Annotated in this window: 413 protein-coding genes, 12 tRNA genes, 7 rRNA genes, 2 other RNA genes, 2 pseudogenes and 1 riboswitch (2 of these 437 cut by a window edge); of the genes and pseudogenes, 153 read left to right on the forward strand and 283 right to left on the reverse strand. The window is 62.1% G+C overall.

The genetic code is table 11. From position 1 onward, the window contains the following. From IEC33019_RS22655 to IEC33019_RS22675, 5 genes are all read right to left on the reverse strand, one after another. Positions 1-910: the 5' portion of a putative 2-aminoethylphosphonate ABC transporter substrate-binding protein gene (locus IEC33019_RS22655; protein ID WP_099593935.1), read on the reverse strand. Its footprint begins 116 nt before the window's first position; 910 of the gene's 1026 nt are visible here — the first part of the coding sequence; it begins with the start codon at positions 908-910; its stop codon lies beyond the left edge, outside the window. 30 nt (positions 911-940) lie between these two features. Further along, positions 941-2665: a putative 2-aminoethylphosphonate ABC transporter permease subunit gene (locus IEC33019_RS22660; RefSeq protein WP_070092007.1), complete on the reverse strand. Its 1725-nt coding sequence runs from the start codon at positions 2663-2665 to the stop codon at positions 941-943. A 1-nt stretch (position 2666) separates the two neighbouring features. Beyond that, positions 2667-3731 carry a putative 2-aminoethylphosphonate ABC transporter ATP-binding protein gene (locus IEC33019_RS22665; RefSeq protein ID WP_070092008.1) on the reverse strand — a complete coding sequence of 355 codons (1065 nt, stop codon included), beginning with the start codon at positions 3729-3731 and terminating at the stop codon, positions 2667-2669. Between the two features lie 279 nt (positions 3732-4010). After that, complete coding sequence (locus IEC33019_RS22670) at positions 4011-4880, reverse strand: LysR family transcriptional regulator (RefSeq protein WP_070092009.1); 870 nt, start codon at positions 4878-4880, stop codon at positions 4011-4013. A gap of 10 nt (positions 4881-4890) precedes the next feature. Next, a complete protein-coding gene (locus tag IEC33019_RS22675) occupies positions 4891-7149 on the reverse strand; it encodes a heavy metal translocating P-type ATPase (RefSeq protein WP_070092010.1) in 2259 nt (752 codons plus the stop codon). Positions 7150-7261: 112 nt separating this feature from the next. On the opposite strand from IEC33019_RS22675, the gene cadR reads away from it, so the two are divergent. Next, positions 7262-7705, forward strand: a complete 444-nt coding sequence (gene cadR / locus IEC33019_RS22680) for a Cd(II)/Pb(II)-responsive transcriptional regulator (protein ID WP_070092011.1) — start codon at positions 7262-7264, stop codon at positions 7703-7705. A 109-nt stretch (positions 7706-7814) separates the two neighbouring features. Here cadR and IEC33019_RS22685 read toward each other — a convergent pair whose 3' ends face one another. Genes IEC33019_RS22685 through IEC33019_RS22695 form a run of 3 tightly spaced genes read right to left on the reverse strand, consistent with a single transcriptional unit; the run spans position 7815 to position 10443 of the window. After that, the gene (locus tag IEC33019_RS22685) at positions 7815-8786 is read right to left on the reverse strand and encodes a thymidylate synthase (protein ID WP_070092012.1); all 972 of its coding nucleotides are present in this window, start codon (positions 8784-8786) and stop codon (positions 7815-7817) included. A gap of 48 nt (positions 8787-8834) precedes the next feature. Beyond that, on the reverse strand, positions 8835-9644 hold the full coding sequence (gene lgt / locus IEC33019_RS22690) for a prolipoprotein diacylglyceryl transferase (protein ID WP_070092013.1): 810 nt from the start codon (positions 9642-9644) through the stop codon (positions 8835-8837). Between the two features lie 16 nt (positions 9645-9660). After that, entirely contained in the window at positions 9661-10443 is a 783-nt protein-coding gene (locus tag IEC33019_RS22695; RefSeq protein WP_070092014.1) for a sulfite exporter TauE/SafE family protein, read from the reverse strand. Positions 10444-10573: 130 nt separating this feature from the next. Here IEC33019_RS22695 and IEC33019_RS22700 point away from each other — a divergent pair, with 130 nt between their 5' ends. Further along, the gene (locus IEC33019_RS22700; RefSeq protein WP_070092015.1) at positions 10574-11320 is read left to right on the forward strand and encodes an NRDE family protein; all 747 of its coding nucleotides are present in this window, start codon (positions 10574-10576) and stop codon (positions 11318-11320) included. A gap of 52 nt (positions 11321-11372) precedes the next feature. Here IEC33019_RS22700 and ptsP read toward each other — a convergent pair whose 3' ends face one another. From ptsP to ilvA, 4 genes are all read right to left on the reverse strand, one after another. Then, positions 11373-13652, reverse strand: a complete 2280-nt coding sequence (gene ptsP / locus IEC33019_RS22705; RefSeq protein WP_070092016.1) for a phosphoenolpyruvate--protein phosphotransferase — start codon at positions 13650-13652, stop codon at positions 11373-11375. A gap of 22 nt (positions 13653-13674) precedes the next feature. Further along, positions 13675-14154, reverse strand: a complete 480-nt coding sequence (locus IEC33019_RS22710) for an RNA pyrophosphohydrolase (RefSeq protein WP_070092017.1) — start codon at positions 14152-14154, stop codon at positions 13675-13677. A 262-nt stretch (positions 14155-14416) separates the two neighbouring features. Continuing rightward, positions 14417-14842 carry a DUF2269 family protein gene (locus tag IEC33019_RS22715; protein ID WP_070092018.1) on the reverse strand — a complete coding sequence of 142 codons (426 nt, stop codon included), beginning with the start codon at positions 14840-14842 and terminating at the stop codon, positions 14417-14419. A gap of 38 nt (positions 14843-14880) precedes the next feature. After that, positions 14881-16395, reverse strand: a complete 1515-nt coding sequence (gene ilvA, locus IEC33019_RS22720) for a threonine ammonia-lyase, biosynthetic (protein ID WP_070092019.1) — start codon at positions 16393-16395, stop codon at positions 14881-14883. Between the two features lie 141 nt (positions 16396-16536). Between ilvA and rpiA the strand changes: the two genes are divergently transcribed. Continuing rightward, the gene (rpiA, locus tag IEC33019_RS22725) at positions 16537-17211 is read left to right on the forward strand and encodes a ribose-5-phosphate isomerase RpiA (protein WP_070092020.1); all 675 of its coding nucleotides are present in this window, start codon (positions 16537-16539) and stop codon (positions 17209-17211) included. Between the two features lie 57 nt (positions 17212-17268). Here the strand turns inward: rpiA and IEC33019_RS22730 are convergent, their stop codons facing one another. From IEC33019_RS22730 to IEC33019_RS22745, 4 genes are all read right to left on the reverse strand, one after another. Further along, positions 17269-18174 (reverse strand): SdiA-regulated domain-containing protein, encoded by a 906-nt coding sequence (locus IEC33019_RS22730; protein WP_070092021.1) that lies wholly within the window; start codon positions 18172-18174, stop codon positions 17269-17271. Positions 18175-18239: 65 nt separating this feature from the next. Beyond that, positions 18240-19163 carry an SdiA-regulated domain-containing protein gene (locus tag IEC33019_RS22735; RefSeq protein ID WP_070092022.1) on the reverse strand — a complete coding sequence of 308 codons (924 nt, stop codon included), beginning with the start codon at positions 19161-19163 and terminating at the stop codon, positions 18240-18242. A 146-nt stretch (positions 19164-19309) separates the two neighbouring features. Next, positions 19310-19975 (reverse strand): fumarylacetoacetate hydrolase family protein, encoded by a 666-nt coding sequence (locus IEC33019_RS22740; RefSeq protein WP_070092023.1) that lies wholly within the window; start codon positions 19973-19975, stop codon positions 19310-19312. 26 nt (positions 19976-20001) lie between these two features. Then, the gene (locus IEC33019_RS22745) at positions 20002-21399 is read right to left on the reverse strand and encodes an FAD-binding oxidoreductase (protein ID WP_070092024.1); all 1398 of its coding nucleotides are present in this window, start codon (positions 21397-21399) and stop codon (positions 20002-20004) included. 170 nt (positions 21400-21569) lie between these two features. On the opposite strand from IEC33019_RS22745, the gene serA reads away from it, so the two are divergent. After that, complete coding sequence (gene serA / locus IEC33019_RS22750; RefSeq protein WP_099593937.1) at positions 21570-22799, forward strand: phosphoglycerate dehydrogenase; 1230 nt, start codon at positions 21570-21572, stop codon at positions 22797-22799. Between the two features lie 170 nt (positions 22800-22969). Here serA and IEC33019_RS22755 read toward each other — a convergent pair whose 3' ends face one another. Continuing rightward, positions 22970-23446 (reverse strand): DUF4399 domain-containing protein, encoded by a 477-nt coding sequence (locus IEC33019_RS22755; RefSeq protein WP_070092031.1) that lies wholly within the window; start codon positions 23444-23446, stop codon positions 22970-22972. A gap of 225 nt (positions 23447-23671) precedes the next feature. Between IEC33019_RS22755 and IEC33019_RS22760 the strand changes: the two genes are divergently transcribed. Further along, positions 23672-24151, forward strand: a complete 480-nt coding sequence (locus IEC33019_RS22760; protein ID WP_070092032.1) for a transporter substrate-binding domain-containing protein — start codon at positions 23672-23674, stop codon at positions 24149-24151. Positions 24152-24286: 135 nt separating this feature from the next. Here the strand turns inward: IEC33019_RS22760 and IEC33019_RS22765 are convergent, their stop codons facing one another. After that, entirely contained in the window at positions 24287-24793 is a 507-nt protein-coding gene (locus tag IEC33019_RS22765) for a DUF523 domain-containing protein (RefSeq protein WP_099593939.1), read from the reverse strand. Next, on the reverse strand, positions 24780-25403 hold the full coding sequence (locus tag IEC33019_RS22770) for a 2OG-Fe(II) oxygenase (protein WP_070092034.1): 624 nt from the start codon (positions 25401-25403) through the stop codon (positions 24780-24782). The genes IEC33019_RS22765 and IEC33019_RS22770 overlap by 14 nt, the downstream gene beginning before the upstream one ends. A 121-nt stretch (positions 25404-25524) precedes the next feature. Here IEC33019_RS22770 and IEC33019_RS22775 point away from each other — a divergent pair, with 121 nt between their 5' ends. Then, the gene (locus IEC33019_RS22775; protein ID WP_070092035.1) at positions 25525-26277 is read left to right on the forward strand and encodes a DUF2059 domain-containing protein; all 753 of its coding nucleotides are present in this window, start codon (positions 25525-25527) and stop codon (positions 26275-26277) included. Here the strand turns inward: IEC33019_RS22775 and IEC33019_RS22780 are convergent, their stop codons facing one another. Then, entirely contained in the window at positions 26278-27207 is a 930-nt protein-coding gene (locus IEC33019_RS22780) for an alpha/beta hydrolase (protein WP_070092036.1), read from the reverse strand. It abuts the gene before it with no gap. A 139-nt stretch (positions 27208-27346) separates the two neighbouring features. On the opposite strand from IEC33019_RS22780, the gene IEC33019_RS22785 reads away from it, so the two are divergent. Beyond that, positions 27347-27910 (forward strand): DUF6436 domain-containing protein, encoded by a 564-nt coding sequence (locus IEC33019_RS22785; protein ID WP_070092037.1) that lies wholly within the window; start codon positions 27347-27349, stop codon positions 27908-27910. Here the strand turns inward: IEC33019_RS22785 and IEC33019_RS22790 are convergent. After that, a complete protein-coding gene (locus IEC33019_RS22790; protein WP_070092038.1) occupies positions 27889-28455 on the reverse strand; it encodes a sugar O-acetyltransferase in 567 nt (188 codons plus the stop codon). The genes IEC33019_RS22785 and IEC33019_RS22790 overlap by 22 nt on opposite strands. A gap of 87 nt (positions 28456-28542) precedes the next feature. Between IEC33019_RS22790 and IEC33019_RS22795 the strand changes: the two genes are divergently transcribed. After that, positions 28543-30906, forward strand: a complete 2364-nt coding sequence (locus IEC33019_RS22795; protein WP_099593941.1) for a penicillin acylase family protein — start codon at positions 28543-28545, stop codon at positions 30904-30906. A 28-nt stretch (positions 30907-30934) separates the two neighbouring features. After that, positions 30935-31753 (forward strand): alpha/beta fold hydrolase, encoded by an 819-nt coding sequence (locus IEC33019_RS22800; protein WP_070092040.1) that lies wholly within the window; start codon positions 30935-30937, stop codon positions 31751-31753. 329 nt (positions 31754-32082) lie between these two features. On the opposite strand, the gene IEC33019_RS22805 is transcribed toward IEC33019_RS22800, so the two are convergent. The 11 genes from IEC33019_RS22805 to IEC33019_RS22855 form a co-directional block, all read right to left on the reverse strand. Further along, the gene (locus tag IEC33019_RS22805; RefSeq protein WP_070092041.1) at positions 32083-32868 is read right to left on the reverse strand and encodes a MetQ/NlpA family ABC transporter substrate-binding protein; all 786 of its coding nucleotides are present in this window, start codon (positions 32866-32868) and stop codon (positions 32083-32085) included. A 194-nt stretch (positions 32869-33062) separates the two neighbouring features. Beyond that, positions 33063-33998, reverse strand: a complete 936-nt coding sequence (locus IEC33019_RS22810; protein WP_070092042.1) for a sigma 54-interacting transcriptional regulator — start codon at positions 33996-33998, stop codon at positions 33063-33065. Positions 33999-34061: 63 nt separating this feature from the next. Continuing rightward, a complete protein-coding gene (locus tag IEC33019_RS22815; protein WP_070092043.1) occupies positions 34062-34643 on the reverse strand; it encodes an alpha/beta hydrolase in 582 nt (193 codons plus the stop codon). 313 nt (positions 34644-34956) lie between these two features. Then, complete coding sequence (locus IEC33019_RS22820) at positions 34957-35946, reverse strand: sulfate/molybdate ABC transporter ATP-binding protein (protein WP_070092044.1); 990 nt, start codon at positions 35944-35946, stop codon at positions 34957-34959. A gap of 3 nt (positions 35947-35949) precedes the next feature. After that, on the reverse strand, positions 35950-36822 hold the full coding sequence (gene cysW, locus IEC33019_RS22825) for a sulfate ABC transporter permease subunit CysW (protein WP_070092045.1): 873 nt from the start codon (positions 36820-36822) through the stop codon (positions 35950-35952). A 13-nt stretch (positions 36823-36835) separates the two neighbouring features. Further along, the gene (cysT, locus tag IEC33019_RS22830; RefSeq protein ID WP_070092046.1) at positions 36836-37654 is read right to left on the reverse strand and encodes a sulfate ABC transporter permease subunit CysT; all 819 of its coding nucleotides are present in this window, start codon (positions 37652-37654) and stop codon (positions 36836-36838) included. Between the two features lie 100 nt (positions 37655-37754). Beyond that, positions 37755-38762 carry a sulfate ABC transporter substrate-binding protein gene (locus IEC33019_RS22835; RefSeq protein WP_070092047.1) on the reverse strand — a complete coding sequence of 336 codons (1008 nt, stop codon included), beginning with the start codon at positions 38760-38762 and terminating at the stop codon, positions 37755-37757. A 47-nt stretch (positions 38763-38809) separates the two neighbouring features. Further along, positions 38810-38992 (reverse strand): sulfur starvation response protein OscA, encoded by a 183-nt coding sequence (gene oscA, locus IEC33019_RS22840; protein WP_070092048.1) that lies wholly within the window; start codon positions 38990-38992, stop codon positions 38810-38812. Between the two features lie 239 nt (positions 38993-39231). Further along, on the reverse strand, positions 39232-42282 hold the full coding sequence (locus IEC33019_RS22845) for an efflux RND transporter permease subunit (protein ID WP_070092049.1): 3051 nt from the start codon (positions 42280-42282) through the stop codon (positions 39232-39234). Then, complete coding sequence (locus IEC33019_RS22850) at positions 42279-43346, reverse strand: efflux RND transporter periplasmic adaptor subunit (RefSeq protein WP_070092050.1); 1068 nt, start codon at positions 43344-43346, stop codon at positions 42279-42281. The genes IEC33019_RS22845 and IEC33019_RS22850 overlap by 4 nt, the downstream gene beginning before the upstream one ends. Further along, positions 43343-44431: an efflux RND transporter periplasmic adaptor subunit gene (locus IEC33019_RS22855; RefSeq protein ID WP_070092051.1), complete on the reverse strand. Its 1089-nt coding sequence runs from the start codon at positions 44429-44431 to the stop codon at positions 43343-43345. The genes IEC33019_RS22850 and IEC33019_RS22855 overlap by 4 nt, the downstream gene beginning before the upstream one ends. Positions 44432-44983: 552 nt before the next feature. Here IEC33019_RS22855 and IEC33019_RS22860 point away from each other — a divergent pair. Next, positions 44984-45946 (forward strand): IS110 family transposase, encoded by a 963-nt coding sequence (locus IEC33019_RS22860; RefSeq protein WP_099593050.1) that lies wholly within the window; start codon positions 44984-44986, stop codon positions 45944-45946. 99 nt (positions 45947-46045) lie between these two features. Here IEC33019_RS22860 and IEC33019_RS22865 read toward each other — a convergent pair whose 3' ends face one another. The 7 genes from IEC33019_RS22865 to IEC33019_RS22895 all read right to left on the reverse strand — a co-directional run bounded on the left by IEC33019_RS22865 (position 46046) and on the right by IEC33019_RS22895 (position 54356). Then, a complete protein-coding gene (locus IEC33019_RS22865; RefSeq protein ID WP_070093641.1) occupies positions 46046-46939 on the reverse strand; it encodes an ABC transporter permease subunit in 894 nt (297 codons plus the stop codon). Then, the gene (locus IEC33019_RS22870) at positions 46936-47856 is read right to left on the reverse strand and encodes an ABC transporter permease subunit (protein ID WP_099593943.1); all 921 of its coding nucleotides are present in this window, start codon (positions 47854-47856) and stop codon (positions 46936-46938) included. The genes IEC33019_RS22865 and IEC33019_RS22870 overlap by 4 nt, the downstream gene beginning before the upstream one ends. Continuing rightward, entirely contained in the window at positions 47853-48995 is a 1143-nt protein-coding gene (potA, locus tag IEC33019_RS22875; RefSeq protein ID WP_070093643.1) for a polyamine ABC transporter ATP-binding protein, read from the reverse strand. The genes IEC33019_RS22870 and potA overlap by 4 nt, the downstream gene beginning before the upstream one ends. A gap of 70 nt (positions 48996-49065) precedes the next feature. Next, positions 49066-50160, reverse strand: coding sequence for a polyamine ABC transporter substrate-binding protein (locus IEC33019_RS22880; RefSeq protein ID WP_070093644.1), 1095 nt, complete (start codon positions 50158-50160; stop codon positions 49066-49068). A 160-nt stretch (positions 50161-50320) separates the two neighbouring features. Further along, positions 50321-51418 (reverse strand): polyamine ABC transporter substrate-binding protein, encoded by a 1098-nt coding sequence (locus tag IEC33019_RS22885; protein ID WP_070093645.1) that lies wholly within the window; start codon positions 51416-51418, stop codon positions 50321-50323. Positions 51419-51587: 169 nt separating this feature from the next. Next, positions 51588-52949, reverse strand: coding sequence for an aspartate aminotransferase family protein (locus IEC33019_RS22890; RefSeq protein WP_070093646.1), 1362 nt, complete (start codon positions 52947-52949; stop codon positions 51588-51590). 48 nt (positions 52950-52997) lie between these two features. After that, positions 52998-54356, reverse strand: a complete 1359-nt coding sequence (locus tag IEC33019_RS22895; RefSeq protein WP_043211541.1) for a glutamine synthetase family protein — start codon at positions 54354-54356, stop codon at positions 52998-53000. 667 nt (positions 54357-55023) lie between these two features. Between IEC33019_RS22895 and IEC33019_RS22900 the strand changes: the two genes are divergently transcribed. Further along, positions 55024-56400 (forward strand): glutamine synthetase family protein, encoded by a 1377-nt coding sequence (locus IEC33019_RS22900; protein WP_070093647.1) that lies wholly within the window; start codon positions 55024-55026, stop codon positions 56398-56400. A gap of 140 nt (positions 56401-56540) precedes the next feature. Here the strand turns inward: IEC33019_RS22900 and argA are convergent, their stop codons facing one another. Together argA and argE are read right to left on the reverse strand one after the other, a co-directional pair. Next, positions 56541-57839 carry an amino-acid N-acetyltransferase gene (argA, locus tag IEC33019_RS22905; RefSeq protein ID WP_070093648.1) on the reverse strand — a complete coding sequence of 433 codons (1299 nt, stop codon included), beginning with the start codon at positions 57837-57839 and terminating at the stop codon, positions 56541-56543. A gap of 126 nt (positions 57840-57965) precedes the next feature. Then, positions 57966-59108, reverse strand: coding sequence for an acetylornithine deacetylase (argE, locus tag IEC33019_RS22910; RefSeq protein WP_070093649.1), 1143 nt, complete (start codon positions 59106-59108; stop codon positions 57966-57968). Positions 59109-59230: 122 nt separating this feature from the next. Here argE and IEC33019_RS22915 point away from each other — a divergent pair, with 122 nt between their 5' ends. Next, the gene (locus tag IEC33019_RS22915) at positions 59231-60598 is read left to right on the forward strand and encodes a CYTH domain-containing protein (RefSeq protein ID WP_070093650.1); all 1368 of its coding nucleotides are present in this window, start codon (positions 59231-59233) and stop codon (positions 60596-60598) included. Positions 60599-60697: 99 nt separating this feature from the next. On the opposite strand, the gene IEC33019_RS22920 is transcribed toward IEC33019_RS22915, so the two are convergent. Beyond that, complete coding sequence (locus tag IEC33019_RS22920) at positions 60698-61168, reverse strand: Lrp/AsnC family transcriptional regulator (protein WP_070093651.1); 471 nt, start codon at positions 61166-61168, stop codon at positions 60698-60700. Positions 61169-61294: 126 nt separating this feature from the next. On the opposite strand from IEC33019_RS22920, the gene IEC33019_RS22925 reads away from it, so the two are divergent. From IEC33019_RS22925 to IEC33019_RS22935, 3 genes are all read left to right on the forward strand, one after another. Then, positions 61295-61621 carry a hypothetical protein gene (locus IEC33019_RS22925; RefSeq protein WP_070093652.1) on the forward strand — a complete coding sequence of 109 codons (327 nt, stop codon included), beginning with the start codon at positions 61295-61297 and terminating at the stop codon, positions 61619-61621. Between the two features lie 129 nt (positions 61622-61750). Further along, positions 61751-63433 carry a GspE/PulE family protein gene (locus tag IEC33019_RS22930; protein WP_070093653.1) on the forward strand — a complete coding sequence of 561 codons (1683 nt, stop codon included), beginning with the start codon at positions 61751-61753 and terminating at the stop codon, positions 63431-63433. A gap of 92 nt (positions 63434-63525) precedes the next feature. Next, positions 63526-63840: a DUF2388 domain-containing protein gene (locus IEC33019_RS22935; protein WP_070093654.1), complete on the forward strand. Its 315-nt coding sequence runs from the start codon at positions 63526-63528 to the stop codon at positions 63838-63840. 167 nt (positions 63841-64007) lie between these two features. On the opposite strand, the gene gcvP is transcribed toward IEC33019_RS22935, so the two are convergent. The 10 genes from gcvP to IEC33019_RS22985 form a co-directional block, all read right to left on the reverse strand. Next, positions 64008-66881 (reverse strand): aminomethyl-transferring glycine dehydrogenase, encoded by a 2874-nt coding sequence (gene gcvP, locus IEC33019_RS22940; protein WP_070093655.1) that lies wholly within the window; start codon positions 66879-66881, stop codon positions 64008-64010. A 164-nt stretch (positions 66882-67045) separates the two neighbouring features. Next, a complete protein-coding gene (gene gcvH / locus IEC33019_RS22945) occupies positions 67046-67429 on the reverse strand; it encodes a glycine cleavage system protein GcvH (protein WP_070093656.1) in 384 nt (127 codons plus the stop codon). 47 nt (positions 67430-67476) lie between these two features. Continuing rightward, complete coding sequence (gene gcvT / locus IEC33019_RS22950) at positions 67477-68559, reverse strand: glycine cleavage system aminomethyltransferase GcvT (RefSeq protein WP_070093657.1); 1083 nt, start codon at positions 68557-68559, stop codon at positions 67477-67479. A 126-nt stretch (positions 68560-68685) separates the two neighbouring features. Further along, positions 68686-70308 carry an ABC transporter permease gene (locus tag IEC33019_RS22955; RefSeq protein ID WP_070093698.1) on the reverse strand — a complete coding sequence of 541 codons (1623 nt, stop codon included), beginning with the start codon at positions 70306-70308 and terminating at the stop codon, positions 68686-68688. Between the two features lie 143 nt (positions 70309-70451). Next, positions 70452-71453, reverse strand: a complete 1002-nt coding sequence (locus tag IEC33019_RS22960) for an extracellular solute-binding protein (protein ID WP_070093658.1) — start codon at positions 71451-71453, stop codon at positions 70452-70454. 104 nt (positions 71454-71557) lie between these two features. Continuing rightward, a complete protein-coding gene (locus IEC33019_RS22965; protein ID WP_172959816.1) occupies positions 71558-72775 on the reverse strand; it encodes a 2-octaprenyl-3-methyl-6-methoxy-1,4-benzoquinol hydroxylase in 1218 nt (405 codons plus the stop codon). 9 nt (positions 72776-72784) lie between these two features. Then, a complete protein-coding gene (locus tag IEC33019_RS22970; RefSeq protein ID WP_070093660.1) occupies positions 72785-73267 on the reverse strand; it encodes a DUF4442 domain-containing protein in 483 nt (160 codons plus the stop codon). Then, a complete protein-coding gene (gene ubiH / locus IEC33019_RS22975; protein WP_070093661.1) occupies positions 73264-74463 on the reverse strand; it encodes a 2-octaprenyl-6-methoxyphenyl hydroxylase in 1200 nt (399 codons plus the stop codon). Before ubiH ends, IEC33019_RS22970 begins: the two co-directional genes overlap by 4 nt. Beyond that, positions 74460-75794, reverse strand: a complete 1335-nt coding sequence (pepP, locus tag IEC33019_RS22980) for a Xaa-Pro aminopeptidase (RefSeq protein ID WP_070093662.1) — start codon at positions 75792-75794, stop codon at positions 74460-74462. Before pepP ends, ubiH begins: the two co-directional genes overlap by 4 nt. Positions 75795-75813: 19 nt before the next feature. Further along, positions 75814-76368 carry a YecA family protein gene (locus IEC33019_RS22985; protein WP_070093663.1) on the reverse strand — a complete coding sequence of 185 codons (555 nt, stop codon included), beginning with the start codon at positions 76366-76368 and terminating at the stop codon, positions 75814-75816. Between the two features lie 153 nt (positions 76369-76521). Here IEC33019_RS22985 and IEC33019_RS22990 point away from each other — a divergent pair, with 153 nt between their 5' ends. The 4 genes from IEC33019_RS22990 (at position 76522) to IEC33019_RS23005 (ending at position 77931) form a co-directional block, all read left to right on the forward strand. After that, a complete protein-coding gene (locus IEC33019_RS22990) occupies positions 76522-76731 on the forward strand; it encodes a TIGR02449 family protein (protein ID WP_043212148.1) in 210 nt (69 codons plus the stop codon). Further along, positions 76728-77045, forward strand: a complete 318-nt coding sequence (locus tag IEC33019_RS22995) for a cell division protein ZapA (RefSeq protein ID WP_043212146.1) — start codon at positions 76728-76730, stop codon at positions 77043-77045. The genes IEC33019_RS22990 and IEC33019_RS22995 overlap by 4 nt, the downstream gene beginning before the upstream one ends. A 17-nt stretch (positions 77046-77062) precedes the next feature. Continuing rightward, a non-coding RNA gene (gene ssrS / locus IEC33019_RS23000) (6S RNA) lies at positions 77063-77242 on the forward strand. A gap of 80 nt (positions 77243-77322) precedes the next feature. Continuing rightward, on the forward strand, positions 77323-77931 hold the full coding sequence (locus IEC33019_RS23005; RefSeq protein WP_070093664.1) for a 5-formyltetrahydrofolate cyclo-ligase: 609 nt from the start codon (positions 77323-77325) through the stop codon (positions 77929-77931). A gap of 18 nt (positions 77932-77949) precedes the next feature. Here the strand turns inward: IEC33019_RS23005 and IEC33019_RS27575 are convergent, their stop codons facing one another. Continuing rightward, positions 77950-78099 (reverse strand): hypothetical protein, encoded by a 150-nt coding sequence (locus IEC33019_RS27575; RefSeq protein ID WP_170831796.1) that lies wholly within the window; start codon positions 78097-78099, stop codon positions 77950-77952. A gap of 177 nt (positions 78100-78276) precedes the next feature. On the opposite strand from IEC33019_RS27575, the gene IEC33019_RS23010 reads away from it, so the two are divergent. Further along, the gene (locus IEC33019_RS23010) at positions 78277-78729 is read left to right on the forward strand and encodes an EVE domain-containing protein (RefSeq protein WP_070093665.1); all 453 of its coding nucleotides are present in this window, start codon (positions 78277-78279) and stop codon (positions 78727-78729) included. A gap of 67 nt (positions 78730-78796) precedes the next feature. On the opposite strand, the gene IEC33019_RS23015 is transcribed toward IEC33019_RS23010, so the two are convergent. Then, positions 78797-79201, reverse strand: coding sequence for a flagellar basal body-associated protein FliL (locus IEC33019_RS23015; RefSeq protein ID WP_070093666.1), 405 nt, complete (start codon positions 79199-79201; stop codon positions 78797-78799). A gap of 157 nt (positions 79202-79358) precedes the next feature. Between IEC33019_RS23015 and IEC33019_RS23020 the strand changes: the two genes are divergently transcribed. Then, positions 79359-80336: an NADPH:quinone oxidoreductase family protein gene (locus IEC33019_RS23020; protein WP_070093667.1), complete on the forward strand. Its 978-nt coding sequence runs from the start codon at positions 79359-79361 to the stop codon at positions 80334-80336. A gap of 22 nt (positions 80337-80358) precedes the next feature. Here the strand turns inward: IEC33019_RS23020 and IEC33019_RS23025 are convergent, their stop codons facing one another. The 5 genes from IEC33019_RS23025 to trxA (IEC33019_RS23045) all read right to left on the reverse strand — a co-directional run bounded on the left by IEC33019_RS23025 (position 80359) and on the right by trxA (IEC33019_RS23045) (position 85841). After that, complete coding sequence (locus tag IEC33019_RS23025; protein ID WP_070093699.1) at positions 80359-81009, reverse strand: gamma-glutamylcyclotransferase; 651 nt, start codon at positions 81007-81009, stop codon at positions 80359-80361. Positions 81010-81285: 276 nt separating this feature from the next. After that, entirely contained in the window at positions 81286-82254 is a 969-nt protein-coding gene (locus IEC33019_RS23030; RefSeq protein WP_070093668.1) for a CDP-6-deoxy-delta-3,4-glucoseen reductase, read from the reverse strand. Next, complete coding sequence (ubiD, locus tag IEC33019_RS23035; RefSeq protein ID WP_070093669.1) at positions 82254-83720, reverse strand: 4-hydroxy-3-polyprenylbenzoate decarboxylase; 1467 nt, start codon at positions 83718-83720, stop codon at positions 82254-82256. The genes IEC33019_RS23030 and ubiD overlap by 1 nt, the downstream gene beginning before the upstream one ends. Before the next feature lie 207 nt (positions 83721-83927). Next, entirely contained in the window at positions 83928-85187 is a 1260-nt protein-coding gene (gene rho / locus IEC33019_RS23040; protein WP_043212134.1) for a transcription termination factor Rho, read from the reverse strand. Between the two features lie 327 nt (positions 85188-85514). After that, positions 85515-85841: a thioredoxin TrxA gene (gene trxA, locus IEC33019_RS23045; RefSeq protein ID WP_070093670.1), complete on the reverse strand. Its 327-nt coding sequence runs from the start codon at positions 85839-85841 to the stop codon at positions 85515-85517. A 247-nt stretch (positions 85842-86088) separates the two neighbouring features. Here trxA (IEC33019_RS23045) and ppx point away from each other — a divergent pair, with 247 nt between their 5' ends. After that, on the forward strand, positions 86089-87591 hold the full coding sequence (gene ppx, locus IEC33019_RS23050; RefSeq protein WP_043212175.1) for an exopolyphosphatase: 1503 nt from the start codon (positions 86089-86091) through the stop codon (positions 87589-87591). Here the strand turns inward: ppx and ppk1 are convergent. Beyond that, on the reverse strand, positions 87578-89803 hold the full coding sequence (gene ppk1 / locus IEC33019_RS23055; protein ID WP_070093671.1) for a polyphosphate kinase 1: 2226 nt from the start codon (positions 89801-89803) through the stop codon (positions 87578-87580). The two genes, ppx and ppk1, sit on opposite strands and share 14 nt — an antisense overlap. A 429-nt stretch (positions 89804-90232) precedes the next feature. On the opposite strand from ppk1, the gene IEC33019_RS23065 reads away from it, so the two are divergent. Next, complete coding sequence (locus IEC33019_RS23065) at positions 90233-90877, forward strand: DedA family protein (RefSeq protein ID WP_170831797.1); 645 nt, start codon at positions 90233-90235, stop codon at positions 90875-90877. Between the two features lie 501 nt (positions 90878-91378). On the opposite strand, the pseudogene IEC33019_RS27915 reads toward IEC33019_RS23065, so the two are convergent. After that, positions 91379-92005, reverse strand: a pseudogene (locus tag IEC33019_RS27915) (sterol desaturase family protein); the annotation flags it as partial. A gap of 112 nt (positions 92006-92117) precedes the next feature. Between IEC33019_RS27915 and elbB the strand changes: the two are divergent. Continuing rightward, positions 92118-92783, forward strand: a complete 666-nt coding sequence (gene elbB, locus IEC33019_RS23075) for an isoprenoid biosynthesis glyoxalase ElbB (protein WP_070093674.1) — start codon at positions 92118-92120, stop codon at positions 92781-92783. Positions 92784-92836: 53 nt separating this feature from the next. Here elbB and IEC33019_RS23080 read toward each other — a convergent pair whose 3' ends face one another. The 4 genes from IEC33019_RS23080 to IEC33019_RS23095 all read right to left on the reverse strand — a co-directional run bounded on the left by IEC33019_RS23080 (position 92837) and on the right by IEC33019_RS23095 (position 96063). Next, positions 92837-93289 carry a YaiI/YqxD family protein gene (locus IEC33019_RS23080; protein WP_070093675.1) on the reverse strand — a complete coding sequence of 151 codons (453 nt, stop codon included), beginning with the start codon at positions 93287-93289 and terminating at the stop codon, positions 92837-92839. 98 nt (positions 93290-93387) lie between these two features. Further along, complete coding sequence (locus IEC33019_RS23085) at positions 93388-95331, reverse strand: FTR1 family protein (RefSeq protein ID WP_070093676.1); 1944 nt, start codon at positions 95329-95331, stop codon at positions 93388-93390. Between the two features lie 196 nt (positions 95332-95527). Next, the gene (locus tag IEC33019_RS23090) at positions 95528-95791 is read right to left on the reverse strand and encodes a DUF3077 domain-containing protein (RefSeq protein WP_070093677.1); all 264 of its coding nucleotides are present in this window, start codon (positions 95789-95791) and stop codon (positions 95528-95530) included. A gap of 17 nt (positions 95792-95808) precedes the next feature. Beyond that, on the reverse strand, positions 95809-96063 hold the full coding sequence (locus tag IEC33019_RS23095) for a hypothetical protein (RefSeq protein ID WP_070093678.1): 255 nt from the start codon (positions 96061-96063) through the stop codon (positions 95809-95811). Between the two features lie 621 nt (positions 96064-96684). Here IEC33019_RS23095 and IEC33019_RS23100 point away from each other — a divergent pair. The 3 genes from IEC33019_RS23100 to IEC33019_RS23110 are packed head-to-tail and all read left to right on the forward strand — an operon-like array spanning position 96685 to position 99558. Continuing rightward, positions 96685-97587, forward strand: coding sequence for a sce7726 family protein (locus IEC33019_RS23100; protein WP_099593947.1), 903 nt, complete (start codon positions 96685-96687; stop codon positions 97585-97587). A gap of 4 nt (positions 97588-97591) precedes the next feature. Beyond that, positions 97592-98530: a sce7725 family protein gene (locus IEC33019_RS23105; RefSeq protein ID WP_070093680.1), complete on the forward strand. Its 939-nt coding sequence runs from the start codon at positions 97592-97594 to the stop codon at positions 98528-98530. A gap of 5 nt (positions 98531-98535) precedes the next feature. Continuing rightward, on the forward strand, positions 98536-99558 hold the full coding sequence (locus IEC33019_RS23110) for an RES family NAD+ phosphorylase (RefSeq protein WP_081337494.1): 1023 nt from the start codon (positions 98536-98538) through the stop codon (positions 99556-99558). A 15-nt stretch (positions 99559-99573) separates the two neighbouring features. On the opposite strand, the gene IEC33019_RS23115 is transcribed toward IEC33019_RS23110, so the two are convergent. The 14 genes from IEC33019_RS23115 to bcsE form a co-directional block, all read right to left on the reverse strand. Beyond that, positions 99574-101004: an efflux transporter outer membrane subunit gene (locus IEC33019_RS23115; protein ID WP_070093681.1), complete on the reverse strand. Its 1431-nt coding sequence runs from the start codon at positions 101002-101004 to the stop codon at positions 99574-99576. Further along, the gene (locus IEC33019_RS23120) at positions 101001-101876 is read right to left on the reverse strand and encodes an efflux RND transporter periplasmic adaptor subunit (RefSeq protein ID WP_070093682.1); all 876 of its coding nucleotides are present in this window, start codon (positions 101874-101876) and stop codon (positions 101001-101003) included. The genes IEC33019_RS23115 and IEC33019_RS23120 overlap by 4 nt, the downstream gene beginning before the upstream one ends. Further along, complete coding sequence (locus IEC33019_RS23125) at positions 101873-102085, reverse strand: DUF1656 domain-containing protein (protein ID WP_070093683.1); 213 nt, start codon at positions 102083-102085, stop codon at positions 101873-101875. The genes IEC33019_RS23120 and IEC33019_RS23125 overlap by 4 nt, the downstream gene beginning before the upstream one ends. After that, positions 102082-104172 (reverse strand): FUSC family protein, encoded by a 2091-nt coding sequence (locus tag IEC33019_RS23130; protein ID WP_070093684.1) that lies wholly within the window; start codon positions 104170-104172, stop codon positions 102082-102084. Before IEC33019_RS23130 ends, IEC33019_RS23125 begins: the two co-directional genes overlap by 4 nt. Beyond that, positions 104169-104621, reverse strand: a complete 453-nt coding sequence (locus tag IEC33019_RS23135) for a MarR family winged helix-turn-helix transcriptional regulator (RefSeq protein ID WP_070093685.1) — start codon at positions 104619-104621, stop codon at positions 104169-104171. The genes IEC33019_RS23130 and IEC33019_RS23135 overlap by 4 nt, the downstream gene beginning before the upstream one ends. 170 nt (positions 104622-104791) lie before the next feature. Beyond that, positions 104792-108313: a cellulose synthase complex outer membrane protein BcsC gene (bcsC, locus tag IEC33019_RS23140; protein ID WP_070093686.1), complete on the reverse strand. Its 3522-nt coding sequence runs from the start codon at positions 108311-108313 to the stop codon at positions 104792-104794. After that, entirely contained in the window at positions 108301-109410 is a 1110-nt protein-coding gene (gene bcsZ, locus IEC33019_RS23145; RefSeq protein ID WP_070093687.1) for a cellulose synthase complex periplasmic endoglucanase BcsZ, read from the reverse strand. Before bcsZ ends, bcsC begins: the two co-directional genes overlap by 13 nt. Positions 109411-109412: 2 nt before the next feature. Further along, positions 109413-111692, reverse strand: a complete 2280-nt coding sequence (gene bcsB, locus IEC33019_RS23150) for a cellulose biosynthesis cyclic di-GMP-binding regulatory protein BcsB (RefSeq protein ID WP_081337495.1) — start codon at positions 111690-111692, stop codon at positions 109413-109415. Beyond that, positions 111689-114301 carry a UDP-forming cellulose synthase catalytic subunit gene (bcsA, locus tag IEC33019_RS23155; RefSeq protein WP_070093688.1) on the reverse strand — a complete coding sequence of 871 codons (2613 nt, stop codon included), beginning with the start codon at positions 114299-114301 and terminating at the stop codon, positions 111689-111691. The genes bcsB and bcsA overlap by 4 nt, the downstream gene beginning before the upstream one ends. Next, positions 114298-115005, reverse strand: a complete 708-nt coding sequence (gene bcsQ / locus IEC33019_RS23160; RefSeq protein ID WP_070093689.1) for a cellulose biosynthesis protein BcsQ — start codon at positions 115003-115005, stop codon at positions 114298-114300. The genes bcsA and bcsQ overlap by 4 nt, the downstream gene beginning before the upstream one ends. Next, a complete protein-coding gene (bcsR, locus tag IEC33019_RS23165) occupies positions 115002-115220 on the reverse strand; it encodes a cellulose biosynthesis protein BcsR (protein ID WP_070093690.1) in 219 nt (72 codons plus the stop codon). Before bcsR ends, bcsQ begins: the two co-directional genes overlap by 4 nt. Further along, positions 115217-116827, reverse strand: coding sequence for a cellulose biosynthesis protein BcsG (gene bcsG, locus IEC33019_RS23170; protein WP_099593950.1), 1611 nt, complete (start codon positions 116825-116827; stop codon positions 115217-115219). The genes bcsR and bcsG overlap by 4 nt, the downstream gene beginning before the upstream one ends. Further along, on the reverse strand, positions 116820-116993 hold the full coding sequence (bcsF, locus tag IEC33019_RS23175; RefSeq protein WP_070093692.1) for a cellulose biosynthesis protein BcsF: 174 nt from the start codon (positions 116991-116993) through the stop codon (positions 116820-116822). The genes bcsG and bcsF overlap by 8 nt, the downstream gene beginning before the upstream one ends. Continuing rightward, a complete protein-coding gene (gene bcsE / locus IEC33019_RS23180; RefSeq protein ID WP_070093701.1) occupies positions 116990-118480 on the reverse strand; it encodes a cellulose biosynthesis protein BcsE in 1491 nt (496 codons plus the stop codon). The genes bcsF and bcsE overlap by 4 nt, the downstream gene beginning before the upstream one ends. Positions 118481-119019: 539 nt before the next feature. On the opposite strand from bcsE, the gene IEC33019_RS23185 reads away from it, so the two are divergent. The 5 genes from IEC33019_RS23185 to IEC33019_RS23205 all read left to right on the forward strand — a co-directional run bounded on the left by IEC33019_RS23185 (position 119020) and on the right by IEC33019_RS23205 (position 125146). Continuing rightward, the gene (locus IEC33019_RS23185) at positions 119020-119712 is read left to right on the forward strand and encodes a GntR family transcriptional regulator (protein WP_070093693.1); all 693 of its coding nucleotides are present in this window, start codon (positions 119020-119022) and stop codon (positions 119710-119712) included. 116 nt (positions 119713-119828) lie between these two features. After that, entirely contained in the window at positions 119829-120329 is a 501-nt protein-coding gene (locus IEC33019_RS23190; protein ID WP_070093694.1) for a sigma-70 family RNA polymerase sigma factor, read from the forward strand. A gap of 4 nt (positions 120330-120333) precedes the next feature. Next, complete coding sequence (locus IEC33019_RS23195) at positions 120334-121293, forward strand: FecR domain-containing protein (protein ID WP_070093695.1); 960 nt, start codon at positions 120334-120336, stop codon at positions 121291-121293. A 100-nt stretch (positions 121294-121393) separates the two neighbouring features. Beyond that, on the forward strand, positions 121394-123880 hold the full coding sequence (locus tag IEC33019_RS23200; protein WP_081337497.1) for a TonB-dependent siderophore receptor: 2487 nt from the start codon (positions 121394-121396) through the stop codon (positions 123878-123880). An 84-nt stretch (positions 123881-123964) separates the two neighbouring features. Continuing rightward, positions 123965-125146 (forward strand): PepSY-associated TM helix domain-containing protein, encoded by a 1182-nt coding sequence (locus IEC33019_RS23205; protein WP_070093697.1) that lies wholly within the window; start codon positions 123965-123967, stop codon positions 125144-125146. Between the two features lie 56 nt (positions 125147-125202). Here the strand turns inward: IEC33019_RS23205 and rrf (IEC33019_RS23210) are convergent. The 15 genes from rrf (IEC33019_RS23210) to mrcB form a co-directional block, all read right to left on the reverse strand. Next, positions 125203-125318, reverse strand: a 5S ribosomal RNA gene (rrf, locus tag IEC33019_RS23210). A 109-nt stretch (positions 125319-125427) separates the two neighbouring features. Beyond that, a 5S ribosomal RNA gene (gene rrf / locus IEC33019_RS23215) occupies positions 125428-125543 on the reverse strand. Positions 125544-125671: 128 nt separating this feature from the next. Further along, a 23S ribosomal RNA gene (locus tag IEC33019_RS23220) occupies positions 125672-128562 on the reverse strand. Between the two features lie 234 nt (positions 128563-128796). Further along, positions 128797-128872 (reverse strand) — tRNA-Ala (locus IEC33019_RS23225). A 22-nt stretch (positions 128873-128894) separates the two neighbouring features. Beyond that, positions 128895-128971: transfer RNA gene (locus IEC33019_RS23230), tRNA-Ile, on the reverse strand. A gap of 85 nt (positions 128972-129056) precedes the next feature. Beyond that, positions 129057-130593 (reverse strand): 16S ribosomal RNA (locus IEC33019_RS23235). The 16S, 23S and 5S rRNA genes sit together here with 2 tRNA genes alongside, the layout of an rRNA operon. Positions 130594-131090: 497 nt before the next feature. Beyond that, positions 131091-131699: a protein-methionine-sulfoxide reductase heme-binding subunit MsrQ gene (gene msrQ / locus IEC33019_RS23240; protein ID WP_099593952.1), complete on the reverse strand. Its 609-nt coding sequence runs from the start codon at positions 131697-131699 to the stop codon at positions 131091-131093. Beyond that, positions 131699-132712, reverse strand: a complete 1014-nt coding sequence (msrP, locus tag IEC33019_RS23245; RefSeq protein WP_070092276.1) for a protein-methionine-sulfoxide reductase catalytic subunit MsrP — start codon at positions 132710-132712, stop codon at positions 131699-131701. Before msrP ends, msrQ begins: the two co-directional genes overlap by 1 nt. A gap of 77 nt (positions 132713-132789) precedes the next feature. Beyond that, a complete protein-coding gene (pssA, locus tag IEC33019_RS23250) occupies positions 132790-133641 on the reverse strand; it encodes a CDP-diacylglycerol--serine O-phosphatidyltransferase (protein ID WP_043215775.1) in 852 nt (283 codons plus the stop codon). A gap of 153 nt (positions 133642-133794) precedes the next feature. After that, the gene (gene ilvC, locus IEC33019_RS23255) at positions 133795-134811 is read right to left on the reverse strand and encodes a ketol-acid reductoisomerase (protein ID WP_043215774.1); all 1017 of its coding nucleotides are present in this window, start codon (positions 134809-134811) and stop codon (positions 133795-133797) included. Positions 134812-134869: 58 nt separating this feature from the next. Next, positions 134870-135361, reverse strand: coding sequence for an acetolactate synthase small subunit (gene ilvN / locus IEC33019_RS23260; RefSeq protein WP_003250040.1), 492 nt, complete (start codon positions 135359-135361; stop codon positions 134870-134872). 1 nt (position 135362) lies between these two features. Beyond that, positions 135363-137087 (reverse strand): acetolactate synthase 3 large subunit, encoded by a 1725-nt coding sequence (locus IEC33019_RS23265; RefSeq protein WP_070092287.1) that lies wholly within the window; start codon positions 137085-137087, stop codon positions 135363-135365. Positions 137088-137495: 408 nt separating this feature from the next. After that, positions 137496-137828, reverse strand: a complete 333-nt coding sequence (locus tag IEC33019_RS23270) for a YqcC family protein (protein ID WP_070092275.1) — start codon at positions 137826-137828, stop codon at positions 137496-137498. Further along, positions 137825-138601, reverse strand: a complete 777-nt coding sequence (locus IEC33019_RS23275; protein WP_070092274.1) for a tetratricopeptide repeat protein — start codon at positions 138599-138601, stop codon at positions 137825-137827. The genes IEC33019_RS23270 and IEC33019_RS23275 overlap by 4 nt, the downstream gene beginning before the upstream one ends. A 25-nt stretch (positions 138602-138626) precedes the next feature. Next, positions 138627-140948 (reverse strand): penicillin-binding protein 1B, encoded by a 2322-nt coding sequence (gene mrcB, locus IEC33019_RS23280; protein ID WP_070092273.1) that lies wholly within the window; start codon positions 140946-140948, stop codon positions 138627-138629. Positions 140949-141102: 154 nt separating this feature from the next. On the opposite strand from mrcB, the gene IEC33019_RS23285 reads away from it, so the two are divergent. Both IEC33019_RS23285 and IEC33019_RS23290 read left to right on the forward strand, forming a co-directional pair. Further along, the gene (locus IEC33019_RS23285; protein WP_070092272.1) at positions 141103-142665 is read left to right on the forward strand and encodes an AAA family ATPase; all 1563 of its coding nucleotides are present in this window, start codon (positions 141103-141105) and stop codon (positions 142663-142665) included. A gap of 235 nt (positions 142666-142900) precedes the next feature. After that, entirely contained in the window at positions 142901-143179 is a 279-nt protein-coding gene (locus IEC33019_RS23290; RefSeq protein ID WP_070092271.1) for a TfoX/Sxy family protein, read from the forward strand. 185 nt (positions 143180-143364) lie between these two features. On the opposite strand, the gene IEC33019_RS23295 is transcribed toward IEC33019_RS23290, so the two are convergent. The 4 genes from IEC33019_RS23295 to IEC33019_RS23310 are packed head-to-tail and all read right to left on the reverse strand — an operon-like array spanning position 143365 to position 146979. Further along, positions 143365-144252, reverse strand: a complete 888-nt coding sequence (locus tag IEC33019_RS23295) for a ChaN family lipoprotein (protein ID WP_070092270.1) — start codon at positions 144250-144252, stop codon at positions 143365-143367. A 50-nt stretch (positions 144253-144302) separates the two neighbouring features. Beyond that, positions 144303-145070, reverse strand: coding sequence for a heme ABC transporter ATP-binding protein (locus tag IEC33019_RS23300; protein ID WP_070092269.1), 768 nt, complete (start codon positions 145068-145070; stop codon positions 144303-144305). After that, entirely contained in the window at positions 145070-146053 is a 984-nt protein-coding gene (locus tag IEC33019_RS23305; RefSeq protein WP_170831765.1) for a FecCD family ABC transporter permease, read from the reverse strand. Before IEC33019_RS23305 ends, IEC33019_RS23300 begins: the two co-directional genes overlap by 1 nt. 50 nt (positions 146054-146103) lie before the next feature. Beyond that, positions 146104-146979, reverse strand: coding sequence for a heme/hemin ABC transporter substrate-binding protein (locus IEC33019_RS23310; RefSeq protein ID WP_070092267.1), 876 nt, complete (start codon positions 146977-146979; stop codon positions 146104-146106). A gap of 152 nt (positions 146980-147131) precedes the next feature. On the opposite strand from IEC33019_RS23310, the gene IEC33019_RS23315 reads away from it, so the two are divergent. Continuing rightward, a complete protein-coding gene (locus IEC33019_RS23315) occupies positions 147132-147449 on the forward strand; it encodes a Rieske (2Fe-2S) protein (protein WP_070092266.1) in 318 nt (105 codons plus the stop codon). Here IEC33019_RS23315 and sfsA read toward each other — a convergent pair. Then, positions 147439-148152 (reverse strand): DNA/RNA nuclease SfsA, encoded by a 714-nt coding sequence (sfsA, locus tag IEC33019_RS23320; protein ID WP_070092265.1) that lies wholly within the window; start codon positions 148150-148152, stop codon positions 147439-147441. The genes IEC33019_RS23315 and sfsA overlap by 11 nt on opposite strands. Continuing rightward, positions 148152-149324, reverse strand: coding sequence for a pyridoxal phosphate-dependent aminotransferase (locus IEC33019_RS23325; RefSeq protein ID WP_070092264.1), 1173 nt, complete (start codon positions 149322-149324; stop codon positions 148152-148154). The genes sfsA and IEC33019_RS23325 overlap by 1 nt, the downstream gene beginning before the upstream one ends. A 211-nt stretch (positions 149325-149535) precedes the next feature. Here IEC33019_RS23325 and dksA point away from each other — a divergent pair, with 211 nt between their 5' ends. The 13 genes from dksA to IEC33019_RS23390 all read left to right on the forward strand — a co-directional run bounded on the left by dksA (position 149536) and on the right by IEC33019_RS23390 (position 168203). Then, on the forward strand, positions 149536-149982 hold the full coding sequence (dksA, locus tag IEC33019_RS23330; protein WP_070092263.1) for an RNA polymerase-binding protein DksA: 447 nt from the start codon (positions 149536-149538) through the stop codon (positions 149980-149982). Between the two features lie 63 nt (positions 149983-150045). Then, positions 150046-150933 carry a tRNA glutamyl-Q(34) synthetase GluQRS gene (gluQRS, locus tag IEC33019_RS23335; protein WP_070092262.1) on the forward strand — a complete coding sequence of 296 codons (888 nt, stop codon included), beginning with the start codon at positions 150046-150048 and terminating at the stop codon, positions 150931-150933. 155 nt (positions 150934-151088) lie between these two features. Beyond that, positions 151089-151265 carry a hypothetical protein gene (locus IEC33019_RS23340; protein ID WP_003250005.1) on the forward strand — a complete coding sequence of 59 codons (177 nt, stop codon included), beginning with the start codon at positions 151089-151091 and terminating at the stop codon, positions 151263-151265. Next, entirely contained in the window at positions 151249-154224 is a 2976-nt protein-coding gene (locus IEC33019_RS23345) for a sensor histidine kinase (protein ID WP_170831763.1), read from the forward strand. The genes IEC33019_RS23340 and IEC33019_RS23345 overlap by 17 nt, the downstream gene beginning before the upstream one ends. 4 nt (positions 154225-154228) lie before the next feature. Beyond that, positions 154229-155680 carry a sigma-54-dependent transcriptional regulator gene (locus IEC33019_RS23350; protein ID WP_070092260.1) on the forward strand — a complete coding sequence of 484 codons (1452 nt, stop codon included), beginning with the start codon at positions 154229-154231 and terminating at the stop codon, positions 155678-155680. 857 nt (positions 155681-156537) lie between these two features. Continuing rightward, positions 156538-157926 carry a polynucleotide adenylyltransferase PcnB gene (locus IEC33019_RS23355; protein ID WP_070092259.1) on the forward strand — a complete coding sequence of 463 codons (1389 nt, stop codon included), beginning with the start codon at positions 156538-156540 and terminating at the stop codon, positions 157924-157926. A gap of 2 nt (positions 157927-157928) precedes the next feature. Beyond that, complete coding sequence (gene folK, locus IEC33019_RS23360) at positions 157929-158408, forward strand: 2-amino-4-hydroxy-6-hydroxymethyldihydropteridine diphosphokinase (RefSeq protein WP_070092258.1); 480 nt, start codon at positions 157929-157931, stop codon at positions 158406-158408. Positions 158409-158658: 250 nt separating this feature from the next. Beyond that, the gene (gene panB / locus IEC33019_RS23365) at positions 158659-159459 is read left to right on the forward strand and encodes a 3-methyl-2-oxobutanoate hydroxymethyltransferase (RefSeq protein ID WP_099593954.1); all 801 of its coding nucleotides are present in this window, start codon (positions 158659-158661) and stop codon (positions 159457-159459) included. Continuing rightward, a complete protein-coding gene (gene panC, locus IEC33019_RS23370) occupies positions 159456-160319 on the forward strand; it encodes a pantoate--beta-alanine ligase (protein ID WP_070092256.1) in 864 nt (287 codons plus the stop codon). Before panB ends, panC begins: the two co-directional genes overlap by 4 nt. A gap of 188 nt (positions 160320-160507) precedes the next feature. After that, positions 160508-162172: a glucose-6-phosphate isomerase gene (gene pgi, locus IEC33019_RS23375; RefSeq protein ID WP_070092255.1), complete on the forward strand. Its 1665-nt coding sequence runs from the start codon at positions 160508-160510 to the stop codon at positions 162170-162172. 180 nt (positions 162173-162352) lie between these two features. Then, positions 162353-164287 (forward strand): acetate--CoA ligase, encoded by a 1935-nt coding sequence (gene acs, locus IEC33019_RS23380; protein WP_070092254.1) that lies wholly within the window; start codon positions 162353-162355, stop codon positions 164285-164287. A gap of 31 nt (positions 164288-164318) precedes the next feature. Next, on the forward strand, positions 164319-165188 hold the full coding sequence (locus IEC33019_RS23385; protein ID WP_070092286.1) for an oxygenase MpaB family protein: 870 nt from the start codon (positions 164319-164321) through the stop codon (positions 165186-165188). Between the two features lie 78 nt (positions 165189-165266). After that, positions 165267-168203, forward strand: coding sequence for a DUF748 domain-containing protein (locus IEC33019_RS23390; protein ID WP_070092253.1), 2937 nt, complete (start codon positions 165267-165269; stop codon positions 168201-168203). A 108-nt stretch (positions 168204-168311) separates the two neighbouring features. Here IEC33019_RS23390 and IEC33019_RS23395 read toward each other — a convergent pair whose 3' ends face one another. Further along, positions 168312-168725: a VOC family protein gene (locus IEC33019_RS23395; RefSeq protein ID WP_043210077.1), complete on the reverse strand. Its 414-nt coding sequence runs from the start codon at positions 168723-168725 to the stop codon at positions 168312-168314. Between the two features lie 60 nt (positions 168726-168785). Here IEC33019_RS23395 and IEC33019_RS23400 point away from each other — a divergent pair, with 60 nt between their 5' ends. After that, the gene (locus IEC33019_RS23400; protein ID WP_070092252.1) at positions 168786-169100 is read left to right on the forward strand and encodes a putative quinol monooxygenase; all 315 of its coding nucleotides are present in this window, start codon (positions 168786-168788) and stop codon (positions 169098-169100) included. Between the two features lie 119 nt (positions 169101-169219). On the opposite strand, the gene IEC33019_RS23405 is transcribed toward IEC33019_RS23400, so the two are convergent. From IEC33019_RS23405 to rlmE, 17 genes and pseudogenes are all read right to left on the reverse strand, one after another. Continuing rightward, the gene (locus IEC33019_RS23405) at positions 169220-169573 is read right to left on the reverse strand and encodes a BON domain-containing protein (protein ID WP_043210081.1); all 354 of its coding nucleotides are present in this window, start codon (positions 169571-169573) and stop codon (positions 169220-169222) included. Positions 169574-169785: 212 nt separating this feature from the next. Then, positions 169786-170219 (reverse strand): annotated as a pseudogene (locus tag IEC33019_RS23410) (transposase); the annotation flags it as partial. 150 nt (positions 170220-170369) lie between these two features. Beyond that, the gene (pnp, locus tag IEC33019_RS23415; protein ID WP_070092249.1) at positions 170370-172475 is read right to left on the reverse strand and encodes a polyribonucleotide nucleotidyltransferase; all 2106 of its coding nucleotides are present in this window, start codon (positions 172473-172475) and stop codon (positions 170370-170372) included. A gap of 250 nt (positions 172476-172725) precedes the next feature. Further along, positions 172726-172995 carry a 30S ribosomal protein S15 gene (gene rpsO / locus IEC33019_RS23425; protein ID WP_011532144.1) on the reverse strand — a complete coding sequence of 90 codons (270 nt, stop codon included), beginning with the start codon at positions 172993-172995 and terminating at the stop codon, positions 172726-172728. A 149-nt stretch (positions 172996-173144) separates the two neighbouring features. Next, a complete protein-coding gene (truB, locus tag IEC33019_RS23430; protein WP_070092248.1) occupies positions 173145-174062 on the reverse strand; it encodes a tRNA pseudouridine(55) synthase TruB in 918 nt (305 codons plus the stop codon). A 3-nt stretch (positions 174063-174065) separates the two neighbouring features. Further along, a complete protein-coding gene (gene rbfA / locus IEC33019_RS23435; RefSeq protein WP_070092247.1) occupies positions 174066-174464 on the reverse strand; it encodes a 30S ribosome-binding factor RbfA in 399 nt (132 codons plus the stop codon). A 115-nt stretch (positions 174465-174579) separates the two neighbouring features. Continuing rightward, the gene (gene infB / locus IEC33019_RS23440; RefSeq protein WP_070092246.1) at positions 174580-177114 is read right to left on the reverse strand and encodes a translation initiation factor IF-2; all 2535 of its coding nucleotides are present in this window, start codon (positions 177112-177114) and stop codon (positions 174580-174582) included. Positions 177115-177141: 27 nt separating this feature from the next. Next, positions 177142-178623, reverse strand: coding sequence for a transcription termination factor NusA (gene nusA, locus IEC33019_RS23445; RefSeq protein ID WP_070092245.1), 1482 nt, complete (start codon positions 178621-178623; stop codon positions 177142-177144). Positions 178624-178682: 59 nt separating this feature from the next. Further along, positions 178683-179141 carry a ribosome maturation factor RimP gene (gene rimP, locus IEC33019_RS23450; RefSeq protein WP_043210161.1) on the reverse strand — a complete coding sequence of 153 codons (459 nt, stop codon included), beginning with the start codon at positions 179139-179141 and terminating at the stop codon, positions 178683-178685. A gap of 129 nt (positions 179142-179270) precedes the next feature. Beyond that, a tRNA-Met gene (locus tag IEC33019_RS23455) sits at positions 179271-179347 on the reverse strand. A gap of 98 nt (positions 179348-179445) precedes the next feature. After that, positions 179446-179531 (reverse strand) — tRNA-Leu (locus IEC33019_RS23460). A 21-nt stretch (positions 179532-179552) separates the two neighbouring features. After that, positions 179553-179945 carry a preprotein translocase subunit SecG gene (secG, locus tag IEC33019_RS23465; protein ID WP_070092244.1) on the reverse strand — a complete coding sequence of 131 codons (393 nt, stop codon included), beginning with the start codon at positions 179943-179945 and terminating at the stop codon, positions 179553-179555. 4 nt (positions 179946-179949) lie between these two features. Further along, on the reverse strand, positions 179950-180705 hold the full coding sequence (gene tpiA / locus IEC33019_RS23470) for a triose-phosphate isomerase (protein WP_070092243.1): 756 nt from the start codon (positions 180703-180705) through the stop codon (positions 179950-179952). Positions 180706-180771: 66 nt separating this feature from the next. Continuing rightward, positions 180772-182112, reverse strand: coding sequence for a phosphoglucosamine mutase (gene glmM, locus IEC33019_RS23475; RefSeq protein ID WP_070092242.1), 1341 nt, complete (start codon positions 182110-182112; stop codon positions 180772-180774). A gap of 16 nt (positions 182113-182128) precedes the next feature. Continuing rightward, complete coding sequence (gene folP / locus IEC33019_RS23480) at positions 182129-182980, reverse strand: dihydropteroate synthase (RefSeq protein ID WP_070092241.1); 852 nt, start codon at positions 182978-182980, stop codon at positions 182129-182131. 8 nt (positions 182981-182988) lie between these two features. Further along, complete coding sequence (gene ftsH / locus IEC33019_RS23485; protein ID WP_070092240.1) at positions 182989-184896, reverse strand: ATP-dependent zinc metalloprotease FtsH; 1908 nt, start codon at positions 184894-184896, stop codon at positions 182989-182991. A gap of 203 nt (positions 184897-185099) precedes the next feature. Next, positions 185100-185726, reverse strand: a complete 627-nt coding sequence (rlmE, locus tag IEC33019_RS23490; protein ID WP_070092239.1) for a 23S rRNA (uridine(2552)-2'-O)-methyltransferase RlmE — start codon at positions 185724-185726, stop codon at positions 185100-185102. A gap of 102 nt (positions 185727-185828) precedes the next feature. Here rlmE and yhbY point away from each other — a divergent pair, with 102 nt between their 5' ends. After that, positions 185829-186137, forward strand: coding sequence for a ribosome assembly RNA-binding protein YhbY (gene yhbY, locus IEC33019_RS23495; RefSeq protein ID WP_023378620.1), 309 nt, complete (start codon positions 185829-185831; stop codon positions 186135-186137). Between the two features lie 12 nt (positions 186138-186149). Here the strand turns inward: yhbY and IEC33019_RS23500 are convergent, their stop codons facing one another. The 8 genes from IEC33019_RS23500 to grpE all read right to left on the reverse strand — a co-directional run bounded on the left by IEC33019_RS23500 (position 186150) and on the right by grpE (position 196582). Then, positions 186150-186599: an MFS transporter gene (locus IEC33019_RS23500; RefSeq protein WP_081337442.1), complete on the reverse strand. Its 450-nt coding sequence runs from the start codon at positions 186597-186599 to the stop codon at positions 186150-186152. Further along, positions 186577-187059 (reverse strand): transcription elongation factor GreA, encoded by a 483-nt coding sequence (gene greA / locus IEC33019_RS23505; protein ID WP_170831762.1) that lies wholly within the window; start codon positions 187057-187059, stop codon positions 186577-186579. Before greA ends, IEC33019_RS23500 begins: the two co-directional genes overlap by 23 nt. Next, a complete protein-coding gene (gene carB / locus IEC33019_RS23510) occupies positions 187056-190277 on the reverse strand; it encodes a carbamoyl-phosphate synthase large subunit (RefSeq protein ID WP_070092238.1) in 3222 nt (1073 codons plus the stop codon). The genes greA and carB overlap by 4 nt, the downstream gene beginning before the upstream one ends. 106 nt (positions 190278-190383) lie before the next feature. Beyond that, positions 190384-191520, reverse strand: coding sequence for a glutamine-hydrolyzing carbamoyl-phosphate synthase small subunit (carA, locus tag IEC33019_RS23515; protein WP_025340706.1), 1137 nt, complete (start codon positions 191518-191520; stop codon positions 190384-190386). 328 nt (positions 191521-191848) lie between these two features. Continuing rightward, complete coding sequence (gene dapB / locus IEC33019_RS23520) at positions 191849-192655, reverse strand: 4-hydroxy-tetrahydrodipicolinate reductase (protein WP_070092237.1); 807 nt, start codon at positions 192653-192655, stop codon at positions 191849-191851. A gap of 13 nt (positions 192656-192668) precedes the next feature. Continuing rightward, the gene (gene dnaJ / locus IEC33019_RS23525; protein ID WP_070092236.1) at positions 192669-193793 is read right to left on the reverse strand and encodes a molecular chaperone DnaJ; all 1125 of its coding nucleotides are present in this window, start codon (positions 193791-193793) and stop codon (positions 192669-192671) included. A 207-nt stretch (positions 193794-194000) separates the two neighbouring features. Continuing rightward, complete coding sequence (dnaK, locus tag IEC33019_RS23530; RefSeq protein WP_070092235.1) at positions 194001-195926, reverse strand: molecular chaperone DnaK; 1926 nt, start codon at positions 195924-195926, stop codon at positions 194001-194003. A gap of 101 nt (positions 195927-196027) precedes the next feature. Then, positions 196028-196582: a nucleotide exchange factor GrpE gene (gene grpE, locus IEC33019_RS23535; protein WP_070092234.1), complete on the reverse strand. Its 555-nt coding sequence runs from the start codon at positions 196580-196582 to the stop codon at positions 196028-196030. Between the two features lie 194 nt (positions 196583-196776). Here grpE and recN point away from each other — a divergent pair, with 194 nt between their 5' ends. Beyond that, on the forward strand, positions 196777-198450 hold the full coding sequence (gene recN / locus IEC33019_RS23540) for a DNA repair protein RecN (protein WP_070092233.1): 1674 nt from the start codon (positions 196777-196779) through the stop codon (positions 198448-198450). Positions 198451-198617: 167 nt separating this feature from the next. Here recN and fur read toward each other — a convergent pair whose 3' ends face one another. Beyond that, the gene (gene fur / locus IEC33019_RS23545; protein WP_043210124.1) at positions 198618-199022 is read right to left on the reverse strand and encodes a ferric iron uptake transcriptional regulator; all 405 of its coding nucleotides are present in this window, start codon (positions 199020-199022) and stop codon (positions 198618-198620) included. 97 nt (positions 199023-199119) lie between these two features. Between fur and IEC33019_RS23550 the strand changes: the two genes are divergently transcribed. Beyond that, positions 199120-199650, forward strand: coding sequence for an outer membrane protein assembly factor BamE (locus IEC33019_RS23550; protein WP_070092232.1), 531 nt, complete (start codon positions 199120-199122; stop codon positions 199648-199650). A 92-nt stretch (positions 199651-199742) separates the two neighbouring features. On the opposite strand, the gene IEC33019_RS23555 is transcribed toward IEC33019_RS23550, so the two are convergent. Then, the gene (locus IEC33019_RS23555) at positions 199743-200051 is read right to left on the reverse strand and encodes an RnfH family protein (protein ID WP_070092231.1); all 309 of its coding nucleotides are present in this window, start codon (positions 200049-200051) and stop codon (positions 199743-199745) included. Beyond that, positions 200044-200478, reverse strand: a complete 435-nt coding sequence (locus tag IEC33019_RS23560) for a type II toxin-antitoxin system RatA family toxin (protein ID WP_070092230.1) — start codon at positions 200476-200478, stop codon at positions 200044-200046. Before IEC33019_RS23560 ends, IEC33019_RS23555 begins: the two co-directional genes overlap by 8 nt. 163 nt (positions 200479-200641) lie before the next feature. On the opposite strand from IEC33019_RS23560, the gene smpB reads away from it, so the two are divergent. Beyond that, on the forward strand, positions 200642-201124 hold the full coding sequence (gene smpB / locus IEC33019_RS23565; RefSeq protein WP_070092229.1) for an SsrA-binding protein SmpB: 483 nt from the start codon (positions 200642-200644) through the stop codon (positions 201122-201124). Between the two features lie 131 nt (positions 201125-201255). Here smpB and IEC33019_RS23570 read toward each other — a convergent pair whose 3' ends face one another. Continuing rightward, complete coding sequence (locus IEC33019_RS23570) at positions 201256-202023, reverse strand: FCD domain-containing protein (RefSeq protein WP_070092228.1); 768 nt, start codon at positions 202021-202023, stop codon at positions 201256-201258. 253 nt (positions 202024-202276) lie between these two features. On the opposite strand from IEC33019_RS23570, the gene IEC33019_RS23575 reads away from it, so the two are divergent. The 5 genes from IEC33019_RS23575 (at position 202277) to ssrA (ending at position 209000) form a co-directional block, all read left to right on the forward strand. Then, complete coding sequence (locus tag IEC33019_RS23575) at positions 202277-203947, forward strand: lactate permease LctP family transporter (RefSeq protein WP_070092227.1); 1671 nt, start codon at positions 202277-202279, stop codon at positions 203945-203947. Between the two features lie 62 nt (positions 203948-204009). After that, positions 204010-205155 carry an FMN-dependent L-lactate dehydrogenase LldD gene (gene lldD, locus IEC33019_RS23580; protein WP_070092226.1) on the forward strand — a complete coding sequence of 382 codons (1146 nt, stop codon included), beginning with the start codon at positions 204010-204012 and terminating at the stop codon, positions 205153-205155. 74 nt (positions 205156-205229) lie between these two features. Continuing rightward, positions 205230-208040 (forward strand): FAD-binding and (Fe-S)-binding domain-containing protein, encoded by a 2811-nt coding sequence (locus IEC33019_RS23585; protein WP_099593956.1) that lies wholly within the window; start codon positions 205230-205232, stop codon positions 208038-208040. 185 nt (positions 208041-208225) lie between these two features. Next, positions 208226-208519: a hypothetical protein gene (locus tag IEC33019_RS23590; RefSeq protein WP_099593959.1), complete on the forward strand. Its 294-nt coding sequence runs from the start codon at positions 208226-208228 to the stop codon at positions 208517-208519. Between the two features lie 89 nt (positions 208520-208608). After that, positions 208609-209000, forward strand: a transfer-messenger RNA (tmRNA) gene (gene ssrA, locus IEC33019_RS23595). Positions 209001-209059: 59 nt separating this feature from the next. Here ssrA and IEC33019_RS23600 read toward each other — a convergent pair. From IEC33019_RS23600 to IEC33019_RS23630, 7 genes are all read right to left on the reverse strand, one after another. Then, positions 209060-209512 (reverse strand): hypothetical protein, encoded by a 453-nt coding sequence (locus tag IEC33019_RS23600; RefSeq protein ID WP_244509739.1) that lies wholly within the window; start codon positions 209510-209512, stop codon positions 209060-209062. A 59-nt stretch (positions 209513-209571) separates the two neighbouring features. After that, positions 209572-209790 (reverse strand): hypothetical protein, encoded by a 219-nt coding sequence (locus IEC33019_RS23605; RefSeq protein WP_070092222.1) that lies wholly within the window; start codon positions 209788-209790, stop codon positions 209572-209574. A gap of 142 nt (positions 209791-209932) precedes the next feature. Then, positions 209933-211327 carry a GABA permease gene (gene gabP, locus IEC33019_RS23610; protein WP_070092221.1) on the reverse strand — a complete coding sequence of 465 codons (1395 nt, stop codon included), beginning with the start codon at positions 211325-211327 and terminating at the stop codon, positions 209933-209935. A gap of 346 nt (positions 211328-211673) precedes the next feature. Next, positions 211674-212684 carry a zinc-dependent alcohol dehydrogenase family protein gene (locus IEC33019_RS23615; protein ID WP_070092220.1) on the reverse strand — a complete coding sequence of 337 codons (1011 nt, stop codon included), beginning with the start codon at positions 212682-212684 and terminating at the stop codon, positions 211674-211676. Positions 212685-212745: 61 nt separating this feature from the next. After that, complete coding sequence (locus tag IEC33019_RS23620; RefSeq protein WP_070092219.1) at positions 212746-213336, reverse strand: HAD family hydrolase; 591 nt, start codon at positions 213334-213336, stop codon at positions 212746-212748. Next, a complete protein-coding gene (gene tesB, locus IEC33019_RS23625; RefSeq protein ID WP_070092218.1) occupies positions 213333-214202 on the reverse strand; it encodes an acyl-CoA thioesterase II in 870 nt (289 codons plus the stop codon). The genes IEC33019_RS23620 and tesB overlap by 4 nt, the downstream gene beginning before the upstream one ends. A gap of 95 nt (positions 214203-214297) precedes the next feature. Beyond that, positions 214298-214867 (reverse strand): GNAT family N-acetyltransferase, encoded by a 570-nt coding sequence (locus IEC33019_RS23630; protein WP_070092217.1) that lies wholly within the window; start codon positions 214865-214867, stop codon positions 214298-214300. Positions 214868-215036: 169 nt separating this feature from the next. Between IEC33019_RS23630 and IEC33019_RS23635 the strand changes: the two genes are divergently transcribed. The 3 genes from IEC33019_RS23635 to IEC33019_RS23645 all read left to right on the forward strand — a co-directional run bounded on the left by IEC33019_RS23635 (position 215037) and on the right by IEC33019_RS23645 (position 218280). Beyond that, positions 215037-215726: a histidine phosphatase family protein gene (locus IEC33019_RS23635; RefSeq protein WP_070092216.1), complete on the forward strand. Its 690-nt coding sequence runs from the start codon at positions 215037-215039 to the stop codon at positions 215724-215726. A gap of 248 nt (positions 215727-215974) precedes the next feature. Beyond that, positions 215975-216889, forward strand: a complete 915-nt coding sequence (locus IEC33019_RS23640; RefSeq protein ID WP_070092215.1) for a histone deacetylase family protein — start codon at positions 215975-215977, stop codon at positions 216887-216889. A gap of 149 nt (positions 216890-217038) precedes the next feature. Then, positions 217039-218280, forward strand: a complete 1242-nt coding sequence (locus IEC33019_RS23645; protein WP_070092283.1) for a TIGR03862 family flavoprotein — start codon at positions 217039-217041, stop codon at positions 218278-218280. Between the two features lie 100 nt (positions 218281-218380). Here IEC33019_RS23645 and IEC33019_RS23650 read toward each other — a convergent pair whose 3' ends face one another. Both IEC33019_RS23650 and yedA read right to left on the reverse strand, forming a co-directional pair. Next, on the reverse strand, positions 218381-219712 hold the full coding sequence (locus tag IEC33019_RS23650; protein WP_070092214.1) for a DEAD/DEAH box helicase: 1332 nt from the start codon (positions 219710-219712) through the stop codon (positions 218381-218383). 92 nt (positions 219713-219804) lie between these two features. Then, a complete protein-coding gene (yedA, locus tag IEC33019_RS23655; RefSeq protein WP_070092213.1) occupies positions 219805-220725 on the reverse strand; it encodes a drug/metabolite exporter YedA in 921 nt (306 codons plus the stop codon). 155 nt (positions 220726-220880) lie between these two features. Between yedA and IEC33019_RS23660 the strand changes: the two genes are divergently transcribed. Continuing rightward, positions 220881-221339: an Lrp/AsnC family transcriptional regulator gene (locus IEC33019_RS23660; protein WP_070092212.1), complete on the forward strand. Its 459-nt coding sequence runs from the start codon at positions 220881-220883 to the stop codon at positions 221337-221339. Positions 221340-221372: 33 nt separating this feature from the next. On the opposite strand, the gene IEC33019_RS23665 is transcribed toward IEC33019_RS23660, so the two are convergent. Both IEC33019_RS23665 and IEC33019_RS23670 read right to left on the reverse strand, forming a co-directional pair. Beyond that, entirely contained in the window at positions 221373-221855 is a 483-nt protein-coding gene (locus IEC33019_RS23665) for an NYN domain-containing protein (protein ID WP_170831761.1), read from the reverse strand. Positions 221856-221963: 108 nt separating this feature from the next. Then, positions 221964-222692, reverse strand: a complete 729-nt coding sequence (locus IEC33019_RS23670; RefSeq protein WP_070092211.1) for a DUF2076 domain-containing protein — start codon at positions 222690-222692, stop codon at positions 221964-221966. A 156-nt stretch (positions 222693-222848) separates the two neighbouring features. Here IEC33019_RS23670 and IEC33019_RS23675 point away from each other — a divergent pair, with 156 nt between their 5' ends. The 3 genes from IEC33019_RS23675 to IEC33019_RS23685 all read left to right on the forward strand — a co-directional run bounded on the left by IEC33019_RS23675 (position 222849) and on the right by IEC33019_RS23685 (position 225281). Continuing rightward, a complete protein-coding gene (locus IEC33019_RS23675) occupies positions 222849-223505 on the forward strand; it encodes a YciC family protein (RefSeq protein ID WP_070092210.1) in 657 nt (218 codons plus the stop codon). Between the two features lie 61 nt (positions 223506-223566). Then, the gene (locus IEC33019_RS23680) at positions 223567-224640 is read left to right on the forward strand and encodes an endonuclease/exonuclease/phosphatase family protein (RefSeq protein WP_070092209.1); all 1074 of its coding nucleotides are present in this window, start codon (positions 223567-223569) and stop codon (positions 224638-224640) included. A 116-nt stretch (positions 224641-224756) separates the two neighbouring features. Further along, positions 224757-225281: a hypothetical protein gene (locus IEC33019_RS23685; protein ID WP_070092208.1), complete on the forward strand. Its 525-nt coding sequence runs from the start codon at positions 224757-224759 to the stop codon at positions 225279-225281. Positions 225282-225338: 57 nt separating this feature from the next. Here IEC33019_RS23685 and hrpB read toward each other — a convergent pair whose 3' ends face one another. After that, the gene (hrpB, locus tag IEC33019_RS23690) at positions 225339-227867 is read right to left on the reverse strand and encodes an ATP-dependent helicase HrpB (protein ID WP_070092207.1); all 2529 of its coding nucleotides are present in this window, start codon (positions 227865-227867) and stop codon (positions 225339-225341) included. 118 nt (positions 227868-227985) lie between these two features. Between hrpB and IEC33019_RS23695 the strand changes: the two genes are divergently transcribed. Together IEC33019_RS23695 and IEC33019_RS23700 are read left to right on the forward strand one after the other, a co-directional pair. Beyond that, positions 227986-228405, forward strand: a complete 420-nt coding sequence (locus tag IEC33019_RS23695; RefSeq protein ID WP_070092281.1) for a polyribonucleotide nucleotidyltransferase — start codon at positions 227986-227988, stop codon at positions 228403-228405. 21 nt (positions 228406-228426) lie between these two features. Continuing rightward, a complete protein-coding gene (locus IEC33019_RS23700) occupies positions 228427-229296 on the forward strand; it encodes a cation diffusion facilitator family transporter (RefSeq protein WP_070092206.1) in 870 nt (289 codons plus the stop codon). A gap of 18 nt (positions 229297-229314) precedes the next feature. On the opposite strand, the gene IEC33019_RS23705 is transcribed toward IEC33019_RS23700, so the two are convergent. Beyond that, the gene (locus IEC33019_RS23705; protein ID WP_070092205.1) at positions 229315-230136 is read right to left on the reverse strand and encodes a DUF6515 family protein; all 822 of its coding nucleotides are present in this window, start codon (positions 230134-230136) and stop codon (positions 229315-229317) included. 399 nt (positions 230137-230535) lie between these two features. Between IEC33019_RS23705 and IEC33019_RS23710 the strand changes: the two genes are divergently transcribed. Together IEC33019_RS23710 and IEC33019_RS23715 are read left to right on the forward strand one after the other, a co-directional pair. Next, positions 230536-231012 (forward strand): Lrp/AsnC family transcriptional regulator, encoded by a 477-nt coding sequence (locus IEC33019_RS23710; protein ID WP_011535815.1) that lies wholly within the window; start codon positions 230536-230538, stop codon positions 231010-231012. A 54-nt stretch (positions 231013-231066) separates the two neighbouring features. Continuing rightward, on the forward strand, positions 231067-231270 hold the full coding sequence (locus tag IEC33019_RS23715; RefSeq protein WP_023378567.1) for a DUF2788 domain-containing protein: 204 nt from the start codon (positions 231067-231069) through the stop codon (positions 231268-231270). A 36-nt stretch (positions 231271-231306) separates the two neighbouring features. Here IEC33019_RS23715 and IEC33019_RS23720 read toward each other — a convergent pair whose 3' ends face one another. From IEC33019_RS23720 to IEC33019_RS23735, 4 genes are all read right to left on the reverse strand, one after another. Next, positions 231307-231942, reverse strand: coding sequence for a pseudouridine synthase (locus tag IEC33019_RS23720; RefSeq protein ID WP_070092204.1), 636 nt, complete (start codon positions 231940-231942; stop codon positions 231307-231309). 6 nt (positions 231943-231948) lie between these two features. Continuing rightward, positions 231949-233436: an AMP nucleosidase gene (gene amn, locus IEC33019_RS23725; RefSeq protein ID WP_170831760.1), complete on the reverse strand. Its 1488-nt coding sequence runs from the start codon at positions 233434-233436 to the stop codon at positions 231949-231951. 137 nt (positions 233437-233573) lie between these two features. Next, entirely contained in the window at positions 233574-235226 is a 1653-nt protein-coding gene (locus tag IEC33019_RS23730; protein ID WP_070092202.1) for an acyl-CoA dehydrogenase family protein, read from the reverse strand. Positions 235227-235320: 94 nt separating this feature from the next. Beyond that, the gene (locus IEC33019_RS23735) at positions 235321-237312 is read right to left on the reverse strand and encodes a sensor histidine kinase (protein WP_070092201.1); all 1992 of its coding nucleotides are present in this window, start codon (positions 237310-237312) and stop codon (positions 235321-235323) included. 265 nt (positions 237313-237577) lie between these two features. Here IEC33019_RS23735 and IEC33019_RS23740 point away from each other — a divergent pair, with 265 nt between their 5' ends. The 4 genes from IEC33019_RS23740 (at position 237578) to IEC33019_RS23755 (ending at position 241093) form a co-directional block, all read left to right on the forward strand. Next, positions 237578-238378 (forward strand): hydroxymethylpyrimidine/phosphomethylpyrimidine kinase, encoded by an 801-nt coding sequence (locus tag IEC33019_RS23740; protein WP_070092200.1) that lies wholly within the window; start codon positions 237578-237580, stop codon positions 238376-238378. A 17-nt stretch (positions 238379-238395) separates the two neighbouring features. Beyond that, on the forward strand, positions 238396-239019 hold the full coding sequence (thiE, locus tag IEC33019_RS23745) for a thiamine phosphate synthase (protein WP_070092199.1): 624 nt from the start codon (positions 238396-238398) through the stop codon (positions 239017-239019). A 15-nt stretch (positions 239020-239034) separates the two neighbouring features. Beyond that, positions 239035-240318, forward strand: coding sequence for a glutamate-1-semialdehyde 2,1-aminomutase (gene hemL / locus IEC33019_RS23750; protein ID WP_070092198.1), 1284 nt, complete (start codon positions 239035-239037; stop codon positions 240316-240318). Positions 240319-240541: 223 nt separating this feature from the next. Then, positions 240542-241093 carry a tetratricopeptide repeat protein gene (locus IEC33019_RS23755; protein WP_070092197.1) on the forward strand — a complete coding sequence of 184 codons (552 nt, stop codon included), beginning with the start codon at positions 240542-240544 and terminating at the stop codon, positions 241091-241093. A gap of 9 nt (positions 241094-241102) precedes the next feature. Here the strand turns inward: IEC33019_RS23755 and IEC33019_RS23760 are convergent, their stop codons facing one another. Next, on the reverse strand, positions 241103-241429 hold the full coding sequence (locus IEC33019_RS23760; protein WP_043211213.1) for a DUF1820 family protein: 327 nt from the start codon (positions 241427-241429) through the stop codon (positions 241103-241105). Between the two features lie 125 nt (positions 241430-241554). Between IEC33019_RS23760 and miaB the strand changes: the two genes are divergently transcribed. The 5 genes from miaB to lnt all read left to right on the forward strand — a co-directional run bounded on the left by miaB (position 241555) and on the right by lnt (position 246922). Beyond that, positions 241555-242883, forward strand: a complete 1329-nt coding sequence (gene miaB / locus IEC33019_RS23765; protein WP_070092196.1) for a tRNA (N6-isopentenyl adenosine(37)-C2)-methylthiotransferase MiaB — start codon at positions 241555-241557, stop codon at positions 242881-242883. A gap of 187 nt (positions 242884-243070) precedes the next feature. Further along, entirely contained in the window at positions 243071-244069 is a 999-nt protein-coding gene (locus tag IEC33019_RS23770; RefSeq protein WP_070092195.1) for a PhoH family protein, read from the forward strand. Beyond that, a complete protein-coding gene (gene ybeY / locus IEC33019_RS23775; RefSeq protein WP_070092194.1) occupies positions 244062-244535 on the forward strand; it encodes an rRNA maturation RNase YbeY in 474 nt (157 codons plus the stop codon). The genes IEC33019_RS23770 and ybeY overlap by 8 nt, the downstream gene beginning before the upstream one ends. Positions 244536-244556: 21 nt before the next feature. Continuing rightward, the gene (locus tag IEC33019_RS23780) at positions 244557-245396 is read left to right on the forward strand and encodes an HlyC/CorC family transporter (RefSeq protein ID WP_070092193.1); all 840 of its coding nucleotides are present in this window, start codon (positions 244557-244559) and stop codon (positions 245394-245396) included. A gap of 8 nt (positions 245397-245404) precedes the next feature. Continuing rightward, positions 245405-246922 (forward strand): apolipoprotein N-acyltransferase, encoded by a 1518-nt coding sequence (lnt, locus tag IEC33019_RS23785; RefSeq protein ID WP_070092192.1) that lies wholly within the window; start codon positions 245405-245407, stop codon positions 246920-246922. Positions 246923-246956: 34 nt separating this feature from the next. Here the strand turns inward: lnt and IEC33019_RS23790 are convergent, their stop codons facing one another. Then, positions 246957-247718: a YdcF family protein gene (locus IEC33019_RS23790; protein ID WP_099593961.1), complete on the reverse strand. Its 762-nt coding sequence runs from the start codon at positions 247716-247718 to the stop codon at positions 246957-246959. Between the two features lie 132 nt (positions 247719-247850). Further along, positions 247851-248162, reverse strand: a complete 312-nt coding sequence (locus IEC33019_RS23795; RefSeq protein WP_043211202.1) for a hypothetical protein — start codon at positions 248160-248162, stop codon at positions 247851-247853. 231 nt (positions 248163-248393) lie between these two features. Here IEC33019_RS23795 and leuS point away from each other — a divergent pair, with 231 nt between their 5' ends. The 5 genes from leuS to IEC33019_RS23820 all read left to right on the forward strand — a co-directional run bounded on the left by leuS (position 248394) and on the right by IEC33019_RS23820 (position 254452). After that, positions 248394-251000: a leucine--tRNA ligase gene (gene leuS, locus IEC33019_RS23800; protein WP_070092190.1), complete on the forward strand. Its 2607-nt coding sequence runs from the start codon at positions 248394-248396 to the stop codon at positions 250998-251000. A 61-nt stretch (positions 251001-251061) separates the two neighbouring features. Next, positions 251062-251667 (forward strand): LPS-assembly lipoprotein LptE, encoded by a 606-nt coding sequence (gene lptE / locus IEC33019_RS23805; protein WP_070092189.1) that lies wholly within the window; start codon positions 251062-251064, stop codon positions 251665-251667. A gap of 42 nt (positions 251668-251709) precedes the next feature. Further along, on the forward strand, positions 251710-252747 hold the full coding sequence (holA, locus tag IEC33019_RS23810) for a DNA polymerase III subunit delta (protein ID WP_070092188.1): 1038 nt from the start codon (positions 251710-251712) through the stop codon (positions 252745-252747). A gap of 163 nt (positions 252748-252910) precedes the next feature. Continuing rightward, the gene (gene arfA, locus IEC33019_RS23815; protein ID WP_043211193.1) at positions 252911-253075 is read left to right on the forward strand and encodes an alternative ribosome rescue factor ArfA; all 165 of its coding nucleotides are present in this window, start codon (positions 252911-252913) and stop codon (positions 253073-253075) included. A 60-nt stretch (positions 253076-253135) separates the two neighbouring features. Further along, positions 253136-254452, forward strand: a complete 1317-nt coding sequence (locus IEC33019_RS23820) for a lytic murein transglycosylase (protein ID WP_070092187.1) — start codon at positions 253136-253138, stop codon at positions 254450-254452. Between the two features lie 129 nt (positions 254453-254581). Here IEC33019_RS23820 and IEC33019_RS23825 read toward each other — a convergent pair whose 3' ends face one another. The 13 genes from IEC33019_RS23825 to IEC33019_RS23885 form a co-directional block, all read right to left on the reverse strand. Continuing rightward, positions 254582-255520, reverse strand: a complete 939-nt coding sequence (locus IEC33019_RS23825; RefSeq protein ID WP_070092186.1) for a S66 peptidase family protein — start codon at positions 255518-255520, stop codon at positions 254582-254584. A 93-nt stretch (positions 255521-255613) separates the two neighbouring features. Continuing rightward, positions 255614-256633, reverse strand: coding sequence for a lipoyl synthase (lipA, locus tag IEC33019_RS23830; protein WP_043211188.1), 1020 nt, complete (start codon positions 256631-256633; stop codon positions 255614-255616). A gap of 2 nt (positions 256634-256635) precedes the next feature. Further along, positions 256636-257283: a lipoyl(octanoyl) transferase LipB gene (gene lipB / locus IEC33019_RS23835; protein WP_070092185.1), complete on the reverse strand. Its 648-nt coding sequence runs from the start codon at positions 257281-257283 to the stop codon at positions 256636-256638. After that, positions 257283-257558, reverse strand: a complete 276-nt coding sequence (locus IEC33019_RS23840; RefSeq protein ID WP_043211184.1) for a DUF493 domain-containing protein — start codon at positions 257556-257558, stop codon at positions 257283-257285. The genes lipB and IEC33019_RS23840 overlap by 1 nt, the downstream gene beginning before the upstream one ends. 73 nt (positions 257559-257631) lie before the next feature. Further along, entirely contained in the window at positions 257632-258792 is a 1161-nt protein-coding gene (locus tag IEC33019_RS23845; RefSeq protein ID WP_070092184.1) for a D-alanyl-D-alanine carboxypeptidase family protein, read from the reverse strand. Between the two features lie 274 nt (positions 258793-259066). Continuing rightward, on the reverse strand, positions 259067-260065 hold the full coding sequence (locus tag IEC33019_RS23850) for a septal ring lytic transglycosylase RlpA family protein (protein WP_070092183.1): 999 nt from the start codon (positions 260063-260065) through the stop codon (positions 259067-259069). Next, positions 260065-261087: a lytic murein transglycosylase B gene (gene mltB / locus IEC33019_RS23855; RefSeq protein ID WP_170831759.1), complete on the reverse strand. Its 1023-nt coding sequence runs from the start codon at positions 261085-261087 to the stop codon at positions 260065-260067. Before mltB ends, IEC33019_RS23850 begins: the two co-directional genes overlap by 1 nt. 5 nt (positions 261088-261092) lie before the next feature. After that, a complete protein-coding gene (gene rodA, locus IEC33019_RS23860) occupies positions 261093-262196 on the reverse strand; it encodes a rod shape-determining protein RodA (RefSeq protein WP_070092279.1) in 1104 nt (367 codons plus the stop codon). A 38-nt stretch (positions 262197-262234) separates the two neighbouring features. Continuing rightward, positions 262235-264124 carry a penicillin-binding protein 2 gene (gene mrdA / locus IEC33019_RS23865; protein ID WP_070092182.1) on the reverse strand — a complete coding sequence of 630 codons (1890 nt, stop codon included), beginning with the start codon at positions 264122-264124 and terminating at the stop codon, positions 262235-262237. Between the two features lie 17 nt (positions 264125-264141). Beyond that, on the reverse strand, positions 264142-264609 hold the full coding sequence (gene rlmH / locus IEC33019_RS23870) for a 23S rRNA (pseudouridine(1915)-N(3))-methyltransferase RlmH (RefSeq protein ID WP_070092181.1): 468 nt from the start codon (positions 264607-264609) through the stop codon (positions 264142-264144). A gap of 9 nt (positions 264610-264618) precedes the next feature. Further along, a complete protein-coding gene (rsfS, locus tag IEC33019_RS23875; protein WP_070092180.1) occupies positions 264619-265038 on the reverse strand; it encodes a ribosome silencing factor in 420 nt (139 codons plus the stop codon). 43 nt (positions 265039-265081) lie between these two features. Beyond that, positions 265082-265741, reverse strand: coding sequence for a nicotinate-nucleotide adenylyltransferase (gene nadD, locus IEC33019_RS23880; protein WP_070092179.1), 660 nt, complete (start codon positions 265739-265741; stop codon positions 265082-265084). Between the two features lies 1 nt (position 265742). After that, a complete protein-coding gene (locus tag IEC33019_RS23885; RefSeq protein ID WP_070092178.1) occupies positions 265743-267014 on the reverse strand; it encodes a glutamate-5-semialdehyde dehydrogenase in 1272 nt (423 codons plus the stop codon). Positions 267015-267306: 292 nt separating this feature from the next. On the opposite strand from IEC33019_RS23885, the gene IEC33019_RS23890 reads away from it, so the two are divergent. Next, positions 267307-267999 carry a DNA-3-methyladenine glycosylase gene (locus IEC33019_RS23890; protein ID WP_070092177.1) on the forward strand — a complete coding sequence of 231 codons (693 nt, stop codon included), beginning with the start codon at positions 267307-267309 and terminating at the stop codon, positions 267997-267999. A 4-nt stretch (positions 268000-268003) separates the two neighbouring features. After that, the gene (locus IEC33019_RS23895) at positions 268004-269320 is read left to right on the forward strand and encodes a bifunctional DedA family/phosphatase PAP2 family protein (RefSeq protein WP_099593963.1); all 1317 of its coding nucleotides are present in this window, start codon (positions 268004-268006) and stop codon (positions 269318-269320) included. Between the two features lie 136 nt (positions 269321-269456). Here the strand turns inward: IEC33019_RS23895 and IEC33019_RS23900 are convergent, their stop codons facing one another. Genes IEC33019_RS23900 through IEC33019_RS23910 form a run of 3 tightly spaced genes read right to left on the reverse strand, consistent with a single transcriptional unit; the run spans position 269457 to position 271132 of the window. Further along, positions 269457-270047, reverse strand: a complete 591-nt coding sequence (locus IEC33019_RS23900) for an LON peptidase substrate-binding domain-containing protein (protein WP_070092278.1) — start codon at positions 270045-270047, stop codon at positions 269457-269459. Between the two features lie 9 nt (positions 270048-270056). Further along, entirely contained in the window at positions 270057-270773 is a 717-nt protein-coding gene (locus tag IEC33019_RS23905) for an LrgB family protein (protein WP_070092175.1), read from the reverse strand. Next, positions 270770-271132, reverse strand: a complete 363-nt coding sequence (locus IEC33019_RS23910) for a CidA/LrgA family protein (RefSeq protein WP_070092174.1) — start codon at positions 271130-271132, stop codon at positions 270770-270772. Before IEC33019_RS23910 ends, IEC33019_RS23905 begins: the two co-directional genes overlap by 4 nt. Positions 271133-271294: 162 nt before the next feature. On the opposite strand from IEC33019_RS23910, the gene IEC33019_RS23915 reads away from it, so the two are divergent. The 3 genes from IEC33019_RS23915 to IEC33019_RS23925 all read left to right on the forward strand — a co-directional run bounded on the left by IEC33019_RS23915 (position 271295) and on the right by IEC33019_RS23925 (position 274337). After that, complete coding sequence (locus IEC33019_RS23915; RefSeq protein ID WP_070092173.1) at positions 271295-271750, forward strand: MaoC family dehydratase; 456 nt, start codon at positions 271295-271297, stop codon at positions 271748-271750. A 180-nt stretch (positions 271751-271930) separates the two neighbouring features. Beyond that, complete coding sequence (locus IEC33019_RS23920) at positions 271931-273664, forward strand: C13 family peptidase (protein WP_070092172.1); 1734 nt, start codon at positions 271931-271933, stop codon at positions 273662-273664. Between the two features lie 28 nt (positions 273665-273692). Then, positions 273693-274337 carry an oxidoreductase gene (locus tag IEC33019_RS23925; protein ID WP_070092171.1) on the forward strand — a complete coding sequence of 215 codons (645 nt, stop codon included), beginning with the start codon at positions 273693-273695 and terminating at the stop codon, positions 274335-274337. A gap of 107 nt (positions 274338-274444) precedes the next feature. Here IEC33019_RS23925 and IEC33019_RS23930 read toward each other — a convergent pair whose 3' ends face one another. From IEC33019_RS23930 to IEC33019_RS23945, 4 genes are all read right to left on the reverse strand, one after another. Continuing rightward, a complete protein-coding gene (locus IEC33019_RS23930) occupies positions 274445-274732 on the reverse strand; it encodes a YceK/YidQ family lipoprotein (RefSeq protein ID WP_070092170.1) in 288 nt (95 codons plus the stop codon). Next, the gene (gene ubiX, locus IEC33019_RS23935) at positions 274729-275358 is read right to left on the reverse strand and encodes a flavin prenyltransferase UbiX (RefSeq protein WP_043211143.1); all 630 of its coding nucleotides are present in this window, start codon (positions 275356-275358) and stop codon (positions 274729-274731) included. The genes IEC33019_RS23930 and ubiX overlap by 4 nt, the downstream gene beginning before the upstream one ends. Continuing rightward, positions 275355-276704, reverse strand: a complete 1350-nt coding sequence (mpl, locus tag IEC33019_RS23940; RefSeq protein WP_070092169.1) for a UDP-N-acetylmuramate:L-alanyl-gamma-D-glutamyl-meso-diaminopimelate ligase — start codon at positions 276702-276704, stop codon at positions 275355-275357. The genes ubiX and mpl overlap by 4 nt, the downstream gene beginning before the upstream one ends. A 66-nt stretch (positions 276705-276770) precedes the next feature. Beyond that, positions 276771-278750, reverse strand: coding sequence for a sigma-54-dependent Fis family transcriptional regulator (locus IEC33019_RS23945; protein ID WP_070092168.1), 1980 nt, complete (start codon positions 278748-278750; stop codon positions 276771-276773). Positions 278751-279017: 267 nt separating this feature from the next. Between IEC33019_RS23945 and exaC the strand changes: the two genes are divergently transcribed. The 9 genes from exaC to IEC33019_RS23990 all read left to right on the forward strand — a co-directional run bounded on the left by exaC (position 279018) and on the right by IEC33019_RS23990 (position 288275). Next, on the forward strand, positions 279018-280538 hold the full coding sequence (gene exaC, locus IEC33019_RS23950; protein ID WP_070094726.1) for an acetaldehyde dehydrogenase ExaC: 1521 nt from the start codon (positions 279018-279020) through the stop codon (positions 280536-280538). 193 nt (positions 280539-280731) lie between these two features. Beyond that, a complete protein-coding gene (gene eat, locus IEC33019_RS23955) occupies positions 280732-282180 on the forward strand; it encodes an ethanolamine permease (RefSeq protein WP_070093949.1) in 1449 nt (482 codons plus the stop codon). A 48-nt stretch (positions 282181-282228) separates the two neighbouring features. After that, entirely contained in the window at positions 282229-283623 is a 1395-nt protein-coding gene (locus IEC33019_RS23960; RefSeq protein WP_070093948.1) for an ethanolamine ammonia-lyase subunit EutB, read from the forward strand. 8 nt (positions 283624-283631) lie between these two features. Next, positions 283632-284450: an ethanolamine ammonia-lyase subunit EutC gene (gene eutC, locus IEC33019_RS23965; protein ID WP_070093951.1), complete on the forward strand. Its 819-nt coding sequence runs from the start codon at positions 283632-283634 to the stop codon at positions 284448-284450. 108 nt (positions 284451-284558) lie between these two features. Continuing rightward, positions 284559-285017, forward strand: coding sequence for a GNAT family N-acetyltransferase (locus IEC33019_RS23970; RefSeq protein WP_043210178.1), 459 nt, complete (start codon positions 284559-284561; stop codon positions 285015-285017). A 304-nt stretch (positions 285018-285321) separates the two neighbouring features. Then, positions 285322-285969, forward strand: coding sequence for a DedA family protein (locus IEC33019_RS23975; protein ID WP_070093947.1), 648 nt, complete (start codon positions 285322-285324; stop codon positions 285967-285969). 6 nt (positions 285970-285975) lie between these two features. Beyond that, a complete protein-coding gene (locus IEC33019_RS23980; RefSeq protein ID WP_070093946.1) occupies positions 285976-286791 on the forward strand; it encodes a zinc-dependent peptidase in 816 nt (271 codons plus the stop codon). 92 nt (positions 286792-286883) lie between these two features. Next, positions 286884-287411 (forward strand): inorganic diphosphatase, encoded by a 528-nt coding sequence (gene ppa / locus IEC33019_RS23985; RefSeq protein ID WP_051097266.1) that lies wholly within the window; start codon positions 286884-286886, stop codon positions 287409-287411. Positions 287412-287597: 186 nt separating this feature from the next. Further along, positions 287598-288275: an XRE family transcriptional regulator gene (locus IEC33019_RS23990; RefSeq protein WP_070093945.1), complete on the forward strand. Its 678-nt coding sequence runs from the start codon at positions 287598-287600 to the stop codon at positions 288273-288275. A 267-nt stretch (positions 288276-288542) separates the two neighbouring features. Here the strand turns inward: IEC33019_RS23990 and IEC33019_RS23995 are convergent, their stop codons facing one another. Next, entirely contained in the window at positions 288543-289748 is a 1206-nt protein-coding gene (locus IEC33019_RS23995) for an RtcB family protein (protein WP_070093950.1), read from the reverse strand. Positions 289749-289843: 95 nt separating this feature from the next. Next, positions 289844-289985: riboswitch (FMN riboswitch) on the forward strand. Positions 289986-290064: 79 nt separating this feature from the next. Here IEC33019_RS23995 and ribB point away from each other — a divergent pair. Next, positions 290065-290715: a 3,4-dihydroxy-2-butanone-4-phosphate synthase gene (gene ribB, locus IEC33019_RS24000; protein ID WP_070093944.1), complete on the forward strand. Its 651-nt coding sequence runs from the start codon at positions 290065-290067 to the stop codon at positions 290713-290715. A gap of 116 nt (positions 290716-290831) precedes the next feature. Here the strand turns inward: ribB and IEC33019_RS24005 are convergent, their stop codons facing one another. Genes IEC33019_RS24005 through IEC33019_RS24015 form a run of 3 tightly spaced genes read right to left on the reverse strand, consistent with a single transcriptional unit; the run spans position 290832 to position 294514 of the window. Continuing rightward, positions 290832-292028: an SGNH/GDSL hydrolase family protein gene (locus IEC33019_RS24005; RefSeq protein ID WP_070093943.1), complete on the reverse strand. Its 1197-nt coding sequence runs from the start codon at positions 292026-292028 to the stop codon at positions 290832-290834. A gap of 1 nt (position 292029) precedes the next feature. Then, positions 292030-293124, reverse strand: a complete 1095-nt coding sequence (locus IEC33019_RS24010) for an SGNH/GDSL hydrolase family protein (protein WP_070093942.1) — start codon at positions 293122-293124, stop codon at positions 292030-292032. Continuing rightward, positions 293111-294514: an MBOAT family O-acyltransferase gene (locus IEC33019_RS24015; RefSeq protein WP_070093941.1), complete on the reverse strand. Its 1404-nt coding sequence runs from the start codon at positions 294512-294514 to the stop codon at positions 293111-293113. Before IEC33019_RS24015 ends, IEC33019_RS24010 begins: the two co-directional genes overlap by 14 nt. A 244-nt stretch (positions 294515-294758) precedes the next feature. Here IEC33019_RS24015 and IEC33019_RS24020 point away from each other — a divergent pair, with 244 nt between their 5' ends. The 4 genes from IEC33019_RS24020 (at position 294759) to IEC33019_RS24035 (ending at position 299871) form a co-directional block, all read left to right on the forward strand. Further along, the gene (locus IEC33019_RS24020) at positions 294759-295001 is read left to right on the forward strand and encodes an exodeoxyribonuclease VII small subunit (protein WP_011531978.1); all 243 of its coding nucleotides are present in this window, start codon (positions 294759-294761) and stop codon (positions 294999-295001) included. After that, on the forward strand, positions 294998-295885 hold the full coding sequence (gene ispA, locus IEC33019_RS24025; protein ID WP_070093940.1) for a (2E,6E)-farnesyl diphosphate synthase: 888 nt from the start codon (positions 294998-295000) through the stop codon (positions 295883-295885). The genes IEC33019_RS24020 and ispA overlap by 4 nt, the downstream gene beginning before the upstream one ends. Positions 295886-296017: 132 nt before the next feature. Next, positions 296018-297913 (forward strand): 1-deoxy-D-xylulose-5-phosphate synthase, encoded by a 1896-nt coding sequence (dxs, locus tag IEC33019_RS24030; RefSeq protein WP_070093939.1) that lies wholly within the window; start codon positions 296018-296020, stop codon positions 297911-297913. A gap of 107 nt (positions 297914-298020) precedes the next feature. Then, positions 298021-299871 carry a TonB-dependent receptor domain-containing protein gene (locus IEC33019_RS24035; protein ID WP_244509788.1) on the forward strand — a complete coding sequence of 617 codons (1851 nt, stop codon included), beginning with the start codon at positions 298021-298023 and terminating at the stop codon, positions 299869-299871. On the opposite strand, the gene IEC33019_RS24040 is transcribed toward IEC33019_RS24035, so the two are convergent. From IEC33019_RS24040 to nrdR, 12 genes are all read right to left on the reverse strand, one after another. Further along, positions 299849-300661, reverse strand: coding sequence for a cobalamin-binding protein (locus tag IEC33019_RS24040; RefSeq protein WP_070093937.1), 813 nt, complete (start codon positions 300659-300661; stop codon positions 299849-299851). The two genes, IEC33019_RS24035 and IEC33019_RS24040, sit on opposite strands and share 23 nt — an antisense overlap. After that, positions 300661-301080 (reverse strand): MFS transporter, encoded by a 420-nt coding sequence (locus tag IEC33019_RS24045; RefSeq protein ID WP_070093936.1) that lies wholly within the window; start codon positions 301078-301080, stop codon positions 300661-300663. Before IEC33019_RS24045 ends, IEC33019_RS24040 begins: the two co-directional genes overlap by 1 nt. Then, on the reverse strand, positions 301077-301691 hold the full coding sequence (ribA, locus tag IEC33019_RS24050) for a GTP cyclohydrolase II (protein WP_043210209.1): 615 nt from the start codon (positions 301689-301691) through the stop codon (positions 301077-301079). The genes IEC33019_RS24045 and ribA overlap by 4 nt, the downstream gene beginning before the upstream one ends. A gap of 143 nt (positions 301692-301834) precedes the next feature. Further along, complete coding sequence (locus tag IEC33019_RS24055) at positions 301835-302584, reverse strand: substrate-binding periplasmic protein (RefSeq protein ID WP_070093935.1); 750 nt, start codon at positions 302582-302584, stop codon at positions 301835-301837. Between the two features lie 15 nt (positions 302585-302599). After that, positions 302600-303103 carry a phosphatidylglycerophosphatase A family protein gene (locus tag IEC33019_RS24060; protein WP_070093934.1) on the reverse strand — a complete coding sequence of 168 codons (504 nt, stop codon included), beginning with the start codon at positions 303101-303103 and terminating at the stop codon, positions 302600-302602. Beyond that, positions 303100-304062 carry a thiamine-phosphate kinase gene (gene thiL, locus IEC33019_RS24065; protein WP_070093933.1) on the reverse strand — a complete coding sequence of 321 codons (963 nt, stop codon included), beginning with the start codon at positions 304060-304062 and terminating at the stop codon, positions 303100-303102. The genes IEC33019_RS24060 and thiL overlap by 4 nt, the downstream gene beginning before the upstream one ends. Before the next feature lie 18 nt (positions 304063-304080). Then, positions 304081-304581, reverse strand: coding sequence for a transcription antitermination factor NusB (gene nusB, locus IEC33019_RS24070; RefSeq protein WP_043210218.1), 501 nt, complete (start codon positions 304579-304581; stop codon positions 304081-304083). Further along, positions 304578-305054, reverse strand: coding sequence for a 6,7-dimethyl-8-ribityllumazine synthase (gene ribH / locus IEC33019_RS24075; protein ID WP_043210219.1), 477 nt, complete (start codon positions 305052-305054; stop codon positions 304578-304580). The genes nusB and ribH overlap by 4 nt, the downstream gene beginning before the upstream one ends. A gap of 91 nt (positions 305055-305145) precedes the next feature. Continuing rightward, positions 305146-306237, reverse strand: a complete 1092-nt coding sequence (ribBA, locus tag IEC33019_RS24080; RefSeq protein WP_070093932.1) for a bifunctional 3,4-dihydroxy-2-butanone-4-phosphate synthase/GTP cyclohydrolase II — start codon at positions 306235-306237, stop codon at positions 305146-305148. An 18-nt stretch (positions 306238-306255) separates the two neighbouring features. Continuing rightward, complete coding sequence (locus IEC33019_RS24085) at positions 306256-306921, reverse strand: riboflavin synthase (RefSeq protein WP_070093931.1); 666 nt, start codon at positions 306919-306921, stop codon at positions 306256-306258. Between the two features lie 43 nt (positions 306922-306964). After that, the gene (ribD, locus tag IEC33019_RS24090) at positions 306965-308095 is read right to left on the reverse strand and encodes a bifunctional diaminohydroxyphosphoribosylaminopyrimidine deaminase/5-amino-6-(5-phosphoribosylamino)uracil reductase RibD (RefSeq protein WP_070093930.1); all 1131 of its coding nucleotides are present in this window, start codon (positions 308093-308095) and stop codon (positions 306965-306967) included. Positions 308096-308097: 2 nt separating this feature from the next. Next, positions 308098-308562: a transcriptional regulator NrdR gene (nrdR, locus tag IEC33019_RS24095; protein ID WP_043210325.1), complete on the reverse strand. Its 465-nt coding sequence runs from the start codon at positions 308560-308562 to the stop codon at positions 308098-308100. A 105-nt stretch (positions 308563-308667) separates the two neighbouring features. On the opposite strand from nrdR, the gene IEC33019_RS24100 reads away from it, so the two are divergent. From IEC33019_RS24100 to trxA (IEC33019_RS24110), 3 genes are read left to right on the forward strand one after another with little or no spacing between them, the layout of a single operon-like run. Then, positions 308668-309123, forward strand: coding sequence for a hypothetical protein (locus tag IEC33019_RS24100; protein WP_070093929.1), 456 nt, complete (start codon positions 308668-308670; stop codon positions 309121-309123). Continuing rightward, entirely contained in the window at positions 309124-309783 is a 660-nt protein-coding gene (locus IEC33019_RS24105) for a class I SAM-dependent methyltransferase (RefSeq protein ID WP_070093928.1), read from the forward strand. Positions 309784-309814: 31 nt separating this feature from the next. Continuing rightward, entirely contained in the window at positions 309815-310687 is an 873-nt protein-coding gene (gene trxA, locus IEC33019_RS24110) for a thioredoxin (RefSeq protein WP_070093927.1), read from the forward strand. Between the two features lie 146 nt (positions 310688-310833). On the opposite strand, the gene IEC33019_RS24115 is transcribed toward trxA (IEC33019_RS24110), so the two are convergent. After that, the gene (locus IEC33019_RS24115; protein ID WP_070093926.1) at positions 310834-311178 is read right to left on the reverse strand and encodes a hypothetical protein; all 345 of its coding nucleotides are present in this window, start codon (positions 311176-311178) and stop codon (positions 310834-310836) included. 132 nt (positions 311179-311310) lie between these two features. On the opposite strand from IEC33019_RS24115, the gene IEC33019_RS24120 reads away from it, so the two are divergent. From IEC33019_RS24120 to IEC33019_RS24140, 5 genes are all read left to right on the forward strand, one after another. Then, positions 311311-311880: a DUF2796 domain-containing protein gene (locus IEC33019_RS24120; RefSeq protein WP_070093925.1), complete on the forward strand. Its 570-nt coding sequence runs from the start codon at positions 311311-311313 to the stop codon at positions 311878-311880. Beyond that, complete coding sequence (locus IEC33019_RS24125) at positions 311881-312591, forward strand: ABC transporter ATP-binding protein (RefSeq protein ID WP_099593965.1); 711 nt, start codon at positions 311881-311883, stop codon at positions 312589-312591. Continuing rightward, positions 312591-313856, forward strand: a complete 1266-nt coding sequence (locus tag IEC33019_RS24130) for an ABC transporter permease (RefSeq protein ID WP_099593967.1) — start codon at positions 312591-312593, stop codon at positions 313854-313856. Before IEC33019_RS24125 ends, IEC33019_RS24130 begins: the two co-directional genes overlap by 1 nt. Positions 313857-313865: 9 nt before the next feature. Continuing rightward, on the forward strand, positions 313866-314378 hold the full coding sequence (locus tag IEC33019_RS24135; RefSeq protein WP_070093922.1) for a DUF3299 domain-containing protein: 513 nt from the start codon (positions 313866-313868) through the stop codon (positions 314376-314378). 109 nt (positions 314379-314487) lie between these two features. After that, positions 314488-315171 (forward strand): OmpW/AlkL family protein, encoded by a 684-nt coding sequence (locus IEC33019_RS24140; protein WP_070093921.1) that lies wholly within the window; start codon positions 314488-314490, stop codon positions 315169-315171. A gap of 141 nt (positions 315172-315312) precedes the next feature. Here IEC33019_RS24140 and IEC33019_RS24145 read toward each other — a convergent pair whose 3' ends face one another. From IEC33019_RS24145 to IEC33019_RS24155, 3 genes are all read right to left on the reverse strand, one after another. After that, positions 315313-316245 carry an NAD-dependent epimerase/dehydratase family protein gene (locus tag IEC33019_RS24145; protein WP_070093920.1) on the reverse strand — a complete coding sequence of 311 codons (933 nt, stop codon included), beginning with the start codon at positions 316243-316245 and terminating at the stop codon, positions 315313-315315. Beyond that, positions 316238-317122 carry a sugar nucleotide-binding protein gene (locus IEC33019_RS24150; RefSeq protein WP_070093919.1) on the reverse strand — a complete coding sequence of 295 codons (885 nt, stop codon included), beginning with the start codon at positions 317120-317122 and terminating at the stop codon, positions 316238-316240. The genes IEC33019_RS24145 and IEC33019_RS24150 overlap by 8 nt, the downstream gene beginning before the upstream one ends. A gap of 157 nt (positions 317123-317279) precedes the next feature. Next, positions 317280-318092 (reverse strand): helix-turn-helix domain-containing protein, encoded by an 813-nt coding sequence (locus IEC33019_RS24155; RefSeq protein ID WP_070093918.1) that lies wholly within the window; start codon positions 318090-318092, stop codon positions 317280-317282. A 179-nt stretch (positions 318093-318271) separates the two neighbouring features. Between IEC33019_RS24155 and IEC33019_RS24160 the strand changes: the two genes are divergently transcribed. Further along, positions 318272-319714: an alanine/glycine:cation symporter family protein gene (locus IEC33019_RS24160; RefSeq protein ID WP_070093917.1), complete on the forward strand. Its 1443-nt coding sequence runs from the start codon at positions 318272-318274 to the stop codon at positions 319712-319714. A gap of 68 nt (positions 319715-319782) precedes the next feature. Continuing rightward, positions 319783-320772: an asparaginase gene (locus tag IEC33019_RS24165; protein ID WP_070093916.1), complete on the forward strand. Its 990-nt coding sequence runs from the start codon at positions 319783-319785 to the stop codon at positions 320770-320772. 128 nt (positions 320773-320900) lie between these two features. Here the strand turns inward: IEC33019_RS24165 and IEC33019_RS24170 are convergent. The 8 genes from IEC33019_RS24170 to IEC33019_RS24210 all read right to left on the reverse strand — a co-directional run bounded on the left by IEC33019_RS24170 (position 320901) and on the right by IEC33019_RS24210 (position 331023). After that, a tRNA-Sec gene (locus IEC33019_RS24170) sits at positions 320901-320996 on the reverse strand. Positions 320997-321002: 6 nt separating this feature from the next. Then, positions 321003-322925, reverse strand: a complete 1923-nt coding sequence (gene selB, locus IEC33019_RS24175; protein WP_070093915.1) for a selenocysteine-specific translation elongation factor — start codon at positions 322923-322925, stop codon at positions 321003-321005. After that, on the reverse strand, positions 322922-324349 hold the full coding sequence (selA, locus tag IEC33019_RS24180; RefSeq protein WP_099593968.1) for an L-seryl-tRNA(Sec) selenium transferase: 1428 nt from the start codon (positions 324347-324349) through the stop codon (positions 322922-322924). The genes selB and selA overlap by 4 nt, the downstream gene beginning before the upstream one ends. Before the next feature lie 141 nt (positions 324350-324490). Further along, entirely contained in the window at positions 324491-325411 is a 921-nt protein-coding gene (gene fdhE / locus IEC33019_RS24185) for a formate dehydrogenase accessory protein FdhE (RefSeq protein ID WP_070093913.1), read from the reverse strand. Between the two features lie 4 nt (positions 325412-325415). Next, positions 325416-326072 carry a formate dehydrogenase subunit gamma gene (locus IEC33019_RS24190; protein ID WP_070093912.1) on the reverse strand — a complete coding sequence of 219 codons (657 nt, stop codon included), beginning with the start codon at positions 326070-326072 and terminating at the stop codon, positions 325416-325418. Continuing rightward, positions 326069-327019: a formate dehydrogenase subunit beta gene (gene fdxH / locus IEC33019_RS24195; RefSeq protein ID WP_070093911.1), complete on the reverse strand. Its 951-nt coding sequence runs from the start codon at positions 327017-327019 to the stop codon at positions 326069-326071. The genes IEC33019_RS24190 and fdxH overlap by 4 nt, the downstream gene beginning before the upstream one ends. Beyond that, the gene (gene fdnG, locus IEC33019_RS24200) at positions 327019-330087 is read right to left on the reverse strand and encodes a formate dehydrogenase-N subunit alpha (RefSeq protein WP_139139904.1); all 3069 of its coding nucleotides are present in this window, start codon (positions 330085-330087) and stop codon (positions 327019-327021) included. The genes fdxH and fdnG overlap by 1 nt, the downstream gene beginning before the upstream one ends. 165 nt (positions 330088-330252) lie before the next feature. After that, on the reverse strand, positions 330253-331023 hold the full coding sequence (locus IEC33019_RS24210) for an SDR family NAD(P)-dependent oxidoreductase (RefSeq protein WP_070093908.1): 771 nt from the start codon (positions 331021-331023) through the stop codon (positions 330253-330255). 272 nt (positions 331024-331295) lie between these two features. Here IEC33019_RS24210 and IEC33019_RS24215 point away from each other — a divergent pair, with 272 nt between their 5' ends. Beyond that, a complete protein-coding gene (locus IEC33019_RS24215; RefSeq protein WP_070093907.1) occupies positions 331296-332678 on the forward strand; it encodes a PLP-dependent aminotransferase family protein in 1383 nt (460 codons plus the stop codon). 82 nt (positions 332679-332760) lie between these two features. Here the strand turns inward: IEC33019_RS24215 and IEC33019_RS24220 are convergent, their stop codons facing one another. Both IEC33019_RS24220 and IEC33019_RS24225 read right to left on the reverse strand, forming a co-directional pair. Then, positions 332761-333306, reverse strand: coding sequence for a single-stranded DNA-binding protein (locus tag IEC33019_RS24220; RefSeq protein ID WP_070093906.1), 546 nt, complete (start codon positions 333304-333306; stop codon positions 332761-332763). A 9-nt stretch (positions 333307-333315) separates the two neighbouring features. Next, positions 333316-334710, reverse strand: coding sequence for an MFS transporter (locus IEC33019_RS24225; RefSeq protein ID WP_070093905.1), 1395 nt, complete (start codon positions 334708-334710; stop codon positions 333316-333318). 129 nt (positions 334711-334839) lie between these two features. Between IEC33019_RS24225 and uvrA the strand changes: the two genes are divergently transcribed. Then, complete coding sequence (gene uvrA / locus IEC33019_RS24230) at positions 334840-337674, forward strand: excinuclease ABC subunit UvrA (RefSeq protein WP_070093904.1); 2835 nt, start codon at positions 334840-334842, stop codon at positions 337672-337674. A 72-nt stretch (positions 337675-337746) separates the two neighbouring features. Here uvrA and bfr read toward each other — a convergent pair whose 3' ends face one another. The 56 genes from bfr to tyrS form a co-directional block, all read right to left on the reverse strand. Continuing rightward, on the reverse strand, positions 337747-338211 hold the full coding sequence (gene bfr / locus IEC33019_RS24235; protein ID WP_012316512.1) for a bacterioferritin: 465 nt from the start codon (positions 338209-338211) through the stop codon (positions 337747-337749). Positions 338212-338375: 164 nt separating this feature from the next. Beyond that, complete coding sequence (locus IEC33019_RS24240; protein WP_070093903.1) at positions 338376-339815, reverse strand: catalase; 1440 nt, start codon at positions 339813-339815, stop codon at positions 338376-338378. A 169-nt stretch (positions 339816-339984) separates the two neighbouring features. Then, positions 339985-340371 (reverse strand): 50S ribosomal protein L17, encoded by a 387-nt coding sequence (rplQ, locus tag IEC33019_RS24245; RefSeq protein WP_043210290.1) that lies wholly within the window; start codon positions 340369-340371, stop codon positions 339985-339987. Between the two features lie 42 nt (positions 340372-340413). Beyond that, a complete protein-coding gene (locus tag IEC33019_RS24250; RefSeq protein WP_003255452.1) occupies positions 340414-341415 on the reverse strand; it encodes a DNA-directed RNA polymerase subunit alpha in 1002 nt (333 codons plus the stop codon). 22 nt (positions 341416-341437) lie between these two features. After that, on the reverse strand, positions 341438-342058 hold the full coding sequence (rpsD, locus tag IEC33019_RS24255) for a 30S ribosomal protein S4 (RefSeq protein ID WP_070093902.1): 621 nt from the start codon (positions 342056-342058) through the stop codon (positions 341438-341440). A 15-nt stretch (positions 342059-342073) separates the two neighbouring features. Further along, positions 342074-342463: a 30S ribosomal protein S11 gene (rpsK, locus tag IEC33019_RS24260; protein ID WP_003255454.1), complete on the reverse strand. Its 390-nt coding sequence runs from the start codon at positions 342461-342463 to the stop codon at positions 342074-342076. 18 nt (positions 342464-342481) lie between these two features. Next, positions 342482-342838 carry a 30S ribosomal protein S13 gene (rpsM, locus tag IEC33019_RS24265; RefSeq protein ID WP_003255457.1) on the reverse strand — a complete coding sequence of 119 codons (357 nt, stop codon included), beginning with the start codon at positions 342836-342838 and terminating at the stop codon, positions 342482-342484. 131 nt (positions 342839-342969) lie between these two features. Then, positions 342970-343086 (reverse strand): 50S ribosomal protein L36, encoded by a 117-nt coding sequence (rpmJ, locus tag IEC33019_RS24270; protein WP_011531897.1) that lies wholly within the window; start codon positions 343084-343086, stop codon positions 342970-342972. A gap of 28 nt (positions 343087-343114) precedes the next feature. After that, positions 343115-344446: a preprotein translocase subunit SecY gene (gene secY / locus IEC33019_RS24275; protein ID WP_070093901.1), complete on the reverse strand. Its 1332-nt coding sequence runs from the start codon at positions 344444-344446 to the stop codon at positions 343115-343117. Next, positions 344447-344881: a 50S ribosomal protein L15 gene (gene rplO / locus IEC33019_RS24280; protein ID WP_003257107.1), complete on the reverse strand. Its 435-nt coding sequence runs from the start codon at positions 344879-344881 to the stop codon at positions 344447-344449. Positions 344882-344884: 3 nt separating this feature from the next. Next, positions 344885-345061: a 50S ribosomal protein L30 gene (gene rpmD, locus IEC33019_RS24285; protein ID WP_009397493.1), complete on the reverse strand. Its 177-nt coding sequence runs from the start codon at positions 345059-345061 to the stop codon at positions 344885-344887. Positions 345062-345063: 2 nt separating this feature from the next. Then, the gene (gene rpsE, locus IEC33019_RS24290; protein WP_023382626.1) at positions 345064-345564 is read right to left on the reverse strand and encodes a 30S ribosomal protein S5; all 501 of its coding nucleotides are present in this window, start codon (positions 345562-345564) and stop codon (positions 345064-345066) included. Between the two features lie 3 nt (positions 345565-345567). Beyond that, entirely contained in the window at positions 345568-345918 is a 351-nt protein-coding gene (rplR, locus tag IEC33019_RS24295) for a 50S ribosomal protein L18 (RefSeq protein WP_011531893.1), read from the reverse strand. Between the two features lie 10 nt (positions 345919-345928). Further along, the gene (gene rplF, locus IEC33019_RS24300; RefSeq protein ID WP_070093900.1) at positions 345929-346462 is read right to left on the reverse strand and encodes a 50S ribosomal protein L6; all 534 of its coding nucleotides are present in this window, start codon (positions 346460-346462) and stop codon (positions 345929-345931) included. 12 nt (positions 346463-346474) lie between these two features. Then, positions 346475-346867, reverse strand: coding sequence for a 30S ribosomal protein S8 (gene rpsH, locus IEC33019_RS24305; protein WP_009681971.1), 393 nt, complete (start codon positions 346865-346867; stop codon positions 346475-346477). A 209-nt stretch (positions 346868-347076) separates the two neighbouring features. After that, the gene (gene rpsN, locus IEC33019_RS24310) at positions 347077-347382 is read right to left on the reverse strand and encodes a 30S ribosomal protein S14 (protein ID WP_013970638.1); all 306 of its coding nucleotides are present in this window, start codon (positions 347380-347382) and stop codon (positions 347077-347079) included. A gap of 13 nt (positions 347383-347395) precedes the next feature. Then, complete coding sequence (rplE, locus tag IEC33019_RS24315) at positions 347396-347935, reverse strand: 50S ribosomal protein L5 (protein ID WP_043210306.1); 540 nt, start codon at positions 347933-347935, stop codon at positions 347396-347398. A gap of 20 nt (positions 347936-347955) precedes the next feature. Next, a complete protein-coding gene (gene rplX, locus IEC33019_RS24320) occupies positions 347956-348270 on the reverse strand; it encodes a 50S ribosomal protein L24 (RefSeq protein WP_013970637.1) in 315 nt (104 codons plus the stop codon). A gap of 11 nt (positions 348271-348281) precedes the next feature. Then, positions 348282-348650 (reverse strand): 50S ribosomal protein L14, encoded by a 369-nt coding sequence (gene rplN, locus IEC33019_RS24325; RefSeq protein ID WP_008089810.1) that lies wholly within the window; start codon positions 348648-348650, stop codon positions 348282-348284. 23 nt (positions 348651-348673) lie between these two features. Continuing rightward, complete coding sequence (rpsQ, locus tag IEC33019_RS24330) at positions 348674-348940, reverse strand: 30S ribosomal protein S17 (RefSeq protein WP_043210310.1); 267 nt, start codon at positions 348938-348940, stop codon at positions 348674-348676. 2 nt (positions 348941-348942) lie between these two features. Next, positions 348943-349134, reverse strand: a complete 192-nt coding sequence (gene rpmC, locus IEC33019_RS24335; protein ID WP_002555481.1) for a 50S ribosomal protein L29 — start codon at positions 349132-349134, stop codon at positions 348943-348945. After that, positions 349134-349547, reverse strand: coding sequence for a 50S ribosomal protein L16 (gene rplP, locus IEC33019_RS24340; RefSeq protein WP_009397508.1), 414 nt, complete (start codon positions 349545-349547; stop codon positions 349134-349136). The genes rpmC and rplP overlap by 1 nt, the downstream gene beginning before the upstream one ends. A gap of 12 nt (positions 349548-349559) precedes the next feature. Further along, complete coding sequence (gene rpsC / locus IEC33019_RS24345) at positions 349560-350246, reverse strand: 30S ribosomal protein S3 (RefSeq protein WP_003255481.1); 687 nt, start codon at positions 350244-350246, stop codon at positions 349560-349562. Between the two features lie 13 nt (positions 350247-350259). Beyond that, the gene (rplV, locus tag IEC33019_RS24350; RefSeq protein WP_003103908.1) at positions 350260-350592 is read right to left on the reverse strand and encodes a 50S ribosomal protein L22; all 333 of its coding nucleotides are present in this window, start codon (positions 350590-350592) and stop codon (positions 350260-350262) included. A gap of 11 nt (positions 350593-350603) precedes the next feature. After that, entirely contained in the window at positions 350604-350879 is a 276-nt protein-coding gene (gene rpsS, locus IEC33019_RS24355) for a 30S ribosomal protein S19 (RefSeq protein ID WP_010486981.1), read from the reverse strand. A gap of 16 nt (positions 350880-350895) precedes the next feature. Continuing rightward, positions 350896-351720 (reverse strand): 50S ribosomal protein L2, encoded by an 825-nt coding sequence (gene rplB, locus IEC33019_RS24360; protein ID WP_070093899.1) that lies wholly within the window; start codon positions 351718-351720, stop codon positions 350896-350898. A 14-nt stretch (positions 351721-351734) separates the two neighbouring features. Continuing rightward, on the reverse strand, positions 351735-352034 hold the full coding sequence (gene rplW / locus IEC33019_RS24365; protein ID WP_003255484.1) for a 50S ribosomal protein L23: 300 nt from the start codon (positions 352032-352034) through the stop codon (positions 351735-351737). Next, positions 352031-352633: a 50S ribosomal protein L4 gene (rplD, locus tag IEC33019_RS24370; RefSeq protein WP_043210315.1), complete on the reverse strand. Its 603-nt coding sequence runs from the start codon at positions 352631-352633 to the stop codon at positions 352031-352033. The genes rplW and rplD overlap by 4 nt, the downstream gene beginning before the upstream one ends. Positions 352634-352645: 12 nt before the next feature. Then, positions 352646-353281 (reverse strand): 50S ribosomal protein L3, encoded by a 636-nt coding sequence (rplC, locus tag IEC33019_RS24375; RefSeq protein WP_054893562.1) that lies wholly within the window; start codon positions 353279-353281, stop codon positions 352646-352648. An 81-nt stretch (positions 353282-353362) separates the two neighbouring features. Beyond that, on the reverse strand, positions 353363-353674 hold the full coding sequence (gene rpsJ / locus IEC33019_RS24380) for a 30S ribosomal protein S10 (RefSeq protein ID WP_003186070.1): 312 nt from the start codon (positions 353672-353674) through the stop codon (positions 353363-353365). A 141-nt stretch (positions 353675-353815) separates the two neighbouring features. Then, entirely contained in the window at positions 353816-355009 is a 1194-nt protein-coding gene (gene tuf / locus IEC33019_RS24385; protein WP_099593972.1) for an elongation factor Tu, read from the reverse strand. A 27-nt stretch (positions 355010-355036) separates the two neighbouring features. Next, on the reverse strand, positions 355037-357184 hold the full coding sequence (gene fusA, locus IEC33019_RS24390; protein ID WP_070094630.1) for an elongation factor G: 2148 nt from the start codon (positions 357182-357184) through the stop codon (positions 355037-355039). A 30-nt stretch (positions 357185-357214) separates the two neighbouring features. Next, positions 357215-357685 carry a 30S ribosomal protein S7 gene (gene rpsG, locus IEC33019_RS24395; RefSeq protein WP_003246741.1) on the reverse strand — a complete coding sequence of 157 codons (471 nt, stop codon included), beginning with the start codon at positions 357683-357685 and terminating at the stop codon, positions 357215-357217. Positions 357686-357791: 106 nt separating this feature from the next. After that, positions 357792-358163 (reverse strand): 30S ribosomal protein S12, encoded by a 372-nt coding sequence (rpsL, locus tag IEC33019_RS24400; RefSeq protein WP_003257088.1) that lies wholly within the window; start codon positions 358161-358163, stop codon positions 357792-357794. A 211-nt stretch (positions 358164-358374) separates the two neighbouring features. Then, positions 358375-362574 (reverse strand): DNA-directed RNA polymerase subunit beta', encoded by a 4200-nt coding sequence (gene rpoC / locus IEC33019_RS24405; protein ID WP_070094631.1) that lies wholly within the window; start codon positions 362572-362574, stop codon positions 358375-358377. Positions 362575-362638: 64 nt separating this feature from the next. Further along, positions 362639-366712 (reverse strand): DNA-directed RNA polymerase subunit beta, encoded by a 4074-nt coding sequence (rpoB, locus tag IEC33019_RS24410; RefSeq protein WP_070094632.1) that lies wholly within the window; start codon positions 366710-366712, stop codon positions 362639-362641. A 219-nt stretch (positions 366713-366931) separates the two neighbouring features. Beyond that, the gene (gene rplL, locus IEC33019_RS24415; protein ID WP_070094633.1) at positions 366932-367303 is read right to left on the reverse strand and encodes a 50S ribosomal protein L7/L12; all 372 of its coding nucleotides are present in this window, start codon (positions 367301-367303) and stop codon (positions 366932-366934) included. Positions 367304-367383: 80 nt separating this feature from the next. Continuing rightward, on the reverse strand, positions 367384-367884 hold the full coding sequence (rplJ, locus tag IEC33019_RS24420) for a 50S ribosomal protein L10 (RefSeq protein ID WP_043215352.1): 501 nt from the start codon (positions 367882-367884) through the stop codon (positions 367384-367386). 200 nt (positions 367885-368084) lie between these two features. Beyond that, on the reverse strand, positions 368085-368780 hold the full coding sequence (gene rplA / locus IEC33019_RS24425; protein WP_070094634.1) for a 50S ribosomal protein L1: 696 nt from the start codon (positions 368778-368780) through the stop codon (positions 368085-368087). Beyond that, complete coding sequence (gene rplK, locus IEC33019_RS24430) at positions 368780-369211, reverse strand: 50S ribosomal protein L11 (protein ID WP_070094635.1); 432 nt, start codon at positions 369209-369211, stop codon at positions 368780-368782. Before rplK ends, rplA begins: the two co-directional genes overlap by 1 nt. A gap of 119 nt (positions 369212-369330) precedes the next feature. After that, complete coding sequence (gene nusG / locus IEC33019_RS24435; protein ID WP_070094636.1) at positions 369331-369864, reverse strand: transcription termination/antitermination protein NusG; 534 nt, start codon at positions 369862-369864, stop codon at positions 369331-369333. Positions 369865-369873: 9 nt separating this feature from the next. Then, positions 369874-370242, reverse strand: coding sequence for a preprotein translocase subunit SecE (gene secE / locus IEC33019_RS24440; RefSeq protein ID WP_070094637.1), 369 nt, complete (start codon positions 370240-370242; stop codon positions 369874-369876). A 43-nt stretch (positions 370243-370285) separates the two neighbouring features. Then, positions 370286-370361: transfer RNA gene (locus tag IEC33019_RS24445), tRNA-Trp, on the reverse strand. Positions 370362-370416: 55 nt separating this feature from the next. Beyond that, the gene (gene tuf / locus IEC33019_RS24450) at positions 370417-371610 is read right to left on the reverse strand and encodes an elongation factor Tu (protein WP_099593972.1); all 1194 of its coding nucleotides are present in this window, start codon (positions 371608-371610) and stop codon (positions 370417-370419) included. A gap of 80 nt (positions 371611-371690) precedes the next feature. Then, positions 371691-371766, reverse strand: a tRNA-Thr gene (locus IEC33019_RS24455). Between the two features lie 28 nt (positions 371767-371794). Further along, positions 371795-371868: transfer RNA gene (locus IEC33019_RS24460), tRNA-Gly, on the reverse strand. A gap of 23 nt (positions 371869-371891) precedes the next feature. Beyond that, positions 371892-371976, reverse strand: a tRNA-Tyr gene (locus IEC33019_RS24465). A 144-nt stretch (positions 371977-372120) separates the two neighbouring features. After that, the gene (locus IEC33019_RS24470; RefSeq protein ID WP_099593974.1) at positions 372121-372546 is read right to left on the reverse strand and encodes a hypothetical protein; all 426 of its coding nucleotides are present in this window, start codon (positions 372544-372546) and stop codon (positions 372121-372123) included. 7 nt (positions 372547-372553) lie between these two features. Next, on the reverse strand, positions 372554-373303 hold the full coding sequence (locus IEC33019_RS24475) for a pantothenate kinase (protein ID WP_070094640.1): 750 nt from the start codon (positions 373301-373303) through the stop codon (positions 372554-372556). Continuing rightward, complete coding sequence (gene birA, locus IEC33019_RS24480; RefSeq protein WP_070094641.1) at positions 373293-374252, reverse strand: bifunctional biotin--[acetyl-CoA-carboxylase] ligase/biotin operon repressor BirA; 960 nt, start codon at positions 374250-374252, stop codon at positions 373293-373295. Before birA ends, IEC33019_RS24475 begins: the two co-directional genes overlap by 11 nt. Before the next feature lie 168 nt (positions 374253-374420). After that, positions 374421-374536, reverse strand: a 5S ribosomal RNA gene (rrf, locus tag IEC33019_RS24485). Positions 374537-374664: 128 nt separating this feature from the next. Beyond that, positions 374665-377555 (reverse strand): 23S ribosomal RNA (locus IEC33019_RS24490). A gap of 234 nt (positions 377556-377789) precedes the next feature. After that, positions 377790-377865, reverse strand: a tRNA-Ala gene (locus tag IEC33019_RS24495). 22 nt (positions 377866-377887) lie between these two features. Then, positions 377888-377964 (reverse strand) — tRNA-Ile (locus IEC33019_RS24500). A gap of 85 nt (positions 377965-378049) precedes the next feature. Further along, positions 378050-379586: ribosomal RNA gene (locus IEC33019_RS24505) — 16S ribosomal RNA — on the reverse strand. A gap of 580 nt (positions 379587-380166) precedes the next feature. Continuing rightward, positions 380167-381366 carry a tyrosine--tRNA ligase gene (gene tyrS, locus IEC33019_RS24510; RefSeq protein WP_070090624.1) on the reverse strand — a complete coding sequence of 400 codons (1200 nt, stop codon included), beginning with the start codon at positions 381364-381366 and terminating at the stop codon, positions 380167-380169. A gap of 213 nt (positions 381367-381579) precedes the next feature. Here tyrS and IEC33019_RS24515 point away from each other — a divergent pair, with 213 nt between their 5' ends. Continuing rightward, positions 381580-383010, forward strand: coding sequence for a peptidoglycan DD-metalloendopeptidase family protein (locus tag IEC33019_RS24515; protein ID WP_070090625.1), 1431 nt, complete (start codon positions 381580-381582; stop codon positions 383008-383010). A 3-nt stretch (positions 383011-383013) separates the two neighbouring features. Next, positions 383014-384105, forward strand: coding sequence for an anhydro-N-acetylmuramic acid kinase (locus IEC33019_RS24520; protein WP_070090626.1), 1092 nt, complete (start codon positions 383014-383016; stop codon positions 384103-384105). 60 nt (positions 384106-384165) lie between these two features. Here the strand turns inward: IEC33019_RS24520 and erpA are convergent, their stop codons facing one another. Beyond that, positions 384166-384516 (reverse strand): iron-sulfur cluster insertion protein ErpA, encoded by a 351-nt coding sequence (gene erpA, locus IEC33019_RS24525; protein ID WP_070090627.1) that lies wholly within the window; start codon positions 384514-384516, stop codon positions 384166-384168. Between the two features lie 146 nt (positions 384517-384662). Then, positions 384663-385697: an N-acetyl-gamma-glutamyl-phosphate reductase gene (argC, locus tag IEC33019_RS24530; RefSeq protein ID WP_070090628.1), complete on the reverse strand. Its 1035-nt coding sequence runs from the start codon at positions 385695-385697 to the stop codon at positions 384663-384665. A gap of 140 nt (positions 385698-385837) precedes the next feature. Here argC and hemJ point away from each other — a divergent pair, with 140 nt between their 5' ends. The 5 genes from hemJ (at position 385838) to IEC33019_RS24555 (ending at position 389336) form a co-directional block, all read left to right on the forward strand. Next, the gene (gene hemJ / locus IEC33019_RS24535; protein WP_070090629.1) at positions 385838-386263 is read left to right on the forward strand and encodes a protoporphyrinogen oxidase HemJ; all 426 of its coding nucleotides are present in this window, start codon (positions 385838-385840) and stop codon (positions 386261-386263) included. A gap of 122 nt (positions 386264-386385) precedes the next feature. Next, positions 386386-387168, forward strand: a complete 783-nt coding sequence (locus IEC33019_RS24540; protein ID WP_070090630.1) for an SDR family NAD(P)-dependent oxidoreductase — start codon at positions 386386-386388, stop codon at positions 387166-387168. 64 nt (positions 387169-387232) lie between these two features. After that, positions 387233-387571 carry a histidine triad nucleotide-binding protein gene (locus tag IEC33019_RS24545; protein WP_070090631.1) on the forward strand — a complete coding sequence of 113 codons (339 nt, stop codon included), beginning with the start codon at positions 387233-387235 and terminating at the stop codon, positions 387569-387571. A 65-nt stretch (positions 387572-387636) separates the two neighbouring features. Continuing rightward, positions 387637-388284, forward strand: coding sequence for a 2-polyprenyl-3-methyl-6-methoxy-1,4-benzoquinone monooxygenase (gene coq7 / locus IEC33019_RS24550; RefSeq protein WP_070090632.1), 648 nt, complete (start codon positions 387637-387639; stop codon positions 388282-388284). 11 nt (positions 388285-388295) lie between these two features. After that, positions 388296-389336 carry a DUF2157 domain-containing protein gene (locus tag IEC33019_RS24555; RefSeq protein ID WP_099593976.1) on the forward strand — a complete coding sequence of 347 codons (1041 nt, stop codon included), beginning with the start codon at positions 388296-388298 and terminating at the stop codon, positions 389334-389336. 91 nt (positions 389337-389427) lie between these two features. Here the strand turns inward: IEC33019_RS24555 and IEC33019_RS24560 are convergent, their stop codons facing one another. Further along, positions 389428-389850 carry an OsmC family protein gene (locus IEC33019_RS24560; protein ID WP_028689009.1) on the reverse strand — a complete coding sequence of 141 codons (423 nt, stop codon included), beginning with the start codon at positions 389848-389850 and terminating at the stop codon, positions 389428-389430. Positions 389851-390041: 191 nt separating this feature from the next. Here IEC33019_RS24560 and crp point away from each other — a divergent pair, with 191 nt between their 5' ends. After that, positions 390042-390686 (forward strand): cAMP-activated global transcriptional regulator CRP, encoded by a 645-nt coding sequence (gene crp / locus IEC33019_RS24565; RefSeq protein WP_070090634.1) that lies wholly within the window; start codon positions 390042-390044, stop codon positions 390684-390686. On the opposite strand, the gene IEC33019_RS24570 is transcribed toward crp, so the two are convergent. The 4 genes from IEC33019_RS24570 to IEC33019_RS24585 all read right to left on the reverse strand — a co-directional run bounded on the left by IEC33019_RS24570 (position 390683) and on the right by IEC33019_RS24585 (position 393978). Beyond that, entirely contained in the window at positions 390683-391387 is a 705-nt protein-coding gene (locus tag IEC33019_RS24570; protein ID WP_070090635.1) for a lipoate--protein ligase family protein, read from the reverse strand. The genes crp and IEC33019_RS24570 overlap by 4 nt on opposite strands. 105 nt (positions 391388-391492) lie before the next feature. Beyond that, positions 391493-392329, reverse strand: a complete 837-nt coding sequence (gene trpC, locus IEC33019_RS24575; RefSeq protein ID WP_070090636.1) for an indole-3-glycerol phosphate synthase TrpC — start codon at positions 392327-392329, stop codon at positions 391493-391495. Continuing rightward, the gene (gene trpD, locus IEC33019_RS24580; RefSeq protein ID WP_070090637.1) at positions 392326-393375 is read right to left on the reverse strand and encodes an anthranilate phosphoribosyltransferase; all 1050 of its coding nucleotides are present in this window, start codon (positions 393373-393375) and stop codon (positions 392326-392328) included. The genes trpC and trpD overlap by 4 nt, the downstream gene beginning before the upstream one ends. A 9-nt stretch (positions 393376-393384) precedes the next feature. Then, positions 393385-393978: an aminodeoxychorismate/anthranilate synthase component II gene (locus IEC33019_RS24585; protein WP_070090638.1), complete on the reverse strand. Its 594-nt coding sequence runs from the start codon at positions 393976-393978 to the stop codon at positions 393385-393387. A gap of 373 nt (positions 393979-394351) precedes the next feature. On the opposite strand from IEC33019_RS24585, the gene estP reads away from it, so the two are divergent. Further along, positions 394352-396217 carry an esterase EstP gene (gene estP / locus IEC33019_RS24590; RefSeq protein WP_070090639.1) on the forward strand — a complete coding sequence of 622 codons (1866 nt, stop codon included), beginning with the start codon at positions 394352-394354 and terminating at the stop codon, positions 396215-396217. 178 nt (positions 396218-396395) lie between these two features. Here estP and trpE read toward each other — a convergent pair whose 3' ends face one another. From trpE to IEC33019_RS24635, 9 genes are all read right to left on the reverse strand, one after another. Further along, positions 396396-397877 carry an anthranilate synthase component I gene (gene trpE, locus IEC33019_RS24595; protein WP_099593978.1) on the reverse strand — a complete coding sequence of 494 codons (1482 nt, stop codon included), beginning with the start codon at positions 397875-397877 and terminating at the stop codon, positions 396396-396398. Positions 397878-397947: 70 nt separating this feature from the next. Beyond that, positions 397948-398766, reverse strand: a complete 819-nt coding sequence (locus IEC33019_RS24600) for a phosphoglycolate phosphatase (RefSeq protein WP_070090641.1) — start codon at positions 398764-398766, stop codon at positions 397948-397950. Further along, positions 398763-399437, reverse strand: a complete 675-nt coding sequence (gene rpe / locus IEC33019_RS24605; RefSeq protein ID WP_070090744.1) for a ribulose-phosphate 3-epimerase — start codon at positions 399435-399437, stop codon at positions 398763-398765. Before rpe ends, IEC33019_RS24600 begins: the two co-directional genes overlap by 4 nt. Before the next feature lie 188 nt (positions 399438-399625). Continuing rightward, positions 399626-400453 carry an ABC transporter permease gene (locus IEC33019_RS24610; RefSeq protein WP_070090642.1) on the reverse strand — a complete coding sequence of 276 codons (828 nt, stop codon included), beginning with the start codon at positions 400451-400453 and terminating at the stop codon, positions 399626-399628. An 11-nt stretch (positions 400454-400464) separates the two neighbouring features. Beyond that, complete coding sequence (locus IEC33019_RS24615) at positions 400465-401712, reverse strand: ABC transporter permease (protein ID WP_070090643.1); 1248 nt, start codon at positions 401710-401712, stop codon at positions 400465-400467. A gap of 66 nt (positions 401713-401778) precedes the next feature. After that, positions 401779-402813: an ABC transporter substrate-binding protein gene (locus tag IEC33019_RS24620; protein WP_070090644.1), complete on the reverse strand. Its 1035-nt coding sequence runs from the start codon at positions 402811-402813 to the stop codon at positions 401779-401781. A gap of 40 nt (positions 402814-402853) precedes the next feature. Continuing rightward, positions 402854-403978 carry an ABC transporter ATP-binding protein gene (locus IEC33019_RS24625; protein WP_070090645.1) on the reverse strand — a complete coding sequence of 375 codons (1125 nt, stop codon included), beginning with the start codon at positions 403976-403978 and terminating at the stop codon, positions 402854-402856. Positions 403979-404281: 303 nt separating this feature from the next. Further along, a complete protein-coding gene (locus IEC33019_RS24630) occupies positions 404282-404911 on the reverse strand; it encodes a response regulator (RefSeq protein ID WP_099593980.1) in 630 nt (209 codons plus the stop codon). A gap of 12 nt (positions 404912-404923) precedes the next feature. Continuing rightward, positions 404924-407311 (reverse strand): PAS domain-containing sensor histidine kinase, encoded by a 2388-nt coding sequence (locus IEC33019_RS24635; RefSeq protein WP_070090647.1) that lies wholly within the window; start codon positions 407309-407311, stop codon positions 404924-404926. A 95-nt stretch (positions 407312-407406) separates the two neighbouring features. On the opposite strand from IEC33019_RS24635, the gene IEC33019_RS24640 reads away from it, so the two are divergent. Beyond that, the gene (locus IEC33019_RS24640; RefSeq protein WP_070090648.1) at positions 407407-408405 is read left to right on the forward strand and encodes an alpha/beta hydrolase family protein; all 999 of its coding nucleotides are present in this window, start codon (positions 407407-407409) and stop codon (positions 408403-408405) included. A 37-nt stretch (positions 408406-408442) separates the two neighbouring features. Here the strand turns inward: IEC33019_RS24640 and IEC33019_RS24645 are convergent, their stop codons facing one another. Genes IEC33019_RS24645 through IEC33019_RS24655 form a run of 3 tightly spaced genes read right to left on the reverse strand, consistent with a single transcriptional unit; the run spans position 408443 to position 410896 of the window. Further along, a complete protein-coding gene (locus tag IEC33019_RS24645; RefSeq protein ID WP_070090649.1) occupies positions 408443-409207 on the reverse strand; it encodes a TerB family tellurite resistance protein in 765 nt (254 codons plus the stop codon). A gap of 1 nt (position 409208) precedes the next feature. After that, the gene (gene murU, locus IEC33019_RS24650) at positions 409209-409880 is read right to left on the reverse strand and encodes an N-acetylmuramate alpha-1-phosphate uridylyltransferase MurU (protein WP_070090650.1); all 672 of its coding nucleotides are present in this window, start codon (positions 409878-409880) and stop codon (positions 409209-409211) included. Continuing rightward, on the reverse strand, positions 409877-410896 hold the full coding sequence (locus IEC33019_RS24655; protein ID WP_070090651.1) for an aminoglycoside phosphotransferase family protein: 1020 nt from the start codon (positions 410894-410896) through the stop codon (positions 409877-409879). Before IEC33019_RS24655 ends, murU begins: the two co-directional genes overlap by 4 nt. A gap of 130 nt (positions 410897-411026) precedes the next feature. On the opposite strand from IEC33019_RS24655, the gene IEC33019_RS24660 reads away from it, so the two are divergent. From IEC33019_RS24660 to IEC33019_RS24710, 11 genes are all read left to right on the forward strand, one after another. Then, entirely contained in the window at positions 411027-413843 is a 2817-nt protein-coding gene (locus IEC33019_RS24660; RefSeq protein WP_070090652.1) for an LPS-assembly protein LptD, read from the forward strand. Further along, on the forward strand, positions 413824-415143 hold the full coding sequence (gene surA / locus IEC33019_RS24665) for a peptidylprolyl isomerase SurA (RefSeq protein ID WP_070090653.1): 1320 nt from the start codon (positions 413824-413826) through the stop codon (positions 415141-415143). The genes IEC33019_RS24660 and surA overlap by 20 nt, the downstream gene beginning before the upstream one ends. After that, positions 415140-416129 (forward strand): 4-hydroxythreonine-4-phosphate dehydrogenase PdxA, encoded by a 990-nt coding sequence (pdxA, locus tag IEC33019_RS24670; RefSeq protein WP_070090654.1) that lies wholly within the window; start codon positions 415140-415142, stop codon positions 416127-416129. The genes surA and pdxA overlap by 4 nt, the downstream gene beginning before the upstream one ends. Next, positions 416126-416932, forward strand: a complete 807-nt coding sequence (rsmA, locus tag IEC33019_RS24675) for a 16S rRNA (adenine(1518)-N(6)/adenine(1519)-N(6))-dimethyltransferase RsmA (protein ID WP_070090655.1) — start codon at positions 416126-416128, stop codon at positions 416930-416932. Before pdxA ends, rsmA begins: the two co-directional genes overlap by 4 nt. Before the next feature lie 155 nt (positions 416933-417087). After that, a complete protein-coding gene (gene apaG, locus IEC33019_RS24680; RefSeq protein ID WP_070090656.1) occupies positions 417088-417468 on the forward strand; it encodes a Co2+/Mg2+ efflux protein ApaG in 381 nt (126 codons plus the stop codon). Next, on the forward strand, positions 417468-418307 hold the full coding sequence (locus tag IEC33019_RS24685) for a symmetrical bis(5'-nucleosyl)-tetraphosphatase (RefSeq protein WP_070090657.1): 840 nt from the start codon (positions 417468-417470) through the stop codon (positions 418305-418307). The genes apaG and IEC33019_RS24685 overlap by 1 nt, the downstream gene beginning before the upstream one ends. A 40-nt stretch (positions 418308-418347) precedes the next feature. Then, entirely contained in the window at positions 418348-418677 is a 330-nt protein-coding gene (glpE, locus tag IEC33019_RS24690) for a thiosulfate sulfurtransferase GlpE (RefSeq protein ID WP_070090658.1), read from the forward strand. A 285-nt stretch (positions 418678-418962) separates the two neighbouring features. Beyond that, a complete protein-coding gene (locus IEC33019_RS24695; RefSeq protein ID WP_043210384.1) occupies positions 418963-420885 on the forward strand; it encodes a PrkA family serine protein kinase in 1923 nt (640 codons plus the stop codon). 140 nt (positions 420886-421025) lie between these two features. Beyond that, on the forward strand, positions 421026-422297 hold the full coding sequence (locus tag IEC33019_RS24700) for a YeaH/YhbH family protein (protein WP_070090659.1): 1272 nt from the start codon (positions 421026-421028) through the stop codon (positions 422295-422297). Beyond that, positions 422294-423862, forward strand: a complete 1569-nt coding sequence (locus IEC33019_RS24705) for a SpoVR family protein (RefSeq protein ID WP_070090660.1) — start codon at positions 422294-422296, stop codon at positions 423860-423862. Before IEC33019_RS24700 ends, IEC33019_RS24705 begins: the two co-directional genes overlap by 4 nt. 56 nt (positions 423863-423918) lie before the next feature. After that, complete coding sequence (locus IEC33019_RS24710; RefSeq protein ID WP_070090661.1) at positions 423919-425043, forward strand: multifunctional CCA addition/repair protein; 1125 nt, start codon at positions 423919-423921, stop codon at positions 425041-425043. A 52-nt stretch (positions 425044-425095) separates the two neighbouring features. On the opposite strand, the gene folK (IEC33019_RS24715) is transcribed toward IEC33019_RS24710, so the two are convergent. Both folK (IEC33019_RS24715) and folB read right to left on the reverse strand, forming a co-directional pair. Further along, positions 425096-425605: a 2-amino-4-hydroxy-6-hydroxymethyldihydropteridine diphosphokinase gene (folK, locus tag IEC33019_RS24715; protein WP_070090662.1), complete on the reverse strand. Its 510-nt coding sequence runs from the start codon at positions 425603-425605 to the stop codon at positions 425096-425098. After that, positions 425596-425952, reverse strand: a complete 357-nt coding sequence (gene folB / locus IEC33019_RS24720; protein WP_070090663.1) for a dihydroneopterin aldolase — start codon at positions 425950-425952, stop codon at positions 425596-425598. Before folB ends, folK (IEC33019_RS24715) begins: the two co-directional genes overlap by 10 nt. Positions 425953-426026: 74 nt before the next feature. Here folB and plsY point away from each other — a divergent pair, with 74 nt between their 5' ends. Then, positions 426027-426596 carry a glycerol-3-phosphate 1-O-acyltransferase PlsY gene (plsY, locus tag IEC33019_RS24725; protein WP_043210374.1) on the forward strand — a complete coding sequence of 190 codons (570 nt, stop codon included), beginning with the start codon at positions 426027-426029 and terminating at the stop codon, positions 426594-426596. A gap of 25 nt (positions 426597-426621) precedes the next feature. Here plsY and tsaD read toward each other — a convergent pair whose 3' ends face one another. Next, the gene (tsaD, locus tag IEC33019_RS24730) at positions 426622-427647 is read right to left on the reverse strand and encodes a tRNA (adenosine(37)-N6)-threonylcarbamoyltransferase complex transferase subunit TsaD (RefSeq protein ID WP_070090664.1); all 1026 of its coding nucleotides are present in this window, start codon (positions 427645-427647) and stop codon (positions 426622-426624) included. Positions 427648-427853: 206 nt separating this feature from the next. Between tsaD and rpsU the strand changes: the two genes are divergently transcribed. The 6 genes from rpsU (at position 427854) to IEC33019_RS24760 (ending at position 437102) form a co-directional block, all read left to right on the forward strand. Beyond that, positions 427854-428069: a 30S ribosomal protein S21 gene (gene rpsU / locus IEC33019_RS24735; protein WP_003255575.1), complete on the forward strand. Its 216-nt coding sequence runs from the start codon at positions 427854-427856 to the stop codon at positions 428067-428069. A 285-nt stretch (positions 428070-428354) separates the two neighbouring features. After that, a complete protein-coding gene (gene dnaG, locus IEC33019_RS24740) occupies positions 428355-430337 on the forward strand; it encodes a DNA primase (protein ID WP_070090665.1) in 1983 nt (660 codons plus the stop codon). A 67-nt stretch (positions 430338-430404) separates the two neighbouring features. Then, positions 430405-432258: an RNA polymerase sigma factor RpoD gene (rpoD, locus tag IEC33019_RS24745; protein WP_070090666.1), complete on the forward strand. Its 1854-nt coding sequence runs from the start codon at positions 430405-430407 to the stop codon at positions 432256-432258. 126 nt (positions 432259-432384) lie between these two features. Next, positions 432385-436128, forward strand: coding sequence for a bifunctional diguanylate cyclase/phosphodiesterase (locus tag IEC33019_RS24750; protein ID WP_070090667.1), 3744 nt, complete (start codon positions 432385-432387; stop codon positions 436126-436128). Positions 436129-436143: 15 nt separating this feature from the next. Beyond that, positions 436144-436220, forward strand: a tRNA-Ile gene (locus tag IEC33019_RS24755). A 105-nt stretch (positions 436221-436325) separates the two neighbouring features. After that, a complete protein-coding gene (locus IEC33019_RS24760; RefSeq protein ID WP_099593983.1) occupies positions 436326-437102 on the forward strand; it encodes a lipopolysaccharide biosynthesis protein in 777 nt (258 codons plus the stop codon). 18 nt (positions 437103-437120) lie between these two features. Here IEC33019_RS24760 and IEC33019_RS24765 read toward each other — a convergent pair whose 3' ends face one another. Further along, positions 437121-437669, reverse strand: coding sequence for a serine acetyltransferase (locus tag IEC33019_RS24765; protein WP_070090677.1), 549 nt, complete (start codon positions 437667-437669; stop codon positions 437121-437123). Positions 437670-437826: 157 nt separating this feature from the next. On the opposite strand from IEC33019_RS24765, the gene IEC33019_RS24770 reads away from it, so the two are divergent. The 10 genes from IEC33019_RS24770 to IEC33019_RS24815 all read left to right on the forward strand — a co-directional run bounded on the left by IEC33019_RS24770 (position 437827) and on the right by IEC33019_RS24815 (position 448666). Then, the gene (locus IEC33019_RS24770) at positions 437827-438288 is read left to right on the forward strand and encodes an Lrp/AsnC family transcriptional regulator (protein WP_070090678.1); all 462 of its coding nucleotides are present in this window, start codon (positions 437827-437829) and stop codon (positions 438286-438288) included. Between the two features lie 207 nt (positions 438289-438495). Beyond that, positions 438496-440178, forward strand: a complete 1683-nt coding sequence (locus IEC33019_RS24775) for a flavin monoamine oxidase family protein (RefSeq protein ID WP_070090679.1) — start codon at positions 438496-438498, stop codon at positions 440176-440178. A 14-nt stretch (positions 440179-440192) separates the two neighbouring features. Beyond that, positions 440193-440987, forward strand: coding sequence for a carbon-nitrogen hydrolase family protein (locus IEC33019_RS24780; protein WP_070090680.1), 795 nt, complete (start codon positions 440193-440195; stop codon positions 440985-440987). Positions 440988-441071: 84 nt separating this feature from the next. Beyond that, entirely contained in the window at positions 441072-443390 is a 2319-nt protein-coding gene (gene pqqF / locus IEC33019_RS24785; RefSeq protein ID WP_070090681.1) for a pyrroloquinoline quinone biosynthesis protein PqqF, read from the forward strand. Positions 443391-443557: 167 nt separating this feature from the next. Beyond that, positions 443558-443629, forward strand: a complete 72-nt coding sequence (gene pqqA / locus IEC33019_RS24790; protein WP_003243383.1) for a pyrroloquinoline quinone precursor peptide PqqA — start codon at positions 443558-443560, stop codon at positions 443627-443629. Positions 443630-443707: 78 nt separating this feature from the next. Next, positions 443708-444619: a pyrroloquinoline quinone biosynthesis protein PqqB gene (gene pqqB / locus IEC33019_RS24795; protein WP_070090682.1), complete on the forward strand. Its 912-nt coding sequence runs from the start codon at positions 443708-443710 to the stop codon at positions 444617-444619. Positions 444620-444708: 89 nt separating this feature from the next. Beyond that, positions 444709-445464, forward strand: a complete 756-nt coding sequence (gene pqqC / locus IEC33019_RS24800; protein WP_070090683.1) for a pyrroloquinoline-quinone synthase PqqC — start codon at positions 444709-444711, stop codon at positions 445462-445464. Then, complete coding sequence (gene pqqD, locus IEC33019_RS24805) at positions 445461-445736, forward strand: pyrroloquinoline quinone biosynthesis peptide chaperone PqqD (protein ID WP_070090684.1); 276 nt, start codon at positions 445461-445463, stop codon at positions 445734-445736. The genes pqqC and pqqD overlap by 4 nt, the downstream gene beginning before the upstream one ends. Next, the gene (pqqE, locus tag IEC33019_RS24810) at positions 445708-446868 is read left to right on the forward strand and encodes a pyrroloquinoline quinone biosynthesis protein PqqE (protein WP_070090685.1); all 1161 of its coding nucleotides are present in this window, start codon (positions 445708-445710) and stop codon (positions 446866-446868) included. Before pqqD ends, pqqE begins: the two co-directional genes overlap by 29 nt. Then, positions 446834-448666, forward strand: a complete 1833-nt coding sequence (locus IEC33019_RS24815; RefSeq protein WP_070090686.1) for an alpha/beta hydrolase family protein — start codon at positions 446834-446836, stop codon at positions 448664-448666. Before pqqE ends, IEC33019_RS24815 begins: the two co-directional genes overlap by 35 nt. Before the next feature lie 80 nt (positions 448667-448746). Here the strand turns inward: IEC33019_RS24815 and IEC33019_RS24820 are convergent, their stop codons facing one another. Both IEC33019_RS24820 and IEC33019_RS24825 read right to left on the reverse strand, forming a co-directional pair. Next, a complete protein-coding gene (locus IEC33019_RS24820) occupies positions 448747-448905 on the reverse strand; it encodes a YqaE/Pmp3 family membrane protein (protein WP_009681539.1) in 159 nt (52 codons plus the stop codon). Positions 448906-449069: 164 nt separating this feature from the next. Beyond that, positions 449070-450347 carry an aspartate aminotransferase family protein gene (locus tag IEC33019_RS24825; RefSeq protein WP_070090687.1) on the reverse strand — a complete coding sequence of 426 codons (1278 nt, stop codon included), beginning with the start codon at positions 450345-450347 and terminating at the stop codon, positions 449070-449072. A gap of 188 nt (positions 450348-450535) precedes the next feature. On the opposite strand from IEC33019_RS24825, the gene IEC33019_RS24830 reads away from it, so the two are divergent. Then, the gene (locus tag IEC33019_RS24830; protein WP_070090688.1) at positions 450536-451459 is read left to right on the forward strand and encodes a LysR family transcriptional regulator; all 924 of its coding nucleotides are present in this window, start codon (positions 450536-450538) and stop codon (positions 451457-451459) included. Between the two features lie 323 nt (positions 451460-451782). Here the strand turns inward: IEC33019_RS24830 and IEC33019_RS24835 are convergent, their stop codons facing one another. Continuing rightward, a complete protein-coding gene (locus IEC33019_RS24835) occupies positions 451783-453561 on the reverse strand; it encodes an acyl-CoA dehydrogenase C-terminal domain-containing protein (protein ID WP_099593985.1) in 1779 nt (592 codons plus the stop codon). A 131-nt stretch (positions 453562-453692) separates the two neighbouring features. Then, positions 453693-454892, reverse strand: partial view of a GGDEF domain-containing protein gene (locus IEC33019_RS24840; RefSeq protein ID WP_070090690.1) — the 3' portion only. The gene runs 87 nt beyond the window's last position; 1200 of the gene's 1287 nt are visible here — the last part of the coding sequence; the start codon falls outside the window, past its right edge — the gene reads right to left on this strand; its stop codon occupies positions 453693-453695.

The following is a 454892-nucleotide window of genomic DNA, read 5'->3' on the forward strand; positions in this document are numbered from 1 at the left end:
AGTCCGCCGGCAGTTCGGTTTGCGGCTTGGCGATGCCAGGGGCGGCGAGCACGGCGAAGTTCTCCTTGTACAGCTCCATGGCCGCTGGGCTTGCCGAGAAGTCGGCCAGGCGCTTGGCGGCATCGGCCTTCGGCGAACCCTTGATGACGGCGGTGGCTTCGATTTCCCAGCCCAGGCCTTCCTTGGGCAGGACGATGTCCAGTGGCGCGCCCTGGCGCTTGAGCTGCACGGCCGGGTACTCGAAGGAGATGCCGATCGGGAACTCACCGGCCGCCGCCAGCTTGCACGGCTTTGAGCCGGAGTGGACGTACTGTCCGATGTTCTGGTGCAACGCGTCCATGTAGGCCCAGCCCTGAGGCTCGCCGAAGGTCTGCAGCCAGGCACTGACATCCAGGAAGCCGGTGCCGGACGAAGCCGGGTTCGGCATGACGATCTTGCCCTTGTATTCAGGCTTGGTCAGGTCCTGCCAGCTCACCGGCTTGCTCAGCCCCTGCTTCTCGGCCTCGATGGTGTTGAAGCAGATGGTCGCGGCCCATACGTCCATGCCGACCCAAGCCGGCGGGTTGGCGGCATCGCGGTAGTTGGCGGAGATCTTGCCCAGGTCCTTTGGCGCATAGGCTTCGAGCATGCCGTTCTGGTCGAGAATGGCCAGGCTGGAGGCGGCCAGGCCCCACACCGCGTCCGCTTGTGGGCGGTCTTTTTCGGCCAGCAGCTTGGCAGTGATGATGCCGGTGGAGTCACGCACCCACTTGATCTCGATGTCCGGGTTGGCCTTCTCGAAGGCCTGTTTGTAGCTCTTGAGCTGCTCGGCTTCCAGGGCGGTGTACACCGTCAGTTGAGTCGCGGCGGCCGAAGCCTGCAGGCTGAACACGGCGGATACGGCAGCGACAAGTGCGAGGGGCTTGAACATGATGCGGTTCCTTACAGGGTTGGCAGTCGGTCAATGGCCAGGCGCGCGTTGGCGCCAGGCCTGGGAGCGGCGCAGCAAGCCGCGGGAAGCACCGGCCAGCAGCAGCGAAGCGGTCGCGCTGGTCAGCAGGATCAGGGTCGACATGGCGGCGGCGCCGCCCACATTGCCGGCGTCGTCCATGTTCAGCACAGCGACGGCAGCGAGGATGGTGTCTGGGCTGTACAGGAAGATCGCCGCCGACACAGTGGTCATCGCCGAGACGAACAGGTAGCGAATGATGTCCAGCAGCGCCGGCAGGCAGATCGGTACGGTGACCCGCACGAAGTGCTTGTACAGCGGCGCCTTGAGCGACAGCGCAGCAGCTTCGAACTCACCGTCGAGCTGGCGCAGGGCGGTGGTGGCGGTCATTTGCGCGGTGGTCAGGTAATGGGCGATGGTGCACACCACCAGCAGCGCCATGCCGCCGTAGAACACATGCAGCGGGTTGCCATTGAGGTTGAAGAAGAACACGTAGCCCAATCCCAGGACCAACCCCGGCACCGCCATGGGGATGAAACTCAACAGGCGCAGGGACTGGTTGAGCAGGCGCTGACCCTGGGTCTTCTCCATCAGGTAGGCCCCGGTGAAGATCACGAAGCTGCCGATCAGCGCCGTGGCCAGCGCCATGGTCACGCTGTTGCGGTAGGCCAGCCAGCCGCCACCGGCGGTGTCGTCGAACATATAGTGCTTGAACGACAGCGACAGGTTGTACGGCCAGAACTTGACCAGGGAGGAGTACACCGCCATGCCGACGACCAGCAGCAGCACTGCGCAGATCAGCAGCACGATCGCCAGGAAGCACGCATCACGACGGCGCGACGGCTGGGGCTGGAACACCTGGGCACGGCCGCTCATGGCATCCCCCTGGCGTCGGCGCAGCCAGGCATCGACGGTAAAGCTCAGCAACGCCGGCACCAGCAGCACCATGCCGATCAACGCCCCCCGCCCGAACTGCTGCTGGCCGACCACCGCCTTGTAGGCTTCCAGCGCCAGTACTTGATAGTCGCCACCCACCACGACCGGCACGCCGAAGTCGGTGATGGTCAGGGTGAAGACCAGGCAGAACGCGGCAAACACCGCCTGGCGCGTACCCGGCCAGGTGATGCTGCGAAACGCGCGCCAGGGCCCTGCCCCCATGCTCGATGCAGCGTCGAACAGACGCGCATCCGCCAGCGACAAGGCCGACAGCAGGATCATCAGTGCATGGGGGAAGGTGTAGATCGCCTCGCCCAGCACGATGCCCCAGAAGCCATAGACGTTGTCGGTCAGCAGCCCGCGCAGCAGGCCCTGGTTGCCGAACAGGTAGACCAGCGCGATCGCCGGCAGCATCGAGGGTGCCAGCAGCGGCAGCAGGGAGATACCCCGCCACAGCCCCTTGGCGGGAATCAGCGTCCGTTGCAGGGCATAGGCAAACAGATAGGCCAACGGCACGACGATCGCTGCCACACTGAACGCCACCTTGAGACTGTTACCCAGCAACCAGTGGAAATTCGCACTGGCGAACAGTTCGCGGGCCGCGATCAGGCCGCCACCCTGACCGGCTTCGCCACTGAAGCCACGCCAGAAGATCGCCAGCAGCGGCATCAGCACGGCGAGGATGAGCAGGACCAGCAGCAGGCTCTTGCCGCCGACCACGAAGAGTCGATCGCCCAGGGCGACACCACTGCGTGGCGCGGCCTTGCTCTGGGGGATCGCGACGGACATGGGCGCGGCCATCTCAGGCAAAGACCTGCAGGCTGCGCGGCGGCAAGGCCACCCAGATATCCTGGGAGCCCAGGCGCGGCATGGCCTCCGGTGCCAGCTCCGCCAGCAGTGAATGGCCTGGCAGGGCCTTGAGTTCGAAACTCATGCGGCAGCGGTTACCCAGGAAGGTGATCTCCTGGACCATGGCCGGGAACAGATTCTCCTCATGCACCACCGGATTGACGGTGATCGCCTCCGGACGGCAGAACAGCCGGCCGCTGCCGCTATGCATCGTCCCAGGGGCCAGACGCATGCTCATCCCCCCTACCTGGGCATGGCTGTCACCGCTGCGCTGGAACGGCAGCCAGTTGCCCTGGCCGACGAACTCGGCCACGAATGGGGTAGCGGGCTGGTCGTAGATTTCCTGCGGGGTGGCGTACTGCTCAACCTGGCCGTTGTTCATCACGGCGATGCGGTCGGCCATCAACATGGCTTCGTCCTGGTTGTGGGTCACCATCAGGGTGGTGATGCCCAACTGGCGCTGCAGTTGGCGCAACTCGGTGCACAGGTGCTCACGAACACGCGCATCGAGGGCCGACATGGGCTCATCGAGCAACAGCAGCGAAGGCGACGGCGCCAGGGCACGGGCCAGGGCCACACGCTGCTGCTGGCCGCCGGACAGCTGGCCGGGGTACTTCTTCTCGCTGCCGGAAAGCCCGACCAGTTGGAGCATTTCGGCCACGCGATGGCGGGCCTGCTCGCGACTGCTGCCGGTCAGGCCATAGGCGATGTTGGCTTCGACGGTGAGGTTGGGGAACAGCGCATAGGACTGGAACAAAATGCCGTAGTCACGGGCCTGGGGCGGCAAGACAGAGATGTCGCGCTCGCCGATGTACAGCTCGCCCCGGTCCTGGCGCTCCAGGCCAGCGATGCAGCGCAGCAGGGTGGTCTTGCCACAACCCGATGGGCCGAGCAGACAGACCAGCTCACCGGCGGCAATGTCCAGGGAGACATCGTTGAGCGCCGTGAAGGCGCCGAAACGCTTGTGGATATTGCGCACTTTCATTTGTGCGCCCGGGGTGGGGATGGCGTTGTTCATGACAGGGCCTCATCGAACAGATGGGGCCATGCTAGGAACTCAATGCGAAGGTTATGTGGCTGGGAAACAAAAGTTGCCGATAGTGCCATTCACAGATTTTTGTAGTGAGCTCAACGGCCCTTTCGCGGGTAAACCCGCACACAGGGTTCAGCGCAACACCTGGGAACCCCACGCCCACAGGGTTCAGCGCAATCTCCGGGAGGTTATGTGGCTGGCGTGTATAGGATTCAGCGCAATCCCTGTGGGAGCGGGTTTACCCGCGAAGAAGCCAACACCGATCTAGAATTGCGACCCCGCCACCTCTTGCGCCACACCGAGGAAGGCCGCCGGCAACCTGGCCTGGCGCCGCTCCTTGAGGCAGTACAGGTACTCGTGCATCACCGGTGCGTTTTCCAGCGTCAGCACCCGCAGCTCAGGGTTATGCGGTACTTCATGGCGGGCAATGATGCTGATGCCGATGTTGCGCAGCACCGCCTCGCGGATCGATTCACGGCTGCCGATCTCCAGCAGCGCCCCACCGTTGACCCCGGCCTCCTCGAGCATGCGCTCGGTCAGCTTGCGCGTGGTCGAACCGGGTTCGCGCATCAGCAGGCAATGCCCGGCCAGTGCGTCGATGGACACGGCCTCGCGGTGGGCCAGCGGGTGATTGCGGTGCACTGCCACCACCAGCGGGTCGCTACCCAGCACGCGACGCACCAGGCGGTTGTCCTCCACCAATTGCGACGAGGCGGCGATATCCACCCGGTAGTCCTCGAGCATCTCAAGCACCTGCTGGGAGTTGCCGATCTCCACAGTCAGCTCCACCTGGGGCAGGCGCTCGCGGAAGATCTTCACCAGATCGAGGATGTAATAGGGCGCGGTGGCGGCAATGCGCAAACCGCCCTGGGCCTGGCCACTGTTGCGCAGTTCGAACTCGATGTCGGCTTCCTGTTGCAGCAGCGCCTTGACCATCGGCAACAGCCGCGCACCCTCCTCGCTCAGCACCAGGCGCCGACCGCCCCGGTAGAACAGCTCCACCGCGTACTGGCTCTCCAGGTTACGGATCTGCGTGGTCACCGTGGGCTGGCTGAGCCCGAGCTTCTTCGCGGCCAAGGTGATACTGCCCAGGCGGGCCACCATGTAGAAGGCTTTGAGCTCGGCGCTCAGCATCGGATTACCTCTATTTGCGCAGCAGGCGCAAGCCGTTGAACACCACCAGCAGGCTCACGCCCATGTCGGCGAACACTGCCATCCACATGGTCGCCATTCCGGCAAAGGTGATCGCCAGGAAAATCGCCTTGATGCCCAGCGCCAGAACGATGTTCTGCGTCAGGATCGCCGCACTTTGGCGCGACAGCCTGACGAAGGCTGGGATTTTGCGCAAGTCGTCATCCATCAGCGCCACGTCGGCGGTCTCGATGGCCGTGTCGGTGCCGGCCGCCGCCATGGCGAAGCCGATCTCGGCGCGGGCCAGGGCTGGCGCATCGTTGATGCCATCGCCGACCATGCCGACACGATGACCTTGGCCATACAGCGCCTCGATGCTGCCGAGCTTGTCCGCCGGCAGCAGGTTGCCCTCTGCGCGGTCGATACCCACTTGGGCGGCGATGGCCTGGGCGGTGTGAGGATTATCACCGGTCAGCATGACAGTCTTGATACCCAGCGCATGCAACTCGGCAATAGCCTGGCGGCTGCTGTCCTTGACCGTGTCCGCCACGGCGAACAGCGCCAGCGGGCCGGAGCCGTCGAGCAGCAGCACCACGGTCTTGCCCTGGCGTTCGAGCTGGTCCAGTTCGGCTTCCAGTGCCGGCGAGCACAGGCCCAACTCTTCGACCAGGCGATGGTTGCCCAGGTGATACAGCGTGCCGTCGATCTCCCCCCGCACACCGCGACCGGCCAGGGCGGTGAACTCGCGCACGTCGCTCAGTTCCATGGCCTGCGCCTGGGCGTGCTTGGCGATGGCGCCCGACACCGGGTGGTCGGAGCGCGCCGCCAGGCTTGCCGCAAACGCCTGGGCACGGTCTTCGAACAGGGGGTCGAGCACCTTGCTGTCGGTTTGCACCGGTTTGCCGTGGGTGATGGTGCCGGTCTTGTCCAGGGCCAAGAAGTCCAACTTGCGCCCGCCTTCGAGGTACACGCCGCCCTTGATCAGGATGCCCTTGCGCGCCGCCGCTGCCAGACCACTGACAATGGTCACCGGCGTGGAGATCACCAGGGCGCACGGGCAGGCCACCACCAGCAGGACCAGCGCGCGGTAGATCCAATCGAACCAGGCGCCTGCCATGAACAACGGTGGGATGATCGCCACCGCCAGGGCCACCGCGAACACTGCCGGGGTGTAGATGCGCGAGAACTGATCGACGAAGCGCTGGGTCGGCGCCCGAGCGCCCTGGGCCTCTTCGACGGCTTTGATGATGCGCGCCAAGGTCGACTGGCCAGCCGCGGCAGTGACTCGGTACTCCAGGGCCCCGGCCTGGTTGATGGTGCCGGCGAACAGCTTGTCGCCAACGGTCTTCTCGACCGGCAGACTTTCGCCGGTGATCGGCGCCTGATCGACACTCGACTGCCCGCTGACGACCTCTCCATCCAGACCGATACGCTCACCCGGGCGCACACGCACCAAGGCGCCGATAGCCACGTCACGCACCTCGACCTCGCGCCACTGGCCGTCGGCCTGTTGCACCGTGGCCAGGTCAGGGCTCAGTTGCATCAGCCCACCGATAGCATTACGGGCGCGATCCAGTGAACGCGCCTCGATCAGCTCGGCGACGGTGAACAACACCATGACCATGGCCGCTTCCGGCCATTGGCCGATCAGCACGGCACCGGTCACGGCGATGCTCATCAGCGCATTGATGTTGAGATTGCGGTTCTTCAGGGCGATCCAGCCCTTTTTGTAGGTGCCCAGGCCGCAACCGAGGATGGCCGCCAGCGCCAGCACCGCCACCACCCACTCCGGCGCCTTGCCGGAGAAGTGCACCAACTCCGCGGCGATCGCCGCCACACCGGACAACGCCAGCGGCCACCAGCGGGTCTTGTGGGTCTGGGGGGCAGCCGGGGCGTCCTGGTCTTCACCGCTCAAGGGCTCGGCCTTCATCCCCAGGCAGTCGATGGCCTGCTCGATCTGGGCGGTGCCGTCCAGGGTGTGGCGAACGCCAAGCACGCGGTTGATCAAGTTGAATTCCAGCTGCTCGATGCCCGCCAGCTTGCCGAGCTTGTCCTGGATCAGGCTCTGCTCGGTCGGGCAGTCCATGGCCTGGATGCGGAAACGGCTGAGCCGCGCCTGGTCACTGGCCTTGTCGGTCAGTTGCACCATGGCTGGCGCGGCGCTGGCGCCGCAGCAGCTGTGGGCATGGGTGTCATGGCCATGTCCGTGGTCGCCATGATCGTGATTATGGGCGTGATCATGCTGGTGTTCGGGGCTGACAGGCTGGTTCATGGAATCATCCTTAACGTGAGCGCTGACCTCTGCAGGTATTCACAGAGTGGGTTGTTGCCAAGTGAACACCCTGTAGCCACTATAGGGTCAAGCCCCTTTTCTGGAGATTGCCATGAAGATCGGAGAACTGGCCAAGGCCACCGAGTGCGCCGTGGAGACCATCCGCTACTACGAGCGCGAGCAGCTACTGCCGGCGCCCGCCCGCAGCGAAGGCAACTATCGGCAATACACCCAGGCCCATGTGGAGCGCCTGACCTTCATCCGCAACTGCCGCACCCTGGACATGACACTGGACGAGATCCGCAGCCTGCTGCGCCTGCGCGACAGCCCCGACGATTCGTGCGGCAGCGTCAATGCGCTGATCGACGAACATATCGAGCATGTGCAGGCGAGAATCGACGGGTTGATGGCGCTGCAGGCGCAGCTGGTGGAGTTGCGCCAACAGTGCAATGCCAAAGGATCGGAGTGCGCGATCCTTCAGCAGTTGGAGACGAACGGGGCGGTAGCAGTACCCGAAGCTGAGCATTCCCACGTGGGCCGCAGCCACGGGCATTGAGGGGCCTGCTGCAATTGCATTCGCGAGTTTCCCGACGTGCTCAAGAACGCCGCTGCCCCTGCGGAAGAAGCCTGCAATGGGCTGCGAAGCAGCCCCAGCCATCCCAGGGTCAGACCGCCATCGGCGCGGTCATCGGCGCATGGTGCTCGTACCCTTCCAGCCAGAAGTCGCTTGGCTCGATCTTCTCCAGCCACTCGGGCTCGTACTTGCCGGTCTCGGCGAACGCCGGCACGCGATCGCTGATCACCAGCTTCGGCGCCGCCAGTGGCTCGCGCTTCATCTGCTCGTTCAGCATGTCCAGGTGGTTTTCATACACATGGGCGTCGCCGATGAAGTAGGTGAACCAGCGCGGGGTGTAGCCGGTCAGGCGGCCGAACAGCGACAGCAGCGCTGCACCTTCGGTGAGGTTGAACGGTGTGCCAAGGCCCAGGTCGTTGGAGCGGATGTAGAGCGTCAGGGAAATTTCCTTGGTCTCGACATTGGGGTGGAACTGATACAACAGGTGGCATGGCGGCAGGGCCATCTCATCGAGCTGGGCGCAGTTCCAGCCGTGGAACAGGATGCGGCGGCTGCCCGGGTCGTTGGCGATGGTGTCCAGGCACTGGCGCACCTGGTCGATGGCCTTGTACAGGATGACGAACGCCTGGCCGCCTTCCTCGTCTTGGGCGATCTTGCGAAAGCCCTGCTTCTCGGCCATCTCGATGGCCGCTGGGTTGCTCAGCGGGATGCGCTTGTAGCCCGGCCACTGGCGCCATTGCACGCCGTAGATCTCACCCAGGTCGTCATGGCCCTGGCGGAACGGGTTGGCCAGCCACTGAGCGTTCTCGTTGGCGTTCTGGTCCCAGACCTTGCAGCCCAGTTCACGGAACTGCCCGGCGTTCCTCACGCCGCGCAGAAAGCCCACCATCTCGCCGATCGCCGACTTGAACGCCAGCTTGCGTGTGGTGACGGCCGGGAAGCCCTTCTGCAGGTCGAAACGCAGCATGGCGCCCGGCAGGCTGATGGTGCGGATGCCGGTGCGGTTTTCCTGCAACGTACCGTTCTCGATGACGTCGCGGACCAGGTCTAGATACTGTTTCATGGCTTACCTGTAGCAAGAACGGCAGGGGGATCGCCCCTGCCGTGAGAGTCAAACGGTGGCCTTGGCCGTGGGTTTGCGGTTGTAGGCCCACCAAATCAGGAAGATGCCACCGACGATCATCGGCACGCAGAGCAACTGACCCATGGTCAACCAGCCGAAGGCGATGTAGCCCAGTTGGGCATCGGGTACCCGCACGAACTCCACGATGAAGCGGAAAATGCCGTAGAACAGCGCGAACATGCCGGAAACAGCCATGGTCGGACGCGGTTTACGCGAGTACAGCCAAAGGATGACGAATAATGCCACACCTTCGAGGGCGAACTGGTACAGCTGCGACGGGTGACGCGGCAACTGGGCCGGGTCGCTGAACGGCGGGAAGACCATTGCCCAGGGCAGGTCGGTGGCCTTGCCCCACAGCTCGGCGTTGATGAAGTTGCCGATACGCCCGGCGCCCAGGCCGATCGGCACCAGCGGTGCGACGAAATCCATCAGCTCGAAGAACGACTTGTTGTTGCGCTTGCCGAACCACAGCGCCGCCAGCATCACGCCGATGAAGCCGCCGTGGAACGACATGCCGCCCTTCCAGACTTCGAAGATCAACGTCGGATTGGCCAGGTACTGGTGCAGGTCATAGAACAACACGTAGCCCAGGCGCCCGCCGACGATCACCCCCATGGACAGCCAGAACACCAGGTCCGAGAGTTTCTCGCGGGTCCAGGTGGGGTCGAAGCGGTTCAACCGGCGTGAAGCCAGCAGCCAGGCGCCGCCGATGCCGATCAGGTACATCAGGCCGTACCAGTGGATTTTCAGCGGCCCGATGGCCACGGCCACGGGGTCGATCTGCGGGTAAGGCAGCATTGTCATTCCTCTCGGGTTAAATCAAAAAGCTCAGACCAACGCAGAACAGCAGCGCGGCGAACAGACGCTTGAGCAAACGCGGCGACAGCCTGTGCGCCAGGCGTGCACCGAATCGGGCGAAGAACATGCTGGTCACGGCGATGCCCACCAGCGCGGGGAGATAGACGTAACCGACGCTGTGGGCCGGCAGGTGCTGCTCGTTCCAGCCCAACCACATGAAGCTCAGGGCGCTGGCCACGGCAATCGGCAAACCACAGGCCGACGAAGTCGCCACGGCCTGCTGCATCGGCAGACTACGCCAGGTCAGGAACGGCACGGTCAGCGAACCACCACCGATACCGAAGATCGCCGACGCCCAGCCGATCACGCTGCCCGCAGCGGTCAGGCCAGGCTTGCCGGGAATGCCGCGGCTGGCCTTGGGCTTGAGGTCCAGAGCCATCTGCGCGGCGATCACCAGGGCAAACACGCCGATGATCTTCTGCAGTATCGGGCCTTGGATCAGCGAGGCGGTCTTGGCTCCGATCAGCGCGCCGAGCAGGATCCCCACGGTCATCCAGGCGAAGATCGGCCATTGCACCGCGCCCTTGCGCTGGTGCTCCAGCACCGCGTTGATCGAGGTGAAGACGATGGTCGCCAGCGACGTGCCGACCGCCAGGTGTGTCAGCACCGACGGGTCGAAGCCCTGCAGGGTGAAACTGAACACCAGAACCGGCACGATGATGATGCCACCGCCCACGCCGAACAGCCCGGCCAGCACACCCGCGCAGGCACCCAACAGCAGATAGAGTACGAATTCCATTCGTCGCCCCCATGGAAACAATCCGCCATGGTAGCGGAAGCCAGGCCCGCGGCTCTAGTGAACTCTCTGTAAGGTGATGGATAGACGCAGGCCGAGTGGGTAGAGTGGCCAAAACAACCGAGGCCCTGCTATGTGCCTGATCGTTTTCGCCTGGCGGCCGGGGCACGCCCTGCCGCTGATCGTCGCGGCCAACCGTGACGAATTCTACGCCCGCCCGACCCAGGCTCTGGCCGCCTGGGAGGACGCACCAGGCGTGCATGCCGGCCGCGACCTGGAGGCCGGCGGTACCTGGCTGGGCATCGGTCCTCAGGGGCGCTTTGCGGCGCTGACCAACATCCGTGACCCACAGCAGCCACTCGGGCCACGCTCGCGCGGCGAGCTGGTGGCGGCGTACCTGCGCGGGGACCTGGGCGTGGAGGCCTACCTGGATCAGGTGGCCAGCCGCAGCAGCCAGTACTCAGGTTTCAATCTGCTGATAGGCGATGCCGGGCAACTGGGCTACCTGCATGCACGCCAGGCCTCACCGCGCCTGCTAGAGCCTGGGGTATACGGGCTGTCCAATGCCGGGTTGGATACGCCGTGGCCCAAGCTGGTCAAGGCGCGCACTGGGCTGCAGGGCCTGCTTGAGGCGCCAGACCCTCATCGCTTGCTGGGGTTGTTGGCCGATGGCGAACCGGCGCTCGAAAGCGATCTGCCCGAAACAGGCGTTGGATTGGCGACCGAGAAGCTGCTGTCGAGCGTGTTCATAGCCAGCCAGAACTATGGAACACGGGCGAGTACGGTATTGATGGTCGATGACCAAGGGCGGCGGCGCATCATCGAGCGCAGCTTCGGGCCCTTTGGCGGGCACTTGGGAGAGGTTGAACTACTGGTCTGACAAATGTATCGGCCTCTTCGCGGGTAAACCCGCGAAGAGGCCAATACAGATTTCAGAGGGTCTTGTTCGCCCCAGGCCCGATCATCCGCGCCAGCCCCAGGTTCTTCAGGGCCAACTGCAGCGAGCTGTGGATAACCTGCGGGTTGTCATGGCTCATGGCATCGACCAGCAACTCCTTGGCCTTGCTCATGTTGATCTGGCGAAGCATCCACTTCACTTTGGGCAGGTTGGTGGCGTTCATCGACAGGCTGTCGAAGCCCATGGCCATCAACAGCACGGCGGCAGCCGGATCCCCGGCCATCTCACCGCAGATGCTCACCGGCTTGCCTTCCTCGTGAGCGACGCTGACCACGGTCTGCAAGGCCTGCAGCACCGCCGGGTGCAGGTAGTCGTAGAGGTCGGCGACGCGTGGGTTGTTGCGATCGACCGCCAGTAGATACTGGGTCAGGTCGTTGGAGCCGACCGACAGGAAGTCCACCTGCCGCGCAAGCTCGCGGGTCTGGTACACCGCGGCGGGGATCTCGACCATCACGCCAACCGGCGGCATCGGCACGTCGGTGCCTTCGTCCCTCACCTCGCCCCAGGCGCGGTGGATCAGGTGCAGCGCCTCTTCCAGCTCATGGATGCCGGAGATCATCGGCAGCAGGATACGCAGGTTGTTCAGGCCCTCGCTCGCCTTGAGCATGGCGCGGGTCTGTACCAGGAAGATTTCCGGGTGGTCGAGGGTCACGCGGATGCCACGCCAACCGAGGAAGGGGTTTTCTTCCTTGATCGGGAAATACGAAAGCGCCTTGTCGCCGCCGATATCGAGGCTGCGCATGGTCACCGGCAATGGATGGAACGCCTGCAACTGCTCGCGATAGATCGTCAGCTGTTCCTTTTCGCTGGGGAAGCGCTGGTTGATCATGAAGGGCACTTCGGTGCGGTACAGGCCCACCCCTTCGGCGCCACGCTGCTGGGCACGGGCGACGTCGGCCAGCAGCCCCGTGTTGACCCACAACGGCATGCGATGGCCATCCGGGGTCACGCACGGCAGCTCGCGCAGGGCATCCAGCCCCTGGGCCAGCTGGCGCTCCTCCTCGACCACGTCGCTGTACTGCTTACGCAGCACCTCGCCCGGGTTGGTGAACACCTCACCCTTGTAGCCATCGACGATCAGCTCGATGCCGTCGACCTTCGAGTACGGCAGGTCGACCAGGCCCATGACCGTCGGGATGCCCATGGCCCGGGCCAGGATCGCCACGTGGGAGTTGCCCGAGCCGAGCACCGACACCAGGCCGACCAGCTTGCCCTCAGGGACTTCTCCGAGCATCGCCGGGGTCAGCTCCTCGCTGACCAGGATGGTGTTGTCCGGGTAGACCAGCGTCTGCGAACGCGCCTCCTGGAGGTAGGCCAGCAGACGTCGACCCAGGTCTTTGACGTCCGAGGCCCGCTCACGCAGGTAATCGTCGTCCATCAGCTCGAAGCGGCTGACATGCTCGCCCACCACTTGGCGCAAAGCGCCCTGGGCCCACTGGCCGGTCTTGATGACCTCCGCCACCTCGCCGCCCAGGGCCGCGTCCTCGAGCATCATCAGGTAGACGTCGAACAGCGCGCGCTCTTCCGGGCGCAGTTGGGTGGCAAGTTTGGCCGACAGCTTGCGCATGTCGGCACGCACGCCTTCCAGGGCGTTGTTGAATAGCTTGAGTTCGGTGTCGATGTCTTCGACGGTCTTGTCCGGGACCACTTCCAGGTCGGCCGGCGGCAGCATCACCATGGCCTTGCCGACGGCGGCGCCCGGCGAGCCCGGCACACCGACGAAGCGCGCCTCCTGGATGCCCTTGCCCTGGCGGCCCAAGCCACGGATGGAGCCGGTGGCCTCGGCATGGGCGATAACGCCCGCGAGCTGGGCGCTCATGGTGACCAGGAAGGCTTCTTCACCTTCGTCGAACTGACGGCGCTCCTTCTGCTGGATGACCAACACCCCGACCACGCGGCGGTGGTGGATGATCGGCGCACCGAGGAAAGAGGCGAAGCGCTCCTCGCCGGTCTCGGCGAAGTAGCGGTAACGGGGGTGGGCAGCGGCGTCTTCGAGGTTCAGCGGCTCTTCCCGGGTACCGACCAGACCGACCAGACCTTCGTTGGGGGCCATGCTGACCTTGCCGATGGAGCGCTTGTTCAAGCCCTCGGTGGCCATGAGCACGAAGCGGTTGGTATCCGGGTCGAGCAGGTAGACCGAGCAGACCTGGCTGCCCATGGCCTCTTTGACGCGCAAGACAATGATCCCCAACGCCGTCTTGAGATCTTTGGCGGAGTTCACTTCCTGGACGATCTTGCGCAGCGTATTGAGCATGGCTTGGGGTCGGACTCCGTCGTCAGTCGCGCGTCAACAGGCGCGGGGCTAGCTCTTTCAAGGCGCGGCGATAGACCTCGCGCTTGAATGTCACCACCTGGCCCAAGGGATACCAGTAGCTGACCCAACGCCAGCCGTCGAATTCCGGCTTGCCGGTCAGGTCCATGCGCACCCGCTGCTCATTGCTCACAAGGCGCAGCAGGAACCACTTCTGTTTCTGGCCAATGCACAGGGGCTGGCTGTGGGTGCGCACCAGGCGCTGGGGTAAACGATAACGCAACCAGCCACGGGTGCAGGCAAGAATTTCCACATCCTCGCGTTCCAGGCCTACTTCTTCGTTCAGCTCGCGGTACAGGGCATCTTCCGGCGTCTCATCAGGGTTGATGCCACCCTGGGGGAACTGCCAGGCATCCTGGTTGATCCGCCGAGCCCATAGCACCTGCCCGGAATCATTCGTGAGAATGATCCCGACATTGGGGCGAAAACCATCCGGGTCGATCACGGCAGCAACCTCGCAAACGCATGTCAACGCATTGTTCCACAAAGCTCACAAGCGCAGCAACGCGCCCGCCAAGCTTATGTGCGGCGAGGTGAAAACTCTGTGTTCTGCGAGGTAGGCCCGGTGCCACCGGTATACCTGACTTAGGTGAACGGCAGGTGACATGCAGGGGTGATGTGCGCTGACCCTGTGGGAGCGGGCTTGTCCGGCGATGGGGCGCGCAGCGGCCCCTTGAACAGGCACAAGCCCTTCCCGGGCGCCGAGGTCAAACAGGCTTGGCGCCCATCAGCCCGGCGATGGAGAGAAAGCAAACGCCGCTGATCAGTGCCAGCGCCAGGGTAAAGCGCAACCCCGCGGGCTCGGCCTTGCGCAGCCGGTTCAGGCGCACCAGCAACCACCAGGCACTGAACGCGCCCACGGTGTAGATGACGCTGGAGGCCAGCAGCCAGGTCTGCCCCAGGGGCCAGCCGATCAGGTGCACCAGCCACCAACCGGTGAACGGCATGCTCACCAGGCACAGCCCCATCAACAACCAGACGAACACCAGCGGCCGGCGCAGCAATTTGCCATAAGCCTCGGTATCACCCCGACGGCGGGCAACGCCAGCCCAGATCGCCAGGCCCAGCGCGCCCAGCAGCAGCAACACGGTGGCACCGATGTGCAGGGCCTTGAGGGTGGTCAGGTATTCCATGTCTTCACGTCCTTGAGCGATAGACCAAGCGTAGTCGCTTAGCCCAGGAACAGCTTGTATGCCGGGTTGTCGGTCTCATCCCAATACGGGTAGCCAATCTTGGCCAGCGCCGCCGGCACCAGATGGCGCTCATCGTCCGGTACCTGCAAACCTGCGACCACTCGGCCGTCGGCTGCGCCATGGTTACGGTAGTGGAACATGGAGATATTCCAGCGCCCGCCCAGCTTGTTGAGGAAATTGAACAGCGCCCCCGGACGTTCGGGGAACTCGAAGCGCAGTACCATTTCGTCACTGGCACCCGCCGAATGGCCGCCGACCATATGGCGGATATGCAGCTTGGCCAGCTCGTTGTCGGTCAGGTCGGTGACCGGGAAGCCTTGCTCGGTCAACTGCTGAACCAGCACCGCCCGCGGGTCGGTTTCGGGATGAGTCTGCACACCAACGAAGATGTGGGCTTCCTTGTCGACGTGGTAACGGTAGTTGAACTCAGTGATCTGGCGCTTGCCGATGGCCTCGCAGAACGCCTTGAAGCTACCCGGACGCTCCGGAATGGTCACGGCGATGATCGCCTCGCGCTTCTCGCCCAGTTCGGCGCGCTCGGCCACATGGCGCAAGCGGTCGAAGTTGACGTTGGCGCCCGAATCGATGGCCACCAGGGTCTGGCCGGTCACGCCATGCAACTCGACGTATTTCTTGATGCCCGCCACGCCCAAGGCACCGGCAGGTTCGGTGATCGAGCGGGTATCGTCGTAGATATCCTTGATCGCCGCGCAGATCTCGTCAGTGCTGACCGTCACTACCTCGTCCACATGATGGCGGCAGATATCGAACGTGTGCTGGCCGATCTGCGCCACCGCCACGCCGTCGGCGAACAACCCCACCTGCGGCAACACCACGCGTTCACCTGCGGCCATGGCGGCTTGCAGGCAGTTGGAGTCGTCCGGCTCGACACCGATCACCTTGATCTCGGGACGCAGGTACTTCACGTAGGCCGCGATACCGGCAATCAGGCCACCGCCACCGACGGGCACGAAGATCGCGTCCAGACGCCCCGGGTGCTGGCGCAGGATTTCCATGGCCACAGTACCCTGACCGGCAATGGTGTGGGGGTCGTCATAGGGATGGATGTAGACGAAGCCTTTCTCGTCGACCAGCTTGAGCGAGTAGGCCAGCGCCTCGGGGAAGGAGTCGCCATGCAGCACCACCTTGCCGCCGCGCGAGCGCACGCCCTCGACCTTGATCTCCGGGGTGGTCTTGGGCATCACGATGGTTGCCTTGATGCCCAGCTCGCGCGCCGCCAGGGCCACACCCTGGGCATGGTTGCCGGCCGAAGCAGTGACCACGCCACGGGCCAGTTCTTCCGGGCTCAATTGCGCCAGCTTGTTGTACGCCCCGCGGATCTTGAAGGAGAACACCGGCTGCAGGTCCTCGCGCTTGAGCAGGACCTGGTTGCCCAGCCGCTTGCTCAACTGGCCAGCGCTCTGCAGCGGGGTTTCGACCGCGACGTCGTAGACGCGCGAGGTGAGGATCTTCTTGACGTACTGTTCGAGCATCGGGAAAGCATCACTGGCCGCGGGACAAGGCCTGGGAGTCTACCGCAGCGCTACGTCGGGCGACCACAGCGAAACCGAGGTTTTGCCGGCGCTTGCGTCTATAATACCTGGCTTTGAAATCCCGCCCCTCTCGGAGCCCGCATGACCCAGGACCAACTCAAACAGGCCGTCGCCCAGGCCGCTGTCGACTTCATTCTGCCCAAGCTGGATGAGAAAAGCGTCGTCGGCGTCGGCACCGGTTCGACCGCCAACTTCTTCATCGATGCCCTGGCCAAGCACAAGACCGCCTTCGACGGCGCCGTCGCCAGCTCCGAAGCCACTGCAGAACGCCTGCGCTCCCATGGCATCCCTGTGTACGAACTCAACAGCGTCAGTGAGCTGGAGTTCTACGTGGACGGCGCCGACGAGAGCGACGCGCACCTGAACCTGATCAAGGGCGGCGGCGCGGCCCTGACCCGCGAGAAGATCGTCGCGGCAGTCGCCAAGACCTTCATCTGCATCGCCGATGCCAGCAAGCTGGTACCGGTGCTGGGCGCCTTCCCGCTGCCGGTCGAAGTCATCCCCATGGCCCGCAGCCACGTGGCACGCCAGTTGGTCAAGCTTGGCGGCGACCCGGTGTACCGCGAAGGCGTGGTGACCGACAACGGCAACGTCATTCTCGATGTGCACAACCTGCAGATCACCGACCCAGTCGGCCTGGAAAGCCAGATCAACGCCATCGTCGGCGTGGTTACCAACGGCCTGTTCGCCGCGCGTCCGGCGGACCTGCTGCTGCTCGGCACCGCCGAAGGCGTCAAGACGCTCAAGGCCGAGTAACCCCTCTGGGGCTGCTTTGCAGCCCCTCGCAGGCTTCGATCTACTCGCGACCGGCGTTCAATCTGTTGCTTGTTTGAAGACGTAGAACAGGTTCGGCTCACTGACCAGGTAGATCGTCCCCTCCTCGTCCATGGCCAGGCCCTCGGCCTGCGGCACACTGCGCTTGAGTCCCTGAGAACCTTTGCTCAACGACAAGGTACTCAGCGGCCGGCCCTCTATATCCAGCTCCACCACCAACCGGGACTCATCCGACAATGCCAGCAGATGACCCGTACGCTCGTCGAACTGCAGGCTCGACAGGTCGCGCACAAACAGCCGCGAATCACGCTTGCGGTCCTGCACCACATGCACCGCATAGGGCTTTCCTGGCTTGTCGTGGGGGAAGCCATGGATCTCGTAGATCATCATCGGGTCACGCTCCTTGGCCACGAACAGGCGCTTCCCTGCCGAGTCGTAGGCCAGCCCTTCGAAGCCTTTGTTGCCATTGCGCCCAATGGCCAAGGTGAGCTGTTCGGCATCGTTGGCATCGAGAAACAGCGTGTCGTCGTCCAGGTGCACGCGGATCAGCCGCTGCTCACGCTCGTCGGTGATCACATAACGGTTGGTGCCCACGTATTCGACCGCCTCGGGATCCCCAAAGCCGATCAGGGGGATACGACGCAGGATGCGCCCCTCGAGCGAGAGCTCGATGAGCTCGGAGCGTTTGTTGGTGACCGTGAAGAGGGTCTTGCGGTCCGGGTCGAAGGTCAGCGCCGAGATATCGTCATCCAACCCTTCGATAGGCTGGGCTTCGAGCATCACGCGGTAGCGATCCAGCGTTATCCCTTGCTCGGCAGGCTGCCACCAGGCCTTAAGGTTGAACCAGCCACGCTCGAACAGGCGAAACTCATGCGCTGCCAATCCAGCCACCAGCAGCGCAAGGCATAGCACCAGGAAAAGGAACAGGCTTGAACGACGACGCATGAAGATAGACCCGAGCAGAAAGACACGAATCTAACCATGGTTGACTGAAGTAAAACTTAAAGCCGTCAGTTCTTTCTGAATCGATAGAAAAGGTCTGGCTCACTTACCATGTACAGGTTGCCCTGATCATCCGTCGCCACGCCTTCGGCACGTGGAATGGTATGTTTCAAGCCATTGAAACCGCCGAGCAGGGTCATGAAGCTGACCTGCTCGCCCTTTTCGTTCAGCTCCAGCAGCAGGTGGGAATCGGCCGACAAGACCAGCAAGTGACCGGTGCGGGGGTCGACCCACAAGGCCGAAAGGTTCCGCACGTCGAGCTGGTCGCTGGGGACGATCTGCTTTTCGCCCTTGAGCGGGCTTTTGCCATCGGTATTCCAGGCATACAGCGTGGGCGGACGCTCCTCACCCAACAGCAGGCGCTGGCGTAAAGGGTCCCAGGCGATCGCCTCGAAGCCCTTGTTGCTGTTCGCTGACTTGCCCAGGTCGTGGTGCGGATGATCAGCGTAGGTCAGGCTGGTGGTATTGGCATCCAGGGTCACCACGGTCATGTCATGCTTGCGCTCGTCGACGATCGCAATCTGGCCGTTGGCCAACACCGCAACCCCTTCGGGATTGTCCCAACCCTCCAGTGGGATCTTGCGCAACACATCGCCCTCGAGACTCAGCTCGACCAGGAACGGGTTGTTGCCCATGACCGCCAACAAGGTACGGGTAAACGGATTGAACGCCAGGTCCGACGGTTCGTCGTCCGACATGCCCGGCAATACCTTCGCATCTATGTCCGCCACGTAGTCTGGCAGCCAGACGCTTTCACTGCGCTCGACCTTGTTCTCGAAGCGCTCCTTGACCCACAGTACGGCCCGATCATCCCAGTGCATGATCACCGCCAGGATATAACCCAACACCGCGACCAACCCTACCCATACCTGCCAACGCCGGAAGACACCGCGCTTGCGGGGAGGGACGGGCGCACTGGTGGTAAATGCCATGAAGGGGGCTTCCTGGGGTAATTGCCGAGTTCTCCATCACATCGGCGAATGAGGGTCATCCGGGGCATTATCCGGATGATTTGTGAAAAAAACGGCAAACAATGGGGGATACGATGACAGCCGGGAGGGCTGTCATCGTTGACAGATCAAAGCACGCGGCTTTCGAAGCGGCTTGCGCCCGGGAGTTCCAGCACCAGCTCATCGCCCACATTCAGAGGGCCGACGCCAGCGGGTGTGCCAGTGAGGATCACATCGCCCGGCAGCAGGGAAAAGTGGGCGGCGATGTGCTGGATGATCGGCACGATGGGGTTGAGCATCATCGCGCTATTGCCATCCTGGCGCACTTCGCCATTGATCGACAGGCGAATGCCGATATCGGTCAGGTCCTCAAAGCTGTCGGCGACCACGAACGGCGGCAGCACGCAGGCGCCATCGAAGCTCTTGGCCAACTCCCACGGCAGGCCCTTCTCCTTGAGCTTGGCCTGCACGTCGCGCAAGGTTAAGTCCAGGGCTGGCGCAAAGCCGGAAATGGCATCGCGCACTTCTTCTTCGCTGGGGTGGGTCGACAGCGGCTTGCCCACCAGCACGGCGATCTCCGCTTCGTAATGCACCGCACCACGCTCGGTCGGGATCTTGAAACCACCCTCCAGTGGCACCACGCAACTGCCCGGCTTGATGAACAGCAAGGGCTCGCTGGGGATCGGGTTGTCCAATTCCTTGGCATGTTCGGCGTAGTTACGGCCTATGCAGACCACCTTGCCCAGGGGAAAGTGGATGCGCGTGCCGTCTAGGTACTGGTGCTGGTAACTCATGGCCGACTCCTCTGGATACTGCATGCTTATTCAGGAGCGAAGATCTTACCCGGATTCATGATGCCGTTCGGGTCGAACACTGCCTTTATCGCCTTCATGCAGGCGATTTCTTCCGGCGAGCGGCTGTAACCCAGGTAATCGCGCTTGGTCATGCCGACGCCATGCTCGGCGGAGATCGAGCCGTTGTAGCGCTGGACGATCTCGAACACCCATTTGTTGACCTTGGCGCAGGTGGCGAAGAACGCGTCCTTGGCCATACCGTCGGGTTTGAGGATGTTCAGATGCAGGTTGCCGTCGCCGATATGGCCGTACCAGACCACTTCGAAGTCCGGATAGTGCTGGCCGACGATGGCGTCGATATCACGCAGGAACGCCGGCACCTTGGAAACGGTGACGGATATGTCGTTCTTATAAGGCGTCCAGTGGGAAATGGTCTCGGAGATGTACTCGCGCAGCTTCCACAGGTTCTTGAGCTGGGTCTCGCTCTGGCTCATCACGCCGTCGAGCACCCAGCCTTGCTCGACACAGTGCTCGAAGGTGGCCAGCGCATCGTTGGCCACGTCCTCGGTGCTGGCTTCGAACTCCAGCAGGGCATAGAACGGGCAATCGGTCTCGAACGGTGGGGGCACGTCGCCACGGCCCATGACCTTGGCCAAGGCCTTGTCGGAGAAGAACTCGAATGCAGTGAGATCGAGCTGGCCCTGGAAGGCGTGCAGCACCGGCATGATCGAGTCGAAGTCCGGGGTGCCCAGCACCATGGCGGTCAGGTTGCGCGGCGCGCGATCCAGGCGCATGGTGGCCTCGACCACGAAGCCCAGGGTGCCTTCGGCGCCGATGAACAGCTGGCGCAGGTCGTAGCCGGTGGCGTTCTTGATCAGGTCCTTGTTCAGCTCGAGCAGCTCGCCCTTGCCGGTCACCACCTTCAGGCCCGCTACCCAGTTGCGGGTCATGCCGTAGCGAATGACCTTGATACCGCCGGCATTGGTGCCGATATTGCCACCGATCTGGCTGGAGCCCGAGGAGGCGAAGTCCACCGGGTAATAAAGGCCGTTGTCCTCGGCGAACTGCTGCAGCTGACGGGTGACCACGCCCGGCTGGCATACCACAGTGCGGTCGAAGGCATTGAAGTCGAGGATCCGGTTCATGTAGTCGAAGGCCACCACCACCTCGCCATTGGCGGCCACCGCGGCGCCGGACAAGCCGGTGCGCCCGCCCGACGGCACCAGCGCGACCTTGTGACGATTGGCCCAGGCGACAATGGCCTGCACCTGTTCGATAGACCGGGGGAAGACGATTGCCGAGGGTGCCGGTGGATAGTGCTTGGTCCAGTCCTTGCCGTAGGCCTCCAGCGAAGCCGGGTCGGTGAGGACCTTGCTCGGGTCGACCAGGGTCATCAGTTCATCAAGTACCGCTGTGTTGGTCATCGGCTGAACTCTCGAACTATTCATAGTCACCCTGAGCACTCTTCACCTGTCGGGATAAGCTCAGATTCTGTCGCGTATGCTAGCATAGCGCTCCCGCCGTTCGTGCTAAGGCCGACGCCGCGCCGCTTTACCCCCCTGCCATTTTTTCTCCGGGATACAGGTTTACGCAGATGAGCAAGACTTCTCTCGACAAGAGCAAGATCAAGTTCCTTCTTCTTGAAGGTGTGCACCAGAATGCGGTCGATACCCTCAAGGCTGCCGGGTACACCAATATCGAGTACCTCACTGGTTCCTTGCCGGAAGCCGAGCTGAAGGAAAAGATCGCTGATGCCCACTTCATCGGCATTCGCTCCCGCACCCAGCTGACCGAAGAGATCTTCGACTGCGCGAAGAAACTGGTCGCTGTTGGCTGCTTCTGCATCGGCACCAACCAGGTCGACCTGGGCGCGGCCCGCGAGCGCGGTATCGCCGTGTTCAACGCGCCGTTCTCCAACACCCGCTCGGTTGCCGAGCTGGTACTGGCCGAAGCCATCCTGCTGCTGCGCGGCATCCCCGAGAAGAACGCGTCCTGCCACCGTGGTGGCTGGATCAAGAGCGCGGCCAACTCCTTCGAGATCCGTGGCAAGAAACTGGGCATCGTCGGCTACGGCTCGATTGGCACCCAGCTGTCGGTCCTGGCCGAAAGCCTGGGGATGCAGGTTTACTTCTACGACCCGCTGACCAAGCTGCCGCTGGGCAATGCCACTCAGGTGACCAGCCTGCACGAGCTGCTGGGCCTGGCCGATATCGTCTCGCTGCACGTACCTGAGCTGCCGTCCACCCAGTGGATGATCGGCGAGAAGGAAATCCGCGCGATGAAGAAGGGCTCGATCCTGATCAACGCCGCCCGTGGCACCGTGGTCGAACTGGATCACCTGGCCGCCGCGATCAAGGACCAGCATCTGATCGGCGCCGCCATCGACGTGTTCCCGGTCGAGCCGCGCTCCAACGACGAGCAGTTCGAAAGCCCGCTGCGCGGCCTGGACAACGTGATCCTGACCCCGCACATCGGTGGCTCCACCGCCGAAGCCCAGGCCAACATCGGCCTGGAAGTGGCCGAGAAGCTGGTCAAGTACAGCGACAACGGTACGTCCGTATCGTCGGTCAACTTCCCGGAGGTTGCCCTGCCAGCGCACCCAGGCAAACACCGCCTGCTGCACATCCACGAAAACATCCCTGGCGTACTCAGCGAGATCAACAAAGTTTTCGCCGAAAACGGGATCAACATCTCCGGTCAGTTCCTGCAGACCGACGAGAAAGTGGGTTACGTGGTTATCGACGTGGATGCCGAGTACTCGGACCTGGCGCAGGAGAAACTCCAGCAGGTCAAGGGCACTATCCGCTCTCGCGTGCTGTTCTAAGTTTCTGCGCTGCATGAAAAAGGGAGGCCCTGGTGGCCTCCTTTTTTTTGCCTGTGTATCGGCGGTGTCTGTTTCACGGTTAAATCGGAGCGCCGAACCGCCGCTCCCACAGGTCGTGTGTCGCTCTCAAACATCTCGCTGTGCCTGAGGGCCCGCGAACAAGTCGAGATTTACTTCACGTTCACCGTGATCTTCTGCGACTCGACGCTCGGCTTGAACGGCACATGGAACCGATCACCCAGGATCAGTTGCAAGGTGTGCTCGCCTGGCGTCAGGGTGATGGTGGCTTCGGTCTGCGCCTTGCCGAAGTGCAGCACTTGCGGGCCGGCCGGCAGTGGCGCGTTGTTCTCCGGCATCAGGCTGGTCGGCAGCGGCAGGTCAGCCGCCGGTTCCTTGTCGACATCGACCAGCAGGTGATGGTGGCCCGTGTGCGGGGTCGCATCGCCCGCTGGCTTGAGCCCCATGCCCTCGATGCCGAACTTGACCGTGAAGGTCTTGTCGACGGTGGCACCGTCAGCGGGGGAAACGATGAAGACCTTGGCGCCCTGGGGCGCCTCCTGGCTCTTCAGTGCGTCAGCGGCGCCCGCGAACACCGACACCCCCATCAACAAGCCGACAACAGCAGCACGCGAAAATAGGCTGTTCATTCACATCTCCTGTGTTTCACTTTCATTGACTACTGTCCATTAACGAACCGCAGCGATAAATCAACATAGTTCAATTGCGCGCCAAGGTCTTGCCAGGCTGGGCCAGAAAAAATTTATCGTCGCTCAAAACATTGCAGCGCAGGTAAGGTCATAGCCTGCATTCGACCGTAACAAGTCAGAAAGTCGCGGCGAACCATATTCAACTGCCAAAAAATGGGGACATTCATGCGTTTGAGCATTGGCGTACTGCTGGCACTTTTGATCAGCCCATTGGCCCAGGCCGAGCTGATAGACGACGTCAACGACCGGGGCGAACTGCGCATTGCCGTGCAATCCGATACGCCCCCATACGCCTACAAGGAAAACGACCACCTGACCGGCTTTGAAGTCGAGCTGGGCCAGGCCATCGCCAAGGAATTGGACGTGCGCGCGCAGTTCGTCGAAGCCCCCGCGGACCAGTTACTGTCTGGCGTTCAGAGCGGCAAGTTCGACATCGCCCTCGACCAACTCGATGCCAAGCAAACACTTGAGGGGCAACTGGATGTCAGCCAGCCCTACGGCCCTGACGCACGGGTGATCCCGTTCCAGAAGGACAATCCAGCGTTCGAAAGTGCCGTGAACAATGCCCTGCAACGCATCAAGGACGATGGCCGACTGGCGGCGCTGGAAAAGAAGTGGCTCAAGGAGCAGGCCGCGAGCCAGTGATGTCATGGACACTGCTGTACTGCCTGTCCGGGCCCTTTCGCGGGTAAGCCCGCTCCCACTCTGTGCGGGTTTACCCGGGAATAGGCCGGCGCAGGCAGCACAGAACAGTTGCCCCACAGGCTTTGCGTCGCGTCTTCATTCAGGGCTCACGCCTTCCAATGCCCGTTGTGCGTCTTCAAGCTCCAGCTCGCTGAACACCTGTACCCCTTCACGCCGCAACAGCGCTGTGGTCACCCCTTCCCCAGGGACCTTCACGCCGCTGAAGGTCCCGTCGTAGGTCAAGCGGTTGCCGCATGAGGGGCTGCCTGCCTTGAGCACCGCCACCCGGATGCCATGCTGGCGCACCAGCGCCAAGGCCTCCCGGGCGCCGGCAAGAAAGGCCTCGCTGACGTCCATCCCGGTCACCGTCACTACCTGGGCGCGCCCATCCAGCACCGCCGCGCCTTGTCCGCCCGGAATTTCCGCCGGTGGGCGGGGTGTCGGCAGGCCGCCCGCCACCTCGGGGCACAGCGGCACCACACGGCCTTCGGCCTGCCAGCGCTGCAGAATATCCGGGTGCCCGCTGTCGCGTCCGTCGTAACGCACCGGCTGCCCCAGCAGACAGGCGCTGACCAGGACCTTGGGAACGTCAGAACGGTTCATTGCCACGACGGCGGAACCAGCCGGTCAGCGACAGACGATCGCGCCTGGCCGGCAAGACTTCATGAGGAATATCGCCGGATAGGAACACCACCAAGCTACCCGCCTGCGGCTGTACATCCAGCTCCATGTCCTCGGCGAGGAACATGCGCAACTGACCACCGTCCTGCGCTTGCCAGTTCTCATTGAGGTAGAGGATCGCCGAAACCGCACGCCGGTCGTCGTCGCGGAAGCGGTCCACGTGGCGACGATAGAACGCCCCTGGCGGATACAAGGCGAAATGGCATTCGAAGTCTTCAAGGCCCAGGTACAAACCCTGGTTCAGCGCCTGGCGCAGGCTATCCATGGCTGCCAGATAGTGGTCACAGGCCTGCGACTGGCCCGGCTCCAGCCACTGTATGCGGTCACCACGGATGGCTTCGCGCACCTCCTGCCCGGTACCACGCCCCACGCCGGCCGGGCTCAATTCGCCCTCGGCGGCACGTTGTCGGCACTCGGCCGCCAAGGCGCTGATCAATGCGTCGGGCAGGAAGAAAGGCTGGCGGGTCCAACCACGGTTGGCCAGGTCGTCGACGATGGTAGAAAGCATCGGATGTTCAGGAGAGATGGGCATGGCGCATAGTATCGACTCGCCGTGAAAACCGACAGCGCCACTTGGCCGCCAACCGTCATCGGCGTCTCGACAAAGCCACGCCGCGCCAAGGACAATAGCGGCCTGCCGACAGGAGTCCTGAATGCGCCGTTTGTTTTCCCTGCTGCTGATGATGATCTGCACCATGCCTGTCTGGGCAGACAGTCTCGATCAGCTGTACAAGGTCGCCGGCTGGCCCGACCAGCGCGCCCATTTCACCGATGCCGTAAGTGCTGCCCAACAGCGCTACAAGAACAGCCTGCCGCCTGCGGTCTACCAGGCGCTGGTCAACAACAGCAACCAGCGTTTCCAGGCCCAGGCCATGGACCGCCGGGCACAGGCGCAGCTGCGCGCCAACCTGCCCAACCCTTCGCCTGCGCTGGCATTCTTCCAGTCGCCGCTGGGGCGCAAGGTCGTGGCCGCTGAATTGCTGGCCACGCGCAAGGACCAACTGGCCAAGAACGCCAAGGGCCTGCCGAAGATCCAGGCCAGTGACGACCGCGTGCTGATCATCGGCCACCTGGCCCAGGCCCTGCCCGCTCGTGAGGCCGGTGCCGAGGTGAGCCTGGCGATCGCCGGCGTGGCCGCCGACAGCCTGAGCTCCATGATCCCCGGCCTGTTCGGCGCAGGTCAGGCCAGCGGCCTGCTCGATGGCCAGCGCCAGCGCCTGATGCAGCAGATCGGCGAGGACTTGAACAACACCCTGCTGTATGTCTACCGCGACCTGTCCGATGCTGAGTTGGAAGCGTTCGCCACCTTCGCGGAATCAACAGACGGCCAGGCCTATTACAAGGCCGCCTTGCAGGCCGTGCGGGCGGGCCTGGCGGTAGGCCAGAGCGCCGCCGACCTGCAGTGATCAGCCAAGGCGCTGGTCGATGAAGGCGAAGTAGCGCTGGCGAATGTCCGGCAGTTCGTTGGCCAGGTGATGACGGGCCTCGGGCAGCATGAGGATCTGCGGCTCGGCGAACTTGGCCTTGAGCACCTTGAGGTTGTAAGGCCAATCCACCGTGGCGTCCGCCTCTCCCTGCACGATCACCGGCCTGCGCATGCTGCGCGGTGCCGCCTCGATACGCTTGACCCAGGCCACCAGAGCACCGACCCAGGCGGTCGGCAGCCGGCGCGGTTGAAGCGGGTCGGCCTCGAGAAACGGCAGGAACGCAGGGTCGTTGCTGTTCTCGCTGAAGCGCCGCTCGATGCCGTTGACGAAGTGGCGCAGTACGCAATAGCTGAATTTCGACCAATACCACGCGCGTGGCCGCACCAAAGGCGCCAGTAGGATCACCTGGCCATCGGCCGGGCTTCGTGCCCCGTGGTGCAGCACGTGGTCCACCACGATCGCCCCGCCGGTGCTCTGCCCACAGAGGTGCCAGGGGCGTGGCAGGTCCAGCAGGCGGGCCTGCTCGAACAAGGCGTCGAGCACCTGCTGGTAGGCACCGAAGTCAGCGATGCTGGCCCGCTCACCACTGGACAGCCCGTGCCCCGGCAGGTCACAGCTGATGACCGCAAAGCCCTGGCTCAACGCCCATTCGATCACATGGCCGTACAGCCCCATGTGGTCGTAGTAGCCATGCAGCAGAAACAGCGTCGCCGTCGGCCGCTCCGGCAGCCACACCTGCCCCACCAGTTCGAAGCCCGCCGCGCTGAAGCCGCCCAGCCAGCTCTGTCGCACCGGCAGGTCCAGGCCATAGAAGCGCTGGTAGTCCTGGCCTTGGGCCGACAGGGGTTGGCGGGCCGCCAAGGGTAGGAGGCTGGCGCGCAAGAGGTCAGGGTGAAAGGAAGCGGGCATCGGGACGATCCACAGCGAAGCGAGTATTGACCTGTGATATTCAGCTCTCGGCGCCATCGTGGCAAGCTAGGCCACTTTGCCACGCACAGTATGGCCCGCTTCCACGGGTTATCGCTGCGCCAGGTTCCGCGGACACACCATGCCCAGTCGAAAATCCCTGCTCACCGCCCTCGCACTGCTGCTCTGCGCCGCCGTCCTCTGGTGGGCCTATGCCAGTTTCCAGGCGCGTTACCTGCGCGCGTTCGACGACCAGACCACGTTGTTCGAGGGCAGCCAGTTGCAGCTGCCCGCCGAGCTGGCAGGCCCGGGGCCAATTCGTGTGGTGCATTTCTGGGATCCGGCCTGCCCTTGCAACGTCGGCAACCAGCAGCATCTGGGCGAGCTGATCGAACATTTCGCGCCCCAGGGCGTGCGCTTTCATGTGGTGCAAAAGCCCGGCAGCCACGGCCAATTGCCAACCAACCTGGCAACCCTAGAGGCCCTGGACTCGCTACCCGGTAGCGAGCACCTGCCGGCCTCTCCTGCCGTGGCCATCTGGGACCGTGAGGGCCACCTGGCCTACTTCGGCCCCTATAGCGAAGGTGCGGTGTGCAATGCCAGCAACAGCTTCATCGAACCGGTGCTCAAGGCACTCGTTGAGGGTCGCAAGGTCAATGCCTCCAACACCCTGGCCCGGGGCTGCTACTGCCCTTGGGCCGGCTGACGCACCCGTGCCGGATTGCCCACCACGATCGCTCCGGCCGCCACATCGCGGGTGACCACGCTACCGGCGCCCACCACGGCGTTGTCGCCGATACTCACACCCGGCAGGATGATCGCCCCGCCACCGATCCACACATTGTTGCCGATGCGCACCGGCCTGCCGCTCTCCAACCCGCTGCGGCGCACCTGGGGGTCGAGCGGATGGTCGGCGGTATAGATCTGCACCGCAGGACCGATCTGGCAGTCCTCGCCGATATGCACCGGCGCCACGTCGAGGATCACACAGTTGAAGTTCATGAACGTGTTGGCGCCAATGCTGATGTTGTAGCCGTAGTCGCAATAGAACGGTGGGCGGATCACCGCACCGTCGCCGGCATGGCCGAAATGCTCGACCAACAGCGCATGTCGCGCCTCGTTGAGCAGCTCGACGCTGCTGTTGTAGCGGTGCATCCAGTGCTTGTTGGCGATCTGCTCGGCCTGCAGCTCTGGGCAGCCGGCATGGTAGAGCTGGCCGGTCAGCATTTTCTGTTTTTCGCTGAGGGACATGGAGACTCCTTCCAGGGGACTATGCTCAGTTCGCGAATCCGTCGATGATCGGACCACATTTTTCGCTCTAATGCACAAGGAGTCTCGATGAAGCGCAGCCTGACCCTGCTGGCGGTGGTGATCGCTGCGGCCGTAGGCGCCGGTTACTGGTACGTGGAGGGCAAGCAACCCCAGCGCGCGGGTGACCTGCCCCTTGCCGGCCTGCAAGCGCCGGTCAGCGTGCGCTACGACGCGCGCGGCGTCCCTCATCTGCAGGCACAGAACGAGCCTGACCTGTACCGCGCCCTGGGCTACGTACATGCCCAGGATCGGCTGTTCCAGATGGAGATCCTGCGGCGTCTGGCCCGGGGCGAGCTGGCCGAAGTGCTGGGCGCTGATCTGCTGCCCACCGACACCTTGTTCCGCAACCTGCGCATCCGCGAGCAGGCCGCACGCATGGCCCAGCGTCAGGATAAGCAATCTCCGGCCTGGCAAGCGTTGCAGGCCTACCTCGATGGCGTCAACCAATGGCAGGCCAGCCACCCCAAGCCCATTGAGTTCGACCTGCTGGGCATCCCCCCGCGGCCCTTCACCGCCGAGGACACGCTCAGCATCGCCGGCTACCTGGCCTACAGCTTCGCCGCCGCCTTTCGCACCGAGCCTGCGCTGACCTATGTACGCGATCAGCTCGGTCCCCAATACCTGAAGATCTTCGACCTCGACTGGCAACCGGACGGTGCTTTGACCGCGCCCCTGGCCGCCGCTGACTGGCGCAGCCTGGAACAACTGGCACGCTTGAGCCACGAGGCCCTGGGCGAGGCCGGCATTCCCCAGTTCGAAGGCAGCAACGCCTGGGCCGTGGCCGGCAGCCGTACGCGCAGCGGTCGTCCATTGCTGGCCGGCGACCCGCACATCGGCTTCGCCGTGCCCTCGGTGTGGTACGAGGCCGAGCTGTCGGCTCCGGGGTTCAACCTGTACGGCTATTTCCAGGCGCTCAACCCCTTCGCCCTGCTCGGCCACAACCTCGACTTCGGCTGGAGCCTGACCATGTTCCAGAACGACGACGTGGACCTGATCGCCGAACAGGTCAACCCGAGCAACACCGAGCAGGTCATGGTCGACGGCACGTGGCAGCCACTGGAAAAGCACGAGGAGCACATTGTCGTCAAAGGCCAGGCTCCCGCCACCATCACCTTGCGCCGCTCACCCCATGGCCCGATCGTCAACGACGTGCTGGGCGCCACCGCCGGGCCCAGGCCGATTGCCATGTGGTGGGCATTCCTTGAGACCGACAATCCCCTGCTCGATGGCTTCTACCAGGTAAACCGCGCCGACACCCTGGGCAAGATGCGCGAAGCGGCCGCGAAGATCCACGCTCCCGGCCTGAACCTGGTCTGGGCCAATGCCCGTGGCGATATCGGTTGGTGGGCCGCGGCGCAATTGCCGATCCGCCCGGATGGCGTCAATCCGTCGTTCATTCTCGATGGCAGCACGTCCCAGGCCGACAAACCCGGCTTCTACCCGTTCAGCGTGAACCCGCAGCAGGAGAACCCCGCCAGCGGCTACATCGTTTCGGCCAACTTCCAGCCGCCGGCCGTCGTGCCGGTCCCGGGCTACTACAACCTGGCCGACCGTGGCCGCCAGCTCGACCGACACCTGGCTGACCCAGACATCCAGTGGGACACCCAGAACAGCCAAGCGCTGCAGCTCGACACCGCCACCGACTACGGCCCGCGCACCTTGGCGCCTCTGCTGGGGGCGCTGCGCACCATTGCCCAAGGTGATGAAGAAAAGGAGTTGGTGGAGCAACTGGCCGCCTGGCGGGGCGACTACCCCCTGGATTCGACCAATGCGACCCTGTTCAACCAGTTCCTGTATGAACTGGCCTTCGCGGCCCTGCACGACGAACTGGGCGACACCTGGTTCCCGGTCTTGATCAGCACCCGTGTCATCGACGCAGCCCTGCCGCGCCTGGCAGCCGACCCCAGCTCCGTGTGGTGGAACCTGCGCGGCGCCAGCGAACGCACCGACCGCACGGCCATCGTGAAGCTGGCCTGGCAACGCAGCCTGGCGCACCTGCGCGAAACCTTTGGCCAAGACCCGGCCCGCCGGCAATGGGGCAAGGCGCACACGCTGACCCACAACCATCCGCTAGGGGCGAAGAAACCGCTGAACCTGCTGTTCAATGTCGGCCCCTTCGCCGCGCCCGGCACCCATGAAGTCCCCAACAACCTCTCGGCAAAGATCGGCCCGGCCCCCTGGGCGGTCAACTACGGCCCCTCCACACGGCGCCTGATCGACTTCGCCGACCCGGCTGCGGCGCTGACCATCAACCCTGTGGGCCAGAGCGGCGTGCTGTTCGACCGCCACTATGGCGATCAGGCCGAGGACTACATCAACGGGCGTTACCAAAAGGCGCAGATGGGGGTGATTCCGGCCCAGAGCACCTTGCGCCTGATGCCTGTACAGTGACCCGCCAACCACCTTCCAGAGGATCGCGATGCACAAGCACTTCGTTGAAATCGACGGCGCCCGCATGAGCTATGTCGACCAAGGCCAGGGGTTCCCTGTGCTGCTGGGCCACAGCTACCTGTGGACGGCGTCCATGTGGCAACCACAGGTCGACGCGCTGTCGAAACACTACCGGGTCATCGTGCCCGAGCTCTGGGGCCACGGCGACTCCGAGGCGCCACCGTCCAACACCACCGACATGAGCGCGGTGGCCCGCCAGCATCTGGCATTGCTCGATGCGCTGGATATCCCGAAATGTCACCTGATCGGCCTGTCGGTCGGCGGCATGTGGGGCGCGCAGCTGGCTATCGAGCATCCCCAACGCATTGATCGCCTGGTGTTGATGGACACCTACCTGGGCGCCGAGCCGGATGCCACTCGCCTCAAGTACTTCGCCCTGCTCGATGCCGCCAGCGCCGCTGGCACCTTCAGCGATGCCTTGCTCGATATCGTCGTGCCGATCTTCTTCCATGCCGGCGGCCAGACGGTACCTGAGATCCGTGAACAGTTCCGCGCCCAACTCAAGGCCAGCAGCGCTCAAACGATCCGGGAATGCCTCGACCCGATGGGCCGAGTGATCTTCGGCCGACCGGACCTGATGGCACGGCTGGGCGAACTGCCTGGGGAGCGCACCATCGTGCTGTGTGGTGACCAGGACATTCCGCGGCCACCGGCAGAGTCCAACGAAATGGCCCGGTCGATTGGCTGTCTGGCGGCGCAGATTCCCTGCGCGGGGCACATCTCGAGCCTCGAGAACCCGCAAGTGGTGAATGAGTTCCTGTTGAACTGGTTGCCGCGTAACAACTGAAATCGCCGGGGCTTTCGCGGGTGAACCCGCTCCCACTGGTACCGCGACATTCTCCAGCTTGGCGCGGTACCCTTGGGGGATGCTCTGGGGCTGAACACGTCGTGGGCTGACTCAAAAATTTCGTCCTGACCTGGGATCTTTCCTGTGGATGCCCTCTCAAAGAGCATTCAGACAGCCTTCAGGACACCCCAATGAACAGCGCCTGCCCACCCATTTCGAACGAGCAACTCCAATGGCTCCTGGCCTTGCGTCGGGCGCTGGCCAAATCGGCGGCATAAACGAAAACGCCGACGCAAATGCGTCGGCGTTTTGTCTTTCAGGCGTAGCGATCAGAACGCTGGCAGCACCGCACCGCTGTACTTCTTGGCGATGAATGCCTTCACCTCTGGGCTGGTCAGGGCCTTGGCCAGTTTCTGGATGGCCTCGCTGTCCTTGTTGTCCGGGCGGGCAACCAGGAAGTTCACGTAAGGCGAGTCGCTGCCTTCGATCACCAGGGCGTCCTTGGCGGGGTTCAGACCGGCTTCCAGGGCGTAGTTGGTGTTGATCATGTCCAGATCGACCTGGTCGAGCACGCGCGGCAGCATGGCCGATTCCAGCTCGCGGAACTTGAGGTTTTTAGGGTTCTCGGCGATGTCCTTGGGCGTGGCCAGGGCATTTTTGGGATCTTTCAGCGTGATCAGCCCAGCCTTCTGCAGCAGAAGCAGCGCACGGCCGCTGTTGCTGCCTTCGTTGGGGATGGCGACGGTGGCGCCGTCCTTGAGCTCAGCCAGGCTCTTGACCTTCTTGGAGTAGCCACCGAACGGCTCTACGTGCACGCCGATCACGGTTTCCAGGTGGGTGCCCTTGCCTTCGTTGAAATTCTTCAGGTACGGCAGGGTCTGGAAGTAGTTGGCATCCAGACGCTTCTGGTCGACCTGCACGTTGGGCTGGACGTAGTCGGTGAAGACTTTGATCTGCAGGTCCACGCCTTCCTTGGCCAGGGTTGGCTTGATCAGTTCGAGGATCTCGGCGTGGGGCACAGGGGTGGCGGCTACGACCAGTTTTTCGGCGGCGTTGGCGAAACCGGTAATCGACAGGGCGGCAGCCAGGGCAGCGGTCAGCAAAGTCTTTTTCATGGTGATCCTTGTTATCAAGCTGGAGCCATCGAGGATGGCGAAGTCGGTGCCCACCCATCTATCGGGGGCGTGAAGCGGACGATACCGGGAATTTTTATTCCGTAACAATATCTTTTACTTATCCGCTTATAACTAAACAAATTGCCATTACCCCGATTGCTTCTGACCCAGGATGCCCCGCTCTGGCGCAAGGTTCAGCCGAGGCTGGCCAAGGTCGACGCCAGCAACTGGCGCAGTGCCGCCTGGGTGTGAGGCTCACGGCTCTGGCCCAGTTGCGTCAGTTGACGCGCCAGGTTGGCCAGGGGCGTGGCATCGGGCAGGTCCAGATGTTGCGGAAGGATTTCTCCTGCATCGCTCACCAACAAGGCAAAGTGGATGACGTTTTCCAGCTCGCGAGTATTGCCGGGCCAGGCATGGGCCTCCAGGGCCTGCTGGGCAGCTTCGCTGATCAGCGGCACGGGGCGCCCCAGACGCCCGCTATAGATGCCGACGAAGTACTCGGCCAGCGGCAGGATGTCCCCGACCCGCTCGCGCAACGCCGGCAGCGCCAGCTGACCTTCGCGCAGGTAGAGGTAGAGTCGCTCGTCGAAACGCCCGGCCCGCACGGCCTGAGCCAGATCGATGCTGGACGCCGCCACCAGGCGCACATCCACCGCTTGCGGCCGCTGGGCGCCAACTCGGGTGACCTCGCGGTTCTCCAGTGCCGCCAGCAGTTTGCCCTGGATCGCCAACGGCAGGTCGGCGATCTCATCCAGGTACAACGTGCCGCCATTGGCCGAGCCGAACCACCCCGCTCGCCCGCCGGCGGTACCTCCCTGGGCACCGGCGCTGTAGCCGAACAGTTCGGCATCGGCATAGGTCGGGCTGATGGCCGCGCAACTCACCGAAACGAACAGTCCGCTGCGGTCACTGGCACGATGGACCTGACGGGCCAACAGCTCCTTGCCGGTGCCGGTCTCGCCGCGGATCAGCACCGGCACCGGTTGCGGCGCCAGGCGCTCCAAAGCATCGCGCAGCTGTTGCGAACGGGGGTCGATGAACACCAGCGCCTTGGCGCGGATGCTCAATGGGCTCTTGTCTTGCTCGGGAAAGGTCAGCAATGGCTGACCGAAGGTGGTGTGAATAGTCATGACGCGCTCCCGCCCGAGGCCGTCGCCGGCCGGGCGTCTAGGTGGACGTGAACGGTTCGCGGATCAGGCGCGGCGCAGGGCCCGCTGCTCGATCCGGCCTTGCAGGCGATAGAGGTAGGCGAAACCTTGCTCCCAACGCTCATGGCCGGACTTGACGTTGATGTGCCCGGCGTTGGCCAGCAGCCCCACCTCGGCGCCCCAGGCCCGTGCCAAGTGCAGGGCGCGCGGCACGCTCACGGCCGAGTCGTTGTCCGAGCTGACCACCTGACTGGGGAATGGCAACGGCTGCAACGGAATCGGCGCGAAATTGCGCAGCGCTGCCGAGCACGTGGGCCGCTCGACATCCGCCGGTGCCACCAGCAACGCCCCACGCACCTGGCGCAGCAAGGCCGGGCGGGCCTGGGCAGCCCAATGGGCGACGGTGATGCAACCCAGACTGTGGGCGATCAGGATCACCGGCGAACGTTCGGCGGCGACCGCCTGCTCCAGTGCCTGGACCCAGTCGCGCCGCTGCGGTGTGAGCCAGTCGCGCTGCTCGACCCGGACGCTGTTGGGCAGGCTGCGCTGCCAGTGACTTTGCCAATGATTGTCTGGCGATCCTTGCCAGCCCGGCACAATCAGGTAACGGATCGACTCATTGCGCATGGGGACGCCTCCTGGAAGTTTGCGTGCTTGGGGTGAAGTATCCGGGAGGCAGTTATATACGTAAAGGAATAAGAGGCTATTTACTTATAACCTGACCATCGATTTCTGTGGGGCGCAGCCTTGCTCTGTGAAGGGCCAAGCGCACCGCAGACGGGATTCGGGCCGCTGCGCGGCCCTTCGCGGGACAAGCCCGCCCCTACAAGGGAAGGTGATAGGCAAAAAAAGGGCCATCCCCTGCCAAGGAAAATGGCCCCTGAAGCACTTGCCTGAAGGTCAGCGCGCGGTCTGCACAATCGCTGCAGGCGCGCGAGGGTCAGATATCCGCCACCTTCTGCCAGACTTTCGGCCGGAAGAACAACGTCTCCCCGCGCGCCAGCCCCGACAGACTGTCATGGTCCTTGACCACCTCCGCCTCAATCAACTCGCTCTGCCCTGGCACCTTCAGGGTCACGCGCGTGGTCGCGCCCAATGGCCGGATATCACGAACCTCGGCCGCTTGGTGGCCTTCGGTCTCATGACGCGACAAGGACACTTCATGCGGGCGGAACAGCACATGCTGCCCCTCGCTCAGGCTCAGGCGGTTGGAGTCGCCCAGGAAGTGGTAGACGAAGTCGTTGGCGGGGTTTTCATACACTTCGCCCGGCGAGCCGATCTGCTCGATCACGCCCTTGTTCATCACCACGATGCGATCGGCCACTTCCATGGCCTCTTCCTGGTCGTGGGTCACGAACACCGAGGTCAGGTTGATGTCCTCGTGCAGGCGGGCCAGCCAGCGGCGCAGCTCCTTGCGCACCTTGGCGTCCAGCGCGCCGAAGGGCTCGTCGAGCAACAACACCTTGGGTTCCACCGCCAGGGCACGGGCCAGGGCGATACGCTGACGCTGGCCGCCTGACAGCTGTTCGGGGTAGCGGTCGGACAGCCAGTCGAGCTGCACCATGTTCAGCAACTCATGCACTTTTTCGGCGATCTTGCTCTCGCTCGGACGCTCCCCCTTGGGCTTCATGCGAAGGCCAAAGGCGACGTTGTCGAACACGCTCATGTGGCGGAACAGCGCGTAGTGCTGGAACACGAAACCGACGTTGCGATCACGCACGTCGTGGCCAGACACGTCCTCGCCGTGGAACACGATATTGCCCTGATCCGGGGTTTCCAGGCCAGCGATGATGCGCAGCAGGGTGGTCTTGCCGCAGCCGGACGGGCCCAGCAGGGCCACCAGCTCACCGCTGTTGATATCCAGGTTGATGTTGTCCAGGGCCTGGAAGGCGTTGAAACGCTTGCTGACGTTACGAACTTCGATCGACATGAATCATTCCTCCGCGGCGCTGTGGCGCAGGCGGTTAATACGGTTCTCGCTCCACTGCTTGAGCAGCAGGATGAAGAGCGCCAGGATCAGCAGCAGGCTGGCTACGCTGAAGGCCGCGACGTGGTTGTACTCGTTGTAGAGGATCTCCACGTGCAGCGGCAAGGTGTTGGTGACGCCGCGGATATGCCCGGACACCACCGACACGGCGCCGAACTCACCCATGGCCCGCGCGGTGCACAGCACCACGCCGTAGATCAGGCCCCATTTGATGTTCGGCAGGGTCACGTGCCAGAACATCTGCCAGCCGTTGGCGCCGAGCAGACGGGCGGCCTCCTCCTCCTGGGTGCCCTGCTCCTGCATCAGCGGGATCAGTTCACGGGCCACGAAGGGCACGGTGACGAAGATGGTCGCCAGCACGATGCCCGGCAGGGCGAATACGATCTGGATGTCGTGGTCCTGCAGCCAGGGGCCGAACAGGCCCTGGGCACCGAACATCAACACGTAGACCAGGCCCGCGATCACCGGCGAGACCGAGAACGGCAGGTCGATCAGGGTCACCAGCACGCTCTTGCCGCGGAAGGTGTACTTGCTCACGCACCAGGCGGCGCTGACGCCGAACACCAGGTTCAGCGGCACCGAGATGACCACGGCAAGCAGGGTGAGCTTAAGGGCCGACAAGGCGTCAGGCTCGAAGATGGCCTCGAAGAAAGTGCCGAAGCCGTTCTTCAGGGCCTGGGACACCACGATGAACAGCGGCAGCAACAGGAACAGCGCGAACACCAGCCAGGCCAGGCCGATCAGCACACGTCGCGAAGTCGCGCTGCCACGACGGGCGGCGTTGGCGGCAGCCGCTGCGCCAAGGGATGACGAAGACATTACCGGGCCTCCTTCAAGGGGTTTCGATGCGCCGCTGCAACAGGTTGATCAGCAGCAGCAGGATGAAGGAAACCACCAGCATCAGCACGCCAATGGCGGTGGCCCCGGTGTAGTCGTATTGGTCGAGCTTGACCATGATCAGCAGCGGCAGGATCTCGGTCTTCATCGGCATGTTACCGGCGATGAAGATCACCGAGCCGTACTCGCCCACGCCTCGGGCGAACGCCAGGGCGAAGCCGGTCAGCCAGGCCGGCAGCAACGCCGGCGCCAGCACGTGGCGGAACACCTGCAGCGGCTTGGCGCCCAGGCAGGCGGCGGCCTCTTCGACTTCACGCGGGATGTCGGCCAACACCGGCTGCACCGTGCGCACCACGAACGGCAGGGTGACGAAGGTAAGCGCCAGGGTGATGCCCAACGGGGTGTAGGCGATCTTCAGGCCCAGGTCGGTGGCGAACTGACCGACCCAGCCAGCCGGGGCGTACAGCGCGGTCAGGGCGATACCAGCCACGGCGGTGGGCAGGGCAAAGGGCAGGTCGATCATCGCGTCGATGATCTTGCGCCCAGGGAAGCTATAGCGCACCAGCACCCAGGCCAGCAGGGTGCCGATCACACCGTTGATGAGGGCGGCGAACAGGGCAGTGCCGAAACTCAGCTTCAGCGCAGCCAGAACCCGAGGCGCACTGACGATGCTCCAGAACTGCTCCCAGGTGAGCTGCGCCGCATGCACGAACATGGCGGCCAGTGGTATGAGCACAATCAAGCTGAGGTACACCAAGGTGTAGCCCAGAGTCAGCCCGAAGCCGGGTATGACGGGGGAAATACGACGCGACATAAAGGTCCCTGGTTGAACGCACGAAGCCCGAGAGCGCTCTCGGGCTGGTGCAGGCTTCTGAATCCTGGGGCCGCTGTGCGGCCCCGCTTCTCCCTACCGGTTACTGTGCCTGATAGATCTGGTCGAAGACACCGCCGTCGTTGAAGAACTTGGGCTGCGCAGTCTTCCAGCCACCGAAGTCCTTGTCGATGGTCACCAGCTCCAGTTTCGGGAACTGCTTGCCGAACTCGGCCGCGACCTTCTCGTCGCGCGGGCGGTAGAAGTTCTCGGCAGCGATCTTCTGGCCCGCCGGGCTGTACAGATGCTTCAAGTACTCGGTGGCAATGTCGACGTTGCCCTTTTTCTCGGCGTTCTTGTCGACCACGGCCACAGGAGGTTCGGCGAGGATCGACAGCGACGGCACGACGATCTCGAACTTGTCGCTGCCACCGTCTTCTTTCAGTGCCAGGAACGCTTCGTTCTCCCAGGCCAGCAACACGTCGCCCTGGCCGTTGTTGACGAAGGTGATGGTCGAGCCCCGGGCCCCGGTATCGAGGACCGGCACGTGCTTGAACAGCTCCTGCACGTAGGCCTTGGCCTTGTCCTCGCTACCACCGGCCTTCAAGCCATAGGCCCAGGCGGCGAGGAAGTTCCAGCGGGCACCGCCGGAGGTCTTGGGGTTGGGGGTGATGACCGAGACGTCCTTCTTGATCAGGTCGCCCCAATCCTTGATGCCCTTGGGATTACCCTTGCGCACCAGGAACACGATGGTGGAGGTATAGGGCGTGCTGGCCTCGGGCAGGCGTTTTTGCCAGTCCTGCGGCAGGCTCTTGCCGAGCTTGGCCACTTCATCGATGTCACCGGCCAGGGCCAGGGTCACGACATCGGCGCGCAGGCCGTCGATCACTGCGCGGGCCTGCTTGCCCGAGCCGCCATGGGATTGCTGGATCTTCACCTGATCGCCAGGGTGAGCGGCCTGCCAGTGCTTGATGAACTCGGCGTTGTACTGCTGGTACAGCTCGCGGGTCGGGTCGTAGGATACGTTCAGCAGTTCGTAGTCCTTGGCGATCGCGGAACCGGCAAAAACGGCACTGGCCAGAGCGGCAAGCGCATAACGGCGGATGGACATGGTGAAGCTCCCGATTGGCATTTTTTCTAATTTGTTGGGGGGCGATATCAGCCGGACTTGTTGCCTGGCTGCTGGAGGCGGAACTTCTCTTTGCGCTCGATCTGAACGACCTGGGCGTTGTGCACGGTGATCTCCACCGCACCGAAGCGCAGATCGCGCAGCGCGCTCTGGATCTCACGCAGAATGGTGGCTTCGTCCTGACCGTCGATGCTACGCACAGATGCACTCATGCTCGTTCTCCTTGGGTATGAAGTGCCGGGCAGAGGAAGGTGATTGCGCCTGGCTTGAGGGCAATCTTAGAGAGCAGTATTTATTCTGAAAAATACTGTTTAAGAATTTTTATATAACTAAAATCAAGAAGCGATTTCGACGACTGCACAGGGCCCTGTGGGAGCGGGTTTACCCGCGAAGGCGAGGGTGGAGTCACCGACGCATTCGCGGGTAAACCCGCACAAGGCCGTTGCGTGTCCTAACGTTGTTCCTGCGGCTCGCGGATCTTGTACCAAGCCACGTACAGCGCCGGCAGGAACAACAGCGTCAGCAGCGTTGCACTGATGATGCCGCCAATCATCGCGTAGGCCATCGGCCCCCAGAACACTTCCCGGGCGATCGGAATCATGCCAAGGCTCGCTGCCGCCGCCGTCAGCAGGATGGGCCGGCGACGATGGTTGGTCGCCTCCACGACAGCATCCCAAGGCGAGAACCCTTGCGCCTCGAACTCGTCGATCTGGGTCACCAGAATCACCGAGTTGCGGATGATGATGCCAGCCAGCGCCAGGATGCCGAGAATGGCCACGAAGCCCATCGGCGTGCCAGTGGGCACCAGCGCCAACACCACGCCGATCAACCCCAGCGGTGCCACGCTGACCACCAGGAACAGCTTCTGCACGCTGTGCAGCTGGATCATCAGGAAGGTCGCCATGAGGAACAGCATCAACGGAATGACCTTGCGAATCGGCCCCTGGGCCTTGGCGCTCTCTTCCACCGTGCCGCCGGTGGCCACTTCGTAGCCGACCGGCAGCTTGTCGATGAACTGGTCGATCTCAGGCTTGAGCTGGGCCACCAGATCGGTGGGCTGGATGTCGCCGTTGACCGAGGCCTTGATAGTGATGGTCGGCTTGCGATCGCGCCGCCATACCAGGGGCTGCTCCAGCTCGTAGCGCACGGTCGCGAATGCCAGCAGCGGGATCGAGGTGCCATTGGGGGTGAGGATTTGCAGGTTCTGCAGGGTATCGGGCGAGCCCCGCTCGCTGTCCTCGGCGCGGGCGACCACGTTGACCAGGTAGATGTTGTCGTTGACCTGGGTGATCGGCGTGCCGCTGACGATGCTGTTCATCACATTGGCCACGTCCTCGGAGGACAGTCCCAACTGGCGCGCCTTGTCCTGGGCGATCTCCACGCGCAGCACCTTACCGGGCTCGTTCCAGTCGTAGATCATCTCGCCGATGTGCTCGTTGGCGTCGAGCAGGGTGGCGAGCTCGATGGCATGCTTGCGTACCTGGTCAATGTCCTTGCCGCTGACCCGGTACTGGATCGGGCGCCCCACCGGCGGGCCCATCTCCAGCGACTGGACGTTGGTGCCGATGCCCACGAACTCGTCGCGCAGGATCTTTTCCAGGCGCTTCATCATGCCCTGACGCTCTTCGAAGCCCTTGCTGACGATCACCAACTGCGCGTAGTAGGCGTTTTGCAACTGCGCATCCAACGGCAGGTAGAAGCGAATCGCGCCCTGGCCGATATAGGTGCTCCAGCGCACCAGGTCCGGGTCATCCTTGATCCTGGCCTCGAACCGGTCGACGACCTTGCGGGTCTCCTCGATCGAGGCGTTCTGCGGCAGGTTCAGGTCGACCAGGATCTCGGGGCGGTCGGACGAGGGGAAGAACTGGTTCTGCACGAAACGCTCGCACACCAAGGCCAGGACGAACAGCGCCACGGTGCCGATGATGGTCAGCCAACGATGGCGCATGCACCACAACAGGCTGTGCTCGAAGGCTCGCCCCACGCGACCGGGCTCGGCCTCGTGGGCCTTGAGCTTGCTGTTCAGGATATGCACGCCCAGCACGGGCGCGAAGAACACCGCCACCACCCATGAAACCAACAGCGCCACCGCGATAACGGCGAACAAGGTGTAGGTGTATTCACCCGCGGAGCTGGCGTTGAGCCCGATCGGCACGAAGCCGGCCACGGTCACCAGGGTACCGGTGAGCATGGGGAAGGCCGTGGAGGTGTAGGCGAATGTCGCCGCCTGCTCCTTGCTTTCGCCCATCTCGAGCCTCGTGACCATCACCTCCACCGTGATCATCGCATCGTCCACCAGCAGGCCCAGGGCAATGATCAGCGCCCCGAGGGAAATCCGCTGCATGGTGATGCCGCTGTACTCCATGAACACGAACACCATGGCCAGCACCAGCGGAATCGAGCAGGCCACCACCAGACCTGCGCGCACGCCCAGGCTGACGAAGCTCACCCCCAGCACGATCACGACCGCCTCGAACAACGCGCTGGTGAAGCCACCCACGGCCTGCTTGACCACCACGGCCTGGTCGGACACGGTGTGCACGCCCACGCCCACCGGCAGGTCGGTGACGACGCTGTCCATCTTCTTCTTGAGCGCGGCGCCGAACACCTGGATGTTGCCGCCGGCTTTCATGCCGATCGCCAGGCCGATGGCGGGCTGGCCGTTGTAGCGGAACATCGGCGAAGGCGGGTCGACATAGCCACGTTCGATATCGGCGATATCCGCCAGGCGGAAGAAACGGTCGTTGATCCGCAGGTTGACGGTCTGAAGGTCTTTTTCCGAGGCGAACTGCCCGGTCGTGCGCACCGAGATGCGCTCGGGGCCCGCTTCGATCACGCCCGCCGGGGTGACTGCGTTCTGCGATTGCAGCGCCTGCATCACCTGGCGCTGGTCGATGCCCAGGGCCGCCAGCTTGCGGGTGGAGAAGTTCAGGTAGAGCACTTCGTCCTGGGTGCCGATCAATTCGATCTTGCCGATGTTGGGCACATCGCGCACTTCGGCCCGCGCCACTTCCACGTAGTCGCGCAACTGGCGCAAGGTCAGGCCATCGGCGGTGAAGGCGTAGATGGAGCCGAACACGTCGCCGAACTCGTCGTTGAAGGCCGGCCCCTGGATGCCCGAGGGGAACTGGCCGCGGATGTCCTGGATCTTCTTGCGCACCTGGTACCAGATTTCCGGGATGTCCTTGGCCTTGGTGGTGTCGCGCAGGTAGACATACACCGTGGATTCACCAGGGCGGGTGTAGCTCTTGGTGTAGTCGAGCGAGTCGAGCTCCTCGAGTTTCTTTTCGATGCGATCGGTGACCTGGTACAGCGTCTCGTCCTGGGTCGCACCGGGCCAGCGGGTCTGGATCACCATGGTCTTGATGGTGAAGGACGGGTCTTCCTCACGACCCAGATTGAAGTACGAGAAGATCCCCATCAGCAGCCCGACGAACATCAGGTACCAAACGAACGACTGATGCCTGAGCGCCCACTCGGACAGGTTGAAGCTTCCTTTCATTGCGCATCCTCGTCGAAGGTGACCTTCTGGCCAGGCTTGAGGCTGTTGACGCCGGCAGTGACCACCCGCTCGCCAGGCTGCACGCCCGAGGTCAGAACAATGCTGTCCTCGGTGCGCTCGATGAGCGCGACGTCACGCAGGGCCACGGTCTTCTGCTTCGTGTCGATTACCCACACCTGGGTCTTGCCATCGCGTTCGAGCAAGGCGCTCAGCGGCAACTGGCTGCGCGGCGAAACCGCGGAGGTCAGGGTCACGCTGATCGCGGTGCCCAGGTGAAAGGCATCCGGCGTGCTGGCCAGGGTCAGCCGGGCACGACGGGTACGGGTCGTGGCATCGGCCTGGGGTTCCAGCTCGCGTAGGGTCGCGGTGGTGTTGATGGTGGGGTCCAGTTGCGAGGCGACGGTGAACGTCAGGCCTTTGTTCAGTTGCTCGGCCAGTCCGATCGGCAGGTCGATCACCGCCTCCTTGACGTCAGGGCGAGCCAGGGTGACCACGGCCTGCCCGGCGGTGACGGTCTGCCCGGCTTCGGCCTGCCAGGCGGTGATGACCGCCGCGTGATCGGTGCGCAAGGTGCTGTAGTCGAGTTGATCGCGGGCCTGGCTCAAGGCCGAACGGGCTTGCTCGAGCGCCGCGCCGGTGGTCTTGAGGTTGGTCTGGGCGATATCCAGTTGCGCCTGGGCGCCGACGCCGCGATCGAACAGTTGCTGTTGCCGCCGTGCGTCGGCCTGGGCATTGATCCACTGAGCCTGCACCTTGGCCAAGTCACCTTCGGCGGCGCGCAGCTGGTTCTGCTGGTCGGTCGGGTCGAGGGTGGCCAACGTATCGCCAGGCTTGACCTGGGCGCCGACGTCCAGCCAACGCCGGGCGATACGCCCGGACACACGAAACCCCAGCGTGCTTTCGAAACGGGCCTGGATGCTGCCCGCAAAGCGCCCCAACTGCGACTGCACCTGAGGCTCGACCGTCATCGACAGCACCGGCCGGATCGGCTCGGGCGCTTGCTCCTCACTGGAGCAGGCGGCCAGCAACAGGCTGGCCGGCAGTAAAAGCAGCACGCGCTTCATGGCGCCCCTCCCCCGTCCTTGGCGTCGACTTTTTGCACCTGCATGTTCGGGTGCAGCAACTGCCCACCACTGACCACGACGGTTTCACCACTCCTCAGGCCGCTGGCGACGACGATTTTGCCGGTCAGGTAACGTGTGACCTCGACCTTGCGCAATTCGACCTTGTCCCCCTCGCCCACCACCCAGACCGCCGGCTCGTGCAACGCTTTGGTCAAGGCCGACCAGGGCAGTTCGACACTGGGTCGCCCCTGGGCATTGGTGGTGGCGGTGACCGGCGCTCCCAGTTGCATGCCCGCAGGTACGTTGCGCAGACCCACCTTGACCTGCACCGTGCCACTCTGCGCGGAGACGGTCGGAGTGATTTCCCGGACGAACCCTTGCGCCTTGATCTTGGGATCGTCCAGCAGGCTGACGGTGACGCCCGCATCGCTCGGCGGCGCCACCAACAGGGACTCATAAACGTTGAACACCGCATCGCGATCGCCATCGCGGGCCAGGCTGAAGATCGGCATAGTCGCCTGCACCACCTGGCCGACCTCGGCCTGACGTTCGGTGATCACCCCGTCGGCCTCGGACACCAACGCGGTATAGCTCAACTGCTCCTGAGCATCGGCCAACTGCGCCTGGGCAGCTTTGAGCGCACTCTGGTCGCTGCGCAGCGACGCCTGAGCGGAGTCGTACTCGCTCTGGCTGGTGTAGCCCTTGGGCAACAGTTTTTGCTGGCGTACGAAGGCCGCGCTGGTCTGGGTGACCCGCGCCTGGGCCGCGAACACTTCAGCCTTGGCCGAATCGACGTTGTTCTGCAGGTCCTTGGGGTCCAGGCGCGCCAGCACCTGATTGGCCTTGACGTGATCGCCCACATCCACGCTGCGGGAAATGATCTTGCCCCCGACCCGGAACGACAGGTCGGTCTGCACCCGCGCCTGGACATCGCCGGTCAGGGTCACCCTGGCGGCGAAGTCGGTAGGTTTGACCTGGATTACACCCACCCTGGGGAGTTCGACTTTGGACTCTTCCTTGCTACAGCCCGACAGCATGGACAGCAGCCCCAGGCAAACGACCATCAGCGGACGCGCTACTGTCATGCAGGCTCCTTGCTTGTGCCAAATGGATTGAGGGACGCGAGTGAAAGCGTAGATCAGGCGCAGGCAACTGGCACTGACTCAGGTCCATCAAACTATCAGCACATAGAATCAGGGATACTGCCTGCTCACAGGACAAGGAAATGGCCCATGCTCAGCACCCTAGATACGCCAGGGCGATGTGCCCGTGCGGGGCGTTCTGGGGCAGACGTTGATGGCGGGGCAGGGAATGCTCGATGAACCGGCCTGGAACTGGCCGGATTGACCGAGTCGCGCTCACAGCGCGCACTCGGACGCATGGCACCGGCTTCGCCGGTGTTCGCGGCGGTTCGGCGCCTCGATAAACCCGCTTGTATGGTGATACTCGAAGGGGTGGTGGGACGAACAAACCGATTCTGACTGTTAGGCGCAGTACAGACCGTGGGAGACATCGCCCCACCCCTTCACCAAAGCGCCGATAAAGAATGCATCGTTTGCAAACGACGATAGAAGCAAGCCAGCGCCTCTTGGTGAAACCCCTCCGAGTTCAAAAACCATACCGTGGGAGTTCAGGCGATGGCAATGCGAGTAGACAATTTCATCATCGGCATCGATGTCGCCAAGGCTGAGCTGGTCTGTTATTACGAAGACTCCGCCCAACAGCAGACCGTTAGAAACACCAAGCCTGAAATCCAAAAGTGGCTGGCACTTCAGCCGGCCAATACCGCTATCTGCGTTGAAGCTACCAATGTTTACCATCTGGACCTGGTTGAGATGGCATACGAAAAGGGCTTCGCCGTCTATGTCGTCGACGGGTTTCAACTCAGCAACTACCGCAAGGGCGTTGGCGGACGCGTTAAAACCGATGCGTCCGATGCCTGCCTGCTGGCTCGCTTCCTGGATCGCGAGGGCAGTGCTCTTCGTCCTTGGTCGCCCCCTCCAGCTGTCTACGGCAAGCTCCAGAGCCTGCTCCGGCGCAGAGCAGCGCTGGTTTCGGCGCGGACAAGTCTGACTCAGAGCTGGGGCAATGAAATGTCGCTCAAAGAGGCGTTCAACAGCTTTGCCAAGCACTTCGAGTCGCTTGATCTTCTGATCCAGAAACGCCTGAAGGTCTTGGTAAAAGAGGCTGGCCTAGCCGAACAAGTCGCCCGCTGTCAGAAAGTTGAAGGGATTGGCTTCCTGACCGCTGTTGCCCTCGTCACCGCATTTATTCGGGGCGAATTCAAGAACAGTGATTCATACATCGCTTTTCTAGGCATGGACCTGAAAGTTGCAGATTCCGGCCAAAAGGCCGGACGTCGACGGTTGACCAAGCGGGGTTGTTCAGAGATCCGTCGATTACTGCATAACGCCGCCATGGCGGCCAGTAGGTCTGCGGCCTGGAAAGACGTCTACGAGCACTATCGCCGGGCAGGTAAGGCAACGACTCAGGCCCTGGTTATCTTGTCACGCAAGCTCGCCAGAGTTGCATTCGCCTTGATGAAGACCCAAGGCGAATACGTCAGCAAAGGGGCAAAAAAGCTTTGCCCTCAACCATAGAATCTCCCACAGAGACCGCGTACCGCGATACAGGCGAACGACGCCATCCTGTGGGAGCGGGTTAACCCGCGAAGGGCCGCAAGGCGGCCCCCGGGTGGATCAGGCCGACGCGGTGGCCTGGGTTGGACGTTTGACCTGCGGCTGCGAAACGTTCGCCGCAGCGCCCTCTTCGATGGCCTGCTGGATGGCCTTGCGGCGACGCTCTTCGGCCTGGCGGCTGAAGTACCAGACCATGAAGGTCACCAACGACACCGACAGCAGGATCAAGCTGGCCACGGCGTTGATCTCAGGCTTCACGCCAAGGCGCACGGCGGAGAACACCTCCATCGGCAAGGTGGTCGAGCCGGGGCCGGACACGAAGCTGGCCAGGACCAGGTCGTCCAGCGACAGGGCGAAGGACATCATGCCCCCCGCCGCCAGCGATGGCGCGATCATCGGGATGGTGATCAGGAAGAACACCTTCCACGGCTTGGCACCCAGGTCCATGGCGGCCTCTTCGATGGACAGGTCCAGCTCACGCAGGCGCGCCGACACCACCACCGCCACATAGGCTGCGCAGAAGGTGGTGTGAGCGATCCAGATGGTGACGATGCCACGCTCCTGCGGCCAGCCGATCATCTGCGCCATGGCCACGAACAGCAGCAGCAGCGAGAGACCGGTGATCACCTCGGGCATCACCAGGGGCGCGGTGACCAGGCCACCGAACAGGGTGCGGCCCTTGAAGCGGGTCACCCGGGTCAGCACGAAGGCGGCCAGGGTACCCAGCGCCACTGCGGCGATCGCGGTGTAGCAGGCGATCTCCAGCGAGCGCATCACCGAGCCCATCAGCTGGCTGTTGTCGAGCAGGCCAACGTACCACTTCACCGACCAGCCGCCCCAGACCGTCACCAGCTTGGAGGCGTTGAACGAGTAGATCACCAGGATCAGCATCGGCAGGTAGATGAACAGCAAGCCGAGCACCAGCATCAGCTTGGAGAAACCGAAGCGCTTCATGCTCTGCCCTCCATTTCTTTGGCCTGGCTGCGGTTGAACAGCAGGATGGGCACGATCAGGATCGCCAGCATCACCACCGCCAGGGCGGATGCCACCGGCCAGTCACGGTTGTTGAAGAATTCCTGCCACAGCACCTTGCCGATCATCAGGGTTTCCGGGCCGCCGAGCAGTTCAGGGATCACGAACTCGCCCACCACCGGGATGAACACCAGCATGCAGCCGGCGATGATGCCGTTCTTCGACAGCGGCACGGTGATCTTCCAGAAGCTGTTGAAGGTGCTCGAACCCAGGTCGCTTGCGGCCTCGAGCAGGCTCGGGTCGTGCTTGACCAGGTTCGCGTACAGCGGAAGGATCATGAACGGCAGGTACGAATAGACCACGCCGATGTACACCGCCAGGTTGGTGTTGAGGATCTGCAGCGGCTGGTCGATCAAGCCGATCCACAGCAGGAAACTGTTGAGCAGGCCGTTGTTGCTGAGAATACCCATCCAGGCATAGACGCGGATCAGGATCGCGGTCCAGGTCGGCATCATGATCAGCAGCAGCAGGACCGTCTGGGTTTCCTTGCGTGCGTTGGCAATGGCGTAGGCCATCGGGTAGCCGATCAGCAGGCACAGCAGGGTGCTGAAGAAGGCCATCTTCAGCGAGCCCAAGTAGGCCGAGATGTACAGTTCATCCTCGGTCAACAGGCCGTAGTTGGCCAGGTTGAGCACCAGCTGGATCTTGTCCTCGACGTAGCTGTAGATCTCCGTGTAGGGCGGGATCGCCACGTCGGCTTCAGCGAAGCTGATCTTCAGGACGATGAAGAACGGCAGCATGAAGAACAGGAACAGCCAGATGAACGGCACGCCGATCACCAGATGGCGGCCCTCCGGGGTCACTTTGTTGAATGCTCGCTTGAGCTTGCGAAGGTTCATGAGCGCAGTACCACGCCGCTGTCGTCTTCCCACCACACATACACTTCGTCACCCCAGGTCGGACGGGTGCCCTGGCGCTCGGCGTTGGCGACGAAGGACTGGACCACTTTGCCGCTCGGCAGCTCCACGTAGAACACCGAGTGACCGCCCAGGTAGGCGATGTCGTGGACCTTGCCGCGCGACCAGTTGTACTGGCAGCTCGGCTGCTCGGAGGTCACCAGGAGTTTTTCTGGACGCAAGGCGTAGGTGATGTGCTTGTCTTCGACCGAGGTGGTGACCCCGTGCCCCACGAAGATGTTGCGTTCAAGCTCAGGGCTTGCGATCAGCGCATGGCCTTCGGCGTCCTCGACCACTTCACCGTCGAACAGGTTGACGTTGCCGATGAACTCGCAGACCAGGCGGCTGGTCGGGGTCTCGTACACGTCCACCGGGCTGCCGATCTGGGCGATCCAGCCCAGGTGCATGATGGCGATGCGCTGGGCCATGGTCATGGCCTCTTCCTGGTCGTGGGTCACCATCACGCAGGTCACGCCGACCCGCTCGATGATCTCCACCAGCTCCAGCTGCATCTGCGAGCGCAGTTTCTTGTCCAGGGCGCCCATCGGCTCGTCCAGCAGCAGCAGCTTCGGACGCTTGGCCAGGGAGCGGGCCAGGGCCACACGCTGACGCTGGCCACCGGAGAGCTGATGCGGCTTGCGCTTGGCGTACTGGGTCATGTGCACCAGCTTGAGCATCTCGGCCACGCGGGCGTCGATCTCGGCCTTGGGCATCTTGTCCTGCTGCAGGCCGAAGGCGATGTTCTGCGCCACGGTCATGTGCGGGAACAGCGCGTAGGACTGGAACATCATGTTGATCGGCCGCTCGTAGGGCGGCATGTCGGTGATGTCGACGCCATCGAGGAAGATCCGCCCTTCGGTCGGACGCTCGAAGCCGGCAAGCATACGCAGCAAGGTGGACTTGCCGGAACCGGAGCCACCCAGCAGGGCGAAGATCTCACCCTTGCGGATTTCCAGGGACACATCGTCCACGGCTACCGTTTCGTCGAACTTTTTTGTGACCCGGTCGATTTTGACCAGCACCTGCTTGGGTTGCTGGCCACCCTCGAGGGCTTTTTTATAGGCACCGGAGGCAACTGCCATGAGTGAAACTCCCAACAAGATTTTTATGCCCGCACGACCTGTTTTGGCAGGGCGTCGCGGGTCTGGATGATTACTTGCCCGACTTGACCTTGGTCCAGCTACGGGTCATCAGACGTTGCACCTTCGGTGGCAACTCAGCATTGACGAACATCTTGTCCAGCACTTCCTGCGGTGGGTAGACCGCAGCGTCAGTCCTCACGGCCTGATCCATCAGGTCGCCAGCCTTGGGGTTCGGGTTGGCGTAACCGACATAATCGCTGACCTGAGCAATGACCTCAGGTTTCAGCAGATAGTTGATGAAGGCGTGGGCTTCCTTGACGTTGCTGGCGTCCTTGGGGATCGCCAGCACATCGAACCAGAGGTTGCCGCCTTCCTTTGGAATGGCGTAGGCCAGTTTCACGCCCTTGCCGGCTTCTTCGGCACGGGCCTTGGCCTGGAACACATCACCGGAGAAACCAGCCGCGACGCAGATGTCGCCATTGGCCAGGTCAGTGATGTATTTCGAGGAATGGAAGTAGGTCACGTAGGGACGCACGGCCAGGAGTTTCTGTTCGGCCGCCTGGTAGTCCTTGGGGTTGCTGCTGTTGGGGTCCAGGCCCATGTAGTTGAGCACGGCCGGCAGCATTTCGTCAGCCGAGTCCAGGAAGGCCACGCCGCACTGGGAGAGCTTCTTCATGTTCTCGGGCTCGAAGAGCACGGCCCAGGAGTCGATCTTGTCGGTGCCCAGCACCGCCTTGACCTTCTCGACGTTGTAACCGATGCCGTTGGTGCCCCACAGGTAAGGCACGGCGTACTGGTTGCCCGGGTCATTGCGCTCGAGGCGCTTCATCAGGGCCGGGTCCAGATTGGAATAATTTGGCAGCAGGCTGCGGTCGAGCTTCTGGAAGGCGCCCGCCTTGATCTGCTTGCCCAGGAAATGGTTGGACGGCACGACCACGTCATAGCCGGTGCGACCGGCCAGCAGCTTGCCTTCCAAAGTTTCGTTTGAGTCGAAGACGTCGTACTTGGCCTCGATGCCGGTCGCCTTCTGGAAATCGGCGAGGGTCGTCGGGCCTATGTAGTCCGACCAGTTGTAGATATGCACCGTGGGCGCTGCTTGGACGCCGAATGCCAGCGTCAGACCCGCTCCAGCCATCATGGCCTTGCGAAATACGGAAATAGACAAGTGGATGGTCCTCACAATCAGTGCCTCTGGGTGACGGCGACGCTGCCGTACACACAAAACCGGCGCGCAACTTACCTTCGCTGCATCGATGCCGCAAACAAAATTGCCTTACACGCCTTCCAGGCCGGGAAACCCCGGCCCAGAGGGCTTCGAGACGGGCTTACTTGCCCGACTTGATCTTGGTCCAGCTGCGAGTGATCTCACGCTGGGCCTTGGCACCTGGGTCAGCGATCGCGTACAGCTTCTTCTTCACGTCAGCCGGCGGGTAGATGCTCGGGTCGCTGGTGATGTCCTTGTCGACCAGTGGAGTCGCCGCCTTGTTGCCGTTCGGGAAACGCACGGCGTTGGTGATGCCGGCCATGACTTCCGGTTGCATCAGGAAGTCCATGAACTTGTAGGCGGCTTCGACGTTTTCGGCATCCTTCGGAATGGCGACCATGTCGTAGAAGGTACCTGCGCCTTCCTTCGGAATGACGTAGCTCAGCTTGACCTTGTCGCCTGCCTCGTGGGCACGGGCCTTGGACTGCTCCAGGTCGCCCGAGTAGCCGACGGCCACGCAGATGTTGCCGTTGGCCAAGTCAGAGATGTACTTGGAGGAGTGGAAGTAGGTGATCGAAGGACGAATGCTCAGGAACAGCTCTTCGGCGGCCTTCAGGTCTTTCTTGTCGGTGCTGTTGGACGGTTTGCCCAGGTAGTGCAGTGCCGCCGGGATCATTTCGGTCGGCGCGTCCAGGAAGCTCACGCCGCAGCTCTTGAGCTTGGCGATGTTCTCAGGCTTGAACACGGCGTCCCAGGAATCGATCTTGTCCACGCCCAGCGCAGCCTTGACCTTCTCCGGGTTGTAGCCGATGCCGATCGAGCCCCACATGTACGGGAAGGCATGCTTGTTGCCCGGGTCGCTGGCATCGCCCACGGCCTTGAGCAGGTCTTCGTCCAGGTTCTTCCAGTTCGGCAGCTTGGAGCGGTCCAGCTCCTGGTAGACGCCAGCCTTGATCTGCTTGGCCAGGAAGTTGTTCGACGGCACGACCACGTCGTAACCGGACTTGCCGGCCAGCAGCTTGGCTTCCAAGGTCTCGTTGCTGTCGAAGACGTCGTAGACGACCTTGATGCCGGTTTGCTTCTCGAAGTTGGCGATGGTGTCCGGCGCGATGTAGTCGGACCAGTTGTAGACGTGCAGCGTCTTGTCGTCAGCCTGAACAGCGGTAGCCATGGCACCCATCAGGGCCGCGGCCAGCAATGTCTTGCCCATTTTCTTCATGCGTAATGCTCCAGAATTTATTATCAAGCCATCTGTTCAGCAGCCAAGATCCCACGGTACAGCGCTGGGCGACTGAAACAGCCGCTAGTCTGGCAAGTTACAAGGCGCTGTTTCAAGGAAAGCAGGGCCCTGTAACCGCTTAATGTCGCTTTGCCAGCCTAGCAGACCGTCACTTGATCGCTTCGTACGTCAAATCCAGGCACTTGCGCGCCTTTTCAACCAACTCGTCGATCTCCGCGTGGCTGATCACCAGGGGCGGCGCGATGATCATGGTGTCGCCCACCGCACGCATCACCAGTCCGTTTTCGAAGCAGTGCGTACGACAGATCATGCCGACGCCCTTGCCCTCGTGACGGGTGCGGGTCGCCTTGTCCTTGACCAGCTCGATCGCACCGAGCAGGCCCAGGCCGCGCACCTCGCCCACCAGCGGGTGGTCTTGCAGCTCACGCAAACGCTTTTGCAAATAAGGTGCCGTTTCGGTCCTGGCCCGCTCGACGATCTTCTCGTCGCGCAGGATGCGCAGGTTTTCCAGGCCCACGGCGGCAGCCACCGGGTGGCCGGAATAGGTGAAGCCGTGGTTGAAGTCGCCGCCTTCGCTCAGTACCTGGGCCACGGTGTCACGCACGATCACACCACCCATGGGGATGTAACCGGAGGTCAGGCCCTTGGCGATTGTCATCAAGTCAGGTTCCAGACCGTAGTAGTCCGATCCGAACCACTCGCCGGTACGGCCAAAGCCACAGATCACCTCGTCGGCGACGAACAGAATGTCGTACTTGGCGAGGATCTCCTTGATCTTCGGCCAGTAGGTGTCCGGCGGGATGATTACCCCGCCCGCACCCTGGATCGGCTCGGCGATGAACGCCGCGACGTTGTCTTCGCCCACTTCCAGGATTTTCTTTTCCAACTGCTCGGCGGCCCATACACCGAACTCATCCGGGGTCATGTCGCCGCCTTCACCGAACCAGTACGGCTGCGGGATGTGCACGATGCCCGGGATCGGCAGGCCGCCCTGTTCGTGCATGCCACTCATGCCGCCCAGGCTGGCGCCGGCGACGGTGGAGCCGTGGTAGCCGTTGATGCGGCCGATGATGGTCTGCTTGTTAGGCTTGCCCTTGAGCGCCCAGTAGTGGCGGACCATGCGCAGCACGGTGTCGTTGCCTTCGGAGCCGGAGCCGGTGAAGAACACATGGGTCATGCCCTTGGGCGCCACATCGGTGATCGCCTTGGCCAGCTCCAGGGCTGGCGGGTGAGCGGTCTGGAAGAACAGGTTGTAGTACGGCAGCTCACGCATCTGTTTTTCCGCCGCCTGCACCAGTTCTTCACGGCCATAGCCGACGGCCACGCACCACAGGCCCGCCATGCCGTCGAGGATCTTGTGACCCTCGCTGTCCCACAAATGCACGCCCTGGGCCTTGGTGATGATGCGCGGCCCTTTTTCCTTCAGCTGCTTGTAGTCGCTGAAAGGTGCCAGGTGGTGCTCACCGCTCAGGGTTTGCCATTCACGGGTTTGCGGGTTGTTGACGCTCATGTGCTTCTCCGTTATCCGACAGCCGCGCTCCAGCGGCCCCAAGTTTGATCAGACGGCAAACAGCAGGAACTCGCGTTCCCAGGAGCTGATTACCCGTTTGAAGTTCTCGTGCTCGGCCCGTTTGGTGGCCACGTAGCCGCTGATGAATTTCTTGCCCAGGTACTGCTCCAGTGCGCGGCAGTTCTCCATGCGCTCCAAGGCATCCTCGATGGTCAGCGGCAGGCGCAGGTTGCGCCGCTCGTAGCCACGGCCCTGGACCGGCGCGCTGGCGCCGATGCCCTCGACCATGCCGATGTAGCCGCACAGCAGGCTCGCGGCGATGGCCAGGTAGGGGTTGGCGTCGGCACCGGGCAGACGGTTTTCCACGCGGCGGTTCTGCGGGCCGGCATCGGGCACGCGCAGCCCGACGGTACGGTTCTCCTCGCCCCATTCGACGTTCACCGGTGCCGAGGTGTCCGGCAGGAAGCGGCGGAACGAGTTGACGTTGGGAGCGAACAGCGGCAGCGCCTCAGGGATGAACTTCTGCAGGCCGCCGATGTGGTTGAGGAACAGCTCGCTCATGCTGCCGTCCTCGTTGGAGAAGATGTTCTTGCCGGTGGCCACATCGACCACGCTCTGGTGCAGGTGCATGGCGCTGCCCGGCTCACCGGTCATGGGCTTGGCCATGAAGGTCGCCGCCACGTTGTGCTTGAGCGCCGCCTCACGCATGGTGCGCTTGAACACCAAAATCTGGTCGGCCAGGTGCAGGGCGTTGCCGTGACGGAAGTTGATTTCCATCTGCGCCGTGCCGTCTTCGTGGATGAGTGTGTCGAGGTCTAGCTGCTGCAGCTCGCACCAGTCGTAGACGTCCTCGAACAAAGGGTCGAACTCGTTGGCGGCCTCGATGGAGAACGACTGGCGGCCGGTCTCCGGACGGCCGGAGCGGCCCACCGGCGGCTGCAGCGGGAAGTCGGGGTCTTCGCTGCGCTTGGTCAGGTAGAACTCCATTTCAGGTGCCACGATCGGCTGCCAGCCTTTGTCGGCGTACAGCTTGAGGACCTTCTTGAGCACATTGCGCGGCGAAAGCTCGACCGGGTTGCCCTTCTTGTCGTAGGTGTCGTGGATGACCTGGGCGGTAGGCTCGATGGCCCACGGCACCAGGAACACAGCGCTCTCGTCGGGACGGCAGATCATGTCGATGTCGGCCGGGTCCAGCAGCTGGTAATAGATGTCGTCGTCGACGTAATCGCCGGTCACGGTCTGCAGCAAGACGCTCTCGGGCAGGCGCATGCCCTTTTCCGCGATGAATTTGTTGGTCGGCGAAATCTTGCCGCGGGTGATGCCGGTCAGGTCGCTGATCAGGCATTCCACTTCGGTGATCTTGTGCTCTTTCAACCAATCGGTGAGCTGGTCGAGGTTGGTACTCATAAATACCTCAGGAGGTAATGTGGCCCGGCTGACGATAGTCGGGCGCCGCTGACGCTTGGCGTCGATCAAGGCGGACGCTGCCTGGCCACAAATGCCATGGCAGACCCGCGCCTTGATTCTGGATGCAGTGCTTGGCTAAAGCAAAAACCCACGCGCAAGACGACAGCAGATACACTCGATACAAGCGTGTCCGCGATACAAATAAAGGGCAGAGAAGCGAAAAGACGTGCAGGAAACTGCTACGAACGGAGGATGGACCTGACCAGCCGTCAATTATTGCGAGCAGAGCGCGCGCGCAGGATTCGATGCGTGCGAAGCCATCGCGGCGAATGCTGGGAATACCTGTGTGCGCGGCCCAGGCAGCGCATTCAGGTCTCGGCAGGCGGACCATGTGACCCTCGTATTATTGTGTTCTGGGTTGAGTCCGAGCTTAGCCTTGTTCATTTTTTTACACAACCACTCCGTAAAAAATAAACCACGCTCAGGCCACGATAGCCCTTTGGGGCCAAAATAGCGGATAATGAGTTGCCCCCAGATGCAGCATTTCTGCCGTTGCTGTGCCATTTAGGGGCATCATGGGGTTGGCTTGACTTCGCCAGGTCTTTCGGATTGACTGGGCTTGCAAGCCCCCCTTGATTGATATTTTTAACAACAAAGGTGTTGCATCATGTCGGTACCCCCGCGTGCCGTTCAGCTTAACGAAGCGAACGCGTTCCTTAAGGAACATCCTGAGGTTCTCTACGTTGACCTTCTGATTGCAGATATGAATGGTGTGGTGCGCGGCAAGCGCATCGAACGCACCAGCCTCCACAAGGTTTACGAGAAAGGCATCAACCTGCCCGCCTCCCTCTTCGCCCTGGATATCAACGGTTCCACCGTCGAAAGCACCGGCCTTGGCCTGGACATCGGCGATGCCGACCGCATCTGCTACCCGATCCCTGACACACTCTCCAACGAACCTTGGCAGAAGCGCCCCACCGCCCAGCTGCTGATGACCATGCACGAACTGGAAGGCGAGCCGTTCTTCGCCGACCCGCGCGAGGTCCTGCGCCAGGTCGTGAACAAGTTCACCGAGATGGGCCTGACGATCTGCGCAGCCTTCGAGCTCGAGTTCTATCTGATCGACCAGGAGAACGTGAACGGCCGTCCGCAGCCGCCGCGCTCGCCGATCTCCGGCAAACGTCCACAGTCGACCCAGGTGTACCTGATCGACGACCTGGACGAATACGCCGATTGCCTGCAGGACATCCTCGAAGGCGCCAAGGAGCAAGGCATTCCCGCCGACGCCATCGTCAAGGAAAGCGCCCCGGCCCAGTTCGAAGTCAACCTGCACCACGTCGCCGACCCACTCAAGGCCTGTGACTACGCCGTACTGCTCAAGCGCCTGATCAAGAACATCGCCTACGACCATGAGATGGACACCACCTTCATGGCCAAGCCCTATCCGGGCCAGGCGGGCAATGGCCTGCATGTACACATCTCCGTGCTGGACAAAGATGGCAACAACATCTTCACCAGCGAGGATCCCGAGCAGAACGCCGCGCTACGTCACGCTGTCGGCGGTGTGCTCGAGACCCTGCCCGCGTCCATGGCGTTCCTGTGCCCGAACGTCAACTCGTACCGTCGCTTCGGCGCACAGTTCTATGTGCCGAATGCGCCGAGCTGGGGCCTGGACAACCGTACCGTGGCCCTGCGCGTGCCAACCGGCTCGCCGGACGCCGTGCGTATCGAACACCGCGTAGCCGGTGCCGATGCCAACCCGTACCTGATGATGGCTGCCGTGTTGGCCGGTGTGCACCATGGCCTGACTAACAAGGTCGAGCCGGGCGAACCGATCGAAGGCAACTCGTACGAGCAGTTGGAGCAGAGCCTGCCGAACAACCTGCGCGATGCCCTGCGCGAGCTGGACGACAGTGAAATCCTGAACAAGTACATCGATCCGAAGTACATCGACATTTTCGTCGCGTGCAAGGAGAGCGAGCTGGAGGAGTTCGAGCACTCGATCTCCGACCTCGAGTACAACTGGTATCTGCATACCGTGTGAACGAAAACGCCGCCCCCAGGGGCGGCGTTTTCATTCAAGGACCGTGTCGCCTGCTTCGCGGGTAAACCCACTCCCACCAAAGCCATGCAGCCCTCGAAGGCAGCGGTGTGCCTGTGAGGTGAATGCTTGTCAGCACGGACTCAAAGCGACTTCTCGAAAATCTTCGAGTTACGCTGGTAGTTGTACAGCGATGCCCGCGCTGCCGGCAGCCGCTCCACACCACTGGGCACAAAGCCGCGCTCACGGAACCAATGCGCGGTACGGGTGGTGAGCACGAACAGGGTGCTCAACCCCTGCTGCCGCGCCCGGCTCTCGATCCGCTCCAGCAACTCGTCACCGCGCCCGCCATGGCGATATTCAGGGTTCACCGCCAGGCACGCCAGCTCCCCGGCCTCGGAATCGGCGATTGGATACAACGCCGCGCAGGCGATGATCATGCCCTCTCGTTCGACGACGCTGAACTGCTCGATCTCACGCTCCAGCACCTCGCGCGAGCGCCGCACCAGAATGCCCTGCTCTTCCAGCGGGCTGATCAGCTCCAGCAAACCACCCACATCATCGATGGTCGCCTCACGCACCACTTCGAACTGCTCTTGGGACACCAGCGTGCCACCACCACCGCGGGTGAAGAGTTCGGTCAGCAGCGCGCCGTCTTCGGCATAGCTGACGATATGGCTGCGTGCTACGCCGCCCTTGCAGGCCTCGGCGGCGGCATCCAGCAGTTCACCCTGATAGTCGCTGCCCAGGCGCAGCAGATGCGCGGGCACCTGTTGCGGTCGCAGTTCACGCACCAGCTTGCCATGCTCGTCCAGCAAGCCAGGTTCGGCACCGAACAGCAGCAGCTTGTCGGCGCCAAGCTCGATGGCGGCGCGGGTGGCCACGTCTTCGCATGCCAGGTTGAAGATCTCCCCAGTGGGCGAGTAGCCCAAGGGCGACAGCAACACGATGGAGCGCTCATCGAGCAAGCGGTTGATGCCCTTGCGGTCGATTCGCCGTACCTCGCCGGTGTGGTGATAGTCGACCCCTTCGAGCACCCCGATCGGCCGGGCAGTGACCAGGTTGCCCGAAGCCACCCGCAGGCGCGAGCCCTGCATCGGTGAGGCGGCGATATCCATCGACAGGCGCGCCTCGATGGCCAGGCGCAAGGCGCCGACGGCATCGATCACGCAGTCCAGGGTCGCCGCGTCGGTGACACGCATGCCGCGATGGTAATGAGGGGTCAGACCGCGCTCGGCCAGGCGACTTTCGATCTGCGGGCGCGAGCCATGGACCAGCACCAGCCGCACGCCAAGGCTGTGCAGCAGCACCAGGTCATGGACGATGTTGCCGAAGTTGGGGTGATCCACGCCATCGCCAGGAAGCATGACCACGAAGGTGCAATCGCGATGGGCGTTGATGTAGGGAGAAGCATGGCGAAGCCAGTTGACGTAATCGGGCATGACAGGGCCTGTGGATAAGTGAACGGAGAACGGCGAACAAACGGCGGCGTTCAAAATCATCGTCGGAACAGGCTTACGGTCACGCGCGGTCTCCTCTAGACAGGGACGAATCAGGTCAATGGACGTTTAGCTCAAGCAATAATGCCGGATCAATTCACGTAATAGACGCACGGTAGGCTCGATACGTGACATTTCAAGGTATTCGCCCGGCTGGTGGGCGCAGGCAATGTCGCCAGGGCCCAAGACGATGGTCTGGCAACCCAGTTGCTGAAGATAAGGCGCTTCGGTGCCAAAGGCCACTGCCTCGGCGCGATGGCCGGTCAGACGTTCGGCCAATTGCACCAGTTCGGTGTCGGCGGCCTGCTCGAACGGCGGCACTTCCGGGAACAGCGGCGCATAGTCGATGCGCACTTCGTGGCGCTCGGCAACCGGCAGCAGTTTTTCCCGGATCGCCGCGCGCAGTTGCTCGACATCCATACCTGGCAGCGGGCGCAGGTCGAACTCCAGGGCACATTGGCCGCAGATACGATTGGGGTTGTCACCCCCATGGATGCAGCCGAGGTTCATCGTGGGGGTCGGCACGCTGAACTGCGGGTTGCGGTAGGCCTGTTGCCATTGCTGGCGCAGCCCCATCAGCTCGCCCATCACCGCGTGCATCGCCTCCAGAGCACTGTGCCCAAGGCTTGGGTCCGACGAGTGGCCGCTGCGGCCGAGGATATCGATGCGGTCCATGAGAATGCCCTTGTGCATGCGGATCGGCCGCAGGCCCGTGGGCTCGCCGATCACCGCCGCACGCCCCAGGGGCTGGCCGGCCTCGGCCAGGGCGCGGGCGCCGGACATGGAGCTTTCCTCGTCGCAGGTCGCGAGAACCAGCAGTGGCTGTTTGAAGTCGTGCTCCAACAACGGCAGCACGGCCTCGATGACCAAGGCGAAGAAGCCTTTCATGTCACAACTGCCCAGGCCGACCCAGCGGCCATCGACTTCGGTCAGCTTCAGCGGATCGCTCGCCCACAGTTGCGGATCGTAAGGCACGGTATCGCTGTGCCCGGCCAAGACCAAGCCCCCGGGGCCCGTGCCACGGCTGGCCAGCAGGTTGAACTTACCGGGCGTTACCTGGCGGATCTCGCAGGCAAAACCCAGGTCGCCCAGCCAGCCGGCCAGCAGCTCGATGACCTGTCGGTTTGACTGATCCAATGCAGGCTGGGTGCAACTGACCGACGGTGCGGCGATCAGGGCGGCGAACTGGTCTCTCAGCGACGGCAAGGGCATAGGCGCTCTCCTCGGGCTCGAAGCCCATCATAGCAATGCATCCAGCCCCTGGAACAACCCAACAGCCAAGAGCCGACTCCTGTAGACTGCACGGCAACGATGCCCCCTCCTTCGAGCCTGCGATGCACAAAGAAACCGAACTCAAGCTCCGCGCCAGCCGCGAGACCCTTGCCGCCCTGCGCGAGCACCCCCTGCTGAAAAAGCGCAACAAGTCCGGCTGGCAGACTCGCGAGCTGCTCAACCAGTACTTCGACACCCCGGACCGCGACCTCGCGGCCGCGCGCGTCGCCCTGCGCCTGCGTCGTGACGGCGAGGTCATCATCCAGACCCTCAAGTGCCGCGGCCAGAGCGTGGCAGGCCTGTCCGAGCGCAACGAGCACGAGTGGCACCTGGACAAGGTCAAGCTGGACCTCAAGAAGCTCGACGACACCTGCTGGCCGGAACAACTGGCGGGGCTGGACAAAAAGACCATCAAGCCGCTATTCACCACCGATTTCACCCGCGAGTTCGCGGAGATCGCCTGGGGCCGTGGCAAGGCCAAAGTGGTGATCGAGGCCGCCCTGGACCAGGGCTTCGTCATCGCCGGCAAGCGCAAGGAAGAAATCTGCGAGCTGGAGCTCGAACTGCGCGAAGGCGCCCCCGAGGCACTGCTGGAGCTCGCCGCCGAACTGGCTGCCAGTCTGCCGCTGATGCCCTGCGACATCAGCAAGGCCGAACGTGGCTACCGCCTGCTCGAGCCCGACAGCTACGAGCTGAGCCTGCCCAGCACCGAGCTTGAAGCCGAAACCTCAGTGGACGACGCCTTCACGGCGCTGGCCTGGCAACTGTTGGGCAGCAGCCAGCGCCTGGCCGAGCAATACCGTCACAGCGGCCACTGGCGCCTGCTGCAGGACTGGGTGCAGTGCCTGGCCGAGCTGCGCGCCCTGGTCAGCACCCTGGGGCAGGCCGCACCGCGTGCCACCACCCGAGACCTGCGCATGCGCCTGGATGCGCTGCTGGAAGACTGGCGTCCGCTGGTACAGGCTGGCAATGACGACGAAGACGTCCGCCGCGCCGCCCCCGAGCAGTTCGGCGATGAACTCGAAGACACCCGCTGGGGCCAGTTCTCCCTGGAAACCTCGCGCTGGCTGCTGGCCCGCACCTGGACCGTCGATCGCGCCGGCCGGGGCGAGCGCCAGGGCAAGGCGCACCTGGCCAGCTGGCTGGTGCACCTGCTGGGCGAGGAAGGCCGCTCGCTGAAGCTGCCGCTGTATGCCCAGCGTCCGGAAGACCTTGCCGAGCAACTGCCACGCATCGAGCAATTGCTGGCCTGGCTGCACCATGCCCGCCACGTGCTCGAGGCGCCGCAGATGGATCGCCTGTATGGCGACCTGAAGAAACTGCATGAGCTGGCGGAACTGCCGATCAGCGATGAACTGCTAGAAGCGCGGATCGAGCAGGCTCGCGCCATCGATCAGAGCCGGGGCTGGAAGCATCTGCTCAAAGTCTGATAGCGCATCGTCTGCTTCGTGGATGAACCCGCTCCTACAGGAACTGCCGCAAAGCCTGAGGCCCGCGCCGTACCTGGAGCGGGTGCACCCGCAAACGCTTCACCCCGATAACGGCAAGCTGGTCGTGGACTTGATTTCGGACAAGGCCACGATCGAGTTGACCTCCTGAATCCCCGGCACGTTGGACAACTGCTCGAAGAAGAACCGTTCGTAGGCTTCGATGTCCGACGTGACGATGCGCAGCAAAAAATCCACCGACCCCATCAGCACATAACACTCCAATACCTGTGGAAAACCGCGGATCGCCTCAGTGAATTCGGTGAAGTTCGAACGCCCATGGGCGTTGAGCTTTACCTCGGCGAAGATCTGCGTGTTCAGGCCAACCTTCTTGCGGTCGAGCAAGGTCACCTGACCACGAATGATCCCCTCTTCCTTCAACCGCTGTATGCGTCGCCAGCACGGCGATTGCGACAGGCCAATACGCTCGGCGATCTGCGCGCTGGACAGCGAAGCATCTTCCTGCAATAGCTCCAGAATGCGGCGGTCGTAAGCGTCGAGCTCGCACTGCATTAACAATTCTCCATTATTTGGATTTTCGAATAGTTCTATCTGTCTATCCGGCAATTCGCTGGAATCATAGCGAAAAAATGCCCACGCAGACGTGCCAGAATTTCTGCCTCGACAATGGAGACCGGCATGAACGCACTTGAACGCCCCGAGCCCCCACAACGCACCGACACCTGGGCCGCCAGCGCCGCGCATTGCACCGCCCGCTTTCGCCTGCAGGCCGAGGCCGAGCCGGACAGTCTGTGTCGGGTACTCAACCTCTTCGCGTTGCAGTTCCTCACACCGCACCGTGTTCATGTGGAACAGAGAGACGATCTGCTGAACATCGAAGTGAACGTGGGCGGATTGAGCTGGCACCGCGCCGAAGTCATTGCGCAAAAGCTGCGCAACCTGGTGTGTATCGATCAAGTGAGCCTGGAAAACCTGCCTCGGATGGCCGAGGTGGCCGCACGCTGAGGGTCGCGAGCGAGCGTTGGCCACGCTCGGCGCTTGCGGAGCAAGATCCAGACACGTTTTACCCCACCTGTTTCATCCGATGCCGGCTAGCCTTCCCCGGGACCGATCCACCCTGGCAAGGAAGCCACCATGTACACCGACGATACCCACGCCCTCGATCTGAGCCGGCTGCTCGACGCCCTGCTCGCCGAACAGCACCTGGATGCCAGCGATACCTTACGCGTCCTCGAACAGGCCCATCGCCGCCCAGACCAGCATCCGCTGGAGATCATCGCCGGTCTGGGCCTCCAAGACCGTCGCCATCCCGACCGAAGCCTGGACCTGGACACCCTCTGCCAATGGCTGGCTACCCGGGCCGGCCAGCCATTCATGCGTATCGATCCATTGCAAGTCGACCTGCAGCAGGTCAGTAGCCTGATGTCGCCAGCCTTCGCCCAGCGCCACGGCATCCTCGCCGTGGCCGTGGATGACAGCGGCGTCACGGTGGCCAGCGCCCAGCCCTTCCAGTGCGAGTGGGAAGCCGACCTTGCCCGCAGCCTGGGCAAGCCGATCCGCCGTGTGATGGCCAGCCCGGTGCAGATTCGCCAGTTGGCCCAGACCTTCGTTCGCCTGGCCCACTCGGTCAACGGCGCACAGCGCCAGCAGACCACGGGCCTGGGCGAGCTGGAGCATCTGCTGGAACTTGGCCAGCGCCAGACCGAAGCCAACGCCGATGACGCCCACATCGTGCACATCGTCGACTGGCTGCTGCAGTACGCAATCGAACAGCGCGCCAGCGATATCCATCTCGAGCCGCGCCGTGAGCAGGGCCAGTTGCGCTACCGCATCGACGGCTTGCTGCATACCGTCTATGCGTTTCCCGCCGGCGTCATCCTGGCATTGGTCAGCCGCCTCAAGCATCTGGGGCGTATGGATGTCGCGGAAAAACGCCGCCCCCAGGATGGTCGCCTGAAAAGCCGTCAGCCGGGGGGAGGCGAGGTGGAGCTGCGGCTATCCACGTTGCCCACGCCCTTTGGTGAAAAGCTGGTGCTACGGCTGTTCGACTCCCAGCAGTCACACCAGGACTTTCGCCACCTGGGCCTGGAGGGCGACTTGCTACGCCAGTGGCAAGGGTTGCTGAACCATCGCCAAGGCATTGTCCTGGTCACAGGCCCCACGGGCTCGGGCAAAACCAGCACGCTTTACGCCAGCCTTCGACAACTGGCCACACCCCAGGTCAACCTGTGCACCATCGAAGACCCTATCGAGCGCCTGGAGCCTGCGTTCAACCAGCTGCAGGTCCAACCAAGCCTGGACCTGGGTTTTGCCGATGGCGTGCGCGCCCTGCTGCGCCAGGACCCAGACATCATCATGATCGGCGAGATACGCGATCGCGAAACAGCCCAGGTCGCGGTCCAGGCGGCGCTGACGGGGCACCTGGTGCTTTCCACCCTGCACACCGACGACACCTGCAGCGCGATCACCCGCTTGCAGGAGCTGGGTGTGGCGGACTACCTGATCAAGGCCACGCTGCTCGGCGTAATGGCCCAGCGTCTGGTGCGTACTTTTTGCTGCGAATGCCGAGGTGCGGCGGCCCTCGACGACCTGGCTTGTCGTGCATGCCGAGGGACGGGGTTTCTTGGGCGCACGGGGCTGTTCGAGCTGCTGGTCCCAAGCGAAGGCCTGCGCGCCAGCATCGGCCCCAACAGTGATCTGGCCGCACTGCGCCGGATGGCCCTGGCGGAAGGTTTGCAGGATCTACGTCATTGCGGGGAGGTGAAAATCAGCGCGGGGCAGACCTGTCTGGCAGAGGTGCTCAGGGTCTGCTCGTGAGCAAAAAACCCTTGTATTCAGGGAACTTGCGCCACCCCGACACGATCCAAACGGCCACTCCCACCACCCTCACCATTCGAGGTGAATGCACCATGCGTCTCAAAACCGCCATCGCAGCTGCCGCCCTGCTTTCGCTGCCTGTTGGCTCCGCCATGGCCGATACGTTCTGGCGTAACATCATGACTTCCGGCGCGACCACTGCGTCGAGCTACCTGACCTCTCGTGACCACAAGATGGTCGTGGCAGCCCAAGACGATGCCGGTAGCTTCGTCGCCAGCGAAGGCGCCATTCGCGGGCCGTACCTGGAAGCGGCGATCCGTAAGGTACGCGCCGACAACCCCGGCATGACCGCCACCGACATGGACCTGGCCAACGCGATCCTGGCCAAGAACGCCGTCGCCGAATAAACCGCAGGGACACGCCTACGGATCCATCACCGGGCCTATCATGGGCAACGGACCTGCTCCGGGGCGTCTTCTTCGCGGGTGAATCCGCTCCCACAGGGTCCGCGCTGGCTCTTGGGAGCGGGTTTACCCGCCAAATGTGCGGCTCAGAGCCTCAGGTTATATCTCCGTCAGCGATACGCCTCCACCGGCACGCACGAGCAGAACAGGTTCCTGTCCCCATACACGTTGTCGACCCGATTCACCGCAGGCCAGTACTTGTGCAGCCGCACGTGAGCACTCGGGGCTACGCCCTGCTCCACGCTGTAGGCCCGCGTCCAGGGCCCCAACACATCGGCGAGGGTATGCGGCGCATGCTTGAGCGGGTTGTCGTCTGCCGGCCAGTTGCCCTCCTTCACTTCATCGATCTCCGCCCGGATTGCCAGCATGGCTTCGACGAAACGGTCCAGCTCAGCCTTGGACTCGCTCTCGGTCGGTTCGACCATCAACGTGCCCGGCACTGGGAAAGACATGGTCGGCGCATGGAAGCCATAGTCCATCAGACGCTTGGCCACATCCTCCTCGGTAATGCCAGTCAGCGCCTTGAGCGGGCGCAAGTCGAGGATGCATTCGTGGGCCACACGCTCGTTGCGCCCCCGGTACAGCACCGGGAAAGCGCCGTCGAGCTGATGAGCCAGGTAGTTGGCCGACAGGATCGCCACCTCGCTGGCATCGGCCAATTGCGGCCCCATCATGGCGATGTACATCCAGCTGATCGGCAGGATGCTTGCGCTGCCCCAGGGCGCGGCGCTGACTGCACTGTTGTTCGGGTCGAGCCCCGGCACCGGCACCACCGGGTGGCTGGCAACGAACGCCTTGAGATGAGCACGTACCCCGATCGGCCCCATCCCAGGGCCCCCGCCGCCATGGGGAATGCAGAAGGTCTTGTGCAAGTTCATGTGCGAGACATCGGCACCGATGTCGGCCGGCCGCGTCAGGCCGACCTGGGCATTGAGGTTGGCGCCATCCATGTACACCTGCCCCCCGTGCTGGTGGATGACGTCGCAAATCTCACGAATGCCTTCTTCGTACACCCCATGGGTCGAGGGGTAGGTAATCATCAGGCAGGACAGTCTGTCGCCGGCCGTGCGCGCCTTGGTCTTCAGGTCATCCAGGTCGACGTTGCCCTCATCGTCGCAATCGACGATCACCACTTCCATGCCGGCCATCTGCGCCGACGCAGGGTTGGTGCCGTGAGCCGATGACGGAATGAGGCACAGGGTTCGCTGCGGCTGTCGACGGCTCTGGTGATAGCGAGTGATCGCCATGAGCCCTGCATATTCGCCTTGGGCGCCCGAGTTGGGCTGCATGCAGATAGCATCGAAGCCGGTGATGGCGCACAACCAACGTTCCAGCTCGTCGATCATGACCTTGTAGCCCTGGGCCTGCGCGGCCGGTACGAAGGGGTGCAGCGAGGCGAAGCCCGGCCAGGTGATGGGGATCATCTCGCTGGTGGCATTGAGTTTCATGGTGCACGACCCCAGAGGGATCATCGACTGGTTCAGCGCCAGGTCCTTGTTCTCCAGTTGCTTGAGGTAGCGCAGCATCTCGGTTTCGCTATGGTGCAGGTTGAACACCGGATGGGTGAGCAACGGCGTGCGCCGGACCAGGGCGCCCGGTATGCCTTCGGGCAGCGCCTGGGCGTCAAGCTCGGCGATACGCAGCCCATGGTCGACGCCCAGGAAGACATCGAACAGGCGCATCACCGTCGCCTCAGTACAGGTCTCGTCCAAGCTCACACCCAAATGCCCGCGGCCGAGAATGCGCAGGTTGATCCGCGCCTTCTCGGCACTTTCGATGATCGCTGCCTGGGTACCGCCGACATCGAGGGTGAGGGTATCGAAGAAATGCTGGTTCACCCGCTTGATGCCCTTGGCCTCCAGGCCAGCGGCGAGGACGAACGTCAGCCGGTGGACCCGCTGGGCGATGCGCCTCAGCCCTTCGGGGCCGTGGTACACGGCGTAGAACCCGGCAATGTTGGCCAGCAGCACTTGGGCAGTACAGATGTTGGAGTTGGCCTTTTCACGGCGAATGTGCTGCTCGCGGGTCTGCAAGGCCATGCGCAGGGCGGTGTTGCCGCGCGCATCGCGTGACACGCCGATGATGCGCCCCGGCATCGCCCGCTTGAACTCGTCGCGACAAGCGAAATAAGCGGCATGGGGGCCGCCATAGCCCATAGGCACGCCAAAGCGTTGGGTCGAGCCCAGTACCACATCGGCCCCTAGTTCACCGGGCGGGGTGAGCACCACCAGGCTGAGGATGTCCGCTGCGACGCAGGCCAGCGCATGCTGGCCATGCAGTTGGTCGATCAGCGGCCGCAGGTCGCGAACTTCTCCATGGGTGTCGGGATACTGCAACAAGGCGCCGAACACCTGATGTTTGCCCAGGTTGTCCAGCGAATCGACGATCAGCTCGAAGCCGAAGCCCTCGGCGCGAGTGCGCAGTACCGAGAGTGTTTGCGGATGACAGTGCTCATCGGCGAAGAAGATATTGCTCTTGCTCTTGGCCATCCGCTTGGCCAGGGCCATGGCTTCCGCCGCTGCCGTGGCCTCATCGAGCAATGAGGCATTGGCCAGGGCCAGGCCGGTCAGGTCGATCACCATTTGCTGGAAGTTCAGCAGCGCTTCCAGGCGCCCTTGGGCGATTTCCGGCTGGTAGGGCGTATAGGCGGTGTACCAGCCTGGGTTTTCCAGCACATTGCGCAGGATGACGGTGGGCGTGAGGGTCCCGTGGTAACCCATGCCGATCAGGCTGGTCCAGATCTGGTTCTGCTGCGCGTAGCCGGCCAGCTTGGCCAAGGCAGCCTGCTCGTCCAGGGCGGGCGGCAAGTCGAGCGGGCGGGCCAGGCGAATGCCTGGGGGCACGGTCTGTTCGATCAGTTCGGTGCGACTGGCGATGCCGAGGGCATCGAGCATGGCCTTCTGCTCCGAGGCATCAGGCCCCAGGTGACGACGCAGGAAGGGGTTGAACTCTTGCAGTTGACTCAAGGATGGCGACTGGGACATGGCGATCGTCTCTTCCTGGTCCAGGTCTCATGGAGACTTACAAGTCTAGGAAGGGATTGCCGATGCTGCGTGAAAACTTGCTTTACCCAGGGGTTTCGTAGCGGGCAAACCCGCCCCACAGGGTTCGGCTGGATCCTGTGGGAGGCGGGATACCCGTAGAAGACTTATTCGCCGATGGCCGCCTGGTAGCCAGCAGCGTCGAGCAGCTTTTCCAGGTCGGCCGGGTTGCTTGGCTTGAGCTTGAAGATCCAGGCGTCGTAGGGTTCTTCATTGAGCTGCTCAGGGCTGTCGGCCAGCGCTTCGTTGACCGCGATGACTTCACCGGCCACAGGGGCGTAGATGTCCGAAGCGGCCTTGACCGACTCGACCACACCCGCGGCGTCGCCTGCGGCAAACACCTTGCCCACTTCTGCCAGTTCGACGAACACCACATCACCCAAGGCTTGCTGGGCATGATCGCTGATACCGACGGTCACGCTGCCGTCTGCTTCCAGGCGCGCCCACTCGTGGCTTTCGGCAAAACGCAGTTCGGCGGGGATATTGCTCATCTGTTGTATTCCTCGATTGGCTCAGCGGTCAGCCCGCCGGTAATTGTTCAGATCAGAATCTTTCCATGGCGCACGAAGGTCGGTTTGACCACCCGCACCGGATACCACTTGCCACGAATCTCCACCTCGGCACGCTCACCCGTGGCCATGGGCACACGCGCCAAGGCGATGGATTTGCTCAGCGTAGGCGAGAAACTACCACTGGTGATCTCCCCTTCGCCAATCCCGGCTACCCGCACCACCTGATGGGCACGCAGTACGCCACGCTCCTCCAGCACCAGGCCGACCAGTTTCTCCTGCACGCCCTGCTCGATTTCCGCGAGCAGGCCCGAACGGCCGATGAAGTCGCGCTCGGCCGGTTCCCAGGCAATGCTCCAGCCCAGGTTGGAGGTCAGCGGCGTATGGCTTTCGTCGATGTCCTGGCCGTAGAGGTTCATGCCGGCTTCCAGGCGCAACGTGTCGCGCGCACCGAGGCCGCTGGGGGCGATGCCAGCACCGACGAGGTCGTTGAAGAAAGCGGGGGCCTGCTGGCCGGGGAAGATGATCTCCAGGCCGTCCTCGCCGGTATAGCCAGTCCGGGCGATGAACCAGTCACCTTCGGCGACGCCTTCGAAGGGGCGCAGTTCGCGGACCAGCGCGGCGCGCGAGGCACTGAGCAGTTGGGCGACTTTTTCGCGGGCATGCGGGCCCTGGATGGCGAGGATGGCAAGCTCGGAGCGCTCGACGAAATTGATGGCAAAGCCGGCACTCTGCGCCTGAAGCCAGGTCAGGACCTTGTCGCGGGTGGCGGCGTTGGCCACCAGGCGATAGCCGATTTCGGTGCGGTAGGCGATCAGGTCGTCGAGGACGCCACCGTCAGCGGCAAGCAGTGGGCTGTAAAGCGCCTTGCCAGGACTGCCCAGACGGGCCACATCGTTGGCCAGCAAACGCTGCAGCCAGGGCGTGGCTTGGTCACCGGCAACGTCAATGACAGTCATGTGGGATACATCGAAGACGCCGCAGTCACTGCGCACCTGATGGTGCTCCTCGACTTGCGAACCGTAGTGCAGGGGCATGTCCCAACCACCGAAATCGACCATCTTGGCGCCGAGCGCCAGGTGCAGGTCATACAGAGGCGTACGCTGTCCCATGGGTTTCTCCTTCCGGGCGTGGCGAGGCAGCGGCGATCGGCGACGTTGATTCGTCACCTGATCTTGTTCAGGACCCGCCGCAGCGAATGCCGCGCATTGTAGCCGCAAGGGCGAAGCCTGGCACCCTCAGTGATGATGCCCAGGTCGCCGGGCTGAGCGGCGGATCAGCCCGATGACTGGCAACAGGCCGACCAGCACCAGCGTCAGCGCTGGCAGCGACGCACGTGCCCATTCCCCTTCGCTGGTCATCTCGAACACCCTGACGGCGAGGGTGTCCCAGCCGAACGGTCGCATCAGCAGCGTCGCCGGCATCTCCTTGAGCACATCGACGAATACCAGCAGCGCCGCACTCAGGGCCCCTGGCACCAGCAACGGGAGATACACCTTGAAAAACAATCTCACGCCTCCGACCCCAAGACTGCGCGAAGCCTCCGGCAGTGACGGCCTGATGCGCTCCAGGCTGCTTTCCAACGGGCCATAGGCCACGGCCATGAAGCGCACCAGATAGGCCAGCAGCAAAGCCGAGAGGCTGCCCAGCAACAAGGGTTTTCCGGCGCCACCCATCCACCGGGACAGGGGTACTACCCACTGGTTGTCCAGATAGCTGAAGGCAAGCATGATCGACACGGCCAGCACCGAACCCGGCAGGGCATAGCCCAGGTTGGCCAACCCCACCCCGGCGCGAATGGCGCCTGTGGGCGACTGGCGCCGCGCAAAGGCCAGCAGCAAGGCCACGCTGACCGTGATCAAGGCGGCCATGGCACCCAGGTAGAGGGTGTGCAGGACGAGGCCGATGTACCGCTCGTCCAAGTCATGCCGGCCCCGCTGCCAGAACCACACCAGCAATTGCAGCAACGGGATGACGAAGGCACAGGCGAACACCAGCAGGCACCACGCGGTAGCGGCCAGCGCCTTGACGCCGTGCAGGTGATAGAGCGCCTGCCCTCGCGGCCGCTCGTTGCCATGGCGGGTCGCGCCGCGGGCCCGGCGCTCGCCGTACAGCACCAGTATCACCACCAGCAGCAACAGGCTGGCCAGTTGCGCCGCACTGGAAAGGCTGAAGAAGCCATACCAGGTCTTGTAGATAGCCGTGGTGAAGGTATCGAAGTTGAACACCGCAACAGCGCCGAAATCCGCCAGGGTCTCCATGAGAGCCAAGGCGATGCCCGCACCGATGGCGGGCCGGGCCATGGGCAGCGCCACACGCCAGAACGCCTGCAGCGGCGACAGTCCAAGCACGCGCGCCGCCTCCATCAACCCCTTGCCCTGGGCCAGGAAGGCGCTACGCGCCAGCAGGTAGACATAGGGGTAGAACACCAGCACCAGCACGGTGATCACACCGCCAGTAGAACGTACCCGTGGTAGTCGCAGAGGACCGAACACCTCGCGCAGGGCCGTTTGCACGGGGCCGGCGAAATCGAGCAGGCCGACGAAGACGAATGCCAGCACGTAGGCCGGGATGGCGAAGGGCAGCATCAGCGCCCAGTCCAGCCAGCGCCTACCGGGAAACTGGCAAAGGCTGGTCAGCCAGGCCAGGCTCACGCCCAGTAACGTCACGCCCGCCCCCACCCCCAGCACCAGCGTGAGCGTGTTGCCCAGCAAGCGGCTCATCTGGGTGTCGAGCAGGTGCGACCAGATCTGCATGTCGACCGACTGCCAGGACAGCACCAGGACGCTCAGGGGCAACAGCACCAAGGCGGCGACAAGAAAGACCGGGAGGTACCAGCGGCGTTGGGGGGTGTGGGGCAAGGCGAACGTCTCTGTGCTGATGGCGACCGCTGCGCGGTCATTCGCGGGTAAACCCGCCCCCACAGGGTTCGCAGCGGTGTTCCTGTGGGAGCGGGTTCACCCGCGAAAGGGCCTTGCAGGCCCTGAAGGATAAAGTCTGGGGCTTAGTTCCAGCCAGCCCGGTCCATCAAGCGAATGGCTTCGGCCTGGCGCTTGCCGGCCACTTCCACCGGGATGCTGTCGGCCTTGAAACTACCCCAGGCCGCGACTTCGTCGGAAGGCTTGACCTTCGGGTTGGCCGGGAACTCCTGGTTGATATCGGCGAACAGCTTCTGCGCCTCGACGCCAGTCATCCATTCGACCAGCTTCTTCGCCGCCTCCGGGTGCGGCGCGTGCTTGGTCAGGCCGATGCCCGACAGGTTGACGTGCACGCCACGGTCACCCTGGTTGGGCCAGAACAGCTTGACCGGCAGGTTGGGCTTTTCCTTGTGCAGGCGACCGTAATAGTAAGTGTTGACGATGCCCACATCACACTGGCCGGCCTCGATGGCCTGGAGCACGGCAGTGTCGTCGGAGAACACATCGGTGGACAGGTTGTTGACCCAACCCTTGATGATCTCCTCGGTCTTGGCCTCACCGTGGTTCTCGATCAGGGTGGCAGTGAGCGACTGGTTGTAGACCTTCTTGGCCGTGCGCAGGCACAGACGGCCTTCCCATTGCTTCTCGGCCAGGGCTTCGTAGGTGGTCAGTTCGTGGGGTTTGACCCGTTCGGTGGAATAGGCAATGGTACGCGCGCGCAGGCTCAGGCCTGTCCAGTCGTGGGACGAGGCGCGGTACTGGGAAGGGATGTTCTGGTCGATGACGTCCGACTTGATCGGTTGCAGGATGCCCATCTGCTCAGCCTGCCAGAGGTTGCCGGCATCGACGGTGAGTAGCAGGTCCGCCACGCCGTTCTCACCCTCGGCCTTGATGCGCTGCATCAGCGGGGCTTCCTTGTCGGTGATGAACTTGATCTTGACGCCGGTCTTGGCGGTGTAGGCATCGAATACCGGCTTGATCAACTCGTCGATGCGCGAGGAGTACACCACCACTTCATCCGCCGCCTGGGCGGTACCGCCAAACAGGGTCAGGGCCAGGGCGGCCAATAGGGGCTTGCGTGGCAACATCGGGGTCTTCCTCGCTGAGTTGAAAGGTGCAAATGGTAGTGAATCCCATTTTCCACCTCACCTGTGCAGACGTTACCGAATGTTGCCAGGGTCGTGATGTGCCCTCAGGCCTTGGCCAACTCCGGTAGATCCCCGGACAACCCCAGCGCCTGACGCACGAACAACGCCTTGGCCTCAGGCATCTGCTCCACCAGCTTCAGCCCGCTGTTGCGCAACCAGCGCAACGGCAGTGGATTAGCCTGGAACAAGCGCTCGAAGCCCTCCATCGCCGCCATCAACGCCAGGTTATGCGGCATGCGTCGACGCTCGAAGCGGCTCAACACCTTCACATCGGCCAGCCGTTCACCACGCTCACAGGCACGCTCCAGCTCCTCGGCCAGCACGGCGGCATCCAGAAAGCCCAGATTCACGCCCTGCCCGGCGAGCGGGTGGATGGTGTGTGCGGCATCCCCGATCAGCGCCAGCCCCTCGTCCACATAACGCTTGGCATGGCGCTGGCGCAGCGGCACGCAAACCCGCGGGTCGGCACTCAACACTTCACCTAGGCGCCCCTCGAAGGCACGGCCGAGCGCCTCGCAGAAGGCTGGATCGTCCAGGGCCATGAGCTTCTCGGCCTGCTCAGGCGTGGTCGACCAGACGATCGAGCACCAGGCCTGCTCGTCATCCTGCGACAGCGGCAGGAATGCCAGCGGCCCTTCGTCGGTGAAGCGCTGCCAGGCCGTGGCCCGGTGCGCCTCGCTGCAGCGCACGCTGGTGACGATGGCGTGGTGCAGGTAATCCCACTCACGGGTCGCACAACCGGTCAGCTTGCGTACCGCGGAGTTGGCGCCATCGGCGGCCACCACCAGCGGCGCACGCAGGGTCCGGCCATCGGCCAGAGTCAGTAGCCATTCATCGCCGGAGCGGCGCATCTGCTCCAGGCGAGCATTGGGCAGCAGGCCGACGTCACTGTCGTGCAGGCGCTCCAGCAGACCATCCTGCACTACCCGGTTTTCGACGATATGGCCGAGCACCTGGGCATGCACGCTGGCTGCCGAGAAGTGGATCTGCCCCGTACCGCTGCCATCCCAGACGTGCACGTCCGAGTATGGCGAAACACGCCGCGCGGCGATGCCCTCCCAGGCGCCCAGGCGCTCGAGGATGCGCTGGCTGGCCGCCGACAGGGCACTGACCCTGGGCTCGAACGCCCCCTGGGCATCGAAGGGTCTGACCGACAGCGGGCTGCCATCGAGCAGAAGAATTTCCAGGCCGCTGTGGCGCAAGGCCAACGCCAGGGCGCTGCCGACCATACCGGCACCGACAATCAATAGATCTGCGCGCATTTCCATGCCTTACGCCTGCCTCGCTTGCGGCTTGAGCCGCACATAAAGGGTTTTATCGACCCGCGCCACCAGCTCGCCGGCACCGTCGCGGATATCGACCTGCAAACGAGGCAGGTACTTCTTGCCGCTGGCGGTCTGCTGGCGAATGTCCTCCAACAACGCGTCATCGACATGGAACTCGGCGAACACCGGGCCTTTGCCGGGTGCGATGAAGTCGATGCTGGCGGCCTTGTCCCAGACGATGTACTCACGCCCGAGGCGCTCGATCAGCAACAACATGTAGAAAGGATCGACCATCGAATAGAGACTGCCGCCGAACTGGGTGCCGACATAGTTGCGGTTCCAGCGGGTGAGCTTCATGCGCACCCGGATGCTGCGCATGTCCGGGCTGATGTGCTGCACGCGGATACCGGCGCCCACGTAGGGCGGGTAAAGGTTGAGCAACCACCGCAGCATGCGGGCCTTGCGGGCGAGCCTGCGCGAATCGCTCATGCGCGGCCTCGCGGATCGGGACGTGTGCCCAGCCCCATGGCCTGACGGGCAAACCAGCGCTTGGCCGGCGGCAGCAGGTCCAGGCCGAGCAGCCCGAGGTTACGACTGGCCGCCAGCAAGGGCTGGCTGCTGCCGAACAAACGGGTGACCTGATCGGAGAAGCCAATGGTCATGGCCTGGTCCAACTGCTGGCGCTGATGGTAGGCCTGCAACGTGGCCAGATCACCAAGCGGCTGCGGCCCGGCCAGCAAGGCCTCGGCCAGCGACTGCACGTCACGCAGCGACAGGTTGAAGCCCTGCCCTGCGATCGGATGCAGGCTGTGGGCCGCGTTACCCAACACCACCAGATGCGGGCGCACCTGCTCCTGGGCTTCGATCAACGCAAGCGGATACAGATGGCGCCCCCCCACCTGGCGCAGGGCGCCCAGGCGGTAGCCGAACACGCCCTGCAGTTCACGCAGGAAGCTGCGCTCGTCGATCTCGGCCAGACGCTGGGCGTCCATCCCCTGCCGGGTCCAGACCAGCGCACAACGGTTCTCCGGCAGCGGCAGCAAGGCCATCGGTCCCTGCTCGGTGAAACGCTCGAAGGCCTGGCCGCGGTGGGCTTCACCCGGGGTGATGTTGGCGATCAGTGCGCTTTGCTCATAAGGGGTACGGCGGACATGAATGCCCAACTGTTCGCGCAAGCCCGAGCGGCCACCGTCGGCGAGCACCGCAAGGTCGCACTCAAGGCTGGTGTCGTCGTCCAACAGCAGGCGGTAGCCGCCGCCGATGGCCTGCATGGTCTTGACCTCGGCCGGGCAGCGCCAGCTCACCACATCGGCATCCAGGCTCTGCCACAGGCACTGGCCAAGCCAGGCGTTCTCCACGACATAGCCGAGCGCCGGCACGCCCTCCTCGATCGCATCCAGGCGGGTCGCGCCGAAGCGGCCTCGGTCGGAGACCTGGATCTGACTGATCGGCTCAGCGCGTTGGCTGATCACCTGCCACAGGCCTAGGTGCTCATAAATTTGCCGCGTGCCATAGGACAATGCCGAGGAGCGGGCATCATAGCTGGGCTGGAAGCTGTGTCCCGGGGCAAAGGGTTCGATCAGCATGATCTTCCAGCCCCGCGCCTTGGCACCGGCCTGCAGCGCCAAAGCCAGGCTGGCGCCAACCAGTCCACCCCCGATGATCGCCAGATTGACCCGGTTCATGCCGCGTCCTTGCGAGCATCAGCCATCAATGCCTCGATCTCGGAGACCGTACGCGGTACATCGGAGGTCAGAATCTCACAGCCTTGCTTGGTCACCACCACGTCGTCCTCGATCCTTACACCGATGCCGCGCCATTTCTTCGCGACGTTCTGGTTGTCGGCAGCAATGTAGATGCCCGGCTCGACGGTCAGCGCCATGCCCGGCTCGAGCACGCGCCACTGCCCCCCCACCTTGTAGTCACCCACATCGTGCACATCCATGCCCAGCCAGTGTCCGGCGCGGTGCATGTAGAACGCGCGGTGGGCCTCGCTGTCGATCAGCGCCTGCACATCACCCTTGAGCAGCCCCAGCTCCACCAGCCCTTCGGTGATGACCCGCACGGTCGCCTCATGGGCGTGGTTCCAGTGCTTGCCCGGGGCGATCTCGGCGAAAGCGGCGGCCTGGGCCTTGAGCACCAGCTCGTAGATGGCCTTCTGCTCCGGCGAGAAACGCCCGCTGACCGGGAAGGTACGGGTGATGTCGCTGGCGTAGCAGTCGATTTCGCAGCCGGCGTCGATCAGCACCAGGTCGCCATCCTTGAGCGGGGCGTCGTTCTGCTGGTAGTGCAGGATGCAGGCATTGCGCCCTGCCGCGACGATCGAGCCATAGGCAGGCATCTTCGCGCCGCCCTTGCGGAACACGTAGTCCAGCTCGGCTTCCAGGCTGTATTCGTGCAACCCGGCCCGGCACGCCTGCATGGCCCGTACATGAGCCTGCGCGGAAATCTTCGCAGCGGTGCGCATTACCTTCACTTCCGCCGCCGATTTATACAGACGCATGTCGTGCAGCAGGTGATCCAGGGCAACGAATTCGTTCGGAGGCTGGGCGCCAAGCCGCGCCTTGGAGCGGATCACGTTGATCCACTCCATCAGCCGGCGATCGAACTCAGGATTGCTGCCCATGGCGGTATAGACCCGGTCGCGACCTTCGATCAGGCCGGGCAGGATTTCGTCGATATCGGTGATGGGGAAGGCGTCGTCGGCGCCATAGTCGCGGATTGCCCCTTCCTGACCGGCACGTAGGCCATCCCACAGCTCGCGTTCAGGATTGCGCTCGCGGCAGAACAGCACGTACTCGCCATGCTCACGGCCGGGGATCAGGGCGATGACCGCCTCAGGCTCGGGGAAGCCGCTCAGGTACTGGAAGTCGCTGTCCTGGCGGTACACGTGCTCGACGTCGCGGTTGCGGATGGCAACCGCGGCCGCCGGCAGGATGGCGATGCTGTTGGGGACCATCTGCGCCATCAGCGCCTTGCGCCGACGGGCATATTCGGCCTTCGGAATATGGCTCATGGGCAGGACCCCCGGGGTATCAGTGCAGCGATGGCTTGGGTGCGGGCGCGGCGGGTTTGGCCAGCTCGGTGTACAGCAGCAGCGGGGCGACGCGCAGGTACTCCATGACCTCCATGTAGTCGCTCTCGCCGTCCTCGGACTCTTCGAGTGCGTCCTGGACCTGGGAAATGGCCACCAGGTCCTGCAGGACTTCCTTGGCTTCCTCGGAAAGCTCCTTGCCACCGGCATTGAGGCCGAAACCTGTGATGAAGCCCTGGCACCATTGGCCCAGGGCGGTGGCGCGTTCGGTCAGCGGGGCGTCGTCGCCCGGCAGCAGCAGGACGATGGCGATGTCCTCGCCAGTGAGTTCGGCCTTGACCATTTCCTGCAGGCCGAGCAATGCGGCGCGCACGGCGTCCACAGGCTCGTTCTCCAGCGCACCGGCGGCGTCGGCCAGCCAGGAATCGGCGTCGAAGCCCGCACCGGCGCAGCTGCGACCGATCAGCAGGCCGTGCAGTTCGGCCGGGGAGACAGGATGGCCATTGCTGGAAAGCAGCGTGGCGAAGGCGGTGTAGGGCGATTGGGTATTGGGCATGGGCAGCTAGGCGCCAGGCGGCGCAATGACTAGAATGAAGACCTTGTATCCTAGCACCGGCAGGCGCGCCAAGACCATCCGCACTGGCTGTACCGCCCCCGGAAGAGGCATGATCGCCAGGCAGTCAACGAGGGAGCGAATCGAGTGCAACCCATGCCAGAGAACGACCTGCAAGCACTGATGAGCCGATTCGAGTTGCTGATCGAGCGTGTCGAGCAACTAAAACGGCAAAATGCACTCCTACTAGCGCAGGAAAAATCCTGGCGCGAGGAGCGCGCCCACCTCATCGAAAAGAACGAGATCGCAAGGCGCAAGGTCGAGTCGATGATTTTACGCCTCAAGGCCCTGGAGCAAGACTCATGAGTTCAAGCAATAGCGTCACCGTCCAGATCCTCGACAAGGAATATTCGATCATCTGCCCGCCGGAAGAACGCAACAACCTGGTCAGCGCCGCACGCTACCTGGATGGCAAGATGCGCGAGATCCGCAGCAGCGGCAAGGTGATCGGCGCGGATCGCATCGCGGTCATGGCAGCCCTGAACATCACCCACGAGCTGCTGCACCGCCAGGAGCGTCCGGATGTCGCCGCAAGCGGCACCACACGTGAGCAAGTGCGAGACCTGCTGGAGCGGGTCGACCAAGCGTTGTCCGACGACGCGGATACCAAAATCGGCTGAGATTGGTATACTGGCGCCACTCCCTGGGGGATGCGCCAGTCGGTTATGTCCCTGAGCCGATACGCACAACCACGGGGGTTGCACGCTGGGGCCGGTGTGCATGTCCGCCCGACGGAAAGCCTTAACGCCCCCTGCAATCTCCACCTTGAACTTTCGGGTTCAAGGGCTACACCGATAGCGGTCTTATCGGGGAGCCTGAATTCTTTCTTGTCCGCCAGCCCTGGTGGGCAAATCTCCGGTCGCTAAGGCGGCCGGCACATCTGGGAACGCCTGTGCCATGACCGACACCGCGCCGCTCACCCGCCCTCAACTACGCCGCCTGCTGCGCAATGCCCGTCGCGCACTGACACCCGCCCAACAACGTCAAGCCTCCCTCGGCCTATACCGCCAGTTGGCCCAGCATCCGTTGTTCCGCCGTGCCCGGCACATTGCCTTGTACCTACCCAATGATGGCGAGATCGATCCGCGCCTGTTGCTGCGCGAGGCCCAGCGACGCGGCAAGCGCATCTATCTGCCGGTGCTGCATGCCTGGCCGCGTACGCGCATGGTGTTCCAGCGTTTCGAGCGCGGCGAGAAGCTACGCCCCAACCGCTTCCGCATCCCTGAACCTGTGGTCGAACGCAAACGCCAGCGGCCGATCTGGTCATTGGACCTGATCCTGCTGCCCCTGGTGGGGTTCGACGAAGTGGGGGGGCGCCTGGGCATGGGTGGCGGTTTCTATGACCGCAGCCTGGCCTACCAGGCACGCCGCAAGGCATGGAAAAAACCGCTGCTGCTGGGATTGGCCCATGAGTGCCAGAAGGTGGAGCGGTTGGCTCAGGCCAGTTGGGATGTTCCGCTCAAGGGGACGGTCTCGGACCGTGCCTGGTACCTGGCGCCGGCTTGAGCGGCGCCTGAGGCCAGATCAGCGCTGCGGCTGGGCGGGATCGACCGGCATCTGGTAGGCAGCGTCCACCTTGCGCTCAAGGAAATTCTGCGCATAACCGGTGGTGACGACACCCAGGCCAAAGATAAAGACCAGGATCCAGAGCAGGTCCGGTTTGCGTTGGTTCATTGATGATTGCCCCCCTAGGCAAACAGTCAGGCTCGGCAACCTTCTTGGTGCTGCCGGAGCGTCAAGCTTAAAATCGGCGCATTTTCCGACAACCTGAGTCGACACGCAAACGTTGACGCCAACCGACTGTCGGTTAAATGCGTCATGTTATTTCAAACTTTTTCAGGAGCCTCACCCATGGCCTATTGGCTGATGAAATCCGAGCCCGACGAACTCTCCATCGAAGCCCTGGCAGGCCTCGGACAGGCACGCTGGGATGGGGTGCGCAACTATCAGGCGCGTAATTTCCTGCGGGCCATGAGCGTGGGCGACGAGTTCTTCTTCTATCACTCCAGTTGCCCGCAGCCGGGCATTGCCGGCATCGCCCGCATTACCGCCGCAGCCTATCCCGACCCGACCGCATTAGACCCCGAGAGCCCCTATTACGACGCGAAGGCCAATGCCGAGAAAAACCCCTGGAGCGCCGTGGACGTGGCTCATGTGACGACCTTCCGCCAGGTGCTGGGCCTCGGGATGCTCAAACAGCAGGCCACGCTCGATGAGCTGGCGCTGGTGCAAAAAGGCAGTCGGTTGTCGGTGATGCCGGTCACTGCCGAGCAATGGGCAGCGATTTTAGCGCTGGCTGCCTGACAACCATCCAGAGGGCCGCGCGGCGGCCCTTCGGGGGTCTACCGGCGAAACATCACCTTTTGCAAAGTCACTGCACGATCAGGTTATTGAACAGCAAATCCTCGACGATGGGCTTGCCTTCCTCGGCCTCCATCACCTGCTGAACCTGCTTGAGCGCTTCTTGGCGCAGTTTTTCCTTGGCCTCGACATTGCTCATGTTTTCCACGCCCTGCTGGGTGAACAGTGCCACCAGCTGGTTGCGAATCAGCGGCTCATGGTGCTTGACCGCAGCGGCGGCGGCATCACCGGTGACGCGCAAGGCCACGTCGGCCTTGTACACCCGCAACTTAGGGCTGCCGTCGAGGGCATAGTTGCCGACGAAAGGTGGGCTAAGGCTGATGTAGGACACCTTGGGCTCTCCTTCCTTGGATTCTTCGGCCAGGGCCGCCGCCGGCAACAGCAAGGCCAGCATCATCAAGATCCACGCTTTCACGAATTCGCTCCTCAATACAGTTGGCGCCAGCTTACCCAGCACATCGCTCAAACCCAAGCCCGGGCTTATGCCGCCCCATAAGGGTGAGGCATGCTCGTTGACCCGACCTGCGCCGCTCCTACACTTATCGGCCAACGCACGCAAAGGAATAGCCCTGATGAAAGCAGTGTTGTGCAAAACCCTTGGCCCTGCGCAAAACCTGGTGCTGGAGGAAGTCGCAAGCCCGGTACCGAAAAAGAACGAGATCCTGCTGGACGTTCAGGCCGCGGGGGTCAATTTTCCCGACACCTTGATCATCGAAGGCAAGTACCAGTTCCAGCCACCGCTACCGTTCTCACCTGGTGGCGAAGCGGCGGGGGTGGTGGCAGCGGTCGGCGAGAAGGCCGGCGCCTTCACAGTCGGCGACCGGGTCATGGCGCTGACCGGCTGGGGCGCCTTCGCCGAGCAGGTCGCCGTGCCCTTCTACAACGTACTGCCGATTCCCGCATCGATGGACTTCGCCACCGCCGCAGCGTTCGGCATGACCTATGGCACCTCGATGCATGCCCTGCGCCAGCGGGGCCAGCTCAAGGCCGGCGAAACCCTGTTGGTGCTCGGCGCGTCCGGCGGTGTGGGGTTGGCCGCAGTGGAGATCGGCAAGGCCATGGGCGCCCGGGTGATCGCCGCGGCCAGCAGCGCCGAGAAGCTCGCCGTCGCCAGGGCCGCCGGCGCCGACGAGCTGATCGACTACGGCCAGGACAGTTTGAAGGATGAAATCAAGCGCCTGACCGGCGGCCAGGGCGTGGATGTGGTCTACGACCCGGTGGGTGGCGAACTGTTCGAGCAGGCCGTACGCGGTTTGGCCTGGAACGGCCGACTGCTGGTGGTGGGCTTTGCCAGCGGGACCATCCCGCAGTTGTCCGTGAACCTGGCACTGCTCAAGGGCGCCGCGGTGCTGGGCGTGTTCTGGGGTGCTTTCGCTCAGCGCCAGCCCGAGGACAACGCTGCCAACTTCCGCCAGCTGTTTGCCTGGCATGCCGAGGGCACGCTCAAGCCACTGGTGTCGCAGACCTACGCGCTGGCAGAGGCTGGAGTGGCCATCGAGCAGTTGGCGCAGCGAAAAGCCGTGGGCAAGTTGGTGGTGCTAACCCGATAAAAGATTACACCACCGGCTTTCCCTACACCTCACACAGGTTATGGCACCTGCGGAACCGTGCTTCCAGATTGCGATCAGGCATCTGATGACTGCGCAAGGCGTTAAGTGTCTGCTCGACGTAGTCCCGCGTACTGCCATAACGCCCCCTGGCACTGGCCAGGATCTGGCTGAGCAAGGAATCCGGCAGGTTGCCGGCATAGCACGGCAGATGCCGCTCCAGCACAAAGCCCAGGGCCTGCACCTTATTGCCGTCGCTCAACCGGCAATTGAGCCAGTGCGGCCGATAGGCCGGGTATGGCATCTCGCGTTGCCACAGGGCCATCAGCGAGTCATCCAGGTTGCGCTCGTCCAGGCGGTAGGCAAAACCACTGCACGAGCCTCCCCGGTCCAAGCCGAACACAAGCCCCGGGCAATCGGGCGTCCCACGGTGCTCGTGGGACCACAGATACAGGCCCCTGTGGTATCCGTGCACCCGCGCCCGCTGGCGCTCCACCGAATTGCATTCTGGTCGCCAGATCAGTGAGCCATAGGCGAACAGCCACACCGGCCCACCTTCATGGCGCGACATGGTCAATTTCATGGAGTGATGCAACTGCTCATCGGTCAACTGCTGACCGAAATCCAGCGAAGGAGGATATGTCACCTGCCACGACGAACTTTCAAGTGTCGACATCATGCTGCCGCCATTATTCCCCGTAAACTACCGAAGGCTGTCACTGTAAAAGTCGTGACGCCTCGCTGGAATTACCGTACGGCAGAAAGTGTCTTGAGTTCAAGCCAAAATTCTTGCGTGAGCCCAGTATTCATCTGCCTTTGCAGATAACCGACAGGTATTGTTCCGAGTATAGTGAAAGTTATTAACCACGGAGGCAACAATGTGCGCCTTATAATACGGGCGACACACTTCTGTTATTAAAAACGGCCCACCCTTGCGGTGAGCCGTGCTGTTTCAGGCCCGCGGTGCGTAGGCGAAAACATCGGCACGCATGCGATGCGCGTCCATGCCAGCCTCGACCAGCGCATCCAGGGTGGCATAAACCATGTTGGGCGAGCCGCTGGCGTAGACGTGGACTTGATTCAGGTCTGCGATGTCTTCGCAAACCGCTTCATGCAACAACCCGCAGCGCCCTTCCCAACCGCACAGATCACTCACCACCTTGTGCAGGAACAGGTTCGGCAAATGCGCCCACTCGGACCAGTGCTCTATCTGGTAGAAGTCCTCAGGCCGACGCACGCCCCAATACAGGTGAACCGGGTGCTTGAAGCCCTGGGCACGGCAATGCTCGATCAGGCTGTGCATCTGGCCCATGCCGGTACCAGCAGCGATCAGCACCAGCGGCCCGTCCGGCAATTCGGCCAGGTGCGCGTCACCGAACGGCAACTCGATACGGGCCACGCCATCGCGCTGCAGTTGGCTGATCAGTTGTCGCGCGCTGTTCTCCCGTACCAGCACATGCAGCTCCAGGTCACGTCCGCCATGGGGGGCCGATGCCAAGGAGAAAGCCGCCTTGTCGGCCCCTTCCCGCTCGATCATCAGGTACTGCCCGGCGTGATAGCGCGGCGGCTTGCCCGCAGGCGCGCGCAGGCGCACGCGCCAGACGTCGCCACCGACCTCGACGCACTCACTCAAGGTGCAAGCCAGCTTGCGCACCGGCAATTCACCCAGGGCCAGCACACCATCCCAGAGCACCACGCAGTCCTCCAGCGGCTCGGCGATGCAGGTGAACAGCTCGCCATGATCGCGAACCTCACCCTCCTGACGCACCCGCCCTTCCACCAGCAGCGCGGCGCAGACGTGGCAATTGCCGTTGCGACAGCTGTTGGGGCAGTCATAACCCAGACGTCGGGCCGCATCCAGAATCCGTTCTCCGGGCTCGACGGCCAGTACCGCTCCGGACGGCTGCAACGTTACCTGCATCAATCTATTCCCAACTGATCCCACAGCTCATCGATACGGCGGGTGACGGCCTCGTCCTTGACGATGGCACGTCCCCATTCGCGTGTAGTCTCGCCCGGCCACTTGTGCGTGGCGTCCAGGCCCATCTTCGACCCCAGGCCCGATACCGGCGACGCGAAGTCGAGGTAGTCGATCGGCGTGTTGTCGATCATCACCGTATCACGCTTGGGGTCCATGCGCGTGGTGATGGCCCAGATCACGTCGTTCCAGTCGCGGGCGTTGATGTCGTCGTCGGTGACAATAACGAACTTGGTGTACATGAACTGTCGCAGGAACGACCACACACCCAGCATCACGCGCTTGGCGTGCCCCGGATACTGCTTTTTCATGGTCACCACCGCCATGCGGTACGAGCAGCCTTCCGGCGGCAGATAGAAATCGACGATCTCGGGGAACTGCTTCTGCAGGATCGGCACGAACACTTCATTCAGCGCCACGCCCAGGATCGCCGGCTCATCCGGCGGACGACCGGTGTAGGTGCTGTGGTAGATCGGTTTTTGCCGATGGGTGATGCGCTCGACGGTGAAGACCGGGAAGCTGTCCACCTCGTTGTAGTAGCCAGTGTGATCGCCGTATGGCCCTTCCGGCGCCATTTCGCCTGGGTGGATGACCCCTTCGAGAATGATCTCGGCGGTGGCCGGCACCTGAAGGTCGCTGCCACGGCATTTGACCAGCTCGGTACGGTTGCCGCGCAGAAGTCCTGCGAAGGCGTATTCGGAAAGGGTGTCCGGCACGGGCGTCACGGCGCCGAGGATGGTCGCCGGATCCGCGCCCAGGGCGACAGCCACGGGGAATGGCTGACCGGGGTGCTTCTCGCACCATTCACGGTAGTCCAGGGCGCCGCCACGGTGGCTCAGCCAACGCATGATGACCTTGTTGCGGCCGATCAGCTGTTGACGGTAGATGCCGAGGTTCTGGCGATCCTTGTTGGGGCCGCGAGTGACGGTCAGGCCCCAGGTGATCAGCGGGGCCACATCGCCCGGCCAGCAATGCTGGATCGGCAGTTGGGTGAGGTCGACATCTTCGCCTTCGACCACGACCTCTTGGCACACCGCGTCCTTGACCACCTTGGGCGCCATGGACACGACTTTCTTGAAGATCGGCAGCTTGGACCAAGCGTCCTTGAGGCCTTTCGGCGGTTCGGGCTCCTTGAGGAAGGCCAGCAGCTTGCCGATTTCACGCAGCTCATCGACCGATTCGGCGCCCATGCCCATGGCCACGCGCTCCGGCGTCCCGAACAAGTTGCCCAGCACAGGCATGTCGAAGCCGGTGGGCTTTTCGAACAGCAGCGCCGGGCCCTTGGCGCGCAGGGTGCGGTCGCAGACTTCGGTCATTTCCAGGATGGGGGAGATCGGAACCTGGATGCGCTTGAGTTCACCGCGCTGTTCCAGGCCGCGGATGAAGTCGCGCAAGTCGCGATACTGCATGCAGGAGCCTCGTGTTGGCCGTATCGGTCGGGGTTGCAGAGTGTAGCGCCGTTCAAGGCTTTGTTGGGGGCAAAAATGACTTGGGGCCGCTTCGCGTCCCATCGCGGGACAAGCCCGCGCCTACAAGGATCACGTTGACCTCTGTAGGCGCGGGCTTGTCCCGCGATGGGCTGCGCAGCAGCCCCATTCACTACCCGTCGCGAAGACTTACTTACGCTTCATCGACAGGAAGAACTCATCGTTGGTCTTGGTTTGCTTGAGCTTGTCGACCAGGAACTCGATGGCGGCGACTTCGTCCATCGGGTGCAGCAGCTTGCGCAGGATCCACATGCGCTGCAGCTCGTCATCGGCGGTCAGCAGCTCTTCGCGACGGGTACCGGACTTGTTGATGTTGATGGCCGGGAACACACGCTTCTCGGCGATGCGGCGGTCCAGCGGCAGCTCCATGTTGCCGGTGCCCTTGAACTCTTCGTAGATCACTTCATCCATCTTCGAGCCGGTTTCGACCAGCGCGGTGGCGATGATGGTCAGCGAGCCGCCTTCCTCGATGTTACGGGCAGCACCGAAGAAACGCTTTGGCTTTTCCAGGGCGTGGGCGTCGACACCACCGGTCAGGACCTTGCCGGAGCTCGGGATCACGGTGTTGTAGGCACGCGCCAGACGGGTGATGGAGTCGAGCAGGATGACCACGTCCTTCTTGTGCTCGACCAGGCGCTTGGCCTTTTCGATGACCATCTCGGCGACCTGCACGTGACGGGTCGGCGGTTCGTCGAAAGTCGAGGCGACCACTTCGCCGCGCACGGTGCGCTGCATTTCGGTCACTTCTTCCGGGCGCTCGTCGATCAGCAGGACGATCAGGTGGCACTCGGGGTTGTTACGGGTGATGTTGGCCGCGATGTTCTGCAGCATGATGGTCTTGCCCGCTTTCGGCGGAGCGACGATCAGGCCGCGCTGGCCTTTACCGATCGGAGCGCACAGGTCGATGACTCGACCGGTAAGGTCTTCGGTGGAGCCGTTACCGGCTTCCATCTTGAGGCGCTCGTTCGGGAACAGCGGCGTCAGGTTCTCGAACAGGATCTTGTTCTTCGCGTTTTCCGGACGGTCGAAGTTGATGGTGTCGACTTTCAGCAGGGCGAAGTAACGCTCCCCTTCCTTCGGCGGACGGATCTTGCCGACGATGGTGTCACCGGTGCGCAGGTTGAAGCGACGGATCTGGCTGGGCGAGACGTAGATATCGTCAGGGCCGGCCAGGTAGGAGGCATCCGCCGAACGCAGGAAACCGAAACCATCCTGGAGAATCTCCAGCACGCCGTCACCCGAGATCTCTTCGCCGCTTTTCGCATGCTTCTTCAGCAGGGCGAAAATCACGTCCTGTTTGCGCGAACGGGCCATGTTTTCGATGCCCATCTGTTCGGCCATTTCCAAAAGATCGGTAATCGGCTTTTGCTTGAGTTCAGTCAGGTTCATAAGGGGAGTGACGTAATCATGTAAGAAGGGAGAATTAAGCGTTGGCTTAATGAGGCCGCGCCGCTAGATGGCGACAGGATCGCGTACTGATTCGAATTAGGGATGCTTCGGCGACGGCGTGCAGAGGGCACTGGAGAACAGTGCGAGGCCGAATGTAACACTTGCTTTTTTCGACGTCTAGGGGTTTTGACTCGGTAAATCGTGCCCTGCGCACGCAGGTTTCCCCCCGAAGGCGGCCGTAGGATCACCCGTAGATTCGCAGGTGAACCCGTTCCCGCAAGTCCTTGGGGACAAAAAAAAGCCCCGCATCAGCGGGGCCTTTTCGCATCACAGGTTGGCGTCGAGGAACGCGGCCAGCTGGGACTTGGACAGGGCGCCGACCTTGGTCGCCTCGACGTTGCCGTTCTTGAACAGCATCAGGGTCGGGATACCACGCACGCCGTGCTTGGCAGGGGTTTCCTGGTTTTCGTCGATGTTCAGCTTGGCGACGGTCAGCTTGCCTTCGTAGGTAGCCGCGATGTCGTCCAGGACCGGAGCGATCATCTTGCATGGGCCGCACCATTCAGCCCAGTAGTCGACCAGCACCGGGCCTTGAGCCTGCAGTACGTCGGCATCGAAGCTGGCGTCGGTGACGTGTTTGATTTTGTCGCTCATGGAAATCTCCAAGGTCGTAAGCAATAAAAAACGTTGCCCATCATAGCCGCACCTACGTCCTACAGGAAGTCGCGCACGATTGAGTGTAACTATAGTTGTGCAAGACGCCACGAATCGAAACTGTCACATAACTGTCATAGCATCGAGTGGCACATTGCCCTGCATCAATCCCGACTATTGTCATGCGTTGGCGCAAGCCAAGGATCATGGCAGGATTGCCGGGTTATCGACCGAGAACATCGAGATCATGCCGCATACCACCGCGAAGAACCTGTCTCTGATCGCCGCCATCGACCTTGGCTCCAACAGTTTTCACATGGTCGTGGCCAAAGCCCACCACAGTGAAATCCGCATTCTCGAGCGGCTCGGGGAAAAGGTGCAATTGGCCGCCGGCATCAGCGAGGAACGTCAGCTGAGCGAGGAAGCCATGCAGCGGGGCCTCGAATGCCTCAAGCGCTTCTCCCAACTGATCAACGGCATGCCCCAGGGCGCCGTGCGCATCGTCGGCACCAACGCCCTGCGTGAAGCACGCAACCGCAACGAATTCATCCTACGCGCCGAAGCCATCCTCGGCCATCCGGTCGAGGTCATCTCCGGCCGCGAGGAAGCGCGCCTGATCTACCTGGGTGTTTCCCACACGCTGGCCGACACCCCGGGTAAGCGCCTGGTCGCCGACATTGGCGGCGGCAGCACCGAATTCATCATCGGCCAGCGCTTCGAGCCGTTGCTGCGCGAGAGTCTGCAGATGGGCTGCGTCAGCTTCACCCAGCGCTATTTCCGCGATGGCAAGATCACCCCGGCACGCTATGCCCAGGCTTATACCGCCGCGCGTCTGGAGCTGATGAGCATCGAAAACGCCCTGCACCGTCTGACCTGGGATGAAGCCATCGGCTCGTCCGGCACCATCCGTGCCATCGGTGCGGCAATCAAAGCCAACGGCATGGGCAGCGGCGAAGTCAACGCCGAAGGCCTCGCGGCGCTCAAACGCAAGCTGTTCAAGCTCGGCGAGGTCGACAAGATCGACTTCGAAGGCGTCAAGCCGGACCGTCGGGCGATCTTCCCGGCAGGCCTGGCGATTCTCGAAGCGATCTTCGACGCCCTGGAGCTGCAACGCATGGACCACTGTGACGGTGCCTTGCGCGAGGGCGTGCTGTACGACCTGCTGGGCCGTCACCACCACGAGGACGTGCGCGAGCGCACCCTCAACTCGCTGATGGAGCGCTACCACGTCGACCAGGGCCAGGCGGCTCGGGTCGAACGCAAGGCGCTGCACGCCTTCGACCAAGTGGCCAAGGCCTGGGGCCTGGAAGAGGGCAACTGGCGGGATCTGCTGAGCTGGGCGGCGAAAGTGCACGAAGTGGGGTTGGACATCGCCCACTACCACTACCACAAGCACGGCGCCTACCTGATCGAACACTCCGACCTGGCCGGCTTCTCCCGCGAGGACCAGCAGATGCTGGCCCTGCTGGTTCGCGGCCACCGCCGCAATATTCCCAAGGACAAGTTCGCGGAGTTCGGCGACGAAGGCGTGCAGTTGATTCGTCTGTGCGTGCTGCTGCGCTTCGCCATCCTGTTCCACCACATTCGTGGCACTCAGCAGATGCCGAAGGTGGAGCTCAAGGCGGGCGAGGACAACCTGGAGGTGGTGTTCCCTCAGGGCTGGCTGGAAGAAAACCAGCTGACCCAGGCCGACTTCGCCAACGAGGCGCAGTGGCTGGCCCGGGTCAACTTCATCCTCAGCGTACGTTGAGGACCGGATTGCTCAGGCGCTCGAGCAGGGCAGCCTGGGCATTGCGCGGGTTCTGGTTGCCAGTCGGCGTGCTGCGCACGTAGCGGCCGTCCGATTGCAGGATCCACGCGTGGGTGTTGTCGGTGAGGTAGCCCTCGAGTTCCTTCTTGACCCGCAGCACCAGTTTCTTGCCCTCCACCGGGAAGCACGTCTCAACGCGCTTGTCGAGGTTGCGCTCCATCCAGTCGGCGCTAGACAGGAACATCTGCTCCTCGCCGCCATTGAGGAAGTAGAACACCCGCGTGTGCTCCAGGAAGCGGCCGATGATCGAGCGCACCTGGATATTGTGCGAAACCCCCGGAATACCTGGGCGCAGGCAGCACATGCCACGCACAACCAGGTCAATCCGCACGCCCGACTGGCTGGCTTTGTACAAGGCCTTGATGACCTTGGCGTCGGTCAGCGAGTTGAACTTGGCGATGATGTGCGCGGGTTTGCCTTCCAGGGCGAACTGGGTCTCCCGGGCAATCATGTCGAGCATGCCCTTCTTCAGGGTGAACGGCGCGTGCAGCAGCTTCTTCATGCGCAGCGTCTTGCCCATGCCAATCAGCTGGCTGAACAGCTTGCCGACGTCCTCGGTGAGCGCATCGTCGGACGTCAGCAGGCTGTAGTCGGTGTACAGGCGCGCGTTACCGGCGTGGTAGTTGCCTGTGCCCAGGTGGGCGTAGCGCACGATCTCGCCCTGCTCGCGACGCAGAATCAACATCATCTTGGCGTGGGTCTTGAAGCCGACCACACCATAGATCACCACTGCGCCCGCCGCCTGCAGGCGGCTGGCCATCTGCAAGTTGGACTCTTCGTCGAAGCGCGCACGCAACTCGATCACCGCCGTGACCTCCTTGCCGTTACGCGCCGCGTCCACCAGTGCGTCGACGATTTCGGAGTTGGCGCCGCTGCGGTAGAGGGTCTGGCGCACGGCGAGCACGTGCGGGTCCTTGGCGGCCTGGCGCAGCAGATCGACCACCGGCGTGAAGGACTCGAACGGGTGCATCAGCAGCACGTCCTGCTTGCCGATCACACTGAAGATGTTGTCGGCGTTCTGCAGGATCTTCGGAATCGCCGGGGTGAACGGGGTGTATTGCAGCTCAGGGTGGCTGTCCAGACCGGTGATGCTGAACAACCGGGTCAGGTTGACCGGGCCATTGACCTGATACAGCTCGCTCTCGCTCAGGCTGAACTGCTTGAGCAGGTAGTCCGACAGGTGTTTGGGGCAATTGTCGGCCACTTCCAGGCGCACGGCGTCACCGTAGCGGCGCGAGAACAGCTCGCCGCGCAGGGCCCGCGCCAGGTCTTCGACATCCTCGGAGTCCAGCGCCAGATCAGCGTTACGGGTCAGGCGGAACTGGTAGCAGCCCTTGACCTTCATGCCCTGGAACAGGTCATCGGCATGCGCATGGATCATCGAGGACAGGAATACGAAGTTATCCCCCGGGCCACCGACGTCTTCCGGCACACGGATCACCCGCGGCAACAGGCGCGGCGCCGGGATGATGGCCAGGCCTGAATCGCGGCCGAAGGCATCGACACCCTCGAGTTCGACGATGAAGTTCAGGCTCTTGTTGACCAGCAGAGGGAATGGGTGGGTCGGGTCCAGGCCGATCGGGGTGATGATCGGGGCGATTTCGTCGCGGAAGTAGCGACGCACCCAGGTCTTGAGCTTGGTCGTCCAGTGGCGGCGGCGAATGAAGCGGATCTGGTGTTTTTCCAGCTCCGGCAAAAGCACGTCGTTGAGGATCGCGTACTGGCGTTCTACCTCGCCGTGAACCAGCTCGCTGATGCGCGCCAGCGCCTGGTGCGGCTGCAGGCCGTCCGCACCGGCTTGCTCGCGGGCGAAGGTGATCTGCTTCTTCAGGCCCGCCACACGGATCTCGAAGAACTCGTCCAGGTTGCTGGAGAAGATCAGCAGGAACTTCAGGCGCTCGAGCAGTGGGTAGGATTCGTCCAGCGCCTGCTCCAGCACGCGGATATTGAATTGCAGCTGCGACAGCTCGCGATGAATGTACAGGCTGCTGTCGTCCAGGCTCGGAATGCTGATCGCCGGGGCTGGCGCGGGTGCGACGACTTCGACCACAGGCTCGGCTGCAGGCGCCAGGTCCGGTGGGGTCTGCACCATTTCTTCGGGAACCGCCTGGGCATCCTTGATCGCGACAGGTGTTAGCACTTCATTGTTCATCTGACGTTCCTGGAGGGCGTGACTGCCCTCTCGACAATTGAGCGGCGCGGGCAGCTAAAAGAGGTCAGGATGCCATCGGCGCCTGTCCGTTTGAAGCGGCGCCGGTCTTGCGCGGCTTCCAGCGGTACATCGAGGGTGAGGCTCCTGGTGGAAAACACATCCCGACGGTCGCTGCGCAGCCTGGCGAAAAGAGGGAGGAGGATGGGCGGGGCAACGCTCACGGCAGACTCCTGGGCCCGCGCACGCGGGCTGGCGCGACAGTTATAAACTGCCATTATGACGCGGGGATGACAGCATTGGGCAAGCCTTTGACCAGAGGCCAAAGCTACTCCCCCTGTAGGAAATGTTCACGTCGAGACACATTTGGACACTTTCCCGAATGCGCGCGAAGGGGTAGGCTGCGCGTTCATTTCGCCAGCACCCCAGAAAATGCTTCAACAATTCCTGCAGGATTTCGGCTACTTTGCCCTTTTTCTCGGCACGTTTTTTGAAGGCGAGACCATCCTGGTTCTTGCGGGCTTCCTTGCGTTCCGCGGATACATGGACATCAATCTGGTGGTGCTCACGGCCTTCTTCGGCAGTTATGCCGGCGACCAGCTGTGGTACTTCATGGGCCGCCGTCACGGTCGGGCCATCCTGGCGCGCAAACCGCGCTGGCAGGCGATGGGCGACCGGGCGCTAGATCACATCCGCCGCCACCCCGACATCTGGGTCTTGAGTTTTCGCTTCGTCTACGGCCTGCGCACGGTCATGCCCGTGGCTATCGGCCTGTCCGGCTACCCACCTCGGCGCTACCTGCTGCTCAACGGCATCGGCGCAGCGGTCTGGGCCCTGGCCCTCGGGGCGGCCGCCTACCATTTCGGCGCCATCCTCGAAGGCATGCTGGGCAACGTGAAGAAGTACGAACTATGGGTGCTCGGCGGTCTGCTGACGCTCGGCGGCCTGCTCTGGCTGCGTCGCCGCTTCCGTACCCTGCGTGCCGAGCGCAAGGCCGCTGCAGCGGGTCAGGCCCCAGAGGCTGACAACGCTGTATCCCAAGAGCAGGATCCAGACCAAGGGCGTGACCGCCCCTAAACCCACAGCACCGGCCAGGTACAGTGCCGGTGCATTCGATGCCAGTCGCGCCAGCTCCAGGCGCCTGGCCCAGGGTCGATTCTCAAGCGCGGCCCCCAGCACGAACAAACCAAACGCCATGACCGTCCAGCCCAGTACCAGCGCGGCAGCCGACACCTGTCCAGCCACTTGCATCAGGTAGCTGCCCAGGGCGACGTACACCGCGAACTGCGCCACGACGTATACCTGTAGCCCTCGGCCCAACGGAATCTCGAACTTGCTAAACCGCGCCAGGTCCGGCTTGGCCTGTGGATAACGTGCCGCGACGTCCGCCGGACGCCAGCCCGTAGGCATGAACCAGATGCGCAGCTTGTCCCACAGCGAATGGGTATGCCGGGCATCGTCCCAGAGCTGGGCGTAGAACTGCAGATTGGCCCACAGCGGGTTCCAGCTGGCCAGGGGTGTGGTCACGCCGAACACCACCGGCTCACGCGCGTCCTCTTCCTGGAACGTGCCGAACAGACGATCCCAGAGAATGAACACGCCCCCATAGTTGCGATCCAAATACAGAGGGTTTTGCGCATGGTGGACGCGATGGTTGGACGGCGTGATAAACACCCATTCGAGCCAGCCCAGCTTGGGAATGTGCCGGGTGTGCACCCAGAACTGGTAGAGCAGGTTGAGCGATGCCACGGTGATGAACACCAGCGGTGGCACACCGATCAGCGCCAGCGGCAGGTAGAAGATCCAGGAAAAGATAAAACCGCTGCTGGTCTGGCGCAGCGCGGTGGTGAGGTTGTACTCCTCGCTCTGGTGATGCACCGAATGGGCCGCCCACAGAATGTTGCGCTCATGCCCGAGGCGGTGCAGCCAGTAGTAGCACAGGTCGTACAGCACAAAGGCCAGCAGCCAGGTCCACCAGACGTCCCCCGGCAGGCGCGAGAATGCCAGGTATTCCCAGGCCAGGGCATAGCTCACCAGCCCTACCCCTTTGGTCAGCAGCCCTGTGCTGGTCGACAGCACGCCCGTGCTCAGGCTGTTGATCGCATCGGCCAACCGATAGTTGCGCTGACCCCGCACGCGGTCGGCGACCAGCTCCACGGCAATCAGTACGAAAAAGAACGGCACGGCCAGCAGAATCAGGTCCATGGACAAGCATCTCCGGGGTTATCCCAAAGATTAGGCCCCGTGTGTGGGAAACCCTATGGCGACATCTGCCAAACTAGAGGACATTTAGCGCCTCGACACTGGAGTAATGAGCATGACGAAAAAAGTTGCGGTGATTCTTTCCGGCTGTGGCGTCTACGACGGCGCCGAGATCCACGAAAGCGTGATCACGCTGCTGCGCCTCGACCAGCGCGGCGCCCAGGTGCAGTGCTTCGCGCCGAACATCGCCCAGATGCACGTGATCGATCACCTCACCGGCCAGCCCATGCCTGAGTCGCGCAACGTGCTGGTGGAGTCCGCACGCATCGCTCGCGGCCAGATCAAGGACATCCGCGAGGCCAAGGCCGAAGACTTCGATGCGCTGATCGTCCCGGGTGGCTTCGGTGCAGCGAAGAACCTGTCCAACTTTGCCGTCGAAGGCGCCAATTGCACCGTCAATCCAGATGTGCTGGCACTGGCCGAAGCCTTCGCCGAGGCCGGCAAGCCGGTGGGGCTGATCTGCATCTCCCCGGCACTGGCGGCGAAAATCTATGGCCCAGGCGTGGTCTGCACCATTGGTACCGACGCCGACACCAGTGCGGCGGTGGTGAAGATGGGTGGCACCCATGAAGAGTGCGATGTGCACGACATCGTCGAGGACACCCAACGCAAGTTGGTGACCACGCCAGCCTACATGCTGGCCACGTCCATCAGCGAGGCGGCCAGCGGTATCTACAAGCTGGTAGACCGAGTGCTGGAACTGACTCACGAGAACGACTGACCAATACAACCCCTGTGGGAGCTACTGTCTTCGCTCCCACAGAGTGGCCTTCGTCACACCTTCGACAGCCGGGTCAGAATCCGGTCCAGGGCATTGGCGAACGCCTGCTTCTCCCGCTCGCCATAAGGCGCCTGCCCTCCCCCGACCTGCCCTTGCTCGCGCAGCTCGGTGAACAGGTTGCGCACCGCCAGGCGCTCGCCCATGTTGCGCTCGTCGAACTCACGCCCACGGGGGTCGAGAGCGGCCACGCCCTTCTTGATCAGGCGGTCGGCCAACGGTACATCGCTGCAGATCACCAGCTCCCCCGGCACGGCGTTTTCCACCAGGTAGTCATCGGCCGCGTCCATGCCGCTGGGGACCACGATCAGCCGCACACAGGCGAACGCCGGCTTGATCTGGGCCTGGCCGGCCACCAGCACCACCTCGAACTTGCGCTTGAGGGCGAACTTGACGATCAGGTCCTTGGCCGCCTTGGGGCAGGCGTCGGCATCGATCCATACACGCATTGCAGGTGTTTCCTCGAAATCGTTGGGGAGGGCTTGGCCCTCCAATCGCGGCACAAGGCCGTTCCCACAGGTTCACAGTATGCCTGCAGGAGCGGTTTTCAGCTCGCCGCGGTCCGACGCTTCTCGGCCAGGCGCGAGCGCCCGTAGAGGAACATGATCGCCAGCAACGCCACGGCTTGCGCCCCCAGCGAGTAGGCATCGGCATGGATCCCCAGCCAGTCGAACTCGAAGAACGCCACTGGCCGCGTGCCCAGCACGCCCGCCTCCTGCAGCGCCTTGACGCCATGCCCGGCGAACACCACCGACAGGGCGCACAGCAAGGCAGCATTGATGCTGAAGAACAACGACAGCGGAAGCTTGGCCGAGCCGCGCAAGATCACCCAGGCCAATCCCACCAGCAGCACCAGCGCGGTTGCCCCGCCGGCCAGCACGGCGTTGTGGCCCGCGGGGCCGGCCTGCAGCCAGAGGGTTTCATAGAACAGAATCACTTCGAACAGCTCGCGGTACACCGAGAAAAATGCGAGCACCGCAAATCCGAATCGCCCGCCGCCGCTGACCAGGCTGCTCTTGATGTAGTCCTGCCAGGCCGCAGCGTGGCGGCGGTCGTGCATCCACACCCCCAGCCACAGCACCATGACCGCGGCGAACAACGCCGTGGAGCCTTCGAGCAGCTCGCGCTGGGCACCGCCCACATCGATCACGTAGGCGGCCAGCGCCCAGGTAGCGAAACCTGCGACCAGCGCCAGGCCCCAGCCAAGGTTGACGCTGCGCATTACCGACTGCTGGCCGGTATTACGCAAGAAGGCCAGGATCGCCGCCAGCACCAGGATTGCCTCGAGCCCTTCACGCAGCAGGATCAACAGGCCGGAAACGAAACTCAGCGACCAGCTCAACCCATCGCCGCCCAACAGTTTGGCGGCGCTGTCGAGCTTGGCCTTGGCCTCGGCCAGGCGCTGCGCGGCCTGGGCGACCGGCAGCCCGTCCTGCAGCGATTGGCGGTAGGCCATCAACGCTTTCTCGGTGTCCTTGCGCGCCAGTGTATCGATGTTGTCCAAGGAGCTTTCGACCAGCTCGAAGCCTTCCAGATAGGCTGCCACCGAGAGGTCATAGGCTTGGTCGTGGTCGCCTTCACGGTAGGCGGCCAGGCTCTTGTCCAGAGTGCTGGCGGTGTATTCGAGCAGTTGCGCAGGACCGCGCTTGACCTGCGGCGGCTGTGCCCGTTGGGCGCGGAAGGCGGACACAGCATCGGCGCCTTCGCTGGCAGCGACCTCGGCCGGGGTCTGGCGCGCCAGGTCGGCCAGGTTCCAGGTCTTGTCACCCTTGGCGGCCTGCGGATCGGCAGTGAGACTCGCCACGTAGGCGGCCACGTCCCAGCGCTGGCGTTCGTCGAGCTGGTCGGCGAACGACGGCATCTCGGTGCCTTCGATGCCCAGGCCCAGGGTGTTGTAAAGGTCGAACAGGCTCAGCTGATCGAGGCGTGCGACACTGCGCAGGTTGGCCGGTGGCGGTTCCAGCCCAAGGCCCGCCGGGCCATCGCCGGCACCGGTGTCACCGTGGCAGATGGCGCAGTTCTGTGCGTACAGCGCGGCGCCGCGAGCCGGATCTGGGGTGATGATCGGTGCCTGGGTGACCTCATAGGCCACTGCCAGCCGAGCCCCCAGTTGGCGGGCCTGCTTGGCGACGAGCGCCCCCTCCTGGCGTTGGTCGATAGCCTGGCGCAGCGCCTGCACCCCCTGCAGGAGGCCGTTGCGCTCTGGGTTGTCCGGCAGGGTCTTGAGCACCTCGGCCAGGACCGCGCTGAACTCCTGCTGCTCGCGGTATTCACCCGCATCCACTACCTTGCCGTCGCGCACGGTCGGCGGGTAATCGGCCCCGATGTAGTCGAGCAGGTGCAACGCCTTGGCAGCCTCGGCGGGAGATTCGGCCAGCGCCGGGGTGCTGCACAGGGCCAGTATCGGGCCGAGCAACAAGGCGGGCAGCCAGGCGAGCAGACGGGAAGGGGAAATCATGGCCACTCTCGCGGTAAATACGAAAGAGAACATTGTTCACTTCCAATCCCTTTCGCTCAAGGCTCGCGGGCGGATTTCATGAAAAATCTTGTGACAAAGTAGCGAGACGCAGGCTTCCGTCGGCCCTCAGGATCTTTGCGACGAATGGCCTGTCACGTGGGGATATTTGAAACCCCGTGAGGACGCCTTTCCTACCTGTAGCGGGCATTGACCCGCTACAGGCGTTGGCTCAGCTATCCACCGAATTCCTGAACCTGTTCATTCCGGTTTCCATGTCATTGATGATCGCTTTGGCGAAGGTACTGAGGATTCGCGCAGCACTGCCGGCAATGCGATCATTTTCCATTTCCGCCTCCACGGTCAGATGGCGGATACAACCCAGCAATACAGACAGCTCTTCGAACGCTCTATCGAAGGGAACATCAGGTTGCATGCGGAACAGGTCGAAGGTTTCGACGCCTGCCGTTGAAGGGGCTTTGCGATCGTAACTCATTTCATCACTCCTCACTGTCAGGCAGCGGTTTTCACATGCGTGTTCAGGGCCGTCATCATCTGGCAGAGCAGGCTGATGTTGACGCCCATGGCGTCATGCAACAGGCCGGATGGGTTGTTAGCGAAGAGGGTAGTTGTCTGGTCCAGGGTGATAAGCAGTTCGCGGAGCAGAGCGTGGCATTCGTCGATGCAGGGAGGGTCTGGGAGAATGATGGCGGGTGGTTCAAGCGAGAGCTGGAATGGGGGTGGCGGGTCGGGGACGATCTTTTTCATGGCGAAGCTCCTAATGTACTCAAGGAACTGCCGTCCGCCTCGTCTCACGGATTTGGGTGGCAGTCGTGCGCAGGGTGAGACCCGGGACATTAGGCAAACCCGGCCAGGCGAAGCCCGCCCGCGCACGACCGCCATAAAGCGATGCTGGCTAATGTCTCCTGGGTGTCTCACGCCCAATCACCCGAACAGGTGACTCGAAAACGTTATCCTTGAGGCATTTCCCTCACAACACTGAAGCGTCTGCAACGCGTGTAGGATAGGTCCGAAGCGAGACTAAATTGTAGCGACTGGCCACAGAATCAGAAATTTCCGACAGGTCATCATCTTGATCCTTTGCGCCTAAGCCCTTGGAGACATTTCCGTTTACTCAACGGACGATTCGTACCGAGAGTAACCTCATGCCACCTGTCACCTAATCTCTATCATGGATGTGGTAACAAACCCTACGGATCATAGGAGCCAGCTGGAAGCAACAAACGCTGAGCACTAGCTGCCCAGGATCGATTTCCATGATGCATAATACGGCTTTCAACTGGCTTGCTCTCATCGTCCCTAGGGCCCTTGAAGCCCCACTTTTCCGAAGAATCATTGCTTGCAAGGTCATCCAGGAAAGAAATCAAAATGAGTACTGGTCAAAAAAAACTAGACCTCTGTCAGCATTCCGCCGTCGCGCGCCTTTTCTCTCCAACGATAATTCGTGAGCTAGCGACCAAGGGACGGTCTCCGCTTTTCTCCAAGCTCCTACTAGAGAGCCGGCTGCTAGACAGCCTTGACAGCAGAATTTCTGTCGGAGCAGCTTTCGACATGGCTTTTTCTTACTTAAAGAAGAAAGCCTACCGAACTGAGTATACATACAAAGCAGCGATAGCCAATAAGCTTTTACTTGGACGCCACTCACTGAACACAGCCTCACTTATATCTGAGTTCCGCATCGAGAACTGCAAGGCTGACATCGCCATATTCAACGGCACCTCCACGGCTTATGAAATAAAATCCGAAAGAGATAAATTGCAACGACTTAACAGACAGTTAAGCTCTTACGAGAAAATGTTTGCAAAGATTTATGTGGTTATAGGGCAAAACCACATAGACGAAATTCTAAAAATCACCCCCCAGAACACAGGAATCCTAGTACTGAACGACAGGCACTCAATATCAACTATCAGGGAAGCCAGCGAGTGCCCAGAGAAAATTTGCCCTATAACCATTTGCAGTGCTTTACAAGCAAAAGAACGGATTCAGCTTCTTGAAGATTTCGGTATAAAACCGCCAGATGTCCCAAATACAGAAATGTACAGGGCTACAGCAAACCTCTTTAGCCAACTCGACCCGAAAGATGTTCACGACAGGATGGTCAAAGTAATCAGAGAGTCCAGAAAGTCTAGTGAATTAATAGATTTCATCCCTAAGGTACCGAAATCTCTCACCGCCGCAGTTCTAGCAGCCCCACCGAAAGAAAAGGACCGCCCACAATTCATGGGGGCAATTAATACACCAGTCATGGAGGCCCTATACTGGGCTTGATAGAATGTATCACCCATATTTCCGAGGAAAACAGTTTGATCTATTAGCCGTTCGCGAATGCGCAAAAATTTTCGCAGACAGTAAATTCACTCCGATAATAGAGCCTGTTAGAGAGTCTCTCAGCGGACTTATGCGCGCGATCGGAGAACTCAGCGAGTATGAGGCATCAGCGGTATTAATAGCCAATCCACGCTATGGTGACCATACAGAAAAAACCGACGCACTCCAGGAGCTCATCGAGGAAGACCTTAAGAGCCATGACAACATTTCAATTGGGATCTTACTAACAGAAAGCATTAACACCTGGAATGCCATTTCACTTGCGGAAAAATATAAAAACAGAAAATTAGTTTTTATACATGCCGACTTCCAAGAAGCAAAGGACCTTTCTGCGGCAATATCGACTGAACAAATTGAGGCCAGTCACATATTTTTTGAAAGCCACTGTGGAAAGCTCTATCGACGCTATTTCGATAGCCCGGATAGAGTTCTTCTTCGAGATGGCTTTAAGCGGCAAGCTAATAGCAAATACCCTGACACTGAGCCTTTCTCCGACCTTCATGTGACTTTCTTAGAGGAAGGCATGAGTGGGTTTGGTGACTTCCTAATTGTAGGTGATGAGTACTCAGAGGGTGGCGGCCCTGCCTACGCCGTAGCGATCCATCTGACCTATATTGATGACTCCATGGACGACACCATGTACGTACATCACTTTAAGTCAGATAGGCAAAACACACCCACAGACCCAGCCGGAAAATTTTATGAGGCCGTTACAAAATTAGCAGCCGCCGTGGAAGCAAAAGACTCGAAAATATATCGAAGCACTGCCGTCGAAGAATTCCTTAAACTTCACAAAAGCGGACACTTCCCTGGCTTAGGGTATGTAAAAAAACTCTCAATGAAGCACCACATAGAAACTTTGGCAGAGTATTTTCGAGGCTAAACCATATGCCAATGTGCTGCGCATCTTGCTTCCAAGACAAACAACTCACCAGCGAAATCAAAGCAAGATCAAAAGAAACAGGCAACTGTTATTTTTGCAACACTCAAAATACCAAACTCATAGACCCTATCGAGCTCCGCGAATTTTTCGAACTACTACAGGGGCTATATATAAACACAGAAACCAATGGCCGAAGCCTCGCCGACTGGTTCAAAACCGACTGGAAAATATTTGACAACCTTACATCACTACAAGCAAAAGAGCTTCTTGGCGAAATATATGACGATGCCAACTTGCTGCGAAAATCCTTTACACCGATAACTAATTCCACCCCACAAAATCTTGATATTTGGACGCGCCTGAGAGCGGAGCTTATGGAAGAAAACAGATTCTTCCCCAAGGATACCATCAGCCGCGATCGCATAAGATACCTAGCCGAACAGTTAATTCTTGAAAATGAAAGCCTTCCTCCTATCTGGTATCGCGCAAGGATCCAGGATAGCGACATACCTTATCCCATCGAAAAAATGGGAGCGCCACCAAAAGATAAAGCGAGCCACGGTCGAGCCAATCCTGTAGGCATATCCTATCTTTATATGGCCTCGGAATTGAATACTGCAATATCAGAAATAAGACCTCATACAGGCGAACGGATAACCATTGCAGAATTCGAAATCACAGAAAGAGTCAAGTTGGCCGACCTTCGAGACCCCAGAAAACTTGTAACTCCATTTATATGCGACAGCGAGTCTCAGCTTATTGAGTTACGTGGAGACATAGCTTTTTTAGAAAGGCTCGGTGAAGAGCTAGCAAGACCCGTACTCCCAAGGTCAGCCGCGATAGATTACATCCCCAGCCAATACTTATGCGAACTAATTAAAAACATAGGCTTCGACGGAGTTATCTACAAGAGCTCCATTGGAAGTGAAATAAACGTTGCTTTATTTTATCCACAGAAGGCTCAGGCAAAAAAAACGTCCATGCATTATGTTTCTCGCGTTAAAGTTGAAGCCAATATCGTTGAGTGACTTTGGAAGCAATGTCTATGGATATCGGGACCCTGTGTCGCTCTCCTTCCAACCACCACCCAGCGCCAGGAATACCCCGATCTGCCCCATGGCCACCTGGGTATTGGCAGCCGCCAGCTGTGCGCGCACATCGGTATAGGTGCGGGTTGCCTGCAAATCCGCCAGGAACGACTCGCGTCCCACCTGGTAGCGCAGGTGCGTCTGGTCCGCCGACTCCTTCGCAGAGCGCTCGGCATCGGCCAGGGCATCGCGGCGGTCCAGCAGGGCGCTGTATTGGGCCAGGCGGGTCTGGGTCTCACGGATGGCATTGAGCACCACACCGTCGAAATGCGCCAACGCCGCCTGGGTCGAGGCTTCGGCCATGCGGATGCGTGCTCGCGTGCCGTTGGTGGGGATGCTCCAGCTGATCTGCGGGCCGAAGCCCCAGCGGTTGGTCGAGGGCTCGCCGAGGTTTTCCAGGATACCGATGGTGCCGACCTGAGCCCCGATGCTGATGTCCGGGTACAGCGCCCCGGTGGCCACGCCAATGGTGGCAGTAGCGGCAGCCAGCTGGCGTTCGGCCTGGCGTACATCGGGGCGGCGCTTGAGCAACGCCGCACCATCGCCCACCGGAATCAGCTGGGCAATGTGCGGAAGCTCCGCGCAGTCGGCGGTGCCCGCCGGGAGTTGCTCGACCGGCTTGGCCAGCAAGGCCGCCAGGGTGTACAGGCCGGTCTCACGTTCGGCCTTGAAGCGTGGCAGCTCGGCGCGCAAGGACTTGAACTGGGTCTGCGAACGGGTGACCTGGGTTTCATCCCCGCGGCCTGCATCGCGCAGGCGCTGGTTCAGTTGCACGCTCTGCTCCTGCAGGTCGAGAGACTCGCGGGCGATGTGGTATTCCTCGTTGGCCGAGCACACCTGGGTGTAGGCCTTGACCACATCAGCCACCAGGGTGATGCGCGCGGTATCCGCAGCAGCCTGCACCGCGTCAGCATTGGCTTTGGCGGCCTCGGTGCCGCGCTTGAAGGTACCCCACAGGTCGAACTGGTAGCTCGCGCTGATGATCGCCTCGCCGATGTTGGCCACCGGCACTTTCTCCGGCAACAGGAAGGCTTCGCCGGACTCCTGCAACCGCTGGGCGCCGAGCTTGATCCCACCGTTGAAGCCCCCCTGGGACTCGGCCACCTCCACCTGGGCCCGCGCCTTGGCGATGTTGGCCGCCGCGACGCGCAGCTCGGTGTTGGCCGCCAGGGCCTGGCGCACCAGTTCGTTCAAGCGCTGATCCTGGTACAGCTGCCACCAGTCGTCTGGTACCGGCGCCGATACCACGCTGTCGGCATCCTGGCGCAACGGGCCGTTGAGGTCGCTGCGCTGCACGGCGGCGTCCTTGGGGACTTCGTAGTCCGGGCCGACCATCATGCAGGCGCCCAGGGAGAGGCAAAGCCCTGCCAGGATCAGCGGTTTCATGGCCGTTGCCCCTCGATGATCGACACCGTGGCAGTGCGCCCGGCGATCATGCGGAAGTCCTCAGGCACATCATCGAAGGCGATCCGCACCGGGATCCGCTGGGCCAGCCGCACCCAGCTGAAGGCCGGGTTGACGTTGGGCAACAGGTTGGCGCCGCTGCTGCGGTCCCGGTCTTCGATACCTGCGGCCAGGCTCTGCACATGGCCACGCAGGCGGGTGCTGTCGCCCATCACGCGGATGTCGACAGCATCACCGATATGGATACCGCTAAGCTTGGTTTCCTCGAAATAGCCATCGACGTGGTACGAGGCGCTGTCGACCACCGACAGCACGGGGCGGCCGGCGGTGACGAATTCGTGGGCGCGCGGCGCGCGGTCATTGAGGTAGCCGTCCACCGGGCTGCGCACCACCGAACGGTCGAGATTGAGCTGGGCGGTGTCCACCGCCACCTGGGCCTCGCTGACCGCCGAACGGGCGCGTGCCTCGCGGGACTGGCTCTCTTCCAACTGTTCGGCCGCCACCAGGTTGCCCAACTTACGGTTGCGCTGCGCCTCACGGGAGGCCTGGGCCAGGGTTTCCTGACGCTCGGCCAGGGTCGCCTTGGCCTGGCGCAAGGCCAGGGTGAAGCGGTCCTGGTCGATGGTGAACAGCACGTCGCCGCGCTTGATCATCTGGTTGTCGCGCACTTCGACCTTTTGGATCAGCCCGGAGACATCCGGGGCGATCTGGATCACGTCGGCACGAATGTGGCCATCGCGCGTCCAGGGGGCGAACATGTAGTACACGACCATCTGCCAGACCAGCACGGCCGCGAAGGTCACCACCAGCAATGTCAGGACCACTCGGCCCAAGGTCAACAACGGTTTTTTCATGGCAGCATCAGGTTTCGGCAAAAGTGGTCCACCGTGCCAAGCAGCACGGCGTAAAGGGCAACGTTGAACAACGCCCGGTGCCAGACCAGGCGGTAGAACCCAAGGCGTACCAGCACGGTATGCACGCCCAGGAACAACAGATAGGTGAAGACCATCATCACCAACAGCGTGGGCAGGAACACCCCGCTGATATCCAGATCACCGATCACAGGGGCGCTCCATCGATGCCCGGGGGCAATTGCGGTTGGTCGGCAGGTTCGAGCATCACTTCGACGCCAGGCAATAGCGCCAGACGCAAGCCGCTCAGGGCGTGCAGCAGGTGCAGCCGGGCGTCGCCACGGTCGTTGTCGTGGGCGTCCAGGGCCAGCGCCTGGCGGGCGCGCTCCATGTTGCGCAGCAATGCCGCCGGGGCGTGCAGGCGCTCTTTGGCGCGCAGGCACTGGGCGTAGTGAGCACCCACCTCTTCCACCACGGTCTGCAGACGCTCACGCGGCGCCTGGCCGACCCGCGGCATGTAGGCCAGCAAGTCCAGCAGGTTGAGGCCCACGCGCAGGTCGCGCAGCGCCACGCCACTGTCCTGACCGGTCTGGGCCAGGCGTGGCAGGTGCTGCATCAGGCGGTCGAGCATCTGCACGCCGACATGGCGATGCTCGGCCAGGGTCGCGGGCTGGGTCATCTCGACAATATCCTGCCAGCTGAAGCGGGTCAGGCGCTTGGCCGCGAGCTCCACTCCAAAGGGGCGCAGCAGCAAGGTCCAGATGAAGGCGAACAGCAGGCCAACAGGGCCTGCCATGTTGGCGTTGATGAAGGTCAGGAAGTCGGCGTCGTAAGCGCCCTGGATGCTGATGAAGGTGGCGGTGTTGACGATGGTCAGCAAGGTGCCTAGGTAGAAGCGCGGCTGCACGGTCAAGGTGCCCACACAGATGAACGGCACGGCGAAGGCCAGCACCAGCATCGGGAAGTCGTGCAGGTTGGGCAGTACCAGGAACAAATAGACGCTGGAGAAGATCACCGACATCAGCGTCCAGAAGAAGAATCGGTAGATCTGTGGTGCCGGATCGTCCATGGCGGCAAAGAAACTGCAAGCCACCGCGGCGAGGATTACCGCGCTGCCACCATCGTTCCAGCCGAGCAAAATCCAAAGGCCACTGGCAACGATGATCGCGGTGACCGTGGAAAACACCGAGTAGAGCATCAGGCCACGGTCGAAGAACGGCGTCAGCCGGCCCAGACGCCAGTGACGGTACACCGCGCGCCAGGGCATGGCGTCATCCTTGCGCAGGGCATGCTGCAGGGCGCAGCAGTCCTGCCAGAGGTCGATCCATTCGCTCAGTCGGTAAAGTGCGTTGGAGAGCAGCAATGCCTGGCGTTGGTCCAGTGCGGCAGCGCTGGGTTGCAGGCGCTCAAGCTGTTCGTGCAGGGCTGTCCAGCGCGCCAACGAGGCGTCCTTGGCGGTGCCTTCAAGCCAGGCGCGAGCCTCGGCCAGCAGCGGCTGGAGTTGGGCGAACTGGGTCGGGGCGCGATTTTCCAACGCGATCAACGCATCGTCCAAGGCATCTATCACCGGCAATAGGTGGATCATCCGTCCGCGCAGTTCTCGGGCGTTCTTCAGGGTGTGAGGCCCGGTGCCTTCATGGCCGAGCTGGCCGATCATCATCTCCAGACCATTGAAGGTGGCGACCATCGAAGCACGCATGCCAGCGACCTTGTCGGCGGCGACTTCACGGGCCAGGTAGGTGTCGCTGTAGTGAATCGCCTCGTTGAACCAGTTGTTGGCCGAGCCGAGCACCACCGGTGCCAGACGGCGCGGCCAGAAAATCGCGCCGACCACCGCTGCGCAGACGATGCCCAGGCAGATCTCCTGGGCCCGTGACGAGGCCACATCGAACACCGCCAGCGGGTTGTCGACCACCGCCAGGGCGATCATCGGCAGGGTATAGCCGGCGAGCATCAGCACATAGTTGTTGGCCGTGCGCAGGTTCAGCGACAGGAACAACAGCGTGCCGGTCCACAAGGCGATGGCGACAGCCAGCAGCGCAGGCGATTGCACCAGCGGCGGCACCAGCAACACCGCCCCCCCGGCGCCCAACAGCGTGCCCAGGGCGCGATACAGCGCCTTGGAGCTGGTTGGCCCGACGAAAGGGCTGGAGACGATGTACACCGTGGCCATGGCCCAGTAGGGGCGTGGCAGTTGCATGAGCAAGGCGATGTAGAGGGCGATCATGGAGGCGGCGAAAGTGCGCACGCCATAGAACCAATCGCGGGCCGGCGGGACCGAACTGAAGAAACCGTTCATGCAAGCCCGCCCGGCGCAATCTGGCCTACGTCTTCGAAGGCCTGGATCACGCGCAAGGTGGCCTCGAGGTCTGCCTGGTCGATACCGCGCAGTACCTGGCGGCGTAGGCGCACCAGCTCTCCTTCGATCGACTCGGCCAGCCGACGGCCCTCCGCGGTCAGGCTCAAGGCCTTGGCGCGGCGGTCCAGGGGATCTTCGCTGCGACACACCAGCCCCGCCTTGCACAGCTGGTCGAGCAGTCGCACCAGCGACGGGCTTTCCAGGCCGGCGGCCTGAGCCACCGCCACCTGACGCACTCCATCACCCAGGCGCACGATCATCAGCAAGGGCACGGCGCAGGCTTCGGAGATGCCGTAGCCGGTCAGGGCCGCCTGGCAGATGCGTCGCCAATGGCGGGCAGCCACGACCATGCCGCTGCTGATTTTCATGTGCAGTGCATCAAGCGTCATGAGAGGAACCGAGGATATTCATAGTTTGCTAACTATCAATATTACGCCTAGCCCTCCCCCTGTCGTCAACCGGGGGCGACGGATCGCCTGGATGAATTGTTGTTCATCTTGGGTGCGACCTGGCCGCGTCCAGCAGGATCACGTGATCCTGCAGAAGCGGCTGCAAGGCCTCAACGCCACTCGCTGTAGGGCTCCAGCGGCTCCACCGGCAACAACAGGTTGCCGCGCCAGGGCTCGAACAGATACCGAACGTAGAGCATGGCACTGCTCGGCGCATAGTCATCGCTGTGCTGCCAGTCGAAACCTCCGCCCAGGGCCCAGTGGTCGCTCAGGCGGCGCTCGAACAAGCCTCTGAGGTGATAACCCACGCCGTTGCTGGTACTGCTCTCACTGATATCGCCGAGGTTCGAGCTTTCGAGATCATAGCGATTGAGCAACTTGTCGTTCAGCGACTGGTTGGGATAGCGCGGACGGCTGCCACTCTTGGCCTGGGACCAACTGACCGAGGTTTCCAGCAGTACCGACCAATCGTAGTTGCGCCAGGCATAGCTGAACGGCACGCCGATGGAGTTGTAGCGCTCCGGGCTGTAGTAGCCGCCCTGGCCCAGGTAGTAATCGCCCAAATCCTTGTCATGCCGCCAGTGCATCACGGTCAGGCCGATACGCATGCGCTCGTCGGCCCTCTCCAGCAGACGGTAGTAGTAACCTGCCATGGCTCGGGTACGTTGGTTGTCGGTGACATTCTCACCATACAGCCAATGATGACCGAGGCTTGCCCATACACCATCGTCGCCGCCTTGGTCCCAGCTCAGCCCGAGCGTTGCGCCGTTAGCGGTAACACCTCCCCAGCGCACACCCGTGCGCGGGTCCTTGGCACCACCAAACGAAAGCAGCGAATTGCTCATCGGCCGCCGTGAGGCGGTCAGTGACCAGCCAAGCTCTCCCAGGTCGCCATTGACCGTGGCACCGCCTAGCCAGTTGTTGACCTCGAAGCCATCAGTAGTGCCGAGGTCGGCAGCCCAGCGCTCCCCTTCCCAGCCCAGCGCCATGATCCGGCCATTGGCCGTCTGCGACCCGCCAGGACAACCGGCCGGCAACGGATTACCCGAACGGGTGGTACCGCTGACTTGGCATGTCCCGAACGCCTCGGTGTGCTGGCCATCTTCAAGGTCGAAACTACCAGCATCCAGACCAATCCTTTCCAAACGCACGAACGCCTTGCCGTCCTGCAGCGGCATGTCCGCATGCAACAGGGTCGTCTGCCTCTTGAGCTCGGAGATCCCTGGGGTCCCGTCGTCATTGCGCCAGCCATAGTCATGCATCAACGTGATGCTGGGGTTCTGCTGACGGTACAACTCATCAACGTCGCTGCGCAGGCTGCGCGCCAGCCAGTCGTCCTCGTCCTTGGCACGGCTCGCATAGGTCAGCGCCCGATCATCGCGCGGCTCCACCGCACGGCGCTGGAGCAGGTCGGCATCGGCCATCGCCGCGGCGTAAAGATCCAGTGCTCGTTGCGGATCCTGCTGCACCGCCAAACGTGCAGCATCTCGACGCAATAGCGGATCAGGCTGGGCTTGCTCGGCCACCAGACGGTCGAGCAGCGACGCCGCCTGCGCCCGGTCGCCCACTGCCAGCCAGGCATTAGCCAGACGCCGCTGTGCGTCGATCTGCCCGGGCGGGAACTGGGGCGCACGCTGCTCCAGGGCCTGGCGTGCTCGGGGCAGGTTGCCTTCGGCTATCCAGCCCTCGATCAACCCAAGGCGGGCCTCAGGTTGCTCCGGCTGGCGCTCCAGCACGCGTTCGAAGTACGTTCGGGCTGTGCTGTGATCCCCCCGGGTCGCCGCCCAGTCCGCGAGCATCAGCAGGTCATCGGTGTCGCCTTCGCCGCGAGCAATCCCGGCCTCGAGCAGTGCGCTTGCCTCGGCTTCGCGCCCCTGGTCGCGCAACTGTCGCGCCTGAGCCAGAGTGACGCGGCGCCGCGCGCGCTTTTCAAGGGCATGCATGTCGTCGGTCCATGCACCTTGGGGGACACCGGCAAGGCTATCCAGTACCAAGGCATCACGGTCAGTGGACTCCAGGAACAGGCCATGGGCATAGCGCGCTTGCGGGTCGGTCGGATGCCGTTGCAACAGCTTGGCAAAGGCGGCATCGGCCTCGCCGATACGCCCTTGCTGACGGAGGCTGCCGGCGAGTTGGTAGACCAGCCAGGGTTCATCTGGCGCCAACTCGACTGCCCGCTTCAGCGCTGGGCTCGCCGCTGCCCAGTCCTGCCGCTGCACGGCTGCATCGGCTTCGCTGCGCAGTTGCTCCAGTTCCAGGCTGCGGCGCAGGCTGGCGAACATTGCCTGTTGCCGAGGTGGCAGGCCGTTCAGGTAGGCACGCGCCTTGTCGGGTGATTGTGCTTGGTAGATCCGCATCAGGCCGCGCACAGCACTCTCGTTGTCCGGCGCCATGCGCCGAACCTGAAGGTACAAGCGCTCAGCAGTGGCCGGATCGCCCTCGGCGACCGCCACGTCGGCCAAGCCAAGCACGGCGAATTCATCCTGGGGCCGCTGCTGGCGCGCCTGTTGATAGATCGCACGGGCGGTGGAGATATCGCGCCGTTCCAGCGCCTGGTCGGCTTTTTTCAATTGCATCCAGTAATGGCTGGACGACTCCAGATCCTTCCACTGACTGATCCAATAGGTGTCCTGCTCTTTGGTCGCAGCCAGACGAAACGCGGCGTTGGCGTCCTCGAAACGGCTCTGGCGCATCAACGCATAACCCAAGGCGCCGTGCAGGCTGGCATCGTCGGGGTATTGGCGCAAGGCACGGCGCAACTGGGCCTCAGCCTCGGCGTTACGCCCTTGGTCGAGCAACTGCTTGCCACGCTGACCGGCCTGCCACGCGGGATCGGCGATCAATTGACGTTGATGGGCAAGGGTCTGGTTGGCCTGAGGCAACAGCGGTGATGCCGGATAGCGTTGGACGAAAGCTTTCCAGGCCGCCACGCTGGCAGCGCCCACGGGCTGCCCAGAGAGATAGTCGAATTCACGCTGCGCAGCAGAATCGCGTGCGCCTGGATCACGTGAAAGCAATTCAAGCAGGGCCAGCGCCTCGGGATCTCGTTTCTCAGCAAACAGCAGCCCCACCAGCGTCTGGCGCAGCCCAGCATTCCCTGGGTACTGCCGGTCCAGAGCCTGCAACTGCTCGATCGCTTCGCGCCGCTGGCCAGGCAAGGCGCTGCGCACACGCCAGTAGTCTAGCGCCAGCTCCAGGCTGGGCGGCTCACCCGCGAACAACTGATCGTAAATCTCCAGCGCCTCCTGATTGCGCCCGGTCACTGCGAACAGGCGTGCCTGTTGCAGGCGCCGGGTTGCCTCCGGCTGCTGCAACTCGATCAGACGCTTGGCCTTGTGCTCCTGGACGCTACCGGGCGCCTCCTGGCTAATGCGCGCCATGAGCTGGGTGACCTGCTCCTGATCATGCTCGCGCAGGGCCAGGCGCAACGAAGCGAACAGCACCTCGGCGTCGCGCGGCTCAAGCAGGCGCAAGCGACCCAGTGCATCGCGAACCAGGTCATCGCGGTGCAAAGCCTCGCCCATGCGAATCTGCTCCAACAGCCATTGCCGTTGCTCGCTGCGGTCAGTCGGTTGCGCTGCAACCTGGCTGCAAAGCCCTGTCAGCAGCACGATGCTAATCAATCGGTACATGACGTACTCCAGGCCGGCAACAAGCGACCCTCCTTGTCAAAGCGATACCGCGCCTCATCCCAACCCTGGCCGAACAACGCCAACATCTGGCTGTAATACGCACGAGGCTCTATCGGATGATCCTGTATTCGCTGGCGTTGGGCGCGCAGCCCTTCGTCGGCATTCGGTGTCACGGCCAGCAACGGCAGCAGTGCGGCCGAGAAACCACCTGGTCCGCCACCACGGGCCTGGCCACTACGGGCGTCTACGGTTTCCGGCGGCTGTCCCTTTTGTGTCGTCAGCATGGCCATCGGCGCGAAATGCTGGAGTAGTTCAACCCGTTGGGCAGCGTCCTTGGCAAGCATGCCTACCCACAGATAGACACGAATGGCGTCATAGTCGCCGGCACTCCCATGTTGCGGGTCGGGCTCGATCTTGCCGGTGGGTGTCCATAGCAGCCAGTCGGGCGCAAAGCCTTTGGGCGAGGCATCGCGCAGCAGCCTACGGGTGTTGCCCGCAAGCTCGCCCCACAGGGGGTCGACCAGGGCGAAGCGGTCCAGCAGTTGCGGTGGCAGGTAGCTCGGGTTCAGGCGCCAGCCTCGGGCATCGTCAAAACCGTAGTCCGCCGGCAGCAGCATGATGCCCAGGCCAGGCAGTTTGCGCAGGGTTTGAGCGCTGATGCGCCATAGCAGGTGCTGACCCAGCTGGGTATAGCTGGGTTCGTTCCACAAACGCCCCGCCTCAAGCAGGCTGTAGGCGATCCAGAGGTCGGCGTCGCTGGCATTGTTGGGGTCGAGTACCTGCCACTTGCCCTTGGCATCACGCCCCCACAACCAGGCCGGCAAATGGCTCGAGAGGTCTCCCTCGGCCAGGTTGTTGTTGGTCCAGCGCAGCAGTTGGGCGAAAGTTGCCCGGTCATTGGCCACTAAGGCGAAGAAGAGCCCATAGCTCTGCCCTTCGGAGGTGGTAATCAGGCGCTCATCACTGGGGTCCACCACGCGTCCGTCCACACTCACCAGCTCTGTGCGCAAACGCTCCCAGGCCGGCCATGGACAGTTTGGCGCTGCGCCCGCGACTGCGGGCAGGCTCAGCGCCAGCATCAGCACAAACCGCCACATGATCAGTCAGCCTCACCCAGCCGGCGTCGGGCAGCCCAACGCAGCGCGCGCCACAGCAGGAAGGCGAACAACAGCACGCTGATGGTGGCAAGGACCGCGAGCAACAGCGGCTGCTCGGACAGGTGGAACCACAGCAGCAGCCACCAGGGCAGTTGACCGACGAAGTAGTGCTCGCCCACGAACTGGCTGCTCACACCACTGGACCGCACCAGGGTAACAGAGCCGGCCACCGCATCGAGCTTGCCGGTATCGCCGAGCGCTTCACGCAGCAGCGCATAGTCGGCATCGGTATTGCCCAGCAAGGCGACCACGCTGCGCTGCTCATGGAAGGGGGACTTGAGCCCGGTGATCGCGCCGAGCGGCGCCTGGGCGCTAATCGCCACATGGCTGCTGGCCGGCACGGGCGATGTGTCGAACCGGTAGCGACCAGGCATGCTTGTGGAACGTCCCTGCGCCAGCCAGTCGCGCTGTGCGTTGAGCAGCAGGCCAAGGTTGCGTTCCTGGGCCAGCTCCTGGGGCAATGTGCCGATGACCAGCAGGTCGGCGTCCGCCGAAGCGGCTTGCTTCCAGTCATCGATCAGGCGAATGCCCAGCGCCGGGTAACCGACCTGACCGGCGATGTTGCTTACCACATCGAGCAGAATACCCACCTGCATCGGTGTCGGCTTGGCGGGTACCAAGACCTGGGTTTCGGAAAGGTCGGCCAAGCGGCTGAACGGGAAACCGCTGCGGGCAAAGGCGCGCAGGTCGGGCATGGCGATGTAGTGGTGATAACCGGAGAAGTCGATGGTGGAGTTCTCGTCGATGGCCGCGCGTACGTCCACCGGCAAGGAGGTCTGGCACTGGTCGCGCTGGGAGCTGCCGAGCTTGCTGGCGAAGCTGAAGTCGAACCGCAGGCGGTTGCGATCGCCGATCTTCAGCGCCGGCACCAATGCCTGCTCGCTCAACGCGGTGCTGTCGCTGGACAGCACACTCAGACGCAGCTCTTCGAGCGTGCCGCCACGACGATCATTGCCCACCAGGGGCATGCTGGTGATGTATTGATCATTGACACTGATAGTCAGGCGCGACTCGTCGGTGACCGCTGGCGGCGTGTAGCGATACAGCGTGCGCAGCGGAATGCCCTGGTTGCGCCAGACGAACAGGTCCGGCGGCAGGTTCACATCGAGGATGATCGCGTTCGGTTGCAAGCCGCTGACCTGCAGCTGCTGCGGATAATCGAGCAGCTCGGCGAAACGTACCGGGCGGTCAGTGCGGGTCCAGTTCGGCGCATCGTATGGCTTGCGAGGCTGCAGATCGCTCATCTGCTCGATCTTCACCCGGTCGCCACGGAACAGGTTGTTGCCCACCGCCAGTGCCGAGGCAGCCTTGACCAAGTCCTCGTCGTTGCGGCCCAGCACCAGCAGCAGCTTGCTCCAACGATCGCTTGGGTGGTCGATCAGTTGCACCACCGGGCCGTCCACCCGCGGGAACTTCTCGAAATCGGCCAGGAACGCCGGACGACGCTCGTTGCTGGCAAAGACGATCGCCGGTTTGGGCTTGTCGCCCGCCGCTGGCAGGCTGTCGAAGAGCACCGGGAAGGTAGCCTTGCGCCAGCCCGCCTGGCTGCCGAAATAGGACGCGAGAATCGTGGCGGCGCGTTGTTCGCCCAACGTCGGGCTGGCGGCGAAGACCACCGGCAGGTCGACCTTGCCGGTATCGCGCACGTCAAAGAACGGCAACGGGAAGAAGGCCAGGTCGTTTTCCATCGCCAAGGCTTGCTCGCGCAGGTGAACCTCGCTCTTGCGATTGAGGTTCAGCCAAAGGCCGCTGTGCGCCGGGTCTTCACAGATGTCGGCGTAGTGCCCGACGAACTCCAGGCGCACCCGGTTGAAGTCACTGATCAGCTTGGGATCGAGCGGCAACTGACGCTGGACGCGCTGGCCAAGCTGCTCCTTTTCCACCGGCAACACGCCCATCAGCTCGTCATTGAGGTAGACGCGCAGGTGCGACAGGGTCGGCAACAGCGCCGGCGAGGGCGTGTAGTCCAGCTGCAGGACAGCCTCGGTGGCGAGTCGGTCGCGACGCAGGCCGAATTCGATCTGCTCGCTGTTGCGCACACCGAGCAACAGGGTGTCGGCCGGATGCCCGAGCTGCTCGAACGTTCTCGCCACGGGCCAGTTGGGTACCACCGGCTCGGCAACGGCCTCGGGGGTGGACGGGGTGGTGTCGGCGGTGGCCTGGAACACGCAGGCGAGCAGCGCCATCGCCAGGCCCCAGGTACGTGCGGGGTAACGAGTCATGATGCGTCTCGGGTCAAAAGATTCGTGGAAGGGAGAGGCCGCGGGGTGCGCGGCATGAAGGTGGCCAGCCAGCGCGCCAGCACGACCAGCGGCCGTACCGGCCCCAATAGCCGCACCGGAACGTACTCGAGCAGTCTCAGGTAGCCGATGCCGCCGAGCTTCAGGACATCGATCAGGCTTTGCAGCGGGCGGTCGTGCTGATGCGCCTCCTGCCAGGCCAGCCATGCGTCGGCGCGGGCGAAGGTGCAGTGCACCAGGTCGATGCGTTGCTGTGTGTCCAGCTCATCGAAGGTCAGGCCGAGGTGGCGGCCAACCCGACGGGTGATCCGTGCATCGAAGGCGAATTCACGCTCCCCTCGGCTGAGCAGCAGACGCACCCGGCCGCCGGTCTTGGGCACCAGACCCTCGCCCAGTTCCAGGCCGATGCCGCTGTCCGAATAATCCACCAAGGTGCATGGGTAGGCGTGACCATTCTCCAGGACCAGTGCGGCCGGCAGGTGCATCTGCACCCGGTGCGCACGCCGTACCTGGCGAACCTCGGCGGCCACCGCCGTCGCGGCGCCGATGATCAACAGGTTGTAGGTCACCCAGAGCGAACTGACGATGACCGTGCCGATCTCTTCGGTCGGACCGGTGAACAGGCGCCAGACCGCGAACCCGAGCCCGACGAAATTGAGCACCGCCAGCAACAGGTAAGGCTGGGCGATACGCCAGTCGAACTGGCTCTCCTCCATCAAACCGCCTTTGGCGGTGACGTTGAACTTGCCCTTCTTCGGCGCAAACAGGGCCACCGTGGTGGGCCGTGCGATGTACCACGCCAGCACTGTCTCGTAGACCTCGCCCCAGAAGGTTCGCCGGTATTTGCCCTGCATGCGTGAGTTGGTCAGGCTGGCGTGGATCATGTGCGGTAGCACGTAGAGCAAGATCATCAGCGCCGGGGCGTAGATGATGTAGGCGTGCAACAGCAGGAACGCCAACGGCGCGGTCAGGAACACCAGACGCGGCAGGCCGGCCAGGAAGTGCAACATGGCATTGGCATAGCACACCCGCTGGAACAGGCTCAGCCCACGACCGAACAACGGGTTGTCGGTACGGAAAATCTGCACCATGCCGCGCGCCCAGCGAATTCGCTGGCCGATATGCGCCGACAGGCTTTCGGTGGCCAGTCCGGCCGCCTGCGGCAGGCGCAGGTAGGCGGAGTTCCAACCATGGCGGTGCAGACGCAGGGCGGTATGGGCGTCTTCGGTCACGGTCTCGACGGCGAACCCGCCGATGTCTTCCAGGGCGGTACGCCGCAACACGGCGCAGGAGCCGCAGAAGAAGGCCGCGTTCCACATGTCGTTGCCATCCTGGATCAGGCCGTAGAACAACTCGCCTTCATTGGGGCGGTTGCGGAAGGTGCCCAGGTTGCGCTCGAACGGGTCGGGCGAGAAGAAATGGTGAGGTGTCTGCACCAGCGCCAGGCGTGGGTCCTTGAGGAACCAGCCCACCGTCATCTGCAGGAAAGAACGCACCGGCACATGGTCGCAGTCGAAGATCGCGACCAACTCACCATCGGTGACCCCCAGGGCATGATTGAGGTTACCGGCCTTGGCGTGCCGGTTGTCCGGACGCACGATGTAACCGATGCCCATCTCCTCGGCAAAGGCGCGGAAGTTATCGCGGCGGCCATCGTCGAGCAGGTAGATGCGTAGACGCTCGCGCGGCCAGTCCAGGCCCAGCGCCGCGAGCACGGTGGTGCGTACCACCGAGAGATCCTCGTTGTAGGTGGGGATCATCAGGTCCACGGTCGGCCACTGGGTAAGTTGCTCCGGCAGGTTCGCCGGCTTGCGCTCCAATGGCCAGCAGGTCTGGATGTAGCCCAGGATCAGCACGAACCAGGAATAGGTCTCGGCAATCAGCAGGGTCAACCCGCAGACCAGGTCCAGGGTGTCGTTCCAGTTCAGCGTGGCGGTATAGCGCCACCAGAGGTAGCGGCAGGAAATGATCGTCGAGAGGATGACCAGCATCAGCGTAGGGAAGCGACCGGGCATGTGGCGCACCAGCATGGCGATGCCCCACAGCAGCAGGATGAACACCAGCTGGGCCAGATAGCCGAATGGCTCCGTCACGCACAGCAGCGCCAGGCCCAGGGCGCACACCGTGAGGACGAAGTAGAATGCGCGCCGGGCGCCTTTGCTCAGGCCGCGCAGCCGTTGGGCGGCGTTACGCTGCCAAGTGCTGGTGCGCACCTGGCTGGGCACCCGCCGCAACTTCTCGACCATGTGCAAGCGAACGCGACGCAGGCGTTGCAGCAGGGCGGCTCCGGCGTCAAACAGGGCGCGGCAGCCACGGGCCAGCGCGGACGGTTTGCGCGGTTGCGGCTCGTGCCGGATCAACAACCATGCACCTTGGATCAGCAAGCGAAATGGGTCGCCCAAGGTCGGCGGTTTGCCAGCCAGTTGCGGGAACAGCCGCCGCCGATCAGCCAACAGCGCTTGCCAGGCCGGGGACTCCAGACGCAGCAGAAGGAAGGCCAGCCAGGTGCCCAGGGTGAACACCAGCGCAGTCAGGCGCGCCGCACCTAGGTCGGAGTAGTAGTGGTAGGCATTGGCCGGCGACAGTTTCACGATCGACGCCTCGTCAGGCAGCGCACAGCCAGGCTCTGCACGTCACGGGAGGCCAGGCTCTGGGGAGCGTAATGGCCGACCGGTGCCTTGCACGCCAGGGCTTCGACGAACGCCTCGTCGCGGTGTACCACCTGCAGCGAAAGGCGGCTGTGATAAAGCTTGCGCCAGACCATCAGCACATCGCTCTGCAAGCGGCTCGCCGGGTCGTAACGGTTGACCAGCAGCAGATCGAAGCGCTCCGCCGTCTGACGCTCCAGCAGTATGTGACTGGTCATTTCAGCTTCCGCGACCAGCACCCGCACATCCACCTCCACCTCGCGCAGAGCGCCCGCCGACGGCAAGTCGAACAGCAACCAGTCGAAGTGACTGGCCAATTGCGCCTGGCGCGCGCTCCACAGGCCGGGGTCGAGCGCACCGATCAGCCTCGCCTGGGCCGACTCGCCCACCTCGCCGAACGGCATCACGCACAAGCCATCGAACACTTCGTAGACCTGCTCGCCAAAGGGACGCCCATCCAGCTCGGCACAGGCCCAGCCGTCACAGCCAGCCAGCGGCAGGTTGAAGTGAAGACCCAACAGATTTTCCGGGCACAGGTCGACCAGCAGCACCCGCTCACCCAACTCCCGCAGGGCATGCCCCAGCGCGGCGAGCACGGAGCTACGCCCCAGGCCGCCACGCAACCCGTGCAGCGCGAGGCTGGTCATCGCGCGGTAGCCTTGGGCGCCGGGATTATTTCCTGGGCGAGGTCACTCATGGACTTCGCGCAGCTTTCCCCCAGCAATGGCCAGCGCCGCAGGGCCTCGCGCACACCCACCATCAAGGAAATGTCCTGGTAGTTCAGTTCGGGCATATCCAGATGCTGACGCAACCGAGCGATGTCATCACTGCGATCAGCGGGATCTGCTTTCCTTGTCATCAGTTGCTCTCCTTCGGGATCGGTTGCCAGTTCGGCTGGCCTTGCAGACGCATGTAGCTGGTGCCTTGGAAATCCATTACCTGGGCGCCGGACGTTTCAGCGACGTGTTCGGTGGTGGGCAAATCTTTCAGCACGCCAGGCAAATCCAGGACCTGGCCGGCTCCCTGGTTGGCATAGACGCGCGATACCAGTTCGGACAGGGCGAGGTAGCTGGTGGGCGCCGAGACATGCAGAGGCTCGCGCCGGCCTGGTTGATCCATGCCGATGAACTTGAGCCCTACAGGCACATGGGTGATCGATGGCGTAGGGATTTCGCGCATGCCGGGCAGCTGCATACGGTCGCCGTGCAGCGCCGCGCCGTGCTCCGGTACGATCGCCACGACGACTCGGCGACCGCTGCGTTGCAGTTCATCCAGGAATTTGCCCAGGTCATCGAACAGACGCGTCGCGCGGGTGTTGTAGTCCGCCATACGGGTTCCCCCATCAGCAGTCACTATGCGGTTGCCGTCATGCAGACTGATGGTGTTGTAGAACAGCGAGACATGCGCTGCTCCCGACGCTTGGCGGCGCCCCCACCAGCCTTGCAGCACCTCCAGATCACTGGCGATCGGCGAGCCGTCGAAGCCGACCAGCGAGCGGCGGAAGTCAGTGCTCGAGAGCGCCGGCTGCGGCATGTGCTGACTGGTGATGTCACCCAGGAAGTTGTCGAAATGGCCACTGTGGTTGAGTAGCGTCTCGCGCTCGAAGCCCAGCCGGGCGAGGTTATCGAAGAGCAGGCACTGATCGGGCGCCGGCTTGTAGAGCATTTCATGCGAGGGCTGGCCACAGCTGGCCCGCAACACGCGGATCGCGGCCGGGCCACTGTACGAGGTGGCCGAGTTGAACTGGTCGAAGATCACGTCCAGGCGCGAGAACAGCGGGTTTTCATGCAGGCCAACAGCGGTGAGGTCGTCCCAGGCCAGGGAGCAGACGTTGATCACCAACAGATCGAAGGGTTGCTCATCGGGCTTGACCACCGGGAAGGCGGTGACCCGCTGGCGCTCGCGGTCGAAGAAGCTGTCCAACTTGGCATTGAGCGTGGCATCGTCTGCCGCCACAGCGGCTGCTTCCTGCTTGGCGGCATCGGTTACGACCTGAGGCGAGGTCACTGGGGTGATCGACGGCAATCCGCTGACGGCCAGCCACAACAACCCGACCACGCTCAAGGTGCTCAGGCGCAGCCAGTGTCTCAGGTAGAAATAGCCCACTACCGTCAACAATAGGGCACCCATCAAATGCCAGTTGATGAAGCGGCCCAGCAGTTCCAGCATGTAGTCAGGCGTGAAATCGAGCACACCGGGCTGCGCGAGCAGACGCTCGAATGGCGGCAACCAAGTGTCCTGATAGAACAAGGCGACGCCGATCGGCACGGCCACCAGTTGCCGCACGACACGTAACCAGCGCCCTGGCAATGGCACCATCAGGAACGCGGCGAACAGCAGGTTGGGCAATGGCTGGAAGTCGAGCAGACCCGCGGCGAGCATGACGAACTTCGCCAGGAAATACAGGTTCCAGGCGCCCAGACCCGGCCAACGGGACAGTGGGTGGGCAATGACTATCGAATTACTCATGCTTCTCCCCGCGTCGACGCACGCCCGCAGCTTTCATGTGACGTGGCGGCAAACGGTGCTTCAACCAGCCCTGCACCCAGGTTTTCAGGCGCAGCAGAGCGAACGCCAGGATCAGCGTGCCAAGCGCACTGATGCCGATGACTTGCAGCAGTTGCTCGAAATTCATGCCTTGCCTCGTCGTGGCAGCGATATGGGCCTTGGCTGCAACACGGCACGGACCTTGGACATTGGCACGCTGGCCGCATCCGCAACCGGAGCCACCGGCTGCGTCTCATCCATGAATGCCGGCGCACCGAGGCTTTCAGGCGTAACAAGCAGTTCCCGGCCGATGAACAGCTCCCGCCAGGACAGTTGAAAGATGTGATCCAGCGCTTGCTCGACACCTTCGGCGCGGCAGGCGAACAGGAACAGGTACAGCATGTCGTCGACCACGCAGGCGATATCCCCGTCACGGCGGAAGATACTGCGTGAACACGCTTGCAAGGAGGACAGCCCAGGGGCGGGACGTAGCACCAGCAACTGGTGGACGATTTCCCCGTTGCGCATGCCCTGCCACATCTGCAGCACGGCATCGGCAAAGGCACGCGGTGAGACCAGGCCCGATATCTGCAGCGGCCGAAGACGAGCCAGCAGGGCATCGAAGTCAGCCGGCAGGCGGCGACGCCAGGTGTAGCCCTGGATGCTGTCGACCTGAGTCAGGAAGCGTGAAAGGCTGGCACCGAAAGGCACGATCAAGCTGGCACCGCAGGCCAGCAGCAATTGCTCGTCCTGATAGCGCAGGGTCGGTGCCATTTCGCGCACCACCAGTTTCAATGCATTGCCTCGCAACAGGCGCAGGGTGTGCAGTTGCCGCGCGAGAACGTCCAGACGCTGTCCGCCGTCCATGGTGAAGATCACCGTGGCCGATACCGCCACACCAGCCCTGGTGCCTAGTTCGCTGATGCTGTCGAACAGTTGCCAGTGCTCGGAAAAGGCTGGCGCGCCTTCCAGTACCTGCCGCTGGGCGAGGAAAAGGAGTTCGTCGCCGCCGGTCTCGGCCAGCGGCTGAGGGCGGCCGGCGAGCACGAAACCGCCGGTGTGGCGCGTCAATTCGATATCTTCGGTACCCACGACACCCAGCGCATTGCGCCAGTAATGCAACAGGTAACGCACGCCCCCCTGGCCACGATAGAGCTGCGCCAGCCCATCAAGGTCCTGGTTACGGGTACGCAGTTGCTCGAGCAGCCAGACACTCTGCCCTTCGCTGACCATCAACAGAATACTGCCGGCATCACGAAGGCTGTCAGCCATCTCGCGGCACCAGTTCCCGAGGTCGCTGTCGTCCCAATCCGCCGCCGGTACGCGGACCACGATCACTCGACCGGTCGGATCGATGCGCGGCAGGTCTTGGGCCAGATGGCGCGCGGCTCGGGGCTGGGCCTCGTACAAGGCGAGCTGCCGCGGCCCACGGTCCGGAGCAAGCCCGTCGAGGATTTCACGAAGCCCTTGAGCGCTGTCGATCATCGTCGCTTTGGCATCGACAGCCATGGCCTCGATCACCTGACGACAAATCGCGCCTGCGTCTTCGGCCGTGTCACAGGCCACCCAGTAAAGCCCTTGGGCGTGGAACTGGCAATGCTCGGCGCTCAGGCCGGGTATGGCCAAAGAAGGAATGATTTTCGCCAAAACTATGACTCTGAAATCAGGACCGACGTTTTACCGATAGATGCCGCACATCCATTTGTCGGAGATCAAAAATATCGGTGCACTTTGTCAGAATGCAAAGCGTCAAAAAACCATCAGACCAAAGAGCACAGCTTCGTAAGCGTCAATTGTACAGCAGCCCCAATGGATAGTGTCAATTCGCTCGTCGGCATTCTCGGATGCCAATCCAGCACGCCTGTTCCAGACAGCCTAGACGCCGATTCACAGGAAACAAGTTTCATTGCGTCCCTGTGACAATCATCACAACTCTCCTGAAATCGCACTGCGCAAACGCTTGCGTTTCATGCCCATTCAAGCTTGAAAAATCGCTAAATTGAGCGGATTTTTCCCCAAACAAAGTAGCGCTTCCCTTACCGGGGGACTTCCTTCACGATAGCCCTCTTCGCGCCCCGCCATTCGGCTCAGCGCCTGTCATCGCGTTGGTTTGACACCCCCTTCGCCACTTTCTAGTGTTATTGGATCCAATTTTTACCAAGGCAGACGCCCACGTGGCCGAAAAACCCCGACTTCTGAAAACTGTGCTGGGCGACGAGCAGGTGCCAGCGCATCTGGCACGCAGCGTGATCGAAGAGCGTCTGCGCAGCGCCATCGTCGACGGTCGCCTGCCGCCAGGTACCGCCCTGCGCCAGCAGGAGATCGCTACGCTGTTCGGCGTTAGCCGCATGCCCGTACGCGAGGCCCTTCGGCAACTGGAGGCGCAATCGTTATTGCAGGTGGTGATGCACAAGGGCGCTGTGGTTGCCCCGCTGATCGGTGAGGATGCAGTCGATACTTATGAGTTGCGGGTCATGCTCGAAGCCGAAGCGCTACGCCAGTCGGTCCCCCTGCTCGAACCAGAAGACATCGCCCTGGCGCGCGGCTACATCCAGCAACTGGAAAACGAGACCCGCCACGCCGAGATCGGCCGACTCAATCGCTTGCTGCACATGACCCTCTACAGCAAGGCGCGCAACCAGAAGTTGCTGCGCATGATCGAGATCGAGCTCAATGAGGAAGAACGTTTCCTGCGCTTTCATCTGTCCTCGATGGGCTTGGGCAAGCTGACCCAGGACGATCACATCGCCTTGGTCGATGCCGCCAGCGCAAAGCAGGTAGAGGAAGCCGTCAGTGTGCTGGAGCGGCACCTGAACAACGCATCGCGCACCATCCGCGCCTACCTGGACAGCCAGTCGGCCCGCTGACGTCTGGAGCCAAGGCCCCAGGACGCGGACACCGCTCAAGGCAGTTGCAAAATAATTCCAGCCCGCCAACAATGAGACTAATTATCATTCATATATAGTCATCACAACGCGCCTCCATGTCCTTCAGAGATTCCGTGCATACGCTCTACAGCCATCATCACGGCTGGCTGCACAACTGGTTGCGCAGCAAGCTAGGCAATGCCGCCGATGCCGCTGACCTCGCCCATGACACCTTCGTGCGTCTGCTCCAACGCGATCATCTGGAACTCAATGCCCCTCGTGCCTTCCTACGTACTGTCGCGCGGGGCCTGGTCATCGATCACTGGCGACGCGAAGAGCTCGAACGCGCCTATCTCGAAGCGCTGGCCAATCTGCCACAGGCCGAGGCACCCTCGGCTGAAACCCGCGAACTGATGCTGGAGCTGCTCGAGCGTATTGCGCGCATGCTTGATGGCCTCAAGCCCAAGGTCCGTCGCGCCTTCCTGCTGGCCCACTGCGAAGGGCTGAGCCATAAGGCGGTCGCCGAACAGATGGGCATCTCCCTGCGCTCCGTCGAACGCCATGTGGCAGACGCGCTATACCACTGCTACCTGTTGCGCTATGACGATGAGCCATGACCCGATGGGCGCGTGCCCGCCTTCGCCCAAGGTGGTCAAACAGGCCATCCAGTGGCTCTTGCGTCTACGCGATAGTGGCCATGCCCCTGTGCTGCAGCTGCAATGCGAGCAATGGCGTAACGCCGATCAGGCGCATGAAGTGGCCTGGCAGCGGGTCGTAAGCCTGCTCCAAGATTTCGATCTGCGCGCCATCGCAGGCGCCAATGTCGCGCTGCAGACCTTGGAGACCAGCCAACATCGCTTGCACCGTCGCCAAGCGCTCAAGCTGCTTGGCGGTGTCGCCCTGGTGGGGTCAGCCGCGTGGCTGGGCAAGGACCTACAGGCATTGAGCAACTGGACGTCGGACTACGCCACAGGCACGGGCGAGCGCCGCCGCATTGCGCTTCCGGACGGCTCGCTGCTGCAGCTCAACACCCGCAGCGCCGTGGACCTGGCCTTCGACGAACGACAACGGCTCATCCGCCTGCGCCAGGGCGAACTCATGCTCACTTGCAATGCCGCACAGGGCCCAATGCTGATCCAGACCCGCGACACCCTGCTCGAAGGCTTCGACGCTCAGGTCGTGGTGCGCCAGGACGCCGATTGCACGCGTATCAGTGTCAGCCGGGGGCAAGTAGCCCTGCATCGCCCCGGTGACGCTACATTGCACTGGATCACCCCTGGCCAGGCCTGGCGCGCGGATGCTCAGGGCGCGCAGCTGCTACAACAGCAGCCCATGGATGCCAGCGCCTGGACCGAGGGACTGATCGTCACCCGGGACATGCGTCTGGACAACTTCCTGACGGAGGTGGCCCGCTATCGTCACGGCTACCTGGGTTGCAGCGATGATGTCGCTGACCTGCGGCTGTCTGGTGTGTTCCGCCTGGAGGACACCGACAAACTGCTGCAATTACTGCCGCAGACACTCCCGGTACTCATTCGCCAACGCACCCGTTGGTGGGTCCGCCTGGAACGGCTGGCCTGAGTTTTCATTTTCTGCGGATTTTTCTGGCGGGTTTTTCCTGCGAGTCCGGCTAGGACAGTAAGCGACTCCTTCAGCCCTCACCGAATCCACGGACTTTTCCATGCCAGACGCCCCGTCTCATCTGAACGCTTTCGATAAGAATGAGTTTCGACCTCTCTTGAATTCCGGTTTACTCAGCCGGACCATACGTGCCGCTGTGCTTGGTACGACCCTCGGGCTCGTGGGCGCTCCCTCGCACGCTCTGGCCGTCGGTCCGGTGGGCATGAGCCAGCCGTATGCGATCCCTGGCGGCAACCTGGATGACGTGCTCAACCAGTTCGCTCGCCAAGCGGGCATCACCTTGTCGAGCACCCCTCAGTTGACGGGCGGGCTGCAATCGCCAGGCCTGCAAGGGCAGTACTCCACCGACCAAGCGCTGCGTCAGTTGCTCAATGGCAGCGGACTGGAAGCTGCCAGCCAGGACGGGCGCAACTATGTGTTGCGTGCGCAGCCGGAGGATGCCGCCCTGTCGCTGCCAAGCACCGACATTCGCAGCTTCACCCTGGGCAATGCCTTGGGCAGCATGGAGGGCTACAACGCCACTCATAGCCAAGTGGCCACCAAGACCAGCATGCCGATCCTGGAAACCACCCAGTCGGTCTCGGTGGTCACCCGACAGCAGATGGATGACCAAGGCTCCCAGACCGTTGCCCAGGCCATGCGCTATACCCCCGGCGTATTGACCAACCCCTATGGCGCGACCCATCGCTACGATTACGTGGCCATGCGTGGCTTCAACGATGGGTCTGTGGATAACATCTACGTGGACGGCCTGAAGTCCATGGGCGATAACGGCACCTATAGCACCATGCAGGTGGACCCGTATTTCCTCGAGCGCATCGACATCCTCAAAGGGCCCTCCTCCGTGCTGTATGGCCGCAGCTCGCCAGGCGGGCTGGTGGCATTGACCACCAAGAAACCGCTGTTCGATCCCTACCACCAGGTCCAGGCCACGGTCGGCACCCAGGGCCAGCGCGGCATGGGCTTCGACTTCAGCGGCCCACTGGATGACGACAAACGCATCGCCTATCGCCTGACCGGCCTTGCGGACGCTTCCGACACTCAATTCGACCACAACAAGGAAGAGCGTTACGCGATCGCGCCTGCGGTCAGTATCGACTTCAACGAAGACACTTCGCTGACCTTGCAGGCTAACCTGCAACACGACCCCAATGGCGGCTATCACGGTGGCAACCCGGCGGACGGCATGCTACATCCGCGCAACGGCCTGCGTTTGTCCGACCACTTCTTCGAGGGCGAGCCGGACATCGACAACTACGAGCGCACCCAGCAGTCGTTCAGCTACCAGTTCGAGCACCGCTTCAACGATATCTTCACGGCACGTCAGAACTTCCGCTATCAGGACTCGGATGTGTCGATGGACCAGGTCTATTCGGCCGGATGGGCGGACGCCACCAGCAATACCCTCAAGCGCGCCTATACCGGCGGCGACGAACGCCTGCATTCATTCATCGTCGACAACATGCTCCAGGCGGAATTCTTCACGGGTGCGGCCAAACATACTGTTTTGCTCGGTGCGGATTACCAGCGGCGCAAGGCCGATGTGACCTGGCGCTATGGCACCGTCGACCCACTGGATGCCGGCAACCCACACTATGGCAACGGTAACCTTCAGGTCCTTGGCGAAAACAACTACCTGCGGCGCCTGCAGCAGACCGGCGTGTATCTGCAGGATCTGGTCGATCTGGGCCAATGGCGTTTCTCCCTTGGCCTGCGCCAGGATTGGGTCAAGGTGTCCGAGGAGAATCGCGACACCGATACCAAGATCAACGACGATCGCTCCAAATTCACCACCCGCGCGGGCGTGCTGTACCTGTTCGAAAACGGCATCGCGCCCTATGTGAGCTACTCCGAGTCGTTCAACCCCAACACTGTGTCCGACCAGAATGGCCGTCCACTGGCGCCGACCGAAGGCACGCAGTGGGAGGCCGGTATCAAGTACCAGCCGCCCGGCACGGACAACTTGTTCACCGCCTCGGTGTTCCGCATCGAACAGGAAAACCTGGCCTCCAAGCAGCCGAATGAAGAGTTCTACCGCGCGGTGGGCGAGGTGCGCTCCCAAGGGCTAGAACTGGAAGCCCATGTGCAGGTGACAGACAACCTCAAGCTCATCGGTGGTTACACCTACACCGACATCGACTACGCCAAATCGATGCCGAGCCTGGTGACTCCAGGCCTGGACAACAAGGGCAACTCGCCGACTCAGGCACCGGAACAGATGTATTCGCTGTGGGCTGACTACGACTTCCTCAAGGGTCAGCTCGATGGTCTGCGCCTGGGTGGCGGCGTGCGCTATGTGGGCTACAGCTGGGTCGATGCAGAAAACAGCATGAAGGTACCCTCCTATACCTTGTTCGATGCCTCGATCGGTTATGACCTGGGCAAGGTTGGGCTCAAGGGTATGGATCTGCGGCTCAATGCCAACAACCTGACCAACGAATCGTACGTCGCCTCCTGTGCGAGCCTGAACTACTGCTACATGGGCGAAGAACGCAATGTCAGCGCCACGGTCAGCTACCAGTTCTGACCTTTCCATTTCCGTGTTCGAAGCCGGCGCCTGATTTCAGGTGCTGGCTTTTTCGTTTCCGGCGTTTTCCTGGAGCCCTGATCAATGCGTCGACTCTATGTCCTGCTGCACCGCTACCTTGGCCTGGCCACGGCGGCGTTTCTTGCTCTCGCCGGCCTGACCGGCAGTGTGCTGGCCTTCCATCACGAACTCGATGAGTGGCTGAACCCAGGCTTCTATGAGGCAACCGCCACCGGAGCACTTAAACAACCAGGAGCGCTTGTGGATAAGTTGCAGGCGCAATACCCGCGGCTGCAAGTCTGGTATATGGAATATCCACAAGAGCCGGGGCACTCCGCGCTGCTGGCCATGGTTGCGCGCAACGATCCCCAATCCGGCCAGCCCTTTGATGAGAAAAACACAGTCTTCTATCTCGATCCGGTCAGCAGCGAGACGCTGGGCAAGCGGTACTGGGGAGAATGCTGCTTCTCGCGCGAGAACTTCATGCCGTTCATTCTGGAACTGCACTACAGCCTGACCTTGCCGGGCAACTGGGGAATTGTGCTGATGGGCGTGGTAGCGATCCTCTGGACGATGGATTGCTTCATCGCCGTACTGCTCACCCTGCCACGTGGTCGGCCGTTCTGGCGCAAGTGGAGCACCGCCTGGAAGATCAAGGGCGGGCATGCCTATCGGCTGAACATGGATATCCACAGGGCTAGCGGTTTATGGCTGTGGTTGCTGTTGTTGCCTATCGCCGTCAGCAGCGTGGCGATGAACCTACCGGCGCAGGTCTTCAAGCCCGCCGTGTCGTTGTTTTCGCCTGTTGAGCCAAGTGTCTATGAAGCCCGGGGAGCGATGCCCAAGCAAGCCCTGGGCGTGACCCAGTTGACCTATCAACAGGCGTATCAGCGCGCGCAGGAGGAAGGCGCAAGACTGGGGCTAAGCGCGCCGATCAGCGAGCTCTACTACAGCTTCGAGTACAACTTCTATGGCGCGGGGTTTGGCCGGCATGATACCGAGGCCCATGGTAAGTCCTGGTTGTTCTTTAACGGTACCGATGGCCAGCTGATAGGTCAGGAAATAGCCGGACAAGGCACTCTAGGTGAACAGTTCTATCGCTTGCAGCTTCCCATCCATGGCGGACGCATCATCGGGATCATGGGACAGGTGTTGATTGCGATTCTAGGCGTGCTGATCGCCGTGTTGTCGATCACCGGGGTGTACATCTGGTGGCGCAAGCTACAAGCACGGCGTAGCGGCAGCTTACGCAAAGCAGCCATTTGAAGGCCAGGAAAGACAAAGCCCCTGTTCGCAGCGCGAACAGGGGCTTTGGATTTGAATCTTGACGATGACCTACTCTCACATGGGGAAGCCCCACACTACCATCGGCGATGCGTCGTTTCACTGCTGAGTTCGGGATGGGATCAGGTGGTTCCAACGCTCTATGGTCGTCAAGAAATTCTGTGTGCTGGCCCGTCCTTCAGACGTGCCGGCGAATTTCTGGTGTTTCTACTTAAAGACAAAACCCCTACCTGCTCACGCAGATAGGGGTTTTGCGAAATGAATCTTGACGATGACCTACTCTCACATGGGGAAGCCCCACACTACCATCGGCGATGCATCGTTTCACTGCTGAGTTCGGGATGGGATCAGGTGGTTCCAATGCTCTATGGTCGTCAAGAAATTCGGTTGCCGAAATGTCTTGTGAACAGTCCAGCCAATTCGGATATGTGATCTTTGTGGTTGCGAACTTTCGGTTCTTTCGTCTTCACCACCGCAATCTGCAGAAGCAAATTGCTTGGGTGTTATATGGTCAAGCCTCACGGGCAATTAGTATCGGTTAGCTCAACGCCTCACAGCGCTTACACACCCGACCTATCAACGTCGTAGTCTTCGACGGCCCTTTAGGGGATTCAAGATCCCAGTGAGATCTCATCTTGAGGCAAGTTTCCCGCTTAGATGCTTTCAGCGGTTATCTCTTCCGAACATAGCTACCCGGCAATGCCACTGGCGTGACAACCGGAACACCAGAGGTTCGTCCACTCCGGTCCTCTCGTACTAGGAGCAGCCCCTCTCAAATCTCAAACGTCCACGGCAGATAGGGACCGAACTGTCTCACGACGTTCTAAACCCAGCTCGCGTACCACTTTAAATGGCGAACAGCCATACCCTTGGGACCGGCTTCAGCCCCAGGATGTGATGAGCCGACATCGAGGTGCCAAACACCGCCGTCGATATGAACTCTTGGGCGGTATCAGCCTGTTATCCCCGGAGTACCTTTTATCCGTTGAGCGATGGCCCTTCCATACAGAACCACCGGATCACTAAGACCTACTTTCGTACCTGCTCGACGTGTGGGTCTCGCAGTCAAGCGCGCTTTTGCCTTTATACTCTACGACCGATTTCCGACCGGTCTGAGCGCACCTTCGTACTCCTCCGTTACTCTTTGGGAGGAGACCGCCCCAGTCAAACTACCCACCATACACTGTCCTCGATCCGGATCACGGACCTGAGTTAGAACCTCAAGGTTGCCAGGGTGGTATTTCAAGGATGGCTCCATGAGAACTGGCGTCCCCACTTCAAAGCCTCCCACCTATCCTACACAAGCAAGCTCAAAGTCCAGTGCAAAGCTATAGTAAAGGTTCACGGGGTCTTTCCGTCTAGCCGCGGATACACTGCATCTTCACAGCGATTTCAATTTCACTGAGTCTCGGGTGGAGACAGCGCCGCCATCGTTACGCCATTCGTGCAGGTCGGAACTTACCCGACAAGGAATTTCGCTACCTTAGGACCGTTATAGTTACGGCCGCCGTTTACCGGGGCTTCGATCAAGAGCTTCGCTTGCGCTAACCCCATCAATTAACCTTCCGGCACCGGGCAGGCGTCACACCCTATACGTCCACTTTCGTGTTTGCAGAGTGCTGTGTTTTTAATAAACAGTCGCAGCGGCCTGGTATCTTCGACCGGCATGGGCTTACGGAGCAAGTCCTTCACCCTCGCCGGCGCACCTTCTCCCGAAGTTACGGTGCCATTTTGCCTAGTTCCTTCACCCGAGTTCTCTCAAGCGCCTTGGTATTCTCTACCCGACCACCTGTGTCGGTTTGGGGTACGGTTCCCAGTTATCTGAAGCTTAGGAGCTTTTCTTGGAAGCATGGCATCAACCACTTCGTCGCCTTAAGGCAACTCGTCATCAGCTCTCGGCCTTGAAATCCCGGATTTGCCTAAGATTTCAGCCTACCACCTTAAACTTGGACAACCAACGCCAAGCTGGCCTAGCCTTCTCCGTCCCTCCATCGCAATAACTGGAAGTACAGGAATATTAACCTGTTTTCCATCGACTACGCTTTTCAGCCTCGCCTTAGGGACCGACTAACCCTGCGTCGATTAACGTTGCGCAGGAAACCTTGGTCTTTCGGCGTGCGAGTTTTTCACTCGCATTGTCGTTACTCATGTCAGCATTCGCACTTCTGATACCTCCAGCAAGCTTCTCAACTCACCTTCACAGGCTTACAGAACGCTCCTCTACCGCATCACCTAAGTGATACCCGTAGCTTCGGTGCATGGTTTGAGCCCCGTTACATCTTCCGCGCAGGCCGACTCGACTAGTGAGCTATTACGCTTTCTTTAAAGGATGGCTGCTTCTAAGCCAACCTCCTAGCTGTCTAAGCCTTCCCACATCGTTTCCCACTTAACCATGACTTTGGGACCTTAGCTGACGGTCTGGGTTGTTTCCCTTTTCACGACGGACGTTAGCACCCGCCGTGTGTCTCCCATGCTCGGCACTTCCAGGTATTCGGAGTTTGCATCGGTTTGGTAAGTCGGGATGACCCCCTAGCCGAAACAGTGCTCTACCCCCTGGAGTGATACATGAGGCGCTACCTAAATAGCTTTCGAGGAGAACCAGCTATCTCCGAGCTTGATTAGCCTTTCACTCCGATCCACAGGTCATCCGCTAACTTTTCAACGGTAGTCGGTTCGGTCCTCCAGTCAGTGTTACCTAACCTTCAACCTGCCCATGGATAGATCGCCCGGTTTCGGGTCTATACCCAGCGACTAAACGCCCTATTAAGACTCGCTTTCGCTACGCCTCCCCTATTCGGTTAAGCTCGCCACTGAATATAAGTCGCTGACCCATTATACAAAAGGTACGCAGTCACCTAACAAAGTAGGCTCCCACTGCTTGTACGCATACGGTTTCAGGTTCTATTTCACTCCCCTCTCCGGGGTTCTTTTCGCCTTTCCCTCACGGTACTGGTTCACTATCGGTCAGTCAGTAGTATTTAGCCTTGGAGGATGGTCCCCCCATGTTCAGACAAAGTTTCTCGTGCTCCGTCCTACTCGATTTCATTGACAAGAGATTTTCGTGTACGGGGCTATCACCCACTATGGCCGCACTTTCCAGAGCGTTCCACTAATCTCAAACCAACTTAAGGGCTGGTCCCCGTTCGCTCGCCACTACTAAGGGAATCTCGGTTGATTTCTTTTCCTCAGGGTACTTAGATGTTTCAGTTCCCCTGGTTCGCCTCTTGCACCTATGTATTCAGTGCAAGATACCTAGGTTATCCTAGGTGGGTTCCCCCATTCAGAGATCTCTGGATCACAGTCTGTTTGCCGACTCCCCAAAGCTTATCGCAGGCTACCACGTCTTTCATCGCCTCTGACTGCCAAGGCATCCACCGTATGCGCTTCTTCACTTGACCATATAACCCCAAGCAATCTGGTTATACTGTGAAGACGACATTCGCCGAAAATTCGCATGTTGCTCAGTTACGAGCAGAACTCACAAATTTTACCTTAGCCTGATGGCCCACCAGTGAAAGTGGTCATCAGTCTATCTATCACATATCCGAATTTTTAAAGAACGATCTGACAAAAGTCAGAAATCAACATTCACACCGGAATGTTCATTTCTAAGTTCTGCAGGTAACGGCAAGTGGTGGAGCCAAGCGGGATCGAACCGCTGACCTCCTGCGTGCAAGGCAGGCGCTCTCCCAGCTGAGCTATGGCCCCGTAGTCATCTGCACCAAGCTAATGGTAGGTCTGGGCAGATTTGAACTGCCGACCTCACCCTTATCAGGGGTGCGCTCTAACCAACTGAGCTACAGACCTATAACAGGGTCGCGTTACAGCATCGTCTTCTTCAAGGAATCAAGCAATTCGTGTGGGAGCTCATCAGCAGGCTGATGTCTTCGATTAAGGAGGTGATCCAGCCGCAGGTTCCCCTACGGCTACCTTGTTACGACTTCACCCCAGTCATGAATCACACCGTGGTAACCGTCCTCCCGAAGGTTAGACTAGCTACTTCTGGTGCAACCCACTCCCATGGTGTGACGGGCGGTGTGTACAAGGCCCGGGAACGTATTCACCGCGACATTCTGATTCGCGATTACTAGCGATTCCGACTTCACGCAGTCGAGTTGCAGACTGCGATCCGGACTACGATCGGTTTTGTGAGATTAGCTCCACCTCGCGGCTTGGCAACCCTCTGTACCGACCATTGTAGCACGTGTGTAGCCCAGGCCGTAAGGGCCATGATGACTTGACGTCATCCCCACCTTCCTCCGGTTTGTCACCGGCAGTCTCCTTAGAGTGCCCACCATAACGTGCTGGTAACTAAGGACAAGGGTTGCGCTCGTTACGGGACTTAACCCAACATCTCACGACACGAGCTGACGACAGCCATGCAGCACCTGTGTCAGAGTTCCCGAAGGCACCAATCCATCTCTGGAAAGTTCTCTGCATGTCAAGGCCTGGTAAGGTTCTTCGCGTTGCTTCGAATTAAACCACATGCTCCACCGCTTGTGCGGGCCCCCGTCAATTCATTTGAGTTTTAACCTTGCGGCCGTACTCCCCAGGCGGTCAACTTAATGCGTTAGCTGCGCCACTAAAATCTCAAGGATTCCAACGGCTAGTTGACATCGTTTACGGCGTGGACTACCAGGGTATCTAATCCTGTTTGCTCCCCACGCTTTCGCACCTCAGTGTCAGTATCAGTCCAGGTGGTCGCCTTCGCCACTGGTGTTCCTTCCTATATCTACGCATTTCACCGCTACACAGGAAATTCCACCACCCTCTACCATACTCTAGCTCGCCAGTTTTGGATGCAGTTCCCAGGTTGAGCCCGGGGCTTTCACATCCAACTTAACGAACCACCTACGCGCGCTTTACGCCCAGTAATTCCGATTAACGCTTGCACCCTCTGTATTACCGCGGCTGCTGGCACAGAGTTAGCCGGTGCTTATTCTGTCGGTAACGTCAAAACAGCAAGGTATTAACTTACTGCCCTTCCTCCCAACTTAAAGTGCTTTACAATCCGAAGACCTTCTTCACACACGCGGCATGGCTGGATCAGGCTTTCGCCCATTGTCCAATATTCCCCACTGCTGCCTCCCGTAGGAGTCTGGACCGTGTCTCAGTTCCAGTGTGACTGATCATCCTCTCAGACCAGTTACGGATCGTCGCCTTGGTGAGCCTTTACCTCACCAACTAGCTAATCCGACCTAGGCTCATCTGATAGCGTGAGGTCCGAAGATCCCCCACTTTCTCCCGTAGGACGTATGCGGTATTAGCGCCCCTTTCGGAACGTTGTCCCCCACTACCAGGCAGATTCCTAGGCATTACTCACCCGTCCGCCGCTGAATCAAGGAGCAAGCTCCCGTCATCCGCTCGACTTGCATGTGTTAGGCCTGCCGCCAGCGTTCAATCTGAGCCATGATCAAACTCTTCAGTTCAATACTGCTTGGGTTTTTAAGAAACCCTAAACTTGGCTCAGCAATCTCAAATGACTATGTGATTTCTCGCATGGCCACTTGTGATGCTGATAATCTTGGCGACTATCAGTCCGTACTCACAAGCACCCACACGAATTGCTTGATTCGATTGTTAAAGAGCGATTTGGTTAAGCGCTTTGCTCAACCGAGGCCGCGCATTTTACGCTTTCCTCTAAGTCTGTCAAGCGTTTATTTTGAAGTTTTTTCGAGAACCCCGTTCAACTTCAACCGCTTAACTCGCTGCGATCTCTCGTAGCGGGAGGCGAATCATACAGCGTTAAAACCTGCTGTCAACTGCCTTTTTCACCGCTGCCGATCAGGAGACCGAAGCCCTTCCGCTACTACCTGAATCGTTCAACTCGTTGATTCTCAAGGAGTTTTGCGTTTCGACTGCGTCGGAAGTGGGGCGCATTATAAGGGGATTCGAAACCCCGTCAACACTTATTTTCAAGAAAGTTTCATATCGCCCTGCCCCGCCCCACTAAACGAGGGACACGGCGCCACACCGGCGGTATTCGCACAATCAACAATACCGCCCCGACAGCCGCATATATCACCCACTCTTCAAGGTCCGAGCGAACGATCCAGAGAAAATGCAACAGCCCCAACCCGAGAATCACATAGACCAACCGGTGCAACTTTTTCCATCGCGCACCCAGCCGTCGCTGACTGTAGCGATTGGACGTCACCGTCAGGGCCAGTAGACCAAGAAAACCCAGCGCCCCCACGATGATATAGGGGCGCTTGCGCAACTCGACGCCCAACTGCCCCCAATCCAACCCCAGGATGAACACCATATAGGACGTCATGTGCAACACGATGTAGGCAAAGCACCACAATCCCAGCTGACGCCGCACGACGATCCAGCCCGGCCATCCTGTCAGTCGCTGCAACGGAGTCATGCCCAGGGTCACCAGCAGAAAGGTCAATGCACCCAGGCCCAGCCGGTCCACCAGGATCTTGCCAGGGTCCGGCCCCAGCAGGCTCATCGCCGCTTCATATAGCCACCAGCCGGGAAACGCACACCCCACCAGGAAAATGACCAGGCGAAACCAGGGATAACGCATCAGTAGTTCTTCCGCAGATCGAGCCCTGTATAAAGCGACGCCACTTCATCGGCGTAACCATTGAACATCAGGGTATCGCGCACATTGGGACTGAACAGCCCACTGGGCAGACGCCTCTCCCTGGCCTGACTCCAGCGGGGGTGATCGACCGTCGGATTGACGTTGGCATAGAAGCCATATTCCGTGGGCGCCAAACTCTCCCATGTGGTGCTGGGCTGCTCCGCCACCAGGCTCATGCGCACGATGGACTTGATGCTCTTGAATCCATACTTCCACGGCACCACCAGGCGTAGCGGGGCGCCGTTCTGATTGGCAAGCTCCCGACCGTACATCCCCACCGCCAGGATCGCCAACGGGTTCATCGCCTCGTCCAGGCGTAGCCCCTCCACATAGGGCCAGTCGATCAAGGCAAAGCCGGACCGCTGCCCAGGCATGCTTTGCGGATCCTGTAGTGTCTCGAAGCGCACGTAGCGTGCCTTGGAGGTTGGCTCGACCTGCTTGAGCACCTGCGCCAACGGAAAGCCCAACCAAGGAATGACCATCGACCAAGCCTCGACGCACCTCAACCGATAGATGCGCTCTTCGAGCTGGTAGGGCTTCACGAAATCTTCGAGGGCATAGCGACCGGGTTTGGCCACCTCACCGTCGACCACCAGGCTCCAGGGCTCGGTCTTCAGCGCGCCGGCATTGGCAGCCGGATCTCCCTTGTCAGGGCCGAACTCATAGAAATTGTTGTAATGGGTGGCGTCCTTGAACGGCGTGATCGCCTCGCCCCTGACCGTCACAGCCTGCCAACGCGCAGACGCGAGCTTGTCGGTGAACCAGGCCGGCGCGGCACCTGGCGTGGCATCGGCGTAGCGCGACGCTTCGGCAGACAAGCCGGCCCGCGGCAATGCGCCAAGGGCCAGCCCCGCCAAGGAAGCACCAAGCACTGTACGCCTGGAAAGATAGAGGCTTTCGGGAGTGATCTCCGACGCTTTACAGTCGGACGACCTGGGGGACTTGATAAGCATGACGGCTCCACAGCACAGGCAACGGATGTACCTGTAAGACTATGGAGCCGGAGGGTTATTCCAGCATTAAATCATCGTCAGCTTTTGCGGCGACGACCGCGCAGCAGGTACTGCACCGGACCGGAAATCGCATAGCCGAGGAAGATCAGCAGCAGGATTCGAGGCGGGTCACTGAACACCACCGCGAACACCAGCACCACAGCCAGGATGGCCACGAAAGGCACACGCCCTTTGAGGTCCAGCTCCTTGAAGCTGTTGTACTTGATGTTGCTGACCATCAGCATGCCGGCAGCCGCCACCAACAAGGCGACCAGGAACGACAGCTTGGAGCCCTGGATACCATAGTCGCTGAAGGCCCACACGGTACCAGCGACCACACCGGCGGCAGCCGGGCTGGCCAGGCCGATGAAGTAGCGTTTGTCAGCAGTACCGACCTGGGTGTTGAAGCGCGCCAGGCGCAAAGCCGCGCCAGCGACATAGATGAAGGCGACCATCCAGCCGACCTTGCCCATGTCGCCCAGCGCCCAGACGAACGCCAGCAAGGCAGGCGCAACACCAAAGGCCGCCATGTCCGACAGCGAGTCGTACTCGGCACCGAAGGCGCTCTGGGTATTGGTCATCCGAGCAACGCGACCATCGAGGCTATCAAGGACCATGGCCACGAAGATGGCGATCGCGGCGAAGGCGAAGTACTTGCTCGCTTCACGCGGGTCACCCGCACTGAGGTAACCGTGGGCGCTGATGGAGCTGACGATGGAGTAGAAACCGGCAAACAGGTTGGCGGTCGTGAACAGGTTGGGCAGCAGATAGATGCCACGGTGACGGACCTTGCGCCCTTCGGCGTCATGCCCTTCTTCAATATGCTCATCGACAGGTAGCAGGCTTTCGGCGTCGGAGGGCTTGTTCGGCTCTTCGGGACGTTCGCTCATGAAAAGTACCTTGCAACTGGGGTGGAAAATGTTCGACACGGGCCTGCGAAACAGGTTCTGACGGCAAGCCACTGGTCGCTTTATACCAGAAGCAGGCCGCATAAACGAAAAAACGCGGCCGAAGCCGCGTTTTTCATGTTACCGACGCAAGACTTAGTTCTTGGTCTTGTCGACGATCTTGTTGGCCGCGATCCAAGGCATCATGGAGCGCAGTTGCTCGCCGATGACTTCGATGCCGTGAGCGGCGTTGTTGCGACGCTTGGCGGTCATCGATGGGTAGTTGGTGGCGCCTTCGGAGATGAACATCTTCGCGTACTCGCCGTCCTGGATGCGCTTCAGAGCGTTGCGCATGGCCTTGCGGGATTCTTCGTTGATGACTTCTGGACCGGTGACGTACTCACCGTACTCGGCGTTGTTGGAGATCGAGTAGTTCATGTTGGCGATACCGCCTTCGTACATGAGGTCAACGATCAGCTTCAGCTCGTGCAAGCACTCGAAGTAGGCCATTTCCGGCGCGTAGCCAGCTTCGACCAGGGTTTCGAAACCGGCCTTGACCAGTTCGACGGTACCACCGCACAGAACGGCCTGCTCACCGAACAGGTCGGTTTCGGTTTCGTCCTTGAAGGTGGTTTCGATGATGCCGGTACGGCCGCCGCCGACGCCCGAAGCGTACGACAGAGCAACGTTCTTGGCATTGCCCGAGGCGTCCTGGTAGACAGCGATCAGGTCAGGGATGCCGCCGCCCTTGACGAACTCGGAGCGAACGGTGTGGCCCGGGGCCTTCGGCGCGATCATGATCACGTCGAGGTCGGCACGCGGAACGACCTGGTTGTAGTGGATCGAGAAGCCGTGGGAGAAGGCCAGGGTAGCGCCCTTCTTGATGTTCGGCTCGATTTCGTTCTTGTACAGGGCGCCCTGGAACTCGTCCGGGGTCAGGATCATGACCAGGTCGGCAGCGGCGACGGCAGTGGCAACGTCAGCCACTTTCAGGCCGTGGGCTTCTGCCTTGGCAACGGTAGCCGAACCTTTACGCAGACCGACGGTAACGTCCACACCGGAGTCCTTCAGGTTGCACGCCTGGGCGTGACCCTGGGAGCCGTAACCGATGATGGCGACTTTCTTGCCCTGGATGATGGAAAGGTCGCAGTCTTTGTCGTAATAAACTTTCATGAAATACCCCTGTTATATCTCGGCTCCACGGAGCCATCACTGATTCTTGTATGCGTATTCAGATACTGAGCACTTTGTCGCCACGGGCAATGCCGGTAACGCCGCTGCGCACGGTTTCCAGGATCGACGCGGTGCCGATAGCCTGGATGAAGCTGTCCAGCTTATCGCTGGTGCCGCTCAGTTGCACGGTGTACACGCTGGCGGTGACATCGACGATCTGGCCACGGAAGATATCCGTGGTGCGCTTGATCTCGGCGCGCTGGGCGCCGGTGGCCTTGACCTTGACCAGCATCAGCTCGCGCTCGATGTGAGCACTTTCCGACAGATCGACGAGTTTGACCACTTCGACCAGCTTGTTCAGGTTCTTGGTGATCTGCTCGATCACTTCGTCATGACCAACGGTCGTCAGGGTCAGGCGCGACAGAGTCGGATCCTCGGTCGGCGCCACGGTCAGGCTTTCGATGTTGTAGTTGCGCTGGGAGAACAGGCCGACCACGCGAGACAAGGCACCGGGTTCGTTTTCCAACAGCAGGGAAATGATGTGCCGCATATCAGGTACGCTCCGTCTTGCTCAGCCACATGTCACGCATCGAGCCGTCCTTGATCTGCATCGGGTAGACGTGCTCGGTCCTGTCGACCGCGATGTCGATGAACACCAAGCGGTCCTTCATCGCGAAAGCCTCTTCCAGTTTCGGCTTGAGGTCCTTCAGGCTGGTGATGCGGATACCCACATGGCCATAGGCCTCGACCAGCTTGACGAAGTCAGGCAGCGACTCCACGTAGGAGTGCGAGTGACGGCCGCTGTAGGCCATGTCCTGCCATTGACGAACCATGCCCAACACGCCGTTGTTCAGGTTGACGATCTTCACCGGCAGGTCGTACTGCATGCAGGTGGACAGTTCCTGGATGTTCATCTGGATACTGCCTTCACCGGTCACGCAGGCCACGTCCTGGTCAGGGAAGTTGAGCTTGATGCCCATCGCCGCCGGGAAGCCAAAGCCCATGGTGCCCAGGCCGCCGGAGTTGACCCAACGATTTGGCTTGTTGAAGCGGTAGTACTGCGCCGCGAACATCTGGTGCTGACCAACATCGGAGGTGATGAAGGCATCGCCCTTGGTCACTTCGCACAGGGTTTCGATCACGGTCTGCGGCTTGATGACGCTGCCGTCGCCCTTGTCGTAAGGGAACAGGTCGCCGTCGCCGCGCCATTCGTCGATCTGCTTCCACCAGGCATCGAGCGCCGCCTTGTCAGGCTGCTCGCCGATTTCCTTGAGGATGGCCAGCATTTCGTTGAGCACGCTTTCCACAGGCCCCACGATCGGCACGTCGGCCTTGATCATCTTGGAGATCGACGCCGGGTCGATGTCGATATGGATGATCTTGGCGTTCGGGCAGAACTTGGCCGGGCCGTTGACCACGCGGTCGTCGAAACGCGCACCGACAGCGAAGATCACGTCAGCATTGTGCATCGCCATGTTGGCGGTGTAGCTGCCGTGCATGCCCAGCATGCCGATGAACTGGCGATCGGTGCCTGGGAAGCCACCCAACCCCATCAGGGTATTGGTGACCGGCAGGTTCAACGATTTGGCGATCTCGGTGAGGGCTTCGGAGCCGCCGCCAAGAATCACGCCGCCGCCGGAGTAGACCACCGGACGCTTGGCTGCCAGGAGCATCTCGGCCGCCTTGCGGATCTGGCCGGAATGCCCGCGAACGGCCGGGCTGTAGGAGCGCAGCTTGACCTTCTTCGGATAGACGTATTCGAACTTCTCGGCCGGGTTGGTCATATCTTTTGGAATGTCGACCACGACCGGGCCTGGACGACCGGATTGCGCCAGGTAGAAGGCTTTTTTCAGGACTTCAGGGATTTCCGTGGCATGTTTGACCATGAAGCTGTGCTTAACGATCGGCCGGGAAATACCAATCATGTCGGTTTCCTGGAAGGCATCGGTACCTACCATGGTGCTAGGCACCTGGCCGGACAGGATGACCATCGGAATCGAGTCCATATAGGCAGTGGCAATGCCGGTGATGGCATTGGTCGCGCCTGGGCCGGAAGTCACCAGCACCACGCCGGCCTTGCCGGTAGCACGGGCGTAACCGTCCGCCATATGGGTGGCAGCCTGCTCGTGACGAACCAGGATGTGATTGATCTCCGGTTCCTTGAACAGGGCGTCGTAAACATGAAGAAGAGCACCGCCAGGGTACCCATAGATGTGCTTAACGCCTTCGTCACGCAAGAAGCGGACGACCATCTCAGCGCCAGATAAAAGCTCCACGTTGTTCACCTCTAAAACGCCAGAATACCGTCCTCATTGGACGGGTCTTAATAGGTTTACTGCCAAGCAGAGCATGAGCGAACGTCAGCACTGACTGAGCAAGTATTGGGAGCGCCCCAGAGTGTTGCGGGGGATTCCCACCCAGCGCGAGGTAACGCGTTGCGGGGTGTTACAAGTCGGCGCGGGTGTGCGCCTCATGATCTGCTTAGCGGGTCTGCTTCTGGCAGTCCCTCTACAGCGGAATCTGGATTCTTCTGATTCGCCGCGCGCAAGTCAAGAAAAATTATTGCCAATTTTTCCCCAGGATGAATTCTCGCCACCACGAAAAAGGTGGTCGGCAGCAGGAAAACAAAGAAATCCATAAAAAAGGGCCACAATCTGCGGCCCTTATAGGAAAAAAAGAAGAAATCAGGCGGAAGGACTGATCAATTGGTCAAACGCTGCCAGCAGACGTCTTAGCTCGCGGCTCTGCTCCGGGCGATCGACGAACACCGTTTCGGCCATGACCAGAATACCGGACGCGTTGGGCAGTGGGTGCCCGTGCTCGATGATGAGCTTCATGCGTGGCAGGAATATCCATTGCAGCCATTGCTCGAAGGTCATCACGTCTACCGCGAACGGCACCACGCTGGCGAGCGCTTCGGCACTGGGCGCCTGCTCGCTCCACCAGCCCTGGACCTGCAACTCGCGCTCGATCAGCAGCAGATGATCGGCGATGTCGAGGATGCGTTGCTCCATCACGAGGTGGTCCGCGCCTTCTGCCGCGCCAATGCCGCGCCCTGGCTGTCGCCCTGCTTCTCGCGGGCCTGGGCGATGGTGTTCCACAGCTCGGCTTGCAGGTCGGGACGACCGTTGGCGTAGGTCAGGGCACGACGCGCCAGTTGCTCGGCCTGGGCCGAGTCGCCCTGGGCCAGGCGCACCTGGGCCAGACGGAACAACACCTGCGGTTCGCGCGGGGCGATGCGCTGGGCACGCTCCAAGCTCGAGGCAGCACCGTTGAAATCGCCCCCACCTTGTTGCTGCTGGGCGGTAGTCAACAGGGCCAGCACCGGACCATCGAGCTGTTCATCGGCAGATAGCCCACCGCTGGCATTGCTGCGCGGAATACCGGTCGGTGCGCTCGGCGTGCTGGGCGCGCTGTTCATCGAGGCGATGTCGAACGGCTCGTCGGCAATCGGGTTGGGATTGGTGGCGATCGGGCCGCTGCTGACAGGGCCGGGGGTGATTGGCCCTGTGCTGATCGGCGCGGCGCCCACACCGGCCGGGAAGGCCTGGATCGGCGCTGCGCCAGCGCCCTGCGGAATCACCACGGTCACACCGGAGTCCTCAGGCAGCGACTGCGCCTGACTGGTGCCTCCGCTGGCCTGGCGGGCAACGTTACGGTTGCTCGCGATTCGCTCACTGTTCGAGACCCGGGTGCTCGAATCCACCACGGGGATATTGCCGCGCGGAACGCTGGAGCACCCCTGGAGCACGGCAATTGCCGTCAAGGCAGGAAACAGCCACTTGTTCACTTCACACCCTCTTCAAAGCTAGCGCTCAATTCATCCATCCCTTGACCCAATCCATGACGGATTCCACTGGGTCTTGCGGGCCACCACAGGCGGCGCCGGCAGGCGGTTCACTTCCGCGAATATACGGCATCTGCACCGCCCCCGGACAGCTATCGTCCGACCCCTGGCCGCTGTACGGATCAATCCAGGCCTGGACGACGTTATCCGGTTGCGGCATGTCCAGCGGCAGCGGGTCGGCTTTCTTCATGAAGCTGGTCCAAACCTGCAAGGCGCCTGTGGCACCGGTGAACGGCGTCTTGCCGTTATCGTCACGGCCCAGCCAGACCACCGCCAGCAAGTCCTGACTGAAGCCTGAGAACCAGCTGTCGCGCGAATCGTTACTGGTGCCGGTCTTGCCCGCCAGGGTCAGCGAACGAGGCAGCACGTTGTAGACCGAACGCCCGGTACCTTCACGCATTACGCGTTGCATGCCGTTCTGCACCAGATAGATGGCGCCTGGGTCGAACGTCTGCTGGATCTGGAACGGGTAGCGCTTGAGCGGCTCGCCTTCGGCGGTGAGCACGCTGCGGATACCGCGCATCGGCGTATTGAAACCACCATTGGCGATGGTCTGGTACATGGTGGCGACCTGCATCGGCGACATGCCGCCCGCGCCCAGCAGCATGGACGGGAATGCTGGCCAATCGACCTTCACACCGAGTCTGCCGATGGTCTTGATCACGTTGGGCACGCCCACTTCCAGGCCAATCTTGGCGGTGGACAGGTTGTAGGAGTTGGCCAGCCCTTGGTACAGGTAGATAGTGCCGTGCGGGCGACGATCGTAGTTTTGCGGACGCCAGACCTGGCCATCGGCGCCTTTGACCGAGAACGGCTCGTCCTGCACCCAACTGGTCAACGTGTACTTGCTCGGTTGCTCCAAGGCAGTCAGGTACACCGCAGGCTTGACCAACGAGCCGATCGGCCGCACGGCGTCGATGGCGCGGTTGAAACCGGCGAAGCCGGCCTGCCGGCTGCCGATCAGCGCTTGGACTTCACCGGTTTCCGGGTTGGTCACCACCATGGCGGATTCGACTTCGTCAGCGCCCTTGCGACCGGCCAGGCGCTTGAAAGTCTCGCTCATGGCTGTTTCGGCCTTCATCTGCAGGATCGGGTCGAAGCTGGTAAAGATGCGCAGGCCTTCTTCGGTCAAGTCTTCGTCGCGGTAGTCCTGGCGCAGCTGACGCTTGACCAGGTCGAGGAAGGCCGGGAAGGAGCTGTCAGCCAGGCTGCCACGCTTGGTCACGCCCAACGGCATCTTCTTCGCCGCCTCGGCCACGTCCTGGCTGACCACGCCCTGCTCGGCGAGCAGGTCGAGCACCAAGTTGCGTCGGGTGAGTGCACGTTCTGGATAACGACGTGGGTTGTAATAGGACGGGCCCTTGACCATGCCCACCAGCAGGGCGATCTGGTGCAGCTTGAGCTCCTGCAGCGGTTGGCTGAAGAAGAACTGGCTGGCCAGACCGAAGCCGTGCACCGCACGCTGACCGTCCTGGCCGACGAATACCTCGTTGAGGTACGCCTCGAGGATCTCGCGCTTGTCGTAGTGCAGTTCCAGCAACATGGCCATCATGGCCTCGTTCAGCTTACGGCTGAGGCTGCGCTCGTTGGTCAGGAAGAAGTTCTTCACCAACTGCTGGGTCAGGGTACTACCGCCCTGGCGCATGGCACCTGAGGAGGTGTTAACCCACATTGCACGGGCGATGGACTTGGGTGACACACCGTGGTGGCTGTAGAAATCACGGTCTTCCACGGCGACCAGGGTTTCCAGCAGATAAGGCGGGACCTGGTCGATCTTGATCAGGATCCGGTCTTCGAGATTCTTGGGATAGATACCGCCGATCATCAGCGGCTCGAGACGCACCACGTCCAGCTTACCGCCGTTGGCACCGGACAGCCCCGCCACGTAGTCGCCGGAGAACCGCACGCGCACGAACTGCGCCGGCTCCATGCCCTCGTAGAACTGGAAACCACGGGTATTGAGGTCGACGGTATTGCCGTTGACCGACGCTGCGCCCGGGCCATTGGCGGCCGCTTCACGGCGATAGCCCAGGGCATCGAGCTCGGTGAGGAAGTCGTTGCGGCTCAACTTCTGGCCGACGAACAGCTCCAGCGGGCGGGCGTATACCTTGGCCGGAATGGTCCAACGCTTGCCGGAGAACTTCTCCTGGACGACAGCATCGAGGTAAACCGCGAAGCCGGCGAGCACCACCAGGCCGACCAGGCTGAGCTTGAGCGCCCAGCCCAGCCAGGCGCGGGAGCGGCCGGTCGGGCGTTTCTTGGGGGTACGGGAGTTTCGGGTACGAGTCATGGCGGCGGATTATACGCACTTTGATAAAGGCTAGTGGCTTGCGGGACGAAACGGAAAGCTCGCGTTCATCCGCCAGCATTTCCAGCGGTTTGCAGGGACGGCACCATTGACCATAATGGCGCTTTCGAATTCCCTGCCCCCAGAAGGATTGCCCGTGAGCCAAGCTCTGATCAGCGCGCTGCAGAACCCCGCCCTCTATGCCCACCCGGTGGACGGGTTCCAGCTCATCGAAACGCATATTTCTTGGGTTTTGCTGACCGGCGAATACGCCTACAAGATCAAGAAGCCGATGAACTTCGGCTTCCTGGACTTCACTGAGCTGGACCAACGCCGTCACTTCTGCAACGAAGAGCTGCGCCTGAACCAGCGCCTGACCGAAGGTCTGTACCTTGAAGTGCTGCCAATCACTGGCACTGCCGACGCCCCGCAAGTGGGCGGCGATGGCGAGCCGATCGAGTACGCCTTGAAGATGCGTCAGTTCCCTCAGGGCCAGATGCTCGCTACCTTGCAAGCCAATGGCGAGCTCAATGCCAGCCACATTGACCAGATGGCTCGCCAGATCGCCGAGTTCCACCTGAGAACCCCTAAAGTACCGGTCGACCACCCGCTCGGCACTCCCGAAAGTGCCATGGCACCGGTCGAGCAGAACTTCGAGCAGATCCGCCCGTTCCTCACCGAAAAGGCCGACTTGCAACAGCTGGACAACCTGCAGGCATGGGCACGCAGCAGCTTCGAACGGCTGTACGGCCTGCTCGAGACGCGCAAGGCCAACGGTTTCATCCGCGAGTGTCATGGCGATATCCACCTGGGCAACGCCACGCTGATCGATGGCAAGGTGGTGATCTTCGATTGCATCGAGTTCAACGAGCCGTTCCGTCTGACCGACGTCTACGCCGACACCGCCTTCCTGGCCATGGACCTCGAGGACCGCGGCCTGAAATGCCTGGCCCGTCGCTTCATCAGCCAGTACCTGGAACTGACCGGCGACTACGAAGGCCTGGAACTGCTCAACTTCTACAAGGCCTACCGCGCCCTGGTGCGTGCCAAGGTCGCGCTCTTCAGCATGCCGGCCGAGGCCGATGGTGTGCAGCGTGCCACTACTCTGCGTACCTATCGCAACTACGCCAATCTGGCTGAGAGCTACAGCGCCATTCCATCGCGTCTGCTGGCCATCACCCATGGTGTCTCGGCTGTGGGCAAGAGCCACGTGGCCATGCGCCTGGTCGAAGCCCTGGGCGCGATCCGCGTGCGTTCGGACGTGGAACGCAAGCGCCTGTTCGGTGAGCAACAGCAGCAAAACGCAGGCCAACTGCAGGCCGGCATCTATGACCAGGAGGCGAGCCGCGCCACCTATCAGCGCCTGCATGAGCTGGCGGCGGTCATCCTGCGGGCCGGCTTCCCGGTGGTGCTCGATGCCACCTACCTCAAGCTGGCCCAGCGCCAGGCCGCGGCACAGGTCGCCAACGAAACAGGCGTTCCGTTCCTGATCCTCGATTGCCAAGCGCCCGATGCCGTCATCGCCAGTTGGCTGGCCCAGCGTCAGGCCGAGGACAACGACCCCTCCGATGCCACCCTGGAAGTGGTCAAGGCCCAGCAAGCCAGCCGCGAACCACTGAACGCCGAAGAACTGCCCCACTGTAAGCGCGTGGACACTCAGGAAAGCGCCAGCATGGACCAGTTGATCGAACAGATCCGCCAGCGCCTGCCAGGGATCTAAAACAGCCCTGCCCGCCGCAGGCCAAACGAACCGCCGCTCTCCCAGACATTGCACTGCATCCTGTGGGAGCGGCCTCGTGCCGCGACCGACCGCGGCACGCGCACCACCTGGAGCTCCCTCGCCCGTCGGGCTCCGATGGCAAAAGGCCGCGTATTTCCCAACCCCCGCTACACTCCTCTCAGACCTGCTCGCGATTTATCCCAAAGACCTCGTTCAGCCATCGCAAGGAGGCCCGATGAACGATGAATTGCAGCATCTGAGAAATCTTGGCAAGACCTCCGCGCAATGGCTCCACGCCGTCGGCATCCACAGTGCATCGGATTTGCGCCGCCTGGGCGCGGTGGGTGCCTATCAAGCCGTGAAGTCACGGGGGTTCAGGGCATCGAAGGTGTTGCTGTACTCCATTGAGGCGGCACTGCTGGACATGCACTGGAACGATTTGCCGGTCGAGCGTAAACAGGCGCTCGATGAACAGCTGGACGCCAAAAGCCCTGCGCAAAAAAAATCAAAATAAGCGGGAGGAGGGATTGACTATCAAATGAGAATCGTTATGATTATCACAACTGGTCGCGAGACTGGTTGGATAAGCTGAAAGGTCCCTGGTTCGGACACTCAGATTATCTCCTCATCAGGCTAATCACGGTTATTGACCCGGCAATTTGCCGGGTCTTTTTTTGCCTGCGAACATCCCATGCACAGTCAACGGCGCAACTGGGCGCAATAGTCCTGCTCAGGCAAGGCTGCCGTGTACCAAACATAGTCGGCCATCCCCGGCTCGACTTTTTCGCCCACTTCCACCAGCAACAACACTTTGGTTTCGCCCTCAGCCCCCAGATCAGCCAGGTGCAGCGGCACGCCCAAATCGCTGCGCGCATGGTAACTGCCAGTCAGCAACAGGGCCGGTTGCGGCGCAGCCAGCAGCCGTTCGGCGATACGTCGGTCGCGTTGCTGCTGGACGGCGAGCATGGCCGGCAGCTGGTTTTCCGGTAGCAACCCACAATGGCCGGCACGAACATGGTCGAGCAGTGCGGCCTTGACCGCAGGGGCATTCGAACGCGGCCCTTGCAGTACCGGCGCATCACGATAGGCCTGACGCATCTCCTCCGGCGACAGGTTGGCCGCCAGTAGTGGAATCTGCCGGTGTAGCGCCTCCCGCACGATCGGGCCATACAACCGCCAGTCCCACCCGTCCTGCCAGGCCAGGGCCTTGGGCAGGTCTTCGGGCAAACTCGTCTGCCCTTTCAAGGCGTCTATCAGCGGTTGCTGTGCCGGCTGCAGCATCTCCAGCAACACGCTGCCCTGGGTACGCCGGGCCTCCAAGGCTTGCAACAACCACAACTGCAGGGAGTGATGATCAGGATTGTCGTGCTTCTCCCCCACCACCACCCGAGGCGCTGGGGCCAGATGCGCAACAAGCTGCTCCGGCGTGAGCCGCTCACCACTGGCCACGTCGCGGATCTGCCCCAGTAGCATGCTGTCGCGCCCCTCGCTGGCCTGCCACGGCGGCAAGTCCGGCAGGCCGGCTTGGCAGCCGGACAACACCAGGGCTAGCAGGATCGAAAGGCCGGACTGCACGGCATGGCGCATGAATGAAGCCTCCTGGTGTGGTGTGTCAGTGGTACTTCTGAAACACCACACTAGCGGGTGATGATCAAGGGGTGACCGCGCTCCGGGTGCGCTTGCACCAACACATCGATGCCAAACACGGCCTTTAGCGCTTCAGGCGTCAGCACCTGTGGCGGGGTATCCAGCGCATGGCAACGTCCCTGCTCCAGCAACAGGATCTGGTCACAGTAGCGCGCGGCGAGGTTGAGGTCGTGCAGAATCACCATCACCGCCGCGCCTTGGTCGGCAAATCGCCGCACCGCTTGCAAGGTGGTGTGCTGGTGCAAGGGGTCGAGCATCGAAGTCGGCTCGTCCAATAGCAGCGTCACGCCCTCCTCCCCCGGCCACAACTGCGCCAGCACCCTGGCCAGATGCACCCGCTGACGCTCGCCGCCGGACAGCGCCAAATAGCTACGATCGGCCAAATGCAGCGCGTCGGCCGCACCCAATGCCGCCTGGACGATTTCCCGGTCGCGCTGCTGACCGCTGGCGTGAGGCAATCGACCAAGACCCACCACCTCCTCGACACCAAATGCAAACCCGAGGGTGGAGACCTGCGGCAGCACCGCCAGATGACGCGCGCGCGCCTGGCCGGGCCAGTCCGCCAGCGCGCGCCCAAGCAAACGGACTCGTCCATGGCTGGGGGCCAGCTCGCCGCACAGCACGCTCAACAGGCTGCTCTTGCCCGCGCCATTGGGGCCCAACACACCCAGGACCTGCCCTGGGCGCACTTGCAGGTCGATCCCCTGCAGCACTTCCTGGGTTCCACGCCACAGGCGCACCCCTTCGGCTTCCAGCATCAGCTGCGTCCTCGTACCAGCAAGAACAAGAAGAACGGCGCACCGATGAACGCCGTGACGATCCCAATCGGCAGTTCCGCCGGTGCCAGCGCCAGCCGTGCCACCAGATCGGCGAACAGAAGCAAGGCTCCCCCTGCGAGTAACGAGGCAGGCAGCAGCACACGATGATCCGGACCGGCCAACAACCGCACCAGGTGTGGCACCACCAGCCCGATAAAACCGATCAGCCCCGCGGCAGCCACCGCAGCGCCCACACCCAGGGCGGTACAGAACACCAGCTCGCGCTTGAGCGCTTCGACCTCGATGCCCAGGTGCCGGGCCTCCGACTCGCCCAACAACAGGGCATTGAGCGCCTGGGCGCGGCGGGGCAACCACAAGGCCACCGCGCCCGTCACCAGCAGCAGGGGCCACAGCCGCTCGTAGCTGGCACCGTTGAGGCTGCCCAGGTTCCAGAAGGTCAAGGTACGCAGCGTTGCGTCATCGGCCAGGTAGGTGAACAAGCCGACTGCCGAACCCGCCAAGGCTGTCAGGGCGACGCCCGCAAGCAGCATGGTAGCGACGCTGGTCTGCCCGTCGCGCCGGCCCAGGCGATACACCAGCGCGGTCACACCGAGGCCCCCCACGAAGGCACAGACGGACAACAGGTAAGGAGAAAACCACTCCGGGATTCCGCCCAGCCAATTGCCACCGACAATCGCGATCGCCGCCCCCAACGCCGCTCCGCTGGCAACGCCTACCAACCCTGGGTCTGCCAGGGGGTTGCGAAACAGCCCCTGCATCGTCACGCCGGACAACGCCAGCACCGCACCGACCGCCAGCCCCAACAAGGTTCGCGGCAGGCGGATCTGGCCAAGAATCATCTGCGCCTGCTCCAGGCCTTCGGCGTGAACCGGCACACCCAGCAGCCGCAGGCCAGCGCACAAGGTATCGAACAATGGAAGACTCACCGGCCCAAGCGCCAGCGACAACCAGATCGCCAGCAGGCACAGTAGGGTCAGGCAGGCAAACAGCGTACGGGGGTGAACACGACGTCTCATTGAGCCTTGGCCGCCGGATAGAAGGCCTCGGCCAGCGTGTTCAAGGTGGCCGGCAAGCGCGGGCCAAGGCCACCGACCAGCAAAGTCGGGTCCAGCGCTATCACACGCTTCTCACGCACTGCCCGGGACGCGGCCAACGCCGGGTTCTCCTTGAGCAAGGCCTGTAACGCCTGCTCGCCATCGAGGCTGCGGTCGGAAAACACCAGCACGTCCGGATCCAGCGCCGCCAGCGCTTCGACGGAGAAGTTCTTGTAACCCGGATGGCCGGCCAGGTTACGCGCACCGGCCTGACGCAACAGCCAATCCCCTGATGTACCCACGCCGGCGATCAGGGGCTTGGCACCTGCATGCCCGACCAGCAGCAACACCCCCGGCGCCTTCTGGCTCGCCTGGGCCTGTTTGACCCTGCCCTGCAGCGCATCGAGTTGCTGGTGGTAATCGGCGCTCAGCGCGGCAGCTTTTTGCTCGGTACCCAGCAGGCGGCCCAAGCGTAGGAGATTGTCGTCCACGGCGCCCAACTCGGCCTTGCTGGAGAACAGCTCCACCCGCACCCCGGCGTTACGCACCTGTGCCAGCACTGGCGGCGGCCCCATTTCTTCGGTACCGACCAGCACATCCGGGCGCAGGCTGAGAATCCCTTCGGCGGACAATTGCCGCTGGTAGCCAATACTGGGCAGCGACTTGAGTGACTCAGGATGCTGGCTGGTGGTATCGACCCCCACCAGCCGCGGCTCACCGCCCAGGGCGCTGATCCACTCGCTCAGGGCACCGCCAGCACTGACCCAGCGCTGCGGGAGTTCGGCGGCCAATGCCTGGGTGGCAAGCACAAGACCTGCGCACAGGACAATCAGGGCAGCGGGACGACGCATCATCGTTTTCCTTTGCAGAAGGCGGGCCGCGCGCCTTGTAGCGAGCGACGGAACTGCGCACCATAGACAGCCTGGCGCAGCGACTGAGGGCAATTTGATAATTGTTCGCATTGAGGCGTCAAGCCATCCCTGTGTCACACGAGCTGTCCGCTGCAATGCATTTTCTTTGCGCATCCATCGACCTCGCCGAAGGCCACAGCCGCGCATTCAGCGTAGCTGGCGAGCAGGTGTTCGGCGTACGCCGCCAGGGTCAGGTCTACCTTTATCGCAACCGCTGCCCCCACCGAGGCATTGCATTGAACTGGGAGGCGAATGCCTTTCTCGACGAGAGTGCCAGCCTCATCCAATGCGCCCATCACGGGGCGTTGTTCTTGATCGAAAGTGGCGAGTGCGTGGCTGGCCCCTGCGAGGGGGAGCAGTTGCAGGCCCTGGACTGCCTGGAAGACAGCCAGGGCATCTGGCTCAAGGCGTGAGCAGCACCGGCAATGGCCGGTCGATCACGATCTGTTCGGCGTCCAGACGCGTGCCGTAAGCGAGCACCTCAACGCCATCGGCCACTGCTGTGCGCAGGGCCAGGGCATAGGCCGCGTCGATCTCCTCGGCTGGGCGCACCGCCTCGACACCGGTCAGGTTGACGCAATACAACTGCACGGCACGGATCCCCTGGCGCGCCAATGCGGCCAGCTCGCGCAGGTGCTTCGCGCCGCGCTGTGTCACCGCGTCGGGAAAAGCCGCGACCGGCGTGTCCGGGTACCCCAGGGTCACGCTTTTGACCTCCACATAGGCCGGCCCTTCGGCGAACTCCAGGCGAAAATCCACCCGGCTGCCCTCCTCGCCATAGGCCACTTCGCGCTTGAGCGCCGTGAACCCGGCCAGCTCGGTGATGCGTCCGGCCCGCAGCGCTTCCTCCACCAGGGCATTGGCCCGCCCGGTGTTGACGCAAGCCAGGCGTCCCTGGGGCGTTTCGCTGATCTCCCAGGTTCCGGGAAGCTTGCGCTTGGGGTCGTTGGAGCGACTGAACCAGACCTGCCCACCTTCGCGCATGCAATTGAGCATGGAGCCGGTGTTGGGGCAATGGATGGTCAGTTGCTCGCCGTTGGCCAACTCGATGTCAGCCAGGAACCGTTTGTACCGGCGCAACAAGCGCGCCTGCTCGAGTGCGGGGAAGAACAGCATCAGCCTTGCCAGCTCTTCAGGCCACGGGCGATGCGTTGCACGGCTTCTTCCAGGCGCGGCAGGCTCTGGGTGTAGGCGAAGCGCACATGATGGCCAGCCTGGTGACGGCCAAAATCAAGGCCCGGCGTGAAGGCCAGGTGCTCGGTTTCCAGGAAGTGCTGGCAGAACGCGAAGGCATCACCGCCAAAGGCACTGATGTCGGCATACAGATAGAAGGCGCCCTGTGGTTCCACAGCAATACCGAAGCCGAGTTCACGCAGGGCCGGTAGCAGGAAGTCCCGGCGGCGGGCGAACTCGGCACGACGTTCTTCGAGGATGGCCAGGGTCTGGGGCTCGAAGCAGGCCAGCGCGGCATGTTGGGCCATGCTCGGCGCGCTGATGTAGAGGTTCTGCGCCAGCTTCTCCAGGTCCTTCACCGCGCTGGGCGGCGCGACCAACCAGCCGAGGCGCCAGCCGGTCATGCCGAAATACTTAGAAAAACTATTCAGGACAAACGCGTGATCGTCCACTTCCAGCACGCTCGGTGCATCCATGCCGTAGGTGAGGCCGTGGTAGATCTCGTCCACCACCAGATGCCCGTGGCGCTCACGGGTGGCCTTGGACAGACTGGCCAGCTCGTCACGGTCGAGCACCGTGCCTGTAGGGTTGGCGGGCGAGGCCACCAGGGCACCGACGGTATCCTTGTCCCAGTAACGATCGACCAGGTCGGCCGTCAATTGATAGTTGACCTCCGGACCCACCGGCACCAGTTGCGCCCCACCTTCTACCAGACGCAGGAAATGGCGATTGCACGGGTAGCCGGGGTCTGCCAGCAGCCAGTGCTTGCCTGGATCGACCAACAGGCTGCTGGCCAGTAGCAATGCACCGGAGCCGCCGGGCGTGACGAGGATGCGCTCAGGGTCGACACTCACCCCGTAGCGCTGGTCATAAAAACCTGCGATCGCCTCGCGCAGAGCCGGCAGGCCACGTGCCGCGGTGTAGCGGGTGTGGCCAGCGGCCAGCGCCGCCTGGCCTGCCGCCACGATGGGCTCGGCGGTGGTGAAATCCGGCTCGCCGATCTCCAGGTGGATGACGTCATGGCCAGCCGCCTGCAACTCGTTGGCGCGTGCCAGCAATGCCATGACGTGGAAGGGTTCGATAGCGCGACTACGCGCACTGTGGGGCTGAGCCATGGGCCTTCTCTCAATTGGGTCTAAACTGGTGATTCTACCCCTGCGCCGCATCGAACGTGCGGCTCGCGCCGCTGTCAACTCCTAGGATCGGGCGGGGTAGCGCACCCCCGATCTATCTGGTAAGTTCGGCGGCTCGCAGTCGCAGGGCCGGCGGGTGCCGGAGATGGAGCAGCCTGCGCATTGGATCAGATGAGTGAGAGGCGGTCTATTCATGTCCACCGTAGAAAAGCAAAAAGCCGGTCAGTCCATGTACGGTGTCGAACCCTATAAGGAAACGCCGGGCGAAGAGTACATGGGTGAACCCATGCGCAAGCATTTCACCAAACTCCTCAGTGCCTGGAAGCAAGAGCTGATGACCAGTGTGGATCGGACCGTAGACCACATGAAGGATGAAGCAGCCAACTTCCCAGACCCTGCCGACCGTGCCAGCCAGGAAGAAGAATTCGCCCTTGAGCTGCGCAACCGGGATCGTGAACGCAAGCTGATCAAGAAGATCGACAAGACCCTGCAATCGATCCAGGACGAAGAGTACGGCTGGTGCGAAGCCTGCGGCGTCGAGATCGGTCTGCGTCGCCTGGAGGCGCGCCCAACCGCCGACCTGTGCTTCGACTGCAAGGAGCTGGCGGAGAAAAAGGAAAAGCAGGTCGGCAAAGCCTGACCTGATTCCCACCTGAACGGGGCGCTTGAAGCGCCCCGTTTCATTTATATAGCCTGCACACCCATGAACGACTCCAGCTACATTGGGCGCTTCGCCCCCACCCCCAGCGGTTTCCTGCACTTCGGATCGCTCGTCGCGGCGCTGGCCTCCTGGCTCGATGCCCGCGCGGTCGGCGGCCGCTGGCTGTTGCGCATGGAAGACACCGACCCGCCACGGGAAATGCCCGGTGCCCGAGATGCCATCCTGCAGACACTGGAGCGCTACGGCCTGGAATGGGATGGCGAAGTGGTGTACCAAAGCCAACGCCACGAAGCCTACGCTGAGGTGGTCGAACGTCTGTTTCGCATGGGCCTGGCCTATGCCTGTACCTGCTCGCGCAAGCAATTGGAAAGCTACGGCGGAGTGTATCCGGGCCTGTGCCGAAACGCAGGACACGCCCGAGAAGGCGCCGCGATCCGTCTGCGGGTGCCGGAGTTGATCTATCGCTTTACCGACCGCGTCCAGGGGGATTTCGAACAACACCTCGGACGTGAGGTGGGCGATTTCGTCATTCAGCGCCGGGACGGCCTCTACGCTTACCAACTGGCGGTGGTGCTGGACGATGCCTGGCAGGGCATCACCGACATCGTGCGAGGCGCCGACCTGCTGGACAACACGCCGCGCCAGCTCTACCTGCAGGAACTACTGGGCTTCTCCCAACCGCGCTACCTGCACATCCCGCTGATCACCCAGCCGGACGGCCACAAGCTGGGCAAATCCTATCGCTCGCCGCCACTGGCGGCCGACCAGGCCACCCCCTTGTTGTTGCGCGCCCTGCGAGCCCTGGGCCAGGCCACTGAGCCCGGGATGGAGAGCGCCAGCCCCGTCGAGGTGCTGTCGATCGCACGGCAGCAGTGGCGCCCCGAGGCGATTGCCCACCAGTTGACGGTACCGGAGGCTGACCTGCACTGAATCAGGCATTCGCGCAGGCTCGCTTTAACAACAGCGGCGCAAAAACCCAATAAATTCAAATTGTTGCCGAGCGAGGATGAATCCCGCTAGCATCGCCCCAGCCATTTGCGCCAATAATAAGTCCAAGCCCGCAGCGCCCAACCATCGAGGCCAGCATGTACATCTATCGTTTGGTCCTGCTTCTGGTCGTGGGGATCTACCTGTTTTCCCCGGCCATCATGGACTGGTGGATCGAGCCAACCGGTGCCTGGTACCGCCCCTACCTGCTCTGGCTGATCCTCATCGTCGTCACCTTCATTTTGCAGAGCCAACGAGATGCCGATGAGCTTTAGCCTGACCCAGATGATCCTGATCAGCGCCGCCTACCTGCTGGTGCTGTTCGGCGTGGCCTGGATCAGCGAGCGTGGGCTGATCCCGCGTTCGATCATCCGCCACCCGCTGACCTACACCCTGTCCCTGGGAGTCTATGCCAGCGCCTGGGCCTTCTATGGCTCGGTGGGCCTGGCCTACCAGTACGGCTATGGGTTCCTGGCCTGTTACCTGGGAGTATCGGGGGCCTTCCTGCTGGCGCCGGTGCTGCTCTATCCGATCCTGAAGATCACGCGCACCTATCAGCTCTCTTCGCTTGCCGACCTGCTGGCGTTTCGCTTTCGCAGCACCTGGGCAGGGGCGCTGACCACCATCTTCATGCTGATCGGCGTACTGCCCTTGCTGGCCTTGCAGATCCAGGCAGTGGCCGACTCGATCAGCATTCTCACGGGCGAGCCGGTGAAGGCGCGGGTGGCCTTCGCATTCTGCGTGCTGATCATCCTGTTCACGATCTTCTTCGGCTCGCGCCACATCGCCACGCGTGAAAAACACGAGGGCCTGGTGTTCGCCATCGCCTTCGAGTCGGTGATCAAGCTACTGGCCCTGGGCGGTATCGGCCTGTATGCGCTGTATGGCGTGTTCGGCGGCCCGCACCAGCTTGAAGTCTGGCTGCTGCAGAACCAGACCGCGCTGGCCGCGCTGCACACCCCGCTGCAGGAGGGGCCGTGGCGAACCCTGCTGCTGGTGTTCTTCGCCTCGGCCATCGTCATGCCGCACATGTACCACATGGCCTTCACCGAAAACCTCAACCCGCGCTCGCTGGTCAGCGCCAGCTGGGGCCTGCCGCTGTTCCTGCTGCTGATGAGCCTGGCCGTGCCGCTGGTGCTGTGGGCCGGGCTGCGTCTGGGCGCAAGCACCAACCCGGAGTACTTCACCCTAGGTCTGGGCATCGCCGCCGACAATCCCGCGCTGGCTCTGCTCGCCTATGTCGGCGGGCTCTCGGCTGCCAGCGGGTTGATCATCGTCACTACCCTGGCCCTGTCGGGGATGGCCCTCAACCATCTGGTGCTGCCGCTCTACCAGCCGCCGGCCGAGGGCAACATCTACCGCTGGCTGAAGTGGACCCGCCGCGCCCTGATCGTCGCCATCATCGCAGCCGGCTTCGTCTTCTACCTGACCCAGAACAACCACCAGAGCCTGGCCAACCTGGGCATCGTCGCCTTCGTCGCCACCTTGCAGTTCCTGCCGGGCGTGCTCTCGGTGCTGTACTGGCCGACAGCCAACCGCCGCGGCTTCATCGCCGGTCTGATGGCGGGCATCGCGGTGTGGATGGTGACCATGCTGCTGCCTCTGCTGGGCAATCTGCAGGGGTTCTATATCCCGCTGCTGGACATGATCTACGTGTTGGACGACACCAGTTGGCACATGGCTGCCATCGGTTCGCTGGCAGCCAACGTGCTGCTGTTCACCTTGATCTCGCTCTTCACCAACGCCAGCAGCGAAGAAGTCAGCGCCGCCGAGGCCTGCGCCGTGGACAACGTGCGTCGTCCGCAACGGCGCGAACTGCATGCCGCCTCGCCTCAGGAGTTCGCCACCCAGCTGGCCAAGCCCCTGGGCGCCAAGGCTGCGCAGAAGGAAGTCGAGCAGGCCCTGCGTGATCTGTACCTGCCCTTCGACGAGCGCCGCCCCTATGCCCTGCGTCGCCTGCGCGACCGCATCGAGGCCAACCTGTCGGGCCTGATGGGGCCGAGCGTGGCCCAGGATATGGTCGAGACCTTCCTGCCATACAAGTCCGGTAACGAGAACTACGTCACCGAGGACATCCATTTCATCGAAAGTCGCCTGGAAGACTACCACTCGCGCCTGACCGGCCTTGCCGCAGAACTCGACGCCCTGCGCCGCTACCACCGCCAGACCCTGCAGGAGCTCCCCATGGGCGTCTGCTCCCTGGCCAAGGACCAAGAGATCCTGATGTGGAACAAGGCCATGGAAGAGCTGACTGGCGTGGCGGCCATGCACGTGGTCGGCTCGCGCCTGGTCACCGTCAGCGAACCCTGGCGCGGGCTGTTGCAGAACTTCATCAACATCCCCGACGAGCACCTGCACAAGCAGCGCCTGGCCCTGGACGGGCAGACCCGCTGGCTCAATCTGCACAAGGCGGCCATCGCCGAGCCCCTGGCGCCGGGCAACAGCGGCCTGGTGCTGCTGGTCGAGGACCTGACCGATACCCAGGCCCTGGAAGACAAGCTGGTGCACTCCGAGCGGCTGGCGAGCATCGGTCGTCTGGCTGCGGGGGTCGCCCACGAAATCGGCAACCCCATCACCGGTATCGCCTGCCTTGCGCAAAACCTGCGCGAGGAGCGCGAAGGCGATGGCGAGATCATCGAGCTGTCCAGCCAGATCATCGAACAGACCAAACGCGTTTCGCGCATCGTCCAGTCGCTGATGAGCTTCGCTCATGCCGGTGGTAGCCACCAGAACAGCGAGGAGCCGGTGTGCCTTGCCGAGGTCGCGCAGGATGCCATTGGTCTGCTGGCGTTGAATCGGCGCAATTTCGAAGTACAGTTCTTCAACCTCTGCGACCCGGATCACTGGGCAGAGGGCGATCCCCAGCGCCTGGCCCAGGTGCTGATCAACCTGCTTTCCAATGCCCGCGACGCCTCGCCGCCCGGCAGCGCCGTGCGTGTGCGCAGTGCCGTGTGCGAGCACACTGTCGACCTGATCGTCGAAGACGAAGGCAGCGGCATCCCGAAAAACATCATGGACCGGCTGTTCGAGCCCTTCTTCACCACCAAGGACCCTGGCGAAGGCACTGGACTGGGGCTTGCTCTGGTCTATTCCATCGTGGAAGAGCATTATGGGCAAATCACCATCGACAGCCCGGCCGATATCGAACGCCAACGTGGTACCCGGATCCGCGTGACCCTGCCAAGGCATGTCGTAGCGACGTCCCCTGAAATTCGAGACCGTCGAGAGAATTGAATCAATGCCGCACATTCTGATCGTCGAAGACGAAACCATCATCCGCTCGGCCTTGCGTCGACTGCTCGAGCGGAACCAGTACCAGGTCAGCGAAGCCGGCTCGGTGCAGGAAGCCCAGGAACGCTTCAGCATTGCCACCTTCGACCTGATCGTCAGCGACCTGCGCCTGCCCGGCGCCCCAGGCACCGAGCTGATCAAGCTCGGCCAGGGCACTCCGGTGCTGATCATGACCAGCTACGCCAGCCTGCGCTCGGCGGTCGACTCGATGAAAATGGGCGCGGTGGACTACATCGCCAAGCCCTTCGATCACGACGAAATGCTCCAGGCCGTGGCGCGTATTCTGCGTGATCGGCAGAATGCCCCGGCACCTGCGGTCGCCAGCGCCGCCGAGCCGCGGGCCAATGGCAAGGCCGCCGCCGACAAAGCCAGCCCGGCGCCTGCCAACGGCGAAATCGGCATCATCGGTTCGTGCCCGCCGATGCAGGACATGTTCGGCAAGATCCGCAAGGTCGCGCCTACCGACTCCAATGTCCTGATCCAGGGCGAGTCCGGTACCGGCAAGGAACTGGTCGCCCGCGCCCTGCACAACCTGTCCCGTCGCGCCAAGGCACCGATGATCTCGGTGAACTGCGCAGCCATCCCGGAAACCCTGATCGAGTCCGAACTGTTCGGCCACGAGAAAGGCGCGTTCACGGGTGCCAGCGCCGGCCGTGCCGGTCTTGTCGAAGCGGCCGACGGCGGTACGCTGTTCCTCGACGAAATCGGTGAGCTGCCGCTCGAAGCCCAGGCCCGCCTGCTGCGTGTGTTGCAGGAGGGCGAGATTCGCCGGGTCGGCTCGGTGCAATCGCAAAAAGTCGATGTCCGTCTGATCGCCGCGACTCACCGCGACCTGAAGAACCTGGCCAAGGCTGGGCAATTCCGTGAAGACCTTTATTACCGCCTGCACGTGATCGCCCTGAAGCTTCCGGCCCTGCGCGAGCGTGGCAGCGACGTCAACGAGATCGCCGATGCCTTCCTGGCCCGCCAAAGTGCCCGCATCGGCCGTGATGACCTGCATTTCTCGGCCGAGGCCGAGCAAGCGATCCGTCATTACAGCTGGCCGGGTAACGTGCGCGAACTGGAGAACGCTGTGGAGCGTGCAGTGATTCTCAGCGAGAGCGCGGAAATCTCGGCCGACCTGCTGGGCATCGACATCGAGCTGAGCGGCCTGGAGGACGAAGAGCCATTCGACACCGCCTCGGCAGTGGCCAGTGCCGGCACCAACAACGCCAGTCATGAGCCGACCGAGGACCTGTCACTGGAAGATTACTTCCAGCATTTCGTCCTCGAGCATCAGGATCACATGACCGAGACCGAGCTGGCCCGCAAGCTGGGCGTCAGCCGCAAATGCCTGTGGGAACGACGCCAGCGACTGGGTATTCCACGGCGCAAGAGCAACGCCACCAGCGACAATTGATCCGCCCTCTCACGTTCAGGGCAGGCGTATCTTCTCCTGCCCTTCCCCTTTCTCCCGCACACCACGCAGCCCCCCCTAGCGGAGCAACTGTCTTGTGTTGCTTGGACCGACCTATTCGCGGGTAAACCCGCTCCTACAGCTACAGCGGCGTGGCTGAGAGGACCGGCGTTGCCAGTGTTCCCCCGGTGACAGCGCAGTTGCCCCAGGAATCTGTTACCCCACCCGCCCAGCCGTAACATCAACCGAGGCGTACGGTAACGAAATTTCGACATTTTTCGCCCGCCGCCGAGAGCACAGAACCCGCAAAGCCTTGATTTTGCTTGGTTTCTTAAAGTTGGCACGGCACCTGCTATATGTCTGGTACAAGAACAATAACAAGCACTGCAATCCAGAATAAGAACAAGACGAAACGGCTCACGCACAATAAAAACAAGACGGCGGAGGCGCAGCTAACTGATTCTTTTGGAGAGGAGTTGTGTTTGGGGCTTGCCCCACAGCCAGGCAGAGAACAACAAAAACTGCACTAAAAAGCAGCGCCTGAACTGGTTGGATCGAATGATCAGCATAACATCAGCGACCAAAGCAATCCGTTTGCTCTTCACCCCCGGGTTGGGGGTCGTCCACAAGCTTTGAGATTTGTGGACAGGGCATCAACAAAAACAAGAAGCCCGGCAGAAAAACAATAAGAGCACGCAACGACTTTCCTGGGGAGCTTCGGCTCCCCATGTCGTTTCTCCCCCTCCAGCGTCACCCCCAAGCACCGCCTACACCATTCCCCGAGTAAATGCTAGAATCCCCGCCCATCATGCGGCCATTCTCCTATTCTTGGCCGAACATTCCTTCAAACAGTGCATCCCATGCTGAAGAAGCTGTTCCAGTCGTTCCGTCCTCCTATCCGTGGTCAGCACCACAGGCGCACCACGCCTGAAGTGATCAACAAGAGCCAGCACTCGCTGCAACGCAGCCAGTTCAGCCGCCACGCGGTGAGTATCGTCGAGCGCCTGCAAAGCGCCGGCTACCAGGCCTATCTGGTCGGCGGCTGCGTCCGCGACCTGCTCCTGGGCATCAATCCCAAGGATTTCGACGTCGCCACCAGTGCCACTCCTGAGCAAGTCCGCGCGGAGTTTCGTAACGCCCGTATCATTGGTCGGCGCTTCAAGCTGGTCCACGTGCATTTCGGCCGTGAGATCATCGAAGTCGCCACCTTCCGCGCCCATCACTCCGAAGAAGACCAAGGCGACAGCCACCGCTCGTCGCACAATGCCAGCGGACGCATCCTGCGCGACAACGTTTACGGCACCTTGGAAGATGACGCCCAGCGTCGCGACTTCACCATCAATGCGCTGTACTACGACCCAGTGAGCGAGCGCATCCTCGACTATGCCAATGGCGTGCACGATATCCGCAACCGCCTGCTGCGCCTGATCGGGGACCCCATTCAGCGCTACCAGGAAGACCCTGTGCGCATGCTGCGTGCCGTGCGCTTTGCCGCCAAGCTCGACTTCGGCATCGAAAAGCACACCGTACAGCCGATCCGCGAACTGGCACCGCTGCTGCGGGAAATCCCGCCGGCGCGTCTGTTCGAGGAAAGCCTCAAACTGTTCCTCTGCGGTCAAGGCGCAATCACCTTCGAGATGCTGGTCGACCTGCACCTGTTCGACCCGCTGTTCCCAGCCAGCGCGCATGCGCTGGAAGAGCGCCCGACCTACACCCATACCCTGATCAGCCAGGCGCTGGCCAACACCGACCTGCGGGTCAAACAGGGCAAGCCGGTCACCCCGGCCTTCCTGTTCGCCGCCCTGCTCTGGCCTGCGCTGCCGGGTCGCGCCCTGTACCTGCAAAGCCAGGGTGTGCCGCCGATTCCGGCCATGAACAACGCCGCGCACGACCTGATCGCCGAGCAATGCGCACGCATCGCGATTCCTAAGCGCTTCACCCTGCCGATTCGCGAGATCTGGGACATGCAGGAGCGCCTGCCACGCCGCAGCGGCAAACGCGCCGACATGTTGCTCGACAACCCACGTTTCCGTGCTGGCTACGACTTCCTGCTGCTGCGCGAAAGCGCCGGCGAGGAAACCGACGACCTGGGCCAGTGGTGGACCGACTATCAGGACGCCAACGACAGCGAACGTCGCGACATGATCCGTGAACTGGGCAACCGCGACGACAGCGCCGGGGCCGCACCGCGCAAACGCAAGCGCAGTGGCAGCAAGCGCAAACGTAGCGGCGACGAGAACTGGGATTGAACATGACGACCCGCGCCTACATCGGCCTGGGCAGCAACCTGGCTGAGCCCGCCGAACAGCTGCGAAGCGCCCTGCAGGCGCTGGACAACGTCGACGACACCCGCCTGGCGGCGACCTCGGCGTTCTATACCAGCGATTCCCTGCTCCCCGGCCAACCGCGCTATACCAATGCGGTGGCCGCCGTGGATACCTGCCTCGCGCCACTGGCGCTACTCGACGCGCTGCAGGCCATCGAGCTTGACCAAGGCCGGGAACGCAAGGAGCGCTGGGGGCCGCGTACGCTCGATCTGGATGTGCTGCTGTTCGGCGACCACGTCATCGACGTGCCGCGCCTGAAAGTCCCGCACTATCACATGCAGGCGCGCCCTTTCGTGCTCTACCCCCTCGCCGAACTGGTACCTGCAGATTTCCAACTTGCCGACGGCCGCAGCCTGGCGCAACTGCTCGAAGCCTGCCCCTTCGAGGGTCTGGAACGCCTGTAATTCGGGCGTTTCGGACAACGGTAACGCCAGTAACACCCTGATCGTAACAATGCGGTAACAGGGTGATTGACTTCCCCCCCCTCGCTCACGACTATAGGCGTCCCGTGGCACCAAAGTGCCGCCTTTTTACCTATTTAGGCTCGGACGGACCTGTGCCCGAACATCACACACGATGATGTGCCGCTCCGGAAGATGATTACACGCGTTGTACGCAGTCGTTTTTCACAGCGCCTGAACGAGGATTTCCTACATGCCTGAAGTAACCCTGACCACCCTGCACGGCCTCAAGGCCAAGGGTGAGAAAATCGCCATGCTGACGTGCTACGACGCGACCTTCGCCAAGGCCGCCTGCGCAGCCGGCGTGGAAATACTGTTGGTGGGTGACTCCCTGGGCATGGTCCTGCAGGGCCATGACAGTACCCTGCCGGTCACGACCGCCGAAATGGCCTACCACACTGCCTGCGTCAAACGCGGCAACGAGGGCGCACTGATCCTCGCCGACCTGCCGTTCATGGCCCATGCCACGCCCGAGCAGGCCTTCGCCAACTGCGCCACCCTGATGCAGGCCGGCGCCCACATGATCAAGCTAGAGGGCGCTGCCTGGCTGGCCGAGACGATTCGCCTGCTGGCTGAACGTGGCGTACCGGTGTGCGCGCACATGGGCCTGACCCCGCAGACCGTCAATGTGCTGGGCGGTTACAAGGTCCAGGGGCGCCAGGAAGCCCAAGCCCGACAGATGCGTGCCGACGCCATCGCCCTGGAACAAGCCGGTGCAGCCATGCTGCTGCTCGAGTGCGTGCCCAGCGACCTGGCCGCCGAGATCACCCAGGCGGTCAGCATTCCGGTGATCGGCATCGGTGCCGGCAGCGCCACCGACGGTCAAGTATTGGTCCTGCATGACATGCTCGGCCTGTCCCTGAGCGGACGTGTGCCCAAGTTCGTGAAGAACTTCATGGAAGGCCAGCCGGATATCCACAGCGCCCTGGCTGCCTATGTGGCGGCGGTCAAGGCAGTCAGCTTCCCAGGTAGCGAACACGGGTTCAGCGCATGAATACAGTCAAGACCGTCCGAGAACTGCGCGCCGCCGTGGCACGCGCACGCGGCGAAGGCAAGCGGATCGGCTTCGTGCCGACCATGGGCAACCTGCACAGTGGCCATGCTGCGTTGGTGACCAAAGCCGCCCAGCGTGCCGATTTCGTGGTCGCCAGCATCTTTGTCAACCCACTGCAGTTCGGCGCCGGCGAAGACCTGGACAAATATCCCCGAACCCTGGCCGCCGACCAAGCACGTTTGCTCGAAGCCGGGTGTCACCTGCTGTTCGCGCCTACCGTCGAGGAGATGTACCCCGACGGCATGACGGTGCAGACCCGCGTCAGCGTGCCGCAACTGTCCGAAGGGCTGTGCGGTGCCAGCCGCCCCGGCCACTTCGAAGGGGTGGCCACGGTGGTCAGTAAGTTGTTCAACATGGTCCAGCCCGACCTTGCAGTGTTCGGCGAGAAAGACTTCCAACAGCTGGCTGTGATCCGCGCCATGGTGCGCGATCTGAACATGCCGATCCAGATCATCGGCGAGCCCACCGTGCGCGCCGAGGACGGCCTGGCGCTGTCGTCGCGCAACGGCTACCTGAGCCCGGAACAACGCGCCGCAGCACCCGCGCTGTACCGCACCCTGAAGACCATGGCCGAAGCCATCACCAAGGGCCAGCGCGACTATCCCGCGCTAATTGCCGAGGGTCAGGCGCAACTGGTAGCCGCCGGGTTCCGCCCGGACTACCTGGAAGTGCGCCACGCCGTGACATTGCGCCCGGCGATGGTCGATGACCGCGACCTGGTCATCCTGGCGGCGGCCTACATGGGCACGACCCGCTTGATCGACAACCTTTACCTGCACCTGGACGAAAAGACCGCGTGATAGCGGGGGCTGTTTCGCAGCCCATCGCAGGTTTCGCCAGCGCCTACACCCAAGTGGTGGGAGCTTATGAGGGGCGCAAAGCCCCCCATTCCTTCCTGACAGCCAATGCCTATAATGATGGCCAGCCTGCAACTGCCAGCAACTGTCTGTTGTCCAAGGCCCATCACGCACCAAGGAAAGCATCCGCAATGGCGTATTACCGTACCCCCCACGATGTGACGGCGCTGCCCGCCTGGCAGGCGCTCCAGCAACACCGCGACGCCATGCAGGGTTTCAGCATGCGCGAAGCCTTCGCAGCCGATCCCAAGCGCTTCGATCAGTTTTCCCTCAGCAGCTGTGGCCTGTTCCTCGACTACTCGAAGAACCTGATCACCGAGCAGACCCGCGACCTGCTGGTAGACCTGGCCAACCAGGTCGGGCTGGCGGACGCCATCCAATCGATGTTCAGTGGCGAGATCATCAACGCCTCCGAAGGGCGTCCGGTCCTGCACACGGCCCTGCGCCGCCCGGTGGGCGACAAGCTCAGTGTCAACGGCGTCAACGTGATGCCCGAGGTGCACAAGGTCCTCAACCAGATCACCGAACTGGTCGGTCGCATCCATGACGGCCTGTGGCGCGGCTACAGCGAGAAACCCATCACCGACGTGGTGAACATCGGTATCGGTGGCTCCTTCCTGGGCCCAGAGCTGGTCTCCGAGGCCTTGCTGCCCTACGCCCAGCGCGGCGTGCGTTGCCACTACCTGGCGAACATCGACGGCAGCGAGTTCCACGAGCTGTCGGCCAATCTGCGCGCCGAGACTACGCTGTTCATCGTCTCGTCCAAATCGTTCAACACCCTCGAAACCCTGAAGAACGCCACCGCCGCGCGTACCTGGTACCTGGCCCAGGGCGGTTCCGAGGCTGAGCTGTACCGCCACTTCATCGCCGTGTCGAGCAACAAGGCCGCCGCCGTGGCCTTCGGCATGCGCGAAGAGAACATCTTCCCGATGTGGGACTGGGTAGGCGGGCGCTACTCGCTGTGGTCGGCCATCGGCTTGCCGATCGCCCTGGCCATCGGCACCGCCAACTTCAAGGAGCTGCTGTCCGGTGCCTACACCATGGACCAGCACTTCCAGAACACCCCGTTCGAGAAGAACATGCCCGTGCTGCTGGCCCTGCTGGGCGTGTGGTACGGCAACTTCTGGGGGGCCCAGAGCCACGCGATCCTGCCGTACGACCATTACCTGCGCAACATCACCAAGCACTTGCAACAGTTGGACATGGAATCCAACGGCAAGAGCGTGCTGCAGGACGGCACCCCGGTGAAGACCGATACCGGCCCAGTGATCTGGGGCGGCGTCGGCTGCAACGGCCAGCATGCCTACCACCAGCTGTTGCACCAGGGCACCCAGCTGATCCCGGCGGACTTCATCGTTCCGGTGGTGAGTTTCAACCCAGTGGCCGACCACCACCAGTGGTTGTACGCCAACTGTCTGTCCCAGAGCCAAGCGCTGATGCTCGGCAAGACCCGCGAAGAAGCCGAGGCCGAACTGCGCGCCAAAGGCCTGAACGAAGCGGACATCGACAAGCTGGCACCACACAAGGTGATCCCGGGCAACCGTCCGAGCAACACCCTGGTGGTCGAGCGCATCAGCCCGCGTCGCCTCGGTGCGCTGGTGGCCATGTACGAGCACAAGGTGTTCGTGCAGAGCGTCATCTGGGGCATCAACGCCTTCGACCAGTGGGGCGTGGAACTGGGCAAGGAGCTGGGCAAGGGCGTGTATCAACGCTTGGTCGGCAGCCTGGAAGACAGCGCTGAAGATGGTTCCACCCAGGGCCTGATCAACTACTTCCGCGGCCGTCACCGCGGCTGATGCCACGCCGGTATACCTTCGCTCTCAGGGCCATGCATATCACGTGGTGATGTGCATGGCCCTGTTGGCTTTTGCCGCGAACACCGGCATGGCCCCTTCAGGGAACACCCCCACCTTCTACACTGTCCATCGAATAGCCGCTGCAGTCCCTCGCCCCTCACAAGAGCAGGACCACCCGCCATGTTCGATATCCGCAACTACCCCCAGGCACTGGCCGTCAGCCAGTCCGCCGCCCTCTCCCCCGACGACTACCAGCGCCTCTACCGCCAGTCCGTCGAGGCCCCCGACATCTTCTGGGCCGAACAGGCCAAGCGCCTGGACTGGATCAAGCCCTGGACGACCGTGCAGCAATGCGACCTGACCACCGGCAAGGCTCGCTGGTTCGAGGGTGGCCAGCTGAACGTCAGCTACAACTGCATCGACCGTCATCTGGCCAGCCGTGGGCAACAGACCGCCTTGCTGTGGGAAGGTGACGATCCCAAGGATTCCAAGGCCATCACCTACCGCGAGCTGCACCGCCAGGTCTGCCGCCTGGCAAATGCCTTGAAAGCCCGTGGGGTGAAGAAAGGCGATCGGGTCTGCATCTACATGCCGATGATTCCCGAGGCGGCCTACGCCATGCTCGCCTGCACCCGCATCGGCGCCATTCACTCAGTGGTATTTGGCGGTTTCTCACCCGATGCCCTGCGTGATCGCATCCTCGACGCGGACTGCCGCACCGTGATCACCGCAGACGAAGGTGTCCGCGGCGCCAAGCGCATCCCGCTCAAACAGAACGTCGACAAGGCCCTGACCAGTTGCCCGGGTGTCAGCAGCGTGCTGGTGGTACGCCGCACCGGGGCCGATATCGACTGGAGCGAAGGCCGGGACCTCTGGTATCACGAGGCAACGGAAAAGGCCGGCGACGATTGCCCGCCAGAGCCCATGGAGGCCGAGGATCCGCTGTTCATCCTCTACACCTCCGGCAGCACCGGCAAACCCAAGGGTGTGCTGCACACCACGGCCGGTTACCTGCTGCAGGCCACCCTCACCTTCAAAGTGGTGTTCGACTACCGTGACGGCGAGGTGTTCTGGTGCACCGCCGATGTCGGCTGGGTCACCGGTCACAGCTACATCGTCTATGGCCCGCTGGCCAACGGCGCGATCTCGCTGATGTTCGAAGGCGTGCCCAACTACCCGGACAGCTCGCGCTTCTGGCAAGTGGTCGATAAACACCAGGTGAACATCTTCTACACCGCTCCCACCGCCTTGCGCGCGCTGATGCGTGAGGGTTCTGCGCCGCTGCAAAGCACGTCACGACAAAGCCTGCGCCTGCTCGGCAGTGTGGGCGAGCCGATCAACCCGGAGGCCTGGGAATGGTACTTCGAGGCGGTCGGCCAGACACGTTGCCCCATCGTCGATACCTGGTGGCAGACCGAGACCGGCGGCATCATGCTCAGCCCGCTGCCGAGCAACACCCACCTCAAGCCCGGCTGCGCGACGCGACCGTTGTTCGGCGTGCAACCGGTGCTGCTGGACGAGAAAGGCAAGGTCATCGAAGGTCCAGGGGCTGGCCTGCTGGTGATCAAAGCCAGTTGGCCCGGACAGATCCGCAGTGTGTATGGCGATCATCAGCGCATGGTCGACACCTACTTCAAGCCCATGCCGGGCTATTACTTCACAGGTGATGGCGCCCGCCGCGATGCCGATGGCGATTATTGGATCACCGGCCGCGTCGACGATGTGATCAACGTCTCCGGTCATCGCATCGGTACCGCCGAGGTGGAAAGCGCCCTGGTACTTCACGACAGCATCGCCGAGGCCGCCGTGGTCGGCTATCCGCACGACCTCAAGGGTCAGGGCATCTACGCCTTCATCACGCCCATGAACGGCGTCACCCCGGACGATGCGCTCAAGCGCGAGCTGCTGGCCCTGGTCAGCAAAGAAATCGGCAGCTTCGCCAAACCCGAACTGATCCAGTGGGCGCCCACACTGCCCAAGACCCGCTCGGGTAAGATCATGCGGCGTATACTGCGCAAGATCGCCTGCAATGAGCTGGACAACCTGGGCGATACCTCGACCCTGGCCGACCCTAGTGTGGTCCAGGGCTTGATCGACAATCGCCTCAATCAATAGACGGTCGCCCATGGCGGCCTGCGGGACCGCCATGGAAGCCTTACGCCGCCGCATCGAAACCCAGGTCATGAGCCTTACCGGGCTGGCCCTCGGCCAGCTCGACCTGGAATCCCCCAAGGGTGATCCAGGCCTGTTCGGCCCCCAAAGCATCAGTTGGCAGGTGCATGGCGACTTCCCCAGTATGCTGGTCGGCGGCATCAGCGCTCTGATGCTGCAACTGCTGCACCCTTTGGCGCTGGCCGGGGTGTGGGATCACTCCAACTTCCGCCAGGACCTTCTCGGCCGGCTGCGTCGCACCAGCCAGTTCATTTCCGGCACCACCTTCGGCTCGACCCGCGATGCCGAATGGCTGATCGAGAAAGTCCGCACCATCCACCTCAAGGTGATCGGCACCGCCCCCGATGGGCGTCCTTACGCCGCCAGCGACCCGGACCTGCTGACCTGGGTCCATGTCGCCGAGGTCAGCAGTTTTCTCGCCGCCCACCTGCGCTACCGCAACCCCCACCTCAGCCGGGAGGCTCAGGACGCCTACTACGATGAGATCGCGCTGATCGCCGAACGCCTGGGCGCACGGGATGTGCCGCGCTCGTGTCAGGCGGTCGAGGCGTATCTGCAACGCATGCGCCCGCAGCTGCTGTGCGACGTGCGCAGCCATGAGGTGGTGGACATCCTGCTCGACGCTCCCGCCCCCAGCCGAATGGCGCAACCCGTCGGCAAACTGATGCTCAATGCCGGTATCGACCTGCTGCCGGACTGGGCCCGCGACATGCTCGACTTGCACCAGAGCCCACTTCAGCAGCGCATGATCCGCGTGGGCATCAATCGCATCGCCCCGGTGCTCCGCTGGGCCATGCGCAACGGATCGGCACACCGGGCAAGACGACGAATGGGTATCGAGTAAGGTTTTTGGTCGTTTCGTCGGAACCGTTTTAACGTGCCATACTCCAAGGCACCCCGCTTCAGACAGATGACGTCTTACATGCCCAAAGGATTGACGCGCGCCGTCGGCGCCATGCTGGCCCTCGTGGCCCTGTACAGCCTGCTTGGCTTTCTCATTATTCCTGGTGTCGGCCTGCGTATCGCCAACCAGCAACTGGCGCAATACGCGACGGTGCCGGCACACCTGCAGCGCCTCGAGTTCAACCCGTTCAGCCTTGAGCTCACGCTCTGGGGGCTGCAGATCGGCGAACCGGGCAAAGAACAGGTGGGCTTCGAACGCCTCTACGCCAACCTCTCGCTCGACAGCCTGTGGACCAAGGCCCTGCACCTGGAAACGGTGGAGCTGGACAAGCCCCGCAACGAAGTCCTCTTCGCCAAGGACGGCAGCCTCAACCTGACCCAGCTGTTCAAGCTACCGCCCAGCGAACCCAAGCCCGAGGAGCCCGCAGGCGACCCCTTCCCGCTGCGCATCGGTAGCATCAAGCTCAGCGAAGGCTATTTGCACTTCCAGGACCTGCGACCGAGCGAGCCCATCGAGTTCCTCTACGACTCCATGAACCTGGAGCTGAAAAACCTCAGCACCCTGCCCGACGACAATGCCGACATGGCGTTGGTCGCCATTGGCCCCAATGGCGGGCGCATCGACTGGAGCGGCACCTTGAGCCTGGCTCCCATCGCCTCCGAGGGTACCCTCAAGGTCACTGAAGGCAAGATGAAAGCCTTCTGGCCTTACGTACGCGATGCGGTCCCCCTGGTGCTGGAAGACGGCATCGTCAGCCTGGACACCCACTACAAGCTCAACCTGTCCAAGGAAACCGAGCTGTTGCTGGACAACGCCTCGGTGCGCATCGCGCCCTTCGCCATCAAGGCACCCGACGGACGCCCACTGGCCCGCCTGGCCAGCCTGGAGGTGAGCGAAACCTCCATCGACCTGGCCAAGCAGCGGGTCACCGTCGGCAAGATACGCAGCGAAAAACTCGAAACCTGGGCCGCGCTCGAACGCGACGGCCAGCTCGACTGGCAAAAACTGTTCGCCAGCCAGCCAGCCAAAGCCACACCGAAGGAAAAAGCCGAACCTGCCGCCGCCGAGCCGACCACAGAGGAAAAGGCCGCCAAGGAGCCAAGCAAGCCCTGGCAGGTGTTGCTCAAGGACGTGCAACTGCGCAACTACCAGGTGCACCTGGCCGACCGCAGCCAGAAGGAGCCCGTGGCGCTGGATGTAGGCCCGCTCAATGTGGACCTGCAGGACTTCGACAGCCTCAACCAGTCGCCCTTCACCCTCAAGCTAGACACAGGTGTCGGCAAGCAAGGCAAGCTGCAGGCCGCAGGCCAGGTCAACTTGGCGCCGGTCACCGCCAAGCTCGATGTCAGCACCCGCGACATCGACCTGCGCGTGGCCCAGGCCTACATCAGCCCGTTCATCCGTCTGGAACTGCGCAGCGGCATGCTTTCCAGTGACCTGAAGGTCGACCTCAAGAGCACCGAACCGCTGGCCTTCAGCGTCGGCGGCAAGGCTCAGGTGAGCCAGCTGCACACCCTGGATACCATCAAGAATCGGGACTTCGTCAAATGGCAGCAGCTGGACCTGAGTGGCCTGTCGTACGTCCATGGCGATGCCCTGTCGATCGACAAGGTGACCCTGTTGCAGCCCTATGCGCGCTTCATCATCAACGAAGACCGCACCACCAATGTCGACGACTTGCTGATCCCGCAACCGGCCAGCGGGCCAGCGACCGGCCAGGCCAAACCGGCCACTGCCAGCAATGAAAAGCCGCTGGGCATCCGCATCGGCGGGATCGACATCAACGATGGCTCGGCCAACTTTGCCGATCTCACCCTGACCCCCAACTTCGCCACGGCCATCCAGCAGTTGAACGGCCAGATCGGCACCATCGACAACCGCAAGCCAGCACCGGCCAAGGTCGATGTGAAAGGCAAGGTGGACCGCTACGCGCCGGTGACGATCAAAGGTGCGCTCAACCCCTTCAACCCGCTGGCAAGCCTGGACATCGCCACCAGCTTCAAGCGTGTGGAACTGACCACGCTGACGCCCTACTCAGGCAAGTTCGCGGGCTTCCGCATCCGCAAAGGCCGGCTGAACCTCGACCTGCATTACCTGATCACCAACGGCCAGCTCAAGGCCGAGAACAAGGTGGTGGTCGAACAACTGCAATTGGGTGAGAAGGTCGACAGTCCCGACGCGGTGGACCTGCCGATCCGCCTGGCGGTGGCGCTGCTCAAGGACACCGAAGGCAAGATCTCCATCGAACTGCCGGTGACCGGCGACTTGAACAACCCGCAGTTCAGCGTCATGCCGATCATCTGGCAGACCTTGCGCAATCTGGTGCTGCGCGCGGCCCAGGCGCCGTTCAAGTTCATCGGCGGCCTGATCGCCGGCGGCGGTGCTGAGGACCTCGGTAACGTAGCGTTCACTCCAGGCTCCAGCGACCTCAGCGCCGACGCTCAGTCAGCGCTGGACAAACTCGCCAGCGCGCTCAAGGAACGCCCGGAACTGCGCCTGGAGATCGAAGGCACCAGTGCACAGAGCAGCGATGGCCCGCTGATCGCCAAGCAACGCCTGGAGCGCGAGTACCAGGCTACCTGGTACAAGATTCTCCAGCGCCGCGGCGACAAGGTACCGGCCAACGCATCGATGCTGGTGGTCGACGACAGCGACAAACCGGCGATGCTCGAAGGTATCTACCGCGCTCGTCTCAAGCAGCAGCCGCCGGCCGAATGGCAGCAGCTCAGCCGCGATGAACGCACTACCAAGCTGCACGATGCGGTGATCAAGAGCTGGTCTGAAAGTACCGCGCTGTTGCGTCAACTGGGCCAGGACCGCGCCGGCAGCATCAAGGACTACCTGGTGGACAAAGGCCAGTTGGAAGACGACCGGGTGTATTTCATCGATACCAACCTGGGGCAGGCGGAAAGCGATGGGCAGGTCATCACGCCATTGCATCTGGATGCCGAGTAAGCCGCGCCTACGGGCAGGGCCCGAGGCTGGCCGCTGTCATCTTCGCGGGTAAACCCGCTCCTACGGAGGCTGTGCGGGCCCTGTAGTAGCGGATTTACCCGCCCCCCCTCAGACCAGCCGCTGTCCGGAAACCGCCGGGTGATACAGCGGTTGCACCTTGTTGCCGGCCGGATCGAGGACATGGAAGCTGCGCGCGCCATCGCCATGATCGAACGGCCGGTCCAGCAGGGTCACGCCATGGGCCTTGAAATACAGGTACCAGGCGTCCAGCTCCTCCACGCTGTCGACGATGAAGCCATAGTGATCCAGGGTCTGCAGACCATTGGCAGCACCTGCGCCGCGTCCCAGGGACAGGTTGTCGTTACCGCAGGTCAGGTACACCAGGTCCTCGTGGGCACGGTGCAGCACTTCCATGCCCAGCAGATCGACGTAGAAGCGCTCGCACTCCTCCAGATTGGGTACCAGCAGGGCGAGGTGACGCAGGCCATTCAGGCGGCCAGGACGGGCGGGAAGATCGGACATGGACGCGACTCCTTTTATGTATACAATTTGCCGTCGAATTTAAAACAAAAGGACCGCCTTGTGTACAGCCTCTTCATCAAGACCCGGGTCAAGCCCGGCAGCGCCGACCAATTCCTGAGCGCCATCAAGGTCAATGCGGCCGCCTCGGTGGCCAATGAGCCAGGTTGCCTGGTGTTCGATGTGTCCCAGGACCGCGTCGACCCGGACGTCATCTACCTCTATGAGATCTATCGCGACGACGCCGCGTATGACGCCCACACCCAAACGGCGCATTTCCGTGACAGCCGCCCGCTGGTGGACCCGCTGATCGTCGAGCAGGAGTGCTTCGAGAGCGATGTGATTGCCTTCAACCCCGTGCGCCTGGGCGGCGAATAGACGAACAATGGTCGAGGGCCGCTGTGTGACCCTGTCGCTGGCTTCGAATCCAGCGGCAGAGGCGCACAGCGGCCCTCGATGAAAGGATGGCCAAGTCCTTTTGGCCGACGGGACAATCCTTATTCGGTTTTCAGGCCGTCAGCTGACACGGCCTGGACACCCTTGATCGCTTTGGCGATGGCGATCGCCTGTTCTTTCTGCGAGGCGGTGATGGCTACGTCAGAGGACAGAGAGACCACACCTTTGTTGGTCTCGACCTTGATATCGCTGCCAGGGATGCCTTTCTCTGTCATCAGGTCGGCCTTCACTTTGGTGGTGATCCAAGTGTCTTTGGTCTCTTCCTTGGCCTTGGTCACTTCACCGGCCGCCAGCGTCATTGGGGACGACTGGGCGGGCTGCTGGGCAAATGCCGCATTAGCCATGGTCAGGGTCAGGGCGGTGGCAGTAGCGGCAGCAATGGCGAATTTCTTCATGTGAGTCACTCCTGTTGTTCGAAAGGACTGCGCCATGTTTCCTGGCAGCAGGTGAGACTAACTTTGCATGTGCTGTGCCAGTTTTCTCCCAGAAAAAATCTCTTAAAAATCAATAAATTACAAAAACAAATTCGCTTTGCCATCGTGCAATTTGCAAGGCTTGGCAAAATCCTGCATGCAAGATGCAAGTGGCCCAAGAAAACGTACGCGGTCAAGTTCAGGTGGCGTCGCGCGCAAGCGACTGCCTGAAACTTGCTCCCGTCGATGGCAACCAGGTCACCAGCAATCAAACCGGCAGTTCGGCAGAACTGCACAAAAGCTCGGCACGTCGCAACGAACGCGGCTTTGTTGTTCTTGTGAAAGTCGGCGATGGTCTTGAAGTCGGGTTTCAGCCGGTTGATCAGCCACATCACTTCGATGTGCGCTGGCATTCGACCTCCAGACGCCGAGACAAGCGAATGCGCTGGAAATAGCCATAGAGGTAGAGCTTGAGCTGATTGGCGGGGTCATACGCGGGGCGCCCGGTGGCCTTGGGCTGAGTTTTTTCAAAGCCGAGCTGACCTAGATCCAGCTTGGCGACATACAGGTCGATGACCCGTACGAGGTGATCTTCAGGGATCAATTCCTCCAACGAGACCGGGAACAGGCGGGTCTGGCTGCGGGACTCTCATTGTATGTAGGCCATAACGAAAAATGCTCCGTATCTTTCGATACGGAGCATTTTTTTAAAGGGCCGGGCAGATTGCTAGGTTTTCACACAGTCTGCCGAAGGGGTCCTTTTTTCGCCTGGAGAGGCTTAAACGCCGGATGCCTTGGCAGCCGCCACGTCCTTGATCGACAGCTTGATACGGCCGCGATTGTCCACGTCCAGTACCAGTACTTCGACTTCCTGGCCTTCTTTCAGAACATCGGTGACCTTCTCTACGCGCGCATCGCTGAGCATGGAGATGTGCACCAGACCGTCTTTGCCCGGCAGGATGTTGACGAAGGCGCCGAAGTCGACAATACGCTCGACCTTGCCCACGTAGATCTTGCCGATTTCGGCCTCGGCGGTGATGCCCAGGATGCGCTGCTTGGCCGCTTCGGCCGCTTCCTTGGTTTCGCCGAAGATCTTGATCGAGCCGTCGTCTTCGATGTCGATCGAAGCCTTGGTCTCTTCGCAGATGGCGCGGATGGTAGCGCCGCCTTTGCCGATGACGTCACGGATCTTGTCGGTGTCGATCTTCATCGCCAGCATGGTCGGTGCGTTAGCCGACAGCTCGCTGCGCGACTGAGCGATGATCTGGTTCATCTGACCGAGGATATTCAGGCGCGCTTCCAGGGCCTGGCCCAGGGCGATTTCCATGATCTCTTCGGTGATGCCGTTGATCTTGATGTCCATCTGCAGTGCGGTAACACCCTTGGCGGTACCGGCAACCTTGAAGTCCATGTCGCCCAGGTGGTCTTCGTCACCCAGGATATCGGTCAGGACTGCGAACTTGTCGCCTTCCTTGACCAGGCCCATGGCGATACCGGCGACTGGCGCCTTCATCGGTACGCCCGCGTCCATCAGTGCCAGGGAGGCACCGCAGACCGACGCCATGGAGCTGGAGCCGTTGGACTCGGTGATTTCCGATACGACGCGGATGGTGTACGGGAACTCGCTGTCGCTCGGCAGCATGGCTTGAACGCCACGACGGGCCAGACGGCCGTGGCCGATTTCACGACGGCCAGCGCCGCCCATGCGGCCGCACTCGCCGACCGAGAACGGTGGGAAGTTGTAGTGCAGCATGAAGGCGTCTTTCTTCTCGCCTTCCAGGGTGTCCAGCAACTGGGCATCACGGGCAGTACCCAGGGTCGCAACGACCAGGGCCTGGGTTTCGCCGCGGGTGAACAGTGCCGAACCGTGGGTCTTCGGCAGCACACCGACTTCGATGTTCAGCGGGCGCACGGTGCGGGTGTCACGGCCGTCGATACGCGGCTTGCCGTTGACGATGTTCTCGCGGACGGTGCGGTATTCCAGCTCGCCGAAGATGTCCTTGATCTGGCCAGCGGTCGGGCCGGTTTCTTCGTTGGACAGACGGGCAATGGCCTGGTCGCGCAGCTCACCCAGACGGTTGTAGCGGTCGGCCTTCAGGGTGATGGTGTAGGCTTGGGAAATGGCCTCGCCGAATTCGGCACGCACCTGGTTCAGCAGCTCGGTATTGGCTGGAGCTGGCTGCCAGTCCCAAGTCGGCTTGCCGGCTTCGGCGGCCAGTTCCTTGACGGCCTGGATAACGGTCTGGAACTCGTCGTGGGCGAACAGCACGGCGCCCAGCATCTGGTCTTCGGTCAGCTCTTTGGCTTCCGATTCAACCATCAGTACAGCGGACTCGGTACCGGCCACGACCATGTCGAGGCTGGAGGCTTCCAGTTGCTCGTAGGTCGGGTTCAGCAGGTAGCCGGTGCTTTCGTGGAAGGCGACGCGGGCTGCGCCGATCGGGCCTTCGAACGGGATGCCGGAGATGGCCAGGGCAGCCGAGGTACCGATCATCGCTGCGATGTCCGGATCGGTCTTCTTGCTGGTGGAAACCACGGTGCAGACAACCTGCACTTCGTTCATGAACCCTTCAGGGAACAGCGGGCGGATCGGACGGTCGATCAGGCGCGAAGTGAGGGTTTCTTTCTCGGAAGGACGGCCTTCACGCTTGAAGAAGCCACCAGGGATCTTGCCAGCGGCGTAGGTCTTTTCCTGGTAGTGGACGGACAGCGGGAAGAAGCCCTTGCCTGGATCTGCCTGCTTGGCACCGACCACGGTCACCAGCACGGTGACGTCGTTGTCGACGGTGACCAGCACGGCGCCGGTCGCCTGCCGGGCGATGCGGCCCGTCTCGAGGGTTACGGTCGACTGACCGAACTGGAATTTCTTGATTACCGGGTTCACGGTTTCCTACCTTTTTCAGTGGCTCTGGGGGGAACTTGTTCTTGCGAATTCTTGGGCAGAACGGGGAATCGGCCCCATTGACCGTCCAGATACAACACGAGGCTGGGAGCCTGGCCGCCGCGCGGTAAAACCGCTCAGCACAGCCAGGCTGCCAACCTCGGAGATACGCGTGGCGTGTCTGACGCGAATGCTGCCAGGCAGCATTCCCGAAACCTGCGACACGCCATGCACACCACTGGCCAGGACGCTATTAGCGACGCAGGCCCAGGCGACCGATCAGGGCGCTGTAACGAGTGGTGTCTTTGCCCTTCAGGTAGTCCAGCAGCTTACGACGCTGGTTAACCATACGGATCAGGCCACGACGGGAGTGGTGGTCTTTCTCGTTGGCCTTGAAGTGGCCTTGCAGCTTGTTGATGTTGGCGGTCAGCAGAGCAACCTGCACTTCCGGGCTACCGGTATCGCCGGCGGCTTGCTGGTATTCGGCAACGATCTGAGCTTTTTCTTCAACGCTGAGGGCCATTTGGCTTCTCCTGATAAACGGATCCCGCGAACGGTCTCCAATAGGCCAGGGATGAATCCCTGTATTAATGAGAAGAGGTGTGACCGTGCCTATTAACAGCCACCCTCGGTTCCGTACGCTTGGGCCTGAGCCCGGGCGTGCGGTTTCGATCATTCCGACCGAATCAGTCGACGCGGCGCAATTCGCCCGTCTTCGCTCACTTCACCGATACCGATGAAGCGTTCATTGTGATCCTGTACCCGGACCATGCCGAACTGCGGCGCATCCGGCGCGCGAACCGCCTGGCCATGCAGCCAGTAGAACGCGCTGTGCTCGGAAAGACGCACCAGCGGCCAATCCTGCAACCCGCTGTCGGATGGCATCAGGAAGCGATCGAGCGCTTCGTTGCCACCTTCGGCATGGGCTTGCTCGAGTTCCTCAAGGGTCACGGTCTGTGCCAGCTCGAAGGGGCCGGCCTGGGTCCGGCGCAGTTCGGCGACGTAGGCACCACAGCCCAACGCCTCACCAATATCCTCCACCAACGTGCGGATATAGGTGCCTTTGCTGCAAGCGACCGACAGGCGAACCCGGGTGCCTTCGCACTCGAGCAACTCCAAGCGGCTAATAGTAACAGAACGCGCCTCGCGCTCCACTACCTCTCCTGCACGCGCCAGTTTGTACAGCGGCTGCCCATCACGCTTGAGGGCCGAGTACATCGGCGGTACCTGGCTGATTTCACCGCGAAAACGTGGCAAAACGGCCTCGATGTCGGCGCGACCAACGGTCACATCGCGCGTCTGCAGGACTTCGCCTTCAGCATCGGCGGTACTGGTAGTCTGCCCCAGTTGCATGACCGTTTCGTAGCCCTTGTCGGAGTCAAGCAGGTACTGGGAGAACTTGGTAGCCTCGCCGAAGCACAGCGGCAGCACACCGGTGGCCAGCGGATCGAGGCTACCGGTGTGGCCAGCCTTCTCGGCATTGAGCAGCCAGCGGACCTTCTGCAACGCGGCATTGGAGGTGAACCCCAACGGTTTGTCCAGCAGGATGATGCCGCTGACGTTGCGGCGAATTCGTTTGACCTGGGCCACCGATTACTCCTCGGCGTCCGGCTTGTCGGCATCCTTGTGCAAGCGGTCTTCGGCCACTGCACGCTCGATCAGCGCCGACAGGTGAGCACCGCGACTGACGCTCTCATCGAAGTGGAAATGCAGCTGCGGCACGCTGCGCAGTTGCATGACACGCCCCAGGTGCAGGCGTAGGAAGCTCGCCGCACTGTTCAGGGCCTTGAGGGTCTGCGGCACGGCATCGACGCCATCCGGGCCCATGACGGTGATGAAGACCTTGGCATGGCCTAGGTCACGGTTGACATCCACGGCGGTGATGGTCACCAGGCCGACACGCGGATCCTTGACTTCACGACGGATCAGTTCGGCCAGCTCGCGCTGCATCTGATCGCCGATGCGTTGGGTACGGCTATATTCTTTTGCCATTCTTGCTACCTGTAACTAAAGCGGCAAACGCCCGGACAGGCTGAGGCCTGACCGGGCGTTACCTTCAGAGGCGCCGCCAACCGCCCTGGGGCGGGGCTTGCGCCCGGCACGGCCCTTACAGGGTACGTGCCACCTGGACTTTCTCGAAGACTTCGATCTTGTCGCCGACCTTGACGTCGTTGTAGCTCTTGACGCCAATACCGCACTCCATGCCCGAACGAACTTCGGCAGCATCGTCCTTGAAGCGACGCAGCGATTCCAGTTCGCCTTCGAAGATCACAACGTCCTCGCGCAGTACGCGGATCGGACGGTTGCGGTAAACGGTACCCTCGATGACCATACAGCCAGCGATGGCGCCGAACTTCGGCGAGCGGAACACGTCACGCACTTCGGCGACACCCAGGATGTTCTCGCGAACATCGCTGCCGAGCATGCCGGTCAGGGCCTTCTTGACGTCTTCGATGATGTCGTAGATCACGTTGTAGTAACGCATATCCAGACCTTCCTGCTCGACGATCTTGCGCGCACCGGCATCGGCACGCACGTTGAAGCCGAACAGCACCGCGTTGGACGCCAGCGCCAGGTTGGCATCGCTCTCGGTGATACCACCGACACCGCCACCGATCACGCGTACCTGAACTTCGTCGTTGCCCAGGCCCGACAGCGAGCCCTGCAGCGCTTCCAGGGAACCGCGAACGTCGGTCTTGAGAACGATGTTGAGCGTCTTCTTCTCTTCCTGACCCATGGTCTCGAAGATGTTTTCCAGCTTGCCGGCGTGAGCACGGGCCAGCTTGACCTCACGGTACTTGCCTTGGCGGAACAGGGCGACTTCGCGGGCCTTCTTCTCGTCGGCGACCACGGACAGCTCGTCACCGGCTTCCGGGGTACCGTCCAGGCCGAGAATTTCGACCGGGATCGACGGGCCGGCTTCCTTAACAGGCTTGCCGTTCTCGTCGAGCATGGCACGCACGCGGCCATAGTTGGAGCCGCACAGGACCATGTCGCCCTGACGCAGGGTACCGTCCTGAACCAGGATGGTAGCCACCGGACCACGGCCCTTGTCCAGGCGCGACTCGACCACGACACCACGGCCAGGCGCGGTCGGCGTGGCGGTCAGTTCGAGGATCTCGGCCTGCAGCAGTACGGCCTCGAGCAGTTCGTCGACACCGGTACCCATCTTCGCGGAAACCTTGACGAACGGAGTGTCACCACCCCAGTCCTCGGAGGTCACGCCTTCGACGGCCAGCTCGTTACGGATGCGATCGATGTCGGCACCGGGCTTGTCGATCTTGTTCACCGCGACCACCAGCGGAACACCAGCAGCCTTGGCGTGCTGTACGGCTTCGCGAGTCTGCGGCATCACGCCGTCGTCCGCTGCCACCACCAGGATGACGATGTCGGTGGCCTTGGCACCGCGGGCACGCATCGCGGTGAACGCAGCGTGGCCAGGGGTGTCGAGGAAGGTGACCATGCCGCGATCGGTTTCGACGTGGTAGGCACCGATGTGCTGAGTAATACCACCGGCCTCGCCTGCGGCAACCTTGGCACGACGGATGTAGTCGAGCAGCGAGGTCTTACCGTGGTCGACGTGACCCATGACGGTCACTACCGGTGCACGCGGCTCGGTCTCGCCTTCGAACTTCAGCGATTCGGCCAGCGAGTCTTCCAGGGCGGTGTCGCTGATCAGGGTCACTTTGTGGCCCAGTTCTTCGGCTACCAGCTGAGCAGTTTCCTGGTCGAGCACCTGGTTGATGGTGACCGGGGTACCCAGCTTGAACATGAACTTGACGACTTCAGCGGCCTTGACCGACATCTGCTGCGCAAGCTCGGAAACGGTGATGGTCTCGCCGATGGTCACGTCACGGATGACAGGACCGGTCGGGTTCTGGAAACCATGCTGGTTGCGCTTCTTCGGCTTGCCCTTGCCGCCGCGACCGCGACGGAAACCATCGCTCTCTTCGTCGGTGGTACGTGGGGCAGCGCGAGGGGTCGGCGCTTTTTCCTTTTCCTTGACCTTGACCTTGATGGAAACGCGTGGGGCTTCGCCACGGCGCTCGCCACCACGACGGTCTTCTTCGCGGACGCGGCTTTCGTTGCGGCGGGTCTCGTCCTTCTTGCGCTCAGCGGCACGCGCGGCGGCATCTTCGGACGCAGGAGCGTCGGCAACAACCGGAGCCGGGGCGGCGACTGCTGCTGGTGCAGCTTTCTCGACAGGCGCCTGGGCAACTGTTTCAGCTGCTTGACGACGCGCCTGCTCTTCAGCGCGCTGGCGAGCTTCGGCGTCAGCCTTCTCGCGTGCGGCGTTTTCGGCTGCACGGCGCTCTTCCAGCTCGCGCTTCTGCTCAGCCTGGATTTCCTCCGGGCTGCGCTGCACGAATACTTTCTTCTTGCGTACTTCTACGCTGATGCTTTTGCTACCGGCGACACGCAGGGTGCTGGTGGTCTTGCGCTGCAAGGTGATCTTGCGCGGCTCTTCCGCCTTGCTCTTGTGGCTGCTCTTCAAATGAGTCAGCAAAACCTGCTTCTCGTTATCGGTCACTACCTGACCGGCGTCGGTGTGCGGCAGACCTGCCTCACGCATCTGCTGCAGCAGGCGCTCTACCGGTGCCTCGACCTCTTGGGCCAGTTCTTTCACCGTGACTTGCGTCATGCACTTCTCTCCTCAGGCCGCGCCTAATTACTCGAACCAATGGGCTCGGGCGGCCATGATCAACTTGCCGGCACGCTCTTCGTCGATGCCGTCGATGTCGAGCAGATCGTCAATCGACTGCTCGGCCAGGTCTTCGCGGTTAACCACGCCGCGCACCGCCAGTTCCGCCGCCAGGTCCTTGTCCATGCCCTCGAGGGAGAGCAGGTCGTCGGCCGGATGGGCGTCTGCCAGTTTTTCTTCGGTAGCGATGGCCTTGGTCAACAAACGGTCCTTGGCACGAGCACGCAGCTCGTTGACGATGTCCTCGTCAAAGCCATCGATGTTGAGCATTTCTTCCAACGGTACGTAGGCAATCTCTTCGAGGCTGGTGAAGCCTTCGTCGACCAGCACTTGGGCCAGCTCCTCGTCGACTTCCAGTTCCTCGATGAAGTTGCGCAGGATGTCGCCGGTTTCTGCTTGTTGCTTGGCCTGGATGTCCTTCTCGGTCATGACGTTCAGGGTCCAGCCGGTCAACTGACTGGCCAGGCGAACGTTCTGACCACCACGGCCAATGGCTTGGGCCAGGTTGTCCTCGGCGACTGCGATGTCCATTGCATGGGCATCTTCATCAACGATGATCGCCGCGACTTCGGCCGGCGACATGGCATTGATGACGAACTGCGCCGGGTTCTCGTCCCACAGGACGATATCCACGCGCTCACCACCCAGCTCGCCGGATACGGCCTGGACGCGCGAACCCCGCATGCCGATGCAGGCACCTTGCGGGTCGATACGCTTGTCCTTGGAGCGGACGGCGATCTTGGCACGCGACCCCGGATCGCGGGAGGCGGCCATGACTTCGATGAGACCTTCAGCGATCTCTGGCACTTCGATGCGGAACAGCTCGATCAGCATCTGCGGCGCGGTGCGCGACAGGATCAGCTGAGGACCACGGTTCTCGGTGCGGATTTCCTTGAGCAGCGCACGCAGGCGGACACCGACACGGAAGGTCTCGCGTGGGATGATGTCCTCGCGGGCCAGCAGGGCCTCGGCGTTGTTGCCCAGGTCAACGATGACGTTGTCGCGGGTCACTTTCTTGACGGTGCCGGAGATGATCTCGCCAACACGCTCGCGGTAGGCGTCGACAACCTGGGCGCGCTCGGCCTCGCGGACCTTCTGCACGATCACCTGCTTGGCAGTCTGGGCGGCGATGCGGCCGAACTCGATCGACTCGATCTTCTCTTCGATCACGTCACCGACCTTGGCATCAGGGTGGGTCTCGTGGATCTTGCTCAACCAGGTCTCGATCGCCGGATCATCCAGATCGGCTTCGTCAACCACGGTCCAGCGACGGAAGGTCTCGTAGCTACCGGTGTGGCGGTTGATTTCCACACGCAGGTCGACTTCGTCCTCAAAACGTTTTTTGGTTGCAGTGGCCAGGGCCACTTCCAGCGCTTCGAAAATGACGCCGGGTGGTACACCCTTTTCGTTGGATACCGATTCAACAACCAGCAGTACTTCTTTGCTCATCGTACGCCTCGCCTTGCGCAAGCCATTGGACCCGGATAGTCCGCCGGGCCCGGCACGTCTCAGTCAAAACTGGGAATAATATTGGCCTTGTCGATCGAGTCGATCGGCAACAGGAACTCATGGTTGTCCACCTGGACCACCACATCCTGGTCCTCCACACCGCGGAGAAGGCCCTGGAAGTTACGACGACCTTCGAAGGGCGTACGCAGCTTGATCTTCACTTGTTCGCCGGCATGCGAGGCAAACTGTTCCAGAGTGAACAGTGGGCGGTCCATGCCAGGAGAAGACACCTCGAGGGTATATTCGTTGGTGATCGGATCTTCCACATCCAAGATGGCACTGGCTTGACGACTGACAGCTTCGCAATCGTCCACCAGGATTCCGCCTTCCTTGTCGATATAGATGCGCAGTACCGAATGCTTACCCTGGGAAACGTACTCGATCCCCCAGCATTGATAGCCCAGACCCTCGACCACCGGGGCCAACAAGGCCTGCAACTGTTCTAGCTTGCTCGACACCTGAACCCCCTCGTGCATGCTGTGCAAATAAAAAATGGGCGAAGCGCCCATCCCTGAAAGCGCCGTTGAACAACGACGCAAGAACTGTTCAGCTAGCAAAAAGCCCCTGAAAAGGGGCTCCGCTGAAGCTGGTTGCGGGGGCTGGATTTGAACCAACGACCTTCGGGTTATGAGCCCGACGAGCTACCAAGCTGCTCCACCCCGCGACAAAGCTGGGGCGAAAGTATAAGACCGAACCCGCTACAGGGTCAATCTAACCTCCACCTGCAAGAAAGCCCGCTAAAGCGGGCTCTCATGCTTCAATTGGTACCGAGAAGGGGACTCGAACCCCTACACCCTATGGGCACAACCACCTCAAGGTTGCGTGTCTACCAATTCCACCACCTCGGCAATACTACTTCTTGAAACCCGTTACTTCTGCTCTTCAGTTGGAGGAGGTACATCACCAGCATTGGTGGTTTCGCTCTTCTTCTCTTGGAGCACCGGTACATCATCACTTACTGCCGGCTTCTGCTCTTTGACTTCCAGTACCGCTGGATCTGGCAGACCTGCTTGAGTCAGCTGATGAGCTTTCTCTTTAGCGAAGTATCCTAACCCAAGAGCAGTCAAAAAGAAAGTGGCAGCAAGTATAGCAGTAACTTTACTCAAAAAGGTAGCGGAACCTTGGCTTCCGAACACAGTATTTGAAGCACCTGCGCCGAAAGATGCACCTGCTTCCGCACCTTTACCCTGTTGCAACAGAACCAGCACTACCACAGCCAGTGCAGCCAACAGATGAAAAACAACTACGACTGTTTCCAGCATTTGTTCAGTTTCCTGCGGCGCGACAAATTGCACCGAATTCGTCTGCGTTCAGGGACGCTCCACCAATGAGCCCCCCATCGATATCCGGCATGCCGAACAGTTCGGCCGCATTGGCCGCCTTCACGCTGCCGCCATAGAGAAGCTGCACGTTTGCGGCAACTTCGGCGTCCTGCGCCGCCAGCTGCGCTCGAATGGCTGCATGCACATCCTGAGCTTGCTGAGGCGTGGCCGTCAGACCTGTACCGATGGCCCAAACAGGCTCATAGGCGATTACTGCATTGGCAAAAGCCGCAACACCGAACTCATCGATGATACTGCTCAGTTGACGCCCGACTACCTCCAGCGTCTTGCCTGCCTCGCGCTCCTCGAGGGTTTCCCCCACACAGAGCACTGGTTTCAAACCACTTGCCTGGGCGGCTGCAAACTTGCGATTGAGCACTTCATCGCTCTCGCCAATGATCTGGCGACGCTCAGAGTGCCCGACCAGCACAAGCTTGCAGCCTGCTTCAGCCAGCTGACTCGGTGCGATTTCGCCGGTCAGCGCGCCCTGTTCGGGCTGTACAGCAGAATTCTGTGCGCCGACGACGATTCCCTTACCCTGCAAGCCTTCAACCACCTGAGTGATGAAAAGGGATGGCGGGAACACCGCGACTTCCACTCCGCCCGGCAAGGCCAGATTGCTCAAGCCTTCGGTCAGCTCAGCGACGCTGGCGCGGGTACCGTGCATCTTCCAGTTACCAGCTACCATGGGGCGACGCATGCTTTACCTCGTCGGTCAAAGTGGGCGCAGATCTTACCCAACCCGATCTGCGCTGGCAAGCCTATTTCAGGCACAAACTTCAGCGACCAACTTGGCCAGCGCTTCGGCATGGCCGCGAACCTGATTTTCGTCGTCGCCCTCGACCATGACCCGCACCAGCGGCTCGGTACCAGACTTGCGCAACAGCACACGCCCGCGCCCAGCCATGGCCTCGGTGACCTTGGCACTGGCGTCCTGCACGGTCGGATTCTCCAGCGGATCGACCTTGCTCGCGCCAAAGCGCACATTGATCAATACCTGCGGGCACTTGCGCAGCCCCTGGCGAGCCTGGGCCAGCGTCTCGCCCCGACGCTTGAGTGCCATCAGCACCTGCAGCGCGGCAATGATCGCATCACCGGTAGTGGTGTGGTTGCAGCACACAACGTGCCCCGAATTTTCGCCACCGAGCTGCCAGTCGCGCTCAAGCAGCTCAGCCATCACATAGCGGTCACCCACCTTGGCCCGGGCAAAGGGAATGTCCAGGTCCTTGAGCGCCAGCTCCAGGCCCAGATTGCTCATCAGGGTACCCACCACTCCCCCCTGCAGTTTGCCTCGGTCTTTCAGGTCACGCGCGATGATGAACAGCAGTTCGTCACCATCGACGATGGCGCCGGTATGGTCGACCATCAGCACACGGTCACCATCGCCGTCGAAGGCGATCCCAAGGTCGGCATGGCCTACCAGCACAGCGGCCTGCAGCGACTCGATATGGGTCGAGCCGCACCCTTCATTGATGTTCAGCCCATCAGGCTGGGCGTGCAGCACAGTGACGTCGGCACCGAGCTCACGGAACACGCTTGGGGCCACCTTGTAGGTCGCACCATGGGCGCAATCGATCACCAATTTAAGCCCTTCGAAGCTGGTGCTGGTCGGCACGCTGCTCTTGCAGAACTCAATGTAACGGCCCGCCGCATCGTTGATGCGCGACACCTTCCCCAGCTTGCTCGACTCGACCACGGTCATCGGCTGGTCGAGCAGTTCTTCGATCATCAACTCGACCTCGTCAGGCAACTTGGTGCCCTGGCCGGAGAAGAACTTGATGCCATTGTCATCGTGCGGATTGTGCGAGGCACTGATGACGATACCCGCCTCGGCATGGAAGGTACGGGTCAGGTAAGCGATCGCTGGAGTCGGCATGGGCCCCAACAGCATCACATCGGCACCGGCGGCAGAGAGACCGGCTTCCAGCGCGGATTCGAACATGTAGCCCGAGATCCGGGTGTCTTTGCCCACCAGCACGCGGCAATTGCCTTGCTTGCGGAATGCCATTCCCGCCGCCCAGCCCAGCTTAAGCATGAAGTCGGGGGTGATGGGGTATTCGCCGACGCGGCCACGGATACCGTCGGTACCAAAGTATTTTCTGCTCATAGGGACTCCAATGTTCTTATTCGGCGTTCTGCACCGCAGTGATCATTCGCACCACGTCGACAGTCTCGGCCACATCGTGCACTCGCAGGATGCTGGCGCCTTTGGTCATGGCCAATGCCGCCAGCGCCAAGCTGCCGTAAAGCCGCTCATCCACGGGGCGATCAAGCGTGAGGCCGATCATGCTCTTGCGCGAGACGCCAACCAGCAACGGCCTCCCCAGGCGATAGAGCACTTCCATGTGTTTGAAGAGACTGAGGTTGTGACCAAGCGTCTTGGCAAAGCCAAAACCCGGATCGAGGATGATTCGGTCGGCGTCGATCCCCGCGGCAGCGCAGGCGGCCATTCGCAGCTCAAGATAGCGCGTCACATCAGCAGCCACATCATCGTAATGCGGATTGTCCTGCATGTTGCCCGGCTCGCCACGCATGTGCATCAGGCATACGGGCAGCCCCGTATCGGCAGCGGCATCCAAGGCACCATCGCGCTCCAGGGCTCGCACGTCATTGATCAGCCCCGCACCCAGGCGAGCGGACTCGCGCATGACCGCTGGAGTGGAGGTATCGACCGATATGATGACGTCGAGCCGGCTGTTGATCGCCTCGACCATGGGCGCTACACGCTCCAATTCCTCGGTCGGAGAAACAGCCCTGGCTCCGGGACGGGTGGATTCGCCGCCGATGTCGATCAGGGTCGCACCGGCTGCCACCATCGCCTCGGCATGGCGCAAGGCCTCGTCGCGCTGATTGAAGCGCCCACCGTCGGAGAAGGAATCGGGGGTGATATTGAGGATACCCATGACATGGGTACGGGACAAATCAAGAACCCGGTTGCCGCAAGGCAACCGGGTTGGGTACTGCTGTGAGCTCATAGATGCCCTTAGTGTTGAGCCGCTGGACCGCCGATCGGCGACTCCGGACGATCACCTTGGGAGGCCTGGTTACCGGAGGTGCCGGCATCATTGTCCCAATCACGCGGTTCACGCGGCGTACGGCCTGCCATGATGTCGTCGATCTGATCGGCATCGATGGTTTCGTACTTCATCAAGGCTTCAGCCATCGCGTCGAGCTTGTCGCGGTTGTCAGTGAGAATCTGCTTGGCCGTGGCGTAGCAGTGATCGATGATGCTGCGCACTTCGGAGTCGATCAGCTTGGCGGTCTCACCCGAGACGCTGGCATGCTGGCTCGCCGCACTGCGACCGAGGAACACCTCGCCCTCCTCTTCGGCGTACATCAGCGGGCCGAGCTTCTCGGACAGGCCCCACTTGGTGACCATGTTCCGGGCAATCTGGCTGGCGCGCATGATGTCGTTGGAGGCACCGGTGGTGACGCCATCGAAGCCCAGGGTCATCTCTTCGGCGATACGACCGCCATAAAGCGAGCAGATCTGACTGACCAGCGCGCGCTTGGAAAGGCTGTAGCGGTCTTCCTCTGGCAGGAACATGGTCACACCCAGGGCGCGGCCGCGCGGAATGATCGAGACCTTGTAGACCGGGTCATGCTCGGGAACGACACGGCCGACGATGGCGTGCCCCGCCTCGTGGTAGGCAGTGTTCTGTTTTTCCTTCTCGGACATGACCATGGTCTTGCGCTCGGCGCCCATCATGATCTTGTCCTTGGCCAGTTCGAACTCTTTCATCTCGACCAGGCGCTTGCTGGCGCGCGCAGCGAACAACGAGGCCTCGTTGACCAGGTTGGCCAGGTCGGCACCGGAGAAGCCCGGCGTACCACGGGCAATGACGGCGGCGTTGACGTTCTCGCCGACCGGCACCTTGCGCATGTGCACCTTGAGGATCTGTTCACGGCCGCGGATGTCCGGCAAGCCGACCACCACCTGACGGTCGAAACGGCCAGGACGCAGCAGTGCCGGATCGAGCACGTCAGGACGGTTGGTGGCGGCGATGACGATGATGCCATCGTTCATTTCAAAGCCATCCATCTCCACCAGCAACTGGTTGAGCGTCTGTTCACGCTCGTCGTGACCGCCGCCCATGCCGGCACCACGGTGGCGACCAACGGCGTCGATCTCGTCGATAAAGATGATGCAAGGGGCGTGCTTCTTCGCCTGCTCGAACATATCGCGAACACGGCTGGCGCCCACACCAACGAACATCTCGACGAAGTCAGAACCGGAAATGGTAAAGAACGGCACCTTGGCCTCGCCTGCGATGGCCTTGGCAAGCAGGGTCTTACCGGTACCGGGCGGGCCGACCATCAGCACGCCACGCGGAATGCGACCACCGAGGCGCTGGAATTTGCCCGGATCGCGCAGGAACTCGACCAGCTCACCGACTTCTTCCTTGGCCTCATCGCAACCTGCGACATCGGCCAGGGTGGTCTTGACCTGGTCTTCAGACAACAAGCGCGCCTTGCTCTTGCCAAAGCTCATCGGGCCGCCCTTGCCGCCCGCACCGCCCTGCATCTGGCGCATGAAGAACATGAATACAGCGATGATCACCAAGATCGGGAAGCTGGCCACCAGCAACTGGGTCCAGATGCTCTGCTGCTCTGGCTGCTTGCCTTCGACCACGACATGGTTGTCGACCAGATCGCCGATCAGGCCATTGTCGGTGATGGCCGGACGAACGGTCTTGAAGTTGTCGCCATCGGTACGCTTGCCGGTGATGACATAGCCGTCGACGGTCACGCGCTCGACCTTACCGTCCTTGACCTGCTGAATGAAGTCGGAATAGTTGAGGGTCTGCGGCTCGTTAGGGCTGGAGAAGTTGTTCATCACCGTCACAAGGACAGCCGCGATGATCAACCACAGGATCAGATTCTTTGCCATGTCGTTCAATTAGCTACCCTCTGAGGCCGGCGCACGACGCAGCCGTGCCTCGCATGATATTCACCGCCCTAACTTACTACATTACCTACGCATCCGCAGGCGCCGTCTGTAACCCTTTGTGAAAGCTAGACTACACGAAGTTCGGACGATCCTGACGGAACCGCCGATTGGAAATAACTATCGGCTGATCCGCAAAACGCCCCTCACGCCCCTTTGAAGCCGCGACCCAACAGGTACTGCTCGCGAGAGCGATCGCGGGAAGACGACGGTTTGCGCATCTGCACCTTGTCGAACTTGCCACGCACATCCTTGAGATACTGGTCGAAACCTTCACCCTGGAAGATCTTGATCAAGAAATCCCCGCCTGGGCGCAACACGCGGCTCGCCAGGTCCAGGGCCAGTTCGCACAGGAACATGGCACGTGGCATGTCCACGGCGGGCGTACCACTCATATTGGGGGCCATGTCTGAAATCACAAGGTCCACGTGCGAATCACCGACTGCTTCGAGGATTCGCTGGAGCACCTCATCCTGGGTAAAGTCGCCCTGAATGAAGGTAACGTCGGGGATCGAGTCCATTTCCAGGATGTCAGAGGCGATCAGACGCCCTTGACCACCAATCAGACGACTGGTCACCTGCGACCAGCCACCCGGTGCAGCGCCGAGGTCGATCACACTCATGCCAGGGCGGATCAGCTTGTCCTTTTCCTGGATCTCCAGCAGCTTGTAGCTCGCACGCGAGCGATAGCCATCCTTCTGCGCCTGCTTGACGAAAGGATCGTTGAAATGCTCTCTCAGCCAGTTATGGCTGCTCTTGGAACGTTGCGCCACGGGGCACCTCGATGATTAGCGTCGTGATTGACTGGGCGGAGCCACGGGCCCTCGGGTAAAATGGCCACCAATTTTACAGAATCAGACGAAAAGGGTCAGATTATGCCGCTCAATAACGAGCAGAAGAAACAATACAAATCGATTGGTCACGACCTGAAGCCGGTCCTGATCGTCGCGGGCAATGGTTTGAACGAAGGCGTCATCGCCGAACTGGAGCGCGCACTGACCGATCATGAATTGATCAAGGTCGAAATCCGCTCGGAAGACCGCGAAGAACGCGCCGCCGCCATCGCCGAGCTGTGCAAGGCCGGCCGCGCGGAATTGGTACAGACCATCGGCAAGAAAGCGCTGATCTATCGCAAGAATCCGCAGCCCAACAAGCAGCTGTCCAATATCCACCGTTACAAGTGACGGTGGCTCCGATCAGTGGCGCGGTGGACGCGCCCTGACCGGGACCGGCTGAGCTACCAGCACGATGCCGGAGAAGCCCAGCACCAGGAAGCAGAACATCTGCCAACGCTCACCCACGGAAATCCCGTAGCGCAGCGTGTAGTAACCGACACAGGCACCGAAGCCGAGCAACAGCATCTGGCCACGGAACTGCCGCCACCAGGCTGCCAGGCCGTCCACCCTCGCCAATACCGCCAGCTGGGTCATCAGGCCAAGCAGCGCGACGCCGATCAACCAACGGTCGATCTGCGCCGCCACATCCTGCACCAACAACGGCGCAAGGCCGGTCACCTTGAGTGCCGGCACCAACCCCACATGGAACACCCACAAGCCACCGACCCAGAAAACCTGGGCCAGTTGCCAGAGGATCCCCTCAAGGGACGGCGCCCGCAGGCGCCGGTCAGATGTGCTTGACTTCGACAATCTCGTACTCGACCGTGCCGCTTGGCGTTTTGACGACGACAGTATCGCCCTCTTCCTTGCCGATGATGGCACGGGCAATCGGCGCGCTCGCCGAGAGCTTACCCTTCTTGATGTCCGCCTCATCCTCACCCACGATCTGGTAGGAAACCTGATCGCCGGTCTCGGTGTTCTCCAGGTCCACGGTGGTACCGAAGATCACCTTGCCAGTGTGGGCAATGGTGGTGACATCGATCACCACCGAGTTCTGCAGACGCCCTTCGATATCGCGGATACGCGCCTCGACCATGCCTTGCTCTTCGCGAGCGGCATGGTATTCGGCGTTTTCCTTGAGGTCGCCCAACTCCCGCGCCTCACCGATCGCCTGGCTCAGGCGCGGGCGCTCGGTCTTGCTCAGGAAGGTCAGCTCCTCTTCCAGGGCGCGAGCGCCCTGGACGGTCATTGGGTACTTGGTCATGCTCATGCTTTGAGTCCTGCGTGCAGATCCTGCAAGCGGCGAACGGTCTTCTCGGGACCGAATTTCAGCGCTTCGCAGATGGCTTCACCAGCCGCAATGGTGGTCGTGCAGTAGATTTTGTGCTGCAGCGCATTGCGACGAATCGAGTAGGAATCGGCGATCGACTGACGACCCTCAGTAGTGTTGATGATCAGCGACACTTCGTCGTTCTTGATCATGTCGACCACATGCGGACGACCTTCGGTCACTTTGTTCACACGGCGCACCTTCAGGCCCGCCGCCTCGATGACCTTGGCGGTACCTGCAGTGGCGACCACTTCGAAGCCCAGGGCGATCAGGTCGCGCGCGACACCCGCAACCTGCGGTTTGTCGTCGTCACGCACACTGATGAAGGCGGTGCCACCGCTTGGCAGCACTTCGCTGGCGCCCATCTGGGCCTTGGCGAAGGCTTCGCCGAAGCTGTCGCCGACACCCATGACTTCACCGGTGGATTTCATCTCAGGGCCGAGGATTGGGTCAACACCTGGGAACTTGGCGAACGGGAAGACGGCTTCCTTGACGCTGTAGAAGTTCGGGATGATTTCCTGGGTGAAGCCCAGCTCTTTCAGGGTCTTACCCGCCATGACACGGGCCGCGATCATCGCCAGCGAGGTGCCGATGCACTTGGAGACGAATGGCACGGTACGCGAGGCGCGCGGGTTGACTTCGATCACGTAGATCTTGTCGCCCTGCAGGGCCAACTGCACGTTCATCAGACCGACAACGCCCAGTTCCAAGGCCATTTTCTTGACCTGTACACGGACCTCGTCCTGTACTTCCTTGCTCAGCGAGTAAGGCGGCAGCGAGCACGCCGAGTCACCGGAGTGAACGCCGGCCTGCTCGATGTGCTGCATGATCGCGCCGATCACCACGTCGGTACCGTCGCAGACCGCATCCACGTCCATCTCGATGGCGCAGTTGAGGAAGTGGTCGAGCAGTACCGGACTGTCGTTCGAGACCTGCACTGCTTCACGCAGATAGCGTTTGAGTTCGTCCAACTCGTAGACGATCTCCATGGCGCGACCGCCCAGTACGTAGGATGGACGCACCACCAGCGGGTAACCGATACCACCGGCGGCGCTGATGGCTTCTTCTTCGCTGCGCACGGTGGCGTTTGGCGGCTGCAGCAGGTTCAGGCGCTGCACCATCTGCTGGAAGCGCTCACGGTCTTCGGCGCGGTCGATGGCATCCGGGCTGGTGCCGATGATCGGTACGCCGGCTTCTTCCAGGGCACGGGCCAGTTTCAGCGGGGTCTGGCCGCCATAGTGAACGATGACGCCTTTCGGCTTCTCGACGCGGCAGACTTCCAGCACGTCTTCCAGGGTCAGCGGCTCGAAGTACAGACGGTCGGATGTGTCGTAGTCGGTGGAGACGGTTTCCGGGTTGCAGTTGACCATGATGGTCTCGTAACCGTCTTCACGCAGCGCGAGGGCGGCGTGCACGCAGCAGTAGTCGAACTCGATACCTTGGCCGATACGGTTCGGGCCGCCACCCAGAATCATGATCTTGTCGCGGGTCGACGGATTGGCCTCGCACTCTTCCTCGTAGGTCGAGTACAGGTAGGCGGTATCGGTGGCGAACTCGGCGGCGCAGGTGTCGACGCGCTTGTACACCGGGAACACCTCCAGCTTGTGGCGGTGACGGCGCAGGTTCTTGTCAGTGATACCGAGCAGCTTGGCCAGGCGCTGGTCCGAGAAGCCCTTGCGCTTGAGGCGCAGCATGTAGTCCTTGTCGATCGCCGACAGGGCCAGGGTCTTGACCTTCTCTTCTTCTTTGATCAGGTCTTCCATCTGCACCAGGAACCACAGGTCGATGCCGGTCAGTTGGAAGATTTCCTCTATGGTCATGCCCGAACGCATGGCATCGGCGACATACCAGATACGCTCGGCGCCCGGTACGGTCAGTTCGCGCTTGAGGATGCTGGTGGCTTCCGGGTTGGCCAGGTCGACCTTCGGGTCCAGGCCGCAGGCGCCGACTTCCAGACCACGCAGGGCTTTCTGCAAGGACTCCTGGAAGGTCCGGCCGATCGCCATGACTTCGCCCACAGATTTCATCTGGGTGGTCAGGCGGGCATCGGCTTTCGGGAATTTCTCGAAGGCGAAGCGTGGCAGCTTGGTGACGACATAGTCGATCGACGGCTCGAAGGACGCCGGGGTACGACCGCCGGTGATGTCGTTCTGCAGTTCGTCGAGGGTGTAACCAACGGCCAACTTGGCTGCGATCTTGGCGATCGGGAAGCCGGTGGCCTTGGAGGCCAGTGCCGAGGAGCGCGATACACGCGGGTTCATCTCGATCACGACCATACGGCCAGTGTTCGGGCAGATACCGAACTGGACGTTGGAGCCGCCGGTTTCAACGCCGATCTCGCGCAGCACCGCCAGGGAGGCGTTGCGCATGATCTGGTATTCCTTGTCGGTCAGGGTCTGCGCTGGCGCGACGGTGATGGAGTCACCGGTGTGCACGCCCATCGGGTCGAAGTTCTCGATGGAGCAGACGATGATGCAGTTGTCCTTCTTGTCGCGGACAACCTCCATCTCGTATTCCTTCCAGCCGATCAGCGATTCGTCGATCAGCAGTTCCTTGGTCGGCGACAGGTCCAGACCACGGGCGCAGATTTCTTCGAATTCTTCACGGTTGTAGGCGATCCCGCCACCGGTGCCGCCCATGGTGAAGGACGGACGGATGATGCACGGGAAGCCCAGGCGCTCGAGAACGGCGTTGGCTTCTTCCATGCTGTGGGCAATACCGGAACGAGGGCACTCCAGGCCGATGTCTTTCATGGCCTTGTCAAAGCGCGAACGGTCTTCGGCTTTGTCGATGGTGTCGGCGTTGGCACCGATCATCTCGACGCCGAACTTCTCCAGTACGCCATGGCGCTCCAGGTCCAGGGCGCAGTTCAGTGCGGTCTGGCCACCCATGGTCGGCAGCAGCGCGTCAGGGCGCTCCTTCTCGATGATCTTGGCCACCGACTGCCACTTGATCGGTTCGATGTAGGTGGCATCGGCCATGGCCGGGTCGGTCATGATGGTGGCCGGGTTGGAGTTCACCAGGATGACGCGGAAACCTTCCTCGCGCAGGGCTTTACAGGCCTGGGCGCCGGAGTAGTCGAATTCGCAGGCCTGGCCGATCACGATCGGGCCAGCGCCGAGAATCAGGATGCTTTTGATGTCTGTACGTTTTGGCATGGTTGTCACTCAAATCCGCGGGTCAGTCGGCAAGCCGTCTTGAACAATCTGGGTCAGGCGCTTCCGGGCGCGGCACTCGCCGCCCCGGGGCCTTGATGCAGGATGCTCAGCGGCGCTTGGCCATGGCATCGATGAAACGATCGAACAGTGGCGCGACGTCGGTCGGGCCAGGGCTCGCTTCAGGGTGGCCCTGGAAGCTGAACGCGCTCTTGTCGGTGCGTTCGATGCCCTGCAGGGTACCGTCGAACAGCGACTTGTGGATGGCGCGGACATTGCCCGGCAGGGTGGCTTCGTCGACGGCGAAACCGTGGTTCTGGCTGGTGATCATCACCACGCCGGTGTCCAGATCCTGGACCGGGTGGTTGGCACCGTGGTGGCCGTGACCCATCTTGACGGTCTTGGCGCCAGAGGCCAGGGCCAGCAACTGGTGGCCGAGGCAGATGCCAAATACCGGGATCTCGGTCTCGAGGATGTCCTTGATCGCCTGGATCGCATAGTCGCAAGGCTCCGGATCACCAGGGCCGTTGGACAGGAACACGCCGTCCGGATTCAGCGCCAGCACTTCGCTGGCCGGGGTCTGCGCAGGCACCACGGTCACGCGGCAGCCGCGGGCGACCAGCATGCGCAGGATGTTCAGCTTGACGCCGTAGTCAAAGGCGACCACATGGTACGGCAGGTCGGCAGCTTCGATGGTCGGGTGGCTGTCGGTCTTCAGTTCCCACACGCTGGAGCGCCACTCGTAGCGCTCCTTGGTGGAGACGACCTTGGCCAGGTCCATACCCTTCAGGCCTGGGAAGGCACGGGCGGCGGCAATGGCAGCTTCTTCGCTGATGTTGTCACCGGCGAGGATGCAACCGTTCTGGGCGCCCTTTTCACGCAGGATACGGGTCAGGCGACGGGTGTCGATGCCGGCAATGGCAACGACGTTATTGGCCTTGAGGTACTCAGGCAGCGACTGGGTGTTGCGCCAGTTGCTGGCCAGCAGCGGCAGGTCACGGATGACCAGGCCTGCGGACCAGACACGGTTCGACTCGGCGTCTTCCGGGGTAGTGCCGGTGTTGCCGATGTGCGGGTAGGTCAGGGTAACGATTTGCTGCGCATAGGAAGGGTCTGTAAGGATTTCCTGGTAGCCGGTCATAGCGGTGTTGAATACCACCTCACCAACGGTCTGACCGTCGGCACCGATAGCTTCACCGCGGAAAATACTGCCGTCGGCAAGGGCGAGTATGGCTGGCTTTGTCAAGAAGACCTCCCGTAAATCAAGCATGAAAGGGCGATCGCAGGTTGCAAAAAAGCGGAGTGACGTATGGACACGTCACCCCGCTTTCATGTGCTGAATTCAATTCGCTGCGCGCTTTTAGTGGACACACTAAAGCTGTAGCTTACAGAAAATTACGTTTTAGGTCTACCGCGTATGTGCCTCTGAAACACAGGAATGCGACAGACTGACATCGGGGATGACCCCTTCGCAGGCGAACCCGCTCCCACAAGAACCGCGCCGCACGTGAACACAACGCTATTGCTGTAAGAGCGAGCTCGCCCGCGAAGCGCCAGCACCGCTCGGGCTTGCCTTAACGCAACTCGAGCACATCCTGCATGTCGTACAAGCCCGACTCGCGCCCTTCGAGCCACAGTGCGGCACGTACCGCCCCCCTGGCGAAGGTCATACGGCTGGAGGCCTTATGAGTGATCTCCACGCGCTCGCCTTCGGCGGCAAACAGCACGGTATGGTCTCCCACCACATCACCGGCACGCACGGTGGCAAAGCCGATGGTCTGACGATCACGAGCGCCGGTCTGACCCTCGCGCCCATAGACCGCCACCTCGCCCAGGTCACGACCCAGCGCCTGGGCAACCACCTCACCCATGCGCAAGGCAGTGCCCGATGGCGCGTCGACCTTGTGACGGTGGTGCGCCTCGATGATCTCGATATCCACCTCGTCGCCCAGCACGCGCGCCGCGGTATCCAGCAGCTTCAGGCAAAGGTTGACGCCGACACTGAAGTTGGCGGCAAAGACAATCGGGATCTCCTTGCCCGCCTCGGCCAGCTGTTCTTTTTCCTCTGGCGTGAAGCCGGTGGTACCGATCACCATCGCCTTGCCTGCCTTGCGGCAGAAGGCGAGGTTCTTCAGGGTCACCGAGGGGTGGGTGAAGTCGATCAACACATCGAACTCATCAGCGACCTTGGACAAATCGCTGGAGATTTCCACGCCAATTCGACCCAGCGCCGCCAGCTCGCCGGCATCGGCGCCGACCAAAGAGCTGTCCGGACGATCGATGGCCGCTGTCAGCCCCGCCTGTGGCGCCTGTTGCTGCACGGCCTCGACGAGGGTCTTGCCCATCCGCCCAGCCGCGCCCATTACCGCAATACGTCGCATAGCCTGTTCCTTGTCAGAGATCGCCGAAGAAGCGCTTCACACCCTCGAACCAGCCACTGGCCTTGGGCGAATGAGAGCTGTCACCCTCTAGCGAGTCACGCAACTCCTCGAGCAGCTCGCGCTGGCGGCGACTGAGGTTGACCGGAGTCTCCACCGCCACACGGCACAGCAGGTCGCCAGCGCCACCACCGCGCACAGGGGCGACGCCCTTGCCACGCAGACGGAACTGCTTACCGGTCTGGGTGCCTTCCGGGATCTTGAGCTTGACCCGACCATCGAGAGTCGGCACCTCCAGCTCACCCCCCAGGGCCGCGTCGGTGTAGCTGATCGGTACCTCACAGTACAGATGCTTGCCGTCGCGCTGGAAAATGGCGTGCTCGCGCACACTGATGACCACATAGAGGTCGCCGGTGGGACCACCATGGGTACCTGCTTCACCCTCGCCGGACAGGCGAATGCGATCACCGGTGTCGACACCTGCCGGCACCTTGACCGACAGCGTCTTGTACTCCTCGACACGACCTTCGCCATGGCAGGAGCCGCAAGGGTCAGTGATGATCTTGCCCTGGCCATGGCAGCGCGGGCAGGTTTGCTGCACCGAGAAGAAGCCCTGCTGCATGCGCACCTGGCCGATGCCGCCGCAAGTCGGACAGGCCGACGGCGTCGACCCCTTCTTCGCACCGGAACCATCGCAAGGCTTGCAATTGACCAGGGTCGGAACCCGGATGCTGACCGTGGTGCCGCGCACGGCCTCCTCGAGATTCAGCTCCAGGGTGTAACGCAGGTCGCTGCCGCGCTGCGCGCCGCCACGGGAACCACCGCGACCGCCGCCAAAGAAGTCACTGAAGACATCGCCGAAGATGTCCGAGAAGTTGGCACCGCCAAAGCCGGCACCGCCACCACCCATGCTCGGATCGACGCCGGCATGGCCGTACTGGTCGTAGGCTGCACGCTTGCTGGCATCGGACAGCACCTCGTAAGCCTCGTTGGCTTCCTTGAATTTGTCTTCCGACTCCTTGTCACCCGGGTTGCGGTCAGGGTGATACTTCATCGCCAGGCGGCGATAGGCCTTCTTGAGATCGCCTTCACTGGCGCCACGCTCGACACCCAGGACCTCATAAAAATCACGCTTTGCCATAGGTCATTGCACTCTTGGGGGCATTCGGCGCGCTCATGCGCTTGTCGCGCCACGCCGTCAGCACCTGCCACCACACGAATGCGCCCTGACAGATGCTGTAAAAATTCTCGTATTCCAGACACGCCAACGCGGGAGCAAGCCCCCGCGCGGCAACATCCTACCAGCTCACCGACAACCGACGGTGAGCTGGCCGACAACATGCAGGGATTACTGCTTGTTGTTGTCTTTTACTTCTTCGAACTCGGCGTCAACCACGTCATCGTGCTTGGCTTCCGGCTCGGCCTGCTGTGCGCCGCCCTGAGGCTGCTCGGCCTGCTGCTCGGCATACATCTTCTGGGCAACCGGCGCGGAGACCTTGGACAACTCCTCGACCTTGGCGTCGATGGCAGCCTTGTCGTCGCCCTTCAGGGCAGCTTCCAGGGCAACCACGGCCGCTTCGATCGCCGCCTTTTCTTCAGCGGTGGCCTTGTCACCTGCGTCGGTGACCATCTTGCGGGTCGAGTGAACCAGCGCATCACCCTGGTTACGGGCAGCGGCCAACTCTTCGAACTTGCGGTCTTCCTCGGCATTGGCCTCAGCGTCACGCACCATGCGCTCGATTTCCTCGTCGGACAGACCCGAGTTGGCCTTGATCACGATCGACTGGGACTTGCCAGTGGCCTTGTCCTTCGCGCTGACGTGCAGGATACCGTTGGCGTCGATGTCGAAGGTCACTTCGATCTGCGGAACACCACGCGGAGCCGGCGGAATGTCGGCCAGGTCGAATTTACCCAGCGACTTGTTCTGCGCAGCCTGCTTACGCTCACCTTGCAGCACGTGAATGGTCACGGCGTTCTGGTTGTCGTCGGCCGTCGAGAACACCTGCGACTTCTTGGTCGGGATGGTGGTGTTCTTCTCGATCAGCGCAGTCATCACGCCACCCATGGTTTCGATACCCAGGGTCAGCGGGCTGACGTCCAGCAACAGAACGTCCTTGACGTCACCAGCCAGGACCGCGCCCTGGATGGCAGCACCCATGGCGACCGCTTCATCCGGGTTGACGTCCTTGCGAGCTTCCTTGCCGAAGAAGTCGGCAACGGCCTTCTGCACCAGCGGCATACGGGTCTGGCCACCGACCAGGATCACGTCGTCGATCTTGCTGGCGTCGATGCCGGCGTCCTTCAGGGCGATGCGGCAAGGCTCGATGGTACGGTTGACCAGGTCTTCGACCAGCGACTCCAGCTTGGCGCGGGAAATCTTCACGTTCAGGTGCTTAGGACCGGTCGCGTCTGCAGTGATGTACGGCAGGTTGACGTCGGTCGACTGAGCGGAAGACAGCTCGATCTTGGCCTTTTCAGCGGCTTCCTTCAGACGCTGCAGAGCCAGTGGATCGTTCTTCAGGTCCATGCCGGACTCTTTCTTGAACTCGTCGACGAGGTAGTCGATCAGGCGCATGTCGAAGTCTTCGCCACCCAGGAAGGTGTCGCCGTTGGTGGCCAGTACTTCGAACTGGTGCTCACCATCGACTTCGGCGATTTCGATGACCGAAACGTCGAAAGTACCACCACCCAGGTCATAGACGATGACAGTGTGGTCGCCCTTGGCCTTGTCCATGCCGTAGGCCAGTGCAGCGGCGGTCGGCTCGTTGATGATGCGCTTGACGTCCAGACCGGCGATACGACCGGCATCCTTGGTGGCCTGACGCTGGCTGTCGTTGAAGTAGGCCGGCACGGTAATGACCGCTTCGGTCACTGGCTCGCCGAGGTAGTCTTCGGCGGTCTTCTTCATTTTCTTCAGGACTTCGGCGCTGATCTGCGGCGGAGCCATTTCTTTACCGCTGGCTTCGACCCAGGCGTCACCGTTGTTGGCCTTGACGATCTTGTATGGCACCAGCTTGATGTCTTTCTGCACAACGTCTTCTTCGAAGCGACGGCCGATCAGGCGCTTCACCGCGAACAGCGTGTTATGCGGGTTGGTGACGGCCTGGCGCTTGGCCGACTGGCCGACCAGAATCTCGCCATCGTTGGCGTAGGCCACGATCGAAGGGGTGGTACGCGCACCTTCGGCGTTCTCGATGACCTTGACGTTACCGTTTTCCAGGATGGAGACGCACGAGTTGGTGGTCCCCAGGTCGATACCGATGATTTTGCCCATGTTTACTCTCCCGAAACTTGAATTTGGTTGCAGCGGCTACATTGGCCAACTGCGGTAATACTTGAATGCTTGACACCTAGATGGGGATGCCCGGAAGGATTTCAAGCCTTTTCATCAATCGACGGCTGGGGGGCCGCCGGCGCCTTGCTCACCACCACCATCGCGGGGCGCAGCAGGCGACCGTTGAGCAGATAGCCCTTCTGGAAAACCTTGAGCACGCTGTTCGGCTCGACTTCGGCACTCTCCTGCATGGCCATGGCCTGGTGATGCTCGGCGTTGAACGGTTCGCCGTGCGGGTCGACTGGCTCGAGGTTGTAGCGCTTGAGGGTGTCGTGGAACATCTTCAGAGTCAGCTCGATGCCTTCGCGCATCGGCTTGATGGTCTCGTCGTCGGCACTGGACAGCTCCAGACCACGCTCCAGACTGTCAATCACCGGCAGCAGGTCGCCAGCGAACTTCTCCAGGGCAAACTTGTGGGCCTTCTCGACATCCTGCTCGGCGCGACGGCGGATGTTCTGCAGATCGGCGGCAGCACGCAGGGACTGATCCTTGGCGGCAGCCAGCTGCTCCTCGAGCACTTGGACGCGAGCACCGAGATCCTCTGCACCAGCCTCTTCGGCGTTAAGGTTCTTCTCATCCAGCTGTTCGTCAGCCATTAGGTTTCTCCTCCGCAATTTCTGATGTGCGAGCGCAGGCTCGTCTTGTCTTGCCGGCTATATGGGGCCGGAAAAACCAGCTTCAAGGGCCTGCTCGGTTTTCCCCTGACAATACTGATCGCCAGGCGGGCATTGTCAGCCTGGCAAAAAGCACTGTATAAATAACCAGACACGACCCTTCGGGAGCCGCCCTCATGCTGGTGCACCTGTCCATTCACAACTACGCCATCGTCGAACACCTCGACCTCGAACTTGCTCGCGGCATGAGCGTGATCACTGGCGAGACCGGCGCCGGCAAATCGATCATGCTAGACGCCCTCGGCCTGGCCCTGGGCGATCGCGCCGACAGCGGCGTGGTACGCCCCGGCGCGGACAAGGCGAACATCCTCGCCACCTTCGATCTTGACGAGATCCCCGAGGCCCGCACCTGGCTCGCCGAGCGCGACCTGGACACCACCGGCCCGTGCATCCTACGCAGGGTCATCACCGCCGAAGGGCGAAGCCGCGGCTATATCAATGGCACGCCTTCTCCTCTGGGGGACCTCAAAGCACTGGGCGAGCTGCTGATCGATATCCACAGCCAGCACGAACATCAGTCCCTGCTCAAGACCGATACCCACCGCCGCCTTGTGGACGAGTATGCGGGTGTCATCGATCTGGCCCGCCAGGTACACCTGGCCGCCCAACGCTGGCGTCAGACCCGCCAGGAGTTGGAGCGCCTGTCCAACTCCGGTGACGAGCAACGCGCTCGCCACCAACTGCTCAGTTATCAACTCGAAGAGCTGGACAACCTTGGTCTTGGCGAAAACGAACTGGAGCAGCTGGAGCAGGAACACAAAAACCTGACCAACGCCGAGGCCCTGTTCGGCATCTGTCGCCAGGTCATCGACCATTGCAGCGAAAGCGATTCGGGCAATGTACTCAGCGCACTGACCGCCAGCCTTAATCGCCTGACCGCCGTGAGCAATGCGCCCAAGGCCTTGGGCGAGGCGGCCAACCTGATCGCCAGCGCACAGATCCAGGTCGAGGAAGCCGTGGGCGAACTCAACCGCTTCCTCGATCACTTCGATGCCGACCCCATGCGCCTGCAAGCCCTGGAAGAACGCCTCGATACCATCTATACGCTGGCCCGCAAGCACCGCGTGCACCCAACCGAGCTGCCACATCTGCAACAGCGCCTGATGGACGAGCTGGAAGGGCTCAACGCCAGCGACGAATCGATCGAACGCCTGGGCCAGGAACTGGCCGCCTATGCCCAGCATTACCAGGCCAAAGCCCTTGAGCTCAGCGCCCTGCGCCAGCAGGCAGCCCAGCAGCTTGCCACGGCCGTCGAGCAGGAGATCCAGCGCCTGGGCATGCCAGGCGGGCGTTTCTGCATCGAGCTCACGCCCCATGAAAGCAACGAGCCTTCGCCCCACGGCCTAGAGGTGGTCGAGCTGCTGGTCAGCGCCAACCCGGGCCAGCCGCTCAAGGGCCTGGCAAAAGTGGCGTCGGGGGGCGAGCTGTCACGGATAAGCTTGGCGATCCAGGTGATCACCGCACAGACCTCGCGCATTCCCACCCTGGTGTTCGACGAAGTGGACGTCGGTATCGGCGGCCCTACTGCCGAAATTGTCGGCCAGCTATTACGTCGGCTGGGCGAGCGCGGCCAGGTACTGACCGTGACCCACCTCCCTCAGGTAGCTGCCCAGGGGCATCATCATCTGTTCGTGCACAAGGTGCGCAACAGCGAAACCACCCACACCGCCGTTGCCAAGCTGGGCAAGCGCGAGCGGGTCGAGGAGGTTGCGCGCATGCTAGGCGGCATCGACCTCACCAAAGAGTCGCTGGCCCATGCGCGCAAGATGGTAGTCACAGGGAAAGCCTGAGCACCTCTCGAGATCGAAGGCCAATCCAGCCCTGCGTAGCAACTATCTTGTCCTGCGGCGCCCTTTTCGCGGGTCTACCCATGTATCACGCCGACACTTGGCGCTCGATGAGCCGAAAAACAAAAGGCGACCCGAAGGTCGCCTTTGTTTTGATAACGATAGAATCGTTACTTTTTCTTACGCACGTAGAGGACCAGGTTGTGGTCCACCAGTTCGTAGCCGTGTTGGGCAACGATCTCTTTCTGGCGCTTTTCGATCTCGGTATCCACGAACTCGATGACTTCACCAGAGTCCACATTGACCATATGGTCGTGGTGACCGCCGTCAGCCAGCTCGAAGACCGCATGACCGCCGTCGAAGTTGTGGCGAACCACCAGACCCGCCGCTTCGAACTGGGTCAGTACGCGATACACGGTTGCCAGACCGACATCTTCACCGGCTTCCATTAGCGCCTTGTAGACATCTTCGGCACTCATGTGGCGCTGCTCGGTGGAGTCGAGCATCTGTAGAATCTTGACTCGAGGCAGGGTCACCTTGAGACCGGCTTTGCGCAATTCGCTATTTTCAACCATGGTCAGCTTTCTCGCCGATGCTGCTTCGCAGCTTCTCTTAATACGGGTATGATCGGGGTTTACGTTGTCCAGCCAAGATAGTGGAAGTCGCCCACCGATGCAAAACACCAAGCTCTTGCTAACCAGCCTCACCCTCGTGGGACTGCTCGCACTCGCCGGTTGCTCGTTTCCCGGGGTTTACAAAATCGACATCCAGCAGGGCAATGTCGTTACGCAGGACATGATAGACCAATTGCGCCCCGGAATGACCCGTCGCCAAGTAAGGTTTATCATGGGCAACCCACTGATTCAGGACACGTTCAACACCAATCGCTGGGATTACCTCTACAGCCTGCAACCTGGCGGCGGCCAGCGTCAGCAAGAGCGCATGAGCATCTTCTTCAATGAGAGCGATCAGTTGGTCAGCCTGTCCGGCGACTTCATGCCAGGCGTGAGCCGCGACCAGGAAATCCTTGGCGGCAGCGGCGACACCACCGTCAGCCCAGCCACTCAACCGAACCAGCCAAGCCAACCGGAAGAAAAACCGGCCAAGCCCGGCTCACTGGAAGAGTCGATCCAGAAAGAAATCGACACCATCGAGACCACGCCGGTCCCGACGCCAGCACCGCTGGAAACCTCCCCGCAGTAATCGCGGCGAACACAAAAAAGCCCGGGCCATGCCTGGGCTTTTTATTGCCTGTCCGATTTAACGGCCACGTGCGCCCCCTACACGCATCAGGCTTACCCCTGCCGGGCAGCTCTCACCTTGGCAGCGCGCTGCTTGCGCACTTCTTTCGGATCCACCAGCAACGGCCGGTAGACCTCCAAGCGGTCCCCCTCCTCGACCTGATGCACTAGCGGATCACTGACCACCTTGCCGAAGATCCCCACCGGGCAAGCCTCAACGTCCAACCCCGGCACGTGCTCGGCGAGCCGAGAGCGGAGCAACGCCTGGCGCACGGTCGCGCCTGCGGGCACAACGCATGTCAGCAGCCACTGACGCTCGGCAGTGGCGTATACCACTTCGATATTCAGGCCTGCCTCAGCCATTGAGTTGCTTGGCCCGCTGACAGAACGCATCGACCAAGGTATTGGCCGCCTGGTTGAACAAGGGGCCAAGGGTGGCGCGCACCAGCGGGCCGGCGTAGTCGAAGGACAGGTCAAGGCTGATCTTGCAGGCTTTTTCGCCCAGCGCCTTGAACACCCAGAGACCGTGCAACTGGGTGAATGGCCCTTCTTCCAGATTCATCTCGATCGACTGCCCAGGCACCAGCACATTACGCGTGACGAACTGCTGACTCATGCCGCCCTTGGCCACCTCCAGCTTCGCCCGCATGTGCGTGTCGCTGGCTTCGATCACGGTCGAAGCCGAGCACCACGGCAGGAACTTCGGGTAGCTGGCCACATCGTTCACCAGATCGTAGAGCGCCTGGGCAGGGTACGGCAGCAGGGCAGAGCGTTGAATATGGGTAGTCATCCAGGCGTCACTTCCAAGGCAGGGCGGCAGCGCTTTCTCAGCACGTCGAAAACAGTTCCGCTCAAGGGAACAGGCTCTGCATTGTCCGGGATTCATCCTACAGGCTCAAGCACACCTAAACCCCGTAGCCGCCGACGCAGCGACTGCCTATAATGCGGCCCCTATGGCTAAGCAAAAGAAACATCCGACCGGGACCATCGCGCAAAACAAAAAAGCGCGACACGATTACTTCATCGAACATAAGTTCGAGGCCGGACTGGTCCTGTCCGGTTGGGAAGTAAAGAGCCTGCGGGCCGGCAAGGCGCACCTGACCGACAGCTACGTGCTGCTCAAGGATGGCGAAGCCTGGCTGTTCGGCAGCCACATCACCCCGCTGACCACCGCCAGCACCCACGTCATCGCCGACCCCACTCGCACACGCAAGCTGCTGCTGAACAAGCGTGAGCTCGAGCGCGTGGAAGCTGCCGTGGCACAGAAGGGCTACACCTGTGTGGCCCTCTCGCTGTACTGGAGCAAGCACCTGATCAAGTGCGAAATCGCGCTGGGCAAGGGCAAGAAGGAGTACGACAAGCGCGACACCCTGCGCGAGCGCGACTCCAACCGCGAGATCCAGCGCACGATGCGCAACAAGGGCAAGGGCGAGTAAGCCCTCCCGGCCTTGTGCAGGCCGCTTCGCGGGTAAACCCACTCCCACCGGGGCTGCGCGCGCTCTGAATACTGCGGCATTCCTGTGAGAGCGGGTTTACCCGCGAAGGGCCCAACACAAAGCAACCCATCTCAACGCCCGCTGCGTCGCTCCGCCCGCGCCACTCGCTGCGCCTCCTCTTGCGCTTCCTCGAGCACTTCCTGCACATACAGAATGTGCCGGCTCGATACCTCCCGCGCATCTTGCGCCCTACCCTCGATGATCGCCTGGTACAGCTCGCGATGCTGGCTGATCAGCATGTCGCGGGTCTCGCTGCGCTGCTGGTACATGCCGCCAATGTTGGTCACCACGTTGCGCTTGAGCAGGTCGAACAAGCCACGGATGGTATGAAGAAGCACCGCATTATGACTGGCCTCGGCAATCGCCAGATGGAAGCGCGCATCGGCCGCGCCCTCCTCCGCCCGACTGACTTCGTCGACACGGGTGTAGCAGTCCTGCAGCACGTCGAAGGCCGCCTTTAGCCGCTCACGGTCCGGCTCAGTGGCGCGCTGGGCTGCATAGTAGGCGCAGGATGCCTCCAGGGTATGGCGAAACTCCAGCAGGTCGCGTTGGGCCTCAGGGTTGCGCTCGAGCAATTGCAACAGCGGGTCGCTGAACGTCGACCCCAGCGCCTCGGCCACATAGTTGCCACCGCCCTGGCGGCTGACCAGCAACCCTTTGGCCACCAGTTTCTGGATCGCCTCGCGCAACGAAGGACGGGACACGCCAAACTGCTCGGCCAGCACCCGCTCGGCCGGCAAACGCTGCCCTGAAGTCAGCGTGCCTTCGAGAATCATCCCTTCCAATCGATCGACGATATCGTCGGACAGGCGCCGTTGGCGGACCTGATCAAAAACCATCACATGCTCTCCACAATCCCCGCGCATTCCGGGGGCGTCTATTCTCGCCGATCCATGGCGTATCGACACCCACCAGTTGACGATTTCCCCTACCTATCAGGCAGCCATTCATCGGCCTGCGACCAAAGTTTTCCCCGAGACAAATTGACACGGCCTCGATGGCGCTTTTAACCTAGCGACCAGCCATTGTAAATTGGTCTTACCAATTATCCAATGCCAGCGCCTGACCAACAACAATTAGGGGCCACCCCATATGCAAACCTGGCAACAACTCTATAGCCCGCTTGGTAGTCTTGGCCTGTCCGCACTGGCGGCGGTCATCCCCATCGTGTTCTTCTTCCTGGCCTTGGCGGTGTTCCGCCTCAAAGGTCACGTCGCTGGCAGCATCACGCTTGTCCTGTCGATCCTGGTCGCGATCTTCGCCTTCCAGATGCCTGTCGATATGGCCCTGGCCGCTGCAGGCTATGGCTTCCTCTATGGCCTGTGGCCGATTGCCTGGATCATCGTCGCCGCGGTGTTCCTCTACAAACTCACAGTCAAGAGCGGCCAGTTCGAAGTGATCCGAAGCTCCGTACTGTCGATCACTGACGACCAGCGCCTGCAGGTCCTTTTGATCGGCTTCTGCTTCGGCGCCTTCCTCGAAGGCGCGGCCGGCTTCGGTGCCCCGGTGGCCATCACTGCCGCACTGTTGGTGGGCCTGGGCTTCAATCCACTGTACGCTGCGGGCCTGTGCCTGATCGCCAACACCGCACCCGTGGCGTTCGGCGCCCTCGGCATCCCGATCATCGTTGCCGGGCAAGTCACGGGGATCGACGCCTTCCACATTGGCGCGATGACCGGTCGCCAACTGCCGCTGCTGTCACTGTTCGTGCCGTTCTGGCTGGTATTCATGATGGATGGCCTGCGCGGCGTGAAGGAAACCTGGCCTGCCGCCCTGGTAGCCGGCCTGAGCTTCGCCGTCACCCAGTACTTCACCTCGAACTTCATCGGCCCGGAGTTGCCGGACATCACCTCGGCCCTGGCCAGCCTGGTCGCCCTGACCCTGTTCCTGAAGGTCTGGCAGCCCAAGCGCTCGTTCGCCGAAGCCAAAGGCAGCGTCGGCGCCGCCGTGGTCAACAGTGGTGGCAGCCAGCCTTCGCCGTACAGCTTCGGCGAGATCTTCAAGGCTTGGTCGCCGTTCCTGATCCTGACCGTGCTGGTCACCATCTGGACCCTCAAACCGTTCAAGGCGGCCTTTGCCCCGGGCGGCGCGATGTACAACTTCGTATTCAACTTCGCCATCCCACACCTCGACCAGTTGGTGGTCAAGACCGCGCCGATCGTCACCGCACCTACCGCTATGCCGGCGGTGTTCAAACTCGATCCGATCTCCGCCACCGGCACGGCGATCTTCCTCTCGGCACTGATCTCGATGTGGGTCCTCAAGATCAACCTAAAAACTGGTCTGACCACTTTCAAAGAGACGTTCTGGGAGCTTCGCTGGCCGATCCTGTCGATCGGTATGGTCCTGGCCTTCGCCTTCGTCACCAACTACTCAGGCATGTCTTCGACCATGGCCCTGGTACTGGCCGGCACCGGCGCGGCATTCCCGTTCTTCTCGCCATTCCTGGGCTGGCTGGGCGTGTTCCTGACCGGTTCCGACACCTCGTCCAACGCCCTGTTCAGCTCGCTGCAGGCGACCACCGCACACCAGATCGGAGTCAACGACACCCTGCTGGTCGCCGCCAACACCAGCGGCGGCGTGACCGGCAAGATGATCTCACCACAGTCCATCGCCGTGGCCTGCGCCGCCACCGGGCTGGTAGGCAAGGAATCCGACCTGTTCCGCTTCACCGTCAAGCACAGCCTGTTCTTCGCCACCATCGTAGGCCTGATCACCCTGGTCCAGGCTTATTGGCTCACCGGCATGCTGGTTCATCACTAAAGTGAAAGGGGCCGGGCGCTTTGGCGCGCCCGGCAACGATCCCATCCACGCTGCGAGAATCCATGATCATTTCCGCCTCCACCGACTATCGCGCCGCGGCCCAACGCAAGCTGCCCCCGTTCCTCTTCCACTACGCTGACGGCGGTGCCTACGCCGAGTACACCTTGCGCCACAACGTCGAGGACCTGGCCAGCATCGCTCTGCGCCAGCGCGTGTTGAAGAACATGTCCGAACTGAGCCTGGAAACCCGGCTGTTCGACGAAACCCTGAGCATGCCCGTGGCCCTGGCACCGGTTGGCCTGACCGGCATGTACGCGCGCCGTGGCGAGGTCCAGGCCGCACGGGCGGCGGCGGCCAAGGGCATTCCCTTCACCATGTCGACGGTGTCGGTGTGCCCCATCGAGGAAGTCGCTCCCGCGATCGACCGGCCCATGTGGTTCCAGCTCTATGTCCTCAAGGACCGCGGCTTCATGCGCAACGCACTGGAGCGGGCGAAGGCCGCCGGGGTCAAGACGCTCGTGTTCACTGTCGACATGCCGGTCCCCGGCGCCCGCTACCGTGACGCCCACTCAGGCATGAGCGGCCCGAACGCACCGCTGCGTCGCATCTGGCAGGCCATGACCCATCCGCAATGGGCGCTGGATGTCGGCCTGCTGGGCCGTCCACACGATCTGGGCAATATTTCCAAATACCGTGGCAACCCCACGGGCCTGGCTGACTACATCGGCTGGCTGGGTGCCAACTTCGACCCGTCCATTTCCTGGAAGGATCTGGAGTGGATCCGTGAGTTCTGGGATGGACCGATGATCATCAAGGGCATCCTCGACCCCGAAGATGCCAAGGACGCAGTGAAGTTCGGAGCCGACGGCATCGTCGTTTCCAACCACGGCGGCCGCCAGCTCGACGGCGTGCTGTCCAGCGCCCGCGCCCTACCAGCGATCGCCGATGCAGTCAAAGGACAGATCAAGATTCTCGCCGACTCGGGCATCCGCAATGGTCTGGACGTGGTCCGCATGGTCGCCCTGGGGGCCGACACCGTGTTGATCGGCCGCGCCTTCCTCTACGCCCTCGCCACCCATGGCGAAGCCGGCGTGAAGAACCTGCTCGATCTGTTCGAGAAGGAAATGCGCGTGGCCATGGTGCTGACCGGTGCCAAATCCATCAGCGAAATCACCCGCGATTCGCTGGTTCGCGAACTGGGCGCCTGACGCCTGCACGACACACCGCCTGATTGCCCGGGGTACGCATCGCGACAGACGCTGCGGCCCCGCGAGGAGATTGCATGAGCTTGCCCGCCGCGTTCCTCCGAGATGTCGAGCGCCTGATTCCCGCCGAGCGCCGCTTCGACGACCCGACCTCGACCCTGGCGTTCGGTACCGATGCCAGCTTCTATCGGCTCATCCCCAAGTTGGTGGTTCGTGTCGAGTCCGAGGACGAGGTGGTTGGCCTATTGCAGTTGGCACAGCGCGACCGCGTCCCGGTCACCTTCCGCGCCGCGGGCACCAGCCTGTCCGGTCAGGCCATCAGCGATTCGGTGCTGATCGTTCTGGGCGATGACTGGAACGATCGCCAGATTCGTGGCCAGGGCGAGCAGATCCGCCTGCAACCCGGCGTCATCGGCGCCCAGGCCAATGCCTGGCTAGCCCCCTACGGCCGCAAGATCGGCCCGGACCCAGCCTCGATCAACGCCTGCAAGATCGGCGGCATCGTGGCCAACAATGCCAGCGGCATGTGCTGTGGCACCGCCCAGAACACCTACCACACCCTGGCCGGGATGCGCCTGGTGCTGGCCGACGGCACCTGCCTGGACAGCGAGGACCCCGCCAGTGTCGCCGCTTTCCGCCAAAGCCATGCTTCTCTGCTGGACGAACTCGCCCGCCTGGGACACGAGACCCGTGCCAACACCGCATTGGCTGAACGCATTCGGCACAAGTACCGGCTGAAGAACACCACCGGGCTGTCGCTCAATGCGCTGGTGGACTACGACCAGCCGCTGGATATCCTCCAACACCTGCTGGTCGGCTCCGAAGGCACCCTGGGATTCATCAGCGCGGTCACCTACGACACCGTGCCCGATCACCCACACAAGGCCAGCGCACTGCTGGTCTTCCCCACGGTGGAAAGCTGCTGCCGCGCCGTGACCGTGCTCAAACCGCAACCCGTGTCAGCCGTCGAACTGCTCGATCGACGCAGCCTGCGCTCGGTCCAGGACATGCCCGGCATGCCTGCCTGGGTAAAGGGGCTGTCGGCCAACGCCTGCGCCTTGCTGATCGAGTCCCGCGCCGCCAGCCAGAGCCTGCTGCATGAACAGCTTGGCCAGGTCATGGCCTCCATCGCCGAGTTCCCCCTGGAGCAACGCGTGGACTTCAGCGAAGACCCGGCGGTGTACAACCAGCTGTGGAAGATCCGCAAGGACACCTTCCCCGCCGTTGGCGCGGTGCGCCAGACCGGCACCACGGTGATCATCGAGGATGTGACCTTCCCCATCGAGCAACTGGCCGAGGGGGTCAATCGCCTGATCCAGCTGTTCGACAAACACTGCTACGACGAGGCGATCATCTTCGGCCATGCCCTTGAGGGCAACCTGCACTTCGTCTTCACCCAGGGCTTCAACAGCCCCGAAGAAGTGGCGCGCTACCAGGCCTTCATGGATGACGTGGCACAGCTGGTAGCCGTGGAGTTCGGGGGTTCGCTCAAGGCCGAGCATGGCACCGGACGCAACATGGCGCCCTTCGTCGAGCTCGAATGGGGCCAGGACGCCTACCAGTTGATGTGGAAGCTCAAGCGCCTGCTCGACCCCAGCGGCATCCTCAACCCTGACGTGGTGCTCAGTGAAGATCCGGACATCCACCTCAAGCACCTCAAGCCCCTGCCGGCCGCCGACGAGATCGTCGACAAGTGCATCGAGTGCGGCTTCTGCGAACCTGTGTGCCCGTCCAAGGGACTAACCCTGAGCCCACGCCAGCGCATCGTCATGTGGCGTGATATCCAGGCCAAGAAGCGCGCCGGTATCGATATTCGCGAACTGTTGAAAACCTACCAGTACCAGGGCATAGACACCTGCGCCGCCACGGGTCTGTGCGCCCAGCGCTGCCCAGTGGGCATCAACACCGGCGAGCTGGTGAAAAAGCTGCGCGGCCAGGCCGCCGAGCACGGCAAGGCGGCCGACTGGCTCGCCGAGCATTTCACCACTGCCCTGCGCGGCACCCGCCTCACCCTGGCCGCCGCCAACGGTGCACGCAAACTGCTGGGTGCCCCGCGCCTGGGCCGCTTGAGCGCCTCCCTGCGCAAGGCCAGCCATGGTCGGCTGCCCCAGTGGCCCCCCGCCATGCCCCAGCCGGTACGCGCCATCGACATCGGCCCGGCGAGCAACGACGCACGGCCACGGGTGGTGTACCTGGCCGCTTGTGTCTCGCGGGTGATGGGCCCGGCAGTTGGGGATCGGGAACAAAGCTCGCTGCTGGACAAGACGCGCACCCTGCTGGAAAAAGCCGGCTACCAGGTGGTGTTCCCCGAGAACGCCGACAGCCTGTGCTGCGGCCAGCCGTTCGCCTCAAAAGGCTATGCAGAGCAGGCCGAGCACAAGCGCCAGGAGCTGATCAACGCGCTATTGCACGCCAGCCGCGGCGGCCTCGACCCGATCTATTGCGACACCAGCCCCTGCACCCTGCGCCTGGTCCAGGACTTGGCCGACACCCGCCTGGACCTGTATGACCCGGTGCGCTTCATCCGTACTCACCTGCTCGAGCGCCTGGAGTTCACCCCTCAGGATGAACCGGTGGCCGTGCATGTGACCTGCAGCACCCAACACCTGGGCGAGAGCCAGGCGCTGATCGACCTGGCGCGACGCTGCAGCAAGCAGGTGGTGGTCCCCGAGGGCATCCATTGCTGCGGTTTCGCCGGCGATAAAGGTTTCACCACGCCGGAACTCAATGCCCACTCGCTGCGCAGCCTCAAGGACGCCGTGCAGTACTGCAGCGAAGGAATCTCCACCAGCCGCACTTGTGAGATCGGGCTGTCCAGCCACAGCGGCATCGACTATCACGGACTGGTTTACCTGGTGGACCGCGTCACACGTCCACGCAGCCTCTGATGTCGCTGAGGCCACCTAGTGGCCTCTTTATCGATGAACCCGCCTTCCACTGTGTGGAGCGGGTTTACCCGCGAAGAAGACACCACGCTTCCAGACACTAGCGCCACCAAATGGAACCCTGGCAAAGCCCGCGCAGTCCATCGTTACAGGCCCACCTACCAGAGGCCGTCACGAGGAGACACCCCATGAAAGGTACTGCGCTTTCCGCCCTGTTCGCGGCCGCAACCCTGCTGGCCTCGCCGGTGTTCGCCGACGAAGACCTCTGCACCACCAACCTGCAAAAAATCGACGACAACATGGCCACCCTCGGCACGACCTCCGAAGGCTTGGACAAAGCCATCACCGAGCGCGTCGACAAGGCCAAGGCCGCTCAGGCTTCCGGCGACACCAAGGAATGCATCGCCATCACCAGCCAGGTGCTCGAGCGCATGGAAAAATCCGAGAAAGGCAGTGGCTCCAGCAGCGGCAGCGGCTCCTGACGCGCAATCGGCGCAACTGTCGACGCATGGCACGCAAAGGCGTATACTGCGCTCACGTGTCGAAAGGCACGTCAGCTAGAGCTGAGTGTGGGGCCGATTAGGATTCGACGCCGGTATCGAAACTCTAGGTGCATGCCGAGTTGGTAACAGAACTCGTAAATCCACTGTTGCAACTTTCTATAGTTGCCAATGACGAAAACTACGAGGGCTACGCTCTCGCTGCGTAAGCAGCTGAGCCCGCTCTCCTGGTAGCTTCGGCTCCAGCAATCACCAGGGGATGCCTGTAAACCCGAAGTGATTGTCATACAGAACAGGATCGCCGCGTAGTACGTTGTGGACGAAGTGGCTAAAACTTACACAACTCGTCCAAAGCACCCTGCCCGTCGGGCGGCTGCGGATTAACTCAATAGACACGGCTAAGCATGTAGTACCGACAGCGGAGGACTGGCGGACGGGGGTTCAAATCCCCCCGGCTCCACCAATCACGCAAAAGGCACCTGGTCACCCAGGTGCCTTTTTTATGCCTGCATGCTGGCTCGATCAGCCTTCGGCCTGATCTTTCAGATCATCCAGCGCATCCACGATCGCTTCGTCGTTGTCGGACATCGCATCCTGCATGTCTTGCATCATGGTCTTCTGCACCTCGACCACTTTAAGCGCCAGCTCACGACCGTCCTTGGACCCCAAGATGATTGCCATCGCTTGTTCCGGGTGTTGGTTGGCGCGGATCATCAGGTCCAGCTCATCATCATCGAAGTGATCGGCATAGACCTCGACCATCGCGTCTTTCAAGGCGTCCTGCGGCAGGTTCTGGCGGACCACGTTGCGAATCTGCTCACGCCCGAGCATTGGGTACTGGTTGGCGTAGGCGGACGATGCAATGTCCACGATCACGCCATACTGCTCAGTCAGCCCTGTAGTCTTGATGAGCTCCTCAGCCTTGTCCTTGCTCGAGCCACAGCCCGTCAGCATGGCCGCACAGGCGGCAGCCATGACCAGTGTCCTTAAATCCATGAGTCCGATGTCCTTGTCTTGCGAGAGAGAAACCGCGCCTAGCGGCGATTGAGATGAAGGCCGACGATGACCACGAGCAGGACGATGACGCCCAGCACCGCGCCAACGGCAGGGAACATCGCCGCAGGCCAGATCACGCCACGACCGAGGTTGTAGGCGAAACTGAAGTGGGAGTATTGGCCGAACAGCCAGGAGTAGAGGGTATAGATCAGGCCGATGGCGAAGTAACCGGCAATGAGTTTTCCCTTGAGCGACATGGAGCTTCCTTATAGATGATGGCGCCATTGAACTGTTTCAAAAATTATCACCACAGTGATAGCAATTCAATGTCATCTATAAAGCTGCCGAGTCGAGAGCTGAGACGGCAATGCCATCAAAGCTCCCGCTCGGGCTTGCGGATCACCCCATCGAACGCACACCTACTTCCCCGCGCGCCTGCCCGCGAGTGGTGACAATCCCCAGGAAGGAAATCACCAATGCCAGGCCCAAGGTCGCCGTCACCTCTGCGCGGTGCTCCTCGGTGAACATCATCACGCCCAGGGCACAGGCGATGAAGATGATCACAGCCCAGGTCAGGTACGGGAACAGCCACATGCGGAACTTGAGCTCCGTGCTCTCGCGCTCCAGGCGGCGACGCATGCGCAGTTGGGAAATGGCGATGACCATGTACACCAGCAAGGCAATGGCACCGGAACTGGCAAGCAGAAACTCGAAGACACCCTTGGGCGCGAAGTAGTTGAGGATGGCGATGGCCGCACCGATCAGGGTGCTGCCGAACACCGCGGCGCGAGGTACGCCGACGCTGTTGGTCTTGTTCAGAATCGCCGGGGCGTCGCCGCGCTTGGCCAGGGAATACATCATCCGCGAGGCGATGTAGATCGAGGAGTTCATGCAACTGGTCACGGCCACCAACACCACCAGATCGACCATGAAGGCCGCATTGGGGATGTTCATGATTTCCAGGGCTCGCTGATAGGAACCCACCACCGCCAGTTGTGGGTCGTTCCACGGCACGACGGAGATGATCACGAAGATCGACAGGATGTAGAAGGTACTGATTCGCCAGATTACCGAACGGGTGGCCTTGGCGATGTTACGCGAAGGATCGCTGGATTCGGCGGCGGCGATGGTCACCGCCTCGGTGCCGATGAAGCTGAACATCACGGTGATGAAGGCGCCCACCACGGCGGACCATCCCTTTGGCGTGAAGCCACCGTGCTCGGCCATCAGCGTGCTCAGGCCGCTGACTTCACGGTTGGGCAGCCAACCCATCAGGGCGGCGAAGCCCAGGCCGATGAAACCGAGAATGGCCGTGACCTTGAGGATCGCGAACCAGAACTCGAACTCACCGTACTTGGCCACACTGAACAGGTTGGTGCCGGCCAGCAGCACAACCGAAAGCAGGGCGAAGATCCAGCTGTCCACCTGGGGGAACCAGGCATTGAGCACGTGCCCGGCGGCCAGGGCTTCGATCGGGATCACCAGGACCCAAAACCACCAGTACAGCCAACCAATGGTGTAACCGGCCCAGCGGCCGATGGCCTGTTCGGCGTAAGTGGAGAAAGAGCCGGTGTCAGGATGGGCGACTGCCATTTCACCGAGCATGCGCATGACCAGTACCACCAGGGTCCCGGCCACGAAATAAGAAAGAATGGTCGCCGGCCCGGCTGCCGCAATAGCGTGCCCTGAGCCTACGAAAAGTCCGGCCCCGATGATGCCAGCGATGGACAGCATCGTTACATGACGTGGCTTGAAACCTTGTGCAAGGTTGCCATCAGATCCCACGGTGTTCATTGATCTTGTTCTCTTTTTGCTGACACAAGGAAAGGACGGGCAGAGGTAGGCGAACAACTTCTCCTTTGAAAGAACGGTGACACAGCGCATCGCTTACGTGGTGTTGTTGAGGTTTTCACGTATCCAGGGCGACGCACCGACAAAATGCGGGGTCCACTTTAAGCCCGGGGGGGCGGCGGCAAAATACTCGAAAACGCCACGCAACTGTTCGATCACGACATGGCTTTGTTATGCAGGTCACGGTATCGAACAGCCCGCAATGAAGGCTCTGGAACGGGCGTTCCAGCAATGAGTGTGGGGTTTCTACAGACGAGGCCAGGGCCGCTTTGCGGCCCCAACTACAGACTCAGAAGGTCAGGCAGATCTTGCCGAAATGCTTGTTGCTTTCCTGATAGCGGAACGCCTCGACGATCTGCTCAAGCTCGAAGTGCTTGTCCACCACAGGCCGCAGGCCATTGGCGTCGATCGCCCGGATCATTGCCTGCTGTTGGGCGCGACTGCCCACCAGCACGCCTTGCAGGCGGATCTGGCGCACCAGCGCCTGGACCAGCGGCAACTGCCCGGCAACCCCGGTGAGGATGCCGATCAACGAGACGTGACCGCCGATACGCGCGGCGATCATCGACTGCTCAAGGGTCGCCGGCCCGCCGACTTCGATCACATGATCGACACCACGGTTATCGGTGAGCTCACGCACCTTCTCGCCCCACGCCGGGGTGCTGCGGTAGTTGATCAAATGATCGGCGCCCAAAGCCTTGAGGCGCTCGAGCTTGGCATCGCTGGAGGAGGTAGCGATCACCGTGGCGCCGGCCAGCTTGGCGAACTGCAAAGCGAAGATCGACACACCGCCAGTGCCCTGTACCAGCACGGTATCGCCCGGCTTGAGGTGATCATCGCTCATCAAGGCACGCCAGGCGGTAAGACCAGCGGTGGTCAAGGTGGCCGCCTCGGCGTGGCTATAGCCTTTGGGCGCCAAGGTGAAAGCGGTGGCACGGGCGGTCACCTGCTCACGGGCGTAACCATCGATACCATCGCCGGGCACCGTGGCGAAGCCCTCCACATTCGCCTGGCCATCGAGCCAGCCGGGGAAGAACGTGCTCACCACAGCGTCCCCCACCTGGAATTCGCTGACACCTGGCCCGACCGCGACCACCTCGCCTGCGCCATCGGCCATGGGAATGCGCCGTTCGCTCGACCCCCACATGCCGCTCACCACAGCAAAGTCGTGGTAGTTGAGAGAACTGGCGTGCAGGCGCACGGTGATTTCGCCGGTCTGCGGCGCACGCGCCTCGCTGGTCCCTACCTGGACGTTGTCGTAACCGCCACCGGGTTGCACATAGATGGCCTTGTTGCTCATCACGAAATCTCCTTGAGGGATCGAAAAACCAACATTGCAGATTAGACCGGTCTGGGCAGGATCAACCGAGCAACAATTTCAGAGCGCGGCAATCGGCGGCATGCCAGTCCGCCAGCTCCGGCCAGGGATTGTCCGGGAGATTGACCAGCACCGTGCGCGCCCCTGCGGCGCGACCACAGTCCAGGTCGAAACGGTAGTCGCCTACCATCACCAGTGAAGCAGGCGACACGTCCCAAGCGTGGGCGATTTTCAGCAAACCGTCAGGGCTGGGCTTGGGCGCGGCTTCGTCGCGACCGAGGATGTGTTCGACAGCGAAGCAGTCCGCCAAGCCGATGGCCTCGAGGGTGACGTGCGCCAGCTCCCGTGCATTGCGAGTGAGAATGCCCAGTTGGCATCCCCTTCCAGCCAGCTCGCGCACCAGCTCCACAGCCCCTTCAGCCGGCCGGGAGGCAATCGCCAGGTCACGCTCGTGCTCAAGCAACCAGGCATGTTTGGCCGCGGCCTCCTCGGCCGGCAAAGCCGCCAGATGGGTGAGGATGTCGTGCTCGGGCGGTATGCCCAACGCCTGGCGAATGGCCGCGAAATCATGCACGGCCACCGTGAGCGTACCGTCCATGTCGAACACCCAATGGCGGATGCTCCCCAGGCTCATACCCAATCCTCACGGTGGCGGATCAAACCTTCCTGGGTCGAAGAGGCCACCAACTGACCCGCGCGGTTGAAGATGCTGCCACGGTTGAAGCCCCGGGCGTTGCCCGCCCAAGGGCTGTCGGTGGCGTACAGCAGCCATTCATCGGCACGCAGGTTGCGGTGGAACCACAACGAATGGTCGAGGCTGGCGATCTGCATGTCCTTCTGCCACACCGATTTGCCATGGGGCAGCAGCGAGGTGGTCAGCAGGCCGAAGTCCGAGGCGTAGGCCAACAGGTACTTGTGCAGGGCCGGCATGTCCGGCAGCTCGCCGTCGGCACGGAACCAGGCGTACTTGATCGGATCGCCTGGTTTGGGGTTGAACGGGTCGCGCTCGGTGATCGGACGGATCTCGATGGGTTTGGCGCACAGTACCTTGTCGCGAATGCGCTCGGGCAGGTGCTCGGCCATGGCGCTCGCCAGCTCGACTTCGCTGGGCAGGTTTTCCGGACCAACCACATCGGGCATCGGCGCCTGGTGTTCGAAGCCACCCTCGTCGTACTGGAACGAGGCGCTGCACGTGAAAATCGGCTGCCCCTTCTGGATCGCCGTCACCCGCCGAGTGCTGAAGCTGCCACCGTCGCGCACGCGATCGACCGAATACACCACTGGCATGCTGGCATCGCCCGGGCGCAGGAAGTAACCGTGCAATGAATGCACATGGCGCGCCTCTTCGACGGTCTGGCTGGCTGCCGATAGCGACTGGCCAAGCACCTGTCCGCCGTACAACTGGCGGAAACCGAGGTCCTGGCTGCGGCCACGGAACAGGTTCTCTTCGATGGACTCGAGGCTCAGCAAGTCGACCAGGTCGTCCAATACATGGCTCATGGGGGATTCTCCTAGCAAGGCATCACGGCTCTACGGCGCTCTCATGTGTGCAAATGATACAGGGTTTGTCATTCGCGCCCTGCATGGCACGCCATTCAGCCACGCAAGGTCTGTTGCCAACGCGCGCGATCGATGCGGTACAGCACATGAGGGCGCAGGGGGTGACCGACGGCCAGGCGGGGATGCTCGAAGCTGCCGGCAAGGTCCTGGACCATGCCGATGGCCTGCATGACCTTCTGCGACGGCAGGTTCCCTTCGGTAGTGAACGACACCACTTCATCCAGGTGCAATTGGGCGAAAGCACAACGCAGGCAGGTCCAGGCCGCCTCGCTGGCAAAGCCCAGGCCCCAATGACGCCGGGCCAGGCGCCAGCCGATCTCCACGGCCGGACCGAACGGCGCGTCGAAATTGACATTCAGCAGCCCCGTCATGCCGATGAAGGCCCCGCTGTCCTTGCGCTCCAGGGCCCACAGACCAAAACCGTACTCATTGAAATGCCCACGAATCCGCCCGATCAGCGCCGCCGACTCAAGGCGCGTCATCGGTGCCGGAAAATAGCGCATCACCTGCGGGTCGGCGCACAGCGCGGCGAACTCGCGCAGATCGTCGTCCTGCCATTGGCGCAACACCAGCCGTGCGCTTTCCAGTTCGAGGATGGGGGTCATCAGGGGGGCTCCGAGTTCGCGGTCATGCAGTGTACAGCGTAGGCGCCGGCGCGCCTTTGGTACTGTGAATGCAATTTTCACACGCACTTCACTGGCCTCCGACAGCTCGCTTCGCACAATGCCGCCAAACCCCGCGGCCCACGGCTGCGTTCTTTCATTGGAGTGAAGCATGCAGCCGAGCAACACCCTGCAAAAATCCGCCGTACACACGCCCCCCAAACGACGACGTTACTCGCGCAAGGCGATCGGCGCAGCCGCCGGCCTGCTGTTGGTGCTGGCCGGGCTGACCACCTGGCTTTCGACGAGGACGCACATCGTGGATCTTGGCAACGAGCAACAGCTCAGCGACAGCGGGTTGCTGCAGGATTGGGCGCAAGGCGCGGTGATCGTGATGATCCGCCACGCCGAGCGTTGCGACAGCGCCCCCGGCCCGTGCCTGGACGACCCGACCGGCATCACCGTCGCCGGTAGCCAGGCCGCCACCCGCGTCGGCCAGGGCCTGCAGCAATTGGGCCTGGACACTGCCGACCGGTACAGCAGCCCTAAACTGCGCACCCGCCAGACCGCGCACTTCATCCTCGGCCAGGCTGTGCCCAGCGAAGCCTGGCTGGAAAACTGCGACAGCCAGTTCGCCGACGAGGCCCTCGCCCGCAAGCGCCCGGGCCACAATCTGGTTCTGATCACGCATAACGGCTGCATCGATCACTTCCAGCGTCAATTGCACGTGCCGGGGGGTGAACGTGAGAGCGGCTATGCCAGCGCGCTGTTCGTCTCGGTGGACAGCAACGGCAAGGCTCGGATCCTCGGGCGCATGAACGAGCCCGACTGGCAGCGGGTGCTGGCCAGCGCTGGCAAGTAGGGCGCGGCGGTTAGCGCCCTGCGGTCTAACCACCGATGCATGGGTGAATTCACTGACGTATTCGCGGGTAAACCCGCTCCCACAAGGATCACCGCCAACCCTGTGGGCGGGTTTACCCGCGAATCGCCCGGCGCAGACATTCGACAAATGTGAATGATCCTTGGGGGTTATGTCGGGCTTCGCCAGCGATGGCGTCCCTCCCCCACTACTGGCAAGATCAGCCCCTGGCCCCCACCGCGATACCCTCCATGCCGTTGCCGCTGATCTACCACGACGACTACAGCCCGGCGTTTCCGCCCGAGCACCGCTTTCCGATGGACAAGTTCCGCCTGCTGCACGATCACCTGATCGACAGCGGTCTGGTCACGGACGCGCAGTTACTACGCCCGGAAATCTGCCCCAACGACATTCTCGCCCTGGCCCACGACCGCAGTTACATTGAGCGCTACATGCAGGGTGAGCTGTCCCGCGAGGATCAGCGCCGCCTGGGCCTGCCTTGGAGCGAGGCGCTGGCCCGGCGTACCGTTCGGGCGGTGGGCGGTTCGCTGCTGACCGCCGAAATGGCCCTGCGCCATGGCATCGCCTGTCATCTGGCCGGCGGTACTCACCACGCCCATTACGACCACCCGGCAGGTTTTTGCATCTTCAACGACCTGGCGGTGATCAGCCGCTACCTGCTCGAAGCCGGGCGAGTGCATCGGGTGCTGATCTTCGACTGCGACGTCCATCAGGGCGACGGCACCGCACGCATCCTCCATAACACCCCAGAGGCGATCACCGTGTCGCTGCACTGCGAGCAGAACTTCCCGGCGCGCAAGGCCCAAAGCGACTGGGACATCCCCCTGCCCCGAGGCATGGGCGACATGGCCTACCTGAAGGTCGTGGACGATGCCCTGAACTACCTGCTGCCGCTGTACCAGCCCGATCTGGTGCTGTACGACGCCGGCGTGGATGTGCACAAGGACGATGCCCTGGGTTACCTGCAATTGACCGACGAGGGCCTGGCCGCCCGAGATGAACGGGTGATGCGCCATTGCCTGGGCCGGGACATCCCCGTGGTTGGCGTGATCGGCGGTGGCTATAGCAAGGACCGCGAAGCCCTGGCCAGGCGCCATGGCATTCTTCATCACAGCGCAGCGCGGGTGCTGGGTTGTGCACAATGACTGTGGAGCCGCCTGTGGATAACCTGCGGGAAAGCCGCTGCAGGCCTTTAAATGCCTGACCCACAAGGCACTGATCATTTTTTGTTCAGTGCCGGGACGGGCCTCGCTGGGGTAGAATGCCAGGTCTTTTCCACAGCCTGTCGCCCGCCATGTCCGATCAACATCCCGCCTCCCCTCCTCTCGTCGCCGTGATCGGTGGCGGCCCCGCCGGCCTGATGGCGGCCGAGGCATTGGCCAACGCAGGCCTGGCAGTGCAGGTGTTCGATGCCATGCCCTCGGTGGGCCGCAAGTTCCTGCTGGCCGGCGTCGGGGGCATGAACATCACCCACTCCGAGTCATACCCCGCATTCATCTCCCGCTATGCCGAGCGCCAGAACGAAATCGACGCCCTACTGCGCGACTTCGATGCCGATGCCCTGCGTCAGTGGATACACGGCCTGGGCATCGAAACCTTCGTCGGCACCTCCGGGCGTGTGTTCCCACGCGACATGAAAGCCGCCCCCTTGCTGCGTGCCTGGCTCAAGCGCCTGCGCGAGCGTGGTGTGGTTATCCACACCCGCCATCGCTGGCTGGGCTGGAACAGCGACGGTACCTTGCGGATCGCTTATCCACAGGGCGAATTGCAGTTACGAGCCGATGCCGTGGTACTGGCCCTGGGGGGTGGCAGTTGGGCGCGCCTGGGCTCCGATGGCACCTGGCAACCGGTGCTGGCCGAGCGGGGTGTGGATATCTCGACGTTGCAACCGAGCAATTGTGGATTCGAGGTTCAGGGCTGGAGCCAACTGCTCAAGGACAAGTTCGCCGGCACACCGCTGAAGAACATCGCCCTGAGCGTGCCCGGCGCTGCCCCACGCAAGGGCGAATTCATCCTCACCGCCCAAGGCGTCGAAGGCAGCCTGGTGTATGCCTGGTCGGCGGCGGTGCGCGAGGCCATCAATCGGGACGGCCAGGCAACACTGTTGCTTGACCTGCTGCCAGACCGCCCTGTGGACAAGATTGTCCAGGCGCTGGCCAAGCCGCGAGGTTCGCGCTCGATGGCCAAGCACCTGCACGGCCAACTGGGCCTGGACGGGGTCAAGGCAGCGTTGTTGCGCGAGCTGACCGATCAGGCGACCTTCGCCGCCCCCGAAGCGCTGGCCCGGGCGATCAAGGCCCTACCGATCGAACTGGTGCGGCCACGGCCTCTGGATGAAGCGATCAGCAGCGCGGGCGGTGTACGCTTCGAGGCACTGGATGAAGGCCTGATGCTCCAACGGATGCCGGGCGTGTTTTGCGCAGGAGAAATGCTGGACTGGGAAGCCCCCACGGGCGGTTACCTGCTGACGGCCTGTTTTGCCAGTGGGCTGCGAGCGGGCAAGGCGGCGGTGGAGTGGTTAGCTCGGCGTAGTTAAAAATCACCGGGGCTTTGCAGCCCATTCGCGGCACAAGGCCGCTCCTACAGGGATCGCGCTGACGCTGTAGGAACGGCCTTGTGCCGAGGCCTCGGCAATCTCAAGGCTTGCGCTTGCGTGGCCCGCTGTTGAAGCTCGGCACCTTGCGCACCGGCTTGACCGAAGGCTCCGAGGCGCTCGATTCGGCACTGTCCATCCAACGTCCCAGGCCCCGCTTGGCGCTGTTCTCCTTCGGCTTCTTGGGCTTTTTCGGTTTTTTCACGACCTGGCCACTGGCATCGGTCATCGGCACCCGATGATCGGGGATAAAGTCCGGCTCTTCATGACGCGGCAACGTCTGACGGATCAAGGTCTCGATCGCCGCCAACAATTGCACTTCGTCCGCGCACACCAGCGAAATCGCCTCGCCCTTGTTACCCGCCCGGCCGGTACGCCCGATGCGGTGCACGTAGTCCTCGGCGACGATCGGCAGGTCGAGGTTGACCACCAAAGGCAAGTCGTCGATGTCCAGACCGCGGGCGGCGACATCGGTCGCTACCAGCACCTGGATCTCCCGAGCCTTGAAAGTGTCCAGGGCGCGCTGACGCGTCGCCTGTGGGCGGTCACCATGGATACCGTCGGCATTGACGCCCTCGGCGAGCAGACGCTCCACCAACTGGTCGACGCCATTGCGGGTCTTGGCGAACACCAACACCTGCTTCCAGCGCTGCTTGCGCAGCAGGTGGCAGAACAGGTCGGCCTTGCGCTTCTTGTCCACCGGCACCAGCCACTGCTTCACGGTGCTGGCCGTGGTGTTGCGAGGGCTGACTTCGATGCTCAGTGGATCGTTCAGGGCAAGCCCGGCCAACATGCGGATCTGGTCGGAGAAGGTGGCGGAAAACAGTAAGGTCTGGCGCTTGCGCGGCAAGGCGGCATAGACGGCCTGCAGTTCTTCGGCAAAGCCGAGGTCCAGCATGCGGTCGGCCTCGTCGAGCACCAGGGTCTGCACCTGGCCGAACTTGACCGCGTTCTGGCGGAACAAGTCCAGCAGGCGCCCGGGCGTGGCCACCAGCAGGTCGACGCCGCGACGCAGGCGCATCATCTGCGGATTGAGGCTGACGCCGCCGTACACCGCATAGGTGCTCACCGGGAGGTTCTCGGCGTATTCACGGATATTGGCATGGACCTGCTCGGCCAACTCGCGGGTCGGCACCAGCACCAGGGCACGGATCGAGTTGCTGGCGACCTTGGCCCCTTCCAAGGCCAGGCGTTGCAGCACCGGCAAGGCAAAGCCGGCGGTCTTGCCAGTGCCTGTCTGGGCCGCGGCCATCAGGTCGCGGCCAGCCAGTACGGCAGGGATGGCCTGAGCCTGGACGGGGGTCGGGGTGGTGTAGTCCAGGTGCTGCAGGGTGCGCAGCAAGGGTTCGATCAGGCCGAGTTTGGCGAAATTCATGGCAATACCGTCAGGGGGTTCAGCGAAGGCGGCAGTTTACCGCAACCGACGCCCCCCCTGTGGACGCTTTACCCCCAAGCGATGCTGCCTGGCTACTTGCACACTTGCTCTTTGAGTGGCACTGGCGGCTCGGGCGCCTTGCGCCATTGCGGCAAGCCGATCAGCACCACTGCGCCGATGATCACGGCCATGGCCACGCACTCCTCGGCGCCGATGCGCTCGCCTGCAAAGAGGATCCCCAGCAACACCGCCACCGCCGGGTTGACGTAGGCATAGCTGGTGGCCGCCGCCGGGCGCACATGCTTGAGCAAGTACATGTAGGAACTGAAAGCCAGGATCGAGCCGAAGAACACCAGATACGCCAGCGCGCCCCAACCGGCCGCGGTCGGCATCTGGGTCAGACGCTCGCCACTGAGCGCACTGCCGATCAGCAACGCGGCGCCGCCAACGAGCATCTGCGCGGCACTGGCCATGGCGCCTTGGGGCAAGGGCAGGTTCTTGCTCCACACCGAGCCAAAGGCCCAGGCAGCGGCGGCGAACAGGATCAGCGCCGCGCCCATGGGGCTGGCCTGCAGGTTCGAGCCCATATTGAGCATGCCGATGCCCACTAGCCCCAGGGCAATCCCCGCCCATTCAAGCCGCGAGTTGCGATGACCGAACAACAGGCCGAACACCAGCGTGAACAGCGGCACAGTGGCCACCGCCAAGGCCGCGACGCCCGACGCCACCCCGGCGTGTTCGGCCAGGGTCACGCCACCATTGCCGCAACTGAGCAACAGAAAACCGATCGCCCCCGCCGCGCGCCACTGTGGCCAGGTCGGCGCCGGCGCACCGCGCCAACGCAAGAACCCATACAGCAGGCTGCCGGCAATGACGAAGCGCACCCCAGCCATGAGCATCGGCGGCCATGACTCCACCCCGATGCGGATGAACAGGTAGGTCGAGCCCCAGACCAGGTACAAGGCCAGGAAGGCGCCAATGAGCAACAACGGGAAGCGACGGGAGGCAGGCATGGGAAAACACTCGAAATCCGTTTACGGGTGACTTAGTTTAAAAAGGCGCCATCGCAAACTTAAGTTACAAAACGGCTTTAAATGACCGAAATACTTTGCAATGCATGGTTATGCGAGCGCCTTACCATCGATTGCAAAGCACTGTGGAATCAGCCATGGACAAGTACGACCGAATGCTCCTTGCCGCCCTGCTGGAAAACGGCCGGGCCACCTACGCGCAACTCGCGCGCCAGGTGAATCTTTCTGCGCCCGCCGTCGCTGAACGGGTCGCCAAGCTGGAAGCCAGCGGGGTCATCACCGGCTATGCCGCCAAGGTGGACCTGGAAAAGATCGGCCTGCCGATCCAGTGCGTGATCGAGCTGCGCCTGGCCAGCCACGGTAATCAACAGGCGTACGATGCATTGACCCGCATCCCGCAGCTCACCGAATGCCACCGCGTCACCGGTGACCCCTGTGTGATCATGCAGGCAGCCGTGGCATCGATGACCGAGCTGGAAGCGCTGATCAACCGGGTTTCGCAGTTGGGGTTCACCAAGACTTCGATCATTCTGTCGAGCGCGGTTGAACGACGGGTGCCGCTCGATCAATTGGAGGGCAATGGCAGGAAGCCCTGAGGCACTCAGCTCTACTCGATCAACGAGTCGGCCTCAATGGCGCAACAGCAGGCGGCCTTCGATCGGCACATACCGACTGGCCGACCGGATCAGCGACAACGCGGTAAGCCCAGGCACGCCATAGACCACGGTCTCGACACCATGACGCTCGCTGGCCCGCTCCATCAGCAGGTCGAAGTCGCCATCGCCAGAGGCCAGCACGACTTGGTCGACGCGGCTGGCGGCGTCGATCACATCCAAAGTGATGCCCACATCCCAATCGCCCTTGGCCGAACCATCGCTGCGCTGGATGAAAGGCTTCAGGCGTACCTCGAAACCGAGGTTACGCAGAATCTGTTGGAACTGTTGTTGCTTGCTGTCGCCCCGGTCGATGGCATAGGCCACCGCCTCGACGATCTGCCCCTGACTGCTGACATCGGCCCACAGCGCGGCGTAGTTGAAATGACAACCATGCACCTGGCGCACGGTGTAGTAGAGGTTCTGCACATCGGCGAACAGCGCGATCTTCTTCACCATGACCTCTCTGGCAGTTGCGCGAGTAACGAGGACTGCCCGTGGGGTCGGCCTCGTTTCGCGAAAGGGGCGCAGTGTACGCCCCCGCGTGCTGCCAGTATGCCAGAGGCCTCAGATGAAGGTGTCGTCGTCTGAGAAGAAGCCCCCACCATCGCTGCCGTAGTCGCTGTCCAGGAAGCCGCCTTGGTCATGGCCGTTGTCGGCCACCTGATACTGGTTGTCCTGGTCATTCCAGCCGCCGCTGTCACTGGCCGGGGCTGGCTCCTCCTTGATCACCTCGACCACCTCCTCAGGTTGGGACTGATGGTTGAACAGGCTGCTGATGCCCTGTGCCAGCAACACGCCACCGGCCACGCCCGCCGCAGTCTGCATGGCGCCACCCAGGAAACTGCTGGCGCCACTGCGGGCCGGCGCTGCGTTGAATCCAGATTGCGGTTGCGGCTGGGCGAAACCCTGGGCCGTTGGTTCGCGCCAACCGCCGGCAGGGGTCACCGGTGCGGCCTGGCGCTGTGGCTGCGGTGCGGATGCCGGCTCGCGGGAGCCTGCGCCAAACAGGCCCGACAGGAACCCACCGCCCGTGTTGCCGCTTCGGCTCGCTTGGGCTTGTGCCTTGGCTTGCTCGAGTTCTGCCTCAAGCTGTTTGTTCTGCTCGTCCAGACGCTTGATCGCCGCTTCCTGGACCAGGATCGCCTGGGCCATGTAGTACGCCGCCGCTGGCTGCTGGCGCAGATGCTCCTCGATGCGCGCCTGGGCCTGGGCGTCACGCGCCTGGCCTGCGTCCTCGGCTTGCTTGATACGACTGAACAGGCCGTCGATCAGGGTTTGTTCTTCAGTGTTCATGGCGTTACCTCGTGCACAGGGCAATACATCGGATAGCGTCAAAGATGGGGCTCGCAGGCCAAGGATTCAATCAGCCAAACGGTGAAACTTTTTTCAGCCAGGGGTGGACTGGGCTAAAGTTACGCCCTGCTTTTTCTGCCATGCGATGTTGACCCGATGAATCCGTTGAGCATTCTGCGCGACTCCCTGTATTTCTTCCGCCGCCACCTGGTGAGCATCCTCCAGCTCTGCCTGCCGCTGGTGGTCCTCGAGGCCCTTTGCACTCAATTGCTGTATCGCCAGTTGGGCGACCAGGCCTCGGCGGGCTACGGCATGTTGGTCAGCTTGCTGTTCTACCCGCTGTACAGCGCCGCGTTGATCCTCTACATGGATACCCGCAGCAACGGTCAGGACATCGCCAAGCGCAACCTGTTCGCCCGCGCCGTGCAGCTGTGGCCATCGCTGGCCCTGCTGATCCTGATCAGCTCGTTGCTGATCATGGCGGGTCTTGCGCTGTTCATCTTCCCGGGCGTGTGGATCATGATCAATCTGGTGTTCGCCGAGTACCTGTTGGTGCTGCGTGGCTTGCCGGTGATCCAGGCCATGCGCGAAAGCGCCAGGATGACCACCGGGCATTTCATGCGCATCCTGGTCTGTGTCGTTGCCGCACTGGCACCGCTGTGGCTGCTCGACGGCTTGCTGCTGATGGCCTTCCCCGAGCCGCAGCCGGGGGTGCAACTGGCCCTGGACAGCCTCAGTGGCTTCCTGCAGTTGTTCAGCAGCGTGGTGCTGTACCGCCTGTTCATGCTGATGGAGAACGAATCCGGCGCCTGAACTGGCACGCCGACGAACGGCTCGGTTATGCTGGCGCGACCTGCACCGACAAGCCGAGCCGATGATCCGACTACTGCGCAACGTCCTGCTGTCCCTGCTCCTGCTGTTGCCCCTGCTCTGGCTGTTCGCCGACTACCTGGGCTGGCAACCTTCCCCCCGCGAACCGATGCCGGTCGCCTGCCAAGGCAGCCCTCAACCGCTGCAACCTGGCCAGCCGCTCAAAATCATGACGTGGAACGTGCAGTTCCTGGCCGGCAAGCGCTACGTGTTCTGGTACGACCAAGGACAGGGCAGCGACACCCACCCCAGCGCCGAAGACCTGGCCTTCAATCTCGACGAAGTCACCCGCGTGATCCGTGCTGAAACGCCCGATATCGTCCTGTTGCAGGAGCTGGACAACAATGCCAAGGCCACCGGCTACCAGGACCAGTTGGCGCTGCTGCGGGAACGCCTGGCGGACCTCTACCCCTGCACCGTCCAGGCCTACGAATGGAAGGCCGATTTCGTACCTGATCGGCATATCCTCGGCAGTGTCGGCCGCACCCTGGCCACCCTCAGCCGCTACTCGATCGAAAAGGCCGAGCGTCTGCAATTGCCCAATGCCGCGGGCAACGCCCTGACCCGCTTGCAACACCCCCAGCCGGCACTGCTGGTCAGCTACCTGCCGCTGGCCGAGGGCGGCCGCCTGGCAGTGCTCAACACCCGGCTCTCGCCCTATCAGCCCGGCAGTGACCTGCAACGGCGTCAGGTCGAGCATGTGGCAAAGGTTCTCGATCGCTTGGAAAGCCAGGGCACGCCCTGGTTGATCGGCGGCGATTTCAATCTCCTGCCCCTGGGCCAGTACCGTCGCCTGCCGCCGGAGCTGCGCGGCAACTACCCCTCCGACAGCGACCTGCACCTGTTGTGGGACAAGTACCCGATGATCCCCAGCAACGCCGAAGCCAGCGGTGCCGAGCGCGGCGCCTGGCTCACCCACTTCCCCAACGACCCGGCGGCCATTGGCCCAGACCGCACCCTCGACTACCTGCTGCACAGCCCACACCTGCAGCGCATTCAGGCCCAGGTACTGCGACGGGACACTCTGCAGATCTCAGACCATCTTCCGCTCATGGCCACCCTCAAAGTGCCTCATTGACGCACGGTGAGCGTGAAAGCACGGAAACCCCTCCAACTTCGCCCCAGATCGACGCCTGGGTAGTGTTCTGGTCGTGGGCCACGAGCCCTTATTCAACAGAACTGCGGAGTATTTTCATGAGCAACGACCTCACTAACTGGATCGCAACAGCCGGATCTTTCGATGCCCACATACATTGCGATGGGGTGACAAAATACTGGGACGGTGTTGGCCAAGACTGGAAGGAAATATCCCCCTTCCTGGACGTGACGCCTTCATTCCCATCCTCCCCCGTGCACCTGAGCAAGGGCGCTGACAACAACGAAGGCTGGCTCATTACTGGGGCGGGTGGAGCGCCCACGACTTTCAACATCACATTCGACTCGCAAACACCTGATCGACTGCATGTCCGCATCAAGGGCACCGGCAGCGACAGCAACAGGCACGTCGAGATCAGCCGCAATGGTTATATCGGGCTTTACCGGGGTAGTTCGAACGTTGATGTATTGAAACTCGAGCCACTGGAGTGGACTGAAGACACACTGCGCTGCCGGATCCGTGATCACCTGGGACACACCGTGAAAATCGCATATGAATCGCATGTCTATCTGAACGTGCAGTCCGGGGAGGACGCTACATTCGTCATCACCCGGCAACAGTGATTGCCGGGTGGTTTACCCACCCGGATCGATCATGCGAACCCACAGCGCCTCCAGACATCAGGTCCCTCTGGGCTTGGCCCTCGCCGTGGCCTCGGCAACGAGCGGGTCATCGGGCCAATAATGCTTGGGATAACGGCCTTTGAGGTCCTTCTTCACCTCGGCATAGGTGGTGCGCCAGAAGTTGGCCAGGTCCTGGGTCACCTGGACCGGACGGCGCGCCGGAGACAGCAGGTGCAGTTTGACCTGCTGGCGGCCCTGGGCGATGCGCGGCGTGTCGGCCAGCCCGAACAACTCCTGTAGGCGCACGGCAAGAATCGGCGGAGTCTCGCTGTAGTCCAGACGAATGTTCGAGCCGGAAGGAACCGTCAGATGCGCAGGAGCAAGCTCCTCTAGACGCTGGGGTAGCGGCCAGGGCAGCAGGTTGCGCAGAATCGATGGCAAGTCCAGCTGGGCGAAGTGGCCAAGGCGAGACACCTTGCCCAAATACGGCTGCAGCCAACTTTCCAGACTGGCGAGCAACGCTTCGTCGCCCAGATCGGGCCACTCGCTGTGGCCCTCCTTGTTCATGTCCAGATGACGCAACAGGGCCACCCGCGCCTGCCATTGGCGTAGCTCGGGCGTCCAGGTCAGCAGGTTCAGGCCCTTGCGTCGCACCAGCCCCAGCAGCGCCTTAGCGCGGGTTTCGTCATCCAGGCCCGGCAACGGTTCGCGGCTGAGCACCAGCTCGCCGACCTTGCGCTGGCGCTCGGCGCGCAGCACCTGCTCGCGCTCGTCCCAGTCGAGGACATCGAGCGTTTCCACCTGCTCGGCCAGCACCCCCTCGAACAAACCCGGATCGAACTCGGCCGCCAGATAGATGCGCTCCTCGCGCTGCCCCTGGCGGCTGCCCAGGTCCGCGATCACCAGCCATGGGCACTTCATCAGCGCATCCACCTCGGCGAACAGCGCCGCGCGTCCATTGGCCAGCCGGTACTCGGCACCGCCCTCGCGCCGCTGCTGGGCGACCCGGTCGGGATAGGCCAACGCGAGCAATGCCCCCAGCCAGCGTGGATGATCGGCATCGGCGACGGTTGCCCCCGCCTTGCCGCGCAGCAGGCCGCGGTACTGGCGCGCCAGTTGCCGCGCGCGCTGCACGCCCCCCTGACCGCCACGGACAACCTTGGTTTCGCCGCTGAGCAAGACCATCCGGCTGTGCAGGTCGGCGCCAGCGCCGCGCAGAATATCGCGCTCACCGAGCAGCGCGGCGACATCGCAGGCCATGTCGGCCAGGCCCAGCGCCTGGCCACGCAACAACAGATGGGCGATACGCGGATGCGCAGGCAGTTCGGCCATGGCCTTGCCGTGTTCGCTTAAGTGCTCGCGGCTGCCCGGCTTGAACGCGCCCAACCGGGCGAGCAGATCGCAGGCCTGGGCGTGGGCAGCGCTCGGGGGAGGATCCAGCCAGCGTAGTTGATCGGGCCAGACGCCCCAACGCGCCAGTTGCAGGGCCAGGCCCGCCAAGTCGGCCTGGAGGATCTCGGCACTGCCGTGGGCCGCCAACTGATCGTGCTGGGCCTCGGACCACAACCGGTAGCACACGCCAGGTTCCAGACGTCCGGCACGCCCGGCGCGCTGGGTGGCGCTGGCGCGGGAAATGCGCTGGGTTTCCAGACGCGTCATGCCGCTACCGGGATCGAAGCGCGGGACACGCGCCAGCCCGGCGTCGATCACTACGCGTACGCCGTCGATGGTGAGGCTGGTCTCAGCGATGTTGGTAGCCAGCACGACCTTGCGCAGGCCCTGGGGCGCAGGTTCGATGGCGGCGCGCTGGGCATTGAGATCCAGCTCGCCATGCAATGGACACAGCAGCACATCAGGGCGCTCGCCCAACGCTTCCTGCAGGGCCTGGTGGACCCGCCGAATCTCGGCCTGGCCCGGCAAAAACACCAGCAGGCTGCCTGGCTGCTCCGCCAAGGCCTGAAGCACGCAGTCGACCACCCTAGGCTCGACGAACTCGCCTGGCTGGTACGGCCGGCTCCAACGGATATCCACTGGGTGCATGCGCCCTTCGCTGCTCACCACCGGGGCATCGTCGAGCAAGCGCGACAGACGCTCGCCCTCCAGGGTGGCGGACATCAGCAGGATCTTCAGCGGCGGCTCGTCGCGCAACAACTCGCGCCCATTGAGGCTCAGCGCCAGCGCCAGGTCCGCATCGAGGCTGCGCTCGTGGAACTCGTCGAAGATCAGCAGACCCACCCCCTCCAACGCAGGATCAGCCTGCAGGCGCCGGGTGAGGATGCCTTCGGTGACCACCTCGATACGGGTCTTGGGGCCGACCTTGCTGTCCAGGCGGATGCGATAGCCGACGGTTTCCCCGACCTTCTCGCCCAGCTCACTGGCCAGGCGCTCGGCCGCCGCCCGAGCCGCCAGTCGGCGAGGTTCGAGCATCAGTATGGTCTGCCCGGCCAGCCAGGGCTCATCGAGCAGGGCCAGCGGTACACGGGTGGTCTTGCCGGCGCCAGGCGGGGCTTCGAGCACGGCCTCGTGGCGCTCGCTCAAGGCTTGACGCAAAGCGGGCAATACGGCATCGATTGGTAATGAAATCATGGTGGTCCTCGAACAATCGTCCGAGTATAACGGCGAACCGAGCCTGCCTTATCATGGTCTTAAACATCAGGCACAGGCGACCGGCCTGGTCCTCGTTGGTCACTTTGCGGAGATCCCAATGCGCATCCCTACCCGCGTCATCGGTGGCGCGCTCATCGTCACCCTGCTCACCCAGCTGACCGCCTGCGGCACGCTGTTCTACCCCGACCGCCGCGGCCAGATCGAAGGCAAGATCGACCCCGTGATCGCCGCCCTGGATGCGGTGGGTCTTTTGTTCTATGTCATCCCCGGCCTGATCGCCTTCGGCATCGACTTCGCCAGCGGGGCCATCTACTATCCGCCCGGCGTCACCGCCCACATCGACCCGGCCAAGCTCAAGCCGGCCATCAATGCCGATGGCCAGATCGACAAGGCCAAGCTGCAAGCTATTCTCGAAAGCGAACTGGGCCAACGCCTGCCGCTGAACGATCCTCGGCTGATCCAGCACCGGGGCAGCGTCGAGCAGTTGGCCGCCTATGGCCTGGCACCGGCCGCCTGATCCAAGGAACGCACCTGCAGCATGACTTCGAGCGCCGAACACCAACGCCTGCTGCGCCTGGCCACCCGGGCGTCTCTGGCAGTAGCCACGATTCTTGTCGTGAGCAAGGCGATCGCCTGGTGGCTGAGTGGTTCGGTGAGCCTGTTGGCCGGCCTCACCGACTCGGCCCTCGACGCTGTCGCCTCCTTCCTCAACTTGCTGGCCGTGCACTACGCCCTGCGCCCGGCTGACGACGACCATCGCTTCGGCCACGGCAAGGCCGAGGCCCTGGCCGGCATCGCCCAGGCGCTGTTCATCGGTGTCAGTGCGGTGCTGATCGGCGTGCAGGCGGTCGAGCGCCTGCAATCGCCGCAACCGCTGGGCGATACCGCGGCAGGTATCGCGGTGATGCTGCTTTCTCTGGTCCTGACCCTGGCCTTGCTCGCCTTCCAGCACAAGGTCATCCGCGCCACCGGCTCGAACGCGGTGCGCGCCGACTCACTGCACTACCGCTCCGACCTGCTGCTCAATGGCAGTATCCTGCTCGCCCTGCTACTGGCGCGCTTCGGCTGGCCGCAACTGGACGCCCTGTTCGGTTTGGGAATCGCCTTGTACATCCTCTGGAGCGCCTTGCAGATCGCCCGCGAGAGCACGGCGATCCTGATGGACAAGGAGCTGCCGTCCGATATCGGCGAGCGCATGCTCGAACTGGTGTGCGCCATCCCTGGGGTCGAGGGCGCCCACGACCTGCGCACCCGGGTATCGGGCAACCGCTGGTTCGTCCAACTGCACCTGGAGCTGCCCGGTGATCTGAAGCTGCATGACGCCCACGAACTGTGCGTGCAGGCATCCGCTGCAATCCGCCAGCGCTACCCGCGAGCGGATGTGATGGTGCACGCCGATCCGGTGTAAATCCGCCCCCCGGAGCCTTCAATTCACGCTGTAGCCCCGGGCACTCAGGCAATCCCCCAGTACTCGATGGTAGGCATCCGCGACATGGGCCGGCGGCGCGAAGGCTGCCGCCGCCGGATCGAAACCAGTCTGCTGCACGGCCTGGCGATGACACTCATAGCGGTCCTGGTTCTGCTGCAGAGGGGTTTGCCCGGACAACGGATGGGCAATCACGTCGTAACCGGTCCCCAACTGCGGGCCCGGCGCGGGCAGGATATTAGGGGGATTGACCACCACATACTCCTGGCTGTCGCTCAGGTATTGGTAATAGGTGTTCGAGACCTGGAAGAACAACGTGCCATCGAACCAGACCTCCTCGGCATAGACCGGCAGGTAGCCGACCCGCGCGCCATAGGGCGGCCTGACCAGCACATACGCGCCACCTTGCGGGCGATACCAGTAGCCACTGGAGTAGTAGTAGTCCTGCCCTTGGTAGGGCACCTTCCAATAACGATCCGGGAAGTGGTCGATCCTGTGTCCGGGATGGTATTGCGGACCTGGCCCCCAGCCATCGCCATGGCCGTCGGGACGCCCAGGCCAGTCGCCACCCGGTCGCTGCCCAGGCCCGCCCGCCTCCCAGTGGTAACCGCCATTGCGCCGGGGGATATCCTGGTAATAGCCCTGGCGCGGTGGCTGGGTCTGGCGCACCTCGTCACGCGCATTGAGCGGCGAGCGGCCCATGGTCGCGCCGTTGGGGTCCTGCGACGCTGGGCCCTCTCCCGGCCCTTGGGCCCATGCGCCCAGGCTTATGCCCAGGCCCAGTAAACCCACACTTGCCCATTGCCAGATGCGCGACCTCATGTTGCCCTCTCGATGGTAAAAACTGCAGTGGAACTGCATGCAGTCTATCGCGGCCAAGGCCTATGCAGATGAAACTGCGGGCATGAAAAAAGGGAGGCCGTCGGGCCCCCCTTTGGGAATTGTCGTCCGTGCTCGGCGCTTGTGGCACCGGCTCACCTCACATCGTCTTCTGGACGGTGCGTAGCCCGGGGGCCTGGCGGATCCTGTTGGATGGCTGGCCGCGACGGCCTTCCTGAGGCCGGTCGCCGTGGACTGTTGTCCGGGCAGTGATTCTGTTGGTAAAGATACGGGAGGCGACGCGGCAGAGGATTGCGAATATTGCTCAGATAAATAGCACTTGCGCAATTTTTAACCCTGGATCGATAATTCGCAGCAATCCGAACAGAAAAGGCCTTTTCCATGAGCAAGCTCGACCGCTATGACCTGAGCATCCTCGCCGAATTGCAGCGCGACGCCCGCATCTCCAACCAGGAGTTGGCCGAACGCATCGGCTTGTCACCCTCCCCTTGCTCACGGCGGGTCAAGCAATTGGAAGACGACGGCTACATTTCGCGCCAGGTGGCCCTACTCGATCGCAAGAAGCTCGGCCTGAGCCTGACCGCCTACGTACTGATCGGCATGGACCGCCATACCCCCGAGCGCTTCGAGACCTTCGAGGCCGCCATTCGCAGCCTGCCTCAGGTACTGGAGTGCAGTCTGGTGACCGGGATGGACGCCGACTACCAATTGAAAGTCGTCGTCCCGGACATGGACCACTACCAGAAATTACTGCTCGGCAGCCTGACCCGCATCGAAGGCGTCACCAGCGTGCGCTCAAGCTTCGTGCTCAACCAAGTACTGGCCAGCACTGAGCTGCCGTTGACGCATCTGCGCTGACCGTACGCTGTTGCCCCGCATATAATCGCCGCTCAGCCTGCCTGGAGAACACTGATGGATCCCGCCGTATTCGAAGAGTGGATGATGATCGTCCTGGTGACCGTGCTGATCGGTTTCATGGGGTTCATCGTCTGGGACCTGGCGAAGAAGTCCAAGGCAGGCCGCTTCGGCACCTTGATTCTGTTCTTCGTCCTGGGTCTGGGCGTGCTTGCCTTCATCATCAAGAGCGTGGTGGTGGGGTTCCTCGAAGGGGTCTAGCCCTGCAATGAAGTGAGGGCGCTACGCGCCCATCTTCTAACGAAGTAACTTCGGCGCGACCTCTCGCCAGCATCCCTGCTCCAGCCCATCCAGCGCCCAATCCCCGATCCGTACCCGCACCAGCCGCAACGTCGGCAGACCCACCGCCGCCGTCATGCGCCGTACCTGGCGGTTGCGCCCTTCCCGAATCACCAGCTCCAGCCAATGGGTCGGCACGCTCTTGCGAAACCGCACCGGCGGGTTGCGCGGCCAAAGCGCAGGCTCTTCCAGCAGTCGTGCATCGGCCCGTAGTGTCGGCCCGTCATTGAGCTCGACCCCATCGCGCAACTGTTGCAACTGGGACTCGCTCGGCTCCCCCTCCACTTGCACCCAATAGGTCTTGGGCAATTTGTGCTTGGGATCGGCGATGCGTGCCTGCAGGCGACCATCGTTGGTCAACAGCAGCAGGCCTTCGCTGTCACGGTCCAGACGCCCGGCCGGATAGATGCCAGGAATGTCGATGTAGTCCTTGAGGGTCGCGCGCCCCTCACCGTCGCTGAACTGGGTCAGCACATCGAACGGCTTGTTGAACAGGATCAGGCGTGGTTCGGCCGGCGGCGCCTTGGGCTGGCGACGCGGGCCTGCGGGCCGCGCCTGTGGACGGCGCGGCTTGGAACGGGGTGGCAGAGACATGGATCCTCAGCGGAACGGCGGCTCATCGAAGCTGCGCAGTTTACGCGAGTGCAACGAATTGAGCTCGGTGCGCAGCAGGTCCAGAGCCGCGATACCGATCTTCAGGTGCTGGCTGACGGCACGGTTATAGAAGGCATTGGCCGAACCAGGCAGCTTGATCTCGCTGTGCAGCGGTTTGTCCGAGACGCACAGCAACGTGCCGTAAGGCACCCGCAGACGATACCCCTGGGCGGCGATGGTGCCGCTTTCCATGTCCACCGCCACGGCACGGGACAGATTAATCAGCGGTCGCTCCTGGGCCCAGCGCAACTCCCAGTTGCGGTCGTCGTAGGTCAGCACGGTGCCGGTACGCAGGCGTTTTTTCAGTTGCTCGCCACGCTCGCCGGTCACCTGCGCCGCAGCTTCCTGCAGCGCCAACTGCACTTCGGCCAGTGCCGGGATTGGAATGTTCGGCGGCACCACCCGATCGAGGATGCCATCGCGACGCATGTAGGCGTGGGCCAGCACGTAGTCGCCAATGGTCTGCGATTGGCGCAGGCCACCGCAGTGGCCAATCATCAGCCAGCAGTGCGGGCGCAATACGGCCAGGTGATCGGTGATGTTCTTGGCATTGGACGGGCCGACACCGATATTGACCAAGGTGATGCCATCGCCATCGGCGGCGATCAGGTGGTAGGCCGGCATCTGGTAGCGGTGCCAGACCACGCTGGCCACCAGTGCCTGGGTCTCGTCGTCGCCCATGCCCTTTTCGATGATGACATTGCCCGGCAGGACCATACGCACGAAGCGCGAGTCCTGGCGCAGTTGCTCCAGGCCATGGCCGATGAACTGGTCGACGTAGCGGTGATAGTTGGTCAGCAGGATCCACGGCTGGACATGGCGCCAGTCGCTCCCGGTGTAATGCACCAGGCGGCGCAGAGAGAAGTCCACGCGGGCGGCATCGAACAGCGCCAGCGGCAGGGTTTCGGCGCTGCCCCAGTCGCACAGCCCGTCGGCGATGTTGTCGGTGGCCGCCGACAGGTCGGTGCTGGGGAATACCCGTGCAAGCTCGGCGGCCGTGATGCCGCTGCCCGCCAGCTCATCCCCCTGGTCGACCACGTAGGGATATGGAATATTCTGTTCGCTGACACCCACTTCCAGGGTCACGGTGTAGTCGTGCATCAGCGGTCGCAGTTGCTCGAGCAGGTAACCGCGAAACGCCGCAGGCTGGGTGATGGTGACGCTGTAGGTCCCCGCCACCTGCACCTTGGCATAGGCCCGCGTGGTGGCGGCCACTTCGCCATGGCTGTAGTAGGTCAGGCGCAGGGCCGGGTAACGAAACAGCGCACGCTGATCCTCGTCCGGCTCAGTGCGGTCCTTGAGGTAGCGCTTGAGGGCCTGACTGAGGGCGCCGGTGGCTTGTTCATGCAGGGCCGCCAGACGGTCGACGGCCTGTTCAGGTGTATCAACGACTACAAACGCTTGGCTCACGCTGGATTTCCTGTCTTCTGACATGCATGGCTTCCATCTTGCCTACCTTCTGTTGCAATTACATCCCTGACAATCGCATTCGGCCTCTTCACGGGTAAACCCGCTCCTACAAGGCTTGCCGCATCTCCTCTGGAAGCGGGTTTAGCCGTGAAGTAGGCGCCTCAGGCCGACCAGACCGGCGTCGCCCGCGTCACCAGCGCCGCGGCATCGATACCCCGGGGCAACGCCCCATAGACCCGCCCGCCAGCGCCCAACCGGCTGGCCATGAACGCATCGCTGACGGTCGCATTGCCCGCTTCCAGCAACAGCTTGGCCTGCAAAGCAACGGCGATGTCCTCGGTCAGTTGCCGGGCGCGGTACTGGATATCGCCGGTATCGGCGAACGCGCCCTTCAGGTTGCCGATATGCGCCGCCAAGCGCGGATCGCCGTGACCGTCACCCAGCTCAGCGAACAGGGCGTCGAGCACGCCCGGCTCCTTGGACAACGCGCGCAGCACATCCAGGCATTGCACGTTGCCCGATCCCTCCCAAGTCGAGTTGACCGGCGCCTCGCGGTACAAGCGCGGCAAAATGCTGTCCTCCACATAGCCCGCACCGCCCAGGCATTCAGCAGCTTCGTTGATCATCCCCGGGGCGCGCTTGCAGATCCAATACTTGCCGACGGCGGTCACCAGGCGGGCGAAATGCGCCTGCTGCGGGTCATCCAGTTGGTCCAGCGCCTGGCCCATGCGCAGGCTCAAGGCCAGTGCCGCCTCGCTTTCCAGCGCCAGGTCGGCCAGCACGTTCTCCATCAATGGCTGTTCGTTCAGCACTCGCCCGCCGACCTTGCGATGGGCGCAATGGTGCGCGGCCTGGGTCAGCGCCTGTCGCATCAAGGCGCTGGAACCGACCATGCAGTCGAAGCGGGTCATGGCCACCATCTCGATGATGGTCGGCACTCCACGCCCCTCTTCACCGATCATCCACGCCAGGGCACCGCGAAACTCCACTTCGCTGGAAGCATTGGAGCAGTTGCCGAGCTTGTTCTTCAGGCGCTGGATATAGAACTGGTTGTGCGTGTCATCGGGGCGGTGGCGTGGCAGCAAGAAGCAGCTCAATCCTTTGTCGGTCTGGGCGAGGGTCAGAAAGGCATCGCACATCGGCGCCGAGCAGAACCACTTGTGGCCCACCAGTTCATACGCCTGACCGGGGCCAGGCGCGCCAACCGGATAGGCCCGGGTGGTGTTGGCCCGCACATCGGTGCCACCCTGCTTCTCGGTCATGGCCATGCCGAGAGTCACCCCGGCCTTGTGTCGGTCGCCCACGTTACGAGGGTCGTACTCGCGCGCCAGCACTTTCGGCAACCAGTATTCGGCCAGCTCCGGCTGCAGCCTCAAGGCCGGCACCGCAGCGAAGGTCATGGTCAGGGGGCAGCCAGTGCCGGCCTCAGCCTGACTGTGCAGGTAGGTCATCGACGCTCGCGCCACGTGGGCGCCAGGACGCGGCTCGGCCCAGGGCAACGATGGCAATCCATGCTCGACCGCCGTGCGCATCAACTCGTGATAGGCCGGATGGAACGTCACCAGGTCGATGCGGTGGCCATAACGGTCATGGCTGCTGAATTCCGGCTTGTGGGCATTGGCCAGAAAACCCGCAGCCATCAGCGGGCCGCCGGCCAAGGCACCATAGGCGTCGATCCGCGACTCGGCCCAGCCGGCACCGAAGCGTCGGGACCACTCCTGCAAGGGCTGGTCAAGGCGATACAGGTTGGCGCCGTCGAGCGACGGTGGCTGGTTGGTGACTTCGTGGGTTTCAGCGAACTGGTGCAGGTTCATCGGGGGCTCCCTGGATCCGGTCATGCCTGAAAACCCCAGTGAAGCACTCCTGCGAAGGCAGTCAAAGTGTCAAAAACGACTAACTCGGCCGTCCTTAGCCGCCCATCACACCCGAGGCCAACCGGCCGGACGGCCACTGCGCCTGGGCCACGGACAGGTTCAGGGACAACTCGAAGCGGCTGCCCAGCCCCCGAGTCGACTCATGGGCCAGCCGGCCGCCGATCAGCTCGCCCAACTGACGGCAGATCGACAAGCCGATGCCCAGACCGCCGTAACGGCGCGTCATGGAACCATCGACCTGGAAGAAACGCTGATAGAGGATGGCTTGGTCCAAGTCGTCGAAGCCGATACCGCTGTCGCTGATGGTGAAAGTCAACGCCAGGCTGTCCGGCCCGAGCCTGCGGCCGCGCACCTGGATCATCACGCCGCCCTGGTGGGTGAATTTCAGGCCGTTGTCCACCAGGCAGGCCAGGCAGCGCAGCAGTTTTTGCGCATCGCCAAGCAACTCGTCAGGCAGCTCCGCAGGGATATCCAGGCTCAGGTACAGGCCTTTGCCCAGGGCACGCCCGGCGAAACCTGCACGCAGTTCCTGCAACTGCCGACGCAGGCTGAAGGGCGCGGCATGGGCACGCAGACGACCCGCCTGCAGTTCGGTGAGCACGAGGATGTCATCGACCATGGCCATCATGTCTTGGGCAGAACCGGTGGCGGTGCGGTGATACTGGGCGTGCTCGGCGCTCATCGGCAGGGTATGCATCAACTCCAGCGAGCCGATCACACCGTTCATCGGTGTGCGCAGTTCATGGGTGACCGTCGCCAGGAACTCATCCTTCAGACGATTGCTTCGGGCCAGTTGCTGGTTCAGCTGCTCCAGGGTGTGGCCGGTATCGCGCAACGCCTGGGCCTGCTGCTCACGCAGGCTGTTGATGCGGTCGGCCAGGGCCAGGGACAACAACGCCACTTCCAGCGCCGACCCCAACTGGCTGGCATACATGGTCAGGAACACGTTCGGCAGATAACCGAGCACCATCAGGGTATTGACCAGCCCACCCAAGAGGAATGCCGTCCAGGCAATGATGAACCAGCGCGCCACCCGCACCCCGTGCCACCAAGCATAAAGCCCTGCCGTGAAGATGCTCACGGTGAACAGCAGCGCCAGCAGTGTCGCCATGCGCAAGGCCAGGCCGTAGGGCATGGTCACAGCCAGCGTCATGACCAGCGCTCCACCGACCATCAACGCCAACAGCAGGCGGTCGAAACCACGGCTGAGCCTGCCCAACTGCAGGAAATGCCGGGCGAACTGGCAGCCGAACAGCCCTGCGGCGCCAATGAACAAGGGCGTGGCGGCATTGGCCCACCAGGGGTTGTCCGGCCAGAAGTACGCGACACCGGCACCGTTCACAGAGATCTGGTAGAGCCCGAACGAAGCGATATAGAGGATGTAATAGAGGTAGCTGACGTCGCGAACGCTGAGGTAGATGAACAGGTTGTACACCAACATCACCAGCAACACGCCGTAGATCATGCCCAGCACATAGAGGCGCGTGGGCTGCTCTTCCATGTAGGCCTCAGCTGACCACAGGGCCAGCGGCGCCTGGATCGAACCCTGGCTCTGCAAACGCAGGTAGGCCGTGATCGCCTGGCCCGGGTTCACAGGCAGCTCGAACAGGTAGTTGTCCTGGCGGATCTGCCGGCTGGCATAGGGCAAGGCATCGCCGGTGCGCTGGACCAGGCGGTAGCTGCCATGGCCATCGGGCAGGTAGAGATCCAGACGATCCAGTGGTGGATAGGCCAACTCCAGCAGCCACTGGCGGGAAGGTGCTGTGGGCGGGCTGATGTTGCGCAGGTCGACCTTCAGCCAGAACACCGAGGTGGAATAGCCCGCATTGAGCACGTCTTCATGATGCTGTCGGAAACGGCTGACAAAGGCCGGCGAGCTGACCTGGGCGATGCTGGCGCTGCCATCACGGTCCTCGAGGACCTGCATGACTTGGCCCAATGGAAGGTACCGGGTGGCGTTGTCGAAATCGACCGCTCCGGCGAACAGGGGCACACAGCCCAGAAGCATCATCAGCAAGTAGCGCATACAGCCCCAGCATGGCCTGTCCAGTCGCGTCGTGGTGGCCTCCCTTCCCTTTGAGACGACGAATTCCGGCAGCGCCTATTTGTCGAGTTATCCGAGCACTCTAGCATAGCCTTCAGGCAGGGCAATCAGCCACCTTAAATCTCAAAGAAACAGCTCTAAATCAATACTTACAGAGATACAAAACACAAAAAATTGACCAATTGATCAACAAAAGCCATCGGCGAAGCGATCCGCCCCAACAGGTTTGGTGGTAAGCTCGCCGACCATGAATACGACCTACAGCTCCCGCCCCGTTGTCCTCTGTCTTTCCGGCCACGACCCCAGTGGCGGCGCCGGCCTGCAGGCAGATATCGAAGCCCTGATCGCCCAAGGCTGTCACGCCGCACCTACCGTGACCGCCCTGACCGTCCAGGATACCGTCAACGTCTCCGACTTCCGCGTGCTGGACCGCGAGTGGGTGCTGGCACAGGCCAATGCCGTGCTGGCCGACTCCACTGTGGCGGCGGTCAAGCTCGGGATGCTCGGGTCGATCGAAATGGTCGATACCGTCGCCGAACTGCTGAGCGCCCATCCGCACCTGCCGCTGGTCTGCGACCCGGTTCTGCGTGCAGGTGGCGGTGGCCGCCTGGGCAAGGACGAAGTCGGCTATGCGCTGCGCGAACGCCTGCTGCCGCTGGCCACGATCGCCACGCCGAACCTGCCCGAAGCCCGGATTCTGGCCGAGCTGCCTGAAGGCACCGCGGACGAATGCGCCGAGAAACTTTTGCCGTTCTGTAGACATCTTCTGATTACCGGTGGTCACGGTGACGAGGTGCAAATTCATAACCGCCTATATAGCCGCGACGGTCAACAGCACACCTGGACCTGCGAACGCCTGCCAGGCAGCTACCATGGCTCCGGTTGTACCCTGGCCAGCGCCCTGGCCGGCCGCCTGGCCCTTGGCGAGCAATTGCAAAGTGCCGTGCGCAGTGCCCTGGACTACACCTGGCGCACCCTGCGCGACGCCGAGCAGCTGGGCAAGGGGCAGTTCGTCCCACGCCGACTGCCCTTGGACTTCTGCTCCTGATCCACGAGGCCTGACAGATGAAGTTACGCGGTCTGTACGCGATCACCGACAGCCAACTGCTCGCCGGTCGCTTGCTCTCCCACGTCGAGGCTGCCCTCGAAGGTGGCGTTTGCCTGCTGCAATATCGTGACAAAAGCGACGATGCCACACGCCGCCTGCACGAGGCCGAAGGCCTGCAGAGGCTCTGCGAGCGCTATGGCACGCAACTGATCATCAACGACGACGCCCAACTGGCCGCACACCTGGGCGTCGGCGTGCACCTGGGCCAGACCGACGGCCCCCTGACCCCGGCCCGCACCCTGCTCGGCCGCGATGCCATCATCGGCTCCACCTGCCATGCCCAGCTCGCGCTGGCCGAGCAGGCCGCCAGCGAAGGCGCCAGCTACGTGGCCTTCGGTCGCTTCTTCAATTCGGTGACCAAGCCCGGCGCGCCAGCAGCCGACATCGCCCTGCTCGGCAAGGCCCGTGCCCAGGTGCAACTGCCGATCGCAGTGATCGGCGGCATCACCCTCGACAACGCCGCCCCCCTGGTCGCCCATGGCGCCGACCTGCTGGCGGTGATCCACGGCTTGTTCGGTGTCGACAGCGCGCAGGAAGTCACCCGCCGCGCCCGCGCCTTCAATGCCCTGTTCGCTTCCTGATTCGAGAGAAATCCCATGTCCCGTTCCGAATCCCTGTTCGCCCAAGCCCAGAAGCACATCCCTGGTGGTGTGAACTCGCCGGTCCGCGCTTTCCGCAGCGTCGGCGGCACCCCGCTGTTCTTCAAGCATGCCGAAGGCGCCTATGTCGTAGACGAAGACGACAAGCGCTACGTTGACTACGTAGGCTCCTGGGGCCCGATGATCCTGGGTCACGGCCATCCTGACGTGCTGGCGTCGGTGCGCAAGCAACTGGAGCATGGCCTGTCCTACGGTGCCCCGACCGCCATGGAAACCGAGATGGCCGATTTGGTCTGCTCGATCGTGCCGTCCATGGAGATGGTCCGTATGGTCAGCTCCGGTACCGAGGCGACCATGAGCGCCATCCGCCTGGCCCGTGGCTATACCGGTCGCGACGCGATCATCAAGTTCGAAGGCTGCTACCACGGCCACTCCGACAGCCTGCTGGTCAAAGCCGGCTCCGGCCTGCTGACACAGGGCGTACCCAGCTCGGCCGGTGTGCCGGCGGACTTCGCCAAGCACACCCTGACCCTGCCGTTCAACGACATCGCTGCCGTCGAGAAGACCCTGAGCGAAGTCGGCCAGACCGTCGCCTGCATCATCGTCGAGCCGGTCGCTGGCAACATGAACTGCGTACCGCCGGCACCAGGCTTCCTTGAAGGCCTGCGCGAACAGTGCGACAAGCACGGCGTGGTGCTGATTTTCGATGAAGTGATGACCGGCTTCCGCGTCTCGCTGGGCGGCGCCCAGGGCCACTATGGCATCAAGCCGGACCTGTCGACCTTCGGCAAGATCGTCGGCGGCGGCATGCCAGTTGGCTGCTTCGGCGGCAAGCGCGAAATCATGGAGTGCATCGCTCCGCTGGGCCCGGTGTACCAGGCCGGCACCCTGTCGGGCAACCCGCTGGCGATGGCTGCGGGCCTGACCACCCTCAAGCTGATCAGCCGCCCAGGCTTCCACGACGAACTCACCGCCTTCACCACCCGCATGCTCGACGGCCTGCAACAGCGCGCGGATGCCGCTGGCGTACCGTTCGTCACCACCCAGGCGGGTGCCATGTTCGGCCTGTACTTCAGTGGCGCTGACGACATCGTCACCTTCGATGACGTGATGGGCAGCGATGTGGAACGCTTCAAGCGCTTCTTCCACCTGATGCTCGAGGGCGGCGTTTACCTGGCGCCAAGTGCCTTCGAGGCGGGCTTCACCTCCATCGCCCACGGCGACAAGGAGCTGCAGATCACCCTGGATGCCGCCGAAAAGGCCTTTGCCGCGCTGAAGTGATCGTCAGCCTCTTCGCGGGCAATCCCGCTCCCACCCGATATGCGTTGAACCTGTGGGAGCGGGGTTACCCCCGTAGAAGCCGATGCGGCAATAAATGCGTTGTGCAATCAACGAAGGCTTCTCAACAGAAATTCGAGTAAAACTTTGTAAGGTAGGCGCTGCTTATCCCATAATGTGCCACCAGAGACATTGGCCGCAGCTTTGCAGAGGTAAGTCGATCCCCATGAACCGCACCGGCCGCGCCCTTACCCTGGGCTGCCTGCTGCTTCTTCAGCCCCTGCTGGCCTTGGCAGAGGGCGGCAACTCGTTGCTGATTCCAGCGACGGGACGCTGCACCCTCAATACACAGCCCGAGGACCTGCAGAACGCCCTGAAGGCTTGCGAACGGACGGCGGAGTCGGGCGATGCCCAGGCGCAATACGAGCTGGGTGAGTTCTACTACAACGGCAACCAGGCACCCAAGGACCTGAAAAAAGCCGTCAACTGGTTCGAGAAAGCCTCATTGCAAGGCCAGGCCCAGGCGCAATATCGTCTCGGCTCGATGTTCTTCCATGGTGAAGGCGTCCCGGCCAACAACGTGCAGGCCTACATTCTGCTTAAGATGGCGGCGGTCAACGGCGACGAAGACGCCCTGGACCTGGCCGACGAAGTCACTGAGCAGATGCCCCGCGACGAACTCGAACACGCCACCCAGGTGCTCGGCCAGATCTTCCGCAAATACCTGCTGGAACTGCAAAACGCCGAGGGGCGCACGCCCTTCTCCCCCCTACCCTGACGGGCCGATCTACTTCTCCGGCATCGGCATCGGGAACGGCATCACATTGCCGCCGCCCTTGGCCTCGCTGATCTTCGCCGTGCCCAGTCGCTCCACCTCGTCGATGCGCACGATCGAGTGCATCGGCACAAAACTGCGCACCACACCTTCGAACTGCGCCTTGAGCTTCTCCTCGCTGGGATCGACCACCACCTGGGTGCGCTCACCGAAGACGAACTCCTCGATTTCAAGAAAGCCCCACAGATCACTCTGGTAGATCTGCTTGGCATACATCTCGAAGACCTGGCCCTGGTTAAGGAAGATCACTTTGTAGATGGCGGGTTCGCGTTTGCTCATGATCGAAGAAGACGACACCTTGGTGGGAAAATGGCCGGCATCATAGCAGACCGTCTGCCCTGTTAAGCACCCGGTCCCGCCTCTATAATGTGCGGCCTTTCAGCACCTGCAGCAGACGATTTGCCATGGCCAAGAAACTCTACATTGAAACCCACGGTTGCCAGATGAACGAGTACGACAGCTCGCGCATGGTCGACCTGTTGGGCGAACACCAGGCCCTGGAAGTCACCGAGCATCCCGATGATGCCGATGTCATCTTGCTCAACACCTGCTCGATCCGCGAAAAAGCGCAGGACCAGGTGTACTCCAAGCTCGGCCGCTGGCGCGCCCTGAAGGACCGCAACCCGCAGATGGTCATCGCTGTCGGCGGCTGCGTGGCCAGCCAGGAAGGCGAAGCCCTGCGCAAGCGTGCGCCCTACGTCGACGTGGTATTCGGTCCGCAGACCCTGCACCGCCTGCCGGAAATGATCGACGCCGCACGCACTACCCGTGAGCCGCAAGTCGATGTGTCGTTCCCGGAAATCGAAAAGTTCGATCACCTGCCCGAACCCCGCATCGACGGCCCGACCGCCTTCGTCTCGGTCATGGAAGGCTGCAGCAAATACTGCACCTTCTGCGTCGTGCCCTATACCCGCGGCACCGAGGTCAGCCGCCCGTTCGACGACGTGCTGGCCGAGGTCATCCACCTGGCCGAGAACGGCGTGCGCGAAATCACCCTGCTGGGCCAGAACGTCAACGGTTACCGCGGCCAGACCCACGATGGCCGCCTGGCAGACCTGGCCGAACTGATCCGCGTGGTGGCGGCGGTCGACGGGATCGAGCGGATCCGCTACACCACCTCGCACCCACTGGAGTTTTCCGACAGCCTGATCCAGGCCCACGCAGAGGTGCCGCAACTGGTCAAGCACCTGCACCTGCCGGTCCAGGCCGGCTCAGACCGCGTGCTGGCGGCCATGAAGCGCAACCACACAATCCTCGAGTACAAGTCCAAGCTGCGTAAACTCAAGGCCGCGGTGCCGGACATCTGCATCAGCTCGGACTTCATCGTCGGCTTCCCCGGCGAGACCGAGAAGGACTTCGAGCAGACCATGAAACTGGTGGCCGAGGTCGGCTTCGACTTTTCGTTCTCGTTCGTCTACAGCGCCCGCCCTGGAACCCCGGCCGCGGAGCTTGCAGACGATACGCCCGACGAAATCAAGAAGCAGCGCCTGCAACTGCTGCAGCACCGCATCGACCAGCAGGGCTTCGAGATCAGCCGACGCATGGTCGGCAGCGTCCAGCGTATCCTGGTCACCGACTTTTCCAAGCGTGACCCGGGCAAGCTGCAAGGCCGCACGGAGAATAATCGAATCGTCAACTTCCACTGCGACAATCCTTCGCTGATCGGCCAGCTGGTGGATGTGCGCATCGAAGAGGCCAAGCCGCACTCGTTGGTCGGCTCGTTGATTCAATGATCATCGGTAGTGGTCTATTCGTGGGTGCCCTCCTCCCACAGAGAGCGCCGCGAACCAGGTAGGCGCGGGCCCACCCGCGAATGGGCCAACATAGATACCCCCTTGATCGTTTCAGTGCTTTCGCCACTGCCCTTCAAGGGTTATTCTTGAGTTCACATTAATTGCCGTCGAGCGGCTAAAAACGACCTTGAACGCACCCATACAACCTCATCGCTTTATCCTCGAACCCTTCGAGGCCCACCGCTTCGCCAACTTGTGCGGCCAGTTCGACGAGCACCTGCGCCTGATCGAACAACGCCTGGCCATCGAGATCCGCAACCGCGGCAATCAGTTCGAATTGATTGGCGAACCCAAGACCACCTCCGCCGCCGAGCAACTGCTGCGCCGCCTCTATCGCGAAGCCAAGGCGTCCGAGCTCTCGCCAGAAACCGTCCACCTGTACCTGCAGGAGTCGACCGTCGAGAATCTCGACAATCCGGCCGTGAACGAGGTCAGCGTCTCGCTGCGCACGCGCAAGGGCAACATCCGCCCGCGCGGGGTCAACCAGCAGCGCTACGTCAAGGAAATCCTGGGCAACGACATCAATTTCGGCATTGGTCCGGCCGGTACCGGCAAGACCTACCTGGCCGTGGCCTGCGCCGTTGACGCCCTGGAGCGAGAGCAGGTGCGGCGCATCCTGCTGGTTCGTCCGGCAGTGGAAGCCGGCGAAAAGCTCGGCTTCCTGCCGGGCGATCTGGCCCAGAAGATCGACCCGTACCTGCGCCCGCTGTACGACGCACTGTACGAGATGCTCGGCTTCGAGCACGTGGCCAAGCTGATCGAACGCCAGGTGATCGAAATCGCCCCGCTGGCCTACATGCGCGGCCGGACCCTGAACAACAGCTTCATCATCCTCGACGAAAGCCAGAACACCACCCTGGAGCAGATGAAGATGTTCCTCACGCGCATCGGCTTCGGCTCGACGGCGGTGATCACCGGCGACATCACCCAGGTCGACCTGCCACGCGGCACCAAGTCGGGCCTGGCCCACGTGATCGAGGTGCTCAAGGACGTGCCGGGCATCAGCTTCACCCACTTCCAGCCCAAGGATGTGGTCCGCCACCCCTTGGTGCAGCGTATCGTCGAGGCCTACGACCGCTTCGATGCACGCCAGGCAAAGCCCGAGGTCCCCGGCAAAGATGCTTGAACTCGACCTGCAACGGGCCACGGACGCTGCCGCCCCCGATGACGCTGCCTTCCGCCGCTGGTGCGAACTGGCCCTGCGCCAGCGCACCGCGGACTCGGAAATGACCATTCGCCTGGTCGACGAGCCCGAAGGCCGTGAGCTGAACCACACCTACCGGCACAAGGACTACGCGACCAACGTGCTGTCCTTCCCCGCCGACGTTCCCGATGACCTGCTCGACATCCCGCTGCTGGGTGACCTGGTCATCTGCGTGCCGGTGGTCGAGCGCGAAGCCGCCGAGCAAGGCAAATCGCTCGAGGCCCATTGGGCGCATCTGGTCATCCATGGCTGCCTGCACCTGCTTGGCTACGATCATATCGAGGACGACGAAGCCGAGGAGATGGAAGCCTTGGAACGAACCTTGCTGGCTGAACTGGGTCATCCGGACCCTTACGCCGACGACGAAATCACACAACCTGACAACTGAAAAGGATCACGAGTAACCGCCATGAGCGAAGACCGATCGAGCAATGGGCAGAAGTCCTGGCTGGGTAAACTGACCCAGGCTTTTGCCCATGAGCCGAAAAACCGCCAGGAGCTCCTCGAGCTGCTGCGCGAAGCCCATCAGAACAAGCTGCTCGACAGCGAAGCGCTGACCATCGTCGAAGGTGCCATCCAGGTCGCTGACCTGCAGGTGCGTGACATCATGGTGCCGCGCTCGCAGATGATCAGCATCAAGGCCAGCCAGTCCCCACGTGAGTTCCTGCCAGCGGTGATCGACGCCGCACACTCGCGCTATCCGGTGATCGGCGAAGGCCACGACGATGTGCTCGGGATCCTCCTGGCCAAGGACCTGCTGCCGCTGATCCTCAAGGAGAACGGCGACACCTTCAACATCAAGGACCTGCTGCGCCCAGCCACCTTCGTACCAGAGTCCAAGCGCCTGAACGTGCTGCTGCGCGAATTCCGCGCCAACCACAACCACATGGCCATCGTCATCGACGAATACGGCGGCGTGGCCGGCCTGGTGACCATCGAGGACGTGCTCGAGCAGATCGTCGGCGACATCGAGGACGAACACGACGTCGAGGAAGACAGCTACATCAAGCCACTGCCCAGTGGCGACTTCCTGATCAAGGCACTGACCCCGATCGAAAACTTCAACGAGTTCTTCGACTCCGAGTTCTCCGACGATGAGTTCGACACCGTGGGCGGCCTGGTGATGAGCGCCTTCGGTCATCTGCCCAAGCGCAACGAGACCACCGAGATCGGCGCCTACAAGTTCCGTATTCTCAACGCCGACAGCCGGCGGATACACTTGCTGCGCCTGACCCCGATCACCCGTTAAGGACAAACATGCGTTGGATCACCCGCCCCGGCTGGCCCGGTAACCTGCTGGCCCTGGCGGCCGGCGCATCGACCCTTCTGGCCCTGGCGCCGTTCGACATCTGGCCACTGGCGCTACTGTCCATCGCCCTGCTCTACCTCGGCCTGCGCGAGCTCAGCCCGCGCCAGGCCATGTGGCGTGGCTGGTGGTTCGGTTTCGGCCTGTACGGGGCCGGCACCTGGTGGATCTACGTCAGCATGAACACCTACGGCGGCGCCTCCCCGGCGCTGGCGATCGCGCTGCTTGTGGCCTTCTTCGCCGCCCTTGCCTGGTTCTTCGCCCTGCCCACCTGGCTATGGGCGCGCTGGCTACGCCGTAACGAAGCCCCCCTGGCCGATGCCCTGTGCTTTGCCGCCCTGTGGTTGCTGCAGGAAGCCTTCCGGGGCTGGTTCCTGACCGGTTTTCCGTGGTTGTATGCCGGCTACAGCCAGCTCGATGGCCCATTGGCCGGCCTGGCACCGCTGGGTGGCGTGTGGCTGATCTCCTTTGTTCTGGCACTGAGTGCTGCGCTACTGTGCAACCTGCACCGCCTGCGTGCGCGCCCCTCGTTTCTGGTAGTGGGCGTGATATTGCTGCTGGCGCCCTGGGGGATCGGCATGGCTCTCAAGGGTCACGCCTGGACACAGCCCTCCGGTGAACCACTGAAGGTTGCCGCGCTGCAGGGCAATGTCGAGCAGGATCTGAAATGGGACCCGGCGCACATCGATGCGCAACTGGCGCTGTACCGTGACATGAGCTTCAGCTCCAAGCCTGTGGACTTGCTGGTCTGGCCGGAAACCGCCGTACCGGTGCTCAAGGATCAGGCCCAGGGCTACATCGACGTGATGGGGCGCTTCGCCGCCGATCGGCACTCGGCGTTGATCACCGGCGTGCCGGTGCGTGAAGTGGTGCACCATCAGCGCCGTTACTACAACGGCATCACCGTGACCGGCGAAGGCGACGGCACCTACCTCAAGCAGAAGCTGGTCCCCTTCGGCGAATACGTCCCGCTGCAGGACATGCTTCGCGGGCTGATCGAGTTCTTCAACCTGCCGATGTCGGACTTCGCACGCGGCCCGGCGGACCAACCTTTGCTGCAAGCCAAGGGCTATCAGGTCGCCCCGTTCATCTGCTACGAGGTGGTCTACCCCGAGTTCGCAGCCGGTCTGGCCGCACGCAGCGACTTGTTGCTGACCATCAGCAACGACACTTGGTTCGGCACCTCCATCGGCCCCCTGCAACACCTGCAGATGGCTCAAATGCGCGCCCTCGAAGCCGGACGCTGGATGATTCGTGCCACCAACAATGGCGTCACTGCGTTGATTGACCCCTTCGGCAAGATCACTGCGCAGATTCCGCAGTTCCAGCAGGCAGTCCTTTACGGGGACGTGGTGCCGATGCAGCAACTGACGCCATACCTGCAGTGGCGCTCCTGGCCGCTGGCAATCCTCTGCACGCTGCTGCTGGGCTGGGCGCTGCTGGCGAGCCGGATCGCCAAGACCGTGTGAACTTTCAGGGGCCGCGTTGCGGCCCCACATGCGATCAATAGAACAACCGATACCCCACCAACCCTACCGCCTCGTTGAGCAACTGCCCGCTGCGCCACACCGCACGACTATCGGGCAGCAACCCCGCGAACGGTTGCCCATGGTCCTTGCCCAGGAACCCGACAGGCGCCGCCACCACCTCGAACCCCGCCTGCTCGAAGCTCCAGCGCGAGCGCTGCATGTGCCAGGCCTGGGTCACCAGCACCACCCGGCGCACGCCCTGGGGTTGCAGCAGCCGCGCGCTGAGCTGTGCGTTCTCCCATGTGGTGCGGCTGGCCTCCTCCTTCCAGCGTACGTCTACACCGAAGTCCGCCTTCATGCGATCGGCCATCAGCTGCGCCTCACTCGATGGCGCGCCGTAGTGAAGTCCGCCCGTGGTCAACACCGCAAGCCCGGAAGCCTTGGCCAACTGCGCGGCATACCGCATGCGCTCCAGCGCCGTGCCGGTCGGCTGGTCCTCTCCTCCCCAGGCCGGATCGCCACGCTCACGCCCGGCGCCCAGCACCACGATCGCATCGGCTCGCTCCGCCAGCGTCGCCCATTGCGCCATTGGCAGCGGCGCCTCGGTCTCCAACTGCCGGGCCGCCTGTTCTACCACCAGCGGCAGGCTCATCAACCACAGCCCTCCCAGGCCCAGGGCAAAGCACAATGCAGCCAAGCGCGGGCGCCGCGTGCGCAGCCACCACGCCGCCAGCAGGAGCAGAAACAGCACGCCCGGGGGCAGCAACCATTGTTTGATGAGATAGCGAAGCGGCATGCACGGACCTCCTGGAAAGGTGTGCAGCCTAAGAGGATCGGCGCCGGGCAACAAGAGCGCGTCCGGCGCCGATCATGAGCAGTTTAAGTTGAGTACCGGCGCACGACGGTCTGCGCCTGGAATCCAGAACGGCTAGCGGGACAGCGTCCGGGATCTCGCCGTGGTGGCGGGGCGTTTCTTGTCCTTGAGCCAGACGATCTTCGCCGAAGTCGGCTCCGGTTGCTGGTAAGCACCGGCGCTGGCGAAACGACCTTCCGGGAGGGTTTCCAGGTAGGCCTTGATCACTTCGAACTCGGCGTGGCTCAGCCCACGCAGTTCCAGTTCAGCTGGCATCTCGTCGCGTAATCGTACTGAGGTCCTGGCCACTTCGAGTGCCAGGCCCAGGCGGTCGATCAAGCGTTCGTATAGCTCCGGTTTGATTGCGGGTAGCTGCGACTCTCCCATCCGTTCACCTCATTGAAGATAAGAATATCTCCCCCAAAGATGAGCTTAGCGTCACTATGAAAAGCAGCCCGGTGCCGCGACCAACGGCCCCAGGGCCGCATTCAAGGTTTCCCACGATGCGCGGCGCTCATGTATGCTACGGCGTTCACTCCAACGACACCGCAGTGCCGGACGCAGCGAGGTTCCGCTGCCTGGAAACAGGGTCCTTATCTCTCTCAGCACAAAGTAGCCATGCACGAACAATACACGCCCCGTGATATCGAAGCCGCCGCCCAGACCTTCTGGGACGAGCAACAATCGTTCGCTGTTACCGAACAGCCAGGCAAGGACACCTACTACTGCCTGTCGATGTTCCCGTACCCGAGCGGCAAGCTACACATGGGCCACGTGCGCAACTACACCATCGGCGACGTGATTGCCCGCTACCAGCGCATGCTGGGCAAGAACGTCCTACAGCCGATGGGCTGGGACGCCTTCGGCATGCCGGCCGAAAACGCCGCGATGAAGAACAACGTCGCCCCGGCCAAGTGGACGTACGAAAACATCGACTACATGAAGACCCAGCTCAAGAGCCTGGGGCTTGCCATCGACTGGTCGCGTGAAGTCACCACCTGCAAGCCGGACTACTACCGCTGGGAACAGTGGCTGTTCACCCGCCTGTTCGAAAAAGGCGTCATCTACCGCAAGAACGGCACCGTGAACTGGGACCCGGCCGATCAGACCGTCCTGGCCAACGAACAGGTCATCGACGGCCGTGGCTGGCGTTCGGGCGCGCTGATCGAGAAGCGCGAAATCCCGATGTACTACTTCCGCATCACCGACTACGCCGACGAGCTGCTGGAAAGCCTCGACGAGCTGCCGGGCTGGCCTGAGCAGGTCAAGACCATGCAGCGCAACTGGATCGGCAAGTCCCGCGGCATGGAAGTGCAGTTCCCGTACGACCAGGCGAGCATCGGCCATAAAGGCACCTTGAAGGTCTTCACCACCCGTCCGGACACCCTGATGGGCGCGACCTACGTCGCCGTTGCCGCCGAGCACCCGCTGGCCACCCAGGCTGCCCAGGGTAACCCGGCGTTGCAGGCGTTCATCGACGAATGCAAGAGCGGCAGCGTCGCCGAGGCCGACATGGCCACCCAGGAGAAGAAGGGCATGCCCACTTCCCTGTTCGTCGAACACCCGCTGACCGGTGAAAAGCTGCCAGTCTGGGTCGCCAACTACGTGCTGATGCACTACGGCGATGGCGCCGTGATGGCCGTTCCGGCCCACGACGAGCGCGACTTCGAGTTCGCCCACAAGTACAACCTGCCGCTCAAGGCCGTGGTACGCACCAGCGCCGGCGACGACGTCGGCAGCGAGTGGCTGCCCGCCTATGGCGAACACGGCCAGCTGATCAACTCCGGCGAGTTCGACGGCCTGGACTTCGCAGGTGCTTTCGACGCCATCGAAGCCGCGCTGATCCGCAAGGAGCTGGGCAAATCGCGCACCCAGTTCCGCCTGCGCGACTGGGGCATCAGCCGCCAGCGCTACTGGGGCTGCCCGATCCCGATCATCCACTGCCCGTCCTGCGGCGACGTGCCGGTACCAGAAGACCAACTGCCGGTCACCCTGCCCGAGAACGTCGTGCCGGACGGCGCAGGCTCGCCGCTGGCGCGCATGCCTGAATTCTACGAATGCAGCTGCCCGAAATGCGGCGCCGCGGCCAAGCGTGAAACCGACACCATGGACACCTTCGTCGAGTCGTCCTGGTACTTCGCGCGCTACGCCTCGCCAAACTACGAAGGCGGCATGGTCGACCCGAAAGCGGCCAACCACTGGCTGCCGGTCGATCAATATATCGGCGGTATCGAACACGCCATCCTGCACCTGCTGTACGCGCGTTTCTTCCACAAGCTGATGCGCGACGAAGGCTTGGTCACGTCCAACGAGCCGTTCAAGAACCTGCTGACCCAGGGCATGGTGGTCGCCGAGACCTACTACCGCACTGCCAGCAACGGCGGCAAGGAGTGGTTCAACCCGGCCGACGTGGAGGTCGAGCGTGACGCCAAGGCCAAGATCATCGGCGCCCGCCTGAAGACCGACGGCCAGCCGGTGGAAATCGGCGGCACCGAGAAGATGTCCAAGTCCAAGAACAACGGCGTGGACCCACAGGCCATGATCGACGCCTACGGCGCCGACACCTGCCGTCTGTTCATGATGTTCGCCTCGCCACCCGACATGAGCCTGGAGTGGTCCGACTCCGGCGTCGAGGGTGCCAGCCGCTTCCTGCGCCGAGTCTGGCGCCTGGCCCAGGCCCACGTGAGCCAGGGCCTGCCGGGCAAGCTGGACGTCGCCGCGCTGGACGATGCGCAGAAGACCATCCGCCGCGCCATCCACGCCGCCATCAAGCAGGCCAGTATCGACGTGGGCCAGTTCCACAAGTTCAACACCGCCATCGCCCAGGTGATGACCGTGATGAACGTGCTGGAAAAAGCCCCACAAGCCACCGAGCAGGACCGTGCCCTGCTGCAGGAAGGCCTGGAGGCCGTGACCCTGCTGCTGGCCCCGATCACGCCGCACATCAGCCATGAACTGTGGAAGCACCTGGGTCACGCCCAGGCCGTGATCGATGCCACTTGGCCGAGCGTCGACGAAAGCGCCCTGGTGCAAGACAGCATCACCCTGGTGGTCCAGGTCAACGGCAAGCTGCGTGGCCAAGTCGAAATGCCCGCCAGCGCCAGCCGTGAAGAGATCGAAGCCGCCGCCCGCAGCAACGAGAATGTCCTGCGCTTCATCGATGGTCTGACCATCCGCAAGGTCATCGTGGTACCGGGCAAGCTGGTCAACATCGTCGCCAACTGATGGCAACGCCCGCCCGCGCAAATCGCGGGCGGGCGGAATCGGCCCACAAGGGAGCTACAACATGATCAAACGCAATCTGCTGGTAATAGGCCTGGCCGTCGTGCTCAGTGCCTGCGGTTTCCAGCTGCGCGGCACCGGCACCACCGAGCTGAGCATCAAGGAAATGGACCTGCGCGCGCGCAACGCCTATGGCGAGACCGTGACCGAGCTGCGCGAAACCCTTCAGCGCAACGGCGTGAATGTCCATACCGGCGCCCCCTACCGCCTGGTACTGACCGACGAGCAGCAAACCCAGCGCGCCGCCACCTACAGCGGCGGTAACCGGTCGGTCGAATACGAACTCACCACCGTGCTCAACTACAGCATGCTGGGCCTGAACGACGTCCCGCTGCTGAGCGACAAGGTCGAAGTGCGCAAGATTTACGTGCATGACGGCGACAACATCACCGGTTCCGACCAGGAAGCCACCCAGGCACGCGAGGAAATGCGCCGCGACCTGATCCAGGCCATGCTCGTTCGCCTGCAGATGCTGACCCCGGCCCACCTGGACGACCTGCAGCGCGAAGCGGAAGATCGCGCCAAGGCCGAAGCCCAGGCCCAGGAGGCAGCCCGCCGTCAGCAGGACGAAACGCCGCAGCAATCCCCCATGGAAGTACCGGCCAACTGACCGAGGCCGAACGGGGCACCCTCGGGTGCCCCCGTATCCACCATGAAGCTCTCTCCCGCCCAACTCAACAAACACCTGCAAGGTGCCCTGGCCCCGGTCTACGTGGTCAGCGGCGACGATCCACTGCTGTGCCAGGAAGCCGCCGATGCCATCCGCACCGCGGCTCACCAGCAGGGCTTCGACGAACGCCAGGTGTTCAGTGCCGACGCCAACTTCGACTGGGGCACCCTGCTCCAGGCCGGCGCCAGCCTCTCATTGTTCGCCCAGCGACGTCTGCTGGAGCTGCGCCTGCCCTCGGGCAAGCCTGGCGACAAGGGCGCCGCCGCGTTGATGGAGTACTGCGCCAACCCCGCCGAGGACACCTTGCTGCTGGTCAGCCTGCCCAAGCTCGATGCCAGCGCGCAGAAGACCAAATGGGGCAAAGCGCTGATCGAAGGCCAGCACTGCCAGTTCATCCAGATCTGGCCGGTCGACGCCCAGCAACTGCCACAGTGGATCAACCAGCGGCTGTCCCAGGCCGGGCTGTCCGCTCAACGTGATGCAGTCGACCTGATCGCCGCGCGAGTCGAAGGTAACCTGCTGGCCGCTGCCCAGGAGATCGAAAAACTCAAATTGTTGGCCGAAGGCAACCAAATCACGGTAGAGACCGTGCAGGCTGCCGTCGCCGACAGCGCACGCTTCGACGTGTTCGGGCTGGTCGATGCCATCCTCAATGGCGAAGCGGCCCACACCCTGCGCATGCTGGAAGGTTTGCGCGGCGAAGGGGTCGAGCCGCCGGTCATCCTCTGGGCCCTGGCCCGCGAGTTGCGCCTGCTGGCAGGGCTTGCCCAGCAGTTCAGCCAAGGCGTGCCGCTGGACAAGGCCTTCAGCCAGGCGCGGCCGCCTGTGTGGGACAAACGCCGCCCCCTGGTCAGCAAGGCCCTGCAACGACTGTCCGCCCAACGCTGGGCGCAGTTGCTGCAGGACGCCCAGCGCATCGATGCACAGATCAAGGGCCAGGCCGAAGGCTCGCCCTGGACAGGCCTCGCGCGGCTATCTCTGCTGATGGCCGGGCAGCGTCTGGCGCTGCCTGCCGAGTAGGTTTGCCCGCACAATCCCTGTAGGAACCTGCAATGGGCTGCACGGCAGCCCCGACCACCAGAGCTGCAAGCCAGCCCATCTGCCCATACACACAATCAATTGGCCCCTGCCCCGCCCGGGTCTTACAGTGCGCCCCGACATCCACCCAACCAGGGTATCCGCCATGAGCAAGAAGCCGAAAAAGCACGGCCCGAACAAGGCCAAGTCCATCATCGCCCAGCCACTGTTCCGATGCCGCCAGGAACGACCGAACAAGGGCAAAGGCAGCTACCGCCGCGAAGCCTTCCAATCGAGAGATTGGGAGGCTTCTTGCTTTTTGGCCGCATGAAGGCAGGAACCCCCGAGTCATGATATGGTCGGCACCTGAACCGCAATTCTGGATCTGTGCATGCCCTTTCGTCTGTCCCTGCGTTGGCCCTCTCGCCAGCTGATCGCAGCCTCCAGCTTTATCCTGCTCGTCGCCTGCGCGGAAAAACCCACCGCCGCCGACGCCTTGCCGCTAGCCCCCGCGCAGCCTGCGCCGAACGTGACTCTGCCGGGCACCGCGCCCGACACCAGCAACGAAATCCAGCCCCTGCAGACCTTCGCCCAATGGCAGGCAGGCTTCCGCCAGCAGGCGTTGCAGGCCGGCATCAGCGCCAGCACCTTCGATCGCGCCTTCCTCGGCGTCACGCCCGACATGGACGTGATCAAGGCCGACCGCAGCCAGCCCGAATTCGCCCGCCCGGTCTGGGAATACCTCGACGGAGCCCTGTCACCGCTGCGCGTGCGCAATGGCAAGAAGCTGCTCGAACAACATGCCGAGCTGTTGTCGCGCATCGAGCAGCGCTATGGCGTAGACCGCCAGGTGCTGGTATCGGTCTGGGGCATGGAAAGCAACTTCGGTCAGTTCCAGGGCAACAAATCGGTGATCCGCTCCCTGGCGACCCTGGCCTACGAAGGCCGTCGCCCGACCTTCGCCCAGGACCAATTGATCGCCGCCCTGCAGATCCTGCAGAACGGCGACATCCAGCCCGACGCCATGCGCGGCTCCTGGGCCGGGGCCATGGGCCAGACCCAGTTCATCCCCACCACCTACAACACCCACGCAGTCGACTTCGACGGCGATGGTCGCCGCGACATCTGGAACAGCACCGCTGACGCCCTGGCCTCCACGGCCCACTATCTGCAAAGCTCGGGGTGGAAACGCGGCCAAACGTGGGGCTTCGAAGTGCAGGTCCCCGCAGGCTTCGACTACTGGCTGGCCGACGGCGCGCAGCGAAAGAGCGTCAGCGAATGGCTGCAACTGGGCGTGAAGCTGCCCGCCGGCACCCAACTGCCCTCAGGCAGCAATCAGCTGTCCGCCGCCCTGCTGTTGCCGGCGGGGGCGCGTGGCCCGGCGTTCCTGGTGCTGGACAACTTCCGGGCGATCCTGAAGTACAACAATTCCTCGTCCTACGCCCTGGCGGTGAGCCTGCTGGGTGATCGCTTCTATGGCTGGGGCTTCATCGCCGGCAGCTGGCCCAAGGATGACCTGCCGCTGAGCCGCAGCGAGCGCATCGAGCTGCAGGATCTGCTCAACGCCAGTGGCCACGAGGCTGGCAATGCCGATGGCATCATCGGCGCCAATACCCGCAAGGCCATCCGCAATGCCCAGCAGGCGCTAGGTTGGCCGGCCGACGGGTATCCAACCCATAAGCTGCTCGACAGTCTGCGTCGGCCCTGAACGGGTAGCAGGCACCGCCCTGTGGAGTCGGGTTTGCCCGCGAATCGGTAGGTGGATGTACTACCGCGTTCGCGGGGAAACCCGCTCCCACAGGCTTCAGGCAAGCCTCAAGGCCAGCGCGAACAGACCTTATCGCTCAAATAACGACTGCTCCAATGACAGCTGCATCGCCTGACTGTCCAACCTCACCCTGGCCCCCAGCGGCAGACACAGGTTGGGGTCACAATGCCCACTGCGCCAGCCTGCCAACACCGGGATACCCAACGGCCCGAAAATATCCGTCAGCAGCGGCGTCATCGCTGGCACGGTGATTCCGGCAAAATCGCCCACCAGCACACCGCGAATCCTCTCCAGCTTGCCGGCCAGACGTAATTGGGTCAGCAGCCGATCAACGCGGTAGAGCGGCTCGTTGACGTCCTCGATGAACAGGATGCAGCCCTGGCTGTCGATCTCGCCCACCGTCCCCAAGGTCGCACACAGCACCGACAGATTGCCACCCAGCAAACGCCCGCTGGCCACACCAGGGCTCACGCAGGTCAATGGGTAGGCGTCGGGATGGACCAGTACACTCCCTTGGCTGACCTTGCCGCCCAGTTGATCGAACAACGAACTGACGGTCGGCTCCTGCTTCGCGCCGAGCAGATCGGCATTGAGCATGCCGCCATGGAAGGTAATGAGCCCAGCGTGGCGCTGGAGCGCCGTGTGCAGGGCTGTGATGTCGCTGTAGCCGATCAGGGGTTTGGGGTGCTGGCGAATCAGGTCGAAATCGAGTCGATCCAGCAGGCGCATGCTGCCGTAACCGCCGCGCATGCACAGGATGGCGTCGATTTCAGGGTCGGCGAACGCCGCATGCAGGTCATCCAGACGCTGCTGGTCTGGGCCGGCGAGGTAGCCTTCAGCCTGATTGACGCCCGGGAACAAGCGGCACTGGTAGCCGCGACTGGCGAACCACTGGCTTGCCTTGCGCGCATCCAACCTGGCCGGGCCTGCCGGGGCGATGATGGCAAGACAAGCATTGCGGGGCAGCGCTGCGGGCAGATATGCATCCGGGGTTTCAACGCAATTCATCGAGCAGTTCCTTGCAGGTAAGGGCCAGGCCCCAGAAACAAAAATGCCGATGCCGCCTCCCGGCGTGCATCGGCATCGATCACTCAGCCAGGCTCAGAGCTTGATCTTGGCTTCGTGGGCCTGCTGGTCGGCGTGGTACGACGAACGTACCAGCGGGCCGGAGGCGACGTTCTTGAAGCCCATCTTGTAACCTTCCTCGGCGAACCAGGCGAAGGTATCCGGATGCACGAAACGTTGCACCGGCAGGTGGCTGCGCGATGGCTGCAGGTACTGGCCAAGGGTCAGCATGTCGATGTCATGCTCGCGCATGCGATGCATCACTTCGATGACTTCTTCGTCGGTCTCGCCGAGGCCGAGCATCAGCCCCGACTTGGTCGGTACATGCGGGACCATCTGCTTGAACTTCTGCAGCAGGTCCAGCGACCAATCGTAGTCCGAACCCGGACGCGCGGCCTTGTACAGACGCGGTACGGTCTCAAGGTTGTGGTTGAACACATCCGGCGGCTCCTGGGCGGTGATTTCCAGGGCAACGTCCATGCGACCCCGGTAGTCCGGCACCAGGGTCTCCAGCTGAATACCAGGGGACAGAGCGCGAATCTCGCGGATGCAGTCGGCGAAGTGCTGGGCACCGCCGTCACGCAGGTCGTCGCGGTCCACCGAGGTGATGACCACGTACTTCAGGCGCAGGTCGGCGATGGCCACTGCCAGGTTCTTCGGCTCGTCGAGGTCCAATGGCTTCGGCCGACCGTGACCGACGTCACAGAATGGGCAGCGACGGGTGCAGATGTCACCCATGATCATGAAGGTCGCGGTGCCACCGGAGAAGCACTCGCCCAGGTTCGGGCAGGAAGCTTCTTCACACACACTGTGCAGCTTGTGCTTGCGCAGCAGTTGCTTGATCCGATCGACTTCCGGGGAAACTGGGATGCGCACGCGAATCCAGTCTGGCTTCTTCGGCAGTTCTTCGGTGGGGATGATCTTGACCGGGATACGCGCGACCTTCTCAGCACCGCGCAGCTTCACGCCTGCTTCGACTTTCTTTGGCGCGGGACGCGCGGCGGCGTCCTGGGTGGGTACCGGGTTCGGCACGGCTTCTTGCACAGTTGTTGTCATATTCAGTCGATTCCGCCCGTGAGGGTCGTCTGCTCAGCGTAGTCGAGGTGCTTGACCAGCTGTCCGCGCAGCCTTGTCCTGACCTCGGAGAGTTCGATCGGACCTGCCAGGTCACGCAGCTGGGTCATGGCCAGCCCCGCATACCCACAGGGGTTGATTCGGCGGAATGGCGCAAGGTCCATGTCCACGTTCAGGGCAAGGCCGTGGAAAGAACGGCCATTGCGGATTCGAAGGCCGAGGGAGGCTATCTTCGCCCCGTCGACATACACGCCAGGCGCATCGGGTTTGGCCACCGCCTGGACGTCATAGCTGTCCAACAAGTCGATCAGGCTGTGCTCGATCCGACTGACCAGCTCGCGCACCCCAAACCCCAGGCGACGCACATCCAGCAACAGGTAGGCCACCAGCTGGCCGGGGCCATGGTAGGTCACCTGGCCGCCACGGTCGGTCTGCACCACCGGGATGTCGCCGGGGACCAACAGGTGCTCGGCCTTGCCGGCCTGCCCCTGGGTAAAGACCGAGGGGTGCTCGACCAGCCAGATTTCATCCTGGCTGTCCGGGCCGCGTTGCTCGGTAAAGCGCCGCATGGCCTCCAGCACCGGTTCATAGGGCTGCAGGCCAAGATCGCGAAAACCGAGGCAGGAAGGCATCAGAGCACCATTTTCACGATGCCGGTCGCGCGCAGGGCGCTGTTGATATCGTGCAGTTGGTTCTCGCTTTCGGCAACGATGTGCAACTGCACCGTGGTGTACTTGCCTTCCTTGCTTTGGCGTTCGGCCAGGGTGGACAGATCGACCTTGGCATATTTGCTCAGGATCTCGATCACGGTGTCCTTGAAACCGACCACGGTATCGCCGATTACCTTGATTGGGTAATCGTCGCAGGGGAATTCGATCTTGTGCGACTTGACGTCAGGTTCGCTCATGGCGGAAACGGCCTCGTAAGCCGTGGCAACAACAACGCCCCCGCAGGATCCGCGGGGGCGTGCAGGTCACGTATCAGTTGAACAACCCGTAGAAGAACAGACGGATGCTATCCCACATACGGCGGAAGAAACCACCTTCCTCGACGCCGTCGAGGGCGATGAGGTCAGCGCTGTGAACCACTTTTTCGTCCAGTTTGACTTCAACTTTACCGATCACGTCACCTTTGGCGATCGGGGCGGTCAGTTGCGGGTTCATGGTCATCGAAGCCTGCAGGCGCTTCAATTGGCCTTTAGGCATAGTCAGGGTCAGGTCGTTGGCCAGACCGGCCTTCACTTGGCTGGTGGCGCCTTTCCAGACCGGAGACTGGGTCAGCTCGGTGCCCTTCTGGTAGAAGGTCTGGGTTTCGAAGAAGCGGAAGCCATAGGTCAGCAGCTTCTGGGTCTCGGCGGCGCGGGACTGCTCGCTGTTGGTGCCGAACACCACGGCGATCAGGCGCTGGCCGTCGCGAACGGCCGAAGCCACCATGCAATAGCCGGCTTCGTCGGTGTGGCCGGTCTTCAAGCCATCGACGGTCTTGTCACGCCACAGCAGCAGGTTGCGGTTGGGCTGCTTGATGTTGTTCCAGTAGAACTCTTTCTGCGAGTAAATCGCATAGTGGGCCGGATCTTCGTCGATGATCGCGCGCGCCAGCAGGGCCATGTCGTGGGCCGAGGAGTAGTGCTCCGGGTTCGGCAGGCCGGTGGGGTTCATGAAGTGGCTGTTGCTCATGCCCAGGTCGGCGGCGGCCTTGTTCATCATGTCGGCGAAGGCGTCTTCACTGCCGGCGATGTGCTCGGCCAGGGCGACAGAGGCGTCGTTGCCCGACTGGATGATGATGCCGTGCAGCAGGTCGCTGACGCTGACCTGGCTGCCAACCTTGATGAACATGCGCGAACCACCGGTGCGCCAGGCGTTCTCGCTGACGGTGACCGGGTCGTTCTCGCCGATCTGGCCACGACGGATATCCAGGGTGGCGATGTAAGCGGTCATCAGCTTGGTCAGGCTGGCCGGCGGCAGGCGCTCGTCACCGTTGTTCTCGACCAGCACGTTGCCGCTGGACGCATCCATGAGTACATAGGACTTGGCGGCCAGTTGTGGTGGCGCTGGCATCATCTGCTCTGCTGCGAAGGCAGCAGGCATGATCATCAGCAGAACGGGCAGGCAAAGTCGTTTGGCAAGGTTGGTGATGTTCATCCGTCTCTCTAAAATCGCTAAAGGTCTGATGTTCCCTGGGACACATCGTGTGCCCAGCGCCAGTCAGGCTAGTTTTGCGGCCATGGGCCAGGCCCGCAAAATGCGGCTTTGTGTCGCGGCGGGCAAAAGCCGACATTGTACATGGGAGCGCCCGGCAATTCATGACAAAACCGACAGCTTGAGTGGCAAGCTTCAAGCCACAAGGAAAAGCCAGCCCCGAGGCTGGCCCCTTCCACCTTGCACCTTTCAGCTCATGGCTTGTCGCTCAGATAAATCAGTCGGCAGTGACCAGCTTGGCCTGCCCCAGGTTGGCCAGGCGAATGCTGTCCTGGGCCTGTTGGATCTCGCCCTGGCTGTTGATCGGCCCCAGACGCACACGGTGCAGGGTCTGCTGGTTACGCACGATGGAGCTGATGAACACCGGCGCGCTGACCATGGTGCTCAGCTTGGCGCGCAACAGCTCGGCGGCATCCGGGTTGGCGAAGGCGCCCACCTGCAGGAAGCTGCCACCATTGCCGGCAGGCACATTGTTGCCGCCCACCTGCACTGGCACCACCGGCGCTGCGTGTTGCTGCGGCGGCGGGGTCCATTGCTCGACACGGCCGGTGCTGGCAGGAATCGCCTGGGTCTGGGCGACCTGTGGCTCCTTGAGCACCATTGGCGGTTGCTGGCCACGCTGGGCCCACCACTGCTGCGGGTCGATGCCTTCGACACGCACATGCGCCGTGCCGATCTCGGCGTAGCCGAGCTTCTTCGCCGCAGCGTAGGAAAGGTCGATGATGCGGTCGGAATAGAACGGGCCACGGTCGTTGACACGCAGGATCACGCTGCGGCCGTTGGCCAGGTTGGTCACCCGTACATATGCGGGCAGCGGCAAGGTCTTGTGCGCCGCGCTCATGCCGTACAGGTCGTAGAGCTCGCCGTTGGCGGTGTTCTGGCCGTGGAACTTGGTGCCGTACCACGACGCCGTACCCTCGGCGCGGTAGTTGCGTGAGTCCTGCATCGGGTAGTAGGTCTTGCCCAACACCGTGTAGGGGTTGGCCTTGTAGGCGCCGGTGTGCACGGTCGGGGTGGCGTCGGGAATCTTGTTCACGTCCACGTCCCACCAAGGCGCACCGTCCTTGTGGGCACGGTTGATATCAAGACCTGGCTGGGCGCGCACGACATTGCCGCCCTGCGGGGTCGGGCGGCTGGAAGAGCAGCTGACCAGCAGCATGCCGACCGTCAGGCAGGTCAGCAGTTTGAAGGTGTTGGCAGAGAGATTTGCGCGCATTACTTGACGCCCCGTGCTTGAACCAGCTGTTCCGAAAGCTGATGCACCGCCATGGCGTACATCACGCTGCGGTTGTAACGCGTGATCGCGTAGAAGTTCTTAAGGCCCATCCAGTATTCGGGGCCGTTGTCGCCCTCCAGACGGAAGGCGGTAACCGACAGATCATCGCGCAGCGCATCATGACTCGACCAACCCAGCGCTCGCAACTCCCCGACGGTCTTGACCGGCTCGATACCGGTGGTCAGGCCTTCGTCGGCGCGCTCGCCGAGCACCAGCGCGCGGCTGACCACCGGCTCGCCGGCCACCCAGCCGTGGCGCTTGAAGTAACTGGCGACGCTGCCGATGGCATCGGTGGGGTTGTTCCAGATATTGATATGGCCGTCGCCGTCGAAATCCACGGCATAGCTGCGGAAGCTGCTGGGCATGAACTGCGGCAGGCCCATGGCCCCGGCGTAGGAGCCTTTGAGGGTCAGCGGGTCGAGCTGTTCTTCGCGGGCCAGCAGGAGGAACTCTCGCAGTTCCTTGCGGAAGAATTCCGACCGAGGCGGATAGTCGAAGCCCAGGGTCGACAACGCATCGATCACCCGGTAGCTGCCGGTATTGCGCCCGAAAAAGGTTTCGACGCCAATAATCGCGACGATCACCTGGGCCGGTACGCCGTACTCCTGCTCGGCACGGGCCAGCGCCTCTTCGTGCTGGCGCCAGAAGTCCACACCACGCGCGATGCGCGCGTCGGTGATGAACATCGGGCGGTATTCCTTCCACGGCTTGACCCGCTCGGCCGGCCGCGAGATCGCATCGAGAATCGACTGCTTGCGCTGTACCTCACGGAACACGCCCATCAATTGCTCGCCGGCGAAGCCGTAGTCGCGGGTCATTTCGCCGACGAACTCGGCCACCTGGGGCGAGCCATCATAGTCGCCGGCATTGGCCTGCTGGACTGCGCCGAACAAACCCATCGCGCCAATCCACGGCGCACAACGGGCAGCCCAGCCACGCACTACTTGCATGAAATTCTTCACCTTATTCAAACCTGTGCAATCCATTTGCGGTGCGTATGGATCGACATCAAAACGCCAAACGCTGACAGCAGCGTCACCAACGAAGTTCCGCCATAGCTAATGAAGGGCAGCGGCACGCCAACCACGGGCAGAAGGCCACTGACCATACCGATATTGACGAATACATATACAAAGAACGTCATGGTCAAGCTGCCAGCGAGCAACTTACCGAACAACGTCTGGGCCTGGGCGGTGATCACCAGCCCTCGGCCAATCAGTAACAGATAGATCAGTAGCAACAGACAGATGCCGACCAGGCCGAACTCCTCGCCAAGCACCGCGATGATGAAGTCGGTGTGGCTTTCCGGGAGGAAGTCCAGGTGCGACTGGGTGCCCAGCAGCCAGCCTTTGCCGAACACACCGCCCGAGCCGATCGCCGCCTTGGATTGGATGATGTTCCAGCCCGTGCCCAGCGGGTCGCTCTCGGGGTCGAGGAAGGTCAGCACCCGTTGCTTCTGGTAGTCGTGCATGACGAAGAACCACATCGCCACCGCCACCGGTACTGCCGCGGCGACCACACTGATGATCCAGCGCCAGCGCAGCCCTCCCATGAACAGCACGAAGGCGCCCGAGGCCAGGATCAGCAGCGCCGTCCCCAGGTCCGGCTGGCGCACGATGAGAATGAACGGCACGCCGATCAGTACCAGACTGATCGCCACATGCTTGAGGTGCGGCGGCAAGGTGCGCTTGGACAGGTACCAGGCGATGGTCGCCGGCATGATGATCTTCATGAACTCCGAAGGCTGGAAGCGGATGACCCCCGGGATGTTGATCCAGCGTGTGGCCCCCATGGCGTTGTGGCCCATGACGTCCACCACCACCAGCAGCAGCACCCCGACCACATAGGCCAGGGGCACCCAGCGCGCCATGAAACGCGGCTCGAGCTGGGCGATGACGAACATCGACACCAGGCCGATGCCGAACGACGTCGCCTGCTTGAGCAGCAGGTCCCAGTTCTTGCCACTGGCCGAATAGAGGACGAACAGGCTGCCGGCCGCCAGGGTCAGCAGGATCACCAACAAAGGGCCATCGACATGGATGCGCTGCAGGAAGCTGGCGCGGCGACGCATCACGTCCTCGCTGGAGAGCATGCGATCGAAATTGTTCTTCACTGGGCCGATTCCTGGACAACGGTGGCGGGCGCGAACTCGGGTTTGAGCCGGCCGTTCTCGTCGAGCAGCCAGGCGTCCATCACCTGGCGCACGACAGGCGCTGCGACGCCGGAGCCGGACTCGCCGTTCTCGACCATCACCGAGACCACGATCTTCGGATCTTCGGCGGGGGCGAAGGCGACGAACAAGGCGTGGTCGCGGTGACGCTCCTGGAGTTTGTTGCGGTCATATTTCTCGCCTTGCTTGATCGCCACCACCTGGGCGGTGCCGCTCTTGCCGGCGATGCGGTACTGGGAGCCCAGCGCGGCCTTGCGCGCGGTACCCCGGGCGCCGTGCATCACCTGCTCCATGCCGTGGGTGACCTTGGCCCAATCGGACTTGTCACGTAGCACAATGTCTTCCATCGGGTTCTCGTCCACCGGCGGCTTGCCTTCGATGGTCTTGGCCAGGTGCGGGCGGTTCCACTTGCCTTTGTTGGCGATCAACGCCGTGGCCTGGGCCAGTTGCAGCGGCGTGGCCTGCATGTAGCCTTGGCCGATACCGAGGATCAGGGTCTCGCCAGGGAACCAGGCCTGACGGCGCGTGGCGCGCTTCCATTCGCGCGACGGCATCAGCCCAGGGGATTCCTCGAACATGTCGAGGGACACCTTCTGGCCGATGCCGAACTTGTTCATGTAGCTGGACAGTCGATCGATCCCCATCTTGTGGGCAAGGTCGTAGAAGTAGGTGTCGTTGGAGCGCATGATCGCAGTGTCCAGATCGACCCAGCCGTCACCGGTCCGGTTCCAGTTACGGTACTTGTGGTCGTAGTTGGGCAACTGGTAGTAGCCCGGGTCGAACACGCGACTGCTCGAGGTCACCACACCACTGTCCAGGCCGGCGATGGCCACCGCCGGCTTGATGGTCGAACCCGGCGGATAGAGCCCACGTAGGACACGGTTGAACAGCGGTCGGTCGATCGAATCGCGCAGCTCGGCATAGGCCTTGAAGCTGATGCCGGTGACGAACAGATTGGGGTCGAAGCTCGGCTGGCTGACCATGGCCAACACCTCGCCCGTGCGCGGATCCAAAGCCACCAGCGCCCCCCGCCGCCCGCCCAGGGCCGCCTCGGCGGCCTCCTGCAGCTTGATGTCCAGGCTCAGGACGATGTCCTTGCCTGGCTCCGGATCGGTGCGTTTTAGCACCCGCAGGACCCGACCTCGGGCGTTGGTCTCGACTTCCTCGTAGCCCACCTGGCCGTGCAGTTCGGCCTCATAGAAACGCTCGATGCCGGTCTTGCCGATATGGTGGGTGCCACTGTAGTTGACCGGATCGAGGCTCTTGAGCTCCTTCTCGTTGATCCGCCCCACATACCCCACCGAATGCGCAAAATGAGCACCCTGAGGGTAATGGCGCACCAATTGCGCCGCCACGTCCACGCCCGGCAGGCGGAACTGGTTCACCGCGATGCGGGCGATCTGCTCCTCGTTGAGCTCGAACAGAATCGGCACAGGCTCGAATGGCCTGCGCCCCTGCTTCATGCGCTTTTCGAACAAGGCCCGGTCATCGGGGGTCAGCTCCAGTACCTCGACGATGGTATCCAGCACCTGGTGCCAGTCACCTGAGCGCTCGCGGGTCATGGTCAGGCTGAAACTGGGACGGTTGTCGGCGACGATCACCCCGTTGCGGTCGAAAATCAGCCCGCGGGTCGGCGGGATCGGCTGCACGTGCACCCGGTTGTTTTCCGAAAGCGTGGAGTGGTAGTCGTACTGGATGACCTGCAGGTAGTACAGCCGGGCGATCAGGACGCACACCAGCAGCACGACCGCCACCGCGCCGACCACGACGCGGCTGCGCACCAGGCGGGCGTCTTTCTCATGGTCCTTCAGACGAATCGGCTGCGACATCGGACGGGCTTACAGGCTCATTTGTGGTAAGGGTGCCCGGACAATACGGTCCAGGCGCGATAGATCTGCTCGCCGATCAGTATCCTTACCAACGGGTGCGGCAGGGTCAGTGGCGACAGCGACCAACGCTGTTCGCTGCGTGCGCAGACCTCCGGCGCCAGGCCTTCCGGGCCTCCCACCATGAGATTGACCGTACGCGCATCCAGGCGCCAACGGTCCAGCTCACCCGCCAGTTGCTCGGTACTCCAGGGCTTGCCATGGACCTCGAGGGTGACGATGCGTTCCCCAGGCTGAACCTTGGCCAGCATGGCCTCACCCTCCTGACGAATCAGGCGAGCGACATCGGCATTCTTGCCACGGGTGTTCAGCGGAATCTCCACCAGCTCCAACGACAGCTCCGGGGGCAGGCGCTTGGCATATTCATGCCAGCCTTCCTCGACCCAGCGGGGCATGCGCGAGCCGACTGCGATCAGGCGCAGGCGCACGGCGCGTCCTCAGCTCCGGTCCTTGAGGTTTTCGGAATAGCTGTGGGCGTTTTCCGGGCTGTGGTGCTTGCCGTCGGCGGAGCGGCTTTGCTCGGCACCCAGCCACAGGCGCTCGAGGTCGTAGAACTGACGCGCTGCGGCAGTCATCATGTGCACGATGACGTCATTGAGGTCCAGCAGGACCCAGTCGCTATCACCCTTGCCTTCTTCGCCCAGCGGCTGCACGCCCTGGAGCTTGACGATTTCGCGGACCTTCTCGGCCATCGCGTTGATCTGCCGGTTGGAGGTACCGGTGGCGATGATCATGTAGTCGGTCAGGCTGTGTTTTTCACGCACGTCGATGACCTGGATGTCCTGGGCCTTGACGTCTTCCAAAGCCGATTTGGCCAGGTTGACCAGCTCTTCGCCGGTAATTTTCTGCTTGCTCATAAGAAACTCGTTCAATTCATGAATGAGGCGCCTGGTGGCGCCGTCAGTGCGACGCACGGTAAAGGTCGTGCGCCTCGATATAGGCCAGTACTGCGTCCGGCACCAGGAACCGTACCGACTTGCCGCTGGCCAGCAGCTGTCGGATCTGCGTGGCGGACACCGCGAGCGGTGTCTGCCAGACGAACGAAATGTGCCCCGCCGGGCCGGACATGGCGGTGGGATCGCTCTCCGAGCGCGCAGCCAGCAGGTTGCGCAGCTCGTCAGGGGGTTCGACATCGGCATCCGGGCGTTGCAGCACCAGGATGTGACAGTGTTGCAAAAGCTCTTCCCAGCGATGCCAGCTGGGCAGGCCGCAGAACGCGTCCCAACCCAGCACCAGGAACAGCTGGTCGTCAGCGCCCAGTTCGGCGCGGATCGACTCCAAGGTATCAATGGTGTAAGACGGTTTGTCCCGTGCAAGCTCCCGGGCATCCACGCTCAACCGTTCGACCCCGGCCACGGCGCAGCGCACCATCGCCAGACGGTCCTGCGGCGCCACCTGCGGGGTATCGCGGTGCGGCGGCCGGGCGTTGGGCAACAGGCGCAGCTCATCCAACGCCATGAACTCGGCCACTTCCAGCGCGCTGCGCAGGTGACCGATGTGCACGGGATCGAAGGTGCCGCCGAGAATGCCGATGCGCCGGACTGCCTGGGCCTTGCTCAACTCAGCAGGACTCCTGGCCGCGCAGCTGGCCGTCACCGATCACCACGTACTTCTCACAGGTCAGCCCTTCCAGACCGACCGGGCCGCGGGCGTGCAGCTTGTCGGTGGAGATGCCGATCTCCGCGCCCAGGCCGTACTCGAAACCATCGGCAAAGCAGGTCGGGGTGTTGAGCATCACCGAAGCCGAGTCGACCTCGGCCATGAAGCGCCGGGCCTGGCCCTGGTGCTCGGTGATGATCGAGTCGGTGTGGTGCGAGCCGTAGTGGTTGATGTGCTCGATGGCCGTGTCCAGGCCATCGACGACACGGATCGACAGGATCGCGTCGAGGTACTCGGTGTGCCAGTCATCTTCGCTGGCCGGATTGGCAGCGATGATCGCCCGAGTGCGTTCGCAGCCGCGCAGTTCGACGCCCTTCTCCTGGAAGCGGCGGGCCATTTCCGGCAGGAACGCCTCGGCGACACTGGCATCCACCAGCAACGTCTCCATGGCGCCGCAGATGCCATAGCGGTAAGTCTTGGCGTTGAACGCGACGCGCCAGGCCTTGTCCAGGTCGGCATGCTGGTCGACGTAGACGTGGCAGATGCCGTCCAGGTGCTTGATCACCGGTACCCGGGCGTCACGGCTGATGCGCTCGATCAGGCCACGGCCGCCGCGCGGCACGATGACGTCGACGAACTCAGGCATGCTGATCAGCGCACCCACGGCCGCGCGGTCGGTGGTCTCAACCACCTGGACCACAGCTGCCGGCAAGCCGGCCTCGGCCAGGCCGCGCTGGATGCAGGCGGCGATGGCGCGGTTGGAATGAATGGCTTCGGAGCCGCCACGCAGGATGGTGGCGTTGCCGGACTTCAGGCACAGGCTGGCGGCGTCGATGGTCACGTTCGGGCGCGACTCGTAGATGATCCCGATCACGCCCAGCGGCACGCGCATCTTGCCAACCTGGATGCCCGACGGGCGGTAGCTCATGTCACGGATGGCACCGACCGGATCCGGCAGGCTGGCCACCTGGCGCAGGCCGGTGATCATGCCGTCGATGCGCGCCGGGGTCAGGGCCAGGCGATCCAGCAAGGCTGGCTCCAGGCCATTGGCGCGGCCATTGGCCAGGTCCTGTTCATTGGCTGCGGTCAGCTCGGCACGGGCGGCGTCCAGGGCGTCTGCGGCGGCCTGCAGGGCGCGGTTCTTCTGCGCGGTGCTGGCACGGCCGATCACGCGCGAGGCCTCACGGGCGGCGTGACCCAGGCGGGTCATGTAGTCAAGAACGGACTCAGTCATGGGCTCAGTGTCTTGGCGAAGGGGAAATCGGCTGATTATAACTGGCACGCTCGGGTACGCCCAGCGGCGGGTGGCGGATGGTCGAAAATGAACGACAGTATCTGTAGGAAAGATGTAACCACCCATATCGAATTTCCATCAAGCGGTTCGCGGACACACCCACCCCTACAGAAATCAGCGCACGACTGTGGCAGCTGGTTTACCCGCGAGAAGGACACCGCGCCCCTCGGTTCAGCCTCGATTAAGCCATTAATTGCTATCATCTGCGCCCCTACCACCACGAGCCGACAGCATGCCAGACACCGCCCCCTGCCCGGCCCGCGCCCTGCCGGACAGTTTCTTCGACCGTGACGCCCAGACCTTGGCCCGGGATCTTCTGGGCAAGGTGATCCGTCATCGCCAGGGCAATCTCTGGCTCGCGGCACGCATCATCGAGACCGAGGCCTACTACCTCACCGACAAGGGCAGCCACGCCTCGCTCGGCTACACGGAAAAACGCAAGGCGCTGTTCCTCGATGGTGGGCATATCTACATGTACTACGCCCGCGGCGGCGACTCGCTGAACTTCAGCGCCCACGGCCCGGGCAACGCTGTGTTGATAAAATCCGCCTACCCATGGGTCGATGCCATTTCCGATGCCAACAGCCTGGCGCAGATGCAACTGAACAACCCCGATTCCAGCGGCGCCCTGCGCCCGGCCGAGCGCCTGTGCGCGGGGCAGACGCTGCTGTGTCGAGCCTTGGGGCTGAAGGTGCCGAACTGGGACGCCAAGCGCTTCGACCCTGAGCGCCTATATGTCGAAGACTGCGGCGCCATCATTACGCAAGTGATCCAGACCACCCGCCTGGGCATCCCTCATGGCCGCGACGAACACCTTCCCTACCGCTTCGTCGATGCCGAGTACGCGCGCTTCTGCACACGGAACCCGCTGCGCCGGGGCCAAGTCGAAGGGCGTGATTTTTCCATACTGAAACAAGGAAGCTGACTCCATGGGCCAATGGCTCGACAGCCTGACCGGCTGGCTCAGCGCCAACCCTCAGTGGCTTGGCCTGGCGATTTTCCTGGTGGCCTGCGTGGAATGCCTGGCCATCGCCGGCATCATCGTGCCGGGTACTGTTTTGCTGTTCGCCGTGGCCGTACTGGCCGGCAGCGGCGCCTTCAGCCTCGGCGAGACGTTGCTGCTGGGCTTTCTTGGCGGGCTGCTGGGGGATGCGGTGTCCTACACGCTCGGCAAACGCTTCCATCAGAACATCTGGCGCTTGCCGTTGCTGCGCCATCATCCGGAATGGATAGGCAGCGCCGAGGCCTACTTCCACCGCTATGGCATCGCCAGCCTGCTGGTAGGACGCTTCATTGGCCCGCTGCGGCCGATGCTGCCTATGGTCGCGGGTATGTTCGACATGCCTCTGCCACGCTTCATCGCTGTCAGCCTGCTGGCCGGCGCCGGCTGGTCGGTGGCCTACCTGCTGCCGGGCTGGGCCACCGGGGCGGCCATGCGCCTGCCCTTGCCGGAAGGATTCTGGCTGGATGCAGGCATCATCGCCGGGACGCTGGCGGTGCTGATCGGCCTGAGCCTCAACAGCAGCCTGCGTGATCAGCGCAACGGCACGCGCCTGATCACCGGCCTGAGCGTTGTCGCCCTGACGGGCATATTCCTTGGCTGGCCGTATCTGCAAGAATTCGACCAGGGGATCATGACGCTGGTCCAGGAGCACCGCAGCCAGGCAGTCGATGGCGCCGTGGTGCTGGTCACCCGCTTGGGGGATTTTCGAACCCAGTTGTTCCTGGGCGGCTTGCTTACCGGGCTGCTGCTGCTGGCGCGACAATGGCGTCACGCCCTGTTCGCCGGTGGCGCATTGATGGGCACGGCGATCGCCAACGGCACGCTGAAATGGCTGTTCGCCCGGACACGCCCTGAAGTACTGACCGACCCACTGACCAGCTACAGCATGCCCAGCGGCCACAGTTCGGCGTCGTTTGCGTTCTTCCTGGTGCTGGCGGTGCTGGCCGGACGCGGCCAGCCGCCACGCATGCGCTTGACGTGGGTGATGCTGGGCTGCCTGCCGGCGCTGGCAATTGCCTTGTCGCGAGTGTATCTGGGCGTTCATTGGCCGACCGATATCCTGGCCGGTGCGCTGCTGGCATGTTGCGTGTGTGCGTTGAGCCTGACCCTGGTGCAGCATCGCCAGCCGTTGCGGGCCCTGCCGTTGCGCGTGTGGTGGTTGGTGCTGCCGGCCTGCGTGGCACTGCTGGCGTTCTTCGCCCTGCACGCCCTGCCCCAGGCGCTGTTGCGCTACAAATATTGAGACGCGACCACTTCGGTGTACTCGCAGCCGCATTTACGGGTAAATCCGCTCCTACAGGGCTTGCGCTGTTTTCTGTGGGAGTGGGTTTACCTGCGAATACAAAGGATCGTTGCGTCTACCGCACTGCACGAGCAGTTCAGGCGAACAGCTCGCCCTGGATGCGGTCCAGCAGGTTCTGGATGGCCTCGAGCCGCAACTGCGGTGAGTCGATGGCCAAAAGATCGAGCTTGTCCTCTTCCATGAAGGGCAACAGATAGCCCAGCTGGTTGGCCAGAGACTGGCACCCATCCACGGCCCGCGGCATGTCCAGCGCCGCGACCATCGGGTGTTCACCCAAGGCCTGCAGCAGCGCCAGCAGGTCGTCGTCCCGCTCGGACAACGCGCTGTCCGCCAGCTCCGGCAGCCAATGCACGTCGCCGACCATCAGTTGGTCCTTCTGCACTTCGGTCTGCGCCAGGCGAAAACGTCGCACGCCTTCCACCCGAATGCCCAGCAAGCCATTCTCCTGCTGCACGAAATCGCGGATCAGCGCCTCGCAGCCGACCGAGGCCACCACCGGCGGCGCCTTGCCGACCTGCTCGCCCTCGAGGATGCACACCACACCAAATCCACCGCCCTGTTTCATGCAACGGCTGATCATGTCCAGGTAGCGCGCCTCGAAGATCTGCAGATCGAGCAAGCAGCCGGGAAACAGCACGGTATCGAGGGGAAACAGCGGTAGCGTCATCTTCATTCCTCACGCCAGCAGGCTGACCGCCAATGGCAGGAACACTGCCGTGGCCACACCCATCAGGCTCATCGCCAACGCGGCGAAGGCGCCGCATTCGTCACTTTCCTGCAAGGCTACCGAGGTGCCCACCGCATGGGCGGTGACGCCCAGGGACATGCCGCGCGCCTCGGGGCTGAACACGCCGAAGCGGGTCAGCAACGCCGGGCCGAAGATTGCCCCGATCACCCCGGTGATCAGCACGAACACCGCCGCGAGGGCCGCGACACCGCCAATCTGCTCGGCCACAAGCATGGCAATGGGCGAGGTCACCGACTTGGGCGCCATGGTCATCAGGATCATGTGCTCGGCCCCGAACCACCAGCCCAGCGCCAGGCACGCCACGGTGGCGAACAGGCCCCCGACTACCAGCGTAGTAAATGTCGGCCAGAACAGCTGACGGATCCGTCGCAGGTTCAGGTAGAGCGGCACCGCCAAGGCCACGGTGGCCGGGCCCAGGAGGATGTAGAGAATCTCGGTGCTCTTGCGATACTCGGTGTAATCAATACCACACGTCAGCAGCACGCCGATGACCAGCACCATCGACATCAGCACTGGCTGCAGGAAGATCCAGCGGGTTTTCTCGTAGGCCGCCAACACTACCTGGTAGGCGCCCAGGGTGATGCCGATGCCGAATAGAGGGTGGTGGATGACCGCATCGAGCGCACCTTGCCAGTCGAGCATCATGGCTGCTCCTTGTGCTTGCCTTGCCGATTGATGAGCTTTTGCATCAGCACACCCACGAATACCAGCGTCACCAGGCAGGAAATCACCAACGCACCGGCGATGGCCCAGAAGTCCGCGGCGATGTCCTTGGCATATACCATCACCCCCACCGCCGGTGGCACCAACAGCAACGGCAGGTAACGCAGCAGGCTGCCGGACGCCTCGCTCAGGGGTTTACCCACCTCACCGCGCACCATCAGCGACACCAGCAGCAACAGCAAGCCAATGATCGGCCCCGGCAAGATGGGCACGAACAGATGGTTGATCGCCGTACCCAGCAGCTGAAACAACACCAGCCAGGTCAAACCACGCAACAGCATAAGGATCTCCTCCAGGCAGTGCGGCCATTATAAGCATGCACCCCGCCGCCTTAGTAAGCCGATTTGCGGCGAAAAGATGACAACTTGACTGTAACGGTGCCGTCGTGATGATCTTGCACCGCCGTACCAAAATCGAGCTGCAAGACAACCTGGAGAGTCGCGATGCCCTATGTTCCTGTTAGCGCGTTATCGCAGTATGTCGGCAAGGAACTGGGACGTTCCGAGTGGCTGAAGATCGATCAGCAGCGCATCAACCTGTTCGCCGAAGCCACGGGCGATTTTCAGTTCATCCATGTCGACCCCGACAAGGCCGCCAAGACCCCCTTTGGCAGCACCATCGCCCATGGCTTCCTGACCCTGTCGCTGATTCCCAAGTTGATGGAGGACATTCTCGTCCTGCCCGAGGGTCTGAAAATGGCACTCAACTACGGCCTGGACAGCGTGCGCTTCATCCAGCCGGTAAAGGTCGACAGCCGGGTGCGCCTGAAAGTCGAACTGGCCGACGCCACCGAAAAGAAACCCGGACAGTGGCTGCTCAAGATCACCGCCACGCTGGAAATCGAAGGCGAGGAAAAACCGGCCTACATCGCTGAGCCATTGTCGCTCTGTTTCATCTGACGCCGAGCCGTCTGCCAACCCTCTCGGGTGAAGCGCTCCCACAGGTGCACCGTTTCTATCAAGAGCACCGCATAACCTTTGGGAGCGGGTTTACCCGCGAAGGGCCCGGTGTGCGGCGCCCAGTACCTCAGCTGACGCATTCTGCGGCATACTCGATGCATCGTTTGCCCGGAATCCGCCATGCGTGCACTGCTGCCCTTCACCTTGATCCTGCTGCTCGCCGCCTGTGGCGAAGGCGAGCCCTTGTCGCCACCGGACGCCCGCCTCCCCGACGGAGGCCGCTACCGGGGCCAGGTGGTCGACGGCCTGCTGCAGGGCGAGGGGCGCATCGACTACCCCAATGGCAGCTGGTACGCCGGCACCTTCCTGAACGGCCAGTGGCATGGCCAGGGCGAGTGGCATGGCAGCAATGGCGAGGTCTACCGGGGCCAGTTCGCGGAAGGCCTGTTCCACGGCCTGGGCGATCTGACCACGCCGGGCAGTCACTATGCAGGGACCTTCAAACATGGCCGGCGCGACGGCGAAGGTACCCTGAAGCAAAACGACCAAACCTACCGCGGCCAGTTCACCAATGACCAATACGACGGCGCCGGGGAACTGGAGCTGGCCGACGGCAGCCGCTACCAGGGCTTGTTCGCCAAAGGCAAACCTAACGGTGCGGGAGTGCGCAGCGATGCCAGCGGTAACCAGTTCAGTGGCCATTTCGTCGACGGCCTGCTTCAGGGCGCCGGCACCTACGACAGCGTCGAGGGCGAGCAGTACATCGGCGAATTCAAGGACAACCGCCTCGAAGGTCGCGGCCGCTACGAAAACGCCGAGGGTGACGTATGGATCGGCGACTTCAAGGACGGCACCCTCGAGGGCCAGGGCGAGATGCTGGGCAGCGATGGCAGCCACTACAAAGGCGGCTTTCGTGACTGGCAGTTCAGCGGCAAGGGTCACCTGCAGCTGGCCGACGGCAGCCAGTATGTCGGCAGCTTCGACAACGACGTCTATCAAGGTCACGGCCGGCTGATCCAGGCCAACGGCGACATCCAAGGCGGCTATTGGGTCAAGGGCATACGGGTACGCGACGAGAAGAACAACCTGCTCCCCGACCCGCTGGACCTGGCACTGCTCAACCAGGGTCGCCTGCTCGAACAGGCGCTGGCCGGCGTACCGCCGTCCCCATCACCCATCCAGCTGTACAGCCTGGTTGTGGCAGGCGACGGCCAGCAGAGCGTGTTCCTGCGTGAAGCCGACTACGTCAGCAATATGCTCAAGATCCGCTTCGGCGCCCTCGGCCAAGTCACCCTGGTCAATCACCGTGACCACATGGCCGACCGCCCCATGGCCACCCGCGAGAACCTTACCCGCGCCGCGCGCACCCTGGCCGAGCGCAGCGGTCCTGAAGACCTGATCTTCATCTACCTCACCAGCCATGGCAGCCACGACCATCAACTGATACTCGACCAGCCCCGCCTGCAACTGGCCGACCTGTCCGCCGACGAGCTGGCCAGCGCCTTGGCCCCGCTCAAACACCGCGACAAGGTCATTGTCATCTCGGCCTGTTATTCCGGTGGCTACATCGCACCGCTCAAGGACGACCGCACCCTGATCATGACCGCCGCGCGCCCCGACCGGGTGTCTTTCGGCTGCTCGGAAGAAGCCGACTTCACCTACTTTGGCGACGCTTTGTTCGCCGAGGCGCTGAATCAGACCGACGACCTGAAACAGGCCTTCGAACTGGCGCGTGCCAGTGTTGCCGAACGAGAAAGAAGGGAAGGTTTCGAAGCCTCCGAGCCGCAGCTCTGGGCACCGCCTGCAGTGCTCGCACACTGGCAGAGCCTGCGCCGGCAACAGGCCGAGGAAGCCTTGCGCAATGAAGCCCAACCAGCGACGGGGGTCCGGGCAAAAACGCCTGAGGCCCACTAAGCTGAGTAGTAACGAAGGGAGAGACATCATGTACTTGACGCCTCAGCATGTCCTGCTTGCCGGAGCCACTGGTCTTACAGGTGAACACCTGCTCGACCGCCTGCTCAACGAGCCCACCATCAGCCGGGTACTGGCACCGACCCGCCGCCCGCTGGCCGAACACCCACACCTGGAAAACCCCGTAGGTGACCCGGCCGTGTTTCTCCCGCAACTGGCCGGTCGCGTCGATATCGCCTTCTGCTGCCTGGGCACCACGCTCAAGCAGGCAGGCTCGGAAAACGCGTTCCGCGCCGTGGACCTGGACATGGTGGTGGCCTTCAGCAAACGCGCCCGGGAAATGGGCGCCCGCCACCTGCTGGTCGTCAGCGCCCTGGGCGCCGACCCCAAATCGTCGATTTTCTACAACCGGGTCAAGGGCGAGATGGAAGAAGCGCTCAAGGCCCAGGACTGGCCACAACTGACCATCGTACGGCCCTCGCTGCTGCTAGGTGAGCGTGTGGAACCCCGGGTAAGCGAACGCCTCGCGGCCCCCTTCGCGCGCCTGATTCCAGGCAAGTACCGGGGCATCGAAGCCTGCACCCTGGCCCGGGCGCTCTGGCGTCTGGCCTTGGAAGAAGAGGACGGCATCCGGATCGTCGAGTCCGACGAGTTGCGCAAGCTGGGCAAGAAATAACGCTGACCTGTTATCGCCTATTCGCGGGTAAACCCGCTCCCACAAGGGCTGCGCTGGAATCAACACAGTGCGGTACCTGTGGGAGCGGGTTTACCCGCGAAAGGGCGTTACAGTCCGCCCGTGGCGTTGAACCCCACCCCTGCCGCTGTCAGCAACGACAGCGGCAATAACAATGTGTCCAGCAGCGCGCTGCCCGGCAGGTCCAGCGCCGGATAAGCCGGTGCCTGGGCACCAAACCGGTCCTCAGGGCAGCAGCCGCCGTTCATCGCATACAGGTCCAGCCGCGTCCCGGCGTACACCAAAGGCGCGCCGGGCTTGTTGGCATCCAGGGTGCGCACGGTCGCGCAGCCACCGAGCAGGACCAACAGCAACACCCCCACCAGCAATCGGCTCAATCGTCGGCCCCGAAATGATGCTCGCCCCAGCGCGGCAGCATGTCCTGGGGAATGTTCAGCAGATTGAGGATGCGCGCAACGACAAAGTCGACCAGGTCATCGATGGTCTGCGGCTGGTGATAAAAGCCCGGTGCTGCCGGCAAGATCACCGCGCCCATCTGCGACAGCTTGAGCATGTTCTCCAGGTGGATGGTCGAAAACGGCGCCTCACGCGGCACCAGGATCAACTGGCGTCGCTCCTTGAGCGTCACGTCCGCGGCACGCTCGATCAGGTTGTTGCAGGCACCGGTAGCGATAGCCGACAAGGTTCCGGTGGAGCATGGCACCACGACCATCGCCGCAGGCGCGCCGGAGCCGGAGGCCACCGGCGCCATCCAGTCTTCCTTGCCGTACACGCGGATTTGCCCGTCGGCAGCGCCTGTGTATTCGGTAAGGAAGGTCTGCATCGCCTGAGGCTTGGCCGGCAACACCACGTCGGTCTCGGTGGACATCACCAGTTGCGCGGCCTTGGAGATGAGAAAGTGTACCTCCCGGTCCTCGCGCACCAGGCAATCGAGCAGGCGCAGGCCATATTGCGCCCCGGAGGCGCCAGTCATGGCCAGGGTGATGCGCTCCGGCCCGCTCACTTGAGGGCCTCGGCCAGTTTGCCGTGCAGGCCACCAAAGCCGCCGTTGCTCATGATCACCACGTGCGTGCCAGGACGCGCCTGGCCCTTGACCCGCTCGATGATCGCTTCGAGGCTGTCGGCCACCACCGAGGGTACCTTGCACTGCGCAGCGGTAGCCGCCAGGTCCCAGCCCAGGTTGGGCGGTGCATACCAGATCACCTGGTCGGCGTGCTCGACGCTGTCCGGCAGGCCATCACGGTGGGCGCCCAGCTTCATGGAGTTGGAGCGCGGCTCGATCACCGCGATCACCGGCGCCTCGCCGACGCGCTTGCGCAACCCGTCAAGGGTCGTGGCGATGGCGGTCGGATGATGGGCGAAGTCGTCATAGATGGTCACGCCTTGAACCTCGGCGACCTTCTCCATTCGCCGCTTGACGCTCTTGAAGGCACTCAGGCCTTCGATGGCCATGGCCGGCGCCACACCCACATGGCGCGCCGCCGCCAAGGTCGCCAGCGCGTTGGCCACGTTGTGCTGGCCGGTCAGCGCCCACTCGACAACCCCTTGAGCCACGCCTTCGAACAGCACTTCGAAGTGCGAGCCATCGGCGCTCAGCAGGCGCGCCTGCCATTGACCGCCTTCGCCAGTCGTTTGCACGGGCGTCCAGCAACCCATGCCGATGACACGCTCAAGGGCCTGCTCGGTGGTGGGATGGATGATCAGGCCTTCGCTGGGGATGGTTCGCACCAGATGGTGGAACTGCCGCTCGATGGACGCCAGGTCAGGGAAGATATCCGCATGGTCGAACTCAAGGTTGTTGAGGATCGCCGTACGAGGGTGGTAGTGGACGAACTTCGAGCGCTTGTCGAAGAAGGCGCTGTCGTATTCGTCGGCCTCGACCACGAAGAACGGCGTGCCGCCCAGGCGCGCCGACACCGAGAAGTTCTGCGGCACACCGCCGATCAAAAAGCCCGGGCTCATGCCCGCATGTTCCAGCACCCAGGCCAGCATACTGCTGGTGGTGGTCTTGCCATGGGTCCCGGCCACCGCCAGCACCCAGCGGCCCTGCAGCACGTGGTCGGCCAGCCACTGAGGGCCGGAGACGTAGGGCAGGCCCTTGTTCAGCACATACTCCACGGCCGGGTTGCCCCGGGACATGGCGTTGCCGATCACCACCAGATCAGGCGCCGGCTCCAGCTGGGCCGGGTCATACCCTTGGGTCAACTGGATGCCCTGGGCCTCCAGCTGAGTGCTCATGGGCGGATAGACGTTGGCGTCGGAACCGGTGACCCGATGGCCCAGTTCCTTGGCCAGTACGGCCAGCGAACCCATGAAAGTGCCGCAAATACCGAGAATGTGAATGTGCATGGTCGACCTCGCAAAACTTCGGGGCAGGTTAGCCCAGGGCGAGGGAAATCGCACTCGCTGTTTCGCTCAGCCTGCCCTGGCGATGCCGTGTTTGCGCAGTTTTCGATACAAGGTATTGCGGCTGATGCCCAGATGTTCGGCGACGTGGGTCATGTGCCAGCGCTTTTCCTCCAACACCGCCAGCAGGGCATCCCGTTCGGCCTCCTCGAGTGTCGCGGGGTCTCTGTAAGCCCGGGCGGGCGCCACGATTGCGCCAGACCGGTCAACGGCATTGGCCCCGCTGGCGCAATCGCTGGGCAAGGCCGCGCCCACAGGGTTTGCAGATGTCCTGACGATGGCGGGAAGGTCGGAAAACTCGATGCGGTTGTCTTCACACAGCGCGACCAGCGTGCGCAGCACATTGCGCATCTGCCGAACGTTGCCCGGCCAGGCAAAGTCCAGCAATGCCTGGCGAGCGAGCGGCGCGAGGTCGACGGCATGGCCATTGGCTTCCTGGCGCAACAGGAAGTCCAGCAACTGCGCCTTGTCGCTGCGCTCACGCAACGCTGGCAGCGCCACTTCCAGACCATTGAGCCGGTAATACAGGTCCTCGCGGAAACTGCCCTCCCTCACCCGCACCAGCAGGTCACGGTGAGTGGCACTGATGATGCGCACATCCACCGCCTGGGGTTCACCACCGATCGGCACCACCTGGCGCTCCTCCAGCACCCGCAGCAGGCGGGTCTGCAGGGCCAGCGGCATGTCGCCGATCTCATCGAGCAGCAAGGTGCCACCGTCGGCCTGCAACAACTTGCCACGCATGCCTTCCTTGCGTGCCCCAGTGAAACTGCCGCCGCGATAGCCGAACAGTTCGCTCTCGATCAGGCTTTCCGGGATCGACGCACAGTTGATCGCCACGAACGGCTTGTTGCGGCGCTGGCTGGCCTGATGCACGGCCTGGGCGAACGCCTCCTTGCCGCATCCGGTCTCGCCGCACAGCAGCAGCGGCACATCACGCTCGAACACCCGCACGGCGCGGCGCAGGTCTTGCTCCAGCGCGGGATCGACCACGCAGATACCGGTGGGAATGTCACGCCGGGCCTCGGGCAGGCCTACCGGCACCGACCAGGTGGATGCCCGAGCCTGACCACGCAGACTGGCGAACACCTGCCGACCATCGCGGGTATGCAGCGGCCAGGCCGTAGTGCCCTGGGGTGTGGCGCGGCTGAACAGCTCGTCATGGCCGCAGGCGAAGAACATCCCCACCGGCTTGCCGAGCATGCCACCGCGAATGGTACCCAGCAGGTTCAGCGCGCTCTGGTTGACCGCGCAGATCCGGCCGTCGCCATCGAACGCCACCAGCCCTTCGCTGAACAGCCCGACCGACTCGGCCTGCAGATGGAAACGCAGTAGCCACTGATGTTCGAAATGACGCAGGAAATAACAGCTCTCGATCATTTTCGCCGACAGGTTGACCAGCGCCATGGTGTGGAACTGGCTCTGTCGCGAGACTTCCGGGCGCGCCGAGGAGACATCGAGCACCGCCAGCAATTCGCCATGAGGGTCGAACACCGGGCTCGCTGAGCAGGTCAGCCCGGTGTGACGACCACGAAAGTGCTCGTCTTGATGAATGGTCAGGGCCTGGCGTTCGACCAGGCAGGTGCCGATGCCATTGGTGCCTTCACGCGCCTCGCTCCAGTCGGCGCCCAGCCATAACCCGGCACGCTCGAAGATGCGCCGCTCGGTGGAAGCGGTCACGCAGTTGAGGATCACGCCGCGGGCATCGGTCAACAGCACGGCATGGCCGGCGCCGGAAAGCTGCTGGTGCAGGCTGTTCATCTCGGTGTCGGCGATTTGCAGCACCTGGTGCAGGCGTTCGCGGCTTTCCAGCAACCGGCCATGCTCAAGCACCACAGGCGCCTGGGCCTGGGCCGGATCCAGGTGATAGTCCTCCAGGCAGCGTAGCCAGGAGCGCGCGATCGAAGGGTCGCTGCCGGGTCCGCTGGCCTGGCCGTTGGCAACCGTGAGCACCTGGTGCGCATGGCGGCTGAACGAGTTGCTCTGCATTGTTGTTCTTCTCCGCAGATAGAGCGTTGCGCCAGCATCCTCCACCTGTCAGCGCATTGCAACGACACGCTGACCACTGAGTCATACGCTGTATCGGAGGCGGTACAAAATGTCACAGCAGGCGTGCCACTGTTGCCACAGCCGCGACCGATCAACCCACACAGCACAAGGCAGACCCCTTGATTTACAAGGGGCTCACGGCACTGGCCCGACCTTTGCTCTACGCTTTTCAACTCCGCAACAAACACAATAGCCAGGAGACACACCATGCGTTACGCACATCCGGGTACCGAAGGCGCGAAAATTTCCTTCAAGAGCCGCTACGGCAACTACATCGGCGGTGAGTTCGTTCCTCCGGTCAAGGGTGAATACTTCACCAACACCTCCCCGGTGAACGGCCAGCCGATCGCCGAGTTCCCACGTTCCACCGCCGAAGACATCGACAAAGCCCTGGATGCCGCTCACGCCGCCGCCGATGCCTGGGGCCGCACCTCGGTGCAAGACCGCTCCAATGTGCTGCTCAAGATCGCCGACCGCATCGAGCAGAACCTGGAGATCCTGGCCATCACCGAAACCTGGGACAACGGCAAGCCGATCCGCGAAACCCTCAACGCCGACATCCCGCTGGCAGTCGATCACTTCCGCTACTTCGCCGGCTGCATCCGCGCCCAGGAAGGCGGCGCCGCCGAGATCAACGAAAACACCGTGGCCTACCACATCCACGAGCCGCTGGGCGTGGTCGGGCAGATCATCCCGTGGAACTTCCCGCTGCTGATGGCCGCCTGGAAGCTGGCCCCAGCGCTGGCCGCCGGCAACTGCGTGGTGCTCAAGCCCGCCGAGCAGACCCCACTGGGCATCGCCGTGCTGATGGAACTGATCGGCGACCTGCTGCCCAAGGGCGTGCTCAACGTCGTGCAAGGCTTCGGCCGTGAGGCCGGTGAAGCCCTGGCCACCAGCAAGCGCATCGCCAAGATCGCCTTCACCGGCTCCACCCCGGTGGGCTCGCACATCATGAAATGCGCCGCCGAGAACATCATCCCGTCTACCGTGGAGCTGGGCGGCAAGTCGCCGAACGTCTACTTCGAAGACATCATGCAGGCGGAGCCGGCGTTCATCGACAAGGCCGCCGAAGGCATGGTGCTGGCGTTCTTCAACCAGGGCGAGGTGTGCACCTGCCCATCGCGCGCCCTGGTGCAGGAGTCGATCTACCCGCAGTTCATGGAAGTGGTGATGAAGAAGGTCCTGCAGATCAAGCGCGGCGACCCGCTCGACACCGACACCATGGTCGGCGCCCAGGCGTCCGAGCAGCAGTTCGAGAAGATCCTCTCGTACCTGGACATCGCCCAGAAGGAAGGCGCCGAGCTGCTGACCGGCGGCAAGGTGGAGAAACTCGAAGGCAGCCTGGCCACCGGCTATTACATCCAGCCGACCCTGCTCAAGGGCAACAACCAGATGCGCGTGTTCCAGGAAGAAATCTTCGGCCCGGTGGTCAGCGTCACCACCTTCAAGGACGAAGCCGAAGCCCTGGCGATCGCCAACGACACCGAGTTCGGCCTGGGCGCCGGTGTGTGGACCCGCGACATCAACCGCGCCTACCGCATGGGTCGCGGCATCAAGGCCGGTCGCGTCTGGACCAACTGCTACCACCTGTACCCGGCCCACGCCGCGTTCGGTGGCTACAAGAAGTCCGGCGTCGGCCGTGAAACCCACAAGATGATGCTCGACCACTACCAGCAGACCAAGAACCTGCTGGTGAGCTACGACATCAATCCGCTGGGCTTCTTCTAACTCGCGTCGCCTGCTTTGCCGGCGATCCCGCTCCCACAGACCCTGTGGGAGCGGGATTACCCGCGAAACAGCCGACCTGATCCCATAAACCAGGGCGATGGCGTGCACCCCTCGCTCTGGCTCGCTTCTTGCCAGACCTATCACCAAGGGCCGGAACGCTTCTGGCCACCAAGAAAAACAACAGGTGAACACTATGCCAAGCGATCACTCCGGCAGCGCGCCGGCAAGCTCTTCGGTCGACTTCGAGAAAGTCGACGCGGATTATTTCCAGCACCGACAACTGAAAAAAGGCGCCGCCGGCTGGGTCCTGCTGGTGGGCCTGGGCGTGGCCTATGTCATCTCCGGTGACTACGCCGGCTGGAACTTCGGCTTGGCCCAGGGCGGCTGGGGGGGCATGTTCCTCGCCACCTTGCTGATGGCCACCATGTACCTGTGCATGTGCTTCTCCCTGGCCGAACTGTCCTCGATGATCCCCACTGCCGGCGGCGGCTACGGATTCGCGCGCAGTGCCTTCGGTCCTTGGGGTGGGTTCCTGACGGGCACGGCGATCCTGATCGAATACGCCATCGCGCCCGCCGCCATCGCCACCTTCATCGGCGCCTACTGCCAGTCACTGTTCGGCATTGGCGGCTGGATGGTGTACCTGGCCTTCTACATCATCTTCATCGGCATCCATATCTTCGGTGTCGGTGAAGCGCTCAAGCTGATGTTCATCATCACTGCCATCGCCGCGATTGCCCTGGCGGTCTTCCTCGTGGCCATGGTGCCCCATTTCGAGGCATCGAACCTGTTCGATATCGCCCAGACCGACGCGATCGGGGCCAGCAGCTTCCTGCCCTTCGGCTATGTCGGCATCTGGGCGGCAATCCCCTATGCCATCTGGTTCTTCCTCGCGGTCGAAGGTGTCCCTCTGGCTGCCGAAGAAACCAAGAACCCTCGCCGTGACCTGCCACGCGGCCTGATTGGCGCCATGCTGGTGCTGGTCGCCTTCGCCCTGCTGATCCTGGTGATCGGCCCCGGTGGCGCGGGCTCTGAAGCGTTGAAGGCGTCCGGCAACCCACTGGTCGAGGCGCTGGCCAAGGCCTATGGCGGTTCCACCTGGATGGGCAGCTTCGTCAACCTGGTGGGCCTGGCCGGCCTGATCGCCAGCTTCTTCTCGATCATCTACGCCTATTCGCGGCAGATCTTCGCGCTGTCGCGTGCCGGCTACCTGCCGCGCAAGCTCTCGGAAACCAACAAGAGCAAGGCGCCGGTGCTGGCCTTGGTGATCCCCGGCATCATCGGTTTCGGCCTGTCGCTGACCGGTCAGGGTGACCTGCTGATCCTGGTGGCCGTGTTCGGCGCCACGCTCTCCTACGTGCTGATGATGGCCGCGCACATCACCCTGCGCATCCGTCGCCCCAAAATGGAGCGTCCTTATCGCACCCCTGGCGGGATCTTCACCTCGGGCGTGGCCCTGGTGCTGGCCTGCGTCGCGGTGGTCGCCGGTTTCCTGGTGGACCCACGCGTGGTGGTTGGCGCTGCCGTAATCTATGGGGTATTAATTGCCTACTTTGCTTTCTACAGCCGTCACCACCTCGTGGCGGGGACGCCGGAAGAGGAATTCGCCGCGATCCAGAAGGCCGAAGAGGCCCTGCACTGATCGCCGACTTACGCCGCGGGTCGACCCGCGGCGCTCTGGAGATTCTGTATGGCAAGTTTCGTACACACGGTGGGTAATCAGATCTACCGCTTCGACAGTCTCAAGGACGTCTTGGCCAAGGCCAGTCCGGCCCGCTCGGGCGACTATCTGGCAGGCGTCGCAGCCAGCAACGACGGCGAGCGTGTCGCCGCGCAAATGGCCTTGGCCGATATTCCCCTCACGCATTTTCTCAACGAAGCGTTGATACCGTACGAGGCGGACGAAGTCACCCGACTGATCATCGACACCCATGACAAACAGGCCTTCGCCCCTGTCAGCCACCTCACCGTCGGCGGGTTTCGCGACTGGCTGCTCAGCGAGGCCGCCGACGAACAGAGCCTGCGCGCCCTCGCCCCCGGCCTGACCCCGGAAATGGCCGCGGCGGTGTCGAAGATCATGCGCGTCCAGGACCTGGTGCTGGTCGCACAGAAAATCCGCGTGGTGACAAAGTTTCGCGGCACCATGGGCCTGCGCGGGCGCCTCTCGACCCGCCTGCAGCCCAACCACCCCACCGACGAGCCGGCGGGCATCGCGGCGAGCATCCTCGACGGCCTGCTGTATGGCAACGGCGATGCCATGATCGGTATCAATCCGGCCACCGACAGCATCGCCTCGATCTGCACCCTGCTTGAAATGCTCGATGCGATCATCCAGCGCTACCAGATTCCGACCCAATCCTGCGTGCTGACCCACGTCACCACCTCGATCGAAGCCATCAATCGCGGCGTGCCACTGGACCTGGTGTTCCAATCCATCGCCGGCACCGAGGCGGCCAACGCCGGTTTCGGCATCAACCTCAACGTGCTCAAGGAAGGCTATGAAGCCGGCCTGTCGCTCAAGCGCGGTACCGTCGGACAGAACCTGATGTACTTCGAGACCGGCCAGGGCAGCGCGCTGTCGGCCAACGCCCACCATGGCGTGGATCAACAAACCTGCGAAACCCGCGCCTACGCCGTGGCGCGTCATTTCAACCCGTTCCTGGTCAATACCGTCGTCGGCTTCATTGGCCCGGAGTACTTGTACAACGGCAAGCAGATCATCCGGGCAGGCCTGGAGGATCACTTCTGCGGCAAGCTTCTGGGCGTGCCCATGGGCTGCGACATCTGCTACACCAACCATGCCGAAGCCGACCAGGACGACATGGACACGCTACTGACCCTGCTGGGCGTGGCCGGGATCAACTTCATCATGGGCATCCCCGGCTCCGACGACATCATGCTCAACTACCAGACCACCTCCTTCCATGACGCGCTCTATGCGCGCCAGACCCTGGGCCTCAAACCTGGGCCTGAGTTCGAGGCGTGGCTGGAACGCACCGGAATCTTCACCCAGGCCGATGGCCGGGTACGCTTCGGTGACAATCTGCCGCCGGCCTTCCGCCAGGCACTGGCACAGCTTGCATAGGGATGACCATGGACCGACAGACACCCACTCCCGAGAATCCTTGGCTGGCCCTGCGCAACCTGACCCCGGCACGCATCGCCCTGGGCCGCACCGGCACCAGCCTGCCGACCGGTGCGCAGTTGGACTTCCAGTTCGCCCATGCCCAGGCCCGCGATGCCGTGCACCTGCCCTTCGACCACGCGGGCCTGCGCGAACAACTTAACGCCCGTGGTCGCGAAAGCCTGCTGGTACACAGCGCGGCCAGCGATCGCCACCAGTACCTGCAGCGTCCCGATCTGGGTCGGCGCCTGGACGAAGCATCCGTCCAGCACCTGCGCGAACATGCCCAGGCCAATCCGGGCGGTGTCGATCTTGCGATCGTGGTCGCCGACGGCCTCTCGGCCCTGGCCGTGCACCGCCACACCCTGCCCTTCCTGGCCCGCTTCGAAGAGCATGCCGCAGCCGACGGCTGGCGTTGCGCGCCCGTCGTGCTGGTGGAACAGGGCCGTGTGGCGGTGGCCGATGAAGTCGGTGAACTGCTTGGCGCGCGCATGACGGTCATGCTGATCGGGGAACGCCCTGGCCTGAGTTCACCCGACAGCCTGGGCCTGTACTTCACTTACGCGCCCAAGGTCGGCCTCACCGATGCCTACCGCAACTGCATCTCCAACGTGCGCCTGGAAGGCCTGAGCTACGGCATGGCAGCTCACCGCCTGCTGTACTTGATGCGCGAGGCCTGCCGGCGCCAGCTTTCCGGCGTGAACCTGAAGGACGAAGCCGAAGTCCACAGCATCGAAAGCGACACGGCCTCAGGCAAAAGCAGTAACTTCCTGCTGGGAGAACAGTAAAAAACATGTAATGGAAGGCGGATTGCGCTTCTAACCTGCTTTGGGCAGCATGCGATTGAAAGCTGCTGGCAATCCGCCGTATCCCCAAATGGACACTGAGGGCCGCACATGCGCATCATCAAGGCAACCCTGGAACACCTCGACCTGCTGACCCCCTTGTTCGTGAAATATCGCGAGTTCTATGGGCAGCTGCCGTACCCGGACAGCTCGCGCAGCTTCCTGGAAAAACGTCTCAAGCGTGGCGAATCGGTGATCTACCTGGCCCTGCCGGATGACGAGGAGGGGCGTCTGCTTGGTTTCTGCCAGCTCTACCCGAGCTTCTCCTCCCTGTCGCTCAAGCGCGTTTGGATTCTCAATGACATCTATGTGGCCGAAGACTCCCGCCGTATGCTGGTGGCCGACCACCTGATGCGTGAAGCCAAGAAAATGGCCAAGGACACCAACGCCGTGCGCATGCGGGTCTCCACCAGCAGCGACAACGACGTGGCACGCAAGACCTACGAATCGATCGGCTTTCGCAAAGACACCGAGTTCGAAAACTACATTTTGCCGATCACCCAAGACTGACCACCGCCTTTTCCTGCAGGAACAGGTTTATCCGCGAAGACCGGCACAGGCGGTGCCATGCATCGCGTCGCCTGCTTCGCGGGTAAACCCGCTCCCACAGGGCAGTGAACTCGTTTCGGTCTCGGTGCAAGGCCACCCGACATCCGCCGCTACAAACTCCACAGGCACATTCCCACCATCGCCGTATAATGCCCTTCCTGTCATGTGTGAAAATTTACCCGCCCGCAGGTAAAAAAGCCTACGCCCTTGGCACAGTCCGTCATCGTGCGCCCGTAGCTGCGGGTCAAGAACACAGGTGTTGTACATGGAATTCAACCCGCTGGACCTTATCCTGCATCTCGATGCTTACCTCGATCTGCTGGTCACCAACTACGGCCCCTGGATCTACGCCATTCTCTTCGCGGTGATCTTCTGCGAGACCGGGCTGGTGGTGATGCCCTTCCTGCCGGGCGACTCCTTGCTGTTCATCGCCGGTGCCGTCGCCGCAGGCGGTGGCATGGATCCAGTACTGCTGGCCGGCCTGCTCATGGCCGCGGCGATCCTGGGTGACAGCACCAACTACGTCATCGGCCGGACCACGGGCGAGCGGCTGTTCCGCAACCCCAATTCAAAGATCTTCCGCCGCGACTACCTGCAGCGTACCCACGACTTCTATGAGCGCCACGGCGGCAAGACCGTGACCATGGCGCGCTTCCTGCCGATCCTGCGGACCTTCGCACCTTTCGTCGCAGGTATCGCGCACATGCACTATCCGCGCTTTCTGGCCTTCAGCGTCACAGGCTCGCTGCTGTGGGTCGGCGGCCTGGTGACCCTGGGCTACTTCTTCGGCAACGTCCCGGTCATCAAGCAACACCTGTCGCTGATGGTCGTCGGTATCATCATCCTGTCGCTGGTGCCAATGATCCTGGGCCTGCTGCGTGGCCGCCTGGGCCGCACGGCGAAGGTCCACTGACCGGTCATGTGGTCGCTGCGCGCCTGGCGTCGCCGACGTACCCTGGCCCGATACCCCGTCGATCCACAGTTGTGGCAGGTGGTTCGCGAGCGCCTGCCCCTGCTCGACGGCATCAGTGACCAGGAAGACCGCATCCTGCGCGAAGCCTGCGTACTGTTCCTGCGCGACAAGCACCTGACCGCCTTGCCCGGCGTGGAACTGAACGACGAACAGCGTCTGTTCCTCGCCGCCCAGGCCCAACTGCCGCTGCTGCACCTGGGCGACCTGAACTGGTACCAGGGCTTCCACGAGATCATCCTCTACCCCGACGACTTCCTCAGCCCACAACGCCACCGCGATGCCAGCGGTGTCGAACATACCTGGGATGCCGAGCACAGCGGCGAAGCCTGGCAACAGGGTCCGGTGATCCTGGCCTGGCCCGGAGTGCTGGCCAGCGGCGGCTGGGAAGCCTACAACCTGGTGATACACGAACTGGCGCATAAGCTCGACATGCTCAATGGCGATGCCAATGGCCTGCCGCCGCTGCACAACGACATGCGCGTGGAGGCTTGGGCAAGCGCCATGCAACAGGCCTACGACGACATGAACCGGCAACTGGACGCCAACCCGGACGCCGAAACCGCCATCGACCCGTACGCTGCCGAAAACCCGGCGGAATTCTTCGCCGTCACCAGCGAGTACTTCTTCAGCGCGCCCGACCTGCTGCACCAGGTATATCCACAGGTGTATCAGCAACTGGCGCTGTTCTATCGCCAGGACCCGCTCGCCCGCCTGGAGCGATTGCAGGCCGAACATCCTCTGTATCGTGAAACCCAGGCCTGACGGGGCCGCACATCTGGCGGGGCGTGGCATGCCCAGTAGGAATGTGCCTATAATCGCCGCCACTTTTTGGTCAAACACGGGGGCACTGCCCAATGAGCTACAGCAAGATTCCGGCAGGCAAAGACCTGCCGAACGACATCTACGTCGCCATCGAGATCCCGGCTAACCACGCGCCGATCAAGTACGAGATCGACAAGGACAGCGACACCCTGTTCGTCGACCGTTTCATGGCCACCCCGATGTTCTACCCGGCCAACTATGGCTACATCCCGAACACCCTGGCCGACGACGGTGATCCGCTGGACGTGCTGGTCGTGACCCCGTATCCGGTCGCTCCAGGCTCGGTCATCCGCGCCCGTCCGGTCGGCGTCCTGCACATGGACGACGAGAGCGGTGGCGACGCTAAGGTCCTGGCCGTTCCTCACGACAAGCTGAGCCAGCTGTACGTCGACGTTAAGGAATACACCGACCTGCCAGCCCTGCTGCTGGAGCAGATCAAGCACTTCTTCGAGAACTACAAGGATCTGGAGAAAGGCAAGTGGGTCAAGATCAAGGGCTGGGAAGGCGCTGACGCCGCCCGTGCCGAGATCACCAAGTCGGTTGCTGCCTACAAGGGCTAAGACCGGATTGAAGAAAAGCCCTGCTTTGGCAGGGTTTTTTTTGCCTGATTGAAATTCACGGCACGCTGCGCGCGAAAAAACCTACTTAGTCCTAAGCGAAGCTCGGACAATTGCATTCATTTCCTACAAAACGTATCAACTTCGCGTTCATTCCCGCTCCTGCGCCGACTCGCTAGACTCGGCCCCATGAATACTTCCGGCGACCGCCTAAGGGCCCTCCTCCAGGAGTGCCATCTGACCCCTTCCGACTTTGCCACCCACCGCGGTGTCACGCCTCAACATGTCAACAATTGGTTCAGGCGTGGCGTGCCCTTGGCCCGTCTGGACGATATCGCCGAACTGTTCTGCGTGCATCGGCGCTGGCTGCGCACGGGCGAAGGGCCCAAGCATGTCAATCCGCTTGCGAGCCAATACCCCTCGCACCTCAACATGACGCAGCCGGCCAATCATGAAGGGAGCTTTACCCGGCTACCGGTCCATGTGCTGCGCAACGGAAACCTCCAGCCCGACGAAGGCAAGTACCTGTCATTTTCAGAACAGATGCTGCAAACGCTGGGGGTTGCTCTGGAGGATGCCGCCTGTATTCCGATGCCCATGACCGGCATCGCCTCGATCATCCCCACGGAGGCCACCCTGGTCATCGACCGCAGCCTGACGTGGGTCGTGGATGGCGAAACCTACGTGCTGGCGCACAACGGCCGGCTGAGGGTTCATCGGCTGAGCCGAGATCGACTGGACAACCTTTACCTGCACGGCCACGAACCCACTGAACGCTATACCCCAAGGCAGCGCCAGGCCCAAGGCATGCAGATCCTCGGCTGGGTGTTCCATTGGTCCTGCTTCAGCCTGCGTCGCCCTTGTTGAAACACCCGGTGCCACTTTTTGCTGGGCAACCCGCCCTGGCCCTAGTATGCTACGCCGCACATTCTGCCCCGGCCGGCGCAAGCCGCGATCCAGAGGGCCTGGCGACGCCTCACACAGCCGTCCGCCATCTCTTTCAGGCCTTCATGGCCATCCCGTTTAAGGCGGTTGCGGCTTACCAAAAATTAGCCAAGACTGTCCCCGAGAAGCCGGCCACAAGCCGGCTTTTTTATTGTCCAAAATTATTAGCTGAACCCGCGCCTACAAGGCTCAGCCTTTGACGCACACCACCTGGCGTAAGGTGTGTACCACTTCCACCAGCTCTCGCTGGGCGTGCATCACCGCATCGATGTCCTTGTACGCCATCGGGATCTCATCGATCACGTCCTTGTCCTTGCGACACTCCACATGCGCCGTGGCCCGCCGCTGATCCTCGACAGTGAAGCGACTCTTAGCCTTGGTGCGGCTCATTACCCGGCCAGCGCCATGGCTGCAGGAGCAGAACGATTCTTCATTGCCCAGACCACGCACGATGAAACTCTTGGCGCCCATGGAGCCAGGGATGATGCCCAACTGGCCTTTTTGCGCCGACACCGCGCCTTTGCGGGTGACCAGCACCTCACGGCCGAAGTGCTGCTCACGCTGGACGTAGTTGTGGTGGCAATTGACCGCCTCGAGATTCGCCTCGAACGGCTTGCCCAGGGCCCTGCGCGTGGCCGCGATCACCGCCTGCATCATCAGCTCGCGGTTGTGCCGGGCGAAGTCCTGGGCCCACTCGACTGCCTCCACGTAGTCGGCAAAGTGCCGGCTGCCTTCTTCGAAGTAGGCCAGGTCCTTGTCGGGCAGGTTCGCCAGGTGCTGACGCATGTCGGCCTGGGCCAGCTCGATAAACAGGTTGCCGATGGCGTTGCCCACGCCGCGCGAGCCACTGTGCAGCATGAACCACACGCGGTCGGCCTCATCGAGGCAAACCTCGATGAAATGGTTGCCGCCACCCAGGGTGCCCAGGTGGTGGCGGTTGTTGGTCTTCTCCAGACGCGGGTACTTGTCGGTGATCGCCTTGAAGCGCGCGGCCAGGCCACGCCATGCCCGGTCGGCGTGCGCTGGCACGTCATCCCAGGCGCCTTGGTCGCGGCGACCGAAAGTCTTGCCATGGGGCACGGCTTTTTCGATGGCGCTGCGCAGGCCGTGCAGGTTGTCCGGCAGGTCGCGGGCGTGCAGCGAGGTGCGCGCGGCGATCATGCCGCAGCCGATGTCCACACCCACTGCGGCCGGGATGATCGCCCCGACGGAGGGGATGACGCTGCCGATGGTCGAGCCCTTGCCCAGGTGCACGTCCGGCATCACCGCCAGGTGCTTGAAGATGAACGGCATCCGCGCGGTGTTCATCAGTTGCTTGCGGGCGTCGTCCTCCACCGGCACGCCATCGGTCCAGAGCTTGATCGGCTTGCCGCCGGCGACGTCGAGAATGTCCATGATGTACTGCCTCACAAAATCCATGCTGGCCATGATACCGCCGAAGGTCGTACACCGTCGGCTTGCCAGCGAGGTGGCACAGTGGGGTATGCTTGCCGGGTCTTCAGGGCGGGGTGAAAGTCCCCACCGGCGGTAAATCGAAAGATGAGCCCGCGAGCGCTTCGGCCATGCCGGAGGTCAGCAGACCTGGTGAGATTCCAGGGCCGACGGTCATAGTCCGGATGAAAGAAGGCGTCAGGCGGGAGCCATCGGGTGCTCCTGCGCGCGCGTTTTGTTCGCCCCGAGACGTTCATCGATCATTTACGAGGAGCGTTTCATGTCCACCACGCATCACCCCAAGTTCACCAATGTCACCGCTGCCATCGCCGCCTTCCAGGCCGGGCGCCCTGTGCTGCTGCTCGACGATGACGACCGCGAGGACGAAGCAGACATCATCGCCGCCGCCGAGAACATCTCACTGCAGACCATGGCCATGATGATCCGCGATTGCAGCGGCATCGTCTGCCTGTGCCTGGACGAAGCCACCGTCGACGCTCTGCAGTTGGCGCCAATGGTGCAGAACAACCAGGCTCGCCACGGCACCGGCTTCACCGTCAGCATCGAGGCGGCAGAAGGCGTCAGCACCGGCGTGTCGGCCCAGGACCGCATCACCACCATCGAAGCCGCGCTGCGCTCCACCGCCGAGCAGCGCCATATCGTCAGCCCCGGGCATGTGTTCCCGTTGCGCGCGCGCAATGGCGGCGTTCTGACTCGCCGTGGCCACACTGAAGGCTCGGTGGACCTGGCACGCCTGGCCGGCCTGCGCCCAGCGGCGGTGCTGTGCGAGCTGATGAACCCCGACTGCAGCATGGCCCGAGGTGAGCAGGTGACCGTCTATGCCCGCCAGTACAACCTGCCGGTGCTGACCATCGAGGAACTGGCGCGCTATCGCGAGGCGATGGCCGAGCGTGAAGCCGTGCCGGCCTGAGGCAAAGGGCTGCGGAGCGAAAGGCTCGCTCGGCAGCGCTTTCTTCGCGGGTAAGCCCGCTAGCGGGCTTATCGAGCCCGCAGCCGGTGACAGCTACCGCAATCAGGCCGCTGCTGTCAGCGCAGCTGCAGCGGCCCTTTCAAGAATTGATACAACCCCGCCGCACTTTTGCGATACCCCTCGGCAGTCAGGTGCACCAGATCCGGACGAGCCAGCCCACTCGCCTGCCAGGCCGCAATCGAGCAGGGCCCGCCCATGTATCCCTGCCAGTCCCAGAACAGTGCCTTGTGCTTCTGCGCGGCCTGCCGCTGGATACGTATCACCGCCGCCAACGGCTGTGGCTGGCGCGCCGCACAGGTACGCGCCTTGCGCTGCTTGATCGAGTCGGGTGGGCCTACCAGCAGGATCGCCGCACGCGGCAAAGCCTGGCGCAGGCCAGCGAGGGTCGCGTCCAGCTGCGATTGGTAGAGGCTCAGGTCCAGGGTGTCGTCGAACGCTTCATTGGTGCCGTAGGCGAGAATCACCAGGTCCGGTCGCAAGGTTTTGAGGCTTTCCTGCCAGCCTGGCTGCCACTTGCTCACCACCTCCAGCCGAGCACCGTTGATGCCTAGGGACGAATAGGTCACGCCGGTGTTCTTCTGGCCCTGGATGTACCAACCACCGAGCACCACGCCCTGACTGCCCTCCACACCGAGCCGCACAGGCAAGCTCAGGTTGGTGAATGCCGGGCTGAAGCGCCACTGGCCGTTGCTGGCCGGCAGCATGCGCCGCTGGCTGCCATTGGCCACCAAGGTGCTGTTGCCTGATGCCTGGTACAACGCCGAGATCCGGTAGCGCTGCGCATCGGGGTCGCGGGCCTGAAGCATCACGCTGGCGTTTTCCACTGTCGGCCGCGACAGGTACCCACCCAGAGGAAACTGGCTACTCTGCTGATTGCGCGCCGACACCAGTTCCCACTGCTGCCGCTCACTGGCGATGATCACCCGGTCGTTTCTGATGCCCGGCACCGATGACGCCGGCACCAGGCCAATACCCCCATCACCATAGCGCTGCTGCAACAAGCGGCGCAGCTCGCCACTGAACAGATCGGCGGCAGTATGCGAATCGCCCAGCTGGACGATGGAGACCCCGGCCCTATTGGCACCGCGCAATTTGCTCGCCAGCAACGAGAGGTTGCCGTCCTGACGCGTAGCCTGCGCGGGCGCCACCCTGGCGAAGGGCTGTGCCTGCGCAACAACTCCCGCACCGTTGCTGCAGCCTGGCAGGGCGCCGATCAGCAGGGCCAGGCCCAGCAAGTGATGCCATTGGCGCATCTCAATGTCCTGTAACGGTCAGGCCAGGGAAAGCGATCAGCGACAGCACCTGTGCTGCGATCATCTTCTGGCCCGTGATGGTGAAATGAATGCCGTCGTCCCCCCGCACCTTGACGCGCTGCCCGTCGGGCATCTGCACCGCATAGGCGAACTGTTCGTCAGGGTAGCCAAGGAACGGGTTGGCCGAGACATAGTGCTGACCGAACAACGCCGTACGCTCTTGGTACAGGCCGCTGAGGTAGGCCATGGCCGTGGAGAGCCGGGGCTTTTCCATGTTCGGCGGGCCGACCCAGATCACCTGGACGTTGTGCTGGCGCGCCTGCTCGAGGATGGCGTCGATCCGCGAACGGTAGATCGCCTCCCACTCAGGCGTCTTGAAGCGCAGGAACGGCTTACCCTTGCCCTGGGGCATGTCCCAAGGATCGTTCGGCCCCATGAACACGACCATCAGGCGAATGTTTGGATTGGCGGCCAGGGTATCGGTCACGGTCTTGGGCCAATTGAAGAAGCCGGGGTAGGCAAGGCCGGTGCTCTGCCTGCTGAGGTTGACCGTCCTGATCTGGTAGCGCTTGCGCAGGCTGTTGGCCAGGTGCGGCGCCACGCCTTGCATCAGTGAGTCCCCCACTAGGAAGACCTCATCACCAGTGGCCAGGCTCGCCAGCGTGCCAAGAGGCTTCGCGGCGGGCACTGGAGCCTTGGCCGGCAGCGGCTGCGCCAACGGCCTGGGTACGGGAGCCGGCGGCCTTGGCTTAGCAGCCGGGGCTGCCGGCTGCAGGTCCACCGTCACCACCGGCATGGTCGGTGGCAGGACGACAGGCGCTGGCGTCGTTGCCACCTGCGCGCTGCGCCGCAGACTGTCGACAAAACTGTCGCGGGCATCCTCCAAGGCCAAGGTGAGATTACCGCCCAGACGCCAGGCAGGTGATTGGCCGATCACCGGCAGATCGCAACCTTGGTGGTACTTCTGCTGGCAATACAGCTTGATCGAATCCTGGTTCAGCCAGCACAGCAACAGCGTGGCAATGACCAATGCATAGAGCGCCCGGGCAGCGCCCAGTTGCGCCTGGAACAACTGCCGGGTATCAGAAACTGGCATAGATGAACCCCGGCACACCCGATTGCGACGCAAAGATCACCAGTGACACGAACACCGCCAGCGGCACCGGATACAACGGCCACGGCAGGCGCTGGCTGGCGGCAAAACCCTTGCGCAGACTCGCCAGCCATTGTGGATAAGTGGCCACGCCGAGCACGCAGCCAAGCACCGCCAAACCGGTGGACGAGGACAGCCCGGCAATGCTCACCTGGGCGATGCCTGCGAGCATGTCCCAGGCGCCATCGAGCGTCGTGCTGCGGAAGAACACCCAGGCGAACGCCACGTAGTGGAAGGTCAGCAAGCGTGCAGCCAGCCCTGCGCCCCGCAGCGCCTTGGCCCCTGGCAGTAGTTGGTCGAACAGCTTGTAGACCGCCAGCCCCACACCATGTAGCGCGCCCCAGAGAATGAAGTTCAGGCTCGCTCCGTGCCAAAGACCAGACACCAGCATGGCCAGCAACATGTTCAGATTGCCACGCCACACGCCTTGGCGATTGCCGCCCAGGGGGATGTAGACGTAATCACGGATGAAGCGCGACAGGCTGATATGCCAACGCCCCCAGAATGCCTTGAGGTTGTGCGCGGCATAGGGCGCATTGAAGTTCTCCGGCAGACGAAAGCCCAGCAGCAAGGCGATGCCAGTCACCAGGTTGGTGTAGCCACTGAAGTTGAAGTAGATCAGGAAGCTGTAGCCATACACGCTCAGCAACACTTGCTCCGGTGTGAAGCTGCCAGGCGTGTCGAACACCGGATCCACCCACTCGCTGGCCAGCCAGCCGCCAAGCAGAAACAATTTGACGACCGCCAGGGCGATCAGCCCCAAGGCCCGCTGCGGCTCGAGCACCTGGCGAATCGTTGTCGGGCGGATCTGCGGCAGCATGTCCAGCGCACGATTGACCGGGCCAGCCACCAGGCTTGGGAAGAACGCCAGGTACAACGCCAGGTCCAGTGGCGCGGCTGGCGCCAGTTCGCGCCGGTTGATCGACACCAGGTAGCTCACCGAATGGAAGATGTAGAACGACATCCCAATCGGCACCAGCACTTCCAGAACCGGCAAGGACACCACCCATCCCGACAGGGCCAGGGCTGCCTGCACGCCTTCGACGAAGAACGCCTGGTACTTGAACAGATAGAAGCAGCCCAGCACCAGCCCAAGCAACAACGCCCGGCAGAACCAGCGCCCCGGGTAACGCGCCGCCAGCAACCCGAGCAGATACACCAGCACGCTGTAGCCCAGCAGGATGTAGAGCGACTGCAGGCTAAAGCTCGCCACCAGCCCATAGCTGGCCGCCAGCAGCAGCACGTTTTGCAGGCGTACGCTCCAGCACAGGCTCCAATAGACAATGAAGAACAGCGTGAAACAGAGGCCGAATTCGATCGAAAGGAAGCTCACAACGTAATCCGTTACGTGACATCGAGTAGGAAGGGGCGCCGACAGCTTGTAGGACGCGGCGCAGAGCGCGCGGGATTATGGCAGAGGGCCAAAACCCTCACAATCCAGCGCCCTCGCAAATTGCAAGACGCCTCCTCCGACACAAATGCAACAAAATGCGACGAATGATTGCCCTCGCCGGTTTGCTCCCCCTGCCCTGCTCTGCTAGTGTCGCGCCGTTCTGAATGCCACCGAGACAGTCGCCATGGCCCGCAAAAAAGCCTCCATCGATTTCGAGCAATCCCTCGCTGACCTGCAAGCCTTGGTCGAGCGCCTGGAGAACGGCGAGCTGTCGCTGGAAGAGTCGCTGGCTGCCTTCGAACAGGGCATCGCCTTGACCCGCGATTGCCAGGGCGCTCTGGCCCAGGCTGAACAGAAGGTGCAGATCCTGCTCGAACGCGATGGCGAGCTGGCGGCCCAGCCCTTCGACGCGGAGCCAGAAGCATGATCGCCACCTACCAGGCCAGTTGCCAGGCGCGTGTCGATGCTGCGCTCGAACCGCTGTTCCAAGCGCCCTCCAAGGAGTTCGAGCGCCTTTACGCCGCCATGCGCTACAGCGTGATGAACGGCGGCAAGCGCGTACGTCCGCTGCTGGCCTACGCCGCCTGCGAGGCCTTCGGTGCCCCGGCCGAGAACGCCAATGGCGCCGCCTGCGCCGTGGAGCTGATCCACGCCTATTCGCTGGTGCATGACGACCTGCCCGCCATGGACGACGACGACCTGCGCCGTGGCCAGCCCACCACTCACAAAGCCTTCGATGAGGCCTGTGCCATTCTCGCCGGCGATGGCTTGCAGAGCCTGGCCTTCAGCGCCCTGCTCGATGCACGCCTGAGCCCCCAGGACGATGCCATTCGCCTGGCCATGGTCCAAGCCCTGGCCAAGGCAGCAGGCCCGGCCGGCATGGTCGGCGGCCAAGCCATCGACCTGGGCTCGGTGGGCCTGAAGCTCGACCAGCGTGCCCTGGAGTACATGCACCGGCACAAGACCGGCGCCCTGATCGAGGCCAGCGTGCGCCTCGGCGCCCTGGCCAGCGCCCGTGCCAGCCAGGCCCAGCTCGAGGCCCTGCAACGTTACGCACAGGCCATCGGCCTGGCCTTCCAGGTGCAGGACGACATCCTCGATGTGGAGAGCGATACCGCCACCCTCGGCAAACGCCAGGGCGCCGATATCGCCCGCGACAAACCGACCTACCCAGCCCTGCTCGGCCTGGAGGCGGCCAAGGCGTACGCGCTTGAGCTGCGCGACCAGGCACTGGCCGCACTCGAAGGCTTCGGTGACAGCGCAGAACCCCTGCGCGCCCTGGCCCGCTATATCGTCGAACGCCGCCACTGAACCCTGACGCCAAACCCTGTGGGAGCGGGCTCGCCCGCCCCTAACAGGGCGCATGCAACCTGCGTCTGAATGGGCAGTAATTCCTACAATGGGGTAAACTGCCGCCTCTTCACACCTATAACGACTCGCCTGATGCCCACGACGTTTCAAGAGATCCCCCGCGAACGCCCGGTCACGCCGCTGCTGGACCGCGCCGACACGCCTGCCGGCCTGCGCCGGTTGGCTGAAGCCGACCTGGAGACCCTGGCCGACGAGCTGCGCCAGGAGCTGCTCTATACCGTTGGTCAGACCGGTGGGCATTTCGGCGCCGGCCTGGGCGTCATCGAGCTGACGATCGCCCTGCACTACGTCTTCGACACGCCGGACGACCGTCTGGTCTGGGACGTGGGTCATCAGGCCTATCCGCACAAGATCCTCACAGGTCGCCGCCAGCGCATGCTGAGCCTGCGCCAGAAGGACGGTATCGCCGCCTTCCCACGGCGCAGCGAGAGCGAGTACGACACCTTCGGCGTCGGTCACTCCAGCACCTCGATCAGTGCCGCGCTGGGCATGGCCATCGCCGCCCGGCTGCAGAACGAACCACGCAAGTCGATCGCAGTCATCGGTGACGGCGCGCTGACTGCCGGCATGGCCTTCGAGGCGTTGAACCACGCCCAGGAAGTCGATGCCGACATGCTGGTGATCCTCAACGACAACGACATGTCGATCTCGCGCAATGTCGGCGGCCTGTCCAACTACCTGGCCAAGATCCTCTCCAGCCGCACCTACGCGAGCATGCGCGAGGGCAGTAAAAAGGTCCTGTCGCGCCTGCCTGGCGCCTGGGAGATCGCCCGCCGCACCGAGGAATACGCCAAGGGCATGCTGGTGCCCGGTACCTTGTTCGAAGAGCTGGGCTGGAACTACATCGGCCCCATCGACGGCCATGACCTGCCGACCCTGATCGCCACCCTGCGCAACATGCGTGACCTCAAGGGCCCGCAGTTCCTGCATGTGATCACCAAGAAAGGCAAAGGCTTCGCCCCGGCCGAAGTGGACCCGATCGGCTATCACGCCATCACCAAGCTCGAGCCTGCCGACAAGCCCGTCGCACCGAAGAAAGTCAGCGGCCCCAAGTACTCGGCAGTATTCGGCCAGTGGCTGTGCGACATGGCCGCCGCCGACAATCGCCTGGTGGGCATCACCCCGGCGATGAAGGAAGGCTCGGACCTGGTGGCCTTCAGCGAGCGTTATCCGGAACGCTACTTCGATGTGGCAATCGCCGAGCAGCACGCGGTTACCCTGGCGGCAGGCATGGCCTGCGAGGGCGCCAAGCCGGTGGTGGCGATCTACTCCACCTTCCTGCAGCGCGCCTATGACCAACTGATCCACGATGTGGCGGTACAGAACCTCGACGTGCTGTTCGCCATCGACCGCGCAGGCCTGGTCGGCGAAGACGGCCCGACGCACGCGGGCAGCTTCGACCTCTCGTACCTGCGTTGCATCCCCGGCATGCTGGTGATGACCCCGAGCGACGAGAACGAACTGCGCAAGATGCTCAGCACCGGCCACCTGTACAACGGCCCGGCGGCGGTGCGCTACCCTCGTGGCACCGGCCCCAACGCGCCGATCAGCGGCGATCTGGAGCCGCTTCAAATCGGCAAGGGCGTGGTCCGCCGTAAAGGCGAGAAAATCGCCCTGCTGGTGTTCGGTGTGCAACTGGCAGAAGCCATGAAAGTCGCCGAGACCCTTAACGCCACCGTGGTCGACATGCGCTTCGTCAAGCCATTGGACGAAGCCCTGGTACTGGAACTGGCCGCCCACCACGACCTGCTGGTCACTGTCGAAGAGAACGCCGTCATGGGCGGAGCCGGTGCCGCGGTCAGCGAATTCCTGACCCAAGAAGCCGTGCTCAAGCCACTGCTGCACCTGGGCCTGCCGGACATCTACGTCGAGCATGCCAAGCCTGCGCAGATGCTGGCTGAGTGCGGGCTCGATGCCGCCGGTATCGAAGCCTCGGTGAAAGCCCGGATGGCCAAGCTCGGCCTGTAAGCCTTTACGCCGCCTGATTGACGCATTCGCGGGCAAGCCCCGCTTCCGCAGGGTTGTAAGCAGCCCCTGTGGAAGCGGGGCTTGCCCGCGATGCTATGGAACTGCCGATGAAGATCTCACCCCTCGCCACTGCCCTGCTCTGCCTACCCACCGCCCTGCTGGCCGCCGAACCGGACCGTGACGACGCCCTCAAGCTCCCCGACGTGCTGATCAGCGCCAGCCGTCAGGTCGAGTCGCGCAGCGCCACCAGCGCAGCGAACACCGTGTTCACCCGAAGCGACATCGATCGCCTGCAGCCCTCCAATGTCACCGATCTGCTGGCCCGCGTGCCGGGTGTCCAGGTGGCGCCAACCGGTGGACGCGGTAGCCTGCCGGGGATCTTCATCCGCGGCACCAAGGCTGCCCAGACCCTAGTGTTGGTCGACGGCGTGCGCATTGCCAATGCCACCTCCGGCGACAGCGCCCTGCAGTTTCTCGACGTCGACCAGATCGAGCGGATCGAAGTCCTGCGTGGGTCGCGCTCGGCGATCTACGGCAGCGACGCCATTGGCGGCGTCATCCAGATCTTCACCCGACGCGGCACAGGTCCGGGCCTTCAGCCACGCCTGCGCCTGGCAGCGGGCAGCAACCAGAGCTTCCAGCGCAGCCTGGGGCTCTCCGGCGGCAATGAGGCGACTCGCTTCAACCTCGGCGCCAGCCTCGACGAAACAGCGGGCATCGACTCGACCGGGCCGTCCTTCGCCAGCGACGCGGATCATGACGCCTACCGCAACAGGTCGTTCAACCTGAGCCTGAGCCATACCTTCGACGAACGTTTCGAGGCCGGGCTGAACGTGCTGGATAGCCGTGGACGCCACGAGTATGACGAGCCCCGTGGCTTCAGCGCGCAGGAGCCCTATTCGAACTTTGCCGTCAGCAGTGTCGGCAGCTATCTCGACGCCCAGGTCAGCGAGAGGTGGAATGCCCGGCTGGAACTGGCCCACAGCGAGAACCGCGATGAGAGCCGCGACAAACTCGCCGGGACCCGCTACCCGTTCAATACCTACCGCGACCAAGCCACCTGGCAGAACAACCTGACCCTGGACGAACGCAACAGCCTGTTGCTAGGGAGCGACTGGTACGAGGATCGTGTCCACGCCAGCGCCGACTTCACCGAAGACAGCCGCTGGAACCGCGCAGTCTTCGTCCAGCACCGGTTCCGTGGCGAGCACTTTTCCACCGAGCTTGGCGTACGTCAGGATAAAAACCAGCAGTTCGGTGACCAAACCAGCTGGAGCGGCAGCCTGACGTTTCCGCTCAACGCGAACAACGATGTGCTGCTGTCGTACAGCGAAGGTTTTCGGGCCCCGACCTTCAATGATCTGTACTTCCCCGGGTACAACAACCCCCAGCTCAAGCCTGAACGCTCCAAGAGCTACGAGCTGCAATGGCGCAGCCAGCTGACCGAGCACAGCAAACTGGAAACCTCGCTGTATCGCACCGACCTGCGGGACGCCATCAACTACAGCGTACGCCCCGAGAATGTCGACTCCGCACGCATCAATGGCTTCGAAATGGCCCTGAGCCAGGACTGGAGCGGCTGGACATCTCAACTGGCACTCTCGCTGATCGACCCGCGCGACCGTGACAGCGGCCATACCCTCTCCCGCCGTGCTCGTCGCACCCTGAGCCTGGACCTCGATCGCCAGTTCGAACGTTTCGCCCTAGGCGCCAGTTGGCAAGCGATCAGCAGCAGCTACAACGACGAGGCCAACACCGACACCATTGGCGGCTATGGCCTGCTGGGGCTGCGCGGGAGTTGGTCAGCCAGCAGTGAAGTGAAGTTCGACCTGAAGCTGGATAACGTGCTGGACAAACAGTACAGCCGCACCCACTACAGCTATCAGGGCAACAACTACGGCTATCGCGAAGAGGGTCGCACCTGGCTGCTGAGCGTCACCTGGACGCCGGCGCTCTAGCGTCCAGCAACTCACACAAACGCGCGGTGGCCTCGATCATCTGGCCACTGGGGCGTTCCAGGCCTTTGTCGGGCACCACCAGCAGGCGATCGGCCTTCACGGCACTGAGCGCGCGCCAAGCCTTCCAGCTCGCCAGCTGCGCCGCATTTGCGGCCAGGATCACGTCAGGGTCGCGCAGCAATACGGTCTCTACATTCACCTGTGGCGCGGGCTGGGGAAGGTCGGCGAACAGGTTGCTGGCGCCGCAGACCTTCAGGGCATCGCTGACGATCTGCTGCCCCCCGAGGGTATAGAGCGGCCTGTCCCAGACCTGGTAGAAGACCCGTAGCGGTCGTTCACGCCGGTACTGCTCGCGCAAGCTGCGCAGCCGCTCTCGCAGAGCCGCCGTGTACTGCCGGCCTTGCTCTGCTCGCCCGACGCGCTGGCCAATGGCTTCGATCTGCTCGATCAGTTGGTCGATATCCTTGGGTTCGCCGACGAACGTCGCGATTCCCAGGCGCCTTAGCTGGTCGCGCTGGGCCGGGGGTACGCTGTCTGGCCACAGCAACAACAGGTCGGGCTGGAGGCTGAGCAGGCGCTCCATGTCGAGCTGCCCTTGGCGCCCCACCGAGGGCAGACCTGCCAACGCCGCAGGCCGCTCACCGCCGTCGAGCACACCCACCAGCAAGTCATCGGCATGCAGCTCGAGCATGATTTCGCTCATCGAGGGCGCCAGGCTGATCACCCTTGGCCCGCCTTCGGCCCGGGCGCCGACGGCCAGCAAGACCAACAGGCAGAGAAGCAGGCGCATCAGCCCAGCTGGCGAGGGATGCGGTAGAGGTAGAGCAACACCACCGTGGAAAGCGCCAGCAGCACCTGGGGCACCGTCTCCAGCCCCACCAGCACCGAAAGTGCCGCCACCCAGGCCGGGAAACAGGCGAACAGCATGGCCATGCGTCGCACCTGGGCCAGAGTGATCCAGGCCTGCGGCTCTTCGGGCGAGCCCAAGGCCTTGGACGTGGCGATCAAGGCACGCTTGTACGCGCCAAAGCGGGGCAGGCTGAGGAACATGGACGCAGCACCGGCAATGAACAGCGGCATCGCCAGGACGGGGATCAAGGCATCGCCGCCACCGAACGCCCAAGCCATCACCGGCAGCGGCACCAGGCCCACCGCCAGGTATTGCCACCAGGCCAGCGCCAGGCGCCGCTTCACCTGGCCGCGGGTCACGCCTGGGGCTCGCCCTGGTGCTCGTTGCCCATCATGTGGCCGAGCTTGCCGGCCTTGGTGGCCAGGTAGTGACGATTGTGCGGGTTATGACCGGTGTGCAGCGGCACGCGCTCGGCAACCTTGATGCCCATGTCGGTCAGGGCTTTGACCTTGCGTGGGTTGTTGGTCATCAGACGCAGCGACTGCACGCCCAGGTGCTCGAGCATCGGCAGGCACATTGCGTAGTCGCGCTGGTCGGCGGCGAAGCCCAGGCGTTCGTTGGCTTCGACGGTATCGGCGCCACCGTCCTGGAGTTCATAGGCACGAATCTTGTTCAACAGGCCAATGCCGCGACCTTCCTGACGCAGGTACAGCAGCACGCCACGGCCTTCACGGGCGATGGCTTGCAAGGCGGCCTCCAGTTGCGAGCCGCAGTCGCAGCGCTGACTGAACAACGCATCGCCGGTCAGGCATTCGGAATGCAGGCGCCCCAGCACCGGCTGACCATCGGCGATATCACCCAGGCTGAGCACTACGTGCTCGCGGCCCGTGGCTTCGTCGAGAAAGCCATGCATGGTGAAGATCGCGAAGGGAGTCGGGAGTTTCGAGGCGGCGACAAAGACGACGGGCACGTTGTGCTCCTAAAAGTAGGCAATTTTCAATGGCCCGATTGTATCAGCAGGCTGCCGAGCATGCGCAGGCTGAATATCGCCGCTTAAGATCGAAAAGTTCGATGATCGGATCGCCTGGTCCAATGCGCTCTGCAGAACAACAATCAATGGGGCTGGCTGTCTGCCGTGAAAGGGTACGGCTGTTGCCAGTGTTCGAAGATGGGCTTGAGTTCGCCGCTGCGCACCAGTTCCTGCATACGCCGGTCGAACAGCTCGCTCAGCGCCTTGGCTTTGTCGTTGCGACCAAAGGCCAGGTACAGAGGCAGTTCCGCGACATGGGTACGACGCCAGTGATCAGGACGAGGCGCCTGGCCCAGGACATAGTCGACCTCGGTCAGTGCATCGATGTAGAAGTCCACGCGATCATGCTCGAGCATCGGCAGGATACCTTCGCGGCGCTGGATCTCACGGTAGCTCTTGACGTCGGGCAGGTAGTCCTGGAACTCGTAGCCGCGCACCCAGGCCAGCCGGTATTGGCCGATGTTCTCCGGCGTCGGCACGGGCTTGCTGACCAGGCCCAAGGCATAGATGTGATCCACATCGAAATGCCAGCGCGGGTAGACGTTGTCGTCGTTTTCTTCTTTGTAGGAGCCGACCCAGGCATCGGCTTCGCCGCGCTTGACCAGCCCTACCGCCCGGCTGTACGGCGCACTCTGGGTCACCACCTTCACACCTGCCGGCTCAAAGACCTTGCGCAGCACATCCCAGGCGACGCCAGTGCCATCGGCGTTGGTGTAGTCGAGCCACTCCTCGCTGACCAGGTGGATCTGCTTGGGCAGGCCTTCGGCCATGACCACGCTCGCGCCAGGGGCAAGCAGCAACACCATTGCCAGCAGCACACTCCTTATGCCCATGACCCGCTCCTTAAGTCAGGCAACCAACCATACCAGCACCTGCATGCCCAGCCAGGCGAATACCCCAGCCAGGATGTCGTCGAGCATGATCCCGACACCGCCGTGCACGTGACGGTCGATCCATCGGATCGGCCACGGCTTGAGGATGTCGAAGAAGCGGAACATCAAGAACCCCGCCAATAGCCATTGCCAGCCTTCTGGCACCAGCCACAGGGTGATCCACATCCCGACCATCTCGTCCCAGACAATGCCCTCATGGTCGTGCACACGCAAGTCATTGGCGACTTTACCGCACAGCCAGAAGCCAAACAGCATGGTGATGCCCAGCAACAACCAGTAACCCCAGTCCGGCAGCATCTGCCAGAGCGGGATGAATGGCAGGGCGACCAGCGAGCCCCAGGTGCCCGGCGCCTTGGGCAAGGTGCCCGAACCGAAACCAAAGGCAATGAAGTGCCAGGGGTTGCGCCAGACCGACGGCGGAACGAACTCCGCAGGCACCTGGTTGGGGTGATCGGTCACGGTGTCTCCCTAAAGTGTTGATAGCCCCGTTGCGTTGGGGTGATGTCCTGGCCCTGCCGGTCACGCAGACTCACCCCCTGCCCTTCGCGCACACGGCCGATGACATGGATGACGCCAGGTTCAGGCAGGGATGAAAGGTGCGCTTCAGGCACGGTGAACGCCAGCACGTAGTCGTCACCGCCAGTGAGCGCAGCATGCAGAGCCGCCTCGCGTCCCAGGAAGGCCTCCAGGGCCGGCGAGACGGGCACCCGCTCGGCGTCCACCTCGAGGGCGACGCCCGAAGCCTTGGCGATGTGGCCGCAGTCGGCCAGCAGACCATCGGAAATATCCAGCGCTGCCGTGGCTCGACCGCGCAACTGTCGGCCCAAGGTGAGCTGAGGCAGCGGCGACCAGTAATGGGCAAGCAGCGGCTCGGCGACCTCGACCGGCGCCTGCCGCTGGCCCAGCACCAGCGGCAAGGCACCTGCGGCATTGCCCAAGTGACCGCCGACGCACAGCAGATCGCCTGGCCGAGCGCCACTGCGGCGCAGGGCTTGGCCAGCCGGCACTTTGCCGAACACGGTAACGGTGATGCTCAAGGGGCCGCGGGTGGTGTCGCCGCCGATCAGGCTGACGCTACATCGGTGGGCCATGCGGTTGAGGCCGTCGGCATACAGCCTGAGCCAATCGGCGCCAACCTCGGGCAAGGTCAGCGCCAGTGTGACGCCGATCGGGTCGGCGCCCATCGCCGCGAGGTCGCTGACGGCCACCGCCAGGGAGCGCTGACCCAGCAGCAGCGGGTCGCAGGCCACAGGAAAATGCACGCCCTCGACCAGGGTGTCGGTGGACACCGCCAACTGCTCACCGGCCGGCAGCTCCAGCAGGGCGCAGTCGTCACCGATGCCGAGGACCACGCCTTCGCCGCCTTGCGCACAGGACGCAGCGGCGAAGTAATGACGGATCAGCTCGAACTCACCCATGGTCGGAAAGCGCCACGATCAGCGCTTGTTCGCCTTGACTTCCGCGTCACGCAGCGTCGGAGCCAGTTTGTCCAGCACACCGTTGACGAACTTGTGGCCATCGGTGGCACCGAAGACCTTGGCCAGTTCCACGCCTTCGTTGATCACAACGCGGTACGGCACGTCGACGCGCTTGATGAACTCCCAGGTGGACAGGCGCAGCACCGCGAGTTCGACCGGGTCGAGCTCCTCCAGCGGCAGGTCCAGGCACGGGGCCAGGGCCTTGTCGATCTCGCCCTTGATTGCCGGAACCCCATGCAGGATTTCACGGAAATAGGCGCCATCGATATCGGAGAAATCGTTGTCGACCCGGAACTGAGCCTCAATTTCGTTCAGCGAATGCTGGGCCATGTGCCACTGGTACAGCGCCTGGGTCGCGAGCTTGCGGGCTTCGCGGCGCTTGGCGCTCTTCGAGGGCTTGCCGGCATCCGCCGCGCGTGGCTCGCGCGGGTTGAAACGATCGCTTTCGTCGCTAATCACTTGGCCTCCAACTGCGCCAGCAGGCTGACCATTTCCAGGGCGGACAGGGCAGCTTCGGCACCTTTGTTGCCGGCCTTGGTGCCGGAACGCTCGATGGCTTGCTCGATGGAGTCGACGGTCAGAACGCCGAAGGCCACCGGAACACCGAACTCCATGGACACCTGGGCCAGGCCCTTGGTGCACTCGCCCGCCACGTATTCGAAGTGCGGGGTACCACCACGGATCACCGCGCCAAGGGCGACGATCGCGTCATATTCGCCTTGTTGAGCGACTTTCTGTGCAACCAGCGGGATTTCGAAGGCACCCGGGGCACGGATGATGGTGATGTCGCTTTCGCTGACGCCATGGCGTACCAGGGCATCAACGGCACCGCTCACCAGGCTTTCGACGACGAAGCTGTTGAAGCGGCCAACCACCAAAGCATAGCGACCTTTGGGGGCGATGAAGGTACCTTCGATGGTCTTCAGGGTCATTCCGGTGTTCTCATCTTAAAGAGCGAGGCCGCGCACACGCGGCCTGCGGGAGGGTTTGGACACGAGCGGCAGGACGACAGTTACGCCTGTGTCACTCGGAGGGCACGTATTCTACAACTTCCAGATCGAATCCGGATATCGCGTTGAACTTCATCGGCGAGCTCATCAGGCGCATCTTGCGCACGCCCAGGTCACGCAGGATCTGCGAACCGGCACCGACGGTGCTGTAGGTGGTCGGGGCCTTGGGCTGGGCGTCACCGGCGCTTTCGCGGATGTGCGCCAGCAGCACGTCACCGTCCAACGGGTGGCCCAGCAGCAGTACCACGCCACTGCCCGCTTCGGCCACGGCGTTCATCGCCGCGCGCAGGCTCCAGCGGCCCGGCTGCTTGACCATGAGCAGGTCACGCAGTGGGTCCATGTTGTGTACGCGCACCAGGGTCGGTTCTTCGGCGCAGATGTTGCCCAGGGTCAGGGCCATGTGCACGTCGCCTTCCACCGCGTCGCGGTAGGTGACCAGGTTGAATTGGCCCAGCTCGCTGTCCAGCGGCTGCTCGGCGATGCGCTGCACGGTACGCTCGTGAATCATCCGATAGTGGATCAGGTCGGCGATGGTGCCGATCTTCAGGCCGTGCTCGGCGGCGAAGGCCTCAAGCTCCGGGCGACGGGCCATGGTGCCGTCGTCGTTCATCACTTCGCAGATCACGCCACTGGGCTCGAACCCGGCCATGCGCGCCAGGTCGCAGGCTGCTTCGGTGTGCCCGGCGCGAGCCAGGGTGCCGCCGGCCTGGGCCATCAGCGGGAAGATATGGCCTGGGCTGACGATATCGTCGGCTTTGGCATCGCGAGCGGCGGCCACCTGCACGGTGCGTGCGCGGTCAGCGGCGGAGATGCCGGTGGTGACGCCTTCGGCCGCTTCGATCGACACGGTGAACTTGGTGCCGAAGCCTGAACCGTTGCGCGGTGCCATCAGCGGCAGCTTGAGCGTCTCGCAGCGCTCGCGGGTCATCGGCATGCAGATCAGGCCGCGGGCGTGCTTGGCCATGAAGTTGATGTGCTCGGCCTGGCAGCACTCGGCGGCCATGATGATGTCGCCTTCGTTCTCACGGTCTTCGTCGTCCATGAGAATGACCATTTTGCCCTGGCGGATGTCTTCCACCAGCTCTTCGATGCTGTTGAGCGCCACTCGGCACCCCCTTCTCAATCAGGATTTCAGGTAGCCGTTGGCGGCCAGGAAGCTTTCGGTGATGCCACTGCCCTTGCTCGACTCGGCAGCCTTGTCGCCCAGCAGCAGACGCTCCAGGTAACGAGCCAGCAGGTCGACCTCAAGGTTGACCCGACGACCTGCGCGGTAGTCGGCCATGATGGTTTCAGACAGGGTGTGCGGGACGATGGTCAGCTCGAACTCAGCGCCATCGACCTCATTGACCGTCAGGCTGGTGCCGTCGACGGTGATCGACCCTTTATGGGCGATGTACTTGGCCAATTCCTTGGGCGCACGCACGCGGAACTGGATGGCACGCGCGTTATCGCTGCGCGAAATGATCTCGCCGACGCCGTCGACATGGCCGCTGACCAGGTGTCCGCCCAGGCGGGTGGTGGGGGTCAGGGCTTTCTCTAGGTTGACCCGGCTGCCGCTCTTGAGGTCGACCATGGCGGTACGCTTGAGCGTTTCGACGCTGACATCGGCCCAGAAGCCGTCACCCGGAAGTTCCACGGCCGTCAGGCAGACGCCGTTGACGGCGATGCTGTCGCCGAGCTTGACGTCGCCCAGGTCGAGCTTGCCGGTCTCTACATAGACGCGCACGTCACCGCCCTTGGGGGTCAGGCTGCGGATGGTGCCGATGGATTCGATGATGCCGGTGAACATGGTGTCCTCCTCGGGAACAGGGCTGCGCGTGGCAAGCCAGGCATTATACGCCGGACGCCGGCAAGGGTATGGCCGTGATCCGCCAGTCATCGCCGACTGCGCGCACCTCGGTGATCTTCAGACGCGGGGCCTCGCTCATCTGCGCGAGCGGCCAGTCCAGCAGGGGGCGGGCGCTGCTGCCTAAGAAAGTGCCGGCGACGAACAGTTGGAACTCATCGATAAGGCCCAAGCGCGCGAAGGCGCCGACCAGGCCAGCACCGGCCTCCAGCAAGATTTCGTTGACGCCACGAGCCGCCAGGGCGCGCAGCAAGGCGGGGAGGTCGACCCGGCCGTGCTCGCCCGGCAGGCTCAGCAGTTCGTGTCCGGCCTGGGCGTAGCGAGGATCATCGGCGAGCGCGGTCACCACCAGGGCTGGGCCGGCCTGGAAGAACGGTGCGTCCAGCGGCAGACGCAGGCGCCCGTCGACCAGCACGCGCAGTGGCGGGCGCGCCAGGACCAGAGCGGTGGTGTCCGGGTCCAGGCCCAGTTCGGCGCCGCGCACGGTCATGCGGGCGTTGTCGGCCAGCACGCTTTCGGCGCTGGTCAGCACCACGCTGGAGCGGGCGCGTAGACGTTGAACCGCAGCGCGCGCGGCGGGGCCGGTGATCCATTGGCTCTCGCCGCTGGCCATGGCAGTGCGGCCATCCAGGCTCATGGCCAGCTTGGCCCGCACGAACGGCAGGCCATGCTCCATGCGCTTGAGAAAGCCCGGATTGAGTGCCCGGGCCTCGGCCTCGAGCACGCCGCTACTGACCTCGATGCCGACCTCAGCCAGGCGTCGCAGACCTTTGCCTGCCACCTGCGGGTTGGGGTCCTGCATGGCTGCCACCACCCGGGCCACTCCCGCCTGCACCAACGCCTCGGCGCACGGCGGGGTGCGGCCATGGTGGCTACAGGGCTCGAGCGTCACGTAGGCACAGGCACCTCGGGCGCGCTCGCCGGCCTGACGCAGGGCATGGACCTCGGCGTGAGGCTCACCGGCGCGCACGTGCCAACCTTCACCGACCACCTCGCCGTCCCGGACGATCACGCAACCCACGCGGGGGTTGGGGTGAGTGCTGTACAAGCCCTTGCGGGCGAGCTCCAGGGCTCGCGCCATGTAGTGGGCATCGAGAATGGCGGTTGGGCTGGGCATGGTCATTCTTTGGCGGGCTCGCGGGCCAGGCGGTCGATTTCTTCGCGGAACTCGTCAAGGTCCTGGAAGCGGCGGTAGACCGATGCGAAACGGATATAGGCAACTTCGTCGAGCTTGCGCAGCTCGGCCATCACCAGCTCGCCGACCACCAGTGACTTGACCTCGCGCTCACCGGTGGCGCGCAACTTGTGCTTGATGTGCGCCAGCGCCGCTTCCAGGCGCTCGACACTGACCGGGCGCTTTTCCAGCGCCCGCTGCATGCCCGCACGCAGTTTCTCTTCATCGAAAGGCTGGCGGGTGCCGTCTTGCTTGATCAGGCGTGGCAGAACCAGCTCGGCGGTCTCGAAGGTGGTGAAGCGCTCGCCGCAGGCGACGCACTCACGGCGGCGACGCACCTGTTCGCCCTCGGCGACCAGGCGCGAGTCGATGACCTTGGTGTCGTTGGCACCGCAAAAGGGACAGTGCATGGTGGCAGGCAACAAAAAAAGGGAGGGCCATGGTAGCGCATCCCACTGGCAAGACAAGCCAAAGGGGTTACCATCCATGGAATTCTGCCTGCGAAGGATTACCCCATGCATTACCGAGCGCTCGTCGTGCTGTGCCTCACCGGCCTGCTCGCCGCCTGCGGCAGCGATCAACCCAAGCCCGAGCAAACCGTCACTGCGCCGCCGACCAAGGCCGTCAAGAAAAAAGGCGACGATCTGGGCCCGCTGCCGGCCTATCAGCGCGAACTGAGCGGCACCTTGCTGCAAATACCGGCCGGCGCCGAGGTGGAGCTGGCATTGCTGGTCATCGATGAGCGAGGCCGCCCGCAACGCCTGTTGGCCAGCAGCAACCTCATCGGCACCGGCCAGGACCTGCCCTATCGCCTGCGTTTCAGCCCCGAGGCCTTCCCCGCCGACGCTCGCGTGGAGCTGCGCGGCCGCGCCAGCCGCTCCGGGCAACTGATCCTGCACTTGCCTCCCCTGCGTATCGCCCAGGCCACCACCCAAGCCACCGGCCCGCTGCGCTTCGAGAAGGCGCCCTAGATGCCTCCACTGCATTTGCAGCAGACCCTGAGCGGCCTGATCGGCGAGGCGCGCCTGGTCGTGAGCGACCTGCCCGACTGCGAACTGAAGCTGTGGCTGATCGACGCCGACAACATGGACCGCGCATTCAGCCCCGAGGAAACCCGGCGCATCCTCGATGAACCGCCCTATTGGAGCTTCTGCTGGGCCAGTGGCCTGGCCATGGCCCGCTACCTGGCCGAGCAGCCGCACTGGGTGCGCGGCAAGCGCGTGCTGGATTTCGGCGCAGGCTCCGGCATCGCCGGTATCGCTGCCGCACGGGCAGGCGCGCTTGAGGTGGTGGCCTGCGACCTCGACCCGCTGGCACTTGACGCCTGTCGCGCCAATGCAGCGCTCAACGGCGTGGAGCTGGGCTACAGCAGCGATTTCTTCACCGAGGCCGACCGCTTCGACTTGATCCTGGTCGCCGACGTGCTCTACGACCGCGCCAACCTGCCGCTGCTCGATGAGTTCTTGAGCCGCGGACGTCAGGCTCTGGTGGCCGACTCCCGGGTGCGCAACTTCGATCACCCACGCTACCAGGCGCTTGGCGTGCTCGAGGCACTGACCCTGCCGGACCTGGCCGAGCCACACGAATTCCGCCGGGTCAGCCTGTACCACGCCAGCCGCGAGCCTTTATAGTGGTGCCATTCAAGGATTTGCGAGAGTCGCGATGAACCAAGACACGCCGTACATTTTCGATGCCAGCGATGCCACTTTCCAGCAACTGGTCATCGAGAATTCCTTCCACAAGCCTGTGCTGGTGGATTTCTGGGCCGAATGGTGCGCACCCTGCAAGGCGCTGATGCCATTGCTGGCCAAGATCGCCGAGGGTTACCAGGGCGAGTTGCTGCTGGCCAAGGTCAACTGCGACGTGGAGCAGCAGATCGTCGCCCAGTTCGGTATCCGCAGCCTGCCGACCGTAGTGCTGTTCAAGGACGGCCAGCCGGTCGACGGCTTTGCCGGCGCCCAGCCTGAGTCGGCCATCCGTGCGATGCTCGAACCCCATGTGCAGATGCCTGCTGCTCCGACCGCCTCGCCGCTGGAACAGGCCAAGGCGCTGTTCGCAGAGAGCCGCTTCAGCGAAGCCGAAGCGCTGTTGCAGACGCTGTTGAGCGAAGACAACAGCAATGTCGAGGGGCTGATCCTCTACGCCCGCTGCCTGGCAGAACGGGGCGAGCTGGGCGAAGCCCAGGTGGTGCTGGATGCGGTCAAGACCGACGAACACAAGGCCGCACTGGCCGGCGCCAAGGCCCAATTGACCTTCCTGCGCCAGGCCGCCAGCCTGCCGGAGGTCGCCGAGCTCAAGAGCCGCCTGGCGCAAAACCCACAAGATGACGAAGCGACCTACCAGTTGTGCATCCAGCAGTTGGCGCGCCAGCAGTACGAGCCAGCGCTAGACGGCCTGCTCAAGCTGTTCCAGCGCAACCGTGGCTACGCCGACGGTTTGCCGCAGAAGGCGCTGCTGCAGGTATTCGAACTGCTGGGCAATGACCATCCGCTGGTGAGCGTTTACCGGCGCAAGCTGTCTGCGGCGATGTTCTGATCGGTTTTGGTGACCTCACGCCGAGTCACCGGCAAGCACGACAACGTCGGTGCCATGCACCGCGGTGTCTGCTCCGCGGGTACTGAACGGCGGGGTGCCTGTAGGAACTGACGACGCCTGCGATGGGGCCGCACAGCGGCCCTCACTCATCCCACCCAGTGATACACCGGCGCGTCCGGCCCGCTTTCCACCTTCACCTCACGGCTGTGGCGCAAACGCACCAGCAGCCGCTTGCCCGCCGCCGTACTGCCGGCGAGCCCTTCCAGACGGCCCAGCAACTCCGGTCCGCTGATCTGCCCGACCTGGCGCAGCAGTTCACAGGCAGCCAACCACTGCCCATCATCCTGGCGCGAGGTGGCGGCTGCGGGCGTCGCGGCCGCCTCGGCAACGGCCGGCACCTCCAACTGACGCCCCAACTGAGCCCACTCCGCAGGCTCCAGCTCAAGGGTCAGGTCCACCGGCCAGTCGCCGATCCGTCCACGAATTCTCACACTGCCTTCCTTAAATCGAGGGTCGATGCGGTCATGCTCCCATGAACATGAAACCTGCGCCAGGCAGGCTGGCGGGGATGGAAAAACTTGTTATAACATTACGAAATCAATGTCCGACACCCGGAGTCATCCATGCGCCGCTCGCTCCTCGCCCTGCCTTTCGCCCTGCTCCCCTTGGTTGCGGCCCAGGCCCACGATGATCACGATCATGCCCATGGCAGCCTTGGCGCTCATGAACATGGCGTGGCCACGCTCAATGCGGTGCTCGAGGGCAACACCCTGGAGCTGGAACTGGACAGCCCGGCCATGAACTTGGTCGGTTTCGAACATGCGGCCACCAGCGATGCCGACAAGGCCAAGGTCGCCGCTGCACGCCAGCAACTGGAGCAACCGCTGAAACTGTTCGGGCTGACCGAGGCCGCCGGTTGCACGGATGACGCCCAAGCGCTCGACAGCCCGCTGTTTGGCGATACGCCGCACGCCCACGACGAGGGCGACAACGACGAGCACGGGCATGACCATGCCGACGTCAACGCTCACTATCAGTTCAACTGCGCAGCGCCTGGCAAGCTCGCCGAGATCGACCTTGCCCCGCTGTTCAAGGCCTTCCCGGCAACCCAAAAGATCAATGTGCAACTGATCGGCCCGAACGGTCAGAAAGGTGTATCGGCCTCCCCTGCCAACAGCAGGGTCGCGTTCTGAATGAGCCAGCCACTGATCGACCTGCAAGCGCTGCGCTTCGCCTGGCCCGGCCAGCCCCTGTTGCTGGACATCCCTGCGTTTCGCCTGGAGGCAGGCGAGGCGCTGTTCCTCAAGGGCCCCAGTGGCAGCGGCAAGACCACCTTGCTCGGCCTGCTGGGTGGGGTGAACCGCCCCGATCAAGGCCGCATCCAGCTTCTCGGCCAGGACCTTGCAACCCTGGGCCAGGGCGCACGTGATCGTTTTCGGGTCGACCACACAGGCTATATCTTTCAGCAGTTCAACCTGCTGCCGTTTCTCTCGGTACGGGAGAACGTCGAGTTGCCCTGCCGCTTTTCGCGCAGCCGCGCCGAACGGGCGATCCAGCGCCATGGCAGCATCGACCAGGCGGCCGCGACGCTGCTGGCACACCTGGGGTTGGATGACTCACGGCTACTTGCCCGTCGCGCCGACAGCCTGTCGATCGGCCAGCAGCAGCGGGTCGCCGCGGCCAGGTCGCTGATCGGCCAGCCCGAACTGGTGATCGCCGACGAACCCACCTCGGCGCTCGATGCCGACACTCGCGAGGCGTTCATCCGCCTGTTGTTCGACGAATGCCGCGCAGCGGGCTCAAGCCTGCTGTTCGTCAGCCATGACCAGAGCCTGGCACCGCTGTTCGACCGTCATCTGTCCCTGGCCGAACTCAATCGCGCGGCCCAGTCCCAGGAGGCCTGATGTATTTGCTCCGCCTTGCACTGACCAGCCTGGTCAACCGCCGCTTCACCGCGTTCCTGACAGCCTTCGCCATTGCCTTGTCGGTGTGCTTGTTGCTGGCCGTGGAGCGCGTGCGCACCGAGGCCCGCGCCAGCTTCGCCAGCACCATCAGCGGCACCGACCTGATCGTCGGCGCCCGCTCGGGGTCGGTGAACCTGCTGCTGTACTCGGTGTTTCGCATCGGCAATGCTACCAATAACATCCGCTGGGACAGTTTCGAACACTACGCCAAGGACCCACGGGTGAAGTGGGCGATCCCGATTTCACTCGGCGACTCCCATCGCGGCTATCGGGTGATGGGCACCACGGGCGCTTACTTCGACCATTATCAGTTCGGGCGCCAGCAACATCTGGCCCTGAACCAAGGCCGGCCTTTCGCAGATGACCCGTTTGAAGTGGTGCTGGGCGCCGAAGTGGCCCAAGCGCTGCACTACAAGCTCGGTGACAAGCTGGTGCTGGCCCACGGCGTGGCGGCCATCAGCCTGGTCAAGCACGACGACAAACCTTTTACCGTCGTCGGCATCCTCGAACGCACCGGTACACCGGTGGACCGCACCCTTCACATCAGCCTGGCCGGCATGGAGGCTATCCATGTCGATTGGCACAACGGCGTTCCAGCCCGTGGCGCCGGGCGCATCAGCGCCGAACAGGCGCGCGTCATGGACCTGCAACCAGCCGCCATCACAGCGTTCATGCTGGGTCTGAACAACAAGATCGCCACCTTCAGTCTGCAGCGGGAGATCAACGAATTCCGTAGCGAGCCGCTGCTGGCAATCCTCCCTGGGGTCGCACTGCAGGAGCTCTGGAGCCTGATGGGCACCGCCGAACAGGCGTTGTTCGTGGTATCGCTGTTCGTGGTGCTGACCGGTTTGATCGGCATGCTCACGGCGATCCTCACCAGCCTCAACGAACGTCGCCGGGAGATGGCCATCCTGCGTTCGGTGGGCGCGCGGCCCTGGCACATCGCCGGGCTGTTGGTGCTCGAAGCACTTGCCCTGGCGCTTGCCGGTATCGCCGCCGGGCTTGGCCTGCTTTACGCGGGCATAGCCCTGGCCCAGGGCTATGTGCAGGCCAACTATGGCCTCTACCTGCCACTGGCCTGGCCGAGCCCCCATGAATGGACACTGCTGGCGATCATCCTGGGCGCTGCGCTGCTGATGGGCAGCGTGCCGGCGTGGCGCGCCTATCGTCAGTCGCTGGCCGATGGCCTGTCGATCCACCTCTGAGAACCCATCATGCGTCACGCCCTCGCACTGCTGTTGCTGCTCATCCTGACACCCGCCTGGGCCGCCGAGCCTCGTACCCTGGACTGGCCCGCTCTGATCCCCCAGGGTGCGCCCGTGATCCCGCCACAGCAGACGCCGCTGCATGACCTGTCGCAGCTGGGCACCGCGCTGGCTGAGTCAGCACCCGCTGCACGCCAGCAAGCCCCACAGGCTCCGGTGGTCAAAGCGCTGGATGGCCAGTGGATCAGGCTGCCCGGCTACATCGTGCCGCTTGAGGTGAGCGAGGAAGGCCGCACCACCGAGTTCCTCCTGGTGCCCTACTACGGCGCCTGTATCCACGTACCACCGCCGCCGGCGAACCAGATCGTGCATATCGTCAGCGAGATGGGGGTGCGCATTGAAGATCTCTACCAACCCTACTGGATCGAAGGCCGGATGCAGGTAAAAGCCACCAGCAGCGAACTGGCCGATGCCGGTTACCAGATGGAAGCGGAAAAAATCTACGCCTATGAGCTGCAATGAACACTGTTTAGGCGTTGTGACACGGCTTCGTTGAGCTGAATCAACAGTTCGTTCCGGCCGGCTCCTTACCATTGGACTACTCGATTACTTACGTCCTTTGGGAGCTTCCATGAACAAGTCCTTGCTCGGCGCCTCACTCATTGCCCTGGCACTCGCCGCCCCTGTCGCCCAGGCCCACCAGGCCGGTGACATCATCCTGCGGGCCGGCGCCATCACCGTAGCGCCGAACGAAGACAGCAGCGATCTCAAGCTTGATGGCACCAAGGTGTCGGGCACCAAGGCGACCCTGGACAGCGACACCCAGCTGGGCCTGACCTTCGCCTACATGCTCACCGACCACATCGGCCTTGAGCTGCTGGCCGCCACGCCGTTCAACCACACCGTGGCCGTCAAAGGCCTTGGCCCTGGGCTGGACGGCAAGCTGGCCGACATCAAGCAACTGCCGCCGACCTTGTCGCTGCAGTACTACCCGATGGAGCCTTCCTCGAAGTTCCAGCCTTACGCGGGCGTGGGCATCAACTACACCACCTTCTTCGACGAAGACCTCAGCAGCTCCCGCAAGAAGCAAGGCTTCAGCAACCTGAAGCTGCAAGACTCGGTGGGCCTGGCCGCCCAGCTGGGCATGGACTACATGCTCACCGACAACCTGCTGGTCAACGCCTCGGTCTGGTACATCGACATCGACACCAAGGCCACCGTGGACGGCCCAAGCGCCCTGAGCGTGGGCAAGACCAAGGTCGACGTGGACGTGGACCCATGGGTCTACATGGTGGGCCTGGGCTACAAGTTCTGATCCCCACCCGGCAGGGCGGCTCTGGCTGCCATGTCACGTCTGACCAGACGATGTGATCTTCGCGGGTAAACCCGCTCCTACAGGCCTAGCTGTGGGAGTGGGTTTACGCGTGAATAGACGCGCAAAACCGATGAGAAAGCGTCAGGCTTTACCCAGCAGGCGGGCCAACCCATCGACCATCGAGGTCGGCTGCGGGAAATCGAAACGCGCCAGCAAGCGGGTGTTGTCCGCCCGCGAATGACGGATGTCGCCCGAGCGCGCCGGGCCGTGGTTGATGGCAGGCAGGCTGCCGATCACCTTCTCCAGTGCCGCCAGCAACTGATTCAGCGAGGTCGCCTGGTTCAGGCCGATGTTCACCGCCCCTTCCTCGACCTGCTCATGCTCCAGCGCCTGGACCATCACCTGAACCAGGTCGCCCACATACAGAAAATCTCGCGTTTGCTCGCCATCGCCAAATACCGTGATCGGCAGGCCTTGGGTGGCGCGTTCGCAGAAGATGCTGATCACGCCGGAATACGGCGAGGAAGGATCCTGGCGCGGCCCGAAGATGTTGAAGAAGCGAAACACCACCGGCTCCAGATCGTGCTGGCGACGATAGAAGTCCAGGTACTGCTCGCTGGCCAGCTTGTCCACCGCATAGGGGGTCAAGGGCGCCTTAGGCGTGTCCTCGGCGATCGACTGACCTTCGCCGTTGTTGCCATAGACTGCTGCGCTGGAAGCGAACAACACGCGCCGCACGCCTTCCTGGCGCATGGCTTCGCAGACATTCAGGGTACCGATGAAATTGCTCTGGTGGGTACGCACCGGGTCTTCGACCGACGCCTGCACCGACGCGACCGCGGCCAGATGCACCACGGCACGACAGCCTGCCGTGGCACGACGTACCAGCTCGGCATCGGCCACATCGCCTTCGATCAGTTCCAAGCCGGGATGGTCCAGGCGCAGGTTGGCGCGCTTGCCGGTGGAGAGGTCATCGAGCACCCGTACCGCATAGCCTTTGTCCAGCAACGCATCGCACAGGTGGGAGCCAATGAAGCCGGCACCGCCGGTGATCAGGATGGGGGCGTCAGCCATGTCGGTAGAACCGGTCCAGTAGGGGCGGCAAGCCTGCGCGCCAGGCGCGCGGCTTGATGCCGAAGGTGTGAAGAATCTTTTTGCAGGCCAGCACCGCGTTCTGTGGCTCCTCGCTGGCGTCGGGACGCGCGGCATGGGCCTGGGGCGTAGGCGCCTGCACGGCCAGCTTGTGCCATTGCGCCGCCTCGCCGAGGATCGCCTGGCCCAGCGCCAGCGGCGTGGTCGCCTCATTGCCGGCGTAGTGGTAGGTGCCCCACAGCGGCGCGTCACAATCGAGCTGCTTGAGCACCGAGAGGATCACCCGCGCGGCGTCGTCGACCGGCGTCGGGTTGCCGCGACGGTCATCGGCCAGCAGCAGTTCCTGGGGTTGTTCGGCGCGGGTGAGGAAGCGCCCGAGCACGCCGTCGATGCTTTCGTCGAGCACCCAGCCAAAACGCAGCAGCACATGCTGTGGGCAGGTCGCCCGCACGCTCTGCTCGATGCGCCAGAGCGCCTGGCCACGCTGCCCCAGTGGCACCGGCTCGTCCTTTTCACTGTAGGCCGTGGCCCGCGAGCCATCGAACACCCGGTAGCTCGAGGGCTGCACGAGAATGATCTGGTGGTGCTGGCACAGCTCGGCCAAGCGCTCCACGGCCCGCTCCTGCAACGCCAGACGTTGCTCGCTGACCGACTCGGCCTGGAACCAGTCGAAATAGTAAGCCAGGTTGACCACGACATCGGGGCGATGATCGTCAAGCAGTTGCGTAAGACTGGCCGGCCCCCAGCCGTTCTCCGGCGGGCGCGGCGCCAGGAATCCGATGTCCTCCTCGGCCCCGAGACGAATCAGCGCTTGCCCGAGGGCATTGCCACCACCCAACAGCATCAGGCGCATACGCATAGAGTCAGCAGATCCGAACAGGTTGATAGAAGGAAGCGGACATTTTGCGGGTTCCTCTCGGGGAAGTCCAACCACAGCACATGCCTGGGTGCGACAGGATATTCGGCTCAGATGACGTATTGCCGAGCAGCGCGGTGTGGGTATCGCGGGACAGGGCTCACTCGATTTCGAATAAACCGTTGCTGATCGGCCCTGCCTTCAGACGCTCGCGCACGTCGTCATCGATGCGTGGGTCGTCCGGGCGGTACAGCTTGACCTGGCGGTAGGCATTGATGCGGTTGATCTCCTCGCCCAAGTACTCCCAGACCACGCGGGTGCAGGCCGGATTGCGCCGGTCCCCACTGGAGACTCCGGTCTTCAAGCCGTTCAGACGGGTGATACGGCTCTTGAAGCTGGGGATGAGCACGGTCTGGCTCATCTCGTTGAGCGTCAGCGACTCGTAGTCGATCAGAAAGACCCGGTCCTGCAGTTGGAAAGCCGCACCCAGGTAGCGGCAGCGCACCTCCGCGTGCAAGTCGGTGGCCGTGGAGCGCTCCTGTCGCTCCTGGCGCTCGAACAGAAAGCTGCCGCGCTCCTCCCAGAGGTGCACCAGCGACACCAGGATCGAGCCCGGGACCGACATGCAGTTGGAGTATTCGAAGTAGTAGCCGCAATAGCGCGACAGATTGCCCGCATGGGCATGCAGCGGTTTGAACAGCTCGCTAATGGGGTCGTTCTGCGGTCCAGACTCGGCGGACAGATTGCGCGCCCCGATCAGGCGGGCGAACTGCTCGGGCGGCAGGCCCAGCTCGTATTCCTCGACGCCGAAGAAATCACCGATGCGCTTGAGGTTGTAAGCCGTCGGACGGCTTTGGCCACTGAGGTACTTGTTGAACTGCGCGCGATTGATCGAGAGCTGCCGGCAAACCTCGGAAATAGAGCGGTAATGGCTGCAGGCCAATTTCAGATTGATAGCGAAATGATCGCCCATGAGCAGGGTCCAGGTGATGCGAGTGGTGCAAGTTTAGCATCAAGTCGCATCAACTGAGAGCAACACGCGAAATTGTAACCGTTGTTGTCATGGCCAACCATGCGCCCCCACTGAATAGCGGTGCGCCTGCCGCCCGCTGGTCTTTCCACGCGAAGAATAAGAATCGAGGTCATTTTTCAATGCTCGAAGCACTCAACGATTTCCTTTCCGGGAAACTCCTCATCGTGCTGATCGTCGGACTCGGCGGTTACTTCACCATCCGCTCTCGGTTCGTCCAGTTCCGTCATTTCGGTCACATGTTCGCGGTTTTCAAGGAATCCCTGCGCGGCCAGGCAGGCCAACTGAGCTCGTTCCAGGCCCTGATGCTGAGCCTTGCCGGCCGCGTCGGCGCCGGTAACATCGCGGGCGTCGGCATCGCAGTGACCCTCGGCGGCCCAGGCGCCGTGTTCTGGATGTGGGTCACCGCGCTGGTAGGCATGGCCAGCAGCTTCTTCGAATGCACCCTGGCCCAGGTCTACAAGCGCGCCGACGGCGACGGCCTGTACCGCGGCGGCCCGGCGTACTACATCCAGCACGGCCTGAAGCTGAAAAGCATGGCGATCGTGTTCTCGATCCTGCTGCTGGTCACCTACGGCTTCGCCTTCATTGGCCTGCAGTCGTACACCGTGACCCACTCGCTGCAGAACGCCTTTGCCTTCGATCCAAAACACACCGGTATCGTCCTGGCAGTGCTGCTGGCCATCACCTTCATCGGTGGCATCAAGCGCATCGCCGCAGTATCGGACCTGCTGGTACCGGTCAAGACCCTGGCCTACATCGGCGTGACCCTGTACGTGATCGGCACCCAGATCGAGCACGTGCCAGCCATGCTGGAAACCATCTTCAAGAGCGCCTTCGGCCTCGACCCTGCGTTCGGCGGTCTGCTCGGCAGCGCCATCGTCATGGGCGTGAAGCGTGGCGTGTTCGCCAACGAAGCGGGTCTGGGCAGTGCGCCGAACGTCGCTGCCGTAGCCGCAGTGAAACACCCGGGCGCCCAGGGCGTGGTCCAGGCCTTCAGCGTGTTCCTCGACACCTTTGTGATCTGCACCTGCACCGCGCTGCTGATCCTGCTGTCGGGCTTCTACACCCCGGGCTTCGAAGGTGACGGCATCGTCCTGACCCAGAACTCGCTGGCCGCCGTGGTCGGTGACTGGGGCCGTCTGTTCGTCAGCGTCGCCCTGTCGCTGTTCGTCTTCACCTGCATCCTCTACAACTACTACCTGGGTGAGAACAGCCTGCAGTTCCTCAGCCGCAACCGTGCCGTGCTGATGATCTTCCGTGGTCTGGTACTGGCGCTGGTGATCTGGGGTTCGATGCAGGACCTGTCGACCGTGTTCGCCTTTGCCGACATCACCATGACCTGCCTGGCATTCGTCAACCTGATCGCCTTGGCCCTGCTGTTCAAGGTCGGCCTGCGCGTAATGCGCGACTACGACGACCAGCGCCGCGCTGGCATCGATCAGCCGGTATTCGACTCCAGCAAGTTCGCCGACCTGGACTTGGATCGCAATGCCTGGCCAGTCAATCCAAAGGCTGAAACCGCCGCTGACAAAGCTGCCGCCCAACCCCAGCCACAGCGCTGATATCCTCTGCTGCTCGCCGCCCCCTCCGGGGCGGCTCCCTTCTCCGCTCATCGCTACGGAAGTTTTCCATGCGTGCAGTCAAGAATCTTCTCGTCCTCTATACCGGTGGCACCATCGGCATGCTGCAGACCCCGGAAGGTCTGGCTCCGGCCAGCGGCTTCGAGGCGCGGATGCGCGAACACCTGGCGCTGCTGACCGATGCGCCGCGTCTTCAATGGTCGCTGCGCGAGCTCGACCCACTGATCGACAGCGCCAACATGCAGCAAGCCAACTGGCTGGCCATGCGCGAGGCCATCGTCGACGCAGTGGAGCACGGCGACCATGACGGTGTGCTGGTGCTGCATGGCACCGACACCTTGGCCTACAGTGCAGCGGCCTTGTCGTTCCTGCTGCTGGGCTTGCCGGTACCGGTGCTGCTGACCGGCTCCATGCTGCCAGCCGGGGCCCCGGACAGCGACGCCTGGGACAACCTGCTCGGGGCCTTGCGCCTGTTCGAAAACGGCCTGGCGGAGGGTGTGCAGCTGTACTTCCATGGCCAGCTGTTGCATGGCTGCCGGGCATCGAAACTGCGCAGCGAGGCCTTCGATGCCTTCGTGGCGCTGCCCCGCCATCGTGAGGGCGAGCGCGCCACGGCCATCCCGCCAACGCTGGACTATCGCCAACGCCGCCAGCCGGTGCCCCTTGCGGTGCTGCCGGTGGTACCGGGTCTGCAGGCCAGCTTCGTGCAGGCGATGCTCGCCACCGGCGTGCAAGGTCTGGTGCTGGAATGCTACGGCAGCGGCACCGGCCCCTCGGATGACCAGGCGCTGCTGGACGCATTGCATGAAGCCCGCCAGGGTGGGGTGATGATCGTTGCGATCAGCCAGTGTCCGGAGGGTTCAGTGGTGTTCGACACCTACGCCGCCGGCAGCCGCCTGCGCGATACCGGGCTGGTCAGTGGCGGCGGGATGACCCGCGAAGCGGCGCTGGGCAAGCTGTTCGCACTGCTGGGTGCAGGGCTGGATGTACAGACGGCAGAGCATTGGTTTGCCCTGGACCTGTGCGGTGAGCGGGCCTGAAGGTTGTCCCACACCACTGCACCTGTAGGAGCAGGTTTACCCGCGAATAGGCCGGTGCAATCAACGCAAGACGGTGGTTCCCACACGGGTCTACGCGCCCAGTTGGACTCAGTTGCTTTGAGGAGAAATGGCGGAAGGCAGCGGGAGTCGAACCTGCCCGGGAACGGATGCCGTCCCCAACCGGGTTTGAAGCCCGGCCGCGCCACCGGGCGCGATTGCCTTCCTTGTAGTCAGTGCCTTGGCTGCTGCTCGGCCAGTGCACTGTCGGCTCGGATGTAACGCTGGTCGGCCACCCTCCGGGTCAGGCCGATTCGGTCGAAGTATTCGAGAATCTGAACGCTGCGTTTGCGACCGATGCCCAACATATCGCGAAACGCCGCCACCTGCACTATCGGTGTACTGGCCGAAAGCTGCAACAGCATGTCTGCCATGCGCCGGACAGTCGCCTCCGGATAGAACAGATCGCGCACCACCTGATGCACAAGCCCCAGCCGAGCCAACTTGCGCAGCAGCAGGCGCACGTCGGCTTCATCACGCCCTTGCGCTGCAGCCAATATCCGCACCCAGGGTGGATCGTACTCGCCCCTCGCCAGTTCAGGCTCCAGCAGCGCCCACAAGGCAGCGTCGGCGTCGCTCAACTGCACCTTGTGCGCCGGCAAATGCAGCCAGGGGCCGCTACTGACGACATCGCCGGCTTCGAGCAACGCCTCCAGAAGACTGACGAACGCCGGACGCTCCATGGGCAAGGCCATGAACCTGCGCAGGCGGTCGCGGTCCGGCCCCAGCTGGTCTGGCTCCTGCTCATGGAATTGCGCCAACTGCGCCGTGACCTGCTCCTTCAGCGCCTGCCAGCGATGCTTGGCGAACAGCAGTTGCCCTTGTCGCGTCGCGATCACCTGCACAGCCTCAGGTAACGTCCAGGTGTCGCGCAGCCGATTGAACTGGCGCTCGAGGCGTTGCGGATCCAGTCCGCCAGGCGCGGCATCGAGCAGGGCCGGCAAGGCCTGCTCCAGGGTCTTGGCCTCGCTGAGGGCCTGCAACTGTCGCAGACGCGTTTCACTTCGCCGTTGCCGGCTCGGAGCAAAGGGGTCGACTACACGGCCACCGCCCAAGGTGCGTTGGGCACGTTGATCCCTGAGCACCAGCCGATCGCCATGCACTGCCTGCAAGGGGGCGTTGAGCAGCAGTTGGGCGAACATCCGCTGCCCCGCCTGCAACGTCTCGCCCTCGAGCAGCGCCACGCGCGCCGTGACGTCCTGGGTGCCCAGGTGCACGTGCACGGCGCTGAAATGCTCGAAGGTTCGCGTCTCGCCAGGCAATAACGTGAGCTCGATATCCACACGTGTGCTGGGCGCATGCAGCCAGTCAGGCACCAGCCAGTCGCCCCGGTGGATCTGCTCAAGCGCCAGGCGCTCGCCGTGCAGGTTCAGCGCCACTCGCTGCCCTGCCTGGGCCACCAGCGCAGCCTGGTTCTGTGCATGCAGCCCCCGCACCCGTACCGGCTTGCCCGCCTTGCCCAGCAGCAAGGTGTCACCGGCGCTGACCTGTCCGGCCAAGGCGGTGCCGGTGACCACAATACCGGCTCCTGCCACGGCAAACGCCCGGTCCACGGCCAGACGGAAACCACCGCGTGCGCTGCGTTGACCTACCGTGTCTTCAGCGGTCAGCAGCGCCTGGCGCAACGCTGCGACGCCCTCCCCGGTGACACTGGACAGCGGAAACTGCTGCGCCCGCGCGTAAGGCCCCGACGCCAGCAGTGCCGAAACCTGCGCCTGGACCTGCGTAACCCTCTGCGGCTCGACCCGGTCGCACTTGCTGATCGCCACCACCGCCTGGGGGATACCCAGCAGCTCGATGATCGCCAAGTGCTCGCGGGTCTGTGGCATGACGCCGTCATCCGCGGCCACTACCAGCAAGACCAGGTCGATGCCATGGGCGCCGGCCAACATGTTGTGAATGAAGCGCTCGTGCCCGGGCACGTCGATGAAGCCGGTCAACGGCGCACCCTCGGCCAGCGCGGCATAGCGGTAGCCGAGATCGATGGTCATGCCCCGGGCGCGTTCCTCCTGGCGATGATCGCCAGCCTGACCGGTCAGGGCCTGGAGCAGTGCGGTCTTGCCATGGTCGATATGGCCGGCGGTGCCGACGATCACTGGACCGGCCCCAGGCGCAGTGCTGGCAGTTGCGCCAGCCAATGGGCCTCATCGTCGAGCTGGCGCAGGTCGAGCCACAAGGCGTCGTCATCGATGCGCCCGAGCACCGGCACCGGCAGGTCGCGCAAGGCGCGCTCCAGCACGTGCAAGCTGCGTCCGCGCAGCTTCTTCGACACTTGCGGGCGCAGGCACAGGGCGGCGCTGGGCAGGCGCGCCACAGGTTGGCTGCCACTGCCGATCATGCCCAAGACCGGCTCGACGCTCACGACCCATTGCGCCCCCAGAGAGGCCGCGAGCGCCGGGGCCAGGCGCTCGGCCTGGGCCGCTATCTCATCCTGAGGGCGGGTCAACAGGCGCAGACTGGGCAAGCGTTCGGCGAGCCGATCCGGATTGCGGTAAAGCGCCAGCACGGCTTCCAGCGCGGCCAAGGTGATCTTGTCGACCCGCAGGGCACGCTTGAGGGGGTTCTTCTTGATCTTGGCGATCAGTTCCTTGCGCCCGACGATGATGCCGGCCTGGGGGCCGCCGAGCAGCTTGTCGCCACTGAAGGTGACGATGTCGGCACCGTCAGCCAGGGCCTGACGCACCGTGGGTTCGGCCGGCAGCCCCCAACGGGTGAGGTCGAGCAGGCTGCCGCTGCCCAGGTCCTCTAGCAGAGGCAAGCCATGGGCGTGGGCGATGGCTGCCAGCTCGGCAGTGGGTACCTGGGTGGTGAAACCCTGAATGCTGTAGTTGCTGCAATGCACGCGCATCAGTAAGCCGGTACGCGGGTTGATCGCGCCTTCGTAGTCGCGGGCGTGGGTGCGATTGGTGGTGCCGACCTCATGCAGGCGGACTCCGGCGCGGGACATGATGTCGGGAATACGGAACGCGCCACCGATCTCGATCAACTCGCCTCGGGAGATGACACCCTCCTTGCGCGCGCCCAAGCTGTTGAGCGCCAGCAGCACGGCAGCGGCATTGTTGTTGACCACCGTGACCGCCTCGGCCCCGGTGAGCTCGCGGATCAGGCCTTCGATCAGGTCGTCGCGGTCACCGCGCTTGCCGGTGGCCAGGTCGAACTCCAGGTTCAGCGGATGGCGGGCGGCGACCTGCATGGCCTCCACCGCCTCCTCGGGCAACAGCGCACGGCCCAGGTTGGTGTGCAGCACCGTGCCGGTGAGGTTGAATACACGACGTACCTGGCTGCGCTGCTGGATGGCCAGGCGTTCGCCAGCGCGGCCATTGAGGACGTCCGGTGCCAGCTCGACCACGCTCATCTGGCCAAGGCGAGCAGGCTCACGCAGGTCATCGAGCAATTGGCGCAGAGTAGCCAGCACGGCGTCACGACCATGGCGCTCGATCAACGGCTCGCAGGTCGGGTGGCGTAACAAGGTGTCGATGGAGGGCAGGCGTGGGGTGTCGCTGGCGGGGCTCGAAGACATGCGGTACTACCTTCAACTGATCCGTTGTCGATTTGGGTCTTTTCGCGGGTAAACCCGCTCCCCCAAGGGCAGTACAGCCGTTGCGGGAGCGGGTTTACCCGCGAATGAGGCAACTCGGTATTTCAGTGTAGACACTTCCCCCTATCCGGGCGCCAGCATCAGGTTAGGCCCCAGCCGCTGGAAGCCCTCCTCATCCAGACGCATATCCAGCGCCAGGCTGGCCAGGTCATCGGCCAGCGGCTCAGCCGCGGCGTCATTCTCCAGGTAGCTCTGCTTCAAGTAGCTCTGACACCCTGGGCAACATTCGGCGCGCAACGGCGCCTTGCCCGGCGCGTGCCGGTCATCCTCGAGGTTGCTGTAGCGCAGATCCTTGCTCGACTCGCAGTACACGCATTTGACCCGCACCACATGCCACTCGCAGGCGCACAACGAACAGACCAGGTATCGCAGGCCGTTGTGCTTGCCACGGTTGCGCACCACCCCCGCCATGGCCGGTGATCCACAGGCCGGACATTGCGCCAGGCTGTCGGCGGGCTTGAGTTCAGGTTCGGGCAGCGTCAGCAGCCAATGGGACCAAGCCGCTTGCAGCGCCGCGCCAATGAAGGGCACCAGCGCCGCCGGCACGGCATCGTACTGGCCGGCCAACAGGGCAATGGCCCAGCCCTTGCGCTGGCTGTCGTCGCTCTCTCGCAACGTGCGTAGCGCCTCACCCAGCGCCCCGTCGGAGGCGCCATCGAAGCGTTCGAGCAGCGCCTTTAGCCAGACCAGCCAAGGCCCCTCGCGCACCAGGCTGTCCGCCGCCAGCGGTGGCAAGCCATGACTTATGCACAGCCGCTGGCGTTCGCCTGCCACCGGCAGAGCACTGGGCGGGTTATCCACAAGCTGCTGCTGGATACGACACAGCCGTGCGATCAGCATCAGGTACTGGCCAAGGGCATTGCCCTCGGCCAGTTGCTCCAGGCGCTCGGCGCGCCGTTCGAACAGGTTGGCAGGCGGCAGGTTCAGAAACGGCGGCGTCACGGCCGACGCTTCGATCTGCCCGGGTTCGAGTATGGTGCTCAAGCGCTCATCCTTCTTTTCGTCCGTGATTGCCCGGCGTCTTGTCGCCAGTCACTTCGCGGTACCACAACTCATGGTGCTTGCGTGCCCAGGCGCGACTGACCGAGCCATGCAGCATGGCGCCTACCGAGCCTTTGATCCAGATGCCGGCATAGATATGCACGATGATGCTGAGGATCAGCACGAACGCCGCCAGCGCATGGAGCAAGGTCGCCAGGCGAATGGCGCCGATGTCGAAGTACTGGCTGAACCAGGCGCGCCAGATCACCACGCCACTGATCAGCAGCACCAGCATGCACAGCAGCAAGGTCCAGAACAGCAGCTTCTGCCCAGCGTTGTACTTGCCGATCGGCGGCACGCCCTCCTCCTCGTTGCGCATCACCCGGTCGACGCGGCGCAGCCACAGGCGATCGTTGGCGGTGATGAAATTGGCGCGCCAGAAACGCAGCATCAGCCCGAGGAAGAATATGAACATCGCCACGCCCAGGAATGGATGCAGGATGCGCGTCCACGGGCCGCCACCGAACAGATGGCTGAGCCAGAACAGCGCCGGATGAAACAGCGCCAGCCCAGACAGCCCGGCCATCACGAACAGGATCGCGACGATCCAGTGGTTACTGCGCTCGTTGGCGTTGTAGCGCAGGATCGGTTTGTTGTCGCTCATGGCCGCGGCCCCCCTTGCCCGCCGGGCTTGGTCGGATCATAGACATGCACCGACGGGTCGACCTGATGCACGCTGTCCTCGGCAGGTGCCAGGGCATCGTCCTCCTCGACCCGCTGCGGGCCGACCCGCACATAGTGGAAGAACCCAGCCAGCACTGCCGCGCCCATCGCCAGCAACGCCAGTGGCTTGCTGATGCCTTTCCACAGCCCCACCAGCGGGCTGATCACTGGTTGATCCGGCAACCCGGCGTAGAGCCTGGGCGTATCGGCGTGGTGCAGCACATACATCACGTGGGTGCCGCCGACGCCGTCCGGGTCGTACAACCCGGCCTTGTCGAAGCCCCGGGACTTCAGGTCGACGATGCGCTCGGCGGCATGCACCTTCATTTCATCCTTGCTGCCGAAGACGATCGCCCCGGTCGGGCAGGTCTTCACGCAGGCCGGCTCCAAACCCACGGCCACGCGGTCGGAACACAGGCTGCACTTGTAGGCCTTGTGGTCCTTCTGCGAGATCCGCGGGATGTTGAACGGGCAGCCGGTGATGCAGTAACCGCAGCCGATGCAGTGATCCTGGTTGAAATCGACGATGCCGTTGGCGTGCTTGATGATCGCCCCCGGGCTTGGGCAGGCCTTCAGGCAACCGGGCTCGGCGCAGTGCATGCAGCCGTCCTTGCGGATCAGCCACTCCAGGTTGCCATCGTCGCGCTCGTGCTCGGTGAAGCGCATCAGGGTCCAGGTTTCGGCGGTCAGGTCCTGGGGGTTGTCGTAGGTGCCGTGGTTGTGGCCGACCTCGTCACGCAGTTCGTTCCACTCCGAGCACGCCACCTGGCAAGCCTTGCAGCCGATGCACTTGGTGGTGTCGATCAGCTTGGCGACTTCCTGCTGCTGGCGCACCGAAGACGGTACGGTCGTGGTGGCCGAGCGGGCGATGATGTCTTGCTGGGCCATTAGATTTTCTCCACGTTGACGAGGAACGACTTGGACTCCGGCGTCTGGGTATTGCCATCACCCAGGAACGGCACCAAGGTGTTGGTCAGGTAGCCATGCCGGGTGATGCCGGTGAAGCCCCAGTGCAGCGGAATGCCGACGTGGTGAACGGTCTGGTTGTTCACCTTCAGCGGACGGATCCGCTTGGTCACCACCGCCACCGCCTCGATATGTCCACGCTTGGAGCTGACCCGCACCCGGTCGCCGGCCTTGATGCCTTTCTCGTTGGCCAGCGCCTCGCCGATCTCGACGAACTGCTCGGGCTGGGCAATGGCGTTGAGGCGACAATGCTTGCTCCAGAAATGGAAGTGCTCGGTCAGCCGGTAGGTGGTCGCCGCGTAAGGGAATTCGTTGGCCTTGCCCAAGGTGTCCCACACCGAGTCGAACACGCGCCCGGCCGGGTTGCTGATGGCCTTCTTGTTCTGCGGGTTGAGTGGGTTGATGCCGATGGGCGTCTCGAACGGCTCGTAATGCTCGGGGAACGGCCCCTCGGCCATCTTGTCGATGGCGAAGAACCGCGCCACCCCTTCGGGGTTCATGATGAACGGATTCATCCCCGCTTCCGGTGGCGAGTCGACCTTGAAGTCCGGCACATCGGTACCCGTCCAGGCCTTGCCGTTCCACCACACCAGGCGTTTTTTCTCCGGGTCCCAAGGTTTGCCCTGCGGGTCGCTGGAGGCGCGGTTGTAGAGAATCCGGCGGTTGGCCGGCCACGCCCAGGCCCAGTTCTGCACCTGGTGCATGCCGTAGGGGTCACTGTTGTCGCGCCGGGCCATCTGGTTGCCCTGCTCAGTCCAGCTGCCGGCGAAAATCCAGCAGCCGGACGCCGTGCTGCCGTCGTCCTTGAGCTGGCCGAAGCCTGCCAGTTGCTGACCGGCTTTGAGCGTGGCACCGGTCGGGTCGGTGAAGTCGCTGACCGCCCAGCCGTTCATTTCCTTGGCCAACTCCTCGGGCGAAGGCTCTTCGGGGATCTTGTACGGCCAGTTGATGTTGAGCATCGGATCCGGGTACGCACCGCCCTCGGCTTTGTAGCGATGACGCAAGCGCAGGAAGAGCTCGCTCATGATCTGCACATCGGTGCGGGTCTCGCCCGGGCCGTCGGCACCCTTCCAGTGCCACTGCAGCCAGCGGCTGCTGTTAACCAGCGAGCCATCTTCCTCGGCGAAGCAGGTGGTGGGCAGGCGGATCACCTCGGTCTGGATGTTGGCGGTATCGACATCATTGAACGGGCCGGCGTTGCGCCAGAACTCGGACGTCTCGGTGGCCAGCGGATCCATGACCACCAGCCACTTGAGCTTGGCCAACGCGGCGGTGACACGGTTTTTGTCCGGCAACGCGGCGATCGGGTTGAAGCCCTGGCAGAAGTACCCGTTGACCTTGCCCTCGCCCATCATCTCGAACATGCGCAGCACGTCATAGGAACCCACATCAAGCTTGGGCAGCCAGTCATAGCCCCAGTGGTTCTCGGCAGTGGCGTTGGGGCCGTACCAAGCCTTCATGAGGCTGACGTGGAACTTGCCGTAGTTTTGCCAGTAGGACAACTGCCCCGGGCGCAGCGGCTTGGAGGCGCGCTTGTCGATGAAGGCGGCGTAGTCCTGCTCGGCGTCGCCGGCCAGGGTCAGGTAACCCGGCAGCGAGTTGGACAGCAGCCCCAGGTCCGTCAGACCCTGGATGTTGGAGTGACCGCGCAGGGCGTTGACCCCGCCACCCGGCATGCCGACGTTGCCCAGCAGCAACTGGACCATGGCTGCACTGCGAATGATCTGCGCGCCGATCGAGTGCTGTGTCCAGCCCAGCGCGTAGAGGATCGTCATGGTCTTGCCCGGCTGCGAGCAGGTGGCAATCTCTTCCCACACCTTCATCATGGCGTCCTGGGGCATGCCACAGGTCAGGCTGGCCACTTCCGGGGTGTAGCGGCTGTAGTGCTGCTTCATCAACTGGTAGACGCAACGCGGGTGCTGCAGGGTCGGGTCGACCTTGGCAAAACCATCCTCGCCCAGCTCATAGCCCCAGCCGGATTTGTCGGCATAGATGCGCTTGTCCGCGTCATAGCCACTGAACAGCCCGTCCTCGAAGCCATAGCCTTCTTTGACGATGAACGACACGTCGGTGTAGTTGCGCACGTACTCGTGCTGGATCTTGTCGTTGCTCAGCAGGTAATTGATCAACCCGCCCATGAAGGCGATGTCGGTACCGGTACGGATCGGCGCGTAGTAATCCGCCACCGAGGCGGTACGCGTGAACCGCGGGTCGACCACGATCAGCCGCGCCTTGTTGTGCGCCTTGGCCTCGGTCACCCACTTGAAACCGCACGGGTGCGCTTCTGCTGCGTTGCCACCCATCACCAGGACCAGATTCGCGTTGGCGATATCGGACCAATGGTTGGTCATGGCACCACGGCCATACGTCGGGGCAAGACTTGCCACCGTCGGGCCGTGTCAGACACGCGCTTGGTTATCGAACCCCAGTACACCCAGCGAACGGATGACCTTGTGCGTCAGGTAGCCCGCTTCGCTGGAAGCGGCGGACGCTGCGAGAAAGCCCACGGTGAGCCAGCGGTTGACCGTCTGCCCCTGGGCGTTCTTCTCGATGAAGTTGGCGTCGCGGTCCTTTTTCACCAGATCGGCGACGCGATCGAGCGCCTCGTCCCAGCTGATCCGGGTCCACTCCTTGCTGCCCGGCTTGCGTACCTCGGGGTACTGCAGGCGGTTCGGGCTGTGGATGAAATCGAGCAGGCCGGCACCTTTCGGGCACAAGGTCCCGCGGTTGACCGGATGGTCCGCATCGCCCTCGATGTGGATGATGTTCTGTTTGACGTTCTTGCCCGCATCGCCCTGGCTGTACATGATCAGGCCGCAGCCGACCGAGCAGTATGGACAGGTGTTGCGGGTCTCTTTGGTGTGCGCCAATTTGAAGTGGCGCACCTGCTCGGCGAACGCGGGGGTCGGGGCCATGCCCAACGCCGCGAGGCTCGAGCCTCCAAGGCCGATGGCGGCGACCTTGAAGAACTGCCGACGGTTGAGGTCCATCGTGCACTCCTGATCAGGTTCTGGACGTCGGGACATCGCCGACGCCTCGAGGACTTCACGGTGGCGGCCAACGGATGGCCACCAACCCTAACTCTAGTCAAGAATCCTGAATGCGCGATGACATGGCTCAAGGAACCGTTTCATTTGTGAAACAGCCGTCGCCCCTCACGCCTTCGCGGTACGAGGCAGATTACGCACCACATTCAACCCCGCGCTGCTTTGTGCCACTGGCATGATCTCGATCGTGTTGATGTTCACATGTGCAGGTTGAGCCGCGATCCAGGCCACGGTGGCAGCGATGTCTTCGGGCAGAAGCGCCTCGACGTCGCGGTACAACGCCTCTACGGCGTCCAGATCCCCCTTGAGGCGAACCACCGAGAAGTCGGTGCCCGAGCACAGGCCAGGCTCGATGTTGCTCACCCGTACCCGGGTGCCGGCGAGGTCGGCGCGCAGGTTGAGGCTGAACTGACGGACGAACGCCTTACTGGCGCCATACACATTGCCCCCCGGGTACGGGTAGGTGCCGGCGATGGAGCCGATGTTGATGATCAGGCCGCTGTCGGCCGCAACCATCTGGGGCAGGATCTTGTGGGTGACCATCGTCAGGCCGGTGACGTTGGTGTCGATCATCCGCTGCCAGTTCTCGGCACTGGCCTGTTGGGCCCGGTCAATGCCCAGCGCCAGCCCGGCGTTGTTGACCAGCACATCGATGTTCAACGAGGCCTTGCCGATCCATTCGACAGCCGCATCCAAGGAGGCCGGATCGGTGACATCCAGCGCCAGCGGGATAAACGAGTCGCCCAGCTCGCTCTCCAGCGCCTTGAGTTTGTCCATGCGCCGAGCGCCACCGATAACCCGGTAGCCCTCGGCGACCAATGTGCGGCAGATGGCGCGGCCAAAGCCTGCGGAAGCGCCGGTTACAAATGCGGTTTTCATAGTCTCTCCAAAGGTCGAAAACAGGTCAGGTGCGTGGCACACCAACATTGAGTCGATGCAATGATGGTAATCAGTAAAATATCATCGATTCAATGACTTTATTCACTTCGCCGCTGACGCTTGCACAACCTATTGATTTTCAATGAAATAGCGATTTTATGCTTGAAGAACTAGAGCTTTTAGGCATATTCAAGGGGTGTAATCAACCTTGATTACACCCCTATTGCTTTCATGTTAGGCTTGCGCGCTCGTCCCGACATTGGTGTCATTTCATGTGGGTTCCTCATTACAGCGCCCTGACGCAACCGGTTTACCTGATGATCGCCGATGCCCTTGAACAGGACATTGCCAGCGGGAAGTTGGTAGCCGGCGATCGGCTGCCGACGCTGAAGGATCTGGCCGAGCGCTTGAGCGTGACGCCAGGCACCATTGGCCGGGCCTATGACGAGGCGGCCAAACGTGGCCTGGTGGTCGGAGAGGTAGGACGCGGCACCTTTGTGCGCGCCCCAAAAGCCGCTGTTGTCCCGCCCCCTCGCAGCGCGGGTCTGAGCAATGAAAATGGCCAGATCGATCTGTCGATCATCAAGCCCAACGACGCCCACATGGCGCAGTGGTTGCGCGGCTCGCTCCACGACCTGGCCGACTCCACCGACCTGATAAAGGCGCTCGATTACGTCACCGATGGCGGTCATGCCATCCACAAGGAAGCTGGCGCGACCTGGATCAGACGCTGGCTGCCGGACGCCAGCTGGCAGCAGGTGGTCTTGACCTCTGGCGCCCAGCACGGCCTGCTGGTGGCCTTCAACAGCCTGTCGAAAGCCGATGATGTGATTCTCTGCGAATCCTTCTGCTACCCCGGCATCATTTCCCTGGCCCACAGTTTGGGCCGACGCCTTCAGGGGGTGGCCGTGGACGAGCACGGCCTGATTCCCGAGGCTCTGCGCGCCGCCTGCCTAGAGCATCGCCCTACCCTCTTGGTCTGCGTGACCACGCACCAGAACCCGACCAACTCGATCATGCCCCACGCCCGGCGTGAGGCCATCGCCGCCATTGCTCGCGAGTTCGACCTGGTCATCATCGATGACGACATCTACGGTTTCCTTGAGCCGTCCCCCCGCTACAAGCCCCTGGCCGCCTATGCGCCGGAGCGTTCCATTTACCTGACCAGCCTGTCCAAGAGTGTGTTGCCGGCGCTGCGTATCGGCTATCTGTATGCACCGCCGCACATGCTGTCGCGCCTGTCCTCGATGGTGCGCAGCAGCGTCTGGATGCCCTCACCCTTGATGGCCCAGCTCGCCAGCAACTTGATCAACAGCGGCATGGCGGACGAGTTGGTAAGTATCCAGCAGGACGAAGCCGCCGCGCGCCAACAGATGGCCAAGGACATCCTCGGCCAGTACCCGATCCGCAGCCAACCTCATAGCTTCCATATCTGGCTCGAATTGCCCGCCCCCTGGACCGGCGATGAATTCGCCAACCTGGCGCGCAGCAATGGCGTGATCGTGGTCAGCGGCAGCCAGTTCCTGCCTCAGCGCAGCGACGCGCCCAATGGCGTGCGTATCGCACTGATGGCGCCGAACCGGGACGAACTTGCCTTTGCCCTGACCAAACTGGCCAGCTTGCTGGCCTCGCCGGAGCCCCGGTTGTTCTATTGACCGGGTTTTCGAGCGAGCATGAAAAAGCCGCAACCAGTTGCCTGGCTGCGGCTTTTTGCGCGTGCTGTCGAACAGCGATCCGTCAGAACGGAATATCGTCGTCGAAGCTGTCGAAGTCAGCGGCCGGTTGCGGAGCTGGCTGCTGCGGTGCAGGGCGCTGTGGCGCCTGCTGTGGACGCGGAGCCTGCTGGCGTGGCGCCTGGTTGTACTGCTGCTGGCCGCCACTTTGGTTGTAGTTGCCACCACCTTGGTTGTACGGATCGCCACCCTGTTGCTGGTTTTGCGGACGACCGCCCAGCAGCTGCATGGTGCCCTGCATGTCGACGATGATCTCGGTGGTGTAGCGCTTGATGCCGTCTTTTTCCCACTCGCGGGTCTGCAGCTTGCCCTCGATGTACACCTGGGAACCTTTGCGCAGGTATTCGCCCGCGATCTCGGCGAGCTTGCCGAACATGGCAACACGGTGCCACTCGGTGCGCTCGACCTTCTGGCCGGACTGTTTGTCGGTCCACTGCTCGCTGGTAGCCAGGCTCAGGTTGGTCACGGCGTTACCGTTGGGCAGGTAGCGGACTTCGGGATCCTGACCGCAAGTACCGACCAGAATGACTTTGTTAACCCCACGGGCCATAACGTTCTCCTAGGCTTCGCACGCCGAAGAGGCTGGGTTCACCAGACGCTCGAGGGTCGCACGGTCCAAAATTTTCGTATCCAGTTTGATATAGATGGCGGCTTCTTCTGCTACCACTACGGCGTCGGTCACACCCGGCACGGCCAACAGGCGCTCGGTCAGCCCGGCTTCCCGGACGCCTTCGGGCGATAGCGGCATGCGCAGGCTGGTCACATAGGGCGGCTCGTTCATGCTCAATGCAGTGCCCAGCCAGATGGCGCACAACCCTGCGCATCCGAGGAACACCATGCCCAGGCCACCGTGCTGGAACAACCAGCCACCGATGATTCCTCCAAGAGCGGCACCCAGGAACTGACTGGTGGAATATACCCCCATAGCCGTCCCTTTGCCGCCAGCGGGCGACACTTTGCTCACCAACGAAGGCAGCGATGCCTCCAGCAGGTTGAATGCGGTAAAGAATACCACGGTGCCGATCACCAGTCCGCGCAAGTTGTCAGCCCATTGCCAGAAGAACACCTCGACCACCAGCAGCACACTCACCGCGCCGAGCAACACCCGTTTCATCTTGCGCTTCTTCTCGCCGTAGATGATGAACGGGATCATTGCAAAAAATGAAATGAGCAAGGCGGTCAGGTACACCCACCAGTGCTGTTCTTTCGGCAGGCCGCCGCGCTCGACGAAAGCCAAGGGCAGCGCGACGAAGCTGGCCATGAGGATCGCGTGGAGGATGAAGATGCCCACGTCCAGGCGCAAAAGGTCCGGATGACGCAGGGTCGGGCCAAGGGCCTTGCGGGCGACGCCCGATTCGCGGTGCTGCAACGCACTGTGGGCGCTGGGCACTACGAAGGCGATGAGCGCGATCCCCACGAGGGCGAGTCCTGCCGTGGCAAGGAACAATCCTGACAGGCCGAAGGCACGGGTCAGCAGTGGACCGACGACCATGGCCACCGCGAACGACAGCCCGATGCTCATGCCGATCATGGCCATGGCCTTGGTACGATGCTGTTCACGGGTCAAATCAGACAGCAGCGCCATGACGGCAGCCGAAATCGCCCCGGCGCCTTGCAGGATGCGGCCTGCGATCACACCCCAGATTGAGTCCGCCTGAGCCGCCAACAAGCTGCCGAGGGCGAACACTACCAGCCCGAGATAAATAACCGGACGGCGACCGATGCGGTCGGAAATCATCCCGAACGGAATCTGCAGAACAGCCTGAGTCAAGCCATAGGCGCCAATAGCCAGGCCAATCAGTGCCGGCGTAGCGCCGGCCAGGTCCATGCCGTAGGTCGCCAGCACCGGCAGGACCATGAACATGCCCAGCATACGAAAGGCAAAGACCAGGGCCAGGCCGCCAGCGGCGCGGGTTTCGCTGCCACTCATGCGCTCGTTGTGCGTGTCGTGCATGGAATAACCTCGTGTGAACCGGCGGCGATTCTATCAGTCCGACAGCGTAACGGCATCTACGCGACGCTTTGCCGCGTACTGGCAGCGCGCCTTATACTCCCTTGTTTATGCCCGCCGAGCGAGGCCGCAGTGGACAAGATCCTGATTCGTGGGGCACGCACCCACAACCTGAAGAACATCGACCTGACCCTGCCCCGGGACAAGCTGATCGTGATCACCGGCTTGTCCGGCTCCGGCAAGTCGTCCCTGGCGTTCGATACCCTCTATGCCGAGGGCCAGCGGCGCTATGTGGAATCCCTGTCGGCCTATGCCCGACAGTTCCTGTCGATGATGGAAAAACCTGACGTCGATACCATCGAAGGCCTGTCGCCAGCCATCTCCATCGAGCAAAAGTCGACCTCACACAACCCGCGTTCCACGGTCGGCACCATCACCGAGATCTACGACTACCTGCGCCTACTCTATGCCCGCGTCGGCACGCCACGCTGCCCGGACCATGACATTCCGCTGGAAGCGCAAACGATCAGCCAGATGGTCGACCTGGTCCTCGAGCGCCCCGAAGGCAGCAAGCTGATGCTGCTGGCGCCGGTGGTGCGTGAACGCAAGGGCGAGCACCTGGCGGTGTTCGACGAACTGCGGGCCCAGGGCTTCGTACGCGCCCGGGTCAATGGCAAGCTCTACGAACTGGACGAGCTGCCCAAGCTGGATAAACAGAAAAAGCACAGCATCGATGTGGTGGTGGACCGCTTCAAGGTGCGTGAAGACTTGCAGCAGCGCCTGGCGGAATCGTTCGAGACGGCACTGAAGCTGGCCGATGGCATCGCCTTGGTCGCACCGATGGACGACGAGACCGGCGAGGAGATGATCTTCTCGGCGCGCTTCGCCTGCCCGGTGTGCGGACATGCCATCAGCGAGCTCGAACCGAAACTGTTCTCCTTCAACAACCCAGCCGGCGCCTGCCCTACCTGCGACGGCCTGGGGGTCAAGCAGTTCTTCGATACCAAGCGCCTGGTCAACAATGAGCTGACCCTGGCCGAGGGGGCCATCCGTGGCTGGGACCGGCGCAACGTCTATTACTTCCAGATGCTCGGGTCGCTCGCGGCGCATTATGGCTTCAGTCTTGAGCTGCCATTCGGTGAGCTGTCGGCCGAGCACCAGAAGGTCATCCTGCACGGCAGCGGCAAGCAAAGCGTCGACTTCAAGTACCTCAATGACCGTGGCGACATCGTCAAACGCTCGCACCCGTTCGAGGGCATCGTGCCCAACCTGGAGCGCCGCTACCGCGAGACCGAATCGGCCACCGTGCGCGAGGAACTCGCCAAGTACCTGGGCACCCAACCCTGCCCCGACTGCCGCGGCACCCGCCTGCGCCGCGAGGCGCGCCACGTGTGGGTGGGCGAGAAGACCTTGCCGGCCGTCACCAACCTGCCGATCGGCGAAGCCAGCGACTATTTCAGCGACCTCACCTTGACTGGCCGGCGCGGCGAAATCGCGGCCAAGATCCTCAAGGAGATCTGTGAGCGCCTGCAGTTCCTGGTCAATGTCGGCCTCGACTACCTGACCCTGGACCGCAGCGCCGATACGCTCTCCGGCGGCGAGGCCCAGCGCATCCGCCTGGCCAGCCAGATCGGAGCCGGCCTGGTGGGGGTGATGTACATTCTCGACGAGCCCTCCATCGGCCTGCACCAGCGCGACAACGACCGCTTGCTGGCCACGCTCAATCACCTGCGGGATCTGGGCAACACCGTGATCGTGGTGGAGCACGACGAGGACGCGATCCGTCTGGCCGACTATGTGGTGGACATCGGCCCTGGCGCCGGCGTGCATGGTGGGCAGATCGTCGCCGAGGGCTCGCCTGAGGAGGTCATGGCCCACCCCGAGTCGCTCACGGGCAAGTACCTGTCCGGGCGCAAGAAGATCGCCGTGCCGACCAAGCGCACACCGCGCAACAAGAAACTGGCACTCAAGCTCAAAGGCGCCCGCGGGAACAACCTGCAGAGCGTCGACCTTGAGGTACCTATCGGCTTGCTGACCTGCGTCACCGGGGTTTCCGGTTCGGGCAAATCGACACTGATCAACAACACCCTGTTCCCCCTGGCCGCTACCGCCCTCAATGGCGCCAGCAGCCTAGAGGCCGCCGCGCACACAAGCCTCGACGGCCTGCAGCACTTGGACAAGGTGGTCGATATCGACCAGAGCCCGATCGGCCGCACGCCACGCTCCAACCCCGCAACCTATACCGGCATCTTCACACCGATCCGCGAGCTGTTCGCTGGCGTCCCGGAATCCCGTGCTCGCGGCTATGGCCCGGGGCGCTTCTCGTTCAACGTCAAGGGCGGTCGCTGCGAAGCTTGCCAGGGCGATGGCCTGATCAAGGTGGAGATGCACTTCCTGCCGGATATCTACGTGCCGTGTGACGTGTGCAAGAGCAAGCGCTATAACCGCGAGACCCTGGAGATCAAATACAAGGGCAAGAACATCCACGAGATCCTGGAAATGACCATCGAGGATGCCCGGGAATTCTTCGATCCAGTCCCGGCCCTGGCGCGTAAGCTGCAAACGCTGATGGACGTGGGGCTTTCCTACATCAAGCTGGGACAATCGGCCACAACCCTATCGGGCGGCGAAGCGCAGCGGGTCAAGCTATCCCGCGAGCTGTCCAAGCGCGACACCGGCAAGACGCTCTATATCCTCGACGAGCCGACCACGGGCCTGCATTTCGCCGACATTCAGCAACTGCTCGATGTGCTGCATCGCCTGCGCGACCACGGCAACACCGTGGTGGTGATCGAGCACAACCTCGACGTGATCAAGACCGCCGACTGGCTTGTGGACCTTGGCCCGGAGGGCGGTTCGAAAGGAGGCCAGATCATCGCCTGTGGTACGCCTGAGGAGTTGGCCGAGATGAAACAGTCCTATACCGGTCATTACCTCAAGCCACTGCTGGAACGTGACCGAGCGTAATGAAAAAGCCCCTGGCATGCAGATGCCAGGGGCTTTTTGTTTGGCGCCACCTCCGCGAAAGGTGTGGAGCAATTACATCTGCGACTGCAGATAGTTCTCCAGGCCGATCGCCTTGATCAGACCTTGCTGCTTCTCCAGCCAGTAGGTGTGATCTTCTTCGGTGTCGGCCAACTGCGCACGCAGAATGTCGCGGCTGATGTAGTCCTTGTGCAGCTCGCACAACTCGATGCCTTTGCACAGTGCGGCGCGCACCTTGTACTCGAGCTTCAGGTCGGCCTCGATCATCTCCGGCACGGTGCTGCCGACTTCCAGATCATCGGCGCGCATGTCCGGAGTGCCTTCGAGCATGAGGATGCGACGCATCAGGGCATCGGCGTGCTGCGTCTCCTCTTCCATCTCGTGGTTGATACGTTCGTAGAGCTTGGACAGGCCCCAGTCTTCATACATACGCGAATGAATGAAGTACTGATCGCGTGCTGCCAGTTCGCCCTTCAGCAACGTGACGAGGTAGTTGATTACGTCCGGGTGACCTTGCATCGCCCTGCTTCTCCCTGTGAAAACGGCTTATGGCTCATAGTGTGAACCAGGATTTGCTCGCGGTCACGGACAAACGCGCAATTAGAAGCAAAAAATCGGTTAAACAGTAGTGATATTCATTGAAAAACCGCCCAAATGAGGGCGGTTCTACTTATCACTTCGACTTAAGCGAGATCCACGCCCAAGGCCTTAGCGACGCCCTCGCCATAGGCAGGATCCGCCTTGAAGAAGTACTGCAACTGACGCTGCACCACATCAGCGCTGACACCTGCCATCGCTCCAGCGATGTTGCTGATCAGCAGCGCTTTTTGTTCTTCATTCATCAAGCGGAACAGCGCACCGGCGTGACTGTAGTAGTCGTTATCTTCGCGGTGGTCATAGCGATCGGCGGCGCCTTGCAGGGCCAGTGCCGGCTCAGCGTGACGCGGCGACTGTTTGGGCGCATCGCTGTAGCTGTTGGGCTCGTAGTTCGGCGCACTGCCATAGCTACCCGAGGCCATCGCACCATCGCGCTGATAGCTGTGTACGGGGCAACGCGGCGCGTTGACCGGCAACTGCTGGTGATTGGTACCAACACGGTAGCGGTGGGCGTCGGCATAGGCGAACACGCGACCTTGCAGCATTCGATCTGGCGAGAGCCCAACACCAGGCACCATGTTGCTTGGCCCAAAGGCAGCCTGCTCGACTTCAGCGAAGTAGTTGAGCGGGTTGCGGTTGAGTTCCAAGATGCCGACCTCGATCAGCGGGTAGTCCTTCTGCGCCCAGGTCTTGGTCACGTCAAAGGGGTTCTCCTCGCGGCCCGCCGCTTCTGCCTCACTCATCACCTGGATGCACACGCTCCAGCGCGGGTAGTCACCCCGCTCGATGGCCTCGAACAGGTCACGCTGGGCGTAGTCCGGGTCGCTGCCAGCTAGCCGGGCGGCTTCGGCAGGCGCTAGGTTCTTGATGCCCTGCTGGGTTTTGAAGTGCCATTTGACCCAAGTACGCTCGCCCTTGGCATTGATCAGGCTATAGGTGTGGCTACCAAAGCCATGCATGTGCCGGTAGCCATCCGGAATGCCCCGATCAGAGAACAGGATGGTGACCTGGTGCAGCGCTTCCGGCGAATGGGACCAGAAGTCCCACATCATCTGGGCATTCTTCAGATTGGACTGTGGGTGACGCTTCTGGGTATGGATGAAGTCCGGGAACTTGAGCGGGTCGCGAATGAAGAATACTGGCGTGTTGTTACCGACGATGTCCCAGTTGCCCTCCTCGGTATAGAACTTCACCGCAAAGCCACGCGGGTCTCGCTCGGTATCTGCAGAACCACGTTCACCGCCTACGGTAGAGAAGCGCAAGAAGGTCTCGGTTTCCTTGCCAATACGCTCGAACAGCTTGGCGCTGGTGTACTGGGTAATGTCGCGGGTGACGGTGAAGGTGCCGTAGGCGCCAGAGCCTTTGGCGTGTACACGGCGCTCCGGGATGTTCTCCCGGTTGAAGTGGGCGAGCTTCTCGATCAGGTGGAAGTCGTCAAGCAACAGCGGGCCGCGTGGGCCGGCCGAACGAGAGTTCTGGTTGTCTGCTACCGGCGCACCGCTGGCGGTGGTGAGAATCTTGCTCATGGGTTCTCCTATCAGTCTTTGGCTGCCGCTGATCGGCGTGCTGACAAGTATCGGCGACCCGGGTTACAAGAACTAATTCATTGCCTGACTCACATCAATAGAAATTCATAATTCTTGCAGACACAAAAAACCGGGCACTAGGCCCGGTTTCTTGTAGCAGACTGACGTCTTACTCGGCGGCTTCTACAGCACCACCGACCGGACGATCAACCAGCTCGACGTACGCCATAGGCGCGTTGTCGCCAGCGCGGAAACCGCACTTCAGGATGCGCAGGTAGCCGCCCTGACGGGTGGCGTAACGCTTGCCCAGGTCGTTGAACAGCTTGCCAACGGCAGCTTTCGAACGGGTACGGTCGAACGCCAGACGACGGTTGGCTACGCTGTCTTCCTTGGCCAGGGTGATCAGCGGCTCGGCAACGCGGCGCAGTTCCTTGGCTTTCGGCAGGGTGGTTTTGATCAGCTCGTGCTCGATCAGCGACACTGCCATGTTCTGGAACATAGCCTTGCGGTGAGAGCTGGTACGGCTCAGGTGACGTCCACTTTTACGATGACGCATGATTCATTCCTTACCAAACACTACGTTCGGTGATTACGACGATCAGGCGGTCGCCTTGTCGTCTTTCTTAAGACTTGCAGGCGGCCAGTTGTCGAGGCGCATGCCGAGAGACAGACCACGAGAGGCCAGGACGTCCTTGATTTCAGTCAGGGACTTCTTGCCCAGGTTAGGAGTCTTCAACAGCTCTACTTCGGTACGCTGAATCAGGTCGCCGATGTAGTAGATGTTCTCCGCCTTGAGGCAGTTGGCCGAACGTACGGTCAGTTCCAGATCGTCAACCGGACGCAGCAGGATCGGATCGATCTCGTCTTCCTGCTCGACTACAACAGGCTCGCTGTCACCTTTGAGGTCGACGAACGCGGCCAACTGCTGTTGCAGGATGGTCGCGGCGCGGCGGATAGCCTCTTCAGGGTCCAGGGTGCCGTTGGTTTCCAGATCGATGACCAGCTTGTCCAGGTTGGTACGCTGTTCAACACGGGCGTTCTCGACCACATAGGCGATACGACGCACCGGGCTGAACGAAGCGTCCAACTGCAGACGGCCGATGCTGCGGCTTTCGTCTTCGTCGGTTTGACGGGAGTCGGCCGGCTCGTAACCACGACCACGAGCTACGGTGAGCTTCATGTTCAGGGCGCCGTTGGACGCCAGGTTCGCGATTACGTGATCGGGATTGACGATCTCGACATCGTGATCCAGCTGAATATCGGCAGCGGTAACCACCCCCGAACCCTTTTTCGACAAGGTCAGCGTAACTTCGTCACGACCGTGCAGTTTGATAGCCAGGCCTTTGAGGTTCAACAGGATTTCAATGACGTCTTCCTGTACACCTTCGATCGCGGAGTACTCATGGAGTACGCCATCGATCTCGGCCTCGACTACTGCACAGCCAGGCATGGAGGACAACAGGATGCGGCGCAGCGCGTTGCCCAGGGTATGGCCGAAACCACGCTCGAGAGGCTCGAGCGTGATCTTGGCGCGGGTCGGACTGACAACCTGCACATCAATGTGGCGGGGTGTCAGGAACTCATTTACCGAAATCTGCATGGATGCACCTATTTTCTAGCCCTTACTTGGAGTAGAGCTCGACAATCAGGTTTTCGTTGATGTCGGCGGACAGGTCGCTGCGAGCAGGAACGTTCTTGAAAACGCCCGACTTCTTGGCAGCATCCACATCAACCCACTCAACGCGGCCACGCTGGGCGCACAGTTCAAGGGCTTGAACAATGCGCAGCTGGTTCTGCGACTTCTCGCGAACCGCGACCACGTCACCCGGACGAACTTGGTAGGATGGAATGTTTACGGTCTTGCCGTTGACGCTGATTGCCTTGTGCGAAACCAGCTGACGCGATTCCGAACGAGTGGCACCGAAGCCCATACGGTAGACAACGTTATCCAGACGGCACTCGAGCAGTTGCAGCAGGTTTTCACCGGTAGCGCCTTTTTTCGAGGCTGCAGCCTGGTAGTAACCGCGGAACTGACGCTCCAGTACACCGTAGATACGACGAACTTTTTGCTTCTCGCGCAGCTGGGTACCGTAGTCGGACTGACGGCCACGGCGCTGGCCGTGGATACCTGGGGCTGCTTCGATGTTGCACTTCGATTCCAGAGCGCGAACGCCGCTCTTCAGGAACAGGTCGGTGCCTTCACGACGAGACAGTTTGCATTTTGGACCAATGTAACGTGCCATTTATCTGTCTCCTGATTACACGCGACGCTTCTTCGGCGGACGGCACCCGTTGTGCGGGATTGGCGTCACGTCGGTGATGCTGGCGATCTTGTAGCCGCAGCTGTTCAGTGCACGAACGGCGGACTCGCGACCTGGACCTGGACCCTTGACGTTGACGTCGAGGTTCTTCAGGCCATATTCCAGCGCAGCTTGACCAGCACGCTCAGCAGCGATCTGAGCTGCGAACGGGGTGGATTTGCGCGAACCACGGAAACCCGAACCACCGGAAGTAGCCCAGGACAACGCGTTGCCCTGACGGTCGGTGATGGTCACGATGGTGTTGTTGAAAGACGCATGGATGTGGGCGATGCCATCAACCACTGTCTTTTTGACTTTCTTACGAGGACGAGCAGCAGGTTTTGCCATGTCTATATTCCTGGGCGATTACTTGCGGATCGGCTTACGCGGGCCCTTACGGGTGCGTGCGTTGGTCTTGGTGCGCTGACCGCGAACCGGCAGACCTTTACGATGACGCAGGCCGCGGTAGCAACCCAGGTCCATCAAGCGTTTGATCTTCATGTTGATGTCACGGCGCAGGTCACCTTCGGTGGTGAACTTCGCGACTTCGCCACGCAGGGTTTCGATTTGCTCGTCGCTCAGATCCTTGATCTTAGCGGCTGGATTTACACCAGCGTCTGCACAGATCTTCTGTGCAGTTGTGCGACCGACACCATAGATGTAGGTCAGCGAGATAACAGTGTGCTTGTTATCTGGAATGTTGACGCCTGCAATACGGGCCATTCAGTGGGACTCCAATTGACAGCTACCTACGCCCCGGAAGCCAAGAAATAGGGCGCGAGATAATATCGCTGTAGAAACGAATAATCAACCCAGCAGCACACTAGCTGCTGGGTTTGAAGCGCGGATCACACTCAGCCTTGGCGCTGCTTGTGACGCGGTTCCGCGCTGCAGATCACGCGCACGATACCTTCGCGACGAATGATCTTGCAGTTGCGGCACAGCTTTTTCACCGATGCACGAACTTTCATTACCGACTCCTCGAACCTTAGGGGACTATCAGCGCAGCAGACCGCTGCCACCGTAGCCTTTCAGGTTGGCTTTCTTCATCAGGGATTCGTACTGGTGCGAAACGAGGTGCGATTGTACTTGGGACATGAAGTCCATCACAACCACTACCACAATCAGCAACGAGGTCCCGCCAAGGTAGAACGGCACGTTTGCTGCCACCACCAGGAACTGGGGCAGAAGGCAGACGGCCATCATGTAAAGAGCACCGAACATAGTCAGACGAGTCAGAACGCCATCGATATAGCGCGCAGACTGCTCACCAGGACGGATACCCGGAATAAAGGCACCGGACTTCTTCAGGTTTTCCGCTACGTCTTTCGGGTTGAACATCAACGCTGTGTAGAAGAAGCAGAAGAAAATGATCCCCGCACTAAACAGCAGAATGTTCAACGGCTGACCAGGAGCGATCGACTGCGAGATGTCCTGCAGCCAGCCCATACCCTCGGACTGACCGAACCAGGCACCCAGCGAAGCCGGGAACAGCAAAATGCTGCTGGCAAAAATAGCCGGGATAACCCCCGCCATGTTTACCTTGAGCGGCAAGTGGCTGGTCTGCGCAGCAAAGACCTTACGGCCCTGCTGACGCTTGGCGTAGTGAACGGCGATACGACGCTGACCACGCTCAATGAACACCACAAAGCCGATAATCGCTACTGCAAGCAAACCGATAGCGACCAGGGCGAAGATGTTGATATCGCCTGTACGCGCAGACTCGAAAGACTGCCCGATTGCTCTCGGAAGACCGGCAACGATACCTGCGAAGATCAACATCGAGATACCGTTGCCCACACCGCGCTCGGTGATCTGCTCGCCCAGCCACATCATGAACATCGCACCGGCCACGAAAGTGGCTACAGCGACAACATAGAAGCTCAGACCAACAGAAAACGCCACGCCCTGGTTGGCCAGGCCAATGGACATGCCAATGGCTTGAACCAGTGCCAGGATAACGGTGCCGTAGCGGGTGTACTGGCTGATCTTGCGACGGCCAGCTTCACCTTCCTTCTTCAACTGCTCCAGTTGTGGGCTGACAGCGGTCATGAGCTGCATGATGATCGATGCCGAGATGTACGGCATGATCCCCAGTGCAAAAATGCTCATGCGCTCCAGCGCACCACCGGAAAACATGTTGAACAAGCTAAGAATGGTCCCCTCATTCTGCCGAAACAGATCCGCCAGACGGTCCGGATTGATGCCAGGCACCGGGATATGCGCGCCGATCCGATAGACGATGATCGCCATGAACAGAAAGCGCAGACGAGCCCAGAGTTCCGACATCCCGCCCTTACCGAGCGAAGAGAGAGCACCTTGCTTAGCCATTTATTCCTCGAACTTGCCGCCAGCTGCTTCGATAGCCGCACGCGCACCCTTGGTGGCTGCGATACCCTTGATGGTGACTGCGCGAGTGACTTCGCCCGACAGCATGATTTTCACACGCTGTACGTTCTGACCGATCACGTTGGCATCCTTCAGGGATTGCACGGAGATCACGTCGCCTTCCACTTTAGCCAGCTCGGACAGACGCACTTCAGCGCGGTCCATGGCTTTCAGGGAAACGAAGCCGAACTTCGGCAGACGACGGTGCAGCGGCTGTTGACCGCCTTCGAAGCCCGGAGCGATCGAACCACCGGAACGGGAGGTCTGACCTTTGTGGCCGCGGCCACCGGTCTTGCCCAAACCGCTACCGATACCACGACCCGGACGATGCTTCTCGCGACGGGAACCCGGCGCTGGACTCAGATCATTGAGTTTCATCGATTAACCCTCGACGCGCAGCATGTAGTAAGCCTTGTTGATCATCCCGCGGTTCTCGGGAGTATCCTGGACTTCTACAGTGTGACCGATGCGACGCAGACCCAGACCCTTAACGCACAGTTTGTGGTTAGGCAGACGGCCGGCGGTGCTTTTGATCAGCGTTACTTTTACGGTTGCCATGATCAGATGATCTCCTCAACGCTCTTGCCGCGCTTGGCAGCAATGGACTCAGGAGATTGCATGGCTTTCAGACCCTTGAAGGTGGCGTAAACCACGTTCACTGGGTTGGTCGAACCGTAGCACTTGGCCAGAACGTTCTGGACACCAGCAACTTCCAGGACAGCACGCATTGCGCCGCCGGCGATGATACCGGTACCTTCCGAGGCAGGCTGCATGTATACCTTCGAGGCGCCGTGGGCAGCCTTGGTGGCGTACTGCAGGGTGGTGCCCTTCAGATCTACCTGAATCATGTTGCGACGGGCAGCTTCCATGGCTTTCTGAATCGCGGCTGGTACTTCGCGCGACTTGCCACGGCCGAAGCCGACACGGCCCTTGCCATCACCTACCACGGTCAGCGCGGTGAAGGTGAAGATACGGCCGCCTTTGACGGTTTTTGCAACGCGGTTAACTTGAACCAGCTTCTCGATGTAGCCTTCGTCGCGCTTTTGGTCGTTATTTGCCATAACTTAGAACTCCAGCCCGCCTTCACGAGCAGCATCAGCCAGCGCCTTGACGCGGCCGTGGTACTTGAAGCCAGAACGGTCGAAAGCAACTTGAGAAACGCCGGCGGCTTTCGCGCGCTCAGCTACCAGCTTGCCAACCTTAGTGGCCGCGTCGATGTTGCCGGTGGCGCCATCACGCAGTTCTTTGTCCAAGGTAGAGGCGCTTGCCAGAACCTTGCTGCCGTCGGCCGAAATGACCTGGGCGTAGATGTGCTGCGAGGAGCGGAACACGCAGAGACGCACGGCTTCGAGCTCGTGCATTTTCAGGCGTGCTTTGCGAGCGCGACGCAGTCGAGTAACTTTTTTGTCGGTCATTTGCTAGGCCCTACTTCTTCTTGGCTTCTTTACGACGGACTACTTCGTCCGCGTAACGCACACCCTTGCCTTTGTAAGGCTCTGGCGGACGGAAGTCGCGGATTTCAGCGGCCACCTGACCAACCAGCTGCTTGTCGATACCCTTGATCAGGATGTCGGTCTGGCTGGGAGTTTCAGCGGTGATGCCGGCTGGCAGTTCGTAGTCCACTGGGTGCGAGAAGCCCAGAGCCAGGTTCAGGACGGTGCCTTTGGCCTGTGCTTTGTAACCAACACCGATCAGCTGGAGCTTGCGCTCGAAGCCTTGGCTTACGCCCTGAACCATGTTGTTGACCAGAGCACGGGTGGTACCGGCCATGGCGCGGGCTTGCTGGTCACCGTTGCGAGCGGCGAAACGCAGCTCACCAGACTCTTCGGTAACTTCAACAGACGAGTGAACGTTCAGTTCGAGAGTGCCTTTGGCACCCTTAACCGAAAGCTGTTGGCCGGCGAATTTGACTTCGACGCCAGCTGGCAGCTTAACGGGGTTCTTAGCGACGCGAGACATGCCTATCTCCCCTTAGAACACTGTGCACAGAACTTCGCCGCCGACACCGGCAGCGCGCGCAGCGCGATCAGTCATCACACCTTTGTTGGTGGAGACGATAGACACGCCCAGGCCGCCACGTACTTTCGGCAGCTCTGCGACGGACTTGTACTGGCGCAGGCCTGGACGGCTGGAGCGCTTCAGTTCCTCGATGACCGGACGGCCTTCGAAGTACTTCAGTTCGATCGACAGGGAAGGCTTGGCCTCACCAGTTACCTGGTAGCCAGCGATGTAACCTTCGTCCTTCAGAACTTTGGCAACCGCGACCTTCAGGGTGGAGGAAGGCATGCTTACGACGGACTTTTCAGCCATCTGGGCATTACGGATGCGAGTTAGCATGTCCGCTAACGGGTCCTGCATACTCATGGGCTAGATGCTCCTGATACAAGAATTATTAGCCTTGCGGCTATCACAACCACCCGAGCGGGCAGGGTAAAAAACCCAGGCTCAGGTGAGCCGGTCATTCTAGACACAAGGCAGAAACGAAACAAGCCCCATGAAGGGGCTTGTTTGTTGGCGAGCTTACCGACGGTCGGAAGATCACTCCCCTTCCGCCGGCTCTACACCTGCAGCGATTACCAGGAGGCCTTGACCAGACCTGGAACATCACCACGCATTGCAGCTTGACGCAGCATGTTACGGCCCAGGCCGAACTTACGGTATACACCGTGAGGACGACCGGTCAGGCGGCAACGGTTACGCAGGCGCGAGGCGCTGGCGTCACGTGGCTGCTTCTGCAGAGCGACTACGGCAGCGAAACGCTCTTCAGGAGAGGCGTTCAGGTTGACGATGGTCGCTTTCAGCTCAGCACGCTTCTTAGCGTACTTAGCTACCGTGAGCTGACGCTTCAGCTCGCGGTTCTTCATGCTCTTCTTGGCCATTTTCCTACTCCAATCAGTTGCGGAACGGGAATTTGAAAGCACGCAGCAGGGCGCGACCTTCGTCATCCGTACGAGCAGTGGTGGTCAGGGTGATGTCCAGACCGCGCAGAGCATCGATCTTGTCGTAGTCGATTTCCGGGAAGATGATCTGCTCTTTCACACCCATGCTGTAGTTGCCACGGCCATCGAAGGACTTGGCATTCAGGCCGCGGAAGTCGCGAACCCGAGGCAGGGAGATCGCCAGCAGGCGGTCCAGGAATTCGTACATACGATCACGGCGCAGGGTTACCTTGACGCCAATCGGCCAACCTTCACGAACCTTGAAACCCGCAATCGACTTGCGAGCGAAAGTCACAACGGCTTTTTGGCCGGTGATCTTTTCCAGGTCGGCAACGGCGTTTTCGATGACTTTCTTGTCACCGACCGCTTCGCCCAGACCCATGTTCAGGGTGATCTTGGTTACGCGAGGAACTTCCATCACGTTCGCCAGCTTAAGTTCTTCCTTAAGCTTGGGAGCGATTTCGTTCCGGTAAATCTCTTTCAGTCGTGCCATTGTCTTCTACCTAGCAGTGTTCAAGCATCAACCGCTTTCTGGGTCGACTTGAAGACACGAATTTTCTTGCCGTCTTCAACCTTGAAGCCAACGCGGTCAGCCTTGTTGGTTTCACCATTGAAAATGGCAACGTTGGAAGCGTGCAGAGGCGCTTCTTTTTCGACGATACCGCCCTGGACGCCCGCCATCGGGTTAGGCTTGGTATGACGCTTGACCAGGTTGACACCACCAACAACCAGACGGTTGTCAGCGAGAACCTTCAGCACCTTACCGCGCTTACCTTTGTCCTTGCCGGCGATCACGATGATCTCGTCGTCACGACGAATCTTTTGCATGTCGGATCTCCTTAGAGCACTTCAGGGGCGAGCGAGACGATCTTCATGAACTTCTCGGTACGAAGTTCACGGGTCACTGGCCCGAAGATGCGAGTGCCGATCGGCTCTTGCTTGGTGTTCAGCAGAACAGCAGCGTTGCCGTCGAAACGAATGATGGAACCGTCAGCGCGACGTACACCATGACGGGTACGAACGACAACGGCAGTCATCACCTGGCCTTTTTTGACCTTACCGCGCGGAATTGCTTCCTTGACGGTAACTTTGATGATGTCACCGATACCGGCGTAACGGCGGTGGGAACCGCCGAGCACCTTGATGCACATGACGCGACGAGCGCCGCTGTTATCGGCCACATCGAGCATGGATTGAGTCTGAATCATAAAATTTCTCCGACCCTTCGCCCTTAGACTTCAACAGCGCGTTCGATGACTTCAACCAGTGCCCAGGACTTGGTCTTGGCCAGCGGACGAGTTTCGCGGATGGAAACCTTGTCGCCGATCTTGCACTGATTGGTCTCGTCGTGCGCGTGCAGCTTAGTCGAACGCTTAACGTATTTACCGTAGATCGGGTGCTTGACGCGACGCTCGATCAGAACGGTGATGGTCTTGTCCATTTTGTCGCTGACGACACGGCCAGTCAGCGTACGGACGGTTTTTTCAGCTTCAGCCATGATCACTTACCTGCCTGCTGGTTGAGCACAGTTTTCACGCGAGCGATGTCACGCTTAACTTGCGAGAGCAGGTGCGACTGCCCCAACTGGCCAGTTGCCTTCTGCATACGCAGATTGAACTGGTCGCGCAGCAAGCCGAGCAGTTGCTCATTCAGCTGCTGTGCCGATTTTTCACGAAGTTCATTCGCTTTCATCACATCACCGTCCGCTTAACAAAGGAGGTGGCGAGTGGCAGCTTTGCAGCAGCCAGGGCGAAGGCCTCGCGCGCCAGCTCTTCAGAAACACCCTCGATCTCGTACAGGACTTTGCCTGGCTGAATCTGGGCAACCCAGTATTCCACGGAACCCTTACCTTTACCCATACGAACCTCGAGAGGCTTCTTGGTAACCGGCTTGTCCGGGAAGACACGGATCCAGATCTTGCCGCCACGCTTTACGTGACGGGTCAGGGCACGACGTGCCGACTCGATCTGACGGGCGGTGAGACGACCGCGAGCAACAGCCTTCAGGGCGAATTCGCCGAAGCTGACCTTGCTACCGCGCAGTGCCAGACCACGGTTGTGGCCGGTCATCTGCTTACGGAATTTTGTACGCTTTGGTTGCAACATTTGGCGTACCCCTTACTTAGCAGCTTTTTTACGAGGCGCTGGTGCTTGAGGCTTCAGCTCTTCCTGGCGACCACCAATAACTTCGCCTTTGAAGATCCAAACCTTCACACCGATCACACCGTAGGTGGTGTGAGCTTCGTAGGTGTTGTAGTCGATATCGGCACGCAGGGTGTGCAGAGGCACACGACCTTCGCGATACCACTCAGTACGAGCGATCTCGGCGCCGCCGAGACGACCGCTAACCTGGATCTTGATGCCCTTGGCACCAATACGCATGGCGTTCTGAACGGCGCGCTTCATGGCGCGACGGAACATTACGCGGCGCTCCAGCTGCTGAGCTACGCTCTGGGCAACCAGCATTGCGTCGAGTTCCGGCTTGCGGATCTCTTCGATGTTGATGTGCACAGGCACACCCATCTGCTTGGTCAGGTCCTGACGCAGCTTCTCAACGTCCTCACCCTTCTTACCGATAACGATACCGGGACGAGCGGTGTGGATGGTGATGCGTGCAGTTTGAGCCGGACGATGAATATCGATACGGCTTACGGACGCGCTTTTTAGTTTGTCCTGGAGGTACTCACGCGTTTTCAGATCCTTCAACAGGTAATCTGCGTAAGTAGCGCCGTCTGCATACCAGACGGAGGTGTGCTCCTTGACGATTCCCAGGCGAATGCCAGTGGGATGTACTTTCTGACCCATCTGATCGACTCCGTTACTTGTCCGCAACCTTGACAGTGATATGGCAAGACCGCTTGACGATGCGATCAGCGCGGCCTTTGGCACGCGGCATGATGCGCTTCAGCGAACGCCCTTCGTTGACGAAGACGGTGGAGACCTTCAGGTCATCAACGTCTGCGCCTTCGTTGTGTTCGGCGTTGGCAACGGCCGACTCGAGGACTTTCTTCATGATTTCAGCGGCTTTTTTGCTGCTGAAGGCCAACAGGTTGAGCGCTTCGCCCACCTTCTTCCCGCGGATCTGGTCGGCGACCAAGCGGGCTTTCTGGGCGGAGATTCGAGCGCCCGACAACTTAGCGGCTACTTCCATTTCCTTACCCCTTAACGCTTGGCTTTCTTGTCAGCCACGTGCCCGCGATAGGTGCGGGTACCGGCGAACTCGCCCAGTTTGTGGCCGACCATGTCTTCGTTCACGAGAACTGGAACATGCTGACGACCGTTGTGTACCGCGATGGTCAGACCGACCATTTGTGGCAGGATCATCGAACGGCGCGACCAGGTTTTAACTGGCTTGCGATCGTTCTTCTCCACCGCCACTTCGATCTTCTTCAGAAGGTGAAGATCGATAAAAGGACCTTTTTTCAGAGAACGTGGCACTGTCGTATCCCTCTAGTTACTTGCGACGACGGACGATCATATTGTCGGTACGCTTATTACCACGGGTCTTCGCACCCTTGGTCGGGAAGCCCCATGGCGATACCGGATGACGACCACCGGAGGTACGACCTTCACCACCACCATGTGGGTGGTCAACCGGGTTCATGGCAACACCACGAACGGTTGGGCGAACGCCGCGCCAGCGTTTGGCACCAGCTTTACCCAGCGAACGCAGGCTGTGCTCGGAGTTCGAGACTTCGCCCAGGGTCGCACGGCACTCAGCCAGTACTTTACGCATTTCACCAGAGCGCAGACGCAGGGTCACGTAAGCGCCTTCGCGAGCGATCAGCTGAGCCGAAGCACCAGCGGAACGAGCGATCTGAGCACCTTTGCCCGGCTTCAATTCGATGCCGTGAATGGTGCTACCTACTGGGATGTTGCGCAGTTGCAGGGAGTTACCGGCCTTGATTGGGGCCAGAGCGCCTGCGATCAGCTGGTCGCCAGCAGCAACGCCTTTAGGGGCGATGATGTAGCGACGCTCGCCGTCTGCGTAGCACAGCAGGGCGATGTGAGCAGTACGGTTCGGGTCGTATTCAATACGCTCGACAGTGGCAGGGATGCCATCTTTGTCGTTGCGACGGAAGTCAACCAGACGGTAATGCTGCTTATGACCACCACCAACGTGACGAGTGGTAATGCGGCCATTGTTGTTACGACCACCAGACTTCGATTTCTTCTCGATCAGCGGTGCGTGAGGAGCGCCTTTGTGCAGCTCCTTGTTGACCACCTTGACCACGAAACGGCGGCCAGGGGAAGTCGGTTTGCATTTAACGATTGCCATGATGCACCCCTTCCTTACTCAGCACTGCTGCTGAAATCGAGATCTTGGCCTGGCTGAAGGGAGACGATCGCCTTCTTCCAGTCATTACGCTTGCCCAGACCACGTGCGGTACGCTTGGTTTTACCCAGAACGTTAACGGTCGACACGTTTTCAACTTTTACGTTGAACAGGCCTTCGACAGCTTTCTTGATTTCCAGCTTGGTTGCATCAGTAGCAACCTTGAATACGAACTGGCCTTTTTTCTCAGCCAGAACGGTAGCCTTCTCGGAAACGTGCGGGCCAAGGAGGACTTTAAATACGCGTTCCTGGTTCATCCCAGCAGCTCCTCGAATTTCTTCACGGCCGAGACAGTGATCAACACTTTCTCGTATGCGATCAGACTGACCGGATCGGAACCCTGAACGTCACGTACGTCGACGTGCGGCAGGTTACGAGCAGCCAGGTACAGGTTCTGATCAACGGCGTCGGAAACGATCAGTACGTCGTTCAGACCCATGCCGTTCAGCTTGTTCAGCAGGTCTTTGGTCTTCGGGGCTTCAACAGCGAAGTCCTGAACTACGACCAGACGCTCGCTACGTACCAGCTCGGAGAGGATGGAGCGCAGAGCTGCGCGGTACATCTTCTTGTTGAGCTTCTGCGAGTGGTCCTGTGGACGAGCTGCGAAGGTGACACCACCGCCGCGCCAGATCGGGCCGCGAGTGGTACCGGCACGAGCGCGGCCGGTGCCTTTCTGACGCCACGGGCGCTTGCCGCCACCAGCCACGTCGGAACGGGTCTTCTGCTGCTTGGTGCCCTGACGGCCGCCGGCCATGTAGGCCACGACTGCTTGGTGTACCAGCGTCTCGTTGAATTCGCCACCGAAAGTCAGTTCGGAAACTTCGATCGCCTGAGCGTCATTTACATTAAGTTGCATGTCAGTTTCCCCTTAACCGCGAGCCTTGACAGCTGGACGCACAACCACGTCGCCGCCAGTAGCGCCTGGAACGGCACCCTTGATCAGCAGCAGGTTGCGTTCTGCGTCTACGCGTACTACTTCCAGGGACTGAACAGTCACGCGCTCGGCGCCCATGTGACCGGACATCTTCTTGCCCTTGAATACACGACCAGGAGTCTGGCACTGGCCGATGGAGCCAGGGACACGGTGCGATACGGAGTTACCGTGGGTATTGTCTTGACCACGGAAGTTCCAACGCTTGATGGTACCGGCGAAGCCTTTACCTTTGGACTGACCGGTTACGTCTACCAGCTGGCCTGCAGTGAAGAGTTCAGCTTTGATCAGATCGCCAGCCTGGAAATCGCCTTCTTCAAGACGGAACTCCCAAACACCGCGACCAGCGGCAACGTTAGCCTTGGCGAAGTGACCTGCCTGAGCGGCAGTCACGCGCGAAGCACGACGCTCGCCGACAGTGACTTGCACTGCGCGGTAGCCATCGGTTTCTTCAGTTTTGAACTGGGTGACACGATTCGGCTCGATCTCGATGACCGTGACCGGAATGGAGACACCTTCTTCGGTGAAAATGCGGGTCATACCGCACTTGCGACCGACTACACCAATAGTCATGTTGTAAACCTCATGAGTGTACGGGGCTTTCACCCGCTATGGCCGCCCATTTCAGAGCGTTACACGACTCAGACCGAAGTCTTAGCCGAGGCTGATCTGTACTTCCACGCCTGCCGCAAGGTCAAGCTTCATCAGCGCGTCAACGGTTTTATCCGTTGGCTGGACGATGTCCAGAACACGCTTATGAGTGCGGATCTCGTACTGGTCACGCGCGTCTTTGTTGACGTGCGGGGAAACCAGAACGGTGAAACGCTCTTTGCGGGTTGGCAGTGGAATTGGACCACGCACTTGTGCACCAGTACGTTTCGCGGTTTCCACGATTTCCTGGGTGGATTGGTCGATCAGGCGATGGTCAAAAGCCTTCAACCTGATACGGATTTGCTGATTTTGCATTGGATTTCAGACTCCAGGCTGTTCCCATCGGGCGCACTACGCCCGTTAAAAGGAGGCGTGATTCTATAGACGCCCCAATTTAGTGTCAACCCAATAAAAAAAGCCCCCGCTGAGCGGGGGCTTTTTCAATCGACCGAGTGATTACTCGATGATTTTAGCTACGACGCCGGCGCCGACGGTACGACCGCCTTCACGGATAGCGAAGCGCAGACCGTCTTCCATTGCGATGGTCTTGATCAGGGTGACAGTCATCTGAATGTTGTCACCTGGCATTACCATCTCAACGCCTTCCGGCAGTTCGCAGTTACCGGTCACGTCAGTGGTACGGAAGTAGAACTGAGGACGGTAGCCTTTGAAGAACGGAGTGTGACGACCGCCTTCTTCCTTCGACAGAACGTAGACTTCTGCGGTGAACTTGGTGTGCGGCTTGACCGAACCTGGCTTGACCAGAACCTGGCCACGCTCAACTTCGTCACGCTTGGTGCCGCGCAGCAGGACGCCGCAGTTCTCGCCAGCACGACCTTCGTCCAGCAGCTTGCGGAACATCTCAACGCCGGTGCAGGTGGTGGTGGTGGTTGGACGCAGACCAACGATTTCCAGGGCGTCTTGAACGCGGACGATACCACGCTCGATACGACCGGTAACAACGGTACCACGACCCGAGATCGAGAAGACGTCTTCGATCGGCATCAGGAACGGCTGGTCAACGGCACGAACTGGCTCAGGGATGTAGGCATCCAGAGTTTCAACCAGCTTCTTGACAGCGCTGGTACCCATTTCGTTGTCGTCTTTGCCTTCCAGAGCCATACGAGCCGAACCGATGATGATCGGAGTGTCGTCGCCTGGGAAGTCGTAGGTGGACAGCAGGTCGCGAACTTCCATCTCGACCAGTTCCAGCAGCTCAGCGTCGTCTACCAGGTCAGCCTTGTTCAGGAAGACCACGATGTACGGAACGCCAACCTGACGGGACAGCAGGATGTGCTCACGGGTTTGCGGCATCGGACCATCGGCGGCCGAGCAAACCAGGATCGCGCCGTCCATCTGGGCAGCACCGGTGATCATGTTCTTCACGTAGTCAGCGTGACCTGGGCAGTCAACGTGAGCGTAGTGACGAATGTTCGAGTTGTACTCGACGTGAGCGGTGTTGATGGTGATACCGCGTGCTTTTTCTTCTGGAGCCGAGTCGATCTTGTCGAACTCAACGACGGCCGAACCGAAAACTTCGGAGCAGACGCGAGTCAGAGCTGCAGTCAGAGTGGTCTTACCGTGGTCAACGTGGCCGATGGTGCCGACGTTAACGTGGGGAAGGGAACGATCAAATTTTTCTTTAGCCACGACAGTGAACCTCTTGCCTAAAGGGGATTAGCCTTGTTTTTTAACGAGCGCTTCGACGATGTTCGACGGAGCTTCGGCGTATTTGGAGAATTCCATGGAGTAGCTTGCGCGACCCTGAGACATGGAACGAACGTCGGTTGCGTAACCGAACATCTCTCCGAGCGGAACTTCAGCACGAACGACACGGCCAGAGACCGAATCTTCCATACCCTGGACCAGACCACGACGACGGTTCAGGTCACCCATCACGTCACCCAGGTAGTCTTCCGGAGTTACAACCTCGACCTTCATGATCGGCTCGAGGACCACGCCACCACCCTTCTGGGCCAGTTGCTTGGTTGCCATCGAAGCAGCGATCTTGAACGCCATTTCGTTGGAGTCGACGTCGTGGTACGAACCGTCGAATACCGCGGCCTTCAGGCCGATCAGCGGATAGCCGGCAACAACGCCGTTCTTCATCTGCTCTTCGATACCCTTCTGGATCGCAGGGATGTATTCCTTCGGAATCACACCACCAACGACTTCGTTCGAGAACACCAGGCCTTCAGTGATGTTGCCCTGTGCGTCCACGTCCGGCTCGGAGAAGCGAACCCAGCAGTGACCGAACTGACCACGACCACCCGACTGACGAACGAACTTGCCTTCGATCTCGACGTTGGACTTGGTGATCTTCTCGCGGTAGGAAACCTGCGGCTTGCCGATGTTGGCCTCAACGTTGAACTCGCGCTTCATGCGGTCAACGATGATGTCCAGGTGCAGCTCACCCATGCCGGAGATGATGGTCTGGCCGGTTTCTTCGTCGGTCTTGACGCGGAACGACGGGTCTTCCTGGGCCAGCTTGCCCAGTGCGATACCCATCTTCTCCTGGTCTTGCTTGGTCTTCGGCTCAACAGCTACCGAAATAACCGGCTCCGGGAAGTCCATACGCTCAAGAATGATTGGCTTGTCGGCGTCGCACAGGGTTTCACCCGTGGTGACGTCTTTCATGCCGATCAGGGCCGCGATGTCACCAGCGCGAACTTCCTTGATCTCTTCACGCTGGTTCGCGTGCATCTGCACCATACGACCAACGCGCTCTTTCTTGCCTTTGACCGAGTTGATAACCGAGTCGCCGGAGTTCAGAACGCCCGAGTAGACGCGAACGAAGGTCAGAGTACCTACGAACGGGTCGGTAGCGATCTTGAATGCCAGAGCGGAGAACGGCTCGTTGTCGTCGGCGTGACGCTCATCGAACTGCTCTTCGGTGATCTCGTCCTTCGGAGTCTCAGCCAGGTCAGGGTGGATACCCTTGATCGCTGGAATCTCGGTCGGAGCTGGCAGGAAGTCGATAACGGCGTCGAGAACCAGGGGAACACCCTTGTTCTTGAAGGAAGAGCCGCAGACAGCAGGAACGATCTCGCTCGCCAGAGTACGGGCGCGCAGACCAGCCTTGATCTCTTCGATGGACAATTCACCTTCTTCAAGGTACTTGTTCATCAGCTCTTCGCTGGCCTCGGCAGCAGCCTCAACCATGTTGTTGCGCCATTCGTTGGCCAGGTCGACCAGCTCAGCAGGAATCTCTTCCTCGCGGTAGCTGGTGCCCTTGTCGTCTTCGTTCCAGTAGATGGCTTTCATCTTGATCAGGTCGACCTGACCCTGGAAGTCGTCTTCAGCACCAATAGCCAGCTGGATCGGAACCGGGGTGTGACCCAGACGGTTCTTGATCTGACCAACCACACGCAGGAAGTTGGCACCAGCACGGTCCATCTTGTTCACGTAGACAACACGTGGAACGCCGTACTTGTTGGCCTGACGCCATACGGTTTCGGACTGAGGCTCAACGCCAGAGGTACCGCAGAATACGACGACCGCGCCGTCGAGCACACGCAGCGAACGCTCTACTTCAATGGTGAAGTCAACGTGGCCGGGGGTGTCGATGACGTTTACGCGGTAGTTGTCGTACTGACCTTTGGAGCCCTTCCAGAAGGTGGTAACGGCAGCGGAGGTAATGGTGATACCGCGCTCCTGCTCCTGCACCATCCAGTCGGTGGTCGCGGCGCCATCATGCACCTCGCCCATTTTGTGGCTCAGACCTGTGTAGAACAGGATCCGCTCGGTAGTGGTAGTCTTGCCCGCGTCAACGTGCGCGCAGATACCGATGTTACGGTAGCGGTTAATTGCTGTAGTACGAGCCATAAAGCCCTCGCAAAAAGATTGATGCTTGAATTAGAAGCGGTAGTGCGAGAACGCCTTGTTGGCCTCGGCCATACGGTGCACGTCTTCACGCTTCTTGACTGCAGCACCCTTGCCTTCAGCAGCATCCAGCAGTTCACCGGCCAGGCGCAGAGCCATGGACTTCTCGCCACGCTTGCGGGCGTAGTCTACGAGCCAGCGCATTGCCAGAGCGTTACGACGGGATGGACGAACTTCAACCGGAACCTGGTAAGTAGCACCGCCTACACGGCGGGACTTGACTTCGACCAGCGGAGCGATGGCGTCGAGAGCTTTCTCGAAGATTTCCAGGGGGTCGCTGTTCTTGCGTGCTTTGACGGTATCCAGGGCACCGTAAACGATGCGCTCGGCTACAGCCTTCTTGCCGCTTTCCATCACGTGGTTCATGAACTTGGCGAGAATCTGGGATCCGTACTTCGGATCGTCCAGGATCTCACGTTTTGCTGCTACACGACGTCTTGGCATGATAAGCCCTCAAACGGTCTTCAGGTTAGCCCGGGACGCGGGTCTTCGACCCCTGCCCGACCTTACTCTTATCGACTCAAATAAATGGATGTCTGCAAACGACCGATTACTTCGGACGCTTGGTACCGTACTTCGAACGACCCTGGTTACGGCCTTTAACGCCCGAAGTATCCAGAGAGCCGCGAACGGTGTGGTAACGAACACCTGGCAAGTCTTTTACACGGCCGCCACGGATCAGAACGACGCTGTGCTCTTGCAGGTTGTGGCCTTCACCACCGATGTACGAGGAAACCTCGAAACCGTTGGTCAGACGCACACGGCATACTTTACGCAGTGCCGAGTTAGGTTTTTTCGGCGTGGTGGTGTACACACGGGTGCACACGCCACGACGCTGCGGGCAGTTCTGCAGCGCAGGTACGTCGGATTTCTCGACGGTACGCTTACGCGGCTGACGTACCAGCTGGTTGATAGTTGCCATCTACTAGCTCCACTGATTGTCTTGCGACGCTATTGTCTTGCAAGAAAGCCAAAAATTGGCGAGACGGAGCCTCACCAAATTTAAGGGTACAAAAGTCTAAAGAGGATCTTGCACCCAGTCAAGACGAGGCCCCGGCCCTCCCCGCCCGGTCATCGGCAACAATTCATGTCGCCGATGACCCTGGAGGATGAACCGGGGCCCTGCCCTGTTCTTAGTTACCGCTGGAGTTCAGCGCTTCGGTCAGTGCGGCTTCCACCTCACTGGCACTAACGCGCAGCGGCTTGTCGGCATCACGGCGACGCTTACGCTCACTGTGATAGGCCAGACCGGTACCGGCCGGGATCAGACGACCCACGACCACGTTCTCTTTCAGGCCGCGCAGGTAGTCGCGCTTGCCGGTGACGGCTGCTTCGGTCAGTACGCGGGTGGTTTCCTGGAAGGAAGCCGCGGAGATGAACGACTCGGTCGACAGCGAGGCCTTGGTGATACCCAGCAGAACACGCGAGAACTTCGAGATGAACTTGTCTTCGCCAGCGAGACGCTCGTTCTCGACCAGCACCTGAGTCAGTTCCATCTGGTCGCCCTTGATGAAGCTGGAGTCGCCGGACTCGGTGATCTCAACTTTACGCAGCATCTGACGCAGGATGGTCTCGATGTGCTTGTCGTTGATCTTCACGCCCTGCAGGCGGTAAACGTCCTGGATCTCGTTGACGATGTACTTGGCCAACGCGCTTACACCCAGCAGACGCAGGATGTCGTGCGGATCGCTCGGGCCGTCGGAGATAACTTCGCCGCGGTTTACCTGTTCGCCTTCGAAGACGTTCAGGTGGCGCCACTTCGGAATCAGCTCTTCGTACGGATCGCTGCCATCGGTCGGCGTAATGACCAAACGGCGCTTGCCCTTGGTTTCTTTACCGAATGCGATGGTGCCGCTGACTTCAGCCAGAATCGAGGCTTCTTTCGGACGACGCGCTTCGAACAGGTCGGCAACGCGCGGCAGACCACCGGTGATGTCACGGGTCTTAGACGTTTCTTGCGGAATACGCGCGATAACGTCACCCACGCCGATCTGTGCACCGTCAGCCACACCAACGAGGGCGTTGGCCGGCAGGAAGTACTGTGCAGGCACGTCAGTGCCCGGCAGGTACAGGTCCTTGCCAGCAGCGTCGACCATCTTGATCGCCGGACGGATTTCCTTGCCTGCGGCAGGGCGATCCTTGACGTCCATCACTTCGATGTTGGTCAGACCGGTCAGTTCGTCGGTCTGACGCTTGATGGTGATGCCTTCCTCCATGCCCACGAAGGTCACGGTACCTTTGAGCTCGGTAACGATCGGGTGGGTGTGCGGGTCCCACTTGGCGACGATGGCGCCAGCTTCGACCTTTTCACCTTCCTTGACCGAAATCACCGCACCGTAAGGCAGCTTGTAGCGCTCACGCTCACGACCGAATTCGTCGGCGATGGCCAGCTCGCCGGAACGGGACACGGCAACCAGGTTGCCATCAGCACGCTCCACCTGCTTGAGGTTATGCAGACGAACCATACCGCCGTTCTTCACCTGGACGCTGTCGGCAGCCGAGGTACGGCTCGCAGCACCACCGATGTGGAACGTACGCATGGTCAGCTGGGTACCCGGCTCACCGATCGACTGCGCAGCGATAACGCCGACAGCTTCACCGATGTTCACCTGGTGACCACGAGCCAGGTCGCGACCATAGCACTTGGCGCAGATGCCGTAGCGGGTTTCGCAGCTGATCGGCGAACGGACGACCACTTCGTCGATGCTGTTCAGCTCGATGAACTCGACCCACTTCTCGTCGACCAGGGTACCGGCCGGAACGATGACGTCCTCGGTGCCAGGCTTGAACACGTCTCGGGCGATGACTCGACCCAGTACACGCTCACCCAGCGGCTCTACAACGTCGCCACCTTCGATGTGCGGGGTCATCAGCAGACCCTGATCGGTGCCGCAGTCGATCTCGGTCACGACCAGATCCTGCGCCACGTCGACCAGACGACGGGTCAGGTAACCGGAGTTCGCGGTCTTCAGTGCGGTATCCGCCAGACCTTTACGAGCACCGTGGGTCGAGATGAAGTACTGCAGTACGCTCAGACCTTCACGGAAGTTCGCGGTGATCGGCGTCTCGATGATGGAGCCGTCCGGCTTGGCCATCAGACCACGCATACCGGCCAGCTGACGGATCTGGGCAGCGGAACCCCGCGCACCGGAGTCAGCCATCATGTACATCGAGTTGAAGGACTCTTGCTCGACTTCCTTGCCTTCGCGGTCGATGACCTTCTCTTTCGAGAGGTTGGCCATCATCGCCTTGGACACTTCGTCGTTCGCCTTGGACCACAAGTCGATGACCTTGTTGTACTTCTCGCCCTGGGTTACCAGGCCGGAGGCGTACTGGCTCTCGATCTCCTTCACTTCGTCGGTAGCGGTACCGATGATGCGCGCCTTTTCGTCCGGGATAACGAAGTCGTTAACACCGATCGAAACGCCGGAGATGGTCGAGTAGGCAAAGCCGGTGTACATCAGCTGGTCAGCGAAGATGACGGTTTCCTTCAGACCCACCACGCGATAGCACTGGTTGATCAGCTTGGAGATCGCCTTTTTCTTCATCGACTGGTTGACGACGTCGAACGGCAGGCCGGCCGGCACTACCTGGAACAACAGCGCACGGCCGACGGTGGTGTCGACGATACGGGTGTTCTTGACGATGCTGCCGTCACGCTCTTTCACGGTCTCATTGATACGGACCTTGATCTTGGCATGCAGCGCAGCTTCGCCGGCGCGGAATACGCGGTCGACTTCCTGCAGGTCGGCGAACACACGACCTTCGCCCTTGGCGTTGATGGCTTCACGGGTCATGTAGTACAGACCCAGAACCACGTCCTGGGACGGCACGATGATCGGCTCACCGTTGGCAGGCGACAGGATGTTGTTGGTCGACATCATCAGCGCACGCGCTTCCAGCTGGGCTTCCAGCGTCAGCGGCACGTGAACGGCCATCTGGTCACCGTCGAAGTCGGCGTTGTAAGCAGCACACACCAATGGGTGCAGCTGAATGGCCTTGCCTTCGATCAGCACCGGCTCGAACGCCTGGATACCCAGACGGTGAAGGGTCGGTGCGCGGTTGAGCAGTACGGGGTGTTCGCGGATCACCTCGGCGAGGACGTCCCACACCTCCGGCAGCTCACGCTCGACCATCTTCTTGGCGGCCTTGATGGTGGTCGCCAGACCACGCATTTCCAGCTTGCCGAAAATGAACGGCTTGAACAGCTCCAGGGCCATCTTCTTCGGCAGACCGCACTGGTGCAGACGCAGGGTCGGGCCCACGGTAATTACGGAACGACCGGAGTAGTCCACGCGCTTACCGAGCAGGTTCTGACGGAAGCGACCTTGCTTACCTTTGATCATGTCAGCCAGGGACTTCAGCGGACGCTTGTTCGAGCCAGTGATGGCGCGACCGCGACGGCCGTTGTCCAGCAGGGCGTCGACCGCTTCCTGCAGCATGCGCTTTTCGTTGCGCACGATGATGTCCGGCGCCGACAGATCGAGCAGGCGCTTCAGACGGTTGTTACGGTTGATCACCCGACGATACAGGTCGTTCAGGTCGGAAGTCGCAAAGCGACCGCCATCCAGTGGAACCAGCGGACGCAGGTCCGGCGGCAGAACTGGCAGAACGGTCAGGACCATCCACTCAGGCAGGTTGCCCGACCCCTGGAAAGCTTCCATCAGCTTCAGGCGCTTGGACAGCTTCTTGATCTTGGTTTCCGAGTTGGTCTGCGGAATCTCTTCGCGCAGGCGACCGATCTCGTGCTCCAGGTCGATAGCGTGCAGCAGTTCGCGAACAGCCTCGGCACCCATGCGGGCGTCGAAGTCGTCACCGAACTCTTCCAGCGCTTCGAAATATTGCTCGTCGTTGAGCAGCTGCCCCTTCTCGAGGGTGGTCATGCCTGGATCGATAACGACGTAGCTCTCGAAATAGAGCACGCGCTCGATGTCACGCAGGGTCATGTCCATCAGCAGGCCGATACGGGACGGCAACGACTTCAGGAACCAGATATGGGCTACCGGCGAGGCCAGTTCGATGTGCGCCATGCGCTCACGACGAACCTTGGCCAGCGCGACTTCAACGCCGCACTTCTCACAGATGACGCCACGGTGCTTGAGGCGCTTGTACTTGCCGCACAGGCACTCATAGTCCTTGACTGGGCCAAAGATCTTGGCGCAGAACAGGCCGTCACGCTCTGGCTTGAACGTACGGTAGTTGATGGTTTCCGGCTTCTTAACTTCACCGAACGACCACGAACGGATCATTTCAGGCGACGCCAGACCGATGCGGATGGCGTCGAACTCTTCGACTTGACCCTGGTTTTTCAGCAAATTCAGTAGGTCTTTCAAGGCCTTTCCTCCTGGCGGAGCAGGAAGCGGGCAATACCTGCCCCGCTCCCCTTCGCGTCACGTGTTATTCGGTTTCCAGATCGATATCGATACCGAGCGAACGGATCTCTTTGATCAACACGTTGAAGGACTCGGGCATGCCCGGCTCCATACGGTGATCGCCATCCACGATGTTCTTGTACATCTTGGTACGGCCGTTCACGTCGTCCGACTTCACTGTGAGCATTTCTTGCAGGGTGTATGCCGCGCCGTATGCTTCCAGCGCCCACACTTCCATCTCCCCGAAACGCTGACCACCGAACTGCGCCTTACCACCCAGCGGCTGCTGGGTAACCAGGCTGTACGAACCAGTGGAACGCGCGTGCATCTTGTCGTCCACCAAGTGGTTCAGCTTGAGCATGTACATGTAACCGACGGTCACAGGACGCTCGAACTTGTTGCCGGTACGGCCATCGAACAGGACCATCTGGCCGCTCTCAGGCATGTCGGCCAGCTTCAGCATGGCCTTGATCTCACGCTCTTTGGCACCGTCGAAGACCGGAGTAGCCATCGGCACGCCTTTCTTCAGGTTGTTGGCCAGAGCGATGATCTCTTCGTCCGAGAACTCGTCCAGGTTTTCCTGACGACCGCCGATCTCGTTGTAGACCTCGGTCAGGAAGCTGCGCAGCTCAGCGGCTTTGCGCTGCTCTTCGATCATGCGATCGATCTTCTCGCCCAGACCCTTGGCCGCGAGGCCCAGGTGGGTTTCAAGGATCTGACCGACGTTCATACGCGATGGTACGCCCAGCGGGTTCAGAACGACGTCGACCGGAGTACCGTTGGCGTCGTGCGGCATATCTTCGACCGGCATGATCACGGAGACCACACCTTTGTTACCGTGACGGCCTGCCATCTTGTCGCCCGGCTGGATGCGGCGGCGGATAGCCAGATAGACCTTGACGATCTTCAGTACGCCCGGTGCCAGGTCATCGCCCTGCTGCAGCTTGCGCTTCTTGTCTTCGAACTTGTCGTCCAGCAGACGACGGCGATCGACGATGTACTGCTGAGCCTTTTCCAGCTGCTCGTTCAGAGCATCTTCGGCCATGCGCAGTTTGAACCACTGGCCGTGCTCCAGACCGTTCAGGACGTCATCAGTGATCACGGTGCCTTTCTTCAGGCCCGCGCCACCGTCGACTACCTGGCCGTTCAGGGCTGCACGCAGACGCTCGAAGGTCGCGCCTTCGACGATGCGGAACTCTTCGTTGAGGTCCTTACGGATCTCGTCCAGCTGCATCTTCTCAATGGCCAGGGCGCGGCTGTCGCGCTCAACGCCGTCACGGGTGAAGACCTGGACGTCGATGACGGTACCCTTGGTGCCGGTCGGCACGCGCAGGGAGGTGTCTTTTACATCGCTGGCCTTCTCACCGAAGATCGCACGCAGCAGTTTTTCTTCTGGAGTCAGCTGGGTCTCGCCTTTCGGAGTGACCTTACCGACCAGGATGTCGCCAGCGCCGACTTCGGCACCCACGTAGACGATACCGGCTTCGTCCAGCTTGTTCAGCGCAGCCTCACCCACGTTCGGGATGTCTGCGGTGATTTCCTCTGGGCCAAGCTTGGTGTCACGCGCCACACAGGTCAGTTCCTGAATGTGGATGGTGGTGAAGCGATCTTCCTGAACCACACGCTCGGACAGGCAGATGGAGTCTTCGAAGTTGAAGCCGTTCCACGCCATGAACGCGATGCGCATGTTCTGACCCAGCGCCAGCTCACCCATGTCGGTGGACGGACCATCGGCCATGATATCGCCACGCGCGACCACATCACCCTTGCTCACCAGCGGACGCTGGTTGATGCAGGTGTTCTGGTTCGAACGGGTGTACTTGGTCAGGTTGTAGATATCCACACCTGCTTCGCCGGTTTCGACTTCGTCATCGGCTACACGCACGACGATACGGCTGGCATCGACCGAGTCGATCACACCACCGCGACGAGCAACGACGCAGACGCCGGAGTCACGGGCGACGTTGCGCTCCATGCCGGTACCTACCAGCGGCTTGTCGGCGCGCAGGGTCGGAACAGCCTGACGCTGCATGTTCGAACCCATCAATGCACGGTTGGCGTCGTCGTGCTCGAGGAACGGAATCAGAGAGGCAGCGACGGAAACAACCTGCTTCGGCGAAACGTCCATCAGGGTGACGTCTTCCGGCGCCTTGACGGTGAACTCGTTCAGGTGACGTACGGCAACCAGCTCGTCGATCAGTTGCTTCTGCTCGTTCATCGCAGCCGAAGCCTGGGCGATCACGTGATCGGCCTCTTCGATCGCGGACAGGAACACGATATCGTCGGTGACGACACCTTCCTTCACCACGCGATACGGGCTTTCCAGGAAGCCGTACTGGTTGGTGCGGGCGTAGGCCGCCAGGGAGTTGATCAGACCGATGTTCGGACCTTCAGGAGTCTCGATCGGGCACACGCGGCCGTAGTGGGTCGGGTGTACGTCACGGACTTCGAAGCCTGCACGCTCACGGGTCAGACCACCTGGGCCGAGCGCGGAGACACGGCGCTTGTGAGTGATCTCGGAGAGCGGGTTGTTCTGGTCCATGAACTGCGAGAGCTGGCTGGAACCGAAGAACTCCTTCACCGCCGCCGCGACCGGCTTGGCGTTGATCAGATCCTGCGGCATCAGGCCTTCGCTTTCGGCCATCGACAGACGTTCCTTGACCGCACGCTCGACGCGCACCAGGCCAACACGGAACTGGTTCTCGGCCATCTCGCCGACGCAACGGACGCGACGGTTACCCAGGTGGTCGATGTCATCGACGATACCTTTGCCGTTACGGATGTCGACCAGGGTCTTCAGAACATCAACGATGTCTTCCTTGCTCAACACGCCCGAACCTTCGATCTCGGTACGACCGATACGACGGTTGAACTTCATGCGACCAACGGCGGACAGATCGTAACGCTCGGCGCTGAAGAACAGGTTGTTGAACAGGGTCTCGGCGGCATCCTTGGTTGGTGGCTCGCCTGGACGCATCATGCGGTAGATTTCCACCAGAGCTTCCAGCTGGTTGCTAGTGGTGTCGATCTTCAGGGTATCCGAAATGAACGGACCGCAGTCGATGTCGTTGGTGTACAGGGTTTCGATGCGTACGACCTGGGCCTTGGCGACCTTGATCAGCAGCTCGGTGGTCAGCTCGGTGTTGCATTCAGCCAGAATCTCGCCGGTGGCCGGATGCACGATGGCCTTGGCGGTGGTGCGACCCAGGACGTATTCCATCGGAACGTCCAGCTGCTTGACGCCGGCTTTTTCGAGCTGATTGATGTGGCGAGCGGTGATACGGCGCCCCTGCTCAACGATGATCTTTCCGCTGCCGTCATGGATGTCCATGACCGCAACTTCACCACGCAGACGCTGAGGTACCAGTTCCAGGCTGAGCTTTTCGCCGGAAACGTGGAACACGTTGGTGGTGTAGAAGGTGTTGAGGATTTCTTCGGTGCTGTAGCCCAGTGCGCGCAGCAACACCGAAGCCGGCAGTTTGCGGCGACGGTCGATACGCACGAACACGCAGTCCTTCGGGTCGAACTCGAAGTCCAGCCAGGAACCGCGGTAAGGAATGATACGGGCGGAATACAGCAGCTTGCCGGAGCTGTGAGTCTTGCCACGGTCGTGGTCGAAGAACACACCTGGCGAACGGTGCAGCTGGGAAACGATTACACGCTCGGTACCGTTGATAACGAAGGTACCGTTCTCAGTCATCAGGGGGATTTCACCCATGTAGACTTCTTGCTCTTTGATGTCCTTGATCGCTTTGTTCGACGATTCCTTGTCGAAGATGATCAGGCGCACCTTCACACGCAGCGGGACAGCGAATGTCACACCACGCAGGACACATTCCTTCACATCGAAGGCCGGCTCGCCCAGGCGATAGCCGACGTACTCCAGGGCAGCATTGCCGGAGTAGCTGATGATCGGGAATACCGATTTGAAGGCCGCGTGCAGGCCGACGTCGCGGAACTGATCCTTGGATGCTCCCGCCTGCAGGAATTCGCGATACGAATCCAGCTGGATGGCCAGGAGGTAAGGCACATCCATGACGTCCGGCAACTTGCTAAAGTCCTTGCGGATACGTTTTTTCTCAGTGTATGAGTAAGCCATCAGCGTTCCCCAGCTTGGTCACCTGCTTGTTTGGCTCCTCCCGAGCGGAAGCAGCCAGAAAATCTGCAAACCCCATGGTTTGCACACCCTCTTGGGTGTTTTACAGCTCGTTATCGGGGCCGACCTGATCGGCCACCAATAACGGAAAAAGGCCGGTGGCATAAGCCACCAGCCGTCAGCCTTTCGCTCAACGCTCGGGCTGGAGTCGCAAAGTCGAAATTACTTCAGCTCGACTTTAGCGCCTGCTTCTTCCAGCTTCTTCTTCGCGTCTTCAGCGGCTTCTTTCGAAACGCCTTCAGCGATAACCTGAGGAGCGCCGTCGACTTTCTCTTTGGCTTCTTTCAGGCCCAGACCGGTCAGTTCACGAACTGCCTTGATCACGTTGACCTTCTTGTCGCCAGCTTCGGTCAGAACGACGTTGAACTCGGTCTGCTCTTCAGCAGCGGCAGCAGCGCCACCAGCAGGGGCAGCAGCAACAGCGGCAGCAGCGGTAACGCCGAAGGTTTCTTCCATCGCTTTGATCAGTTCAACAATTTCCAGAACAGTTTTCTGGCCGATCGCTTCGATGATTTGCTCGTTAGTCAGAGACATGACTATGAATTCCTGTATTGGGGTGACAGCCTACGCGGCTATCAAATTAAACGTTTGATTTCGAAAGAGACTACGCGGCCTTAGGCAGCAGCGGCTTCTTTCTGGTCGCGCAGCGCTGCCAGGGTACGAGCCAGCTTGCTGGTTGCACCTTGGATTACGCTCATCAGCTGTGCGATAGCCTCGTCGCGAGTTGGCAGAGTTGCCAGCACGTCGATCTGGTTAGCGGCAAGGAACTTGCCGTCGAACGCAGCTGCCTTGATCTCGAACTTGTCCTGACCCTTGGCGAACTCTTTGAACAGACGAGCAGCAGCGCCCGGGTGCTCGTTGGAGAAAGCGATCAGGGTCGGGCCTTTGAACGCGTCGTTGAGGATCGAGTACTCGGTGCCTTCAACTGCGCGCTTGAGCAGGGTGTTACGTACGACACGTACGTAAACGCCAGCTTCGCGGGCCTCTTTACGGAGTCCGGTCATTGCGCCTACAGTCACACCACGGGCATCAGCCACGACAGCGGACAGAGCGACTTTGGCAGCCTCGTTGACTTCAGCGACGATGGCCTTCTTGTCTTCGAGTTTAATTGCCACGGGTTTACTCCTGGTTTTTACCGTTTCATCCAGCCGAGGCCGGATGTCGTTTTGGTGTCTGATTCGGTAACGAATCGGGAGCACCATCTGCGTAGGCTTGTGGTTTAAGGCTTGCGCCGCCTACGGTCTTGGATAGCCCCCGCCAGGCAGGGACCCCAATTTTCAGCAGCCGGTGCAAACAGGGCCGCACCGGCCGAGCATTACACGTTCAGCGAGCTCTGATCGATGATCAGACCTGGGCCCATGGTGGTGCTCAGGGTAACGCGCTTGACGTAGATACCTTTCGAGGAAGCCGGCTTGATACGCTTCAGATCAGCGATCAGGGCTTCAACGTTTTCCTTCAGCTTGCCAGCTTCGAAGCCGACCTTGCCAACGGAGGTGTGGATGATACCGTTCTTGTCGGTACGGTAGCGAACCTGACCAGCCTTGGCGTTCTTGACGGCGCCGGCTACGTCTGGGGTTACGGTACCTACTTTCGGGTTCGGCATCAGGCCGCGAGGACCCAGGACCTGACCCAGCTGACCCACAACACGCATAGCATCAGGCGATGCGATGACGACGTCATAGTTCAGGTCGCCGCCTTTCATTTCGGCAGCCAAATCGTCCATACCTACGCGATCAGCGCCGGCAGCCAGAGCAGCTTCAGCAGCTGGGCCCTGGGTGAAGACGGCAACGCGAACGGTCTTGCCAGTGCCGTGCGGCAGCACGGTAGCGCTGCGAACGACCTGGTCGGATTTACGCGGGTCAACACCGAGGTTGACGGCGATGTCGAAGGACTCGACGAACTTGGCAGCCGGCAGCGAAGCCAGCAGAGTTGCGGCCTCTTCGAAGTTATAGGCCTTGCCTGCTTCGATTTTCTCGGCGATAGCCTTTTGGCGCTTAGTCAGCTTAGCCATTACACACCCTCCACGTTCAGGCCCATGCTACGGGCAGAGCCGGCGATGGTGCGCACAGCTGCATCCAGGTCAGCGGCAGTCAGATCAGCCTGCTTGGTCTTGGCGATCTCTTCCAGCTGAGCACGGGTAACGGTACCGACCTTGACGGTGTTCGGACGAGCCGAACCGCTGGTCAGGCCAGCAGCTTTCTTCAGCAGAACCGAGGCAGGGGTGCTCTTGGTTTCGAAGGTGAAGCTACGGTCACTGTAGACAGTGATGATCACTGGAGTCGGCAGACCTGGCTCTTGACCCTGAGTACGGGCGTTGAAGGCCTTGCAGAATTCCATGATGTTCACGCCGTGTTGACCCAGTGCTGGACCAACGGGTGGGCTTGGGTTGGCCTGGCCGGCCTTAACTTGCAGCTTGATGTAAGCCTGAATCTTCTTAGCCATGAGCTACTCCAAAATCGGGTACGAACGCCAAATGGCTCCCCGTATGACTTGCGTTTTATCCCAGTGACGACAAAACCCCGCAGCACATAGGGCTGCGGGGTATGGGATGCGTCGTTCGCCTAGACCTTCTCGACCTGGCTGAACTCGAGCTCCACCGGAGTAGAGCGACCGAAAATGAGCACTGCAACCTGCAGACGGCTCTTCTCGTAGTTAACTTCTTCGACACTGCCATTGAAGTCAGCAAACGGACCGTCAATGACTCGAACCACTTCGCCCGGCTCGAACAGCGTCTTGGGCCTCGGCTTGTCGCTACCGTCAGCAACGCGACGCAGGATCGCCTCGGCTTCTTTATCGGTGATCGGCGCAGGCTTGTCTGCGGTACCACCAATGAAACCCATGACACGAGGGGTGTCCTTGACAAGGTGCCAAGTCCCTTCGTTCATTTCCATCTGGACCAGCACGTAGCCAGGGAAGAATTTGCGCTCGCTCTTGCGCTTCTGACCGTTACGCATCTCAACGACTTCTTCGGTCGGGACCAGAATCTCGCCGAACTCGTCTTCCATGCCAGCCAGCTTGACGCGCTCGATCAGAGAGCGCATCACATGCTTCTCGTAACCCGAGTAAGCATGCACGACGTACCAACGCTTAGCCACGGGACACCCTTAGCCAACAATCAAGGAGACCGCCCAGCCGAGCAGGGAATCAAGACCCCACAGCAGCAGCGCCATAACCAACACAACAACCACAACGATAAGCGTGGTCTGGGTGGTTTCCTGGCGGGTCGGCCACACGACTTTACGGATCTCGGTACGAGCTTCCTTCGCCAGCGCAAAGAACGACTTACCCTTCGCAGTCTGCAAGGCAACGAAGCCTGCAGCGGCAGCCAGAGCGAGAAGTGCAAGGACGCGGTACAGGATCGGAGCAGCGGAGTAATACTGATTACCCACGACACCAACGACTACCAATACAACAACAGCCAGCCACTTGAACAGATCAAAACGCGATTCTTGGGCTTCAGTTTTGGGAGTCATCGAGGAGGATCCTGTGAGAAGAAAGCCATCACACCGAAGTGAATGGCAGGTCAGGAGGGAATCGAACCCCCAACCTACGGTTTTGGAGACCGTCGCTCTGCCAATTGAGCTACTGACCTTTAACGCTGTATCAGGCCGGCCATTATGCCGGCCTGATCATGAGAAATCAACTACTTATTCAATAATTTTTGCTACGACGCCGGCGCCGACGGTACGACCGCCTTCACGGATAGCGAAGCGCAGACCGTCTTCCATTGCGATGGTCTTGATCAGGGTGACAGTCATCTGAATGTTGTCACCTGGCATTACCATCTCAACGCCTTCCGGCAGTTCGCAGTTACCGGTCACGTCAGTGGTACGGAAGTAGAACTGAGGACGGTAGCCTTTGAAGAACGGAGTGTGACGACCGCCTTCTTCCTTCGACAGAACGTAGACTTCTGCGGTGAACTTGGTGTGCGGCTTGACCGAACCTGGCTTGACCAGAACCTGGCCACGCTCAACTTCGTCACGCTTGGTGCCGCGCAGCAGGACGCCGCAGTTCTCGCCAGCACGACCTTCGTCCAGCAGCTTGCGGAACATCTCAACGCCGGTGCAGGTGGTGGTGGTGGTTGGACGCAGACCAACGATTTCCAGGGCGTCTTGAACGCGGACGATACCACGCTCGATACGACCGGTAACAACGGTACCACGACCCGAGATCGAGAAGACGTCTTCGATCGGCATCAGGAACGGCTGGTCAACGGCACGAACTGGCTCAGGGATGTAGGCATCCAGAGTTTCAACCAGCTTCTTGACAGCGCTGGTACCCATTTCGTTGTCGTCTTTGCCTTCCAGAGCCATACGAGCCGAACCGATGATGATCGGAGTGTCGTCGCCCGGGAAGTCGTAGGTGGACAGCAGGTCGCGAACTTCCATCTCGACCAGTTCCAGCAGCTCAGCGTCGTCTACCAGGTCAGCCTTGTTCAGGAAGACCACGATGTACGGAACGCCAACCTGACGGGACAGCAGGATGTGCTCACGGGTTTGCGGCATCGGACCATCGGCGGCCGAACAAACCAGGATCGCGCCGTCCATCTGGGCAGCACCGGTGATCATGTTCTTCACGTAGTCAGCGTGACCTGGGCAGTCAACGTGAGCGTAGTGACGAATGTTCGAGTTGTACTCGACGTGAGCGGTGTTGATGGTGATACCGCGTGCTTTTTCTTCTGGAGCCGAGTCGATCTTGTCGAACTCAACGACGGCCGAACCGAAAACTTCGGAGCAGACGCGAGTCAGAGCTGCAGTCAGAGTGGTCTTACCGTGGTCAACGTGGCCGATGGTGCCGACGTTAACGTGGGGAAGGGAACGATCAAACTTTTCCTTAGCCATCGATACAGTCCTCCGCAGAAGAAATAGTCACTACAACCGATAAAACAAAGGCAGATATTTTCATATCTGCCTTGTTTATATGGAGCTCTTGAGCGGACTTGAACCGCTGACCTCACCCTTACCAAGGGTGTGCTCTACCAACTGAGCTACAAGAGCGTAACGCTTTGCGCAACAACAGCAAACTTGGAGCGGGTAGCGGGAATCGAACCCGCATCATCAGCTTGGAAGGCTGAGGTTCTACCACTAAACTATACCCGCGGAGCTTGCAGCTCTCGCTAAACTGGTGGAGGGGGAAGGATTCGAACCTTCGAAGTCGAAGACGTCAGATTTACAGTCTGATCCCTTTGGCCACTCGGGAACCCCTCCTGAGTGTGGGCGGCATTTTCAACTCTTGCCGTCCTGCTGTCAAGCTTTTTCTCATTAAAATCTTGAGGTTAGCTACTTTGACAACAGCTTCCGGTCCTACCACCTCAGTGGTGTTCCCTGCGAAGCGGGCGCCATTCTATCAAGCTATTCGCCAGTTGCAATACCCTCGCACAAAATAATTTTGTGTTTTAAGTCTTTGAAATCCTTGGAAAGACTGAAGAGCACCGCAGCATCCAACAAACGCTCGCTTTCGGTCGCAACTTTGAGCCAGCGTCCATCAGCCCCCGGCAACTGGCCAGGCACCACGTCAGTGGAAATATCCAGGCTCAGCAAGCGCTGACGCAAAGCATCCAACTGCTCTTGAGTTTGCACCCCGCCCACTACCAGGCATTCGTCGCGACGCTTGGCTGGCGCGGAAGCGCCTGTCTCACGCAAGAGGCGAATTTCTTGCTGGTTGCCTTTATACAAGGAAAGCGGCGCAACCTCCTTGGCCTTCAGGGGTGCCTCCTGCTGATGCCAGACGTAATAGGCAACATTGAGCACGACTAACAGCAGAAACAACCAACGCATAGGCACCTCAACCCAGTGGACAGGCCATGGCCAAACCGACAAAGACCAGATCGGGCACCACCCGAACGCGAGGAATGGCATCTCGGACCAAGGGGGCATCCCCCCCGGTAAGGAATACCGTAAATGACTCACCCCACATCGCCTGGGCTTGCTCAATCTGCGTGCGCGCAAAACCCTGCAACATCAGCACACAGCCGCGCTCGACAGCTTCGACAGTCGAGCGCCCTGGCGCGAGACTGGCCAAAGCCCGTTCAGCCGAAGCATCGTCGTAACGAATCCGACGGGTATGAGTCCGCAACTGACTACGCATCAATGGCATGCCCGGACAAATGTACCCACCCAGATGCTGGCCATCCGCAGCGACGAAGTCCGCCTTGGCCGCGGTGCCCAGGTCAATCACCAGACAGGCCCCTTTCGCCAGATGGTAAGCACCGAGCGCTGCCAGCCAGCGATCCATACCCAGGCGCTGATAATCGTCGTATCCGTTACGCACACCTGCCATTTCACGTGCAGGATGAGCAACTCGCACTTGGACACCAAAATGCTGCGCCAGCTGCGCGCACAGCGCTTCGGTTTCATCTTCGCTGCGCACACTCACCATCCGACTGCCACTGAGGCGCACGGAAAACAATGCAGACACCTCGGCCAGTAAAGCCTGATCGGAATCGACGATGCCGCCACCGACAATGGTCGCATCACTGGCGTGAATCACACGCCACTTGATGAAGCTGTTACCGCAGTCGAGCTCAAGAATCATCACGCAACCTCAAACTGAGCTCTCCAGCACTGAAGCTCTTTTCCACACCTTCGACATCGAGGCGCAAGGCACCCTGCCCGTCGACCCCAAGCACCACACCGTCGATCCGATTGTTTCCGGCAATCAGGGATACCTTGCGCCCTTGCCAGAGGTTTGCATGCTCCCACTCCTCCTGGAACGCAGCAAAACCGTAGCGACGATGACGGGCCAATTCATGTTGCAACTGCTGGTTGAGTTGGGCGACCAGGCGATTGCGATCAATTGACACACCTGACTCGCGCCTCATCGAAGTCCATTGCTGGTCAACCTGATCATTACTCTGCATGTTCACGTTGATGCCAATCCCCAGCACCACATGACATACATCCGCAGGATCTCCTACAAGCTCCAGGAGGATGCCTGCAATCTTCCGCTCACCCACAAGCAAATCATTCGGCCATTTCAAGCCGGCACCATTCAGGCCGAACGCCAGCAAAGTACGCATGACTGCCAAACCGACCACGAGACTCAGCCCCTCGAGCTGGCGCATACCGCCTTCGACTCGCAGCACCAGGCTGTAGTAGAGATTCTCAGCGAAAGGACTCACCCATTGACGCCCGCGTCGGCCGCGACCGGCAGTCTGTTGCTCTGCCAACACCAGAAACGGAGCGGCCTCGCCCTCAGCGATGCAACGCAGGGCTTCGGCATTGGTGGAGTCGATCGTCTCGTGAACCCGAAGAGACCAGTGCTCACCCTCGCTATACTCATGGATGAGCTGAGAGTCGAGCAAAGTCAGCGGCACGGCCAGTTGATAGCCACGACCTCGCACCTTGTGAATGACAAGGTTCAATTCGCTTTCCAGGTGCTGCAGCTGCTTCCACACAGCGCTGCGACTCACCCCCAGTGCTTCCCCCAGGGCCTGCCCGGAATGGAACCGGCCATCCTTGAGGAGATTCAACAACTTCAGCATGCCAGTCTCGACTAGGAATTAGGCTGGCATGATAGCCACGGCCCGGGGGCTTGCATAGGAAAAGGGCCCACAGAAAGGGACTGCGCAGACGGCAGAAGCGAAAATGATTGGAACCAGAAAAGACAAAACCCCTACCTGCTCGCGCAGATAGGGGTTTTGCGAAATGAATCTTGACGATGACCTACTCTCACATGGGGAAGCCCCACACTACCATCGGCGATGCATCGTTTCACTGCTGAGTTCGGGATGGGATCAGGTGGTTCCAATGCTCTATGGTCGTCAAGAAATTCGGTTGCCGAAATGTCTCGTGAACACTCCAGCCAATTCGGATATGTGATCTTTGTGGTTGCGAACTTTCGGTTCTTTCGTCTTCACCACCGCAATCTGCAGAAGCAAATTGCTTGGGTGTTATATGGTCAAGCCTCACGGGCAATTAGTATCGGTTAGCTCAACGCCTCACAGCGCTTACACACCCGACCTATCAACGTCGTAGTCTTCGACGGCCCTTTAGGGGATTCAAGATCCCAGTGAGATCTCATCTTGAGGCAAGTTTCCCGCTTAGATGCTTTCAGCGGTTATCTCTTCCGAACATAGCTACCCGGCAATGCCACTGGCGTGACAACCGGAACACCAGAGGTTCGTCCACTCCGGTCCTCTCGTACTAGGAGCAGCCCCTCTCAAATCTCAAACGTCCACGGCAGATAGGGACCGAACTGTCTCACGACGTTCTAAACCCAGCTCGCGTACCACTTTAAATGGCGAACAGCCATACCCTTGGGACCGGCTTCAGCCCCAGGATGTGATGAGCCGACATCGAGGTGCCAAACACCGCCGTCGATATGAACTCTTGGGCGGTATCAGCCTGTTATCCCCGGAGTACCTTTTATCCGTTGAGCGATGGCCCTTCCATACAGAACCACCGGATCACTAAGACCTACTTTCGTACCTGCTCGACGTGTGGGTCTCGCAGTCAAGCGCGCTTTTGCCTTTATACTCTACGACCGATTTCCGACCGGTCTGAGCGCACCTTCGTACTCCTCCGTTACTCTTTGGGAGGAGACCGCCCCAGTCAAACTACCCACCATACACTGTCCTCGATCCGGATCACGGACCTGAGTTAGAACCTCAAGGTTGCCAGGGTGGTATTTCAAGGATGGCTCCATGAGAACTGGCGTCCCCACTTCAAAGCCTCCCACCTATCCTACACAAGCAAGCTCAAAGTCCAGTGCAAAGCTATAGTAAAGGTTCACGGGGTCTTTCCGTCTAGCCGCGGATACACTGCATCTTCACAGCGATTTCAATTTCACTGAGTCTCGGGTGGAGACAGCGCCGCCATCGTTACGCCATTCGTGCAGGTCGGAACTTACCCGACAAGGAATTTCGCTACCTTAGGACCGTTATAGTTACGGCCGCCGTTTACCGGGGCTTCGATCAAGAGCTTCGCTTGCGCTAACCCCATCAATTAACCTTCCGGCACCGGGCAGGCGTCACACCCTATACGTCCACTTTCGTGTTTGCAGAGTGCTGTGTTTTTAATAAACAGTCGCAGCGGCCTGGTATCTTCGACCGGCATGGGCTTACGGAGCAAGTCCTTCACCCTCGCCGGCGCACCTTCTCCCGAAGTTACGGTGCCATTTTGCCTAGTTCCTTCACCCGAGTTCTCTCAAGCGCCTTGGTATTCTCTACCCGACCACCTGTGTCGGTTTGGGGTACGGTTCCCAGTTATCTGAAGCTTAGGAGCTTTTCTTGGAAGCATGGCATCAACCACTTCGTCGCCTTAAGGCAACTCGTCATCAGCTCTCGGCCTTGAAATCCCGGATTTGCCTAAGATTTCAGCCTACCACCTTAAACTTGGACAACCAACGCCAAGCTGGCCTAGCCTTCTCCGTCCCTCCATCGCAATAACTGGAAGTACAGGAATATTAACCTGTTTTCCATCGACTACGCTTTTCAGCCTCGCCTTAGGGACCGACTAACCCTGCGTCGATTAACGTTGCGCAGGAAACCTTGGTCTTTCGGCGTGCGAGTTTTTCACTCGCATTGTCGTTACTCATGTCAGCATTCGCACTTCTGATACCTCCAGCAAGCTTCTCAACTCACCTTCACAGGCTTACAGAACGCTCCTCTACCGCATCACCTAAGTGATACCCGTAGCTTCGGTGCATGGTTTGAGCCCCGTTACATCTTCCGCGCAGGCCGACTCGACTAGTGAGCTATTACGCTTTCTTTAAAGGATGGCTGCTTCTAAGCCAACCTCCTAGCTGTCTAAGCCTTCCCACATCGTTTCCCACTTAACCATGACTTTGGGACCTTAGCTGACGGTCTGGGTTGTTTCCCTTTTCACGACGGACGTTAGCACCCGCCGTGTGTCTCCCATGCTCGGCACTTCCAGGTATTCGGAGTTTGCATCGGTTTGGTAAGTCGGGATGACCCCCTAGCCGAAACAGTGCTCTACCCCCTGGAGTGATACATGAGGCGCTACCTAAATAGCTTTCGAGGAGAACCAGCTATCTCCGAGCTTGATTAGCCTTTCACTCCGATCCACAGGTCATCCGCTAACTTTTCAACGGTAGTCGGTTCGGTCCTCCAGTCAGTGTTACCTAACCTTCAACCTGCCCATGGATAGATCGCCCGGTTTCGGGTCTATACCCAGCGACTAAACGCCCTATTAAGACTCGCTTTCGCTACGCCTCCCCTATTCGGTTAAGCTCGCCACTGAATATAAGTCGCTGACCCATTATACAAAAGGTACGCAGTCACCTAACAAAGTAGGCTCCCACTGCTTGTACGCATACGGTTTCAGGTTCTATTTCACTCCCCTCTCCGGGGTTCTTTTCGCCTTTCCCTCACGGTACTGGTTCACTATCGGTCAGTCAGTAGTATTTAGCCTTGGAGGATGGTCCCCCCATGTTCAGACAAAGTTTCTCGTGCTCCGTCCTACTCGATTTCATTGACAAGAGATTTTCGTGTACGGGGCTATCACCCACTATGGCCGCACTTTCCAGAGCGTTCCACTAATCTCAAACCAACTTAAGGGCTGGTCCCCGTTCGCTCGCCACTACTAAGGGAATCTCGGTTGATTTCTTTTCCTCAGGGTACTTAGATGTTTCAGTTCCCCTGGTTCGCCTCTTGCACCTATGTATTCAGTGCAAGATACCTAGGTTATCCTAGGTGGGTTCCCCCATTCAGAGATCTCTGGATCACAGTCTGTTTGCCGACTCCCCAAAGCTTATCGCAGGCTACCACGTCTTTCATCGCCTCTGACTGCCAAGGCATCCACCGTATGCGCTTCTTCACTTGACCATATAACCCCAAGCAATCTGGTTATACTGTGAAGACGACATTCGCCGAAAATTCGCATGTTGCTCAGTTACGAGCAGAACTCACAAATTTTACCTTAGCCTGATGGCCCACCAGTGAAAGTGGTCATCAGTCTATCTATCACATATCCGAATTTTTAAAGAACGATCTGACAAAAGTCAGAAATCAACATTCACACCGGAATGTTCATTTCTAAGTTCTGCAGGTAACGGCAAGTGGTGGAGCCAAGCGGGATCGAACCGCTGACCTCCTGCGTGCAAGGCAGGCGCTCTCCCAGCTGAGCTATGGCCCCGTAGTCATCTGCACCAAGCTAATGGTAGGTCTGGGCAGATTTGAACTGCCGACCTCACCCTTATCAGGGGTGCGCTCTAACCAACTGAGCTACAGACCTATAACAGGGTCGCGTTACAGCATCGTCTTCTTCAAGGAATCAAGCAATTCGTGTGGGAGCTCATCAGCAGGCTGATGTCTTCGATTAAGGAGGTGATCCAGCCGCAGGTTCCCCTACGGCTACCTTGTTACGACTTCACCCCAGTCATGAATCACACCGTGGTAACCGTCCTCCCGAAGGTTAGACTAGCTACTTCTGGTGCAACCCACTCCCATGGTGTGACGGGCGGTGTGTACAAGGCCCGGGAACGTATTCACCGCGACATTCTGATTCGCGATTACTAGCGATTCCGACTTCACGCAGTCGAGTTGCAGACTGCGATCCGGACTACGATCGGTTTTGTGAGATTAGCTCCACCTCGCGGCTTGGCAACCCTCTGTACCGACCATTGTAGCACGTGTGTAGCCCAGGCCGTAAGGGCCATGATGACTTGACGTCATCCCCACCTTCCTCCGGTTTGTCACCGGCAGTCTCCTTAGAGTGCCCACCATAACGTGCTGGTAACTAAGGACAAGGGTTGCGCTCGTTACGGGACTTAACCCAACATCTCACGACACGAGCTGACGACAGCCATGCAGCACCTGTGTCAGAGTTCCCGAAGGCACCAATCCATCTCTGGAAAGTTCTCTGCATGTCAAGGCCTGGTAAGGTTCTTCGCGTTGCTTCGAATTAAACCACATGCTCCACCGCTTGTGCGGGCCCCCGTCAATTCATTTGAGTTTTAACCTTGCGGCCGTACTCCCCAGGCGGTCAACTTAATGCGTTAGCTGCGCCACTAAAATCTCAAGGATTCCAACGGCTAGTTGACATCGTTTACGGCGTGGACTACCAGGGTATCTAATCCTGTTTGCTCCCCACGCTTTCGCACCTCAGTGTCAGTATCAGTCCAGGTGGTCGCCTTCGCCACTGGTGTTCCTTCCTATATCTACGCATTTCACCGCTACACAGGAAATTCCACCACCCTCTACCATACTCTAGCTCGCCAGTTTTGGATGCAGTTCCCAGGTTGAGCCCGGGGCTTTCACATCCAACTTAACGAACCACCTACGCGCGCTTTACGCCCAGTAATTCCGATTAACGCTTGCACCCTCTGTATTACCGCGGCTGCTGGCACAGAGTTAGCCGGTGCTTATTCTGTCGGTAACGTCAAAACAGCAAGGTATTAACTTACTGCCCTTCCTCCCAACTTAAAGTGCTTTACAATCCGAAGACCTTCTTCACACACGCGGCATGGCTGGATCAGGCTTTCGCCCATTGTCCAATATTCCCCACTGCTGCCTCCCGTAGGAGTCTGGACCGTGTCTCAGTTCCAGTGTGACTGATCATCCTCTCAGACCAGTTACGGATCGTCGCCTTGGTGAGCCTTTACCTCACCAACTAGCTAATCCGACCTAGGCTCATCTGATAGCGTGAGGTCCGAAGATCCCCCACTTTCTCCCGTAGGACGTATGCGGTATTAGCGCCCCTTTCGGAACGTTGCCCCCCACTACCAGGCAGATTCCTAGGCATTACTCACCCGTCCGCCGCTGAATCAAGGAGCAAGCTCCCGTCATCCGCTCGACTTGCATGTGTTAGGCCTGCCGCCAGCGTTCAATCTGAGCCATGATCAAACTCTTCAGTTCAATACTGCTTGGGTTTTTAAGAAACCCTAAACTTGGCTCAGCAATCTCAAATGACTATGTGATTTCTCGCATGGCCACTTGTGATGCTGATAATCTTGGCGACTATCAGTCCGTACTCACAAGCACCCACACGAATTGCTTGATTCGATTGTTAAAGAGCGATTTGGTTAAGCGCTTTGCTCAACCGAGGCCGCGCATTTTACGCTTTCCTCTAAGTCTGTCAAGCGTTTATTTTGAAGTTTTTTCGAGAACCCCGTTCAACTTCAACCGCTTAACTCGCTGCGATCTCTCGTAGCGGGAGGCGAATCATACAGCGTTAAAACCTGCTGTCAACTGCCTTTTTCACCGCTGCCGATCAGAAGACCGAAGCCCTTCCGATACTATCTGAAGCGTTCAACTCGTTGATTCTCAAGGAGTTTTGCGTTTCGACTGCGTCGGAAGTGGGGCGCATTATAAGGGGATTCGAAACCCCGTCAACACTTATTTTCAAAAAACTTTAATACCGCTGAAAAGCAAAGCGGGGAGGCCTGACGGCCTCCCCGCTTCTATATAGCCTCCTCCAGATAACTGGAAGACACCATTACTCTGCTTTCAGGGTAATACGTGCAAATGCCTTCTTACCCGCCTGACAAACATGGGTCGCACCGATAGCGAAGACGAAGCCACGGTCGACTACCGCGCCATCCACCTTCACACCACCAGCATTGAGCAGGTCACGAGCGGCGGCGGAATTCTTCACCAAGCCAGCCTTGTTCAATACTGCCGCGATCGGCATGTCTTCCAGGGCGACCACTTCGACCTCAGACAGATCCTCCGGCAACTCGCCATCCTTCATGCGATTACCCGCAGCACGGTGCGCATTAGCCGCGGCCTCGTCACCATGGAAGCGCGCCACGATCTCTTCAGCCAGCTTGATCTTGATATCGCGCGGATTGGCACCCTTCTCCACGTCGGAGCGGAACTGGTTGATCTCTTCCATGGAGCGGAAGCTCAGCAGTTCGAAATAGCGCCACATCAAGGTATCCGGAATCGAGACCAGCTTGCTGTACATAACGCCCGGGGCTTCCTGGATGCCGACATAGTTGCCCAGGGATTTGGACATCTTCTTCACGCCATCGAGTCCTTCGAGCAGCGGCATGGTGACGATGTTCTGCGCCTCCTGGCCATAGGCACGCTGCAGCTCGCGCCCCATCAGCAGATTGAACTTCTGATCGGTACCGCCGAGCTCGACATCTGCCTTGAGCGCAACCGAGTCATACCCCTGCACCAACGGATACAGGAACTCATGGATCGCGATCGGTTGGTTGCTGCTATAGCGCTTGTCGAAGTCATCGCGCTCGAGCATGCGCGCAACGGTGTATTGAGAAGCCAGACGAATGAAGTCGGCCGGCGTCAGCTTGTCCATCCACGTGGAGTTGAACGCGACTTCGGTCTTGGCCGGATCAAGGATCTTGAACACCTGCTGTTTATAGGTCTCGGCGTTATCCAGAACCTGCTCACGAGTCAACGGCGGACGAGTGGCACTCTTGCCACTCGGATCACCGATCATGCCGGTGAAGTCACCGATCAGGAAAATGACCTGATGACCAAGATCCTGGAACTGGCGCAGCTTGTTGATCAGCACAGTGTGACCGAGGTGCAGGTCCGGCGCAGTCGGGTCGAAGCCCGCCTTGATACGCAGGGGCTGGCCGCGCTTGAGCTTCTCCACCAGTTCCGACTCGACCAATACCTCTTCCGCACCGCGCTTGATAAGCGCCAGCTGCTCTTCAACCGACTTCATAGACAGACCCGCAAGGCTCAGATTCAAGGGGAGCCAACCATACAAGATCGGCCATCAATTACAAGTTTCGCAATGGAATGTGACCCAGATGACGCTTTGCGGCGTCTACGCGCCCTTGCGCGAAACTGGATTTGGTTATATTTTATACAGTTATTTCATCTTCATCATGTCATTCATCTTTTCCATTTCACCTTTTTCAAAGTCACTTCACCTATGACCAACGAGACGCCTAAAGCGCCCCCGCTTTATCCGAAAAGCCATTTGTTGGCCGCCAGCGGCATCGCCGCCTTGCTCAGCCTGGCTTTGCTGGTATTTCCCTCCAGCGAAGTCGAAGCCAAGAAGACCACCCTCAACCTGGAGCTGGAAACCCCGGCCGAGCAGTTGAAGGACGAGTCCAAGGCCGCCCCACTGGTTCAAGCCGAGAACGATCAAGGTTCCCCTTTTGCCCAGGTCGAAGAGGCCGAACCTGCAACCAAGCAGGCTGAGCAGCAAGCGCCAGCCGCAGAGGAAAAAGACAAGGAAACCGCCGAGGCCAAGCTGCCCGGCCATCGTGAAGTCGCGGTTGCGCGCGGAGACACCCTCTCGACACTGTTCGCCAAGGTCGGCTTGCCAGCCAATGTGGTCCATGATGTCCTGGCCAGCGGAAAGCAAGCTAAGCAGTTCAGCCAACTCAAGCATGGCCAGGTATTGCAGTTCGAACTTGACAAGGATGGCCAGTTGGCCAGCCTGCACAGCAAGGTCAGCAACCTCGAAACCATTCGCCTGACCAAGACCGCCAAGGGCTACAGCTTCAACCGGGAGATCAGCAAGCCGGTGGTGCGCACCGCGTATGCCCATGGCGTGATCAAGAGTTCGCTGTCGGCCTCCGCCAAGCGCGCCGGCCTGTCCCACAGCATGACCATGGACATGGCTCGCGTCCTTGGCTACGACATCGATTTCGCCCAAGACATCCGCCCTGGCGACGAATTCGACGTGGTCTACGAACAGAAGGTCATTGACGGCAAGGTCGTCGGCACCGGCAATATCCTGTCCGCGCGCTTCACCAACCGCGGCAAGACCTACACCGCAGTGCGCTACACCAACAAGCAGGGCAACACCAGCTACTACACCGCCGATGGCAACAGCCTGCGCAAGGCATTCATCCGTACCCCGGTGGACTACGCCCGCATCAGCTCGCGCTTCTCTGCCGGTCGCAAGCATCCGATTCTCAACAAGATCCGCGCCCATAAAGGTGTGGACTACGCAGCCCCCCGAGGTACGCCAATCAAGGCCGCCGGTGATGGCAAGGTACTCCTGGCAGGCCGTCGCGGCGGTTACGGCAATACCGTGATCATTGCCCACGGCAACTCCTACAAGACGCTCTACGGTCACATGCAGGGCTTCGCCAAGGGTGTCAAAACCGGTAGCTCGGTCAAACAGGGCCAGGTGATCGGCTACATCGGCACCACCGGCCTGTCTACCGGCCCACACCTGCACTATGAGTTCCAGGTCAATGGCGTGCACGTCGACCCGTTGAGCCAGAAAGTCCCCATGGCCGACCCGATCGCCCGCTCCGAGCGCCAGCGCTTCCTGCAGCAGAGCCAACCCCTGATCGCCCGTATGGATCAGGAAAAGGCCACCCTGCTCGCCGCCAACAAGCGCTGATCCATGGCGCTTTATCTGGGTGTGATGTCCGGAACCAGCCTCGATGGTCTGGACATCGCACTGATCGAACAAAGCGAGCAGACCCGTCTGCTCGCCACTCACTACACCCCCATGCCGTCTGACCTACGCCAGGAACTGCTCGCTCTGTGCGCCAGCGGTCCTGACGAGATCGCCCGTGCCGCACTGGCGGAGAACCGTTGGGCTAGCCTGGCCGCGGAAGGTGTACGCCAACTCCTGGCCAGCCAGCGCCTGGACGCCAGCGCCATCCGCGCAATCGGCAGCCACGGCCAAACCATCCGCCATGAGCCGGCTCGGGGGTTCACCGTACAGATCGGCAACCCCGCGCTCCTGGCCGAGCAGACCGGCATTTGCGTGGTAGGTGACTTCCGTCGGCGCGACGTGGCCGCGGGTGGCCAGGGTGCCCCGTTGGTCCCTGCATTCCATGAAGCACTGTTCAGTCATTTGGGCCAACGTGTGGCCATTCTGAACGTCGGCGGGTTCAGCAACCTCAGCCTGATCGAGCAAAACAACCCTGTCCGCGGTTTCGACTGCGGCCCAGGCAACGTACTGCTGGACGCCTGGATCGAACGCAAGCGCGGCCAGACCTATGACGCCAACGGCGCCTGGGCGGCCTGCGGTCACGTCATCGATACGTTACTGGCCAAGCTTCTGGCCGACCCCTTCTTTGCCGGCAGCGGCCCCAAGAGCACCGGTCGAGAAGTGTTCAACCTCCCCTGGCTGGATGCTCACCTGGCGCGCCTGCCGGCCTATCGAGACGAAGACGTACAGGCCACTCTGCTGGAGCTGACCGCCCGTAGCATCATCGACTCGTTGCTTGGCGCCCAATCGGGTACCGAGGCCCTGCTGGTCTGTGGCGGCGGCGCTCGTAATGGAGCATTGATGGATCGCCTGGCGGCGCTGTTGCCTTCAGCCCAGGTCAGCAGCACAGCCGCCCATGGGGTGGACCCGGACTGGGTCGAGGGCATGGCCTTCGCCTGGCTGGCTCATTGCTGCCTCGAGCACATTCCAGCCAACCGCCCCAGCGTGACCGCCGCCCGGGGCCTGCGCGTTCTCGGGGCGATCTACCCGGCCTGATGATCCCGCGGAATGCAAAACGCCGCGCAACTGCGCGGCGTTTTCGCTGCAGGGGCGACCTCAGATCGAGAACGAGGAACCGCAGCCGCAAGTAGTCGTGGCGTTGGGGTTCTTGATCACGAAGCGCGAACCTTCCAAACCTTCTTGATAGTCCACCTCGGCGCCTGCGAGGTACTGGAAACTCATCGGGTCCACCACCAGGGATACGCCTTCGCGCTCGACAATGGTGTCGTCCTCGGCCACTTCTTCATCGAAGGTGAAGCCGTACTGGAAACCCGAGCAACCGCCGCCGGTCACGAACACACGCAGCTTCAGGCGATCATTGCCTTCCTCGGTGACCAGGGACTTCACCTTGTGCGCAGCACCTGGGGTGAACTCCAAAGCCGTGGGGGTGAAGGTTTCGACGCTCATGTTGACTCTCCCGGCGCAGTGCCGCCATAAAACTCGATGACGCGCATTATCCGCTTCTCCGAGAAAATTGGTCAAGAATTGTGCGGCTTTAGTCGCGCCAAATGAAAAGGCCCGCTCGAAGGCGGGCCTTATCGTGCAACCACCGCTTACGGCAGCAGACCCGCATGGGAAAGCCCCATGCGCTCGTCCAGGCCGAACAGGATGTTCAGGTTCTGTACCGCCTGGCCGGAAGCACCCTTGACCAGGTTGTCGATGACCGACAGCACCACCACCAGATCGCCCCCTTGCGGACGATGCACGGCGATACGGCAGACGTTGGCACCACGTACGCTGCGGGTCTCGGGATGGCTGCCAGCGGGCATCACGTCGACGAACGGCTCATCGGCATAGCGCTTCTCGAACAGCGCCTGCAGATCGACAGCGGTGTCAGCGACGGTCGCGTAAAGGGTGGCGTGAATGCCACGGATCATCGGGGTCAGGTGTGGCACGAAAGTCAGCCCGACATCCTTGCCAGCGGCCAGGCGCAGGCCCTGGCTGATCTCCGGCAGATGACGATGGCCTTTGACTGCATAGGCTTTCATGCTTTCGCCGGCCTCGCAGAACAGCGAACCCACGGCAGCGCCACGACCGGCGCCGCTCACGCCGGACTTGCAGTCAGCGATCAGCCGCGATGGATCAGCCAAGCCGGCCTCGAGCAGCGGCAGGAAACCCAACTGGGTGGCGGTCGGGTAGCAGCCGGGCACTGCGATCAGACGCGCCTGGCGAATCTTCTCGCGGTTGACCTCCGGCAGGCCATACACCGCATCCTTCAGCAGCTCAGGGGCGCCGTGAGGCTGGCCGTACCATTTGCCCCACTCCACAGCATCCTGGAGTCGGAAGTCGGCAGAGAGGTCGATGACCTTGGTGCCAGCAGCCAGCAGTTCGCCAGCCAGGGCATGAGCTACACCATGGGGCGTGGCGAAGAACACCACGTCACAGGCGCCCAAGGTCTTGCTGTCCGGCACGCTGAAGGCCAGCCCATCATAATGACCACGCAGGTTCGGATACATGTCGGCGACCGCAACGCCCGCCTCGGAGCGCGACGTAATGACCGCGACCTCAGCCTGTGGGTGCTGCGCCAGCAGACGCAACAGTTCGACACCGGTGTAACCCGTGCCGCCGACGATACCGACCTTGATCATAACGCTTGCCCCTTATCAACGAGCCCACTGGAAAGCGCACGATAATAGGGGCCTAGGGCCTCTGTAACAACTCTTCGGATACCCCATTGGACGCTTGACCGCTACTATCTGACGACCGTGAATCCTGAAGGAACTCCTCCATGCTTTATCTATGGATCAAGGCCCTGCATATCGTCAGCGTGGTCTGCTGGTTCGCCGGGCTGTTCTACCTCCCGCGCTTGTTCGTCTACCACGCCCAAAGCCAGGACAGCCTCAGCCAGGACCGCTTCGTCACCATGGAGCGCAAGCTGTACCGAGGCATCATGAACCCGGCAATGATCGCCACCTACGTCTTCGGCGCCTGGATGCTCTACCTCACTCCCGGCTGGCTGAGCCAGGGCTGGCTACATGCCAAGCTCACCCTGGTGGCTCTGCTGACTGTCTACCACCACATGTGCGGCGCCCAGCGTAAGCGCTTCGCCGCTGGCACCAATACGCGCGGGCATGTGTTCTACCGCTGGTTCAATGAAGTGCCCGTGCTGTTCCTGTTGGGCATCGTGATTTTGGTGGTGGTCAAGCCGTTCTGAGCCCGAGGGAACGCACGCTGGCAGGCGCCTCTCAGGCGCCAGGTCAAGCGGGTAGCAAAAGGCAACACCTTCCGCAGGCACGCTGTACACTAGGCGCCCGTTTTCGGCCCCAGGAGCCTTGCATGACCCGTTACGCCATGATCACCGGTGCTTCCAGCGGCCTAGGGCTTGCCCTGGCGGAAGCCCTGGCACGGCGCGGGCGCAACCTGATCCTCGTAGCCCGCCACCGCGAGACCCTGGAGCCGGTCGCCATCGAGCTGACCCAGCGCTTTGGCGTCGAAGTGCTGTTCCGGGCCTGTGACCTGAGCCAACCCCTGCGCCTGTCTGGCTTCGTGCTGGAGCTCGAAGAAGGCGAGCGACACATCGACCTGCTCGTCAACTGCGCTGGCCAGCGGACCTACGGGCCGTTCCTTGCCCATGAATGGGCCGACGAACAGGATCTGCTTGAAGTCAACGTCCTTGCCCTGAGCCGCCTGTGTCATGCCATTGGCAACCTGATGGCGTTGCACGGCGGCGGGCAGATCCTCAACATTGCAGCCCTGGCCAGTGCCGCGCCCGGCCCATGGATGGCCACCTATGCGGCCAGCAAGGCTTATGTGGTGAGCTTTTCCGAGGCGCTTCGCGAAGAACTCAAGCGCGCCGGGATCAAAGTCTCCGTCCTATGCCCCGGACCGATACGCTCCTCGCGTCGACGTATTCCTCGCCTGGACAACAGCTCACGCTGCCTGAGCCCAGAGGAAGTGGCGCTCTATACCGTGCGGGCGCTGGACAAGAATCGCGCACTGATCATGCCCGGGCGGCGCAATCGCTGGCTGGCGCTTCTCCCCCGCCTCATGCCGCGTTGGCTCACACGCAAGCTGGCAGGCATCATCCATCGACGCTACTGCCCGATCGGCGTCGAATAGCCACTGGGCGAGCGTCGTCGCGCTGGGTACACTCGGCCCGGACACTCACCATGGAGTACGAGCTGTGGAGACTCTCTTCACCAAGATCATCAACCGGGAGATCCCGGCGAAGATCATCTACGAGGACGACCAGGTTCTGGCCTTCCACGATATCGCCCCGCAGGCACCCGTGCATTTTTTGGTCATCCCGAAAAAGCACATCCGCACCCTCAACGACCTGACCGAAGAAGATAAAGGCCTGGCCGGTCATATCCTGTTCACAGCCCAGCGTCTGGCCAAGGAGCTCGGCTGCGAGGATGGCTTCCGCGTGGTCATGAACTGCAATGAGCAGGGCGGCCAGACGGTCTATCACATCCACATGCACGTGCTCGGCCAGCGTCAGATGCACTGGCCGCCGGGCTGATCCAGGGCAACCGCCCCCTTCCCGATTGCGGTAAACTGTCGGGCACACTCTAGCGGAGGTGCCCGATGGCTACCGAACGTCACTACTCGCCGCTCGACCGCTTGTTGCTGCAGGCCGATACCGCCATGCGCACCTTGCTGCCCTTCAGCGGCCAACCTGCCCGGCCATCCCCGGCCATCGTCCAACCCGATGCCGAACTGGATGAAAGCCAAACGCGCCATATCGCCGGCCTCATGCGTATCAACCATACCGGCGAGGTTTGCGCACAGGCGCTCTACCAGGGCCAGGCCCTGACCGCCAAGCTGCCGCAAGTGCGCAAGGCCATGGAGCATGCCGCCGAGGAAGAAGTCGACCACCTGGCCTGGTGCGAACAACGCATCCGCCAGCTGGGCAGTCACCCGAGCGTGCTCAATCCACTGTTCTACGGCATGTCCTTTGGCATCGGCGCACTTGCCGGGCTGGTCAGCGACAAGGTCAGTCTGGGCTTCGTCGCGGCGACCGAGCACCAGGTGTGCAAACACCTGGACGAGCACCTTGAGCAACTGCCCCAGGAAGACGAAAAATCCCGGGCTATCCTCGAACAAATGCGTGTCGATGAAGAACAGCACGCGGAGTCCGCGCTCGAAGCCGGCGGCTACCGCTTCCCGGCCCCTGTACGCTTCGGCATGAGCCTGATGGCCAAGGTGATGACCAAGAGCACCTACCGGATCTGAAGGGCACGAATATGACGGAACGTTTCGACGCCAAGGATCTGGCTCGCGCCGTGGGCGCCGGCATTCTCCAACCGGGACAGGACCAGGCCCTACTGGCCTTCCTGCGCCAGCAACCGCAAACCCGCAGCACTTTCCAGCTTGCCCATGTGGCGTTCTACTTCGGCGCATTGCTGATCATGGGCGCCATGGGCTGGCTGCTCACAGAAGCCTGGATGAGCATCGGCGATTCGGCGCTGCTGGCCGTCACCTCGCTCTACATCATCCTGCTGACACTGATCTCCCTGAAGCTGCAACGCCGGGAGCAGCCCATCGCCGCCGGCGTGCTGGCAGCGGTCGCGGTGAGCATCGTGCCCTTGGCTGTGTTCGCCATCGAGCGCCTTGTTGGCTGGTGGCCTCTGGACGACATCCAGAGTGACTATCACCAGTACTACACCTATGTGCAGGGCGGCTGGGTACTAATGGAGACTGCCACGGTGGTGGCAGGGCTGCTGATGCTGCGGCTGATCCCCTTCCCCTTCATCGTGATGCCGATGGCCGTGGCCCTGTGGTTCATGTCCATGGATCTGAGTGAATGGGTTTTCGGCTCGCCGTTTAGCTGGGAACAACGCCGCACGGTCTCGCTGTGGTTCGGCCTGGCGCTACTGGCAGTGTTTATCGTGATCGATGGGCGAACCCGTCGGGACTATGCAGGCTGGGGCTATCTGGCGGGACTGGCGGCATTCTGGGGTGGCTTGACGCTGATGGACAGCGGCAGCGAGCTGGGCAAGGCGCTGTACTGCGTGATCAACCTTTGCCTGATGGGCTTGGCGGTGCTGTTGCGCCGTCCGGTGTTCATGGTCTTTGGTTCCATGGGCGTGGCTGCCTATCTGGGCTACCTCTCCTACGACGTGTTCGCCGACTCGCTGCTCTTCCCGCTGGTACTGACCTTGATCGGCCTGGGCGTGATCGGGCTGGGCTTGCTGTATCAAAAAAAGCGCGAGCAGCTGAGCCAGTCGCTGCGGGCACGCCTGCCAGAATGGTTGCAGCACGCGTTGCCTGCGCTTCGTAACTGAACGAGTCCCGGGCTGTGGCACGGCCCATCGGGGGCTATGCCAGCCCGCAGAGTCGACGCCGTGGGCCGCAGAGCAGCCCCCGAGCGGCCACTCAACCCAGCTCGACGATCTCGTAGCCGTGGGTGATTTCCACACCGGCACGATCAAGCATGATCGAGGCCGAGCAGTATTTTTCCGCCGACAGCTCTACCGCGCGCTTGACCTGTGCCTCCTTCAGCCCGCGGCCCTTGACCACGAAGTTCAGGTGGATCTTGGTGAACACCTTGGGGTCTTCGCTGGCGCGCTCGGCCTCCAGGAAGGCTTCACAGCTCTCCACGGCCTGGCGGGACTTCTTGAGGATGCTCACCACATCGAAGCTGCTGCAGCCGCCCAGGCCGAGCAGCAGCATTTCCATGGGGCGCACGCCCAGGTTCCGACCACCTGCCTCGGGCGGGCCATCCATGACCACGACATGGCCGCTCCCCGACTCGCCGAGGAACATCGCTTCACCGGCCCACTGGATGCGTGCCTTCATGTATCTGGACTCCAAGATGCTTGAGAAAAGGTCGTCAGCTTAGTCCTTGTGGCGCTCTCGGAAAAGCGCAACACGCGCGGCTTTATTACCATTGCAAGCGGCCGTGTCTGATAAGCTGACGCCAAATGACTGGCGCTCGACGCCTGCGTCCTATAAAAACTGCATTGCCTCGCCTCGAACAGGACTTCGTGATGGTTGCCTCCGCCCTACCCGCCAAGATCAAGAACATCGACAAGCTGCTAGCCCACTGTCAGCGCCGCCGCTATATCGCCAAGAGCAACATCATTTGCGCCGGGGACCGGGCGGAAACGTTGTCCTTCATCATCAACGGCTCGGTGACCATCTTGATCGAGGATGACGATGGCCATGAAATGATCATCGCCTACCTCAATAGCGGGGACTTCTTCGGTGAACTGGGTCTGTTCGAGTCCGCAGGGCAAGAACAGCAGCGCAGCGCCTGGGTCCGAGCCAAGACCGAGTGCGAAGTGGCTGAAATCAGCTACGACAAGTTCCGTGAACTGGCACGCCAGGACCCGGACATTCTTTACGCCCTGGGCAGCCAGATGGCCCAACGCCTGCGCAACACCACGCGCAAGGTGGGTGATCTGGCTTTCTTCGATGTCACGGGTCGCGTTGCCCGCTGCCTGCTCGATCTGTGCAAGCAGCCCGACGCCATGACCCACCCGGACGGCATGCAGATCAAGATCACCCGTCAGGAGATCGGGCGGATCGTCGGCTGCTCACGGGAGATGGTCGGGCGCGTGCTCAAGGACCTAGAGGAACGCAGCCTGGTCCAGGTCAAGGGCAAGACCATGGTGGTCCACGGCACCCGCTAGTCGCGAGGGATCGCCGCGATTGTCTCGTTGTAGGCCTGGCTCAGGCGCTCGAACCATGGCGCCTCGGGCACCACTTCATGCAGGGCGATGTGGCTGTCTGCTCGGCAACGCTGCTCCAGATCACAGCATTCATTGAAGCGGTTGACCGCCGCGACCATCGACTCTCGCTCGTTGTCCAGCAGCAACGCGCCATGCACCAGCACGACGGCACGCTTGCCACCCAAACCCTGGCGCCAGCGCTGGGCAGTGCCGACCAGCTTGCGGCCATTGAGATTGACGTTGTATCGACCGTCACAGAAAGCGCCGTCGATCTCGCCCACCGAAGCCACGCCACCCCAATCGCGCAGTACATCACACAGCGGCAGACATAGACGCTCATAGGCATTCTCGATGCGCCCATGATCCCCTTCGCTGCGCGGGGCGACGTAGACCAACGCCACGTTCACCGTGGAATGCGACTGCGGCACTGGCTCACCGCCTGTCTCGCGCAGCAACACAGGCCAGCCGGCAATGGCCAACTCGGCGCAAGCCGTCTCGAAATGCTCAAGACGACTCATGCGTCGCGGCATCACCAAGGCATGATCAGTGGGGCGCCAGAACAGCACGCCGGCATCACGCTCGCCGCGGCACACTTCGGCCAGCAGCTCCTGCTCAGCATGCAGGCCTTGTTCGACGGTCAGCGCCAGGGGTTGGTCGGTCATTGATCCACCTAAAGATGTCGTTTGCATAGGCCCTTTCGCGAGTGAGCCTACGAAAAGGCCAGAACAGGCATACAAAAAAGCCGGCAAACGCCGGCTTCGAATCGATCAGTCCAATTCCTGAACCACGGTTTTCACCGCACGCTCGGGGAAGAACAGTCGTTGCAGCTCCAGGCCCGGCTGCTCAGCGCGCATGAACGCCTCACCGACCAGGAACGAGTAGACCTCGTTGATTTCCATCAGCTCCACGTCGGCGCGGTTGAGGATGCCGCTCTCGGTGATGGCGAGACGATCCCGTGGAATGCACGGCAATAGGTCCAGCGTGGTCTCCAGGCTCACCTCGAAGGTGTGCAGGTTGCGGTTGTTGACACCGACCAGCGGAGTATCAAGGGTGTTCAACGCACGCTCCAGCTCATCGCCATCATGCACTTCCACCAGGACATCGAGCCCGACAGACTTGGCGGTGGCCGCCAGCTCAGCCATGCGTACGTCGTCCAAAGCGGCAACGATCAGCAAGACGCAATCGGCACCCAAGGCACGGGCCTCGACCACTTGGTAAGGATCGATGAGGAAGTCCTTGCGGATCACCGGCAGCTTGCACGCCGCGCGGGCCTGCTGCAGGTAAGCATCGCCGCCCTGAAAATAATCCACGTCGGTCAGTACCGACAGGCAGGTGGCCCCGCCCTTTTCGTAGCTGACGGCGATGTCGGCCGGTACGAAGTGCTCACGGATCACACCCTTACTGGGCGAGGCCTTCTTGATCTCGGCGATCACCGCCGGCTGCTTGCGCTTGGCCTGTTCGAGCAAGGCCTTGGCAAAGCCTCGCGGAGCGTCGACCGCCTTGGCCATGCGCTCCAACTCGGCCAGGCTGACCCGGGCGCTGCGCTCGGCCACTTCCTCGACCTTGCGGGCGAGGATCTTCTCCAGCACCGTCGGTACGCTCATGCTTCGTTCTCCTGCTTGAATACCGCGGTAAAGGCACCCAGCTCCTGGAGCTTCTCCCAGGCAAGGCCGGTGTGCAGCACGTCATGAGCAAGTTCCACACCGCTCTTGAGGCTCATGGCATGGTCGGCGGCATAGAGCGCCGCGCCAGCGTTGAGCACAATCATTTCGGCGGCCTTCTGGCCATTCTCGGTCTTGCGCCGGCCAAGGGCATCGCGGATCAGCTCCAGCGAAGCCTGCGGACCTTCGACAGCCAAGCCATGCAGGCTCTGGCTCTTCATGCCGAGGTCTTCGGGCTCGACCCAATACTCGGTGATCTGGTCATTCTTCAGCTCTGCCACGAAGGTCGGTGCAGCGAGGCTGAATTCGTCCAGCCCGTCCTTGGAATGCACCACTAGCACATGCTTGCTGCCCAGGCGCTGCAACACCTCGGCCAGCGGACGGCACAGGGCCTGGGTGAACACCCCGACCACCTGATGTTTCACACCGGCCGGATTCGTAAGCGGGCCCAGCATGTTGAACAGGGTACGCAGCCCCAGATCACGGCGCGGACCGGCAGCATGCTTCATGGCACTGTGGTGGGTCTGGGCGAACATGAAGCCGATCCCCAGGCTGTCGATGCAGCGGGCGACCTGAACCGGCGTCAGGTTCAAGTAGATGCCGGCGGCCTCCAACAGGTCGGCGCTGCCACTCTTTCCGGATACCGCGCGGTTGCCATGCTTGGCCACCGGGCAGCCCGCCGCCGCCAGGACAAAGGCCGATGCGGTGGAGACGTTGAAAATGTTGGCGCCATCACCGCCGGTGCCGACGATGTCGACCACGCCGTCGAGGGTCTGCAGCTCTACCTTGTTGCACAGCTCACGCATCACCGACACGGCACCGACGATCTCGTCGATGCTCTCGCTCTTCATGCGCATGCCCATCAAAAAGGCACCGATCTGCGCCTCGCTGCATTGGCCCGTCATGATCTGGCGCATGACAGCACGCATTTCTTCGGTGGTCAGGTCCAGGTGGCCGACGATACGGCTCAACGCACTCTTGATATCCATGCTCGCTCCTTAGCGGTGGCCGCCGGTCTGCTTGAGGAAGTTGGCGAACAGTTCGTGGCCCTGCTCAGTGAGGATCGACTCAGGGTGGAACTGCACCCCTTCGATGTTCAGCGTCTTGTGGCGCAGGCCCATGATCTCGTCGACCGAGCCGTCGGCATGGGCCGTCCAGGCGGTGACTTCCAGGCATTCGGGCAGGGTTTCGCGCTTGACCACCAGCGAATGGTAGCGAGTCACGGTGAGTGGATTGTTCAGACCGGTGAAAACACCCAGGTCACGATGATGAACCGGGCTGGTCTTGCCGTGCATCACTTGGCGAGCACGGACCACGTCGCCGCCAAAGGCCTGGCCGATGGACTGGTGCCCCAGGCAGACGCCGAGGATCGGCAGCTTGCCGGCGAAATGCAGGATAGCCTCGATGGAAACCCCTGCCTCGCTCGGCGTGCAAGGACCAGGGGAAACGACGATCCGCTCAGGGTTGAGGGCTTCGATCTGGGCGATGGTCATTTCATCATTGCGAATGACCTTGACCTCGGCGCCCAGCTCGCCCAGGTACTGGACGACGTTGTAGGTAAAGGAGTCGTAATTGTCGATCATCAGTAACATCGGGCTGAACCTCTTGAATCTACTGACTTTGAATTCGAACCTTCCAATGTCGGTCGCAAGCGCGGGCTGTCCGCAGCGGGCGGTGGGTGAAGCGACTGGAAGGCAAACGGGGCGGGCCGGACAGGCCGGCGGGAGATAAAGTCAGGCGCGCCAACGCCAACGGGCGTGGGCCTTGATAACGCGCATCAAGAGTTTGCTGACGATCAACACAGGATAGGTCTCGCTCATACGTCACGGCACAGTAGCCTACCGGGGCGACGGGTGCAATATGCCCGTAAATACGGAGAAACGAATCCACTTGGATCGAATTCCCTCAGTTTTGTTAAGGTCAATCAGGTTGTTCCAACAAAAATAAAGAAAAGGACCTTCTGCGATGCGCAAACCACGCTTTCTTCGTCCTCTGATGGGGCTTCTGGCCCTTTCCTGCAGCCAGGCCATGGCAGCGCCCTCGCCTTACTCCTCGCTCATCGTGTTCGGCGACAGCCTCAGCGATGCCGGGCAGTTCGGCCTGCGCTTCACCAACCGCAATGCCGATGGCAGCTATGCGCCGGTCACGCCAATGATCCTGGGCAACCGGCTGGGTGTTCCATCCGATGAACTCAACCCCTCCACCTCCATCGGCACCCGGCCCGATGGCAACAACTGGGCCGTCGGCGGCTATACCACACAACAAATACTCGACTCGATCACCGAGACCTCACGGACCGTCATCCCTCCGGGACGCCCTGGGGCGGGTACGGTGCTGCGCGAGCGTGACGGCTACCTGGCCAATGGTTTGCGCGCCGATCCAAACGCGTTGTACTACTTGACCGGAGGCGGCAACGACTTTCTCCAAGGCCTGGTCAACACACCAACCGACGCCGCAGCCGCTGGCGCACGCCTGGCAGCGAGCGCCCAAGCCCTGCAACAAGGCGGGGCGCGCTACATCATGGTCTGGCTGTTGCCGGACCTGGGGCAGACGCCCAACTACAGTGGCACGCCATTGCAAGGCCCGCTGTCGCAACTGTCCGGGGTGTTCAATCAGTCGTTACTCAGCCAACTCGGCCGGATCGACGCGCAGATCATCCCCCTCAACATTCCAGGCCTGCTCCAGGAAGCCTTGGCGAACCCTACCGACTTCGGGCTGGCCGCCGGGCAAAATCTGGTGGGCACTTGCTACAGCGGCGAAGGCTGCGTGGGGAACCCGGTGTACGGGGCCAACGGCACCACACCGGATCCCACCAAGTTGCTGTTCAACGATTCGGTGCACCCCACCATCGCCGGACAGAAGCTAATCGCCGACTACGGCTATTCGATCCTTGCCGCGCCATGGGAGCTGACTCTGCTGCCGGAAATGGCCCACGGCAACCTGAGGGCCCATCAGGATGAGCTACGCAACCAATGGCAGACGCCGTGGCAGGCCGTCGGTCAATGGCAACCCTTTGTCGCCACTGGCGCTCAAGACCTGGACTTCGATGAGCAGCGCGGCGCCGCCAGTGCAGACGGACGCGGTTACAACCTGACCCTGGGTGGGAGCTACCGACTCGACGACGCATGGCGTATCGGCTTGGCGGCAGGCGTGAACCGACAGAAGCTCGAAGCAGGCGAATACGACTCGGACTACAAGCTCGACAGCTACCTCGCCACGGTTTTTGCCCAGTATCGCCAGCACCGCTGGTGGGCCGACGCGGCATTGACCGCAGGGCATCTGGACTATCACGACCTCAAGCGTACATTTGCGCTCGGCGTGGGTGAGCGCAGCGAGAAAGGCGACACCGATGGCGAGGCCTGGGCGGTTACCGGCCGGCTGGGCTATGACCTGGCGGTCGCGCAGAGTGCCTGGCAACTGTCCCCCTTCGTCAGCGCCGACTACGCCCGAGTCAAAGTCGATGGTTACGAGGAAAAGAGCGGGCGCTCCACCGCCCTGGCCTACAATGACCAAGACCGAACTTCACGGCGCCTAGGCGTTGGCCTGCAGGGTGGCTATCAGCTCGCAGCGGGTACCCGGCTGTTTGCCGAAGTCGCTCGAGAGCACGAGTTCGAAGACGATCGCCAAGACCTGACCCTGAACCTCGCCAGCCTGCCGGCCCATGACTTCACACTCACGGGCTTTACGCCAGACAGCAACCTGACCCGCGCCAGCCTGGGGTTGACCCATGAGCTGGTACCCGGGGTGCACCTGCGGGGCAACTACAACTGGCGCAAGAGCGATGCGGTGACCCAGCAAGGCGTCGGCTTGGCACTGAGCATGGACTTTTGAATGGAAGGAACAGTCTGCGGACCATCGCATCGCCTGTTTCGCAGGTAAACCCGCTCCTACAGGACCTGCGGTGTCATCAAGGGGACAGGAGAACCCGCGAACCGGCCTGCGCGAGGGGCTGACGGCACGCCAAAGAAAAACGGCGCCATTGCGGCGCCGTTCGATCAATCATCGTTCATCAGGCTTGTGGTGTCTGCTCCGCCAAGGCCACAGCGCGGAACATGGCCCGGCGCTTGTTGATGGTTTCTTCCCACTCCAGCGCTGGCACCGAGTCAGCGACGATGCCACCGCCCGCCTGCACATGCAGCTCGCCGTCCTTGATCACTGCAGTACGGATGGCGATAGCGGTGTCCATGTTGCCATTCCAGGCCAGGTAGCCCACGGCCCCGCCGTAGACGCCGCGCTTGACCGGTTCCAGCTCGTCGATGATCTCCATGGCACGGATCTTCGGCGCCCCCGACAGGGTGCCGGCCGGGAGGATCGCGCGCAGGGCGTCCATCGCTGTCAGGCCCTCACGCAACTGGCCAGTGACGTTGGAGACGATGTGCATGACGTTGGAATAGCGCTCGATGACCATCTTCTCGGTCAGACGCACACTGCCGGTGGACGATACCCGGCCCACATCGTTGCGCCCCAGGTCGATGAGCATCAAGTGTTCGGCGATTTCCTTGTCGTCGGACAGCAGGTCGTCTTCCAGTGCCCGGTCGGCTTCCTCGGTAGCGCCGCGTGGTCGGGTGCCGGCGATCGGCCGCACGGTGACCAGATTGTCCTCGACACGTACCAGTACTTCCGGCGAACTGCCCACCACATGGAAGTCACCGAAGTTGAAGAAGTACATGTAAGGCGTCGGGTTGAAGCAGCGCAGCGCCCGGTACAGGTCGATAGGGGCGGCCTTGAAGTCGATGGACATACGCTGGGACGGCACCACCTGCATGCAGTCGCCGGCCAGGATGTATTCCTTGATACGTCCGACCGCGTTCTCGTAGTCCTCGCGGGTATAGCTGGAGCGGAACGCAGGCTCGGCAGCGAGCGGACCGCTCAGATCCAGGCCGCGGCGCGGGGTGATCGGCTCGCGCAACTTGGCCAGCAGGCCCTGCAGTCGCGCCTGGCCTTGCTCATAGGCCTGCTCCTGGGAGGGGTCCACCAGCACGATCGCGTGCATCTTGCCGGCCAGGTTGTCGAACACCACCACCGCGTCGGAAACCATCAGCAGGATGTCCGGCACGCCCAGCGGGTCAGGATTCGGACAAGCGCCCAGGCGCTTTTCCACATACCGCACGCAGTCATAGCCAAAGTAGCCGACCAAGCCGCCGTTGAAGCGCGGCAGGCCCTGGATATCAGCGACCTTGTAGCGATCCTTGAACGCCTCGACGAAGGCCAGCGGGTCTTGCACGTCATGGCTTTCCACCTGCACACCATCCTGCAGGATGCTGGCGTGGTAGCCATGCACGCGCAGCACGGTGCGCGACGGTAGGCCGATCATCGAGTATCGGCCCCACTTCTCACCGCCCTGCACAGACTCGAGCAGGTAGGAGTTGGGTTGGTCGGCCAGTTTCAGATAGATCGACAGCGGCGTGTCGAAGTCGGCCAGGGTTTCACAGGCCAGGGGAATGCGGTTGTAGCCGGCAGCGGCCAGGCGCAGGAATTCTTCGCGGGTCATGGGTAGCCTCGTGGCAAGCAGCAATGGGGTCGGGCAAGCGGACGGGCCGGCAGGCGCCGGCGGGCAGAAGTCAGGCGCGCCAGCGCCAGCGGGCCAGGGCCTTGATGACTTTCATCCAGAATTTGCCGGTAACCGCCACGGTGGACTCTCTGTCTTGTGAGGCTTGAAGGTCCGCCAACGTTATCCCAGTGGCCGGGACTAAGCAACCTGGCAGCAGGGCGCGCAGATCGTCGATGACCAGGCTGGGGGACTCCTCATCGATCGGCCGGCCATGGTTGTAGCCATAGGTCAGGCCTACACACTTGACGCCTGCCGCCTTGGCCGCCAGCACATCGCTGCGCGAGTCACCGACAAACAACGCCTGTTCGGGGCGCACACCGGCCATCTTCATGACGAACAACAGCGCTGCCGGGTCGGGCTTTTTCTGAGGCAGCGTGTCGCCGCCGATGATCCAGCGGAAGTAGCGCCCGATCTTCATCTGATCGAGCAATGGCCCGACGAAGCGTTCGGGCTTGTTGGTGATCAGTGCCATTTCCACGCCGCGCTTGCGCAGCCAGCGCAGGGTATCGCGCACGCCGGGGTAGATCACCGTCAGGTCATGGCTTTGGCCGTAGGCCTCCATGAACAGGGCCAGGCCCTGCTCGGCCAAGGCGTCGTCAACGGCATCGTGGTCCAGGCCGCCGGCCAGGGCGCGGCGGACCAGGACCTGGGCGCCGTTGCCGACCCAGTGGCGTACTGCCTCCAGGCCTGCGGGCGGACGCCCCATCTGGAGCAGCATGCGATCCACGGCGGCGGCAAGGTCGGGGACAGAATCGATCAGAGTGCCATCCAGATCGAACATCACCAGCCTCGGCAGCGCCCCCGGGAACAGCTGCTCGAAGCCACTCATGGGCGGGCCTGAGCCAGTTCGGCGCGCATTTTGGCGATGACTTCCTGGTAGTCCGGCGCATTGAAGATCGCCGAGCCGGCCACGAAGGTATCGGCACCGGCGGCGGCGATTTCGCGGATGTTGTTGACGTTGACACCACCGTCGATCTCCAGGCGGATATCACGGCCGCTGGCGTCGATCAGCGCGCGGGCTTCGCGCAGTTTGTCGAGGGTGCCCGGAATGAACTTCTGGCCACCGAAGCCTGGGTTGACGCTCATCAAGAGCACCATGTCGATCTTGTCCATCACATACTTGAGCGCATCCAGGCTGGTGGCCGGGTTGAACACCAGGCCCGCCTTGCAGCCACCGTCGCGGATCAACTGCAGGGAGCGGTCGATGTGCAGGGACGCTTCAGGGTGGAAGGTGATGTAGGTGGCGCCCGCTTCGATGAAGTCACCGATGATGCGGTCGACCGGGCTGACCATCAGGTGCACATCGATCGGCGCGGTCACACCGTATTTGCGCAGTGCGCTGCAAACCATCGGACCGATGGTCAGGTTGGGCACGTAGTGGTTGTCCATCACATCGAAGTGAACGATGTCGGCCCCGGCGGCCAGCACCTTGTCGACGTCCTCGCCCAGACGGGCGAAATCGGCGGAGAGGATGGAGGGGGCAATAGCATAGGGCTGCATGGCGCACCTGTTGGCAGAAATCACGGTGGCGCGCATTGTAACTCAGGCAAGCGAATGAAGGCTGATTGGTATCAATCGCTGTCGATCTGATTTTGCGACTGCTCGATGCCCCATCGCGGCAACAAGGCCGCCCCTACAGAAGATCGCAAACCTGTGTAGGAGCGGCCTTGCGCCGCGAAGGGAGGGCCTCACGCCGGCTGCTGGGTCCGCAGTTTCTCGCTTCGCCCGCGCAGCCATTCCAAAGTCAGTAGCAGCACCACCGAGAAGGCGATCAGCAAGGTCGCAGCGGCGGCGATGGTCGGGCTGAGGTTCTCACGGATGCCGCTGAACATCTGCCGTGGCAGTGTCGCTTGCTCGGGGCCGGCCAGGAACAGCGTCACCACTACCTCGTCAAAGGACGTCGCGAAGGCGAACAACGCCCCGGAGATCACCCCAGGGGCGATCAGGGGCAGCGTCACCCGACGGAAGGTCGTCAATGGTGAAGCGCCGAGGCTGGCTGCCGCGCGCACCAGGTTCTGGTTGAAGCCCTGCAACGTCGCCGACACGGTGATGATGACGAACGGCACACCCAGCACCGCATGCACCAGGATCAACGAAATGAAGCTGTTACCCATGCCCAGCGGCGCGAAGAACAGGTAGCTGGCCACACCGATGATCACCACCGGCACCACCATGGGCGAAATCACCAGCGCCATGACCAGCGACTTGCCCGGGAAGTCCCCGCGGGTCAGGCCGATAGCAGCCAGGGTGCCGAACACCATGGCCAGCACGGTGGCCGCCGGGGCGACGATGATGCTGTTCTTGAGCGAACGCATCCATTCGGCCGAGGCGAAGAAATCCTGATACCAATGCAATGAGAAGCCTTGCAGCGGATACACCAGGAAGCTGCCACTGTTGAACGACAGCGGCACGATCACCAGCACTGGCAACACCAAAAACAGCAGGATCAGACCGCAGAGAATACGCAGGCTGTAGAACCAGACCCGCTCCACGGGAGACATGTAAGGGCTCAGCATGACAGGGCTCCTCAGCTCAGGCGCAGGCGGCTGGCGCCGACCAGCCAGCTATAGATCAGGTACAGCACCACAGTGGCCAGCAGCAACAGCCCACCCAGGGCAGTGGCCATGCCCCAGTTGATACTGGTGTTGGTGTAGAAGGCCACGAAGTAACTGACCATCTGGTCGTTCGGGCTGCCCAGCAGCGCCGGGGTGATGTAGTAGCCGATGGAAATGATGAACACCAACAGGCAACCGGCCCCCACGCCCGCGTAGGTCTGCGGGAAGTACACACGCCAGAAGCTGGCGAACGGATGGCAGCCCAAGGAGATTGCCGCACGCATGTAGCTGGGCGAGATGCCCTTCATCACGCTGTACAGCGGCAAGATCATGAACGGCAGCAGGATGTGCACCATGGCGATGTACACGCCAGTACGGTTGAACACCAGCTCCAACGGCTCATCGATGATGCCAATGGCCATCAACGCGCTATTGATCAGGCCACCGGACTGCAACAGCACGATCCACGCCGCCACGCGGACCAGGATCGAGGTCCAGAACGGCAGCAGCACCAGGATCATCAGCAGGTTGCTCTGCCGGGTCGGCAGGTTGGCCAGCAGGTAGGCCAGCGGGTAGGCCAGCAGCAGGCAGATCGCGGTGATGACCACGCCCATCCACAGGGTGCGGGTGAAGATGTCCAGATAGATGGCCTGGTCCGGGGTGGCCTTGGCCAGCTCGCCCAGGTCGTCGATGCGGTGGTCCAGCGCCGCCAGCAGGTAGAACGGTGTCACCGCGCTGGTGTTGCGGCGGATCGCCTGCCAGTACGCAGGATCGCCCCAGCGCTCGTCGAGCGTCTGCAGGGCATCTTTATAAGAAGTGGGCTCGGCCTTGAACGGCAACGCCCGTGCGGTCTTGGCCAACAGGCTGCGGTAGCCGGCCAGCTCCATGTTCAGGCGTTTGGAGAGATCGCCCAGGGTCTGTTTCTTGCGCGACTCGGCCAAATCCTGGCTGAGCACCTTGTACACGTCCTCGCCCGGCAGGCCCTTGCCATCCCACTGCGCGATGGCCTCGACGGTGCGCGGCAGGCCGTTGACCACCTCGGGGTTGCCGACGCTTTTGTACAGCAGTGCCGCGATCGGCACCAGAAACACCAGCAACAGGAACAGCGCCAGCGGCGCGATCAACGCCTGCGCCTTCCAACGGTTGACCCGCTCGGCATGTTTGAGGCGCTGTTTGAGGCTTTTACCTGCGCCTTCGTTCAGGGGCACTGCAATGGCCATGGCGAACTCCGAAAATCTGGGGAACGATGAGCGCCGCCGTGCAGGCCGGCGCTCCGTCAACGCGGCTTACTTCTTCGCCGCCCAGGCGTTGAAGCGTTGCTCCAGCTGCTCGCTGTTGTCGGCCCAGAAGGCCACGTCGATCTGCACCTGGTTGGCGATGTTCTCAGGCGTGGTCGGCATGTCCTTCTTCACCGTATCCGACAGCAGGCTGACGGCCTTGGCGTTGGCCGGGCCGTAGGCAATGTTCTCGGAGTAGGTCTTCTGCTGCTCGGGCTGAACGCTGAAGGCGATGAACTTCTTCGCCAGATCCGTATCTTTCGCGCCTTTTGGAATGGCCCAGGCGTCGAAGTCATAGATGCCGCCGTTCCAGACGACCTTGAGGTTGCTTTCTTTTTGCACTGCAGCGATCCGACCGTTGTAGGCCGAGCTCATGACCACGTCGCCGGAAGCCAGGTACTGCGGCGGCTGGGCGCCCGCTTCCCACCACTGGATGCTAGGTTTGATCTGGTCGAGTTTCTTGAAGGCGCGGTCCTGGCCTTCTTTGGTGCCCAGCACCTTGTACACGTCTTTGGGCGCCACGCCGTCGGCCATCAGGGCGAATTCCAGGGTGTACTTGGCGCCCTTGCGCAGGCCCCGCTTGCCCGGGAATTTCTGGGTATCCCAGAAGTCAGCCCAGCTGGTGGGCGCGGTCTTGAGCTTGTCGGCGTTGTAGGCCAGTACCGTGGACCATACGAAGAAGCCCACACCGCACGGCTGGATGGCGCCTGGCACGTAGTCGGCCTCGTTGCCGAACAGGGCCGGGTCCAGTTCCTCGAACATGCCTTCGTCGCAACCGCGGGCCAGTTCCGGCGATTCCACTTCCACCAGGTTCCAGGAGACGCTGTTGGTGTCGACCATGGCTTTGACCTTGGCCATCTCGCCGTTGTACTCACCGGCGACGATCTTGCCCTTGCCTGCCTTCTCCCATGGCTCGTAGAACGCCTTGACCTGGGCAGCCTTGTTGGCGCCGCCGAAGGAAACCACGGTCAAGTCCGCGGCCAGGGCTTGGCCGGCGGCGAACAAGCCGAGGGCCAGGGCGGTCAGTTTCAACTGCTTGTGCATTATTGTTCTCTCCACAGTTAAGGGTTGGTGAAGCAAACCATCAATGGGCTTCGGCAATCGGATCGAGCGCGCGGGCGTGCTCCACCTCCCAGCCAAGCGGTACCACATCCCCCACGGCCAGGGCCGGGTCGAGTTCGGCGATGGGCTGCTTCACGAAGAAGTCGCCTTTGCCGCAGACTTCCAGGCGAACCCGCACGTGGTCGCCCAGGTAGATGAACTCGGCCACGCGGCCGGAGAAGCGATTCACGCAGCGCTCGCTGTGGCCATTGAGGTACACGCGCTCCGGGCGGATCGACAGCGTCACCGGATCACCCGCCTCGCCAACGTTCACCGCCAAGGCCTCCACCCGCTCTCCACGGGCCAATTGGACCTGGCAGCGTTCGCCATTGCGCGACAGCAAGGTGCCGTTGAGGCGATTGTTCTCGCCGATGAAGTTGGCCACGAAGGTATTGCGCGGCTCTTCGTAGAGGGTGCGCGGCGGTGCGATCTGCTGGATCTCGCCCTGGTGGAATACCGCCACCCGGTCAGACATGGTCAGCGCCTCGCCCTGGTCGTGAGTCACGTAGACCACGGTCACACCCAGACGCTGGTGGATGTGCTTGATCTCCATCTGCATGTGTTCACGCAGCTGTTTGTCCAGCGCGCCGAGCGGTTCGTCCATCAACACCAACTGCGGCTCGAACACCAAGGCGCGAGCCAGGGCCACGCGCTGTTGCTGGCCACCGGACAACTGGCCCGGGTAGCGCTTGGCGAAGGCGTCGAGCTGGACCATCGTCAGCACCCGTTTGACGCGCTCGCTGATGTCGGTCTTGCTGAGGTTGCGCACGGTCAGGGGGAAGGCCAGGTTCTCTTCCACGGTCATGTGCGGGAACAGCGCGTAGTTCTGGAACACCATGCCGATGTCGCGCTTGTGCGGCGGCACGTTGTTGATCGAGCGCCCGGCCAGCTGGATTTCACCCGCGGTGGGGGTCTCGAAGCCGGCCAGCATCATCAGGCTGGTGGTCTTGCCCGAGCCGGACGGACCGAGCAAGGTCAGGAACTCGCCCTTGCGGATGTCCAGATTGAGGTCTTTGACGATCAGCGATTCGCCGTCGTAGCTTTTCTGCACACCGCGGAAGCTGACCAGGATCTCGCCGGTGGCAGCGTTCGAATTCGCCTCGCTCATGCCTGCACCTTCTTGTTGGAATGACTGCGTAGGCAAAGACTAGAGAAGGCGCAAGCCCCGGAAAATCGGGGGTGCTGAGAGAATGCCATCATCCGGATGGAAGATTTGTTGTAGGGCGATCCCTACAACAATGGCGGGATTGGGATAGCCCGCTAGCGATGCACCGCCGCCTATGGGAGCAGCTTTACCCGCGAAGAGGCCAGCGCAGACAAAGCGGATCACAGGCCCGGTCCTTTCGCGGGCCTACCTGCGTCCACAGATTCGGGGCTGTGCCGAAGGTCGCAACTGTCGCAACCAGAACAGTCACACCAGCTTGTGCTCCATGGCGTACTTCACCAGCTCCGCCAGGGAATTGACCTTGAGCTTCTGCATCAAGCGCGCCTTGTGGGTGCTGATGGTCTTGCTCGAAAGCGCCAGTTGCTGTGCGATGTCGTTGACATTGGCCCCTTGGGCCAGACGCTCGAACACCGAGAACTCCCGCTCCGAGAGCAGCGTATGCAAGGGCCGAGTCTCGGTCAGGCCGACCTCGAAGACCATACGGTCAGCCAGCGCCGGGTCGATGTAGCGCCCACCACTGGCCACACGCCGGATGGCCGTGAGCAACAGGGCAGGGTCGCTGTCCTTGGTGGCATAGCCTGCGGCGCCGGCCTTGAGGGCTCGGGCGGCCATCTGCGCCTCGTCATGCATCGACAGCATCAGGATCGACGGCGGGTTGTGCTGTGCCCGAATCCGAGGGATCGCCTCCAAGCCGTTCACACCAGGCATGGAGATATCCAGCAGCACCACCTCACAGGGCGTGTGACGCAGGGTTTCGAGCAACTGTTCGCCGTTACCGGCTTCGCCCACCACCTGCATGTCCTTGGCCAGGCCGATGAGCTGTTTGATGCCCTCGCGGACAATCGTGTGGTCTTCGGCCACTAGCACGCGTATCACGGTCGTTCTCCCCTACCCCAACGGAATGGTCACACTCAGGCTACAACCTTCACCTGGCTCGCTGTCCAGTGTCATACCGCCCCCCAGCATCAGTACCCGCTCGCGCACACCCACCAGGCCGAAGGACGTAGGCCGGGCTTGATCGCAGCTGAACCCCACGCCATCGTCGATGACCGTCATGCGCAGACAGCCCTCACCGCACGCCAGCTCGATCTGCACGGTATGCGCCTGGGCATGACGCATCACATTGGTCAGCGCCTCCTGCAGGATCCGGAACAAACCAGTGGCCTTGGCGTCACTCAATGCTGGCAGATTATCCGGTACCTGTACCAGGCAAGGGATCTGCGTACGCGCCTCGAAGCGCCGGGCCTGCCATTCGATGGCCGAGGCGATGCCCGCATCGAGAATGGGCGGGCGCAAGGCGGTGGCCACGTCACGCACCAGCTGGAACAACTGCGTGATCAGGCGTTTCATGCTATCCAGGCGTTCGTTCAATCCGGGGTCGAGTTCGGCGTAGGCCAGCTCGCACATGGACACCTCGAGCTTGAGCACCGTGAGCATCTGCCCCAGTTCATCATGGACTTCCCGGGCGATCCGCGCTTTTTCTTCTTCGCGCACGCTCTCCAGGTGCGCCGAGAGTTCGCGCAATTGCTCTTGGGAGCGCGCCAGCTCCAACTCGACGCGCTTGCTCTGGGTGATGTCCCAGACAATACCGTCCCACACCACCCGGCCATCGGCCAGGCGCCGGGTACTGGCCTTGATGTCGGCCCAGCGCTGCTCGCCCTGACGGGTGAGGATCCGCCCCTGCCAGGACCAGTCCTGATCGGTGGCCAGTGCCAGGTCCTGGACCCGGTGGTAATCCGCGCGGTCCTCGGGGTGGACCAAGTTGCGCAGGCCCATGTCCGGGTGCTGGATCTGCGCCGGTGCGTAGCCGACCAGCGCTTCGCTGCCCTCGCTGATGTACGGGAACTCCAGGTCCCCCTCGGCCGGGTCGCGCTCCAGGCGAAACACCAGTCCGGGCACATTGCCAGCGATGCCCTTGAGCCGCGCGTCACTTTCGCGCATGGCCGCCAGGGCGCGTCGGCGCTCTGTGATGTCGGTGATGAACATCACCAGGTACTCGGCATCGCGGAAACGTAAAAAGCTCAGCGACAGTTCCACCGGCAACAGGCTGCCATCACTGCGCAGGCATTGGGTTTCGAACGGCTCGACCCCACCGTCGCCAGTGCGCACGCGCTTCCACAACTGCAACCAGCGGTCCATGTGCAGGTTGGGCTCGACGTCGATCAGCGGCCGGTCCAGCAACTCGCCCTCGCGCCTGCCGAGCATGCGCTCGGCGGCGTGGTTGGCGTAGCGCACATGGCTGTCCCAGTTGACCCAGAGGATGCCGACCGTGCTCTGGTCGATGGAGAACTGACTCAGTCGCAGCGCCTCTTCGCGCGTCTGGCGTTCGGCCAGGGTCTCCCGAGTCGCCAGCAGGTTGCGCTCAAGCTGGCGTTGCTGACGCCGTTGCCACAGCACGGTGGCAACGGCGCAGATCAACAACAGGCCAAACAACAGGGCAAGGTTCTGCCAGAAGCCCGCGCTTTCACTCAGCCGGGGATACTTAGGTTGCAGCCAGCGTTGGTGCAGTTGCTCCAGGTCCCTGGCGGGAATGGCCTGCAGGCCGCGCTCCAGGACGTCGGCGAGCACCGGCCAGTCGCGCCGCGAGCCAACCCGAAGCAACTGCGGCAGGCCAATGTCGCCGACCACAGCCAGATCACCGAACTCGCTCTCCCGGGACAGCCCGCTCAGGCGTGCCTCGTCCATGACCGCGAAACTGGCTTGGCCACCCTGCACCAGTTGCAGGGCCTGGCGCTCGTTGGGCACCCCTTGCAGGTTCAGGTTGACGTAGTTGGCCCGCAGGTAATCGGCCAAGGCACTGGGCATGCGCACCGCCACCCGATCATTGGCGCCCAGTTTTTCCAGCTCGACCGCCATCGCCCCGGTGCGCGAGCCCACCACCAATTGCGGCACCCGCATATAGGGATCGCTGAATGACCACAGCCGCAGGCTGGCCGGGGTCTGGGTCAGGCCGGGGGCGAAATCGATCTCACCGGCTTGAAGGGCATGTTCAAGCGCCGTTTGATCGGGGAAATTGCGCCACGTCAGGTCCAGCCTGAGCAACCGCGCCAGTGCGTTCACGATCTCGACATTGGCACCATAGAACTGCTGCAGCCGACGATCGAACTGGGCATAGGGGGCCTGCAACACCAGGCCGACCCGCAGGTTGCTGTGATCAGCCAGCCATTGCTGCTGGGCTGGCTCCAGCACAACCGAAGGCTCAGGCTCGGGCCTTGCCAAGGCGATCAAGGGCAGCAGCAACCAGCCGATAACCAACAGGCAACGCATTCGCTTCATCTATACGCTCGTCTGGGCAAGGACGGCCGACACGCGTGGCCGTCACGGACAAATACTATTAGGCTGCCGGTATCATTCTGGCCTTGGGTTGATTCATGTTCACACTTTATCGCACGACGCTGGCCATTTGCTGTCTGGCCACGCTCCTACCGCTTGGCACACAGGCCGCCGAACCTCAAACACCTCCGGCCGCAGCAGAGTCGCCGACGGCGCCCGCGCCTCGCCCACCCTTGGCCGAACGCAGCCAGGAAGACGCCCAGGCGCTCGAAAGAACCGTGCCAAAGGCCGAACAACAAACCTTGCAGGCGGGCGCCGAAAACTTCCTCGCCTTGTGGAAACCGGCCAACGACGCCGACCCCAAGGGCGCGGTAATCATCGTACCCGGCGCCGGTGAAAACGCCGACTGGCCCGACGCTGTCGGCCCGCTACGGCGTAAGTTTCCCGATGTCGGCTGGCACAGTTTGAGCGTCAGCCTGCCAGACCTTGTCAGCGACAGCCCACAACCGCGTATCGAGAGCAAGCCTGCTCCCGAACCTGAAAAGGGCAAGGGCGAGTCGGCGCCCGCCAAGGACACCCCGGAGGATGCCAACGCCAACGTCGCCCAGGCCACCGCCGCCGAAGCCGATGCGGCCGAAAGCACCGATGCCAAGGACGCCACCGAGCAAAACGACCCGGCCGACGCCGAGCGTATCTTCGCCCGCCTCGATGCCGCTGTCGCCTTTGCCCAGCAACACAGTGTCCGCACCATCGCGCTGGTCGGCCATGGCAGTGGTGCCTATTGGGCCGCGCGCTACCTCAGCGAGCGACAACCGCCACAGGTACAGAAGCTGGTGATGATCGCCGCGCAGACACCGGCCCAGGTAGAGCAGGACCTCGAAGCCCTGGCGCCCACCGTCAAAGTGCCGACCGCCGATGTCTACTACAGCACCCAGCCACGCGACCGCCGTGCTGCCGAGCTGCGCCTGCAGGCCAGCAAGCGGCAGAAGGACAGCCAGTATCGGCAGTTGGCGCTGATCGCTATGCCGGGTAATGCGGCGGCGCAGCAGGAGCAGCTGTTCCGCCGGGTGCGTGGGTGGTTGATGCCGCAGGAGTGAGGTGGTGGAGCTGCCTTGCAGCCCCTGCTTCCGGCCCTTAAAGCCCGCGCCGCTTGCGCACCATGGCATAGGCCTGGTGCAGCTCACGGGTGCGCTCGGTCGCCTCGCGCACCTGCGCTTCGCTGGCCCCACTGCCGGCGAGCTTGTCCGGGTGATGCTTGCTGACCAGCCGGCGATAGGCCTGCTTAATGTGCTCGATCTCGCTGTCCGCCTCGACCCCAAGCAGGCGCAGGGCCCCGGCATAAGTCATCACAGCCCCCTCCGGCGCCGCCTTGCGCGGCTCGTACTCAAGGGCCAGTGCCTGGATCTGGGTCCGCGACAAGCCTAGCCGGCGCCCCCACTCCAGTAACAGCTCACGCTCGCGCATGCCCGCCTTGCCATCCGCCCAGACCATCCGCCAGCAGGCACGCAAGGTACCCTCGGCAGCATGGGGCTGTTGCTTGATCCGTTGCAGGTAGCGCCCTACGCGGACCTTGCCCGACTTGCCGCGATTGAAGGCCGCGATTGCCCGTAGCCGCGCCGGCTCGGCCATGTCCAACCGGGTCATTTCATGACGGGCCTGCTGAATATGCCCATCGACGACCCGACCATCGCTCTTGGCCAGTCGCCCAAGCAGCACGAACAGCAACTCCTCGTCACGCAATGCCGGTCGCCCACCCAGGCGCTCACGCAAATCGTCCCAGCCCTCAAGACGCAGGCGACGGTCCATGGCCTGGCCAAGCAGGGCCCCGAGCAACGCACCGGGAATGCTGGCCACGGCGAAACCGGCACCGGCACCTATCAATGTGCTTGGCCACCACATCTTAAGCGCGCTCGCCGATCAAGCGCTCGACCTCGGCCAGGCGCTCCAGGGTGCCGACATCGACCCAGCGCCCCTGGAAGCGCTCACCGCTCACCCGCCCCTCGCCCATCGCATGACGCAACAGTGGCGCCAGCTTGAAGGCACCGGGCTGGCAGCCTTCGAACAGCGCGGGATCGAGTACGGAGATGCCGCTGAAGGTCAAGGTGCCGGGCGCCTCGTCGCCGTCGACGACCCGCTGGCCATCCAGGCGAAAGTCACCACGGCCGTGATGACCTGGGTTGTCGACCAGCACCAGGTGCGCAAGGCCTTTGAGGGGCGTGCGCAAGCGAGCGAAGTCGTAGTCGGTCCAGATATCGCCATTGACCAGCAGAAATGGCGCATCGCCCAACAGCGGCAACGCCTTGAAGATCCCGCCACCGGTTTCCAGCGGCTCGCCTTCGGGCGAATAGCGGATGCTCAAGCCAAAGCGTGCGCCATCGCCCAGGTGATCCTCGATCTGCTGGCCAAGCCAGGCATGGTTGATCACCACCTCGGTAAAGCCCGCCTTGGCCAGCGCCCGCAGGTGGTATTCGATCAATGGCTGGCCTGCCACCGGCACCAGTGGCTTGGGAGTGTGCAGGGTCAGGGGGCGCATGCGCTCGCCCTTGCCCGCCGCCAGGATCATTGCCTTCATGAACACGCTCCGGCCTTCAGCTCGGCGATCAACTGCCCCAGTTCGGCCAGCTCCGGACGACGGCTGATCACTTCATCTATATAGGCGAAGAAACGCGGCACGTCAGTCAGATATCGCGGCTTGCCGTCGCGGTGGCAGATACGGGCGAAGATGCCGATCACCTTCAGGTGGCGCTGCACGCCCATCAGGTCACTGGCGCGGTGGAAGTCCTCGAAATCTGCCTGCACCGGAATGCCAGCCGCTTGAGCCTGCTGCCAGTAATCGCGCAGCCAGCCCTCGACACGCGCCTGGGGCCAGCTGACGAATGCGTCCTTGAACAGGCTGGTGATGTCGTAGGTCACCGGGCCGTAGACCGCGTCCTGGAAGTCCAGCACGCCAGGGTTCGGTGCGCTCTGCATCAGGTTGCGCGGCATATAGTCGCGATGCACCAGCACTTTGGGCTGGGCCAAGGCGCTGTCGATCAGCAACTGGCTCACCCGCTGCCAGGTCGCCTGCTGCGCCTCGGTGAATGTCAGGCCCAGTTCCCGGCCGACGTACCATTCGGGGAACAGCTCCACTTCGCGGCGCAGCAGGGCGACATCATAGCTGGGCAGCGGTGCTCCCATCGGCAGGCGCTGGAAGGCCAGCAAGGCATCGATGGCGTCGGCGAACAGCGCATCGGCATTGTCTGAATCGATGATGTCCAAGTAGGTCTGGTGGCCCAGATCCCCCAGCAACAGGAAGCCGCGGTCCAGGTCCTGGGCGTGGATGACCGGCACGTGCACCCCTGCGCTGGCCAGCAGATGATCGATGTCGACGAAGGGGTGGCAGTTCTCTTGGGGGGGCGGTGCGTCCATGATCACGAAGCTGCGTCCGTCCCCCTGCCAGCGGAAGTAACGACGGAAGCTCGCGTCGCTGCTGGCGGCGGTCAGGCTGCCTTCGGGCACCTCGCCCCAGGCGTTTTCACGGAAAAGACGGTCAAGCTGCTCATCGAGCCAATCGGTCAGTTGTTGCAGGCGTACATCGTGATCGGGCATTACAAGGGTCTCCGACGGCCCTAGCCGTCAAGCGGGTCATGCTTTATTATCCAGCATCTTTTTCAGACCATCGAGAGGCGTGCGGCCCCACACGCGGGCAGATGGCACGCAGGAAGCCCGGACTAATAAGATGGCATTGAAATCCCCCGCGTTTCGTAGAAAGTTTCCGTTGTTGGTGACTGGCGGTCTGCTGGCCCTGCAACCTCTGGCCACGTCCTACGTGGTGGCAGCCGAGCAGTTCGACTGCCAAGTGTCCGCCTCCGGTGGTTGGGACTGCAAGCCCAAGACCACGGTCAGCAACCTCCCTCCACGCCCAGTGCATGAAGGCGCCGCGCTGAGCTCAGGCGGTGACGCCCAGGTCGCCGAGACCGACGCCGATGGCGAACCCAAGCCGGTGCTGGTCACCGAAAGCAAAGGCCGTGGTCTGAAATCGCGTAGCGAAGACTACAGCCACCTTGACTGGGTTCCCCGCGAGAAACTCACCGCCGCCCAATTGGCCGAGACCGGTCCGTACTGCGGTGGCGCGTACATCGAGCCGTCGCGTCCGGGCATGGACGACACCACGCCCAAGGACGAAGCACCGACCTACCTGAACGCCAAGGTCTCCCGCTATCAGCAGGAGCAGCAGATCGCCACCCTCGCTGGTGACGTGGTCATGCGCCAAGGCAGCATGCAGGTCCAGGCCGACGAGGCCAACCTGTACCAGGCCGAGAACCGCGGCGAGCTCAAGGGCAACGTCAAGCTGCGCGACAATGGCTCGCTGGTCGTCGGCGACCAGGCCGAGATCCAGCTGGACACCGGCGAGGCCAAGGTCGACAACGCCGAATACGTGATGCACAAGTCGCACATTCGCGGCAACGCGCTGTACGCCAAGCGTGGCGAAAACGCCATCATCCGCCTCAAGGACGGTACCTACACCACCTGTGAGCCGGGCAGCAACGCATGGCAGCTCAAGGGCAACAACATCACCCTGAACCCAGCCACCGGCTTCGGTACCGCGACCAACGTCACCCTGCGGGTCAAGGATTTCCCGGTGTTCTATACACCGTACATCTACTTCCCGATCGACGACCGTCGCCAGTCCGGCTTCCTGCCGCCGTCGTTCAGCACCAGCAGCGACAACGGTTTCATGCTGGTCACGCCGTACTACTTCAACCTGGCGCCGAACTACGACGCCACGTTGTACCCGCGCTACATGGCCAAACGCGGGCTCTTGATGGAAGGCGAGTTCCGCTACCTCACCAAATCCAGCGAAGGCCAGCTCGGTGCTGCGTACCTGAACGACAAGAACGACGATCGTAAAGAGCAGACCGACTACAAAGAACAACGCTGGATGTACAACTGGCAACACAAGGGCGGGCTGGATTCGCGCTTGATGAGCGAGGTGGACTACACCGACATCAGCGACCCGTTCTACTTCCAGGACCTGGAAACCGGTCAGATTGGTGTTGAAAGCCGGGATGTGGTTAACCAGCAGGGTGCGCTTACCTATCGGGGTGACAGTTACCAGGCGCGGTTGAATCTACATGCGTATGAAATGGCCACGCTGTCGCGGGTCACGCCATACGACAAACTGCCGCAAGTCACCTTCAACGGCCTGCTGCCCTATCATCCGGGCGGGTTCGACTTCAGCTATCAGACCGAGGCGGTGCGCTTCGATCGTGACCTGAAGAACGACTTCGTGCTCAACGAAGATGGCCTGCCGGACACCTCCGCAGGTGCTCCAGGCCGACGCCTCGACCAGAACGTCTTCGGCCTTGCGCGCGCCAATGGCACCCGCCTGAACGCCGCGCCAGCCATCAGCTTGCCGATGGAAGCCAGCTATGGGTTCCTCAAGCCGAAGCTGAAGTACGTCTATACGCACTACGACCTCGACCTGGACAACAAGGGCAAGACCGACCTTGCCAATGCCAGCCCGGAAACACGTGATTTGCGCGGTGACTTCTCCAGCACCCAGAACCGCAGCGTTCCAGTCTTCAGCGTCGACAGCGGCCTGTACTTCGACCGCAACACCCAGTGGTTCGGCAAGAACTACCGCCAGACCCTCGAACCGCGTCTGTTCTACCTCTACGTCCCGTACGAGGACCAGAAAGACATCCCGGTCTTCGACACTGGCGAGACCTACTTCAACTACGCCTCGCTGTTCCGCGACAACCGCTTCAGCGGCTCCGACCGCATCGGCGACGAGAACAAGCTGTCGCTGGGCGTGACCAACCGCTGGATCGAGGAAAACGGCTTCGAGCGCCAGCGCTTCAGCGTCGGCCAGGCCCTGTACTTCCGCGATCGCAAGGTGCAGATGCCGGGCATCGACTGGCGCACCCGTGCCGACTCGCAGGCAGACGTATCGCCTTACGCCCTGGAATACCAGTACGCCTTCAACCGCGACTGGCGCTTCAACTCCGACTACAACTGGGACCCGGACAGCCGCAAGCCTCGCTCCGGCAGCGCCATGTTCCACTACCAGCCGGAAGACAACCCGAACAAGGTCATCAACGCAGGCTACCGCTACCGCAACGACCTGGTTCGCTACGATTCGCTCACCGGCACCTGGCAGGTGGGTGGTGGCGACTACGGCACCCCGGGTAGCCCGAACTACGTCAAGGACTACTACAAGATCCAGCAGCACGACTTCTCGGTCATCTGGCCGATCGTTCCTCAGTGGAGCGTGATCGGTCGCTGGCAGCATGACTACAACCGCAACCGCACCCTGGAAGCCATGGGCGGTTTCGAGTACGACAACTGCTGCTGGAAGCTGCGCCTGATCAACCGTTACTGGATCGACTACGACGACTTCAGCCAGGCACTGCCGCAAAACGAGAAGGGCGACCACGGCGTCTTCCTGCAAATCGTCCTCAAAGGCCTCGGCGGCGTTGTGGGCAACAAGGTCGAGACGTTCCTCGACGAAGGCATTCAAGGTTACCGTACACGTGAAGACCAAGCTTATTGATCGCCTGCGCCCGCTGCTGCTGGGCGCTGTATTGCTGAGTGGCGCGGTGCATGCCGCGGTACAACCCCTAGACCGCGTGGTGGCCATCGTCGACAACGACGTGGTCATGCAAAGCCAGCTGGACCAGCGCATCCGCGAAGTACAGCAGACCATCGCCAAGCGCGGCGGTGGTGTACCGCCGGCGGGCGCCCTGGAGCAGCAGGTACTGGAGCGCCTGATCGTCGAGAACCTGCAACTGCAGATCGGCGAGCGTTCCGGTATCCGCATCACCGACGAAGAACTCAACCAGGCCATCGGCACCATTGCCCAGCGCAACGGCATGAGCCTTGATCAGTTCCGTGCCGCCCTGGCCCACGATGGCCTGTCGTTCGACGACGCCCGTGACCAGGTCAAGCGCGAGATGATCATCAGCCGCGTGCGCCAGCGCCGGGTGGCCGAGCGCATCCAGGTCTCGGAGCAGGAGGTGAAGAACTACCTGAACTCGGACCTGGGCAAGATGCAGCTGTCCGAAGAGTACCGTCTGGCCAACATCCTGATCCCGACCCCGGAAAGCGCCAACTCCGAGGCCATTCAGGCGGCCGCCCGCCAAGCCGGAGACGTTTACCAGCAGCTCAAGCAAGGTGCGGACTTCGGCCAGATGGCCATCGCCCGTTCCGCCAGCGAGAACGCCCTGGAAGGCGGCGAGATGGGCTGGCGTAAAGCCGGCCAACTGCCACCTGATTTCGCCAAGATGCTGAGCAGCATGGCCGACGGCGACATCACCCAGCCGATCCGCATCCCCAACGGCTTCATCATCCTCAAGCTCGAGGAAAAGCGCGGGGGCAATGCCAGCGTGCTGCGCGACGAAGTCCATGTGCGCCACATCCTGATCAAGCCAAGCGAGATCCGCAGCGATGCGGCTACCAAGCAACTGGCCGAGCGTCTGTACGAGCGCATCAAGAACGGCGAAGACTTCGGCGAACTGGCCAAGAGCTTCTCGGAAGACCCAGGTTCGGCCCTCAACGGCGGCGACCTCAACTGGGTCGACCCCAACAGCCTGGTACCTGAGTTCCGCGAGCAGATGGCCAATGCGCCCCAGGGCGAAGTGACCCGTCCGTTCCGCACCCAGTACGGCTGGCACGTGCTGGAAGTACTGGGCCGCCGCGCCACCGACAGCACCGAGCAAGCGCGCGAACAGCAGGCCCTGAGCGTGCTGCGCAACCGCAAGTACGATGAAGAGCTGCAGACCTGGCTGCGTCAGATCCGCGACGAAGCCTACGTAGAAATCAAGCTGCCTGGCGCTGACCAGGCTGCCCAGTGAAGCCCCTGCGCTTCGCCGTCACGCCCGGCGAGCCGGCCGGCATAGGTCCCGACCTGTGCCTGCTGCTGGCCGCCGAGGCCCAGCCCCATCCCCTGATCGCCATCACCAGCCGTGACCTGCTCGCCGAGCGGGCCACGCAGTTGGGGCTGTCCGTCACCCTGCTGCCGGTCACCCAAGGCGCCTGGCCCGACCAGCCCGCCCCCGCCGGCAGCCTGTACGTCTGGGATACGCCACTGGCCGCTGCGGTAGTGCCTGGACAGTTGGACAAGGCCAATGCTGCCTTCGTGCTGCAGACCCTGACACGCGCAGGCCAAGGGTGCCTGGATGGGCATTTCGCCGGCATGATCACTGCGCCTGTGCACAAGGGCGTGATCAACGAAAGCGGCATCGCCTTCTCCGGCCATACCGAATTCCTGGCTGACCTCACCCACACCACCCAGGTGGTGATGATGCTGGCCACCCATGGCTTGCGCGTGGCCCTGGTGACCACTCACCTGCCCCTGCGCGACGTCGCCGACGCCATCACCGCCGAGCGCCTGGAGCGGGTCACGCGGATCCTGCATGCTGACCTGCGTGACAAGTTCGGCATCGCCCAGCCCCGCATCCTGGTCTGCGGCCTCAACCCGCATGCCGGCGAAGGCGGCCATCTGGGCCGCGAAGAAATCGACATCATCGAGCCTGCCTTGCAGCGCCTGCGCAGCCAAGGCATGGACCTGCGCGGTCCGCTGCCGGCCGATACCCTGTTTACCCCCAAATATCTGGAGCACTGCGACGCGGTGCTGGCGATGTACCATGACCAAGGCCTACCGGTGCTCAAGTACAAAGGCTTTGGCGCTGCGGTCAACGTGACCCTGGGCCTGCCGATCATCCGCACCTCGGTCGACCACGGCACCGCCCTGGACCTGGCCGGCAGCGGCAAGGTCGACACCGGCAGCCTGCGGGTCGCCCTGGAAACCGCCTACCAGATGGCCGAGAACCGACCATGAACGAGCAATACCAACACCGGGCGCGCAAGCGCTTTGGCCAGAACTTCCTGCATGACGCGGGCATCATCGACCGCATTCTGCGCGCTATCAACGCCAAGCCCGGTGAACACCTGCTGGAAATCGGCCCGGGCCAGGGCGCCCTGACCGAAGGCCTGCTGAGCAGCGGCGCCCAACTGGACGTCGTCGAACTGGACAAGGACCTGGTGCCGATCCTCCAGCACAAGTTCGCCGGCCGCGACAATTTCCGCCTGCACCAAGGCGACGCCCTGAAGTTCGACTTCAACCAGCTGGGCGTGCCTGCGCGCAGCCTCAAGGTGGTGGGCAACCTGCCCTACAACATCTCCACGCCGTTGATTTTTCACCTGCTGGACCATGCCAACCTGATCCGCGACATGCACTTCATGCTGCAAAAGGAAGTGGTCGAGCGTCTTGCCGCCGGCCCAGGTGGCGGTGACTGGGGCCGCCTGTCGATCATGGTTCAGTACCACTGCCGCGTGGAACACCTGTTCAACGTCGGCCCCGGCGCCTTCAATCCACCACCGAAAGTGGACTCGGCCATCGTCCGACTGGTGCCGCACGAGACCCTGCCACACCCGGCCAAGGATCCGCGCCTGCTCGAACGCGTCGTCCGCGAAGCCTTCAACCAGCGCCGCAAGACCCTGCGCAATACCCTCAAGGGCCTGCTCGACAGCCAGGCCATCGAAGCCGCGGGCGTCGATGGCAGCCTGCGCCCGGAACAACTGGACCTGGCAGCGTTCGTACGCCTGGCCGACAAGCTGGCCGAACAGCCAAGCGCCAGCTGAGGACGCCTTACTGTCACCTGTCGTGGGATAAACCCGCGACAGGGCCGGGAATGTCTACAAGCGACGCCAAGCCCGACACAACTGGCCTACGCCCCCATCCATGGCCTAGACTGCAACCATTGCAGTATTTGCGTCCGCTCGTCCAAGGCCTTTGCATGTCAGACCCCCGCTACCAGATCGACGTCAGCGTCGTGACCCGTTACCTCAAAGAACAATCCGATCCCGACAACGACCGCTTTGCCTTCGCCTACACCATCACAGTGCAGAACAACGGCACGCTCAAGGCCCGGCTACTTTCGCGCCACTGGCTGATCACCAATGGTGACGGAGAAGTCGAAGAGGTTCGTGGAGCAGGCGTGGTCGGCCAACAGCCGCTCATCGAGCCTGGCGACAGCCACACCTACAGCAGCGGGGCGGTGCTCACGACCCGCGTCGGTACCATGCAGGGCAGCTACCAGATGTTCGCCGAGGACGGCAAACACTTCGACGCCCCCATCGCGCCGTTCCGCCTGGCCGTACCTGGAGCACTGCACTGATGGCGGTGTACGCGGTCGGCGACCTGCAGGGCTGTCTGCAGCCACTCAAGTGCCTGCTCGAACGCGTGCACTTCAACCCAGCGGTGGACCGTCTGTGGCTGGTGGGCGACCTGGTCAACCGCGGCCCAGAGTCACTCGAGACCCTGCGCTTTCTTTATTCGATCCGCCAATCGCTGGTGTGCGTACTGGGCAACCATGACCTGCACCTGCTGGCGGCCTGGAACAACGTCGAGCGCCTGAAGAAGAGCGATACCCTGCGCGAGATCATCGAAGCGCCAGACGCCGACCAGTTGTTCGACTGGCTGCGTCAGCAAAAGCTGCTGCACTATGACGAGTCGCGCGGCATCGCCATGGTCCATGCCGGTATCCCGCCCCAGTGGACCCTGGGCAAGGCCCTCGAACTGGCGGCCGAGGTGGAGGAAGTGCTGCGCGATGACACCCGCCTGAAGCTCTACCTCGATGGCATGTACGGCAACGAGCCGAACAAGTGGAGCAAGAACCTGACCGGCGTCGAACGCCTGCGGGTGATCACCAACTACTTCACCCGCATGCGCTTCTGTACCGCCGAGGGCAAGCTCGATCTGAAGAGCAAGGAAGGTCTGGATACCGCTCCCAAGGGCTACAAGCCCTGGTTCGCCCACAAGGACCGACGCTCACGTCATGTGAAGATCATCTTTGGCCATTGGGCCGCTCTGGAAGGGCGTGTCGATGTCCCAGACGTCATCGGCCTGGACACCGGCTGTGTATGGGGTGGCGCCATGACCCTGTACAACGTCGACAGCGGCGAATTCCACCGCTGCGAGTGCGCCGACGACGGCACCCCACGCCAACCGGCATAACCGACTAGACTTAACGATCAGCCCCGAAGGAAACCGCCCCATGAGCGAATTCAAACGCATCCCTCCCGAGCAGGCCCAGGCCTTGCGTGAGCAAGGTGCGGTGGTCGTCGACATTCGCGACCCACAGGCTTTTGCCGCCGGCCATATCAGCGGCGCCACACATCTGGATAACCATTCGGTCGCGGAGTTCATCCGCAATGCCGACCTCGATGCACCGACCCTCGTGGTCTGCTACCACGGCAACTCCAGCCAGAGCGCGGCGGCCTATCTGGCGGGCCAGGGCTTTTCCGAGGTGTACAGCCTCGACGGCGGCTTCGAGCTGTGGCGCAACACCTACCCGGCCGAAACCGCTCAAGGCGGCGCCGAATAATTTTTTTCATTTTCCCGCAGCCCGCGCCACGTGCGGGCTTGGGCCTTTCCTGACGAACGGTCGTGAGTATCTTCTCGGCCTCGCGCCCTTGACCTCCCGTATAACCAACTATCCTTAAGCCCAGGCCATCCAAAAAAGGGGAGAGCCGGTACACCGGCGTGCGGGTCATCGGTAGCGTTTCTACGGGTGTTCTGGGGGGTATACAGCAATCGGCCAGCCCGGTTGCATGCCAGCATCATGCTGACTGATCCGGCGTCGGCTCCACGTATCGAGCGAGGTGACGTCATGAGCATTTTTAGCCACTTCCAACAACGTTTCGAGTCAACCCGCCAGGAAGAATTCTCGCTGCAGGAGTACCTCGAGCTGTGCAAAGAGGATCGCAGTGCCTATGCATCGGCGGCCGAACGGCTGTTGCTGGCCATCGGCGAACCAGAGCTGGTCGATACCTCAACGAACTCCAGGCTGTCGCGAATCTTCTCCAACAAGGTGATCCGCCGCTATCCGGCCTTTGCCGACTTCCACGGCATGGAAGAATGCATCGACCAGATCGTCTCCTACTTCCGCCATGCCGCACAGGGCCTGGAGGAGAAGAAACAGATCCTGTACCTGCTGGGCCCGGTGGGGGGTGGTAAATCGTCCCTGGCCGAGAAACTCAAGCAGCTCATGGAGAAGGTCCCCTTCTACGCCATCAAAGGCTCTCCGGTGTTCGAATCGCCCCTGGGGCTGTTCAACGCCAGCGAGGACGGTGCCATTCTCGAAGAAGAATTCGGCATCCCGCGCCGCTACCTGAACACCATCATGTCCCCCTGGGCTACCAAGCGCCTGCAGGAATTCGGCGGCGATATCTCCAAGTTCCGGGTGGTCAAGCTCTACCCCTCCATCCTCAACCAGATCGCCATCGCCAAGACCGAACCCGGCGATGAGAACAACCAGGACATCTCTGCGCTGGTCGGCAAGGTGGATATCCGCAAGCTCGAGGAATTCCCGCAGAACGACGCCGATGCCTACAGCTACTCGGGCGCGCTGTGCCGGGCGAACCAGGGCCTGATGGAGTTCGTCGAGATGTTCAAGGCGCCGATCAAGGTCCTGCACCCACTGCTCACCGCCACCCAGGAAGGCAACTACAACAGCACCGAAGGCCTCGGCGCGATCCCCTACTCCGGGATCCTGCTGGCCCACTCCAACGAATCGGAGTGGCACACCTTCCGCAACAACAAGAACAACGAGGCGTTCATCGACCGGATCTACATCGTCAAGGTGCCGTACTGCCTGCGCGTCAGCGACGAAGTGAAGATCTACGACAAGCTGCTGATCAACAGCTCGCTGGCCAAGGCGCACTGCGCACCGGACACCCTGAAGATGCTTGCTCAGTTCACCGTGCTGTCGCGCTTGAAGGAGCCTGAGAACTCCAACATCTATTCGAAGATGCGTGTCTACGACGGCGAGAATCTCAAGGATACCGATCCGAAGGCCAAGTCGATCCAGGAATATCGCGACGCGGCCGGTGTCGATGAAGGCATGAACGGCCTGTCGACCCGGTTCGCCTTCAAGATCCTCTCCAAGGTGTTCAACTTCGATCCGCATGAAATCGCCGCCAACCCGGTGCACCTGCTCTATGTGCTCGAACAGCAAATCGAACAGGAGCAGTTCCCGGCCGAAGTACGCGAGCGCTACCTGCGCTATCTCAAGGAATACCTGGCGCCGCGCTACATCGAGTTCATCGGCAAGGAAATCCAGACCGCCTATCTCGAGTCCTACAGCGAGTACGGCCAGAACATTTTCGACCGCTATGTGCTGTACGCCGACTTCTGGATTCAGGACCAGGAATACCGCGATCCGGAAACCGGCGAGATCCTCAACCGCATCGCTCTCAACGAAGAGCTGGAGAAGATCGAGAAGCCGGCGGGCATCAGCAACCCGAAAGACTTCCGCAACGAGATCGTCAACTTCGTGCTACGGGCCCGAGCCAACAACAACGGCAAGAATCCGAGCTGGCTGAGCTACGAGAAACTGCGCGTGGTGATCGAGAAGAAAATGTTCTCCAACACCGAAGACCTGCTGCCGGTCATCAGCTTCAACGCCAAGGCCAGCAAGGAGGATCAACAGAAACACAACGACTTCGTCACCCGGATGGTGGAACGTGGCTACACCGACAAACAGGTTCGCCTGCTGTCGGAATGGTATCTGCGGGTCAGGAAATCGCAATAAGGCGGCAAGCGACAAGCCGCACGCTGCAAGCTGTTCGGCGCAGGGCTCAGGCTCGCGTCCCAGCTTGCGGCAGCGGTGGCTGCTCATTCTTGCAGCTTGAAGCTTGAGGCTTGCGGCTGCATCCAGTCACCGGAGGGACCATGAGCTACGTAATCGACCGACGCCTGAACGGCAAGAACAAGAGCACGGTCAACCGCCAACGCTTCTTGCGGCGGTACCGTGAGCACATCAAGAAAGCCGTCGAAGAGGCCGTGAGCCGCCGCTCCATCATGGACATGGAGCATGGCGAGCAGATCAGCATTCCGGGTCGTGATATCGACGAACCCGTGCTGCACCATGGTCGTGGCGGCAAACAGACCATCATCCATCCCGGCAACAAAGAATTCACCGCAGGCGAGCACATCCCCCGGCCACAGGGCGGCGGAGGGGGTGGCGGACGCGGCAAGGCCGGCAACTCCGGGGAGGGCATGGATGATTTCGTGTTCCAGATCACCCAGGAAGAGTTCCTCGAATTCATGTTCGAGGACTTGGAGCTGCCCAACCTGGTCAAACGTCACCTGACCGGCGCCGACACCTTCAAGACCGTGCGCGCCGGCATCGCCAACGAGGGCAACCCCTCGCGCATCAACATCGTGCGCACCCTGCGCTCGGCACACGCCAGGCGCATCGCCCTGACCGGCAGCAGCCGCGCCCTGCTGCGCGAAGCCCAGGCAGAACTCGCCCGCCTGACAGTCGAGGAGCCGGACAACTTCACGGATATCCAGGCGACGGAAGCCGAGATCGAACGCCTGAAGGCGCGCATCAACCGCCTGCCCTTCCTCGACACCTTCGACCTTAAATACAACCTGCTGGTCAAACAGCCCAACCCCAGCTCCAAGGCCGTGATGTTCTGCCTGATGGACGTCTCCGGCTCCATGACCCAGGCCACCAAGGACATCGCCAAGCGGTTCTTCATCCTCCTTTACCTCTTCCTCAAGCGGAACTACGACCGCATCGAGGTGGTGTTCATTCGCCACCACACCAGCGCGCGCGAAGTGGACGAGGAAGAGTTCTTCTATTCCCGTGAAACCGGCGGCACCATCGTCTCCAGCGCACTCAAGCTGATGCAGGAGATCATGGCCGAACGCTACCCGGCCAGCGATTGGAACATCTACGCCGCCCAAGCCTCGGACGGCGACAACTGGAACGACGACTCACCGATCTGCCGCGAGATCCTCTCCAAGCAGATCATGCCGCATGTGCAGTACTACACTTACGTCGAGATCACCCCTCGCGAGCATCAGGCGCTGTGGTACGAATACGAGCGCATCGGCGAGGCATTCCCAGATACCTTTGCCCAGCAGCAGTTGGTATCGGCCGGAGACATCTACCCGGTCTTCCGTGAACTCTTCCAGCGCAGGTTAGCCACATGACCGCCAGAGAGCAGAGACGCCAACCCATTTCCACCGGGTCCGAGTGGACGTTCGAGCTGATCCAGGCCTATGACCGCGAAATCAGCCGCTTGGCCGAGCGTTACGCCCTGGACACCTACCCCAACCAGATCGAGGTGATCACCGCCGAGCAGATGATGGATGCCTATGCTTCCGTCGGCATGCCGCTGGGCTATCACCATTGGTCCTACGGCAAGCAGTTCCTCAGTACGGAGAAGTCATACAGCCGCGGCCAGATGGGCCTGGCCTACGAGATCGTGATCAACTCCGACCCGTGCATCGCCTATCTGATGGAAGAGAACACCATGTGCATGCAGGCACTGGTGATCGCCCACGCCTGCTATGGCCACAACAGCTTCTTCAAGGGCAACTACCTGTTCCGCACCTGGACAGACGCCAGCTCGATCATTGACTACCTGGTGTTCGCCAAGCAGTACATCGCTCAGTGCGAGGAGCGCCATGGCATCGATGCCGTCGAAGACCTCATCGACTCCTGCCATGCTCTCATGAACTATGGCGTCGACCGCTACAAACGCCCCTACCCTATCTCCGCCGAGGAAGAACGCCGCCGGCAGAAGGAACGCGAGGAGCACTTGCAACGCCAGATCAACGACCTGTGGCGAACCATTCCCAAGGGGTCGGAAAAAGGCAACGAGCGCGATGATGTGCGCTTCCCCGCCGAACCGCAGGAAAACATCCTCTATTTCATCGAAAAACACGCGCCCCTGCTTGAGCCCTGGCAGCGCGAAGTGGTGCGCATCGTGCGCAAGATCGCCCAGTACTTTTATCCACAGCGCCAGACCCAGGTCATGAACGAAGGGTGGGCGACGTTCTGGCACTACACCCTGATGAACGACCTGTACGATGAAGGCCTGGTGACCGAAGGCTTCATGATGGAGTTCTTGCAGTCGCACACCAGCGTGGTGTTCCAGCCGGGCTTCGACAGCCCTTACTACAGCGGCATCAACCCCTATGCCCTGGGCTTTGCCATGTACACGGACATCCGTCGCATGTGCGAAAACCCTACGGAAGAAGATCGACGCTGGTTCCCTGACATTGCCGGTAGCGACTGGCTTTCCACCCTCAAGTTCGCCATGAGCAGCTTCAAGGATGAAAGCTTCATCCTGCAGTACCTCTCGCCCAAGGTGATGCGTGACCTCAAGCTGTTCAGCATCCTCGATGACGACCAACGCGACGACCTGCTGGTACCGGCGATCCACGACGAAGCAGGCTACCGGATCATCCGTGAACAACTGGCCGCCCAGTACAACCTGGGCAATCGCGAACCCAACGTGCAGATCTGGAGCATCGACCGCCGTGGCGATCGCTCCCTGACCCTGCGCCACCAACAACACAATCGCAAACCGCTGGGCGACTCTACCGAAGAGGTGCTCAAGCACCTGCATCGCCTGTGGGGCTTCGATATCCACCTGGAAACCGTGCAAGGCGACCAGGTGATGAAAACCCATCACATGCCGCCCCGAGGCGACCAGAGCGAAGCAGGCGAATACGGTCGCATGGACCTGGCGGTGGTCCACCACCTCTGAGAGCCACCTCCGTGACTGCCGACAGGTTATCCTGTCGGCAGTCACGGAGGTTCTACATGCAGATCTACAAAGTCGGTGGCGCGGTGCGCGACCGCCTGCTCGGGCGCCCGGTCAGCGATATCGACTGGCTGGTGGTCGGCGCCACGGTCGAACAGATGCAGGCCCTGGGCTATCGCCCGGTCGGGGCCGATTTCCCAGTATTCATCCATCCACGCACGGGCGAGGAATACGCCTTGGCCCGTACCGAACGCAAGAGCGGGCGGGGCTATGGCGGTTTCACCTTCCATGCCAGCCCTGAGGTGACGCTCGAAGAGGACTTGATCCGTCGGGACCTCACCATCAATGCCATGGCCGAAGATGAACAGGGCAACCTGTACGACCCCTACCATGGCAAGACTGACTTGGATCTTCGCCTATTGCGTCACGTTTCCCCGGCATTCGCCGAAGATCCCCTGCGCGTGCTGCGCGTGGCCCGCTTCGCCGCCCGCTATGCGCCGCTGGGCTTCCATGTCGCCGACGAAACGCTCGAACTGATGCGCCAGATCAGCGCATCGGGCGAGTTACAGGCGCTGACCGCTGAGCGCAGCTGGAAGGAAATCGAACGGGCGCTGATGGAAGATCAACCGCAAGTGTTCATCCAGGTGCTACGTGAATGCGGCGCCCTGAGGATACTGATGCCGGAGGTGGACGCGCTGCTGGACCAACGGCAAAGTCGCACCCTGCAAGCGCTGGAGCAAGCAGCCCGCGCGCAGCAGCCGCTCAATGTGCGCTGGGCCTGCCTGCTGCATGAGCTTGTTGACCTGAACCAGGCCAAGGCACTCAACCAGCGTTTCAAGGCGCCCCGGGAATGTCAGGAACTGGCCCTGCTGGTCGTGGAATGCCAGGCCCTGTGCCATGGCGCCCTGCAACTGAACGCTGCCCACTTGCTGGAATTGCTGCAGAAGTTCGACGTCTATCGGCGCCCCCAGCGTTTGGAGGATTTCATTGCCGCCTGCCAGGCGCTAGCGCTCAGCCGAGGCGAACAGGTCTATCCACAGGCCGACTACCTGCGCGGCGCGGCGGCGGTGGCCAAGGCGGTTGATGTGAAGGCGTTGGTGGAAAAAGGCCTGACCGGGCAGGCACTGGGCGAGGCACTGAAGGAAGCGCGGCTGGCGGCACTCGGGGCCTACATGCAACGCTGAGTTGCTTGCTGTGTGAGCGGGCTTGCGCTCACACAGCGGGGTGCGGCACGCGCTACCGGGGCGTCAATTGCAACCCGCGCCACTCGAACGGAACAGGCGCCAGCACTTGATCGATACGGGCCTCCTGCCACAGCTGAGCCATGCTCTTGCCCTCACCAGGATGCACCAACTCAGGCGCAATCAACGACAGGGGCCACAGCACGAAGGCGTTCTTGAGGATTTCAGCCCGCGGCAACACCAGGCCGTTGAACGTCCCCAATAAGTCGTCGTACATCAACACGTCGATATCCAGCGGCAGGCCCTTGCGCTCGGGCGCATAGCGGCCGTTGTCCGCCTCGATGAACTTCAGCCGGCGGTCCAACTCCAGCAACGGCAGGTCGGTCTTACCGGTCACCACCAGGTTGTAGAAAGGCCCGCTCTTGATGCCTACCGCCTGGCTCTCGAACACTGGCGAGCAATGCATGTCCTGCAGACAGCCCGCCAGGGCATCGAGACCGGCGCACAGGTGCGCCTGCCGGTCGATGTTGCTGCCAAGGCCCAGGTAAACCGTGCTCAAAGACATCCGCGCTCGATCTCCACGCCAACACCGCCGCGGGCCGCCGGCACGGCGCCCGGCTTGGTCAGCTTCAGGCGTACCCAAGGGATGTTGAACTCATCCATCAGCACCGCAACCAGGCGTTCGGCGAAGGTTTCCACCAGTTCGTAACGGGCCTGCTCGGCGAACGCCTGGATACGCGCACTCACACTGGCATAGTCCAGGGCCAGGTTCAGGTCGTCACCTGCCGCCGCCGGGCGGTTGTCCCAGGCGAAACTCAGGTCCAGGCGCAGGCACTGGCGAATATCCCGCTCCCAGTCATAGGCACCGATGACGGTATCGACTTCCAGGCCTTCGATGAACACTCTGTCCAAGCACTTCTCTCCACAGCACGACAAGGGCGACTGGCGCCGTTAGAATCAAGGCGTCCTCGCCCGGAATAGTTAGCATGTTTTGGTTATTGGCGCTGCTTGCCTACCTGCTCGGCTCTCTGTCCTTCGCCATCGTCCTCAGCCGCCTCAGCGGCAGCCCGGACCCGCGCTCCAGCGGTTCAGGCAATGCCGGCGCTACCAACATGCTACGCCTGGCGGGCCGCAAGCTGGCGATCCTGACCCTGCTGGGCGACCTGTGCAAGGGGCTGTTGCCCGTGCTGCTCGCCCAACTGGCCGGCCTCGGCTTGCAAGAGCAAGCCTGGATCGGCCTTTGCGCGGTCATCGGCCATCTGTTCCCGCTGTATTTCTGCTTCAAGGGCGGCAAGGGTGTGGCCACCGCGGCCGGCATGCTCATGGGCCTCTACTTCCCTGCTGCCTTGCTGGCCATTGCCGCCTGGCTGCTGACCTTCTACCTCACCCGCACCAGCTCCCTCGCTGCCTTGATTGCCACACCATTGACGCTGCCATTGCTGGCGTGGCGCGAGCCCGAGGCACTACTGCCAATCACCGTGCTTACGGTACTCATCGTCTGGCGCCACCGCAGCAATCTACGCGACCTGTTTGCCGGGCGCGAACGACATTTCTGAATAGTCTGCCCGGCAATACCTCACCTCACACAGCCGACAACTGCTCCATCGGCCAGCGCGCTTGCACGCTGATCGCCAGATCCTGACGTTGTCCGGCCAGCAGCCGCTGGCAACCGGCATAGGCGATCATCGCGCCGTTGTCAGTGCAGAACTGGGGCCGCGCGTAGTAAACGTTGCCATGAAGACTGGCGAGCATGGTTTCCAGGGAGGCGCGCAGGGCCTTGTTGGCACTCACGCCGCCGGCGATCACCAGACGCTTGAGGCCCGTTTGCTTGAGTGCGCGCTTGCACTTGATCGTCAATGTCTCGACCACCGCCTGCTGGAACGCCAGCGAAAGGTCGCAACGGGTCTGCTCGCTGTCATCGCCCGCGTCTCGGCATTGCTGCCAGGTATTCAGGGCGAAGGTCTTCAGCCCACTGAAACTGAATTCCAGGCCCGGACGATCGGTCATCGGCCGCGGGAACACGAAACGCCCCGGCGCGCCTTTCTCGGCCAGGCGAGCGATTTCCGGGCCGCCGGGGTAGTTCAGCCCGATCAGCTTGGCCGTCTTGTCGAACGCCTCGCCTGCCGCATCGTCCAGGCTTTCGCCGAGCAGCTCGTATTGGCCGATGCCATCGACCCGTACCAGCTGGGTATGGCCGCCAGAAACCAACAAGGCGACGAACGGGAACTGTGGCGGGGTTTCTTCCAACATGGGCGCCAGCAAATGGCCTTCCATGTGATGCACGCCGATCGCCGGGATGTCCCACGCGAACGCCAGCGCCTGGGCGCAGGAAGCCCCCACCAGCAGGGCGCCGACCAGGCCGGGGCCTGCGGTGTAGGCAATCGCGTCGATCTCGGTGGCAACGCAGTCGGCCTCGGCCAGCACCTGGCGGATCAACGGCAGCATGCGTTTGACGTGATCACGCGAGGCCAGCTCAGGCACAACGCCGCCATAGACGCGGTGCAAGTCAATCTGACTGAACAGTGCGTCGGCCAAAAGGCCGCGTTCGCTGTCATATAATGCGACGCCGGTTTCGTCGCAGGATGTTTCCAATCCCAGTACTAGCATGGGTCCGTGCCTTGTCGAGGCTGAATTCGAAGGCGCGCATGATAGTCCTCGTGCCCCATGCCGACCAGCGGTTTTCGATCAGAGGCTTTGCATTCCGGCCAGCTAAGGGTTAACATCCGCAACCCTTGAAAACCGACGTTCTCCAGCACACCTTTTTGTTTTGCCAGGAGCACGTCTACCCCGGTAATGAATGAAGGTAGCCCTGGATGCCAGCCGTCAAAGTTAAAGAGAACGAACCCTTCGACGTAGCTCTGCGTCGTTTCAAGCGCTCCTGCGAAAAAGCCGGTGTACTGGCTGAAGTTCGTAGCCGCGAGTTTTATGAGAAGCCGACCGCCGAGCGCAAGCGCAAAGCTGCTGCCGCTGTAAAGCGTCACGCCAAGAAGGTTCAGCGCGAACAGCGCCGCGCCGTTCGTCTGTACTAATACAGACGTTCTACGCAAAGCTTCTGCCCCGCCCGGCCCTGTGCCGGGTTGATGGCAGCGGTTGTTTCAAACCTCAGGCTTACGCCCGAGGTGCCCCTTGCAACAACTTCGGGGCAACCTGCCTGAACACGTCAGAGCTGGTCTTCGACCAGTCGTGCACGTCCTGACTGACGAGCCCTCCGTGGCTGACGAGCACATTTTTCCTCACACTTCCCGCACCGCACTACTCGCCCCGAACCCGCGCGTAGCGATTAGACTTGCCAGTTGCCAGATGACGAGACTGCCATGGCCGGGCTGATTCCCCAAAGCTTCATCGACGACCTCCTCAACCGCACCGACATCGTCGACGTGGTGAGTTCGCGCGTCCAACTGAAGAAAACCGGTAAGAATCTCTCCGCCTGCTGCCCGTTCCACAAGGAGAAAAGCCCCTCCTTTACCGTCAGCCCCGACAAGCAGTTCTATTATTGCTTCGGCTGCGGCGCCGGTGGCAACGCGCTCGGTTTCGTCATGGACCACGACAACCTGGACTTTCCCCAGGCCGTGGAGGAACTAGCCCGCGCTGCGGGCATGGAAGTGCCACGAGAGGAAGGCCGACGCGGACAGAAGCCCCGCCAGCCCACCGACTCACCGCTCTACCCGCTGCTCGAAGCCGCTGCCGAGTTCTATCGCCAGGCGTTGCGTGCTCACCCGACCCGCAAAGCGGCTGTGGACTACCTCAAGGGCCGGGGCCTATCGGGCGAGATCGCCCGCGACTTCGGCCTGGGCTTCGCACCACCGGGCTGGGACAATCTGCTCAAACACCTGGGTGCCGACAGCCTGCAACAGAAAGTGATGATCGACGCAGGCCTGTTGATCGAAAACGCCGAGAGCGGCAAGCGCTACGACCGCTTCCGCGACCGGGTGATGTTTCCAATCCGCGACAGCCGCGGCAGAGTCATCGCCTTTGGCGGACGGGTCCTGGGTGATGACAAGCCCAAGTACCTGAACTCCCCGGAAACCCCAGTCTTCCACAAAGGCCAAGAGCTCTACGGCCTGTTCGAAGCACGAAAGCACAACCGAAACCTCGATGAGATCATCGTGGTAGAGGGCTATATGGACGTCATCGCCCTGGCCCAGCAAGGCCTGCGCAACGCGGTGGCAACACTCGGCACCGCGACCAGCGAAGAGCATCTCAAGCGCCTGTTTCGCGTGGTACCGAGTGTCCTGTTCTGCTTCGACGGCGACCAGGCAGGCCGCAAAGCCGCCTGGCGCGCCCTGGAGTCCACCCTGGCCAGCCTGCAGGACGGGCGCAGGGCGCGCTTTCTGTTTCTCCCCGAAGGTGAAGACCCGGACAGCCTGGTCCGCGCCGAAGGCACCGACGCCTTCATGGCTCGCATCAATCAGCATGCCCAGCCGCTGGCGGACTACTTCTTCGAGCAATTGAGCAACGAGGCAGACCCTCGCTCGCTGGAAGGCAAGGCGCACATGGCTACATTGGCCGCACCGCTGATCGAGAAGATCCCGGGCGCCAACTTGCGTCAGCTCATGCGCAATCGCTTGAAGGAAATCACCGGCCTCGACCCTCAGCAGGTCGAGCAATTGGCACAACACGCGCCAGCGCCCAGCGTGCCTGACTACGACCCAGGCTATGACTATGACGCCATGGCCAGCTACACCCCTGACTACAGCGATGCGCATCAGCCCGACTACGCGCCCGCCCAGCAGGAACAGCGGCCATGGACGCCGAACAAGGGTGCAAAGAAACCGTGGGATGGCAAGCCCTGGGACAAGAAAGGCGGCAAACCTTGGCAACGTGACGGCCAGCGTGGCGAAGCGCCGCCGCGCGTCCCTGCGCCGGTCGAGCCACCGACCCTGTCGGCCCTGCGCACCCTGCTGCATTACCCGCTGCTGGCCAGAAAGGTGGAAGATGCCAGCCATTTTGCCGACGAAGAGCACCTCTACAGCCAACTGCTGGTGGCCCTGATCGAAGCCGCACAGAAGAATCCTAAGCTAAGCTCAATGCAGTTGATCGCACGTTGGCACGGCACCGAACAAGGCCGCCTGTTGCGGGCCCTGGCGGAAAAGGAATGGCTGATCGATGCCGACAACCTTGAACAACAGTTTTTCGACACTATAACTAGCTTGTCCGCCCGCCAACGCGAGCGCAGCCTGGAACATCTGCTCAGGAAAGCACGTCAAAGCGAGTTGAGCACCGAGGAAAAATCGCAGCTCCTCGCCCTGCTGAGCCGGAATGTTCCCGCACAAACCCCGACCTCATCTGGCGCGTGAGGTCCATGCTCGGGTATAATCCTCGGCTTGTTTTTTGCCCGCCAAGACCTTCAGTGGATAGGGTGTTATGTCCGGAAAAGCGCAACAGCAATCTCGTATCAAAGAGTTGATCACCCGCGGTCGTGAGCAGGGCTACCTGACTTACGCGGAGGTCAACGACCACCTGCCTGAGGATATTTCAGATCCGGAACAGGTGGAAGACATCATCCGCATGATCAACGACATGGGGATCAACGTATTCGAGAGTGCTCCGGATGCGGATGCCCTGCTGTTGGCGGAAGCCGACACCGACGAAGCCGCAGCCGAAGAAGCCGCCGCAGCGTTGGCGGCAGTCGAAACCGATATCGGCCGCACGACCGACCCGGTGCGCATGTACATGCGCGAGATGGGTACAGTCGAGCTGCTGACCCGCGAAGGCGAGATCGAAATCGCCAAGCGCATCGAGGAAGGCATTCGCGAAGTCATGGGCGCCATCGCCCATTTCCCGGGGACTGTCGACTACATCCTCAGCGAATACGATCGCGTCACCACCGAAGGTGGCCGTCTGTCCGATGTCCTCAGTGGTTACATCGACCCTGACGACAACATCGCCGCACCGACCGAAGAAGTGCCGATCCCGGGCGCCAAGGCCGCAGCCGCCAAGGAAGAAGACGACGACGAAGAAGAAAGCGAAGAAAGCAGCGACGACAGCGAGGACGAGGGCGAAAGCGGCCCGGATCCGGAAGTCGCCCGCCAGCGTTTCGGCGCCGTCGCCGATCAGCTCCAGGCCACCGGTAAGATCCTGAAGAAACACGGTCGCAGCGGCAAGGAGAGCATCGAAGCCCTCCAGGCGCTGGCAGACCTGTTCATGCCCATCAAACTGGTGCCCAAGCAGTTCGACGTTCTGGTCGAGCGCGTGCGCAGCGCCCTGGAACGCCTGCGTGCCCAGGAACGCGCCATCATGCAGCTGTGCGTCCGTGACGCTCGCATGCCTCGCGCTGACTTCCTGCGCCTGTTCCCGAGCAACGAAACCGACCAGACCTGGAGCGGTGACCTGTCCAAGCGCAACACCAAGTGGGCTGCCGCCCTGGGTGAGAAAGACGCTGCGATCGTCGCCTGCCAGCAGAAGCTGATCGACCTTGAGAGCGAAACCGGTCTGACCGTCGCCGAGATCAAGGAAATCAACCGTCGCATGTCGATCGGCGAGGCCAAGGCCCGTCGCGCCAAGAAAGAAATGGTCGAGGCGAACCTGCGTCTGGTGATCTCCATCGCCAAGAAGTACACCAACCGTGGTCTGCAATTCCTGGACTTGATTCAGGAAGGCAACATCGGCCTGATGAAGGCGGTGGACAAGTTCGAATACCGTCGTGGCTACAAGTTCTCGACGTACGCCACCTGGTGGATTCGCCAGGCGATCACCCGCTCGATCGCCGACCAGGCGCGCACCATCCGTATTCCGGTGCACATGATCGAGACGATCAACAAGCTCAACCGTATTTCCCGCCAGATGCTGCAGGAAATGGGTCGCGAACCGACGCCGGAAGAGCTGGGTGAGCGCATGGAAATGCCTGAGGACAAGATCCGTAAGGTGTTGAAGATCGCCAAGGAGCCGATCTCCATGGAAACCCCGATCGGTGACGACGAAGATTCGCACCTGGGCGACTTCATCGAGGACTCGACCATGCAGTCCCCGATCGACGTGGCCACGGTCGAAAGCCTCAAGGAAGCTACCCGCGACGTGCTCTCGGGCCTGACCGCACGCGAAGCCAAGGTGCTGCGCATGCGTTTCGGTATCGACATGAACACCGACCACACCCTCGAAGAGGTAGGCAAGCAGTTCGACGTGACCCGCGAGCGGATCCGTCAGATCGAAGCCAAGGCGCTGCGCAAGTTGCGCCACCCGACGCGAAGCGAGCATCTGCGCTCCTTCCTCGACGAGTGATGAGAAACCCCGGCCCAGGCCGGGGTTTTTCTTTTCAGGCAAGTGACAATCCTTGACACGATCGCCTCTCCCCTCACCCATTGCACGTCTACACTCGAAGTCAGACCACCTGAATGAGAGGCCGCTATGTCCTTTGTGCCGGCCCTTCTGTTGCTGATTCTGCTTGTGTGGCACACAACGGCCGGCGCCCTGACCCTGACCGATGAAGAAAAGTCCTGGCTCAGCGCTCACACAAATCTGCGCCTGGGCGTCGACGCCTCCTGGCCGCCCTTCGAGTTTCGCGACCAGGACGGCCGTTACCAGGGATTGGCCGCCGATTACATCAGCCTGATCCAGGAACGTCTGGGCATATCGCTCAAGCCGATCGAGCCCAGCAACTGGACCGAGGTACTCCAGCAGGCGAAGGAAAACCGGCTCGACGTGCTTCCAGGCATCATGTCGACCCCGGAACGTCAGAAATACCTCGCCTTCACCCGCCCCTACCTCGACTTCCCTATTGTCATCCTGGCCCACAAAGGGGGGCCGCAACCCCGTACCCTGGAAGACCTTTACGGGTTGAAAGTGGCCGTGGTGGAGAACTACGCACCCCATGAACTGCTGCGCACCCAACACCCGGACCTGAACCTGGTGGCGCTGCCCAACGTCAGCTCCTCCCTCCAGGCCCTGGCGACAGATGAAGTGGACGCAGTGGTCGGCGACCTCGCCTCGAGCATCTGGGCCTTGCGTCAACTCAAGCTCGATGGCTTGTACGTCAGCGGTGAGACGCCCTACCGCTATCAACTGGCCATGGCCGTCCAGAAGGACAACAAGATTCTGGTCGGCATTCTCGACAAGGTCATGGCCGACATGACCGCGGCAGAAATCAGCCGCATCCAGCAACGCTGGGTCGGCAACGTGGTCGATCAACGGTCGTTCTGGAACGACATGCTGCTCTACGGGCTGCCTGCGGTTCTGCTGCTGCTTGCCGGACTGGCGGTAGTCATCCGCATCAATCGCCGCCTGAGTTCGGAGATTTCCCGGCGCATCGCCCTCGAACAGGAGCTGCGCAGCAGCGAGTATCACTACCGCAGCCTGGTCGAAAGCCTGTCCGCCATCGCCTGGGAGGCTGATGCCAACGACTTCACCTACAGCTACGTCTCCCCCCATGCCGAAGACCTCCTCGGCTACCCGTTGAGCGATTGGCTGCGGCCGGGCTTCTGGCGCAGCATACTGCACCCTGAAGATGCGCTCTGGGCTCAGGCCTATTGCGACAGCGAAACCGCCGCCGGGCGTGACCACAGCCTCGACTACCGGGTAATCCGCGCCGACGGTCACGCCCTCTGGGTGCGCAATATCGTCAGCATGATCGAGCATGGCCACCGCCCCTTGCTGCGGGGCTTGATGATCGACATCAGCGAAACCAAACGCACTGAAGACGCCCTGCGCCTGTCGGAGCAGAAGTTTGCCTCGGTGTTCCAGCAATGCCCGGACATCCTGGTGATCGCCCGCCACAGCGACGGCTGTCTGCTGGAGGTCAACGAAGCCTTCGAGGAACAGATCGGCCTGAGTCCCGGACAGGTGATCGGTCGAACCACGACTGAACTGGACCTGTGGGCTGTGACCGGCGCAGGCCCAGCCCTGCTCGAACGCCTGCAGCAAGGCGGCATACGCAACCTGGAAATGAGCTTTCGCCGCAGCAACGGTCAGGTGTTCACGGGCCTGACTTCTGCCGAGACCTTCGACCTCGATGGCACCCGCGCCATGGTCGTGGCGGTACGCGACATCAGCCAACTGAAAGAAACCCAGCAGCAATTGCAGACCTCCGAGGAAAAATTCGCCAAGGCCTTCCATGCCTCACCCGACGGCTTGCTGTTGTCGCGCCAGAGCGACGGTTTGTTGCTCGAAGTGAACGAAGGGTTTTGTCGCCTGACCGGCTACGACATCAATCCAGCTCTGGACCAGACCTCCCTGGACCTGGGCATCTGGGTCGACCTCAACGAACGCAAGCGCCTGATCGAGCAACTGCAACGCGACGGTTTCGTGCGGGACTTCAGTTGTCATATCCGACGCAGTGACGGGCAGATCCGTCTGTGTGAGCTGTCTGCAAGACCGCTGCCAATAGAAAGCACCGACTGCATGCTGACCATCGCCCGGGACATCACTGAGCGCCACCTGATGCAGGAAAAACTCCAACTGGCCGCCACCGTGTTCGAGAACACCGCCGAAGGCGTGCTGATCACCGATCCCGACCAGCACATCAGCGCGGTCAACCGCGCCTTCAGCGAGATCACCGGCTACAGCGAGATCGAAGCCCTTGGGCAAACCCCGCGCCTGCTCGCCTCCGGCCAGCACGACAGCGCCTTCTATGCCGCCATGTGGCATCAGTTGACTGCCGAAGGGCATTGGCAAGGCGAGATCTACAACAAGCGCAAGAATGGCGAGTTCTATCCCGGCTGGCTGACCATCAGCGCGGTGCGCAATCGCGAGCACGAAATCACTCACTTCGTGGCCGTTTTCGCCGACATATCCAGCCTCAAGCTCGCCCAAGCCAAGCTCGACTACCAGGCTCATCACGACCCGCTCACGGGTCTGCCCAACCGTGCACTGTTCGAAAAACGCCTGCAGGCCGCCCTCACTTGCACACAGGTGGCCAACCGCCAAGGCGCGGTGTTGTTCCTTGATCTGGATCGTTTCAAGCACATCAACGACAGCCTCGGCCACCCGGTCGGCGATCTGCTGCTAAGAGGCATCGCCCAGCGCCTCAAAGAGCAGGTCCGTGACTTGGACACCGTGGCGCGGCTGGGCGGCGATGAATTCATCATCCTTCTGCCGGGCCTGCATCGTCCAAGCGATGCCAGCGCCATCGCCAATAAATTGCTGGCCTGCTTCCACGCCCCGTTCGAGGCCGGGGAACATGAGTTCTTCACAAGCGCCAGTATCGGCATCAGCCTTTATCCACAGGACGGCACCGATGTCGCCAATCTGATCCGCAACGCCGACGCGGCCATGTACCGCTCCAAGGCCAAGGGCCGCAACCGGGTCGAGGCCTATACCCGCGACCTGACCGCCCAGGCCAGCGAGCGCATCGCCCTGGAACATGAACTGCGCCGCGCCATCGAGCGCAACGAAATGAGCTTGTGCTTCCAACCCAAGTTCAGTCTCAAGACCCAGAACCTTGTCGGTGCCGAGGCCTTGATCCGCTGGCGTCATCCCACTCTTGGCGACGTCCCACCAGAGCAGTTCATCCACCTGGCTGAAGAGAACGGCACCATCTTACAGTTGGGCGATTGGGTACTGGAGCAGGCCTGCCGGCAGATGTACGCCTGGAAGAACACCTACGCGCCGTTCGGCCCCTTGTCGATCAACCTCGCCGGCGCTCAGCTGCGCCAGCCCAACCTGGCCAGACGCATCGAATACCTGCTCAAGACCTACCAGCTCAAGGCCGGGGATTTACAGCTGGAAATCACCGAGAACTTCATCATGAGCCAGGCCGAGGAAGCCTTGGCCATCCTTCACCAGCTAAAGGCACTGGGTGTGCAACTGGCCATCGACGACTTCGGCACCGGCTATTCGTCCTTGAGCTACCTGAAACGCCTGCCCTTGGACATTCTCAAGATTGACCAGTCATTCATTCGCGGCCTGCCCAACGATCCTCATGATGTCGCCATCACCCGCGCGATCATCGCCCTGGGGCGCAGTATGCAGCTGACCATCATTGCCGAAGGCGTGGAGAACCAGGCGCAGCAAAACTTCCTCGCCTGCGAAGGTTGCGAGCAGATCCAGGGCTACATCGTCAGCCTGCCTCTGCCGCCAGAGGAATTCGCCGCCACCTTCCTTCGCATAGCACTATCAGATCTTTCAGATGGCACCCACCTCAAACCCTCGTTATAATCCCGCCCACCTCTGGGGCCTATAGCTCAGTTGGTTAGAGCAGAGGACTCATAATCCTTTGGTCCACGGTTCGAGTCCGTGTGGGCCCACCAGATACGACAAAGCCGCGCATTGCGCGGCTTTTTGCTGTCTGGGCGATTGGCTGGATTTCCCAAGATTATGTAACATCGACCTGCCTACCAGATGGAACTACGCGCATGCTTGCAGTCACCCCCAGCCCAACGTCTTCCCTTCGGGAATTTGGGGCCTGCCGAAATATCGCAGAAGGGGCAGTCATAATCCTGGCATCAGGGGCATCGGCGAAAAACTTCCCGATCACCGAATTCGCCCATATCCCAGTCATCGCAATGAATGGCTCGATCACGCTATTGAGTGAGGCCGGTATACACCCGTTCTTCTATGTATGCTCCGATAAGGGATTCGCGCGCCAGCAACCGGAACTCTTCGCCTTGGCGATGGAGAAGAGCCAACGGGTAGCGATTTGGCAAGACCAGTACGAACGTCTCCAACGGCAGCCGACGGGCGAAGTATATTTCCTGAAAAAGGCCAGGAATCTCACGTTCCTTCAGCGCATGGTAGACAATGATCCGGTACTGATCCGTAATCGCAACAGCCTCAACAAGCGCGTGCGCTCCCTCGGTTTCAGCAAGGATCTCGAACACGGCTATTTCGATGCCCGAACAGTCGCATACCTTGCGCTACAGATCGCGTATCACCTGGGCTTCTCGCGCGTGTTTCTGCTGGGAGTAGACTTGCATCAAGCCGTGGCCCGCTTTTATGAAAATGACGACTCGCGTAAATCGCCATGCGGCTTGGACCAGTATTTCGAAGGCCGGATCCTGCCCTCTTTTGAGCTGGCCGCCCGCCAAGTGGTCAACGAGCAGTTTCAGGTCTACAACCTTTCGGCCAACTCCAGAATCCCGCACGACGTCATCCCGAAGATCAGTATCGAGGCATTCAGGTCAATGGTCTGACGTCTCGAAACGGCCCGCTCATCTCTCGATCAGAACACCACTTCGCTGCGTGTAGTAAGTGCAATTGGCGGGCACACTTTTATTGACCAACGACATCGCGCCGATGGTCACGTTGTCGCCAATGGAAAGCGTGTCGCCAATGATGCAACTGTTGGCACCGATGCTCACATTGTCACCAATTTCCAACTGATAGCGCTCAAGGCCAAGCGTTTTGATGCCAATGGTACTGTTCTGCCGAATGAACAGGTTCCGGCCGATACGGGCATAGCCGCTGATGACGACTCCCGGCAAATGGGCAATACGCATGCCGGGGCCGATGGTAGCGTCCAGACTTATGTCGACTGCATACTTGAGGTTCAAACGCTGATTGAGCCGCCGGGCATAGGCGGCGCGAAGCCCTTTCTTCTGGTGCAGGTATTGAGCGAAGCGAAACCATAACAAGTAGCGCAACTTATTATTTCTACGCGCACGCCTGAGAATATTGAAAAACAAACTGACACGGCGTCCTGGCTTTTTCTTGTTGGACACTTCCGCACGCCAGCACTCCAGCAACTCTTCAAAACTCACGTTCAGCCCCGCTCGACCATTTCAATATCCACCCCTAACCGCCGACTGCTGGTCAGCATAGCGGCTGCGCTCTTATGATAACAGGCGGCCCAGGCAGGCATCTTCCTCCTGCACAGCATTCCCACCACGCTGGACCGTCTATTCAAAGAGATCCGCCATGCCCGACGCCCGCTCCATCACCCTCGACGAAATCGACCGCCAGCTGATCTCCCTGCTGCAGATCAATGCCCGGGAAAGCGTCGCTACCCTCGCCCGGCACTTGGGCATTGCCCGTACCACCGTCAACTCCCGCCTGGAGCGGCTGGAGAAGAGCAAGATCATCACCGGCTACGGTGTTCGTCTGGGACAACGGATGCTCGGAGGTGGTCTGCAAGCCTATGTGGGCATCAAGGCACAGCCGCGCTCAGGCAAGGACATCGTGCGGCGCCTGAGCGCCATGGGGCAAGTGCAGCAGTTGTGCGCGGTCAGTGGCGAATTCGATTATGTGGCATGGCTGAGCAGCGACTCGCCGGAGCAACTCGACCAGTTGCTCGATCAAATCGGCAGCCTGGAAGGCGTCGAGAAAACCACCACCTCCATCATTCTCAGCAACAAGGTCGACCGGGGCCAACCGGGCTGATCATTCAGCCTCGAAACGAAAGCGTGTTGCCGCCGGCGAAAGACTTTCGTCACTCTGTATGTTACAGCACTCATTAAGACGATGATTTTCACATAACGACGCCACTCTGCATCTTAATTACGAACGTCCCGCTTCATAAAATGGCCTCCAGACATTTTCTATACTCAGGCTCCGCCTTCTGCGTAGCCTCCCTGGCAAGGTCATCACATGAACAAGAAAAACCGCCACCCCGTCGACGGCAAGAAACCTGTCACCATCTTCGGCCCAGACTTCCCCTTTGGCTTTGACGACTGGCTGGAACACCCGGCCGGCCTGGGCAGCATCCCAGCCGAGCGTCATGGCGAAGAAGTGGCGATCGTCGGTGGCGGGATTGCAGGTCTGGTGGCGGCCTACGAGTTGATGAAGCTGGGCTTGAAGCCCGTGGTGTACGAAGCCTCGAAGCTGGGCGGTCGCCTGCGTTCGCAGACCTTCAACGGCACCGACGGTATCGTCGCCGAACTCGGTGGCATGCGCTTCCCGGTGTCTTCCACGGCGTTCTATCACTACGTCGACAAGCTGGGACTGGAAACCAAGCCCTTCCCGAACCCACTGACTCCCGCCTCCGGCAGCACGGTCATCGACCTGGAAGGCCAGACCTACTACGCCGAAAAGATCTCGGACCTGCCGGCCCTGTTCCAGGAAGTGGCCGATGCCTGGGCCGACGCACTGGAGAGCGGCGCCCAGTTCAGCGAGATCCAGCAAGCCATTCGTGACCGCGATGTTCCGCGTCTGAAAGAGCTGTGGAACACCCTGGTTCCCCTGTGGGACGACCGCACCTTCTACGATTTCGTCGCCACTTCGCGCTCCTTCGCCAAGCTCAGCTTCCAGCACCGCGAGGTCTTTGGCCAAGTCGGTTTCGGCACCGGTGGCTGGGACTCGGACTTCCCCAACTCGATGCTGGAAATCTTCCGCGTGGTGATGACCAACTGTGACGACCACCAGCACCTGGTGGTCGGCGGTGTCGAGCAAGTGCCGCAGGGCATCTGGCGTCACGTGCCCGAGCGCTGCGCCCACTGGCCAGCCGGCACCAGCCTGAGCTCGCTGCATGGCGGCGCGCCACGCGGAGGGGTCACACGCATCCATCGCGCGGCCGATGGCAGCTTGGCAGTCACCGACACCTGGGGCGATACCCGCAACTACGCCGCGGTGCTCGCCACCTGCCAGACCTGGCTGCTGACCACCCAGATCGACTGCGAGGAGTCGCTGTTCTCGCAAAAGATGTGGATGGCCCTGGACCGTACCCGCTACATGCAATCGTCGAAGACCTTCGTCATGGTCGACCGGCCGTTCTGGAAGGACAAAGACCCGGAAACCGGCCGCGACCTGATGAGCATGACGCTCACCGACCGCCTGACCCGTGGCACCTACTTGTTCGACAACGGCGACGACAAGCCGGGCGTCATCTGCCTGTCCTACGCGTGGATGAGCGACGCCTTGAAGATGCTGCCGCACCCGACCGAAAAACGTGTGCAGCTGGCCCTCGACGCCCTGAAGAAAATCTACCCAAAAACCGATATTGCCGGACACATCATCGGCGATCCGATCACTATCTCCTGGGAAGCGGACCCTTACTTCCTCGGCGCCTTCAAGGGCGCCTTGCCTGGGCACTACCGCTACAACCAGCGTATGTACGCACACTTCATGCAGCAGGACATGCCTACCGAGCAGCGCGGCATCTTCATTGCCGGCGACGACGTGTCCTGGACCCCAGCCTGGGTGGAAGGCGCCGTGCAGACATCGCTGAACGCGGTGTGGGGTATCATGAACCACTTCGGTGGCAAGACCCATCCTGAAAACCCGGGGCCAGGCGATGTCTTCCATGACCTCGGCCCGATCGCCCTGCCGGACTGACACGAGGAGACACCATGCGCATCGCCCTGTACCAAGGCGCGCCAAGGCCACTGGACGTACCCGGCAACCTCGAGCGCCTGCAGCAGCAGGCGCAACTGGCCGCCGCCAGCGGTGCGCAGTTGCTGGTGTGCCCGGAGATGTTCCTGACTGGCTACAACATCGGCCTGGGCGCTGTACAGCGCCTGGCCGAGCCGAACGACGGCCCGTCAGCCATGAGCGTGGTCGACATCGCCCAGTCCCATCGCATCGCCATTGCCTATGGCTACCCAGAGCGAGGCGAGGATGGCGCGCTCTACAACAGCGTGCAGTTGATCGACAGCCACGGCCGCAGCCTGTGCAACTACCGCAAGACGCACCTGTTCGGCGAACTGGATCGCTCGATGTTCAGCCCGGGCCCTGATCACTTCCCGGTGGTCGAACTGGATGGCTGGAAGCTCGGCATGCTGATCTGCTACGACATCGAGTTCCCGGAGAACGCCCGGCGCCTGGCGCTGGACGGCGCCGAATTGATCCTGGTACCCACGGCCAACATGACGCCCTACGACTTCACCTGTCAGGTCACGGTGCGCTCACGGGCCCAGGAGAATCAGTGCTACCTCGTCTACGCCAATTATTGCGGGGCCGAGGATGAGATCCAGTACTGCGGCCAGAGCAGCATCATCGCCCCAGACGGGCGCTTTATGGCGATGGCCGGGCGAGAGGAGTGCCAGCTGGTGGCGGACCTTGACCACGCGCAGTTGGTGCAAGGGCGCAAGGCATTTCCCTACCTGACCGACTTGCGCTGCGAGCTCCATCTACGTAACGCCTGAAACGCGTTGGGGCCGCGTCGCGGCCCTATCGCGGGACAACCGATCAGGGGCGGTCAGGTCTCGCAAATGCGTTAGGATTACCCCATGCCTGACGCCACTCGCCACCTCACGCTCCCCAATGGCCTGCAGCTTACCCTGCGCCATGCCCCGCATCTCAAACGCGCTGCCGCGGCCATCCGGGTGCATGCCGGCAGCCATGACGCTCCGGCGAAATGGCCGGGACTTGCGCACTTTCTCGAACACCTGTTCTTCCTCGGCACCGAACGTTTTCCCCTGGCAGACGGCCTGATGCGCTACGTGCAAGGCCTGGGTGGCCAGGTCAACGCCAGCACCCGTGAACGCACCACCGATTTCTTCTTCGAAGTCCCACCCCACGCATTGGCCGGAGGTCTGGAGCGTCTGTGCCAGATGCTGGCCGAGCCGGATCTGAGCATCGAACGCCAACGCCGTGAGCGGGAAGTGATTCACGCAGAGTTCATCGCCTGGTCGCGCAACCTGCAAGCCCAACGGCAGTTCGCTCTGCTGCAGCGCGTGCCCCCGGGGCATCCGCTGCGCGGTTTCCACGCCGGCAATCGATACACCCTGGCCATCCAGGCACCCGCATTCCAGTTGGCGCTGCGCCAGTTCCATCAGCGCTTCTACCAGGGCGGACAAATGGCACTCAGCCTGTGCGGGCCACAGTCGCTGGACGATCTTCAATCCTTGGGCATGCGCTTTGGCCAGTTGCTCGCCACTGGCGAAGCTGTCTCGCAGGCTGTGCCACCGGCGCTTTTACAGCGTGCACAGCCAGCGCCTGTGCGGATCGATGATCGCCTGGACCTGCTATTCGCCCACGAGCACCTGCCCCAAGGCGCCGAACCGGCCCTGGAATTGCTGCTCGCCTGCCTGAGCGACAACCGACCCGGCGGCTGGCTGGCCTATCTGCGCCAGCGCGGCTGGCTGCGCAGCTTCAAGGCCGAGCCCCTTTACGCCCATGCCGGGCAGTTGCTTTGGGCTGCCCAACTGCAAGTCAGCGAAGACGCCTCGCCAACCGAGATCCTGACCGCACTCTATGGCTGGCTGGGTTTTCTGCGCCAAGCCGATCACAGGGCCTTGAACCGCGAGCATGCCCACTTGCAGCAACGTCGCGCACAGGCCGCCAGTGCCTTGGAACTGGCGCGCCGGGATAGCACGGGCCAGCCTTTGCGCCAGCTCGATGAGACAGGACTAGAAGCCCTGCGGGCGCTGCTGAACAGCCTGCCGGTCCACAACCAAGGCCATTGGCAACTGCCGCCTGCCGAGCCGCTTTTGCTGCCAACACTTCCCCAACATGCGCAGACACCACTGCCTGTGAATCTGACGATCAGCTACAGCCTGCCAACTGCACGCCGATTCGCTGCCCTCTATCTGCGCTGGCAGGTCGCCTCCCCCTTGGGCCAACGCTTCCAAGCAGTGCTTGAGCACTCGATGCGCCCCTTGGTCGAGCGCGCCGAGCGGGCGTCGGTCCAGTTGGATTTCAGTACTGTCGGCACAAGCTGGCAATTGCGTTGCACAGGCGCACCAGAAGCCGTGATACGCCTGCTCTACGAAGCGCTCGCGCAGCTACGCCAACCCGCCATGGACGATTGGCAGTCCGCGCCAGCGCCCAAGCCTGCGCTGATACCGATCCGCGCCCTGCTCCAGGCACTGCCCGAGGCGATCCGCCGTGACAAACCTCAACCCTCCGATCACCGTACGCTGGACCAAGCCTTGCTTGACTCGACATGGCAAACAGCGCGCTGGCAGGGCTTGGCGGTGGGTTTTACCGATGCCGGACAATCAGCCCTGGCTGACGCGCTGCAAGGCATGATGGGCAGGCCTGCCCCGCGCCACAGGCCGCCATCGCCCGAAGGTCGCCGTTGGCATGCGCTCCAGCCCTCAGGCAGCGAACAGGCACTGTTGCTGTTCTGTCCATTGCCCGCCCAGCAGCAAGCCGCCGGACGCCTGCTTGCCCATCTGTTGCAAGGCCCGTTTTACCAGCGGCTGCGTGTCGAATTGCAATTGGGCTATGCCGTGTTCAGTGCCTTTCGTCAGGTCGAGGGGCTCGGTGGCCTGCTCTTCGGCGTGCAATCGCCCCACGCCAGCCATGCACAGATCCTCAGCCATCTCTTGCACCTGCTGGCGCAGGACCTGCTGCTCGATCCACACGCCCGCGAGGCGCTCGCCGCTCAACTCGATGAACGCGCCATGAACAATGCCGAGGTCGCAGAGTGGGCATGGCAGACGTACCTGGCGATGGAAAGCGATGATCTTGCCGCGCTGAGACGGTCTATCCTGATGACAGAGCAAACGCATCTGGATCAGCTCAGGCATCACCTGCTGACAGCCGAGCATGGCTGGCTGTGCCTGGCCAATGCCCCGGCGCCGGATGCCCATTGGCACTGAACACATTCGGATTGTTACGCAGAGTGCAATGGCACTTTTCGAATAATTAACCTTTCAGTACAAATTTTTCTTGTAAGATAGCGCAATCTCAGCCAATGGAACCTCCTTTCCCAGGCGGCGCCAAACAAGTAGCTGACCCCCAAACCTCATCCAGAAGGAGAACGTCCATGTGGACCAAACCTGCTTACACTGACCTGCGTATCGGCTTCGAAGTGACCATGTACTTCGCCAACCGCTAAGCATCGCTGCAATTCGACGCCTCGGCCCGCCGGGGCGTTCGCGTTTTTTGGCAACGGTTTTTCGGATAGAGAGCAGCCATGTACATCCAGATTCTAGGCTCGGCCGCCGGCGGCGGGTTTCCCCAGTGGAACTGCAACTGCGCCAACTGCAAGGGCTACCGCGACGGCACCTTGCGCGCCACGGCGCGTACCCAGTCATCCATCGCGCTGTCGGACGATGGCGAGCACTGGATTCTGTGCAATGCCTCGCCGGACATCCGCGCCCAGCTCCAGGCCTTCGCGCCGATGCAGCCGGCCCGCGCATTGCGCGATACCGGCATCGACGCCATCGTCCTGCTCGACAGCCAGATCGACCACACCACCGGCCTGCTCAGCCTGCGCGAAGGCTGCCCGCACCCGGTCTGGTGCACCGAGATGGTCCACCAGGACCTGACCACTGGTTTTCCGCTGTTCAATATGCTCAGCCACTGGAATGGCGGCTTGGAGTGGAACCGTATCGAGCTTGAGGGCAGTTTCGTCATCCCGGCCTGCCCGAACCTCAGGTTTACCCCCTTCCCTTTGCGCAGCGCTGCACCGCCCTACTCACCGCACCGCTTCGACCCGCATCCAGGCGACAACCTCGGCCTGCTGGTCGAGGACCTGCGTACCGGCGGCAAGCTGTTCTATGCCCCGGGCCTTGGCCAGGTCGACGCCCCGTTGCTGAAGATGATGCACGGCGCCGACTGCCTGCTGGTCGACGGCACCCTGTGGGAGGATGATGAAATGCAGCGCCGCGGTGTCGGCACCCGCACCGGCCGCGAGATGGGCCACCTGGCGCAGAACGGCCCCGGTGGCATGCTCGAGGTGCTGGATGGCTTCTCGCGTCAGCGCAAGGTGCTCATCCACATCAACAACACCAACCCGATTCTCGATGAAGACTCACCCGAACGGGCCGAGGTCCAGCGCCGTGGCGTGGAAGTCGCCTTCGACGGCATGAGCATCGAGCTATAACGGGGCTGCGCGGCCCTCTGTAGGAGCAGGTTTACCCGTTCCTACAGGGGGCGAAGTCAGCCGCCAGTGCGTTCTATGGGAGTCAATTGATGAACGATGCACCCCCCATGTCCCCTGCCGAGTTCGAGCAGGCCCTGCGCGCCAAGGGCGCCTACTACCACATCCACCACCCCTACCACGTGGCGATGTACGAAGGCCGTGCCACCCGCGAGCAGATCCAGGGCTGGGTGGCCAACCGCTTCTACTACCAGGTCAACATCCCGATGAAGGATGCGGCGATCCTGGCCAACTGCCCGGACCGCGAAGTGCGCCGCGAGTGGATCCAGCGCCTGCTCGACCATGATGGCGCCCCGGGCGAGGACGGCGGGATCGAAGCGTGGCTGCGCCTGGGCCAAGCCGTGGGCCTGGACCCGGACCAATTGCGTTCACAGGAACTGGTACTGCCCGGCGTACGCTTTGCCGTGGATGCCTACGTCAACTTCGCCCGCCGCGCCAGTTGGCAGGAGGCCGCCAGCAGCTCGCTGACCGAGCTGTTCGCCCCGCAGATCCACCAGTCGCGCCTGGACAGCTGGCCCACGCACTACCCTTGGATCGACCCGGCCGGCTACGAGTACTTCCGCACCCGCCTGGGCCAGGCCCGGCGCGACGTGGAGCACGGCCTGTCGATCACCCTGCAGCACTACACGACCCGCGAAGGGCAGGAGCGCATGCTGGAGATCCTGCAATTCAAGCTGGATATCCTCTGGAGCATGCTCGATGCCATGAGCATGGCCTATGAACTGAACCGCCCGCCCTACCACACCGTCACAAGTGAGCGGGTCTGGCACAAGGGGATCGCCCTATGAGTTTCGACCGCACGCAAGTCCCCGCCTGGCGTCCGGGCTATCGTTTCCAGTACGAGCCTGCGCAGAAAGGCCATGTCCTGCTGTACCCCGAGGGCATGATCAAGCTCAATGAAAGCGCCGGCCTGATCGGTGCGCTGATCGACGGTGAGCGCGATGTGGCGGCGATCATCGCCGAGCTTGAGCGGCAGTTCCCCGGTGTCCCGGAAGTGGCCGACGACATCGAGCAGTTCATGGAGGTGGCCCGTGCCGAACACTGGATCGTCCTCGCCTGAGGTACCGGCCAAACCCGAAGTCGGCCTGCCGCTGTGGCTGCTCGCCGAGCTGACCTACCGCTGCCCACTGCAATGCCCGTACTGCTCCAACCCGCTGGACTTCGCCGCACAGGGCCAGGAGCTCACCACCGAGCAGTGGTTCCGGGTGATGGCCGAGGCCCGCGAACTGGGTGCGGCCCAATTGGGCTTCTCCGGTGGCGAGCCGCTGGTGCGCCAGGATCTGGCCGAGCTGATCGGCGAGGCCCGGCGCCTGGGCTACTACACCAACCTGATCACCTCCGGCATCGGACTGACCGAACAGAAGATCGCAGACTTCCGCCAGGCCGGCCTGGACCATATCCAGATCAGCTTCCAGGCCAGCGACGAGCAGGTGAACAACCTGCTGGCCGGCTCGAAGAAAGCCTTCGCCCAGAAACTCGAGATGGCCCGGGCGGTGAAAGCCCATGGCTACCCGATGGTGCTCAACTTCGTCACCCACCGGCACAACATCGACAAGATCGAGCGCATCATCGAGCTGTGCATCGCCCTGGAGGCGGACTTCGTCGAACTCGCCACCTGCCAGTTCTACGGCTGGGCGCACTTGAACCGCCTGGGCCTACTGCCAACCCGTGAACAATTGGAGCGGGCCGAGCGCATCACCAATATGTACCGCGACAAGCTCAAGGCCGCCGGCAATCCGTGCAAACTGATCTTCGTCACCCCGGACTACTACGAGGAGCGTCCCAAGGCCTGCATGAACGGCTGGGGCAGCCTGTTCCTGACCATCACGCCCGACGGCACCGCGTTGCCGTGCCATGGCGCGCGTCAGCTGCCGGTGCGCTTCCCCAACGTGCGCGACCACGACCTGCGGCACATCTGGTACGACTCCTTCGGCTTCAACCGCTTCCGTGGCTACGATTGGATGCCAGAGCCCTGCCGCTCGTGCGGCGAAAAGGAAAAGGACTTCGGCGGCTGCCGTTGCCAGGCCTTCATGCTCACAGGCGATGCCAGCAACGCCGACCCGGTGTGCGCCAAATCCCCCGAACACGGCATCATTCTCAAGGCCCGTGAAGAAGCGCAAACCGCCCAGTTGACCATCGAAGAGATGACCTTCCGCAATGAGCGCAATTCCCGAATCATCACCCGCGGCTGACTTCAGCGCGGCCCAGGCGGTCGCTGCCAGCACCGATTTCGCCGAACTGAAGGTCGGTGCCAGCGGCGTGTTCTGGAACGAGTTCCGCCCCGCCGATGGCGCCTGCCGTCTCTGGCACTGGCGCAATGAGCAGGCCCACTGCCTGACGCCAGACGGTTTCAGCGCGCGCAGCCGCGTCTATGAATACGGCGGCGGCAGTTTCTGCCTCGGCGGCGACGGCGTGGTCTTCGTCAATGAGGCGGACCAGCAGCTCTATACCCAGGCCCTCGATGGCGCCCCACCGCGCCCGTTGACCCAAGACCGGCAGTGCCGCTACGGCGATGTGCTATGGCATGAGGGGTGGGTGCTGGCGGTCGAGGAGCAGCATGGCAGGTCGGTCGAACACCGGCTCGTGGCCATCGGGCCAGAGGGCCGCGAGGTGTTGGCCGAAGGGGCGGACTTCTATGCCTCGCCCACCCTCAGCGAAGACGGACAGCGCCTGGCCTGGATCGAGTGGGACCGCCCCGCGCAGCCCTGGACCCGCACCCGCCTGATGTGCCGGGCGCGCGGCAGTGATGGCCACTGGGGGGCGGCGCTCTGCCTGGCAGGCGACGGCGAGCAGGCCGTGTCGCTTCAGCAACCACGTTTCGATGCCCGGGGCCTGCTTCATTGCCTCTCTGACTTCAACGGCTTCTGGCAGCCCTGGGGTGAACTCGATGGCCGTTGGCAAGCCTTGCCCGCCGCAGCCGCTGATCATGCCGCCGCACCTTGGCAACTGGGTGCCAGCACTTGGCTACCAACGGGCCCGCAGGCGTACCTGGCCAGTTGGTTCGAAGATGGGTTCGGGCTCTTGGGGCTGTACGACGAAGACGGTCAGGTCCAGCGTTTGGGGCACGAATACACGCGCTTTCGCAGCCTCGCCCTGGATGCCGGGCATGTCTACGCCATCGCCGCCTCGCCCCTGAACCCACCGGCTGTCGTTGCCTTCGACCGGCACACCGGCCAGAGCAGGGTGCTGGCGGGCGGTGGGCTTGCGCTGCCTGCCGAGCGGATCAGTCGCCCGCGTCCGCTCCACTACCCCAGTGGCGAGGGCCAGGCCCACGGGTTCTTCTACCCCGCAATCGGCGCCAAAGACCCTTCACCGCTGGTGGTGTTCATCCATGGTGGACCGACCTCGGCCTGCTACCCGGTGTTCGATGCACGTATCCAGTACTGGGCCCAGCGCGGCTTCGCCGTGGCCGACCTCAACTACCGCGGCAGCACCGGCTATGGCCGCGCCTATCGCCAGGCGCTGCACCACAACTGGGGCGAACTCGATGTGCAGGATGCCTGCGCCGCCGTCGAGCATCTGGCCACGCTCGGCCTGATCGACCCGCGCCAGGCTTTCATCCGCGGCGGCAGTGCCGGGGGCTACACCACACTCTGCGCCCTGGCCTTTCATGACGTGTTCCGAGCAGGCGCGAGCCTCTACGGGGTCAGCGACCCGGTCGCCCTCGACCAGGCCACCCACAAGTTCGAAGGCGACTACCTGGGATGGCTGATCGGTGATCCGCAACGCGACCACGAACGCTACCGCCAGCGCACGCCATTGCTGCATGCTGAGCGGATCAAGGTGCCGGTGATCTTCTTCCAGGGCGAGCTGGACGCCGTGGTGGTACCCGAGCAGACCCGCGCCATGCTGGCCGCCCTCAAGGCCAACGGCATCGCAGCCGAGGGGCACTTCTATGCCGGTGAGCGGCATGGGCTGCGCAAGGCGCAGAACCTGGCGCACGCCCTGGAAGCAGAATGGAAATTCTATTGCCGGGTACTGGGGCGATAGACATCGGAGGTCTTTACGAGTGAGGCCGCGTCCACAGGACTGGCGATACCCCCTGTCGGTACGGGCCCACCCGTGAAGTGTCAGCGCTTGGCGATGATGTACACCGCATGCACGATGCCCGGAATGTAGCCCAGCAACGTCAATAGGATGTTCAGCCAGAACGCGCCGCCGAACCCGACCTGGAGGAACACGCCCAGCGGCGGCAGGATGATGGCGATGATGATGCGGATGAAATCCATGGTTGTCTCTCCTGGAAGGGTTTCAAAAGAGACTAGCTGCACCGCGTCAGGGTTCCACGGCCAAGCGCCAGGCAAAAAAAACGCCCCGAGCCAAAAACTGCTGGCCAAGGGCGATGCGCAGGAACGCGAGACGGTTCGTTGAAATTCGTGTCGCCGGGGGTCGGTCAGGCCGACACCTCGCGGCGACTGTGTTGCTGGGCATGCAGGCGGGCAAAAGCGCGGGCCAAGCGCAGGAGCATCTCGTCGATGTTGCCCTTGCTCACAGTCAGCGCTGGCGAGAAACGCACCACATCGGCCTGCGGCGCATTGAGCAGCAGTCCCTCATGCAGCGCTGCCTCGACCAGCTCACGAGCCAGGTCCTCGTGCAACTGCAGCGCCCAGAGCAGCCCTTGGCCACGCACTTCGCCCTGCCCATAGCGACCGGCCAGGCGGCTGAGGCCTTCGCGCAGATGCCGGCCGCTGTCCTGCACCTGTTCGAAGAAGCCTGGCTCCAGCACGGTCTCAAGGACGGCAAGGCCGGCCGCGCTCATCAGCGCGTTGCCGTGATGGCTCCCCTCAAGCTCCCCCGGTTCGGCGCAGCATGCACTGCCCCGGGCCAGCAATGCCGCAAGTGGCACGCCGCCACCCAGGCCTTTGCCCAAGGTGATGATGTCGGCGCGTACGCCATAGGTCTGCTCGGCGAGCAAGGCGCCACAACGGCCGATGCCCGTCTGCACTTCGTCGAGAATCAGCAGGATGCCCAGCTCGCGGCACAAGCGCTCGACCCCTTGCAGATACTCACGAGTCGCCGGGATTACCCCCGCTTCGCCCTGGATCGGCTCGAGCATGATCGCCACGGTGCGCGAATCCACGGCCGCGTGCAGAGCGGCCAGGTCGTTGAACGGCACCTTGCTGAAACCTGGCAGGCCGGGCTCACAGCGGTTGCAGGGCAGCGGGTCGGAGGCCGACAGCGCACCCAGGCTGCGCCCATGGCAGGCCTGATTGGCGGTGATGATGTGATAGGCGCCGTTGCGGTGCAGTTGACCCCATTTGCGCGCCAGCTTGATGGCGCCCTCACAGGCTTCGGCGCCGCTGTTGAGCAGGTAGGCCTGATCGCTGCCGGTGCTCTGACAGAGGCGATCGACCAGGCTCAGCAAACCACGGCTGTGGAACCCTGCACCTGGGTTGATCAACGCCTGGGCCTGGTTGCCCAGCGCCTTGACCAGCACGCTGGGGCTGTGTCCCAGGCTGTTGACGGCGCAGCCCTGGGTGAAGTCCAGGTACGCGTGCCCCTGGTTGTCCCACAGCCAGGAGCCCTGCCCCCGCACGAAGACCTGAGGTGCCCGCTCGGCGCTGGGCATCAGCCGCTCGCGAGACGGCTCCGAAGGCACCGGCGCGCTCACCGGAGCAGGCTTGGGCTCGGCAGCGGCAGGGGCCGAACGGCGCAGGTTGAACAGGTTCATCGGGGCTCCAGCCAATCTTGGGCAGGGTTGGCAGCGGTTTATTTTGCCGTGCCTATCAAAAGTGTTTTTCTCCGAGGGTAACAATCGGCTTTATGAGCGCTGTAACCCGTTGGAATACGGCGATAGACTAGGCTTCCAGCCGGCCTACGGCCATTCCGTTTTTCCAGCTTTTTCGATAAGTAAACCTTATGGATTTTCGCCAACTGCGCTATTTCGTCGCGGTGTACGAAGAAGGCCATGTGGGCAGGGCCGCCGAGCGCCTTTCACTGTCCCAGCCTGCGTTGTCACAGCAGATTCGCCAACTCGAACACAGCCTCGACCTGAGCCTGTTCGAGCGCAGCAACAAGCGCCTGCTGCCGACACTCGCCGCCCATACGCTGTACAACCATGCCCTGCCCTTGCTCGACGGCCTGCAGCGTGCCCATGACGCAATGCGCAACTTCAAGGGCCAGTCCCTGCGCACACTGGCCATAGGCGTGCTGCAGACCGTACGCCCTAGCTTGGTGCCGCAGTTGCTGGAGCGCGTGCGCAGGGCTCAACCGCACTTGGTGGTGCAGATCTACGAGCTGTCGGGCCTGGAAATCGAGCGGCGCCTGCTCAATGGCGGTCTGGATATCGGCATCAGTTACCTGCCGCCGCGCCAGCCGGGCTTACATGGGTTATTGCTGTACGAAGATGAGCTTCAATTGGTCATCCCCAATAGCCACCCGCTGAAGGACTTCAAGAAAGTCTCGTTGCGCCAGGCGGCGGAGCTGCCCATGTTGATGCTCGGAGAAGAATTTCAGATCCGTCAGATCTGGCAGGCGCAATTGGCGAGCCTGGGGCGTAGGCCGCAGGTGCAGGCGGAGATGAACAACATGGCGGGGATTCTCGACAGCCTGGCGCACACCGCCTTGGCGACCATCCTGCCCGGCCGGGCAAAGGATGCGGCCGAAGACGACCAGGACTTGTTATGGAAACCTCTGAGTGAGCCGCGGGTGCCGCTGAAGGTCGGGCTGGTGTTCCGCGATGCCCAGCGCCAGCAGGCCTCGGTGGAGCTTCTGCGTACGTTGCTGGAGGAAGAGACCGACGCCCGTCTGCCGGGCGTTTCGCCCTTGGACGTGCTTGGCTGAAAAACGAGCGGACAAAGAAAACCCCGCCGAAGCGGGGTTTTCCAGACTGTTTCCCTTGACGTCCCTATCGCCCCGCCACCCTGGCAGGAAATCCTACGTTGTCCCTGTTCTGTCCATTGCGCATCCTGCGCTACGTCCATGTGGTAAAGATTAGCCGTGGATCCAATTTCAGAAAAGAGGAAAAAAGCCACCACGTCGTGTAAGAAATCACTTACACAAAAGTCTCGAAAGACGACACGCCGTGGAATCGCACCCGAAAAAAAGCCCGTCCCTACGCAGCCAACGATGACCGTGTAGGAGCGGGCTTACAACCTAGCGTCGTATCAGAACTGCGCGGCGTCGAGCAGATACAACGTCTCGCTTCCGGCCTTCACCGACGCCACCAGCGAATCCACGCGCGGCAGCAAACGGGCGAAATAGAAACGTGCAGTGCCAAGCTTGGCGTCATAGAACGCCTCGTCTCCGTCGCCAGCCCGCGCAGCGCGTGCCATCAAGGCCCACATGTAGCCATAGGCCACGTAACCGAACGCCTGCAGGTACTCCACCGAGGCCGCGCCAATCTCGTTGGGATTGCCCTTGGCCTGCTCCATCACCCATTCAGTCAGACCGTCGAGTTGCTCGAGCGCGGCGGCCAGTGGCTGGGTGAACTCACCCAGCTCGGCGCCAGCGCTGGCAATGAACTGGCGGATCTCATCGGAGAACAGCCGGTAGAACGCGCCGCCGCTGCCCACCACCTTGCGCCCCATCAGGTCCAGGGCCTGGATGCCGTTGGTGCCTTCGTAGATCTGGGTGATGCGCACATCGCGTACCAGTTGCTCCTGCCCCCACTCGCGAATGTAACCGTGGCCGCCAAACACCTGCTGGCCGTGCACGGTGCACTCAAGGCCCAGGTCGGTGAGGAAGGCCTTGGCCACGGGTGTCAGCAACGCCACCAGCTCTTCGCTGCGCTTGCGCGTAGCGGCGTCTTCACTGTACTTGGCGCTGTCCAGTTGCAGCGCGACATAGGTGGAGAAGGCACGGCCCCCTTCGATAAGCGCCTTCATGGTCAGCAGCATGCGACGGACGTCCGGGTGGACGATGATCGGGTCAGCGGCCTTGTCCTTGGCCTGCGGGCCGGTCGGTGCCCGGCTCTGCAGGCGCTCGCGGGCGTACTCGACGGCGTTCTGGTAGGAGCGCTCGGCCGAAGCCAGGCCCTGAATACCTACGCCCAGACGTTCGTAGTTCATCATGATGAACATGGCCGCCAGGCCCTTGTTCGGCTCACCTACCAGGTAGCCGGTGGCGTCATCGAAGTTCATCACGCAGGTGGCCGAGGCCTGGATGCCCATCTTGTGCTCGATCGAGCCACAGGTGACCGGGTTGCGCGCGCCCAGGGCGCCATCCTCGTTGACCAGGAACTTGGGCACCAGGAACAGCGAGATACCTTTAGGGCCGGCTGGTGCATCCGGCAGCTTGGCCAGCACCAGGTGGATGACGTTCTCGGTCAGGTCATGCTCGCCGCCGGTGATGAAGATCTTGGTGCCGCTGACCTTGTAGCTGCCGTCGGCCTGAGGCTCGGCCTTGGTGCGGATGATCCCGAGGTCGGTACCGGCATGGGGCTCGGTCAGGCACATGGAGCCCGCCCAGACACCGGCATACATGTTGGGCAGGTACTTTTCCTTAAGGGCCTCGCTGGCGTGGGCGTTGATCGACAGGCAGGCACCTGCGGTCAGCATCGGGTACAGGCCAAAGGCAAGGCTTGAGGCGTTGACCATCTCTTCGACCTGCGCCGAAATGGCTTTGGGCATGCCCATGCCACCAAACAGCGGGTCGCCACCCACGCCCACCCAACCGCCTTCGGCGTAGGTCTTGTAGGCCTCGATGAAGCCAGCCGGCGTGCGCACGGCGCCGTTGTCCCAATGACAGCCTTCTTCGTCGCCGCTACGGCTGAGCGGGGCGATGGTCTTGCCGGTGACCTTGCCCGCTTCTTCCAGCACGGCCATGGCGGTTTCCTGATCGACCGCCTCGGCCAAGGCCGGCAGTTGCGACCAGAGCTTGGCCACCTCGAAGACTTCATTCAGAACGAAACGCATGTCGCGCAGCGGCGCTTTGTACTCAGCCATGACAACCTCTCGCTATCAGGTCGGGGCGATCCCACGGGACCGCGACACTAGGTGAAAGCCAGTGTAACCGAACAACTTTTACGAGACATAGGGTCATCATGCGACCGAGTGGCCACTTAAAGTCACGCAACTCATGACGCCATACGAACCGCCCCGCGTCGGGAATGCTGCCCGAAAACCATGACGCAGTTACGACCGGCACCCTTGGCGCTATAGAGCGCCTGGTCGGCGGACTTGAGCACTTCATCGGGCGAACGATGCTCCACCTGACGCTCCGCGACACCAATACTGATGGTTACCGACACCGTGCTGCCCGCGCTCCCGGCGCGGCGCTGACGCCCGGTCGAATCGTCCTGTGGACGGCTGTTCTGGTCACGCAGCTGGATCGCATAGTTGGCAATCATTTCCCGCACCGCTTCCAGGTGCGGCATGCACTCCTCGGCCGTCTTGCCGGCAAAGACCAAGGCGAACTCTTCCCCACCATAGCGATAGGCACGCCCTCCACCGGTGACGCGCCCCAACCGACTGGCGACCAGACGCAACACCTGGTCACCGACATCGTGGCCATGGGTGTCGTTGAATTTCTTGAAGTGGTCCACGTCGGTCATGGCGATCACGTAGTTACGCCCCAACCGCTGCATGCGCTCATTCAGCGCGCGGCGCCCCGGCAGGCCGGTCAGCTCATCGCGAAAGGCCATCTGATAGGCCTCATGGGACACCGCTGCGGCAATCATCAGCATGACCTGGCTGCACATGATATTGAGGGTGAACGGCAGGATGAACGTCTTGGGCAGCATCCAAAAGATACCGATCAGGCCGATGATCTGCGCCGCATGCAAGGGCCGCGGCTGGCGCAGATACTGCACCACCAAGAGAATGAACATGCCTAGGAACAGCGGGTAGGCCAGCTGGATAAGGCTCATCCATTGACCATGCAGCGATGGCCAACGGATTTCCGCCAACCAGCTCAGCAGCGCCTGGGGGAAACTTTGCTCCAACGCCAGCGCCACACTGCCGACGGCGAACAGCACAGCGAAGCGGGCGAGCAGGTCCTGGGCCAGGTGAGTGCGCTCCTGCCAGGCCGCGAACAGCCCGAACAGAATGGGCAACAGCAGGCAGACCAAATGGAACACGACCGCAGCATCTTCCCGGACTCGGCCATTGTCGCGGTAGAAATCGGTCTGCGTGTCGAGCAGGAAATAGGCGATGTACACCGTGACCATCAAGAACAGCTCGCGCTGACGACGGTACACGGCGCAATAGGCTCCCCCGAGTAACAACACCAATGTCGGCAGTACATTGAACAGGGAAGTGAAGAAGACGCTGAGGTC

The organism is Pseudomonas putida, from assembly GCF_002741075.1.
GTDB classification, from domain to species: Bacteria; Pseudomonadota; Gammaproteobacteria; order Pseudomonadales; family Pseudomonadaceae; genus Aquipseudomonas; species Aquipseudomonas putida_T.

What these genes read in the sequence shown, in the direction of transcription:
- IEC33019_RS22660 (WP_070092007.1), bottom strand. Translation starts at nt 2,665, where the DNA reads ATGGCCGCGCCCATGTCCGTCGCGATCCCCCAGAGCAAGGCCGCGCCA.
- IEC33019_RS22665 (WP_070092008.1), bottom strand. Translation starts at nt 3,731, where the DNA reads ATGAACAACGCCATCCCCACCCCGGGCGCACAAATGAAAGTGCGCAAT.
- IEC33019_RS22670 (WP_070092009.1), bottom strand. Translation starts at nt 4,880, where the DNA reads ATGCTGAGCGCCGAGCTCAAAGCCTTCTACATGGTGGCCCGCCTGGGC.
- IEC33019_RS22675 (WP_070092010.1), bottom strand. Translation starts at nt 7,149, where the DNA reads ATGAACCAGCCTGTCAGCCCCGAACACCAGCATGATCACGCCCATAAT.
- cadR (WP_070092011.1), top strand. Translation starts at nt 7,262, where the DNA reads ATGAAGATCGGAGAACTGGCCAAGGCCACCGAGTGCGCCGTGGAGACC.
- IEC33019_RS22685 (WP_070092012.1), bottom strand. Translation starts at nt 8,786, where the DNA reads ATGAAACAGTATCTAGACCTGGTCCGCGACGTCATCGAGAACGGTACG.
- lgt (WP_070092013.1), bottom strand. Translation starts at nt 9,644, where the DNA reads ATGCTGCCTTACCCGCAGATCGACCCCGTGGCCGTGGCCATCGGGCCG.
- IEC33019_RS22695 (WP_070092014.1), bottom strand. Translation starts at nt 10,443, where the DNA reads ATGGAATTCGTACTCTATCTGCTGTTGGGTGCCTGCGCGGGTGTGCTG.
- IEC33019_RS22700 (WP_070092015.1), top strand. Translation starts at nt 10,574, where the DNA reads ATGTGCCTGATCGTTTTCGCCTGGCGGCCGGGGCACGCCCTGCCGCTG.
- ptsP (WP_070092016.1), bottom strand. Translation starts at nt 13,652, where the DNA reads ATGCTCAATACGCTGCGCAAGATCGTCCAGGAAGTGAACTCCGCCAAA.
- IEC33019_RS22715 (WP_070092018.1), bottom strand. Translation starts at nt 14,842, where the DNA reads ATGGAATACCTGACCACCCTCAAGGCCCTGCACATCGGTGCCACCGTG.
- ilvA (WP_070092019.1), bottom strand. Translation starts at nt 16,395, where the DNA reads ATGCTCGAACAGTACGTCAAGAAGATCCTCACCTCGCGCGTCTACGAC.
- rpiA (WP_070092020.1), top strand. Translation starts at nt 16,537, where the DNA reads ATGACCCAGGACCAACTCAAACAGGCCGTCGCCCAGGCCGCTGTCGAC.
- IEC33019_RS22730 (WP_070092021.1), bottom strand. Translation starts at nt 18,174, where the DNA reads ATGCGTCGTCGTTCAAGCCTGTTCCTTTTCCTGGTGCTATGCCTTGCG.
- IEC33019_RS22735 (WP_070092022.1), bottom strand. Translation starts at nt 19,163, where the DNA reads ATGGCATTTACCACCAGTGCGCCCGTCCCTCCCCGCAAGCGCGGTGTC.
- IEC33019_RS22740 (WP_070092023.1), bottom strand. Translation starts at nt 19,975, where the DNA reads ATGAGTTACCAGCACCAGTACCTAGACGGCACGCGCATCCACTTTCCC.
- IEC33019_RS22745 (WP_070092024.1), bottom strand. Translation starts at nt 21,399, where the DNA reads ATGACCAACACAGCGGTACTTGATGAACTGATGACCCTGGTCGACCCG.
- serA (WP_099593937.1), top strand. Translation starts at nt 21,570, where the DNA reads ATGAGCAAGACTTCTCTCGACAAGAGCAAGATCAAGTTCCTTCTTCTT.
- IEC33019_RS22755 (WP_070092031.1), bottom strand. Translation starts at nt 23,446, where the DNA reads ATGAACAGCCTATTTTCGCGTGCTGCTGTTGTCGGCTTGTTGATGGGG.
- IEC33019_RS22760 (WP_070092032.1), top strand. Translation starts at nt 23,672, where the DNA reads ATGCGTTTGAGCATTGGCGTACTGCTGGCACTTTTGATCAGCCCATTG.
- IEC33019_RS22765 (WP_099593939.1), bottom strand. Translation starts at nt 24,793, where the DNA reads ATGAACCGTTCTGACGTTCCCAAGGTCCTGGTCAGCGCCTGTCTGCTG.
- IEC33019_RS22770 (WP_070092034.1), bottom strand. Translation starts at nt 25,403, where the DNA reads ATGCCCATCTCTCCTGAACATCCGATGCTTTCTACCATCGTCGACGAC.
- IEC33019_RS22775 (WP_070092035.1), top strand. Translation starts at nt 25,525, where the DNA reads ATGCGCCGTTTGTTTTCCCTGCTGCTGATGATGATCTGCACCATGCCT.
- IEC33019_RS22780 (WP_070092036.1), bottom strand. Translation starts at nt 27,207, where the DNA reads ATGCCCGCTTCCTTTCACCCTGACCTCTTGCGCGCCAGCCTCCTACCC.
- IEC33019_RS22785 (WP_070092037.1), top strand. Translation starts at nt 27,347, where the DNA reads ATGCCCAGTCGAAAATCCCTGCTCACCGCCCTCGCACTGCTGCTCTGC.
- IEC33019_RS22790 (WP_070092038.1), bottom strand. Translation starts at nt 28,455, where the DNA reads ATGTCCCTCAGCGAAAAACAGAAAATGCTGACCGGCCAGCTCTACCAT.
- IEC33019_RS22795 (WP_099593941.1), top strand. Translation starts at nt 28,543, where the DNA reads ATGAAGCGCAGCCTGACCCTGCTGGCGGTGGTGATCGCTGCGGCCGTA.
- IEC33019_RS22800 (WP_070092040.1), top strand. Translation starts at nt 30,935, where the DNA reads ATGCACAAGCACTTCGTTGAAATCGACGGCGCCCGCATGAGCTATGTC.
- IEC33019_RS22805 (WP_070092041.1), bottom strand. Translation starts at nt 32,868, where the DNA reads ATGAAAAAGACTTTGCTGACCGCTGCCCTGGCTGCCGCCCTGTCGATT.
- IEC33019_RS22810 (WP_070092042.1), bottom strand. Translation starts at nt 33,998, where the DNA reads ATGACTATTCACACCACCTTCGGTCAGCCATTGCTGACCTTTCCCGAG.
- IEC33019_RS22815 (WP_070092043.1), bottom strand. Translation starts at nt 34,643, where the DNA reads ATGCGCAATGAGTCGATCCGTTACCTGATTGTGCCGGGCTGGCAAGGA.
- IEC33019_RS22820 (WP_070092044.1), bottom strand. Translation starts at nt 35,946, where the DNA reads ATGTCGATCGAAGTTCGTAACGTCAGCAAGCGTTTCAACGCCTTCCAG.
- cysW (WP_070092045.1), bottom strand. Translation starts at nt 36,822, where the DNA reads ATGTCTTCGTCATCCCTTGGCGCAGCGGCTGCCGCCAACGCCGCCCGT.
- cysT (WP_070092046.1), bottom strand. Translation starts at nt 37,654, where the DNA reads ATGTCGCGTCGTATTTCCCCCGTCATACCCGGCTTCGGGCTGACTCTG.
- IEC33019_RS22835 (WP_070092047.1), bottom strand. Translation starts at nt 38,762, where the DNA reads ATGTCCATCCGCCGTTATGCGCTTGCCGCTCTGGCCAGTGCCGTTTTT.
- oscA (WP_070092048.1), bottom strand. Translation starts at nt 38,992, where the DNA reads ATGAGTGCATCTGTGCGTAGCATCGACGGTCAGGACGAAGCCACCATT.
- IEC33019_RS22845 (WP_070092049.1), bottom strand. Translation starts at nt 42,282, where the DNA reads ATGAAAGGAAGCTTCAACCTGTCCGAGTGGGCGCTCAGGCATCAGTCG.
- IEC33019_RS22850 (WP_070092050.1), bottom strand. Translation starts at nt 43,346, where the DNA reads ATGAAGCGCGTGCTGCTTTTACTGCCGGCCAGCCTGTTGCTGGCCGCC.
- IEC33019_RS22855 (WP_070092051.1), bottom strand. Translation starts at nt 44,431, where the DNA reads ATGACAGTAGCGCGTCCGCTGATGGTCGTTTGCCTGGGGCTGCTGTCC.
- IEC33019_RS22860 (WP_099593050.1), top strand. Translation starts at nt 44,984, where the DNA reads ATGGCAATGCGAGTAGACAATTTCATCATCGGCATCGATGTCGCCAAG.
- IEC33019_RS22865 (WP_070093641.1), bottom strand. Translation starts at nt 46,939, where the DNA reads ATGAAGCGCTTCGGTTTCTCCAAGCTGATGCTGGTGCTCGGCTTGCTG.
- IEC33019_RS22870 (WP_099593943.1), bottom strand. Translation starts at nt 47,856, where the DNA reads ATGAACCTTCGCAAGCTCAAGCGAGCATTCAACAAAGTGACCCCGGAG.
- potA (WP_070093643.1), bottom strand. Translation starts at nt 48,995, where the DNA reads ATGGCAGTTGCCTCCGGTGCCTATAAAAAAGCCCTCGAGGGTGGCCAG.
- IEC33019_RS22885 (WP_070093645.1), bottom strand. Translation starts at nt 51,418, where the DNA reads ATGAAGAAAATGGGCAAGACATTGCTGGCCGCGGCCCTGATGGGTGCC.
- IEC33019_RS22890 (WP_070093646.1), bottom strand. Translation starts at nt 52,949, where the DNA reads ATGAGCGTCAACAACCCGCAAACCCGTGAATGGCAAACCCTGAGCGGT.
- IEC33019_RS22895 (WP_043211541.1), bottom strand. Translation starts at nt 54,356, where the DNA reads ATGAGTACCAACCTCGACCAGCTCACCGATTGGTTGAAAGAGCACAAG.
- IEC33019_RS22900 (WP_070093647.1), top strand. Translation starts at nt 55,024, where the DNA reads ATGTCGGTACCCCCGCGTGCCGTTCAGCTTAACGAAGCGAACGCGTTC.
- argA (WP_070093648.1), bottom strand. Translation starts at nt 57,839, where the DNA reads ATGCCCGATTACGTCAACTGGCTTCGCCATGCTTCTCCCTACATCAAC.
- argE (WP_070093649.1), bottom strand. Translation starts at nt 59,108, where the DNA reads ATGCCCTTGCCGTCGCTGAGAGACCAGTTCGCCGCCCTGATCGCCGCA.
- IEC33019_RS22915 (WP_070093650.1), top strand. Translation starts at nt 59,231, where the DNA reads ATGCACAAAGAAACCGAACTCAAGCTCCGCGCCAGCCGCGAGACCCTT.
- IEC33019_RS22920 (WP_070093651.1), bottom strand. Translation starts at nt 61,168, where the DNA reads ATGCAGTGCGAGCTCGACGCTTACGACCGCCGCATTCTGGAGCTATTG.
- IEC33019_RS22925 (WP_070093652.1), top strand. Translation starts at nt 61,295, where the DNA reads ATGAACGCACTTGAACGCCCCGAGCCCCCACAACGCACCGACACCTGG.
- IEC33019_RS22930 (WP_070093653.1), top strand. Translation starts at nt 61,751, where the DNA reads ATGTACACCGACGATACCCACGCCCTCGATCTGAGCCGGCTGCTCGAC.
- IEC33019_RS22935 (WP_070093654.1), top strand. Translation starts at nt 63,526, where the DNA reads ATGCGTCTCAAAACCGCCATCGCAGCTGCCGCCCTGCTTTCGCTGCCT.
- gcvP (WP_070093655.1), bottom strand. Translation starts at nt 66,881, where the DNA reads ATGTCCCAGTCGCCATCCTTGAGTCAACTGCAAGAGTTCAACCCCTTC.
- gcvH (WP_070093656.1), bottom strand. Translation starts at nt 67,429, where the DNA reads ATGAGCAATATCCCCGCCGAACTGCGTTTTGCCGAAAGCCACGAGTGG.
- gcvT (WP_070093657.1), bottom strand. Translation starts at nt 68,559, where the DNA reads ATGGGACAGCGTACGCCTCTGTATGACCTGCACCTGGCGCTCGGCGCC.
- IEC33019_RS22960 (WP_070093658.1), bottom strand. Translation starts at nt 71,453, where the DNA reads ATGTTGCCACGCAAGCCCCTATTGGCCGCCCTGGCCCTGACCCTGTTT.
- IEC33019_RS22965 (WP_172959816.1), bottom strand. Translation starts at nt 72,775, where the DNA reads ATGCGCGCAGATCTATTGATTGTCGGTGCCGGTATGGTCGGCAGCGCC.
- IEC33019_RS22970 (WP_070093660.1), bottom strand. Translation starts at nt 73,267, where the DNA reads ATGAGCGATTCGCGCAGGCTCGCCCGCAAGGCCCGCATGCTGCGGTGG.
- ubiH (WP_070093661.1), bottom strand. Translation starts at nt 74,463, where the DNA reads ATGAACCGGGTCAATCTGGCGATCATCGGGGGTGGACTGGTTGGCGCC.
- pepP (WP_070093662.1), bottom strand. Translation starts at nt 75,794, where the DNA reads ATGAGCCATATTCCGAAGGCCGAATATGCCCGTCGGCGCAAGGCGCTG.
- IEC33019_RS22985 (WP_070093663.1), bottom strand. Translation starts at nt 76,368, where the DNA reads ATGCCCAATACCCAATCGCCCTACACCGCCTTCGCCACGCTGCTTTCC.
- IEC33019_RS22990 (WP_043212148.1), top strand. Translation starts at nt 76,522, where the DNA reads ATGCCAGAGAACGACCTGCAAGCACTGATGAGCCGATTCGAGTTGCTG.
- IEC33019_RS22995 (WP_043212146.1), top strand. Translation starts at nt 76,728, where the DNA reads ATGAGTTCAAGCAATAGCGTCACCGTCCAGATCCTCGACAAGGAATAT.
- IEC33019_RS23005 (WP_070093664.1), top strand. Translation starts at nt 77,323, where the DNA reads ATGACCGACACCGCGCCGCTCACCCGCCCTCAACTACGCCGCCTGCTG.
- IEC33019_RS27575 (WP_170831796.1), bottom strand. Translation starts at nt 78,099, where the DNA reads ATGAACCAACGCAAACCGGACCTGCTCTGGATCCTGGTCTTTATCTTT.
- IEC33019_RS23010 (WP_070093665.1), top strand. Translation starts at nt 78,277, where the DNA reads ATGGCCTATTGGCTGATGAAATCCGAGCCCGACGAACTCTCCATCGAA.
- IEC33019_RS23020 (WP_070093667.1), top strand. Translation starts at nt 79,359, where the DNA reads ATGAAAGCAGTGTTGTGCAAAACCCTTGGCCCTGCGCAAAACCTGGTG.
- IEC33019_RS23025 (WP_070093699.1), bottom strand. Translation starts at nt 81,009, where the DNA reads ATGTCGACACTTGAAAGTTCGTCGTGGCAGGTGACATATCCTCCTTCG.
- IEC33019_RS23030 (WP_070093668.1), bottom strand. Translation starts at nt 82,254, where the DNA reads ATGCAGGTAACGTTGCAGCCGTCCGGAGCGGTACTGGCCGTCGAGCCC.
- ubiD (WP_070093669.1), bottom strand. Translation starts at nt 83,720, where the DNA reads ATGCAGTATCGCGACTTGCGCGACTTCATCCGCGGCCTGGAACAGCGC.
- rho (WP_043212134.1), bottom strand. Translation starts at nt 85,187, where the DNA reads ATGAACCTGACTGAACTCAAGCAAAAGCCGATTACCGATCTTTTGGAA.
- trxA (WP_070093670.1), bottom strand. Translation starts at nt 85,841, where the DNA reads ATGAGCGACAAAATCAAACACGTCACCGACGCCAGCTTCGATGCCGAC.
- ppx (WP_043212175.1), top strand. Translation starts at nt 86,089, where the DNA reads ATGCCGCATACCACCGCGAAGAACCTGTCTCTGATCGCCGCCATCGAC.
- ppk1 (WP_070093671.1), bottom strand. Translation starts at nt 89,803, where the DNA reads ATGAACAATGAAGTGCTAACACCTGTCGCGATCAAGGATGCCCAGGCG.
- IEC33019_RS23065 (WP_170831797.1), top strand. Translation starts at nt 90,233, where the DNA reads ATGCTTCAACAATTCCTGCAGGATTTCGGCTACTTTGCCCTTTTTCTC.
- elbB (WP_070093674.1), top strand. Translation starts at nt 92,118, where the DNA reads ATGACGAAAAAAGTTGCGGTGATTCTTTCCGGCTGTGGCGTCTACGAC.
- IEC33019_RS23080 (WP_070093675.1), bottom strand. Translation starts at nt 93,289, where the DNA reads ATGCGTGTATGGATCGATGCCGACGCCTGCCCCAAGGCGGCCAAGGAC.
- IEC33019_RS23085 (WP_070093676.1), bottom strand. Translation starts at nt 95,331, where the DNA reads ATGTTCTCTTTCGTATTTACCGCGAGAGTGGCCATGATTTCCCCTTCC.
- IEC33019_RS23090 (WP_070093677.1), bottom strand. Translation starts at nt 95,791, where the DNA reads ATGAGTTACGATCGCAAAGCCCCTTCAACGGCAGGCGTCGAAACCTTC.
- IEC33019_RS23095 (WP_070093678.1), bottom strand. Translation starts at nt 96,063, where the DNA reads ATGAAAAAGATCGTCCCCGACCCGCCACCCCCATTCCAGCTCTCGCTT.
- IEC33019_RS23100 (WP_099593947.1), top strand. Translation starts at nt 96,685, where the DNA reads ATGAGTACTGGTCAAAAAAAACTAGACCTCTGTCAGCATTCCGCCGTC.
- IEC33019_RS23105 (WP_070093680.1), top strand. Translation starts at nt 97,592, where the DNA reads ATGTATCACCCATATTTCCGAGGAAAACAGTTTGATCTATTAGCCGTT.
- IEC33019_RS23110 (WP_081337494.1), top strand. Translation starts at nt 98,536, where the DNA reads ATGCCAATGTGCTGCGCATCTTGCTTCCAAGACAAACAACTCACCAGC.
- IEC33019_RS23115 (WP_070093681.1), bottom strand. Translation starts at nt 101,004, where the DNA reads ATGAAACCGCTGATCCTGGCAGGGCTTTGCCTCTCCCTGGGCGCCTGC.
- IEC33019_RS23120 (WP_070093682.1), bottom strand. Translation starts at nt 101,876, where the DNA reads ATGAAAAAACCGTTGTTGACCTTGGGCCGAGTGGTCCTGACATTGCTG.
- IEC33019_RS23130 (WP_070093684.1), bottom strand. Translation starts at nt 104,172, where the DNA reads ATGAACGGTTTCTTCAGTTCGGTCCCGCCGGCCCGCGATTGGTTCTAT.
- IEC33019_RS23135 (WP_070093685.1), bottom strand. Translation starts at nt 104,621, where the DNA reads ATGACGCTTGATGCACTGCACATGAAAATCAGCAGCGGCATGGTCGTG.
- bcsC (WP_070093686.1), bottom strand. Translation starts at nt 108,313, where the DNA reads ATGTACCGATTGATTAGCATCGTGCTGCTGACAGGGCTTTGCAGCCAG.
- bcsZ (WP_070093687.1), bottom strand. Translation starts at nt 109,410, where the DNA reads ATGTGGCGGTTTGTGCTGATGCTGGCGCTGAGCCTGCCCGCAGTCGCG.
- bcsB (WP_081337495.1), bottom strand. Translation starts at nt 111,692, where the DNA reads ATGACTCGTTACCCCGCACGTACCTGGGGCCTGGCGATGGCGCTGCTC.
- bcsQ (WP_070093689.1), bottom strand. Translation starts at nt 115,005, where the DNA reads ATGACCAGCCTCGCGCTGCACGGGTTGCGTGGCGGCCTGGGGCGTAGC.
- bcsG (WP_099593950.1), bottom strand. Translation starts at nt 116,827, where the DNA reads ATGAGTAATTCGATAGTCATTGCCCACCCACTGTCCCGTTGGCCGGGT.
- bcsF (WP_070093692.1), bottom strand. Translation starts at nt 116,993, where the DNA reads ATGAATTTCGAGCAACTGCTGCAAGTCATCGGCATCAGTGCGCTTGGC.
- IEC33019_RS23190 (WP_070093694.1), top strand. Translation starts at nt 119,829, where the DNA reads ATGTCCTTCAGAGATTCCGTGCATACGCTCTACAGCCATCATCACGGC.
- IEC33019_RS23195 (WP_070093695.1), top strand. Translation starts at nt 120,334, where the DNA reads ATGGGCGCGTGCCCGCCTTCGCCCAAGGTGGTCAAACAGGCCATCCAG.
- IEC33019_RS23200 (WP_081337497.1), top strand. Translation starts at nt 121,394, where the DNA reads ATGCCAGACGCCCCGTCTCATCTGAACGCTTTCGATAAGAATGAGTTT.
- IEC33019_RS23205 (WP_070093697.1), top strand. Translation starts at nt 123,965, where the DNA reads ATGCGTCGACTCTATGTCCTGCTGCACCGCTACCTTGGCCTGGCCACG.
- msrQ (WP_099593952.1), bottom strand. Translation starts at nt 131,699, where the DNA reads ATGCGTTATCCCTGGTTTCGCCTGGTCATTTTCCTGGTGGGGTGTGCG.
- msrP (WP_070092276.1), bottom strand. Translation starts at nt 132,712, where the DNA reads ATGCTTATCAAGTCCCCCAGGTCGTCCGACTGTAAAGCGTCGGAGATC.
- pssA (WP_043215775.1), bottom strand. Translation starts at nt 133,641, where the DNA reads ATGAGCGAACGTCCCGAAGAGCCGAACAAGCCCTCCGACGCCGAAAGC.
- ilvC (WP_043215774.1), bottom strand. Translation starts at nt 134,811, where the DNA reads ATGAAAGTTTATTACGACAAAGACTGCGACCTTTCCATCATCCAGGGC.
- ilvN (WP_003250040.1), bottom strand. Translation starts at nt 135,361, where the DNA reads ATGCGGCACATCATTTCCCTGCTGTTGGAAAACGAACCCGGTGCCTTG.
- mrcB (WP_070092273.1), bottom strand. Translation starts at nt 140,948, where the DNA reads ATGACTCGTACCCGAAACTCCCGTACCCCCAAGAAACGCCCGACCGGC.
- IEC33019_RS23290 (WP_070092271.1), top strand. Translation starts at nt 142,901, where the DNA reads ATGAACGATGAATTGCAGCATCTGAGAAATCTTGGCAAGACCTCCGCG.
- IEC33019_RS23295 (WP_070092270.1), bottom strand. Translation starts at nt 144,252, where the DNA reads ATGCGCCATGCCGTGCAGTCCGGCCTTTCGATCCTGCTAGCCCTGGTG.
- IEC33019_RS23300 (WP_070092269.1), bottom strand. Translation starts at nt 145,070, where the DNA reads ATGCTGGAAGCCGAAGGGGTGCGCCTGTGGCGTGGAACCCAGGAAGTG.
- IEC33019_RS23310 (WP_070092267.1), bottom strand. Translation starts at nt 146,979, where the DNA reads ATGATGCGTCGTCCCGCTGCCCTGATTGTCCTGTGCGCAGGTCTTGTG.
- IEC33019_RS23315 (WP_070092266.1), top strand. Translation starts at nt 147,132, where the DNA reads ATGCATTTTCTTTGCGCATCCATCGACCTCGCCGAAGGCCACAGCCGC.
- sfsA (WP_070092265.1), bottom strand. Translation starts at nt 148,152, where the DNA reads ATGCTGTTCTTCCCCGCACTCGAGCAGGCGCGCTTGTTGCGCCGGTAC.
- IEC33019_RS23325 (WP_070092264.1), bottom strand. Translation starts at nt 149,324, where the DNA reads ATGGCTCAGCCCCACAGTGCGCGTAGTCGCGCTATCGAACCCTTCCAC.
- dksA (WP_070092263.1), top strand. Translation starts at nt 149,536, where the DNA reads ATGTCCACCGTAGAAAAGCAAAAAGCCGGTCAGTCCATGTACGGTGTC.
- gluQRS (WP_070092262.1), top strand. Translation starts at nt 150,046, where the DNA reads ATGAACGACTCCAGCTACATTGGGCGCTTCGCCCCCACCCCCAGCGGT.
- IEC33019_RS23340 (WP_003250005.1), top strand. Translation starts at nt 151,089, where the DNA reads ATGTACATCTATCGTTTGGTCCTGCTTCTGGTCGTGGGGATCTACCTG.
- IEC33019_RS23345 (WP_170831763.1), top strand. Translation starts at nt 151,249, where the DNA reads ATGCCGATGAGCTTTAGCCTGACCCAGATGATCCTGATCAGCGCCGCC.
- IEC33019_RS23350 (WP_070092260.1), top strand. Translation starts at nt 154,229, where the DNA reads ATGCCGCACATTCTGATCGTCGAAGACGAAACCATCATCCGCTCGGCC.
- IEC33019_RS23355 (WP_070092259.1), top strand. Translation starts at nt 156,538, where the DNA reads ATGCTGAAGAAGCTGTTCCAGTCGTTCCGTCCTCCTATCCGTGGTCAG.
- folK (WP_070092258.1), top strand. Translation starts at nt 157,929, where the DNA reads ATGACGACCCGCGCCTACATCGGCCTGGGCAGCAACCTGGCTGAGCCC.
- panB (WP_099593954.1), top strand. Translation starts at nt 158,659, where the DNA reads ATGCCTGAAGTAACCCTGACCACCCTGCACGGCCTCAAGGCCAAGGGT.
- panC (WP_070092256.1), top strand. Translation starts at nt 159,456, where the DNA reads ATGAATACAGTCAAGACCGTCCGAGAACTGCGCGCCGCCGTGGCACGC.
- pgi (WP_070092255.1), top strand. Translation starts at nt 160,508, where the DNA reads ATGGCGTATTACCGTACCCCCCACGATGTGACGGCGCTGCCCGCCTGG.
- acs (WP_070092254.1), top strand. Translation starts at nt 162,353, where the DNA reads ATGTTCGATATCCGCAACTACCCCCAGGCACTGGCCGTCAGCCAGTCC.
- IEC33019_RS23385 (WP_070092286.1), top strand. Translation starts at nt 164,319, where the DNA reads ATGGAAGCCTTACGCCGCCGCATCGAAACCCAGGTCATGAGCCTTACC.
- IEC33019_RS23390 (WP_070092253.1), top strand. Translation starts at nt 165,267, where the DNA reads ATGCCCAAAGGATTGACGCGCGCCGTCGGCGCCATGCTGGCCCTCGTG.
- IEC33019_RS23395 (WP_043210077.1), bottom strand. Translation starts at nt 168,725, where the DNA reads ATGTCCGATCTTCCCGCCCGTCCTGGCCGCCTGAATGGCCTGCGTCAC.
- IEC33019_RS23405 (WP_043210081.1), bottom strand. Translation starts at nt 169,573, where the DNA reads ATGAAGAAATTCGCCATTGCTGCCGCTACTGCCACCGCCCTGACCCTG.
- rpsO (WP_011532144.1), bottom strand. Translation starts at nt 172,995, where the DNA reads ATGGCCCTCAGCGTTGAAGAAAAAGCTCAGATCGTTGCCGAATACCAG.
- rbfA (WP_070092247.1), bottom strand. Translation starts at nt 174,464, where the DNA reads ATGGCAAAAGAATATAGCCGTACCCAACGCATCGGCGATCAGATGCAG.
- infB (WP_070092246.1), bottom strand. Translation starts at nt 177,114, where the DNA reads ATGACGCAAGTCACGGTGAAAGAACTGGCCCAAGAGGTCGAGGCACCG.
- nusA (WP_070092245.1), bottom strand. Translation starts at nt 178,623, where the DNA reads ATGAGCAAAGAAGTACTGCTGGTTGTTGAATCGGTATCCAACGAAAAG.
- secG (WP_070092244.1), bottom strand. Translation starts at nt 179,945, where the DNA reads ATGCTGGAAACAGTCGTAGTTGTTTTTCATCTGTTGGCTGCACTGGCT.
- tpiA (WP_070092243.1), bottom strand. Translation starts at nt 180,705, where the DNA reads ATGCGTCGCCCCATGGTAGCTGGTAACTGGAAGATGCACGGTACCCGC.
- glmM (WP_070092242.1), bottom strand. Translation starts at nt 182,112, where the DNA reads ATGAGCAGAAAATACTTTGGTACCGACGGTATCCGTGGCCGCGTCGGC.
- folP (WP_070092241.1), bottom strand. Translation starts at nt 182,980, where the DNA reads ATGAGCTCACAGCAGTACCCAACCCGGTTGCCTTGCGGCAACCGGGTT.
- ftsH (WP_070092240.1), bottom strand. Translation starts at nt 184,896, where the DNA reads ATGGCAAAGAATCTGATCCTGTGGTTGATCATCGCGGCTGTCCTTGTG.
- yhbY (WP_023378620.1), top strand. Translation starts at nt 185,829, where the DNA reads ATGCCGCTCAATAACGAGCAGAAGAAACAATACAAATCGATTGGTCAC.
- greA (WP_170831762.1), bottom strand. Translation starts at nt 187,059, where the DNA reads ATGAGCATGACCAAGTACCCAATGACCGTCCAGGGCGCTCGCGCCCTG.
- carB (WP_070092238.1), bottom strand. Translation starts at nt 190,277, where the DNA reads ATGCCAAAACGTACAGACATCAAAAGCATCCTGATTCTCGGCGCTGGC.
- dapB (WP_070092237.1), bottom strand. Translation starts at nt 192,655, where the DNA reads ATGCGACGTATTGCGGTAATGGGCGCGGCTGGGCGGATGGGCAAGACC.
- dnaJ (WP_070092236.1), bottom strand. Translation starts at nt 193,793, where the DNA reads ATGGCAAAGCGTGATTTTTATGAGGTCCTGGGTGTCGAGCGTGGCGCC.
- dnaK (WP_070092235.1), bottom strand. Translation starts at nt 195,926, where the DNA reads ATGGGCAAAATCATCGGTATCGACCTGGGGACCACCAACTCGTGCGTC.
- grpE (WP_070092234.1), bottom strand. Translation starts at nt 196,582, where the DNA reads ATGGCTGACGAACAGCTGGATGAGAAGAACCTTAACGCCGAAGAGGCT.
- recN (WP_070092233.1), top strand. Translation starts at nt 196,777, where the DNA reads ATGCTGGTGCACCTGTCCATTCACAACTACGCCATCGTCGAACACCTC.
- fur (WP_043210124.1), bottom strand. Translation starts at nt 199,022, where the DNA reads ATGGTTGAAAATAGCGAATTGCGCAAAGCCGGTCTCAAGGTGACCCTG.
- IEC33019_RS23550 (WP_070092232.1), top strand. Translation starts at nt 199,120, where the DNA reads ATGCAAAACACCAAGCTCTTGCTAACCAGCCTCACCCTCGTGGGACTG.
- IEC33019_RS23555 (WP_070092231.1), bottom strand. Translation starts at nt 200,051, where the DNA reads ATGGCTGAGGCAGGCCTGAATATCGAAGTGGTATACGCCACTGCCGAG.
- IEC33019_RS23560 (WP_070092230.1), bottom strand. Translation starts at nt 200,478, where the DNA reads ATGACTACCCATATTCAACGCTCTGCCCTGCTGCCGTACCCTGCCCAG.
- smpB (WP_070092229.1), top strand. Translation starts at nt 200,642, where the DNA reads ATGGCTAAGCAAAAGAAACATCCGACCGGGACCATCGCGCAAAACAAA.
- IEC33019_RS23570 (WP_070092228.1), bottom strand. Translation starts at nt 202,023, where the DNA reads ATGGTTTTTGATCAGGTCCGCCAACGGCGCCTGTCCGACGATATCGTC.
- IEC33019_RS23575 (WP_070092227.1), top strand. Translation starts at nt 202,277, where the DNA reads ATGCAAACCTGGCAACAACTCTATAGCCCGCTTGGTAGTCTTGGCCTG.
- lldD (WP_070092226.1), top strand. Translation starts at nt 204,010, where the DNA reads ATGATCATTTCCGCCTCCACCGACTATCGCGCCGCGGCCCAACGCAAG.
- IEC33019_RS23585 (WP_099593956.1), top strand. Translation starts at nt 205,230, where the DNA reads ATGAGCTTGCCCGCCGCGTTCCTCCGAGATGTCGAGCGCCTGATTCCC.
- IEC33019_RS23590 (WP_099593959.1), top strand. Translation starts at nt 208,226, where the DNA reads ATGAAAGGTACTGCGCTTTCCGCCCTGTTCGCGGCCGCAACCCTGCTG.
- IEC33019_RS23600 (WP_244509739.1), bottom strand. Translation starts at nt 209,512, where the DNA reads ATGGCTGCCGCCTGTGCGGCCATGCTGACGGGCTGTGGCTCGAGCAAG.
- IEC33019_RS23605 (WP_070092222.1), bottom strand. Translation starts at nt 209,790, where the DNA reads ATGTCGCTCAAGGGAAAACTCATTGCCGGTTACTTCGCCATCGGCCTG.
- gabP (WP_070092221.1), bottom strand. Translation starts at nt 211,327, where the DNA reads ATGAACACCGTGGGATCTGATGGCAACCTTGCACAAGGTTTCAAGCCA.
- IEC33019_RS23615 (WP_070092220.1), bottom strand. Translation starts at nt 212,684, where the DNA reads ATGAGCAACAAGGCCATCTATGTGCAACCCGGTGGCGGTTACGACAAC.
- IEC33019_RS23620 (WP_070092219.1), bottom strand. Translation starts at nt 213,336, where the DNA reads ATGAGCCTGGGGAGCATCCGCCATTGGGTGTTCGACATGGACGGTACG.
- tesB (WP_070092218.1), bottom strand. Translation starts at nt 214,202, where the DNA reads ATGAGCCATGTATTGGACGACCTGGTCGACTTGCTGAGCCTCGAGTCC.
- IEC33019_RS23630 (WP_070092217.1), bottom strand. Translation starts at nt 214,867, where the DNA reads ATGACCCCCATCCTCGAACTGGAAAGCGCACGGCTGGTGTTGCGCCAA.
- IEC33019_RS23635 (WP_070092216.1), top strand. Translation starts at nt 215,037, where the DNA reads ATGCAGCCGAGCAACACCCTGCAAAAATCCGCCGTACACACGCCCCCC.
- IEC33019_RS23640 (WP_070092215.1), top strand. Translation starts at nt 215,975, where the DNA reads ATGCCGTTGCCGCTGATCTACCACGACGACTACAGCCCGGCGTTTCCG.
- IEC33019_RS23645 (WP_070092283.1), top strand. Translation starts at nt 217,039, where the DNA reads ATGTCCGATCAACATCCCGCCTCCCCTCCTCTCGTCGCCGTGATCGGT.
- IEC33019_RS23650 (WP_070092214.1), bottom strand. Translation starts at nt 219,712, where the DNA reads ATGAATTTCGCCAAACTCGGCCTGATCGAACCCTTGCTGCGCACCCTG.
- yedA (WP_070092213.1), bottom strand. Translation starts at nt 220,725, where the DNA reads ATGCCTGCCTCCCGTCGCTTCCCGTTGTTGCTCATTGGCGCCTTCCTG.
- IEC33019_RS23660 (WP_070092212.1), top strand. Translation starts at nt 220,881, where the DNA reads ATGGACAAGTACGACCGAATGCTCCTTGCCGCCCTGCTGGAAAACGGC.
- IEC33019_RS23665 (WP_170831761.1), bottom strand. Translation starts at nt 221,855, where the DNA reads ATGGTGAAGAAGATCGCGCTGTTCGCCGATGTGCAGAACCTCTACTAC.
- IEC33019_RS23670 (WP_070092211.1), bottom strand. Translation starts at nt 222,692, where the DNA reads ATGAACACTGAAGAACAAACCCTGATCGACGGCCTGTTCAGTCGTATC.
- IEC33019_RS23675 (WP_070092210.1), top strand. Translation starts at nt 222,849, where the DNA reads ATGAATCCGTTGAGCATTCTGCGCGACTCCCTGTATTTCTTCCGCCGC.
- IEC33019_RS23680 (WP_070092209.1), top strand. Translation starts at nt 223,567, where the DNA reads ATGATCCGACTACTGCGCAACGTCCTGCTGTCCCTGCTCCTGCTGTTG.
- IEC33019_RS23685 (WP_070092208.1), top strand. Translation starts at nt 224,757, where the DNA reads ATGAGCAACGACCTCACTAACTGGATCGCAACAGCCGGATCTTTCGAT.
- hrpB (WP_070092207.1), bottom strand. Translation starts at nt 227,867, where the DNA reads ATGATTTCATTACCAATCGATGCCGTATTGCCCGCTTTGCGTCAAGCC.
- IEC33019_RS23695 (WP_070092281.1), top strand. Translation starts at nt 227,986, where the DNA reads ATGCGCATCCCTACCCGCGTCATCGGTGGCGCGCTCATCGTCACCCTG.
- IEC33019_RS23700 (WP_070092206.1), top strand. Translation starts at nt 228,427, where the DNA reads ATGACTTCGAGCGCCGAACACCAACGCCTGCTGCGCCTGGCCACCCGG.
- IEC33019_RS23705 (WP_070092205.1), bottom strand. Translation starts at nt 230,136, where the DNA reads ATGAGGTCGCGCATCTGGCAATGGGCAAGTGTGGGTTTACTGGGCCTG.
- IEC33019_RS23710 (WP_011535815.1), top strand. Translation starts at nt 230,536, where the DNA reads ATGAGCAAGCTCGACCGCTATGACCTGAGCATCCTCGCCGAATTGCAG.
- IEC33019_RS23715 (WP_023378567.1), top strand. Translation starts at nt 231,067, where the DNA reads ATGGATCCCGCCGTATTCGAAGAGTGGATGATGATCGTCCTGGTGACC.
- IEC33019_RS23720 (WP_070092204.1), bottom strand. Translation starts at nt 231,942, where the DNA reads ATGTCTCTGCCACCCCGTTCCAAGCCGCGCCGTCCACAGGCGCGGCCC.
- amn (WP_170831760.1), bottom strand. Translation starts at nt 233,436, where the DNA reads ATGTCAGAAGACAGGAAATCCAGCGTGAGCCAAGCGTTTGTAGTCGTT.
- IEC33019_RS23730 (WP_070092202.1), bottom strand. Translation starts at nt 235,226, where the DNA reads ATGAACCTGCACCAGTTCGCTGAAACCCACGAAGTCACCAACCAGCCA.
- IEC33019_RS23735 (WP_070092201.1), bottom strand. Translation starts at nt 237,312, where the DNA reads ATGCGCTACTTGCTGATGATGCTTCTGGGCTGTGTGCCCCTGTTCGCC.
- IEC33019_RS23740 (WP_070092200.1), top strand. Translation starts at nt 237,578, where the DNA reads ATGAATACGACCTACAGCTCCCGCCCCGTTGTCCTCTGTCTTTCCGGC.
- thiE (WP_070092199.1), top strand. Translation starts at nt 238,396, where the DNA reads ATGAAGTTACGCGGTCTGTACGCGATCACCGACAGCCAACTGCTCGCC.
- hemL (WP_070092198.1), top strand. Translation starts at nt 239,035, where the DNA reads ATGTCCCGTTCCGAATCCCTGTTCGCCCAAGCCCAGAAGCACATCCCT.
- IEC33019_RS23755 (WP_070092197.1), top strand. Translation starts at nt 240,542, where the DNA reads ATGAACCGCACCGGCCGCGCCCTTACCCTGGGCTGCCTGCTGCTTCTT.
- IEC33019_RS23760 (WP_043211213.1), bottom strand. Translation starts at nt 241,429, where the DNA reads ATGAGCAAACGCGAACCCGCCATCTACAAAGTGATCTTCCTTAACCAG.
- miaB (WP_070092196.1), top strand. Translation starts at nt 241,555, where the DNA reads ATGGCCAAGAAACTCTACATTGAAACCCACGGTTGCCAGATGAACGAG.
- ybeY (WP_070092194.1), top strand. Translation starts at nt 244,062, where the DNA reads ATGCTTGAACTCGACCTGCAACGGGCCACGGACGCTGCCGCCCCCGAT.
- IEC33019_RS23780 (WP_070092193.1), top strand. Translation starts at nt 244,557, where the DNA reads ATGAGCGAAGACCGATCGAGCAATGGGCAGAAGTCCTGGCTGGGTAAA.
- lnt (WP_070092192.1), top strand. Translation starts at nt 245,405, where the DNA reads ATGCGTTGGATCACCCGCCCCGGCTGGCCCGGTAACCTGCTGGCCCTG.
- IEC33019_RS23790 (WP_099593961.1), bottom strand. Translation starts at nt 247,718, where the DNA reads ATGCCGCTTCGCTATCTCATCAAACAATGGTTGCTGCCCCCGGGCGTG.
- IEC33019_RS23795 (WP_043211202.1), bottom strand. Translation starts at nt 248,162, where the DNA reads ATGGGAGAGTCGCAGCTACCCGCAATCAAACCGGAGCTATACGAACGC.
- leuS (WP_070092190.1), top strand. Translation starts at nt 248,394, where the DNA reads ATGCACGAACAATACACGCCCCGTGATATCGAAGCCGCCGCCCAGACC.
- lptE (WP_070092189.1), top strand. Translation starts at nt 251,062, where the DNA reads ATGATCAAACGCAATCTGCTGGTAATAGGCCTGGCCGTCGTGCTCAGT.
- holA (WP_070092188.1), top strand. Translation starts at nt 251,710, where the DNA reads ATGAAGCTCTCTCCCGCCCAACTCAACAAACACCTGCAAGGTGCCCTG.
- arfA (WP_043211193.1), top strand. Translation starts at nt 252,911, where the DNA reads ATGAGCAAGAAGCCGAAAAAGCACGGCCCGAACAAGGCCAAGTCCATC.
- IEC33019_RS23820 (WP_070092187.1), top strand. Translation starts at nt 253,136, where the DNA reads ATGCCCTTTCGTCTGTCCCTGCGTTGGCCCTCTCGCCAGCTGATCGCA.
- IEC33019_RS23825 (WP_070092186.1), bottom strand. Translation starts at nt 255,520, where the DNA reads ATGAATTGCGTTGAAACCCCGGATGCATATCTGCCCGCAGCGCTGCCC.
- lipA (WP_043211188.1), bottom strand. Translation starts at nt 256,633, where the DNA reads ATGACAACAACTGTGCAAGAAGCCGTGCCGAACCCGGTACCCACCCAG.
- lipB (WP_070092185.1), bottom strand. Translation starts at nt 257,283, where the DNA reads ATGCCTTCCTGCCTCGGTTTTCGCGATCTTGGCCTGCAGCCCTATGAA.
- IEC33019_RS23840 (WP_043211184.1), bottom strand. Translation starts at nt 257,558, where the DNA reads ATGAGCGAACCTGACGTCAAGTCGCACAAGATCGAATTCCCCTGCGAC.
- IEC33019_RS23845 (WP_070092184.1), bottom strand. Translation starts at nt 258,792, where the DNA reads ATGAACATCACCAACCTTGCCAAACGACTTTGCCTGCCCGTTCTGCTG.
- IEC33019_RS23850 (WP_070092183.1), bottom strand. Translation starts at nt 260,065, where the DNA reads ATGCGCGCAAATCTCTCTGCCAACACCTTCAAACTGCTGACCTGCCTG.
- rodA (WP_070092279.1), bottom strand. Translation starts at nt 262,196, where the DNA reads ATGCGTCGCCGCGCCAGCTTCCTGCAGCGCATCCATGTCGATGGCCCT.
- mrdA (WP_070092182.1), bottom strand. Translation starts at nt 264,124, where the DNA reads ATGTCGCAGCCGATTCGTCTGAAGGACCATGAGAAAGACGCCCGCCTG.
- rsfS (WP_070092180.1), bottom strand. Translation starts at nt 265,038, where the DNA reads ATGAGCAAGCAGAAAATTACCGGCGAAGAGCTGGTCAACCTGGCCAAA.
- IEC33019_RS23885 (WP_070092178.1), bottom strand. Translation starts at nt 267,014, where the DNA reads ATGACTGAGTCCGTTCTTGACTACATGACCCGCCTGGGTCACGCCGCC.
- IEC33019_RS23890 (WP_070092177.1), top strand. Translation starts at nt 267,307, where the DNA reads ATGCCAGACACCGCCCCCTGCCCGGCCCGCGCCCTGCCGGACAGTTTC.
- IEC33019_RS23895 (WP_099593963.1), top strand. Translation starts at nt 268,004, where the DNA reads ATGGGCCAATGGCTCGACAGCCTGACCGGCTGGCTCAGCGCCAACCCT.
- IEC33019_RS23900 (WP_070092278.1), bottom strand. Translation starts at nt 270,047, where the DNA reads ATGACGCTACCGCTGTTTCCCCTCGATACCGTGCTGTTTCCCGGCTGC.
- IEC33019_RS23905 (WP_070092175.1), bottom strand. Translation starts at nt 270,773, where the DNA reads ATGATGCTCGACTGGCAAGGTGCGCTCGATGCGGTCATCCACCACCCT.
- IEC33019_RS23910 (WP_070092174.1), bottom strand. Translation starts at nt 271,132, where the DNA reads ATGCTGTTGCGTGGTTTGACCTGGCTGGTGTTGTTTCAGCTGCTGGGT.
- IEC33019_RS23915 (WP_070092173.1), top strand. Translation starts at nt 271,295, where the DNA reads ATGCCCTATGTTCCTGTTAGCGCGTTATCGCAGTATGTCGGCAAGGAA.
- IEC33019_RS23920 (WP_070092172.1), top strand. Translation starts at nt 271,931, where the DNA reads ATGCGTGCACTGCTGCCCTTCACCTTGATCCTGCTGCTCGCCGCCTGT.
- IEC33019_RS23925 (WP_070092171.1), top strand. Translation starts at nt 273,693, where the DNA reads ATGTACTTGACGCCTCAGCATGTCCTGCTTGCCGGAGCCACTGGTCTT.
- mpl (WP_070092169.1), bottom strand. Translation starts at nt 276,704, where the DNA reads ATGCACATTCACATTCTCGGTATTTGCGGCACTTTCATGGGTTCGCTG.
- IEC33019_RS23945 (WP_070092168.1), bottom strand. Translation starts at nt 278,750, where the DNA reads ATGCAGAGCAACTCGTTCAGCCGCCATGCGCACCAGGTGCTCACGGTT.
- exaC (WP_070094726.1), top strand. Translation starts at nt 279,018, where the DNA reads ATGCGTTACGCACATCCGGGTACCGAAGGCGCGAAAATTTCCTTCAAG.
- eat (WP_070093949.1), top strand. Translation starts at nt 280,732, where the DNA reads ATGCCAAGCGATCACTCCGGCAGCGCGCCGGCAAGCTCTTCGGTCGAC.
- IEC33019_RS23960 (WP_070093948.1), top strand. Translation starts at nt 282,229, where the DNA reads ATGGCAAGTTTCGTACACACGGTGGGTAATCAGATCTACCGCTTCGAC.
- eutC (WP_070093951.1), top strand. Translation starts at nt 283,632, where the DNA reads ATGGACCGACAGACACCCACTCCCGAGAATCCTTGGCTGGCCCTGCGC.
- IEC33019_RS23970 (WP_043210178.1), top strand. Translation starts at nt 284,559, where the DNA reads ATGCGCATCATCAAGGCAACCCTGGAACACCTCGACCTGCTGACCCCC.
- IEC33019_RS23975 (WP_070093947.1), top strand. Translation starts at nt 285,322, where the DNA reads ATGGAATTCAACCCGCTGGACCTTATCCTGCATCTCGATGCTTACCTC.
- IEC33019_RS23980 (WP_070093946.1), top strand. Translation starts at nt 285,976, where the DNA reads ATGTGGTCGCTGCGCGCCTGGCGTCGCCGACGTACCCTGGCCCGATAC.
- ppa (WP_051097266.1), top strand. Translation starts at nt 286,884, where the DNA reads ATGAGCTACAGCAAGATTCCGGCAGGCAAAGACCTGCCGAACGACATC.
- IEC33019_RS23990 (WP_070093945.1), top strand. Translation starts at nt 287,598, where the DNA reads ATGAATACTTCCGGCGACCGCCTAAGGGCCCTCCTCCAGGAGTGCCAT.
- IEC33019_RS23995 (WP_070093950.1), bottom strand. Translation starts at nt 289,748, where the DNA reads ATGGACATTCTCGACGTCGCCGGCGGCAAGCCGATCAAGCTCTGGACC.
- ribB (WP_070093944.1), top strand. Translation starts at nt 290,065, where the DNA reads ATGTCCACCACGCATCACCCCAAGTTCACCAATGTCACCGCTGCCATC.
- IEC33019_RS24005 (WP_070093943.1), bottom strand. Translation starts at nt 292,028, where the DNA reads ATGCGCCAATGGCATCACTTGCTGGGCCTGGCCCTGCTGATCGGCGCC.
- IEC33019_RS24010 (WP_070093942.1), bottom strand. Translation starts at nt 293,124, where the DNA reads ATGCCAGTTTCTGATACCCGGCAGTTGTTCCAGGCGCAACTGGGCGCT.
- IEC33019_RS24020 (WP_011531978.1), top strand. Translation starts at nt 294,759, where the DNA reads ATGGCCCGCAAAAAAGCCTCCATCGATTTCGAGCAATCCCTCGCTGAC.
- ispA (WP_070093940.1), top strand. Translation starts at nt 294,998, where the DNA reads ATGATCGCCACCTACCAGGCCAGTTGCCAGGCGCGTGTCGATGCTGCG.
- dxs (WP_070093939.1), top strand. Translation starts at nt 296,018, where the DNA reads ATGCCCACGACGTTTCAAGAGATCCCCCGCGAACGCCCGGTCACGCCG.
- IEC33019_RS24035 (WP_244509788.1), top strand. Translation starts at nt 298,021, where the DNA reads ATGAAGATCTCACCCCTCGCCACTGCCCTGCTCTGCCTACCCACCGCC.
- IEC33019_RS24040 (WP_070093937.1), bottom strand. Translation starts at nt 300,661, where the DNA reads ATGCGCCTGCTTCTCTGCCTGTTGGTCTTGCTGGCCGTCGGCGCCCGG.
- IEC33019_RS24055 (WP_070093935.1), bottom strand. Translation starts at nt 302,584, where the DNA reads ATGGGCATAAGGAGTGTGCTGCTGGCAATGGTGTTGCTGCTTGCCCCT.
- thiL (WP_070093933.1), bottom strand. Translation starts at nt 304,062, where the DNA reads ATGGGTGAGTTCGAGCTGATCCGTCATTACTTCGCCGCTGCGTCCTGT.
- ribH (WP_043210219.1), bottom strand. Translation starts at nt 305,054, where the DNA reads ATGACCCTGAAGACCATCGAAGGTACCTTCATCGCCCCCAAAGGTCGC.
- IEC33019_RS24085 (WP_070093931.1), bottom strand. Translation starts at nt 306,921, where the DNA reads ATGTTCACCGGCATCATCGAATCCATCGGCACCATCCGCAGCCTGACC.
- ribD (WP_070093930.1), bottom strand. Translation starts at nt 308,095, where the DNA reads ATGCCCAGCCCAACCGCCATTCTCGATGCCCACTACATGGCGCGAGCC.
- nrdR (WP_043210325.1), bottom strand. Translation starts at nt 308,562, where the DNA reads ATGCACTGTCCCTTTTGCGGTGCCAACGACACCAAGGTCATCGACTCG.
- IEC33019_RS24100 (WP_070093929.1), top strand. Translation starts at nt 308,668, where the DNA reads ATGCATTACCGAGCGCTCGTCGTGCTGTGCCTCACCGGCCTGCTCGCC.
- IEC33019_RS24105 (WP_070093928.1), top strand. Translation starts at nt 309,124, where the DNA reads ATGCCTCCACTGCATTTGCAGCAGACCCTGAGCGGCCTGATCGGCGAG.
- trxA (WP_070093927.1), top strand. Translation starts at nt 309,815, where the DNA reads ATGAACCAAGACACGCCGTACATTTTCGATGCCAGCGATGCCACTTTC.
- IEC33019_RS24120 (WP_070093925.1), top strand. Translation starts at nt 311,311, where the DNA reads ATGCGCCGCTCGCTCCTCGCCCTGCCTTTCGCCCTGCTCCCCTTGGTT.
- IEC33019_RS24125 (WP_099593965.1), top strand. Translation starts at nt 311,881, where the DNA reads ATGAGCCAGCCACTGATCGACCTGCAAGCGCTGCGCTTCGCCTGGCCC.
- IEC33019_RS24130 (WP_099593967.1), top strand. Translation starts at nt 312,591, where the DNA reads ATGTATTTGCTCCGCCTTGCACTGACCAGCCTGGTCAACCGCCGCTTC.
- IEC33019_RS24135 (WP_070093922.1), top strand. Translation starts at nt 313,866, where the DNA reads ATGCGTCACGCCCTCGCACTGCTGTTGCTGCTCATCCTGACACCCGCC.
- IEC33019_RS24140 (WP_070093921.1), top strand. Translation starts at nt 314,488, where the DNA reads ATGAACAAGTCCTTGCTCGGCGCCTCACTCATTGCCCTGGCACTCGCC.
- IEC33019_RS24145 (WP_070093920.1), bottom strand. Translation starts at nt 316,245, where the DNA reads ATGGCTGACGCCCCCATCCTGATCACCGGCGGTGCCGGCTTCATTGGC.
- IEC33019_RS24150 (WP_070093919.1), bottom strand. Translation starts at nt 317,122, where the DNA reads ATGCGTATGCGCCTGATGCTGTTGGGTGGTGGCAATGCCCTCGGGCAA.
- IEC33019_RS24155 (WP_070093918.1), bottom strand. Translation starts at nt 318,092, where the DNA reads ATGGGCGATCATTTCGCTATCAATCTGAAATTGGCCTGCAGCCATTAC.
- IEC33019_RS24160 (WP_070093917.1), top strand. Translation starts at nt 318,272, where the DNA reads ATGCTCGAAGCACTCAACGATTTCCTTTCCGGGAAACTCCTCATCGTG.
- IEC33019_RS24165 (WP_070093916.1), top strand. Translation starts at nt 319,783, where the DNA reads ATGCGTGCAGTCAAGAATCTTCTCGTCCTCTATACCGGTGGCACCATC.
- selA (WP_099593968.1), bottom strand. Translation starts at nt 324,349, where the DNA reads ATGTCTTCGAGCCCCGCCAGCGACACCCCACGCCTGCCCTCCATCGAC.
- IEC33019_RS24190 (WP_070093912.1), bottom strand. Translation starts at nt 326,072, where the DNA reads ATGAGCGACAACAAACCGATCCTGCGCTACAACGCCAACGAGCGCAGT.
- fdxH (WP_070093911.1), bottom strand. Translation starts at nt 327,019, where the DNA reads ATGGCCCAGCAAGACATCATCGCCCGCTCGGCCACCACGACCGTACCG.
- IEC33019_RS24210 (WP_070093908.1), bottom strand. Translation starts at nt 331,023, where the DNA reads ATGAAAACCGCATTTGTAACCGGCGCTTCCGCAGGCTTTGGCCGCGCC.
- IEC33019_RS24215 (WP_070093907.1), top strand. Translation starts at nt 331,296, where the DNA reads ATGTGGGTTCCTCATTACAGCGCCCTGACGCAACCGGTTTACCTGATG.
- IEC33019_RS24220 (WP_070093906.1), bottom strand. Translation starts at nt 333,306, where the DNA reads ATGGCCCGTGGGGTTAACAAAGTCATTCTGGTCGGTACTTGCGGTCAG.
- IEC33019_RS24225 (WP_070093905.1), bottom strand. Translation starts at nt 334,710, where the DNA reads ATGCACGACACGCACAACGAGCGCATGAGTGGCAGCGAAACCCGCGCC.
- bfr (WP_012316512.1), bottom strand. Translation starts at nt 338,211, where the DNA reads ATGCAAGGTCACCCGGACGTAATCAACTACCTCGTCACGTTGCTGAAG.
- IEC33019_RS24240 (WP_070093903.1), bottom strand. Translation starts at nt 339,815, where the DNA reads ATGAGCAAGATTCTCACCACCGCCAGCGGTGCGCCGGTAGCAGACAAC.
- rplQ (WP_043210290.1), bottom strand. Translation starts at nt 340,371, where the DNA reads ATGCGTCATCGTAAAAGTGGACGTCACCTGAGCCGTACCAGCTCTCAC.
- IEC33019_RS24250 (WP_003255452.1), bottom strand. Translation starts at nt 341,415, where the DNA reads ATGCAGATTTCGGTAAATGAGTTCCTGACACCCCGCCACATTGATGTG.
- rpsD (WP_070093902.1), bottom strand. Translation starts at nt 342,058, where the DNA reads ATGGCACGTTACATTGGTCCAAAATGCAAACTGTCTCGTCGTGAAGGC.
- rpsK (WP_003255454.1), bottom strand. Translation starts at nt 342,463, where the DNA reads ATGGCAAAACCTGCTGCTCGTCCTCGTAAGAAAGTCAAAAAGACAGTG.
- rpsM (WP_003255457.1), bottom strand. Translation starts at nt 342,838, where the DNA reads ATGGCCCGTATTGCAGGCGTCAACATTCCAGATAACAAGCACACTGTT.
- rpmJ (WP_011531897.1), bottom strand. Translation starts at nt 343,086, where the DNA reads ATGAAAGTTCGTGCATCGGTGAAAAAGCTGTGCCGCAACTGCAAGATC.
- secY (WP_070093901.1), bottom strand. Translation starts at nt 344,446, where the DNA reads ATGGCTAAGCAAGGTGCTCTCTCTTCGCTCGGTAAGGGCGGGATGTCG.
- rplO (WP_003257107.1), bottom strand. Translation starts at nt 344,881, where the DNA reads ATGAAACTCAATGATCTGAGTCCAGCGCCGGGTTCCCGTCGCGAGAAG.
- rpmD (WP_009397493.1), bottom strand. Translation starts at nt 345,061, where the DNA reads ATGGCAACCGTAAAAGTAACGCTGATCAAAAGCACCGCCGGCCGTCTG.
- rpsE (WP_023382626.1), bottom strand. Translation starts at nt 345,564, where the DNA reads ATGGCAAATAACGACCAAAAGCGCGACGAAGGCTACATCGAGAAGCTG.
- rplR (WP_011531893.1), bottom strand. Translation starts at nt 345,918, where the DNA reads ATGACCGACAAAAAAGTTACTCGACTGCGTCGCGCTCGCAAAGCACGC.
- rplF (WP_070093900.1), bottom strand. Translation starts at nt 346,462, where the DNA reads ATGTCTCGCGTCGCTAAGAACCCCGTTAAGCTGCCAGCTGGCGTCGAA.
- rpsH (WP_009681971.1), bottom strand. Translation starts at nt 346,867, where the DNA reads ATGAGTATGCAGGACCCGTTAGCGGACATGCTAACTCGCATCCGTAAT.
- rpsN (WP_013970638.1), bottom strand. Translation starts at nt 347,382, where the DNA reads ATGGCCAAGAAGAGCATGAAGAACCGCGAGCTGAAGCGTCAGCTCACG.
- rplE (WP_043210306.1), bottom strand. Translation starts at nt 347,935, where the DNA reads ATGGCACGACTGAAAGAGATTTACCGGAACGAAATCGCTCCCAAGCTT.
- rplX (WP_013970637.1), bottom strand. Translation starts at nt 348,270, where the DNA reads ATGCAAAAGATTCGTCGTGACGACGAGATCATCGTGATCGCCGGCAAG.
- rplN (WP_008089810.1), bottom strand. Translation starts at nt 348,650, where the DNA reads ATGATTCAGACTCAATCCATGCTCGATGTGGCCGATAACAGCGGCGCT.
- rpsQ (WP_043210310.1), bottom strand. Translation starts at nt 348,940, where the DNA reads ATGGCTGAAGCTGAAAAAACCGTCCGTACGCTGACTGGCCGTGTCGTC.
- rpmC (WP_002555481.1), bottom strand. Translation starts at nt 349,134, where the DNA reads ATGAAAGCGAATGAACTTCGTGAAAAATCGGCACAGCAGCTGAATGAG.
- rplP (WP_009397508.1), bottom strand. Translation starts at nt 349,547, where the DNA reads ATGTTGCAACCAAAGCGTACAAAATTCCGTAAGCAGATGACCGGCCAC.
- rpsC (WP_003255481.1), bottom strand. Translation starts at nt 350,246, where the DNA reads ATGGGTCAGAAAGTACATCCCACTGGCATTCGCCTGGGAATCGTCAAG.
- rplV (WP_003103908.1), bottom strand. Translation starts at nt 350,592, where the DNA reads ATGGAAGTAGCCGCTAAGTTGTCGGGCGCTCGAATCTCCGCCCAGAAA.
- rplB (WP_070093899.1), bottom strand. Translation starts at nt 351,720, where the DNA reads ATGGCAATCGTTAAATGCAAACCGACTTCCCCTGGCCGCCGTTTCGTG.
- rplW (WP_003255484.1), bottom strand. Translation starts at nt 352,034, where the DNA reads ATGAACCAGGAACGCGTATTTAAAGTCCTCCTTGGCCCGCACGTTTCC.
- rplD (WP_043210315.1), bottom strand. Translation starts at nt 352,633, where the DNA reads ATGCAACTTAATGTAAATGACGCTCAGGCGATCGAAGTTTCCGAACTG.
- rplC (WP_054893562.1), bottom strand. Translation starts at nt 353,281, where the DNA reads ATGACTATTGGTGTAGTCGGTCGCAAGTGCGGTATGACCCGCATTTTC.
- rpsJ (WP_003186070.1), bottom strand. Translation starts at nt 353,674, where the DNA reads ATGCAAAATCAGCAAATCCGTATCAGGTTGAAGGCTTTTGACCATCGC.
- fusA (WP_070094630.1), bottom strand. Translation starts at nt 357,184, where the DNA reads ATGGCTCGTACTACAGCAATTAACCGCTACCGTAACATCGGTATCTGC.
- rpsG (WP_003246741.1), bottom strand. Translation starts at nt 357,685, where the DNA reads ATGCCAAGACGTCGTGTAGCAGCAAAACGTGAGATCCTGGACGATCCG.
- rpsL (WP_003257088.1), bottom strand. Translation starts at nt 358,163, where the DNA reads ATGGCAACTATCAACCAGCTGGTACGTCAGCCGCGTAAGCGTACCGTC.
- rpoB (WP_070094632.1), bottom strand. Translation starts at nt 366,712, where the DNA reads ATGGCTTACTCATACACTGAGAAAAAACGTATCCGCAAGGACTTTAGC.
- rplL (WP_070094633.1), bottom strand. Translation starts at nt 367,303, where the DNA reads ATGTCTCTGACTAACGAGCAAATCATCGAAGCGATCGGCCAGAAAACT.
- rplA (WP_070094634.1), bottom strand. Translation starts at nt 368,780, where the DNA reads ATGGCTAAGCTGACTAAGCGCCAAAAGGCTATCGCCGAGAAAATCGAA.
- rplK (WP_070094635.1), bottom strand. Translation starts at nt 369,211, where the DNA reads ATGGCTAAGAAGATTCAGGCTTACATCAAGCTGCAAGTTAAGGCCGGC.
- secE (WP_070094637.1), bottom strand. Translation starts at nt 370,242, where the DNA reads ATGACTCCCAAAACTGAAGCCCAAGAATCGCGTTTTGATCTGTTCAAG.
- tuf (WP_099593972.1), bottom strand. Translation starts at nt 371,610, where the DNA reads ATGGCTAAGGAAAAGTTTGATCGTTCCCTTCCCCACGTTAACGTCGGC.
- IEC33019_RS24470 (WP_099593974.1), bottom strand. Translation starts at nt 372,546, where the DNA reads ATGCGTTGGTTGTTTCTGCTGTTAGTCGTGCTCAATGTTGCCTATTAC.
- IEC33019_RS24475 (WP_070094640.1), bottom strand. Translation starts at nt 373,303, where the DNA reads ATGATTCTTGAGCTCGACTGCGGTAACAGCTTCATCAAGTGGCGTGTG.
- birA (WP_070094641.1), bottom strand. Translation starts at nt 374,252, where the DNA reads ATGCTGAAGTTGTTGAATCTCCTCAAGGATGGCCGGTTCCATTCCGGG.
- tyrS (WP_070090624.1), bottom strand. Translation starts at nt 381,366, where the DNA reads ATGAAGTCGGTTGAAGAGCAGCTGGCGCTTATCAAGCGCGGTGCGGAA.
- IEC33019_RS24515 (WP_070090625.1), top strand. Translation starts at nt 381,580, where the DNA reads ATGACCAACGAGACGCCTAAAGCGCCCCCGCTTTATCCGAAAAGCCAT.
- IEC33019_RS24520 (WP_070090626.1), top strand. Translation starts at nt 383,014, where the DNA reads ATGGCGCTTTATCTGGGTGTGATGTCCGGAACCAGCCTCGATGGTCTG.
- erpA (WP_070090627.1), bottom strand. Translation starts at nt 384,516, where the DNA reads ATGAGCGTCGAAACCTTCACCCCCACGGCTTTGGAGTTCACCCCAGGT.
- argC (WP_070090628.1), bottom strand. Translation starts at nt 385,697, where the DNA reads ATGATCAAGGTCGGTATCGTCGGCGGCACGGGTTACACCGGTGTCGAA.
- hemJ (WP_070090629.1), top strand. Translation starts at nt 385,838, where the DNA reads ATGCTTTATCTATGGATCAAGGCCCTGCATATCGTCAGCGTGGTCTGC.
- IEC33019_RS24540 (WP_070090630.1), top strand. Translation starts at nt 386,386, where the DNA reads ATGACCCGTTACGCCATGATCACCGGTGCTTCCAGCGGCCTAGGGCTT.
- coq7 (WP_070090632.1), top strand. Translation starts at nt 387,637, where the DNA reads ATGGCTACCGAACGTCACTACTCGCCGCTCGACCGCTTGTTGCTGCAG.
- IEC33019_RS24555 (WP_099593976.1), top strand. Translation starts at nt 388,296, where the DNA reads ATGACGGAACGTTTCGACGCCAAGGATCTGGCTCGCGCCGTGGGCGCC.
- IEC33019_RS24560 (WP_028689009.1), bottom strand. Translation starts at nt 389,850, where the DNA reads ATGAAGGCACGCATCCAGTGGGCCGGTGAAGCGATGTTCCTCGGCGAG.
- crp (WP_070090634.1), top strand. Translation starts at nt 390,042, where the DNA reads ATGGTTGCCTCCGCCCTACCCGCCAAGATCAAGAACATCGACAAGCTG.
- IEC33019_RS24570 (WP_070090635.1), bottom strand. Translation starts at nt 391,387, where the DNA reads ATGACCGACCAACCCCTGGCGCTGACCGTCGAACAAGGCCTGCATGCT.
- trpC (WP_070090636.1), bottom strand. Translation starts at nt 392,329, where the DNA reads ATGAGCGTACCGACGGTGCTGGAGAAGATCCTCGCCCGCAAGGTCGAG.
- trpD (WP_070090637.1), bottom strand. Translation starts at nt 393,375, where the DNA reads ATGGATATCAAGAGTGCGTTGAGCCGTATCGTCGGCCACCTGGACCTG.
- IEC33019_RS24585 (WP_070090638.1), bottom strand. Translation starts at nt 393,978, where the DNA reads ATGTTACTGATGATCGACAATTACGACTCCTTTACCTACAACGTCGTC.
- estP (WP_070090639.1), top strand. Translation starts at nt 394,352, where the DNA reads ATGCGCAAACCACGCTTTCTTCGTCCTCTGATGGGGCTTCTGGCCCTT.
- trpE (WP_099593978.1), bottom strand. Translation starts at nt 397,877, where the DNA reads ATGACCCGCGAAGAATTCCTGCGCCTGGCCGCTGCCGGCTACAACCGC.
- IEC33019_RS24600 (WP_070090641.1), bottom strand. Translation starts at nt 398,766, where the DNA reads ATGAGTGGCTTCGAGCAGCTGTTCCCGGGGGCGCTGCCGAGGCTGGTG.
- rpe (WP_070090744.1), bottom strand. Translation starts at nt 399,437, where the DNA reads ATGCAGCCCTATGCTATTGCCCCCTCCATCCTCTCCGCCGATTTCGCC.
- IEC33019_RS24610 (WP_070090642.1), bottom strand. Translation starts at nt 400,453, where the DNA reads ATGCTGAGCCCTTACATGTCTCCCGTGGAGCGGGTCTGGTTCTACAGC.
- IEC33019_RS24615 (WP_070090643.1), bottom strand. Translation starts at nt 401,712, where the DNA reads ATGGCCATTGCAGTGCCCCTGAACGAAGGCGCAGGTAAAAGCCTCAAA.
- IEC33019_RS24620 (WP_070090644.1), bottom strand. Translation starts at nt 402,813, where the DNA reads ATGCACAAGCAGTTGAAACTGACCGCCCTGGCCCTCGGCTTGTTCGCC.
- IEC33019_RS24625 (WP_070090645.1), bottom strand. Translation starts at nt 403,978, where the DNA reads ATGAGCGAGGCGAATTCGAACGCTGCCACCGGCGAGATCCTGGTCAGC.
- IEC33019_RS24635 (WP_070090647.1), bottom strand. Translation starts at nt 407,311, where the DNA reads ATGAAGCGAATGCGTTGCCTGTTGGTTATCGGCTGGTTGCTGCTGCCC.
- IEC33019_RS24640 (WP_070090648.1), top strand. Translation starts at nt 407,407, where the DNA reads ATGTTCACACTTTATCGCACGACGCTGGCCATTTGCTGTCTGGCCACG.
- IEC33019_RS24645 (WP_070090649.1), bottom strand. Translation starts at nt 409,207, where the DNA reads ATGTGGTGGCCAAGCACATTGATAGGTGCCGGTGCCGGTTTCGCCGTG.
- murU (WP_070090650.1), bottom strand. Translation starts at nt 409,880, where the DNA reads ATGAAGGCAATGATCCTGGCGGCGGGCAAGGGCGAGCGCATGCGCCCC.
- IEC33019_RS24655 (WP_070090651.1), bottom strand. Translation starts at nt 410,896, where the DNA reads ATGCCCGATCACGATGTACGCCTGCAACAACTGACCGATTGGCTCGAT.
- IEC33019_RS24660 (WP_070090652.1), top strand. Translation starts at nt 411,027, where the DNA reads ATGGCATTGAAATCCCCCGCGTTTCGTAGAAAGTTTCCGTTGTTGGTG.
- rsmA (WP_070090655.1), top strand. Translation starts at nt 416,126, where the DNA reads ATGAACGAGCAATACCAACACCGGGCGCGCAAGCGCTTTGGCCAGAAC.
- apaG (WP_070090656.1), top strand. Translation starts at nt 417,088, where the DNA reads ATGTCAGACCCCCGCTACCAGATCGACGTCAGCGTCGTGACCCGTTAC.
- IEC33019_RS24685 (WP_070090657.1), top strand. Translation starts at nt 417,468, where the DNA reads ATGGCGGTGTACGCGGTCGGCGACCTGCAGGGCTGTCTGCAGCCACTC.
- glpE (WP_070090658.1), top strand. Translation starts at nt 418,348, where the DNA reads ATGAGCGAATTCAAACGCATCCCTCCCGAGCAGGCCCAGGCCTTGCGT.
- IEC33019_RS24695 (WP_043210384.1), top strand. Translation starts at nt 418,963, where the DNA reads ATGAGCATTTTTAGCCACTTCCAACAACGTTTCGAGTCAACCCGCCAG.
- IEC33019_RS24700 (WP_070090659.1), top strand. Translation starts at nt 421,026, where the DNA reads ATGAGCTACGTAATCGACCGACGCCTGAACGGCAAGAACAAGAGCACG.
- IEC33019_RS24705 (WP_070090660.1), top strand. Translation starts at nt 422,294, where the DNA reads ATGACCGCCAGAGAGCAGAGACGCCAACCCATTTCCACCGGGTCCGAG.
- IEC33019_RS24710 (WP_070090661.1), top strand. Translation starts at nt 423,919, where the DNA reads ATGCAGATCTACAAAGTCGGTGGCGCGGTGCGCGACCGCCTGCTCGGG.
- folK (WP_070090662.1), bottom strand. Translation starts at nt 425,605, where the DNA reads ATGTCTTTGAGCACGGTTTACCTGGGCCTTGGCAGCAACATCGACCGG.
- plsY (WP_043210374.1), top strand. Translation starts at nt 426,027, where the DNA reads ATGTTTTGGTTATTGGCGCTGCTTGCCTACCTGCTCGGCTCTCTGTCC.
- tsaD (WP_070090664.1), bottom strand. Translation starts at nt 427,647, where the DNA reads ATGCTAGTACTGGGATTGGAAACATCCTGCGACGAAACCGGCGTCGCA.
- rpsU (WP_003255575.1), top strand. Translation starts at nt 427,854, where the DNA reads ATGCCAGCCGTCAAAGTTAAAGAGAACGAACCCTTCGACGTAGCTCTG.
- dnaG (WP_070090665.1), top strand. Translation starts at nt 428,355, where the DNA reads ATGGCCGGGCTGATTCCCCAAAGCTTCATCGACGACCTCCTCAACCGC.
- rpoD (WP_070090666.1), top strand. Translation starts at nt 430,405, where the DNA reads ATGTCCGGAAAAGCGCAACAGCAATCTCGTATCAAAGAGTTGATCACC.
- IEC33019_RS24750 (WP_070090667.1), top strand. Translation starts at nt 432,385, where the DNA reads ATGTCCTTTGTGCCGGCCCTTCTGTTGCTGATTCTGCTTGTGTGGCAC.
- IEC33019_RS24760 (WP_099593983.1), top strand. Translation starts at nt 436,326, where the DNA reads ATGCTTGCAGTCACCCCCAGCCCAACGTCTTCCCTTCGGGAATTTGGG.
- IEC33019_RS24770 (WP_070090678.1), top strand. Translation starts at nt 437,827, where the DNA reads ATGCCCGACGCCCGCTCCATCACCCTCGACGAAATCGACCGCCAGCTG.
- IEC33019_RS24775 (WP_070090679.1), top strand. Translation starts at nt 438,496, where the DNA reads ATGAACAAGAAAAACCGCCACCCCGTCGACGGCAAGAAACCTGTCACC.
- IEC33019_RS24780 (WP_070090680.1), top strand. Translation starts at nt 440,193, where the DNA reads ATGCGCATCGCCCTGTACCAAGGCGCGCCAAGGCCACTGGACGTACCC.
- pqqF (WP_070090681.1), top strand. Translation starts at nt 441,072, where the DNA reads ATGCCTGACGCCACTCGCCACCTCACGCTCCCCAATGGCCTGCAGCTT.
- pqqB (WP_070090682.1), top strand. Translation starts at nt 443,708, where the DNA reads ATGTACATCCAGATTCTAGGCTCGGCCGCCGGCGGCGGGTTTCCCCAG.
- pqqC (WP_070090683.1), top strand. Translation starts at nt 444,709, where the DNA reads ATGAACGATGCACCCCCCATGTCCCCTGCCGAGTTCGAGCAGGCCCTG.
- pqqD (WP_070090684.1), top strand. Translation starts at nt 445,461, where the DNA reads ATGAGTTTCGACCGCACGCAAGTCCCCGCCTGGCGTCCGGGCTATCGT.
- IEC33019_RS24815 (WP_070090686.1), top strand. Translation starts at nt 446,834, where the DNA reads ATGAGCGCAATTCCCGAATCATCACCCGCGGCTGACTTCAGCGCGGCC.
- IEC33019_RS24820 (WP_009681539.1), bottom strand. Translation starts at nt 448,905, where the DNA reads ATGGATTTCATCCGCATCATCATCGCCATCATCCTGCCGCCGCTGGGC.
- IEC33019_RS24825 (WP_070090687.1), bottom strand. Translation starts at nt 450,347, where the DNA reads ATGAACCTGTTCAACCTGCGCCGTTCGGCCCCTGCCGCTGCCGAGCCC.
- IEC33019_RS24830 (WP_070090688.1), top strand. Translation starts at nt 450,536, where the DNA reads ATGGATTTTCGCCAACTGCGCTATTTCGTCGCGGTGTACGAAGAAGGC.
- IEC33019_RS24835 (WP_099593985.1), bottom strand. Translation starts at nt 453,561, where the DNA reads ATGGCTGAGTACAAAGCGCCGCTGCGCGACATGCGTTTCGTTCTGAAT.